Here is a 461,373-nt window from a genome sequence, read left to right on the forward strand (position 1 = left end):
GGCCCAGGGAATACAGCGGGGCGTGTTCGTCGTCGATCGGCAGCCGGGTCATCGGTCCTCCCCTCTCCTCCCCGACGGGAATCCATTGTGCGGTGGCGCTCCCCCGGGCGCGGATGTCCCCCGGCCGTACGCCGGCACGCCCCGGTGACCCGGCTCGCCGCCGGGCGGCCCGCCGGTTCCGTGCCCGGGAACGGCGCCGGAATGTGCCGAACGCGATGTGCCCGAACGCAGGAAGGGCCGGTGCGCACACCGGCCCCGCCCCTGCCTTCCGTCCTGCGTCACGCGCCGATCGCCTTGGCGTCGCCCTTCCGGATCTCGATCTTCCGCGGCCGCGCCTTCTCCACCACGGGGATCCGCACGGTCAGCACGCCGTTGGCGTACGCGGCCTCGATGTGCTCGGCGTCGAGGTGCTCGGGCAGGTAGACGCGGCGGGTGAACTCGCCCATCACGCGCTCGCGGACGAACGGACGCGCGTCGTCGGTGAACTCCTCGTCGCGGCGGGCGGTGACGCTGAGCACCCCGCGGTCGACGGTGACCTCGATCGAGTCGGGGTCGATGCCGGGCAGGTCGAAGCGGAGCAGGACGTCGTCGTCGCGCCGGACGCCGTCCATCGGCATGATCCTGGCCTCGTCCTGGATCCAGCCGAACGCCTGCCGGGTCAGCCGGTCGAACTGGCGCTCGAACTCCTGCACGAACGGGTCGATGGTCGTCAGCAGCATCTTCCTCAACCCCCTTTGGAGCTTTTCCTACGTTCCACTTTGAGGAAACCTCTAACTTCACTTGCATGTTAGCTCTATGTCCATATGCATGCAAGTGTCTGCCGCGGGAGAAAATCCCGGGCTCCGTCCCTGCGTCCGCCCAGCTCGTACGGCCGGCATCGGGCGGCCACGCCGCATCGTCACGGCCATTCGGCCGGCGGCGGCCGAGACGGCCCGGGCGGGGCTTCGGCCCGGCGAGGCCGGTCGCACGGCGGCCCGCCGCGGTCGCCACGGCGGGCCGTACCGGAAGGTGTGTGGGATCGCGCGGTCAGCGGAGCGGGACCCGCCACTCCAGCCGGGTGCCGCCGCCCGGGCGATCGGCGATGGTGAAGGAGCCGCCGAGGAATTCGGCGCGCTCGCGCATGTTCGTCAGGCCGCTGCTGCGCGCCGGGCGGCCCAGGCCGCGGCCGTTGTCGGCCACCTCGAGCACGAGCGCGTCGCCGGTGGTGAGCGTCACCGACACGGCCGTGGCGTCGGCGTGCCGGGCGACGTTGGACAGCGCCTCGCGGAGCACCGCGAGCAGGTGCGCCGCGACCCGCTCCGGCACCGTGCTGTCGATCGGCCCGTCGAAGGTCACGGCCGGCGCGTAGCCGAGGTGGCCGGCCGCGTCCGCGGTGAGCCGGAGGATCCGCGCGCGCAGGCTGGCCGCCTCGCGGGGCGCGGTGTGCAGGTCGAAGATCGCGATGCGCAGCTCGCGGATCGTGGCGTCGAGCTCGGCGACCACGTCCTGCAGCCGGGCCACCACCCGCGGATCCCGCACCATGCCCGCGGTCGCCTGCAGCGCGAGGCCCGCGGCGAACACCCGCTGCACCACCATGTCGTGCAGGTCGCGGGCGATGCGCTCACGGTCGGCCAGCACCTCGCGCTCGGCCCGGGCCGCGGCGAGCTCGGCCTCCATGCGCAGCCGCTCGGACAGGTCCCGGGCCACCGCGGAGAACCCGGTGAGCGCGCCGCCCGGGCCGCGCATCGCCGACACGGTGACGGCCACGTCCACCGGCGAGCCGTCCCGGCGGCGCAGCCGCCCGTCGAAGTGGCCCGCCCGGCCGCCGCGGCGCAGCCGTTCCAGCACCGCGCCGAAGCGGCCGCGCGCCTCCGCGGGCACGAGCACGTCCACCGGCCGGTTCACGATCTCCGCCGCGGCGTGGCCGAACAGCCGCTCCGCCCCCGGGTTCCAGGTCTGCACCAGGCCCTCCGGGGTGATCGCGAACATCGCGTCGTCGGAGGACTGCACGATCGCGGCAAGCCGGGCCTCGGACCGCCGGGCCTGCTCCAGTTCGGCGTAGAGGGCGGAAAGGCCCCGGTCGGTCTCCTCCAGCTCGGCCTGGAGCGTGGCGATCGTCCGGCGATCGCTCTCGAGCGCCGCCTCCCGCCGGGCGAGCGCCTCCAGCACCTCGGCGAGCCGGGGGTGATTCGCGCGCGTCACCGATCACCGCTCCCCTGCCACTGCCGCATCGCCTTACCTGTGCCCGCGCGCCGTGCGCATAGGCGCGGTGGCGTCGTCCGTCTACCCACACCCGCGGCGACCTGACCGGGATCGCGGGGCATCGCGAAGGAACGGGCGGGCCCGGCCGGCGACGCGACGGCGTGCCGTACCGCCGCCCGCGCGCCGGAGTCGGCGGTACGGCGGCGCCGCGGCGGTCAGCCGTCGGACAACCCGCGCTCCGGACCCCGGGCCGGGACCCGCGGGCCGGCCGGGACGCCGACCTGCCGCCCGGGCACGCGGCGGCCGCGGCCCTCGCGGCCGGGCTCGAGCGGCACCGGCTCGAACCGGGTCGGGTCGGCGCAGTACTCGCGGACCGCCTCGGCGAACCGCGCCGCGTGGTAGCCGTCGGTGTAGCGGTGGTCGAAGGTGGCGGTGAGGGTCATCATCGGGCGGGCGATCACCTCGCCGGCGACCACCACCGGCCGCTGCTCCACCGCGCCGATCAGCACGAGCACCGGCACCTTGTAGTAGGCGGCGAGCGGGGAGAACGCGCGGCGCACGCCCCACATGCCCACCGAGGTGACCATCGCGCCGCCGAACGCCTGGCGGGGCATGCCGAGCCAGGAGAGGTCGAGGTTGAGGTCCGAGGTGAGCCAGGCGCCGAGCCGCAGCACCATGCGCAGCGGCAGCAGCGGCAGCCGGGTCACCAGCGACTTGCCCCGGTCGAGCTCGGCGCCGTCGCCGTTGTGGATCGCCTCCCGCCGCGTCCGCACCTCCTCGGCGATCTCGAGCGCGGTCTTGCGGTCGGCGTCGCACACCTTCACGCCGGACAGCTCCTTGCCGTCCTTCACGTTGATGATGAAGAACACGTCGACGCTCTCCCGCTCGCGCACCCGGCCGCCGGGCGCCGGCCGTACCCGCAGCTCGGGCACGACCGTGAGCGCGCGCGCGACCGCCCGCCCGACCAGGTGGGTCATGGTCAGCCGCACCCCGGTCGCCTCCCGGACACGCTCGATGTAGGCGAGCAGTGCGGCCGCGTCGACGTCCATGTCGCCGTAGAACTGCGGGTCGCTCGGCGCGGACCACGCCGCGGCGGCGAGCTTGCGCCAGCTCGGCAGCTGAGCGGTCATCCCGACCTCCCGTTACCCGAAGTGTGTTCGGTGTCACTACCCGGTGGCATGCCCGGTAACGCGAGGCGTTCGGTGCACCGCAGGCCGGCGAGCAGGGGGACGACCAGGGAGACAACGCGGCGAGCCGGCCCTCGCGGACGAGAGCCGGCTCGGTGTGCCGATGGCGCCGGTCAGATGGCGGGGATGACGTCGAAGGAGACGAGGCCGATGATCACCAGGCCGAGGATGACGCGGTAGACCACGAACGGGGTGAACCGGTTGGTGCTGATGAACTTCAGGAACCAGGCGATCACCGCGTAGCCGACGACGAAGGAGACGATCGTGGCGAGGATGGTCGGGCCCCACGCCGGGGTCTGGTCGCCGCCGATCTCCGCCAGCTCGAAGAAGCCGGACATGAGCACGGCCGGGATGGCGAGCAGGAACGAGTACCGGGCCGCCTCCTCACGCCGGTAGCCGAGCAGCAGGCCGGCGCTGATCGTGCCGCCGGAGCGGGACACGCCGGGGATGAGGGCGAGCGACTGGGCGAAGCCGTACCCGAGCGCGTGCGGGAGGTTGAGGTCGGCGTTGAGGGTGCGCTGGTTGCGCGCGATCCGGTCGGCGACCGCGAGCAGCAGGCCGAACACGATCAGGCTGGTGCCGACGAGGCGCAGGTCGCGCAGCGCGGTCTCGATCGTCTCCTTGAAGGTGAGGCCGAGCACGCCGATCGGGATGCTGCCCGCGATCACGTACCAGCCCATGCGGGCCGCGGGCTCGGAGCGCAGCTTCGGCGTCCACAGCGACCGGGTCCAGGTCGAGATGATGTTCCAGATGTCCTTGCGGAAGTAGACGAGCACGGCCGACTCGGTGCCGAGCTGGGTCACCGCGGTGAAGGCCGCGCCCGGGTCCTCCCAGCCGGCGAACGCCGACACCACGCGGATGTGCGCGCTGGACGAGATCGGCAGGAACTCCGTGAGCCCCTGCACCAGCCCCAGCAGCAAACCCTCGAACCAGCCGATCACGCCTCGACACCTTCCGGAACGCAGGACCGCAAGGCCCGTCGGGGAAGACGTGAACGGCTTGCGGCCTTGACCTGGACACGGGTGGAGTACGGCACGCGGCGATCGCGCCGCGCGCCCGCCCCCGCAGGGGGCCGGTTTCGGCTCTCCCGCTCAGGCGAGGTTAGCGGAGTTTTCGACCGTCCGTCGCGCGCTCGCGCTCCCCCGCGGGAGGCCAGAACGATCAATACCAGGTCATGGGCCGCGAACCGAAACCGCGGCCGGGCGGTCCCGGCGGGCGGGGAGCCGGACGGGCCGCCCGCCGGGACCCGCGAGACCGCGGCGCGGCCGTGCCACGCCGCCGCGGCGGCGCCGTGCCGTACCGGATCAGCGGCCCCGGGGCCCGGTACGGCACGGCCCGGCGGCCGTACCCCTGCCGTCCCTCGTCAACGGCAGCGGCGCTCCGGCCCGGCTCCCCCGCCGGGCGGCGGTCCGACGCCGGGCCGCGCGGCCCGCGCCACGCCCTCGGCGCACGCGTTCACCGCGGTCACTGGAGGGCGTCGAGGGCTACGGCCACGGCGATGACGAGCCGGCGGTCGAGGCGGTGGTCGTCGATGCGCACCCGGTAGCGGCCGTGCAGGCCCCGGCGGCGTTCCACGCTGAAGCCGATGTGCGCGCCCACCGAGAAGTCGAAGTGGTACGGCAGCCGGCCGGAGAGGACCCCGGACCGGCGCAGCAGGGAGACGGCCACGTTGCGTTCCCGGCCGGTGAAGGTGGGCAGGCCGGGCTGCTGGAAGTGCCAGGTGGCGCGCAGCGCGGGACCGGCGCCCTTGCGGAAGTAGCCGATCGGCCGGTCGTTCTCGTCCACCACGTCGTAGCCGATCCCGGGCTCGTTCGCCTTCCGGGCCCTGAAGGCGGCGAGCACCCGGTCGCGTGACGCGTCGGTGTAGAGCGTGACCTGTTCCCGGAACGTCAACGGCTTCTCCTCGGCGAAGGCGACGACCTCTCCTTCGGAGCCGTCGTGCTCCTCGACGTGCACCTCGTACCGGTTCACCGGCAGGGTGAGCTTCTGGCGAACGAGCAGCCGCCGCTGGCTCTGAAGGACGACCAATTCCATCAATCTCTCCATCGAGCGGGGGGTTATAGCTAATGACTGCCCGAATATGGCGAAAATGCCACGTGGTCGTCCATGGCGAAGATCAACAATCCGGTTCGCCCGCCACGGCGGGGGAGGCGCGGCGGCGCAGGGGGCCCAATACGCCGATCCATGAAGATCGTTATACGGGGTCGAGGGCGTCGTGCGGAGGGCGGGTACCCGCAGGTCGTAACGTGTGTCGTATCGTGTCCCAGGAACGTCACACGCCCCGATCAATGACGTCCCTGAGAACCCGCTGAATCCCGGGACGCGGGACCCGACCGTGAGTGAGCATATTTCACATGGAAGAACGGCCCCTGCTGCTGCTCGACGTGGACGGCGTGCTCAACCCGCTCGGCAGACAGGTCCGCGGCTTCCGGCGTTACGAGGTGACCGTCGGCGGGACGGTCTACACCGTTTTTCTCCACCGGGATCACGGCGCGAAGCTGCTCCGGCTGGCGGAGGAGACGGGGGCCGCGCTGACCTGGGCGACCACGTGGGAGCACCTGGCGAACGAGTGGATCGCCCCGCGCATCGGCCTGCCCTCCCTCCCGGTGGTGGAGCTCGCCGGGGCGGAGCCCGTGGCCGACGGCATGTCCGCGAAGACCCCGCACGTGGCCGGTTTCGTCAAAGGCCGGCCGTTCGTGTGGTTCGACGACGCATTGGGGCCGGAGGACGAGCGATATCTGGAGAACCACCCGGACGTCGGTGAGTTCCTGCTGATTCAGGTCGACCACCGGCACGGGCTCACCGACGAACACCTCGACCGCGCCCGCGACTGGCTGTCCCGCTTCGGCCCGGAAAAAGACGACGCGATTCCCGGGCAATAACGGGGGCAGTGGGGTCGGCGAAAGTGACCGCCGAGCCTACGGAGAGCGGGAAGCATGTATCGGTCGCGCAAGCACAGGATCCTTGGCGGCGTATGCGGGGGCATCGCCGAGAGTCTCGGCTGGTCCCCGACCGTGGTCCGGATTCTGTTCGTGATCTCGATGATCCTGATCCCCGGATCGCAGCTGATCGTTTATCCGATCCTGTGGATCATCCTCCCCAAGCGCCCCGCGGAATGGTACGCCGAGGCGCCGGCGCACGGCGGATACCCCCGATAGGAACGCACCGGGCGGCCGTGGGTGCGTATCGGCCGATGCACCGCGTACGGCCCGCCGCCGGCGGCCCGCCGGGCACATGTCGTGGCCGGTGGACACGGGTGCCGTGCCGTACCGCCCGCCCGGTCCCGTGGTGCGTGACCTCGTTTAGGCTTTCCTGACGGGAGTCGGCCCAGAAGGCCGGCGTCCGGAAGGAGCAGAACCATGCGCGCACGCCCTCTCACCCTGATCCAGGACGATCTGGTGGAGTACGAGCAGGCCATGGAGCGCATGTCGAGCCTGGTCGAGGCCCGCCAGCGGGACGAGCGCCCGGACACGATCTGGCTGCTCAGCCATCCGCCGGTGTACACCGTCGGCAAGCGCACCAGGCCCGAGCACCTGCCCGACCCCTCGCACGGCATCCCGGTGGTGCCGACCGGGCGGGGCGGCCAGCTCACCTACCACGGGCCGGGCCAGCTCGTCGGCTATCTCATCGTGAAGCTCCGCCAGGGCGAGGGCGTGGTCGACTACATCCGCGAGGTCGAGCTGCGCCTCGTCGCCGCGCTGGAGAAGCTGGGCCTGCCCGCCGAGCGCCGGGACACCCCGGAGGGGTCGGAGCTGCTCACCGGCGTGTGGACCAAGGAGACCGGCCGCAAGATCGTGTCGATCGGGATGCGCGCGAGCAAGGGCGTCACCAGCCACGGCTTCGCGCTGAACGTGGACGGCGACCTGTCGCCGTGGACGTACGCCGTGCCGTGCGGCATGCCGGACGTGCAGATGACCTCGATCGCCAACGAGATGGGCGACGCGGCCCCGGACATGGCCGCGGTGCGCGAGGCGGTCGCCGACGCGTTCGAGGCCACGGCCTGACCCACCCGGGCGGAAGGCGGCGGCGCCGCGGGCCGTACGGCCCGCCCGCCGCACAGTGAGCCGCACGGTGAACGGGCCGATCGCGGCCCCGGAGGCGGGGCGCCGGCGATCGGCCCGTCGAGCGTGCTCGCGGCGTGGGGTCAGGCGAGGTGGTCCGCGGCCTCCTCCCGCAGCAGTCCGTACATCACCTTGTCGCGCCAGGTGCCGTTGAGGAAGACCGCCCCGCGCAGCACCCCCTCGCGCTTGAACCCGACGCGCTCCAGCACCTTCTGCTCGGCGATGTTCGCCACGTCGGACAGCGCCTCCAGGCGGTGCGCGGTGGTGAACCGGAACAGGTGGTCGACGAGCCAGCGGTGCGCCGCCGTACCGAGGCCCTTGCCGCGGTACTCCGGCAGCAGCGCCAGGCCGACCTGGTAGCACACGCCCCGTGGGCCGCCCCGGTGCTGCTCCCGCCAGCTCGCCACGCCGGCCACCGTGCCGTCGGAGAGCACCACGGCGAGCGCGGTCGACTCCGGGCTGATGTAGCCGTCACGCTCCCACCGTTTCCGCCGGGCACGGGCGTCCATGAAGCCCGGCCACTCGAACGGTCCCAGCGCCTCCGGATCCGTGGACAGACGGTCGAGGAAGGGGAGATCGAACTCCTGGAAGGCACGGAACATCAGCCTGTCCTCCACGGGAAACCTCCACGCCGCCATTGGGAGTGATCTCATCCGAATGGTGTGATGTTAGGGGTCGGCGTGGCCGCATCCGGCCACTTCGCGGATGTATACGCGGCCGGAGGCCCGGAGGGACGCGGTTCGCGCCGCGCGGGTGCGCGGAAGGTTACCCGGCGACCGTGGCGGGCGGGAGTTCGTCGCGGGTGGGCAGCCCCTGCCAGTGGCTCGGGCTGGCGACCGTGTACGCGGCGAGGGCGACGCCGCGGCGCAGCCGGGCGGCCGGGTGCAGCTCCTCCAGCAGGGCGCTGAGGTATCCGGCGACGAACGAGGCGCCCGCGCCACCCGGGTCCACCACGGTGACCGGCGCCGCCGGGGCGTCGTACCGGATGCCGCCGACGGTCGCGCTCGCCCCCTTGCCGCCCCGGGTGACCACGATCTCGGGCACGGTGCTCAGCGCCGTGTCGATCAGCTCGAGCTCGTCGGCGTTCACGAACAGCACGTCGGCCGACTTGGCCAGCTCGGTGAGGGTCTCCTTCGCCTCCCGGTGGTCCGGCCACAGGTCCGGCCGGTGGGCGACGTCGACCGATACCGTCACCCCGGCGTCGGCGGCGAGCTTGATCGCGTGGTGCACGGCGCTCCACGCGGTGCCGCTCACCGCCGCGGTGATGCCGGTGACGTGCAGGACCCGCGCGGACCGCACCACGTCCACGGGCACGTCCGCGGGTGACAGCCGCGACCCGGCCGACCGGGCGCGGTAGTGCACGGTGCGCCGTACCCGGCCCACCCGCCGCTGCCGCAGGATGAGCCCGGTCCCGGCGGACGTGTCCACCCGCGCGTGGGAGACGTCCACACCCTCGCCCCGCAGTACGGCGAGCACCCGTGCGCCGATCTCGTCGTCGCCGACCCGTCCCACCCAGGTCGCGCTGTGTCCGAGCCGCGCCATGCCGATCGCTGTGGTGAGTTCCGGCCCGGCGACGTCAAGCCGGGCGGTCAAGTCGTGGCGTAACCGATCGGCGGAGACGACGCCGAGCGCCTCGCCGAGCGTGACGACCTCTGTCATGACGTTCTTTCAGCCTCCGCCGGAGGCTCTGCCGCCTCCGCGCCGAAAGCATGACAGAAAGTGACCGCTGGTCACAAACACGGTCGTCACGCAAGGTGTCCACAGGTCACACCCCTCCCGGCGGGGGTGTGAGCGTGCGGCGGGCGGCCCCGCGCACGCGATAGCCCGGGCCGGTCCCGACTACGGGTGGCCCGGGCCGTGCCGGCGCGCTCAGGCGGCGAGGGCGTCGAGCGTGGCCTCGCAGAACGCCTTCAGGTCGTCCGGTCCGCGGCTGGTGATGAGCTTGCCGGGGCCGTTCTCGTCGACCACGACCTCCTCGTCCACCCAGGTCGCGCCCGCGTTGCGCAGGTCGGTCTGCACGCTCGGCCAGGACGTGACGGTACGGCCGCGCACCACGTCGGCCTCGATGAGCGTCCACGCGGCGTGGCAGATCGACGCGACCGGCTTGCCGGACTCGACGAACTCGCGCACGAACCGTACGGCCTCCGGCCGGGTGCGCAGGTGGTCGGGGTTGGCGACGCCGCCCGGCAGGACCAGGCCGTCGAAGTCCTGCACGGACACCTCGCCGACGACGCCGTCGACCGGGAAGGTGTCCCCCTTGTCCAGGTGCCGGAACGCGGTGATCTGCCCGGGCTCGGTGGAGATCAGCCTGGGCGTGCCACCGGCGTCCCGCACCGCCCGCCACGGCTCGGTGAGCTCGACCTGCTCGGTGCCCTCGGGCGCGGCCAGGAACGCGATCGTCTTGCCGTTGAGGCTCATGTCTCCCCTTTCGCCGGACGCCCGCACGCGGTCGCGGGTCCCGGCCCGCGAGCCCTCGGGGAGCCTCGGGGTGCCCGCCGCCGCGGCCCGGACCCGGCGTGCCGGTCGTCCGTGCTCGATGTGGCTCGGTGTGCGGTTGCCGCCGTGCTTGGTGCGTGTCGCGGGACCACGAGCGGCCCGAGAGCCCGCCTGCCCGGGCTGGCGGGATCTATGCGGCAGCCGGGCGGCGCCTTCGGTACGGCACCGCGGCGGCGGCGACGGCACGCCGTACCGTCCGGTAATCGCGAATCCGTTGCGGTAAACGCGGATCCCGGAGGGATGTAAGACGCGAATCACGCGAACGTCTCGGAACACCACTGAATGCCCGCATGCGTCACGAAAACCGTGGCGCCGGGGGCCGCCGCAGGCCGCCCCGCAGGGCACGAAATCCGAGGTGGCCGCGGTCGATCGCCCGGGTTCGCCCGGATGATGATCATCAGGTTTCCGTCGCGTGGGATCACCTTTTGGACACGATGCGGCGTGCCGCTCGCGTCGTTATGCCCTTTGCAAAGAATGGGAAAACAAGGACACTTCTTCTGCGGGTGGGGGGCTGGCTTTCGCCTGCGCAAACGGGGGAGGCACGGAAGGCGTTGACCGGCACTTCTGGTCACACCGGGCCGCCGATGAGCCTGGAGGGGGTCGAGCATGCGCTCAGGCGGCGGCGGGACGAGCGTGACCGGATCGCGGGTGATCTGCTCGACCTGGAGGCACACCACGGCCACCGGCTGCTCAGGGGCGCCGAGCTCGACGGGGAGACGCACCGCCGGTGGGCCGAGGCCCGGGAACGCCTCGCCGCGCTGTGGGTGGTGTTCGACGCCTACCGGCGCGTCGTCGACGAGGCGGAACGGCTGCGCGCCGCGTCGCCGCGGCCCGGGCCGGAGACGCTCGCCGAGCTGACCGCGCTGCTCACCGGGCCCTCGGTGGTGCTCAAGCCCGAGGACGTGCCGGTGGAGCGGCGCTCGCTGGTGCGGATCACCGCCGAGCGCATCACCCTCGACGAGGCCGTCGCCCGCATGGACGCGGCCTACCGGGAGGTCGCCCGGACCGTGGCCGCGGCCGACGAGGCGTGGACCGCGCTGCTGCCGCGGCTCGACGAGGCCGAGGCGGCCCGGAACGCGGCCGAGCGGCTGCTCGCCGAGCTCGGCGGCGCCGACGGCGAGCTGGAACGGCTCGGCCGCGAGCTCGCCGCGCTGCGCGGCCGGGTACGCGGCGACCCGCTGTCCTTCGCCGCAGGCGGCCGGATCGACACCGGCCCGCTGGAGCGCCTCGCCGCCGCGCTCGCCGCCCGCCGGGACCACCTGGAGAAGGCCCTGCGCGTCCGGGACGGCTTCGCGGCACGGGCCGGCGAGCTGGCGGACCGCGTCGCCGCGGTGCGCGCCGCGGAGCAGGAGGCCCGCGCGGCCCGCGACCGCGTCCTCGTCAGGATCACCGATCCGGTGCTGCCGCACCTGCCCGACCAGGCCCCCGCGCTCGCCGGCCGGCTCGCCGGCCTCGCCGCGCTGCGCGACGGCGGCGACTGGATCGCGCTGGCCCGCGCCGCCGACGAGCTGGAGCGCGCCGCGGGCGACGCGCTGCGGCAGGCCCGGGAGGCGACCAAGGCCATCAACGAGCTGCTGGAACGGCGCGACGAGCTGCGCGGCCGGCTGGAGGCGTTCCGGGCGAAGGCGCTGCGCCAGGGCCTCGCCGAGCACCCCGAGCTGCTCCGGCTCTTCCGGCAGGCCCACGACCTGCTGTGGACGGCCCCCTGCGACCTTCGCCAGGCGACCCGCGCGGTCTCGGGCTACCAGCGGGCACTACGAGAGATCGGAGCGGACTGATGGACCAGTGCTCCTACCCCGGCTGCACCGGCACCGTGGTGGACGGCTACTGCGACACCTGCGGCATGGCGCCGCCCCGGCCGAGCCAGGCGTCCCAGCCGTCCGCGGGCGGCTCCCTCGGCGGCGCCCCCGCCCCGGCCGTTCAGTCCGCCCCGGCGGCCCCGGCCGCTCAATCCGCCCCGGCGGCTCCGGCCGCGCCCTTCCCGCCTCCGCCGCCGTCACCGCCCACCGGACCCGCGCCGTTCCCCTCGGTGCCGTCCACCCCGGCGGGGGCCGCGATGTTCCCGTCCGCCCCGTCCACGCCGGTCGGGTCGGCCCCGTTCCCCTCCGCGCCGTTCACCGCGCCCGGCAGCCACCCCAGCGGCCGGGGGCGCGGCAGCTCGAGCACCCGGTCGCGGCGCGGCATGCTCGGCGCGGGCCTGGTCGAGGTGCCGCCGGTGCCGTACCGGGACCCCTCGCAGGTGGTGATGCGGAACCCGCAGGTGCCGGAGGAGAAGCGGTTCTGCAACAACCCGCAGTGCGGCAAGCCGGTCGGCCGCACCCGGGGCGACCGGCCGGGCCGTACCGAGGGGTTCTGCCCGCACTGCGGCACCCGGTTCTCGTTCACCCCCAAGCTGCGCGAGGGCGAGCTGGTCGCCGGGCAGTACGAGGTGAAGGGCTGCCTGGCGCACGGCGGCCTCGGCTGGATCTACCTCGCCGCCGACCGCAACCTCGACGGCCGCTGGGTGGTGCTCAAGGGCCTGCTCGACACGATGGACGCCGAGGCGCTCGCCGCGGCCGAGGCCGAGCGCCGGTTCCTCATCGGCGTCGACCACCCGAACATCGTCAAGATCATCAACTTCGTGCAGCACCCCGACCCCGTGACGCGGTCGATGGTCGGCTACATCGTCATGGAGTACGTCGGCGGCGAGTCGCTGCAGGACATGCTGCGGCGGCGGCTGCGCGAGTCCGGCAACACCGAGGCGCTGCCGCTCACCCACGCCATCGCGTACGCGCTGGAGATCCTGCGGGCGTTCGCCTACCTGCACGACCGCGGCCTGCTCTACTGCGACCTCAAGCCCGCGAACGTCATCCAGGTCGAGGAGCAGCTCAAGCTGATCGACCTCGGCGCGGTCCGGCGCATCGACGACATGGACAGCGCGATCTACGGCACGATCGGCTACCAGGCGCCGGAGATCGCCACGGACGGGCCGTCGATCAGCTCCGACCTGTACACGGTCGGGCGCACGCTCGCCGTGCTGAGCTTCCCGTTCAGCCCGGCGACCCGGGACCAGGCCACGCCGCTGCCCCCGCCGGAGCAGGTGCCGGTGCTGCAGCGGTACGACTCGTTCCACCGGTTCCTGCTGCGCGCCACCCACCCGCGGCCGGAGCTGCGGTTCCAGGACGCCGCCGAGATGGCCGACCAGCTGCGCGGCGTGCTGCGCGAGGTGAAGGCCGACGAGGACGGCCGGCCGTACCCGGCGCTGTCCGGGCTGTTCGGCCCGGAGCGCACCGCGGCCGGGACCGCGCTCGCCCCGGAGGACTCCGGCAGCGTGTTCGCCACGCCCGCCCCGGGCGAGTTCGTGTCCGCGCTGCCGGTGCCGCTCGTCGACCCGGGCGACCCGGCGGCCTCGTTCCTCGCCGGGCTCACCGCGCGCAACCCCGGCGAGCTGGCCGACGTGCTGCGGCAGGCGCCGGTGGTGTCGCCGGAGACCGACCTCGCGCTCGCCCGGGTGCTGATCGAGCAGGGCAACGGCGCGGAGGCGGACGCGCCGCTCACCCGGGTGGCGCAGGAGCGGCCCTGGGACTGGCGGCCCCACTGGTACCGCGGGGTGCTCGCGCTCGCCTCCGGCGACCCCGCGGAGGCGGTGCGGATCTTCGACGAGCTGTACGGCCGCATGCCCGGCGAGGAGGCGACCAAGCTCGCGCTGGCGTTCGCCCGCGAGCGGGCCGGGGACTTCGCCGGGGCGGCGCGGCTGTACGGGACGGTGTGGCGTACCGACACCTCGTACGTGAGCGCGGCGTTCGGGCTCGCCCGCACCCGGCTGGCGGGCGGCGACCCGGCCGGGGCCACCGGTGTCCTCGACCAGGTGCCGGTCGCCTCCACGCACCGGGTCGCGGCGCAGCTCGCCACGGTGGCGATCGCGGTGCGCGGCCAGGACCCGGCCCGGCTCTCCGCGGACGCGCTGCTGCTCGCCGGGCACCGGCTGGAGCAGATCGGGCTCGATGCGATCCGGTTCAACCGGATGGCGGCCGAGGTGCTGCGGGCCGCGCTCGCCTGGCTCGGCAAGGGCGCGGCCACGTCGGTGAACGGCGCCACGCTGCTCGGCGCGCCGTTCACCGAGGTCGGCATCCGGCGCAGGCTGGAACAGACCTACCGGGCGCTGGCCCGGGCGTCACACGACCCGGACGAGCGGCACGAGCTGATCGACCGGGCGAACGCGGTACGGCCGAGGACGTGGATCTGATGGCGGCGATCTGTCCGGTGTGCTCGCTGGAAGGGCTGCCCGGCGAGAGGTTCTGCGAGGAGTGCGGCACGCCCCTCGGCGCGACGCTGTGCGCCTCCTGCGGCGCGGGCGCGGTCGACGCCGACGGGTACTGCGGGCGGTGCGGCGTGCGGCAGCCCACCGGGCGGGACCACGCCGAGATCGAGCTGACCGCCGGGGCGGTCCGGGTGGCCGGGGTGAGCGACCGCGGCCTGCGGCACAGCCACAACGAGGACGCGATGGCCCTCACCGTCACCGCCGTGCCCGCCGGGCCGTACGCGGCGGTCCCGGCCGGTACGGGCGATCCGGTGGCGGGCCCGGCCGGGTGGCAGGGCGGCCGGGACGCGTTCCCTCCCCCCGCGGCGGGCGGTACGCCGGGCGGGGCCGGGCACGCGGTCGTCGGGGTGGTGTGCGACGGGGTGTCGACCTCGCCGCGGCCGGAGGAGGCGTCGCAGACCGCGGCCGACACCGCCGCGGCGGTGCTCGCCGAGCGGCTGGCGGCCGGGGCCGACGCGGTGGCGGCGACCTACCAGGCCGTGGCGGCGGCGGCCGGGGCGGTGGCCGGGCTCGCGGACTCGCTGTTCGACGCCCCGGCCTGCACCCTGGTGTCGGCGGTGGTGGACCCCCGGCACGTGACGGTCGGCTGGGTGGGCGACAGCCGGGCCTACTGGCTGTCCGGGCCGGGCAGCGCGCTGCTCACCCAGGACGACGCCGGGCCGGGCCACGTGCTCACCGCGTGGCTCGGCGCGGACGCCGGCGAGGTCGTCCCGCACGTGCGCAGCTTCGCCCCCGAGGGTCCCGGGGTGGTGCTGGTCTGCTCGGACGGCCTGTGGAACTACTACCCCGACCCCCTGGCGCTCGCCCAGGCCGTGCCCGACGCCGCCGCCGACCCCCTGGCCGCGGCCCGGACCCTGGTCGAGCTGGCGCTCCAGGCGGGCGGGCGCGACAACATCACGGTGCTGGTGATCCCGTTCACAGGAAGGCGGTGACATGAGCGGGCGACCCCACCCGCGGCGTCTCGGCCGGCCCGGCCCGGTACGGCCCGGCCGCCCGCTCGTGGCGACCGAGAAGGAGGCGGCATGACCGAGCAGGCCCAGTTCACGATCCGCGTCGACCAGAACAAGTACCTCCCGGTGGGCGGCTCGGAGGTGCACGCGATCGTGACCGTGGAGGCGACCGGCCCGCTGGAAACGGTCGCGCAGCACGCCCAGGCCGCCGAGGTGATCATCATCGACACCTCGACCTCGATGGCGACCGAGCGGATCGGCGAGGCCCGCAAGGCCGCGATGGCCGCGATCGACACGCTCCGCGACGGCGTGCACTTCGCGATCATCGCGGGCACGACCAAGGCCACGATGGTCTACCCGAGCCGCAAGGAGATGGCGACGATGAACGCCGAGACGCGGCAGGCCGCCAAGAACGCGGTGAGCGGGCTCATCGCGGACGGCGGCACCGCGATCGGTACCTGGCTCCGCCTCGCCGCCGACCTGTTCGACCCGTACCAGGGCGCGGTCCGGCACGCCATCCTGCTCACCGACGGGCACAACCAGCACGAGAGCGCCGCCCAGCTCGACGCCGCGCTCGCCTACTGCCAGGGCAAGTTCGTCTGCGACTGCCGCGGGGTCGGCACCGGGTGGGAGGTCGCCGAGCTGCGCAAGATCGCCTCCACGCTGCTCGGCACGGTGCAGGACATCCCGGACGCCAAGGACCTGGAGGCGGACTTCCGGGCGATGGCGCAGCAGGCGATGGGCAAGGCCGTCGCCGACGTGGCGCTGCGCATCTGGACCCCGCAGACCGCCAAGATCAGGTTCGTGAAGCAGGTCTCGCCGACGCTCGAGGACCTCACCGGCCGCCGCGTCGACTCCGGCCCGCAGTCCGGCGACTACCCCACCGGCGCGTGGGGCCGCGAGGTGCGCGAGTACCACGTGTGCATCGAGGTCACCCCGGGCGGCATCGGCCAGGAGATGCGGGCCGGCTGGGTGAAGCTGGTGCAGCCCGACACCGGCATGCAGCTCGCCGCGGGCAACATCCTCGCCACGTGGACCGACGACCCGGCGCAGTCCACCCGGATCAACCCCCGGGTCGCCCACTACACCGGCCAGGCCGAGCTGGCGAGCCTCATCCAGGAGGGCCTGCAGGCGCACCGGGAGCACGACTTCGCCACCGCCACCGCGCGGCTCGGCCGGGCCCGGCGGCTCGCCGAGGAGTCCGGCAACGAGGCCACGGCGAAGCTGCTCGACCGGGTGCTCGACTACGACCGGGCCACCGGCACCGTACGGCTCAAGCCGCACATCGACCGGGCGTCGGAGATCGCGCTCGACGTCGGGTCGGTCCGCACCGTCCGCACCCGCAGAGACCCCGACCAGGGTTGAGTAAGGAGTTCGCATGCCCATCTGCCCCTCGGGCCACGACTCGGGCTCGGCCGACTACTGCGACGTGTGCGGCCTCGCGATCACCGGCGGCCAGGCGCCCGCCACCGTGGCGGGCCCGGCGCACTCGGCGGCCGTCGCCGGGGCGCCCCCGGCCGCCGCCGCGCCCTCGCCCGCGTCGGGGCCCGCCGTACCGCAGGGCGCGAGCGGCCAGGAGGTGTGCCCCGAGCCCGGCTGCGGCACGCCGCGCGCCGGCCGGTTCTGCGAGGTGTGCGGCTACGACTTCGCCACCGGCACGCCGGGCTTCGGCCCGGTCAACACCGACTTCGGGCCGCCCCCGACGAGCTCCCCGCCCGGCGGGTACGGCCCGCACACCGGCGGCTACCCACCCCCCGGCTACGGCCCGCCCCCGGGCGCGCCGTACCCGCCGTCCGGATACGGCCCGCCCCCGGGCCACGCCCCCTACCCCGGCGCCCCCACCCCTCCGGGACCCGGCACGGCCGCCCCAGCCCCCCACGGGTACGGCACGGCCGCCCACCCCGGCTACGGCCATCCGAGCGGGCAGCCGATCGGCCCCCACGGCGCCCCGCCCCCCGGCCCCGGCCCGGCCACCGGCATGCCGCCGGGCGCACCTCCGGGCGCGCCGTACACCGGCTGGCACGTCGTGGTCGCGGCCGACCGGCAGTACTTCGACTCGGTCATCGCCCAGGGCGGCCCGGACGCGGCGAAGATCGTCTTCCCGCCGTACTGCCCCGAACGGGTCATCCCGCTCGTCGGCGGCCAGGTGCGGATCGGGCGGCGCAGCCGGTCCCGCGGGCTCCACCCCGAGATCGACCTGAGCGGGCCGCCGGAGGACCCCGGCGTGTCCCACCTGCACGCGATCCTCGTGGCGCAGCCCGACGGCTCCTGGGCGCTGGTCGACCCCGGCTCGGCGAACGGAACAAAGATCAACGATGCACCCGACCCCATCGCCACGAACGTCCCGGTTCCGCTATCCGACGGCGACCGCATCTACGTGGGCGCCTGGACCGTCATCGTGCTGCGCAAGGGGTGAGCGGAGCGTGCCGACGGTGGAGGAGTCGCCATGACGATGCCGCTTCCGAGCCCGGCGCAGACGGCGCAGCCGAACGCGCCCGCCGCGCCCGCGCCGCCCGCGGCCCCGCCCGCGCCCGCCACCTCGGCCACGCCGCCCGCCCGCGGCCTCCTGCCGCGGCTGCCCCGGCTGCCGCGCCGGCTGCGGCTGCGCACCGTGCCCGCCCGCATCCGCGCGTGGACGGCGCTGACGGTCGTCGCCGTGCTGGCACTGTTCGGCGTCACCTGGACGGCGATCGACGACGCCACCGAGGGCCTGCGCGTGATCGGGCGGACCGACGGGCCGCAGGTGGTGGCGACCGGCGACCTGTACTACGCGCTCAGCAACATGGACACCCAGGTCGCCAACATCCTGCTCCTCGGCAGGAACCAGATCGGCGGCGGCCGGGAGGAGGCGCTCCGGCGCTACGAGGAGAGCCGCAACGAGGCCGGGCGGGCCCTGCTCCAGGCCGCCGACCTCGCCGACGACGCCGCCGAGCGGCGCACCGTGCGGGAGCTGCTCAACGGGCTGAGCGAGTACGAGCGGCTCGCCGCCGAGGCGATGCTGCTCAGCAACCGGGAGTACGTCCTCGGGGACGCGCCGGACTCGGCGGTCGTCCGCTACCGCGCGGCCACCAAGCTCATGCGGCTCAGCCTGCTGCCCAAGGCGTACAACCTCACGCTGGAGAGCGGGTCGAACGTGCGCCGCACGTACGAGGAGCAGCACTCGGCGGTGCGCAACGGCCGCCTCGCCGTGGTCGTCCTCGGGGTGGTGACCCTCGGTCTCCTCGTCGGCCTGCAGGTCTACCTCGCCCACCGGTTCCGGCGCATCCTCAACCCGGCGCTGCTCGCCGCCACCGTGGCGCTCACCGTGCTCGTCGGCCTCGCCATGGGCCTGCTGGAACGGGCGGCCGAGGACATGCGCGTCGCCAAGGAGAAGGGATTCAACTCGATGCTCGCGCTGTCGCGGGCGCGGGCGATCAGCAACAGCATGCACGGCGACCAGAGCCGCTACCTGCTCGACCGCCAGGAGGCGGACACCTACGCGCAGGTGTACCTCGACAAGGCGCAGTCGGTGCTGTACACCCCCGCGGGCAACCTCAACACCTACTACCAGGGGCTGAGCAAGGCGGCCCGCGAGTACCCGGGCAAGGCGGACTTCCTCGGCTTCTTCGGCGCCGAGGCGAAGATCGCCGACGACAAGGACGTACGCGACGCCCTCGCCGAGACGATCAAGCGGTACGACGGCTTCCAGCAGCAGGACCGCCAGCTCCGCGCGTCCGGCCGGGTCGAGCACCTGATGAACGACGTGGCCGAGCGCTTCCGGGAGTACGACGACGCGCTGGTCCAACTCACCAGGATCCACCGCCGCACCTTCGACGCGGCGATCGCGGACGGCTACGCCGCCGTCAACGGCTGGAACTACGCGCTCCCCGGCACGATCGCCGCCGTCGTGGCGCTGATCTTCGTCGGGGTACGGCCCCGCCTCGTGGAATACCGCTGACGACGAACGGGAGATTGCGATGCGAGCAAGGATCGCCCTCGCCGGGCTGGCCGTACTGGCCCTGACGGCGGCGGGGTGCGGTGCGGGCGGCGACGAGTCCTCGATCGTCGGCAAGGAGTCCCTGGTGATCGGGGTCAAGCCCGACCAGCCCGGCCTCGGGCTGAAGAAGCGCGACGGCGTCTACGAGGGCTTCGACGTGGACGTGGCCAAGGCGATCGTCGGCCACCTGAAGGGCGCCGGCCTTCTCCCGGAGGACGTCACCGTGCGGTTCATGGACGCCCCGTCGTCGGATCGGGAGAAGCTGCTCCAGTCCCGCAAGGTGGACTTCATCGTCGCCTCCTACTCGATCACGCCGGAGCGCAAGACCAAGGTCGCCTTCGCCGGGCCGTACTACGTCGCCCACCAGGACATCCTGGTGCGGCAGAACCAGACCGGGATCCGGAACGTCCGCGACCTGGCCGGCCGGCGGCTGTGCGCGGTGGACGGCTCGAACTCCGACGACCGGGTGCAGAAGGAACGGGGAATCCCGATCACACCCGTGCAGTCGGCCTCCTACAGCGAGTGCATCGAGAAGCTGAAGAACAACGAGGTCGACGCGGTCTCCACCGACGACCTCATCCTCGCCGGCTTCGCCGCCCAACCGGACAACCGGAACCTGCGGGTGGTCAACGCCCGCTTCACCGACGAGCGGTACGGCGTCGGCATCCACAAGACCGACATCGAGGGCTGCGAGGCCATCAACAAGGCGATCACCACGCTCTACCAGAACGGCACCATCCCCAAGCTCCTGAACAAGTGGTTCGGCGGCACCGGCCTCAACCTGCAGGACGCCACCAGCGTCCCCCAGTTCGAAGGCTGCGACTGACCCCAGGCGGCTGGGCGACCTGACCAGCGGGTCGCGCAGCCGCCCGCCGTACCTCAAGCACTGTCCCTGGCCTCCCACTCGCCTGACCGGCCTGTTTTCCCGGTACGGCCCGCTCGCCGTGAGCGAAGAACGGTCTTCGCGATTCGCGAGCGGAACACCCGGTCGAGTGAGTATCGTGAACATGCCTTTACCCAGCGTTACCATCCGGTTGGGCTGCGTCACGGCAGCGAACGGGAGGCACCGGTGCGCTTCATCTCCGAGCACGTCGACCCGGCACGATCCCCCTGGCACCTGCTCGGCGCCGAACTCCGCCACCAGCGCGAGCAGGTCCACCGCCTCAGCCTGCGCGAGGTCGCCCGCCAGGTCTACTGCGACGACGGCGACCTGTCCAAATGGGAACGCGCCATCACCCGCCCCCACCCCGACAACATCCGGCGACTCGACGATTTCTACGGCGCCGGAGGCCGAATTATGGCCCTGCACGCACTTGCCGTAGAGCTGGAACGCCTGCGTACCCTGGTCAAAGAAGGCACGGCCGGAAAGGAGGCCGCCACGGAACGCCGCCAGGTATTACGGCTCGCCGCGGTAGGCGCCGGAATCGGCGCGCTCGGCATCCCTGGCGAAACCCTCCGCCAGGCGATCGCCGCCTCCTACGCGGGAGATTTCCGCACCATCGCCGCCTGGCATAGAGCCTGCGCCGATCACCTGTACGCGCTGCACACCCGCCCACCCGCACAGGTCGCCGCCGATCTCCTTATCGACCTTTTCATCGTGAAGCGGCAAAGAGAGGTCTCGTCACCGGCCGAGACGGTCGAGCTGGAGGGAGTGAGTGCTACCCTCGCCGGCCTGCAGGCGAACGTGCTGTCCCGTCTGGGCGACCACGGCGCCGCCCTGCGCTGGTGGCACACCGCACGCCAGGCCGCCGACGCCTCCGGTGACCGCGACCTGCAGGTTCTTGTCCGCGCCGAGGAAGCTGTCCACGGCGTGTACGGCCAACGCGACCCGCAATCCGTGCTCGACATCATCGACGAGGCCCAACGGCTACACGGCCCCGCCAAACCTTCCGTCGCCCTGCTGTCCACCCAGGCCAAAGCGCTGTCGGCGCTCGGAAAGCACGACCAGGCCCAGAAAACCCTCGAGTCCCTTCTCGACGCCGCCGACAAAGGCGTAACTCCCGACCCGCTCGGTTTCTGGTCACCCAGCAAGATCTATTTCGCCCAAAGCTGGGTCTATTCGGCCATGGGAGACGAAGCAAAAGCGGCCAAGATCCGCGATCAGGTACTATCCCATACCCGCGGCTATCAATATCGCGCCAACGTTCACCTCCACGAGGCTCTGTCCATGGTGGTGAACGGCGGAACAACCGAAGGAGTACGCCGCGCAGCCGAAGTCATCGACTCGATCAAACCCGCCTACCGCACCCAACACATTCGCCACACTGCCCAAATGGTCCTGGACGCCGTCCCCCTGGAGCACCAGGACCGCCCGGGCGTCGCCGAACTCCGCGAGCTCCTTCACTACCAGCCCGCCACGTAGTCCTAGCAGAAAGACCTGAGGAGCCACCGGCCGCTCATCACCATGAAAGGGCTTTCTCAAGGGAGAACCGCATGGGCTAGGCGGGGGCATGCTGCCGTACTCAAATCACGGCACCTTGCAGGAGACCGACGGTTCTCAGCATCGTCTTTGCTCGCCGAGAGCGAAGAACGGTCTTAGCGATTCGCGAGCGGAACACCCGGTCGAGTGAGTATCGTGAACACGCCTTTACTCAGCGTTACCATCCGGTTGGGCTGCGTCACGGCAGCGAACGGGAGGCACCGGTGCGCTTCATCTCCGAGCACGTCGACCCGGCACGATCCCCCTGGCACCTGCTCGGCGCCGAACTCCGCCACCAGCGCGAGCAGGTCCACCGCCTCAGCCTGCGCGAGGTCGCCCGCCAGGTCTACTGCGACGACGGCGACCTGTCCAAATGGGAACGCGCCATCACCCGCCCCCACCCCGACAACATCCGGCGACTCGACGATTTCTACGGCGCCGGAGGCCGAATTATGGCCCTGCACGCACTTGCCGTAGAGCTGGAACGCCTGCGTACCCTGGTCAAAGAAGGCACGGCCGGAAAGGAGGCCGCCACGGAACGCCGCCAGGTATTACGGCTCGCCGCGGTAGGCGCCGGAATCGGCGCACTCGGCATCCCTGGCGAAACCCTCCGCCAGGGCATCGCCATCTCCTACGCGAATGATTTTCGCACCATCGCCGAGTGGACGAACGCCTGTACTGATCATTTGTACGCGTTGCACAACCATCCACCCGCACAGGTCGCCGCCAACCTTCTTATCGATCTGTTCACCGTCAAGCGGCAGAAGGAGGCATCCTCACCGGCCGAGACGGTCGAACTGGACGCGGTGACCGCCGCGCTCGCCGGCATGCAGGCCAACCTCCTCACCCGCCTGGGCGACCACGGCGCGGCACTGCGCTGGTGGCACACGGCCCGCCAGGCCGCCGACGCGTCCGGCAACCTCGAGATCCGCGTCCTGGTCCGCGCCGAGCAAGCCCGCCACGGCGTGTACGGCCAGCGCGACCCGCAAACCGTGCTCAACATCATCGAGGACGCCCAACGGCTCCTAGGTCCTTCGCGGCCCTCCGTCGATCTGCTGACCACAAAGGCCAAGGCGTTGGCGGTGTTGGGCAGGCACGACGAGGCCCAGAAGACTTTGAACACCGTTCTCGACGTCGCGGACAAGGGCGTCACACCAGACCCTCTCGGCTTCTGGTCAGAGGCCAAGCTCTACTTCGCCCACAGCTGGGTCTACGCGCTGATGGGCGAAGAAGCGAAAGCGGATGAGGCTCGCGATCACGTGCGCACCCACGCCCGCGGCTACCAATACCGCACAAACGTCCAACTCCACGAGGCTCTCTCAACGGTCGTAAACGGTGGGACAGTCGAAGGAGTGCGCCGCGCGGCCGAAATCATCGATGCCGTCAAACCCGCTTACCGCACACAACACATTCGCCACACCGGCCAAATGGTTTTGAACGCCGTACCGCTGACGCACCACGACCACCCGGCCGTCGCCGAACTCCGCGAGCTTCTTCATTACCAGCCCCCACGTAGTCCTAACAGAAAGACCTGAGGAGCCACCGGCCGCTCATCACCATGAGCGGGCTGTCTCAAGGATGACGAGAACCGCACATGGGCTAGGCGGGGTCTGCTGCCGTACTCAAACCACGGCACCTTGCAGGAGACTGACGGTTCTCAGCATCGTCTTTGTTGCTGGTCGAGCCCCTCTCAAGGGCGATGAGGACGTGGCGCAGCCTGCCCGGGTCGATGATCTCGCCGTGTTGCGCCCCCCTCTCAGGGGCAATGAGGACTCGGGGCCTGCAAGGCCGGGGTCGGGGTGCCGGACATGTTGCGACCCCTCTCAGGGGTGATGAGGACCGTTTTCGCCCTCTGACCCATTCACGACCACCCACAACTGTTGCGCCCCCTCTCAGGGGCGATGAGGACGCGAGGACACCTGGTGCCTGGACAAGGAGACCGCCGCGTTGCGACCCCTCTCAGGGGCGATGAGGACCCGACGGTAAAGTCGCAGGTGGAGGGTCTGTTGATCAAGGCCGAGAAGGGCCGTTTTGCAGTGAACCTCCGGTAGTGCAGCAGCCCCGGGAGGTTCGCTGCAAGTTACGGTCAGTCAGAATCATGGGTGGCTAGAGGATGCTGCCCGGATGGGTTGGGCGACTCACCATCGTAGTGGCCAGGGTCATGCCGGAGGCCGAGGCCAGCCCAACCATCTGGACACCTTCGCGTGGTCCAGCACCGCGAAGCGGATAGACGGGTGGCAAGACCGCGCGGCCACCGGACCCTACCGAAAATTCGCGCCCACGGCCGGTACATCACCAGCCAGCCCGGCTGCCTGCTTGTGCTAAGCCCGGCGGTCGTGCTCGCGGTCGAGGACGAGGCGGGCGAGCTGGACGCGGGAGTGGAGGCCGAGTTTGCGGAAGACCTGGCGTAGGTGGAAGGCGACCGTGTGGGCGCTGATGAAGAGGCGGTCGGCGATCTGGCGGTTGGTGTGGCCTTCGGCGACGAGCCGGGCGATGGCGCGTTCGGTGTCGGTGAGGCTGTCCCAGCCGGACACGGGGCGGTCGGCCTGGGACCAGTGGCGGCGGCGGACGCCGAGGCGGCGCAGCCTGCGGCGGACCCGGGCGGTGTCGCGGGTGGCTCCGGCCTCCTGGTAGGCGGCGAGGGCGCGGAGCAGGGCGGTGATGCCGCCGTTGCGGTCGCCGGAGGCGGCGAGGGCGGCGCCGAGGTCTTCGGCCGCCGAGGCGCGGGCCCAGCGGTCGGGGGCCTCGTCCTCGGCGCAGGCGAGGGCGGCCAGGTCTGACGCGAGGAGGCCGCGGGTGTGGGCGGCGGCGGACCGGGCGCAGGGGAAGTCCGGGTTGTCGCGGGCGAGGCGGTCGGCCGCGGCGGCCACGTGGGCGGCACGGGCGCGGTCGCCCGCGGCGAGCGCGAGCCGTACCAGCCAGGCAGCGGCGCCGGGCTCGCCGAACAGCGGCCAGCGGTTCTCGTCCAGGCTCGCGATGAGGTCCGTGACGAGGGTGAACGCGCGCTCCGGGCCTTCCCGGGCCTCGGTGAGGCGGGCGGCGAGCAGCCGGAGCCGGAGGGTGGCGTGCGTGGCCGGGTGCGGTACGTCGCCGGACGCGGGGAGGCAGGCGGCAGCGGCCCGCAGGTCGCCTTTGCGCAGCTCCGCGGCGCACCGTACGGCGAGGGCGGCCGGGGCGAAGAGGTGCGGGGGTGGTGGGAGGCCGTCGGACGGAAGCGGGGCTTCCGAGGCAGGGTGAGGTTCCGGAGCCGGGGCAAGCTCGTCGGTGCCGTTGCCATCACCGCCGGACCGCTCGGGTCCGTCCGGTACGGCCGGCGCGGTCTCGGGCGGCAGTGAAGAGAGCTGGGAGTGGCCGTTCGCAGTGGGCATGCCATCGTGTCCTGTGACGCGGCTCGACACGGCGTCGCGAGGCACGGTGCTCGCCGGGGATCGGCGGGTGCGGCCGAGTACGGCGTCGGCGGCGGCCATGGCCTTATCGAGGTGGCCCGTGGCGAGGGCGAGGCGGGCGTGCAGGGCGGCGACGGCGGGCCGCCACGGCGCGTCGGCGAGGGTGTCGATCGCGTGGGCGGTCTCGCGGAGGACGGCCCTCGCCTCGTCGTGGTGGCCGAGGTCGGTGAGCATCTCGGCGAGGACGAGGCCGGGGTGGAGGCCGCGGGTGGGGGCGGCGCTCGCGCGGCGGACCGCGGCCCGGGCGTGGGCGAGGGCGTCGGCGAGGCGGCCGCGGTTCCATTCGGTGATGGCGAGGGTGGTGAGGGCGGTCACCAGGACGGTGTGGTCGTGCCGGTCCTCGTCGGCGAGCACGGCCTCGGCGTGGTGGCGTGCCGCCCGGTCGCCGCCCCGGGCGACGGTCGCGTCGAGCAGGGCGCGCAGCGCGCGGTCGCGCACGTCGCCGGTGAGGCCGGCGGCGTCGGCGTCGCGGAGCGCGGCCTCGGCGTGGTGGAGGGCCGCCTCCGCCTGGCCGCGCAGATAGACAACGTGCGAGTACGCCGCGGCGAGCCCGGCCCGGGCGGCGGGGGGCAGCGGCTCGGCGAGGGCGGTCTCGGCGAGGTGGGCGGCCTCGGCGAGCCGTCCGGCGGCGGTGGCGGCCTCGACGGCGGCGAGGGCGCGGTCGGGGCGGCGCGGGTCGGCGTGGGCCGTCAGTTCGAAGGCCCGTACGGCGAGCCCGGCCGCGGCGGCCGGGGAGGCGGGCAGGATGCGGGCCACGGCCGCGTCGAGGCAGGCGAGGGCGTGGTGGTCGCCGTGCCGTACGCCGAGGGCGAGGTGGCGGGCGGCCTCGGCGGGTGGGCCGCCGCCGGCGATGAGGTGTTCGCCGACCTGGCGGTGGAGGGCGTGGCGGACCGGGCCGGGCAGGGCGGCGAGGATGGCCCGCCGTACCAGCTCGTGGCGGAAGCCGATGGCGTCGCCGTACGGCGCGAGCAGCCCGGCACCGAGCGCCTCCTCCAGGGCGGGCAGCAGCGCGGCGGGGGTCGTGCCGAGCAGACCGCCCACGTCCTCGGGGGTGAAGGGGCGGCCGAGCACGGCGGCCAGCTCGACCAGGTGGCGGGCGTCGCGGCCGAGCCGGGCGAGGCGTTCCCGCGCGAAGCGGCCGAGCCGTTCGGGCGGGCGGGCCGAGCGGGGGCGGGCGTCGCCGCCGGTGAGGTCGAGGGCGTTGTCGTCGCGCAGCCCGGCGAGCAGGTCGACGACGAGGCGCGGGTTGCCGCCCGCGCCCGCGACCAGGTCGAGCAGGGCCGGGCCGGGTGGCGCACCGGCGGCGTCCGCGGCCACCTGGGCGATCGCGTCGGGCGGCAGCGGGGCGAGCTCCAGGCGGCGGGCGCCGGCCCGTTCCAGCGCGGCGAACAGGCGGCCGGCCCCGCGGTCGTCCTGCGGCGAGCGGGCGAGCAGCCAGGCGACGCGGCGGTGCGCGAGGCGGCCGTGCAGGGTGCGGATCGCCATGAGCGTCCCGGGGTCGGCGAAGTGCAGGTCGTCGAGGGCGACGAGCACCGGGCGGGCGGCGGCGCGCTCCTCCAGTACGGCGCGCAGCCGGTCGGCCAGCCCCGCCTCCGGCTCGTCCCCGGCCACGGGTACGCCGAGGGCGGCGACGAGCGGGGCGAGCGGCACGAGCTCGCCGAGTTCCTCGGCCGCCGCGCAAGTGACCGTGAAGCCGCGGGCGCGGGCGTGCCCGGCGGCCTCGGCGAGCAGGCGGCTCTTGCCCACGCCGGGCTCGCCGTCCACGAGCAGTGCCCCGGCCCGGCCGTCCTCGACCCGGCGCAGCAGGTCGAGGACGGCACGCCATTCACGGTCGCGTCCGCGCACCGGCCCTCCCCCTGGACGACAGGTGGTGCGGGGACCCGCCGGGTCAACGGCGGCCCCGGTTCCTCCCCACCCTGCCCAGGGCCGCCCACCCCTACCGTCCGCGCACCGTCAGGTCGGTTCGATCTCCGCCAACCCGCGGTCGGACCCCGGTAAAACCGGCCCGCCGTACCCCTCGGGCGTGGCGGCGCGGGGCGCCAAGAACCACCCGAGTTGAGGATGTGGCCCGCGGCGGGGCGGGCGAAGGTCGTAAGGGGCGTCGTTACGGGTGCACGCCCCGGCGGGACGACCGGCCCGCGAGGCCGGCCGACCGCCCGGACACGTCTTTGGGGGGACACAGGATGACCATGCTGACCCGCCGCCATGGCCGCGCGGACATCACACCGCTCTCGCCGTTCCGCGAGTTCCAGGACCTGTACGACCGGCTCGACCGGCTGATCAGCGCGACCATGGGCGAGATGGTGTTCCCGCGGGAGACGACGACCCCGTGGGTGCCGTTCGCCGACGTGTGCGAGACCGAGGACAGCTTCGTCGTCGAGGCCGATCTCCCCGGCGTGACCAGGGACCAGATCGACGTGCAGCTCACCGACCGGGAGTTGATCATCACGGGCGAGGTCAAGGAGGAGGAGCGGGACGCCCGGATGCACCGCCGTACCCGCCGCACCGGGGAGTTCGAGTTCCGCACGATGCTGCCCGGCGAGATCAACGCCGACCAGGTGGACGCGAAGCTGCGCGACGGCGTGCTCACGGTCACGATCCCCAAGGCCCAGGCCGCCAAGCCACGTCACATCCAGGTGTCCACCTGAGGCCGTCCGGCCCGGTCAGCGGGCCGTCACCAGCGGTTGCGCCGGCTCCGCGCCGGGGCCGGCGCCGACAGAGGAGAAGCCATGCCCGCGCCGTCGATCGACGCCATCCTGCAGAACTACCAGCCCGTCGAGACCTACCGCAGCTACGCGCAGGCGCAGCGGGCGGTGGACTACCTGTCCGACCACGGGTTCCCCGTCGCCGGGACCCTGATCATGGGGGTCGACCTGCGCACCGTCGAACGCGTCCTGGGACGCCTCACCTACCTGCGGGCGGCGGCGCGGGGCGCGGTCGGCGGGGCCTGGTTCGGCCTGCTGCTCGGCCTGTTCCTCGGGCTCTTCACCCGGGGGCCCCTCCCGCTGGTCGCCCTCGTGCTGTGGGGCCTGGTCTGGGGTGCGATCGCCGGGGCGATCTTCGGCCTGATCTCGCACGCGATGACCGGCGGCGAGCGCGACTTCGTGTCCACCAGCTCGCTCGCCGCCGAGCGGTACGAGGTGCTCGTGCAGAACGACCAGGTGGCGAGGGCCCACGAGCTGCTGACCGGGCTGCGCGGCGGCTGACCAGTCCGGATCACGGCCCGCGCGTGCCGTGATCACGCAGACCCCGGTCGCCCGCCGCCCCGTCTCCGGCACCGGGGCCGGTGCGGGCGGCCGGGCCGTACCGGACGGACACCAGGACACCGGCGAAGGGGCGGCCGCACCGCGAGGCAACGAGGGGGAGGACGATGGCCAGAGCAGTCGGCATCGATCTCGGTACGACGAACTCCGTGATCGCCGCGACCGAGGACGGCCACGCGACCGTGGTGCCGAACGCGGAGGGGGCGCGCACCACCCCGTCGGTGGTCGCGTTCACCGAGCAGGGGGAACGGCTGGTCGGGCAGCTCGCCCGGCGGCAGGCGATCCTCAACCCGAAGGGCACCGTCTACTCGGCCAAGCGGTTCATCGGGCGGCGCTTCGACGAGATCGCCAGCGAGCGCAACGCGGTGTCGTTCGACGTGGTCGAGGGGCCCGACGGGTCGGTACGGTTCGACATCCGCGGGCGGAAGTACGCACCGGAGGAGATCTCCGCGCTCGTGCTGCGCAAGCTCGTGGCCGACGCCTCCCGGTTCCTCGGCGAGAAGGTCACCGAGGCGGTGATCACCGTCCCGGCGTACTTCAACGACGCCCAGCGGCAGGCCACCAAGGACGCCGGGCGCATCGCCGGCCTGGAGGTGCTGCGGATCATCAACGAGCCGACCGCGGCCGCGCTCGCCTACGGGCTCGACAAGAAGGCGAACGAGACCGTCCTCGTCTTCGACCTCGGCGGCGGCACCTTCGACGTGAGCATCCTCGACATCGGCGACGGCGTGGTCGAGGTGCGCGCCACCAGCGGCGACACCCACCTCGGCGGCGACGACTTCGACCGGCGCATCGTCGACTACCTCGCCGACGAGTTCCAGCGCGAGCACGGCATCGACCTGCGGCAGGACCCGCAGGCGCTGCAGCGGCTGTTCGAGGCGGCCGAGAAGGCGAAGGTCGAGCTGTCGTCGGTGGCGCAGACCCAGGTGAGCCTGCCGTTCATCACCGCCGACGCCACCGGGCCCAAGCACCTCAACACCACGCTCATGCGCTCCACGTTCGAGCAGATCACCGCCGACCTGGTGGAACGCTGCCGCGGCCCGGTCGAGCAGGCGCTGCGGGACGCCCGCACCACCGCCAGCGACATCGACGAGGTGATCCTCGTCGGCGGGGCCACCCGCATGCCCGCCGTGCAGAACCTGGTACGGCGGCTCACCGGCGGCAAGGACCCGAACATGACGGTCAACCCCGACGAGGTCGTGGCGATCGGGGCGGCGATCCAGGCCGCGGTGATCCGCGGCGAGCTCAAGGACGTCGTGCTGCTCGACGTCACCCCGCTCTCGCTCGGCGTGGAGACCATGGGCGGGGTGATGACCAAGATCATCGAGCGGAACACCACGATCCCGGCCCGCCGTACCGAGATCTTCAGCACCGCCGAGGACAACCAGCAGGCGGTGGACGTGGTCGTGCTGCAGGGCGAGCGGGAGCGGGCCGCGGACAACCGGGTGCTCGGCCGGTTCCGGCTGGAGAACATCCGGCCCGCGCCGCGCGGGGTGCCGCAGATCGAGGTCACCTTCGACATCGACGCCAACGGCATCCTCGACGTCTCGGCGAAGGACAAGGACACCGGGGCCGAGCAGCGGATCACCATCAGCGGCAGCTCGAACCTCGACCGCGCCGAGATCGAGCGGATGATCGCCGACGCCGAACGCCACCAGGCCGAGGACGCCCGGCTGCGCGAGCTGATCGAGGCGCGCAACGTCCTCGACAGCGCCGCCTACCAGGTGGAACGGCGGCTGCGCGAGCTCGGCGACGCGGTGCCGGTACACGAGCGGGCCCGCGCGGACACGCTCGTCGCCGACGCCCGGCAGGCGATCAAGGAGGAGGCGCCGCTCGACCGGCTGCGTTCCCTCGCCGGCGAGCTGCAGCAGCTCTACCACGGCCTCGCCGGGATCTCGCCCGCCGCGGGCGGGCCGCCGCCCGGCGGCCCGGCCACGGGGAACGGCGGGCCGCGGCCGGGGGACGACGACGTGATCGACGCCGAGTTCACCAGCTCGGACGAGTAGCCGCAGGTACGGCGGTGCCGTACCGGCGCCGCCCCACAGCTTTGGACGGATCATGGCTGGACACCACGGACCGGACCGCGACGCCGACCCGCGTGCCCGGGCGCAGGGCGCACCGCCGCCCGGCACGGGACCGCCCGAGGGCGCGCCGCCACAGGCCGGGCCGGAGCCGGGCGCCGCACCGCACGCCGCGCCCGAAGAGCGCGACCGCCCGGCTCCGCCCTCCCCACCGGAGCCCGAGGTCACGGAGGCGGAAATCCTTGAGGCCGAGCCCGAGGAGGCCGACGCGCCGCTCGCCCGGCCGGAACCGGCCGAGGAGTCCCCGCTCGTCGCGGAGCTCGACGCCAAGGTCGCCGCGCTCGAGGACCGCTGGCTGCGGGCCGTAGCCGACCTCGACAACCTGCGCAAACGCATGCTCCGGGACATGGAGCGGGTGCGCGCCGAGGAGCGCGCCCGGGTCGCCGCCGAGTTCCTGCCGGTGATCGACAACCTGGACCGGGCGCTGGAGCACGCCGACGCCGAGCCCGCGGCCGTGGCCGAGGGCGTGCGGGCGATCCGCGCCCAGGCGATCGACGTCATGGCCCGGCTCGGCTTCCCGCGGCAGGACGACGAGGGCGCGCCGTTCGACCCCACCCGCCACGAGGCCGTGGGCACGGTCGCCGACCCCGCGGCCAAGCCCGGCACGGTCGCCAAGGTGCTCCGCCCCGGCTACGGCGAGGACGGCCGCTTCCTGCGCCCGGCGATGGTGGTCGTGGCCACCGATCCCGGGCAGGACGGGACGTGACGGCGGGGCGGGCCGATGGCCGAGCGTGACTTCTACGAGATCCTCGGGGTGCCGCGGACCGCGACCCAGGAGGAGATCCAGCGCGCCTACCGCAAGCTCGCCCGCAAGTACCACCCGGACGTCAACAAGGACCCCGGCGCGGCCGACCGGTTCAAGGAGATCTCCGAGGCGTACCACGTGCTGTCCGACCCCAAGACGCGCAAGCGGTACGACGCGTTCGGGCCGAACTTCCGGCAGGTGCCGGAGGACATCGACCCGGAGATGTACGCCCGGGCGGGTGCCGGGGCCGGGCACGGCGGCGGGCCCGGGTGGCACCGGGCGGGCGGCCGCGGCCCGTTCGGGTTCGGCGGGTTCGGGGTCGACATCGACCTGGAGGACCTGTTCGGCGACATCTTCGGCGGGCGTGCGCACGGCCCGATCCCCGGCCCCGACCAGGAGGCCGAGCTCGTGCTCACCGTCGAGGAGGCGTACCGGGGCGGGCGGCGCACGATCACCGTCAGTGGCCCGGCCGGCCCGCGCACGCTCACCGTGACGATCCCGGCCGGGGTGACGAACGGCCAGCGCATCCGCCTCTCCGGGCAGGGCGGTGCCGGGATCGACGGCGGCCCGCCCGGCGACCTCTACCTGATCGTCCGGCTCGCCGAGCACCCCCGCTACCGCGTGGACGGGCGCGACATCCACGTGCGGCTGCCGGTGGCGCCGTGGGAGGCCGCGCTCGGCGCGACCGTCACGCTCGACACCCCCGCCGGCCCGGCGAGCGTGAAGGTGCCGCCCGGCACCTCCAGCGGACGGCGGCTCCGGCTGCGCGGCCGCGGCCTGCCCAACCCGCGCGGCGAGCCCGGCGACCTCTACGCCGAGGTGCGGATCATGGTCCCCGCCGAGCCCACCGAGGCCGAGCGCCGCCTGTTCGAGCAGCTCGCGTCCGTGTCCTGCTTCGACCCGAGGAGGCCGCGATGAGCTTCGGCATGGTCCGGATCACCCGGACCGACCTGATGGACCCGGACGCGTTCGCGCGGGCCTGCGGGCTCCACCCCGAGCTGGTACGCCGCCTGGTGGTGCTCGGCCTGCTCGAGGCGTTCACCGACCGGTCCGGGCGGATGTGGCTGCCGCGGTCCCAGCTCGCGGTCGCCGCCCGCATCCAGCGGCTGCGCGCCGCGCTCCCGGTCAACTACGCCGCGCTCGGGCTCGTCATCGACCTGCTCGACCGCATCGCCGAACTCGAGGCCGCGCTGCGCCGCCGCCCCGCCGCCGGGCCGCCGGGCGCCGCGGCCGGCCGTACCCGGCCCCAGCCCCTGGCGCGCAGGCCGGATGACACCTACCGCACCTGGGGGTGACCGTGGATCCGAACCGTCTGACGCAGAAGTCGCAGGAGGCGCTGCACGACGCGCAGTCGAAGGCGCTGCACTTCGGGCACACCGAGGTCGACGGGGAGCACCTGCTCGCCGCGCTGCTCGACCAGGCCGACGGGCTCGCGCCCCGGGTCGTCGAACGGGCGGGCGGCGACCTGGAGCGGCTGCGGGCCGAGCTGGAGGCCGAGCTGTCCCGCCGTCCCCGGGTGAGCGGGCCGGGCGCGGCGCCCGGCCAGGTCTACCTGACCCAGCGGGTGGCCCGGCTGCTGGATGCGGCCGACCGTGAGGCGCGGCGGCTGCGCGACGAGTACGTGTCGGTCGAGCACCTGCTCATGGCGCTGCTCGAGGAGGGGCCGGAGACCGCGGCCGGGCGCATCCTGCGCGAGGAAGGGCTCACCCGCGACCGGTTCCTGCAGGCGCTCACCGGCATCCGCGGCGCCCAGCGGGTCACCTCGGCCATGCCCGAGGTGGCGTACGAGGCGCTGGAGAAGTACGGCCGCGACCTGGTGGCGGACGCCCGCGCGGGGCGGCTCGACCCGGTGATCGGCCGGGACACCGAGATCCGCCGCGTGGTGCAGATCCTGTCCCGCAAGACCAAGAACAACCCGGTGCTCATCGGCGACCCCGGCGTCGGCAAGACCGCGATCGTCGAGGGCCTCGCCCAGCGCATCGCCGCCGGGGACGTGCCCGAGGGCCTGCGCGACAAGACGATCTTCAGCCTCGACATGGGCGCGCTCGTCGCCGGGGCGAAGTACCGAGGCGAGTTCGAGGAACGGCTCAAGGCGGTGCTCAACGAGGTGAAGGCCGCCGCCGGGCAAATCCTGCTGTTCGTCGACGAGCTGCACACCGTGGTCGGCGCAGGCGCGGCCGAGGGCGCGGTGGACGCGGGCAACATGCTCAAGCCGATGCTCGCCCGCGGCGAGCTGCACATGATCGGCGCGACCACGGTGCAGGAGTACCGGCAGCGCATCGAGAAGGACGCGGCGCTGGAGCGGCGGTTCCAGCCGGTGCTGGTGGACGAGCCGTCGGTGGAGGACGCCATCTCGATCCTGCGCGGCCTGCGGGAACGCCTCGAGGTGTTCCACGGGGTGCGCATCCAGGACAACGCGCTCGTCGCCGCGGTCGTGCTCAGCCACCGGTACATCTCCGACCGCTACCTGCCGGACAAGGCGATCGACCTGGTGGACGAGGCGTGCGCGATGCTGCGCACCGAGATCGACTCGATGCCCGCCGAGCTCGACGAACTCACCCGGCGGGTCACCCGGCTGGAGATCGAGGAGGCCGCGCTCGCCAAGGAGGACGACCCGGCGAGCCGGGAACGGCTGGAGGAGCTGCGCAAGGAGCTCGCCGACGCGCGCGCCGAGGCGAACTCGATGCGGGCCCAGTGGGAGGCCGAGCGGAACGCGCTGCGCAAGGTGCAGGCGCTGCGCCAGGAGATCGAGTCGGTACGGCACCAGGCCGAGGTGGCCGAGCGGGAGTACGACCTCAACCTCGCCGCCGAGCTGCGCCACGGCAGGTTGCCCGAGCTGCGGCGGCGGCTGGAGGCCGAGGAGGAGCGGCTGGAGTCGCGGCTCGGCCGGCGGCGGCTGCTGCGCGAGGTGGTCACCGAGGAGGAGATCGCCCAGATCGTGTCCCGGTGGACCGGCATCCCGGTGAGCAGGCTGCAGGAGAGCGAGCGGGAGAAGGTGCTGCGGCTCGACGAGGTGCTGCACCAGCGGGTGGTCGGCCAGGACGAGGCGGTCCGGCTCGTCTCGGACGCGATCATCCGGGCGCGGGCCGGGGTTCAGGACCCGCGGCGGCCGATCGGGTCGTTCATCTTCCTCGGGCCCACCGGGGTCGGCAAGACCGAGCTCGCCAAGTCGCTCGCCGCGGCGCTGTTCGACACCGAGGACAACATGGTGCGGCTCGACATGAGCGAGTACCAGGAGCGGCACACGGTGAGCCGGCTCGTCGGCGCGCCGCCCGGCTACGTGGGTTACGAGGAGGGCGGCCAGCTCACCGAGGCGGTGCGGCGCAAGCCGTACTCGGTGGTGCTGTTCGACGAGATCGAGAAGGCGCACCCGGACGTGTTCAACGCGCTGCTGCAGGTGCTCGACGACGGGCGGCTCACCGACGCGCAGGGCCGTACCGTGGACTTCCGCAACACCGTGATCATCATGACCTCGAACATCGGGTCGGAGTACCTGCTCGAGGGGGTCACGCCGGGCGGCGAGATCAAGCCGGAGGGCCGGGAGCTGGTGATGGCCGCGCTGCGGCGGCACTTCCGGCCGGAGTTCCTCAACCGGGTCGACGAGATCGTGCTGTTCAAGCCGCTCACCGAGCCGGAGATCGAGCGGATCGTCGAGCTCATGGTCGCCGACCTGCGTCGCCGGCTCGCCGACCGGCGGATCGCGCTGCGGATGACCCAGGCGGCGCGCGCCTACATCGCCCGGCAGGGGTTCGACCCGGTGTACGGGGCGCGGCCGCTGCGCCGGTACATCGCGCGCGAGCTGGAGACCCGGGTCGGCCGCGCCCTGCTCACCGGTGAGGTTCAGGACGGCTCGGTGATCAACGTGGACGTCGCCGAGGGCGAGCTCGTCATCGAGTTCGCCGACTTCGAGGACTGACCGCCGGTCACGGCAGGCCGGGCGCCCGGCGCGCCGGGTCGTCGGCGGCCGCGGCGAGCCAGGCGAGGTTCTCCTTGCCCTCGACCACGGAGGAGGTGAGCGTGCCCACCTCGGCGATGGTGATCGCGATCTCGTCGCCGGGGCGCAGCGTGAACGGCAGGTCCGGCACGAGGCAGGTGCCGGTGGCGAGCACCACACCGTCGGGGAACACGTCGGCGCGGAACAGGTACGCCACGAGGTCGTCGAGCCTGCGGTGGAGCTGGGCCGTGCTCGCCGTACCGGACCAGGCGACCTCGCCGTCGCGGCGGATGACGAGCTCGATGGCGAGCGCGTACGGGTCGGCCACCTCCCAGGCCGGGCGGATCGCCGGGCCGACGCCGCAGCCGCCCAGGTACACCTTGGCCTGCGGCAGATAGAGCGGGTTCTCGCCCTCGATGGTGCGCGAGCTCATGTCGTTCACCACCGTGTAGCCGGCGATCTCGGCGTGCCGGTTGAGCACGAGGCCGAGCTCGGGTTCGGGCACGTCGACCGCGGAGTCGGCACGGATCGCCACGGACTCGCCGTCGCCGGTCACCCGCCAGGCCGCGGACTTGAAGAACAGCTCGGGCCGCTCGGCGTCGTAGACGAGCTCGTAGACGTCGGCCGCCTTCTCGCTCTCCACCTTCCGGGCGTCCCGGGACCGCTCGTAGGTGACCCCGGCGGCCCACACCTCCATGCGGCCGTCGACCGGGGGCAGCAGCCGCGCCTTCGCGGTCTCGTGGCGGGGCCCGTCGGCGGCGGCGCACCGCTCGCGCACCTCGGCGAGCGGGAGCCGCAGCAGGTCGGCCACCCCCGTGAGGCCGGACAGCTCGGTGATCACTTCCCCGTCGTCGACGCCGAGCGCGCTGCGGCCGGTCGCCGGGCTGATAAATCGCACGACACGCATCTCCACTCCTTAGGTCGCGGCTCGCCTCCGTGGCGTCGTGACATAACGCGTCATAACGCTAGATAACACGCGTAACGGCCATCCGAGTATGACGTCCGGTCAGGCGGGGGAGAATGCCCGAGCGACGGCCCGGCCCGGATCCGGGGGATCCGCCGGTCACCGTCGCCCGTGTCCGGTACGCCCTCGGCAGGGGGCGAAGGTGTGCTAGGGATGTCCGGGTGATGCCGTTGACTCCGTTGCGATCACGCGGCGGCCCCGCGATGGGGCGGGCCGCCCGGGGCGTGCGCCGTCCGGTCGCGTCCGCCCTGCTCGCCGTGGCCATGCTCGCCGCCGCCGGATGCGCGGGCGGCGCCGCGCCGCAGGAGACACGGCAGGCCGGTCCGGGTACGGCGGGCGGCGGTGCGCCGCAGGGCGCCGCCGCGCCGGCCGGGGGCGCGCGGGCCGCGGCCGAGGCGGTGACCCGGCGGCCACGGATCCCCAAGGGCGTCACCCCCGGCTACATGGTGTTCGACACCAAGACCGGCAAGGTCACCGCGCAGTACCGGGCCCACGCCCGGTACCGGTCGGCCTCCGTGGTGAAGGTCCTCATCGCGCTCGACTACCTGGAGTCCCGGCCGCGCGGGTCGGCGATCCCCAAGCGCGATCTGGCGCTGCTGCAGCCGATGCTGCGGTCGAGCCACGACGACGCGGCCTCGGCGCTGTGGCGGCGGGGCGGCCAGCGGGCGATCATCCAGCGCATGGCGCGGCGGCTGCGGCTCACCGACAGCGGGCCGCCGCCCGCCGACAAGCCCGGGTACTGGGGCTACACCGCGATCAGCGCGGCCGACGTGGTGAAGATCTACCGCTACCTGCTGGAACGCGCCGACCCCGCGCACCGCGCGTTCATCCTCGGCAACCTGCGCAAGGCCACCAAGTGCGGGGCCGACGGGTTCTACCAGTACTTCGGCATCCCGGACGCGGCGCCGCGGCCGTGGGCGGTGAAGCAGGGCTGGTCCGGGTACGGCATGACGCCGCCGGTCCCCTGCGCCCGGACGCGGGCCTCGTCGCTGACGGCCACCCCCGCCGCGGCCACGACGGCCGCCGCGCGGCGGGCGGCCGCGGGGGCGCCCGGGGTCGACTTCACCCGGCCCGTGCTGCACACCACCGGCCTCGTCGGGCGAAATGAACGTTTCATCATGGCCGTGCTCACCTCCCAGCCCAGGGGCGCCACCTGGCAGAGCTCGGTGGCCCGGATCACCGCGCTGACCAAGGAGGTGTACCGGGCGGGCGTCCGCGAGTAGCCGCACCGCCCGGCCCGGCCGTACCGGGCGGGCGGCCGTACCGGCCGGATGCGGACAAAAGCCCACCTCCCAACCCTCGGGACGGCGCTGTAGCGTGTCGCCGAACCCACCCCGAACATCCCGAACCAGTGCGGTTCGGGCACACGTCAGGCGTTCACCGAGGGAGACGGTATGGCGGTGAAGTGTCGCGCTGAGCACGTCGGCAGCCTGCTGCGTCCGCCCGCGCTGCTGGAGGCCCGCGCCGCGCACAAGCGGGGCGAGATCTCCGACGAGGAGCTGCGGGCCCGGGAGGACGAGGCCGCGCTCGCCGCGCTCGAGCTGCAGCGCTCGGTCGGCCTGCAGATCTTCACCGACGGCGAGGTACGGCGCGCCACCTGGATGGCCGGCCTGCTCGAGCAGCTCGGCGGCGTGGTGCCGGTCGAGGCGCCCAAGCACATCTGGCACCGGGACGACGGCGAGCCACCGGAGGACGAGACCGACTTCGAGATGGTGGCCGCCCGCGACAAGCTCTACCGGAAGAAGACGCTCACCCTCGCCGAGGCCGAGTTCCTGCTGCGCCACTCCCCCGGCCAGTTCAAGATCACGATGATGAGCGCGTCGATGGGCCCGATGCTCTGGCACAAGGACGTGAGCCCGCCCACCTACCCGACGCCGGCCGACATGATGCGGGACCTGGTGCCGCTGCAGATCAAGGAGATCGAGGAGCTCATCGAGCTCGGCGTCACCTGGATCCAGCTCGACTCGCTCGGCTACAACCGGGTCATCGACCGCCGGTTCGAGGCGGCGATCGGCGGCACGGACAGCGAGAAGGCGCGCCAGACCCACCTCGAGCGCACGGTCGCCGTCGACGCCGAGCTGGTCCGCGCCGCCAAGCGCAAGAACCCCGACGTGACGGTCGGCATGCACATCTGCCGGGGCAACAACCGCAGCGCCTGGATGTCCGAGGGCGGCTACGACCCGATCGCCGAGAAGCTGTTCACCCAGGTCGGGGTCGACCGGTTCCTGCTCGAGTACGACTCCGAGCGCGCCGGTGGCTTCGAGCCGCTCCGCTTCGTGCCGAAGGGCACCACGGTCGTGCTCGGCCTCGTCTCGTCCAAGACCCCCGTGCTCGAGTCCCAGGACGACCTGCTGCGCCGGATCGAGGAGGCGTCGCGGTACGTCGACCCCGAGTACCTGGCGATCAGCCCGCAGTGCGGCTTCGCGTCCACCGCGCTCGGCAACCTGCTCACCGTCGACGACCAGCGCCGCAAGCTCGAGCTCGTGGTCTCCACGGCCGAGCGCGCCTGGGGCTGAGCGCGCGCCTCGCCGTACGGGCCCGGAGGCCGTGTTTCTCCGGCGGCGCGGCCTTCGGGCCCTGTCGTGTGCGACGGCGCGGTGATCGCTGGGAAGGTGTCCTGCGGTGACGGGTGGCGTGTGCCAGGCGGGAGGACACGATGACCGATGCGCCGGACGGCGGCACGGCGGCCGGACCACGCTGACGGGCGCTCGCCGACGTGACGGCCGCCTTCCCCAAGCTCAGCCGGATCGGCTTCCCCGGAAGCCGTGTTCTGCGGCGGCGCCGCCTGCGGGCCCCTTTCCGCGCGACGATGCGTTGATCGCAGGGGAAGGTGTCCTGCGGGACGGGTGGCGTGTGCCAGGCGGGAGGACACGATGACCGATGCGCCGGACGGCGGCACGGCGGCCGGGCCGCGGTGGCGGGTGCTCGCCGAGGTGGCGGCCGTCTTCCTCAAGCTGGGCCTGATCGGCTTCGGCGGTCCGGCCGCCCACATGGCGCTCATGCGCGACGAGCTGGTACGGCGCCGCGGCTGGGTGAGCGACCAGCGCTTCCTCGACCTGATGGGCGCGGTCAACTTCATCCCCGGCCCGAACTCGACCGAGCTCGCCATCCATCTCGGCCACGACCGCGCCCGCTCGCGCGGCCTCATCGTGGCCGGGGTCTGCTTCATCCTCCCGGCCTTCGCGATCGTCACCGCCCTCGCCTGGGCGTACGTCCGCTACGGCACCACCCCAGCCGTGGCCGGCCTGCTCTACGCCGTCAAGCCCGTGGTCGTGGCCATCGTCGTCTGGGCGATCGCCGGCCTCCTGCGGACCGCTGTGAAAGACCGCATGACCGGCGTGGCCGCCGCGGCGGGCCTCGCCGCCTACCTGCTCGGCGTGAACGAGCTGGCCGTACTCGCCGCCGGCGGCCTCCTCGTCACCGCCGTCCGCACCCGCGCCTCCTGGCTCCCCGGCCGGCTCGGCCGCGGTTCCGGCACCGGCCTCGGAAGCGGGCGTGGCCGGTCGAGCCGGTCGGCCGATGCCGGCCCCGGCGAGGATGACGGCGACCAGGACGCACCCTCGGGTGACCGCACACGCGGCGCGAGCGCCCGGACCACCGGCGGCGACAGGCGCGAGGCAGGCACAAGCCACCGTCACACGGACGAGACCACCCGAGACTCCGGCCAAAAAGACTCCGGCACCGACGAGAACAGCCGCCATACGGACGGCCACGGCGGCAGTGCCACCGCGAACGACCGTGACCCGAGCGGGAGTGATCGGGACACCGGCGAGGGCCGGGAGGCCCGCCCGAGCCATCACGACACGAACGCGACCGGCGAAGACGGCCCCGACGGGAACGGCCGCCGTACGAACGGAAACGGCGGCGGCACCGACGCGAACGACCACGATCCGGACGGGAGCCCACCGGGCGCCACCGGCGGCCTCCCCGCGCTCCTGGCCCCGCTCGCCGCCCCGTACTTCCCCGACCCCACCGGCGGCCAGCTCGCCCAGCTCTTCCTGACCTTCTTGAAGATCGGCGCCGTCCTGTACGGCAGCGGCTACGTCCTTCTCGCCTTCCTCGAAGGCGACCTCGTCGAGCGCCTCGGGTGGATCACCAACACCCAGCTCCTCGACGCCGTCTCCATCGGCCAGGTCACCCCGGGCCCCGTCTTCACCACCGCCACCTTCATCGGCTACCTGGTCATGGGCCTCCCCGGCGCCGTCCTCGCCACCATCGCCATCTTCCTGCCGTCCTTCGTCTTCGTCGGCCTCCTCACCCGCATCATCGACGTCATCCGCAACCGCACCTGGTCCGCCGCCTTCCTCGACGGCGTCAACGCCACCGCCCTCGCCCTCATGACCGGCGTCACCCTCCACCTGGCCCGCGACGCCTTGGTCGACCCCCTCACCGTCGCGCTCGCTGTCCTCGCCCTCCTCCTTCAATGGCGCACCCGCCTCAACACCGCCTGGCTCATCGGCGCCGCCGCCGCCCTCGGCGCGGTCCGCGCCCTCATTCTCTGACCCTTCCAGTACACGGCCAGGCTTTTCGTTCATCACAATGATGAACAAACTCGCCGGCCCTGTCGGCCCACAGACTTACTCGTTAAAATCCGTTCGACCACCCTCGCCGCCTCCGCTCGTCGACTACTGCCACCTCACGAGCCGAAACCCGATCCACCCGAGACTCTTCCACCTTTCATCGAGACAGAAGCGAGCGTGACGCAGATGAACGATGAACCCGACAACGAACCGTCTGGCCACGACACCTTTGCGTACTTTGACGGTGATGACATCGGGCCGAGGTTGGAGCTACTGCTACTGGACAACAAGATAGAGGAGGCCCGCCAATACAGCTTGTCAATCAATCAAGCCCTGACCCAGGCCCGCACATTACTAGAGGACATCCACCCGGTAGAAGTCATTATTTTCGGCGGGGATGATCTATTCGTTTCCTGGCCGGACGACAAAGTCGCGCTATCAGATATCGAAAACGTGAAACGAGTATTTCTTGAGATGACCGGCAACACCATGAGCGTCGGATTGGGCCGGTCACCGAAGGAGGCCATGCACAACCTTCGCCGCGCGAAGTTACTCGGCAAAGACAAGATCGTTCAACCGTTGTGAGATGTTCAACGCAGTAAAGCAGCACCCTGACGAGCTGTACATATTCGTCACCTCGGAGCGTCCGGATCCTTATGTCAATGTTCTCGCCCTTCTCTTACCCGACAGCCACATATCCGCGGTGCACCTTGTTGCGATCAAGGAGCATGAGTATGCAGGCGAGCAGCTTGAAGGGCGATTAGGATCGATCACATCGCGAATCCATGATCGACTTGAGGATCTCTCCCGTCGATGCGCCCAAGAGAACCCCTACTGGTCCGCTCGATATACCGCAACGTTGAATAAACTGGACTCGATCGGTACCCGAAACGATGTGATCAATGGCCGGACCTCGACGACAGGCTAAGAGAGATCGTTGCAAAGGGGTCGCTTTTTTCGATGTCACCACACTTAAAAAGCACCTACTCGTCGAGGTGGTGGCGATCCTCCTCTCCCGAGGATGCACTCGCGTTCATAGTTTCGACCTCATCAAAGCGCCTACGCATGACGAGCGGGATCTAATCCATAACCTCAAGCCGAGCGTTTTCGCCTACCGGACGCTCAGCCAGAGCCGCCACATCGCGAATGCGCAAAAGCGAATGCTGGCCCGATCCCTCACCTTAAAAACACTACTGCTCATCACCGGACTGGTAGCCGCGCTCGTCCTCTTGGTCGAAATACTATTCGATGAGACATGGCTGGACCAGGCAATCCTCACCATAGGAACCATTACGACGATCGGCGGCTTCTTCTCCCTATTACTTCGCGAGAACCACTGACGTCAGACGAGATCCTTTGCCGTCCGTGTTCCACCCTCGGAACCCTCTCCGCTCTCCCGAGAACGGCCATGATCCGTGTGATGAGCGTCGCCCTCTGCTCATAAGGCCCCGCACCGCTACGTGCGGGGCAGCTGCCTGAACGTGTCAACAGGCCGTCCTCCGGCCGCCTGCCCATCACGTTTCGCGCACACACCAGCGGGCGTCGAACAGCACCCGCCGCCCCGCGCCCTCGGCTCGGGCTCGTATGGCCGTAGCCGCGACACGCCACGCGTCACTGGCTCGCCTAGGCCGGGCCGTACGAGCCCGCGGCCGGGGGCGGTCAGACGAGCGGGTCGCGGGGGAGGCCGAGGATGCGTTCGGCGATCAGGTTGCGCTGGATCTCGGAGGTGCCCCAGGCGACGGACATGATGCGGCTGCGGAGGGTCTGCAGGGCCGCGGCGGCGCCGGGGCCGTCGGTGAAGGCGGCCTCGGCACCGGCGAGGTCGGCGAGGAGGGCGGCGGTCTCGTGGTTGTGTTCGGCGAGGATGAGCTTGGTGACGCTGCCCTGGGGGCCCGGCGGTGCGGCGGTGATGGCGCGGCGCAGGTTGAGGAGGGACAGGGCGTGGCGTTCGGCCAGGTGGCGGCCGATGCGGGCCGCCCCGCCGGGGATGCGCTCGCCGTAGCTGAGGAGCCGGTCGCGGGTGTAGGCGTCGGTGATCTCGAAGGGGTCGCCCGCGCCGACGGCGACGCGTTCGTCGGCGAGGGTCTCGCGGGCGATGGGCCAGCCGCGGCCGGGCTCGCCGACGACGTCGGCGTCGGGGACGAACACGTCGGTGAGGAAGACCTCGTTGAACTCGGCGTCGCCGGTGATCCGGCGGATCGGGCGCACCTCGACGCCGGGGGCCGCCAGGTCGATGATCATCAGGGTGATGCCGTCGTGTTTCGGCGCGTCCGGGTGGGTGCGGACGGTGGCGAGGGCGCGGCGGCTGCGGTGGGCACCGCTCGTCCACACCTTCTGGCCGTTGACCAGCCAGCCGCCCGCGGTGCGCACGGCCCGGGTGCGGACACCGGCCGCGTCGGAACCGGCCTCGGGCTCGCTGAACATCTGGCACCAGGTCTCCTCGCCGAGCAGGGCGGGCCGCAGGTAGCGGTCGAGCTGGTCCCGGGTGCCGTGCCGGATCAGCGCCTGCATGATCCAGCCGGTGAGGCCGAGCCGCGGCCGGGTCACGCCAGCGGCGGCGAGCTCCTCGTCGATGACCCGCTGCAGGCCGGCGCTCGCCGCCAGGCCGTACGGCCGGGGCCACTGCGGCTGCAGGTACCCGGTCTCGGCGAGCCTGCGGCGCCGCTCGGCGGCGGGCAGGGCGGCGATCTCGCGGGCGGTGGCCCGTATCTCGGCGCGGGCCGCCTCGGCCTCGGGCGGGATGTCGGGTGCGGCTTCGCGGCACACGCCCTTGGCGCCGAGCCGTACCACGTCCTCGGCGGCGGCGTGCGCGGGGAAGACGGCCGCGAGGGTGGCGGCCCGGCGCAGCAGCAGGTGGGCGTCGTGCTCCCAGGTGAGGCCGATCGCCCCGTGGACCTGGATGTTGAGCTGGGCGTTGCGGGCGAAGGCGGGTACGGCGAGCGCGAGGGCCACGGCGGCGGCGAGCTCGAACCGGTCCTGCGGGCCGGCGGCGGCGCGGGCCGCGTCCCACACCGCGGCGGCGGCCGACTCGGCGGCCACGTGCATGTCGGCGCAGTGGTGCTTGACCGCCTGGAAGGACCCGATGGCCCGGGCGAACTGGGTGCGGGTCTTGGCGTACCCGACGGCCATGTCGGTGCACTCGGCGGCGCCGCCCACGGCCTCGGCCGCGACCAGGGTGCGGGCGATCGCCTCGGCGCGGGGGCGGCCGCCGCGGATCAGGTCGTCCTCGGTGACGGGTACGGCGTGCAGGCGGACCCGGGCGGAACGGCGGGCGGGGTCGAGGTTCGGCGGGGTCTCCACGGTCACGCCGGGGCGGCCCCGGTCGAGGATCACCAGGTCGTCGCCGACGGCGAGGACGAGCAGCCGGGCCGGTCCGGCGCCCAGGACCACGCCGACGTCGCCGGTGACCACGCCGTGCCCGGCGTCCGGCTCCGCGGCGAGGGTGAGCGAGCCGGACAGGCCGAGCGCCGCAGGGGTCTCTCCGGCGGCCAGGCCGGGCAGGTGCGCGGCCCGCTGGGCCGCGGTGCCGCAGTCGGCGATCACCGCCGATGCGATCATCGTGGGCAGGAACGGGCCGGGCGCCACCGCCCTGCCGAGCTCCTCGGCGACCACGACGAGCTCGGGGAGGCCGTGACCGCCCCCGCCGTACTCCTCCGGCAGGTGCAGGCCGATCAGGCCGAGGTCGGCGAACTCGGCCCAGAACTCCGGCGGCCGTTCCTCGGCGGCCTCCAGGAGGGCGCGTGACGCGGCGCGCGCCTGCCTCGCGCGCAGAAACGAACGGATCATCGAGGCCAGTTCGCGGTGTTCTTCGCTGATGGCGACGGCCATGGCTCCTCCGGATAGGTACACGCGCCTTCATTTGTGTACCGATCCCGCCCGCCGTGAATAGAGACTTATGGCCCTTGAAATAACACGCTGCGTAGCCATTGCGGGAAAAGCCGTGACCAATTACGTGGATCACGGCGATCCCTAATTCGCCGTCGCACGATACAGCCGGCGTCGGCGCCGGTCGGCCGCCTCGCCGTCGACCCGATGGTGCGGCGCCGAGCCGAACCGCCGTCCGGGACCCCGGCCCGGCTCCGCCCGGCTCAGGAAGGAACGGCGCAGCAGCCGCGATGCGGTGGCCGTACAAGCTCAAAGGTTCGACACCGCAGAACACGAATTGCCGCGACGGTCCCGGAGCCGAACCTCTTCACCGTAAGTTGAATTACAGCGGATTCCGGTATGCCCCAAAGTGGGGGAATCATGAAAAAGACACGTGCGGCCATCGGAAGCGCCGCCTTCTTCATCGCCGCCCCCGGCACGGTGACCGTCCTGATCCCATGGCTGATCACTGACTGGGAGAGCCGCGACCTGCTGCCCGAAACGCTCTCCTGGGCGACGCCCGTGCTCCGGGCCGCCGGAATCGCGCTCATCCTGGCGGGCTCCGCCGTGGTGATCAACGCGTTCGTGCGGTTCGTGGTGAACGGCCTGGGCACGCCCGCGCCCGTCGCGCCACCCGAGCACCTGGTGGTGACCGGCCTCTACCGGCACGTGCGGAATCCCATGTACGTGGGCGTGCTGGCCGTGATCATCGGCGAGGCCCTGCTACTCGGCCGGTGGGAGCTGCTGGTGTACGCCGCCATCGCGTTCGCCTGCATGTACACCTTCGTCCGCGGCTACGAGGAGCCGCAGCTGCGCAGGCAGTTCGGGCAGGAGTACGAGACCTACCGCGCGGCCGTACCGGGATGGTGGCCGCGCCTGCGCCCCTGGCGACCGTGACGCCGACCGTATTCCGTGCTGTACAGGTCACACCGCCACCTCAGATGCCACCCTCCACCGGTCTCCCCATCGGCAATTGACTGGTCGGCGATTCGGCTCCGAACCCCTCCTCCTCCCCTCGCCTCCCAACCGGAACCCGGATCCGTGCCACCACGTTCTGGAGCTCGGCCGCTACGAAGAGTTGCCCGGCATGCGGACGTGCTTGCCGCCCTCCGGCCGCCGGCCGTGTTCCCCTCGTTCTCCTCGGCCGCCCGGCCGGCCCCGGGACGGGGCGCCGGCAGGAGAGCGGACGGGTAACCGGTGCGGTCACTGCTCTTACTCGACCCGCCGGAGCATCAGGTGCCGCGGCGGGTGGTGGCGCGGGGGTTCACGCCGCAGGCGGTGCCGTGGCTCGAGCCTGCGGTACGGGACTTCGCCACCGGTGATGACGCGGGCGCCGTGGCGGAACTCGTGTCGGGCCCGGCCGTACCGCGCTCGGCGACACAGACTCCGGTCCGCCCCCACCGGTCGCTTCACCCCGGAGGCCGCTCGCGCGGGTCAGGCGCCCACGCCGGACAGCCGCGGCCGGCGGGCCAGCCAGACCGCCAGGGCGAGCAGCGACGCGCGCACCCGGGCATCCACAGGCTGGTACCGGCCGGTACGGCACCGCGGGCCGGGCAGCCGGCCGAACAGCCAGACCTGCCGCTCCCGCCGTCGTGCTGAAGGCGGGCGACCGCCAGATCGCGACGACCACGCCCGCGCTCGTCGCCGGCAGGGCGCGTCCGAGCCGGCCGGCGACGACCGCGGCCAGCCCGGTCGCCGCGCCCACCGCCACGAGGACGCCCGAGGCCACCAGCGCGAGCACGAGGTCGATCCCGAGCACGCGCGCGAGCCCGGTGGCGAACGCCATGGCGGGCGAGACCGGCATCGCCGACAGCGGCTCCAGGCGCGGATCGGACCGGTGCGAGCACGCCGCCACCGCGCCGAGCAGCAGCACGACCGGCACCACCGCACTGAACAGCTGCACGACCGCCCCCACGGTCGGCGCGACGCGGGCGAGCAGCACCGCCACGGCGAGGCCCGCCGCGGTCAGCGGGCCGATGGACCAGGGCATGAGCCGCGCCTGCGCCACCACCCGGCCGCCGGCCGCCAGGACGCCCGGAACGAAGGACGGGGCACGGATCGCGCGCGGCCTGCGGCGATCTCCGGCAGCCCGCTCAGCAGCTCGTCGTAGGACGGCACCACGACCGGCCCGAGCAGTCGCTCGTCGGCCTCCCGGACCCCGGCCGTCAGGGCGTCCTGCGCCTCATCGTTCACCACTCCGCCCCCCTTCCCGTTTTGTCACCTTTGTCAGGGTCGCCGCCAGAAGCCGACGGGCCGTCCACATGCGGCTTTTGACCGTGCCGGGCGGGACACCGAGTATCGCAGCCACCTCGGGATACGGCAGGTCCTCCGCGAGCACGAGCCCGAGCACCTCACGCAGGTGCTCGGGCAGTTCGAGCACGGCGGCCACGAGCTCCCGGCGGCCGGCCCGGGCCAGCACCTGGTCCTCGACCGCGGGCTCCGCGGCGGGCAGATCCACGGCGTCCTCCAGCTCCACGAGGACCGGCTCGGTTTGCCGCAGGCGGTTGTGCGCCTGCCGCCGGGCCACCCCGAGCAGGTAGGCCCGCACCGAAGCCTCGCCTCGGTAACCGCCCGCCGAGCGCCACACCGCCAGCCAGGACTCCTGGAGGATCTCCTCCGCCACCTCGAGGCGCGCGGTGAGCCGCCGGATCAGTCGCAGCATCCCGGCGGCATGGCGCTCGTAGAGCACACGAAACGCGCACTCCTCACCGGCCGCCACGCGGCGCATGAGTACGGCGTCCGAATACGCCTCAGCGGAAATTTTTGGCGCGGGTGAGCGCTGAGCACGCTCGTATACGACGTCGCCTGCCGTTTCGGTGGGGGAGAATCTGCCGCGTAGCGACACCTGCGTGCTCCGACGTCGTCCCGGCCAAACGATCGCATCACCGTCGACGCTAGCGGTGGCCAATACACGACGCAATGAGTTGCCGCGCCGAGCCGCATGGATAATCGCCCGTCCGGAACCTGAAAACCCGATGACTTCGACGGCCGAAAATCGCCTCGGTCTCACCAGTGCCGTCCATCGAGCAAATAACCGCCGGCATCGGCCGAACACGGGTGGTCGCCATACACCCAGGGGCTCGGGCCCCGCGGAAAGGTACGTTCCGCCGCCGCTGACCATGAGGTAGCCCGGCGTCGCCTCGTGTGCAGGCCGGAAGACGAACCGATACGGGAACGCAGGAAAAAGCAGCTGAGATCAGGGAGTCGCTATTCCGGACGCGGCTATCACCCTCGCCCGGATGCCGAGCGGCGAGCATATCCCGGTTGGTCTGCGGACTCCGCTGTCACTTCGCTACCGGCGCCGACCTGACGTGCAATTTTCATCGGCTTGCCGGACCCCGGCGACCCCCTCGCGCCGCCGTGCGCCTGCGGCACGCCTCTCGCAGTTCATGTACGGAGGTGCGGTGCCGTTGCCGCGATGGAGAGGTGCGTGACGGTAACGCCACGACCGATGACGGCCGAGGCGACGGCCGCGGATTCGTGGGCGGACGACGCATGGGCGGCGTCGCGGCGACCGGACGGCGGATCGGGCTGCCGGCCGCGGTACGGCCGGCCGAGGCGCTCGCCGTACGGCGCTCGCAGGCCCGACGGCACGTGTGCCGATCACAGGGAGGAGCCGCAAGCGTGGGTGAACCGCTCGGCTCGCGGCCGCTACGTACGGCGGGAAGGAGTGATGTGAATGAACGACCAAGACGCGACCGACCTGCCACGCAGCGGCCCGGACCTCGCGAGACCACCGGATTCCGTCACCGGCCCGGTCGATTCCCCGTCGATGGCCACCCTGATCTCCACGGAGCTGGTCAGGCTGCGATCCGGCTTCATCGGCTGGTACACGGTGCTGGCGCCGATCGTGATCGCGATTCCGCTCTATGCCGGATCGCTCCTTTCTCCGGAGGGTCGCTCCGGCCGGCTCTGGGACAGCTTCAGCAACGTGACGCTGGAGTTCTGGGGCGTGCTGATCCCGATGACCGCCGGTCTGATCGCGGCCCTGGCCATACGCGCCGACACCGAGCCCTGGCGCTTCCTGTTCTCGTACGCGATCCCGCGCTGGCGATACTTCACCGCGAAGGTCGCCGCACTGGCCATCGTCCAGTTGGTGTCGGCGACCATCCTGGTCGTGATGCTCGCCGGGGGTGCGCTGCTCACCGGGCAGCTCGCCGACGCCGCCTCGATGATCCTGGGTTCCGCCTACCTCTCGTGGGCGGCGGGGCTGGCGGCGACCGCGATCGCCGTCCTCCTCAGCGCCGCCTGGGGCATCGGCCCCGGCATCGCCTGGGGCGTGGCCGGGATGCTGGCCGGCGCGCTCATCGCCGACAAGTCGATCTGGTACGCGCTCCCGCCCGCATGGCCGATGCGCGTCATCCTCCCCCTCGCGGAGATCTATCCCAACGGGCTGCCGCTGGACCCGAACAGCCCGCTCCGCGACATGACGGTGATCCCGGTGGCCATCGCGCTCTCCGTCGCGGCGACGGTCGTGACGCTGGTGATCGGTGGCCGGTACATGGCGCGGAAGGAGATCTGAGTGGCGGCGCTGGAGATCAGGGATCTGCACAAGCACTACGACGGTTTCCGCGCGCTCGACGGCGCGAACCTCACCGTGCCGGAGGGTTCCCTCTACGGCCTGCTCGGTCCGAACGGCGCAGGCAAGACCACCCTGATGAAGTCGGTCGCCGGGCTGCGGCGCCCGAACTCGGGCCGGATCCACCTCTTCGGGCGGCCCCTCGAACGGCGGCTGCTGACCCAGGTCGGAGCGCTGCTCGAGTCGCCGGGCCTGTGGGCGCATCTCGACGCGGTCGCCCACCTGCGGATCCATGCCCGGCTGCGCGGGGTGCCGCAGCGCCGCATCGACGAGGTGCTGGAGCTGGTGAAGCTCACCGAGGTGAGGTCCCGCAAGGTCGCGAAGTACTCCCTCGGCATGCGGTGGCGGCTCGGCATCGCCATCGCGCTGCTCGGCCGACCCCGGCTGGTCGTGCTCGACGAGCCGATGAACGGGCTCGATCCGGTCGGGATCAGGGATATGCGGGCCACGTTACGTTCGCTCGCCGAGACCGGCACCACCGTCATGATCTCCAGTCACCAGCTGGCGGAGGTCTCGCAGGTCTGTGATCAGGTCGGTGTGCTGGTGGCCGGTCGGACCGCGTACGAGGGCCCGCTGCACGGCCTCGCCGTGGACGGCGACCTCGAAGAGGGTTTCTTCCGCCTGCTCGAGCAGGCAGGGTCCGACGTGCGGTGATGGTGCGTGAGTGCCAAGCGACATGGCATCCGACGCACAAGGATGCGTGATCGCCACCGCCGCCGGACGCGTGGCCATGACGGGCCCGGACTCCGCCGGTTCGCATGGCCGCGAAGTCGCACGTCATCGCACGCGTGACAACGGCCGGCCGTTGCCTTCTCCGAATTCCGGTGACCGGGAGTTCCGGCACTTTCCGTACCGGTCGATGGTGACAGGGCCACGAAAGGCCCTTGCGTGGTCGCCGTCGAGGATTGGGACTCGGCGGTCTCGTCCGCGGAGGCGCGACCTGTCGATCCGGTTCGCCGGTCGCCGTATCGCTTGGTGACTCACAGTCCGGTACGCCGACGGATGCATGCCTGGCCGCTCAGTGGCGGGCGGCCAGGCGTCGTTCTCGTTGCCGAAGGGTGATTCGACGCGACGATTCGTAGATCACGAACCCAGTAAGGTTCCTTCGGATATCACTGCCGGGACATACGGCGCCCACCGGTGGGATCAACGCCGCTGTTCCGTCGAGATCGGCCGTTCTCCGAGGATTCCGTGCGACGCTACCGTTTCGGCCGGATCGCGGCGGCGCTCGCCGTCGGATACGCGGCCGTGGTCGTGGCGGCCGGTGTCGTCGCGCTGGTCACCGGCGACCCCACGCTGCTGCGGCGGCTCGTCGTCGGCCCCTGGGCGGACCCGGCCGTCCCCGCCACCACCACCTGGGTGGAGTTCCTGCTGGTGGCGGGCGGGGCGCTGCAGGGCTGGGCCTACTGGCAGGTGCTGCGCGGCAGGCGGGCCGGGGAGCCGAGCGCCGGCGGCGGGGCGGCCGGACCGCTGCGGGCCGCCCTGTATCTGAGCGTCGCCTTCGCCCTGATCTTCCGCCTGCCGATCGCCCACGAGTGGTGGTGGCTCGCCCTGCCCGGCCACCTGGTCCAGCTCGCCGTGGTGTGGCTGTTCTTCGCGGTCCTCGCCGGCGTCCTCCCCCGGTGGCTGCGAATCCTCGCCCTCGCGGCGGGAACGGCGAAGGCCGCCCTCGACGTGGCCTCCTCGGTGGCCTCCGTCCTGGGGGCGGTCGAGCTGCCAGACCTCCTCGATCGGCTGCCGCCGGGCAACCTGCTCCACCTGGCCTGGCTGGTCCCGGTGCTCGCCGGTCAGGCCAGGGATCCCTGGTGGAGCCGGGGCACCGTGCGGGCCGGCGCGGTCGCGGCGTCGCTGGTGTTCCTGTCGCCCGCGTACGGCGTCGCGTGGGTCTCGTCCGGCGGCGAGATCAGTCCGATCGCCCTGTGGCTGTTGATCATTGACGTGCTGAGCGTCTTCGGGCTCGTGTGGGCGGCCCGCTCCGCGCACGAGCTGGCGGGCCCGCCCGGCCGGCCGTACCCGATGGCCGTCCCCGCGCGGGCGGCGCGGCGGCCCTGGCCGCTCGCCGCGCCGGCGGTGGTGCCGCCGCTGCTCCCCGCGGCCGTCAACCTCACCCAGGGCATGCCGGCCTGGATCGGCCCGCGCGGCGCGGTGACCGGCTTCTTCCGCGACTTCGTCGGCCCGCCGGTCTACCTGCTGTGGCAGGCCGTGGACCTGCTCGTCGGCGTCGGCGCCCCGGCGCTGCTGGTGCTGGCCGCGGTGGTGCGCAGGTCCGAGCGGCTGCTGCGCGGCACCGTCCTGGCCCTGCTCCTCGCCACCGCGGCCGGGTTCGTCACGGTGGTCACCACGGAGTCCGACCTGGGCCGGCAGCCGATCCACGAGCCCGCCGAGACGCTGCGTCTCTACCCGCACGGGTTGTTCCCCCCGAATCGGTACGGCGAGCCGCAGTCCGGGATCTCGCCGCTGTGGTACAGCGCCGCGCTAGCCGCATCCGCCTTCGCGCTGTACCTGCTGTACCTCAAGCCGCCCGCCGCCCGCCCGCGGCGCCGCGTGCCGGCGGGGGCGGCCGGGGCGCTCACCGCCCTGTGCCTCCTGCCCGCCGCCGACCACGTGCGCGGGCCCGTCACCACGGTGGAGGACTGCGCGCCCGAGCGTCAGGGCCCCGAGACGGGCCGCGACGGGCCGGCCGGCGCCCGCGGCTTCATCTGCACCGTACGCGCCTACGGGCTGCTCGGAGTGGCCGGCACCGCGCCGGACCCGGCGGTGCTCGCCTACGGGCGGCGCCTGTGCGACGTCTACACCCGCGGCGACCCGCGCGAGCTGGCCCGCATCCGGTCGGTGCACGGGGTGGACGTCCGCGAGCTGCGCGGGGTGCTCGCCGGGATCTGCCCGGCCGCCGACGCGACGGTGCGAGCCGAACGCGCCGCACACGAGCGTGAGCTCGAGCGGCTCGAGGCGGAGGAGCGGCGTAAGTGCGCCGCCATGCCACGCCACCGCCCCCGCATCAGGCCGGTCAGGGCGATCCGGCTCAGCGAGCCGCAGTGGTTCGAGGCGGGCCTGGACCTGTTCGAGGATGCCCCGGCGAACGCCGGTGACGACCGCTACCAGCAGGACGGCCTGGTCACCGGAGGGCCCGGCCACCTGCACCTGCACGTGAGCCCCGAGGCCCGCGTCTGCGTCACGCTGGAGACGTACGCGCGCCGCCCGCCCGTAGCGGTCAAGGGCTGGCACGAGGTGGTCGAGGTCGGCTATCACAGCCCGACCGGCCGGATGACCTTCGCGGACGTGGTGAGCGGCACCAGACTGCCCGACATATCGCTCAACAGGCGCAAGGGGCACTACCGCATCCGCGTGCACTACGCGTGGCTGCGCCGGAAAGGCGACCCGCGCGGCACGCAGCGCCTGCTGATCATGGCCTACCCGGGGCCGGGCGACAGGCTCGTCACCTATCGGCAGCGGTCCCGCAGCTGACCACGGTACGGCGATGGCCGGTGCGGGCCACACCGTTCCCGCCCGGCGGGCCCGATCGAGATCATTCGGGGGTGAAAGCCGCACACCGGGCCGGGCGGCCCCTCTCCCGCTGGTACTTCGCGCTGCTCATCGCGGCCGCCCTGATCAGCCTCTACGCGGCCGGCACGCCGCTGTGGTGGGGCGATTTCATCCCCTTCGTCCTCCCCATCTGGGGGATGCTGATCGGCTACTGGCTCGCCCGCCTGATCGCGGCGCTCAAGCTGACCGGACCGGCGGCGATACGGCGGCGCGCGGCCCGGTGGGCGGTGCCGCCGCTGGTGTTCCTCGCCCTGCTGACCGCGGTCGTGTGGGACGGCCCTCGGCTGGCGCGGTTCGCCCTCAAAAGTCGAGCCTGCGCGCACACGCGCAGACCGTCGCCGCGGGGACGCAGAGCGAGGGATGCCGCCGGCTCGGCCTCTACCGCAGCTGCTGGGCCGTCCCATCGAGGGCGGGGCCATCGTCGGGATCCGCGACCTCGACGTGCCGGTGAACCTCGGCCTGGTGCGGTCCGAAGGCCGGGGTTTCGCCTGGCTGCCCGGTGACCGGCCACCGCCGGCCGGCAACGAGGACCACGCCTACTTCCGGTTCACCTCGGACTGGTGGGCGTGGCACGGCTGAGACAGCCTGTGACCCGGCGGCGCGCCGATCGCACGGCGCGGCGGGCCTGGCCGCCCGTCGCCGGACGGCCAGGCGCCACGCGAAACGGCCGGGCGGATCAGACCCCGGTCGGATGCCAGATGGTCTTGATCTCCAGGAACGCCTTGAGCCGCTCGACGCCCGGATCGGCGGTCCAGTCCGGCGTCGACGGCCGCACGACCCGCTTGAGGTTCTCCGCCGCCTCGCGCTCGCACGCCAGCGCCAGGTCCGGGTCGGTGACGCCGGTGAGGTCGATGGCGTTGACGTCCATGTGCGCGGCGAGCGGCGGGGCCAGCTCGGCCTGCCGGCCGGTGAGGATGTTCACCACCCCGCCGGGCAGGTCGGAGGTGGCGAGCACCTCGGCGAGCGTGATCGCGGGCAGCGGGGCCTGCTCGGCGGCGACCACCACGCAGGTGTTCCCGGTGACGATCACCGGGGCGACCACCGAGACGAGGCCGAGCAGCGGGTCGGCCGCGGGCGCGATCACGGCCACCACGCCCGTGGGCTCGGGCGTGGAGAAGTTGAAGTACGGCCCGGCGACCGGGTTGGCCGAGCCGTACACGGCCGTGATCTTGTCGGACCAGCCCGCGTACCAGACCCAGCGGTCGACCGCCGCGTCCACGTGCGCGGACGCCGCGGCCTTGGACAGCCCGGCGGCCTGCACCTCGTCGATGAACTGGGCGCGCCGGCCCTCCATCATCTCGGCGATCCGGTAGAGGATCTGGCCGCGGTTGTACGCGGTCGCGCCCGACCAGCCGGGGAACGCCTTGCGTGCCGCGACCACAGCGTCCCGGGCGTCCTTGCGTGAGGCCTTCGCGGCGTTGGCGAGGAAGTTCCCCTTGGCGTCGTTCACCGGATAGGACCTGCCCGATTCGGATCGAGGGAAGGCTCCCCCGATGAACAGTTTGTAGGTCTTGCGTACGGCGAGCCGCCTCGCCTCACTCATCGCCCCTCCACCTCTGCCTGCCTGCCTGTGCCTCGGCGAACCTGGCCGGGCGGGCCGCGGCGCGCACCCGCCGCGCGCCCGGCCCGGCGGACGGCCGGACGGGCTCAGTCATCGCCCCTCCAGATCCGCTGCGACTCGGCGGAGGGCCGGGCGGGCTTGTACACCTGGCCGCAGCGGCACACGCCGCCGCGGTGGGCGTACCAGCCGCGCCGTACCGTGAACCGGCGGCTGCGGTGCACGCGCGAGTAGCCGTTGCCCGCCCCGACGGCGGCACGCCGTACCCAGCGGCGTTTTCTGGTGTGGAAACACTCAGGTGACGTCAAGGTAGGCCTCCAGTCCGTGGCGGCCGCCCTCGCGCCCGTAGCCCGACTCCTTGTAACCCCCGAACGGCGCGGTGGGGTCGAAGCGGTTGTAGGTGTTCGCCCACACCACCCCGGCGCGCAGCCGTTCGGCCATCCACAGGATGCGCGAGCCCTTCTCGGTCCAGATGCCCGCGGACAGGCCGTACGGGGTGTTGTTCGCCTTCGCCACCGCCTCCTCGGGGGTGCGGAAGGTGAGCACGGACAACACCGGGCCGAAGATCTCCTCGCGGGCGATGCGGTGGGACTGGGCCACGCCGGTGAAGATCGTCGGCGGGAACCAGTAGCCCTTCTCCGGCAGCGTGCAGGCCGGCGACCAGCGGGTCGCGCCCTCGGCCTCGCCGGAGGCGGCGAGCTCGGTGATCTTGGCGAGCTGCTGGGCCGAGTTGATCGCGCCGATGTCGGTGTTCTTGTCGAGCGGGTCGCCGATCCGGAGCGTGCCGACGCGGCGGCGGAGCGCCTCGAGGAACTCCTCCTCGATCGACTCCTGCACCAGCAGCCGGGAGCCCGCGCAGCACACATGGCCCTGGTTGAAGAAGATCCCGTTCACCACGCCCTCGACCGCCTGGTCGATCGGCGCGTCCTCGAACACGATGTTCGCGGCCTTGCCGCCGAGCTCGAGGGTGAGCCGCTTGCCGGTGCCCGCGACCTGGCGGGCGATCTGCCGCCCGACCTCGGTCGAGCCGGTGAACGCGACCTTGTCCACGCCGGGGTGGGCGACGAGCGCGGCCCCGGTGTCCCCGGCGCCGGTGACGATGTTCACCACGCCGGGCGGCAGCTCGGCCTGCCGGCAGATCTCCGCGAACAGCAGCGCGGTGAGCGGGGTGGTCTCCGCGGGCTTGAGCACCACGGTGTTGCCGCAGGCGAGCGCCGGGGCGACCTTCCACGCGAGCATGAGCAGCGGGAAGTTCCACGGGATCACCTGGGCGGCGACGCCGAGCGGGCGCGGGTCCGGGCCGAGGCCCGCGTACGCGAGCTTGTCGGCCCAGCCCGCGTGGTAGAAGAAGTGCGCGGCCACCAGCGGCAGGTCGACGTCCCGCGACTCGCGGATCGGCTTGCCGTTGTCGAGGGTCTCCAGTACGGCGAGCTCCCGCGCGCGCTCCTGGATGAGCCGGGCGATGCGGAACAGGTACTTGGCCCGCTCGGAGCCGGGCATGCGCCCCCAGACCCGCTCGTACGCCTCGCGGGCCGCGCGCACGGCGCGGTCCACGTCGTCGTCCGCCGCGCAGGCCACCTCGGCGAGCGGCTCCTCGGTGGCGGGGTTCACCGTGGTGAACGGCTGCCCCTTGCCCTCGGTGAACTCACCGTTGATGAACAGCCCGTAGGAGGGCCGGATGGCAACGACATCCCGGGACTCGGGTGCCGGTGCGTAGTCGAGTCGCATGGCCCCTCCTTCAGTCCAGGGTGAAGTAGTCGGCGCCGCCGTACCGGCCGGTGGCGAGCTTGCGGCGCTGCATGAGCAGGTCGTTGAGCAGGCTGGAGGCGCCCAGCCGGAAGTACTCGGGGGTGAGCCAGTCCTCACCCGCGGTCTCGTTGACGAGCACGAGGTACTTGATCGCGTCCTTGGCGGTGCGGATGCCGCCCGCCGCCTTCACCCCCACCCGGCGGCCGGTGCGCGCGAAGAAGTCGCGCACCGCCTCGAGCATGACGAGCACGACCGGCGGCGTCGCGGCCGGGCTGATCTTGCCGGTGGAGGTCTTGATGAAGTCCGCGCCGGCGAGCATGGCGAGCCAGGAGGCGCGCCGCACGTTGTCGTAGGTGGCGAGCTCGCCGGTCTCCAGGATCACCTTGAGGTGGGCGGCGCCGCAGGCCGCCTTCACCGCGGCGATCTCCTCGTACACCTTCCGGTAGTCCCCGGCGAGGAACGCGCCGCGGTCGATCACCATGTCGATCTCGTCGGCCCCGGCGGCGACGGCGAGCGTGGTGTCGGCCACCTTCACCTCGAGCGAGCTGCGCCCGCTGGGGAACGCGGTGGCCACCGCGGCGACCTTGACGGCGGTGCCGCGCAGCGCCGCGACGGCGTCCGCCACCAGGTCGGGGTAGACGCAGACGGCTGCCACGCTCGGCACCGTGGGGTCGTCCGGGTCGGGGTGGACCGCCTTGGCGCACATCGCCCGCACCTTGCCGGGCGTGTCCGCGCCCTCGAGGGTGGTGAGGTCCACCATCTGGATGGCCGCGTCGAGAGCCTGGGCCTTGGCCGTGGTCTTGATGGATCGGGTGCCGAGAATCGCCGCCCGCTGGTCCGCGCCGACTCGGTCAACGCCGGGCAGTCCGTGGAGGAAGGCCCGCAGTGTCGCGTTGGAGCCGGCGACCTCCGCGAGGGGAGTAGTCACAGTTGACACTCAACCAGCATTGCCGACGTCGGCGAGTGATTCCAAACTGAGACCGGCCCACGCGGCACCCGGGTTTTCGGCGACTTTCGCCGAGGGGCGCCTTGACCGCCGTCGTGACCGGAGCCGGGCACGCCGTTCCGCGCCCTTGCCCGGTCCACCCGGGGTACGGCGAGCCGCCTTGTGCCCCGGTCTAAGGCACCTTAGCCGCCCATCACCCCATACCTAGGTATGCCCGGCCGCGAGCCGGCCCGCCGACGGGCCGATAGATAAGGCATGCACCCGATGTGGCGCACGGGGCCTTACCGAGAGCCTTGAAGTGTCAGCGAAAACCCCTTCTGCCAGGAGAAGTCCCCGTGCACTCTGAGATCCTCTACCAGATCGCGAAGAACCGGCTCGCCGACCTCCGGGAAGACGCCGCCGACCGCCGCACCGTCCGGCAGGCGATGGCCACCCGCAGGAAGGAGCACAGCAACGGGCGGTGGAGCCTGCGCGGCCCGCTCGGCAAGCGGCAGCGGTCGTGAGCGCCTTCCCGCCACCCGGCCGGCGTCTCCCTCCCGGCCGGGCCGTCCGCCCTCCGTGACCGGTACGGCGGGCGCGATTTTGCGCCCGAAAAAGGGGCGAAACAGTTTGTACCCGAAAAAGGGTGCGAAACAGGCAGGCCATGTGTGACAAGCTGGAGGGCATGCTTGGCCGGGCGGTGAGCCCCGTTTTCGTCGGGCGAGAGGAAGAGCTGACCACGCTGCTCGACGCGTTCGATCGGGCACGGCACGGCCAGGCGGCGGCCGTGCTCATCGGCGGCGAGGCCGGGGTCGGCAAGACCCGGCTCGTCGCCCGGTTCGCCGAGCTCGCCGCCGAGCGGCAGGCCCGGGTGCTCGTCGGCGGCTGCGTCGAGCTCTCCGCCGAGGGCCTCGCCTACGCCCCGTTCACCGCCGTGCTGCGCCAGCTCGTCCGGGAGACTGGTGCGGGCGAGATCACCGCGCTGCTGCCCGACGGCGCCGCCCGCGACCTCGCCCGGCTGCTGCCCGAGTTCGGCGAGCCGCCGAGCGACCGGGAGACCGACACCGGCCGGGCCCGGCTCTTCGAGCAGTTCCTCACCCTGCTGGAACGGCTCGCCGAGCAGCGCCCGGTGCTGCTCGTCATCGAGGACGTGCACTGGGCGGACCGTTCCAGCCGCGACCTGATCGCGTTCCTCAGCCGCAACCTGCTCGCGCCGCAGGTGCTCATGCTGCTCACCTACCGCTCCGACGAGCTGCACCGGCAGCATCCGCTGCGCCCGGTGCTCGCCCGGCTCACCCGGCTCGACGGCGTGCTCCGGCTGGAGCTGCCGCGGTTCACCCGCGACGAGGTCGCCGCCCAGATGGCCGGGATCCTCGGCGCCACCCCCGCGTACGCCCGCGTCGGCGAGGTGTACGACCGCAGCGAGGGCATCCCGCTGTTCGTCGAGGCGCTGACCGAGAGCGACGACTGCGAGTCGGTACCCGCCTCGCTGCACGGCCTCATCCTTAGTTCGTTCGAGCGGCTGCCCGAGCCGACCCAGCGCGTGCTGCGCGTCGCGGCGGCGGGCGGCACCCGCGTCGGGCACGCCCTGCTCGCCGCCGTCGCCGGCCTGTCGGACGAGGACCTGGAGGACGCGCTGCGGCCCGCGGTCGCCGCGAACGTCATCCAGATCACCGACGGGGGCGCCTACGCGTTCCGGCACTCGCTGATCCGCCAGGCCGTACACGACGAGCTGCTGCCCGGGGAGCACAGCAGGCTGCACGCCCGGTACGCCGAGGAGATCGAACGCGACCGGACGCTGGTGCCGCCCGGGCGGGCCGCCTTCGAGATCGCCCACCACTGGCACGCGGCCGGCAACGACGTGTGGGCGCTCATCTCCGCCTGGGAGGCCGCCGCCCAGGCCGCGAAGACCTTCGCCTACACCGAGCGCATCCAGCTCCTGGAGCGGGTGCTGACGTTGTGGCACAAGGTGCCCGATGCCGCGGAACGGCTCGGCGCCGACCAGGCCACCGTGCTGGAGCTCGCCTCCGAGGCCGCGCTCGCCTGCGGCGAGCTGGAGCGCGGTACCCGGTTCGTGAACGCCGCGCTCGACCTGCTCGACGAGCGCGCCCACGCCGAGCGGGTGGCGACGCTGCTCGTCCGCCGCGCCCAGCTCTCGCTGGAGAAGGGGCGGCGGGGTGTGCTCGACGACCTGCGCCGGGCCGTCGCGCTGGTGCCGCTGCCCGGCCCCGGGCGGGCGTGCGCGCTGGAACGGCTCGGCCTGCACCTGATACTCCGCGCCGACGTCACCGAGGGCAGCGCGCTGATCGAGGAGGCGCTGCGCATCGCCCGCGACATCGGCGACGAGGCCCTGGAAGGCGATCTGCTGCTCGCCCTGGGCGTCGGGCAGTCGATCGCCGGCGAGCTGGAGGACGCGCTCACCACGAACCGCCGCGCGCTGGAGATCGGCAGGCGGGCCGGCTCCGCACGGCAGATACTGCGGGCGATGAGCAACACCGTGGACGCGCTCAACAACCTCGGCCGCACCGAGGAGGCGCTGCGGCTCTCCGACGAGGCCGAGGAGCTCGCCCGCAAGTACGGGCTCTACCGCACCCAGGGCGTGTTCGCGATGGTGAACCGGGCCGAGGTTCTGGAGGCGGTGGGCCGGTGGGACGAGGCGGAGGCGGTGATCGAGCAGGCCCTCGCCAACGACCCGACCGTGCACAGGCGCCGGTACCTGCTCGCGGTGCGCTGCGATATCGCGCTCGCCCGCGGCGAGGCGGACCTCGCCGAGCGCCTGCTGCGGGAGGTGGGCGCTGCACCCGACCCCGGCGGAGCTCAGCCAGGAGGCGGAGGCGAACGCCCGGCAGCTCCTCGCCTGGCACCTGCTGCGCGGCGCCCCCGCCGACGCCGTCGCGGCCGGGCACGTGTTCCTCGACCAGCGGCCGCCCTCCGGCAAGGCGATGCTCGGCTGGCGGCTGCTCACCGGGATCGAGGAGGTGTGCTGGGCGGCGGGCGAGGCCGACCCCACGGGGGCGGAGAGCCTGCGCAAGCGCGCCGACGCCGTCGCCGAGGAGCTGCGCGCCGACGGCCCGGTGAGCAACGCGTTCCGGCTCATGTACCGGGGGGAGCACGACGCGGCGGCCGTCGCCTGGCAGCGGCTCGGCCGGCCGTACCTGCGGGCGAAGGCGCTCGTCCGCGCCGCGCACGCCGCCGCCCGCGCCGGGGACCGGCACGGCGCCGCCGACCGGCTGCGCGCGGCGCTGCCCATCGCGGTGGAGCTCAGGGCCCGGCCGCTCACCGAGGAGATCGAGGCGCTCGCCCGCCGGGTCGGCGCCGCGCTGTCCTCCGGCGCGCCCGCGGCGGCGGGTGCGGAGACCGCGGGCCGCGGCACGCGGGACGCGGCCGAGCTCACCCCGCGCGAGATGGAGGTGCTGCGCCTCGTGGCGCAGGGCCGGTCCAACCGGGAGATCGCCGACGAGCTGTTCATCTCGGTGAAGACGGTCAGCGTGCACGTGTCGAACATCCTCGCCAAGCTCGGCGTCTCCACCCGGGGCGAGGCCGCCGCCGTCGCGCACCGCCAGGCCCTGTTCAACTGAGCCGATCGCCTGATTCGGTCACCCGGGCCGCCCGCCGGCGCCGGTCCCCCGCACCGCCACCCGGGCCGCTGCCTGGGCCGCCGTCCCCGGCGCGCGCCGGGGACGACCGGTCAGGCCGCCAGGGCGTCGACGAGCAGCAGGACGCCGAAGATGGCGAACAGGGCGGCCGCGCCGTACCGGACGAACCGCTCGGGCAGGCTCTTGCCGAGCAGCGCGCCGACGAGGATGGCGAGCGCGTCGGCGGCGACCATGCCCACGGTCGAGCCGATCCAGGTGCCGACCCAGCCGTTGTGGGTGGCGAGGGTGATCGTGGCGAGCATGGTCTTGTCGCCGAGCTCGCTGAGGAAGAACGCGGTGGTGACCGCGAGCAGGGCGCTCCCCGCGGCGCGGGTGGCCTTGGCGGACTCCTCCTCGCTCAGCTCGTCGCCGCGCAGCGTCCAGATCGCGAACCCGAAGAACGCGAGGGCGGCCGCGATCGTGATCGCCGTGGTCGGCAGCGCGCTACCGATCACGCCGCCGATCGCCACGCTCACCAGGTGCACCACGGTCGTCGCGACGGTGATGCCGGTGATCACGATCCACGGCCGGTACCGCGTGGCGAAGGCCAGCGCCATGAGCTGGCTCTTGTCGCCCAGCTCGGCCACGAAGATCATCCAGAGACTGATCCAGAACGCTTCCACCGAGGTCACCCTTCCAGGTCGGACGCGGCCGGACCTCGGCGGCGTCCCGGTCCTCGGGCACGACGACCTCGGCCCGGCAGCGCGTTTGTGCACGTTGCCGAGCCGAAGGTCTCGTCCGCCCGTGACCGGGCCCGCGTGACCGGGCACCCGAGCCGCCTGGCGGCCCCGGGGCCAGCGTGTCGATCACGCGATTGGGACTACTCCCCTTCGGTTTCCACCCGACCTTAACACCTCCGCGTCGTAAAAAAGGCCCCGGGGGAGCGTCAACCGCCGCGGTGCGCCGAAAGCGAACGTCACAGCTCCAGGCCGACGAGCACCGGCTCGTTGACCAGCCGCACCCCGAACTTCGCCTCCACGCCGTCGCGGACCTCGGCGGCGAGGGCGATCAGGTCGGCGGCGGTCGCCGGCTCGTACGGCCCGCCGAGCCCGCCCGGGTGGGTGAGCGCGAGGGTGTGCTTGGTGGAGATGCGCACCGGGCCGCGCCGGTAGCCCTTGGGGAACCCGGCGTGCTCGATCAGCCAGGCCGCGGGCACCTTGACCGTGCCGTCGCCCACCTCCCAGCGCGGGTAGCCGGGGGCGCGGCGCTCCAGCTCGGCGGCCTGCTCGGCGGTGAGCACCGGGTTGGTGAAGAACGAGCCCGCGCTGCAGGTGTCGGGGTCGGCCGGGTCGAGCACCATGCCCTTGCCCCGGCGCAGCTCGAGCACGGCCTCGCGGACGGCGGCGAGCGGAACCCGGTCGCCGAGCGCGACCCCGAGCCGGTTCGCGAGCTCGGCGTACCCGATCGGGCCGGACTCGCCGGAGCGGGCGAGCGCGTAGGTGACGTCGAGCACCACGTACCGGCCGAGGTCCTGCTTGAAGGCGCTGTTGCGGTAGGAGAAGCCGCAGCGCTGTGCGGGCAGCTCCACCACCTCGCCGCGCCGCCGGTCGTAGGCGCGCACCCGCTCGATGGTCTGGGAGACGTCCTGGCCGTAGGCGCCCACGTTCTGGATGGGGGTGGCGCCGACGAGGCCGGGGATGCCGGAGAGGCACTCGACGCCGGACCAGCCCTCCTCGACGCAGCGCCGTACCAGGGCGTCCCAGCCCTCGCCCGCGGCCGCGGTGACGTGTACCCGGTCGCCGTCGGCGGCCACGCGCACCCCGGCCGTGGCGACGCGGACCACGAGGCCGTCGAAGCCCTCGTCGGCGATGACGACGTTGCTGCCGCCGCCGAGCACGAGCACCGGCTCGCCGGCCCGGTCCGCCTCGGCGACCAGGCGGACGATCTCCTCCTCGGTGCGCGCCTCGGCGAACGCCTTGGCCGGGCCGCCCAGCCGCAACGTGGTGTACGGCGCGAGCCGTACCCCCTGCAAACGGTCGTTCACGAGGGTCAACTCTAGGGGGTCAGGCGGTGCGGAGCAGGCGAAGGACCCGGTCGTAGGTGCGGCGGGACTCGCGGTCGCGGTAGGCGGGGTCGACGTCCGCATAGCCGCGGTGGCGCTCGGCGTGCACCGGCAGCGCGGTGGCGGGCACCACCTTGCGGCCGGGGAGGGTGAGGAAGAACTCCAGGTCGGCGTTGCGGTAGTAGCGGGCCTTGCCGGGGAAGCCGCCCGCGGCCAGGGCGCGGTCGCGGCGTACCGCGAACAGGTAGCCGAGCAGCGCCCGTACCTCGCCGGGCCCGGCGTCGTGCCAGGAGCGGCCGTCCGGGTCCGGGTCGACGCCGCGCCAGCCCGCGGCCACGACGTCGCCGGCCAGCGCCTCGACCAGCGGGGTGAGCGCGTCGCCGTCGAGGATCGTGGAGGTCTCCATGACCACGTGCACGTCGGCGTCGTCCATGCGCAGCAGCTTGGTGCGGGCCACGCCCCAGCCGGCCGAGCCGCCGCGCCAGTGCGGGGTCTCGGCCACGTGCCAGGCGTCGATGCGGCCGGGGTGCCGTTCGGCGAGCTCGTGCAGCACGGTCCCGGCGCCGTCGATGTCGCCGAGGTCGAGGGCGAGGATCCGGGCGTCGGTGTGCGCGACCAGGGCGTCGACGCACCGGCGCAGGTCGGACGGCCAGCCGTCGACGAGCAGGGCGACGGTGACGCGCCGCGAGGACTCGGTGGCGTGGGCGGTGCCGCCGACGTCGACGGGCTCCTCGAGCCGGGAGGTGGCGAGGCCCCCGTCCCACAGCGTCTGGGCGGATACGGCCTGCTCGGTGCCGACGGCGGTGCCGGGCCGCTCGTGCCCGCCCGCGGTTCCGGAGGGTTCGTGCTGCGGCAGCGCGGCCACGGTGGGCCACACCCGGAACGCCGGCTTGGGGACGAGCTCGAAGCCCGCGGGGGTGTCGCGGACCAGCCAGCCCTCCTCCTCGATGCGCTCGCGCAGCACGTCGGCCTGGGCGTAGTCGCGGCGGGCGCGCGCCTCGGCCCGCTTCTCGGCGAGCCCGCGTACGTGGCTCGGGGGTTCGACGGTGGGTCGGCTCACGCCCGCACGCTACCCCGCGAGCGCTCCCGGGAATCGCCCCCGCTCGGCCGGAACCGGCCGGTACGGCGGGCCGTACCGGCGGCGGGCGGGTCAGGCGAGGCGGACGATGGCGCGGGCCTTGGACAGCACGCGGTTGCCGCCGGACCTGGCGGTGATCGCGATGACCACCTTGTTGTCCTCGAGCTTGCTCTCCACGACGCCGCTCACGGTGATCGTCGTGCCCTCGTCGGTGTCCGGCACGACCACCATCGAGGAGAACCGCACGCCGTAGTCGAGCACCGCGCCGGGGTCGCCCACCCAGTCGGTGATGAACCGGCCGCCCTGGGCCATGGTGTACATGCCGTGGGCGATGACGTCGGGCAGGCCGACCTGCTTGGCGAACCGCTCGTTCCAGTGGATCGGGTTGAAGTCGCCGGACGCGCCCGCGTACTGGATGAGGTTCACCCGGCGGACCGGGTAGTCGACCGGTGGGATCTCCTGGCCGACCTCGACCTCGTCGTACTTGATCGTCGCCGCCATGTCAGGCCGCCCCTCCGCGCTCGACGATGGTGTTGTACGTGGTGCAGACGAGCTCGCCGTCGAGGGTGGTGACGTCGCTGCGCACGGTCACGAACTCGTTCCGGCCGACGCTGCGGATGTCCATGATCGTCGAGGTGTGGCGGAGCACGTCCCCGGCGTAGATCGGGCGCTGGTACTCGAAGCGCTGCTCGCCGTGGACCACCATGGCGAAGTTGAGGCCGAACTCGGGGTCGGCGAGCGCCTCGCTCGCGCCGGTGAGGGTGAACACGATGGGGAAGGTCGGCGGGGCGACGACGTCCGGATGCCCGGCGGCCCGCGCGGCCTCCCGGTCCAGGTAGATCGGGTTCTCGTCACCGATCGCCAGGGCGAACTCCTTGATCTTCACCCTGGAGACCTCGTACGGCTCGGGCGCCGGATAGCTGCGCCCGATGAAGTCCCGGTTCAACGCCATCGTGCCGGTTCCCTCTCGTGAACTCGACGATCGACCAAGGCGACACCCTAACAGAGCGTCTTCCGGCCCGTCCCGTTCACGGGAACCTCCGCCGACCTGGGAATTCCCCCGAACATGCTCGCGCCCGCCAGGATCTGGCGGGCGGAACCTCCATCACACGGCGACCGGCTCCCGGCGCGGGGCCTGCCGATCGGCGGCCCGGCCGGACCGCGGAACGCTCAGCGGGTCTCGCGGTGGGGCTGGTGCCGCTTGCAGTTCGGGCAGTACTTCCTCAGCTCCAGCCGGTCCGGGTCGTTACGCCGGTTCTTGCGGGTGATGTAGTTGCGGTGCTTGCACTCCTGGCAGGCCAGCGTGATCTTCGGCCTAACGTCGGTGGCAGCCACGTGGGGAGTGCCTTTCTGCTTTCGGGACTCTTAGGACAACCCACACCCGATCGCCCCCTGCCGGGGGAGATCGGGAAGGGTAGTAGCGGAGGCCGGACTTGAACCGGCGACACAGCGATTATGAGCCGCTTGCTCTGCCTGACTGAGCTACTCCGCCTCGGCCGGTGCACCCACCGGCCAGGTTAGGATACCCGACCTTGAGGGATGCTCCGGCACGGCATCGGGGACCGCCGTTTTGGCGGCCGGGATCCGCATCCGGACGACAGTCCGGAACCCCCTGGTCACGCCAAAAGGTCCACTCGAATCGCTTCAAGCAGACCCCGGACGTGGAGCCCCTTTACGGAATCGAACCGTAGACCTTCTCCTTACCATGGAGACGCTCTGCCGACTGAGCTAAAGGGGCCTGTCCTTCGGGCTCGTCGCCCGCGGACACCAGTAACCATACACGGACCTGGGCCCTGACGCGAAATCAAATGCCCAACTCCCCCGGATCGGCCCTGCGGCACCCCTGCAGACCTCGGGTTTCGGCCGCTTCCGGGATCGCGCGGCGGTCCGGGCGCAGGGTGATGACCTCGCACAGGTCGGCGAGGTCGACGTGCCGGGCGACCTCCTCCACCGAGTGGCAGTCAGCGACGTGGCGGCCGCGCCGCAGCACCCGCAGCACCTGCCGCCCGCCCTGCCGGCCCGGCACCACCTCGAGCCCGTCCGGCCCCACCCAGCGCACGTCCATACCGCCACAGACTACGCGTTCGTCCTCGTCAACCCCAGGGGGCGGTCGGGTCCCGCCGGTCACAGCGGCCACCGGTCTCCCGGCCGAGGGGTACGGCCGGGCCGTACCCGTTGCCCTCCGGCGAGGGGGACCCCGGCCGTGCGGGTCAGGGCCGGAAAACCCGGTCATGCCAGGTGCATTTCGTGACGTCGCGGACATCTATCGCATCCGACGGGGAAGCCCACAGAACACACGGAGGCGGCCTGCACCGGGAGGACCTATGCACGTGAGCCTGGCGACCAGTGCGGCACCGGGGAGGGACAACGAGGACTTCGTGGCGGCGACGGCGGACGCGATCGTCCTGCTCGACGGCACCGGGCCGGCTCCGGGCCAGGGCTCCGGCTGCTCACACGGCGTTCCGTGGTACGTCCGCTCGCTCGGCTCGGTGCTGCTGAGCGAGCTGTCGCAGCCGTCCTGCCCGCTCCCCCAGATCCTCTCCCGGGCGATCAAGCACGTGACGTCGCTGCACGACTTCACCTGCGACCTGTCCCGGCCCGGCACCCCCGGCGCGTCGGTGGTGATGATGCGGCGCACCCGCGACGCGGTGGACTTCCTCGTGCTCGCCGACGCGGTCGTCGTGGTCGACGTGGGCGCGCCGGAGCCGCTGGTGATCCGGGACGGGCGGCCGGGCCCGGACGGCAACGGCGTGACCCGCCTCTACCGGCCGGAGGGCGGCCCGCCCGTGGCGGAGCACGCCGCGGCCGGGCGGGGCGGCGCCGGGACGCGCACCCTGGTCGGCCGGGACCGCCGGGTGGCGTGCACCGACCCGCTCGCCGCGGAGCGGGCGGTGACCGGCTCGGTGCCGCTCGAGCAGGTGACCGCGGTCGCGCTGCTGTCGGACGGGGTGTCGCGGCTGGTCGACCGGTTCGGGTTCGCCTCCTGGCGGCAGCTGCTCGCGCTGCTCGGCCGGCACGGGGCGTGGGAGGCGATCCGGCAGGTGCGGGCCGCCGAGCAGGCCGACCCCACCGGCGAGCGCTGGCCACGCGATGCGGTGCACGACGACGCCTCGGTCGCCTACTGGGAGCCGGAGTGACCTGAGGGCCCGCGGGTACGGCCGGCCGTACCCGCGGGGCGGCGGTCAGGAGCGCAGCTCGTCGCCCCAGCCGCTCTGCACCATGGTCTGGAACCGCCACCGGCCGTCGTTCCTGACCAGCAGGTCGGCGTAGCGGGTGCGGGCGCTGCCGCCCTCCCAGGTGACCACGGCCTCGGTGAACACGACGACGAGGGCGGCGGAGAGGAAGTGCGGGGTGCGGGTGGACTCGATGCGCACGTCCCCGCCCTCGCCGATGACGTGCCGCATCGTCGCGACGTACCGCTCGCGCGACCACTGGGCCGCCGCCGCGTTGCCCGCCGCGTCGTCGCTGACCACGTTGAGCGGGAAGACGGCCATGTCGGCGAGCCGCTCGATGTCCTTGCGCGCCGCGCAGGCGTCGTACTCGCGGAACCACGCCTCGACGCTCGCGACGTCCTCCGCGGTGGGGGTGTACGGCCCGGCCTCGACCACTGGATCCACTGGAACTCCATACACTGTATGTTCTTACGGCGTATGGAGTTTATCCTCAGGGCGCGCCGGGTGCGCGCCGTGCGTGGGCTCCGGCCGCCTGCCGTACCCGCCGGGTCGTGGGTTATCGCGTCGCCGCTCAGGCCCGGCGTGACTCCTCGGGGTCGGCCAGGAGGGCCCGGGTGAGGCTCTCCGCGTCGTAGGGGCCGATATGGCGGCGGCCGTTGACGAAGAACGTGGGGGTGCCGCGGGCGCCGCTCGCCTCGGCGTCGGCGACGTCCGCGCGGATCCGCGCGGCCACCCGCTCGGAGGCGAGGTCGCGCAGGAACCGCTCCACGTCGAGCCCGATCGCCGCCGCGTACCCGGCGAGGTCCTCGTACTCGAGCTGGTCCTGGTTCCGGAAGAGCAGGTCGTGCATCTCCCAGAACCGCCCCTGCAGGTCGGCGGCGACCGCCGCCCGGGCGGCGAGCTCGGCGTGCGGGTGCACGTCGGTCAGCGGCAGGTGCCGGAACACGTACCGCAGGTCGTCGCCGAACCGCTCCCGCAGCTCGTCGGCGACGCCGGTGGTGCGGGCACAGAACGGGCACTCGAAGTCGGCGAACTCCACCAGCGTGTACCTGGCGTCGACCGGCCCGCGGATGTGGTCGAAGCCCACCTCGACCGGCCGGTTGAGCACCCGGGGCAGGTCCGCGTCCACCTGCCCGCGGAACCGGGCGAACGCCCAGAACAGCAGCCACCCCAGCGCCGTGGCGAGCACCGCCGCGAGCAGCACCCCGACGACCACCTCGTCGTGCAGGACCGGGTGGTCGTCGAAGGCGAGGTGGGCGATGAGCAGCGCCACGGTGAAGCCGATCCCGGACAGCGCGGCGCCGCCGAGCACGTGCCCGTTGCCGACCCCCTGGGGCAGGCCGCCGAGCCCGAGCCGGCAGCCGAGCAGCGCGCCGCCGCCCACCCCGACGAGCTTGCCGGCCACGAGGGCGACGGTGACGCCCCAGGTGACCGGCGAGGTGAGCGCCTCGCCCAGCACCCCGCCGCGCAGGTCGACGCCGGCGTTGACGAGCGCGAACAGCGGCACCACGAGGTAGCTCACCCACGGGTGCAGCATGACCTGCAGCCGCTCGTTCACCGAGAGCGCGCGGTCCACCTCCAGCCGCGCCGACCGCCCCACGTGCGGAAGCGGCGACTGCCGGAACGCCTGGAAGGTCCGCGCCGCGTTCTCCACCGCCTCCCGCTCCGGCTGGCGCGCCTCGATCAGCAGGCCGCCGAGCATGCCCGCGATCGCCCCGTGCAGCCCGGCCGCGTACGTCGCCAGCCACAGCGCGATCCCGAGGACCGTGTACGGCGCGGCCCGCCACACCCGCAGGTGGCTCAGCAGCGCCATCGCCCCGCACAGCACGGCCATGGCGGCGAGCGGCAGCGGCCGGATGCCGTCGGAGTAGACCAGCCCGATCACGCTCACCGCGACGATGTCGTCGATCACGGTGAAGACCAGCAGGAAGTTGCGCAGCTGGGTGGAGAACCGCGGGCCGACCAGCGCGAGCGCGCCGAGCATGAACGCGGTGTCCGTGCCGATCACCACGCCCCAGCCGCGCACGGCCTCCCCGCCCGGGGCGATCGCCAGGTAGAGCAGCGCGGGCACGACGATCCCGCCGAGCGCGGCCACGATCGGGATCACGGCCCGGCGCGGGTCCCGCAGCTCACCGACGGAGAACTCGCGGCGCACCTCGAGCCCGACGACGAAGAAGAACATCGCCATCAGGCCGTCGTTCACCCAGTGCTCGAGGTCCATCTCGAGCCGCTCGCCCGCGATCGACACGGAGGCATCGGTCGCCCACAGCGCCTCCTGCAGCCCGGACCACGGCGAGTTCGCCCACACCACCGCGAGCACCGTGGCCCCCAGCAGCAGCCCCGCGCTCCCCGCCTCGGTCGCCAGGAACCGCCGCACCGGCTCGGCGAGCTGCCCCAGCCATGCGGCCTTCCCCGCCTGCGTCTGCCCGGCCGTACCCCCGCCCGTCCGTTGTCGCACCGTGTGCCCCCGTGTAGGAAGAAGCGCCCCCAGGCTTCGAGCCTATGGCGGGCGCGGCCGCATGCGGCCATTCCGCCCCGTGGCGCATCCGCGCACCCCGGCCGAGCCGCCGCGCCGAAAACCGTGTTTCCCGGCCTGACATGCCGAAAGGCCCCGGCCGCACCGCGGCGGCCGAGACCCTCGTCGTCGGGGCCGGAATCCGCGTCCCGCTGTGGGCGTGGCGGACGCGCGGGTCACCACGGGGCCGGAGCGTCCTTCTCGGCGACCTCGCGGGCCTTCCGATACGTCTGGTCGAGCCAGGACAGGTACCAGTCGGCGAACTCGCCCTCGCGGGTGACGCCACCGTCGCTGCCGCGGTCGTCGAACCAGACCTCGCCGGTGAGCTCGCCGGTGACGACCAGGCGGTGGTAGGCCCCGCAGCCGAAATGGCCGAGGATCAGCGAGCCGGTGATCCAGCGGGCCTCTTCGTAGTCCTCGGGCTGTTCCTCGAACTGGGGGTTCCAGTTCGTCGTGTGCGGGAACGGCGTGGCGTAAAAGCCCGGCATTCCCTCGTGCCACTTCTCATCCTCGCGGAGCGCCTCGGCGAGGTCGAACAGGCCGTAGTGCGGCCCGGCACCGCCGTTTCCGACGGTCGTGAGAAACGTGCGGTAGGCGGCGGGAAGTTCGACACCCATGCGTTTCTCGAACGCCAGGATCTCCTGCGTGGAAAGCGGCGGCTTCAGGCGGTGGCGATGTTTGCACGCGCCGAACAGCCGGAATTCCGGATCCAGCCGCCGGATCTCGGCGATCCGGCCATGGATGAAATCCACGTCCCACACGGTCGTACTCCAGAGATGAACGACGGCAGGTCGACCGGCGGCATCGGGCCCGGGCCCGGCGTGGTCCGCGCCGACGGAGCTTGCTCTTGGTCACCACGCCCGCCCTACCGGCGCGGGGCCGGACCGTGCCGCGTTGCCGCCGCGGCACCTTAGCGAGGATTCCGGTTCATCGCCCGATATTTTTCGCCGGCCACGTTCCTGGATCGGCCCTCCGGCCGGCGAAGACGTCGCCGTACGGTTCGATGGCGGATCAGGTCGGAGCGATCGGATCGCGGCGATATCCGTCGCACGGTTTTCTCGTCCCGGCGGATCGGAACACGCGCCGTTTCCCGCCGGTGGCGCACGAACGGGGTCGGACCGCCCGTCCGGGCCACCGCCGCCGGATACCGCGGGCTCGTCGCGGATTCCACCGGCGCCGCCCGCATCGGGACCGCGATCCGGATCGGCCGTGCCGTACCTCGATGACGGCTGCAAAGCTTGGGAAAAGGAGAGTGTGGACGTCGGCGATGGCCTTGGCGGCCGCCGTTGTGAAGGTGGGTCTCCGCCCGGCCCTGCGCCACCCCGGCCGAATGGAGAGGACATGACCGAGAGCGAGGCAATGACCAGAGCGGACATCGTCGCCCGCTTCGACCGGATGGCCAGAGTCGCCCAGGAGGGGCGGCGGATCCTCGACTCCCGGCCGGACGGGGCCGTCGACGAGGGCTTCGGCACGTCCGGGTACCGGGACACCAGCGGGCTGCCCGACGGGGCCCTCCGGGCGAGCCTGGGGTGCGGCGATCCGGTCGGCGTGGCCGAGCCCCGGCCCGGGGAGACCGTCCTCGACCTGGGGTGCGGCGGCGGGCTCGACGTGCTGCTGGCGGCGCGCCGGGTCGGGCCGGCCGGGAAGGTGTACGGCCTCGACGCCTCGGCCGAGATGCTCGAGCTGGCCAAGGCCAACGCCGCCGAGGCGGGGGTGGGCAACGTCGAGTTCCTGCACGCCGCGATCGAGGACGTCCCGCTCCCCGACGCCGCCGTGGACGTCATCGTCTCCAACTACGTGATCAACCTGTCCGCCGACAAGCCCCGCGTACTCGACGAGGCGTTCCGCGTGCTCAGGCCCGGCGGCAGGCTCGTGATCGCCGACGTGATCGCCGAGGACGGACTCGACCCGGACCGGCGCGCCGAGGCCGAGCGGCTCGTCGGCTGCGCGCTCGGCACGCTCACCGAGGCCGACTACCGCGACCTGCTCGCCCGGGCCGGATTCAGCACGTACACGGTCACGCGCCAACGCGCCGTGGTCGGCGGCCTCCATGCCGCGATCACCCAGGCGCACAGGCCCGACGCCCCGCCCGGAATCCTCATCCGGCCTATGCGGGCGGCCGACGCCGAGCAGGTCCTCGCCATCTACCAGGCCGGGCTCGACGGCGGCAACGCGAGCTTCGAGACCACGGCCCCGGCGTGGGATGCCTTCGACGCCGGCAAGCTGCCGCTCCACCGGTACGTGGCCGTCGACGCCGCCAGCGGCCAGGTCGTCGGCTGGATCGCGGTCAGCCCGGTCTCCGGCCGATGCGTGTACGCCGGGGTGGTGGAGAACTCGGTGTACGTCCACCCCGACCACGGTGGCCGCGGCATCGGCCTGGCGCTGCTGAACGCCCTGATCGAGTCCACCGAGTCCGCCGGCATCTGGACCATCCAGTCGGGCGTCTTCCCGGAGAACACCGCCAGCCTGCGCCTCCACGAGAAGGCGGGCTTCCGCGTCGTCGGCGTCCGCCACCGCCTCGGCCGCCACCACGGCCGCTGGCGCGACGTCGTCCTCATCGAACGCCGCAGCCCTGTCGTCGGCCGGTAAACCCTGGTCCCGCCCGCACCAGGCCCGGAAACACCGCCGGGCGGGCGCCTGAGGGCTCTCCGGGTGATCTCCCTCCCTTGATCCGGCCTGCGGCGGTCGAGTGAGGCGGAGGCGCACCCGACGTCCCTGGACGCCCGGCGGACCGGTTCTCTTGGCTCGGGGTCCCCCATTGGGTGAGCGAAGGCACCGACCGCTCGGCGTACGCGCGAAGGTGGCACCGGGTCGCCGTCGCACCCATGGATGGGGTGGACGGGGCGGTCACGGGGTACGACCCGCGTCCGGGCCGGCGGCCTCGTCTGGTCGCGGGTCACCTCCTACCGGTGACGGCGAGAGGCACGTGGAAAACGATTAAGGCCCCTGACCTGCATTTCCGCTGGTCAGGGGCCTCCTGCTGGTGGCAGGTCCAGGATTTGAACCTGGGTAGGCTGAGCCGACGGTTTTACAGACCGCTCCCTTTGGCCACTCGGGCAACCTGCCTGGTCAGTCCCGCTCGTCGCGGTGACACGTAGAAGGATAGCGGACTTCCGGGGTGTTCGTGACACGGGTTTGCGGGAGCGGTGATCTGTCTCCGCGGGGGTGGGTGTCGGTAGGGTCGGGGAGGAAAGGGAGGACACTCAGCACCGATGGCCGATTCGAGTTTCGACATCGTCAGCAAGATCGACCGGCAGGAGGTCGACAACGCGCTGAACCAGACGGCTAAGGAGATCGGGCACCGGTTCGACTTCAAGGGGACCGGGGCCAGCATCGCCTGGTCGGGCAAGGACATCGAGATCAGGGCCAACACCGAGGAGCGGGCGAAGGCCGTGCTCGATGTCTTCAAGGAGAAGATCATCAGGCGCGGTCAGTCGCTGAAGATCCTCGACGCCGGCGAGCCCAAGCCGTCGGGCAAGGAGTACCGGCTCCCGGTGTCCCTCAAGGAGGGCATCGACCAGGAGCACGCCAAGAAGATCGCCAAGATGATCCGCGACGAGGGGCCCAAGGGCGTGAAGGCGCAGATCATGGGCGACGAGCTGCGGGTCAGCTCGAAGAAGAAGGACGACCTGCAGGCGGTCATCGCCATGCTGAAGAGCAAGGACCTCGACATCGCGCTGCAGTTCGTGAACTACCGCTGAGGCGACGACGGCACCCTGCCGCACCGCGTCCGGCTTGCGGTACGGCGCGCGGACGAGGCGGGGGATCCCAGGGCATACGGTCACGAGCACGCGCCGGTCACGGCCGTGGCCCCTCCCGTGTGCCCTGGGCCGTTCGCGGACACGGGCGCGGCGAACCCCCTCCCCGCTTACCGGAACGGCCCGTTACGCGGCCCGTAGCGCCGCCGAACGCGAAGACCGGCAGCGGGCACCGGGCAAAGTACAAGCCCGACGGCGATGCACGGTCATGGTGCGGGCGAAAGGGGACGCCCCGGCCACGCGGAGACGGGCGAGATCCTTTGCGGGCGGGGCGCACGGCTGCGCGGGGCGGCCGGCGGGCATCGGACCACGACCCCACGGCGTGACCCGGCGCCTGTGGATGACGAGCGCCCCGCCGTTTTCCACAACGCCACCGCACGTCGTGCATCTCGCGAGGCCCCGCCTGCGGCGGCGACGCACGGTCAGGGCGCGATGGACCGGCGGACCGGCTCGGCACGACCGGCGTGAGGCGATGAAACGTGCACGGCTAGGGCGGTGGCCGTGCCGTACCGGATGGGGCGGCACCCAGGCACGGCCGGGTCTCGGGCCCGCCGTATCGTGCTGGTCAGTGGGCTGAGGAGCGCGATGGGCGCACCGCGGTAGGGAGCGCGGGTGGTCCGGGCCGGAGGCGGGAAATGTGGCGAATGTCACCTCCGAGGGCCGACCTTGGCTACGGTCGGGATGTCGCGCGGGAGGTGACGTGGGAAAGGTCTACGACAGGCTGACGGAACGGCTGCGGGAGTTCATCGCCGAGCAGCCGGTGTACTTCGTCGCAACGGCTCCCCGGGAGGGCGGTCACGTCAACGTGTCGCCGAAGGGGTACGCCGACACGTTCGCGGTCCTGGACGACACCACCGTCGCGTACCTGGACCTCACCGGGAGCGGCAGCGAGACCATCGCCCATCTGCGGGACAACGGGCGCATCACCATCATGTTCTGCGCGTTCTCCGGGCCGCCGAAGATCCTGCGGCTGTACGGCACCGGCCGGGTGGTGACGCCGGGGGACGCGGAGTGGGACGGGCTGCTCGCGCGGTTCGGGCCGCATCCGGGGGCGCGGTCGATCATCGTGGTGCGCTGTGAGCGCATCGCCGACTCGTGCGGCTTCGCCGTGCCGTACCTGAACTTCGAGAAGGACCGCGACATGCTCGACCAGTGGGCCGAGCGCAAGGACGCCGGGCAGCTGCGCGAGTACCGGATGAAGAACAACCGGCGGAGCATCGACGGGCTCCCGGCGCTCACCGACGAAGAGATCGAGACGGCCGCCACCAAGGTGTGACGGCCGCCGGTCGGTCGTGCCTCAGCGGCGGTAGCCGGCCATGCGCTCCAGGCGGGCGACGCGCTCCGAGGTCGACGGGTGGGTGGAGAAGAGCCGCCCGATGCCCACCCCGCGGAACGGGTTGGCGATCATCATGTGCGAGGCGGAGGCGATGCGGGTGTCCTCGGGCAGCGGGATGCGCCGGGTACCCATCTCGATCTTGCGGAGCGCGGAGGCGAGGCCCAGCGGGTCGCCGGTGAGGAGCGCGCCCGACTCGTCCGCCTGGTACTCGCGGGCCCGGGAGATGGCCAGCTGGATCATCGTGGCGGCGACCGGGCCGAGGATCATCATGAGCAGCGCGCCCAGCAGGCCGGGGCCGTCGTCGTCATCGGACGAGCCGCCGAAGAACATGGCGATGTAGCTGAAGTACGTGATGATCGTCGCGAGGGCGCCGGCCACGGACGAGATCAGGATGTCGCGGTTGTAGACGTGCGACAGCTCGTGGGCGATCACGCCGCGCAGCTCGCGCTCGTTCAGCATGGCGAGCAGGCCGTGGGTGACGCACACCGCCGCGTTCCTCGGGTTGCGGCCCGTGGCGAACGCGTTGGGCTGCATCGTCGGCGAGAGGTACAGGCGAGGCATCGGCTGGCGGGCCTGCGTGGACAGCTCCCGCACGATGCGGTACAGGGTGGGCTGCTCGACCTCGCTCACCGGCCGGGCCCGCATGGCGGACAGCGCGATGCGGTCGGAGAAGAAGTAGGCGATGCCGTTGGTCAGCAGGGCGACGAGGATCGCGATCTGCACTCCGGCGTTGCCTCCCAGCCACGCCCCCAGCGCCAGGATCAGCGCGGAAAGGGCGCCCAGGAGAACCGCGGTACGCAGACCGTTGTGGTGCACGCCTCCCCCTTTGCCTCGCATGCGTTAGTCCGCTGTCACCCGTATCAACGCATGTGACAGCGGTGAACGTTCCCTCGGACGATCAGTCCAAAGCGGACTTTTGGGAGGAATTCTGGCGATCCTGCTTACAAGCTAAACGGCTCATGAATCGGTCGCATGGCCGCGCCAAAAGAGGGCTGCGAGGCTTTCGGCCCGGGAGCCCGTGCCGGTCGCGGGTGGCCATGGATCACCCGTGGCCTCGGCGCCGGGCGCCGCACCGCGGCACCCGGCATTGCCGGCTCGTCCTCACCACGCGCAGGCGATGCGCTCCACCCGCCGTCGGCGTGGCCGGATCGCCGTCCTAGGCGTCGTCGCGGTCCTTCGGCAGGCCGCCCGGCGGGCGGATCGACCGCACGTTCGCCAGCAGCTCACGGGCGCTCGGACGCCGCGCGCCACCCGGCGCTTCGGCCGGCGACCCCGCGGCCGACCCACCCGGCTCGGACCCGGCCGACGCACCACCGGGCAACGCACCGGGCGGGCGGATCGACCGCACATTGGCGAGCAGGTCACGGGCGCTCGGACGCCGCGCGCCACCCGGCGCTTCGGCCGGCGACCCCGCGGCCGACCCACCCGGCTCGGACCCGGCCGACGCACCACCGGGCAACGCACCGGGCGGGCGGATCGACCGCACATTGGCGAGCAGGTCACGGGCGCTCGGACGCCGCGCGCCACCCGGCGCTTCGGCCGGCGACCCCGCGGCCGACCCACCCGGCTCGGACCCGGCCGACGCACCACCGGGCAACGCACCGGGCGGGCGGATCGACCGCACATTGGCGAGCAGGTCACGGGCGCTCGGGCGCCGCGCGCCACCCGGCTTCTCGGTGGGCGACCCACCCGGCTCGGGCGCGGCCGACGCACCACCGGGCAGTCCGCCCGGCGGGCGGATCGAGCGCACGTTGGTCAGCAGCTCGCGCGCGGACCCGGCCCCGGAGCGCGGTCGCCCACCCGGTCCGGGTACGGCAGTGCCGGAGGTGGGCCGCTCGGTCGCCGTGGCCGCGGCGGCGGGCCGTACCGGTGTCTCGGCCTGCTCCGGCGTGGCCTCGGGTACGGCGGAGGCGGCCTCCGTGGCCGGGGCGGAGGCCTCGCGGCGGACGGACGGCGGCAGGTTCGGCACGGTGGCCACCCACTCGCCGAGCCGGTCCTTCTCGTGCAGCAGGTCGCGGATGTCGTGCCCGGCGTACTCGAACTCCGGCGACCAGAACAGCGCGTCGAACGGGCACACCTCGACGCAGATGCCGCAGTACATGCACAACGAGAAGTCGATCGCGAACCGGTCGAGCACGTTGCGCACGCGCGGCCGTCCGCCCTCGGGCGCCGGCACGGTCTCCTTGTGCGAGTCGATGTAGATGCACCAGTCGGGGCATTCGCGGGCGCACAGCATGCAGGCCGTGCAATTTTCCTCGACCAGCGCGATGACCCCGCGGCTGCGCGCAGGCAGGCCGGGCCGCGTCTCCGAGTGCCGCGGCGTCGGTCTCTGCGTCGTGTCGCGCACGGTGATCAGCCCTTTCGCCAGCCTTTCCGTCCCGGCAGGTGCGCTCCGCCGGCGGCTCGCGCGGCTCGTCCGGGCGTGCCGGGAGACGATCGCCCGCCGACGTGGGTCATCCCCCTGTCCTGCACCTTACCGGCACCGCGGCGGCGGCCCGTCCACGCGTTCCACCCGCACATTTCGCACAACCGTCCACAGGACGCGCGGTTTATCCACAAGCGTGAACGCGGTCAAACTCCACCGAAAGGCCGATGCCCCTGCATGCCCGACTACGTATTCTTCGGATATGCAGTCGACGAACGGGCCGGGGGACCGGGGATCCCATCCATTCGATCCGCACGACGAAGCAGGCGACGTGTCCCAGGGGCATCCCCAGCCTCCCTTCCGGAATCCGCAACGTTCCCCTTCTGCATCCCCCGATCCGAGGCGCCAGGGTGAGAGGCCCCCCGATGCCGCGGCCTCCGCGGGCCCGACCGTGCCCATCCGTTCCCGACCGGCGCCGGACGTCTTCCCGCCCCCGCCACCGGCCGCCCCGCCCCCGGTACGCAATCCGGGAGCGGCCGGGCCGCGTCGACCACCCCACCCACCGCGGCCGCCCGCCCCGCCGCGTCCCCACGCGCCGCGTCCGCCGCGGCCGCACGATCCCCGCGCCTTCCCGGGCGGCCCTCCGCCCGTCCCGGGCTTTCCCCCGCCTCCGCCCCCCGTTCCGCAGCAGTCCGAGGCCGGCAGCATCGTGTGGGCGCTGGCACCGCTGTTCACCTGCGGCTTCGCCACCCCGTTCACGATGGGGTACGGCGCGTACCGGGCCAAGAGCACCGCCCTGGCCCTGTGCGCCGTGATCTACGGGCTCGGGCTGTTCACCTTCCTGCTGGGCGCCGCGGGCGCCGAGAGCGACGCCATCGCCCTGCTCGCGTCGCTGGGCCTGTTCGGCAACTGGGCGGGCGGCACCGCCCACTCGTTCCTCATCCGGTCCCAGGTGTTCGGCCTGCGCAAGCCGCCGCAGACGGCGAACGAGCGCGCCATCGCCATGGCCCAGCACCGCAGGAACCTCCGCCAGGAGGCCCGGGAGCTCGCGAAGAACGACCCGGGCCTGGCGAAGGAGCTGCGCATCGGCCGCCCGGACCTGCCCCGCCAGTACGACGACGGCGGCCTGGTGGACGTCAACCACGCGCCGGCCGAGGTGATCGCCACCATTCCGGGCATCACCCCCGAGCTCGCCCAGAAGATCGTCGAGGTCCGCGACACGGTGGGCGCGTTCATCTCCGCCGAGGAACTCTCCGCGACGGTCGGACTGCCCCCGCACCTCACCTCCGACCTCGCCGAGTACACGATCTATCTGGACTGACCCGGTCCGCACCGGAGCGTCCGCGACCGGGACACGAGCATCCGCCCCGGGCCGGGCGCAGGCCCGGGGCCTCCCCCGATCACTCCTCACGGCGGCTCGGATGATCCCTGAACGACCGCTCATCCGCCGCGGTGGAAACCGTTGCGCGCATTGCTCGATCGGCGCGGAACACGGCGATAACCAGAAGGTCTTTCTTATCCGGATATGCCGGTATCGCCGGTCCGGACGGCGAGCCCGCCGGCGCGCCGACCCCCGATCGGGCCGGGCGGATCGCGGCGTACGGCGGTCAGCCCTCCGGCGTGCCCCAGTCGGGCGGGACGCCGGGCGGCAGCGGCCTGCGGCGGCGCGCCGTGGCGCGGCCCGACTCGCCGGGTTCCTTCGCCCCGGGCCAGGGCTTGGCGACCCGGGCGGCGAGCACGAAGTCCTTGCGCAGCGGGTACCCCTCGAAGCCGTCGGGCAGCAGCAGCGGCCGCAGGTCCGGATGGCCGTCGAAGACCACGCCGAACATCTCGTACGTCTCGCGCTCGTGCCAGTCCGCGCCCCGGTAGACCCCGGTGAGGGTGGCGAGGCGCGGCGCGCCCCGGTCGACCGCGGTGCGCAGCAGCAGGCGCCGCCGGCCGGCGATGTCGTAGACGTGTGCCACCACCGCGATGCGGTCCGGCGGCTCGTCCACGCCGGTGAGCCAGTCGAAGAACGTCATGCCGAGCCGGTCGCGGGCGAAGGCCGCCAGATCCGGCCACAGCTCGGGCGCGACCTCGGCGGTGAGCTCGCCGAAGGACTCCGACAGCCGCACGCGCTCGCCGTACCGGTCGCGCAGCGCGGCCCGCAGGTCCGGGGCGGACGCCTCAGCGCTCATCCACGGCCTCCCGGTCCGGTCCGCCGGCCGCGATCCGCTCCTCGAGCCGGGCGATGCCGTACCGGAGCGCCTCGGGCCGCGGCGGGCACCCGGGCACGTACACGTCCACGGGGACGAGCTGGTCCACGCCCTTGGTCACGCAGTAGGAGTCCCAGTACGGCCCGCCGGAGTTGGCGCACGCCCCGAAGGAGATGACGTACTTGGGGTCGGGCAGCTCGTCGTAGAGCCGCCGCACCGCCGGGGCGATCTTGTCGGTGACCGTGCCGGAGACCACCATGACGTCCACGTCGGCCGCCGCGGTCTCCCCGTCCGCCGGAGCGTCGGCCGCCGCCTCGCCGAGGCCGCTCGCCGAGGCCGCGGCGAACTCGACGGCGCAGCAGGCGAGGCCGACGTCGAAGACCCACAGCGCGTAGCGGCGGCCGCCGGCGTCGAGGGTGAGACGCAGCGGCGCGGCCCCCGCCCGCGCCGGGGAGCCCGCGTCCGGGCGCCTCACCGGCATCGGCAGATCCGTCACCGCCATGTCGCCCTCCTCTCCTCGCGCTCCCTCCTATTGTCCGGTCCCCGGACGCGTGCCCCGTCCGCGCCAAGGTCGTGCGGCGGTTACCCACCGCAGCCAAAGGTTGATCGTTGATCAGGTAAAAGACCACTAAATAGGAAGAAATCACCCCTAATGTGATTTTCGTGCCCCGATTCCGGTCCGTCGCGTGCCTCGCGTCGCTCGCCCTGTTGCCCACGGCGTGCGGCGTCACGCCGTCCCCGCGCGCCGCGGACCGCGTCGTGGTGCCGTCCGGACCCGCGGTCATCGACTTCGTCGACCCGGCCCGGGTACCCAGGCTCGGCGTCGGCACGATCGCGCAGGACTCCCCGCAGGTGCACCTCACCTACCCGACCCTCGCCGACGCGCCCGCCCTCGGCCGGGGCCTGCGCGCCTGGCTGCGTCGCGCGGTCCGCGATCGGGTCGCCGCCGCCCCGCGCGGCGCCGGCAAGCAGGAGGTCGGGCAGCGGGCGGTGAACGCCGACTGGCGGCTGGTCGCGGCCACCGGCGACGTGCTCGGGGTACGGCTCCGCCTCGGCGAGCTCACCGGCGACGGCTGGACCAACGGCTTTAGCACCTTCTGGTACGACCGCCCCGGCGCGGCCCTCCACCCGTCGGCGGACCTGCTCCGCCCGGGCGGCCTCGCCACGCTCGCCGACGCCGTCCGGCGGCTCGTCGCGGTCCGGCGGACCGGCGTCGCCCCGTCACTGATCACGCCCGACCCGGAGCTGTTCGACTCGCTCACCTTCACCCGCCGCGGCGACCTCGTGGTCGAGCTCGACGACCCGCGGATCGGCGCCACCGAGCGCATCGCCGTCGAGATCCCGGCCGCCTCCGCCGCCGCCCTGCTGTCCGACCTCGGCCGCCGGGCCCAGGCCGCGGTCCGCGCCTCCGTGCCCGAGGCGACCACGCCGCCGGCCGGGCAACGCCCCGCGCCGTCCGCCGCCGCGGCCCCGCGGGGCGGCTCCGCCGTGGACTGCGCGGAACGGCCGTGCGTCGCGCTCGCCTTCGACGACGGCCCGGGGCCGTACACCGCGTCGATCGTCCAGATCATGCGGCGGTACCGGGCCTGCGGCACGTTCTTCGTCCTCGGCGGCAACGCCGTGGCCCGCCCCGACCTGGTCCGGCACGTGCACGCGTCCTGCGGCCTCGTGGCGAACCACACCTGGTCGCACCGCGACCTCACCACCCTGCCGCCGAGCGAGATCGCCGACCAGATCCGGCAGGGCCGCCACGCGATCGGCACCGTGACCGGCACCACGCCCGCCCTCGTGCTGCCGCCGTACGGAAGCGCGGACGCCAGGACGGCCGCGGTCGCCCGCGAACTCGGCGTCACGCTCGTACGCCCCGACGTCACCGCCGGCCTCGCCGACCCCGGCGCGATCGCCGAGCGGGCGCTCACCGGCGCGCGCCGGAACACGATCGTGCTCCTGCACGAGACCCGCGCCACGGTCGAGGCGCTCCCGAAGGTGCTGTACGGCCTCGCACGCCGGGGATACATCTTTGTCACCGTCGCCGACCTGGGCGGATAGCCGGAAGACCCACGCCGGTACGGCACGGCCGACACGACCGGTCGCGAAAATCTCACGGTACGCTGAAAAAGCGCCGGTCCCCGGCGCGGGCTTTGCCGGAGACACGCAGGGCTGCGCGGAGCGCGCGCCCACCACCGTCGTATAGTGGGCCATCGTGACGAAGACCATGCTGTTCGCCCGCCGCCACGTCGATTTCGGCCGGTTGGCGGCGACGCTGTGTCGTCCTTTGATCCTCCGGGCCTGAGGACGCGGCCACGGCCGCCGGGCCCCGACCCGCGACGGGTCTCCTCCGCGCAAGTCCCCACCTCGACGACGGGACGCCCCTCGGGTACGGCGGGGCACGCCCCCGCGACCGACCCCCGCATGTGCGGCCCAGGACACACACTTCTCCGGGTCGCGCAGGAATGATGTTTGTTCCGAACGCGACTTAGCATGTAGGCGACAAGCGCGTCACGATCATTACGTCCTGACGCGCACCGGGAGGACTGAGCTGTGATCGAGCGCAGCGAGGCAACCAGAGGAAGCACCACCCTGGCCGTGGGGCCGGCCAAGGAGATCCGGTGAGCGAGATCGAGATCGACAGCAGCCGGGGCGGCCGCACGTCCGCTCCCGAGGGGGAGGCCCGATGACCAAGCAGGTCCGGCAGCTTGAGCGCGTGATCATCCGCTTCGCGGGCGACTCGGGCGACGGCATGCAGCTCACCGGCGACCGCTTCACCGCGGAGACCGCCGAGTTCGGCAACGACATCTCCACGCTGCCCAACTTCCCCGCGGAGATCCGCGCGCCGGCGGGGACCCTGCCGGGGGTGTCGAGCTTCCAGCTGCACTTCGCCGACCACGACATCCTCACCCCGGGCGACGCCCCGAACGTGCTCGTCGCGATGAACCCGGCCGCCCTCAAGGCGAACCTCGGCGACCTGCCGCGCGGCGCGGACATCATCGTCAACACCGACGAGTTCACCAAGCGCAACCTGCAGAAGGTCGGCTACGACGGCAACCCGCTCGAGGACGGCTCGCTGAACGAGTGGCGGGTGCACGCGGTGCCGCTGACCTCGCTCACCGTCAAGGCGCTCGAGGGCTTCGACATCTCCAAAAAGGACGCCGAGCGCGCCAAGAACATGTTCGCCCTCGGCCTGCTGTCCTGGCTGTACAACCGGCCGACCGAGGCGACGATCAAGTTCCTGGAGAACAAGTTCGCCAAGAAGCCGGAGATCGCCAAGGCGAACATCGCGGCGTTCCAGGCGGGCTGGAACTACGGCGAGACCACCGAGTCGTTCTCGGTCTCCTACGAGGTGAAGCCGGCCAAGCTCGCCCCCGGCACGTACCGGAACATCTCCGGCAACCAGGCGCTCGCGCTCGGTCTCGTCGCGGCCTCGGTGCAGTCCGGGCTGCCGCTGTTCCTCGGCTCCTACCCGATCACGCCGGCCTCCGACATCCTGCACGAGCTGTCCAAGCACAAGCGGTTCGGGGTGCGCACGTTCCAGGCCGAGGACGAGATCGCCGGCGTCGGCGCCGCGCTCGGCGCGTCGTTCGGCGGGTCGCTGGGCGTGACCACCACCTCGGGCCCGGGCGTGGTGCTGAAGTCCGAGACGATCGGCCTCGCGGTCGCCACCGAGCTGCCGCTCATCATCGTGGACGTGCAGCGGGCCGGCCCGTCCACCGGCATGCCGACCAAGACCGAGCAGACCGACCTGCTGCTCGCACTCTTCGGCCGCAACGGCGAGTCGCCGGTGCCGGTGGTCGCCCCGGCCACGCCGTCCGACTGCTTCAACGCGGCGATCGAGGCGGCGCGGATCGCGCTGAAGTACCGCACGCCGGTGTTCCTGCTGTCGGACGGCTACCTCGCCAACGGCTCCGAGCCGTGGCGGGTGCCCGAGCCGTCCGAGCTGCCGGACATCTCGGTGCCGTTCGCCACCGAGCCGAACGGCGAGAACGGCGCGTTCCTGCCGTTCAAGCGCGACCCGGAGACGCTCGCCCGCCCGTGGGCGATCCCGGGCACGGCCGGGCTGGAGCACCGCATCGGCGGGCTGGAGAAGTCCGACGGCGCGGGCAACATCTCGTACGACCCGGACAACCACGACCTGATGGTGCGGCTGCGCCAGGCGAAGGTGGACGGCATCGACGTGCCGGACCTCGAGGTCGACGACCCGACCGGGGACGCGCGGGTGCTCGTGCTCGGCTGGGGTTCCACCTACGGCCCGATCGCGGCCGCGGTACGGCGGGTGCGCGCGGCGGGCGGCAAGGTCGCCCAGGCGCACCTGCGCCACCTCAACCCGTTGCCGAAGAACACCGGCGACGTGCTGCGCTCCTACGACAAGGTGCTGCTGCCGGAGATCAACCTCGGGCAGCTCGCGATGGTGCTGCGGGCCAGGTTCCTCGTGGACGTCATCGGCTACAACCGGGTGCGCGGCCTGCCGTTCAAGGCCCAGGAGCTGGCCGGAGTGATCCAGGACGTGATCGACAGTGAGTGAGTCCCTCAACGGCAAGGGCCTGCGGCTCGTTCCGAAGGCCGACGGCAAGCAGACCCTGAAGGATTTCAAGTCCGACCAAGAGGTCCGGTGGTGCCCGGGCTGCGGTGACTACGCGATCCTGGCGGCGGTGCAGTCCTTCCTGCCCGAGCTCGGCATCAGGCGCGAGAACATCGTGTTCGTCTCGGGCATCGGCTGCTCCTCGCGGTTCCCGTACTACATGAACACCTACGGGATCCACTCGATCCACGGCCGCGCCCCGGCGATCGCGACCGGTCTCGCCGCCTCCCGGCCCGACCTGTCGGTGTGGGTGGTCACCGGTGACGGCGACGCGCTGTCGATCGGCGGCAACCACCTGATCCACGCGCTGCGCCGCAACATCAACCTGAAGATCCTGCTGTTCAACAACCGGATCTACGGCCTCACCAAGGGCCAGTACTCGCCCACCTCCGAGATCGGCAAGATCACCAAGTCGACGCCGATGGGCTCGGTGGACCGGCCGTTCAACCCGATCTCGCTCGCGATCGGCGCGGAGGCCTCCTTCGTCGCCCGCACCATCGACTCCGACCGCAAGCACCTGCAGTCGGTGCTGCGCGCGGCGGCGGAGCACCGCGGCACCGCGCTGGTGGAGATCTACCAGAACTGCCCGATCTTCAACGACAACGCGTTCGACCGGCTCAAGGAGCCGGGGACGCGGGACGACATCACGCTGCGCCTGGAGCACGGCGAGCCGATCGTCTCGGCCACCAAGGCGGTACGGCGGGCCGCGAACGGCAGCCTCGAGGTGGTCGACCGCGCGTCCGTGCCCGAGGAGGAGATCCTCGTCCACGACGTGCGCAACCCCGACCCGTCGGTGGCGTTCGCGCTGTCCCGGCTCGACGAGCCGGCCTTCCAGCACGTGCCGATCGGCATCTTCCGCTCGGTGGACCGGCCCTCGTACGAGGACCTGATGAACGAGCAGATCGAGCGGGCGATCGCCGAGCAGGGCAGGGGCGACCTGCGCGAGCTGCTGCTCTCCGGGGACACCTGGCGGGTGAACTGATCCTTTTCTACGGTTTCGAGCGAACCCAGGCAGCGGGGCCCGGCGCACGCCGGGCCCCGTTCGCTTTCCCGACCGTATTTCCGCACCGGCGGTCCAGATGTCCGCAAACGCGATTACGTGACCGCCGAAAATCGCGAAAAGGCGGTCCGGCCGTTTCTCCCGTTCCGCCGCCCGTCCGGAACATGATTTTGACCGTCCGGATATTTCAAGATCGGCCCGGAAGATTCACGCTTGTGCGATAGTCGTGATCGATCATGCCGGTGAAGGTGGAGGGCGGCAGCGTGGCGGACGCGGATTTCTGGAACGGGGCACGGGCGCTGGTGACCGGGGCGACCGGATTCATCGGGGCCCATCTGACGCGGCGCCTCGCCGAGCTCGGCGCGGTGGTGCACGCGGTGAGCCGCCGCCCCGCGCGGGTGTCGGAGCACGGCGAGGTGTGGCACGTCGCCGACCTCGCCGACCCGGAGGCCGTGCTCGGCCTGATCCGGCGGGTCCGCCCCGACCACGTGTTCCACCTGGCGAGCGCGGTGACCGGGGCGCGGGATCCGGGCGTCGTGCGCGCCACCCTCGACGGCAACCTCGTCGCCGCGGTGAACCTGCTGGCCGCGGCCACCGAGGTCCCGCTCCGCCGCCTCGTGCTCGCCGGTTCGGTGGAGGAGCCGCGCGAGGGCGATCCCACGCCCCAGTCGCCGTACGCGGTGGCGAAGTGGGCCGCCACCGGGTACGCGCGCATGTTCCACGCGCTGTGGGGCGTGCCGGTGACCGTGCTGCGGGTGGCGATGGTGTACGGCCCGGCGCAGCCGGACACCCGCAAGCTCGTGCCGTACGTGACGCTGAAGCTGCTGCGCGGCGAGGACCCGGAGATCGGCAGCGGCACCCGGCCGGTGGACTGGGTGTACGTCGACGACGTGGTGGACGCGTTCCTGCGTGCCGCCCGGGTGGAGGCGGCGGCGGGCCGGGTGCTCGACGTCGGCGGGGGCGGCCAGGTGACCGTGCGGGAGACCGTGGAGCTGCTCGCCCGGATCGCCGGCGGGCCGGGACGGCCGCGGTTCGGCGCGGTGCCCGACCGCCCGCTCGACCGGCCGCAGGTCAGCGACATCGGCCCCACGGCCGAGGTGCTCGGCTGGCGGCCCCGGGTCGGCCTGGAGGAGGGCCTGCGGCGCACGGTCGCCTGGTACGCCGCGCACCACTGAGCCTTTGCCGGGAAATGTGACGCGATCATCAAATGTGATGCATTTCCCATATGTGAGGTATCGCGCCACCCGTGGCCGGTCGCCGGAATCGATGTCCTGAATCGGCCACCGCCAGGCCTTGACGCGCACGCACCGAATACCCTAACGAACGCCGGGAATCCCGTACGGCCGCGCCGCGGTGACGAATCACGGAATTCCGGGGCGGACACGATGCCGAAATCCCGCTATCGTGTCACCGCGAAAGCAGATATCACTGACAATGGGAACATTCCACAAGGCCGCGTGCGAGGCCGGGCCCGAAATGCCCCGATCGATACCTGGAAAGGCTGTTGATGCGTTCGGTGGTGAACCTCACAGTGCACGGCATCGGCCCGCCGTCCCGCCCGTTCGAGCCCGGCGAGCAGGACACGTGGGTGACCGTCGAGCAGTTCGAGCAGGTGCTCGACGCGGTGGCCGGCCGCCCGGACGTCCGCCTCACCTTCGACGACGGCAACGCCTCCGACGTGGAGATCGCGCTGCCCCGGCTGCGTGAGCGCGGCCTCGTCGCCGAGTTCTTCGTGCTCGCCGGACGCCTCGGCGAGCCGGGCCGGCTCGACGCCGACGGCGTGCGGGAGCTGGTCGCGGCGGGCATGACCGTCGGCTCGCACGGCTGGGCCCACCGGGACTGGCGGCGGCTCGACGCGAGGGAGGCGGGCGAGGAGCTCGGCGAGGCCCACCGGGTGCTGAGCGAGCTGACCGGCCGGCCGGTGACCCGGGTGGCGATCCCGTTCGGGTCGTACGACCGGCACGTGCTGCGGCGGCTGCGCCTGGCGGGCGTGACCCGCGCCTACACCAGCGACGGCGGCCGCGCCCGGCCCGACGCCTGGCTGCAGGCCCGCACCAGCCTGCGGCACGACCTCGACGCCGCCTGGACGCGCCGGGTGCTCGACGGGCGCCCCTCACCGCTCGCCCGCGCGCGCTCGTTCGCGGCCCGCACCGTGAAACGGCTGCGCGGCTGAGCGGCGGCGGGCGGCCCGCTCCCCCGGCGCCGCCCGGCGACCCCCACCCGACCCCCGCGCCCCGAATCGACCCCCGATCCCGAACGGGCCGAGAGCGAGGGAGCATGCCCGAATTCCCCCCACGGACGGTCACGTGATGTCGCACGATCCGTGTCCCGAGCCCCGCGTCGCCGTCGTGATCGTCACCTACAACAGCGCCGACGTGCTCGGCGGCTGCCTCGCGTCGCTCCCCGACGGCGCCGCGGGCGTACGGCTCGCCGCCGTGGTCGTCGCGGACAACGCCTCCGCCGACGACTCGGTGAAGATCGCCGCCGGTGCCGCGGGCGCGCTGCCGGTGCGCGTGGTCCAGGTCGGCCGCAACGCCGGGTACGCGGCGGCGGTGAACGCCGGCGTCGCCGCGCTCGACCTCGACGATCTCGACGCGGTGCTCGTGCTCAACCCGGACTGCCGGCTGCGGCCGGGCTGCCTCGCCCGGCTCGCCGCGGCGCTGCGCGGCCGGGTCGGCATCGCCGTACCGAAGCTGGTCAACCCCGACGGCAGCCTGCAGCCGTCGCTGCGCCGCATGCCCACGGTGGGGCGGGCGTTCGCCGAGGCGGTGATCGGCGGCAACCTCGCCGGGCGCATCGCCGGGCTCGGCGAACTCGTCACCGACCCGCGGGAGTACGAGCGGCCCGGCCCGGCCGTGTGGGCGACCGGCGCGGCGATGCTCGTGTCCACCCGGGTGATCCGCGACATCGGCGACTGGGACGAGTCGTTCCTGCTCTACAGCGAGGAGACCGAGTACGCGCTGCGGGCCGCGGACCACGGCTGGACGCTCTGGTACGAGCCCGCGGCGGTGGTGGAGCACATCGGCGGCGACTCCGGGGTCAACCCGCGGCTCGCCTCGCTGCTCGTGGTGAACAAGGTGCGGCTGTACCGGCGGCGGCACGGGCGGGTGGCCTCGGCCGCCTACTTCCTCGCGGTCGCGCTCGGCGAGGCGCTGCGCGCGCTCGCGGGCCGCCGCACGTCCCGGGCGTCGTTCGCCGCGCTCGTCCTGCCGTCCCGCCGCGTCCGCTCGCTCGCGGGGTGACCCGCGCGATCCCCAGGAGGTGACGATGACCAGCCCATCGCGCGGGGAGGCCGCCCCGCCCGGCGCCGCGCCCGCCGGGTACGGCGCGGCGGACGGCGCCGGGCCGCCGGAGCGCGCCGCGGCCGGTGCGCCGGCCGGCCACGGGCGCGACGGCCCGGCCGAGGCCGGGCTGCCCGGTCCCCCGGTGACCTGGCGGACGGTCCCGTTCGACGCGCTCGGCGGCGAGGAGCTCGACGCCTGGCACCGGCTGCGGGCGGCGAACCCGATACTCGACAGCCCGTACTTCCACCCCGGCTTCGCCGCCGCGGTGCACGCGACCGGCCGCCCGGTGCAGGTCGTGGTCGGCCGGGACCGCGACGGCCGGGTGTGCGCGCTGCTGCCGTGCCACCGGGAGCGGTCGCTGCTGCGGCCCGCCGGGTGGCCCGGCGCCGACTTCCAGGGGCCGGTGGTCGCGCCCGGGGCCGAGTTCCCGCCGCTGCGGCTGCTCGGCGGCGGGGTGCGCGCCTTCGCGTTCGACCACCTGCTCGACGGCCACCCCGGCTTCGAGCCGTACGTGGAGTCCCGCCGTGTCTCGCCGTACCTGGACGTGTCCGGCGGCCTTACCGGCTACCTCGGCCGGGCCTCGCGCAGCGGCCGGGACAACATGGCGCAGGCCCGCCGCCGGACGGCGAAGGCGGAGCGGCTGCACGGGCCGGTGCGGTTCGTCGCCGCGTCGCTCGACGAGGCGTGCCTGGAGCGGCTGATCGAGCTGAAGCGGCGGCAGTACGCGGCGACCGGGGTGCGCGACCACTTCGCCGACCCCCGGCACGTGGCCCTGCTGGCCCGGCTGCTGCACACCCGGGACGGCTCGTTCGGCGGGGTGCTGTCCACGCTGCACGCCGGACCGCACCTGATCGCCGCGCACTTCGGCATCCGCGCGGAGAAGGTGCTGCACTGGTGGTTCCCCGCCTACGACCCCGCGTTCGGCGCGCTCGCCCCCGGCTGGATCCTGCTGCGCGAGCTCGTCGCCGCCGCCCCCGCCCTCGGCATCGAGCGCATCGACCTCGGCCGGGGCGAGGACGAGTACAAGCGCCGGGCGAAGACCGGTGAAACGTGGGTGTGCCAGGGCCTCGTCACGAGGAACCCGGCCCGGCGGGCGCTGCGCAGGGCCCGCAACTCAGTGATCTCGGCCGCGAAGTCGTCCGCCTTCGGCCCGCGATTACGCGGTGCCGTACGCCGGCTTCGCGCCCTCACCCGGTGACCGACGGAGGCGATCCCATCCCATGAGAATCAGCGTGTTCGGTCTCGGCTACGTCGGCTGCGTCTCGGCGGCCTGCCTCGCGTCCCGCGGGCACGAGGTGATCGGCGTCGACGTCAACCCGGTCAAGGTCGAGATGATCAACCGGGGGCAGGCGCCGCTGGTCGAGGAGCGCATCGGCGAGCTCACCGCCCAGGTGGTCGCCGAGGGCGCGCTGCGGGCCACCATGGACGCGGCCGAGGCGATCACGGCGACCGAGGTGTCCCTGGTGTGCGTCGGCACCCCCTCGGCGCCGAACGGCAGCCTGTCCACGACGTACCTGGAGCGCGTCTCCGAACAGATCGGCACCGCGCTCGGCGAGCGGGCCCGCGCCCGGGACGGCACGAAACCCCGGCGGCACACCGTGGTGTTCCGCAGCACCATGCTGCCCGGCACCTGCACCGGCCTGCTCGTGCCGATCCTCGAGCGGTCCTCCGGGCTCGTCGCCGGGATCGACTTCGGGGTCGCGGTGAACCCCGAGTACCTGCGCGAGGGCAGCAGCGTCCGGGACTTCTTCGACCCGCCGAAGACCGTGATCGGCGAGTACGACCCGGCGAGCGGCGACGTGGTCGAGGCGCTGTACGCGGGCCTGCCCGGCCAGGTGTTCCGGGTGCCGATCGCGGTCGCCGAGCTGTCGAAGTACGCCGACAACGCCTTCCACGGGTTGAAGATCGCGTTCGCCAACGAGCTCGGCGCGATCAGCCAGGCGTTCCACATCGACTCGCACCGGGTGATGGACGTCTTCCTCGCCGACCGCAAGCTCAACATCAGCCCGGCGTACCTGCGGCCGGGGTTCGCGTTCGGCGGCTCCTGCCTGCCCAAGGACCTGCGCGGGCTGGTGTACGCGGCGCAGCGGGCGGACGTGTCGGTGCCGCTGCTCGCGAACGTGCTGCCGTCGAACGAGGAGCACCTGCGGCGCGCGTTCAGCCTGGTCACCGCGAGCGGGCGGCGCAAGATCGGGCTGTTCGGCCTGTCGTTCAAGCCGGGCACCGACGACCTGCGGGAGAGCCCGCTCGTCGAGCTCGCCGAGCGCCTCCTCGGCAAGGGGTACGACCTGCGCATCTACGACGCCGGGGTGACGCTGTCCCGGCTGATCGGCGCGAACCGCGAGTACATCGAGAGCCGCCTCCCCCACCTCGGCGAGCTGCTCACCAGCGACGCCGACGCGGTGCTCGAGCACGCCGAGGTGTGCGTGATCGGCTGCGCGGACGACGCCGTGCTCGCCGCCCTCGAACGCGCGGGCGACCGCATCATCGTCGACCTTGTCCGCCTCCCCGACGCGGAGACGCGCCGGGCCGACCCGGGATACGTGGGCATTGGCTGGTAACCCGACCCCCGACCGCATCGAACCGCCCGCCGACGGCACGCCGCGGCGCAGGCGGGCGCTGATCCTCGTGGAGAACCTGTCGGTGCCGTTCGACCGGCGGGTCTGGCAGGAGAGCACGGCGCTGCGGGACAACGGCTGGGAGGTGCACGTCATCTGTCCCAAGGGGACGAAGCGGGACACCGAGTCGTACATGCTGCTCGACGGCGTGCACATCCACCGGTACCCGCTCCGGCCCGCGACCGGCGGGCCGCTCGGCTACGTGCGCGAGTACGGCCTGGCGCTGTGGCACACCCTGCGGCTCGCCCGCCGGGTCGGGCCGGTCGACGTGGTGCACGCCTGCAACCCGCCGGACCTGCTGTTCTTGATCGCGCGGCGGCTGCAGCGGCGGGGCGCGCGGTTCGTGTACGACCAGCACGACCTCGTGCCCGAGCTCTACCTGTCCCGGTTCGGGCGCGGCCAGGACCTGCTCTACCGGGCGGTGTGCCTGCTGGAGCGGCTCACCTACCGGGCCGCCGACGTGGTGATCGCCACCAACGAGAGCTACCGCCAGGCCGCGGTGCTGCGCGGCGGCAAGCGGCCCGAGGACGTGTTCGTGGTGCGCAGCGCGCCCGCGGTCGAGCGGTTCCGTCAGGTGCCGCCCGAGCCGGAGCTGAAGAAGGGCAAGCCGCACCTGCTCTGCTACCTCGGCGTGATGGGCCCGCAGGACGGGGTGGACTACGCGCTGCGGGCGCTCGCCCGGCTGCGGGACGAGCTGGGCCGTACCGACTGGCACGCGGTCTTCATCGGGGCCGGGGACACCTTCGACGCGATGACGGCGCTCGCCCGCGAGCTCGGCCTCGGCGACCTGGTCGAGTTCACCGGGCGCATCCCGGACGCGGACCTGCTGCGCTACCTGTCCACCGCCGACGTGTGCCTCTCGCCGGACCCGAGCAATCCGCTCAACGACGTGTCCACGATGAACAAGGTGCTGGAGTACATGGCGATGGGCCGGCCGATCGTCTCGTTCGACCTGAAGGAGGCGCGGGTGTCGGCCGGGGACGCGGCCGTGTACGCGCCCGCGAACGACGAGGGCGAGTTCGCCAAGCTCATCGCCCGGCTGCTCGACGACCCGGAGGAGCGCCGGGTGATGGGCGAGATCGGGCTCGCCCGGGTGACCGGGCCGCTGAGCTGGGAGCGGTCGGTCACCCACCTGCTGGCGGCGTACGAGGCGGCGTACGCGAAGCCGCCGAGGAGGGGCCGGCGGGCCCGTGGCTGACCCGGGTGCTCGCGTCCGTGCCCCAGGCGACCGCGGCGCCGCGGCGCGACCGCACCGCGGTGAGCGCCCGGTCGAGCAGCTGCACCGCGAGGTAGCAGGCGGCGTCGAGCACGCCGACCTCGCGGCGCCGTACCACGGCGAGCAGGTCGGCCAGGCGCAGCCGCGGCTCCCGGAACGGCAGGCCGAGCGCGTCGAGCTGCCGGTTGCCGAGCCGTACCCGGACCCGGCGGCGCAGGTGGGCCCGCACGGTGCGGGCGGGGCGGACCAGCGAGCGGGCCTCACCCACCACGGCCCGCTCGTGCGGGGCGAAGCTGCGGTGCACCCAGCCGTCGTCGGAGATCACGTCGTCCGGGATGGGGAAGGCGCGGGCGTGGCCCTCGGCGGTGAGCACGTAGACGCCCACCCCGGCGAGCGCGCGGTGCGGCGCGACGAGCCGGTCGTGCACCCGGTGCATGCGGCGGGCGACCGGGCCGACGCCGGTCAGGTCGAGCTCGGGGACCGGGGCGCAGGCGAGCACGCCGGGCCGCGCGCAGGCCGCCACGAGGGCGCGCACCGCGTCGGCGGTGAGCTCCACGTCGGCGTCGAGGTAGACGCGGGGGAACACGTCGCCGCAGTGCTCGTCGCCGAGCCGCAGCGCGTGCGGCTTGCCCGGGACGTCGGTCTCCACGACGAGCACGCCGCCCGTGCCGGGCGGCGGGGTGGCCGGGGCGTACCGGGCCGCGGCCTTGCGCGCCTCCTCCGCGGTGCGGTCGGTGCACGCGTTGGGCACCACCACGACGTGGAGCTCGCCGGGGGCCGTGCCGGCGAGCAGGCGCCGCAGGGTGCGGCCGATCACGGCCTCCTCGTTGTGCGCGGGCACGACGACGGCGGCGATCGGCTGGCTCACCGGTGCTCCTCCTGGGGGCGAGAGGTCGGCCGGGTACGGCACCGCGCGCGCGTGGCCGTACGGGCGGATTCGGGGGACACGGGCGCGGCGGCGCGGGCGGACACGCGGGTCTCCGGGGCGCGGTCCTCGCCGCCGGGCACCGGACACACTACCGTTTCGCTGCGTACACCGTTTGGCTTCCGCGCCACCTTCCCGAGTTTTCCCGATTTATTCCGTCATTCACTTCCAATAGTGCGACTCGTGGTTTAGGGAGAAATCGTGAGAGTCGAACGGACCCCGCTCGAGGGCGTGCTGCTGTTCGTCCCGACGCCGCACCATGACGACCGTGGGCTGTTCACCCGCACGTTCGACACGGCGCTCGCCGAGAAGCTGGGGCTGGAGCCGTTCGTGCAGGACAGCCAGTCCCGGTCGCGCCGGGGGGTGATCCGCGGCATGCACGGGCGGACCGGCCGGGGCGAGGCGAAGCTGGTGCGGTGCGCGCGGGGGGCGGTGTACGACGTGGTGGTGGACGCGCGGCCGGACTCGCCGACGTTCGGGCAGCGGTTTTCGGTCGTGCTGGATGACGAGAAATTCCTGTCACTTTATGTGCCGCCGGGCATGCTGCACGGTTTTCAGGCGCTCAGCGAGGAGGCGGACGTGTGCTACCGCATCGACCGGCCGCACGACCCCGCCGAGGACGTCACGGTCCGGTACGACGATCCGGAGCTCGCGATCCCGTGGCCGCTCCCGGTCACCGTGGTGAGCGAGCGGGACCGCACCGCGGGGAGCTGGGCGGAGCTGCGGGCACGGCTCGTCGGCGAGCCGTACCCGGCGGGGTGAGCGGGGCCGGTGATGGCGAGACGCGCGTCGATCCTCGCGTTCCTGCTCGCGGTGGCCATGGTCGCGGCCTGCCAGCCGGGGGCGGGCGAGGCCGGTCCCACCGCCACGCCGGACGGCACGGCGACCGCGACCGCGAGCGGCACCCCCACGCCGGAGCCGCGGGCCGAGCACCCGACGCCGGAGACCACCGGGGTGCCGCCGGGCACGAAGCTCACCCGGCTCCGGTCGAACTACGAGGGCATCTACCGGGTGGACAAGCCGGGCACCGTGCTCGACGGGGTGCACATCACCACCGACCTGCTCATCGTCGCCGACGACGTGGTGATCCAGAACAGCCGCATCGACGGGGGCGTGCTCGGCTACTACGACGGCCGGGCGTACTCGTTCACCATCCGGGACTCGATCGTCGGCCCGCCGAAGGGCTGCCTCACCGCGCCCGGCATCGGGTCGGCACGGTACACGGCGGAGCGGGTGCACGTGCGCGGGCACGGGGACGGGTTCAACGCGTCGGGTGACGACATCGTGATCCGGGACTCCTACGTCAAGCTCTGCTCCAACCCCGGCGACCACTCCGACGGCATCCAGACCTACAAGACCGGCAAGGGCCTCATCTTCGACCACAACACCGTCGACCAGCGCTTCGCCAAGGACATCACCGCCCCGATCTTCATCACCGACGAGCAGGCCGAGGACGTGATCGTGTCGCGGAACCTCGTCATGGGCGGCACCTACTCGATCCAGGTGCGCAACGTGAAGGGCACGGCGATCGTGCGGGACAACGCCCTGGTGGACAAGTCCTGGGTGTACGGCCCGGTCGACACCGACTGCGCCAACGTGGTCTGGGAGGGGAACACGCTCGTGACGATCGACGACAAATACCGCATAACGTCGACCGTCGGCCCACTCGAATGCGAGGGATAAGGAAAAAGACCGACATTTGAATATGCGGGCATAGAAACCCGAAATTATCGTTCTGCCGGTCCGGTCACCCGGTCCGGCCAGGGCAAACGCGGGAATGGCCGGTTCCGGAAAACGACGCGTCATCCCCGGGTGAAACGGGGATACCGCATCCGCGGCGCGCGCCGGTCGGGGCGCGGTCGAACGCGTGATCACGGAGGTCGGACGATGTCGCCAGGACACCGGCACGGCGACGGCGGCGGAGAACCATGGGCGGGCGTCCGGCGCTCCCGGCACCGCCGCCAACCGGGGACGTGGCTCGTCGTGGGCCTCGTGGCGGCGGCCCTGGCGGGCGTCGTGCTCGCCGCCCTCCTGATCACCGGCACGTCGCCGGCCGCCCACCGCGACGCCGGGCCGTACGCGGCCGTCACCTCGCCGCCCGGGCCGGGCGACGCGTCGCCCACCCCGGCCGAGCCGGTCCCGAGCCGGGAGGAGACGGCCACCGAGGCGGCGGAGACTCCGGCGGCCACGCCCGCATCCGTCACGTCCACGGAACAGCCGGTACCGCCGACGCCGGCCCCGTCGCGCCGTAAATGCCCTGGCCATCCGACGCCCGCCTGCACCGGCGTGCCCCCGGGGACCCGGCTCACCACGCTCCCGCTCAACGTCGACGGGGCGGCGTACGAGGTGACCGAGCCGGGCACCGTGCTCGACGGCGTGCACATCCCCGGCGACCTGCTCATCCGGGCCGACGGCGTGGTGATCCGCAACAGCCGGATCGACGGCGGCGTGTCGAACGAGTACCGGCTGCGGCGCTACTCGTTCACGATCACCGACTCCACGGTGGGCCCGGCCACGGGCTGCCTCACCGCGCCTGGGATCGGCGAGGCGCGGTTCACCGCCCTGCGGGTGCACGTGCGCGGGCACGGCGACGGCTTCCACGCCTCGGGCGACGACATCGTCATCCGGGACTCGTACGTCAAGCTCTGCTCCAACCCCGGCGACCACTCCGACGGCATCCAGACCTACAAGACCGGCAAGGGCCTCATCTTCGACCACAACACCGTCGACCAGCGCTACGCCAAGGACATCACCGCCCCGATCTTCATCACCGACGAGGGGGCCGAGGACGTGATCGTCACCCGCAACCTCGTCATGGGCGGCACCTACTCGATCCAGGTGAAGAACGTCTCCGGCCGGGCGGTGGTCCGCGACAACCGGCTGGTGGACGGCTCCTGGGTGTACGGCCCGGTGGAGGCCGACTGCGCCACCATCGAGTGGTCCGGTAACACCTTGGTCACGATCGACGAGGACTACCGCATCACCCGGACCGTCGGCCCGCTCCACTGCGCCACCTGACCGGCCCGGTACGCCGGGGCGGGCACGCCGTACGCCGGGATGCCGCGTGACCTGCGAAGATACGCCACGTTCACACCTGGTTGCCTAATTGTCACGGAACCGACCGGCTGCACCGGAAATGAGATGACAACGCGCGCCGGTTGCAGCAAGGTAGTCGGGGTCGATGAGTCCTGCCGGTCGCGCCGGTCCTCATTGCACAGGGCGATGGCCGTGGCTGAGACCCGAATCCCGACGGCTCGTCCTGACCGTACATCACCGACGACTCCGATTGAGGTGCCGTGTCCGGCGTCAAACATGCGACAACGTCCGCCACGAGCGCGGCCGAGGGGGTGCGCCGTACCCCCGCGGTGGTCCCGCTGCTGGTGCTCGCCACGTTCGTGGTCATCCTCAACGAGACCATCCTCATCAACGCGATCCCGCGCTTGATGGACGCGATGCACATCACCGAGCACACCGCGCAGTGGCTGTCCACCGCGTTCATGCTCACGTTGGCCGCGGTCATCCCGATCACCGGCTGGTTCCTCGACCGCGTCACCACGCGGGTCGCGTACGGCACGGCGATGGGCCTGTTCCTGTTCGGCACCGCGCTCGCCGCGGTCGCCCCGGCCTTCGCGGTGCTGCTCGCCGCCCGGATCATCCAGGCGTGCGGGACGGGCATCATGATGCCGCTGCTCATGACCACCCTCATGCGGGTGGTGCCGGTGTCCGACCGGGGCCGGGTGATGGGCAACGTCTCGCTCGCCATCTCCGTGGCGCCCGCGATGGGGCCGACGGTCTCCGGGCTGATCCTCGCGCTCGGGTCGTGGCGGCTGCTGTTCGCCGTGGTGCTCCCCATCGCGGCCCTGGTCACCTGGGGCGGGCTGCGGCGGCTGCCGAACGTCGGCGAGCCGCGGGAGTCCTCCGTCGACTGGCTGAGCGTGGTCACCGCCGCCGCCGGGTTCGGCGGCCTGGTGTACGGGCTGAGCCTGTTCGAGGGCGGCGACCTCCGGGTCGCGTCCGCGATCACGGCCGGGGGCCTCGCGCTGATCGCCGTGTTCGTGCTGCGCCAGCTCCGGCTGCAGCGGCGCGGCGCGCCCCTGCTCGACCTGCGCACGCTGCGCCACCGCCCCTACGCCATCGGGCTGGTCATGCTGTCGGTGGCGTTCATGGCGATGCTCGGCACGATGGTGCTGCTCCCGCTCTACCTGCAGAACCTGCGCGCGCTCAGCCCGCTCGCGACCGGGCTCCTCGTCATGCCCGGGGGCCTGGCGATGGGGCTGCTCGGCCCGGTGGTCGGCCGGCTGTACGACCGGTACGGCGGGCGCGTGCTGATCATCCCGGGCGCGGCCGGCATCACGCTCGCGCTCGCCGGGTTCACCCAGGTGACGCTCGCCACGCCGTACTGGGTGCTGCTCGCCCTGCACATGCTGCTGTCGCTGTGCCTCGCGGCGACGTTCACCCCGGTGTTCACGATCGCGCTCGGGGCGGTCCCGTCGTCGCTGTACTCGCACGCCAGCTCGATCCTCAACACGCTGCAGCAGGTCTCCGGCGCCTTCGGCACCGCGCTCGTGGTCACCGTGATGAGCATGCGGGCCGACGCGCTGCGGTCCTCGGGGGTCGCCGACGCGCTCGCCGCGCTCGGCGGCATGCGGCTGGCGTTCATCGTCGGCGCGGTGCTGTCGCTGATCGTGATCGCCACGGCCCTGTTCATGCCGGCCCGGTCGGAGAACGCCGGCGACCACGTGGGGGCGATGCACTGACCGGCGGCTACCCCGCGATGGCGAGCTGCACCACGGCGAGTACGGCGAGCAGCGCGGGGCCGCGCAGCAGCCGCATGACCAGGTCCGGCGGCATCGGCCCGAACGGGCCGGTGTCGACCACCATGCTCGTGTGGTCGAGCGGCGGCCGGGTCGCCATGCGGTAGCACACGGCGACCGCGCCGACGGCGGACACCGCGGCGGTGAGCGGCGAGATCGGGGCCAGGAGCGCCGAGGCCGCCGACCACACGACCGCGCCCGCGGCGGGCACCACCAGGTGCGCGAGCTTGAGCGTCAGGTCCGTGCCGCCGAGCGCCCGGCGGAGCGCGGGCGCGTGCGCGATGAGCCGCAGCCCGCCCGCGAGCCGGTAGGCCGCGAGGAACGCCGCCACCAGGTGGATCGCGGGCAGGAACGCGGTGAGCCCGGCCAGGTGCGCGGCGTACGGCACGGGGAGCAGCGCGGCCCACGCGAGCAGGCCGGTCCGCATGCGCAGCACCCGGGCCACGTCGGCCCGGACCAGCGCGGCCACCCGGTTGCCGCGGATCCCGGCGGGCCGGACCCGGGCGAGCGCGCGCAGCCGCCGCTCGGTCACCACCGGCCAGAACAGGGTGCTGTCGAGCGAGAGCAACGACACCCGGGCCGCGAGCGCGAGCTCGCCGCCCGAGCACGCCGTACCGCGGGTCATGTCCGCCAGATGGCGGCGGGCCGCGTACATCGCGACGGCCGCGCACGCCACGAGGGCGAGCGCACCGGCCCACGTCGCCGTCCCGGTCGCCGCCAGCGCGGGCGGCGGGACGGCGGGCCGGAGCAGCGGGACCGCGAGCACCGCGGCGGTGAGCGCGTACCCGGCCGCGGTCAGCCGGCGGCGCAGCACCGGCACCGGCCGCCGCCGCGCCTGGGCCACGGCGCAGCCGCAGGTGATCGCCGCGCCGAGCGCCGCCCACCCGGTCAGCCACGGCACCGGCGGCGGGCCGAGGCGGGTGACGAGCAGCAGCGCGAACCCGATCGCGGCCGCCAGGCCCGCGCCGGCCGCCACGGCGATCGCGAGCGGCACGGTGAGCAGGCCGGTGCGGTCGACCGGGGTGCTGAGCAGCCAGGTGCGGGCGGCCGCGCCGGCGTACACGGGCCCGAACGCCAGCAGCGCCCGGGCGAGCGCCACCACGCCCAGCACGGCCGCGGTGATCACCGTCCACTCCACGATCGGGGTGATCGGGGTCACCGGGGCCCGGCCCGCCGCGCCGATGTGGCCGAGCGTCGACGGCACCGCCTCGGCGGCGATGGCGAGGAACACCGCGGCGTAGATCGTGCGCTCGGCGAGCACCATGAGGATCTCCCGGGGCGGCCGCCGCGGCCTGCCCGCCCGCCGCCTGCGGCGCAGCTCCCGGGGACGGGGGTACGGCGAGCGCGCCGCGGCGAGCGTCACGAGCCCACCTCGATGACCCGGTCGGCCACCGCGTCGACCAGCTCCCGGTCGTGGGACGCGAACAGCACGGCCACCCCGGAGGCGAGCTCGGCGCCGAGCCGGGAGACGAGCCAGGCGCGCCCCTCGGCGTCGAGCCGCTGCTCCGGCTCGTCGAGGAGGAGGATGCGGCGCGGGCGGACCAGGCACGAGGCGAGCCCGAACCGGTGCCGCTGCCCGCTCGACAGCGTGATCGGCAGCCGGTCCGCGAGCGGCAGCAGGTCGAGCTCGCGCAGCACGTCCTCGACGGTCCGTTCGGGGTCCGGCACGCCGTGCGCCCACGCGTACAGCGCGAGGTGGTCGGCCACCGACAGGTCGGGGAAGTAGTCGAAGTCGTCGAGCAGGCAGGCCATCGCGGCGCGGGCCTCGGGGTCGGTCTCCCGGAACCGTCTGCCCTCCAGCTCGACGACCCCCTCGTCCGGTTCCTCGATCCCGGCCACGCAGCGCAGCAGCGTGGTCTTGCCCGCGCCGTTCGGGCCGACGAGCGCGATCGCCTCGCCCGGTCTCAGGGTGAAGCCGACGTCCTGCAGCACCGGGACGCCGGAGTAGGACTTGCACAGCCCGGACACCGCCAGCAGGTCCGGGGCCCGGCCGGCGGGCATGCCTTCGGTCACGTTCGCCATGGCCTCCCGGTAGGGGTCACGTTCGGAAAACCCGCGCGCGGCGCGGTCAAACCACGTTGACGAACAACGTGGTTCGCCGGTTCCCGCCCGGAACGCCGGGCCGTACGGCACGGCCGCCGCGATCCCGGCGCGCGGGCGGCCTCACCGGGAGGGGTCCGGCCCGGCGGACGCTGCGGCCTCGGCGGTGACCGCCCGCAGCAGGGCCCCGGCGGCGCCGATGAACAGGAAGGACACGCCGGTGACCTGGGCGAAGGAGAGCAGGTCGAAGGTGGCCATGCCGATGAGCGGCACGGTGAGCGCGGCGGCGAGCGAGAGGCCGAGGTCGCGGGCGCCGGGGTCGGCCGCGAGGCGGCGGGCGCGGAGCGCGGCATAGCCGGCGACCAGGAACATCGCGACGATCACGGTGATGCCGATCAGGCCGGCCTCGACGGCGGACAGGATGTACTGGTTGTCGAAGACCTGGTGCTTGGGCGCGTACCAGGTGGCGACGCCGCGCCCGAGCCAGGGGTGGCGGGCGATCTCCTCGGCGGCGACCGCGTAGTCGTGGGTGCGGTAGCGGATGCTGTCGTCGGTGCCGAGGTTGGCGAACAGGCCGTAGAAGGTGCCGAGCAGGCCGGGCACGAGCAGCCACACCCCGGCGAGGAATCCCCCGGCGGCGGCGAGCGCCCGGATCCGGCGCCGGGCGGGCCAGCCGAGCAGGAGCACCACGGCGACCCCGGCGAACCCGAGCATCGCCGACCGGGACACCGAGAACATCAGCCCCATCGCGATCAGCAGCGTGCAGCCCCACCAGCGCACCGCCGCGGCCCGGCCGCGGGCGTGGAACCCGTAGTGGGCGGCGATCGGCAGCAGCATCGCGCACACCACGCCGAACTCGATCGGGTGCCCGGTGGTCGCGGCCACCCGGCGCATGTCCTCGCGCTCGAGCACGGCCGCGTCCTCGGAGGTGAACTCGAGGATCGGCGGCCGCAGGTAGCGGGTGAGGTCGAGGTCGAGCAGGAACTGGAAGGCGCCGATCACCGAGATGATCGCGCCCGCGACCACGACCGTCCTGAGCAGGAAGTCGAGCCGGTCGAGGCCGCGCACCCCGTCGCAGACGAGCAGGGCGATGCCGACCATGGCCACGATGAGCACGAGCGCGTGGTCGGCGAGGTTGAGCTCGTCGGCGGGCAGGTAGCCGGCGGTGGCGTAGCCGTACGTGGCGATCATCGCGGTGAGGTAGCAGAACACCGCGGTCCGCACCGGGTTGCGGCCCTTCGCCATGCCGAGCGTGGCGGTGAACTGGGCGAGCAGCCAGGCGAGCGCGGCGACGAGGCTGACCACGTTCGCCGGGGTGAGCGACATCGGCAGGAACCGGAACACCATCCGGGCCGGCACGAGCAGCAGGGCGAGGGCGAAGAGGCAGGCCAGGGTCGCCCCGTCGGCCCGCCGCAGCCGGGCGAAGACCTCCAGGGACGGCGCCTTCGGGGACGGCACGGTACGGCCGGCCGCCGGTGCCGCGGTCACGCCTCGCCTCCCGCCCGCGATGCGGCGCCCGCCGCCACCGGCTCGGCGTCGGCCCGCCGCGCGCCGGAGGGCCCGGAATCGCCGGGACCGCCGGGCTCGGCGGCCGGGGCCGCGGCGGGACGGCGGCGGCCGCGGCGGTGGGCGGCAAGGCTCTCCACCGCGAAGGTCGCGGCGAGCGAGGCGAACAGGCCGAGGGCGAGCGCCGCGGCGGTGGCGCGGAGCCGGCGGCCCTGCTGCGGCAGCGGCGTGGTGGGCGGCACCGCCTCGTGCATGGTGATGTACGTGCCCTTGGGGGCGTCGACGGCGGCCTGGCGGGCGTCGAGCTCGAGGTGCGCCCGGGCGATGACGCGGCGCGCCATCTTCGTGGCCTTGCGCGGATCGGTGCTGGTCGCCTCGACGAACACGAGCGGCCCGGTGGCGAGCGACTCCAGGTTGCTGCTGCCGTTGGTGACCTGGTACTCGGTGTCGCCGCCCTCCTCCACGCCGAGCTCGCGGGCGGTCTCCGGGGTGCCGAGCGCCGCGATGAGCACGGAGGCGGTCACGCTGAGCCCGTGCTCGAAGTTGAGCATCGGGTTGATCCGCGGCATGGGCATCTTCGGGTCCGGCGGCACGACCCCGCCGCCCGTCGGGGTGGTCAGCATGAGCACCGCGTGCGACACGTAGACGGTGGGAATCGTGGCGTAGACCCCGAATGCGGCCGCGACGGCGAGCGCAAAAGCGGGCACGGAGATATACCACCGGCGAAACAGGACGAGAACCGTTCCCCAGAAGTCCATACGCTTCCTTCCGCGGTGACCCGCCACCGGGATCCGCGCGTCGATCACCTCACCGCACGAACCGGCCGCGGCCCGGCACCGGATGCGCGGCCGCCGCCGGCGCCGCGAAACCGTTGCCGGGCGTTACCATCGCCGATCAAAATAGTGCAATACGATGCCCACGCCGCCAACCACTCCTCGACGATACATCGGCCACAACAGGCCATTCGTTCCGTTTTTCCAACCTCTAACTCATTTGCCGTGGCGAATCCGGTACCGTCGTCACGGCCCGTATCGCCGCGGCCGCGGCGAACGCCGATTCACGCCGGTCATCGCCGGGGAACTGGAGTAGCCGACCATGAGCGAGCTCGCCGTCCTCACGCCGTGTTACCGGGGCGACGCCGCGTTGTTTCCGGACCTGCACCGATCGGTTCTGCAATTCACTCCCGAAGACACCGTTCATCACGTCTTCGTGCCATCGCGCGATAAGCACCTTTTCACCCAGTACGAGGGGCCGCGCTGCCGGGTGTGGTCGCGCTCGGAGATGCTGCCGCCGTACTATTTCCGCCCGCCGTTCACCGACGTGTACGTGAACGTGCGCCGCCCCTGGCCGCCGCTGCGCGGCTGGGTGATGCAGCAGACCGTGAAGATCGCGGCGGCCGCGCAGCTCGACGCCGACGTGGTGCTCATCATCGACTCGGACGCGGTGCTCGTCCGCCCCACCACCGCCAAGCGGTTCGTGGTCGACGGCCGGCTCTGCCTCTACCGGGAGGAGAACGGGGTCACCGCCGACATGGAGCGGCACGTCATCTGGCACCGGGTCGCCCGGGAGCTGCTCGGGCTGCCGCCCGCTCCCCCGCCGCCGCTGCCCGACTACGTCACCCCGCTCAACTTCTGGGACCCGGCGATCGTGCGGGCGATGCAGGAGCGCATCGCCGAGGTGACCGGCAAGAACTGGATGGACGCGTTCAACGAGCGGCTCCACATCTCGGAGTTCATCGTGTACGGCGTGTTCGTCGACGAGGTGCTCGGCGCGTCCGGCGACCGCCCGCCCGGGGACATCTCGATCTGCCACAACAACTGGAAGCGCAGCCCGCTCAGCCACGAGGAGGCGATCGCGTTCGCCGAGCGGCTGCCCCGCGAGGCGATCGCCATGATGATCTCCGCGAAGTCGCGGACCCCGCTGGAAGTACGGCGCGCCGCCATCCGGCGGGCCACCGAGATCGCGGCCGCCGACTGACCGGCCGCCCGGCCGGATCACCGGCGGGCCGGTGACCCGGCGACGCCGTACCGGCCGCCGGCAAGGCCCGCCTCCGGCGGCCCGCACCACGGCACGCGCCGCCGTGACCGGTCAGGGCCTAACCGTCGGAGGCCGCCTCGTCGCCCTTCCGATCGCCGCAGGATGTGACGGACGCGAGGGACTCCTCCGGCCGGGACGGCTTCGCGCCGTTGCCGCCCGGCCGCTCCGCCGTGCCGTTCGTCTCCGCCAGCCGGGCGCGCAGCCGTGCGGTCGCCTCGTCGCTCCACGCCGCGGTGTCGGCCTCCGCCTCCCGGTCGCCGCCGGCCGCCGACGCGTCGGTGGAACCGGCCCGATCGGCCGCCGGTTCGCCCTCGGCCTCCGCCTTGACCGGGGGAAGCTCCGGCCAGCCGGACCGCCGGATGACCGTGATCGGCTCGGCCCGCTCCGCGTCCTTCCCGGCATCCGCGGCCGGCGCCGCCTCCGGTACGGCGGGCGGGGACGCGGCCTGCGGCTCGGCGGCGCGCTCCTGCTCGCGGGCCCGGGCCGCCGCCCGGCCGGCGCGGAGCCGGGCCACGGCGTAGGCGATGCCGAAGCCTGCGAACAGGGTCGCGCCGAGCCCGGTCCCGGCGGCGGTGAGCTTCGGCGTGAGCGAGGCCTCGGGCGGGGACGGCGGGATCACGTCGGCCGTGCCGATGAAGGTCGACCGCGGCGCCTGGAGCTCCCGCTGCCGCCGTGCCAGCTCGTCCTCGATGCGGGCGCGCGCCCGGACCGTGACCTCGCGGGCGACGGCCGCCGAGGTGCTCCGCGTCTCGATGTGGATGAACGGCCCGGTGGCGCTGATCTGGAGCAGCTCGGGCTTGCTGCGGCCGTCGTCGACGATCAGCTCGGTCGGGCCGTCCTCCTCGACGCCGAGCTCGGCCTGCACGTCCGGGGCGTTCATCACCAGGATGAGGATGCTCGCGGTGGTCCGCAGCGTGTCGGTGAACTGCAGCAGCGGGTTGGTCAGGCCCCCGGACCGCTCGGCGTCCGGCGACAGGGTGCCGCCGCGCGGCGGGGCGGTCAGCACCAGCGACGCCGTCGAAACGTAAACCGTGGGCGCCAGGTAAAACGCGAGGCCCGCGACGGCGAGCGCGAGGGCGATCAGCGGAGGGCCGACGGCTCTCTTTCTCACTAGAAAGAGCAAGCTTGTCCAGAAATCCATGCCTTCCTGCCCGCTGCGAGGTTTCGGGGCGGCGATCACCAGAGAAAACAAGTATATGCCCGCTGCCGCATTGCGGAACTATCGTATCTCCATCGACATCCCGCCGGGGATGTTACGTACGGCACACACATGACGATGGATCGGAGGGCGGGCAATATGCCCGGGACGCGCCGCCGGACGCCGTTCACCGCGGCGTACGGCGCCGCAATTCCGGACACCCGGCAACACGAAACGTGAAGTGCCGATATTCCGAATTTCACCACGTGGAACGACAATTGTGATGAGGAGAGCGGATGGCGCCTGCTGCACCGGCGGCCGGGGCGGCCGTCGCCGGACGGACACGGGAGGTCACCCGGCTGGCCGGACTTGACGGCATTCGCGGTCTCGCCGCGCTTTTCGTGGTGCTCCACCACTGCCACCTGCTGTCCTTTCCCGGTTATCCCGCGGACACCGGGCCGGGATGGGCCGGCTGGCTGCTCTACGGGCACTTCGCGGTCGTCGTTTTCATCGTGCTGTCCGGCTTTTCCCTCGCGGTCTCGCCCGCCCGCGCGGAATGGCGGCTGGGCGGGGTACGCCGCTTTCTCCGGCGGCGGGCGTGGCGCATCCTGCCGCCCTACTGGGCGGCGCTCGCGATGAGCCTGGTGATCGCCTGGACCGTGGTGCCGCAGCCGGGCGAGGGCCCGCCCACGGCGAAGTCGGTCCTCGTCTACGGCCTGCTCGTGCAGGACCTGTTCGGCGCGCCGAGCCCGAACGGCGCGTTCTGGTCGATCGCCGTGGAGGCCCAGCTCTACCTCGTCTTCCCGATCATGCTCCTGGTGCTGCGCCGGTACGGCGCGGCCGTGATGCTCGGCGCGGTCACCGCGATCGTGGTGGCGATCGGCGCGCTCGCCCCGCACGTGGCCGCCGTGGACCTGTTCATGCGGCTCACCCCGCAGTTCGCGGCCCTGTTCGCGGCCGGGATCGTCGCCGCGGGGGTGCTCGCCGTACCGCGCGACCGGGACGACCCGCGGGCCGGGCGCGGCCGGGCGCGGTGGCGGGCGGCCCTGCCGTGGCTCGCGCTCGCCGCCGCGGTCCCGGTGCCCGTGCTGATCGCGGTCAACGGGTCGGTGTGGACGGTGGCGAACTTCTTCTGGGTGGACCTCGCGCTCGGCCCGGCCGTGGCGCTGCTGCTCGCCGCCCTCGCCACCGGCCGCCCGGCCGTGCTGGTGCGGCTGCTCGACCTGCGCCCGCTGCGCCGCCTCGGCTCGTTCTCCTACAGCCTCTACCTCACCCACGCGCCGCTCGTGGTGATCGTCGCCCAGCTGCTCGTGGCGCCGAACGTCGCCCCCGGCGTGCCTGCGTTCCTCGTCACGCTCGCGGTCTGCGTCCCGCTCACGCTCGCGGTCGCGTGGGCGTTCGCCGCGGTCTTCGAGCTGCCGTTCCAGCGGCACCGCGGCTGGGCCGCGCTGCGCGCCGCGGTCCGCGCCCGGCTCGCCCGCCGCCGGGCCTGAGGCCCGGCCGGTCACCGGAGGATCCCGGCGATGCGGAGCAGCTTGCGGGCCCGGTGCACGAACTGGCGCCGCTCCCGGCGGGCGTACATGCGCACGATCGCGGCGCGGGCCCGCCGCCGCTGCTCCGGGGTGAGGTCGGCGGTGCGGATCCAGCCGAGCAGCTCGCGGAACTGCAGCGTGTTGGAGAAGTGGGACTGCCAGGACGGCACGCCGAGGCGGCGGGCGACCACGCCGATGCGCTCGAGCTTCCAGTGCCGGTGGGCGAGCACCTCCGGCACGTGGCCCCACGGCCCGGCGAGCGCGAGCTTGCAGGCGAACACCTCGTCCTCGCGCAGCATGTTCCGGCGCGGGATCGCGGCCACCGGGGCGCGCCGCACCATGCCGTAGAGCGGGTCGATGAGCAGGTGGCTCTCGTTGAGCAGCCGGAGCATCTCGCCGAGCCGCTCCACCGGGTCGTCCGAGCGCAGCGCGGTGCCGGTGTAGTCGCCGCTCGCCACCTTGCCGTCCGGCCCGGTGTAGGCGATCCGGCTGGTGACGAGGACGAGCCGGGGGTCGGCGGCGAACTCGCGCAGCAGCCGGGAGACGTAGCACGGCTCGAGCCGGTCGTCGTCGCCGATCCACCGGAAGTACTCGCCCCGGGCGAGCCGGATCGTCGCGATGAAGTTGTTGAGCAAACCGATGTTGCGCGGCTGGCGGTGGTAGACCACGCGGGGGTCGGTGGCCGCGAGGTCGCGGCACACCTCCTCGGTCCGGTCGGTCGACGCGTTGTCGCTGATCACCAGCTCGATCCGGCCGTGGTCCTGGGCGAGCACCGAGCGGATCACGCCCTCCACCCGGTCGGCGGCGTTGCGCACCGGTAGGCCGATGGACACCAGCGTGCCGGGGCCTGGAGCTACGGTCATGGACACCTCTCACCGGGTGGAGACGGAACGATCACGGAACCGGGCCGGCAGCATGCCGCCGGCCCACGCCAGGGCCGCGCGCGGCACCGTGACGAGCACGTACGCGAGCAGCCCCAGGCCGCCCGCCAGGCACAGCTCGGCGAACGCGTTCCCGCCCAGCCACCGCGCCAGGGACGACGCGCCGAGCGCGACCGCGCCGCAGGCCAGCCCGCCGAGCAGCGGCCGGGCCAGCGCGGGCAGCACCGGGCCGACGCGCACCCCGGTACGGCGCAGCGCGAGCGCGGCGAGCGGCAGCGCGACGAACACGGCCGCGGCGGCGTTGCCGATCGCCGCGCCGCGGATGCCGTCGAGGTGCGCCCCGGCGATGATCGCGGGCACGAGCGCCACGCCGTACCCGAGGTTCATCCACACCGTCGCCTTGGTCGCCCCCTGCGAGGTGAGGATGTCGAACGCGAACGAGGTGAGCATGCGGGCGAGCATGAGCACCGCGAGGAAGCGCAGCACCCCGGCCGACATCTCCCACTTGGCGCCGTAGAGGAACACCACGATCGGGTGGGCGAGGGTGGCCATGAGCACCGCCACCGGCAGCACCGCGGCCACCAGCAGCGGCACCGAGCGGGCCACGCCCTCCTGCAGCGTCGCCGTGTCGCGCTCGGCGAGCCGGGAGAAGCCGGGGATCGACACGTACCGGATCGCGGTGCCGATCAGCCCCGGCACCCAGCTCGAGATGTTGAACGCGAGCAGGTAGTAGCCGAGCAGCTCCTCGTCGAGCACCGCGCCGACGATCACGTAGCCGACGTTGAGCAGCACCGCCTCCAGCCCGGTCCCGGCCGCCGACGGGATGCCGAACCGCAGCAGCCGCCCGGCGACCGCCCGGTCGAATCCCAGCCGGAACGGCACCCGCGCCGCGGCGAGCACCACCACGCCGGTCACCACCGCGCCGCAGAGCTGACCCCAGGCGAAGCTGTACGGCCCGGCCCCGTTCGCGGCGAGGGTGATCGCCACCGCGGCGTTCACCGTGAAGCCCGCGAGGATCGCGCCGGAGAGCCGGTCGTGCTGGAAGCGGCGCATGAGCGCGCCGCTGCGCACCGCGGTGACCCCCTCGACGAGGATCACCGCGGTGAGGATGCGCACCACCGGGGCGGCGTCCGGGTTCCCGGCGAGCGTGGCGAACGCCGGGGCGCCGGCCCAGAACACCGCGTACAGCGTGGTCGCCGAGATCAGGGCGAGCGTCGTCGCGGTCGGCGCCATCTCGGCGAGCCGCCCCCGCCACTGCACGGTCGCCGCGATGATCCCGACGTCCTTGATCGTCATCACGAACTGGGTGGCGGCGAGCGCGACCGCGTACACGCCGAAGTCCTCGGGCACGAGCAGGCGGGCGAGCACGAGGCTCATCACGAACGAGCCCGCCTTCATCACCACGTTGCCGAGCAGGCTCCACCGCAGCCCGCGCCCGGCCTTGCGCCCGATGGTCCGTACCGCGGCGCCCGCGCCGCCCTCCCCCGCGGCGCCCGCGCCGCCCTCCCCCGCGGCGCCGTCCGCCGGGACGGCGGTGTCCGTGGTCTCAGCCATCGCCGCGCCGGTCCTCGGCGTCCGCCCGATCCCGCCCCGGTACGGCGGCCCGCGGCGGGCCGCCCGCGGTGTCGTTCGGTGTGCCGTTCGTGGTGACGGCACCGTTCGCCCTGCCGTTCGCCGTGCCGGTCACGGCGGAGTTCGCCGCGGCGCCGCCGGGCTCGGAGACCCGCTCCAGCCAGATCTCCCGCCAGAACGGCACGAACTCCCGCGGGCAGTTGAGGTTGTACACGCCCGCGCAGACCACGCCCTCGAGCACGATGCACGGGTTCTTCATCCGCAGCATGCGGCCGGTGCGCTCGTCGATGCACCGCTCGACCCGGGCGGCGACCCGGGCGACCCGGCCGCAGTAGCGGGCCATCTCCTCCTCGAACCCCAGGCCCCGGTTGAGCAGGTCCTTGTTGAGCGTGGGGAGGATCTCCTCCTTCGGCTTGACCCGCACCAGCTCGCCCGGTCGCAGGCCGAGGTGCGCGGTCGGGGTCGGGCCGACCGCGGTGCCCTTGACGAAGCCCCAGCGCAGCCCGCCCTTGATGCGCAGCCACGGCGGCAGCACCCGGGTGCTGAGGTGCTGGAAGCGGTTGAACAGACCGATCAGGATGCCGCGCAGCGTGGCGAGCACGCCCGCGTTGCCGGTGCGCACGTCCCACACGTACTGGCGCAGGTCGCGGAACGGCAGGCGTTCCGGCGCGGCGCGGAGCAGCTCGGTCGCCTGGCAGCGGTAGCGCACCTCGCCGTCCGGGCCGGGCGGCCTGCGGGTGTTCGCCGCCAGCAGCTCTTCGAGCCGCCGCCGGGCCTGCTCCTCCCGCGCGGCCTCCTCCGGCGAGGGGGCGGCGCCGTTCCGCAGGGCGTCGCCGGGGTCCACGCGGCGGAGCCATTCCTCCTTCCAGTAGAGCGAGCAGGCGGTCTGGCAGCCGCCGTGCGCCGCGCCGTCGCACCGCGCCCCGGTCAGGTGCACGGCACCCGCCATGCGCCGCAGGCCGCTGCGCTCGATCGTGTCGCAGAGCTTGTGCGCCACCTTGTGCACGACCAGCCGCTGCCCGCAGAACCGCAGCATCTCCGGCATGAACGGCAGGCCGTCGAGTTCGCCGCGCTCGTCGAGGGTGGCGAGGATCTCGGCCGCGCCGCGGACCTCGACCACGTCGCCGACCCGTAACGCGGCGGGCAGACCGGCGCGCCGTGCCGCGGTTCGGTCGCGCCGGGGAGTCGCGTTCAGCATTCCTTCACCGGTTCCAGCAGGGTGGCGTCGCACAGCGCACGCGCCGCGTCCGCCACGACGTCGAAGGGCAGTCCGGACCGCTCGGCGATGTCGAGCAGCCCGTGGTCACCGTCGGAGAGGTTGAGCACCCAGAGCATCGCCATCTGGGCCTGTTTGGTGTCGCTGCGCCCGCCGAGCGAGTCGTACAGGCCACGGCGGCCGAGCTGCGGCTCGCCGTACGGGCTGAGGTTGAGGTACCGCCGGTCGCGCTCGAGCACCTGGAGGATCTCCCAGACGGTCTCGAGCGTGTCCCGCATCGCCTCCTCGGTGACGAAGTCGAGGTCGTCGCCCGAGGTGTGGTACTCGGGGTAGCGCCCGTACGGCGTGCGGGTGAGCGAGCCGACGCCGAGGTTGAACCCGGGCGAGCAGTACTGCCGCTCGTCGTAGCCGTACGGGGAGAAGTCCACCACGGTGTGCGGCCGCCCCGAGGCGCGCAGCACGTACGCGGCGGCCTTGTCGATCGGGGCGTCGCCGCGCCGGCTGCGCTTGTAGGTGAGCGGGCCGCGGTCCCCGGCGCAGGCGAGCACGAGGCCGTGCCGTACCCGCTCGATCCGGTCCCGGTTGCGGGCGAGCCAGGTGATCGCGCCGATCGTGCCGGGGGCGAACAGGAACCGGTACGTGTACCGGGGGCGGGGGCCGGCGGCGAGCCGCCGGGCGAGGTGGGTCGCCACCGCGATCGCCGCGAGGTTGTCGTTGGCGAGCGAGGGGTGGCAGACGTGGCAGGAGATCAGCACCTCGTCCGCGGTCTCCCCGGGCACGACGTGCTCGCCGTAGGTGAGGTGCCCGTCGGCGAGCGTGGAGTCGATGCACACCTCGTACTCGCCCTCGGGCAGCGCCGCGAGCGTGTCCGCGCTGAGGCAGAACCCCCAGGTCTCGTGGTAGTAGCTGGTCCGGTACGGCACCAGGTCGGGCCGGTCGGGCAGCGTGTGCAGGTGCGGGCGCAGCTCCTCCAGGGTCATGCGCCGGTGCACCGGCACGCTGTAGCCGACCACGTGCAGGTTGCACGCGGCGAAGTCGACCACCCGGCGGCCCGCGGCGTCCTTGATGTAGGCGTCGCGGATGTTCCACTCCTTGGGCACCGTCCAGTCGAGCACCTTCGTGCCGGTCGGCACCTCGTGGATCTCGAGCGGCACCTGCTCGGCGATGATCTCCAGGGTGCGGCGCACGCCGTCGCCGGTGATGCTCCGGCAGATCGGGTAGAGCCGCGCCACGAGCGCGTGCAGCTCGCCCCGCTCCGGCGCCGCCGTGTCCTGCTCGGCTCCCGGCGCGGTCATGGCCGCTCCACCGGGCGCAACGTGGCGTCGATCTCGCCAGCGGCGCGGCGGTCGGCGAGCCGGGCAAGCCGGGTGAAGTCGCGCTCGAAGGCGTGCCGGGTGAGCCCGTGCCCGGTGTAGGCGTCGTACAGCTCCACCGCCCCGGCCTTCACCGTCCAGCGGGGCGCGAAGCCGGGCAGCGCCCGCCGGATCCGGGAGAAGTCCACCCGGTAGGAGCGCGGGTCCGGCCCGGTCTCCCCGGTGATGACCAGCCGGGAGCCGGGCACCGCCTCCACCACCTCGGCGGCGATCTCCGCGACCGTGCGGTTGTTCTGCTCGGAGCCGACGTTGAACGCCCGCGCGTGCACCGCCTCGCGCGGCGCCTCGAGCGCGTGCAGGAACGCCTCGGCGATGTCGAGCACGTGCACCAGCGGCCGCCACGGCGTGCCGTCCGACAGCACCCGCACCTCGCCGTGCAGCACCGCGTGCGCGACGAGGTTGTTGAGCACGATGTCGCAGCGCAGCCGCGGCGAGAACCCGAACGCGGTGGCGTTGCGCAGGAACACCGGGCTGAAGTCGTCGTCGGCGAGCGCGGCCACGTCGTCCTCGACCCGCACCTTCGACTCCGCGTACGGCGTGACCGGCCGCAGCGGCGCGTCCTCGTCGACCAGCTCGTCGCCGCCCACCGCGCCGTACACCGAGCAGGTGGAGGCGTAGAGGAACCGCCGCACCCCGGCGTCGCGGGCGAGCCGGGCGAGCCGTACCGCGGCGAGGTGGTTGATCGCGTAGGTGAGCGCCGGGTCGAGCGCGCCGAGCGGGTCGTTCGACAGCGCGGCGAGGTGGATCACCGCGTCGAACCCGTCCAGCATCTCCGCGGTGACGTCCCGCAGGTCGACCGCGAACCCGGCCGGGTCCCGCGGCGGCGGGCCGAGCACCCGGTCGGCGAACAGCCCCGAGTCGAGGCCGACCACCTCGTGCCCGGCGGCGGCGAGCACCGGGCCCATGACCGTGCCCAGGTAGCCCTGGTGCCCGGTGAGCAGCACACGCATGTATCAGCCTCCAGCGGTGAGGTCGAGGGTGAGCTTGGCGACGTGGAAGGCCTCGGCGTAGCGGGCGTTGCACTCGACGCCCCGGATCCGGGCGAGCCCGAGGAACGTCTCCCGGTCGTACCAGGAACGGCCGTGCTGCGACGGGTAGTGGGCCAGCAGCAGATCGGCCTTCGCCTCGGCCACCTCGGGCGCGAGCGGCTGGTACACGGACGGCCGGCCGAGGTCGCCGTCCCACTTGACGATCTCGTAGCCGAGCACGAGGTGGTCCCGGAACGCTGTGGGCACGATCCGGGCGAGCCCGCGGTGGTCCTGGTGCGCGTCCCCCGGGTGCGGGGCGAGCAGCAGGTCCGGATCGGTGCGGGCGCGCAGCTCCTCCACCGCGGTCTTCGCCTCGTCCCAGTGCGCGGGCAGCCGCCCGTCCGGCAGCTTGAGCACGGTCAGGTGCAGGTCCGCGCCGGGGCAGAACGCGGCGAGCGCCGCCGCCTCCTCGTCCTCCCGCACCGTGCCGCCGCCGGAGAGCACGAGCGCGTCGACCCGGATCCCCGGGTGGCTCGCGCACACGGTGAGCAGCGTGCCGCCCGCGCCGATCGCGATGTCGTCGCAGTGCGCGGCGACCGCGGCGATCGCGCGCAGCCCGGACCGCCCCGACCCGGTCGCACCGGCCACCTCCCCCGGCCGGTACGGCACAAGCCCGATCATGCGCTCACCCGCTCCCGCTCGCGCTCCCACAGCGCCCAGGGGCGCTCCCCCCGCGAGTAGGCCTCGTCGAGCGCGATGCGCTCCTTCACCGTGTCGGTGGGCCGCCAGTAGCCGCGGTACGGGTAGGCGATGAGCCGCCCCCGCTTGGCGAGCTGCACGCAGCCGTCGGCGACGAGGTCGCCGTTCTCCGGGATGTGGTCGAAGATCTCCTGGCGTAACACGAAGTAGCCGCCGTTCACCCATAACGGCATCTCGGCGACCGGCAGGATCGCCCCGACCCGGCCGTCCTCGCCCACGTCGACGCAGTGGAAGGTGCCCGGCGGCGGCACCACCATCATCGACGCGCCCGCGTCCGCGGCGGCGAACCGCTCGATGATGTCCGGCAGCGGCGCGTCGGTGAGGATGTCGGCGTAGTTGGCGAGGAACATCTCCTCGCCCTCGAGCAGGTGCCGGACCCGGCGCAGCCGCTCCCCGATCGGCGAGTCGATGCCGGTCTGCACGAACGAGATCTCCCAGTCGGAGATGTCGGTGGACAGCAGCTCGACCTTGCCGCCGCGCAGCACGAAGTCGTTCGACGTCGTCTCCTGGTAGTTGAGGAAGAACTCCTTGATGTGGTGCGCGCCGTACCCGAGGCAGAGGATGAACTGCTTGTGCCCGAAGTGGGCGTAGTACCGCATCACGTGCCAGATCAGCGGGCGGGGGCCCACGAGCTGCATCGGTTTCGGCACGTCGCCGGGGGTTCCGGTGCGCATGCGCATGCCGTAGCCGCCGCAGAACAGGACGACCTTCACGACACCACCTCCAGTTCGGGAATCGGGAACACCAGGCGGCCGCCCCACTCGCGCACGTAGGACAGCTCGGCGACGAGCTCGTCGCGGAGGTTCCACGGCAGGACGAGCACGTAGTCGGGCCGGTCCGCGGCGATGCGCTCCGGCGGCAGGATCGGGATGCGCGCGCCCGGCGTGTACCTGCCGTGCTTGTAGGGGTTGCGGTCGACCGTGTACGGCAGCAGGTCGGGGCGCACCCCGCAGAAGTTGAGCAGCGTGTTGCCCTTGCCGGGCGCGCCGTACCCGACGACGGTACGGCCCTGCTCGGCGGCCTCGATGAGGAAGCGCAGCAGGTCGCGGCGGACCTTGGCGACCCGCTCGGCGAAGCCCGCGTACCCGGCCGGCTCGTGCAGCCCGGCGGCCTTCTCCTCGTCGAGCACCGCGGCCATGCGGGCGCTCGGCGCGGGGCCGTCCGCCGCGACCGCCTCGGCGGGCCGGGCCCACAGCCGGATCGAGCCGCCGTGCGTGGGCAGCCGCTCCACGTCGACGAGGGCCAGGCCGCCGCTCGCCAGCGCCCGCCGGGCCGAGTCGACCGTGTAGTACTGGAAGTGCTCGTGGTAGATCGTGTCGAACTGGTTGCCCGCCATGAGCGTGAGCAGGTGCTGGACCTCGATCACCACCCAGCCGTCGTCGGCGACGAGGGCGCGCAGCCCCTCGGTGAAGCCGATCACGTCCGGGACGTGGGCGTAGACGTTGTTCGCCACGACGAGGTCGGCCGGGCCGTGCTCGGCGCGCACCTGCGCGCCGGTCTGCGGGGTGAGGAACGCGGTGAGCGTGGGCACCCCGCGCTCCCGGGCCACCGCCCCGACGTTCGCCGCGGGCTCGATGCCGAGGCAGCGGATGCCCCGCTCGACCACGTGCCGCAGCAGGTAGCCGTCGTTGCTCGCCACCTCCACGACGAACGCGTCCGGGCCGAGGCCCAGGCGCTCGACCGCGCCGGCGACGAACCGGCGGGCGTGCTCCACCCAGGAGGTGGAGTACGAGGAGAAGTACGCGTACTCGGTGAACGTCTCCTCCGGTGTGATCAGCGGCGGGAGCTGCGCGAGGTGGCAGTCCACGCAGAACCGCAGGTGGAGCGGGTAGGTCGGCTCGGGCTCGTCGAGCTGCTCGGCGGTGAGGAACCGCTCGCAGGGCGGCGTCGCGCCGAGGTCGACGACGCTCACCAGATCCTGCGAGCCGCAGAGCCGGCACGTGGTGGTCATCGGGCACTCCCCCTCGCCGCCTTGCGCGGCTCGTCGGGCCGCGTACCGCGCGGCCGTGGCTTGTCGGACATCCGCCGGTCGGTCACCGGCTGATCGGGGTGGCGCGGCCGGGCCGTACCGGGCCCGGCGTCCATCAGCGGACAGATGGGGCGGGCCACGCGAATCCGCCCGGATCCTGTGCGATGCTTCGGCCCATGGAGCGCCTCGGCATCGACGGACTGTGGTGCTACACCCCGCGCGTGCACACCGACGCCCGCGGCTCGTTCCTGGAGGCCTTCCGGGCCGGTGAGCTGCGCGAGGCGGTGGGACACCGGTTCGACCTCGCCCAGGTCAACTGCTCGGTGTCGCGCCGCGGCGTGCTGCGCGGCGTGCACTTCGCCGACGTGCCGCCCGGCCAGGCGAAGTACGTCACCTGCGTGGCCGGGGCGATCCTCGACGTGGTGGTGGACATCCGGGTCGGCTCGCCCACCTTCGGCCGCTGGGAGGCGGTGCGGCTCGACGACGAGAACCGCCGCGCGCTGTACGTGGCCGAGGGGCTCGGCCACGCCTTCCTCGCGCTGAGCGAGAGCGCGACCGTGGTCTACCTGTGCTCGCAGCCGTACGCGCCCGCCCGCGAGCACGGCATCCACCCGCTCGACCCGGAGCTCGGCATCGACTGGCCGCTCGACGGCGAGCCGGTGCTGTCCGCGAAGGACGCGGCCGCCCCGACGCTCGCCGAGGCGCGCGCCGCCGGGCTGCTCCCCGGCTACGACGCCTGCCTCGACTTCTACGCGTCCCTGCGCAAGGACGGCTGAGCTCACCGGGCGCCTCCCGACGACGCCGTGACGGTCCCGGCGAGGTACGGCCAGGCCGCGCGGAACGCCTCCCGCCAGTGCCGCATCGGCGGCAGGTGGGCCCGCGCCCAGCCCGTGTGGCCGAGCACGCTGTAGGCGGGCCGCGGGGCCGGGCGGCCGAGCGCGGCGGACGTGGTCGGGGTGACCAGGGCGGGGTCGGCCCCGGCGGCGGCGTAGATCTCGCGGGCGAAGCCGTACCAGGTGGTCTGGCCGGCGTTCGTGCCGTGGTAGACGCCGGGCGGGGCGCCGATCCGGGCGAGGGCGACCAGCCGCGCGGCGAGGTCGGCCGACCAGGTCGGCTGGCCCACCTGGTCGGTGACCACGGCGACGCCCTCGCCGGCCGTGGCGCGGCGGAGCATGGTGCGCACGAAGTTCGCCCCGTGCGCGCCGTACAGCCAGGCGGTGCGCACCACGAGGTGGCCGTGCGCGAGCGCCGCGCGCTCCCCGGCGAGCTTGGTGCGCCCGTACGCGCCGAGCGGGTTCGGCGGCGCGTCCTCCGGGTACGGCGCGCTCGCCGTGCCGTCGAACACGTAGTCGGTGGAGACGTGCACGAGCCGCACCGACCGGGCCGCGCACGCCTCGGCGAGCACCCGCACCGCGTGGCCGTTCACCGCGAGCGCCTCCGGCTCGCGCTCCTCGGCGGCGTCCACCGCGGTCCACGCGGCGCAGTTGACCACCACGTCCGGCCGGTGCGCGTCGAGCGCGGCGGCGACCGCGCCCGGGTCCCGCACGTCGAGCTGTTCGCGGCCGAGCGCGACCACGTGCTCGCCGTCCCGGTCGCACAGGTGCGCGACCACGTCGGCGCCGAGCATGCCGCGCGCCCCGGTGACCAGCCATCTCACGGCGCGATCGCCTCCCACCAGCCGGGGTTCGCGACGTACCAGTCGATCGTCTCGGCGAGGCCCCGCTCGAACGGCACGGCCGGCCGGTAGCCGAGCGCGCGCAGCCGGGTGTCGTCGAGCGAGTAGCGCCGGTCGTGCGCCTTGCGGTCCGGGACGTGCTCGACCATGTCCCAGCCGAGCCCGAGGTGCTCGAGGATGCGGCCGGTGAGCTCGGCGTTGGTGAGCTCGGCGGTGCCCGCCACGTGGTAGACCTCTCCGGGCTCGCCGCGTTCGGCGACGATGTCGATCGCCCGGCAGTGGTCGGTGACGTGGATCCAGTCCCGCACGTTGCGGCCGTCGCCGTACAGCGGGGCCTTGCGGCCGCGCAGCAGGTTGGTCACGAACCGCGGGATGAGCTTCTCCGGGTGCTGGTACGGCCCGTAGTTGTTGCCGCACCGGGTGATCGACACCGGCAGCCCGTGGGTTATCGCGTAGGCGCGGGCGATGAGGTCGCCCCCGGCCTTCGCCGCCGCGTACGGCGAGCGGGGCCGCAGCGGCGCGTCCTCGGTCCACGACCCGGTCTCGATCTCGCCGTACACCTCGTCGGTGGAGACGTGCACCACCCGGGGCACGCCCGCGTCGAGGCACGCCTGCAGCAGCGTCTGGGTGCCGAGCACGTTGGTGCGCACGAACGCCTCGGCGCCCTCGATCGACCGGTCGACGTGGGTCTCGGCGGCGAAGTTGACGACGAGGTCGTGGCCGGGGACGACCGCGGCGAGCAGCTCGGCGTCGCAGATGTCGCCGTGCACGAACTCGTGCCGGCCCGCCACCGGCTCGAGGTTGGCGAGGTTGCCGGCGTAGGTGAGCTTGTCGAGCACGGTCACCGTGTCGCCCGCGGCGACCCGGGCCCGCGCGTAGTGCGAGCCGATGAACCCGGCCCCGCCGGTGACGAGGACCTTCACGGCGCCCCCGGTGCGGGGTACGGCGAGCCGGAACGCCCGCAAACGGCGGATATATCGGGAGACGCGGTCCAGGGGGACGTTGCGCGCTGCATCAGGGGGATCTCCAAACGATCGGGGGGACACGGCCGGTGACCGGCCCGGACGTCACGAGCTGATCTGCACCTTGCTGTGGTCGCCGAGCACGAGGCGGTGGGCTCGCGGCGTACCGGGGGCGCGGGTGACCTCCACGTCGTGGCCGATGAGGGACGACTCGATGCGGGCGACGCCGGAGATCGCCGCCCGGGGGAGCATGATCGAGTACTCGATCTCGCTGTCGACCACCGCGCAGCCCGCGGCGATCGAGGTGAACGGCCCCACGTAGCTTCCGGTGATCCGCGCGCCGGGGCCGATGATCACGGGCCCGACGATGCGGGACCGCTCGACCACCGCGTCCGGCTCCACCACCACCCGGCCGATCAGCTCGCTGGCCTCGTCCACGCGGCCGTCCACCCGCGGCTCGAGCGACTCGAGCACGAGCCGGTTCACCTCGAGCATGTCGGCGACGTTGCCGGTGTCCTTCCAGTAGCCGGAGATGATCGTCGACTCCACCCGGTGGCCGGTCTCGATGAGCCTGCCGATCGCGTCGGTGATCTCCAGCTCGCCGCGCCAGGACGGCTTGAGGTCCTTCACCACCTCGTGGATCGCCGGGGTGAACAGGTAGACGCCGACGAGGGCGAGGTCGCTCTTGGGGTTGCGCGGCTTCTCCTCCAGCCGGATCACCCGGCCCTCGGCGTCGAGCTCGGCGACCCCGAAGGCGCGGGGGTCGCTCACCTTGGTGAGCATGATCTGGGCCGCGGGCCGGTCCCGGACGAACCTGGCGACGATGTCCTCGATGCCGCCGACGATGAAGTTGTCGCCGAGGTACATGATGAAGTCCTCGTCGCCGAGGTAGTCCCGGGCGATGAGCACCGCGTGGGCGAGCCCGAGCGGGGCGGGCTGGCGCAGGTAGGTGGCGCGCAGCCCGAACGCCGAGCCGTCGCCGACCGCGGCCTCGATCTCGGCGTGGGTGTCGCCCACCACGATCCCGACGTCGCGCACGCCGGTGGCCGCGATCGCCTCCAGGCCGTAGAAGAGCACCGGCTTGTTCGCGACGGGCACGAGCTGTTTGGCGGAGGTGTGCGTGATCGGCCGCAGCCGCTTCCCGGATCCGCCGGCGAGGACGAGCGCCTTCACCTCAGTAGGCCCCCTCCCCACTCTTCACCGCGCCCCAGGTCTTCCACAGGATCTGCAGGTCGAGGATGAGCGACCAGTTCTCCACGTACCGCAGGTCGAGCCGGACCGACTCCTCCCAGCTCAGGTCCGCCCGGCCGGACACCTGCCACAGGCCGGTCATGCCGGGCTTCACCACGAGGCGGCGCCGTACGTCGCTGCCGTACCGGGCGACCTCCTCGGGCAGCGGCGGCCGGGGGCCGACCAGCGACATCTCGCCGCGCAGCACGTTGATCAGCTGCGGCAGCTCGTCGATGGAGTAGCGGCGCAGGAAGGCGCCGACCTTGGTGACCCTTGGATCGTTCCTGATCTTGAACAGCACGCCGTCGTGCTCGTTCTCGTGCTCGAGCAGCGCCTTGAGCCGCTCCGCGCCGTTCACCATGGTGCGGAACTTCAGCAGCCGGAACTCGCGCCCGCCGCGGCCGATCCGGGTCTGCTTGAACAGCGCCGGGCCCTCGCTCGTCGACCGGATGATGATCGCGATCACCAGCATCGGGATCGCGAGGATGATCAGCGCGATCAGCGCGACCACCTTGTCGAAGACGCTCTTCACCATGCCGCGCAGGCCGTCGAACTCGGGGTGCTCGACGTAGAGCAGCGGCATGCCGGCGACCGGGCGGATGCTGGTGCGCGGCCCGGCCACCTCCACGAGCGCCGGGGCGACGAACAGCTCGGTGCCCCGCGGCTCGAGGCTCCAGGCGAGGCGGCGCAGCGCGGCGCCGTCGAGCTCCGGGCAGGCGGCCACGGCGACCGCGTCCGCGTCCACCTTCTCCACCACCTCGGCGACGTTCGTGAAGTCGCCGAGCACCGGGACCCCGTCGATCTCGAGGTCCATGCCGGCGCCGGGGCCGCCGCCGGCGCCGTTCGCCGTGCCGTTCACGGAGCCGCCGACGCCGGTGTCCGGCACCGGGGGCAGGCAGGCCGCCACCACGTTCATCCCGTGGTACGGCTGCCGCCGGAACTGCATCACCAGGTCGAGGATCGACTCGCGGTGCCCGACCGCGACAACGCGGCGCAGGAACTCACCGGCCATGCGCCGCCGGTGCAGGCGCCGGCGCATGCGGTGCCGGAAGACGAGCGTGAGCAACGTCGCGAGCGGGATCGTGCCGAGCACGAAGCTGCGCGCGAGCATGGTCTGCGTGGCGTAGGCGCCGATCGCCACCGCCGCGGTGAGCGTCACCCCGCCGTTGAACACCGCGCGGAACTCGTCCGATCCCTCGCCGTGCACCCGCTTGCGGTACGCCCCCGCCATGGCCATCGCCCCGGGCCAGGCCGCGGCGAGGGCGAGACCGAACGCCACCTCGGTCCACGGGATGAACGCGCCCAGCCACAGCCGTACCCCGAGCACCACCTCGCATGCGATCACCGCGCAGGCGACGTCACCGGTGAGCAGCAGCCGAACGTAGGCGCGCGTCCACATGCTCGACGGCGTTTTCGGGTCGCCTTTGGGACGCGTGGCGGCGCGCGCCTCCAACCCCACCCTCATGCCACATTCCCCACCCTGTGGTCAGGACCATGCAAACTACTGACGCATGCTCAGTTCCGTTGGTTGACGCCTGACGCTTGTATCACACGGGAGCCGGGTTCTCTGAAGAATCTTAGAGATCACCGGAGCAGCGGGGAATAGCTGGATATGTCCACATTCGGACGAGAACTTTTTTTGTAGAAGAGTTGACCGAACAGCGGGAACGGGCGATATCACCGTTCATAGGTGTAAATTCAGGGGAAAAATTAGCATTATTGCCCCATTTTGCGAGAAAGCAGCACACGAAGTCGGATGCCGGGGCACTCCGGGAGCGCGCGGCGCACGGCGCGACCCTGGGCTGCGCCGGCCGTACCCCAGAGGCACGGCGGGCGGACGCCGTCACCTCGGCCGACGGGCGTCACCTGGGCGGAGAGGAGCGGGCCGTCTCCCTGACGGCGGGCTTGCGACGGTGCACACGAAGCGGGGCGGGCGCGCGGGACGCGCGTGGGGCACCCCCGCCGTCGCCGGTGGGATGAACGCGGACCTCGGCGGGCGTGGGGCCGGTCGGGTCAGTCGTACTCGAGGTCCGGCAGCGGGGCGGGCGGGTCGGGACTGCGCCACACGACCACATGCCCCTCACGCGCGGACCTGATCGCGGCGTCCAGCCGGTCGAGGTCGAAATCCGGCAGGTAGCGCAGCCGCGCGAGGAAGGTGGCGTCGGTGGCCGACTGCGGCACAACACACCCTTCGCCGTTTCGATCGAGCAGGACGATCAGGGCGTCGTCGGTGACGCCCTCCACGCGGACCTCGACCACGTCCTCCCACGCGAGGGCCTCGACGCTACCGTCCGCGTAGTGGCGGGTCACGCCCTCCTCGGTCACGTACACGTACGAATCCGGCACTGGGTTGCCGTGCATGGGCGCGATTCTGGCGACATCCGGGCGCCGGGTGCAAGAGACGTGACCATACCGCCGGGCAAAAGACTCCGGCAAAACGGCCGGACACCCCATCAGGGGCGACAACCGGCGCAACGCGACCCAGACCAGTGCCGTATCCACCCGGCCCCTTTCCCGCACCATCACGGTCGCGGTGTGTGACCGCTCGGATACGCTGGGCGGGTGACCGGGGAGGTGACCGAGGTCCGGCGGATCGTGCGCCGCGTGGTACGGCACGGCGTCGCCGGACTGGCCGGGGCGGGCATGGGCGCGGCCGCGCAGTTTCTTCTCGTACTCGCCGTGACCCGTGCCTTCGACGCGGCCACCGCCGGGCGTTTTTTCGCGCTCACCACCGGCTGCCTCATGATCGCGGGCATTGTCCGGCTCGACGCGGGCAACGGACTCCTCTATTTCGTCGCCCGCGCAACGGCGGACCGAAAAGGGGGGATTTGGTCATATTTAATGGCGGCCGTCCCGCCCGTCGCCCTGATATCGATAACCGTTTCCTTGATCGTCTTTTTCGAGGCCGACATATTCGGCGGCATCGCTCCTGATTCGGCGAATCAAGCAGCAAACGGGATTATTTACCACGATAATAATGCGGCTTCCCCGAGCCCGCCCGGCGGCCCCGGCGACGGGGTCGGCGCCGCCCTGCGGGTGCTCGCCGCGGCGTTCCCGGTGATCGTGCTCGCCGAGGTGTTCGTCGCCGCGACCCGCGGCTTCGGGGCGATGCGGCCCACCGTGCTGCTCGGCGGGGTCGTGCAGCCGGTGGCCCAGCTCGCCCTGGTCGCCGCGGTCGCCGCCTGGTGGCACGGCGGCGGCGCGCCGGGCGGCCCCGTGCTGCCGTGGCTCGCGGCCGCGTGGGCGCTGCCGTACCTGCCGGTGCTCGCGGTGGCCGCGGCCTGGCTGGGCCGCCGGGTGCGGCGGGAGCCGTACCTGCCGGGGACGGCGCGGGAGTTCTGGCGGCACACCGCGCCGCGCTCGGCCGGATCCGCGGTGCAGCACGTGTTCCAGCGGCTCGACGTGGTGGTCGTGGCCGCGCTCGCCGGGCCGGTCGAGGCCGCGGTGTACACCGCGGCGACCCGGTTCAAGGTGCTCGGCCAGCTCGCCGGGCAGGGGCTCGCGCAGGCCGCCCAGCCCACCCTGGTGCGCGCGCTCGCCACGGGCGACCTGGCGGTGGCGCGGGCGGTGTACCGGCGCACCACGAACCTGCTCGTCGCGCTCACCTGGCCGGTCTGGCTGGGGTACGCGGCGCTCGCCCCGGCGCTGCTCGGCGTCTTCGGCGACCGGTACGCCGCGGGCGCGGACGTCGCGGTGGTGCTCGCGGCCACGATGATGGTCGCCGCGGCGTGCGGCATGGCGGACGTGGCGCTGGTGGCGGCCGGGCGCACGGCGGCGAGCCTCGCGGGCATCCTCGCCGCGACCGCGGTCACCGTCGCCGTCGACCTCGCCCTCGTCCCCTCCCTGGGCGCGTTCGGCGCGGCGCTCGGCTGGTCCGCCGGGGTGGTGGTGAAGAACGCGCTGCCGCTCGCCCAGATCTGGCGGTCGTACGGCCTGCGCCCGTTCGGCGCGAACCTCGCCGGGGGTCAGTCCCGGTCGATGCCCCAGTTGTGGTCGAGGTGGGCGAGGATCGCCCGGCGGGCCGCCTCGGCCGGGCCGCGGGCGATCGCGTCGAGGAGGTCGCGGTGCTCGGCGACGAGCACGTCGCGGTCCTCGTACACCCGGCGCAGCCGCACCAGCCCGAGCCGGGTCTCGGCGGCGAGCGAGGAGTAGAGGCGCTCCAGCCGCGGGCTGCCCACCGCGACGATCAGCGCCTCGTGCAGCGCCATGTGCGCGGCGACCACCTGCGACCAGGGCGCGTCCGGCGGCAGCGCGGCCATGCCGTCGAGCGCCCGCTCGGCCTCGGGCACCCGCCGCCCGGCGAGCGTGACCGCCATCAGCTCCTCGAGCGGGGTGCGCACGAACATCAGGTCCGCCAGGTCGGCCGGGGTGACGTCGGGCACGTACGCGCTGCGGTTGCGCTCCCGGCGCACCAGGCCCTCGTGGGCGAGCACGGCGAGCGCCTCGCGCACGGTCGGGCGGGCCACGCCGTACGCGGCGGCGAGCTCCTGCTCGGGCAGCGGCGTGCCCGGCTCGATCTCGCCGGAGAGCACCCGGTCGCGCAGCGCGGCGGCGAGCGCGTCCACCGCGGACACCGGCCGGATGACGGCCACCGGCGCGGCCCGGCCGCCCGCCGGCCGCGCGCCCCCGGCGGACGCGGGCCGCGGCGGCCGTCCGGGCTCCTGCTCGCCCGGCATCGCCCTGGTCCCCGGTTGCGTCACGACCGTCCCTCCACCGTCGATCCGTCCCGTCCAGGGTGCCCGGCGTCGCGGGCCGCGGCAACGGACTCGCCCGGGGCGGCGGGTCCGGTGTCCGGCTCGGCCTTCTTGTCCCCGGCGGCCGAGCGGGCGACCGCGACGAGCGCGAGCATGAGCAGGGCCATGCCCGCCCAGGAGACGGGCGGCAGCCGCTCGCCCAGCACGACGAGGCCGAGCACGGCCGCGACCGCGGGCTCGGCGAGCGCGAGCGTGGCCGCCGCGGCGACCGGTGTGGTGCGCAGGCCCCGGCCGTACAGGAAATAGGAGAGCGCGGTGGTCGCGCAGCCGAGGTAGAGGGCGACCCCCAGCCCGTACGGCTCGGCGAGCCAGGAGGCGTCGCCGGCGAGCAGCAGCGGTGCGGACAGCACCCCGGCCCCGGCGAACATCACGCCCATGACGAGGTCGGACGGGGCGCCGCGGCCGATCGCCCGGGCCGCGGTGACCACGTAGAACGCGTACAGCAGCCCGCCGAGCAGGGCGAGCAGCACGCCGCCGGTCACGTCGCGGCCGGAGTCGACGCCGCCGCCCGAGAGCAGCAGCGCGCACCCGGCGATCGCCGCGGCGGTGGCGGCGGCCCAGCCACCGCTCGGGCGGACGCGGTCGAACAGCCAGGTCAGCAACCCGGTGAACACCGGCCCGCTGCCGATTGCGACGACCGTGCCGATGGCGACGCCGGTGCGGTCGACGGCGGCGAAGAAGCAGAGCTGGTACACGAGCACCGCGGCCATGGCGAGCGGCATCGCCCAGCCGAGGCCGGTCAGGCGGCCCCGCGCCCGCGCCAGGAACGGCACGCCGAGCAGCAGGCCGCCGATCACCAGCCGCGCCGCGGCGAGGTCGAGCGAACCGGCGTCCACCCCGGCCGCGCGCGCCAGCGCGCCGGCGGTGCCCGCCGTACCCCAGAGAACGGCCGCGGCGATGATCGCGAGCGGCCCGGAAGCACGCATGGTCTGATTGTCTTACAACCAGACAGGGCCACGCAACCGACTATCGCCCACAACACCCCCCGAAGGCACACACAAATGGACGAAGGTGACTTTTCAGACATTTAGCCACAAACGTCGCGGCAAGCCGTGGCGATCGTATCCCGGAGCCCGCCATCGCCCGCGCCGCGACGCCGTACCGCGCCGCGATCGGCCCGTGCCCCAGGCCGGGCATCGCGCCAGGCGGAAGGGGTACGGGCCGGCCGAAAATAAGGCCCAAAACGATAAAAAAGGCACTAGTACCTGGTATGCACCATTGCTAGTGTTTCACCACTATTAACGCCATACACCTCGCTCGGCACTGGGGGCGACAGCGCATGGCCGGTCGGAAACGCTCGATCCGCTTCAGACTCCTGACGATCCTGCTGGTGCCGGTCGTATCCCTGGTGGCGATCTGGGGGTTCGCGGCCACGGTGACGGTGAGCCGCGGCCTCGACATGCTCCGGATCAACAAGGTCTTCGACAACGTGGTGATGCCGCTGCGCGGGCTGATCAGCTCGCTGCAGGAGGAGCGGTTGCTCTCGCTCGTCGTGCTGGGATCCCGCCACGGCAGCCTCACCGAGTCCGCCCAGCTGCACCAGCAGCGCGCGGTGACCAACCAGGCCATGGCGAACCTCGAGCGGCTCGCCCTCGCACCGGACGTCCAGGAGGCCACCCCGCCGCTCATGCGCTGGCAGCTCAACGAGCTGCGCGACCAGCTCAAGTGGCTGTCCGACATCCGGAGCCGGGTGGACGGCGGCCTCTTCACCCGGCTGCAGACCCTCGAGGCGTACAGCACGATCATCGAGGACGCCCAGCGGGTCAACGACAAGCTGCTGATCGTCCCCGACCTCGAGGTGATCGACCAGGTCAAGGCCGCCACCATGCTCAGCCGGTCCCGGGAGGCGCTCAGCCAGCAGGCCGCGCTCATCGCCGGCATCGTGGCCGCGAACCGGATGACCGGCGAGGAGCGCACCGCCTTCCAGCAGCTGATCACCCAGCGCAACATCCTGTACGGCCTCGCCTTCCAGCAGTTCGACGCCGAGCTGCAGCAGCCGTACCTGGAGCTGCAGAACAGCGAGACCTACACCGCGTTCGAGGCGGTGGAGCGGCGGGTGGCGAAGAGCGTGCGCATCGAGCGGGAGCTCCCCGCCGAGTCCCGGACCTGGCGGGCCACCACCGACGCGCTGGTGCAGCGGTTCGACCGGCTCAGCCTCGCCACCAACCGCACGCTCTCGGCCCGCGCCGTGCCGGCCGCGACCGAGATCTTCACCCAGATCGGCATCACCGCCGTGCTCGGCGTGGTCGCCCTCGGGCTGAGCTTCTTCATCTCGATGCGGTTCGGCCGCCGGATCGCGGACGAGCTGGTCCAGCTCCAGCAGAGCGCGCTGCAGCTCGCCCAGGAACGGCTGCCGCGGATCGTCGAGCGGCTGCGCCGCGGCGAGGACGTGGACACCGAGAGCGAGACCGAGACCCTGGTCACCAGCGACGTCAAGGAGATCGACCGGGTCGGCGAGGCGTTCACCATGGTGCAGCGCACCGCGATCGAGGCCGCGGTCGGCCAGGCCGAGCTGCGCAAGGGCGTCGGCAAGGTCTTCCTCAACCTGGCCCGGCGCAACCAGTCGCTGCTGCACCGGCAGCTCCAGATGCTCGACCGGCTGGAGCGCAAGGTCGAGGACCCCGACATCCTCGAGGGCCTGTTCGCGGTCGACCACCTCACCACCCGCATGCGCCGCCACGCGGAGGGCCTGATCATCCTGTCCGGCTCGAACCCGGCGCGCGGCTGGCGGAACCCGGTCCAGTTCATCGACGTGGTCCGCGCCGCGGTCGAGGAAGTCGAGGACTACCTGCGGGTCAACATCACGGTGCCGCAGGGCCCGGCGCTGATCGGATCCGCGGTCACCGACGTCGTCCACCTCGTCGCCGAGCTGGTGGAGAACGCCACGATCTTCTCGCCGCCGAAGACCACGGTGCAGGTGCGCGGCGGCCTGGTCGGGCGCGGCTTCGTCATCGAGATCGAGGACCGCGGGCTGGGGCTGAGCCGCGAGGAGTACGAGCAGATCAACGAGAGGCTCGCCAACCCGCCGGAGTTCGACCTCGCCGACAGCGACCGGCTCGGCCTGTTCGTTGTGGGGCGGCTCGCCGCCCGCCAGCACATCAAGGTCTCCCTCCGGCCCTCGCCGTACGGCGGCACCACGGCGATCATCCTCATCCCGGGCGAGCTCGTGGTGGACACCACCGCGCCGCCCGAGGGCGACGGCGAGGCGAAGGCCGAGGCGGACCGGCCCGCCGAGTCCCTCGTGCCGGCCGCCGCCGGAGCCGCCGCCACCACGGCGGCCGCCAACGGTGTGAACGGCGCGAACGGCGCCGTCCCGGCGTCGCTCGGCCCCCAGGCGGCCGAGTCCGCCGGGCACGCGGGCGGGCCGGACGGGGCCCGCGGCCACGACGCCGCGAACGGGTCGGTTTCGCTCCCGGAGCCGAGCGGGCCATCGGTACTCTCTACGGCGGCGGGCACCGGGCCGGGCGGACTCCCCCGCCGGGTACGCCAGGCGAACCTCGCCCCGCAGCTCCGCGACGCGCCGAGGCTCCGCACCGTGCCTGAGCCCCAGCAGTCCGAGCGTCGCCGGGACGGGCGGAACGGCGAGACGCACCGCGACGTGCTCTCCTCGTTCCAGGCGGGGTGGCGGCGCGCAGGTGAGGAAAGAGGAGACGGGTCGTGAAAGACGGCGAGGAGCACTGGCTCGATCAGCCACTGGTGCGCCCTTACACGATCACGCGTGGCCGTACCCGGGTGCCGGACCAGCAGCTCGACCTGCTCGCGACGGTGATCGCCGCCGGCCCCTCCGACGCCTCGGAGCTCACCCCCGAGCAGTCGCGCATCCTCGACGCCTGCCGTACCCCGGTCTCGGTGGCGGAGGTCGCCTCCGAGGTGGACCTGCCGCTCACCGTGGTGCGCATCCTCCTGTCCGACCTGCGCGAGCAGGGCCTGGTGCGGGTACGGCAGCCCGCGCGGGCGGCGCAGATGCCCGCGCCGAGCCTGCTCCGCGAGGTGATCCAGGGGCTGAAGGCGCTGTAGGCCCGGCCGTACCGGCCGGTGGGCCGTTTCTCCCGGGCGGGCCGCCGCACACGCGACCGGCAAAATCGGACTTCCATCGCGCGACGCCCGGAATAATCACATCTCGCACTTGTTTACACTCACTGGTCAAGGAGTGCTCCCGGGCATGTCAGCGTCCACCCGGACGATCCGCCGGGAGCGACAGCGTAGGGGCCCGTACCCCGGGTCTCCCCCTGGCGCCGCCGGCCACCCGACCGGCAGGCGCGTGGCAGAGGTCCGTCACACACAGCCGGCACGAGGCGTCCCCGCCGCCGCATCGGTACGGCGGGCACGACGACGGAAGGAAAGGATCGCCGTTCCAGGCGAGATCGGGGTTGAGACATGTGTGATCACCAGCCGAGGTGTCCGGGCGCGGACGCCCTCGACCGTGAGGCCGCCGCCCTCGTCGCGTTCCACCCTGAGCAGGGCTGGGGACTTCTCTGCAACGGCGTGGTGATCTTCGAGGACACCGGCGACCTGCTCCCCGACGGCCGGATCGTCCCGGTCCACCGCGCGCCCTGCGGGAGCGCGGCGTGAGCGGCCGCGGCACCAAGGGCGGTACCAAAGGCGGCGCCGTGGCGTCGGCCGGGCACCGGATCCGCATCCGCAAGCCCCGCCCGCGCACCCCGCAGCCGCCGCTCGACCTGCGCACCCCGTCGGGCCGCCGGCTCCCGTACTGACGCGGGACCCGCGGGCCGGTGTCGCGGGACGGGCCGGGGCGGCACCGTCAACGTCTCCGAGGTGCACTGATGGCGGATCGTTTCCAGGGCGTCACCTACAGTTGAGCACATGGGGGACGCCGAGACGCGGTTGGTGGAGGTGGCCACCCGGCTCTTCGCCGAGCTCGGGTTCGACGGGACCTCGACGCGGCTCATCGCCGAGGCCGCCGGAATCGAGGTGGACGAGCTCGTCGAGCGGGTGGGCGACAAGACCGAGCTGTACCGGACCGTGATGGCGCACGCCCACGAGGCCGAGCAGGCGGCGATGCGGTCCGCGCTGGCCGACTTCACCCCCACCATGCAGGGGCTGCTCGACCTCGCCGACGCCTACCTCGACTTCTACGTCGACCACCCGGAGATCCTCTCGCTGTGGATGCACCGGTGGCTGGGCGACGCGATCGACGTGGAGCGGCTGGAGGAGGAGTACGCCCGGCCGCTCTACGTCATGGTCACCGACCTCGTGCGCGACCTGATCCCGCCCGACGTCGACGCCGACCACATGGTCTGGACGGTCGTGTGGAGCGTGTACGGCTTCCTCACCGGCGGCATGCAGTACAGCAGGGGGCAGCCGTCGGCGACCGCGGCGAGCGACCGTGGCCATCGGCGCAGGCCCGAACCCGCGGAGCTCGCCCGGTTCCGGGCCCACCTGCACACGCTGATCCGCCGGATGACCGCCCCGTTTCCGGGCGGGTGACGGCGGCCTGCCCCGCGGATCCCGGCCGGTCCCCGGCCTCGCTCAGGCGACGTCGCTGTAGTCGCGGCTCTCCGCGCGGATGCGGGCGACCTGCGCCTCCAGCTCGTCGACCTCGAAGGGCACCATCGACCGCTCGAACTCCTCCTCGAGCGTGCGGAGCATGTCCATCGCCCGGGAGAAGGCGGAGAACTCCTGGTCGATCGTGCCGAGCAGGTCGCCGAGCATGTGCTGGGCGCGACGGCGCATCACCAGGATGCGCCACTGCCCGAGGAACCGCTGGAACGCCAGCAGCCGGTCCCCGGCCTCGGCGATCGTGGCCTTGATCTCCTGCAGCGCGCCGTTGACCTGGCTCGCCCGGGCCGACATCTCCAGGGCGCTCTCCCGCACCGCGTCGCACAGCAGGGGCACCTCGCGCAGCGCGGTGGCCGGCGCCTTCCCGTCGACGACCTCGGCGGCGAACGAGGCGATCATGTCGTTGTGCACGCTCGCCAGCGCGATCCGGAAGCGCAGGTCGGTGATGTCGTCGCGGAGCTTGGCGAGCGGGGGTACGAGCCGCTCCAGCGCGACCACCGCGCCGCCCATCGGGCCGGCCATCACCTGGGCGACGTTGCCGAGCACCGGCGCGGTGTCGGCGACCATCGCGGAGGCGCGCTGCGCGGTGGCCACGGCGCCGTCGAGCCGGCGCGCCACGTCGAGCACCCGCTCCGAGGTGCTCGCCAGCCGGTCGCCGAACTCCCGGTACCGCTCGAGCAGGCCCACGAGGCCGGACAGCAGCGACTCGAGCGCCTGCGCGCCGGCGAGCACCTGCCGGAGCGAGCCGCGCGCGTTCGGCCGCGCGTAGTTGGAGGAGGCGAGCCGGTCCCGGGCCGCCACCTCGCTGCTGAGCGCGTCGGCGAGGAACTCCTCGTGCGAGGTGAAGCCGAGCTCGCCGAGCGCCTGCTCCAGGGCCCGCAGGCCGTGCACCGCCACCTGGCGCCGGTCGAGGCCCTGCTCGGCCGCGTACCGCTCGGCGGCGTTGACGTACCGGTAGACCTCCTTGACCTTGTCGAACATGGGGCCCAGCGGGGCGACACGCACCGAGAGGAAGCCGTCCCCCGACGGGGTCATGGTCGCGAACACCCAGTACCGGCTGCCGTTCTTGGCACGGTTGAGCACGTACGACCCGACCGGCCGCCCGGCGAGCAGACGGTCCCAGACGAGACGGAAGACGCCGGCGGGCATCTCGGGATGGCGGACGATGTTGTGAGGTGCGCCGCTCAGCTCCTCAAGGGAGTATCCAGAGATACGGACAAATACCGAGTTCCCGGTACGAATGCGGCCGCGTCGATCGGTGGTGGAGAAGAACAGTTCATCAGGCCTGATGAGCTGTTCGACATCGTTGGAGTCGATTAGCCCGAGGGTCATCGTGTACCTCACAGTTCGGCGGCGCAAAATGCCGCCCGGGCCGGCGTCGCGACCGTCGCGACTGATTTTCGGCTGTCCGAAGCTTATTGCACCCAGTGCATACTCTTACCACGAGGGGTATGTGACCTGCGACACTGCGCATTCATCCCATGTGTCCGTAATTGTGATTTCGGTCACTGGAGGACGGCCGCGATCCGGACTCTCACGGCGCCCCTCGGCCGCCCTCGGCGGTACGCGCGGGACCACCCTCACCCCTACCGCTAGCTGCAGAAACCCGCATAAGGGGACATCCGCGACGGATGTTCACAAAGGTGATCCGGGCCACAGGGAGGGCCCGCCGTACGGTCGCGGTGCGGGCGGCCCTCCCAACCGGAGGTGGCCCCACCCTCACCCCGCCGGGCGCGAGGGAGTGAGCAACGCCACATCCGTCAGCACCGGGCCTGCGGTACGGCATGGCGTCCGTGAAGCCGCCGCGCCCGGCCGTCCGGGTCGCCCGGCGGCCACGCGGTGCGCCGGCCGTACCCGGCGCCGGCGGCTCACATGCGCGAGAGCAGCTCGGCCTTCTTCGCCTGGAACTCCTCCTCGGTGAGCAGCCCGGCGTCGCGCAGCTCGCCGAGCTTGCGCACGAGTTCGGCCAGCTCGGTGGCGGAGGCGGGACGCGGCCGCTCCCCGGCCTCGAGCGGCCGCGGCGTGGCGGCCGCGGGGGCGGCGGCGCGGATCGCGGCGAGCACGGCGGCGGCGAACGGCAACGACTCGTGCACGAGGCCGTAGCCCACCCCGAAGACGACCGATGCGACGTCGTCCTCCGCGCTCGGCGGCATCGGGCGGCCCCGCACCTTGAGCCGCAGCGAGCCGCTCGCCACACCGGGCGCGTGCCACTCGACGTCCTCCAGGTCGGCGACCCGGAACCGCTGGTCGCCCGCCCGGTACTTCGCCCTGGTCACCCCGGACCAGAACCAGGTGAAGACGACGGTCTCGCCGTCGAAGGAGGCCGCGCCGTCCCACGCCTTGAACCGCAGCGGCGGCTCGGGCGCGGCCACGAGGAACCGGTCGGCCGGCCCCCGGTCGACGACGGCCGCCCGCGTCTCGTCGGCGTAGTACTCGGCGAGCGTGGCCATCTTGGCGGGAAGCGGCAGCCGGTAGGGGTCCTGGGATTCCCTGAGCTGCCCGGCGGCCGCGGTGATCACCGGATCCGCGCCCGGCCGGGGCCGTACCCGCAGCACGACCTTGCCCAGCCGGATCGGGGAGACGGTGACGTCGGCGATCGCCGCGTACGGCACGAACCGCTCCCCCAGCGCCCGTACCAGCCTGGGCGCGCGCAGGCCGTCCGGCTTGATGCGCAGGCCGTCGGCGTCGAACTCCCAGACGCAGCCGATGCCCTTCAGTACGTCCCGCACATCCCCAGGGTAGATCGCCGGCCGTTCCGCCCGCAGTGCCGCGCCGACCGGGCCTCCGGGCCGGAAATCCCGTTGCCCGGGGATTCAGCGTCCGGTGCACTCATGGGTCGGCAGGTCGCCGGACGAGAACGCAAGGAGGCGAACGTGACGACGGCGCGCAGCACCAGCCTTCGGAAACTCGCCGGCACCTACCCTGAGGACACCACGCTTCGTGCATACACCGAACACCGACGCATCGGCGCGCGCCTCCGGCACTAGGGCGGTCCGGTCGCGGCGCGCCGTTCTCCGCCACCTGCGCCCGGCCCCGCGGCGCGCGGCCGCGCTCGCCGGGGCGCCGGCCGCGCCGCTCGCCGGGCTCGCCCTCGGCTACCTCGCGGTCGCCGTCGCCGGGCGGCTCGCCCGCACGCTGGTCGCCTGGCTCGCCACCGGGCTGGTGCTGCGCCGCATCTTCGACCTGATCGGCGGCGAGACGCCCGGATCGCCGGCGACGGTCTGTGGCTGTGCGCGGCGGTCGTCGGCATCGAGGCGGTCCGCGGCCGGCGCGGGCGCTGTGGCTCGCCGCGTTCGACCCCGACCTCGCCGCGCTGCCGGACGGCCTCGACACCGTGGTCGGGCCGCGCGGGGTGCGGCTGTCCGGCGGCCAGGTGCAGCGGGTCACCGCGGCACGCGCCCTGGTGCGGCGGCCCGAGCTGCTCGTCGTCGACGACCTGTCCTCGGCCCTCGACGCCGAGACCGAGCGCACGCTCTGGCGGCGCCTCGCCGAGGCCGCCCGCACCGGGGAGGGGCCCGCGACGCTGCTCGTGGTCTCCCACCGGCGGGCCGCGCTGGAACAGGCCGGCCAGGTCGTCGTGCTCGACGGCGGCCGGGTCGCCGGATGCGGCCCGCTCGGCGAGCTGCTCGCCGCCTGCCCGCCGCTGCGCCGCCTGTGGGACGGCGACCGCATCGACGAGGTCGCCGCCGGGTAGCCGCGGGGGTCAGGGCACGAGCACGATCCGGCCGCGCAGCCCGCCCTTGGCGAGGCGCAGGTGGGCGTCGGCGACCCGGTCGAGCGGCATGGTCTCGGCCACCCGGAGGGTGAGCGTGCCCGCCTCGGCCAGCGAGACGAGGCCGGCGAGCCGGGCGCCGTCGGCGTGGATCCAGTGCGAGAACACCCGGATGTTCCGCAGCCCCGGCGGTGCCCCGCCCGCCACCAGCGCGGCGAACGCGCCGCCGGTCCGCACCGCGTCGAGGGCCGCCGCCCCGGTCACGGCCGCGTCGAGCGCGGCGTCCACGCCGCCGGGTACCAGGGCGCGGACGGCCTCGCCGAGCCGTGCCGTACGGGGCACGAAGAGCTCCGCCCCGAGCTCCCGCACCAGGGGCTCGTCCTCGGCGCCCGCGACCGCGACCACCCGGATGCCGCGGGCGGCGGCGAGCTGCACCGCGAAGCCGCCCACCGCCCCGGCCGCGCCGGTGACGAGCAGCGTCTCCCCCGCGCGCAGGCCGAGCCGGTCGAGCGCCTGCGCCGCGGTGAGGCCGTTCAGCGGCAGCGTGGCCGCCGCCACCGGGGAGACCCCCTCCGGCACGCGGGCCACCGCGTCGGCGTCGAGCACCACCTGGTCGGCCTGGGTGCCGAGCGGCACGTCGAGCCGGTCGGAGAGCCCGACCACCCGCTGCCCGGGCACGACGCCGGACACCTCCGGGCCGGCCTCCTCGACGACGCCCGCGACGTCCCAGCCGAGGCCGATCTGATCGCGCCGGGGCAGCATGCCCGCGGCGGCGAGCGCTCCGGACCGGGTGGCGAGATCGACCGGGTTCACCGTCGCCGCCTCGACCCGGATCCGCACCTGACGCGCCCCCACGGCGGGCACCGGCACCTCGGCGACCTCCAGCACCTCGGGCCCGCCGAAGTCTCGGATGACCACGGCACGCACGCGCTACCTCCTTCGCTCGGTTCCGCTGTGCTCGCCCACCGACCGTAGGAGCGCTACTCTCCTTTGGGGAGTACGTACCTGAAAGTGCGTACCGCACGCGAAGGAGCCCGCGATGCCCACGCTGACCGCCGCCCAGCGACGTGAACAGGCCCGCGCAGCCTACAACGCCTACCTCGCCACCTGCCCGGCCCGTCAGCTCCTCGACCGCATCAGCGGCAAGTGGGTGAGCCTCCTGCTCAACGCCCTCGCCGACGGCCCCAGGCGGTACAGCGACCTGTCCCGCACCGTCGCCGGCATCAGCCAGAAGATGCTCACCCAGACCCTCCGCGACCTGGAACGCGACGGCCTCGTCTCCCGGACCGTCACCCCCTCCGTCCCGGTGCGGGTCGACTACGCGCTCACCCCGCTGGGCGCCACCCTGCTCCCGGTGGTCCAGGCGATCAAGGACTGGGCCGAGACCCACATCGAAGAGGTCATGCGCGCCCGCGACGACTACGACGCCCGGCACTCCGCCCCCACGGAGCACCGGGCCTAGCGGTCACAGACGGTTCAGGATTCCCGGCCGGTCACGCCTCGCCGGTGGTGAGGCCGACGGGGCAGGACACGCCCGTGCCGCCGATGCCGCAGTAGCCGTTGGGGACCTTGTGCAGGTACTGCTGGTGGTACTCCTCGGCGTAGTAGAAGGGGCCGGCCGGGGCGATCTCGGTGGTGATGGGGCCGTAGCCGGCGGCGGTGAGGACCTTCTGGTAGGCCTCCCTGGAGGCGAGGGCGGCCTTCTCCTGCTCCGGGGAGTGGGTGTAGATGGCCGAGCGGTACTGGGTGCCGATGTCGTTGCCCTGGCGCATGCCCTGCGTGGGGTCGTGGGACTCCCAGAAGATCCTGAGGAGCTCCTCGTAGCCGATCCGCGCCGGGTCGAAGACGACGCGGACGACCTCGGCGTGGCCGGTGAGGCCGGTGCAGACCTCCTCGTACGTCGGGTTCTCGGTGTAGCCGCCCGCGTAGCCCACGGCGGTGGTCACCACGCCGGGGGTGCGCCAGAAGACGCGCTCGGCGCCCCAGAAGCAGCCGAGCCCGAAGTCGGCGATCTCGGTGCCCTCCGGGAACGGCGGCACCAGGGGGGCGTCGAGCACGGCGTGGCGGGCCGGGACCGCCATGCGCTGGGGACGGCCGGGGAGCGCCTCCTCCTTGGTCACCATCCGCGTCTTGTCGTGGCCGAAGAACCAGCCCATCTCGTCCTCCCGTGCGCGTTCGCCGATCGCGTCACCGGGTGCAACCAGCGCGCCGCCCCGGATGTTCCACGCTTTAGCAGAGCTTAAAAGTGGACAAAGGAGTACTAATTTGTGATTAAGGGGCGTCAGGAGCAAAACTGGGTTTCATGCCTGAATACCGACGCGGGATCCTGTACGCCGTGGTGGCCTACGTGATCTGGGGCCTGTTTCCCGCCTACTGGCCGCTGCTGAAACCCGCCACCGCCGTCGAGATCCTCGCGCACCGCATGGTGTGGGCCCTGCTCGCGGTCGTCGCGGTGCTCGCCGTACGCCGCCACTGGGCGTGGTTCCGCGAGCTCGCGCGGCAGCCCCGCAAGCTCGGGCTGCTCACCCTCGCCGCGATCCTCATCGCGGCGAACTGGGGCACCTACATCTACGCGGTGAACATCGGGCACGTGGTCGAGGCGGCGCTCGGCTACTTCATCAACCCGCTGGTGAACGTGCTCTTCGGCGTCGTGCTGTTCCGCGAGCGGCTGCGCCGGTGGCAGTGGGTCGCGGTCGGGCTCGGCGCGGTCGCGGTGATCGTGCTCGCCCTCGCGTACGGCGAGCCGCCCTGGCTCGCGCTCATCCTCGCGTTCAGCTTCGGCTTCTACAGCGTGATCAAGAAGGGCGTGAACATCGGCGCGGACGAGAGCCTCGCCGTGGAGACGCTCGTGCTCTTCCTCCCCGCGCTCGGCTACCTCGCCCTGCTGGAGTTCCAGGGCGACGGCACCTTCACCGATTACGGCGTCGGCCACGCGCTGCTGCTCGTCGGCGCCGGCGTGGTGACCGCGGTGCCGCTGCTGTGCTTCGGCGCCGCGGCGATCCGGGTGCCGCTGTCCGCGATGGGCCTGCTCCAGTACATCGCCCCGATCCTCCAGTTCCTGTACGGCGTGCTGGTCAACCGCGAGACCATGCCGCCCGCCCGGTGGGCCGGGTTCGCCATCGTCTGGCTCGCCCTCGCCGTCTACACCTGGGACGGCATCCGGGCCGGCCGTACCGCCCGGCAGGAGCGGCGGGCGGCGGAGGCGGCACGGGCCGCGGTCGGCAGCTGACCACGAGGCAGGGTCCCCGGACGCGCGGCGGCCCGCACCCTGATGCCGGGTGCGGGCCGCCGCGTGTGTACCGCGTGTGGGATCAGCCCGTGCGCTCCACCACGAAGTCGCACAGGGCCAGCAGGGCCTCCCGCGCCGGGATCGCCGGGAGCTCGGCGAGGTCCGCCTTGGCCCGGTCGGCCCAGCGCAGCAGCTCGGCGCGGGCCCGGTCCATCGCCGGGTTGGCGCGCAGCAGGGTGAGCGCCTCCTCCAGGTGCTCGTCCGGGACCGGCCCCTGCAGCAGCTCGCGCAGCCGCGCGTCCGCCGGGTCCTCGGAGGCGAGCACGTGCAGCACCGGCAGCGTGCGCACGCCCTCGCGCAGGTCCGTGCCGGGGGTCTTGCCGCTCTCCCCCGCGGTGGCGGACACGTCGATCAGGTCGTCGCCGAGCTGCCAGGCGACGCCGATCGCCTCGCAGGCGCTGGTGATGCGCTCGACCACCGCCTCCGGGGCACCGGACAGCAGCGCGCCGAACCGGCCCGAGGTGGCGATCAGCGAGCCGGTCTTGTCGGCGAGGACCTCGATGTAGTGGCGGATCGGGTCCTCCCCCTCGGCCGGGCCCACGGTCTCCCGGATCTGGCCGCGCACCAGGCGGGAGAAGGTCCGGGCCTGGATGCGGATCGCCTCCGGGCCGAGGTCGGCGAGGATGTCCGAGGCCCGGGCGAACAGGTAGTCCCCGGTGAGGATCGCGATCGTGTTGTTCCACCGGGCGTTCGCGCTGGGCGAGCCGCGCCGTACCTGGGCCTCGTCCATGACGTCGTCGTGGTAGAGCGTGCCCAGGTGGGTCAGCTCGATCACCACGGCCCCGGGGATCACGCCGGGGGCCGTGGGATCGCCGAACTGCGCCGCCAGCAGCACCAACATCGCGCGGAAACGCTTGCCGCCGGCGAGGATGAGATGCCTCGAGGCCTCGGTGACGAACGCGTCCTCGCTCTCCACCGAGGCGCGCAGCATCCGCTCCACGGCCGCGAGACCGCTCGCCAGGTCCTCCGCGAGCCGCTCGTCAACGTGGGGCAGGCCAACAACCGGCGGCGCAGGCATCAGGCGTTACTCCTCGACTTATCGGACGAACAGCGACTCGGCGGCCAGGCTCGCGAGGTTGAGCACCGGCTCCGGGATCACTCCCAGCACAACGGTAGCCACCGCCGCGAGGCCGACCACGGCCGAGGTGCCGATCGTGGGCACCGCGATCGTCGGGCCGTCCGCGGCCGGGTCGCTGAAGAACATCAGCACGATGACGCGGACGTAGAAGAACGCCGCCACGGCCGAGGCGATCACCGCGACGACCACGAGCGGCCACGCGTCCGCGCCGCCCGCCGCCGCGAAGATCGCGTACTTGCCGAGGAAGCCCGAGGTGAGCGGGATGCCGGCGAACGCCAGCAGGAAGAACGCGAACACCCCGGCGAGCAGCGGCGCCCGCTTGCCGAGCCCGGCCCACCGCGACAGGTGGTTCGCCTCACCACCGGCGTCGCGCACCAGCGTGACCACCGCGAACGCGCCCACCGTGGCGAAGCCGTAGGCGACGAGGTAGAACAGCAGGCCGGTGAGCGCGGCCCGGTTCTGCTCGGCGTCGCCGACCGCGACCACGCCGACGAGCAGGAAGCCCGCGTGGGCGATCGACGAGTAGGCGAGCATGCGCTTGATGTCCGTCTGCGTGATCGCGAGGATCGCGCCGACGAGCATCGTGAGGATCGCGATGCCCCACATCACCGGCTTCCAGTCCCACTCCAGGCCGCCGAGCGCGACCCAGAACACCCGCAGCAGCCCGCCGAAGGCGGCCACCAGGGTGCCGGAGGCCATGAGCGCGGTGACCGGCGTCGGGGCGCCCTGGTACACGTCCGGCTTCCACGCCTGGAACGGCGCGGCACCGATCTTGAACAGCAGGCCCACGCCGAGCGTGGCGGTGCCCGCCAGCAGCAGGGTGTCCATGCCGCCCACGCGGGTGAGCGCCTCGGCGATGCCCCGGAAGTCGACCGTGCCGGCCACGCCGTACAGCAGGGCCGTGCCGTACAGGAAGAACGCCGAGGAGAACGCGCCGAGCAGGAAGTACTTCATCGCGGCCTCCTGCGACAGCAGGCGGCGGCGACGGGCGAGGCCGCACAGCAGGTAGAGCGGCAGCGACATGACCTCGAGCGCCACGAACATGATCAGCAGGTCGTTCGAGGCGGGGAAGAGCAGCATGCCGCCGACCGCGAACAGCGCCAGCGGGTAGACCTCGGTGTGCACGGCGCCCGCGGTGAGCGACTCCTCCTCCTCGGCCGAGCCCGGCAGGGCCGACGCCTGGGCCACGAAGTGGTCCTCGTCGTTGATGAGCAGCACGCTCACCGCGGCGAGGATGAGGATCGTGCCCCAGATGAACAGCGTCGGGCCGTCCACCGCGATCGCGCCCATCGCGGCGGCGTTGTGCGGCGTCTGCGTGGCCTGCCACACGGTGAGCACGAACGCGCCGATCAGCGAGATCAGCGTGAGCGGCATGTGGATCGCCTTGCGCAGGTAGCGCGGCGCGAACGCCTCCACCACCACGCCCAGCACGGCCGCGCCGAACACCACGAGCAGCGGCGCCACCTGGGCGTATTCGATGACCGGTGGTTCGATCTGGTTCACTGGCCGGCCCCCTTCTGCACGGCGACGTTGAGCGTCGGCTCAGGATCGGCGGAGACGCCGGCGATCGACAGGGTCTGCGTCACCGACGGGTTGATCACGTCGAACAGCGGCTTCGGGTAGACCCCGAGCGCCAGGATCACCGCGATCAGCGGGGCCATCACCCACTTCTCCCGGCCGTTCAGCTCGGCGAGCGACTTGACGCCCTCACTCGGCGGCCCGCCGGCGACCCGCTGGTACAGCCACAGCATGTAGATCGCCGACAGCACCACACCGAACGTGGCGATCACCGCCGCGACCAGGTAGGTGCGGTTCTGGAAGGTGCCGATCAGCACGGTGAACTCGGACACGAACGTGGCCAGGCCCGGCACCGCGGTACCGGCGAGGCAGGCGAACAGGAAGCTGCCCGCGAGCACCGGGGTCACCTTCTGCACGCCGCCGTAGTCCGAGATGAACTGCGAGCCGCGCCGCTGGATGAGGAACCCGGCGACGAGGAACAGCGCGCCGGTGGCGAACCCGTGGTTCACCATGTACAGCGTCGCGCCCGCGCCCGCGGTGGTGGTCATCGCGAACACGCCCATCGCGATGAACCCGAAGTGCGAGATCGAGGTGTAGGCGATCAGCCGCTTGATGTCGGTCTGCCCGATCGCCACGATCGCGCCGTAGATGATGCCGATCACCGCGAGCGTGATCACCAGCGGAGTGAAGAACCGCGAGGCGTCCGGGAACAGCTCGAGGCAGAACCGCAGCATGCCGTACGTGCCGACCTTGTCGAGCACGCCGACGAGCAGCACCGCGGCGCCCGCCGGGGCCTGGGCGGCCGAGTCGGGCAGCCAGGTGTGGAACGGCACCAGCGGCGCCTTGATCGCGAAGGCGATGAAGAACCCGAGGAACAGCCAGCGCTGGACGCCCGGGTCGGTGATCGCGCCGATCAGCTCGGTGTGCAGGAACGTGTTCTTACCGGCGATCACGTACAGGCCGATCACCGCGACCAGCATGAGCAGGCCGCCGAGCAGCGAGTACAGCAGGAACTTGACCGCTGCGTAGGACCGCTGGGCTCCGCCGTACGACCCGATCATGAAGTACATCGGGATCAGCATCGCCTCGAAGAAGACGTAGAAGAGGAAGACGTCGGTCGCCGCGAAGACGCCGATCATCATCGCCTCGAGCACGAGGATCAAGGCGAAGTACGTCTTCACCGAGCGCTTCGCCGGAGCCTCGGGGGTGCCCGCCGCCTCGTTCCAGGAGGCGAGCACCACGATCGGCACGAGCAGCGCCGACAGCAGGATCAGCACCAGGGCGACGCCGTCGACGCCGAGCGCGAAGTGAATGCCGAACGACGGGATCCAGCTGTAGGTCTCCGTGAACTGCAGCCGATCCCCGCCGGGGTTGAACTGCGCGGCCATGACCGCGGCGAGCGCCAGCACCACCAGCGACACCGCGAAGGTGAGCTGCTTGGCGAGCGTCTCGTTGCGCTTGGGCACCGCCGCCACGGCTACGGCGCCCACCGCGGGCACGGCCATCAGGGTCGAGAGCCAAGGCATCAGAAGCTCCCTACGGCCAGCAGAGCACCGACGACCGCGGCGGCTCCGAGGAATATGGACAACGCGTACGAGCGCACGAACCCGGTCTGGATCCGGCGCAGGCGGCCGGACGTACCGCCGATCGCCGCGGCGAGGCCGTTCACGATGCCGTCCACGCCGCGGTTGTCGAAGAACACCGCCAGGCGGGTCAGCCACTGACCCGGGCGCATGAACAGCGACTCGTTCAGCGCGTCGCCGTACAGGTCACGCCGGGCGAACGTGGTGAGGAACGAGCCGCGCGGGGCGACCTCGGGCACCGGGCTCTTGGCGTACTTGGTCCACGCGTACGCCGCGCCCGCCAGGACGAGCACGATCGTGACGATGCCGGGCACGCTCACCGGGTGGAACGCCAGCGGCTCCTCCGGCGCGCCCACGGCCGGGCGCAGGAAGTCGGCGAACGCGCCGGTCGCGATGAGCAGGCCACCGCCGAGCACCGAGCCGACCGAGAGCAGGATGAGCGGCCAGGTCATGACCTTCGGCGACTCGTGCGGGTGGGCGTCGGCGGCCCAGCGCTTCTCGCCGAAGAAGGTCATGAACATCACGCGGGACATGTAGAAGCCGGTGATGCCGGCGCCGACCACCGCGACCCAGCCCAGCACCGGGTTCTGATGCATCGCCGCCTCGATGATGCTGTCCTTGGTGAACCAGCCGGACAGCGGCGGGATGCCGATGATCGCCAGGTAGCCGAGGCCGAACGTGGCGAACGTGATCGGCATGACCGTGCGCAGCCCGCCGTACCGGCGCATGTCGACCTCGTCGTTCATGGCGTGCATGACCGAGCCGGCGCCGAGGAACATCGCGGCCTTGAAGAAGCCGTGCGCGATCAGGTGCGCGATGGCGAAGGCGTAGCCGATCGGGCCGAGCCCGGCGGCGAGCACCATGTAGCCGATCTGCGACATCGTCGAACCGGCGAGCGCCTTCTTGATGTCGTCCTTGGCGCAACCGATGATCGCACCGGCGATCAGCGTCGCGGCGCCGACGATCGTCACCACGAGCTGCGCGGTCGGCGCGCCCTCGTAGATGGCCCCGGACCGGGTGATCAGGTACACGCCGGCGGTGACCATGGTCGCGGCGTGGATGAGCGCCGACACCGGGGTCGGGCCCTCCATCGCGTCGAGCAACCAGGACTGCAACGGGAGCTGGGCGGACTTACCGCACGCGCCGAGCAGGAGCAGCAGGCCGATCACGGTGAGCGTGATCTGCTCGGCCGAGCCCGCGTTCGCCAGCACGTCCTTGTAGCCGACGGTGCCGAAGGTGACGAAGATCGTGAAGATGCCGAGCGCGAGACCGAAGTCACCGACCCGGTTCACCACGAACGCCTTCTTCGCCGCGGTCGCCGCGGACGGCTTGTGCTGCCAGAACCCGATCAGCAGGTAGGAGGCCAGGCCGACGCCCTCCCAGCCGATGTACAGGCCCAGGTAGTTGTCGGCGAGCACGAGCACGAGCATCGCCGCGACGAACAGGTTGAGATATGCGAAGAACTTCCGCCGCTTCTCGTCGTGGGCCATGTAGCCGATCGAGTAGATGTGGATCAGCGAGCCCACACCGGTGATCAGCAGGGCGAAGGAGATCGACAGCGGGTCGATCAGCAGGCCCATCTCGACGTGGAACGACCCGGCCGGCAGGAAGTCGTACAGCATCACCTGGCGGCGCCGCTCGGCCTCGTCGAAGCCGAGGAGCTCCACGAAGGCGAGCACCGCCACCGCGAAGGAGGCGAGCGACATCGCCGTACCGAGGAGGTGGCCCCAGCGGTCCGTGAGGCGCCCGAACAGCAACAGGATCGCGGCGCCGACCGCGGGCAGCGCGATCATGAGCCAGGAGGCGCCGATCACTCCACCGGTCTCCGTGATGATCTCAGCGGGTTGCACGGAACACCTCTTAGTTCTTCAGCAGGTTCGCGTCGTCGACCGATGCGGACCTGCGGGTACGGAACATCGTCACGATGATCGCGAGGCCGACCACGACCTCGGCCGCCGCCACGACCATGACGAAGAACGCGATGATCTGTCCGTCCAGGTTGCCGTGCTGCCGGGCGAACGTGACGAAGGCCAGATTGCAGGCGTTGAGCATGAGCTCCACGCACATGAACACCACGATGGCGTTGCGGCGCACCAGCACGCCGACGGCGCCGATGGCGAACAGCAGCGCGGAGAGCACCAGATAGTGAGTGGTCATTCGCCGCTCTCCTTCTCGACCGCGCGCTGGGCGCGTACGGCCTCGCGGACCCGCTCGTCGCCCGAGTCGTCGTCCGCGTCTCGGACCAGGGACCGGGTGACCGACAGCTCCGACGTCGTGCCGTCGGGCAGCAGCGCCGGCATGTCGATCGCGTTGTGCCGGGCGTAGGTGCCGGGTCCCGGCAGCGGGGTCGGGATCCGGCCCTTCTCCGCGAAGGCGCGGAACCTCGCCCGCGAGAGATCCTTCTGCGTCGGCTTCGGCGCGGAGCGCTCCCGGTGCGCCAGCACGATCGCGGCGAGCGCGGCGGTGATCAGCAGCGCGGAGGTCACCTCGAAGGCGAACACGTACCGCGTGAAGATCAGCTGGGCGATGCGCACCACGTTGTCGCCGATCGGCAGCGAGGGCCCGGCCGCCTCGACGGCCGCGTTGCCGATGGCGAGCGCGATCAGGCCGGCGAAGCCGAGCCCGGCGACCCCCGCCCAGAAGCGCTGGCCGCGGAGCGTCTCCACCAGCGAGTCGGCGGTGTCGACGCCCACGAGCATCAGCACGAACAGGAAGAGCATCATCACCGCGCCGGTGTACACGATGATCTGCACCGCCGCGAGGAACGGCGCGCCCTGCACCGCGTACAGCACGGCGAGCGAGATCATCACCGTGCCGAGCATGAGCGCGGAGTAGACGGCCTTTCTGCTGAAGACGATCCCGAGCGCCGCGGCCACGGACACGACCGCGAGCACCCAGAACGTGATGGCCTCACCCATTGTCTCGTCCCAGGCGGTAGTAGTCCTCTTCGGTCTCGCCGAGGCGCATCGGGTGCGGCGGCGCCTCCATACCCGGGCCGAGCGGGGCGAGCAGCATCTCCTTGGTGTAGATGAGGCTCTCCCGGCTGGTGTCGGCCAGCTCGTACTCGTTGGTCATGGTGAGCGCCCGGGTCGGGCACGCCTCGATGCACAGCCCGCACAGGATGCACCGCAGGTAGTTGATCTGGTAGATGCGCCCGTACCGCTCACCGGGCGAGTACCGCTCGTCCTCGGTGTTGTCCGCGGCCTCGACGTAGATCGCGTCCGCCGGGCAGGCCCAGGCGCACAGCTCGCAGCCGACGCACTTCTCCAGCCCGTCGGGCCAGCGGTTGAGCTGGTGACGGCCGTGGAAGCGCGGCGCGGTGGGGCGCTTCTCCTCCGGGTACTGGACCGTCACCGGCTTCTTGAACATGTGGTGGAAGGTGACGCCGAAGCCCTTGACGGGGTTCAGCCAGTCAGTTGCTCCCACTGGGCACCTCCTTACGAGCGGCCCCGTGGTAGTGCGGCAGATCCAGGGGCGGGACCGGGAATCCTCCGGCGGTGGGGTTCTCGCGAAGCTCCAGGAACTCTTCCTCGACGCGGGCCTTCTTCTCCTCGGCCGCCTTCTCGGTGACCGTCATGAACCGCCAGAGCACCGCGAGCACGCCGATCACGACGAGGGCGGCGATGGTGAGCACCACCGGGCTCTGGCCCTCCTGGCCGCGGATCGCGCGCACCACCGCGACGAGCAGGATCCAGCCGAGGTTGACCGGGATCAGCACCTTCCAGCCGAACGCCATGAGCTGGTCGTACCGGACACGCGGCAGCGAGGCGCGCACCCAGACGAAGAAGGAGAAGACGAGCACCAGCTTGATGACGAACCAGAGCAGCGGCCACCAGCCGGTGTTCGCGTCCTCCCACAGCGAGATCGGCCACGGCGCCCGCCAGCCGCCGAGGAAGAGCGTGATCGCCATCGCCGAGACGGTGAACATGTTGATGTACTCGGCGATCATGAACAGGGCGAACTTCAGCGACGAGGAGTACTCGGTGTGGAAGCCGCCCACCAGCTCACCCTCGCCCTCCGGCAGGTCGAAGGGGAGCCGGTTCGTCTCGCCGAACATCGTGATCACGTAGATCAGGAACGACGGGATCAGCAGCACCGCGAACCACGACGGCGTCGGGATCGACAGCCCGAACAGCTCGAGCGTGCCGCCGTTCGCCTGCTTGGCCACGATCTCCGAGGTGGACAGCGTGCCCGCGTAGAGGAACACCGCCACGAACGACAGACCCATCGCGATCTCGTACGAGACCACCTGGGCGCTCGACCGCAGGCCGCCGAGGATCGCGTACGGCGAGCGGGACGCCCACCCGCCGAGCACGATGCCGTACACGCCGATCGAGGCCATCGCGAGCACCATCAGCGCGGCGACCGGCAGGTCGGTGAGCTGCAGCGGCGTCTCGACCCCGAAGATCGACACCTTCGGGCCGAACGGGATCACCGAGAAGGTGAGGAACGCCGGGATCGCGATGATGAGCGGCGCCAGCACGTAGACGACCTTGTCGACGGTGCGCGGGAGGATGTCCTCCTTCAGCGCCATCTTCAGGCCGTCGGCGATCGACTGCAGGATGCCGAACTTACCCGCCCGGTTCGGGCCGTAGCGGTGCTGCATGCGGCTGATGAGCTTGCGCTCGAACCACACGCCGAGCACCGCGCCGCCCATGAGGAAGGCGAAGATGAACACCGCCTTGAGGATGGTGAGCCAGAGCGGGTCGTTGCCGAAGTCCTCAAGGGTGGGCCCGGTGGGCTCCGGGGCGGCGGTGAGCTGCGGGATCATGAGGCGCTCCCAATCTTGACGACGTCACCGGCGGCCGCGCGCAGGTCGCGGGTGACCGAGCAGGTGGCCGAGTGGGCCGGCAGCCACACCACGCGGTCGGGCAGCTCGGCGGTGCGCACCGGAACGGTGACCGAGCCGAGCCCGCTGCTGACAGTGATCTTGTCGCCGTCCGTGACCCCGATCTCCGCGGCCGTCGCGGCGGACAGCAGCGCGACGGTCTCGCGGGCGGTCCCGGCCAGGAACGGCTCGCCGTCCTGCATGCGCCCGGCGTCGAGCAGCAGACGCCAGGTGGCGAGCACGGCCTCGCCGGCCTTCGGGGCGGCGGGCACGCCCGGGGCGACGTTCGGCGCCGGGGCGCGGGTGCCCTTCCAGGCGCCGAGCGCGGCGAGCTCGCGGCGCGCGGCGGCGGCGTCGGGCAGGCCCAGGTGCACGTCCATGTGGTCGGCGAGGGCGGTGATCGCCCGCAGGTCGCTCAGCACGCCCGACGCGGGCAGCGCTGCCTCGAACGACCGGCCGCGGCCCTCCCAGTCGACGAACGTGCCGCTCTTCTCGGCGACCGCGGCGACCGGCAGCACCACGTCCGCGCGGTCGGTGACCGCGCTGGCGCGCAGCTCGAGGCTGACGATGAACGGCGTGTTCTCCAGGGCGGCGAGCGCCGCGTTCGGGTCCGGCAGGTCGTAGGGGTCGACGCCGGCGATGACGAGGGCGTCGATCTCCTCGTTCACCACGGCGGCGAGGATGCCGGCCGTGTCGCGGCCCGGGGTCTCCGGCAGCGAGGCGACGTTCCAGACCCGCGCCACCTCGGTGCGGGCGGTCTCGTCGGTCACCGGGCGGCCGATCGGCAGCAGGTTCGGCAGCGCGCCGGCCTCGAGCGCGCCGCGCTCACCCGCGCGCCGCGGCACCCAGGCGAGCCGCGCGCCGGTGGCGGCGGCGAGCCGGAGCACCGCCGACAGCGCGCCGCGGCTGGTGGCGAGCCGCTCGCCGGCGAGGATGATCGCGCCGGGCTTGCGCAGCGCCGCGGCCGGGGCGCTCTCCTCGGAGATGAGCTCGCCGATCGCCTCGGCCTCCCCGCCGGGCACCACCGGGATGAGCGTGCCGCCCATCTTGGCCAGCCCGGCGCTCGCGTACGGGGCGATCGAGTAGACCTTCAGGCCCTTCTTCAGGTACGCCTTGCGCAGCCGCAGGAAGACGATCGGCGACTCCTCCTCCGGCTCGAAGCCGGCGAGCAGCACCGCCGGGGCCTTCTCCAGGTCGGCGTAGGAGACCTCGATGCCCTTGCCGGCGACGGCGTGGGCGAGGAACTCGGCCTCCTCCGCCGAGTGCGGCCGGGCCCGGAAGTCGATGTCGTTCGTGCCGAGCGCGATCCGGGCGAACTTGCTGTAGGCGTACGCGTCCTCGACGGTGAGCCGGCCGCCGACGAGCACGCCGGCCCGGCCGCGGGCCCGGGAGAGACCCTCGGCGGCCCGGGCGAGCGCCTCCGGCCAGGACGCCGGGACGAGCACGCCCTCCTCGTTGCGGACGAGCGGCGTGGTGAGCCGGTCCGGCTGGGTGGCGTAGGTGAACGCGAAGCGGCCCTTGTCGCAGTTCCACTCCTCGTTCACCTGCGGGTCGTCACCGGCGAGGCGGCGCATCACCCGGCCGCGGCGGTGGTCGGTGCGCAGCGCGCAGCCGCTGGCGCAGTGCTCGCACGCGCTCGGCGTGGAGACCAGGTCGAACGGCCGCGCCCGGAACCGGTACGCCGCGCTGGTGAGCGCGCCCACCGGGCAGATCTGGATGGTGTTGCCGGAGAAGTAGGAGTGGAACGGCTCGCCGTCGGCGACGCCCACCTGCTCCTTGGCCCCGCGCTCGAAGAACTCGATGAGCGGGTCGCCGGCGATCTGCTCCTGGAAGCGCAGGCAGCGGGTGCACTGGATGCAGCGCTCCCGGTCGAGCAGCACCTGCGTGGACAGCGGCAGCGGCTTGGGGAAGGTGCGCTTGGTCTCGGTGAACCGCGACTCACCCTGCCCGTTCGACATCGCCTGGTTCTGCAGCGGGCACTCGCCGCCCTTGTCGCAGACCGGGCAGTCCAGCGGGTGGTTGAGGAGCAGGAACTCCATCACCCCGCGCTGCGCCTTCTCGGCGACCGGGCTGGTGAGCTGGGTGTGCACGGTCATGCCCTCGGTGCACACGATCGTGCACGAGGCGGCCGGCTTCGGCATGCCCTCGATCTGCACGAGGCACTGGCGGCACGCCCCGATCGGGTCGAGCAGCGGGTGCTCGCAGAACCGCGGGATCTGGATGCCGAGCTGCTCGGCGGCCCGGATCAGCAGGGTGCCCTTGGGCACGGCGATGTGGAAGCCGTCGATGGTGACGTTCACCATCTCGACCGGCTGCTCGGCCTTGGCGGCCGAGGTCGACTCAGCGGTCATGCGCACCCCCCAGCGACCGGGCCGCGGGTGTCGATGATCTCGCTTGGCGCGATCATTGCTTGCTCCATGCGGTGGATGCGGCGGGATCGAAGGGGCAGCCGCCGTTCTCGAAGTGCTGGATGTACTCGTCGCGGAAGTGCTTCACGGACGAGTGGACGATGCTGGTGGCACCGTCGCCGAGGGCGCAGAACGAGCGGCCCAGGATGTTGTCGGCGATGTCGGTGATCGTGGCCAGGTCCTCCTCGGTGCCCTGGCCCCGCTCCAGCCGCTGCAGGACCTGCTTGAGCCAGTAGGTGCCCTCCCGGCAGGGGGTGCACTTGCCGCAGGACTCGTGCGCGTAGAACTCGATCCACCGCATCGCCGCCCGCACCACGCAGGTCGTCTCGTCGAAGATCTGCAGGGCGCGGGTGCCGAGCATCGACCCGGCCTTGCCGACCGACTCGAAGTCGAGCGGCACGTCGATGTGCTCCTCGGTGAAGATCGGCGTGGACGAGCCGCCCGGGGTCCAGAACTTGAGCCGGTGCCCCTCGCGGATGCCGCCCGCCATCTCCAGCAGCTCGCGCAGCGTGATGCCGAGCGGCGCCTCGTACTGCCCGGGCCGCTTGACGTGGCCGGACAGCGAGAAGATGCCGAAGCCCTTCGACCTCTCGGTGCCCATCGAGGCGAACCAGTTCGCCCCGTTGGCGATGATGCTCGGCACCGAGGAGATCGACTCGACGTTGTTGATCACCGTCGGGCTGGCGTACAGGCCGGCCACGGCGGGGAACGGCGGCTTGAGGCGCGGCTGGCCGCGGTAGCCCTCGAGCGAGTCGAGCAGCGCGGTCTCCTCACCGCAGATGTACGCCCCGGCGCCGCAGTGCACCACGAGCTCCAGGTCGAAGCCGGAGCCGAGGATGTTCTTCCCGAGGTAGCCCGCCTCGTACGCCTCGCGGACCGCCTGCTGCACCCGGCGGATGACGTGGAGCACCTCGCCGCGGATGTAGATGAAGGCGTGGTTCGCCCGGATGGCGTACGCGCTGATGATCACGCCCTCGACGAGCACGTGCGGGTTCGCCATCATCAGCGGGATGTCCTTGCACGTGCCCGGCTCGGACTCGTCGGCGTTGACCACGAGGTAGTGCGGCTTGCCGTCGTTCTGCGGGATGAAGCCCCACTTCATGCCGGTGGGGAAGCCCGCGCCGCCACGGCCGCGCAGCCCGGAGTCCTTCACCGCCTGGATGATCGCGTCCGGGTCCATGGTCAGCGCCTTGCGCAGCGCCTGGTACCCGCCGTTGCGCTGGTAGCCCTCGATGGTGAAGGAGTCCGGCTGGTCCCAGGTGGCGGTCAGGACCGGGGTGAGGGTGGTCATTCCACGTCCTCCTTACGCGGCGCCGTCCAGCCCTTCTCCTTGGCGAGCCGCAGGCCCTCGAGCGAGGCGTCGCCCGCCGACGGGCCCTCGTGCGCCAGGCCGTCGGACAGGCCCGCGAGCACCCGCGAGGCCTCCTTGAAGGTGCACAGCCGCTTCGGGCCGCGGGTCGGGGCGACCGGCTTGCCGGCCCGCAGGTCCTCGACGAGCCGCTTGGCCGACTCCGGGGTCTGCCGGTCGAAGAACTCCCAGTTGACCATGACCACGGGGGCGTAGTCGCAGGCGGCGTTGCACTCCAGCCGCTCCAGCGACACCTTGCCGTCGGGGGTGGTCTCGTCGTGGCCCACGCCGAGGTGCTCCGACAGCGTCTCCCAGATCTGGTCGCCGCCCATCACCGCGCAGAGCGTGTTGATGCACACGCCCACGTGGTACTCGCCGGCCGGCTTGCGCTTGTACATCGTGTAGAAGGTCGACACGCCCACGACCTCGGCCTTGGGAATGCCGAGCATCTCGGCGCAGAACTCGTGCCCGCGGTCGGACACGTAGCCGTCCACCGACTGCACCAGGTGCAGCAGCGGCAGCAGCGCCGAGCGCGGCTTCGGGTAGCGGGCGATGATCTCCTTCGCCTCGCGCTCGAGCCGCTCGCGGACCTCGGGCGGGTAGCCCTGGTTCTCGCTCACCTGTCAACTCCCCCCATGACCGGGTCGATCGAGGCGATCGCCGAGATGACGTCGGCGACCATGCCGCCCTCGACGGTGGCCGGAAGCGCCTGCAGATTGGTGAAGGACGGGTCGCGGAAGTGCACGCGGTACGGCCGGGTGCCGCCGTCGCTCACCACGTGCGCGCCCAGCTCGCCGCGCGGCGACTCCACCGCCGCGTACGCCTGCCCGGCCGGCACCCGGAAGCCCTCGGTCACCAGCTTGAAGTGGTGGATGAGCGCCTCCATCGAGGTGCCCATGATGTGGGCGATGTGGTCGGGCGAGTTGCCCATGCCGTCGGGGCCGAGCGCGAGCTTCGACGGCCAGCCGATCTTCTTGTCCTCGATCATCACCGGCTTGCCCTTGAGCTCGGGACCGGTGAGCCGGTCGAGCGCCTGCTGGATGATCTTCAGCGACTCCTCGACCTCGGCCATCCGCACCAGGTACCGGCTGTACACGTCGCAGCCGGTCTCGGTGGGCACCTCGAAGTCGTAGGTCTCGTAGCCGCAGTACGGCTGCGACTTGCGCAGGTCCCAGGGCAGGCCGGCGGCGCGCAGCATCGGCCCGGTCACGCCGAGGGCCATGCAGCCGGTGAGGTCGAGGTACGCGATGTCGCGGGTCCGGCGCACGTACACCGGGTTCTCGTCGAGAACCTTGCGCATGTCCTTGACCCGCTTCGGCATGATCTTGAGGAACTCGCCGATCTTGTCGACCGCGCCGGCGGGCAGGTCCATGGAGACGCCGCCGGGCCGGACGTAGGCCATGTTCATCCGCAGGCCGGTGATGTACTCGAACAGGTCGAGCACCATCTCCCGCTCGCGGAAGCCGTAGATCATCACCGAGGTGGCGCCGAGCTCCATGCCGAAGGTGGCGATCGCCACCATGTGCGAGGAGATCCGGTTGAGCTCCATCATGAGCACCCGGAGCACCTGGGCCCGCTCGGGGATGCGGTCGGTGATGCCGAGGAGCTTCTCCACGGCGAGGCAGTACGCCGTCTCGTTGAAGATCGGCGAGAGGTAGTCCATGCGAGTGACGAACGTGACCCCCTGGGTCCACGTCCGGTACTCCATGTTCTTCTCGATGCCGGTGTGCAGGTAGCCGATCACCGGCCGGGCCTCGACCACGGTCTCGCCGTCGAGCGTCAGCACCAGGCGCAGCACCCCGTGCGTGGACGGGTGCTGGGGACCCATGTTGACGACCAGGTGCCGGTCGGACGACTCGCTGATCTGTTTGACGAGCTCGTCCCAGTCCTGGCCGTTGACGGTGTAGACCTTGCCCTCGGTCGTCTCGTCGTGCAGGGCGGTCATACATCCTCCTTCGCGCCCGGCTGCTTCGCACCCGCTTCGGTCGCCACCGGCCGGTCGGCCGGCCTCATGACGGAGCTCACGAGTACGACCTCCTCTGGTCCGGGGCGGGGGTCGTGGCACCGCGGTACTCCACCGGGATGCCACCCAGCGGGTAGTCCTTGCGCTGCGGGTGCCCCTCCCAGTCGTCGGGCATCTCGATCCGGGTCAGTGCGGGGTGGCCGTCGAAGATGATCCCGAAGAAGTCGTAGGTTTCCCGCTCGTGCCAGTCGTGCGTGGGGTATACCGACACCGTGGAGGGAATGTGCGGGTCGGCGTCAGGGCACGAGACCTCGATCCGCAGCCGTCGGTTGTGGGTGATGGAACACAGGTGGTACACCGCGTGCAGCTCGGCGCCCGTCTCATGAGGGTAGTGCACCCCGGAGACGCCGAGTGACAGCTCGAACCGCAGCGCCGGATCGTCGCGCAGGTGGCGCATGACCTCGACGAGCCGCTCCCGCTTCACGTGGAACGTGAGCTCGCCGCGGTCGACCACGACCCGCTCGACGGCGTCGTGGAAGCCGTCGCCGAGCGCGCGCTCCAGCTCGTCGGCGATCACGTCGAACTCGCCGGGCTCGCCGGTACGGTCCGGCCCGCCGTACGGCCGCGGGCTGGACAGCTTCGGCGGGCGGCGCACCACGAGGCCGCCGTAACCGGAGGTGTCGCCGGTGCCCTTGACGCCGAACATGCCCTTGCGGGCGATCGGCAGCTCGATGGGGTTGACGGCGGGCAGGTTCTCCTGCGGCTTGTTCTGCTCTTCGCTCATCTGACGGCCCCCCGGTCGTCCACCAGCGGCAGCGGGTTGAGGGCGCGCCTCTCCAGCTCCTCGATCTGCCGCTCGCGGTGCACGCCGAACTTGGTGTTCTGGATCTTGTCGTGCAGCTTGACGATCGCGTCGAGCAGCATCTCCGGCCGCGGCGGGCAGCCGGGCAGGTAGATGTCGACGGGCACGATGTGGTCGACGCCCTGCACGATCGCGTAGTTGTTGAACATGCCGCCGCTCGAGGCGCACACGCCCATGGCGATCACCCACTTGGGCTCGGCCATCTGGTCGTAGATCTGCCGCAGGATCGGCGCCATCTTCTGCGACACGCGACCGGCGACGATCATCAGGTCCGCCTGGCGGGGCGAGGCGGACGCGCGCTCCATGCCGAACCTGGCGAGGTCGTGCTTGGGGCCGCCTGCGGCCATCAGCTCGATCGCGCAGCAGGCGAGGCCGAAGGTGGCGGGCCACACCGAGTTCTTCCGCGCCCAGCCGGCGACCTGCTCGACGGTGCTCAGGATGAACCCGCTGGGGAGTTTCTCTTCCAGACCCATGTCGATCCTCTCAGTCCCAGTCCAGGCCGCGGCGCCGCCAGACGTACGCGTACGCGACGAGGACGGTGACGATGAACAGCACCATCTCGACCAGCCCGAACACCCCGAGCGCGTCGAACGCGACCGCCCACGGATAGAGGAAGATGATCTCGATGTCGAATACGATGAAGAGCATCGCGGTGATCATGTACTTCAGCGGGAACCGACCACCGCCGGGCGGCTGGGGGGTCGGCTCGACACCGCACTCGTAGGCGTCGAGCTTGGCGCGGTTCCAGCGCTTAGGACCGGTGAACGGCGCGATGGCAACGGAGAAGACGGCAAATCCCGCGGCGAGAACCGCGAGCACCAGGATCGGCACGTAGAGGTTCATCCGCACGCATCCCGTTTCATGAGGCTAGGAACAACGATCATGGTCTTCGCTTCGGGGAGAGTCATGCCGGTGGCGTGACCTTGGACAGGGCATTGACGATCCGGTCCGTCGCGTCACCTCGCCGGTCCGTGAGATTAGCAAGCAGCTTGAGCAGGAATCTCATGACACGAGGGTGCGGCAGGCCATGGCGGGTGGCGAACCTCATCACGCCGGGCCGCCCGATCAACTGCACGAACAGCCGGCCGAGCGTGAAGTACCCGCCGAACATCTCTTTGAGGATCCCAGGATAGGTGCGCAGCACCCGTTCCCGTTGCGCGGCCGTCGCCCGGCCGAGGGCCTGCACGACGACCTCCGCCGCGATCTTCCCGGTCTCCATGGCGTAGGCGATGCCCTCGCCGTTGAAGGGGTTGATCATTCCGCCGGCGTCACCGACGAGCACGAGCCCGCGGGTGTAGTGCGGCTGCCGGTTGAACCCCATCGGCAGCGCCGCGCCCCGGATCGGGCCGGTCATGTTCTCTTCGACGAACCCCCATTCCTCCGGCATCGTGGCGACCCAGCGGCGCAACAGGTCGCGATAGTCGATGTGCTGGAACGCCGCACTGGTGTTGAGCAGGCCCAGCCCCACGTTGGCCGTCCCGTCGCCGACACCGAAGATCCAGCCGTACCCGGGCAGCAGCTCGTCGCCGTCCCACAGCTCCAGCCACGACTCCAGGTAGTCATCGTCGTGCCGCGGGCTGGTGTAGTAGGTGCGCACCGCGACGCCCATCGGACGGTCGGGCCGCTTGTGCAGGCCCATGGCGATGGAGAGCCGGGAGGAGTTGCCGTCGGCCGCGACCACCAGCCGCGAGCGGTAGACGACCTCGTCGCCCCCGCCGTCGTCGTGCCGGGCGCGCACGCCGACGATGTGCCCGCTGCGCTCGTCGATCACGGGGCCCACGACGTTGACCCCCTGCAGGACGGTGGCGCCTCCGCGCACCGCGTGGTCGGCGAGGATCCGGTCGAAGTCCTTGCGGGTGCGCACCAGCCCGAAGTCGGGATAGGACGCGAGTTCGGGCCAGTCGAGCTCCAGGCGGATGCCGCCGCCGATGACCCGGAGGCCACGGTTGCGGACCCAGCCCGGGGCGTTGATGTCGACGCCCATCGCGAGGAGCTGCTTCACGGCGCGCGGGGTGAGCCCGTCGCCGCACACCTTCTCCCGGGGGAAGCGGGCCTTCTCCAGCACGAGGGTGGTCAGCCCGGACCGCGCGAGGTAATAGGCGGTCGTCGAACCCGCGGGACCGGCGCCGACGACGATGACGTCGGCGTCCAACTCGCCCCGCTGTCCGGGTGCTCGCCCGCTAGTCCGCACGCTCACTGGACCTGTCCTGTCCTCGAGGCCGAGGCCCCAGGGGTGGTGGGAACCCTCGTGCCTTTGTGAACCCCTTCACAAACTTGTTCGCGCCGAAGTCTAGTCCCTTTTACCCGGTGAGTGTGAGGGGGCCTTCCCCCGGTACGACGGCCCCTCCCCGCAGCCCGCGGGCATCGGCGTCTCAGCGGATGAACACGCGTTCCCGAATCGTGATCCGGGACACCCACCCCGGGTGGGACGCACCCATCGGCCGTGTACGGAACGCGCAGGTCGGCGCACTCAGGCGCGCGTCCGGGCCTGCGCGGCATCGTCCATCGGCGGCTCCCCGTCGGTCGGGCAGGAGCGGGGCGCGCCTCGGCGATCTGCGGGGATCACGGACGTGCGCCGCGCCGGCCATCGGCAGCGGATGCACAGTGGTTTATACCACTGCCCGATTTGTGATCAAGTTCGACACGGTGCCCGTGACCGAGGCGAGGCGGACCCGATACGGCCGGCCGCCGCGCGACGGGTCTCGGCGGGCCGGGTACGGCGAGCGGGACGCCGGCGATCGAACGCCGCCGGCGAGCGGGAGGCCGTCGTTGGCCCGCCGCCGGCGATCGGGCAGGACGGCGGAACGCCGCCGATCGGGTACGGCCGGCCGGGACGGCGGGCGCGCCGCGGCCGGCCGGAGGGCGTGGGCCGCCGGGTCAGTCCGCGGGCTTGTACGCCCGGTGCAGCGCGACGATGCCGAAGGTGAGGTTGCGCCAGGCGACCCGGCTCCAGCCCGCGTCCCGGATGACGCCCGCGAGGGCGCGCTGGTCGGGCCAGGCGCGGATCGACTCGGCGAGGTACTCGTAGGAGTCGGGGTTGGAGCTGACCAGCCGGGCGATCCGGGGCAGCAGCCGGACCAGGTACTGCGAGTAGACCAGGTCGAACGCCTTCGTCGTGGGGTGGGAGAACTCGCAGACCACGAGCCGCGCCCCCGGCTTGGCGACGCGGAGCATCTCGCGCAGCGCGGCGGAGGTGTCCTGCACGTTGCGCAGCGCGAAGCTGATCGTCACCGCGTCGAAGACCTCGTCGGCGAACGGCAGGCGCAGCGCGTCCCCGGCGATGAAGGTCACCCCGCGCACACCGCCGCCGTGGATGCCCGAGCCGCCCCGGCGCCGCACCCCGGTGCGCAGCATGCCGAGGGAGAAGTCGCTCGCGATCGCGCGGGCGCCGAGCCGGGTGAAGGCGTCGGTGCTGGTGCCGGTCCCCGCGCCGAGGTCGAGGACGAGCTCCCCCGGACCGGCGTCCACGGCGTCCGCCGTCGCCCTGCGCCAGTACCGGTCCCGGCCCAGCGACAACACGTCGTTGACCAGGTCGTAACGCCGGGCCGTACGGTCGAACATGGCCGCGACCTCGTGCGGTTTTTTGTCCAGCGATGCGCGCGTCATGGGACAAGCCTAGTGCGCCGTGACCATTTTCACCGAAAGTAGCCACGTCATCACTCAGCGAATGGTAGGAAGTTCTGCGTGCTCTCGCGGAACAGGAAGATCATCAGAGCCTTCGGAGCCTGCGCCCTCGGCGCCTGCACGGCCGCGGCCGCCACGCTCCCCGCCGCGCCGAGCGCCGCCACGGCGCTCCCCGGTGTCGGGCAGGGCCGGGCCCCCGCGATGGCCCGGGGGGCGGTGGCGCACGCCCGGGTGGTGTCGGCCGACCCGGTCGACTACACGCCGCACGTGCTCGACGGCATCGTCAACGCGTTCGCGCTCGTGGGCCGGAAGGTCGTGGTCGGCGGCTCGTTCACCCGGGTGCAGAACGCCGGCGAGTCCCGGGAGATGCGGCGTACCAACCTGTTCGCCTTCGATCTCTACACCGGCAAGGTCGATGAAAGTTTCGCGCCGGTGCTCGACGGCACCGTGTACGCGCTCGCCCCGGGGGCCGGCGACACGGTGTACGTCGGCGGCGCGTTCGACACCGTCAACCACTGGCCCGCCCGCGCGCTCACCCGGCTGAGCCTCGAGGACGGGCGGGCGGTGCACGGGTTCGCGCCCTGGGTCCGCGGCGGCGAGGTCAACGCGCTCGTCGCGCACGGCGGCCACCTGTACGTGGGCGGCACCTTCCGCCGGATCGGCGAGACCGAACGCCCGGCGCTCGCCCGGCTCGACGCGCGCACCGGCGCGCTCGACCCGACCTTCACCGTCACCCCGGGCGATCCGCCGCGGCGCGCCCGGCTCCGGGTGTACGCGATGGCGCTCTCCCGTGACCGGCTCGCGGTCGACGGCGCGTTCACCACGCTCGACGGGCTGTCCCGGCCGCAGCTCGGTCTGATCGACATCGGGCGGAACCCGGCGCGGGTGGCCCCCTGGCGTACCGCGGCGTACGCGCCGGACTGCTGGTCGGCGTTTCCCTGGTACGTGCGCGGCCTGGATTTTTCGCCTGACGGAAAGTACTTTGTGGTCGTTACCACAGGCGGACCGAAACACCGTGGCGGCACCGGTCCCACATGCGACTCAGCGGCCCGTTTCGAAACCTATTCCAAGGGCGACAATATCCGCCCCACCTGGATCAACCACACCGGGGGTGACTCGCTTTACTCGGTGGCGGTGACGGGGGCCGCGGTCTACGTCGGCGGCCACCAGCGGTGGCTCAACAACCCGCACGGTTCGGACACCGCGGGTCCGGGTGCGGTGTCGCGAAAGGGCATCGGCGCGATCCATCCGGTGACCGGCCGCGCGCTCGCCTGGAACCCGACCCGGACCCGAGGTGTGGGGGTGAAGGCATTCCTCGCGCATAAGGGCGGCCTTCTCGTCGGAAGCGACACGACCGAGCTCGGGCGCGAGTACCATGCCCGCGTTGGCATGTTCCCGTTGCGGAACTGAACCCGATTCACCGGTCCCCGCGGGACTCCCGTCTTCTGGCGATGGCTTTGCTCACCTCGTCACGTTGTCCGGACAGCAAGACATAGCTTGCGAGGCCACTGATGAGGAAGGCGGCCACAAGGAGCCAGAACAGGTCCCGCAGACCGGTCAGATAGAGCACGGCGAGGGCGACGGCGAACAGCCCCACCCGCGACAGGGTGTAAACCACAAGTGGACGCACAGCGTCGAGGTTACGTCACTCTCACGATGGAGCGGTCGCACTTCGCATGAGGCGCGAGCGCTGCTACTCTTACCCAACACGGCGCTTTCATAAAGAAACACCCATCAGCGCCCCAAAGAGGCTCTATCATATAACAATCGGGCAGTCAGCCGATAACATCACGTGATCTTTGTGAAAAGCACGGATAAATCAGGCTCCGCTCGGCACACTGGTTACCTGTCCGCCCGCAGCAGGACGCGGGATGCGAGGGGGAGAGATTGTGGAGAGTAGCAGCGAGCGTCTGCTGACACCCGGGGAGGTCGCCGCCCTCTTCCGGGTCGACCCAAAAACGGTGACACGCTGGGCGGCCGCCGGCCGAATCAGCAGCATCCGCACCCCAGGTGGGCACCGGCGCTTCCGCGAGTCGGAGGTTCACGCCCTCCTGCGCGGTGAGGAGGTCCTGACGGCCGAACGCCAGAACAGCGAGTCACCGCGCGTCTGACGTCGACACCGTCACCACCGGTGATCCTGCGACCCCCGGAAGCCGCAGGGTCACTGGAGTGGGGGACCGGGACGCGCCGCCCGGCACCCCCCGACGACGCTCTTGGTCCTGCTGTGCCTGTTGCACCCTCTCGTGCGCTGATTGTCGTTCGCGTCGTCATCCGCCGGGGCCGGCACACCCCGGCACGTTGAGGTTCCGCGCCGGACGCGAGACCGGCCCGCGCGGGCACGCCCCCGGTGGCGCGCCACGGGTCCGGACCGCGGTGGGGATTCGGTGTGGAGCCGCCGCCGTGACGGCGTCGCTCCGGCGGTCCCGAAGGCGGCCCGGTGGGAAGGCCGCCGAGGAGACGACCGGAGGTGACGGCCGTGGCGGTGCCGTGCCGGCGCCGTGGCCGGCTGTGACGGCGCGTGGTGGTGGCGCGGCTGAGGTGCCTCCGGCACGGCGGAGTACCGGGGCGCCGCCGGGATCGCGGCCGGGAAGGGGCGGGCCACGACGGCCCCGGCGGCCGGAACGCGATCCGGCCATGACCGCCGATCCCGTCCGCGCCATGTCCTGCGGCCACACCGGGCACCGCCGCCGGGACACGTCGCCCGGCAGCACGTCCCCCAACGGCGTCGGCGCCGCCGTACCTGACGTGCTCGTTCACCGGCCGGCCCGGTGGCCCGTACGGCACAGTGGCACGGCGCGCCGCCGTTCCGCGGCGTCAACGGCGACGCCCCTCGACCGGCCCGTGCACCCCAAGGCGCCGTGCAGGGACACCGTCACCGGGCGGCACGAGACAGCGTCACCCGCGTGGTCACCCGCGCCGTCGCGCGGCATCGTCCGCGGCACGTCCCGCAGGTATCGCCCCCGATCGCGACCGGGCCGTCAGCGCTCCTGCTCCGCCTTGAAGGCGAGGAACGCGGCCTCCAGTTCGTCGTTCTCCTCTCGCCAGCGCCGCCGCATGGTGGCGAGCTCCTCCTCGCTGACCGCCTCCGCCGACCAGCGCTCGTACTCCGGATCACCCGGCGAGACCTCCACGTACGCGTTGCCGATGAGGCGCCCGTCATCGCTGGCCAGGGTCTGCGGCACCCGCAGGGTCCCGTCCGCGAGCCGGATCACGTACATCTGAGATCACCTAGATTCCGTAACGCCGGTTGAAGAACAACATCACGTTGAGCGCGGTCCTGGTGTCCCCGCCGAGCATGTCCACGAGCGCGGGGCGCTGGCGCGAGGCGATGGCGGCGAACGCGTCGGCGAAGAACTCCTTCCGCCCCAGGCCGTTGCCCTGCTTGTGGAAGCCCGACACCAGATGCGGCAGGCACTGCTCGTAGAGCGCCTTGAACTCCGGGGAGTCCGACACCCAGTCCCCCGGCGGCGCGTCGACGTCGTCGAGGGCGTGGCCCACCTCGTGCATCATCACGTCCGGGGTGGGTGAGGGCCGGTCCCCCACCACGATCTTGCGGTCGCCGTAGGCGCCGGCGCAGATGTCCCAGGTCGCCCGGCCCGACGGCAGCGGGGCGCCGCGCAGGTACCCCATGTCGTCGAGGTCCGGCACGCCGCCGGGGCCGACGTAGATGCCCTCGAGCCCGTCGGCGAGCTTCTCCTTCAGCCGGTCGGGGAGCCGCGCGAGGCTCTCGATCGCCCGCACGATCTCCGGCGGGGGCGGCCCGTCCGCCGCGTCCCACTGGCGGTGCAGCACCCGCTCCAGGGCGCCGCAGTGCCGCCGCCCGTCACCGAGGTCGGGGAAGTCCGGTGGATGCGGCGTGGCCTCCACCGGCCGGTAGTCGAGCTCGAAGTCCCGCCAGGTGTACACCGGCCGGTCCACGACCGGCGCGGTCACCGCGGTGCGGTAGGCGCGTTCCGGGCGCCTCGCCCGGTCACGCAGCTCGAAGCCGTTCCTCCGGTCCGGCGCCTCGCCGGACTCGACCCGCCGGTCCCCGCGCTCGGAGCGGCGGAACCAGCCGAACCGTTCGCCGCGTTCCGGCCGCGGCGCGTCACCCCGCTCCGGGCGCACCGCGTGCCGTTCGGCCTCACCCCGCGACTCGACCCCGCCGCGCGAGGTGTACGGCCCGCGCTGCCACCAGCGCAGCCCCCGTCGATGACGACCTCTGTCGCCCAATTGCGCCATCGCGCCTCTCTGTTCTCCACGGTCGAGTCGGCCGCCCCCGTCCGCTCGACGCCGCCCGTCCCGTCGGGGCCACTCGCCCGCCTCCGCCCGTCCGGCGGCGTTCCCTCGGTCGGGTCCCGGCCTCCCCTCCCCATCCTCGCCGAGAAGTGCTGTCGCGTCCCACGGTACGACGAGGGTCTCTGCCGAGTCACCCGTTATGCGGGGTTCTTTCGGTGGCCGCATCGCCGCCGCCACGGCCCGGCGGGCCGTTCCATGCGCGTGCGGGGCCGCCGTCAGCACATCCGGAACTTCCTCATCCGGACGTTCCGAACCTTGCGCAGCCAAAGGGCGATCTATGCCTGCTATGCCGTACGCTGCGCATATGCCTGTGGTTATCGGTCTGGCGCTGCTGGCCTTCTGGCTCTACTGCCTCTTCGACGTCATCACCACGCCCGAGGACCAGGTCCGGAACCTGCCGAAGGTGCTCTGGGTGCTGGTCGTCGTGCTCCTGATGACGGTCGGCGGCCTGCTGTGGCTGCTGCTCGGCCGCCCGCTGCAGCAGCAGGCGCACACGCCCGGCGGCCCCGCCGTGTTCGGCGGCGGCTCCTTCGGCCGGGCCACGCGCCGTCCCCCGGCGCCGCGTGGTCCCGATGACGACCCGGAGTTCCTGCGCAGCCTGGATCGGCGCATCCGCGGGGAGGAGTGACCGGCGGGGTGGCGCCGGTGCGGCGTCAACCGGCCCGGCAACGGGTACGGCCCGGCGACCGGCCGGGCCGATGCATGAGAACGGGACGGGATGACGGTGCTCGCCCGGGCGGCCGAGCGGCCGCCCCGGCGCCGGTGACCACGGGCGGGATCAGCCCGGGATGTCCGCGTACGAGTGCAGGCCGCCGAAGAAGATGTTCACCCCGACGAGGTTGAACAGCAGGCAGCCGCAGGCGACGAGCTGGATGATGACGCTCCGCTTGCCCCGCCAGCCCGCGGTGGCGTGGGCGTGCAGGTAGGCGGCGTACGCCAGCCAGGTGATGAACGACCAGACCTCCTTGGGGTCCCAGCCCCAGTAGCGGCCCCAGGCCCGGTCGGCCCACAGCGCGCCCGCGATCACGGCGAACGTCCACACCGGGAACGCGAGCACGATGGCACGGTGAGCGATCCGCTCCAGGGTCTCCCGGTCCGGCAGCCGCATGGCCCCCGGCCGGCGCACCAGGTAGAGCACGCCGGTGACCGCGGCGAGGAAGAACAGGCCGCTCGCGATGATCGCGGCGCCGACGTGCAGGGCGAGCCAGTAGGAGTTGAGCGCCGGGACCACGGGACCGGCCTGGACGTACAGGTAGAGCACGGCGAAGCCGAGCCCGAGCGCCGCGGCGAGCATGAGGAACGCGCCGAGGAAGCGGATCCGCTGCCGCAGCAGGAGCACGAGGAACGTGGTCACGGCGGCGAAGCAGATCGCCACCGTGAACTCGTACATGTTGCCCCACGGCCACCGGCCCGACGCCACGCCGCGGGTGACGATGCCGCCGAGGTTCGCCGCCCAGCCCAGCCAGCTGATCACGACCGCGACGCGCCCCGCGGTCGCCGCCCAGGGCGCGTACGGCACCGCGGCCGTCCCGGCGTCCTCGCCGGTGCCCGCCTCGGCCCGGTCGCCGCCGCTCTCGCCACCGCCGACGGTGACCAGTTCGCGGGACCGCGGGGCGGGCGCCTGGCCACGGGGACGGCCGAACGCGAGCTCCAGGGCGTATCCGATCATGGCGCCCAGGTAGAGCAGGACCGTCACCAGGATGAGCTGGTCGCTCAGCTGGGCGAGTCCGGTGTTGACCTGATTGCCCACCGTGTCACTCCTTAGCGGTACGGCCGCGAACCGGCCGCTCGGTATCGGTTGCGGCCGCCACCGGCCGCTGCTCGGCATCGGATGCGGCCGTCGCCGGCCGCTCGTCGGACGCGGCCGCGAACCGGCCGCGCAGGGAGCCGACGATCTCGTCGAACTCCTCGGTGAAGTTCACGTTGCCCTCGGTGCGGGCCAGGCCGCCGACCTCGATCGTCGCCGGGCCGTCGGCGCGGCTCACCCGGATCCACACCCGGCGGCGCCGGACCACGAGCGACAGCACGAGCGCCACCGTCGCCACCACCGCGGAGACGAGCGCGGGCAGCCGCCCGGGATCGTAGGTGATCTGGAGCGTGATCCACTCCTTGACCCCGGTGAACTCGATCGTGCCAGCCCCGTCCGGCAGCGTGAGCCGCTGCCCCGGCTGCAGCGGATCGGACTGCATCACCAGCGGCTGCAGCTTGTCGGTGTCGAGCTGGTAGACCGACTGCGGCACGCCGTCGTCGAGGCCGAGGTCGCCGGAGAACGCCCAGATCTGCACCGTGGGGTTGATCGCCGCCGGGAACACCGACACGTAGCCGCCCTCGGCGCTCGCCGTGCTCGGCAGGAACCGGGCGAGGAATCCGAGCTGCCGGGGCCGGGCGTCCGGGACCTTGATCACGCACTCGGAGGTGAGGGTGCGCTGGTCGACCGGGAGGCACGGCACCGGTCCCTCGAAGGCGACCTGCCCCTCGCCGTCGGTGACCTTGACGACCGGCGCGTACCCGTGGTTGAGCAGGTACGTCTGGGTGCCGTCCACATTGAGCGGCTCGTTCACCCGCAGGTCGTAGGCGCGCTCGGGCGCGCCCGGCCGGTCGGTCACCCCGAGCCTGGCCACGTAGTCGAGGGCCTGGCCCTGCCGCTCCCCCTCGGCCTGGTAGGTCGCCTGGAAGTCCCGCAGCGTGAACGTGAACGGCGCCAGCGAGTCGGCGGTGACGAGGCGGCCCGGCTGGAACCGGTCGTACACCGCGACCGTGTTGGCGAAGCCCTCCCCCTCGACGACGAGCACGTTGCCGCGGTAGCCGTACACCGCGCCGACGCCGACCGCGACGAGGATGCCGATCAGCGCGAAGTGGAAGAGCAGGTTGCCGACCTCGCGCAGGTAGCCCTTCTCGCCCGCGACCCAGTCGGGGCCGGTGGCCACCCGGAAGCCCTTGCGGCGCAGGTGCGCGGCGAGCTCGGCCACCTCGGCCTCGCCGTGGAACGCGGCGTGGCGCGGCAGCCGGGACAGGTTGCGCGGCGCGGCCGGGGGCCTGCGGCGCAGCTCCCGGTAGAGGGTGACCGAGCGGGGCAGCACGCAGCCGAGCAGCGAGACGAACAGCAGCAGGTAGATCGCCGCGTACCAGGGCGCCTGGAACACGTCGAACAGGTAGAGCCGGTCGAGCCACTCGGCGAGCGCGGGGCTGTCCCGGAAGTACTCGGCGACCTTCTCCGGGCTCACCCCGCGCTGCGGGAAGATCGAGCCGGGCACCGAGGCGACCGCGAACAGGAACAGCAGGATGAGCGCGGTGCGCATCGAGGTGAGCGTGCGCCAGCCCCAGCGCAGCCAGGCCACCGGGCCGAACCCGGCGGGGCGGCGGGGCGGGGCGGCGGCCGTCTCCTCCGGCGCCACGGCCTCCTCGCCGGGCGCCGTGGCGACCGTGGCGGCCTCGGCCGCGGCGGCGGGCCGCTCGGCGCCGCTCTCGCCAGGGACGTGGGAACGACTCATTCAGATCACCGGCCTGAACCCGCCGATCCAGCCCTGCATGCCCGCGACGAGCTCGGTCCACAGCCCGGTCACGAGCAGCAGGCCCACGGCGACGAGCATGCCGCCGCCGATGCGGGTGATGAGCTGCGTGTGCCGCCGCAGCGCCCGGAAGGCGTGCAGCGCCTGACGGTAGGCGAGCCCGGCGAGCACGAACGGCAGGCCGAGCCCGAGCGCGTACCCGAACGCGAGCGCCGCGCCGCGCGCCGCGCTGCCCTGGTCGAGGGAGAGTCCGAGCACCACGGCGAGGGTCGGGCCGATGCACGGCGTCCAGCCGAGCCCGAACACCACGCCGAGCAGCGGCGCCCCGGCGAGACCGGCCGCGGGCAGCCGCGAGATGCGGTAGTCGCGCTGCAGGCCCGGGATGAAGCCGAGGAACGCGAGCCCGAGCACGACGGTGAGCCCGCCGAGCACCCGGGTGATCACCTCGGCGTTGGCGTGCAGCGCCGCGCCGACGCCGCCGAACAGCGCGCCGCCGGCGACGAACACCAGGGCGAAGCCCAGCACGAACAGCGAGCTGCCGAGCACCATGCGGCCCCGCCTCGGGTCGCCGCTCATCCCGGTGACGTACGACAGGTAGCCGGGCACGAGCGGGAGCACGCACGGGGAGAGGAAGGAGACGACCCCGGCCGCCACCGCGATCGGCAGGGCCACGAGGAGGGAGCCCGCCGCCACGGTGTCGGCGAGCCCGTCAGCCGCCACCACTGCCCTCACCGCTGATCTTCGTCACGACGTCGAGCAGCGCCGAGTGCTTCACCTCGCCGAGCGCGCGGGCGGCGATCCGGCCCTGCCGGTCGATCACGAGCGTGGTGGGGATCGCGGCGGGCGGCACCGTGCCCTGGAAGGCGAGCGCCACCTTCCCCGGCTGGTCGAAGATGCTCGGGTACTCGATCTCGAAGCGGCGCTGGAAGGCGAGCGCGTCGGCCTTGCGGTCCTTGAAGTCCACGCCGAGGAAGGTCACGCCCTGGTCCTTGGTCCGGGCGGCGACGTCCTTGAGCGTGGGGGCCTCGCTGCGGCACGGCGCGCACCAGGAGGCCCAGAAGTTGAGCACGACCACCTTGCCCTTGTGGTCGGCGAGCGCGACGCGGTCGCCCTCCAGCGTCTCGCCCTCGATCGCGGGGGCCTCGCGGCGCTCGGCGGGGTCGAAGAGCTGCACGCGTCCGTCACCCGCGACGTACCGGGTGTCGCTCGACTGGTCGGCCGTGGCCTGGCCGCCCGCGCAGCCCGACAGGACCGCACCGGCCAGCGCGGCGATCAGAACGATGGCTTTCCTGGACACGACAGGACGTCTCCTCGCACTACACCCCGTAGAGCGCCACAGTACCCTGTGGCGGCGGCGGTTCCGGAACCGGGGGTTTCCCGATGGCGGTCAGGCCCCGGAGGGCGGTTCGGGCCCGCGCAGCAGCGCCCCCGCGGGCTCGCTGTAGCCGATGCTGATCAGCCGGTCGCCTTCGAAGGTGAGGGTGGTGAGGCTCGCCAGCGCGCACTGGCGGCGCCGCGGGTCGTGCCACAGCCGACGGCGCTCCGCGGCGAGGCGGATGACCCAGATCGGGAGCTGGTGCGAGACGAGGACCGCCTCGTGCCCGCGGGCGGCCGCGCGCGACTCGTCGATCACCGTCTTCATGCGGCGCACCACGTCGATGTACGGCTCGCCCCACGAGGGTCGAAAGGGGTTCCACAGGTAGCGGTAGTGACGCGGGCTGCGCAGCACGCCGCGCCCGACGCCGATCCGGTGCCCCTGGAACACGTTGTCGGCCTCGATCAGCCGGTCGTCGATCTTGACCTCGAGGCCGAGGCGCTCGGCGAGCGGTGCCGCCGTCTCCCGCGCGCGCTCCAGGGGTGAGCTGGCGATCAGGACGATGTCCCGGTCGGCGAGCGCCTTCGCCACCAGCTCGGCCATCTGCCGCCCGGTGTTCGACAGGTGGTAGCCGGGCAGGCGGCCGTAGAGGATGCCGTCGGGGTTGTGCACCTCGCCGTGCCGGAGCAGGTGAACGACAGTCGTGTCAGCCATGGTGGCTTCAGCTTACCCGCCGGTCGCATTTCCGCCGGTGGGCGACCTGCGCGGGCGGAACGGCCCCGCCACGCTCACCCGCCGGACGCCGCCGGCCTCCCCGCGCCTCCGGCCGGCGCGGCGGCGAGGTCGTACGGCACGGCGTCGACGGCCTCGGCCGCGGCCCGGATCGCGGCGACCGCCGCGCGGATCGCGGGCCGGCGCGCCGCGTCGCTGCGCCACAGCGCGAACACGCGGCGGACCGGGCGGGGCAGCAGCGGCACCATGCGCACGCCCTCCGGCACCCAGACCCGGCCGAGCCGCGGCACGATCGCGCAGCCGTGCCCGGCCGCGACGAGGGCGAGCTGGGTGTCGTACTCGTTGGCGAAGCAGCTGAACTCCGGCTCGAGCTCGGCCGAGCGCAGCGTGAACACCAGCCAGTCGTAGCAGATCTGCCCGGGCTCGGTGCTGATCCACTTGTCCCCGCACAGCTCGTGGAGGTGCACCTCGCGGCGGCCGGCGAACGGGTGGGTGGCGGGCAGCGCGACGTCGGCGATGTCCTCGAGGATCGGCGCGCGGGAGAGCCCCTCGGGGATGGCGAGCGGCTGGTTCGTCCAGTCCTGCGCCACGACGAGGTCGAGCTCGCCCCGGGACACCTCGCGGATCTGCCGGTCCGGGTCGCGCTCGTAGAGCACCAGGTCGAGGTTGGGGTGCTCGGCCTTGAGCAGGGAGAGCGCCCTCGGCATGATCCCCCGGGCCGCCGTGGGGAACGCGGCGATGGAGAGCCTGCCCACCACCGCGCCGCGCATCGCCTCGAAGTCGGCCTCCGCCTGCTCCACGAGCGCGAGGATGCGCCCGGCGTGCTCGGCGAGCACGCAGGCGGCGTCGGTGAGCCGTACCCCGCGCCCGTTGCGCTCGAGCAGCGGCGCCCCGGTCTCCCGTTCCAGCTTGGCGAGCTGCTGGGAGATCGCCGAGGGGGTGACCATGAGCGCCTCGGCGGCGGCGACGACGGATCCGTGGACGGCGACGGCGTGCAGCGCCTTGAGCCGGTTCAAGTCCAACATGTAGCAACTCTAAACCATACAGCCAAGGAAGTCTCGATTGTGCTTCACTGTTTAGCGATGGATGATTGAGGCATGCCGATCATTCACCATCTCTTCAAGAAGAGCCGTGTCAATGACCGTCCCCGCCCCTCCTATCTCGCGGCCCTCGCCGCCGAGGCCCGTAACAGCCGCGCCGCGTACCGCCGTCGCCGCCGCGAGGAGGAGGCCGACGAGCGCGGCCACTCCGGCCCAGCGCGCGGCCCTCGCCGCACCGGCCCGCCGCGCGCCCGCCGCTGACCGGGCCGCGGCCGGGCCGCCCGTCGCGGCCGGCCGTCCCGAGACGCGAAACGGCCCGGGGCCGGACGACCCCGGGCCGCGCCGTGTCAACGGGACGTAGCCGGAACGCGACCGGCGGGCTAGCGCCCGGTCGCGGCCGCGGCGGCCGCCTTCGCGGCGGCGGGCAGCGCCTCGACGACCTGGGAGATCGCCGCGTCGTCGTGCGCCGCCGACACGAACCAGGCCTCGTACGCCGAGGGCGGCAGGTACACGCCCTGGTCGAGCATGGCGTGGAAGAACGCGGTGAACGCGGCGGTGTCCTGCCGCCGGGCGGTGGCGAAGTCCGTGACCTCCTCGTCGATGAAGAAGATCGAGAACAGGTTGCCGGCCCGCTGCAGCCGGTGCGGCACGCCCGCGGCGGCGAGCGCCTCGGTCGCCGCGTCGCCGATCGCGGCCGCGGCGGCGTTCACCCGCGCGTAGGCGGCGTCGTCACAGGCGCGCAGCGTGGCGAGCCCGGCGGCGCAGGCGAGCGGGTTGCCGGACAGCGTGCCCGCCTGGTACACCGGCCCCTCCGGCGCGAGGTGGGCCATCACCTCGGCCCGGCCGCCGAACGCCGCGGCGGGCAGCCCGCCGCCCATCACCTTGCCGAACGTCATCAGGTCCGCGTCCACCGGGTCGACGCCGTACCAGCCCGACCGGGTGACCCGGAAGCCGGTGAGCACCTCGTCGATGATGAGCAGCGCGCCGTGTTGCGTGCACAGCTCGCGCAGCCGCCGGTTGAAGCCCGGCCGCGGCGGCACCACGCCCATGTTCGCCGGGCACGCCTCGGTGATCACGCAGGCGATCTCGTCGCCCACCTCGGCGAACGCCGCCTCCACCGCCTCCACCGAGTTGTACGGCAGCACGATCGTGTCGGCCGCCGACGCCCCGGTCACCCCGGGGGTGTCCGGCAGCCCGAAGGTGACCACGCCGGAGCCGGCCGAGGCCAGCAGCGCGTCGACGTGGCCGTGGTAGCACCCCGCGAACTTCACCACCTTCGACCGGCCGGTGAACCCGCGCGCCAGCCGTACCGCGGACATCGTCGCCTCGGTGCCGGAGTTGACCAGCCGCACCTTCTCCACCGGGGCGACCCGGTTGACGATCTCCTCGGCGAGCTCCACCTCGCGCGGGGTGGCGGTGCCGAACGAGGTGCCCTGCGCGGCCGCCTCGGTGAGCGCCGCGACGACCTCGGGGTGGGCGTGGCCGAGGATCATCGGCCCCCACGAGCAGACCAGGTCGACGTACCGGTTGCCGTCGGCGTCGAACACGTACGGCCCCGCGCCGGACACCATGAACCGGGGCGTGCCGCCCACCGCGCCGAACGCGCGGACCGGCGAGTTCACTCCGCCGGGCACGACCGCCCGGGCGCGCTCGAACAGCTCCTTCGACCTCTCGTCGCCCATCGGGCGCCCTCCGCTTCGCTCGCTCACCGCACCAGGGTACGGCGGGCCGCCCGCGGCCCCGCCCCCGCTCCGGCTACTCCAGGTAGTCCGCGAGGTGGTCGAGCACGCGCAGCGGGTCGGGCAGCGCCGCGCCGGCCGGCGGGCGCAGCCAGGTCACGGTGCCGCCGTCGCGGAGCGCGGACGGCGGGGCGAGCACGTAGCTGTCGCGGCAGTGCCAGCGCAGCCCCGGCTTGTCGTCGATCGTCTCCGGATAGCAGTCGAGCTGGCAGGACCACCACTCGTCCTCGTCCTCGGGCGCGCCCCGGGTCGCGACGAAAAAAAGGACCCGGTCGCCCCTCTCGGCGACCGGGCCGATCTGGAGGCCGGCGGCCTCCATCCCGGAAAGCGCCCGCAGGCCGGCGGCCCGGGGCACGTCGAACACGTCGAACACCCGGCCCGTCGGCAGGATCACGTTCGCCTCGGGGTCCCGTTCCCACCACCGCCGCAGCAGCTCCGGATCGGTCGTGGCCTGGATGGCCCAGCCCGGCGACAGCGGATGGCCGCCGGGATCGGGACAGCCCAGCCGGTCACAGGAGCAGGCCCGGCCGCCCTTGTCCAGCGGGTGCGCCCCCGGCACGCAGGCCCACCCCAGCTCGGCGTACTCGAGAACCGCGCGGATGATCTCCGCCGACCCATGCCTGCGTCGTTTGGAACGACGAGTCAGCGGAACCCCCACCATTCACGCTCCTCCCCGACTCTCCGCCGGCCCTCGCGCCCGGCGGATGAGATTCAGGATAGGACCCGCGCAATCTCGGTGGCCCAGTAGGTCAGGATCAGGTCCGCGCCCGCCCGGCGGATCGCGACGAGCGACTCCATGATCACGCGTTCCCGGTCGAGCCAGCCGTTCCGGGCGGCCGCCTCGATCATCGCGTACTCGCCGCTCACCTGGTACGCCGCGACCGGCACGTCGACCGCATCGCGCACCTGGCGCAGCACGTCGAGGTAGGCGAGCGCGGGCTTCACCATCACCGCGTCGGCCCCCTCGGCGAGGTCGAGCCGTACCTCGCGCAGCGCCTCCCCGATCGGCCCGGCCGGGTCCTGCTGGTAGGCGCTGCGGTCACCGAATTGCGGGGCGCACTCGGCGGCGTCCCGGAACGGGCCGTAGAACGCCGAGGCGTACTTGGCCGAGTAGGCGAGGATCGGGACGTGCGGGAAGCCGTTCGCGTCGAGCGCGGACCGGATCGCCGCGACCTGGCCGTCCATCATCCCGCTCGGCGCGATCACCTGGGAACCCGCGGCCGCCTGCGCCACCGCGATCGACGCGTAGCGCTCCAGCGTGGCGTCGTTGTCCACCTCGCCGTCCGCGGTGAGCAACCCGCAGTGGCCGTGGTCGGTGTACTCGTCGAGGCACAGGTCGGTCATCACGACGAGCGCGTCCCCGACCTCGGCGGCGAGGTCGGCGACGGCGAGCTGCACGATCCCCTGCGGGTCGTCGGCGGCCGAGCCGCGGGCGTCCTTGACCGCCGGGACGCCGAACAGGATGACGCCGCCCACGCCCGCCTCGGCCGCCTCGGCCGCGGCCTTGCGCAGCGAGTCGCGGGTGTGCTGGACCACGCCCGGCATGGAGGCGACCGGCTGCGGCTCGGTGATGCCCTCCTTGACGAACATCGGCAGGATGAGCTGGGCCGGGTGCAGCCGGGTCCCGGCCATCAGGCGGCGCATCGCGGCGCCGCGGCGCAGCCGGCGCGGCCGTACCGCGGGGAACGCCCCGCCCGGCGCCTCGCGCGCGGGAAACTCGGCACTCACTGCCATGTCACACCTCTCGCGACTGGTTCGCACTCTTCGGTACGGCCCTCGGTACGGCACGGCCGTGCCGGGACGCCGTCACTTGACGACGCGGCGCCGGGCGCCCCGCCGCATCTGGGACGGCTTGCGCGGCGTCTCCCCGGCGGCGAGCGCGGCCTGCCGCCGCTTTGCGCCGTACTCGGCGAGCGCGGCGGCGAGCGCGTACGCGGACGGCTTGTCGGCCATCACGTCGACCCGGAGCCCGAACTCCTCGGCGGTCTTCGCGGTCTGCGGGCCGATCACCGCGATCACCGTCACGTTGTGCGGCTTGCCGGCGATGCCGACGAGGTTGCGCACCGTGGAGCTGGAGGTGAACAGCACCGCGTCGAACCCGCCGCCCTTGATCGCCTCGCGGATCGGCGCGGGCGGGGGCGCCGCGCGCACCGTGCGGTAGGCGGTGACGTCGTCGCACTCCCAGCCCATCTCGGTGAGCCCGGCGACGAGCGTCTCGGTGGCGATGTCGGCGCGCGGCAGCAGCACCCGGTTGATCGGGTCGAGCATCGGGTCGTACGGCGGCCACTCGGCGAGCAGTCCCTCGGCCGACTGCTCACCGCTCGGCACCAGGTCGGCCCGCACCCCGAACTCGGCGAGCGCGCGGGCGGTGGTCTCGCCCACCGCGGCGACCTTGAGCCCGGCGAACGAGCGGGCGTCGAGGCCGTACTCCTCGAACTTCTCCCGGATCGCGCGGACCGCGTTCACCGAGGTGAACGCCACCCACTCGTACCGGCCGTTGATCAGGCCCTTGATCGCCCGGTCCATCTGCTGCGGGGTGCGCGGCGGCTCCACCGAGATCGTGGGCACCTCGACCGGGACCGCGCCGTACGAGCGGAGCTGCTCGGTGAGCCCCTTGGCCTGCTCCTTGGTGCGCGGCACGAGCACCCGCCAGCCGAACAGCGGCTTGGTCTCGAACCAGGACATGCGCTCGCGCGCGGGCACGTGGTCGCCCACGATGAGCACGGCCGGTCCCTCGAGGGCGGCGTGCTTGAGCTCGCGGGCGAGCCCGGCGAGCGTGGCGACGACGGTGCGCTGCTCGGTCGTGGTGCCGTTCACGGTCACCGCGATCGGGGTGGTGTCGGCCCGGCCCGCGGCCACCAGCGCCTTGGCGATCGCCACCGCCTCCTCCACCGGGGCGTGGATCACCAGCGGCCCGGCGCAGTTCGCGTGCGCCGACCAGTCCCCGACCCGGGAGGCGTCGACGACGCGGAACTCCGCGGTCCCGGTCGTGGCCGTCGGGATGCCCGCGTACGCCGGGACGCCGGTCGCGGCCGGCACGCCCGGCACGATCTCGAACTCGACCTCCGCCTCGGCGCAGGCCGCGATCTCGGCGGTGACGTCGGCGAAGAACAGCGGGTCGCCGGGGCAGAGCCGGACCACGTTGCGGCCCGCCTTCCCGGCCTCGACCATGCGGGCGACCGCCGCCTCGTGGCCCTCGGCGAGGTCGGCGACCTCCACGCCGGCCCGGCAGTGGCGCAGGAAGCCCTCGTGTGCGGCCCGGTCGAGCACGACCAGGTCGGCCTTGGCGAGCAGGTCGGCACCACGCAGGGTGAGCAGGTTCGGGTCACCCGGCCCCGTGCCCACGAACGCGACCATCTGACATCCGGAGCTCAATGGATCCGCTCCCCCATCAACGTGCCGGCACCGTCCGCGATCATGGCGGCCGCGAGGTCACGGCCGAGCTCCATGGGGCTCGTGGCGGGTCCGGCGGTGGACTTGCGCACCGACCGCGTGCCGTCGATCGCGACCACGGCGGCGGTCAGATTAAGAGGTTTTTCCCTGTTTTGTTCCCTGTCGATCACCGCGAATGCGCCCACCGGAGCGGCGCATCCGGCCTCCAGCGCGGCGAGCACGGCCCGCTCGGCCGTGACCTCGGCCCGGGTCGCCGGGTCGTCGAGGACCGCGAGCAGCTCGATCAGATCGGTACGGCCTGCCGCGCACTCGACCGCGAGCGCGCCCTGGCCCGGCGCGGGCAGCACCTCGTCGAGCTCGAAGAGCTGCCCGATCTCGTGGCTCCGGCCGACCCGGTTGAGCCCGGCGGCGGCGAGCACGACCGCGTCGAGCTCGCCCGCGGCGACCTTGCCGATCCGGGTGTCGAGGTTGCCGCGGATGGGGACGTACTCCAGGTCCGGCCGCAGCGCCCGCAGCTGCGCGACCCGGCGCGGCGAGCCGGTGCCGATCTTCGCGCCGGCGGGCAGGTCGGCGAGCTTCACCCGGCACACCAGCGCGTCGCGCGGGTCCTCGCGGGGCGGCACGGCCGCGATCACCACGCGGGGGTCCGGCGCGGTCGGCAGGTCCTTCAGCGAGTGCACCGCGATGTCGATCTCGCCCGCGATGAGCCTCTCGCGCAGCGCGCTGACGAACACCCCGGTGCCGCCGAGCTGGGTGAGGTGGGCCCGGGTGACGTCGCCGAAGGTGGTGACCCCGACCAGCTCGACCGGGCGGCCGGTGATCCTGGTGAGGCGGTCGGCGACCTGCCGGGACTGGGTGGTGGCGAGCTCGCTCTTGCGCGTGCCCAGCCTCAAGGCCTTCATCGCATCTCCTCGCGTGTCCCGCCCGGTGCGTCCGGACGCGGGCGGACCGACCCGGTGGGCCACCGCACGCCCCGGCGACGGGGGCGCGAGGCGGTGGGGGCCGCGCCGTCACGCGCGGGGACCGCGATGCCCGGCATCGCCCGCGGTCCGCGGGGGACGGGCGGGGCGGTCGGCCGGCGGCGCGACGCGAGGGCCGGCCCGCGCGGGCCGGCGTCCTCGGGTCGATGTCGTTGAGAGAACAACAAGCCTACTCCAGATCCGTGACCTGCCCGCCCGCCGCGCGACCGCCCGGCATCCCGCGCTCGGGCCCGTCGGCCCGCGACACCGCCTCCGGCGTCATCGGATCGAGGTCGAACAGTTCGCGCAGCGCCTGGGCGTAGTGGTCGCCGCCCGGCGCCGCGGCGAGGCGCTTCACCCGCACGGTGGGCTCGTGCAGCAGCTTGTCGACGACGCGGCGCACCGTCTGGGCGACCTCGTCGCGCATGCGCCGGTCCATCTCGGGCACCCGGGCCGCGAGCCGGCCCAGCTCGGCCTCGACCACCCCGGCCGCCTTGCTGCGCAGCGCGACCACGGTGGGGGTGACCCGCGCGGCCCGCTTGGCCTCGAGGTAGGCGGCGACCTCCTCGTCGACGATGCGCTCGGCCGCCTCGATCGCGGCCCGCCGCCCGCCGTCCCGGGTCGCCGACCCGACGCCGGACTCCTGCATCGACTCCAGGTCGACGAGGGTCACGCCGGGCACCAGCCGTACCGCGGGGTCGATGTCGTGCGGCAGCGCGAGGTCGAGCAGGAACAGCGGCCGGTCGGCCTCGCGGCCGCGCATCGCCGCGGCGACCATGTCGGCGGTGATCACGAGACGGCCCGCGCCGGTGCACGAGACCACGATGTCGGCCCCGGCGAGCTCGCGGGCGACGTGGCCGAACTCCACCGCCCGGCCGCCCACCGACTGGGCGAGCTGCAGGCCGCGGTCGAAGGTGCGGTTGGCGACGACGATGTCGGTCACCCCGGCGCGCACCAGCGTCGCCGCGGTGAGCGCGCTCATCGAGCCCGCGCCGATCACCAGGGCCCGGCTGCCCGCGATCGGGCCGCCGAGCACGGTCTCGGCGAGCTCGACGCCGACCCCGATGAGCGAGGCCCCGGCCCGGTCGATGCCGGTCTCGGTGTGCGCGCGCTTGCCGACGCGCAGGGCGTACTGGGTGAGCTCGTTGAGCGTGGTGCCGACCGTGCCCTCCTGCTGGCCGAGCTTGAGGGCCTGGCGGACCTGGCCGAGGATCTGCGCCTCGCCCACCACCATCGAGTCGAGGCCGCAGGCGACCCGGAACAGGTGCTGCACGGCCCGGTCCTCGTAGTGCACGTACAGGTGCGGGGTGAGCGCCTCCTCCGCCACCCCCGAGTGGGCGCTGAGCAGCCGGGTCACCGCGTTCACCGCGGCGTGGAACCGCTCCACCGCGGTGTACACCTCCACCCGGTTGCAGGTGGAGATCACCATCGTCTCGGCGACGTGCTCGTCCTGCTGCACGTCGTGCAGGAGCTTGGTCAGCGCGTCACCGCTGACCGCCACCTTCTCCAGCAGCGCCACCGGGGCGGTGCGATGACTCAGCCCCACCACGAGCACGCTCACGGTTCCTCCTTCACCACGGCCGCGTGCCCGCGGTCCTGCTCGCCGATCCGTCCACTCCACTCACGCACAGGGTTTCGCCTCCATCACGACCGTGTGCCGCCCTGCCGGCGCGATGCCGCCACGGCGGTCGCGGACGGTCCCGCGTCGCCCGCTCACGTCGTCCGTCCCCCGATAACCGCCATGTCCGCTCACGTCGTGGCCGTCCCCCCGCCGCGTCCGCCGTTCCGTCCCCTGGCGGGTCCGTTTCCGGGCCCGTTCGCGGGGCCGCTCGTCCGTGCCCGGCCCGCGGCCCGCCGTCCGGCGCCCCGCCCGTTCACGTCGTTCCTGCCCGGCGGGGCCACGGTCAGCGCGCCCGCTCCGGCGTCGCCGTCCGGACCGGTGCCACCCACCTCACCGTACGGCGCGGCGGCGTTGATCGCCGCCTCGCCCTGCGCGGCCCGGGCGACCGCCTCGCCCGGCGGGGTGACCTCGGCGGCCACGCCGCGCGGCGCGGTGGCCCCGGCCTCGGCGCGTTCCGCCTTGCGCTGCTCGTGGAAGGCGAGGATCTGCAGCTCGATCGCGAGGTCGACCTTGCGGACCTCCACGCCCTCGGGCACCGAGAGCACCACGGGGGCGAAGTTGAGGATGCTGGTGACGCCCGCGTCGATCACCCGGTCGGCCACCTCCTGGGCGGCCTGGGCGGGTGTGGCGATGACCACGATCGACACGCCGCGCCGCTTGATCACGTTCTCCAGGTCGTCGATGTGCTCGACGACGAGGCCGGCGATGCGTTCCCCCACCACCGCGGGGTCGGCGTCGACCAGGGCGGCCACCCGGAAGCCGCGGGAGACGAAGCCTCCGTAGTTCGCCAGCGCCCGGCCGAGGTTACCGACACCCACGATCGCGATCGCCCAGTCCTGGGTCAGGCCCAGCTCCCGGGAGATCTGGTAGATCAGGTACTGCACGTCGTAGCCGACGCCACGGGTGCCGTACGAGCCCAGGTGGGACAGGTCCTTGCGGAGTTTCGCGGAGTTGACCCCGGCGGCCACCGCGAGATCCTCCGAGCTGACCGTCGCCGTGCCCCGCTCCGCGAGGCCGTTGAGGGCGCGCAGGTACAGCGGCAGCCGGGCCACGGTCGCATCGGGGATGCCCCGATCGCGAGGTTGCGGGGTTCGGCGTGTCACGTGCCGGAGCTCCTGGGGGACGGGCGGCCGGTGCGCCGTCCGGCCGCACTCGCGGATGCGACGGTTGTCGAGGTGAAGGCGCAGACATCCAGGTTAGTCCCTTTGTGAAGGGACGCACAAAGTGACTGCGCCGGTCCTCACCGTCCACGCGGGTGTCTGTATTCCAGGGTCCCAGCCGGGGGTGCCGGTCCCGCGCCCGGCCCCGCCTCACGGCCGCCCGGCCGGTGCGCCCACCCCGGCGGCCCCGCCGTACGCTTGCGGTATGGCTCCTAGCGATCACCACATCACCCTGTACGGCAAGCCCGGATGCCACCTGTGCGACGAGGCCCGCGAGGTCATCGCGCGGGTGGCGGGCGAGCTCGGCGTGACCTGGGAGGAGCGCGACATCACCGCCGACGAGGAGGCCTACGCCAAGTACTGGGAGCTGATCCCGGTCACCCTGATCGACGGCGTGCAGCACGACTACTGGCGGGTGGACGAGGCGCGGCTGCGCGCGGCGCTCGCCCGCTGAGCCCGCCGTCCCCTGGACCGCCGGCCAGGCGGATGCGAGCAGGGCTCAGATGCGGAACGCGGTGGGCAGCGGGACCACCTTGGCGCTGTTCACGTTGAGCTCGATGACGTTGGCCGCGAGCACGTGGTTGACCCGCTCGCTGGCGAACCGCTCCATGTGCGGCTGCCGCTGGTGCTCCAGGTAGGCGTGCTCGTCCCGGTACAGCTCGTACACGATGCGCTGCAGCGGGGCGGACTTCACCGAGTGGCAGGCGAAGACCAGCGTGTCCGGCTCGTTGCGCTTGACCGCCTCGACGGTCTCGGCGGCGAGCCGGTCGAACGCCTCGCCCGCGCCGTCCACCAGCGTGAACACGGTGAGCAGGCCGTAGATGCCGGGGGCGAGCCCGCCGTCGGGGGGCGTCTGCTGGGCGGCGAGATCGGCCGCGGCCTCCCGCGCCTTCAGGTCGGCCGGGGTGAACAGCGCGCCGGTCGCCGGCATGTCGTCGGGCGCCGGGCCGCCGCCGTGCCGCGGGCCCTGCGGCGCGGCGTGGCGGGCGCCGTTGGGCCCGACCGGCGGCATCACCCCGCCGGTGGAGGGGCCGGAGAACGGCCCCGCGGCCATGCGGGCGGCGTAGTCGACCTCACCGGACTCCCCCGCCCGGTACTCCGCGACCAGGTCGCCGAGGCCCGAGCGGCGCGGCGGCGCGCCGGGACCGCCGAAGGCTCCGGCGGGCGCGGGGGCCGGTCCCGCACCGGGCGGACGGCCCGGCGGAACCCCCGGGCCCGCGACCGGCCGTCCGGGCGGCTGCGGCCCGCGCGGCCCCTGCGGTCCCTGCGGCCCTCGCGGACCGTGCGGCCCGCCGGGCTCGGGCGCCCGCGGCCCGGGGCCGCCGTGTTCGAACGCCGCCCGCACGTGCTCGTCCTGTCGTCCGCGCCGCGGGTCGGACTCCACCGCCCACTCCTCTCCGTCGACCTCGTCCTCCTCCTCGTCCTCGTACGGCGCGAGCGGCCGGGCCATGACGTACCAGATCCCCCCGACCGCCGCGGTGAACACGAGGGCGGCGGCGATGCCGGGCACCGCGAACCGCATCGACGCCTCCACGCCGATGCCCGCGGGCACGAGCACCACCAGCGCGTGCATGTTGTCGGCGTCGAGGTCGTCGCCCTTGCGCCAGCGCAGCAGCGAGACGATCAGCGCGATCAGCAGGACGAGCAGGACGAGGCCGTGCGTCCCCATGATCAGGTACGTGGGGATGACGTCCCAGTGGTCCTCGCCGACGGGCAGCCGCTTGCCGAACCTGTCGAAGCCGGTGATCGGGTCGGCGATGAGGATCACCGTCACGACGATCGTGAACGCGGTGCCGAACAGCCAGGCGAGGAACCGGGTGGGCGTCTTGAGCGCGAGCAGCTGGATCACCCCGATGGCGAGCCAGAACGGGGCGAGCGCCGCGCCCGCCAGCTGGTAGATCCGGAAGGTCACCTCGCCGAACCCGACCACGTGCCCCGTGGCGATCGCGCCGAGCGAGACGCCCAGCGCCGCCGTCGCCACCGCCCATGCGATGGGCCAGCCCTGGCGGTCGTCCCGGATGCGGCCGACGAGGACGACGATCGTGATGACCGCGAGCAGGGCGCCCGCGAACGCGGTGACAGCGACGAGTACTTCCATGGTGTGACCAATGCTGCCGGAGCCTGCCGTCGAACCGGTAGCCGGTCCCGAGACTCTAACGTCCAGGGCGGCACCGGCCGGGCCCCGTCCCGCCGCCCCCGTCCGGTCCGCGCGCCCGCCGCACGGGCCGGAACCGAACACGGTTCCACCGGATAAGAGATACGAAAAGGGTAGGCAACCACCAACTTGGATTGTGTTATTTCGCGAAGATTCTTAGAGTAAGCCCACGCCGTTTCCCCTTCCCCCCGGGATACCGGATGTCGAACACATGGCCGTTCGCCGGGTTGGCACCTCCCGTGGACGGAGTGGCCAAACCCATCCGCGACGGCGACAAGGCCGTACGCGAACACGCCACACCCGAGATCAGCAGACTTCGCATACTCGTCCTGCGCGCGAAGATGGGCGACGCGGAGGCCTTCGGCACGCTCTATGACCGATACCTCGACCTGGTGTATCGCTACATCTACTTCCGGGTCGGTTCACACGCGCTCGCCGAAGACCTCACCAGTGAAACGTTCTTACGCGCACTCCGCGGTATCGGCGACTTCACCTGGCAGGGCCGTGACTTCGGCGCCTGGCTCGTCACGATCGCCCGCAACCTCGTGGCCGACCACTTCAAATCCGGCCGTCACCGGCTGGAGGTGTCCACCGCCGAGGTGCTCGACACCCCGCTCGACGGCCCGCACATCCCCGAGAACGCCGTGGTCCGCAACATGATCAACGAGCGGGTGCTGCGCGCCGTCCGGGAGCTCGGCCCCGAGCAGCAGGAGTGCATCGTGCTGCGGTTCCTGCACGGCATGAGCCTCGCCGAGACCGCGCTCATCATGGGGAAGAACAGCGGGGCGATCAAGGCGCTGCAGTTCCGCGCGATCCGCGCCCTCGGCCGGGCGCTCGCCACGGACCTGCGGCCGTGAATCCGCGCTCATCGCACCGCGGCACGTAACCCCGCGGTGCCGCCCGTCGTTGGGTGTTGTGCGAGAGATCACCCAGGGGGGCAGGAGCGCTCATGGACGACAGGCGGTCCCGGCGATGCGCGTCGGGCGGATGCGCCGGCGCGCGGCACGCCCGCCGTACCGGCCGGCACGACGACCCGGCCGAGCCCCGGCACGGCGCCCCGCACGAGCCTCCCCGCGAGCGCGCCCGGGACGCGGCCCACGACCGGGGTCACGACCGCCTGCACCGGCCGCGGCGTACCGCGGCGCGCCGCCGCTCGGCCCGCGAGCGGATGCCGGAGGAGGCCGAGGAGGTCATCGCCCGCCTCGCCGAGCTGCGCGACGCGCTCGGCGGGCCGCGTCCGGAGTTCCGCGCCCGGCTGCGCGAGACCCTGCTCAGCGCGCACGAGGAGCTGCGCCGGTCCGCGCCCGAGGGCTCAGGCGGCCCCGCCGCGGACCGGGCCGCGGCGGCCCTCGCCGTACCGCCGCCCGCGTTCCGGCCGTCGCTGCGGGTACGGCTGCGCTCGGCGGCGCTCGCCCTCGCCCTGCTCGCCGCGCTGCTCGGCATGAGCTGGGGCGTGCAGCACGCGGTGCCCGGCGACACGCTGTACCCGATCAAGCGCGCCACCGAGTCCGCGCTCATCCGGCTGAGCGTGGACGAGACCGCCCGCGCCGAGCGCGAGCTCGACACCGCGCACAACCGCGCCACCGAGGTCGCCGTGCTCGCCGCCGATCCGGCGCGGAAAAAGCTGCTGGAGAAGACGATCGACGATATGGCGTCGACGACGCGGTCGGCGATCCGCACGCTCACCCGGGCGAAAGGCGGCGCCCGCGACCACGGAAAACTGCGGCGTTTCGCCGCGGAACAACGGAACGTGGTCGAACCGTTGATCCCCGCGCTCAACGGAAGCAGTAAGGAAAAAGCCAGCGCCTACCTGCACCTTATCGAGGGATTCGAGGACCCCTGACGGTAACCGCGGCCATACGCCCGGCGATAAGCGCCGCGCCGCTCGCCGTGCGGTTTTCCGTCACCTGCGGCCGTTAAGCTGGATTGTCATGAGACGGCTATGGAGACGACGGGAACGTGCCGAGCTGGCGGGTGAGGCGGCCGCGGCCGCCGCCCGGCCGGTGCCGAGCACCGACCCGGATCCCACTGCCGCGGCGTTCTTCGACGTGGACAACACGATGATGCGGGGCGCCTCCATCTACTACTTCGCCCGGGGGCTCGCCGCGCGCGGCCTGTTCACGACGAAGGACCTGTTGATGTTCGCGCTCGGCCAGGCGATCTTCCGGATCCGGGGCAACGAGAACCCCGACCACATCGCCAAGGCGAAGGAGACCGCGCTCGCCTTCGTCGCCGGGCTCAAGGTCGAGGACGTGGTACGGCTCGGCGAGGAGATCTACGACGAGGAGATGGCCGACCGGATCTGGCCGGGCACCCGTCAGCTCGCCCAGAACCACCTCGACGCCGGCGAGCGGGTCTGGCTCGTCACGGCGACGCCGATCGAGCTCGCCCAGGTGATCGCCCGGCGGCTCGGCCTCACCGGCGCGCTCGGCACGGTGGCCGAGACCAGGGACGGCGTCTACACCGGCCGTCTCGTCGGTGACCTGCTGCACGGCCCGGCGAAGGCCGAGGCGGTGCGCGCGCTCGCCCGCCGCGAGGGCCTCAACCTCGCGCACTGCTCCGCCTACAGCGACTCGGCGAACGACCTGCCGATGCTGCGGCTGGTCGGCAACCCGGTGGCGATCAACCCGGACGCCGAGCTGCGCGAGGAGGCGAAGGCGAACGGCTGGGTGATCAAGGACTGGCGGTCCGGCCGCAAGGCCACGATGATCGGGCTGCCCATCGCGGCCGGCGCGGGGGCGCTCGCCGGCGGCATCGCCGCGGGCATCGCGCTGCGGCGCCACTACCGGCAGGCCTGACCTTTCCCCGTCGTGTTCACCACCGTCTCATCGCACCCCGCCCTCTGCCGCGGTGCCGTACGGCCCGGCCCGCCGGTCAGCGTCCGGCGCGGGCCCGGCAGCCGAGCAGGAAGCCGCGCAGCTCCCGGTTCACCACGTCGGGACGTTCCAGGGCGATCAGGTGCCCGGCACCCGCCACCACCGACAGCACCGCGTCCGGCAGCAGGTCGGCGATCCGCCGCCCGTGCACCGGCGGGGTGACCCGGTCGGCGGACCCCACCATGATCAGCGTCTCCACCCGGCGCAGCGCGGCGAGCGGCGCGGGGTCCTCGCGCAGCAGCAGGTCGTGGAAGTACCCGGGCAGCGCCGCCGGCGGCGCCGCCGCGACGCGTTCCCCGACCCACCGGATGTGGTCGCGCGTCGCCCGCGCCCGCGACTCGGCGCACCGCGCGTCCGCGCCGGGACGCTGCTCGAACCGCCGGTCAAGACGAGAACGCGGCACGCCGCGCGAGGCGGGTGCCGCGACGTGGGTCTGCGGGAGCGGGCACGGTGTCATCGGCAGGCCGCCCGAGGCCGTGGCCGCTGACGCGGTCCGTGACACGACATGCCCGGCATGGCCGTACCTGCCCGGGCCGGGCCTGCTGCGCGGGAACGGGATCACCGGGGCGAGCCGCACCGGTCCCTCCGCCGGTTCCGGCCCGGGCGGGCCGGAGGCGACCGGCCATCGCCGGTCCGGCGGGGTGTCGGACACGAGGCGGCCGCAGGACGGGCCGAGCAGGGCGGCGCCGACCACGCGGCCGCCGAACAGGTCGCCGTGCCGGGCGGCGAGGGAGAGGATCGCGACCGCGCCCATCGCGTGCCCGGCGAGCACCACCGGCACGTCCGGCGGCACGGTGCGCTCGAGCACCGCGGCGAGGTCGTCGCCGAGCCGGTCCACGGTGAGCGAGCCGCCCGGCGCGGAGCCGCCGTGGCCGCGGTGGTCGTAGCGGACGAGGGTGGCCGTGCCCGCGAGCGCCCGGCGCTGGAACCGCCACGCCCGGCGGTCGAGCAGCCAGCCGTGGGCGAACACGACGGCGAGCCGCGATCCGGGGCACTCGTCGACGTCCGCGGCGAGCCGTACCCCGTCGTCGGCGGTCACGGTGACGGGCCTGCCGCACCGGTCACGCGGCGCCCGGCGGGCGGCGATCCCGATCTCGGCGCCGGTCAGCAGGCCGGCCAGAGCGATCCTGCGCCCGGAACGGCGCGCGCTCCTGGATGCCTCCACGCCGCCTGACCATAGCGTCGGGAAAGCTTCACCGTTCGCGAAATAACCGGAAAAGATGGGGTCACAGGAACGGGGGGAACGCGTGCCCCCGGCGCAGCCGCAGCGCGTTGAGCCGGTGCTGGATGATCTCCCGCACCTGGTCGGTGAGGTTGAACACCAGCATCGGGTCGTCGGCCTCCTCCGGATCGAACTCGTCGGTGCGCACCGGCTCGCCGAACTCGATCATCCACTTCGACGGCAGCGGGATGAGGCCGAACGGCCCGAGCCACGGGAAGAACGGGGTGATCGGCAGGTACGGCAGGCCGAGCAGCCGGGCGAGCGGCCGCAGGTCGCCGATCTTGGGGTAGATCTCCTCGGCCCCCACGATCGCGCACGGGATGATCGGCACCCCGGCGCGGATCGCCGAGGCGACGAAGCCGCCCCGGCCGAACCGCTGCAGCCGGTAGCGCTCGGAGAACGGCTTGCCCACGCCCTTGAAGCCCTCGGGGAACACCCCGACGAGCTCGCCCTTGCGCAGCAGCCGGTCGGCGTCCTCCGGGCAGGCGAGGGTGTGGCCGCTCTTGCGGGACAGGTGCCCGAGCACCGGAAGCTGGTAGACCAGGTGCGCGCCGAGCAGCCGGATCGGGCGGTGCGCGGGGTGGTCGTCGTGCAGCGCCACCTGGAGCATGAGCGCGTCGACCGGCAGCGTGCCGGAGTGGTTCGCGACCACGAGCGCGCCCGACTCGTCCGGAACGTTCTCCAGGCCGAGCGTCTCCACCCGGAACCAGTGCCGGTACAGCGGGCGGAGCAGCTCCAGAATGACCTTGTCGTTGAACTCCGGGTCGAACCCGAACTCGTCGACCTCGTACTCGCCCGCGAGGCGCCGCCGCAGGAACGCGAGCGCCTCGGCGACGTCGATGCCGATCATCGCCGGCCACCCGCCCGGCCGACGCCGAGACCGGACAGCCAGTCGATCACCTTGACCGGCAGCCCTTCGCCCAGGCCCTGCGACCGGAGGAAGTCGTCGAAGGCGGCGGAGGTGCTGTACTTCGGCCGCCAGCCGAGCTCCGCCGCGAGCCGGGCGGTGTCCACCGCCCGGCCGTGGCTCATCAGCGCCAGCTGCTCAGGGGAGAAGTTCACCCGGCCGACGCTCCGCGCCAGCTCGCCCAGGATGCGGAAGGCCGGGGACGGCACCGGGATGGTCGGCTTCCCTGCCCGCCGTACGCACTGGGAGAGCAGCATGACGCCGTCACCCGCCACATTGAACGTTCCGTTGTGGTCCTCCAGGGCCATGCGGCGCAGCACCTCCACCGCGTCGTCCTCGTGGACGAACTGCAGGCGAGGGTCGAAGCCGAGGACCGTCGGCAGGACCGGCTGGAGGAAGTACCGGGTGAGGGGGGAGTCGACCCCGGGGCCCATGAAGTTGGCGAAGCGCAACAGGCTCACCGTCACGTCCGGGCGCCGCCGGGCGAAGCCGCGCACGTACCCCTCGACCTCACACGCGTCCTTGGCGTACCCGTGCGTCGGCGGTTCGTGCGGCTCGGTGTCCTCGGTGAACATCGCCGGATCGTGCGGCGAGGAGCCGTAGACGGCCGTGGTGGAACGCACCACCACGCGGGAGACCGTCTCCGACCGCTGGCACGCGGCCAGTAACTGCATGGTGCCGATAACGTTGTGCTCTTTCATCAGCGAGCGGCTCGCGCCCTGGCTCGGGGCGCTCACCAGGCTCATGTGCACAACGGTATCGATGTCCGCCGCCGCGATGACCTGGGCGATGTCGGGGCTGCGCAGGTCGACCCGGACGAACTCGACCCTGCCGAGCTCGTGCGATGGCGGCGGCACCGTGTCGACTCCGATGACCCGGGTGATCTCCGGGTCCGCTGCGAGCACGCCGGCCAACCGCGCGCCGATATGGCGGGATACCCCGGTGACGAGCACGGTGTGGGCCATCGACGCCTCGCAGACTCCGTTCGCTACTTCTTGTTACGCCGCTGGACTCGAGTGCGCTTGAGCAGCTTACGGTGCTTCTTCTTCGCCATCCGCTTGCGACGCTTCTTGATGACAGAGCCCACGGGACCCCCAGAACGGTAGTTGAGGATGTCGTTACGAGGATTCGGTGTAGAAGGACACCGACCAAACAGCCTACCGGCGTTCTCGGGCTGATCGCCCATCGGGAGGGCCCTGTGTTCATCACGACGCCGTGTAGCGACGGTCCGGTTATCGTCGCGGCGCGGTCAGCGCGCGTAAAACCCGGCCGCCGCGCCGTTCCCGGGTACGGCATGCCGTGATGCCGGCGGATGGCGTCGGGACGGCTCGCCCTGACGGCCCGGATACGGCCGCGGAACCGACGCGGAAAACGGCGGCGTGAACGACGCGAATGCCCGCCACCGCTCCGGCGGGTCGCACCGGCGCGCGCCCGCCGCGCCGGCGGCCGCCGTACCCGTCGGCGATCGGCGTCGATCACCGCGACGGCCGCACGGTGCTCGCCGTACGCCTCCGGCGGTGCGCCGGCCCCTGGGCCGGCCGCCGTGGCGGTGGACCGCGGCCGTTCACCCCGCGGCGGTGGCGGGGCGTGGGTACGGGGGGTGGGCGCCGGCACGCCGCGGCGCACCGGCGCCGGCCGCCTCAGGCGCTCATCCCGCCTCGATGAACGCGTCTCTGAGGTAGTCGTGCACCGCCTGCTCGGGTACGCGGAAGGATCGGCCGACCCGGATGGCCGGCAGCTCACCCGAGTGCACCAGCCGGTACACCGTCATCTTGGAGACCCGCATGACCGTGGCGACCTCCGCCACCGTCAGGAACTTCACCTCGCTGAGAGGTCTTTCGCCTGCACCCATCGGACGCCTCTCCCGCACGTGTTTCCGGGTTGTCCCCACCTGTGCCATTGCTCACGCACGTGTACTGCTGTCAGCGTAAGTCGCGAGTCCGATGGAGCAAACCCCCTATTCCATCAAGCAGCGGTGACCCGTGCCACCTAAAACGACAAAATCCCAGGCAGCAACCGGTATGGCGGAAGGGATCGATCTTTGGAACGGACCAACCGGCGGACATTACAGTCATGCACTATTGTCAAAAAGATGCCAGCCGATCCGTGATCACCAACAAACCGGGCCGCGATGCCCATGTTCCGACATGTACGGATTGGACGTCGCGCGCCTCAGAGGTCACGTGTGATCCGGTGGATGAGGTACTCCGTGAGCGGGCGGTAGTACCGCGGGAGCACGTTGTCGTCGAGCGGCACCGCCACCGCGATCTTGCCCTCGGCCTCGCCGACGAAGAGCGCGGGGTCGTTGCAGTCGGCGAACCCGACCGTCTCGATGCCCGCCTCGCCGGCCGCGCCCGCCCAGCCGTGGTCGGCGATCACCAGGTCGGGGCGGGGCTCGCCGCGCCGGTCGAGCTCCTCAAGGATCGCCACCATGGGGTCGGCGTCGTGGGTGTGCACGAACGAGCCGCGGTCGTCGAGCATGGCGACGTCGTCGAGGTACCGGATCCGGCGCCGCCGCCCGTAGCCGCCGACGCACTCGCCGCCCTCGGCGGGCGTGATCACGGTCGCGCCGTACGCGGCCGCGGTCCGGGCGAGCGCGGTGTGGATGGCGAGCAGCCCGGTGGGATGCCCGGTCGCGAACAGCACGCGCGCCGAGCCGCGGGCGAGCACCGCGCCGATGCGGTCGGCCATCGCCTCCAGCGCGTCGATCGTCCGGTCGGGGTCGATGGTGTCCTGGCCCTCGCGGTGCTCGGGGTCCGGGGAGACGCCGACCGACTTCGCCATGAGGCCGAGCACGTCGGCGTAGCTCCAGTCCTCGGAGATGTCGAGGCCGAACAGGTAGTACGGGTCGCGCAGGGCGAGCGAGCGGTAGTGGTCGAGGTTGTTCTCGCGGGGGGTGGCGACGTGCCCGGCGATCCTCGTGCGGATCAGATGCTCCCGCAGCTCCTCCCGGGTGGGGACGCGGCCGGTGCGCCCACCGGGGTCAGGCACGCTCGCGGCACCCATGTGCACTCCCGTCCGTCTCGTCGGTCGCAGTCCCGCCCGCCGCGGGCGGTCGGCCGCCTAACGCGGCTAGGGCAGAGGATCAAGGCCGCGCAGCGGGAAGATGGCGTTTCGCGTCGCCATGATCGCCCGGTCGACCGGATCCGCCGGGTCATAACCATCTGAGATATCACGAAATTCCGGATTTCGCCCGTCCGTCATGCTGAGCGGGGCGCTCTCGCACATGCGCTCTCCCACCAGCGCCCGCCAGCGCGGCGGCGTCTCGGTCTCCGGATCGAGCGGACGGCCCGCCGCCTCCGCGATCAGGTGGGTCCACGCCCGCGGCACCACCTGCACCAGGGCGTACCCGCCCCCGCCGGTGGCGAGCCACCGCCCGCCCGCGGTCTCGTGCGCCAGCCGGTGCAGCGCCGCGTACGCCGCGCGCTGGCCGTCCACCGAGAGCTTCAGGTGGGCGAGCGGGTCGAGCTCGTGGCCGTCGCAGCCGTGCTGGGTGACGAGCACCTGCGGGGCGAACTCCCGCAGCAGCGGCGGCACGAGCGCGTGGAACGCCCGCAGCCACTCGGCGTCGCCGCAGCCCGCCGGGAGCGCCACGTTCACCGCGGTCCCCTCGGCCCCGGTCTCGCTCGGGTACCCGGTGCCCGGGAAGAGCGTGCGCGGGGACTCGTGCAGGCTGATCGTGAGCACCCGGGGGTCGTCGTAGAACATCGCCTGCACGCCGTCCCCGTGGTGCACGTCGACGTCCACGTACGCGATGCGCTCGGCGCCGTTCTCGAGCAGCCAGGCGATCGCCACCGCCGGGTCGTTGTAGACGCAGAAGCCGCTCGCGGTCGCCGGCATCGCGTGGTGCAGCCCGCCCGCGATGTTGAGCGCGTGCTGCGCCTCGCCGGTCCACACCGCCTTGGCCGCCGCCAGCGTCGCGCCCGCCACGAGCGCCGACGCCTCGTGCACGCCGGGGAAGGCCGGGTTGTCCGTGGTGCCGAGGCCGTGCCGTACGTCCGGGGCGCCCCACTGGGAGACCTGCTTGACCGCCTCGATGTACTCGCGGGTGTGCACCCGCGCGAGGTCGTCGTCCGTGGCGGGTGCGCACCCGGCCAGCTCCACGTGGTCGAGCACACCGAGCTCCTTGGCGAGGGCCATGGTGAGCTCGACCCGTACCGGGGCGAGGGGATGGCCGGGGCCGAAGTCGTAGCCGATGAGCCCGTCGTCCCACACCACGCGCACGGAATCGCTCATGTCGTGACGGTACCGCACCGACCGGCACGTGCCGTACACGGCCCGCCACGATCGCCTCCCGGCCCCGCGCGGGTACGGCGCGCCGGGTGGGTCAGCCGGAGGCGAGCTCGCGCCCGCGGTCGCGCGCGGCCGAGATCGCGTCGAGGAAGGCGGCGCGCACCCGGTGCCGCTCCAGCTCGGCGACGGCCGCGATCGTGGTGCCGCCCGGCGAGGTCACCGCCTCGCGCAGGATGACCGGGTGCTCCCCGGAGTCGCGCAGCATGATCGCCGAGCCGACGAGCGTCTGGATCACCATCTCCAGCGCGGCGGCGCGCGGCATGCCGAGCAGGATGCCTGCGTCGACCATCGCCTCGACGAGGTAGAAGAAGTACGCCGGGCCGCTGCCGGAGAGCGCGGTGGCCGCGTCCTGCAGCGACTCGGGGAGGCGCAGCACCTTGCCGACCGGGGAGAACAGCTCCTCGACCCGGCGCAGGTGCTCCTCCTCGGCGTGCGAGCCCGCCGAGATCACGCTCATCGCCTCGTCCACGAGCACCGGGGTGTTCGACATCACCCGCACCACCGGCACCCGCTCCTTGATCCGCGCCTCGACGAACGCGGTGGTGATGCCGGCCGCCGCCGAGATCACCAGCGTGCCCGCGGGCACGTGCGGCCCGATCTCGTCGAGCAGGCGCGCCATGTCCTGCGGCTTCACGGCGAGGACGAGGGTGCTCGCGGTCTGCGCCGCCTCGACGTTCGGCACCACCCGCACCTTGTACCGCTCGGCGATGACCTCGCCGCGCTCCGGGCGGCGCACGGTGGCGAGCACGCGGTCCGGCTCGAAACCCGCGCGCAGCAGGCCCGACAGCAGGGCCTCGCCCATCTTCCCGGTTCCCAGAATCGCGATAGGCACGGCCTCACCCTACAAGCGCCGCAGCAGGTATCCGTACCAGGCCGTGCCGTACGGCACGTGCACCCGGACCGCCGCGCCGAGGCCGCGCAGCCGGCGCTGCTCGGCGGCCCGGACGCCGTACGGCAGCTGGAACTCGCAGTCGCCCGGTTCCCGCTCGTTGAGGGTGGCGAGCACCGAGGCGATCTCGAGCATGCGGCCGTCGTGGGTGGCGACCGCCACGTGGCCCCGGCCCGCCATGAGCACCCGCAGGCAGCGCACGAACGAGCGGTCGATCGCGTGGCCGGTGCGGTACGCGAGCGCGGCCCCGTCGCGCGCCGCCGCGCCGGGCAGGCCCTTGCGTAGCCGTACCCGCCGGTCGGTGAGCAGGCGGCAGTGCTCCTCGGCGGCGCGCAGGCAGGCGGGGACGGTGACGCCCGCGTCCGGGTGCTCCCTGCCCAGCTCGGCGTGGAGCGCGATCAGCCGCCCGGCGGGCACCCGCTCCTCCGCCAGGTCGAGGGTGACCGTCGCCCCGGCGTCGCGGGCGGCCGCGCACAGCCGGGCCGCGGCGTCGAGCGCGCGCCGCTCGTCCGCGGGCAGGCCGAGCGCCCCGGCGTCCACGGTGAGGTCGGCGCCCCGGGCGAGGCCGCGGGCGGCGAGCCGGTCGAGCAGCCGCAGGTACTCCGCGACCGTGTGCTCGGCCCGGCGGCGGACCGCCTCGGGCCCATCGGTACGGCGCGGCGCCCGCGGGTCCCGGCCGAAGGCGTCGGGCTCCCCCAGGTACTCGATGGTCACCGGCAGCCCCTCGGCGGCGAGGGCGGCGGTGGCCCGCACCGCGGCGGCCGCGTCCGGGCCGGGGACGTACCGGCGCAGCAGGCGGTGGGCGAGCGGCGAGCCCGCCACGAGCCGTTCGACGTACCGGCCGGTCTCCTGCCGGGACAGGGCGGCGAGGACGTTGCGCACTCCCCCAAGCGTACGTGCCGGACCCGCCGCCGCCCGGGAGCCGCACCCGCACGTCGCGGGCGTACGACCGGCCCGGCGCGGCGTCCCCGCGCACCCGCGCCGACCTGCGCGGATGACGCCCGAGCGGTGCGGGCGGCGCGCGGTGAACCGGGAGGGCGCGCTCTCACGTCATTAGGGCTATGCGAAGGATTTGCCTGGCGGCGCTCGTCCTGCTCGTCGCCGCCTGCGGAAACCCGGCGCCGGACGACTCCTCGGCGCCCACCACGGCACGGCGGCCGGACGCCGCCACCCTTGCTCCGGACACCCCGGACTCCGGTTCGAACCACGGCTCGGGCGGCGCGGACGCCACCCCGTCGCCGAGCGCGTCCCCGGTGACCCCGAAGGGCGGCACGATCAAGCCGCGGAAGATCCCGTGGACGAGCGCCGAGCCCGTCGGCGACGGGCGGACGCTCCGCGTCGTGTGGACCTCCGGGGTCGAGCCGTGCGCCACGCTCGACCGGGTGGAGGTCGACGAGACCCGCGGCAAGGTCACCGTCACGCTCTACGAGGGTCCGTCGCGTGCCTCGCCGGACGCGGTGTGCATCGAGATCGCGATCACCAAGGTCACCGAGGTGCGGCTGGACGAGCCGCTCGGGGATCGCAAGGTCGTCGACGGAGCGCGCTGACGGGGGTCACCGGGAGCCCGGGCGCCGTCGGAAGGCCGTGCCGTAAGGCGGAGCGGTCCCCCGGGACGGCCGTTTCGGTCCGGGGCGGCCGTGGAATAGAACCGCACGCAAGAGAGTTGAGTCGGATAGGCTCAAGTCTGTTGACAAAGGTTGGCCGATCCGTAACATTGAGCCTGACAGACTCAACTTTGACTATAAGGACGTACTCATGGGACGTGCGGTAGGTATCGACCTGGGGACGACAAACTCCGTCGTCGCGGTCCTCGAAGGCGGTGAACCCACCGTCATCGCCAACGCGCAGGGCTCCCGGACCACTCCGTCCGTGGTCGCCTTCGCCAAGAACGGCGAGGTGCTCGTCGGCGAGGTCGCCAAGCGCCAGGCGGTGACCAACGTCGACCGGACGATCCGGTCGGTCAAGCGCCACATGGGGACCGGCTGGAAGAAGGAGATCGACGGCAAGACCTTCACGCCGCAGCAGATCAGCGCCTTCGTGCTGCAGAAGCTGAAGGCGGACGCCGAGGCCTACCTCGGGGAGAAGATCACCGACGCCGTCATCACCGTCCCGGCCTACTTCAACGACGCCCAGCGGCAGGCCACCAAGGAGGCCGGCCAGATCGCGGGCCTGAACGTCCTTCGCATCATCAACGAGCCCACCTCGGCGGCCCTCGCCTACGGCCTCGACAAGGAGAAGGACCAGACGATCCTCGTCTTCGACCTCGGCGGCGGCACCTTCGACGTGTCGCTGCTCGACGTCGGCTCCGAGGACGGCCACGGCTTCGTCGAGGTGAAGGCCACCAGCGGTGACAACCACCTCGGTGGTGACGACTGGGACCAGCGCATCGTCGACGAGCTGGTGCGGCGCTTCCAGAACGCGCACGGCGTCGACCTGTCCAAGGACAAGATGGCCATGCAGCGGCTGCGCGAGGCCGCGGAGAAGGCCAAGATCGAGCTGTCCCAGCAGTCGGAGACCACGATCAACCTGCCGTACATCACGGCCTCGTCCGAGGGCCCGCTGCACCTGGACGAGAAGCTCACCCGGGCCGAGTTCCAGCGGCTCACCGCCGACCTGCTCGAGCGCTGCAAGGGCCCGTTCCACCAGGTGATCAAGGACGCCGGCATCAAGGTGTCCGACATCGACCACGTGGTGCTCGTCGGCGGCTCGACCCGTATGCCGGCGGTGAGCGACCTCGTTCGCGAGCTGACCGGTAAGGAGCCGAACAAGGGCGTCAACCCCGACGAGGTGGTGGCGGTCGGCGCCGCGCTCCAGGCCGGTGTGCTCAAGGGCGAGGTCAAGGACGTCCTGCTGCTCGACGTCACCCCGCTGTCGCTCGGCATCGAGACCAAGGGCGGCATCTTCACCAAGATCATCGAGCGGAACACGACGATCCCGACCAAGCGCTCGGAGGTCTTCACCACGGCCGAGGACAACCAGCCGTCGGTGCAGATCCAGGTCTACCAGGGCGAGCGCGAGATCGCCGCGTACAACAAGAAGCTCGCCACCTTCGAGCTGACCGGCATCCCGCCGGCGCCGCGCGGCGTGCCGCAGATCGAGGTCACCTTCGACATCGACGCCAACGGCATCGTCAACGTGTCGGCGAAGGACCTCGGCACCGGCAAGGAGCAGTCGATGACCATCACCGGTGGCTCGGCGCTCCCCAAGGACGAGATCGAGCGCATGATGCGCGAGGCCGAGCAGTACGCCGAGGAGGACCGCAAGCGCCGCGAGGAGGCCGAGGTCCGCAACAACGCCGACTCGCTCGTCTACCAGACCGAGAAGTTCCTCCGGGAGAACACCGACAAGGTGCCGGCCGACGTCAAGTCGGAGGTGGAGAGCGCCATCGCCGACGTGAAGAAGGCGCTCGAGGGCACCGACATCAACACGATCCGCAGCGCCGCGGAGAAGCTCGCCACGGTCAGCCAGAAGATGGGCTCCGCGATCTACGCGCAGCAGAGCGCGTCCGGTGACGCCTCCGGCTCGGCGAGCGGCGCCTCCTCCGCGCAGGGCGGCAAGGACGAGGACGTGGTCGAGGCGGAGATCGTCGACGACGAGCCTAAGCGGGAGGGCGGCGACAAGTGACGACGCGCGAGAACGGCTCCGAACAGGGGCCGGTGATCCGCGACAACCGGAAGATCGACCCTGAGACCGGGCAGGTGCGCGAGCGCGCCATGCCCGAGCCCGGCGACATCCTCGACTCCGCGCCCGCGCAGCAGCAGGCCGGCGCTGAGCCGAAGGAGGACAAGGGCGCGGTCGACTCGCGCGTCGAGGAACTCACCAGGCAGCTCGCGGAACGCACCGAGGACCTGCAGCGGCTCCAGGCGGAGTACGCCAACTACCGCAAGCGGGTCGAGCGGGACCGGGCCGCGGTCCGCGAGCTCGCCGTCGCCTCCGTGCTCACCGAGCTGCTGCCCGTGCTCGACGACATCGGGCGGGCGCGCGAGCACGGCGAGCTCGTCGGCGGGTTCGCCAAGGTGAGCGAGGTGCTGGAGTCCGTGCTCGGCAAGCTCGGGCTGGAGTCCTTCGGCACGAAGGGCGACCCGTTCGACCCGACCGTGCACGAGGCCCTCATGCACAGCTACTCCTCGGAGGTGACCGAGACCACCTGCGTGGAGATCCTTCAGCTGGGATACCGGCTCGGCGACCGGATCCTGCGCCCGGCACGGGTCGCGGTGGCCGAGCCCGCCGAGCCCGAGCAGGATGCCACGTCCGCCGCGGATGCGGCATCCTCGGGTGAGTCGTCCTCAGGCGGGTCGTCCGAGACGCCTTCCGGCGGATCGGGCGAGTCCGCCTCGGGCGAGCCATCCTCGCAACCGGCCGGATCCGGTGACGGTTCCGGGGGCGCGACCGGAGATGATTCCGCCAAGGCCCCCGGGTCCGGCGACTGACAACCGAACATCACCTCCCTTGATCCCCTTGCCGCGAAGGACGCAATAGATGAGCACCAAGGACTACCTGGAAAAGGACTACTACGCCGTCCTTGGTGTGCCCAAGAACGCGACCGCCGAAGAGATCAAGAAGGCGTACCGCAGGCTGGCCCGGAAGTACCATCCGGACGCCAACGCGGGCGGCGACCCGGAGACCACCGCGAAGTTCAAGGAGGTCTCCGAGGCGTACGACGTCCTCTCGGATCCCAAGCGGCGCAAGGAGTACGACGAGGCGCGTGCGCTGTTCGGGTCTGGCCTCGGCGGTTTCGCCGGGGCCGGCGCCCGCGGCACCGGGTTCCCCTTCGATCTCTTCGGCGGCGTCGGCCAGCAGGGGGCGGGCGACCGGATCGGCGACCTGTTCAGCGGGTTGTTCGGCCGGGGCGGGCGCACCACCACCACCCGCCGGGCACGCCGCGGGCAGGACATCGAGTCCGAGGTCACGCTGTCGTTCAGCGAAGCGGTCCAGGGCACGACCGTCTCGCTCCGGCTGACCAGCTCCTCGGCGTGCCAGGCCTGTAACGGCACCGGCGCGAGGGCGGGCACCACCCCGCGCGTCTGCCCCACCTGCGAGGGCACCGGGGCGGCCAGCCGGAACCTGGGCAGCTTCGCCTTCTCCGAGCCGTGCCGCGACTGCCGCGGGCGTGGCCTCATCGTCGACGACCCCTGCAGGGTGTGCGAGGGCAGCGGCCGGGGCAAGAGCACCCGCACCATCCAGGCGCGCATCCCGGCGGGCGTCGCCGACGGTCAGCGCATCCGGCTGAAGGGCAAGGGCGCCCCGGGCGAGAACGGCGGCCCGGCGGGCGACCTGTACGTCCAGATCCACGTACGGCCGCACCGGGTGTTCGGCCGCTCGGGGGACAACCTCACGATCACCGTGCCGATCACGTTCACCGAGGCGGCGCTGGGCGCCGAGATCAAGGTGCCCACCCTCGGGGGCATGCCGGTCACGCTCCGCATCCCGCCGGGCACGCCGAACGGCCGCACCTTCCGGGTCCGCGGGCGCGGCGCCGCGCGCAAGGACGGCACCAAGGGCGACCTGCTGGTGACCGTCGAGGTGGCGGTGCCGCAGCACGTCGACGACGAGATGCGCGCCGCCCTGGAGAAGCTGCACGACCCGAAGGAAGGGGCCGACCTGCGGGCCGATCTCATCAAGCAGGCCCAGAGCGAGTAGTCACGGAGGGAGGGCGACGAGGCATGGACCCCAACCACCTCGACATCTCGGACGACACTCCCCTCTACGTCATCTCGGTGGCCGCTCAGCTCTCCGGCCTGCACCCGCAGACGCTGCGGCAGTACGACCGGCTCGGCCTGGTCAGCCCCGGCCGCGCCCCGGGTCGTGGGCGCCTGTACTCGCTTCGCGACATCGTGCTGCTGCGCGAGGTCCAGCGGCTCTCCCAGGAGGAGGGCATCAACCTCGCCGGCATCAAGCGCATCTTGGAGCTGGAGACCGAGAACATGCGGTTGCGGGAGGAGGTGGCCCGCCTGCGCGGCGAGCTCACCCTGATGCGCGCCCTGATCCGCTACGAACTGCCCCCGCCCGCCTGATCGGACGACGAACGCGATGGATTACAAGCTTACGCAGAAGAGCCAGGAGGCGCTCTCGGGTGCCGTACGCCGCGCGGCGGCCGACGGGCACCCCGAAGTCCTCCCCGCACACCTGCTCGTCACGCTGCTCGCCCAGACCGGCGGCACCGCCGTACCGCTGCTCGAGGCGGTCGGCGCCGACGTGCGCAAGGTGCGCAGCGAGGCCGAGCGCATGCTCGACGCCCTCCCCCGGGCCAAGGGCGCCACGGTGAGCGCGCCGAGCAGCTCGCGCCAGCTCCTCGCCGTGATCAACACCGCGGCGGCCCGCGCCCAGCGGCTCGAGGACGAGTACGTCTCCACCGAGCACCTCATGGTCGGCCTCGCCACCGACGGCGGCCCGGTGGCCGACCTGCTCCGCTCGCAGGGCGCCACCCCCGAGGCGCTGCTCGACGCCTTCGAGAAGATCCGCGGGCACGCCCGCGTCACCAGCGAGAACCCCGAGGACACCTACCGGGCGCTGGAGAAGTACGGCGTCGACCTCACCGAGCGGGCCCGCGCGGGCAAGCTCGACCCGGTGATCGGCCGGGACACCGAGATCCGCCGCGTGGTGCAGGTGCTGTCCCGGCGCACCAAGAACAACCCGGTGCTCATCGGCGAGCCCGGCGTCGGCAAGACCGCCGTGGTGGAGGGCCTCGCCCAGCGCATCGTCGCCGGGGACGTGCCCGAGTCGCTGAAGGGCAAGCGGCTGGTCGCGCTCGACCTGAGCGCGATGGTGGCCGGCGCCAAGTACCGCGGCGAGTTCGAGGAGCGGCTCAAGGCCGTGCTCAACGAGATCAAGCAGAGCGACGGCCAGATCGTCACGTTCATCGACGAGCTGCACACCATGGTCGGGGCCGGCGCCGCCGAGGGCGCGATGGACGCCGGCAACATGCTCAAGCCGATGCTCGCCCGCGGCGAGCTGCGCATGATCGGCGCGACCACCCTCGACGAGTACCGCGAGCACATCGAGAAGGACCCGGCGCTGGAGCGCCGCTTCCAGCAGGTGTACGTCGGCGAGCCGTCGGTCGAGGACACCATCGCCATCCTGCGCGGCCTCAAGGGCCGCTACGAGGCCCACCACCAGGTGCAGATCTCCGACAGCGCCCTGGTCGCCGCCGCGACGCTCTCCGACCGCTACATCACCGCGCGGTTCCTCCCGGACAAGGCGATCGACCTCGTCGACGAGGCCGCCTCCCGGCTGCGCATGGAGATCGACTCCCGCCCGGTGGAGATCGACGAGCTGCAGCGCACCGTGGACCGGCTCAAGATGGAGGAGCTCGCGCTCGCCAAGGAGACCGACGAGGCGAGCCGGCAGCGGCTGGAGAAGCTCCGCGAGGAGCTCGCCAACCGGCAGGAGGAGCTGTCCGCCCTGGTGGCCCGCTGGGAGCGGGAGAAGGCCGGGCTCAACCGCGTCGGCGAGCTGAAGAAGAAGCTCGACGAGCTCCGCTCCGCCGCCGAGCGCGCGCAGCGCGACGGCGACTTCGAGGAGGCCTCGCGGCTCATGTACGGCGAGATCCCGGCCCTGGAGAAGGAGCTCGCCGAGGCGTCCGCGGCGGCCGAGGCGGCCGAGTCCGAGCCCATGGTCAAGGAGGAGGTCGGCCCCGACGACATCGCCGACGTGGTCTCCTCGTGGACCGGCATCCCGGCCGGGCGGCTGCTCGAGGGCGAGAGCGCCAAGCTGCTGCGCATGGAGGAGGAGCTCGGCAAGCGCATCATCGGCCAGAAGGAGGCCGTGCAGGCCGTCTCCGACGCGGTACGGCGGGCCCGGGCGGGCATCGCCGACCCCGACCGCCCCACCGGCTCGTTCCTGTTCCTCGGCCCCACCGGCGTGGGCAAGACCGAGCTGGCCAAGGCGCTCGCGGAGTTCCTGTTCGACGACGAGCGGGCGATGATCCGCATCGACATGAGCGAGTACGGCGAGAAGCACAGCGTGGCCCGGCTCGTCGGCGCCCCGCCCGGCTACGTCGGCTACGAGGAGGGCGGCCAGCTCACCGAGGCGGTGCGCCGCCGGCCGTACACCGTGGTGCTGCTCGACGAGGTGGAGAAGGCCCACCCGGAGGTCTTCGACATCCTGCTCCAGGTCCTCGACGACGGCCGGCTCACCGACGGGCAGGGCCGTACCGTGGACTTCCGCAACACGATCCTCATCCTCACCTCGAACCTGGGCTCGCAGTACCTGGTCGACCCCAAGCTCGACGGCGAGGCGAAGCGGGACGCGGTGCTCGCCACGGTGCGCTCGGCGTTCAAGCCGGAGTTCATCAACCGGCTCGACGACGTGATCGTGTTCGACGCGCTCGGCTCGGAGGAGCTGTCGAAGATCGTCGACCTGCAGGTGGCGCGGCTGGCCCGCAGGCTCGCCGACCGGCGGCTGCGGCTCACCGTCACCCCGGCGGCCCGCGACTGGCTCGCGCTCACCGGCTACGACCCGCTGTACGGCGCGCGCCCGCTGCGCCGGCTGGTGCAGACCGCGATCGGTGACCAGCTCGCCAAGGAGCTGCTCGCGGGCAACGTCCGCGACGGCGACGAGGTGGTGGTCGACCTCGACACCGAGCGCGACACGCTGACGATCCGCGCGGTCCCGGAGCCGGTCAACTGATCTCCGGCGATTGGCAAGGTCTGTTCCACCGTTTGTTCAACCGGCAACCGCCCCCGACGGGCGCTGATAGCGTCCTGCGACTGTCAGATGACGTCACGTAATCAGGGGGCGGAATGTCGAAGAACGCCTGGAGCACCGGGTACCGGTTCGTCGCGGTGGCCGCGCTCGCGGTCGGCGCGAGCAGCGCGGTGACGGGTACGGCCGCCGCGAACGACGGTGCCACGGCGCACACCGGCTGCCCGTCGGCGGTCGCGACGGGGGCAACGGGCTGCCACAAGGCCGCTGAGACGAAGTCGGAGAAGAGGCGGCCGGGCTACGGCCGCGCCTGGGCGAACCGGCCGAACCAGGAGTGGGTGCGGCGGCTCGACGCGTCCGTCATCCTCCGGCAGCTGCGCCGCAACAGCGGGCTGCCGATGACCGACCAGGCCGGCCTCGCCGCGAGCCGCGGGGTCGGCAACCCGATTCCGCTGCGCGTCGACCCGAGGCTCGCGCGGCTGCCGGGCACGCCGTCGTCCGGCACGCTCGCCGCGGCGCCGAGCCTCCCGAACGACGCGCACGAGCTGATCGTCAGCGGCAGCCTCACCGAGCGGACGCCCAGGACGGTCAACAAGACGGAGGTCACGGCGGTCGTGCGCGACCTGCCGAACACGGTCGACTCGGCCACGAACACCAAGCTCGGCGACCTGCTCCGCGTCGGCGACGACAGCGGGCTGCTGAACCCGGCCGCGTCGATGATCACCGGCCGCTGACCGACCCAGGTCCACCCTTCCCACCCGGCCGCACATCGGCCCCTCCGGCCCTGACCCGCAATCCCCGGGCCGGGCGAGGCGCGATCGGCCGGGAACCACGGCCGGCCAGGTCCTGACCCCGTGCGAGGGCCTGGCCGGTCGTGCGCGTTCCCCGGCGTACGCGCCGCCGCGGCGGTCGCCCCGCTCAGCTGTGCGTCACGTCGAGGAGCGCGTCGAGCTCGTCCTCGGGCAGGCCGAGATCGACGCGGATCCGGTAGCGGGCGCGGAGCAGGGCGTCCCGGACCCCGCTGTTCTCCGGGCAGGTCCGCACCCCCTCGGTCGCCCACTCCAGGGCCCCCTGCAGATCCCCGTAGGCCGCCAGCGTCTCGGCGACGCTGAGCGAGGTCAGCGGGTCGACGGGCCGGTCGGCCCGGATCGCCTCGATGACCTCACGGGCCTCGTCGGGCCGGTCGAGCTCGAAGAGCGTGTCCGCGATGCCCGCACGCGGGTCGACGCTGACCTCTCCCCCGTCGTCGAGGGCCCGCTGGTACCGGTCGAGCGCCATCGCCGGCTGCCCGGCCTGCCGCCACTCCTCCGCCGCGAGCAGGAAGATCGCCGCCCGGGAGACCTCACCGGATTCGTACGCGTACGCGAGGAAGTCCAGGCGCCGCGCGAGCATGTCGTGATCGTCGGAGAGCAGAGCCTGTTCGAGAAGTCGATCAAGGTGCTCACGTGTCACATGCGCCACGCCACCGAGCGTACCCAGCGAGGGTGTGATTTGCTCACACATTCCTCCGACTGACACGCAACGCGCATGACCGCCGGTGCGGCCGGTCGAGACGAGGTACGGCCGGCCGCACCGGCGGCCCGTGACGGCGGTGTGGAACGGCGGATGCGCGGACCCTGGCCCGCCCGGCCGCGGGCGTCAGGCCGAGGCCCGCAGCCGCCGGTCGAGACAGTCGCGCACGATCTGCTTCGCCTCGGCGATGATCGCGGCGTCGCCCTGCCGATCACGCCGGAAGGCGAGCTTGAGCACCGCGTCCGCCGCCTCCGCGGCCACCAGCATCGCCCGGTCGAGCTCCTCGCTGTCGGCGACGCCGTAGTCGGCGAGCAGCAGGGCGCGCAACCGGCCGACGACCACCGCGGCCGCGTCGGCCACCGAGTCGAGCGTGTGCAGGTCGGCCACGTCGACGAGGTGGAGCGAGCGGAACCCGGGCACGGTCCGGTGCATGTCCACGTACTCGTCGATGATCGCGTCGATCGCCTCCCAGACCGTGGCGAACTCCTCGACCATGAAGCGGCGGCCGACCCTGGTGACGAACCGCTCGGCGTTCCGGGCGGTGAGCGCCTTGCTGATGGCGCGCTTGTCGGGAAAGAACTGGTACAGCGAGCCGATGGCGACACCGGCGCGTTGCGCGATACGCGTGGTGGACAGCGCCTCGTAGCCGACCTCGTCCAGCAGCTCGGCGCAGGCGTCGAGCATGCGCTCGACCCGCCGGGCACTGCGCCGCTGACTGGGCCGGCGTCGAAGCGGTGCGATCGCGATGCGGTCGAGTTCGTCGATCGTCGGGCTGGGCATTCCTCCATCTTGCCCGCCCGCCCTCCGCCGGTCAGGCGATTGCTCAGAGTTTCCGGTTAATTGCTATCCGGAATCAAGCCGCACACCTGTCCGCAACGCCGCCACCCCTCCGACCCCTCGAGCGCCCGCGCCCGCGACGGCGGGCCGGGCAAACGCCGGGCCCCGCCCGCTGCTCGGACGGGGCCCCTCGACACCGCGGTTCAGGCGCCGATTCTGCCGCTCTTCAGGCTGCTGACGAACGCACCCCACTCGGCCCGGCTGAACGCCAGGACCGCGCCGAGGGGATTCTTGCCGTCACGGATACCCACGCGGCCGTCTGCCAGAAGAGCCACTTCCACGCAGTTGCCGTTGGTACTCCGTACGCTCTTCCGCCAGACCGCCCCGGTGAGATCGATAGGCGACATCGGCGACCTCCACCCCAAAGACGACATAACCCATCATCAGGATGGAGGTGATTTTCGGGACACACAAGTGTGATACGCGGATCTACCGGATTATTTTTCCGCCTTCAACCCGCCGATGAAGGCCCGCCAGTCACCCGGCGTGAACAGGAGGACCGCCCCGTCCCGATTTTTGCTGTCCCGCACCCCTATGCGGCCGTCTCCTAAACGTGCGACCTCGACGCAGTTACCGTTGGAACTCCTGCTGCTCTTGGTCCACACCACGTCGTGCAGATCTATCCGCTTCATTTCTTTCCCAAATATCAATTCCAGATCCGCGTACCACCACCCGGTTGATCATTTCCACCGGTCCAGGTGCTCACGGATGCACTGTCGAGATGATTCTTCGTCCATGGCCAGCTCAAGCAGGTGATCAAACGCCCGTTCGTAGGCGTATACCTGCTCCGTGTCCTCGATATATCGTGCGCCGAAAAACTCCTCCAGATATACGACATCCGGGAAGTCCGGAAACTTGAGATGCAGGAACGGCCCCGTGGGCATGGGAGGCGGAGTGTCCTGCGCCAAAATGCGCATCTCGATGTGATCGGATTCGGAGACCTCCACCAGGTGCGCAAGCTGCTCCCGCATCACGGAGGCATCGCCGAACTGCCGGCGGAGCACCGACTCCTCGAACACCGCGTAGAACTTCACGGGATTGGAGTCGAACAACAGGATCCGCTGTCGTTCCATGCGCACCGCGACCCGGCCCTCAAGCCAGCGGTGGGGCACCTGCACGACGGGCTGGAAATGCGACAACAGCGCCCGCGCGTAGGGCTCTGTCTGCAGCAGCCCCGGCACCACCTGGGTTTCCCAGTTCCGGATCTCGGTCGCTTCTAGCTCAAGGCCCAGCAGAGGGATGACGTCCGGGGGCAGTGCCTCGCGGTACTCCTCCCACCACCCCTTCTGGGCCGCATCCCTCCTGAGACTGAGCAGCTCTTCCCGTGTGGCGCGGTCCGCGCCGTACAGGTCGAGCAGCGCCTCGACGTCGCTGATGGATGGCAGCGTCTTGGCGTTCTCGATCCGGCTCACCTTCGCGGTGGACCACCCCAGCCTGCTGGACGCGTCCTCGCCGATCATGCCGGCGCGTTCGCGGAGCCGACGGAGTTCCCGCCCCAGCCGGCGATGACGCAGGGTGGGGCTGCCACGCTCAGGCATCTTGGCCTACCCCCTCCAGGGAGTAGCAGTGGAGTGGCGCCAGGCACCTGCCTCTTGGGCCACCGGGTGCGACGTATAGTAGCGCAGTCTGCAACTTACACTGGTACGTACAGAGCAATGACACGGGAATCTTTCCTCTCGTTTGCGGACTAGGTTACGCCGACTCTTGCGTCGAAACTATTCCTGAGAGAGTATCCAAGTACGGGGAAGATTCCGACGAAGCGGGGAGGCCGCCAATGATCATGTGGCAAAACGCCTCTCAAGCCTCCCCCGCCACACCGGCAACACGACGACATCCGGATCCATCGGCGGCCCGTTGCCCGAGGCTTTCCACGCCACCTCACCAAAGGGGACGAATCACAACAAACGAGCACATTTCGCCATGTGAAGGCGCGACGAACGGACCGCTACACAACAGTGCCGGGCCGGCAGCCGCGAACTGCCGACCCGGCTACCACGAAAGCTCCTGCGTACAAAGCCACGGAAAGGAGTCGTGGTCCTCATGTCCCACGGTACCGCCAGGCCTGTGGCAGGCAAGACCCTGAAGGCCAGGATCCGCGGATCCCTTGACCGGGCCGACCGTTCCCTCTGCATCGACCAGGACTGGTGGGCGCACCGGCTGGGCTGGCAGGTCAGCCGGACCGGCTTCGGAGCGCGCCGCTACCGCGACCCCCGGTTCGACCTGCTCCGTCACATCAGAGGAGAGGTGGACGGCGGCGTCCGGGCCTGACCCGCGGCGCCGCGCCCCACCCTGGATGTCCACGCTCCGCCACGCCGACCGGCCAAGGCGGTGCGGCCATGCGATCGACGGTCGAGCGCGTCCTCGCGGCACCGGAACCGCCGACCACCTGCCGCTCGGTGCCCCTACCGATCCCCGTTTCCTAACACGGATGACCGGCACCGCCGTCCCTGATCATCACCGTTCGTCCGGCCGCCGACGGATGAGCCGACGAGACGAGCCCGCGTCGAGCACCATGGCCATCGGGTCGTACGCCCGCTCGCAGGCATACCGCCAAGGATCCACGGCGTCATGCGCAGTGAGAAACCCCATGGATAGACGCCGTCCGGAAATCCGGAAACGTGAGATGCGCGAAAGGATCCGCATCTGTCTGCCACATCATGCGGGCCCGCGCCCTGCCGCATGGCGATTCGCATAGGGTGCGGTCGACCCACCGCTTGCTCGCCGTAACGGCGTGACACATGCCGTGACCGGGGTGGCCCGAAAGGATCCATGGGTTCTCGGACGCATTCGCCGAATGATCACGGCCACGCTCCTCGGGCTCGAGCAAGTGGCCCAATGCCCGGCCGACCAGGCATCGCGGCGCGCTCCTCACACGACCCTCATCTCCTACACGGCTGGTGCGCCATGGTGCTCGCGTCGTTCCCTCCCTGCCGGAGCCGAACGGCTCGAGCCGCCCGCCCTTGCCGCAGGGACCGACACCGTGGCGGCGAACCACCCCACCGGAGAGAGCGCGCCTCACGGCTCAGGCCGAGGTGACCGCGTGGCCGACCGGTCTCGGACACACCGCAGGGACGGTTCCTCCCACTCGGACCTGCAAGGTCGGGTGCAAGTTGCACCGGTAGCTGCACGGCAAGGACACGGGAATCTTTCCCATCGTTTGCAATCTACCTTACGCCGACCCTTGCGCTGAAAACTTTCATCGGCGACCATCGGAATTACGAAGCCAGGTTTCGGAAGTAAGGAGGCAACGGCGAAGAATCGGTAATTCGTAACTCCCGTTTCTCTGGCCACATCGGGCAACGAAAGTCAGCGGCATCCATCCCCAACGACGACACCCGATTTTCCGGATGCCCCCACCGAGAAGGGAGGTACCCCGCGACGATAAGAGGCCCCTCGACCTGCGAAAAGGCCACGGACACCCCATACATGAAAGTGCCGGGCCGGCAGCCGCGAACTGCCGACCCGGCTACCACGAAAGCTCCTGCGTACGAAGCCACGGAAAGGAGTCGTGGTCCTCTTGTCCCAAGGTACCGCTGGACCGACGCCTGGCAAGAGTCTGAAGGCCCGGATCCGCGAACTTCTTGACCGGGTGGACCGTTCCCTCTGCATCGACCAGGACTGGTGGGCCTACCGGCTGGGCTGGGAGGTCAGCCGGACCGGCTTCGGGGCGCGCCGCTACCGCGACCCCCGGTTCGACGCCCTCCGCCTGGCCCGAGGGGAGGTGGACGGCGGTGTCCGGGCCTGACCCGCGGCGCCGCGTCCCCCACCCCCTGATGGAGCACGTCCCGCCACACCGGACGGCCCTGCCCGTCCGGCTGTGGCGGTGGCGTACCGAGATCCTCCTGCCGGCGGGTTTCGGGACGCTCTTCCAGCTGGTCTCCGCTGCGGCGCAGCACGGCGCGAGGTGGCTTCCCTACCTCGTCGCCGGGGCGATCCTCGCCCTCGTCGTCGCCCGGCCCAGCCGCGACTGGCTCCAGCTGCGGTTCTGGTGCGTGTACGTCCGGCATCGCCTGTACCGGCTCTTCGCCGAGCTGCGGCTGTACACGCGCAAGGGACGCGTGCCGCTCGTACTGTGGGTCACTCCCACCCGGCGGGGCGAGAAGGCGCTCCTCCTGTGCCGTGCGGGGCACTCGGGGGAGGCGATGGCCGAGCGCGCCGCCGAGTTCCGCGCGGCCTGTAAGGCGAGGGAGGTGCGCTTCGCCCGGCACGCGCGGCGTCCGGACCTCGTGTTGATCGAGCTGATCCGGCGCGACCCGCTGCCGGGTGACCGCAACCCCGGCCTGGAGGCCGCCTTCGGCCACGAGTGGATCCCGATCGCTCCCGAGCCCGACCAGACGCCGGTGCTCGACCGATCGCGCGGCTGATCCACTCGGCCGATTCCCGGCCCGGGAGGTGTCCGCCTTCCGGGCCGTCCCCCTTCCCACGACGCTCCCCTCGCTGTTCTTCGCCCGTGTTCTTCCGCTGTGTCCGGGTACGTCCCCCGGAGGGATCCAAAGGGGGGCGAGAGATGTCGGAGGCGGTCAAACCAGGTCGGGGGCGGCTCCGCGCGTCGCTGGAACGCATCATGCCCGCCATCAACCTTCCGGACCGGCTGGAGCGGACCACCACCATGGACGGGCCGATCCAGCAGCTCACCCGGCTCATCCGCGGCAGGCTCCGCCAGGGCAGGTTGCGCGATCTGCTCCACGGGGTGCCGATCGGTCATCCCCTGCACCCGCTGCTCGCCACCGGCACCCTGGGCTGCTTCGTCGGCGTCGGGGTGCTCGACGCGACCGACGGCGATCCGCGGGACGCGCGCGTCCTGCTCGGTGCGGGCATCGCGGGGACGATCCCCACCGCCGCGGCCGGCATCGCCGACTGGTCGATGCTCCATCGCGAGCAGCAGCGGGTGGGGCTGGTGCACGCCGCCGCCAACATCGCCGCGCTCGGGCTCTACACCGGCTCACTGGTGTTGCGGCTCGCCGGGTACGAGCGGGCCGGGCGCATGCTCGGGTACGCCGGCCTCGGCGCGCTGGGGCTCGGCGGCTACCTGGGCGGCCACATGTCGTACCGCCAGGCGGCGGGCGCGAACCACGCCGAGTCGGTCACCCACCTGGTGCCCCTCGGCTGGCACGACCTGTGCCGCCTTCCCGACCTGCCGGAGGGACGCCCGGTGACCCGCCGCCTCGGCTACATCGACCTGTTCGTGCTCCGGCACAGCGGCGGGGTGAGCGTGCTCGCGGACCGCTGCGCCCATCTCGCCGGTCCGCTGCACCAGGGCAACGTCGTGATCGAGGGGGGCGAGCGGTGCGTCTCCTGCCCCTGGCACGGCAGCACCTTCCGGCTGTCGAACGGGTCGGTGGTGCACGGCCCGGCGACGGCCCCGCAGCCCGCGTTCGAGACCCGCATCCGCCCCGACGGGCTCGTCCAGGTCAAGCCCATCCACCTGTGACCGCGGTACGGCGGGCACGAAGCCGGGCCGCCGTGCGCGGTGCGGCTACTCCTGCTCCTCGCCTCTGGCTCGGCCGTCGCCCGCGGGATGCTCGACGAGGGCGAGCACCCGGTTGGCCATGAAGCGGGCGGTGCGGACCACGCCACCGCCCCTGGTCACCTCGCTCACCTCAACGATGCCGCGACCGGTGGTCACCTCGACGCGGCGACCGGCCTTGGTGGCGACGACCTCGTAGGTACGCGGGGTGCCGCCGGCGTCAATGACGATCTCTACCCGATCACCCTTCACAAAGGGTCACATACCCCGCACTTGGTACGGCCTAGCCGTACACCAGTTTGACTATCGCGGCGACCCCGATGCAGACGATGACCGCGCGGAGCGCGGTGGCGGGGAGCCTGCGGCCGATGCGCGCGCCGAGGAACCCGCCCAGCGACGAGCCGAGCGCGATCATCAGCACCGCCGTCCAGTCGACGTCGGCGAGCACGATGAACAGCACCGCGGCCACCGCGTTCACCAGCAGGGCCATCACGTTCTTCGCCGCGTTGAGCCGCTGCAGGTCGTCGTTGAGCATGATGCCGAGCAGGGCGATGAGGATGACGCCCTGGGCCGCGCCGAAGTAGCCGCCGTACACGCCGGTGCCGAGCACGCCGAGCCAGAGCAGGAGGCCGCCGTGCCGGTCGGCATCGCGCCGCCAGGTGTTGAGCCACCGGTTGATCCGCGGCTGCAGCACGACGAGGACGCAGGCGATGGCGATCAGCACCGGCACGATCACCTGGAACGCCTCCTCGGGCAGGCGCAGCAACAGCAGGCTGCCCACGACCGCGCCGATGAACGAGGCGCTGCCGAGCCGCACCAGCCGGTCCCGCTGGCCCTTCAGCTCGGCCCGGTAGCCCAGCGCCCCGGCGACGCCGCCGGGCACGAGGCCGACGTTGTTGGAGACGTTCGCGACCACGGGCGGATACCCGAGCGCCAGCAGGGTCGGGAAGGTGATCAGCGAGCCGGAGCCCACGATCGTGTTGATGCCGCCCGCTCCCACCCCGGCCGCAAAGATCGCGGCCGCTTCCCACGGCGTCACGACTCTCCCCCCTACCTGGTACGCCAGGTAAGCGTACGAGGCGCCGTTCCGCCGCCTTATGGGAGGGTCCCCTGCTCAGGTATCCCGAACCCGCAGGAGCGGGCGGCCCTCGTGGTACGGCAGCGCCCACGGGCGGCCTTCGGCGCGCGCTCGGCCCTCGCGTACGGGGCCGGCCCGCAGGCGCTCGGCCCGGCACCCCCGCCCACCGCCGCGACAGCGGGCCGGCCGTCGGCTCGGCGCCCGAGGGTCACCTTCTCGGCTGCACAAGCGCACGTACGTGCTCAGCGCGGCGCAGGCGCACCGCACGCCGGCCGGCGCCGTGCCGTACCGGCGGTCCGTCGGCTACGCCGCCCGCGCGTACCAGCGGCCGTTGGTGTCCCGCTCCAGCTTCAGCGGGAGGCCGAACGTCTGGGAGAGGTTGTCCGCGGTCAGCACGTGCTCGATCGGCCCCTGGGCGACCACCGACCCGTTCCGCAGCAGCAGCGCGTGGGTGAAGCCGTTCGGGATCTCCTCCACGTGGTGGGTGACGAGCACCATCGTGGGGGCCCGCGGGTCGTCGGCGAGCGCGCCCAGCCGCTGCACGAGGTCCTCCCGGCCGCCGAGGTCGAGCCCGGCGGCGGGCTCGTCGAGCAGCAGCAGCTCCGGGTCCGGCATGAGCGCGCGGGCGATCTGCACCCGCTTGCGCTCACCCTCCGACAGCGTGCCGAACCGGCGCCGGATCAGGTGCGCGCAGCCGAGCTGGTCGATCAGCTCGACCGCGCGGGTGACGTCGTGGGAGTCGTACTCCTCGTTCCACCGCCCGAGGATCGCGTACGAGGCGGTGAGCACGAGGTCGATCACCTTCTCGTCCGGCGGGATGCGCTCGGCGAGCGCGGCGCTCGCCAGCCCGATGCGCGGCCGCAGCTCGAACACGTTCGTCCGGCCGAGCTGCTCGCCGAGCAGCTCCACCACGCCCTCCGACGGGTAGAGCAGCGCCGCGGCCACCTGCAGCAGGGTGGTCTTGCCCGCGCCGTTCGGGCCGATGACGACCCACCGCTCGTCCTCGTGAACGGTCCAGTCGATGCCTCGCAGCAAAGCCGCGCCGTCCCGGCGAACGGCGACGTCCTGTAGGCGCAGCACCTGACCGCCCATCCGCGATCCCCTCTCCGTGTCGAATCCGGCGTCTGCGTTCGCCAGTGAATCTCGCCCGCCTTGTGAGCAGGTGGCTCCAACCTATCGTTGCGGTGACGCGTATCGTTGACCGGTGCGCCATTCACCGGTGTCGGCGACGCTGGTCGCCTGGGGGAACGCCTGGCTCGGCGGGCACGTGGGCCTCGACGAGGCCGTCGACCGCGTCGAGCGGGCGGGTGGGCCGCAGCTGGTGGCCGCCGTGGACGTTTCGCCCGGCACCGAGCCCCGGTACGGCACGGCGCCCGCCGCCGGCGCGGCCGCGCAGGCCGCCGAGGTCCCGCTGCGCGCCTTCCTCGCCGATCTCCGGCCGCAGGGCCTGGGGGCCTTCCGCCTCGCGCTGCCGGTGCCCGGCGACCCGCTGGGCCTCACCGGACCGAGGGAGTTCAACGCGCTCGCCATCGACGCCGGGGAGGCGGTGATCGCCGAACTGCCCGGCAGGTGCGTCGGCCTCGTCCCCGCCCGCGACGTGCGTGGCTCGTCCTACGTCGGCACCCGGTGGACCGCCATGCCCGCCGCCACCGCCGTACCGGACCTGCCGGGCCTCGGGGAGGCCGAGCGGGAGCTGCGGGATGCGATGCGCGCCGCGACCGAGGCGCTGGCCGCGGTGCACGGGCCCTCGCCGGACCGGCCCGCGCTCGAGGCGGGGGAAGGCCTCGCCCCCGGCTACCCGCCGCGGGCGCACCGGCTCGCCGCCCTGTGCGGCCTGCTCACCGCCGTGCTCGGCGCCGCCGACGACCGGGGCCTCACCGCGGCCCAGATCGCCACCCGGCGCGCGGTGCTGCGCGACCTCGACCGCGCGGTACGGCGGGCCTGGATCGCCGCCCACCACGCCGTCCGCCGCTGAACGTTTCACCCTCCGCCGCGGGCCGGCCGGGGCGGGCATCGGCGGGGCGCGCCCGCCGCCGCGGCCGGCCGTACCCGGTCGCGGTGAACCGCGCGTGACGCCGCAATGTGAATTCGGACAACGGCGAGTATCACCGCCCAAGTCAGGTCTAATCGCCCCCGGTTTTCGGTCGCGAGCGGGTGCCCTGACGCGCGAGCACGAATCCCGGGCAAGTACCTTTGATGGTGGTCACCGACTCGACCGCGTTTCCGACACAATCCCATGACGCCGGCCGGGCCGTACGGTCCGCCGGTGCCCGGATGGCCGAAGGAAGCCCTCAAGGAAGCCTCGCCGAATGAATCAGCGCACCCTGTTGATCACGTTGACCGGTCCGGACCGTCCCGGGGTGACCTCCCGGCTGTTCTCCGTCCTGGCCGACTTCCCGGTCACGGTCGCCGACATCGAGCAGGTGGTGATTCGCGGCAGGCTCACGCTGGGAGTGCTCGTCGCCTACGCGGGCGGCCCGCCCACCGGGACCGGCCGCACGATCGGCGCGCTGTGGACCGCGCTGGAGCAGGTCGCCGAGGACCTCGGCATGGAGATCGAGCTGTCCACCGGCACCCAGATCAAGGAGAAGCGGCGGCGCGGCAGACTGCACGTCACCGTGCTCGGCATGCCGCTGCAGCCGGCCGCGATCGCCGGGATCGCCGGGCGCATCGCGGCGGCGGGCGCGAACATCGACCGGATCGAGCGCCTCGCGCACGACCCGGTCACCTGCATCGAGATGAGCGTGTCCGGCGCGCACCCGCAGGCGCTGCGCGCCGCGCTCGCCACCGAGGCCGCGCTCCAGCAGGTCGACGTGGCCGTGGAGCGGGCCGGCCTGCACCGCCGCGCCAAGCGGCTCATCGTCATGGACGTCGACTCCACGCTCATCCAGGCCGAGGTGATCGAGCTGCTCGCCCGGCACGCCGGCGTGGAGCAGGAGGTGGCGAAGGTCACCGAGGCGGCGATGCGCGGCGAGCAGGACTTCGCCACCTCGCTGCGGGAGCGGGTGGCGCTGCTCGAAGGGCTGCCCGAGGAGGTGTTCGAGCAGGTCCGCAAGGAGGTCGTGCTCACCCCGGGCGCGCGCACGCTGGTGCGCACGCTCAAGCGCCTCGACTACCGGTTCGCCCTGGTGAGCGGGGGCTTCACCCAGATCACCGACCACCTCGCGGCGGAGCTCGGCATCGACTACTGCGCGGCCAACACGCTCGAGGTGAAGGACGGGCGGCTCACCGGCCGCCTGGTCGGCGAGATCATCGACCGGCCGGGCAAGGCCCGGGCGCTGGTCCGGTTCGCCGAGCAGGCCGGGGTGCCGCTCAGCCAGACGATCGCGATCGGCGACGGGGCGAACGACCTCGACATGCTCGCCGCGGCCGGCATGGGCATCGCCTTCAACGCCAAGCCCATCGTGCGCAAGGCGGCCGACACCGCGGTGAACGTGCCGTACCTGGACGCGATCCTCTACCTGCTCGGCATCTCCCGCGAGGAGGTCGAGGCCGCCGACGCCGAGGACGCCGCGCTGAAGGCGAGCTGACCCGGGCCGTCGCCGCGGGTCACCGCGGGCCGGTGACCAGGCCGCCCTTCGGGGTCCAGCGGGCCACGGTACGGCCGTCGCCCGGCCACAGGCGCTCCCACGGGGCCTCGGTCTCGACGACCGCGAAGGCGCAGGTGGGGAACCCGGGGTCGGCCTCGGCCGGGGTCGCGGTGAGGCTGAGGAACAGCTCGAGGAAGCCGGGGTTGTGGCCGACGATCAGCAGGGTGGCCACGTCGGGGTCGGTGCGCTGCACCACGGCGAGCAGGTCCTTCGGGGACGCGAGGTACATCTCGCGCTCGTGGTAGACGGGTGCCTCGGGCGCGAGCGCGGCGAGGGCGAGCTCGGCGGTACGCCGGGTGCGCTGCGCCGGTGAGCAGAGCACCAGGTCGGGGACGAGCCCCAGCTCGCCGAGCACCTGCCCGGCGCGGCGGGCGTCGTGCTCGCCCCGGTCGGTGAGCACCCGGTCGATGTCCGCCTTGCCGGGGACCTTCTCGGCCTTGGCGTGGCGCAGGATGATCAGTTTCCGCATCGGCATCCGTTCCGCGGTGATCGTCGGGACCGGTGCCCAGGATAGGCGGGCCGGGTACGGCCGGGCGGCGGGCGGCGACCGCCGGAACCGTACGGCCGCCGCGCGGACACGGGTACGGCCGCCGCCCCGGGCCGGGACGGCGGCCGTACCGAAAGACGGGTTCACCCGCCGGGCGGAGCGATCGCCCGCGACCGGCGACGCGCCGTGATCAGCGCGCGACCGGCTCGGCCGTGCGCTCCTCGACGCCCTCGGCCGGGGCGATGTTCGACGAGCGCCGCTTCGCCACGACGATCGCGGCGACCACGATGAGCACGGCGACGACGGCGATGCCGATGCGGAGCGCGACGTTGTCCGCCCAGATCACCACCGCCGGGGCGATCAGCAGCGCGACCAGGTTCATCACCTTGATCAGCGGGTTGATCGCGGGGCCCGCGGTGTCCTTGAACGGGTCGCCGACGGTGTCGCCGATGACCGTGGCGGCGTGGGCCTCGGAGCCCTTGCCGCCGTGGTGGCCGTCCTCGACGAGCTTCTTGGCGTTGTCCCAGGCGCCACCGGAGTTGGCGAGGAACACCGCCATGAGCGTGCCGGCCGCGATCGCGCCCGCGAGGAACGCGCCGAGCGGGGCGTAGCCGAGGGCGAAGCCGACGGCGATCGGGGTCATCACGGCGAGCAGGCCGGGCGTGGCGAGCTCACGCAGCGAGTCGCGGGTGCAGATGTCGACCACGCGGCCGTACTCCGGCTTCTCGGTGCCGTCCATGATGCCGGGCCTGGTGCGGAACTGCTCCCGAACCTCGATCACGACACGGCCGGCCGCACGGCCCACCGCCTTGATCGCGAGACCGGAGAAGAGGAACACCACCGACGCGCCGATGACGAGGCCGACGAGCACGTCCGGGGCGTCGACGGAGAGGCTGAACACCTCCGAGCCGGGCAGCTCGCCCTCGACCGCGGTGCGGAACGATCCGAACAGCGCGGTCGCGGCGAGCACCGCGGTGGCGATCGCGATGCCCTTGGTGATCGCCTTGGTGGTGTTGCCGACCGCGTCGAGCGAGGTGAGGATCTGCGCGGCCTTGCCGTCCACGTCGCCGGACATCTCGGCGATGCCCTGGGCGTTGTCGGAGACCGGGCCGAAGGTGTCCATGGACACGATCACGCCGACGGTGGTGAGCAGGCCGGTGCCGGCGAGCGCGACCGCGAACAGCGCCACGGTGACGTTCCCGAAGCCGAGCAGGAACGCGGCGTAGACGGCGGCGCCGATGAGCAGCGCGGAGTAGACCGCCGACTCCAGGCCGACCGAGATGCCGGAGAGGATGACGGTCGCCGGGCCGGTACGGGAGCTCTCGCCGATCTCCTTGACCGGACGGCGGTGCGTCTCGGTGAAGTAGCCGGTGAGCATCTGGATGGCGGCGGCGAGCACCAGGCCGATCAGCACGGCGCCGACCGCGATGAGACGCGGGTCGTGGGTGAGCGCCCGGATCTCCTCGTTGGTGGTGGACAGCTCGGCGAACGAGCTCGGCAGGTAGGCGAAGGCGGCCACGGCCACCAGCACCGCGGAGACCACCGCGGAGAGGAAGAAGCCGCGGTTGATCGCGGTCATGCCGGAGCGGTCGCCGCTGCGGGGCGCGGTGGCGAAGATGCCGAGGATCGCGGTGAGCACACCGATCATCGGGACGATGAGCGGGAACACCAGGCCCTCGGTACCGAACGCGGCCTTGCCCAGGATGAGGCTGGCGACCAGGGTGACGGCGTACGACTCGAACAGGTCGGCCGCCATACCGGCGCAGTCACCGACGTTGTCGCCCACGTTGTCGGCGATCGTCGCGGCGTTGCGCGGGTCGTCCTCCGGGATGCCCTGCTCGACCTTGCCGACCAGGTCGGCGCCGACGTCGGCGGCCTTGGTGAAGATGCCGCCGCCGACTCGCATGAACATCGCGAGCAGCGCCGCGCCGAAGCCGAAGCCCTCGAGCACGGTGGGGGCGTCACCCCGGTAGAGGAGCACCACGATCGCGGCGCCGAGCAGGCCAAGGCCCACGGTGAACATGCCGGCCACACCGCCGGTGCGGAACGCGATCCGCATGGCCGCCCGCTCGGGGTCGGCACCGCCCTCGGTGCCACGTGCGGCGGCGGCCACCCGCAGGTTGCCGCGCACGGCGAGCCACATGCCCATGAACCCGGTCAGCGCCGAAAACGCCGCTCCCACCACGAAGAAGATCGACCGGCCGATCTGCACGCTGGTCGACTCGGCGGGAAGCAGCAACAGAACGAAGGGAATGACTACGACGAAGATGAGAAGTGTCCGGAACTGACGCGCCAGGTACGCGCCTGCTCCCTCCTGTACGGCTCGCGCGATGTTCTGCATGCGCTCGGTGCCCTGCCCTGCGGCCAGTACCTCGCGTACCAGACCGCCGGCCACGGCGAGAGCGATGAGAGCCACCGCGGCCACCACGATCACGATCGTGAGATGGCCACCGCTCAGGGCGACCGCTGCGTCATCGACAGCGGCCAGGTAAGGCCCAGACATCCGTCCTCCTCGGCCAGACGGGTTGCTTGTGCCCGGGGCGCGCCCTGTCTAACCGAAGTGCGGCCTGCTTGGGCGCACCCGGGGCGATTGGCAGTGCCGCTTCCGGTTGCGCCCGTAGACCTCCCGCAGTGCGTGCGTGAGCGCTCCACGGGACAAAACCTTGGCCGGTGCCGGGAGTCTACGCAGGGGCGCAAGAGGATATGAAGCCCCGGGGGGGTATCCAGGCACAGGCGAGATCGATCAGTGACCTGATCTTTACATGACGAGGAAGGAAGTCTGACTGGAGGCGGGGAGTTTTCCCGACCTTCCCCTCAAATACTGACCCAAACTATACGCGATTCCGGGACCGCCTCCGACACGCTCCCCGGGCTTCGGTACGGCCCGGCGGCGCCGGCGCGCCCGCGGACCGTCCGGCCGGTCGCCTCGGCGGCCGGTTCACGTCGCCGGCCTGCGCGGACGTTCCCCTGCCCGGCCGGGCGCCCGCCGGCGCCCCACGGCGGCGGGACCGGCCGGAGGATGGCTGGAAGTACGGAAGGCACCTGATTTCGGCGCCTGTGCCCTGCGGCCGGGCATGTCCGAAACCCGGCCCGAGTGGGCCCGCCCGGCGCCGCGAACCGCGCGGCGTCAGGCAGGCCGCGGACTCCGTCGGGTCCGAGCCCGGCGGAGTCACGGCGGGCGGCCGTCAGGCCGAGGAGGGCAGGCCGCTCACGGCCGGCCAGCTCATCTTGACGCGCACGCCCTTCGCGCTCGGGATGACCTCGACGTCGTCGGCGAGTCCGGCGATGACCGCCAGGCCGAATCCCGACATGTCGGGAAGCAGGCCGGCGAGCTCGTGCCCGTTCGCCGTCGTCGTCTCCGGTCCTGCGGCGGCCCCGGCGAGGTCGGCGTTCTCGCTCGGCGCGACGTCGATGACCGTGACCTCGAACCGCCCCGAGTCGTCACACAGCTCGATGCGGATGGGCTCGTCCGGGCAGTGGAGCCGGTGAGCCTCCACCGCCCGGGAGCACGCCTCTCCCACAGCGAGCCGTACCTCGTCCAGCAGGTCCTCGGACACCCCGGCGCGACGCGCAACCGCGGTCGCGATGAGCCGGGCCGTGCGCACGTGCGCTGGGAGGGCGCTGAACGTCAGCTCGACGGTGGCCATGTCTACTTGTCTCGGCCGTGGGCTTCCTTGGCCTCCTCCACCGAGGAGTAGATGCCGAAGACCTTGGTGAGTCCGGTGATCCGGAAGATCTTCAGAATGCGCTCCTGGGTGCAGACGAGCTCCAGGGACCCGTCGTGCGCGCGCACGCGCTTGAGCCCGCCGACCAGGACGCCGAGCCCGGTCGAGTCGAGGAAGTCCACCTTCTCCATGTTCACGAGGAGGTGGAAGTTACCCTTGTTGACCAGGTCGATGAGAAGCTCACGCAGCCTCGGCGCCGTGTACACATCGATCTCACCCTCGACCTCGACGATGGTGAGCCGACCCTCGGTGCGATGGTCCAACTTCAGATCCACAGATCCTCCAGCGCCTTGCCTGCAGAATGATCCTCACGGGCCCGCCGCCCGCAGACCCATTGTCTCCGGTGGCACGACCCCGACGCGCGGCATTCAACCACGCTCCGCCTCCGTGTCTATACGAAATCACGACTCCGGGCGACTCTCCCCACAGATGCCAAACTGGAAACCAGTGACTTCGAATCCCTCACCTTCGCAGCACGTCGGCGCCCTGCTGACCCGGCTGCTCGCCGTGCCGTCCCGTCGGGGGCGGCTCACTCATGTGGAGCATGTTCCAGCACGTCAGGCGGGTCAAGCCAGATGGCCGGACTGGATCCCGGAAACGCTCGCCGACCGCCTGCGCAACCAGGGCGTCGAGGGCCTGTGGGAACATCAGCTCGAGGCCGCGGAGCACGTGCGCCGAGGCCGAAACGTGATCATAGCCACGGGGACTGCGTCCGGTAAATCCTTGGCCTACCTGGTCCCGGCGGTATCGGAGATCTTCGACGGGCGCACCGTGCTCTACCTCGCGCCGACCAAGGCCCTCGCCGCCGACCAGCTGCGCACCCTGCGCGGCCTGCGCCTCGCCCGGGTGAAGGCGGCGACCTACGACGGCGACACGCCGTTCGAGGAACGCGCCTGGATCCGGCAGTACGCGAACTACGTCCTGACGAATCCGGACATGCTGCACCGGTCGATGCTGCCGCGACACGCCCAGTGGGCGACGTTCTGGCGGCGGCTCGGCCTGGTGGTCATCGACGAGTGCCACGGCTACCGCGGCGTCTTCGGCTCGCACGTGGCCCAGATCCTGCGCCGCCTTAGGCGGGTCTGCGCCAAGTACGGCTCCCGCCCGGTGTTCCTGCTCGCCTCGGCGACCGCGAGCGACCCCGGCACGGCCGCGATGCGGCTCACCGGCCTGGAGGCGGCCGAGGTGACCAACGACGCCTCGCCCCGGGGCGCGACCACGTTCGCGCTCTGGGAGCCGCCGCTGACGGACCTGCGCGGGGAGAAGGGGGCGCCGGTCCGGCGCACGGCGACCGCCGAGACCGCCGACCTGCTGACCGACCTCGTGATCGAGGGGGTGCGCACGCTCGCCTTCGTGCGCAGCCGCCGGGCGGCCGAGACGGTGGCGATGACCGCCCGCAGGCACCTGGAGGAGGTGTCACCGGAGCTGCCCGCCCGGGTGGCCGCCTACCGGGCCGGCTACCTCGCCGAGGACCGCCGGGCGCTGGAGAAGGCGCTGCGGGAGGGCGAGGTGACGGGCCTCGCCACCACGAACGCCCTCGAGCTGGGCGTGGACATCTCCGGCCTGGACGCGGTGCTCATCGCAGGCTGGCCGGGCACCCGCGCCTCGCTGTGGCAGCAGGCGGGCCGCGCGGGCCGCGCCGGCCAGGACGCGCTCGCCGTGCTCATCGCCCGCGACGACCCGCTCGACACGTACCTGGTGCACCACCCCGAGGCGCTGTTCGGCCGGCCGGTGGAGGCGATCGTCCTCGACCCCGACAACCCCTACGTCCTCGCGCCGCACCTGTGCGCGGCCGCGGCCGAGATCCCGCTCACCGAGGCCGACGTACCGATCTTCGGCCCGTCCGCCCCCGAGGTCCTCGACGACCTGGTCCGGCGCGGCCTGCTGCGCAGGCGGCCCACCGGCTGGTACTGGGCCCGCCGCGAACGGGCCTGCGACCTCGCCGACATCCGCGGCTCCGGCGGCCCTCCGGTCCACGTGGTGGAGGGCTCGACCGGCCGCCTGCTCGGCACCGTCGACGAGCCCTCCGCGCACACCACCGTGCACGAGGGCGCGGTATACCTGCACCAGGGCGACACCTACCTCGTCGAGACGCTCGACCTCGACTCCGGCGTGGCCCTCGTCGAGGCCGCCGACCCCGACTACTCCACGTTCGCCCGCGACGTCACCGACATCATGATCGTCGAGTCGCTGCGCTCCACCCCCTTCGGCCCGGGCGAGCTCCACTTCGGCACGGTCGAGGTGACCCGCCAGGTGGTCTCCTTCCTCAAGCGCGGCCAGACCGGCGAGATCCTCGGCGAGGAGCCCCTGGACCTGCCGCCCCGCACCCTGCGCACCCGGGCGGTCTGGTGGACACTCCCGGACAACGCCCTGGCCCGCCTGCCCGAGGGCGACCGCGCCGACCTGGGCGGCGCGGCCCACGCCGCCGAGCACGCCTCGATCGGCCTGCTCCCCCTCTTCGCCACCTGCGATCGCTGGGACATCGGCGGCGTCTCCACCGAACGCCACCCCGACACCGGCCTGCTCACCGTGTTCGTCTACGACGGCCACGCCGGCGGCGCGGGCTTCGCCGAACGCGGCTACACCCGCGCCCGCGAATGGCTCGAGGCCACCCGCGAGGCGATCGCCTCATGCGAATGCGAACAGGGCTGCCCTTCCTGCATCCAGTCCCCCAAATGCGGCAACGGCAACGAACCCCTCAACAAACACGCCGCCATCCGCCTCCTGGACATCCTTCTGTCCCCCTGACCCGCGGACCGCCCTTCGTACCGGGACCGGCCCCGCTGCCGCCGTTGCCCGCGGCCATGGTCGGCCCGCCGCCCGTCGTGGCCCCGCGCGGGCCGACCAGGGTTGGGTGGCCGGGCACCGCTCCGGCGAACGCGACAAGCACCCGGCGAAACCGCCCAGGCCCTGCTCGCCGTTGGTGAAGTAGCGGACGCCGCGGCCGAGCACGGGCACGCCGACCCAGCCGACGAGCAGCACCACCGGGCGAGCACAAGCCGGCGAATCCCGGGGAATGCCTCGGCGCCGCGGGTGTCGGCCCGCACCGGCTCATCGTGGGGCGTCCCGGCCTGCACCGCCGGGGGACGAGAACCGCTGCCGCTGATCAGCGACGGTTACCCCAGGACAGGCGCGTCGGCACCGGAACCATGTCGCGGGCCCGGATGGCCGCCGCAGTCACACGCACCTAAGTCCTCCGGTCCGGCGGTCACCTCCTCCGACGAGCGCTACCGCTATTCCCCATGCCATCCCGGTCCGGCCGGGTTGCGAGACCGAACGCCGGTTACTGGTTTCCCGCGCGCTATAACCCGGTTCCTCCTTCTCCTCGTGCGGTGTGCCATACGGCACGCCCTGCATCGCGTGCCGACCTCGGTAGGGCCGACCGACTCGCCGGTAGGCCGTCGCCGTCTCTGCGGCAAGGAAGGACCGGTGATTTCGAACTCGCGACCTCGACTCGCTCAGATCGGTTCCTTGCAGATCGGTTCCATGGCCAGGTGATCGTCCCGACCCCCGTGGCGCTCCTGGGGACCGCGAAAGCGGGCAAGGCACCCTCACGACCACCGCCACCGTCCTGCCGCCAATCCCGCGAGCCTGTGCGCCCTATCCGCCAATCGATCGCCTTTCGGCCGATCACCTTCCTCCGGCCTGCCCCATCGGCGGTCCGTGTCTTTCTCGGTTCGCCCGCTCCTGCCCCGGAGCCACCGAAGCCGATCACGAGTGGTTCTGCCGGAACGCCCGCCCGGTGTTCGCTTTGGAGAGCGGTCCGGAACGTCCCCGTTCGTCGGCACAACTCACGGTGCCGCCCGGTGGTCCGCCGGTCCGGCTCGGGCCCGGGCGTTCACCGTATGAAGTCCCAGCAAAGGCAGTCGCACCTCCGCCGCCACGATGACGTCCGCGGTAGGCCCTACGACCGCACAGCGCTCCAGCCCCGCGCCGTTCGCCGCCGCCACCGCCTCACCCCTCCGGCAGGCCTCCTCGCCCAGCGGTATCGCTCGTGCCGCGACGGCCAGCGCGGTGAGGTCCGCCGCGGCTTGTGCCCGGTGCCGTACCACGCGGGCGCCTGCCACGGTGACGAGGCCCAGCGCGACCGTCCAGAGCACGCCGATCAGGGCTACCGCCCACACGGTCGCGACTCCGGCCTCCCGTGTCCGTCTCCTCTCCGCGCCCCGGCCGACAGGACCCTCCCTGGCAGCCGGGACACGGCATCTTCTGGGGAGCGCGAAGCACTCCCCCAAGACCCGGCGGCAGCGCCCCGGCCATGGAACGCGGGTGCTCGTTCCGGCAGCGCCATCCGGACGTGGCCGCCGCAGGCGCAGGGTAGGTTGCGACGGCATTCGCCGGTCGCTCTGTGACGTTCTCGTCAGAACCACCACCGGTCGTGGATTCGCTCGCAGAGAACGCGGTTGCGAACTTCGTGACGGGCAGAGTCGCTGCCTCCGGTTCGGCGGGACAACCGCCGACTCGCCTCGTTCGATCACGTCACTCTCCCTTCACCGCCTGCCCCGACGCCGTGGCAGGTGAGAGCGGGTGTTGGAGCCGAGCCATCGGGCGAACAGGCGCGGGGATGCCGTGCTCGCAACCAGGCGCCTGCCGCCGGGTTGCCGGTGCGCCGGGTACCGGCGTTGCCGAGCCGGTGGCCGCTGACCACGCCTCCCTGCCGCAGAGGCTCGCGGGGGCGGGATCCCGTTGCCGACACGTCCGAGCGCGATGGTCGGCGCGGAGAGGTCGAGAGCGGCGCCGGCACACCGGCAAGGCGCCCGATGGTTCGTTCACCAGGCCGTATCGGGACGGGGTGAGTCGCTGAAGTCGCCTACGGCGTAGCACCACCTGGTCCGTCACCTCTCTGGGGTCCTTGAGGGTCCGCCCCGGGTGCGACCTCAGGTACGGGGCCGGTGTGTGCCGCATCGGCTCCCTGCCTCTCGCCCACCGGTGGGCCGTCGAGAGCGCCGCCGAAGGTGGATTCGCCAGGAGAGAACGCGGTTGCGGAGACTGTGATGGGTGGCAAAGGCTGCGCCCAATTCGGGCGAACGACAGCCGATACCGCGACCTTGAACATGCCGTTCTCCTGCTCGACGGAGGCATTCGCCTCCGGAGGCGCCACCTTGATCGCCGCTGCCCTGACCGCTTCGAGGGGTTCGCCGCGGGCTGCGGCCCGGGCACCGGCTCGGGCGGCGTCCACGCACGCGAGCTGGGCGGCGGCCACGGTGATCGCCCAGAGCCCTGCCGCAAGGACGAGGACGAGCGCGGGCAGCGCCATCGCGGCCTCGGCCGTGACGGCGCCGCGGTCGCCCGGCTCCGGCCTCATCCGGCGAGCTTGAGCGCTCGGTCGATGAGCCCTGTGAGCATCTCCTGCACCCCGGGACTCGTCACGATCTTGTAGAGAAGGGCGGCGAAGGCGCAGGCGGCGATCGTGCCGACCGCGTACTCCGCCGTGGACATGCCCGCGTCGCCGCGCGTGCGGATCCCGCGGAACGCGGCCTGCGCGCGCCGGATGGCCCACTGAACAGCGCACATGAGACTCCTCCGTTTCCACGCCCGCTCCCTGCTGCGGGCTCTCCAGGGGACAGGGTCGCGTTCCGCCGTCGTCCACAACGCCCTCGAATGCCGTTCTGTGGATAACCCGGCCGGTCATGGCACGAGCACCTGGGAGGCGAGGGCGACGACGACGGGAACGATGCCGAGGCAGACGAACGCCGGCAGGAAACACAGGCCCAGCGGCGCCACGGCAAGGACTCCGACCTTCCGAGCGGCCGCTGCGGACAGCGCCCGCGCCTCCTGGCGAGCGTCGGCGGACAGCCGGGTGAGGACGTCGGCGACCGGCGCACCGCTGAGCGCGGCACGGGTCATGGCACGGGCGAGCGGGGCGAGCGCGGGCTCGGCCGCTGCCACCGCCCACGCCTCCTCGGGGTCGGCGCCGAGCATGAGCCTTCGCCCCACCGCCGCCAGGATCTCCCCGAGCGGGCCGCCCATCGCCTCGGCGACGGCCTCGACCGCCGCCCGTGTCGGCTGACCGGCGCGAAGGCAGGCCGCCAGCATCTCCGCGGCGAAGGGGAGATCGGCGATCAGGCGCTCGCGTCGTCGACGCGCTTCGACCGGCTCGCGTCGGCGTGCGAGTACCACGACGGCCGCGGCGACCGCCGCACCGGCCGCGAGGCCGAGCACACCGCCGATGCCGACGGCACCTGCGACCCCGCATGCGGCCGCTTGCACCCAGATGCGCACGCCCGGCCCTTGCGGCCGACCTTCATCCCTGTGGGCCGTCCGCTCGCCCGGCGTATCCGCCTGTGCTGCGGCGCGGAGTCGCAGGAGCCGGTCACGGGCAAGGTTCGGGGACGGCCAGACCAGCACCGCGGCCGCGATCAGGATGACGGCGAGTACTCCGGCGATGGTGCGCCCTCCCTTCTCCTGCTCTTGGTCGTTCGTCTCTCTTCGCGGGAATGCGCCCGAACGCGATGTCGGATCGGTGCGCGGCAGCCGGGTCCGCTCCCCGGCCGGGCTGCGTTGCAGTCCGCGGTGGCTCTGTGTCGATGCGCCCGGTCCTGCACAGTGCGCCGTCCGCGAGGACAAGGGCCTCTGCGGCTCGGAGCGGCCTCTTCGGAGGTCGGGACCCGGTCAGGTTGAGGCGGTTCTCTCCGCCGCGGCGACCATGCGGCGGATCCACACGACGCCCGCCACGTCGAGGGCCGCTCCCGCCAGGAGGCACGCGAAGCCGGCAGGGCCGCCGAAGAGGAATCCGAGGGGATCCATGCCGAGGCCGACGGCCATCAGGATGCCGAGCACGGGAAGGCCGGCGAGGAGCCGTACGGTGGCGCGAGGCCCGGCGAGCTGAGCGGCGAGATCTCTGCGGTGGGCCTCGGACTCGCGCAGTGCGACGATCACGCCTTCGACGAGCTCGGTCAGGCTGCCGCCGACCGCGGTGCTCACCCGCCAGCAGGCCGCGAGCCGTCGCAGGCCCTCGGCACCGGGTGTCCTGGCCGCCTCGGCGAGGGCCGCGGGAACGTCGCCGCCGTCCCTGGCGGCGGCTGCGACCGGGCGGAGGACGGCCGGTTCGGGCGGGGCGACGGCGGTCACGGCGCGGCAGAGGGCATCCTCGGCGGACCGGCCCGCCGTGAGTTCGGCCATGAGCGCCTGGCACAGCTCGATGCAGGCCTTGCGCCACGCGTCCGCCTCCTTTCCGGCCCGCCCGGGCCAGGCCAGGCGCCGCAGCCGGACGATCGCCCCGGCCGGCCACCCGCGCCAGATCGGCGTGGCCGGAGGAGAGGTCAGCTCCCGTAACCGCACACGCTCCGGCGACGGGCCGCAGGCCACCCACGCCGCGAGTCCGGCCGCCACGGCGGCCACAAGTTCCATCACCGCCTGCGGCCTCCCCAGGCTTCGCCGGACCCGCCCGGGCGAACCCGGGCCACGGCGGTGAGGTACGCGCCGTTCGGCTTGCCTGGCGGGGGCGGTCCGATGCGGCCGACGCCGGGAGAGGCGGCAGGGCGGCCGGGCCGGCCGGTAGTGGTACGGCGTCGGCGCGGCAGGGCCGACCGCCTCGGTACCTGCCGAGCCTTCATCGCCCACGGCCTCCGCGCGATCCGGACGGCGCCCCGAACAACCCGGCGATCGCGGGCAGGCGGGCCGCCAAGACGGGGAAGGCGGGGCCTGGTACGGGTGGACCCGATGGGGGGAAGGTCAGGGCCGGGGTGGCCTCGACGAGGCCGTCGGGACGGCGGCAGAGCAGGCAGATCTCCGAGAGCCGCCTGCGGCCGCCGCGGGGGTCGCGGACGAGGTGGATGACGACGTCGAGGGCGGCGGCGATCTGGCTGTGCACGGCTTCGCGGGACAGGCCCGCGGCGCAGGCGAGTGCCTCCAGGCGGGCGGGCACGTCGGCCGCGGTGTTCGCGTGGAGGGTGCCGCAGCCGCCCTCGTGACCCGTGTTGAGGGCACCCAGCAAGGTCACCACCTCGCTTCCGCGCACCTCGCCGACCACGAGACGGTCCGGACGCATGCGCAGGGCCTGGCGGACCAGATCGTACAGTTCGACACCGCCTTTGCCCTCCAGGTTGGGCGGGCGGCATTCCAGGCGCACCACGTGCGGGTGGACGGGCCGCAGCTCCGCCGAGTCCTCCACGATGACGAGGCGCTCCGCCGGGTGGACGAGGGAGAGCATGCTCGACAGGAGCGTGGTCTTGCCGGTGCCGGTTCCGCCGGTGACGAGGAAGGCCAGCCGGGCGGCGAGGATCTCCGCGAGCACGCGTGCGCCCGGGCCGGGGACGAGCTCGTCCAGGGTGAACACGCGCCGCGACGGCAGGCGCAGGGAGATGCAGGTGCCGTCGACCGCGATCGGCCGCAGCACCGCGTGCAGCCGGATGCCGCCGGGCAGCCGGGCGTCCACGTAGGGGCTGGCGTCGTCGAGGCGGCGGCCGGCGCTCGCGGCGAGCCGCTGGGCCAGCCGCCTCACGTCGTCGTCGCCGGGGAAGGTGATGGAGGTGCGGCGCAGGCCGCATCCGTCGTCGGCCCACACCTCGCGCGGGCCGTTCACCAGGATGTCGGTGACGCCGGGCTCGGCCAGCAGCGGCTCGAGCGGCCCGGCGCCGATCAGGTCGGCGTGCAGCGCCCGGGTCACCGCGAGCACCTCGGCGTCGCCGATCACCGCCCGTTCGGCCCGCAGGGCGGCGGCCACCTGGGCGGCCGTCGGCTCGGCCCCGGCACGCGCCAGCCGTACCCGGACCGCCTCGACGAGTTCGGCGGGGATCGCGGGCGACCGGTCGGTCCGGTGTTCCCGCGGCCCGGCCTCCGGATAGGTCATCACGGTCATACGGCGGCCTCCTCTCGGCGGAGCGTGTCGAGGAAGGCGGCGCAGAAGCCGCCGAGGGGCGTGCGCGGGGAGAGGGGCGGGGCGTCGCCGCGGTCGAGGGCGGCGGTGAGGCCACGCTGGTCGGGTATGCGGCCCGCGCACGGCAGGTCGAGGCAGGAGGCGGCGACGTCGGGGTCGAGCGGGCGGCCGCGCAGCACCGCGCGGATGTCGTGGGTGTGGCGGCGCAGCACGAGCAGGAGCTGGCCGGAGGCGAGGACGCCGCGCAGGTCGGCGGGGACGACGAGCAGGGTGGTGCGGGCGCGGGCGAGCGCCTCGGCACCGCCGGGGTCGATGTGGCGCGGCAGGTCGACCACGACCAGGTCGCAGCCCCGCCGCGCCGCGTCGAGCACGGTGCGCATCGCCTCCGCCGGGATGGGCGTCGGATCGCCGCGGTGCCAGGACAGCACGGTCAGCGGCCCCAGGCCGGGCAGGGCCCTGCGGAGGGCGGCGAAGCTCACCCGTCCCTCCCGGCCGACCACGTCGGGCCAACGCGCGCCCTCCGCCCGCTCCTGGCCGAGCAGCACGTCGATGCCGCCGCCTAGGGGATCGGCGTCGACGAGCAGGGTGCGTGCTCCGGCCCGGGACGCGTACAGCGCGAGGGAGGCCGCGAGCACGCTCGCGCCGGCGCCGCCGCGGCCGCCCACCACGCAGACGATCCGTCCGTTGCGTGCGGCCGGCTCGGCCGCCTCGGCGAACGCGTCCACCAGATGCCGTTCGGCGGCGGGTAACTCCAGGACACCTTGGGCGCCGACCGCGACACAGCGGCGCCAGACATCCGGGTTCTCGGGTTCGCGCGTCACCAGCAGCACGTCCGATCGCCGTGGCGGCCCGAGCGCGGCCACCGCGTCGGCGAGGTCGGCGCCGACCACCACGAGGGGCGCGGGCAGCCAGTACGGCCGGGCGTGGGCGGCGGCGTGCGCGACGTCGAGCTCCACTCCGGCGGCCGCCGCGATCCGGAGAAGGTCGTCGAGCAGCTCCTGATCGTCGGTGATGACGAGGGGACGGTTCATCGGTGCCTCCCGGTGCGTGGGAGGTCCACCATCCGTCATCGCGGAATCGGCCGGAGTTCCCGAACCGGATTCTGTGGATAGTGCTTTACCTGTGGAAAAAAGGGGCGACCCCCGCCGGGGGGGGAGAGCGGGGGTCGCCGAACGGTCCGGCTCCGGGGGGGTAGAGCCGGTCCCGTTGTTAGAAGAAAGCTTTCAACACCTCACCACTACATGGCAAGACGCCTGCAAAGTCATCGAGGCACGACCAAGGAACGTCCATGACGCAACTTGTATGCTGCCCGATCCCCCGATGTTTCGTCGAGCGGCGTGCCGTATTTTCACCGCCTTTCCGTCTCCGGCGGCCCGGCCGACGGTAAAGGTCTTGCTCCAGGGGGTTCCCAAGGGCCACGGTCCGACGTAGAAAGGTGGTACGGACAGAGCGTCCGGGTACGGCTACCGGGTACCCACGCGCGACCAGCCGCGGGAGGCGCGTCGAGCAGGGCTTGTCCCACTCAGACGGATTGAGGTGCACGCTTGGTAGCCCGGCCAGACGTACCGGCGACGGCGTCCCGCGCCAGGGACGCCGTTCGCTATGCCGGCGCGCGCCCCATTGCACGGGTTTACCTCTCTCCCGTTCCACCGGTGAATCGAAACGCCGCCGTATTGGGGACCGCGTGGCCCTCTTCCCGCCCCCGGGCACACCGAGCCGATCGGACCGCCAGGCCCCGGAGACGCCGGCGTGAGGCGGCCACGGCCGCACGAGCGTCGACGGCCGCGGTCCGGGCGCCGCGCGACCGTGCGCGCCGGGGCACGGACCTGCCGTTTCGCTCACGACTCGCTCCCTGACCTGCATCGACGGCTCGGTGGACACCGCATCGGCGCGGACTCCCGGCGAAGACGTGGGCCCGCACCGTTGATCATGACGGAAGGCGGCGGTCACCACCAACCGGGATGTCCACTATATGAGCACCAATCATCTTTGTCGTGTCAAGTGGCGAAACCCGGGAAGTCGCCCCGTTCGGAATCACCGGCCCCGGCGGTTTCTCCCCCGACCGGCCGTACCGGACGGCGCCGCCGTACCGCCGGGATCCCGATCTTCGGAGAGCGGCAAAGATGTTCGTATTCCGCGCCGTACGGTTAACGGAACTGAACCGGTGCAGCGACGGTACGTGTTCCGCTTTCCGGCACCGCCCGTGATCGGTTCGCGTTCCGGCAGGAAGGGCCGGGAACGGGCGGCCGAAAGCGCCGCGCCGCCGTCACCCGGCACCGTTCCGTCAGCGCGACATGGCCTCGCAGACGGCCGTCGCCTCACGCGCCCCGAGAACCACGGCCGAGGCGCAATGTTGTATCCAGGACGCCACACCTTCCGGCGTTCCCGACAGATAACCGCGAAGGTTTCGTGCATAGGCGTCGCCGAGTTCCACGTGCCCGACCTCCACCGCCACCAGCGACTTGGGATCCAGCCCGAACTCGGTGTAGGTGAGCCGCTCCGCCGCCCGGGCCACCACCCCGTCCGCCACGCCGAACGGCCGCAGCACGACCAGCTCGGCGTGCACGATCGCGCCCAGCACGAGCGCGGGCGTGTCGTCGGCCGCGGTCACCAGTCGTGCCAGCGCGTCGACGCGCGCCGCCGCCACCTCGGCCGAGGGCGCGGGGCCGAGCCCCAGGGGATCCGCCTCGGTGGGCCCCTGCCGGGGACGGCCCAGCTCCGGCTCGTCCGCGATGCCCACCGCGGCCACGGTGTGCAGCCGGGCCAGTACCTGCCGGGGAGCGGACCGCCAGGTCCTGCCGAGCCGCGCCGCCTCCGCCAGCGCGCGCAGCGCCCCCTGGGTCACCGGATCCGTCGCCTCGCCGCGCCGTACCGACTCCAGCGGGTTGTCCACACCCTCCAGGGCCGCCGACGCGCGGGCGCCGCGCAGCACGGACTCGGCCGAGACCTCCGGGCTGCGCCGTCGCAGGGCGCGGTGCCGGTAGAGCCGGTCGACCGCCTCCCGGGCCTCGCGCACCGCCTCCGGCACCCCGGGCAGCTCGGCGAGCGCCGCCAGCGGCCCGCGTCCGTTCCCGCCACCCGTCCTCGATCGCCCGTTCGTCCCATCGCTCAGCACGGTCATCGACCCTACAGGTGCCACTCACCGACCGGTTCATACCGTTGACCGAGGAGACAAGCCCGGGTCTTCCGTCCCTCTTCCATTTGTCATGGGATAGCGGGTATGACACTCGAACCGCTTCCACTACGCCCTGCGGTCGCCTCGTACCGGCCGCCGGGCACGGAGGCGGCCCTTGTCCGCCGCAGTGGGTAGCTGCTGGAGTGGGAGCCCCACCCACACCGCATACACGAGGCATGTAAGGAGTACGTCGTGGCCCCGGACACCCCTGGTCGCCAGACCCAAGAGACACTCTCCAACCTGCTGCAGGAGACTCGTCGATTCGACCCGCCGGCCGACCTCGCGGCCCAGGCGAACGTCAAGGCCGACGCCTACGAGGAGGCGGCGGCCGACCGGCTGAAGTTCTGGGAGCAGGCGGCCGAGCGTCTGGACTGGGCGGAGCGCTGGCACACGGTGCTCGAGTGGAACCCGCCGTTCGCCAAGTGGTTCCTCGGCGGCAAGCTCAACGTTGCCTACAACTGCGTCGACCGCCACGTCGAGGCGGGCAAGGGCGACAAGGTCGCCTACTACTGGGAGGGCGAGCCGGAGGGCCACAGCCGGGTCATCACCTACGCCGACCTGCAGCGTGAGGTGAACAAGACGGCGAACGCCCTGCTCGAGCTCGGCGTCCGCAAGGGCGACCGTGTCGCGATCTATCTGCCGATGATTCCCGAGCTGCCGATCTCGATGCTCGCCTGCGCGCGGATCGGCGCGATCCACTCGGTGGTCTTCGGGGGCTTCTCGGCGTCCGCGCTCGAGGGGCGTATCAAGGACGCGGACGCCAAGATCGTCATCACCGCCGACGGCGGGTTCCGTCGCGGCAAGCCGAACGCGCTCAAGCCGACCGTGGACGAGGCCCTGGCCAACTGCCCGGGCGTCGAGCGCGTGGTGGTCGTCAAGCGCACCGGCGAGGACGTGCCCTTCGGCGAGAAGGACATCTGGTGGCACGACCTGGTGGACCGGCAGAGCGACAAGCACGAGGCCGAGCCGCACGACGCCGAGGATCCGCTGTACATCCTCTACACCAGCGGTACCACGGGTAAGCCGAAGGGCATCCTGCACACCACCGGCGGTTACCTCACCCAGGTCGCCTGGACCCACTGGGCCGTGTTCGACCTCAAGCCGGAGACCGACATCTACTGGTGCACGGCCGACATCGGCTGGGTGACCGGGCACTCCTACATCGTGTACGGCCCGCTCGCCAACGGCGCGACGAGCGTGATCTACGAGGGCACGCCGGACACGCCGCACCGTGGCCGCTTCTGGGAGATCGTCCAGAAGTACAAGGTCACCATCTGCTACACCGCGCCCACCGCGATCCGCACCTTCATGAAGTGGGGCGACGACATCCCCGCCAAGTTCGACATGTCGAGCCTGCGCGTGCTCGGCTCGGTGGGCGAGCCGATCAACCCCGAGGCGTACGTCTGGTACCGCGAGCACATCGGCGGCAACCGCTGCCCGGTGGTGGACACCTGGTGGCAGACCGAGACCGGCGCCATCATGATCACCCCGCTGCCGGGCGTCACCTCGGCGAAGCCGGGCGCGGCGATGCGGCCGCTGCCGGGCATCGTCGCCGACGTGGTCGACGACACCGGGCAGAGCGTGCCGAACGGCGGCGGCGGCTTCCTGGTGATCAAGGAGCCCTGGCCGTCGATGCTCCGCACCATCTGGGGCGACGACCAGCGGTACATCGACACCTACTGGTCGCGCTTCCCGGGCATGTACTTCCCCGGCGACGGCGCCAAGAAGGACGAGGACGGCGACCTGTGGCTGCTCGGCCGCGTGGACGACGTCATGCTCGTCTCCGGCCACAACATCTCCACCACCGAGGTCGAGTCGGCCCTGGTGTCCCACCCGAAGGTCGCCGAGGCCGCGGTCGTGGGCGCCACCGACCCGGTGACCGGGCAGGCCATCGTGGCCTTCGTCATCCTGCGCGGCGACGCCGGCGAGGGCCCCGAGCTCGCCAAGGACCTGCGTGACCACGTCGCGAAGACCCTCGGCCCGATCGCGAAGCCGCGGCAGATCCTGGTCGTGCCCGAGCTGCCGAAGACCCGTTCCGGCAAGATCATGCGGCGGCTGCTTCGGGACGTGGCCGAGAACCGCTCGCTCGGTGACGTCACCACGCTCACCGACAGCAGCGTGATGGATCTGATCAAGCAGAAGCTGCCGACCGCCAAGAGCGAGGACTGAGCAGCCTGATCCAGGGCGACGCCCGGGCCACCGAGAACCCTCGGAGAGGCCCGGGCGTTCGTCTGTCCACAGGCCGGGCGGTTGTCCACAGATCGAAACGACCGGGTCGCGTCATCCCAGGGGAACGGGTAGGTGTTAGGGCAGCCTGCCGCGGAAGCCACCGTTTTGCGCGCGTGCGCGTGACGGTCGTGACGCAGGATGATGTCCGAGGCAGCTTGTCGATAGGAGTCGGATATGGCCACACCGCCCTCCCAGCAGGAGGAGTCGCTCGGCACCCTCGTCGCCCAGGCGACCGAGCAGATCTCGGCACTGGTGCGTTCCGAGATCGAGCTGGCGAAGGCCGAGCTGAAGTTCGACGCCAAGCGGGTCGGCACCGCGGCGGGCCTGTTCGGCGCTGCCGCGTTCATGGCCCACCTGTGCCTGATCCTCGCCTCGTTCGCCATCGCGTACGCGCTGGTGGCGCTCGGCGTCTGGCAGTGGGCGGCGTTCGCGCTGGTGACCCTCCTCTATCTGCTCGTGGCCGGGGTGCTCGTCCTCATCGGTGTGCGGCGGCTGAAAGGGCTGACCGGCATGCGGCGCACCACCCGCACCCTGAAGAGCCTGCGGGGAGGGAGCGACGCCGCGGCGGTGACCTCGGGCACCGAGGAGCAGGTGAAGCCGTGATCGCGTCGGCTGCGGCATCGCCGGACGAGTCCGAGATCCAGTTCGACGGGCCGTGGACCCACCGCGCCGTGCACGCGAGCGGCACGCGCTTCCACGTGGCCGAGGCGGGCGACGGGCCGCTGGTGCTGCTGCTGCACGGCTTCCCGCAGTTCTGGTGGGCCTGGCGGCACCAGATCACCGCGCTGGCCGAGGCCGGCTACCGCGCCGTCGCCGTCGACCTGCGGGGGTACGGCGCGAGCGACAAGCCGCCGCGCGGGTACGACCTGCCCACCCTCGCCGCGGACGCGGCCGGGTTGGTCCGGGCGCTGGGCGAGACGCACGCGACGGTCGTCGGGCACGACTGGGGCGGGCTGCTCGCCTGGACGATGGCCACGCGCTACCCCAAGGTGGTGCGCCGTCTGGTGGCGGTGTCGGCGCCGCATCCGCTGCGGCTGCGCGCGTCGCTGTTCACCGACCGCGGGCAGGGCCGGGCGCTGCGGCACGCGCTGATGTTCCAGCTGCCGTTCCTGCCCGAGCGCAGGCTCACCCGAGGGCTGGTCGAGCAGCTGCTGCGCCAGTGGTCGGGGCCGGACTGGCCGGAGCCGGACGTCGCCGCGCGGTACGCCAAGGCGTTCCGCATCCCGCACGTCGCGCACTCGGCGCTCGAGTACTACCGCTGGTTCGGCCGTTCCCAGCTGCGGCCGGACGGCCGGAGCTACGCCCGCAAGATGCGCAGGCAGATCGAGGTGCCCACGCTGCAGCTGCACGGGGCGCTCGACACCTGCATCCTGCCGCGCACCGCGCAGGGCTCGGGCCGGTACGTCGCCGCCCCCTACCGCTGGCGGCTGCTGGAGGGGGTCGGCCACTACCCGCACGAGGAGCGCCCCGAGCGGTTCACCACCGAGCTGCTCGGCTGGCTCGCCGACCCGGAACCGGAACGCTGAGCGGCGGGCAGGGGCCAGGCGCCTGCCTCGGGCGGTATGCGCTGTAGCGGGCGGTGGGTGACGGCGCCGACCGCGCCGTGGCGCATCGGTCACGGGCATCATCGGGCCGACGCTAAGGTGCCGGTTCGGCCCGAGCACAAGGGCGTGCGGGCCGTACGGGACAGGAACGGCCCGGCGAGGGGCGTGGCAGCGCGGTGCGGCGGCCACCAGGGGTGATCGGCGGCACAGTGGCGTGGCCGGGGACCGCCAGGGCCGGGACGCAGGCCACCGATCGTGATCGCCGCCTGGGGCGACGGCGGTGAGGCTCAGGCGTCGCCGGGAAGTGGGCCGAGGTCGTGACCGTTGGCACGGACCAAGGGTTCGGCAGGGAACGGCCAGCGACCCAGGGACGGAGAATCAGGGGCGGACGTGGACAGGAACGCAGATCGGGACGTCGCCGAGGACCCCCACGGGACCATCCGCGCGGACGCCTCTGGCGGCGGGATTCGCCATCGCTCCGGTGACGGGAGCGCCGGCCGACCCGGCGGCGGCGTGGATGGGGCGAGGGCCGAGGACACCGCCGTCGGCGGCAACGTCACCGGCCACGTCGGCGGCGGAGACCCGGCGAGCGGTACCGGCAAGGGCCGTGGCGGGCGCGTGGAGAGGGACCGGGATGAGGCCGGGCGACCGCGGAACGCACGCCCTCGGGATGCCTTCGGACGCCCGTTGCCGCATGGTGCGAAGGGGATCGAGCGGGTGCCCGACGACTACGCTCCGAGCGCCGAGGAGGCCGTCAGAGCCGCGATCGGCCATCTTGACGACGGGCATCCCTTCCTCGCCCACGAGGTGTTCGAGTCGCGCTGGAAGTGCGGGCCCGCCGAGGAACGCGACCTGTGGCAGGGCCTGGCCCAGATCTGCGTCGGGCTGACCCATCTCCAGCGCGGCAACACGACTGGGGCCGCCGCCCTGCTCACCCGCGGGGCCGACCGGGTGACCGCGTACGGCACGCGAGAGCCGTACGGGATGGATCTGGCCGAGACCGTCGGCGTCGCCCGCACGCTCGCGGGCTCGGCCACCGCCGCGGCCGACGCCATCGCCGCGATCCGCCGTGCCCTCCGGCCCGGTACGGCGGCCGAGACCGCAGGGCGTACGGCACAGCGTTGACGGCACGCCCGTCGCGCCCGGCCGACGTCGGCCGCGCACGGCACGCGAGAGCCGTACGAGATGGATCTGGCCGAGACCGTCGGCGTCGCCCGCACGCTCGCGGGCTCGGCCACCGCCGCGGCCGACGCCATCGCCGCGATCCGCCGTGCCCTCCGGCCCGGTACGGCGGCCGAGACCGCAGGGCGTACGGCACAGCGTTGACGGCACGCCCGTCGCGCCTGGCCGGTGCCTCCATCCGACGCAGAACGCCACTGAGGATGGCGAGGTACCGCAGGCCGCGAGGCCGACGCGCATGACGTCGCCACCTCAAGGGCGGTGGAGTGAGTCGTCGCGCGGGTCAGTCGCACTCCTGGGTGTCGACCCTCTGCACCGCGGTACGGCCGGCCTCGGCGTCGGGGGCGACCTCCTTGGCCGTCAGGGCGTAGCCGGTGTCCTCCCGGTCGGTGGCGGCGGCGAAGATCACGCCGTAGACCTCGCCCGTGGGGGTGAGCAGCGGGCCGCCGGAGTTGCCGGGCTGGACGACGCCGCGGATCGCGTACACTTCGCGCTCCACCTCGCGCCGGTGGTAGATGTCGGGCGCGGTGGCCGTCTGCTGCACCCGGATCCGGGCGGGGCGGGCGGTGAAGCCCTTGTCCTTGGGGAATCCGGCGATGATGGCGTCGTCCCGGGACTTGGCCGTGAAGTCGAACTCGAGGATCGGGGCCTGCAACGTCGGCACGTACAGCACGGCGACGTCGCGGGCGGGGTTGAAGAGCACCACCCGGGCGTTGTGCCGCCTGCCGGTGTGGTCGATGACCCGCAGCTCCTCCTTGACGCCCGCGACCACGTGGGCGTTCGTCATCACCCGCTGGTCGGCGTAGACGAATCCGGTGCCCTCGATGCGCTTGCGGCAGGCCGGGGCGTTGCCCTGGACCTTGACGATGGCGCGGCGGGCCCGGACGAGCTGCGCCCCCTTGAGCACGCTCCGGTCCGGGGGCGGCACCTCCACGAACCGGCCCGCGCCGATGTCGCTGAACACCTGCGGGAACTCCGAGGTGTTGACGAAGTCGCGGAAGGCGCCCTGCCAGTTCTTCGCGGCGCTCGGCATCATCTGGTCGACCGTGCGCAGCACGAGCGAGCCGTTGATCTGCTGGACGATCGGCTTGAACGGCGCGCTCACCAGCAGGGTGCCGATGAGCCAGGCGATGACGAGGACCGAGAGCGCGCTGGCGAGCGTGCCGCCCAGCGAGTCGACGATGCGGGCGGGCTCCCAGGTGACGTGGCTGCGGACGATCGCGCCGAGCGTGGACGAGGCGAACTGTCCGATGGTCGCGGACAGGAACACCACCACGATGGCGAGCAGGGCCTGCTCGGTGGGGCCGTCCACGATCGCGTGGGCGATCGGCGGGGCGATGAACACGCCGAGGACGGCGCCGCCGACGAAGCCGAGGAAGCTGAAAGCCCCGATGATGAAGCCCTGCCGGTATCCGGATATGGCAAAGGCGATCACCAAGCCGATGAGGATCAGGTCGAGGAGATCACCTTGCACGGTTACCACGGTAGCCAGCCGGACCACGCCTCGCGCGCCTGTTCTGGAACCTGAGAACATCTCAGGATCGCTCCGGCGGCCCGCCGATATGCCGACGACGACCGCCGTGCGGCATTTGTCCCCCAGCGAACGCGTTCCTCACCCGCCCCCCGCATCCGGCGGGCGGCGGCCACGACGGCAGGTCACCGGCCGGGTGTCGGGCCGCACCTGACAACCGGAGCGGCCGTACGCGACGTCGAAGGCCGGTGCCGGGCGACGGACCGGCTCGGCCACGCCCGGCCGCCGGGGGCCGTACCTCGCGTCCGGTCAGCGCGTGGCGAGGTCGAGGGCGTCGGGCGGGAGGTCCTCGATCCGGGAGCGGTCCCAGGGGCGTTCGAAGCCGGCCGCGGCGAGCACGCCGCTCAGCAGGCGGCCGGTGAAGCCCCAGACGAGCAGGCCGCGGACGCGGAAGGCAGGGCCGATGTAGCCGCTGGGGCCGCGCAGGCGCAGGCGGTTGCGCGGGTCGACCAGTTCGGCGATGGGCACGCGTTCGACGGCGTCGACCTCGTCGGGCGCGGCCGGGTGCACCGCGCAGGGCGTGTGCCACCAGCCCAGCACCGGGGTGACCCGGTTGGCGCTGCGCGCGACGTAGACCTCGGGCATGGTGCCCACGACGGTGACGCCCGACGGGTCGAGGCCGGTCTCCTCCTGGGCCTCGCGCAGGGCCGCGGCGATCGGGCCGTCGTCCTCGGGATCGACGCCGCCGCCGGGGAACGCGGGCTGGCCGGCGTGCACGCGCCCGCGGGCGCTGCGCTGGATGAGCAGCACGTCGGTCCCCTGCGGCCCCTCCCCGAACAGGAGCAGCACCGCGGCCGGACGCCCGCCCGTGGCCGGGGGCCGCAGCTCGGCGGGCACCGGGAAGTTCGCGGCCCGCCTGGCGAGCTCACGCAGCCAGTACGGCACGCCGCCGGGGCCGCCCGGCGCGGTGGCGGGCGGGTACGCGCCATCGGGAGCCGGGGCCGCCGCGCCGTACGGCACGGCCGCGCCCGCCCCGGGGGCGCCGGAACACGAGGCGCCCGGCCCGACCCGCGGGTGCCGGGGGCACCGGCCGGGCGCCGGGATCGAGGCGTTCACGTCGGTCATGAGAACGGTCCGCTCCTCACCAGCTTGGCCGCCTGGGCGGGGTCGGTGGGACCGGTGCCGAAGGAGGGGCAGAGCGCGGCGAGTGGGCAGACGCCGCACGCGGGCCGGATCGCGTGGCAGATGCGGCGGCCGTGCCAGATCACGCGGTGGGAGAAGATCGTCCACTCCTTCTTGGGGATGAGCTCGCCCACCTCCCGCTCGATCTTCACCGGGTCGGTCTGCCTGGTCCAGCCGAAGCGGGTGGTGAGCCGCTTGAAGTGGGTGTCCACGGTGAGGCCGGGGATGCCGAAGGCGTTGCCCAGCACGACGTTCGCGGTCTTGCGGCCGACGCCCGGCAGGGTGACCAGGTCCTCCATGCGCCGCGGCACCTCGCCGCCGAACCGCTCGCAGAGCGCCTGGCCCATGCCGATGAGGTTGTTCGCCTTCGCCCGGTAGAACCCGGTGGAGCGGATGATCTCCTCAAGCTCGGCGCGGTCGGCGCTCGCGTAGTCTTCGGCGCTCCGGTACTTCGCGAAGAGCACGGGGGTCACCATATTTACCCTTTTGTCCGTGCATTGCGCCGATAGGATCGTTGCTACCAGCAGTTCCAGTGGTGACCCGAAATCCAGCTCACAGTGGGCGTCCGGATAGGTTTCCGCAAGTATGCGGTTCATCCGGCGTGCGCGTCTGACCAGAGCAGGCCGGGACTCTCCGGCCGTAGGGGCGTTGCGGGGCACCCAGTTAGCCTACGCGGACCGGGGACGGACTGACCGCCGGTGGGGTGCGTCACAATTACTGATGACGTCCGGCCGCTCCCGGATCCGCGTGCGCGATCATACGCGAGGAGGCATCTGTGTCTGAGGATGTGCTGAGCAAGGCTCCGCTGTTCGCCGCGCTCGACCGGGAGAGCGCCGCCGCCCTGAGGACGAGCGTCACCGAGGTCCGCCTGGCCAAGGGGCAGACGCTGTTCAGCGAGAACGACGCCGGCGACCGGCTCTACGTGGTCCTCGAAGGCAAGATCAAGCTCTCCCGCACCGCCGCGGACGGCCGGGAGAACCTGCTGAGCGTGCTGGGCCCCGGGGAGATGTTCGGCGAGCTGTCCCTTTTCGATCCCCGTCCCCGTACGGCGAGCGCGATCGCCCTCACCGAGGCCCGCCTCGCCGGGCTCGGCCACGACGACCTCCGTCCCTGGCTGACCGGCCGGCCCGAGGTCGCGCTGCACCTGCTGCGCGCGCTCGCGCAGCGGCTGCGCCGTACCAACGACGTCATCGCCGACCTGGTCTTCACCGACGTGCCCGGTCGCGTGGCCAAGCAGCTCCTCGACCTGGCCGAGCGGTTCGGCCAGAAGACCGAGGAGGGGGTGCGCGTCCACCACGACCTCACCCAGGAGGAGCTCGCCCAGCTCGTCGGCGCGTCCCGGGAGACCGTGAACAAGGCCCTCGCCGACTTCGCCCAGCGCGGCTGGCTGCGCATCGAGGCGAAGGCGGTGCTCATCCTCGACAAGGAGCGGCTGCAGCACCGCTCCCGCTAGCCGGCGGCGCCGGCCACGCCGCGGCACCGCCACCGAGGCCCGATGCCGCCCGCCGTACCGAAGGCCGCACGTCCGCGCCGACGGGGTGCTCACACCCCGTCCAGGTAGTCGAGCTGTGCCCGCACCGACTGCTCCGCCGCGGGCCACAGGGACGGATCCACCTCGGCGTAGACGATCTCCACGATCTCCCGAGGCGTCCGGGCCCCCTGCTCCCGCGCCCGCCGGATCTGGTCGAGGCGCTCGCGACGGTGCGCGATGTAGGCGTCGAGTACCCCCACCGGGTCGTCGAGCACCGGACCGTGGCCGGGCAGCAGCGCTTTGGCCTCCACCGACTCCACCATCGCCCGCAGCCGGTCGAGCGAACGCAGGTAGTCGGCGAGGTTCCCGTCGGCCGCGATCACCGTGGTGCCCCGGCCGAGCACCGTGTCGCCGGTGAACACGGCGCGGTCCTCCGGTAGGTGGAAGCACAGCGAGTCGAACGAGTGCCCGGGCGTGCCCGCCACGCGCAGCTCCAGGTCGCCCACCGGTATGACGTCGCCGTCGGCGAGGCCCTCCGAGCCGAGCCGGTGGCGAGGGTCGAGGGCGCGTACCGGAGCGCCGGTGAGCTCCGCGAAGCGGGCCGCGCCGCCGCTGTGGTCGCGGTGCCCGTGGGTGAGCAGGATCGCCTCCACCCGCCGCCCCGCGAGCCGGTCGAGCACCCGCCGCAGGTGGCCCTCGTCGTCCTCCGGGCCGGGGTCGATGACGACCGCGCGGTCGCCGTCCGGGCGGCCGACGATCCAGGTGTTGGTGCCGTCGAGCGTCATCGGGGAGGGGTTGGGCGCGAGTACGGCCTCCGCGTTGGGGGTGCCGGAGCCGTCCGGCCCCGACGCCGGGATGCGCAGGCCGCTCACGCCCGCCCCTCCCGCACGCCGTCGCCGGCGGGCTCGGGGACGAGCAGCCGGTACACGCCGTCCTCCCCGCGCACGACCTCGGGGGCGACGGTGACCACGGTGCGCTCGGCGGCGAGCACCTTTCCCACCTCCGGGTAGGCGGCGATCTCGGCGATGGTGCGCCGGGTCGGGGGCATGAGGGTGATCTCGCCGCGCTCCGCGGCGGCGAGCGCGTCCGCGGGCCGCATCCAGGCCACCCGGTCGGCCTCTCCCCCGACGTCCCGGGTGCGCTGCCCGGGCGGCAGCGCGGCGACGAAGAAGCGGGTGTCGTAGCGGCGGCTCTCCACCCGCGGAGTGATCCACCGCGACCAGGGGCGCAGCAGGTCGGTGCGGAGCACGAGCCCGCGCCGCGCGAGGAACTCGGCGAAGGACAGCTCCCGCCCGATCAGCGCGAGCCGGTCCTCCTCCCACTCCGCGGTGTCGGCGACCACGGCGTCCGGCCGTGGCCCGGCGAGCAGCACCCCGGACTCCTCGAAGGTCTCGCGTACGGCCGCGCACACCAGGCCCCGCGCGGTCGGCTCGTCGCACCGCAGCGCGTCCGCCCACCATGCCGGGCTCGGCCCGGCCCAGGCGACCTCCCGGTCGGCGTCGCGCGGGTCGACCGCGCCACCGGGAAACACGTGCGCCCCGGCGGCGAACGCCATGCTCGCCGAGCGGCGCAGCAGGTAGAGCTGCATGCCGCCGGGCGCCCGCTCCCGCAGCACGACCACGGTCGCGGCGTCCCTGGCGGGCACCGGCTCGGCCCGGCCCTCCAGCACGTCCCGGGCGCGTCCGGTGAGCCCGTCAGGAAGCACGATTTGCTCCACTTTGGGCACCCCCATCCGGAGTATCCAACCGGACGCGGCCCCGGTTGGGCAACGGTCAGGCCGGCCGTACCTCGGCGATCAGCTCCACCTCGACCGGGGCGTCGAGCGGGAGCACGGCGACCCCGACCGCGCTGCGCGCGTGCCGGCCCGCCTCGCCGAACACCTCGCCGAGCAGCTCGCTCGCGCCGTTCAGCACCTGCGGCTGGGCGGTGAACCCGGGCGCGCTCGCGACGTACCCGACGACCTTCACGATCCGCACGATGTCCGACAGGTCCCCGGCCACCGACACGACCGCGGCGAGGGCGTTGAGGGCGCAGATCCGGGCGAGGTCGCGCGCCTCGTCCACGCCCACCTCCGCCCCCACCTTGCCGGTGCGCGGCAGCTTGCCGTCCACGAACGGGAGCTGCCCCGAGGTGTAGACGAAGCCGCCGGTCCGCACCGCGGGCACGTAGGCGGCGACCGGCGCCGGGACCTCCGGCAGCGTGAGGCCGAGCGCGGCGAGCCGCTCCCGCGGGTCCGCGGGAAGGTCGCTCACTGCTTCTCCCGCTTCATGTAGGCGACGAGCTGCTCCGGGTTCGGCCCCGGAACCACCTGGACGAGCTCCCAGCCGTCCTCACCCCAGTTGTCGAGGATCTGCTTGGTCGAGTGGATCAGCAGAGGCACCGTGACGTACTCCCACTTGCGCATGGAAGAACCCTAACGGGCACGCTGCGTGGTACGCCGCACCCTCCGGCGCGGGCGCGCGAACCGGCACCGGCCCGATGCGTATGTCCGCACGTATATCCCCACGTATCCCCCTGCGATCCGCTCGCGACGGTTGGGTAGCCTTCGAATGATGAGCGCTCGTGACACCGACTGGGACGGCGTGCGGCTGCACGTCGTCACCGGGAAGGGCGGCACCGGCAAAACCACGGTGGCCGCGGCACTCGCCCTCGCCCTCGCCGCGGGCGGGCGCAAGGTGCTGCTGGTCGAGGTCGAGGGCCGCCAGGGCATCGCCCAGGTCTTCGACATCCCGCCGCTGCCGTACGAGGAGCGCAAGGTGGCGGTCGCGCCCGGGGGCGGCGACGTCTACGCGCTCGCCATCGACCCCGAGGCCGCGATGCTCGAGTACCTCGAGATGTTCTACGGCATGCGCCGGGCGGGCCGGGCGCTCACCAAGCTGGGTGTGGTCGACTTCGCCACCACGATCGCGCCGGGGCTGCGCGACGTGCTCATGACCGGCAAGACGAGCGAGGCGGTACGGCGCCGCGACCCCGCGACCGGCCGCCGCGTGTACGACGCGGTGGTGCTCGACGCGCCGCCCACCGGGCGGGTGGTGCGGTTCCTCAACGTCACCACCGAGGTGGCCGGGCTCGCCCGGGTGGGGCCGATCAAGAACCACGCCGAGCTGGTGCGCGGGGTGGTCGCCTCGCCGGAGACCGCGGTGCACCTGGTGACGCTGCTGGAGGAGATGCCGGTCCAGGAGACCCTCGACGGCATCGCCGAGCTGCGCGCGGCGAAGCTGCCCACCGGCGGCATCTTCATCAACATGGTCCGGCCGGAGGAGCTGCCGCAGAGCGCGCTCGAAGCGGCGCTGAAGGGCCGGTTCGACGTCGAGGAGCTCGCGCTCGGGCTGAAGGCCGCGAACCTCGCCGACGGGGCGGAGGCACGGGCCCTCGCCGAGGCGCTCGCGGCCGAGGTGCTCGAGCACGCCCGCCGTACCCAGCTGGAGCGGCGCGAGCGGCGGCTGCTCGCGAAGACCGGGCTGCCGCGCTACGAGCTGCCCCTGCTCGCCGAGGGCGTCGACCTCGCCGGGCTGTACGAGCTCGCCGAGGTGATCCGGGAACAGGGCGCGGCCTGACCCGCCCTTGACCTTCGAGCGGCTGGTACGCGGCAAAACCGCCCGCCGTGTTGACCGGCCGTTTAGAAACTTGACCGAAGTACGCCGCGTCGCACCCGCCACCGCTGTTGAATGGAGGTGTGCGCGCGGGCCGCGGCGACGGCCTCGGCACCCGCGTCCAGGCGGGATGTGTTATGTCCCGAAACTTCCTCGTTGCCGGATTGTTGCCGGTTCATCCGAGCCCGGCGGCGGTTAAGCGGCACGATGAGCGGTAACAACGCGGTCAGCGGTGCGTGCGTGACGCACCCCCGACCGCGGTGATCGAGCGACGATCGATGAGGACATCGGTGAGCGGAACGAGCGCGATGACCGGTACGGCCGGGGGCCACACGATGCGGACGGCCCCGGCCCTGGACATCGACGCCATCCTCGACGACCCGCAGACCCGCATCGTCGTCTGCTGCGGCTCCGGCGGGGTGGGCAAGACCACCACGGCCGCCGCCCTCGGCCTCCGCGCGGCCGAACGCGGCAGGCGCGTGGTCGTGCTCACCGTCGACCCCGCCCGCCGGCTCGCCCAGTCGATGGGGCTCACCGAGCTCGACAACACTCCCCGGCTCGTGGCCGGGACCCGGGGCTCCGGCGAGCTGCACGCGATGATGCTCGACATGAAGCGCACGTTCGACGAGATCATCGAGGCACACGCCGACCCCGAACGCGCCCGTCAGATTCTGACAAATCCGTTCTATCAGTCCCTGTCGTCGAGCTTCTCCGGGACCCAGGAGTACATGGCGATGGAGAAGCTCGGCCAGCTGCGCCGTGCCGACGAATGGGATCTGATCGTCGTCGACACGCCGCCGTCCCGGTCCGCGCTCGACTTCCTCGACGCGCCCGAGCGGCTCGGCCGGTTCCTCGACGGCCGGCTGATCCGCCTGCTGACGGCGCCGGCCCGGGCGGGCGGCCGCAGCGCGTTCAAGCTGCTCAATGCCGGGTTCGGCTTCCTGGCCGGGGCGCTGACCAAGGTGCTCGGCGCCCAGGTGCTCAAGGACATCCAGACCTTCGTCAGCGCCCTCGACGCCGTGTTCGGCGGCTTCCGGCAGCGCGCCGAGCAGACCTACCGCCTGCTCCAGGCTCCCGGCACCGCGTTCCTCGTGGTCGCCGCGCCGGAGCGGGACGCGATGCGGGAGGCGTCGTACTTCGTCGAGCGGCTCGCCGAGGAGCGCATGCCCCTGGCCGGTCTCGTGGTCAACAGGGTGCACCGCTCCCCGGCTGCGGCCCTCTCCGCGGCCCGTAGCGCCGCCGCGGCGGAAGACCTGGAAGCTCGTGGCGAGCATGAGCTGACCGCCGCGGTGTTGCGGCTCCACGCCGGGCGGATGCAGCTGGCCGCACGGGAACATCGCGAGCAGGAGCACTTCATCTCGGCACACCCGACGGTGCCGATCGCACAGGTGCCCGCGATGCCAGAGGACGTCCATGATCTCGCCGGTCTCCGCGAGATCGGCGCGCTTATGGCCGCCTGATGGACGGCGGCAACTCCGGTCGGCCGGAACGGCGGCCACAATGGACGGCCATGCGGGAACGCGAGGGCGACCCTCTCCCCGTCGAGAGGACCCTCGCCGTATGTCAGCCGGCCATCAACGCGTTGTCCCGCTCGTACTCCTCCTTGGCGGTCGCGAGCAGGTCCCGCCAGGAGGTGACGTCGGGTCGCCGCCGCAGCAGCGCCCGCCGCTCCCTCTCGGTCATGCCGCCCCAGACCCCGAACTCGATGCGGTTGTCAAGCGCATCGGCGAGGCATTCGGTACGGACCGGGCATCCACGGCAGATCAGTTTCGCCCTGTTCTGCGCGGCCCCCTGGACGAACAGCGCGTCCGGGTCCACACCACGACAGGCGGCACGGGAGGTCCAATCCGTGATCCACATGTTTCGACCCCACTCCCCTTAGGTGGTCAGTCGTTCTTCGGCCGACGGGCGCGGGCGTCGAGCCTCCGTATTCAGTTGCCGCAGAGGAGAACGTACGCAACCGGGTGTTCGGTTCGACAGTCCCCGCCCGGGCCAATTTCCGGCATGGTCAAGTCGGGTCACGTGGCCGGGATTGACTAGTCACCCCCCGGGTACACGCAGCACAAGACGTATCGAATTGGACTTTCGGTACCAGTCATCTGGTTCCACGGTCGTACGCTAAAGGGCGTGCGAGCTCGAGGTTGGGGCAGAACTTTCATGGCCGTTGTGCTCCGTGTCATCAGGCTGGCCCTGGCGAGCGCGGTGGCGGGGGTGCTGATCGCCGCGATAGTCCTGCCCGCGGTCGGCGGTGCCGGGGTCACCGTGGTCTCCGTCACGAGGGAGCTGCGTATCGCCCCGGAGGAGCTCGACGAACCACCGCTGCCGGAGCGGACGGTGGTCCTCGACAAGAACGGCAAGCAGATCGCGCAGTTCTACTACCAGTACCGGCAGTCGGTGCCGCTCTCGAAGGTCGCCGACGTGATGAAGAAGGCGATCGTCGAGATCGAGGACGCCCGGTTCTACGAGCACGGCGCGATCGACCTGGAGGGCATGGCCCGGGCGCTGTGGAAGAACCTGCAGAGCGGCGGGGTGAACGAGGGCGGTTCCTCGATCACCCAGCAGTACGTCAAGCAGGTTCTGGTCAACAAGGCGAAGACGAAGAAGGAGGCGGCGGCGGCGATCGCGCCCACGGTCAGCCGGAAGCTGAACGAGCTGCGCCACGCCCTCGCCATCGAGGAGAAGTACTCCAAGGACGAGATCCTCGAGAAGTACCTCAACATCTCCTACTTCGGCGCCGGCGCCTACGGCATCGAGGCCGCGGCCAAGCGGTTCTTCGGCAAGCACGCCTCCGAGCTCAAGCTGCACGAGGCGGCCACGCTCGCGGGAGCCGTACAGAACCCCACCCTCACCGACCCCTCCCGGGGCAAGGAGTTCCGCGAGCGGCTGCTCGCCCGCCGCAACGTCGTGCTCGACGTGATGTACAAGGGCGGCAAGATCACCTACGAGGAGCTGGTCGCCGCCAAGAAGAAGAAGCTCGGCTACAAGGGCTACGACATCTCCGGCGGCTGCGAGCGGAGCAAGTACCCGTACTTCTGCCTCTACGTCCAGCACGAGATCCTCAACAACAAGGCGTTCGGCAAGACCGTGAAGGAGCGCCGCGAGCTGCTCACCCGCGGCGGCCTCACGATCCGGACCACGATCGACCCGCACATGCAGAAGGCCGCCGAGCGGGCGATCCGGCAGTACGTCAAGCCGTCCGACAAACCGGTGGCCGCCGAGGCCCTCGTGGAGCCCGGCACCGGAAGGATCAAGGCGATGGCGGCGAGCCGGAGGTTCGGCAACAACAAGAAGAAGAACGAGTCGAACTACAACCTCGTCGCCGACTCGGCCCACGGCGGCGGCGCGGGCTTCCAGGCCGGCTCCACGTTCAAGGTCTTCACGCTCGCCACGGCCCTGGAGAAGGGCATGCGGTTCGGCGACGGCTTCGAGGTGGGCGGCACCTACCAGGCGGCCGGGTACCACACGTTCCGCAACTGCAAGGGCGACCGGGTCGGCGACCCGAACCACGTGGTGCACAACGCCAGCGGCGAGGGCGGCGGCGGGTTCAAGAACCTGCAGACCGGCACCTGGGGCTCGGTGAACACCTTCTTCATGAAGCTCCAGGAGCGGGTCGGCCTCTGCGACGTGGTCAAGATGGCCAAGCGGCTCGGCATCAAGCGGGCCGACGGCAAGAAGCTCGGCGAGTACGAGACGTTCACCCTCGGCATCAACGAGATGGACCCGGTGACCGTCGCCAGCGCCTACGCCACCTTCGGCGCCCGCGGCACGTACTGCAAGCCGATGGCGATCACCTCGGTCACCGACCGGAACGGCAAGACGATCGAGTTCAAGCCGGACTGCAAGCAGGTGCTCGAGCCCGAGGTCGCCGACGCGGTGAACCACATCCTGTCCGGCGTGTTCACCAAGGGCACGATGAGCGGCGTGGGCGGCATCGGCCGCGACGCGGCCGGCAAGACCGGGACCACCGACGAGTACCGCGCGGCCTGGTTCGCCGGCTACACGCCCGACCTCGCCGCCGCGGTGAGCATCGGCGACCCACGCGGCTCGTACAAGTACCCGCTGCGCAACGTCGTCATCGGCGGCCGGTACTACCCGCAGGTGTTCGGCGCCTCGATCTCCGGCCCGATCTGGAAGCAGACGATGCTGCGGGCGCTGTCCGGGACCCCGGCGTCGTCGTTCATCCGGCCGGACATGTCCCGCTTCGGCGGCTGCACCGGCGGCTGCCCGAAGAAGAAGCCCAAGGACCGCGACGGCGACGGTGAGGACGACGGTGACGAGACCGGTACCGGCGACGAGGTGGACGAGGCCGACGACGGCTTCTTCACCCAGCGCAACCCCTTCGGCCGGAGGGGCGGCGACCGGTCCGGCGGCCCGGGTCGCTGACCCGGCGCGCCGTACGGCCTGACGACCACCCGGCCCGCCGCCGACCGGGCCGCCGCCAGAGGCGCCCGCTCGGCCGGCGGGTCCTGCCGTCTCGTCAGCCGGAGAGGCGTGCGCGCACCGCGGCGGCGACCCGGCTGCCCTCGGCGCGCCCGGCCACCTTCGGGTTGAGGACCTTCATCACCTGGCCCATCGCGCGCGGGCCCTCGGCGCCGGTCTCCGCGATCGCCTCCTCCACGAGCCGGTTCAGCTCCTCGTCGGTGAGCTGGGCGGGCAGGTACTCCTCGAGCACCGCCTTCTCCGCCAGCTCCGCCTCCGCCCGGTCCTGACGCCCGGCGTTCGCGAAGGCCTCCGCCGCCTCCCGGCGCTTCTTCGCCTCCTTGGTCAGCACCTTGACGATCTCCTCGTCGGAGAGCTCCCGGGCGGCCTTGCCGGCCACCTCCTCGGTGCTGATCGCGGCGAGCGCCAACCGTATGGTCCGCGTCCGTACCTCGTCGCGGTTCTTCATGGCGGCCGAAAGATCGGCCTTCAGCTTGTCCTTCAGCGAACTCATGGGGACCATCTTGCCGCGTCGCATGGGGCATCATGTTCGGGTGAGGAAAGCCGTGGCCGTTCCCTTGTCCGTGCTGGGCGTCGGCGTCGCCGGTCTCGCCTACGCGTCGATCGTCGAGCGCAACTGGTTCCGGCTGCGCCGGTTCGACGTACCCGTGCTCGAGCCGGGACGCCGGCCGATCCGCATCCTGCACCTGTCGGACCTGCACCTCACCCCGGGCCGCAGGCGGCTGATCGAGTGGGTGCGGTCGCTCGAGGCGCTCCGCCCCGACCTGGTGGTGAACACCGGGGACACGATCGCCCACCCGGACGCCATCCCGGCCTACCTGCGGGCCGTGGAGCCGCTGCTGTCCCGTCCGGGCGTGTTCGTGTACGGCTCGAACGACCTGTACGCGCCGCGGTTCAAGAACCCGGCCCGCTACCTGTGGCGGACCTCCAAGCGCGACGTGCTCCGGGAGGAGCCCTCCCTGCCCTGGGAGGAGCTGGGCGCGAGCATGACCGCGGCGGGCTGGCTCGACCTGAACAACCGGGTCGCCCGCATCAAGGTGGGCGACCTCGACGTGCACGTCGGCGGCATCCACGACTCGCACATCGACCGCGACCGGTACGACGAGATCGCCGGCCAGGCGCCCGGGGACGCCGACCTGCGCCTCGGCGTGATGCACTCGCCCGAGCCGCGCAACCTCACCCGGTTCGCCGAGGACGGCTACGACCTGCTGCTCGCGGGCCACACCCACGGCGGGCAGCTCTGCGTGCCGTTCTACGGCGCCCTCGTCACCAACTGCGGAATCGACCGCGCCCGGGCCAAGGGCCTGCACCGGCACGGCTCCGCCTGGCTGCACGTTTCCGCAGGTCTGGGCACCTCGCCGTACGCCCCGGTCCGGTTCTCCTGCCCGCCGGAGGCCACCCTCCTCACCCTCGTCGCCCGCCCGCCGAAAAGGAGAGGCACGAGCACCTCCAGAGTCCGGTAGACTGTCGGAGGCAACAGCGCCGCACCGGGGTGTAGCGCAGCTTGGCAGCGCGCTTCGTTCGGGACGAAGAGGCCGTGGGTTCAAATCCCGCCACCCCGACCAGGTCAAGGCCACCTGTGATCCACAGGTGGCCTTCTGGTTTTTCCGGACGGTGTCACGTGCGGCGATCCGCCCCGAATCGGGGAAACCGCTTCGCGATAATGCACGCTATTCCTACTTGAATAGTGGATAATACTTCCGTGACCTTACTATCAGCGGATCAGGAAGTCGTTGTGCGATCTGCGGCGCCGTCGGAAGCGCTGGTCGGGTTCACCGTCGGGGTGACCGCGACGCGGCGTGGCGAGGAGCTGGGCACGCTGCTCGCCGGGCGGGGAGCGCGGGTCATTCACGCGCCGGCGATCCGGTACGTGTCGGTCGCCGAGGAGGGCGGGCTGCTCGAGGCGACCCGGGCGTGCCTGGCCGCTCCCGTCGACGACGTGGTGGTCACCACCGGCGGCGGGTTCCGGAGCTGGCTGACGGCCGCCGAGGGCTGGGGGCTGGCGGACGACCTCCTCGACCGGTTCGCGGCCGCCAGGCTGCTCGTGCGCGGCACCCAGGCGCGGGGCGCGGTCCACGCCGCCGGGCTGTACCCGGACGGCGCGCTGGAGCCGTCCACCACCCGGGAGATCCTCGACCACCTGCTGCGCGAGGGCGTGCGCGGGCGGCGCATCGTCGTCCAGCCGTACGGCGAGCCGCTCCCTGGCTTCACGGCGGCGCTGCGGGACGCCGGGGCGGAGGTCATCGAGGCGCCGGTGTACCGCTGGCGGCCCGCCGCCGATCTGGCGCCGCTGCGGCGGCTGATCCGGCTGGCCACCGCCCGGATGGTGGACGCGATCGTCTTCACCACCGCGCACGCCGTACGGACCGTGCTCGACGTCGCCCGCCGGGACGGGGTGGAGGACGCGCTGCTGGAGGCGTTCCGCGACTCGGTGACCGCCGCGTGCGTGGGCCCGACCGCCGCGGCCCCGCTGGAGGCGCGGGGCGTGCTCGCGCTGCGGCCCGAGTCGCCCCGGCTGGGCTGGCTCGTCCGCGACCTCGCCGCGTACCTGCCGAGGTACGCGGTCACCCGGGTGGTCGCCGCGGGCCACCACCTCGAGATCCGGGGGCACGCGGTCCTCGTGGACGGCACGCCGCGGCAGATCCCGCCCGCGCCGATGGCCCTGCTGAAGCGGCTCGCGGTCTCGCCCGGCGCCGTGGTCACCCGTCCCGAGCTGCTCGCCCGGCTGCCCACCCGGGCGTCGGGGTCGGCCGAGCACGCGGTCGAGATGGCGATCACCCGGCTCCGGCAGGCCCTCGGCTCGGCCCAGATCATCGAGACGATCGTCAAGCGGGGATACCGGCTCGCCACCCCGGCCGCCATGGCGTCCGCAGGTCACCGGCCAGGAAGCCGCCGAGCCGCCTCATAAGCCCCGAACGGAGCGATCAACGGCAATACCTTGCCCGGGGGCGAGAAAGGCCGCGAGCGGCGCGTACGGCTCGCGCGGCGGGACCTCACGACCTGCGAGGCGGCCCCGGTGACGACGGCGAGACATGGCGCGGCGGGTCGCCCTCGCGTGGCGTCGTGGCCATCCGGCCTCCTGCGGGGAAGACCGGTCGAGCGGCGGTGAGCCCGGCCCCGCCGGCCACGCCGCAAGCGGTGACCGCGCCGGGGAATGTCGCCTCGGCGGCCGGCCGGTGGCGGCGCCGCGGCTGTCCGGGGGTCAGCCGAACTCGATGACCTCGAAGGCGGCGGCGAAGCGGCAGCCGAGGCGGGTGCCGGTGGCGCGGGCCATCGCCTCCAGGAACTCCTCGGCGTCGGCCATGGGGTGGGCGTCGCCGAGGCCCTTCAGGTACGCCGCGTGCGCCTTGAGCGACGCGACACCGGCGGCGAAGTGGTCGGTGACGTCGACCCCGTGCCGGGCGTACGGCGAGCCGCTGGCGAGCACCATGCGCACCCCGTTCCACGGCTCCAGGCCCTCGGTGAGCAGTTCGCGGAACACCCACCGGTTGGCCGCGTCCCGCACCGCGTCGATCACCGCCTGGCCCACGGCGATGTGGTCGGCCTGGTTGAGCCCGCCGCCCTCGAACGTCGGGTGGTGGTTCGTCATGATCACCACCTCGGGGCGGTGGCGGCGGATCGCCCGGGCGATGTCACGCCGCAGCGGCAGGCCGTACTCGAGCATGCCGTCCGGGTGGCCGAGGAACTCCACGGCGGAGACGCCGACGAGGGCGGCCGCCTCCCGCTGTTCCCGCTCCCGGACCGGGCGCGCCTCCTCCGGAGGCATCGAGTCGATCCCGGCCTCGCCGCTCGTCACCAGGCAGTAGGCGACCGTCTTGCCCTGCGCGGTCCAGCGGGCCACGGCCGCGGCCGCGCCGTACTCCATGTCGTCCGGGTGCGCGACCACGGCGAGCGCGCGACTCCACGCCTCGTCGACCGGCTGCAATCTGTCCACCTCGGCCCCCTCTCCGGCACGGTTCCGTGAGCTTCGGCTCCCTTGCAGTCTGCCCCGCGGCCCCGACATACGGCGGGGCATCGGCGGAGCGCCCGGGCGTACCCGGCGGCAGGGATCCGGCTATGCCCGCGACCTCGGCGTTCAACCGGGTGACGCGACCCGCATCGGCCCTCGCATCAAGACCACAGGGACTTACCACAAACTGTTGACCAGGGACGTGGAATGTAACTTTTCAATCGCTTGCCTGCAAACTCGGTACACAGCTACCCCGAACGTGGCAAGATCCCTGCCGTGGGCTCAGGGAGCTCACAGATCCCCCGGACTTTCAGGAGATCTCATGCGTACCCGAAGCATCCTTGCCGCGACCATCGGTGCCGCCGCACTGCTGGCGGCCGTTCCGGTGGGGGCCGCCATGGCGGACCCCGGTGACCACCGCCACGGCCGTTCCCACTCGAGGCCGATCGCCAAGCCCACGGCGACCGCGAAGCCGACCGCGAAGCCCACGGTCGGCGCCGGTGACACCTACACGCTCTGCGTCAACAAGTACAACGGCTCGATCCGGGTGCCCACGCGCTTCAAGCCGTGCAACCGCAAGGAGAACAAGATCACGCTGCTGACCCAGCAGGCGGTCGGCAAGCTGGTCGGTCCGCAGGGTCCCCAGGGCCCGGAGGGGCCGCAGGGTCCGAAGGGCGAGAAGGGTGACCCCGGCCCGCAGGGCCCGCAGGGTCCCAAGGGCGACCCGGGCCCGCAGGGCCCGAAGGGTGAGAAGGGCGACAAGGGCGACACCCCGGTCATCAACAGCCTCGAGATCGACCTCGGCAAGATGCTCGGCCGGTACAGCTGCGCCAACATCTCCAGCAACCCGGCGGTGCTGAAGTTCGGCAACTGCAAGAAGGTCTGAGCCGCACCGTCCGGCTGATCCGGCCGGGACGCCGCGCCCGCCCGGCCGGATGAGCCGATCACAGGCAGGAGATCACGGGTAACGGCATCCGCCCCCGGCCTGACGCCGGGATCGGGAGCCGGAACGGGCTGGGCAGCGCGTTCCCGTGATCTCCGCGCTGATCCACCCGGGTACAGGGATGGGGGCCGGTTCCGTCGCACACGGAACCGGCCTCCCCGTTTTCGGGCCCTGTCCTACGGCCGGCCTCGTCCCCCTGGCCGGACCGGTCTCCAGTCCCGCCTCGGCCGCGACGGTCCCGCTCGTCGGGGCACGTCCCGGCCGCGGGGGCCGTGCGCCGCCCGGAACCGCCGCTGGGAGAATCCAGGAAGCACGATCGTCGGATCGACCACGACAGGGCGGTGTCCATGGTCATCGAGCATGCCGAGCTTTCGATCATCCCCGGGCGGGAGGCCGAGTTCGAGGCCGCGTTCGAGCAGGGGCACAAGGCGATCGCCCAGTCGCCCGGGTACCTGTGGGCTCGGCTGATCCGGCAGATCGAGAACCCGAGCAGCTACCTGCTGCTGGTCGGCTGGGAGTCGCTCGAGGCGCACATGGAGACCTTCCGCGGCTCCGACCTCTTCCACCGGTGGCGTGCCGCCGTCAGCCCGTACTTCGCCGCGCCGCCGAACGTGACCCACTACAACGGCGAGCTGACGCCCGGTGAGGGCATGTAGCCACCCATGCCCTCAATGCACATAAGTGGCCCCCAGCGAACCTCTCGCCGATCGTCACTAAGGACTCTACGGCACTTCTTGGCCATCTCCACATGGTTTTCAATCGAGCGCTAGGTGTTGTCCGCCTCAGCAGCATGGGAGCGAGCAGCTGGAAGCGATGAGTTCCTGGTTCTCCTCGATAGGCGACACACAACCTCTCGGAAGTCCGAAAGTAGCCGATTTCGGCATGCTTCGCATCATTTTGATGCTCTATACGTACTGATACCGCTTATTAGCCGAGATATGATATAAGGCTGATACTCCTAAACAGTCGGTAACGAAAGAGGTGCGTGCCGTGGCGACGACGGTGAGCTACCAGCTTGATCCTGAGACGACTGTGCAGTTCGAGGTCGAATCGGTGCCTGGCTATCGTCCCGCAGGAGCCGGTGAGATTGTCGGGCAGGTCCGGACAGCAGTGGAACCTGCAATACGAGCTGCTCAGATGGTGCTAGAGAGGGCCAAGCTGGCGCGACCGAAGACTGTAGAAGTCACGTTTGGTATCAAAGTCAGCGGAACGGCGAACTGGTTCGTGGCCAAAGCGGCGACCGAGGGTAACTTCCAAGTCTCTTTGACATGGGAGCAGAGCTATACGGACCAGAAGGCGGAGCAGGTCGCTGGCTGATGGCGATATGACCAGCACGGATACGCCCTCGTCTGAATGGCTAGTGGCCATACACACAAGCGAGGACGGTATCGAACCGATTGGAGTCGGCGTGGTAATTGATACCCGCCGAGTTCTCACTTGCAGGCATGTCGTGGCTCAACATCCGAAGACCGAGCCATCCTTGTGGGTTACATTTCCCCTGTCAGGGGAGGATCCGATCGTTCGCCGCAAAGTGGTAGGCATCCGGGTCTGCGAGGACATGCCACCCGCTATTGCCGACGTCGCAGTCCTACAACTAATAGAAGATGTCCCATCCAGCGTCCGTCCCGCCCCGATTAGGCTCCCAGAGCCTAACAAAATGACAGATTCCTGCTGGCGGGCTTACGGGTTTGCTCATGGTGATCCGTTCGGTCACTCCGCCTATGGCCGGATCAGCGGACAGCTTTCCTACGGTTGGATAAGGCTACAGACACTCTCCGCTGATCGCCTAGCGCCAGGCTTCAGTGGCAGTGGTGTATGGTGTCCCGACTATAGGGCCGTGGTCGGACTAGTCACACAAGCTAATGATGAGGGTGACGGGCGGGCGATCACACTCTTTCAAATTGATAAATGGCTTCCCGAAGAGAATCTAACAGCGCTCACGACAAGCCTAACCGGCCGATCGGGAGTAACGGCTCCCAAACCGTCGGCATGGAGGCTAAGCACTGACCCCGAGGCAGGAAGACACTGGCTACCACGAGCACGGGGAGTTACACGAGATAGCGAACGTGGATATCGCTTCCGCGGCCGAGTATCCGCATTAAGGAAGATTCGCCAGTGGCTCGATCGTGAAAATTTGGATCGGCGCGTGCTCGTTGTCACTGGTCGTCCAGGCGCAGGAAAGTCAGCTGTCCTAAGCCGCATCGTGACCACGGCTGACGCGGAAATAAGAGCACAGCTGCCCCCCGATGACGATGCGGAGATGGCTACGATCGGCTCAGTAGCCTGCGCTGTCCATGCCAGAGGAAAGATGGCCATAGATGTCGCGAGCGAGATCGCTCGTGCTGTCTCTGCATCTCCGCCCGAGCGCGTTGATGACCTAACCAACTTGTTGCGCCAGACGTTACCGATATGTCCTGGACAAAACTTCAACGTGGTTATCGATGCCCTCGACGAAGTCAGTAATCCGGCGGAAGCGAGGGCGATTATTCACGAGATCGCGCTGCCACTTGTCGAAACATGCGCCGACTTGAGAATCCAGATCGTCATCGGCACTCGCCGCTATGACGCCCAAGGCAACCTTCTTGACGAGCTCCCTAGAGGGTATGAAATTATCGATCTAGATGATCCTCGATACTTCGACATAACTGATCTCGTATCGTATGCACTAGCTTCGCTCCGACTTGTTGGAGACGAGCGCGTCGACAATCCTTACAGAGACGACACTGTGGCCTTGCCTCTCGCTGAGCACATCGCAAAACTCTCTGATCGGAATTTTTTTATCGCCGGCTTGATAGCTCGAACGCACGGCTTACACGATCAACAGGCTGCAACACCTCACGAAATTACATCCTCTTACGCAACAGACACACTTCGTACGTACATACACCAGCTCCCGCAGGTCGGCGAGATGCCTGCCGAAGTTGCGCTAGCGGCGTTATCTTTCGCAGAGGAGCCAGGATTCACAGCCGAACTGTGGAGCATCGCCATAAACACTCTATACGAAATCGATATATCGCCCCAAAAACTGTCACATTTCGCACGTTCATCGGGAGCAAATTTCATCACCGAAGTCAACTCCGAACACTCAATAGCCACTTTCCATATTGCTCATCAAGTGTTGAATGAATGTCTTCGAGAAGTTCGCGGGCGAATTGCTATGCCAGTTGAGGATGAATCCCGCCTGACCAAAGCGTTCATCTCTCTGGGAGAGAGTGTCGGCTGGGCCAACGCTCCGCTCTACCTTCTGCGGTGTCTACCAGCACACGCTCAACGGGCGGGAATGATTGACGCGCTACTCACCAACGACAACTACCTCTGCCACGCAGATCTACGACAACTGCGTCCCTTCATGGACCTCGCTCGCTCGCCTGAAGCGCAGGCTAAGGCGCGTCTCCTATCTCAGGAATCCGGGATCACCGATGCGCCTCCTTCACTTCGCGCAACAATGCTCGCGAGTCCTCGGGAAGAATCTCTGGTTGATGTTGACCTCCCGATATCTAATCAGACCCGCTCCGCTCTTAGGTATTGGACAGAGAGAGATTCTCTGTATGGGCACGAAGACGGTGTGAACGCCGTGTGCGCCTTCACCCTCGACAACCAGACCCTCCTCGCCACCACCAGCGACGACGAAACCATCCGCATCTGGGACCCCCGCACCGGCCACCAACACCACACCCTCAAAGGCCACACCGACTGGGTGAACGCCGTGTGCGCCTTCACCCTCGACAACCAGACCCTCCTCGCCACCACCAGCGACGACGAAACCATCCGCATCTGGGACCCCCGCACCGGCCACCAACACCACACCCTCAAAGGCCACACCGACTGGGTGAACGCCGTGTGCGCCTTCACCCTCGACAACCAGACCCTCCTCGCCACCACCAGCGACGACGAAACCATCCGCATCTGGGACCCCCGCACCGGCCACCAACACCACACCCTCAAAGGCCACACCGACTGGGTGAACGCCGTGTGCGCCTTCACCCTCGACAACCAGACCCTCCTCGCCACCACCAGCGACGACGAAACCATCCGCATCTGGGACCCCCGCACCGGCCACCAACACCACACCCTCAAAGGCCACACCGGCTCGGTGAACGCCGTGTGCGCCTTCACCCTCGACAACCAGACCCTCCTCGCCACCACCAGCGACGACGAAACCATCCGCATCTGGGACCCCCGCACCGGCCACCAACACCACACCCTCAAAGGCCACACCGGCTCGGTGAACGCCGTGTGCGCCTTCACCCTCGACAACCAGACCCTCCTCGCCACCACCAGCGACGACGAAACCATCCGCATCTGGGACCCCCGCACCGGCCACCAACACCACACCCTCAAAGGCCACACCGGCTCGGTGAACGCCGTGTGCGCCTTCACCCTCGACAACCAGACCCTCCTCGCCACCACCAGCGACGACAAATCCATCCGCATCTGGAGCACCGAGGCCGCCGTGTAGCTCGCCTGCACAGTTTGTCGAAAGAAGAAGAACAAATGCGCCCAGCAATCGCTGACTACAAGGTCTACAGAAGGCACAAACGGTAGCCAGAATTCGTCTGCGCGAGCGAAGGTGCAAGTTCAAGAGGTGCAGCCGAGCCGCCATAGCGCACTACGCACCAGTACTCTGACAGACTTCGAAAACCGCACCTTTCCTGCGAGACATGGCCGGATGCTAATTCCTCCATCCCGGCCAGTCGCCTTCCTTGCTTATCTGGCCGATAAACGGCTGTGGTCGACGTAGGCGTAGCACTGGCGGAGTGCGCAGTCGTCGAGCGATCACGCATGCGAACCAGATCAGCAGGGCGACGCCGTTAGGTTTGGGCAAGGTGCGAGATATGCGGTGCCACCACCTGGTGGTATCGGTAGCTGATAGCCGCAGGTGGACACATACCATGAAACAGCGATGGAAGCCGACGATCCACGCCCCGACCAGAGAATGGATTAGGCGGCCCCACAGGCTTGCGAGAGAAGAGGTCCGCGCCTATAACCAGGCACAAGTTTGATCAGGAGCTCCACATTATTGTCTTGGTCAGTTGCGCTGCTAACTCATTAATCTGTCCGAGGATGGCGTTAGGAGACGCGGTCAGATCAAGGGCGTGACAAATGATGCGTACCCCAGCGTGACGGATCACATGATGGGCGGGGATTGCGTTGCCCTTCGCGTAGATGAGGTGCCCCTCGGGAAGGTTGAGGGCGGTGCAGTAGGCGAGCATCTGGTAGATGTCGCCGTCGACAAAGCCCTTCGATCGTTGCGGCTTGTATTTGGCGTCGGCGACGGCGGCGGGGCGCCCCTGGAACTCCCAGACCAGGTCGGGTCGCATCGTTATGGTGTGCGACTCGTCGAGATGGCAGGTGTACTGAGGGCGGACGGCGCCGCCGTGGCGCGCGTGCACCTCCTCGGCGAGGGCCACGGTGACAAAGGACTCGAAGATCTTGGCGAGGTCGAACAGGAACGTGTTCGCCACGACCTCGCCCGGTGAGTGTTCGGGTGACGTGGCCCGCCAGACGATCTCCGCCAGGCGCAGCGCGGAATGGTAGCGGGCGTTGAGGCGCGTCGGATGCCAGGCAGGCGGCGCCGTACCGGGGATCGGGAGTGTGACGGGGGCGAGCCGATTGCGCAGGGCGAGGAGTCGGCGGCGGGCCTCGTTGTCGAGGCGGGGAACGGTGAGCAGGCGGTTGACCGCACCGAGCAGGATGCGGTTCTCCGGGATGTCCATGGTGAAGTCGTCGTGGCGCACCTCCATCGGGATCACCCGGCCATGGTGGCGGCGTAGCTGGTCGGCCTCGCGGAGCCGGCCGCGCATCACGTACGAGGCGTCCTCGACGACCTGGTAGCCCTGGAGCAGGCCGCCACGCAGCGCCCGCTCGGCCTGGCGGCACAGCGAATGGGCGACCGTGGGGAGCAGGCCCTCGCGTACGTCCAGGCGTGCGGTCTCCTCCCGCCAGCCCTTGGGGTCGGTCGCATAACCGATCAGGAACAGCAGGCGATCGATCGAGAGCTTGGGCGTTATCCACACCTCGACATCGCCTACCACGGCCACGCCGACCTTGTCCCGGGCCTGCACCTCCCAGAGGTTCCTGTCGAACGGTGAAGGTCGTGCCCGTACCACGCCGGACGCGGCGAGCCTGCGCCCTTGTTCCTCGGTGAGCCGAAGCGACACCGCAGGCCCGGTCTCGGCGATCTGTATGCGTATCATCAGCGGCCGATCGGGCTGTGCGCCTGTCACGCCGGGATGCCGGTGGCCGCGGCGAGTTCCTTGCGCAGTGTGGACAGGCGGTAGCGGTCGAGGACGCTGCCCGGCCGGCCGTAGTGGTACTCGGCGAGCAGCGGCTCGATCGCGGTCTCCCATACGGTCTGCAGACCGTCCGGACGCCGGTAGATCTCGGGCTTCATCAGGTACGACGGGCCGATCGCCAGATCGCGATCCTCGATGCGGGCGTTGAGCGCGTCGAGGATCTGCGGGGCGTCGAGATTGTGCACCGCCTCCGGGTCGGTCTCGCGCAGTTTCTCGAGCCAGCGCGGCAGGATGCCCTTAACCGGCTCGTTTTCAGGGTGCAGCTCGACGAACCGGAAGCGGCGGCGCATCGCGGCGTCGACCAGGGCGATCGACCGGTCGGTGGTGTTCATCGTGCCGATGATGAACAGGTTCTTCGGCAGGGTGAAGTCGTCTTCCGGCGAGTACAGCAGGCCGATCGAGTCGTCGCGGTACTCCAGCAGGAAGTAGAGCTCGCCGAAGACCTTGGCCAGGTTCGCCCGGTTGATCTCATCGATGATCAGGATGTACGGGGCGGACTTGTCCTCACGCGCGGCCTCGACCATCCTCCGGAACGGCCCGGGCCGCAGTCTGTAGGTCAGCTGACCGTCGGGTCCCTGTTCCGGACGGAAGCCTTCGAAAAAGTCCTCGTAGGTGTAGGACGGGTGGAATTGCACGAGCTTGACCGCAGCCGGCTCGGCCAGCCTATTCGCCAGCCTGCGCGCGAGGAACGTCTTTCCCGTGCCCGGCGGGCCGTACAGGATGATCTGCTTGTTCTCCCACAGCAGGTCCGCGATGCGCTGCAGGTGCTCGAGGTCGATGAACGTCTCCTCGGCGAGTTCTTGAACGAGCGCGGGGAAGGCCAGTTCCGACGGCTGAGCGTCGCCTCTTTCCTTCTCGTCGCGATCGATGCCCAGCGCGTTGAGGAGCGCCTCGATCGCGTCGATGTCCTCGGTGAGCTCCACGACGTCGGCCTGGTTGTGCAGCCTGGCTGGCAGCGGTCGTGGCAGCTTGGCAAACGGCACCGGGCGGGTTTCGTTCAGCCACTCCGCCGTACGCCGCAGGTTGGATCGCTGGTCTGAAGAGCACACATAGCGGGCGTCGCCGGTGATGCGGCCCACATACGCCTTGCCGTTCGTGGTGGTGAGCACGTAGTCGCCCGGCCGCATGCGATTGCAGAAGGCGTCGAATTCCGCAAGCTTCGCCTCGCGCACCGCGTACGTCTTGTGCTGATATCCCTCGTCAACCGCCTGCTTGAGCTGCTCGCGGTCGATCGGCAGCGTGATCTCCCTGAGGTTGGCGGCGGCGAGAGAGACCGAGTTCTTACGCAGCCAAACCGGCACTAAGTCCCGTCCGTCCACCGACGAACCGCGCACCAGCCACGCCCGCCGGACCGAGGGCATCTCCACCACATCGGCGAGCATCTCTCGAAAGTCCTCGGTGGTCAGCCGCTGGGCGGGATTCGCCCGGCCCTCCGGGTCGAACGTAATCCCCTCCTGCTTCAAGACTTCACGCGGATCGTCGGTGCGGCCGGGTTCTGGCCACTGGAAATCGCGCGGGACAGTCCCGTCATTTAAGAGCACCCGATGCATTGACGGGAATTTGTTCTGCCGGAGGAATCCCCAAACCGAGTTCCACGATGACTCCGCCAGTTTGGCCAGGTCGCCGTGACCGGTCCAGGTGCCCGCCTCCAGGTGGGCCATCGCCTCGGCCACCAGCATCCACCGAGGATCTTTGTGCCTCTTACGTATCTCGTTCCGCCGCTTGGCCCGGTATTGGCGCCTGAGTTCCTGCGAGAGCTCGACACTGTCGTGCTCCTCGAGCGCCTGCAGACCTGCCTCGGTGATCGCCCAACCGTTCCTCCTGGTGACCCATCCCAACGCCGCGGCCTGCATCACCTTCCAACCAAGCCGGGTTTGCCAGCGCCGACGTTCGTCGCCGGTTATCGCCAGGTACTCGGGGGCCGTTTTCACCCGCTGCTCGACCCTATCCATGGTCTGCTGGCGGGTCAACGGCCCATCCGCGTCGCGTAAGACCTCCAGTGTCGTGCGCAGCAGCAGACTGATGGGTTCGGAAGCCATGGGCAGCTCCTACTCTGCAGCCGGACGAGCCGGATGGCGGGGACCATGACCAGGAGCGGGGTCGAGCACCGTTCGGTAGCGCGTCCCATTGGCGATCGCTTCGCTCATGGTGTCGTAGATCTTCAGGATCGCCTTCTTTGTGCTCGCGAACAATGCGGGAGTGACGTTCTTGAATGCGCGGAAGGTTTCCATGATGTAGTCAACGTCATCACGGGACACCCCGTAGAGGTGAAAGTAGGCCGCGTCCAACTCCGCGCGCAGCCAGAAGCGCCGCTCCTCGTCCCAGCGGAATGGTGGACCGTTGTCACCATGATCGCGAGCGAATGCTTCCAGCCCATAGGACGTATAGGTCAGCTCCAGCACTCGGCTCCGCACCCAACTTCCGATCTGCTCTTCCGGGTCCCACTCACAACACCGGTCATACGCACTCGGGGGCAGCACAGGGAGTTGAGTTAGGTAATTGTAGGTAATGTGGGTTCCGGCCATTTTCTGACGGACCACGAAGTCGAGGACAAATGAACACAAATTGGCGTAAAGACCGGAAACATCCTTGACTGAGGGAAGAATCAGAGGGCCAGTGTGACCTATACCAGCGAGTGGCATCACCCAACTAATCAAGGTACGCATATCTGAGCTGCGACTAATGTCGCGCCAGCCAAGGAGCCAGCCTCGCTCCCACCTCACTGCGCGACGTCTGCCACGCTCTCCTTCTGGCGGGCACAGCCGCTCCAGGACATCATCTTCGGACACCCAGTATCGCGGGATCACCACATAGTCAGGATCGTCTTTCTGCTCGGGAGTAGGGCGAGGAAGGATGCCAACATTGGCCTGCGCCTGTGTCTGCCCCTCGTAAGTACCGAACCGGTCGTCGAAGTGGTGAAGCATTTTCGCCTCATAGAGAGGCAGAAGGCGCTTGCCGTCGCGGAAGAGAACGTTATCTTTAAGCTCCCAACCCTCCTCGAGCATGCTCGTCAGCGTCTCGCCGACGGACGCATCAGGATAGAACAGGCCCGAGTCGTTGGACATGTGAAACATGGCCAGGAAGGTAAGCCCCCAAGGGTTACTTTCCTCAACGCCAGCAGAGGCCTCTCGCCAGAGCACCGGAACCCGCCGGTGTATACCGACCGTGATTTCAGCGTTTCTTTTGTAATCGAAGACCGGGCAAGTCCCAGTGTTGGGATTTATGCGCTTGATATCTTCTGGTGTCAGCGAAAACTTGCGCTCAGGGATCTGGGTGACCTGCCGGAGCCGGAAGGCGAGATCGATTCGCTCCTGTGGAGCATTGCGGCCTGAGGCACTCCAGAGACAGAACCGAACCCGATGATCCACGTCGGGAAATATTTTTTCTTCATTTTCGAAGTCATAGATCGAGACCAGGGTATTGGTCTCAACCATGTCCTTGAAGAAGAACTGAGTGGTTGCGTCCGTGGCAATCCCTGTAGGGAGCACCATCCCTACTCGCCCATTGGAGGCAAGGATGGTCCTACCTGTCTCCGCGAAGACGGCGTACGTGTTGATGTCGCCCCGGCCGGTCAGCGGGTAGCGACCGGAATCTCGCAGCAGGAGCGTCGTACCGTCTGCATGGCGCAGGGCCGCCTTAAATTCGGCATACAGCCGCCGATCCGCCTCTTCCTCGCTGTCCTTTAGCCCTTCGATAGCCAATTTCCGAGCAGCAGCATTCTTCGCATTCGCTATTTCCTCGTTACGAGTGGCAAAGTACTCTTTTTCTTGAATTTTCACCCGTTCCCACGGAGGATTTCCGATCACACAGGTAAATCCACCCGACCAGCCCGTCAACGGATTCACATCGCCTTGCTCGGAAACTCGGAACACATGCGGGAACTCCACATGCCAGTGGAAAAAACGATATTCGCGACTCAGCGCATCGACCCGCGCCACGATTTCCTGTCGCCGCTCATCGAATCCGTCACCGCCGATCCAGGACAACGTCTCATCCTTGATGGTATTCATTCGCGTCTTCAGGGTGAGTTCCTGAACGAACGCGGCACACCAGGAATCGGCCACGCGTTTTGCCGACTTCCGTTGTGCATCGATCTCGCGCAGCCTACGGCGCTGTACCGTCAGGTCACTCATACGAGCCGGCAGCGTGGAAACGAGTTTTTGGGTGTGCGATGCGATGCGCACGTTCGACTCGTGAATCGGCTCGTCACCGAACAGGGTTTCCTGGCGAATTCCCTTAGCGGCTCGATCCCTCTCTGCTTCGTTCTCCTTCGCGACGGCCGCCGCGACCTCCTTGTCATCACCCTCGATTGGCTTGTACGCCGCCTTTGGAATTCCCCGTTTGATGAGCGCCGGAGTCGCACCGAGCAGGCTGTTGCCGACGCGAATGTTCGCATCAAGGAAGGCGAGTGGCCGACCGGGTTCCACTGACTCCAACCAAAGCTGCACCTTGGCCAGCTCCGCGGACATCTCGTTGATGTCCACGCCGTAGATGCAGCGCGAGACGACCTCACGCATGGCATGCCGTACCAGATCGGGGGACGGTTCGTCCTCCCCCGAGCGGATTTGCGCGATACGGCGCGCGATACGGCGTGCCGCCGCGACAAGGAAGTGCCCGGAGCCACAGGCAGGGTCGCAGACAGTGACGTTCAGCAGTGCCTCGACCTTCGCCTCGTCGGTGTCCGCGTCACGGAGCACGTCGTCAAGCACGGGGTCGAGCGTGGTGTCGAGCAACGCCTCGGTGAGGGACGGGGGCGTGTAGTAGGAGCCGGACTTCTTGCGCTCGTTCCCGGGCGCCTCGCCTAGGGAGAACGTACGTTCGGTTGTGTCGACGTCGGGGTGGTACTCGAGCAGGCCCTCGTAGACGCTGCCGAGCTCCTCGGTGTCCAACTCGCGGAAGTTGACCGTCCGCCGATGAAAACCCGTCTCGACGACGGTCAGGTGGCGTACCGCCTCGAGCAGGTAGTGGTTCGCGATCTGCATGCCCTCGAGCGGGGCGTCGAGCTCGTCCGGCAGGGACGGGTTCAGCGGGGTTCCGTCGGGTAGCTCGGTGATGCGCTCGAAAAGCCCTCCGATGCCTGGGATGGCGAGGTCCGGCAGTCCTTCCTCAGTACCGAGCGCCGTGAAGATCAGCTGGACGGCCTGCCACAGGTCGTCGTGGTGGTCGACACCGCCGCGAAGCGCCCGCTCTCGCAGTCGCTGTGCCGAGAAGTAGGCGGCGTACCGCTCGCGCGCCGTCAGCACGCGGCGGTCCAGCCGGTCGCCGACCTTGGCCGGCTCCAGCAGCACGTCACGATCCTCGGCGACGAACCAGAACAGCAACCGGTAGACCGTCCGCAGGATGGCCCGGTTGAAGTCCTCCTTACTCAGCTTGCAGAGCTTGTCGAGGCTGCCGCCGTACAGGGCGAGCTTCTCCGGTGTGTCGTACATAGGGAGCTTCGCCAGCTCCTCCGGTGTTGCGGTCCCGGCGAGGCGGCGGCGCAGCAGGTCGTTCGCCGGGTGGCGGAGGAATCCGGTACCGAGGGTCTCGATGGCCCGCCGTACGCCCAAGCGCATGCGGGACCGGGCGCGCTCCCCGATCCGTACCGCGTCGTTCCGCCACCGCTCCAGCAGGCAGTCAGCGACGGTCTTCCCTTCCGGCACGGCGAACCGGGTGGCGTGCACCAGCCGGTACAGCAGCAGGAAATCGGGGAACAGACGCTCGGAGAAGATCAGCTCGAGGTCGAACTCGACGTACGCCGAGCCTGCGAGCGCCCGCGAGTCTCGCAAGAGCCGCAGACGCGCACCGTTGGAGAGGATGCCCCACAGATGGTCATCGCTGCGGTTCAGCATCTCCTGCAGCATCGATTGCGGGGCCTTGTGCGCCGCCCCGGCGATGCCCTTAGTACGGCGGTCGAGCTCGACCCCCCAGCCGACCAGGTGGATCGGCACGTGCTCCCACCGGTGACTCACCGGGTACTGGGTGCCCTCGATCGTGAACCCACCTCCGCTGGGCTGCAGCACCCCGAAGCCCAGCGAACGGAACAGAGGCAGCAGCCAGCGTTCCCGCGTGCGTGGCGCGCGTCCCTCCTGCCTGGCACGTTCCCTCTCCCGGGCGAACGCCTCCCAGGCGCCGCACAGGTACTCGAACTCCCGGGCGGCCGCCTCCCGGACCGTCTCGTGGGGCAGCAGGCCGTACGCCTCCGGCTCACGGCCGGGCAGCTCTGGGCCCTCCAGCACACGAGTGAAGAGGTCAGCGGTGAACAGTCCGCCGGCCGTACGCAGGGAAGGGAAAGGGGAACGGCTCATCACAGCCCTCCGGCCGAAGCAGGCAGGTAGACGTAGATGCCGAGAAGGTCGACGGGGGTGTGCGGGGTCACGGTGATCCGGGCGGCGCCGCTCTGCCGGGACGCCTCGCGGACCCGGGCGTGGGAGGCACGCAGGCGCTCGGCGACGGCCGCGGCCTGCGCGTTCAAGGCGGGCTCCAGGCGTGCGAGGAGTGCGGGACGGCCGTCGTCGCCCGGGACCAGCAGTCGCTCCAGGTCATCGCGGGCGAGTTCGGCGGGGATGTTCGCAGCGGGCTCCGCCGACAGCAGGGCCTCCACCTCCTCCGGGGGCAGCCACTGCGGGTCGTCCGGCCGCCCGCGGAAGGCGAGCACTTGCGCCTCCTCGGCCACCAGCTGCTTGACCCCGCCCCGTACCGGCAGCTCCAGATGCATACGGAAGCGGGCGAGCAGGAGCGTGGTGCGGCGCTGCACCGCGGCCGTGCGCATCACCCCGCAGCGCCGGGCCGGGCGAGGACCCGGGGTCGTCGGATCGAGGGCGCTGTCGAGCACGTAGCGGGCGATCGCCGCCACGGCGGGGTCGGTGCGGTCGAGATGGGCGTGCCGACGGGGGGCCGGCATGTGCCGATGGAACGGCAGTGGCTGCGGGTGGCCCGGTGGCAGCGTGTCCCGCAGGCCCGCCGGGAGGGTCGCGGTGACGGCGGTGAAACCGTACTCCTCGTCGGTGAGTGAGGACCCGAGTGCCTCGAGGGAGTCGCGGACGAAACGCTCGATCTCATCGTTCGAACCGAGGCTGGCGCGGATCTCCTCGATCTCCCGGGCGACCTCGTCCGGCTTGATGCCGGCCTGGGCGAACTTGGTGCGTGACGCCTTTTCCCGGTCCGCCGAGCTTTCCCACTCCCGGTGCAGGTCGCCGGTGGACAGGTTGAGGGGAAGTTGCTCCCATCGCTCGCCGCCGGAGGTGAGCAGCTCCTCCATCAGCGCCTCGACGAGCAGGTTGGAGGAGTTGGGCACAGGCACGCTCACCCCGAGCCTCCTGCGGATCGCCTCGTGCTTGCGCAGCAGCACCCGCATAACGATCTCGTCGATGACGTTGTCCGCGCCGATCATGGTCACTGCGCGGACGACGTCGCGCACCTGGCCGAACCGGTCGACGCGGCCTTCCCGCTGCTCGTGCCGGGTCGGGTTCCAGGCGAGGTCGTAGTGGACCACCGCCTGGAAGGTGTCCTGCAGGTTGACGCCCTCCGACAGGCAGTCCGTGGCGACCAGTACATGCCGCCCCTCGGTACGGCTCAGCTCGTCGATGCGGGCCTCGCGCTCGCCGGGCGGCAGCGTACCGGTGACGCATTCGACCGTCGCGGCCTGGCCAAGCGAGGCTCGCAGATGCTCGGCGACGTACTCGGCGGTGTCGATGAACCGGCAGAACACGATCGGATCGAAGCCGTCGGCGAGCAGCCCTTGCACCACCTCGTCGAGTTTGGCGAGCTTGGCGTCCTTGTCACCGGCGAGGGCGTCGGCCTCGCGCGCGAAACGCAGCAGGCGGGCCCGCTCGGACCGGTCGTCCTCGGCCACGTCGTCCGCGCCGGGCAGCACGTCGACGGACTCGTTCGCCTCGTCGTCGGCGAGGTCGAGCACCGTCGCACGGCCGATACGGTCGGCCTCCTCGGGTGTCTCGCTCTCGGCGACCTTCGCCCGCTTGCGCAGCGTCGCGGCGGCAGCCCGCGGCGACGAGGCCAGGGCGCGCAGCAGCGCCAGCACCGACCAGTAGCGGACCCGCTGCCGCAGCCGGTCGCCTGACGCGTCGGCCACCGTCTCCTTCGCGTAGGCCAGCACCCGGCGTACCAGGCGGTGGTACTCGTCACCGAGGTGGTAGCGCTCCTCCCGGGTCTCCCGCCGTTCGGGGAAAGTCGTCTTGCCGAGGTAGGAGATGATGTCCCCGCGACGGCGCTGGACCATGTGGCGGGCGAGCCGCTCCCGTCCCGCCCTGGTCTCCAGGTCCACCGTGGCCAGCTCCGGGTCGAGCAGGCCGATCAGGTTGCGGAACCCCTCCTCCTTACCACTGTGCGGGGTCGCGGTGACGAGCAGCAGATGCCTATCGGGTCGCTCGGCGATGCGACGGAGCAGCTCGTAGCGGAGGGTGGCCGCGCCGGATCCGCCGTCGGCGACGCAGGTGTGCGCCTCGTCGACGATCACCAGCTCCGGACAGGACTGGAGGAACTCATCGCGGCGCCGAGGGGACTTGATGAAGTCGGTCGACACCACGGTGTACGGGTAGTGGTCGAAGATCGACCGGTCGTCGCCGATCACGTTGCGTTCGAGCTGTTTCACCGTGCTCGGCAACACCAGCTCGGCGTCGATGTGGAACTTGCCGCGCAGCTCCTCCTGCCACTGCTCGGCAAGCGCCGGGCCGCACAGCACGGTGAGCCGGTTCACGGCCCCCTGGGCCAGCAGCTCGGCCGCGATCAGGCCCGCCTCGATCGTCTTTCCGATGCCGACGTCGTCGGCGATGAGCAGGCGCACCGTCTCCAGGCGCATCGCCATCAGCAGCGGGACGAGCTGGTACGGCCGCGGCTCGACGGCGAGGCCCGCGAGCGAGCGGAACGGGCCGGCCGTCGAGCGGAAGCCGATGCGCAAGGCGGTGCGGAGTAGGCGGGCGCTCACCGCATCGCCGGCGTCGTCGGCGCTCGGGGGCGGGAAGCTCGCCTGCCGGACTGGCTCCAGGTTGGTGAGGATCGCCGCCGTCTCGTCCTCGCGCCCACCGAGCGGCCGGACGATCAGGAAATCGTCGTCACCGCCGGGCAGGACCACCCAGTCCCGGCCACGGGCGTTGACCAGGGAACCCGGCGTGTAGACGGCCAATGCTCATCCCCTCCTGCCGACACCGAACACACTCGGGTACTTCTTTACGATCTCCGCGTAGTCCCCACCGTACGGCACGCGGATGACACTCCAGCCACGATCGCGAAGCTCTTCCTCCGCTTCCTCGTCGCGGCCGGGAGTGGCGGCGTCATCCGGGCCGTCGACGAACACGGCGACACCGGGATACACCAGATCCGGTCGCGCCGAGCAGCCGTCCAGCCGTGGGGCGACCCGCTCGGGGAGGCGGTGCTCGTGCTCCTCCAGCCAGACGACAAAGGCATGGCGGGGATCATCACCCTCGACGCGGAGCCGTACCTGCTCCCACAGGTCCCCCTGCCTGGTCGTCGCGGGCTTGATGACGGTGGCACCGGCGCAGGCGAGCAGCAGGTCGCGGGCGCGGCGGCGGTCGATGAGGTCGTGGAAGGGCTGGTTGCTGAAGGACAGCAGGCAGTCGTAGCAGGCCTTGGCGCAGCGCTCACCGTTGATCGTGCCGCCGGTGTCCGCACCCGTCTCCGGGTCGAAGTGGGCGATCCGCAGGGCGCGGCGGGCCGCGGCGGCGAGGGCGTGCTCCTCCAGTACGAGACGGCGCAGCACCCCCGCGCCGCCCTCGGAGCTCTCGATGAATAGTGCCCGGCCGCGCCGGTCGTGATCCGGGAGAAGCTCGCTGGTGAGCTCGTTGTCCTCCAGCTGGAACTCCGCCTCGATGCCGCGTTCCAGCGCGTACATGAAGCTGATCGCCTCCTCGGTGCCGACCTTCCGGGGCAGGCGGGTGACGAGGATGTTGCGGCTGTCCTCCACGTACGGGAGTACCAGCTGCTTGTTCTGGACCAGGTCCGCGTCGTCGGCGCGGTCGAGCTCGGGGTTCAGTGCGTCCTTCTCCGACAGCCACCTGCCGTTACGCACGTTGATCCAGAAGCCATCGGTGCGGCGCCGACGGCGGCCCATGTTCGTCACACGGACCGTGGCCGAGTCGCCGTACCGCAGCTCAAGGGCCGTGCGGCCATTCTGGACGGCGGTCGCCACCAAGCGTCCCGGTCGTGCCCCGTGATCGTTGAAGCGGTAGGAGGTGACCAGCTCGTAGCCGGCGCGGCGCCGCTCCTCCTCGTCTGAGGAGATGCGGTCCCGGCGCACGGTCTTCACCGTCTGGAGGCGCAGCAGCCGGTTCATCGTCCTGCCGAGCCGGCCGCCGCACTCCTCGCACACGTCCGTGCCTACCTGGGTCTCGTGCAGGTAGCCGCAGTGCTCGCAGTGGCGGGCGGAGCGGGTGTCGAGGCTGCCCGAGCCCTGTTCCGCAGGGGAGAGCTGGACCTGTTTCACCTGATAGCGGGAACCCTCGTGGTAGATGAGTGCGTCGGGGCCGAACTCCCTGATTGCAATGAAGCGGGGGCGGTGGATGAACTCTCCCTCGGAGTCGCCCTTGCGGTCGGGGATGTAGGCGCGCAGCGGAAGCCGGGGGAAAGAGTATCCGGGGAGGAATCCCTCGGCGGCGAGATAGCGGTAGGAGTAGAAGTCGCTCAGCACGTCCTCGGATTCCTCGTTGCACAGCAGCCGAAGCTGGTTCTCTGCCTCCCGACGACGGGCCATGGCCGCGTCGCGGACCGGCTTGCTCGTGGAGTGGTCGCCGATGATGCGGTGCTGCTCCTCCCGCTCCGCCTTCGCGGTCGCGTACATGTCGCGCCAGCGATCGAACGCCGCGTCGAACGCCTTCGGGGCGTCGGCCACCGCGCGGTCGATCCAGTCACGGTGCCACCAGGAGGTGTTCTCGAGCTCGGAAACCAGTCCCGCCAGCACGAAACGCGCCCGCTCGGCCGCGCGCTGCCGGGCGTCCTCCCGGTGGATCGCCTTCGCCACCTCCGGAAAGAGCGGGAACCCCTCAGCGTCCACGTTCACGATGCCCGCGATGGAGGCGTCCAGCGGTAGCTCGGTCTCGGCGAGCCAGATCGCGTGCACGTGCGAGCGGATCAGGTCTTCGTTGGTGAGGTCGAGGCGAGGAGCGGCCACCGAGCCGCCCACCATCTGATCGCGGTGGCGGAAGTAGTACTGGTCGTGCGCGTTGCCCGTGGCGCAGTAGGTGACCACCAGAGCGGGCTGACCGGAGCGGCCCGCCCGGCCCGCGCGCTGGGCGTAGTTCGCCGGGGTGGGCGGGACGTTGCGCATCACCACGGTGCCGAGGCTCTTGATGTCGATGCCGAGTTCCATGGTCGGCGAGCAGTACAGGACCTGCAGGTCGCCCTCGCGGAACCGCTGCTCGCGCTCCTCCCGCACCTGACTGCTGACCTGGGCGGTGTGCTCGCGCGCCAGCATGCCGGCGAGGTTGGCGGCCTTCTCGCGGTAGAGGTCCCGGAAGAAGGGGTTCACGCGCGGGCCCTTGTCGGAGGCGACCTGCTTGCGCAGCCGGTCCTCTGCGCCCTTGCCGTCCCCGAGCTTCCACAGGATGGACGACGCCTTGATCTGATAGCCGTCCCGTTCCTCGGCGAGCACACCGCACTTCGCCAACACGGCGAGCATGTCGCGGATCATCGCGGTGGCGTCGTCGCGGGTGAGATCGAGGTGCCGGAACTCCTTCTGCTTGAGCAGGTACCTTCCGTACACGCCGTAGCCGGTCAGGTGCAGATCGCGGCTGCCCTTGCGGCCGGGGCGCGGATAGGCGATGGCCGTGGAGACGAGCTGCTCGTTGCGGTCCATCGCCCACGGTTCCTTGAGGTAGTGGCGGCTGTCCTCCTTGATCTGCTCAAAACCGGTCGGGGTGAGGCAGTCAACATCGATCGCGAGCACGCGGCGCAACTCGTCCAGGAGTGTGCGCAGCAGCTCCTCGCGATGCTCGGGCACGTCGTCGCGGAGCGCGTGGTGCCGGTCGTCCCACAGGTCCTGGGCGGCGGCGATGTCCGGCAGATCGAGGTAGTCCACCTTAAGCAGGCCGGTCTGTTCGAGGTTGGGCATGGTGATGCGCCAGCCGCGCTCCAGGTCCACATAGAGGCGGTAGGCGATAACCTGGCGCAGCGCCTGCCAGGTATTGCGTTCGACGGTGAACCGCGCTTCCGGGTTCTGCGCGAAGTCGGCCAGCCGGAGGTTGAGAGCGTCGGTCACGCGCTGGACGATCTCCTTGTGTGTGAGACCCTCCGGCGCGTCGAGAAGGGCCCGGTACAGCGCACCCCGCAGCTGCACCACCTGGACGAAGTCGTTGAAGTGGCCCGCCTGAAGGCTCGCGTCCTGCCGGTTGTCGGTGAACGCCAGCAGCTTGCGTTCCTGTTGCGGGACCGCGGGATCCTCGCGCAGGGTCCGGACCACGGACGAGCTGATCACGCTCGTGGCCGAGCTGCGGCCCTCCACCGCGAGCGAACCGAGTTTGGCGAAGTCGCTGCCGCGGATCTGCTCGTAGGAGGTACGGCAACGCAGGCAGAAGGTGAACGGCGAGGGGATATAGGCGGCCCTGGTGCCTTCCTCATCGGAGGAGACAACGCGGCCGTCCGGAGCCACGTGCACGATCTCCGGGAGATACTTCTTCTTGGCGGCGACGACGTCGAGTGAGCCGTCTGGCAGGGTCTCCAGCCACGGCTCCGGCAGACGCTGCTCATCGATGGCGATCCGGGTGTTGTCCGGCCAGGCGAAGTCGTCTGACACGTATAGATACCCGTCGGTCTCGTCGCCGCTCACGTCGCTCTCCCGGCGAGACGTGAACCGTGTGATGCCCCGATCGTCGCTTCGGCGGACAGTCAGGTACTCCTGGCCGCACTCCCGGCAGAACGACACCGGGACCAGGATGTGATCCTCCTTACCCGGCTCCGGGACGACGGTCTGATAGCGGCTGGTGATGTATCGGGTGTCCTCCGGCTCGATGCTCACATAGACGTCGTCGCCCTTGGAGAGGAACTGGTGCAGGCGGAAGGCGAACAGCGGCCGCTCCGTGCGGGGATGGATGAGCGACGCCCCGCGCTGCAGCGTCGCCTGGATCGCCTCGACGCAATCCTTCTCGGAACGCCCGGTCAGGTCGGAGAGTTCGCGCGCCGCCTCGCGAACCGTGAGCGGGCGAGGAGGACGGGTGAGCTCCTCGGTCACCCCGAAACGGGTCTCCACCCAGGAGGCGAGCGGGCTGGCAATGAAGCTCTCGTAATCCTCGGGGACGGTCAGGTCAGTGACGGCGGCGGGATCCCCCGTGGTGACACGTTCCAACGTCTCGCCGATCACATGCGCGCTGGACACCGAAACCCCGAACAGCCGGGTCGCGACCTCGGCCACCTTCCTCCGGCGGTCCGGCTCGCTGCCCTCGGTGGTCATCGTCGCCGACGTGCCGACACACTGGATGTCCTCCGCACCGCACGCGTCGCGCACCCGGCGCACCAGCATCGCCACATCGGCGCCCTGCCTGCCCCGGTAGGTGTGCAGCTCGTCCAGCACCAGCCAGTGCAGGCCGCGTGCCGCGGTGATCAGGTGCTTCCGCTCCTCGGGCCGGGTGAGCACCAGATCGAGCATCACGTAGTTGGTGAGCAGGATGTCCGGCGGGTCGGCGAGGATACGGTCGCGCTCCTCGCCTCTCTCCTGACCGGTGTACCGGTGGAACGTCACCGGCTCCTGGCCTCGACCGTATCCCTGCCGAAGGAACTTCTCGAGCTCCAAGACCTGGCTGTTCGCCAGTGCGTTCATCGGATAGACAATGATCGCCTTAACACCGGGGCGGTAGGTGCCTTCATCCTTGCGGCGAAGCACCCAGTCCACGATCGGGACGATGTAACTCAGGCTCTTCCCTGAGCCGGTACCGGTGGTGAGCACATAGCTCACCCCGGTCCTCGCGATCTCCACGGCTTCGCGCTGGTGCCGGTGCAGCTGGAGATCCTTTTCCTCTCCTCCCTCGCCCTTGCCGAGACGGAAGATCTTCTCGCACTCCGGGTGCAGCAAGCCTTTCCGCACCAGGTCGGGTATCGACCCGCCGGGAGCGTAATTCGGGTTGAGCGCCAGGTAGGGATCGGGCCACTGCTCACCGGCACTCAGCCGGTTCTCCACGTGTTCCCTGATCCTGCGGTTCCGGATCTCCGTGAAACCCAGAGTGAATGCCGCGTAGTCGGCAATCAGCTGCTCGTGGACCTGAAAGACATCCATTTCTGTCCGCATCCGCGCCGTCTCTACCTGCCGTGGAGCACGGTATCCCGTAGCCGCCTCGGTTAGGGATACGAACCTGCATCATTGCCCCGCTCCGATCCCGCACATGTCCGGTATGTACCGGTGTGCGGGCATGGACGGTCCCTTACCTGGGCTGCGGTTAGTGCTGAGGTGCGGCGACCATACGCAGCCTCGTGGCGTCTACCTACTGCGCTTGACGTCACTCGCCGCTGCGGATGTCCGAGGGCAGCTTCGGCGAGTAGGTGATCTCGCCGAAGCGGACGGTGCAGCCGGAGCCGGTGGGTGACTGGGCGAGGAAGCCGACCTCGGGCTCGCCGTCGAGGGCGAAGTAGCGGATCAGGTGCCAGAAGTCCGAGCCGACGGCCGCGTGGAAGGCGTACGCGGGGCCGAGCCGCGAGATGCGGAGGCGGACGTCGCCGCCGTCCACGGGGATCGAGTTGCAGTCGTCGGAGACGCCGCGGGTCACGACGGAGACGATGGTGGGACGGCCCTGCGGGGAGAGCTCGAGGCAGAGCTTCGCCCACCGGTCCTCGTCCGCGTACAGCAGCAGCACGCCCGCGTCGTAGGTGGCGGTGAGGTCCGCGGTGATCCGGGCGCTGAGGGTGAAGTCGCCGTCGAGGCGGCCGAGGAGGGCGGGCGCGTTCGCGTAGCGGCCCGGGCCGCCGGGGTCGGTGAACAGGTCGGTGCGAGGGCCGGCGGACAGGACGAGCGCGTCGTCGCCCTCGATCCGCCAGGCGGCGGGCTCGTTCAGCCGCCGCAACGGGGCCGGGAAGGCGGGCAGGACTGCGGGCTCGATCATCCAGATCAGCGTAACCACGCGGGGACGACCGCCAAGACGGTCGCCGGGAAACCTTTGATACACCCGGCAGCCGCGGAGGCACGACCCGGTCCCGGTCGCCGGTGGCAGCCCCGGCCCAACGGCTCCGACCAGCGGAAACGTGAGCGGCAACGGCGTGCGTCGGTCCAATGCCCGCGCCCCTCGCCGACTGCTCGTGCTGAAAGAAACGTGCAACGCCGGTCATCGAGACGGGCCACGACGACGGCGTTGTCCGCCGGATCGCCGGTCCCCGGGGCCGCGGATACGGCCACGGCTCGTGAGATCGTCGGCTGACACCCCGGCCGGGCACAGGGATGGCGTGGACAGCATCCGGCGGCCGCGTCCGCAAGCCCGGCATGGCACCGGACATCTCATCACGGACACGGCCACCCGGATCGGCCCGGCCGCCGACGCGGCAGGCCGCATCGCCGCGCCGTACCCTCGCCTGCGGAGCACGTGCGGGACGGCCATGATTGCCTGCCGGAAGGTGCCGAGCAGCGCGATGGAGGAGGGGTGGCGTGGCGATCCAGGTGGCGGTGTGCGGGCCGCGTGACTGTACGCCGGAGGAGCGGCGGAACGCCTACGAGCTGGGGCGGCTGCTCGCCGGGCGCGGCGCCGTGGTGGTGTGCGGCGGCTACACCGGCGTGATGGAGGCGGTGGCGCAGGGCGCGCACGAGGCGGGCGGCACGGTGGTGGGCGTGCTGTCCCGCGCCGACCGGGAGGGCGCGAACCCGTACCTCACCGTCGCCATCCCCACCGGGGCCGGCGAGGCCCGGAACGCGATCATCGTGAACTCGGCCGACGCGGTGATCGCCGTCGGCGGGTCGTGGGGCACGCTGTCCGAGCTCGCCCTGGCGATGCGGCGCGGCCGCGTCCCCGTGGTCCAGCTCGGCGGCTGGCGCGTGTACGACGAGCACGGCGAGGTCGTCCCCGGCATCCGGTACGCCACGGGCCCGGCGCACGCCCTCGAACTCACCGGCCTGTGGCCATGAGAGGGGTCAGGCGAGCCGCCGCGGGTACGCCCCGGGCGTCCGGCCGAGGTGCCGCCGGAACGCGAGGATACGCCCCTGCGTGCCGGTGAAGCCCGCCCGGGCGCTCGGGCCGGCCGACCGAGTCCTCGGCCTCCTGGGAGCGCGCCGCCGGGCCGGACGGGCCCGCCGTACCGCCGCCGGACGGGAACGGAAAGAAGGAGCATCCAGGCCACGCTGCCCTGATCGGCCTGGATGCTCCGGCTCGTGGGGTACGGCCCGGCGGTCAGGATGCGTAGGGCGGGTAGCCGTAGCCCACGACCTGCCACTTGGGGCGCACCCGGCGTTCGACTTTACCGTTTCCGGTGTTGCCCTCGATCGTGGTGATGGTGCCGTCGCCGTTGTCACGTTCCACGAGGCCGACGTGGTCGATCTTCTCGATGTCGTCGGAGCCGGACCAGTCGAAGAAGACGACCGCGCCCGGGGTGGCGGCGTCGGTGCCCCAGTGGCCGTTGGCCCGGAACCACTTGGCGTAGGTCACGGTGTAGGCGTCCCAGCCCATGATCGGGCGGATGCCGGCCTGCTCGCCGACCCAGGAGACGAACATGGCGCACCAGGGGGCGTTCTTGTAGCCCTGGAGCGTGCCGCCGTCGCGGGCGAGGGTCTCCAGCGCGCGCGGGGAGTTCATGTACCACTCGTGGAACTCGGTGCCGCCGCCGTACGCGTTCTCGGTGACGCCGATCTTGCTCGCCGCGATCCGCAGCACGTCCTGGGCGGTGACCTTCGGCAGGTCCTTGGCGATCCGCTGCAGCGGGGTGAGCCTCGCGTCGTCCGTCTCGGGCGCGCGGCCGTCGTGCTGTGCCGTACCGCTTCCGGAGTCGGTGGCCGCGGCGAGACCGGGGGTCGCGGGGAGAAGCGCGCCTGCGGCGATCAGGGTGCAGGCGATGGCGTGGGAAAGGTTCGCGCCGTTACGCGCCCAGGAGGGACGAAACATGGACATCGGGGGCTTTACTCCTTCTTCCATGCCGCCTACCGGGTTAGCTGACGGGTTCGGGCCTGGAAGTTGGCCCTACGGCGCACGCCGGGAGACGCGCGCCGATTCACCCCGGGGAGAGGTGGGTCCCCGGCTCCGCGAGGGTCGCGGACTCGGCGGCCGCGCCCGCGGCATGCGAGCATGCCGACGGGACGACGGACAGGTTGTAAAGGGCGGGCCCGGGCCGGCCGGATCACCGAGCCGTTTGCCTTGCGCAGAAAGGTAAACGATTCGGACAAACCCCGCAAACAGGTCGCAAGAAGGATCTTCCGGACGCTCGATAACGATGGCGTTTCGGGCCGGAAATTTTACCTTTGCCCAGGTCAGCCGCCCGCCCCGGCGGCGCCGCCGTACCGTCCGGCCCGGCGCCGCAACCCCGCGCCACTATCGCCCGATTGGTCCGGGAGTTTTCCCGTTGACCACGAAGGGTAGCGTAGCAACTGCTATCAGTAGCCAATCCGGCTCGGGGGACTTGGGATCATGCGTCAGCTCATCGTGTGCTGCGACGGCACCTGGAACACGGCGGAGGACCGGACCATCACCAACGTGCGACGGCTGTACAACGCCCTCGCCGAGAAGGACGAGAACGACAATCCACAGCTCGCCTACTACCAACCCGGTGTCGGGACCGTCCGCAACCGGCTGCTCGGCGGCGCCACCGGGTTCGGCCTGTCCCGGAACGTGATGGACGCCTACCTGTGGCTCACCACCCGGTACGAGCCCGGCGACCGCATCGCCCTGTTCGGCTTCAGCCGCGGCGCCTACACCGCCCGCAGCCTCGCCGGCATGATCTCCGCTTGCGGCCTCATCGACACCTCGAAGATGCCGGAGCACACGATCTGGCCGCAGATCAAGCGGCTCTACCGCGAGGGGTACCGGCGGCGGGACCGGCGCGACCCCGGGTGGCGCGACGGGTTCACCTTCCGCTGGGACCCGGACGACGCGGAGAACATCCCCGTGCACTTCATCGGCGTCTGGGAGACCGTCGGCGCCCTCGGCGTGCCCGACCACCTCGGCCTGCTCAACCTGCTCGACCGGCCGCAGCGCTTCCACGACCTGCGGCTCAACCCGCACATCCGGTACGGCCGGCACGCGCTCGCCATGGACGAGCGGCGCGAGCCGTACCAGCCGGCGCTGTGGACCGGGCCGTTCGGGCCGAACCAGGACGTGCAGCAGGTGTGGTTCCCCGGCAGCCACATGGACGTGGGCGGCGGCCACCCCGAGCGCGGGCTCAGCGACGGCGCGCTGCGCTGGATGATCGACGAGGCCCGGGAGACGATCCGGCTCGGCTTCCACAAGGCCACCGTCGAGGAGCAGATCGAGCCCGACCCGTTCGACGTCATGCACGACGACGAGCTCGGCGCCATCGGCGTGCTCGACCAGGTGGTGGACCCGATGCTCAGGCCGGTGCGGGAGATCCTGCTGCGCCCGCGGCCGCGCGCGGTGCCGCGCATCGACCCGCAGCGGCCCACCCGGGAGCTGCACGAGTCGGTCTACGAGCGGCACCAGAAGCCGCCCATCACCGGCGGGCCGTACCGGCCGACCCGGGTGCTCGCGCCCGGCCAGGAGCGCACCATCGAGGTGTTCGCGCACGAGCCGTGGAACGAGACCGGCCTCTACCTGGAGCCCGGCGAGTACCGGTTCATCGCCGACGGCATGTGGCAGGACGGCGACATCCTCTCCGGCCCGGAGGGCACGCAGGGGATGCGCGGCCTCAACCCGATGCGGGAGCGGCTGCGCATGCTCGGCAGCCTGCTCGGCGGCGGCGAGCGGCTGCTGCGCATGCTCACCGGCAACGAGCTGGCGAGCCTGGTCGGCACCCAGCGGGAGAGCGACCTGCCGTGGATGTTCCTGGTCGGCGTGATCGCCAACGACGCGGTGGCGGTGAACGGCGTGCACCACGCGCACGAGCGCATCGCGATCGGCCGGGGCACCCGGTGCCGGGTGACCAAGGGCGGCTACCTGTACGCGTTCGCCAACGACGCCTGGGGTTTCTACGGCAACAACCAGGGCAGCGTGCGTCTCACCGTGGCCCGGCTGGTCGCGGGCACCCCGCACACCGTCCTCACCGCGGGCGGGCTCATGCACCCGCTCACCGAGGACGCCGCGCCCGTCGGGGCGAACTCCGGCGACGGGACCACCCGTGCCACCACAGGCTCGCGCCGGGCCGGCGCGGGCGCAGGCCGCATGCGCCGCGAGGTGCAGGAGGCCTGAGCCGCCGGCTCGGTGCGTGCAGGCCCGGCATTTGCGGGGGGAATGCCGGGCCTGCGTCACGCCGGAGGCCGTGCCGTACGGCGGGCCGGGAAAGCCGGGCGCACGTGAGCACGCGGCGGATCGGGGTAGGGCAGGCGAGCACCGGGACAGTCGCCGGGGCCGGTCCGGCGGCGGCGCAGGCCCCCGCTTCCCGGCGCACGGCGCCCGCAAGGAGGCTCAGTGAAGGTCAAGGAGATCATGACCGCCCCGGTGATCACCGTGCGGCGGGACACCACGGTTCCCGAGATCGCCGCGCTGCTGCGCTCCCGCCGGATCAGCGCGGTCCCCGTGGTCGACGACGGCGACGCCGTGGTCGGGCTGGTGAGCGAGTACGACCTGCTCGCCCGCGAGGGCCGGACCGCCGCCGACGTGATGACCACCGCCGTCATCTGCGTCACCGAGGACACCGACGTCGACGAGGTACGGCACCTGCTCGTGGAGCGGCGCATCCGCCGGGTGCCGGTGCTCTCCGGCGGGCGCATGGTGGGCATCGTCAGCCGCTCGGACGTGATGGCGCTGCTCACCACCGAGTGGGCGTGCTCCGTGTGCGGCGAGGTCGTGCACGGCGAGCGGCCGCCCGCGCGCTGCCCCAAGTGCCAGGCCGAGGCGGGCCGGTTCACGCTGCAGGAACCCGCCCCGGGGAGCTGAGCCCGCACACCCCACCCCACACCCCGTAGGAGGCGCGACGATGGCATCCACCCAGCCCGGCCCGCAGGGCGACCGCCGGTCCGGGGCCGAGCCCGGACGGCACGGCCGGACCACCGCGGCCGAGGACCCCAAGGTGCTCGTCGGCTACTACCGCCAGATGGCGCTGATCCGGGCCTTCGAGCTGCGCGCCGCCGAGATGTACACCCGGGCGAAGATCGGCGGCTACTGCCACCTCAACCTGGGCGAGGAGGCCACGGTGGTGGGCCTGATGGCGGCGCTGCGGCCTGCCGACTACCTGTTCACCACCTACCGGGAGCACGGCTACGCGCTCGCCCGCGGCGCCGACCCCGGCGCGGTGATGGCCGAGCTGTTCGGCCGGGCCACCGGCATGTCCGGCGGCTTCGGCGGCTCGATGCACCTGTTCGACTGGAACCTGCGGCTGCTCGGCGGGTACGGCATCGTGGGCGGCCAGCTCCCGCCCGCCACCGGGGCCGCGCTCGCCATCGCCTACCGCGGCGGGCCGAGCCCGGACGGCGAGGCGGTGATGTGCCTGCTCGGCGACGGCACCACGAACATCGGCGCGTTCCATGAGTCGCTCAACCTCGCCGCGATCTGGAACCTGCCCATCGTGTACGTGATCGTCAACAACCTGCTCGGCATGGGCACCCCGGTCGAGGCGGCCTCCGGCGAGCCGGAGCTGTACCGGCGCGGCTGCGCCTACCGCATCCCGGGCGAGCGGGTGGACGGCAACGACGTGCTCGCCGTGCGGGACGCGGCGAAGGCCGCGATGGACCGGGCCCGATCCGAGCACAAGCCGTACCTGCTGGAGGCGGTGAGCTACCGGCTGCGCGGCCACTCGGTCGTCGACCCGGCCCGCTACCGGTCGGCCGAGGAGACCCGGCGGCTGCGCGAGCTCGACCCGCTGCCCGCGTTCCGCGCCCGGCTCATCGACGACGGCGTGCTCGACGAGGAGTCGGCGGCGCGCATCGACGACGAGGCCGAGCGGGAGGTGGCCGCCGCGATCGAGTTCGCGGACAACAGTCCCCCGCCGCCCGTGGAGTCGCTGTTCGCCAACGTGTACGCCACGCCGGTGCCGAACGCGCCCCGCGAGCTGCCCGGGGACCCGCTGCCGTGCGGCGGCCCGGCCACCGGGGAGGAGTGAGCGGTGGGGCGGGTCATCACCTACCGGCAGGCGCTGCGCGACACGCTCCGCGCCGAGCTGCAGCGGGACGAGAACGTGCTGCTCATGGGCGAGGAGATCGGCGTCTTCGAGGGCTCCTACAAGATCACCGCGGGGCTGCTGGAGGAGTTCGGGCCGCGCCGGGTGCGGGACACCCCGATCAGCGAGGAGGGGTTCACCGGCGCCGCGGTCGGCGCGGCGATGCTCGGGCTGCGGCCGATCGTCGAGATCATGACGATCAACTTCAGCCTGCTCGCGATCGACCAGATCGTGAACCACGCGGCGAAGATGCGCGGCATGTTCGGCGGCCAGGTGTCGGTGCCGATGGTGATCCGCACCCCGGGCGGGGGCGGGCAGCAGCTCGCCGCCACCCACTCGCAGAACCTGGAGGTGTTCTACGCGCACGTGCCCGGGCTGAAGGTGGTCGCCCCGGCCACCCCGGCCGACGCCAAGGGCCTGCTCGCCAGCGCGGTGCGGGACGACGACCCGGTGCTGTTCCTGGAGAACCTCGCCCTCTACAACACCAAGGGCGAGGTGCCGGACGGCGACCACACCGTGCCGATCGGCACCGCGGCCGTGCCCCGCCAGGGCGAGGACCTGACGATCATCGCCTACTCGCGGGCCACCGTGGTCGCGCTCGACGTCGCCCGCCGCCTCGCCGAGCAGGGCATCTCGGCCGAGGTGGTGGACGTCCGCAGCCTGCGCCCGCTCGACCGGGCCACGATCTGCGCGTCGGTGCGCAAGACCGGGCGCGCGGTCGTGCTCGAGGACGACTGGCTCAGCTACGGCGTGGGTGCGGAGATCGCCGCCACCGTGCAGGAGGGCGCGTTCGACTACCTCGACGCCCCGGTACGGCGGGTGGCGAGCGCCGAGGTGCCGCTGCCGTACGCCAAGCCGCTGGAGCTCGCCGCGATGCCGGACGCCACGGCCCTCACCCGGGTGGTGCACGAGATCCTCGACGCCACCCGCTTCACGCCCTCCCCCACCGGCCGACGCTGACGGTCCAGGAGACTGCCATGCCAGAGATCATCATGCCCCGCCTCTCCGACACGATGGAGGAGGGCACGCTCAGCCGCTGGTTCAAGCGGGAGGGCGACATGGTGCGCCGGGGCGACGTGATCGCGGAGATCGAGACCGACAAGGCCTCGATGGAGCTGGAGGCCTACGACGAGGGACGGCTCACCCGCATCCTCGTCCAGGAGGGCGACACGGTCCCGATCGGCACCCCGGTCGCCGTGATCGGCGACGGCGAGCCCGAGCCCCCGGCCGGCGAGGCGCCGCCCGCCGAGGCCGAGCCAGAAGAGCGGGCCGAGCCCGCGGCCGAGGCCGGCGCGCCCGCCGCCGCGCCGCCGCCGGAGCGGGAGGGCGAGGCCGCGCCGCGCGGGCACGCCGTACCGCCGCAGGCGCCGCCCGGGCGCGGGCCGGGCGGCCGGGTGCCCACGTCGCCGCTCGCCCGCCGGATCGCGCGGGAGCACGGCATCGACATCACCACGGTCAAGGGGAGCGGCCCGGGCGGGCGCATCGTGCGCGCCGACGTCGAGGCCGCGATCGCCCGCCGGGACCGGGAGAAGGCCGCCCCTCCCCCGGCAGCGCCCACGGAACGGCCTGCCGAGCCGGCCGCCGCGCCCGCCGGGCGGGGGCCGATCGTGCACGAGACCGAGGCGCCGAGCCTGCCGGAGGACGCCGACGAGGTCCCGCTCAACCGGATGCGGCGGCTCACCGCCCAGCGCCTCACCCGGAGCGTGCAGGAGGCCCCGCACTTCTACCTCACCTCGGTCGTGGACGCCGAGCCGCTGCTCGCCTACCGGGCCGAGCTCAACGCCGCGCTCGCCGACCGCGGACCCAAGATCAGCGTCACCGACCTGATCCTCAAGGCGTGCGCGGTGATGCTGCGCGAGCACCGGGCGCTCAACGCCTCATGGGCGGAGACGCGCATCCTGCGGCACCACCGGGTGAACCTCGGCCTCGCCGTCGCCCTCGACGACGGCCTGATCGTCCCCGTCATCCACGACGCGGACCGCAAGACGCTCACCGAGATCGCGAACGAGGCCCACGACCTCGCCCAGCGGGCGCGTACCGGCAGGCTCACCCTCGACGAGCTCGCGGGCGGCACCTTCACGGTGAGCAACCTCGGCCCGTTCGGCATCGACCACTTCACCGCCGTGATCAACCCGCCGCAGGCGGCGATCCTCGCCGTGGGCGCGGCCAAGCCGCAGCCCGTGGTACGCGACGGCGAGGTACGGCCGGGCGTCACGATGGCGCTCACGCTCTCCATCGACCACCGCGTACTCGACGGCGCGACCGGCGCCGCCTTCCTCGCCGACCTCAAGACGCTGCTGGAACAGCCGGTCCGCATCGTCGTGTGACCCGCCGCGCCTTGGCCCGGACGGACCGGTAGCGCCGCCCAAGCCCACAACATCGAACCCGGCCGGACCGGATCTCGGCAGTGACCCGTACAGCGGAGATCATGAATACGACCGCTCGAGCGCATGGCTCTAGCCATGCGCTCGAGCAGCACGCCTAGGGAGCGCCGCGCCGACCGGAGGCGGGCGCGTGGGCGAGCCAGTCGGCGAGCACGGCGGCCTGGCTGTGTTCGGCGTCCCGGGTGGCGGTGAGCAGGGTGAGCGGGCCGCGCGTGGCGAGGTCGCGGAGGTGGCCGAGCGCCTCGCGTCGGGCGGGGTCGGCGAGCTCGTCGAGGTAGCGGCGGCAGAACTCGTCGAAGCGGGCCGGATCGTGGCCGTACCAGCGGCGCAGCTCGGTCGACGGGGCGACGTCGCGCAGCCACTCGTCGAAGGGCGCGTTCTCCTTGCGCAGGCCGCGCGGCCACACCCGGTCGACGAGCACCCGGGTGCCGTCCTCCGGCGCGGGCTCCTCGTAGATCCTGCGGAAGCCGATGCGGTTCACCATGACACTCCCTGGTCCGGTACCGGCCGATCCTCCCTGAGGCCCGCCTTCCCCGAAGGCGTCCGGGCAACCACCCGTGTCCAAACAGTCGGTTTTCGCGACAATCGTCCCCATGGACCACCAGAGCCCGGTGCCGGTCGTGCTCGACTGCGACCCCGGTCACGACGACATGTTCGCCATCCTGCTCGCCGCCGCCCACCCCGGCATCGACCTGCTCGCCGTGACGACGGTGGCGGGCAACGGGCCGCTCGACAAGGTCACACACAACGCCCTGCGCATCTGCACCGCGGCCGGGCTCCACGGCATCCCCGTGGCGGCGGGCGCCGACCGCGCGCTCGCCGGCGGCCAGGACACCGCCCCGCGCATCCACGGGGACAGCGCGCTCGACGGCACCGAGCTGCCCGAGCCGGAGATCCCGCTCGCCGCCGACGACGCCGTCACCGTGACCGCGCGCCTGCTCGAGACCGCGTCCCGCCCGGTGACGATCGCCGCGACCGGCCCGCTCACCAACGTCGCCTCGCTGCTGCGCGACCGCCCCGACCTCACGGAGAAGATCGAGCGGATCGTGTTCATGGGCGGCAGCACGGGCCGGGGCAACCGTACCCCGCTCGCCGAGTTCAACATCTGGGCGGACCCCGAGGCGGCCGACATCGTGCTGCGCAGCGGGCTGCCGCTGCTCATGTGCGGCCTCGACGTGACCCACCAGGCGCTCGCCGGGCCGGAGGTGTTCGCCCGGCTGCGCGCCATCGGCGGCGGCCTGGCCGCCACGTGCGCCGCGTCGCTCGAGTTCTACGGCAACGCCTACCGGGAGGTGTACGGCATGCCGGCGCCGCCGCTGCACGACCCGGTGGCGATCGCCGCGATCGTCGCGCCCGAGGTGGTGCGGTGCGTCGAGGCGCCGGTCGCGGTGGAGCTGACCGGCGAGCACACCCGCGGCGCGACCGTGGTCGACCTGTACCGGGTGACCGGCGCCCGGCCGAACGCGCAGGTCGCCCTCGAACTCGACCGTGAACGTTTCTGGGACCTCATGCTCGACGCCGTGCGGACGCTCGCCGACCGGCCGGTCACCGCGGATCGCCCGCCCGCGGAGCGGAGATCAGGCTAGCCTTTCCCCCACCCCTCCCCGCTTCTTATCGGGGCATTAGCCCCGGAAGTGCATGATCGAGCATCAGGGGATGTGGTGACCGGGGGCGCACACGACCGCCGAGTACACGGGGAGTTTGCGTTGACATCCTTTCCGGGAGAGGTACGGCACGGCGCGCGGCGGCCGCTGTGGCGGGCCGCCCTGGCCGCGGCCCTGCTCGCCGTGAGCCTTGCTTCCTGCTCTTCGGAACCCCCGCGACCCTCCGGCGAGCCGTCCGCCACGCCGAGCGCCGCGCCGGGCACCGAGCCGCCACCGGCCGAGCCGCCGCCGGTCGCCAAGGACTGGCCGCGCTGGGGCTTCACGCACACCCAGTACAGCGTGGACAACGAGACCATGACCGCGGCCGAGGGGGTGACCCGGGCCTTCCGGCGGGCGCCGATGCTGCAGAACCAGCACATCATGGGCTTCGGGGCGAGCAACCCCGAGCCGTCGCCCGGCCGGTACGACTGGCGCAGCCTCGACTCGCGCCTCCAGGTCATCGACCGCTCCGGCGGGCTGCCGGTGATCACCCTGTGCTGCGCCCCGGACTGGATGAAGGGCGGCCGGCCCGGCGAGACCGACTGGAACCGGCTCACCGAGGCGCCGCTGCCCGAGCACTACGACGACTTCGCCAACCTCGCCGCCGAGGTGGCGAAGCGCTACCCGCACGTCCGCCACTACCTGGTGTGGAACGAGTTCAAGGGGTTCTACCGGCACGGGCGGCCGGACGCCGAGGCGTACACCGCGCTGTACAACAAGGTGTACGCCGCGCTGAAGGAGGTGGACCCGGACATCCAGGTCGGCGGGCCGTACCTGCCGATCAACAGCCACACCGACGGCCCCGACCGGCGGCTGCGCGGGCCGTGGGGCGTGGTGGACGGCGCCACGCTCGACGCGCTCGAGTACTGGCTGGAGCACAAGGCGGGGGCCGACTTCATCGTGGTGGACGGCGCCTCGGTGACCGAGGAGCACGACCTGCTCCCCGACGAGTTCGGGGCGCTCGCCAAGTTCGACGCGGTCACCCGGTGGCTGCGGGAGAAGAGCGGCAACCTGCCGGTGTGGTGGGCCGAGTGGTACGTCGAGCCGGAGGAGGAGCGGTGGGACGAGCGGCACCGGCTCGCCGTGCAGACGGTGGCGATGATGGAGTTCGCCCGCAGCGGCGCGGCCACCGCACTCTACTGGAGCCCGCAGCGGCAGGGCGGCGCCTGCCCCGGCTGCCTGTGGCGGCCGCGCACCGCGACCCCGCTGCCCGCGTACGAGCTGCTCGGCAACTTCGTGCGGTGGTTCCCGGCGGGGGTCGAGCTGGAGCCGGTGACGTCGTCGAACCCGGCGGTCCGGGTGCTCGCCCAGCGGCACCGCATGGTCATGGTGAACACCACCGGCGAGGCCGTGGTCGCCGACGTGGACGGCAAGACCCACCGCTTCGGGCCGTACGAGATCATCTGGAGCGAGCGCACCACCTGACCGGGCCCGCGGTCGGGTGCGCCCCGGTCAGTGGCCGATGCGGTCCGCCGTCGGCGCGCGGCGGCCCCGGGCACGCCGGGCGGCCACGCGCAGCGAGGCGAGGCAGGGCCGCTCCCGCAGCCGTACGTCGCACACGCGGACCGGCGCGGCGCCGTCCTCGACGAGGAACTGGAGCAGGGCGGGGCTGGGCGGCGCGGTCGCCACGAGGCGGCGCTGCCGCTCCAGCCGCGACCACGCGGTGTGCATGATCTGCGCGGCCATCCGGCCGAGCATCGGCACCGGCTGGTGCTTGTGCACCCGGTACCCCAGGTCGACCTGGGCCATCGCGTCGAGGCCGACGAGCTCCAGCAGGTCGACGAGGAGGCCGAGCTCCACGCCGTAGTGGGCGACGAACGGCACGAGCTCGAGCACCTCACGGCGGCCCGCGTACTCGCCCGCGAGCGGCTGTACGAAACCGGCGAGCTCCGGCCAGAACATGTTGATGAGCGGCCGGGCCACCAGCTCGGTGACGCGGCCACCCGCCCCCTTCTCGACCCGGCCGTCGAGGCACAGCGGACGCTCGTACGCCCCCTTGACGAAGCTCACCGTCGGGTCGGTGAGCAGCGGCCCGAGCAGCCCGGTGACGAAGTGCGGGCCGAAGTCGCGCAGGTCGGCGTCGACGAACACGACGATGTCGCCGCGCGTCGCCGCCAGCCCCTTCCACATCGCGTCGCCCTTGCCGGGCAGCGGCGGCAGCTCCGGGAACACGGCGTCCTGGTGAACCACGCGCGCCCCCGCCTCGGCCGCCACCGCCCCGGTCCGGTCGGTGGAGTGGGAGTCGACCACCAGCACCTCGTCCACGAGCGGCAGGCGCTCCACCAGCTCCCGGCGGATGGTGGCGACGATCGGGCCGACGGTCGGCTCCTCGTTGCGGGCGGGCAGGATCACGCTCACCCGGGTATCGCCCTTCGCCGCGACGAGCCGCTCGGGCCGCCAGTCCGCGGCCCTGCTGGTCCGCCGCCGCAGCCACCGCTGCGCCGCGGCGATCCCCCCGCCGTGGCTGCTGACCGGCACATCTGCCATATCGCGCTCCTCGGGGTGCGTAGGGGTGCCGAATTCGCTCTGCCCCCATTTCCGGGTCCAACGCCTCGCGGAGCGCGACAGCCGTCCGTGTCCGGACGGCCACGCTCGGCGCGTGTCGGCCGCTCGGGCGGGCCGTACGGCACCGGCGCCGGGTATCCCGCCCGGGCGGAACCGGGGCCGTGACCACGGCCGGTGCCCGGCCGGGCCGGTGCGAAGGCCTAGGACGGCACGCTGCGGGAAGGGTGGCCTCATGGCCGGGACGAGCGGGCTGCTGGACGCCCTGCGGGAGCTGCGGCGACGGCTCGACGGCGAGCTGTTCCCGCTCTCGGTGGGGGACGTGGCGGCCGACCGCCGGGCGTGCCGGGAGCTGGCCGGGCAGCTCGACGACTACCTGCTGCCGAGGCTGGAGGCGATCGACGCGCCGCTGCTCGCCGTGGTCGGCGGGTCGACCGGCGCGGGCAAATCCACGTTGGTCAACTCGCTGGTCGGCGCGGACGTGACCGTGCCCGGCGTGCTGCGGCCGACCACACTCGGGCCCACGCTGGTGACCGGACCGGCCGACGAGGAGTGGTTCCTCGGCCGGAACGTGCTGCCCGGGCTGCCCCGGGTCACCGGGCACGGCCGGGGCGAGCCGGGGACGCTGCGCGTGGTGACCGCCGAGACGCTGCCCGCCGGGCTCGCGCTCGCCGACGCCCCCGACATCGACTCGGTGGTGACCGCGAACCGCGAGCTCGCCGCGCAGCTGCTCGCCGCCGCCGACCTGTGGCTGTTCGTCACCAGCGCCGCCCGGTACGCCGACGAGGTGCCGTGGGGGTTCCTGCGCGACGCCCGGGAACGCAGCACCGCCCTCGCCGTCGTGCTCAACCGCGTGCCCGGCGACGCGATCGACCCGGTCCGCGGCGACCTCGCCCGGCTGCTCGCGGCGAACGGCCTCGGCGACGTGCCGCTGTTCACCGTGCCCGAGGTCGATCCGCTCGAGCACGGGCGGCTGCCCGCCGACCTGGTACGGCCGGTCGCGGACTGGCTCGGCGAGATCTGCGCCGACGCGCGCAGCCGGGCCGCGATCGTGCGGCGCACGCTCGGCGGCGCGCTCGACAGCCTCACGGTACGGGTGCCCGCGCTCGCCGAGGCGGTGGAGCGGCAGCGGCGCGGCATCCGCGAGCTGCGCGAGGCCGTGGAGCGCGCGTACGACGCGGGCATGGCCGCGTTCGACGACGGGATGAGCGACGGGTCGCTGCTGCGCGGCGAGGTGCTCGCCCGCTGGCAGGACTTCGTCGGCACCGGCGAGCTCATGCGGTCCCTGGAGGCCCGGGTCGGCCGGATCCGGGACCGGATCGTCGCGCTGCTCACCGCCCGGCCCGCGCCGGACACCCGGCTGCGGGTGGCGCTCGGCAGCGGGCTGGAGGCGCTGATCCGGGCCACCGCCGACCGGGCCGCGGAGCGCTCGCTGGAGGCGTGGTCGGCCACCCCCGCCGGGCGCGACCTGCTCGCCCGCGCCGGCGTGGTGGCCGCCGGGCGGCTGGGCCGGGCCTCGGCCGTGCTGCCGGACCGGGCCGCCGCGGCGGTGCGGGACTGGCAGGGGTACGTGCTCGACCTGGTCCGCGCCGAGGGCGCCGACCGGCGCACCACCGCCCGCCTCGCCTCGCTCGGCGTGAACGGCACCGCGCTGCTGCTCATGCTCGCCGCGTTCGCCTCGACCGGCGGGCTCACCGGGATCGAGGTCGGCATCGCGGGCGGCGCGAGCGTGCTCAGCCAGAAGCTGCTGGAGGCGATCTTCGGCGACCAGGCGGTGCGCACCCTCGCCGAGCGGGCCCGCCAGGACCTGCGGCGGCGGGTCCGCGGCGTGCTCGACGAGGAGATGACCCGGTTCACCGCCCTGCTCGACGGGCTGCTCGAGGCCCCGGGCCCGGCCGAGGACACCGCGCGGGCGCTGCGCGAGTGCGCGCGGGCCGTACGCGAGCGGCGGCACACGCTCGACCTCGCCGCGACGCCCGGCGGGCCGCGCGACGAGGACGGCGCCGCCATGCACAGCGGGCCGCACGGGCGGCGAGGCGGGACATGACCCCGGCGCACCGTACGCCGGGCGGTGACGGCGGCCATCGGGGAGGCGCCCGATGACGCTGGTACGGCGCCGCAGCGCGGTCTCCCTCGACGAGCGGCTGGACGCGCTCGCCGCGGCGGCCGAGCTCGCCGACGGGCGGCTCGACCCGGCGGTGGTGGCGGCCGCCCGCGAGGTGACCGCCCGGGCCGGGGTACGGCGCGGCCTGTCGGTCGGCCACACCGTGGTGGCGCTCGCCGGGGCGACCGGCAGCGGCAAGTCCTCGCTGTTCAACGCGCTCGTCGGCGCGCCCGTGGCGAAGGTCGGCGTCACCCGGCCCACCACCGCCGCGGCCCAGGCGGCGGTGTGGGACCCGGAGGGCGCCGGGCCGCTGCTCGACTGGCTCCAGGTGCCGCGCCGCCACGTCGTCGACCCGTCCGCCCACCCGGCCGAGCGGGAGCCGGGCGGGCTCATCCTGCTCGACCTGCCCGACCACGACTCGATCGAGGCGTCCCACCGGCTCGAGGTGAACCGGCTCGTCGGGCTCGTCGACCTGCTGGTGTGGGTGCTCGACCCGCAGAAGTACGCCGACGCGGCGGTGCACGAGCGCTACCTGCGCCCGCTCGCCCGGCACGGCGACGTCACCGTGGTCGTGCTCAACCAGATCGACCGGCTGCCCCCGCACGCCGTCGACGCCTGCCTCGCCGACCTGCGCCGCCTGCTCGCCGAGGACGGGCTGGAGCGGGTACGGCTCGTCGCCGCCTCGGCGGTGACCGGGGCGGGCCTGCCCGACCTGCGGTGGATGCTCGCCGCCTCGGTGTCCCGGCGGCGCGCCTGGGCCGACCGGCTCGCCGCGGACGCCGCGCTCGCCGCCGCCGCGCTCGACCGGGCGGCGGGGCCGCCGCCGGAGCGGGGGCCCGCGCAGTGGTGGCAGCTCGCCGCCGCCACCGGCGGCCGCGCCGACGGGCGGGGCGGCGAGCGGACCGCCCGGCCGGACGCGGTGGCCGGGTGCGCCCCGCCGCTCACCGCGGCGCTCGCCGAGGCGGCCGGGGTGCCGCTCGTGGTCGAGGCGGTGGCGAAGGCGCACCGCCACCGCGCGGTGGCCGCCACCGGCTGGCCGGTCACCCGTGGCCTGCGCCGGCTGCGGCCGGACCCGCTGCGCCGCCTCCGCCTCGCCACCGGCGCCTCCGGCCGGTCGGCCGACCGCACCTCGCTCCCGCCCGCCTCCGCGGTGCAGCGGTCCCGGGTGGAGACCGCGATCCGGGACGTGGCCGAGCGCGCCGCGGAGGGGCTGCCCGCCCCGTGGGCCGCCGCGGTACGGCGGGCCGCCACCTCGCGGCTCGCCGAGCTGCCCGACGCGCTCGACCACGCGGTCGCCACCGGCTGGGGCGAGGCGCGGCCGCCGCGCTGGTGGCGGATCGTGGGCGCCTGGCAGTGGCTGCTTCTCGCCGTTGCGGCCGCGGGCCTGCTGTGGCTGCTCGGCCTGTTCGCGCTCGACTGGCTGCGGCTGCCCGCCCCGCCGACGCCGACGCTCGGCGAGCTGCCCTGGCCGACCGTGCTCTTCCTCGGCGGGGTGCTCGCCGGGCTGCTCACCGCGCTCGCCGCCCGCCTCACCGCCTGGGCGGGCGGCCGCCGCCGGGCCCGCCGTACCGCCCGGCTGCTGCACGCGGCCATGCGGCGCGTCGGCCGCGACCTGGTGCTCGCCCCGGTCGCGGCCGAACTCGAGCGCCACCGCCGCTTCGCCCGCCACGTGGCCGTCGCCAAGTCGGCCTGAGCGCGCACCCGGCGGACGGCGGCGTCAGCGGCCTGCGCGCATGCTCTCCGGCGGGTCGAGGTGGCTCGCCTCAAGCCTGCCGGTGTCGATCTCGAGCCGCTGCAGGATCACGGCCGGGTCGGCCATCCGGCACTTCAGCGTGTGCCCGCCCGGCCGGCCGATCGGGTGTACGGTCGTGGTCACGTTGACGGTGTCGGAGGTGTTGCGCTCCCACCGGCGGTTCATCGCCGAGCCGGTGGCCTTGAGCTGAGGAGCGCCGCCGGCATGACGAGGGGCACCGGCACCGGAAGCGCCCACCGCTTCCGTCCGGTCGAGAGGCCGTTGCGCGGCCTACCGGGACGGCAGATCGACTCGACAATAAGGGCCAACAGATCATGACTGGAGATGTCAGATCAATAGGGCGTCGGGGCCTCCCGACGGCCCCATCGGGAGCACGCGAGGCCCTCGCACACGGCCCGAAAAGGCCCGCGCCATGCCACGCCGCCGGAGGACTGCGGCGCACATCACCCGGACGCACGTGGTGAAGCGCTCACCCGCGTGCGCGGGCGTGCTCGGTATGCCTCGGGATGCTGCCGCGGATGTTCACGTCCGGCCGGCCCGGTCGCTCACCGGGCAGTGCCCCGCACGCGACCGGACGCCGGGGCCTTGCCCCTCCCGCCCCGTTCGTCCCGCGTGCGCGACGGCGGCTCGACCGGCCCGGCGGTCACCACTCCTCGGGCGGCAGCTCGATGCCCTGGGCGCGGTCGTAGATCACCGTGTCGTCGGCCATCCGGATCACGAGCACCCGGCGGGCGAGCCCCGCCTTCTCGAGCGCGCGAGCGGACTCCATCGCGTACTTGGCGTAGTGGTAACGGTCCCGCGTGCTGCCGAAGGACTCGCCCCGCTCGCAGATCACCTCGTAGCGGTCAGCCGGCCAGACCGGAGGCAGGCCGTCCCCCACTCGTCGCTCCGAGAGCATCGTCATCGTCTCCCCCACCCCGGTCTCGGCCCTGTTCTAAGCCATAGATAGTACAAAGCCTGATAAGGCACGTTGCCGCGGACCGCTCCATACGGCCCGTGAACCCCTACCACCATCGACTCCGCTCCGGGTCCGGGATCACCCTCCGGTACGGCTACCGCCCGGCCGGCGGTTCACAGCACCGCCGGGCCGGGCGTGCGCCGTGCCGTACCGTACGGTCACCCGTGGCGCTCGCGGAGCACATGCTTGAGGATCTTGCCGGAACCGTTACGCGGCAGGGCGTCCACGAATTCCACGTGCTTCGGGATCTTGTAACGCGCCAGGCGGCCGTCGAAGAACTTGATGATCTCCTCGGCGGTGGCGGACATGCCGGGGCGCAGCACCACGATCGCCTTGCCCACCTCGCCCCACCGCTCGTCGGGCACGCCGATCACCGCGCACTCGGCGACCGCCGGGTGGCCGTAGAGCACCTCCTCGACCTCGGCCGGGTAGATGTTCTCGCCGCCCGAGATGATCATGTCCTTGAGGCGGTCGGCGATCCGGGCGTACCCCTCCTCGTCCTTGATCGCGATGTCGCCGGAGTGGAACCAGCCGTCGCGCAGCGCCTCCGCGGTCGCCTCGGGCCGGTTCCAGTAGCCGAGCATCACGTTCGGCCCCTGCACGATCACCTCGCCCGGCTCGCCGGGGGCGGCGTCCCGGCCGTCCGCGGTGACCACGCGCACGTCGGTGAAGAAACACGGCACCCCGGCGGTGCCCGCCTTGCGCACCGAGTCCTCGGCGCTGAGGAACAGCGCGCCCGGCGAGGTCTCGGTCATGCCGTAGCCCTGCAGGAAGGTGAGGCCGCGCTCCTGGTAGCGGCGGATCAGCGGCTCCGGCACCGGCGCGCCGCCGCACAGCAGGTTGCGCAGGCTCGACAGGTCGGCGGTCTCCCAGCGCGGGGACTGGGCGATGAAGTTGAACATCGCGGGCACCCCGAACATGATCGTGACCCGCTCGGACTCGATCAGGTCGTAGGTGCGGTCGACATCGAACGACGCCTCGAGGATCGACCGGCCGCCCTTGATCAGGGTGGGCAGCAGGGTCTGGGCGAGCGCGGCGATGTGGAACAGCGGGGCGCTGATCAGCGTGACCTCGCTGCTGGTGAGGTCGACGTCGACCATGAGGTTGTAGGTGTTCCACGTCAGGTTGCCGTGGCTGAGCATGGCGCCCTTGGGCCTGCCGGTGGTGCCCGAGGTGTACATGATCAGGCAGAGGTCGCCGAGGGAGACCTCCTCGTCGATCGGCTCCGGCGCGCCCGAGGCGATCAGCTTCTCGTACTCGCCGCCCTCGTCGTCGACGACCGTGCGCTTCACCTTGAGCTGCTCGGCCATGTGGCGGTGCGACCGGCCGCAGACCAGCAGCTCGGCGCCGCTGTCCTCGAGGATGTACTGGAGTTCGGGGGCGGTGAGGCGGTGGTTGAGCGGTACGAACACCGCGCCGAGCAGGCCGAGGGCGAACAGCGTCTCCGCCAGGGAGTTGTGGTTGGCGCCGAGGTAGGCCACCCGGTCGCCGCGCCGTACCCCGAGCCCGCGGAGGGCGTTCGCGAGCCGGTCGACCCGCTCGGCGAGCTCGGCGTAGGTGAAGTCGCGTCCGTCGCAGGTGAGTGCCACCTTCTTCGGCGTCATCCGGGCACGCCGCCGTGGCCAGGACCCAATGCCCTGATTGCGCATCTGCTGCTCCTTGCTACTCGGCAGCCCGCTCCCGCGAGGGCTACCTGGGGGGATCGGCGTCGGGGACCGTGTCGAGGATCTCGGAGGCGACCCGCGTCGCCTCCGGGCGGAAGCGCCGGTACAGCTCGTGGCAGACGCGCTGGGCGCGCTCGGCCGGCCAGTCCGGAGGCAGGTAGCGCAGCGGCAGGCGGGGATCGGTCCGGATGATCTGCAGCCACTCGGTGAGCATCACCAGCGATCGGACGAGATCGTCGGCGGCCTCCGGCAACGGCTCGGGGCGGTCCCAGCGGTCGAGGAAGGCGCGGTAGCGCCCTTCCAGGTCGGTGAGGTTGTAGGCGTCCTGCACCAGCCGGCGCATGTCGGTCGGGGGCAGCGGCTCGGCGGCGAACACCTTCACGTTCGCCTGCGCGCCGAGGTCCTTGACGATTTCGGTCACGTCGACCTCGGCGGGAGCGATCCACAGCCCGTTCTGCAGCGGGCCGAACCCGGCCCAGATGAGCCGGGACCGCAGCTCGTGCCGCTCCCGCTGCCACGACTCGGGCAGCGAGAAGCCGATCAGCGTCCAGCGGTCCCGCTCGTCGGTGTTGACCACGCCGGTGTGCCAGACGCGCTGCTCACCGTCCTTGAGGATGTCCACGGTGCGGCGGGTGAGGCCGAAGTACATGCGGCGGCCCTGCCGCTGGCGGCGCAGCAGCCCGCGGTTCACCATGCGGGTGAGCGTCGAGCGGGTCGCCTCCGCGGAGACCCCCACCCGGGCGAACACCTCGATGAAGCTGCCGGAGAACACGCAGATGTCGCTGCCGTAGACATAGTTGCCGAGGAAGGTCAGCATCACGGCCTGGGGCCGCAGACCCGCGCCCACGGCAGATGACTCCTGCGTCCTCACCGCCACGACATCCTCCTGTTGCGGTCGCCATGCTCTCACAAAGTTGGGCATTTTGGCGACACTCGCCAGACAAATGCCCTACGAAGGATCGTCCCGCTCCGCACGGCGCACCGCACGGGTCACCGCCGCCGCGGCCGCGACGCCACCCAGCCGGACCAGCGCGCCACGGCGATCTCGATCACCGGTCCCTCGGGCGGGCGGTCCCGGTACTGCTCGTACCGGCGCGCGAGGAGCGCGAGGGCGGCCCGCCGTACCTGGTCCGCGTCCTCGCCCGCCTCGTCGTCGAGGATCCGCGCCCGGCCGTCGGCGCGCACCCACCACAGCCGGTCCCAGTCCTCCTCGTAGTGGTCGGCGAGCAGGGACACCTGCGGGTTCTCCCGGATGTTCCGCAGCCGCCGCAGGTGGCGGGTGGTCTTCGGCTTGTGGTCGACGGCGGTGTAGATCAGGTCGCCGGCGACGGCGAAGGTGCACGGCACCAGGTGCGGCCGTCCCATGGCGTCCGCGGTGGCGAGGTGCGCCACCCGGCTGCCGGAGAACCGCGCCCGCGCCTCGTCGGCGTCCATCGGCACCCCCAGACCGTCCGCCCGCGCCCGCCCTCGGTCGCCGGTACCCACCAGCCTAGTGACGGAGATCCACCAAGCCGGGGAAACGCGGGAACGCGGCCTCCCGGCGAGGTCCCGGGCCGGCGCACGGCCCGTTGTCCAGGGGTTCTCCGAGGGCCGAACCCGGCACGTGCCGCGGCGCAGTGCCGTAGCGTGGTGCCGTTGATCGTGACGCGCCCGCCCGACGTGAGGAGACGCTGACCGTGCCCATACCGGAGTTTCTCGCCAAGCTGCGCGCCCGGGTCGGCAACGAGCTCATGGTGCTGCCCTCGGTGGCCGCGTGCGTCTTCGACGAGCGGGGACGGCTGCTCATGGCGCTGCACGCGGAGGCCGAGCCGCTGTGGGCGCCGCCCGGCGGCATCATCGAGCCGGACGAGTCCCCCGCCGACGCCGCCGTGCGCGAGGTGCGCGAGGAGGTCGGGCTCGACATCCGGATCCAGGGGCTCATCGGCGTGTACGGCGGGCCCGAGTTCCGCTGCGTCTACCCCAACGGCGACCAGTGCGCGTACGTCACCACCGTGTACGGCTGCACGGCCACCGGCACCGACGCCCGGCCCGACGGCGTCGAGATCAGCGACGTGCGCTGGGTGACCGAGCAGGAGGCGGCCCGCCTGCCGCAGCCGCGCTGGACGCCGCTCGCCCTGCCCGACGTGTTCGCCTGGTGGCGGCGGACGTTCGGCGCGTTCTGACCCGGGGATGGCCCGGAGGTCGGTACGGCACGGCCGGAGAGCTGCGGACCGGGTGGCCGGGGCCGCGCGGGCGGCGCTCACGGGCCGCGGTCCGGGTGGCGGGGCGAGCGGTCAGGGCAGGTCGCGGGCGAGCCGTACGCCGGCGATCACGCCGTCGGGCGCCTGCTCGCGGAAGGCGCAGTGCATGGTGATCGCCTCCTGGTCGGCCTGCCAGTTGCTGTGGGCCCCGCGCTTGACGCCGGCCCGGTCCTCCGGGTCCCACGCCTGGCCCTCCTCCGGGGCGTCGGTGAAGTCGGGGTGCCAGGAGTCGGCCACCCACTCCCCGGCGTCGGACTGGAGCTGCTCGATGCCCCACCGGTTCTCCACGGCGGGGGGCTGGCCGAGCCGCATGCCGTGCGGCCGGTTCGGCTCGCGGCGGGCGAGCACCGCGAGCCAGCTCTCCCGGCCGCCCTCGCGCGCCATCCACTCCCACTCGGCCTCGGACAGCAGCCGGGCCCCGTCGAACAGCTCGCGGAACATCCAGGTGTCCTTCGCCGGGACCATGACCGAGCCCTTGTAGTCCTCGTTGATCCCCGGCTTGAGCATGGCGGCCACGCTCCACGGCACGTGCCGGATCGCGCACAGGAAGGGGCGGATCGTGACCCGGTGCACGGGGCGCGCCGCGGCGGCGTACCAGGCCACCATCGGGGCGGTGCGCATGCGGTCACCGCCGATGATGTTGATCGCCGCCATCTCCTCCTCTTCGGTCATCCCCATGAAGTACGAGCCACCGGGGATGACGGCGAACAGCATGCGCGTGCGCAGGTGCCGCACCACGGGAAGGCGGGCCTCGCCGGCCAACTGATCGTGGGCCTCCCACTCCGGGCCCAGCTTCCAGGCGATCTGATCCGCCAGGATGAATCGGTCCTCCTCGGCGAGCCCGGCGAGACGGCTCACCTCGGTCAGCACATCAAAGTCGACAAGCATCAGCAGGAGCCTAGACCCGTTCCGCCGTCAGGGACCTGTCCGCGCGGCGCCGCCTGCCGGGCGGCGGACGATCCGTCGCGCGGATGGTCCACAGCATAGGGAGTACCGGTGGCGGGCGGCCATGCGACGGCACGTCCGGAACGGTCCACACGCACGGCACGCCGCGCTCCGTGTCGGACCGATCTCACCGGGAACACCGCCGCACGGCCGTCCCGTCACCGCCGCGCCGTGGTACGGCCCGCCGCCCGGCGCCGTACCCCCGGCGGCCCCGTCCGGCACGCGGGACACGCTTATATAGATCGTCACGAAATACGCGATCCGCACCCGGCAGGCCGCGTGTCCCCGACCGCGGTCAGGCGAGCCGGGCCCGGATCTGGTCGCCCTGCTCGCCGGTGCCCGGCACCACGCCGAGCGGGGTGCCGAGCACGAGGCCGGCCGCGCCGTGCGCCCACCGGGAGTCGTCCCAGGCGCCGATCTCCACCGGGATGTGCCGGTGCGGGCGGGTGAGGTGGGCGGGGAAGCTCGCGTCGAAACCGGGCCGCCAGCGGTCCCACTGCCGGGTCGCCTCGCCGGACACGAAGACCGCGGCGGGGTCGAGGATGTTCACCAGCCCGGCGATCGCCCGGCCGAGCACCGCCCCGGCCTCGGCGAGCACGGTGGCCGGCTCCATCTGCCGGGTGCGCGCCCGCAGCGTCGCCGCCCCGACGACCGCCTCGAGGCAGCCGAGGTTGCCGCAGCCGCAGCGTGGTCCCTCGGCGACCGGCATGTGCCCGAACTCGCCCGCGCCGCCGGTCGCGCCGCGCACCAGCCCGCCGTTGGCGACGATGGCGAGCCCGACCCCCTGGCCGACCGCGACCACGATGAAGTCGCGGTACCCGCGGCCCCTGCCGTACAGGCGCTCGGCGACGGCGAGCGCGTTGACGTCGTTGTCGACGAGGACCGGCAGGTCGAGGGCGGCGCGCAGCCGGGCCCCGGCGGGCATCGAGGTCCAGCCGAGCGGCCGCGAGTCGACCACGCCGCTGCCCGGCCGGTCGACCACCCCGGGCACGCACACCCCGACGCCGAGCAGCCGGGGACCGCGCGAGGCGAGCGCGGCCACCAGCGCGGCCACGGTGTCGAGGCAGTCGGGCGCGGTCGCGTCGAGGGGGATCTCCCGTTTCTGTAACAGCACGCCGTCGAGCCGGACCTCGACGCCGACGGCGTGATCCTTGGCGATCTTCACGCCGATCGCCCGCCCGGGGGCGCCGGTGAGCCCCAGCAGCTGCGCGGGGCGGCCGCCCCGGGATGGCGCCCGGTCGAGCTCCTGGACGAGGCCCTCGGCGAGCAGCCGCCGGGTCACCTGGGTCACGGTCGCCGGGCTGAGCCCGAGGCGCCGGGCGAGCTCGGTACGGCTCAGCGCCCCCGCCTGGCCGAGCGTGGCGAGGATCGCGGTCCGCGGCGAGGCGTGGATCCCCGTCAGTTCGCCCATGTCCCCTTTTCTTCTCAACTAAATTTAGTCAGTAAAAAAGAAGTCCAGACTTTCCGTATACCGGACGGCCCGGACGTGCCGGGCTTCCCGAACCGCCACCTTCCTATATCCCGGCGGTGCAGATCGCGCCATGCCCGTATCAGATGCACGATTGCCCGCATGTGACGCGTCTGGCGATTGTGAGGAATGTATCGCGCGCGCCGCCGGTGATCGCCAGGGCGTCGCGCGGCGGTGCGGTTTCCTCCGGCACGCCCGGCGAAATGCCAGGTCATCGGCGTTTTCGCGGATGCCGCCGCGGCGACCGGCCCGCATCGGGCGGGAACGTTTCGCGAACGCGGGCGATTCCCCGCGCGGCGGGCGGCACGCCGGCGCTCGGCGCGGTTCCGCCGCGGCGCCGGCCCGCCGTACCCGGCGCCGATCCGCGGGCGGCCGGTGCGCCGGGCGGCGAGAATCCGCAGGTCAGCGCGTTGTGCGCTACGCCACATTGGCCCGGAAATGGACTGGTTCGCCGTACTTACCGGGGATGATCACGGGCCGGGACGGCCGGGACACGCCGCGGGATCCGGGCGGCCCGGTCACGGCCCGCGCGGCACGGCCACGCACCGCACGGCATTGCGTTCGGCACACCGGCCGGGTTTCGTCCCGGCGGTGTCGCCCGCCCCATTACCGGGCGGGGTCGTTTGCCTATTTCGGACGGCGAAAACCTGGCAATCTCACCGCGGAGACATGCCCGCGGCGAAACAAGCATGGGAACAAGGCCGGTATCTGTGCGATCGTGGTGCATGTGGGGCAAGTTCTCTGGAGACGCCAAACCCGGTTGGTGACAGAGGGTGGTCGAACGTGACGGAATCCCCGGTACCTCACGAGCCCCCGATTTATCGGCGGATCGCGGACACGCTGAGGAACCGCATCCTCAGCGGCGAGCTCCGTGACGGTGACCGGCTGCCGGGCGAGAACGCGTTGATGGCCGAGTACGGCGTCGCCCGGGCGACCGCCCGGCAGGCCCTCGCCGTGCTCATCAACGAGGGGCTCGCCGTACCGCGGCGCGGATCCGGGGTCTACGTCCGTCTGTTCCGGCCGATCCGGCGCCACGGGTCCCGGCGTCTGTCCCGTCAGCAGTGGTCACAGGGCCGGGCCATCTGGGACGCCGACACCCGCGGCCGTCCGTACACGGTGGACGAGATCCACGTCGAGCGCGTGCCCGCGAGCGAGGCGGTCGCGCGGCTGCTCGACACCGACGACGTGTGGATCCGGCGCCGCCGCTACTCGATCGACAAACGTCCCGTGCAGCTCGCCACCTCGCACTTTCCCGCCGACCTCGTCGAGGGCACCGCGATCACGGCGATCGACACCGGCCCGGGTGGCGTCTACGCCCGGCTCGGGGAGCTCGGCTACAGCCCCGTGCACTTCACCGAGGAGGTGCGCGCCCGCATGCCGACCCCCCAGGAGGCGAACCTGCTGAAGCTCCCGGCGGGCACCCCGGTGATCGTGATCTGCCGCACCGCGTACACCACCGGCGGCATGCCGGTCGAGCTCAACGAGATGATCCTCGACTCCGCCTCGTACGTGCTCCAGTACGACTTCGACGCCTGAGCGGGGCCGCCGACGCGCGGCCGGCGAAGGGGGGAGGCTCCATGCGGCATCGCGACCGACGCATCGCAGTCGGACGAAAAGTCGGGCGATAGGATCACCAGTCGTCTTCGTTTCCTGGGAAAACTCGTCGAATCCAGCGCAGGTTGAGGGTCGTAGACCGCACATACGGGTGGGGTGAAGGGATGTCCGTTGACCGGCATCTCGCCGAGATCGCCCGGGCATACCCGGACTGGACCATCTGGCGCAGCGACGCCGGGCGATGGTGGGCGACCCGGCACCATCCCCTCACCGCCGCCCAGCGGGAGGCGGGCTGCGCGATGACGGTCGACGCCGACGACCCGGAGGGCCTCCAGGAGAAGCTGCGGGAGCAGGAGGAACTCGCGCGCTCCGTGGACCCCGGCTGAGCCCGGCCCGGACGCGCGGAAGCCTCCGCGGGGCGGAGGCTTCCGTGGTGCGATGGCGCGTCGTCGTCGGCCCGCTCACGCCCTCGGGCCATGCGGCACCGGCTGGCCGGCACGGGCCGGGCGGGTCCGTCAGCGGTCCTCCGGACGGGCCGGGGTCCGGGCGCGGAACAGGTCGTTCTCCGGCAGCCGCTCGGCGTGCTCGCCGGGCCGCTCGTCACGGTCGTCCCGCTCGGGGTAGCCGCCGTTCGGGATGTGGTGCTCGGCGGCCGGGCCGGCGTGGCCGAACCGACCGTCGTGCGGCTCGGGCCCGTACTCGGGCACGGCCTCGCCGCCGGGGCCGTGGTCACGGCCGCCCTCGTGGCCGGGCTCGTGCGGGTACTCCTGCCGGTAGTCGTGCGCGTGCTCGCGGACCGGCTCGTCGTCGCGCGGCTCCTCGGCGGCGGGCGGCTCGGCGTCGTCACGCGGCTCGTCGGCACGGGCCTCGTCCGGCTCGCCGTACCGGTCCTCCTCGGCGGAACGGTCCGGGGACGGCTCGAGGCCGGGCTCGATCACCTCGGTGCTGATCTGGGGCGGCGGGGGCACCACGGACGCCTCGTCGAGGATCGGCCCGGCGAGGTGCTCCTTGTGCAGCAGGTCGCCGAGCACCGTGCTGATCTCGTTGAGCCGCCGCATCACCTCGGCGTGGGTGTCGGTCAGGTACGTCACGCGGCGGCCGGTGTGCTCGTCGAGCCGGGCGGCGCGCTGCTGGGCCGAGGTGAGGATCGCCTCGGCGCGGGCGGTGGCCTCGCGCACCGTCGCCTCCGCCTGGGCGTTCGCCGCGTTCACCGTGGCGGTGGCGCGGGCCTGCGCGTCGGCGAGCATGCGTTCGGCCTCGGCGCGGGCCTCGCTGCGGGCCGCCTCGGCCTCGGCCTGGGCGGTCGCGAGCTTCTCCTCGGCCTCGGCGTCGGCCTGCGCGAGCAGCCGCTCCGCGGTGGCGGTGGCCTCGGCGACCCGCCGCTCCGCCTCGGCGTGGGCCGCGGACACCATCGCCTGGGCCTGCTCCTGGGTGGTGGTGAGCAGCCGCTGGGCCTCGGCCGACGCCCGCTCCCGGAGCTGGTTCGCCTCCTGCTCGGCGGCCTGCCGCTTCGCCGCGGCCTCCTCCTCGCCGAGTTTGAGGATCGTGCTGAGCCGCTGGCCGAGCTCGTCGTAGTCCTGCGGGGCCTCGGCGAGGCGGCGGCGCGCCTCGGCGAGCTCGATCCTGCTCTGCTCGGCCTGCTCCAGCGTGCGCGCGAGCCGCTCCTCCAGGTCGCGGATCTGGTTGCGCAGCCGGTTGATGTAGTCGTGCACCTGGCGGCGGCTGTAGCCGCGCATCACGACTTCGAAGTTCTCTTCGCTCATGAGGTCGGAGAAGCTGTCGCTGTTCGTCATCGCATGCCCTGCCGTGGATGGGGGATATCGCCGGGGATCGGCGGCACGTAGGAGACGACTTTCCTGCCAATCCCGCGCGTCACGCAACCCGAACCGCCGTCCTGGCCGGCAAATGCCGCACGCGCCATCGCGCCCGTGCCCCCTCGATGGGATCGCGCTGATCGGATGGGAATATGGAGACCGTGAGTTACATCGCCGCGCTGGACGACGCCGAGCCCGAGATCCATCCCGAGGCCTTCGTGGCCCACGGTGCCGTGATCGTCGGGGGCGTACGGCTCGGCCGCGCCACCAGCGTATGGTACGGCGCGGTCCTGCGGGGCGACGGCGAGCGCATCGAGGTCGCCGAGGAGTGCAACATCCAGGACCTGTGCTGCCTGCACGCCGACCCGGGCGAGCCGGCGATCCTGGAGCCCCGGGTGAGCCTCGGCCACAAGGCGATGGTGCACGGCGCGTACGTGGAGACCGGCGCGCTCATCGGCATCGGCGCGATCGTGCTCGGCCGGGCGCGGATCGGCGCGGGCTCGCTGGTCGCCGCGGGCGCGGTGGTGCCGCCGGGCACGCGGGTCCCGCCGGGCGTGCTCGTCGCCGGGGTGCCGGGCCGGGTGATCCGCGAGCTCACCGACGCCGACCGGGCGTCCTTCGCCCACACCCCGGACACCTATCAGGCGCACGCCGAGCGGCACCGCAAGGCCCGGCGGATCGGGCCGACCACGCGCCTGCTGTGAAACCCTCATCCCGATGCCGGCCCCGGATGCCGTCCTCGGCGTGACCTGAGCGCCTGACGTGGCGGATGGGTGTGCTGCGCGGGTTGTGCGCCCCGTCTCGTGCCGGGACCCCGCAAGTACCATTTCGGACGTGCACTGGGACGGCTTCGCGGCGATGGAACGCGATGTGCGGGAGATGGCGGCCGACCCACGCTGGGCCGAGCTCCCGCTGCCGTCGCGCGCCCAGGCGATGGCCGACCGGGTGCTCGTCACCCCCGAGGGCGCCTGCTGGGTGTTCGGCGCGCACGGCCGCTGGTACCGCTACGAGCCCTCCGACGGGGTGTGGCACCTGTCCGCCCCGCCGGTGCGCCCCGACCTGCGCGCCGCCGCGCGCCCGGCCCGGCCCGCGCCGCGCGTGCCGGTCTCGCTGCTGCCCGCCGCGGCCGACTGCGCCGCCGACCGGGGCTCCACCCAGGCGTTCGTCGGCCCGGACGTGCCGCGCGAGATCACCGACGGGATCCGCGAGCTCATCAGCACCCTGCGCGACCTGCGGCAGGCGGACTTCCCGCTGGACGGCGGGCCGTTCTCGGACATCTTCGCCGACGACGTGCCGAGCACGGTCGCGGTGGTGTGGGGCACGATCATGTGGTGCGCCTACGCGCCCGCCTTCGACGGCAACGAGGCCCTGCTCACCGTGTTCGGCGAGTTCCTCGCCCGGCCGCTGCCCGGCGACGACTGGATCCGCTGGCTGCCCGGCACCCGCCTCGACGCCCTCGCCGACCTGTACGGCGAGCGGATCGGCTCCGGCGCCCAGGTGGCCGGGCTACGGCTCGCCGGGCTGATGGGCCAGACCGCCAAGGTGCTGCGCTCGGACGCGCGGTTCCGGCCCCGGGCGGACGCGCTGCTCGCCATGGTCGCCCCGAACCGGCCGTGGCCGCGCGGCGACGTGCGGCGCACCTGGCTCGCCCGGGTGCCGCCCCACCTCACCGCCGCGGTGATCGGCGAGCACTCCCCCGGCGAGCACTTCCGGCACGTCTTCTACGACCTGGTCGAGTCGCTGTCGTACGTCGCCGCGACCGGCGCGGATCCGCGGGCGGTGGCGGCGTCGCTGCTCGCCGCCGACGTGGCCGCGGTCGCCCCGAACGCGGTGGAGTCGATCTACGGCTGGCTCGACCCGCAGCTGCGCAACACCCTGTACGTGGCGCTCGCCGACCCCCGCCACCCGCTGCGCGGCTGCTGGCCGGACGCGGACGGGCTGCCCGCGCCGCTGGAGCCGCCGGACCGGAACACCGCGGCGGCGCTGCTCGGCTCCGCGTACGCCACCGGGCTCGCCTGGTGCCGGCTGACCGGCACCCCGCCGCCGCCCCGCGGCTTCCCGGTCGCCGCCGCGGTCTCCCGCTCGCTGCTGCACCAGCGGGACGATCCGGTCATCGACGACGGGACCCGGCGGGCGGGCGCACAGACCACCGCGTCATGGCTCGACCACAACTGACTCACGAGTCGCTACAAACCCCACCGATATATTTCTTCCTTACCTTTTCTATATCTTTTCTCAACCTGGCCCTACCGGCGCGAACCACCGCCCGACCAGGGGTTTCATCGAATTGTGACCTCGGCAAAGCGAAATGACCTAGCCGGGGAGATGAGGAATGGTCCCTATGGGCCATGTCGCGAAAGACGCGTCGGTCGTAACCTCAAAGAGGGTGTGGGCTGCGGAAGGAAGGACGACGCGGTGGGGCACGACAACTTGGATCTGCGGGTCCATGACCGTGTCGCGTTGGACGAGATCGCCCTCTACGCGGAGGTGCTCAGCGCCGTCGCCCTGAGCGAGCGGCGGCTCACCACGGAAGAGCTCGACAACGCACTCGGCCTCCGGACCTCGGCAGGTCACTGACGAAGCATCGGCGAAGAGGCATTCGCAACCACGGTCCCGGACTCCGCCGGAGTCCGGGACTAGTCATGTCCGGACCGGTTTCCGGGGACGGACTAGACCGCGACGGCTGGCCCATTCTGCGTGGCCCGTTCGGAGTGCTCCGGACCGGTCCGCGCCCGGCCCCGAGGCGCGCTCGGCGGCCCTCAGGAGCGCACCAGGCGGGCGATGGCGGCCGATGCCTCCTTGATCTTCTCCTCGGCCTCGGGGCCGCCGCCGGCGATCGCCTCGGCGACGCAGTGCCGTACATGGTCCTCGAGCAGGCCGAGCGCCACGGCCTGGAGGGCGCGGGTCGCCGCGGCCACCTGGGTGAGAATGTCGATGCAGTAGGCGTCCTCTTCCACCATGCGGTACAGCCCGCGGACCTGTCCCTCGATGCGGCGCAACCGGGTCAGATAGGACCGTTTATCGGCACTGTAGCCATGCATGACCTAACCGTACTCAAGGGCACAGGTCGTCGAGAACCCGTTCCCACCGGGCGGCGACCGCGGAGGCGGCGTAGCCCGCGGCCGTCTCCAGCGCCCCGGCGGCGAGCGCGCGCCGCCGCCGCTCGTCGTCGATGAGGGCGAGCATCGCCGCCGCGTACGCCTCGATCTCGCCCTCGCCCTCGGGCACGAGCACCCCGTCCCGGCCGGAGGTGATGAAGTCCTCCGGCCCGCGCCGGCCCTCGAAGCCGAGCACCGGCACGCCGCAGCCGAGCGCCTCGATCACCGTCATGCCGGGCGTCTCGGCGAGCGAGGGGATCGCGACGATCGACGCCTTGGCGAACTCGCCCGGCAGGTCGGGGGTGGTGCCCATGAAGAACACGTGGTTGTGCAGGCCCAGCTCGGCGACGAGGCCGCGCAGCCGCTTCTCCTCCGAGCCCCCGCCGTACAGGCGCAGCCGCCAGTCGGGACGCTTGTCCGCCACGATGGCGAACGCCCGGATCAGCCGGTCGAAGCCCTTCACCGGCACCCACCGGCCGCCCGCGGAGACGATCCGGTTGTCGAGCCGGGAGCGCGGCAGCGGGTCGACCGGCAGCGCGTCCGGGATGTGGTGCACCGGCACCGCCTCGTCGAGGGCGCGCCGCCACTCCTCCCGGGTGCGCTCGGTCGAGGCGACCACGGCCGACAGCCGCGGGTAGTGGCGGCGGATCGGGTTCGGCACGGCCGGCCGCGTCCACTCCCGGGCGACGCGGACCATGCCCTTGGGCGCGTGCCGCGCGGCCTGTACGGCGAGCGCGGGCCGGGTGGTGACGAGCGCGTCGCAGCGCAGCGCGCGCAGCGCCCGCCACACCTCCACCTCGGCGCGCACGCCGCCGCGCGGCAGCAGCGAGCGCTTACCGGGGCGGTGGTCGATCAGCCAGCGCAGCCCGACCCGGTCCGGCACCGGGAAGAACGGCTTCTCCCGGGTGCGCCGCACGCTGAGGATCTCGACCTCGTGCCGGAGGGCGAGCTCGGCGGCGAGGTTGATCACGGCGCGGACGTCGCCGCGCATGTCGTACGCCGACGGGACGAGGAAGCAGATCTTCACCCGCCCACCTCGAGCCGCAACTCGTCGTCGGCGGTGTAGCAGGGCCGGATCCGGACGCCGTCGACCGTCGTCGCCGGGTAGTGCACCCGGCGGCGGCCGTCCACGTCGTCGATGCGCGCCCCGAGCGGCAGCGGATCGTCGAGCCCGTCGACGAACAGGAGCGGCTCCCACAGTCCCTCGAAGTCGGGCGCCGCGGCGATCACGTCGCAGAGCGACAGCGCCGCGTGGAAGCGCACCCCCCGCACCGTGGCGAGCGCGCTCACCGCGACGTCGGGGTCCTCGGGGTGCCGCAGCTCCATGTGCGCGCGGCGGCGCTCGTCGTCGTCGGCGAACCCGGTGTACGCGAGCAGGCCGGTGACCTCGAACCGGCCCTCGCGAAACCACACCGCCCGCACGTCCGCGACCGGCCGCGCCTCGTCGATCTTCAGGGCGAGGTAGCCGGTCTGGGTCCGGTAGGCCCGGTAGGCGAGCTCGCGGCGGCGCAGCGCGTACGCGTCGAGCCGGTCGAGCGAGAAACCGGGATCGATGCTCGTCATCCGGGTGCGCGGGCCGTCCTGCTGCAGGTAGGCGTCCCACCGCCCGGGGGTGAGCGCCAGCCGCTCCAGCGCGACCGCCACCTCGGCGGCCCCGGCCTGCTGCCCGGTCGCCTCCAGCCCCACCCGGCGCTCGGCTCCCGTGCCGCGGTGGCGCAGGACGAGCTCGGCACCGTCGGTGAGCGGCTTGTCGACCGTCATGCGGAGCGAGAGAACGTCGGCCATGGTGACTTCGGCGTCGGTGACGATCACACGCATGCCGCCCCCTCCCCGTCAACTCAGCCGTGACGTTGAGGTTACCGTGATTTTCCCGTTATGCGAAAGAAGCATGAGGGCGATTTTGACGCGGTGACCACTGGAAATGATCCGCCGCCCGTGTGGCCGTCACCGCAGACCGGACGCGAATTTTTCTCGGGTACGGCACGGCGTCGCTCACCCGCCGGACACCGGAATCTCGCCCTGGAGACATGCTCCCACACCCGCCCCGGCGGCGTACGCGGGTCGCGGGATCCGGGCCGCGGGGCCCGCAGGTAGCGTGCCGCGCGGCCCGGCCGTACCCCGTCGACGGCCCGTGCCCGGGCCGGTCCGTGGCGCGTCAGCCGTCGACGGTGGTCGGCTGCCGCTCGCCCTTCACCGAGCGGACGAGCAGGTCGGCGACGTCCACCACCTCGAGCGACTCCTTCGCCTCGCCCGCGTTCTTCTTCTCGTTGATCGCGTCGCCGAGCATCACGAGGCAGAACGGGCAGGCCGTGGAGACGGTGTCGGGGTCCGTGGTGAGCGCCTCGTCCACCCGCTCGGTGTTGATGCGCTTGCCGATGCGCTCCTCCATCCACATGCGCGCGCCGCCCGCGCCGCAGCAGAAGCCGCGATCCTTGCAGCGGTGCATCTCCTGCGCCTTGACCCCGGGCACCTTCGCCATGATGTCGCGCGGCTGCGTGTACACCTTGTTGTGCCGCCCGAGGAAGCACGGGTCGTGGTAGGTGATCTTCTGCTCGATCGGCGTGATCGGGGTGAGCCGGCCCTCCTCGACCAGCCGGGCGAGCAGCTGGGTGTGGTGGATGACCTCGAAGTGCCCGCCGAGCTGCGGGTACTCGTTGGCGAGCGTGTTGAAGCAGTGCGGGCAGGTGGCCACGATCTTCTTCACGCCGGCGTCGTTGAGCGTCTCGATGTTCTGCTGCGCGAGCATGGTGAACAGGAACTCCATGCCGAGCCGCCGGGCCGGGTCGCCGGTGCACGCCTCCATCGGGCCGAGCACGGCGAACTTCACCCCGGCGATGTGCAGCAGCTCCGCGACCGCCTTCGTGGTCTTCTTCGCCCGGTCCTCCAGGGCACCCGCGCAGCCGACCCAGAACAGGTACTCCACGTCCTCGGGCAGCTTGTCCTCGACGACGGTGACCTCGATCGGGTCCACCTCGCGGGAGGCGAGCTCCTCGACCCACTCCAGCCGCTTGTCCTCGGCGAGGCCCCACGGGTTGCCGCGGTTCTCCAGGTTCTTCAGCATCGTGCCGGCCTCGGACGGGAAGCTCGACTCGATCATCACCTGGTAGCGGCGCATGTCGAGGATGTGGTCGATGTGCTCGATGTCCACCGGGCACTGCTCGACGCAGGCGCCGCAGTTGGTGCACGACCACAGCACGTCGGGGTGGATCACGCCGTCCTCGCCGACGAGCGGCTTGTCGGCGAGCGCCTTCACCTCGTCGGGCAGCTTCTCCCGCTCGGCCTCGGTGGCGAGGATGTACGGCGCCATCGCGAAGGCGTGGTCACGCTGGTCGAGGATGAGCATCTTCGGCGACAGCGGCTTGCCGGTGTTCCACGCCGGGCACTGCGACTGGCAGCGGCCGCACTCGGTGCAGGTGAAGAAGTCGAGGAAGCCCTTCCACGTGGTGTCGGTGATCTTGCCGCGGCCGAACACGTCGGTGTCGGGGTCGGCCTCCTCGAAGTCGAGGATCTTGCCGTTGCTCCGCATCGGCTGCGCGGCGCCGAGGCCGTCCGGGCGGCGGGAGAACAGCACGTTGAGCGGCGCGGTGAAGATGTGCATGTGCTTGCTGTTCACCACGATCACCAGGAACACCAGCATCACGCCGAGGTGCAGCAGCAGGCCGGCGAGCTCCAGCACCTCGTTGGCGCCCTCGCCGAGCGGACGCAGCCAGCCCGCCACGACCTCGGAGGCGAACGCGCCCGACGCGTACGGGAAGTTGCCGGTGTTGATCGCGGCGCCCCGGAACAGGAAGAGCGTCCAGAGCACGTTGAAGATCATGAACAGCACGAGCCACGCGCCGCCGAGGTGGGAGCCGGCGAAGCGGGAGGCGCGGCCGAGGCGCTTGGGCGAGGTGCGGATCCGGATCGCCGCGAAGGTGATGATGCCGAGCAGGCAGGCGACCGCGATGAAGTCCTGCAGGAAGCCGAGCACCGGCCAGGTGCCGATGATCGGGATGTGGAAGTCCGGGGTGCCGGTGATCGCCCCCTGGATCAGCGCGCCGTACCCCTCCAGGTAGACGGTGGCGAGGATGAAGAACGCCCACATGACGAAGAAGTGGGCGACGCCCGACGGGGTCCACTTCAGCAGCTTGCGCTGCCCGAAGACCTCGACGAGCTGGGTCTTGATCTCCTCGGGCACGTGCGCCTTGGCGTACTCGACGCGCTCCGGGGCGGGTTGACCGCTGGTGGCGAGCCGGTACAGGAAGTGCACCCGGCGCGCGGCGAGGGCGACCGCGACCGCGGTCATGACCAGGCCGATGATCGCAATGGCCAGCACGGCTCCTCCAAAGGACGGCGCTCCACCCGACCCCGGGTGTACCGACGAGTAACTTATCTCTCCCCCGACGATACTAGAACAATGCTCTGCGACAAGTCGTGCAGGGGGTATCGATCAATGGAACGACGGCGCGCCGCGGAGCCGCCCGCCGGTCTCGCGGCGGGTGCGTCGGCGGCGGCCGAGGTGCACGGTTCACGCGCAGGATATACCCCGGCACCACCAAATCGGACACTCGACGTAAAACACCGACGACGTCCGGTCGTTCCCGCAGGCCGCCCGGGGTGCTCGCCGTCCGCGGTCCCGGCCGCCCGGATCCCGTACGGCACGCGGCGCGGGCCGTACCCCTACGCCGCGGCGGGCCATGAAGGTGTGCGCGCGCTCCTGCCCCGCATGGCGGACGCCGCGCCGTCCTGTGTATGCGGCATCGGCCGCGATTCCCACCCGCGCGGCAAGGGCCGCGCGGTCCCACACCCGCACGGCGAAGGCCGCGCGCGTGCCCGCTTCGCCTACTTCGCCGCCGCGGAGGCCGCGAAGTGCAGCCGGGCGAACGCGAGCCCCTCGGCGAGGTCGTCGATGCGCTGCGAGCGGCTCGCCGCCTTCCTCGTGTTGATCTCCAGCACGATGAGCCCGTTGTACCCGGACTTGGCGAGGCGCTCGAGCAGCTGCGCGCAGGGCTGGTTGCCGCGGCCGGGGACGAGGTGCTCGTCCTTGTTGGTCACGCCGACGCCGTCGGCGAGGTGCACGTGCGCCAGGCGGTCGCCGAGCTTGTCGGCCATCTCCAGCGCGTCCGAGCCGGACACCGCGGTGTGCGACAGGTCGAGCGTGACGTGGGGGAAGTCGAAGTTCACCGGGTTCCAGTCCGGGGAGTACGGCACGACCTTGTTGCCCCGGGCGCGCAGCGGGAACATGTTCTCCACCGCGAACACGATGTCCGTCTCGTCCTGCATGCGGGCGAGGCCGGCCTCGAACTCGCGGGCGTAGTCACGCTGCCAGCGGAACGGGGGGTGCACCACCACGGTGCGCGCGCCGAGCCGCTCGGCGGCCTTCTGCGCGCGGACCAGCTTCGCCCAGGGGTCCCGGCCCCATACCCGCTGGGTGACGAGGAGACAGGGGGCGTGCACGGCCAGGATCGGCACCTGATAGTGGTCGCGCAGGCGCTCCAGCACGTCGATGTCCTGGCTCACCGGGTCGGCGCCCACCATGATCTCCACGCCGTCGTAGCCCAGGCGTGCGGCCAGCTCGAAGGCGTCCGGGGTACGTTCCGGATAGACCGACGCCGTGGACAATGCGATCTTCGCGTCGGGAACGCGGATGACGTGTGCCACGTCTGCCAGCCTAAGCGGTCGACGTCACCAGGCGTGGCTTATGCCCATACGGTGATGTCGTGGCGAGGATCATCCCGGGGGCCATCCCGAGCCCGAACATCTGGAACCATCCCGAGATCTACGAGCTGGAGAACCGCGCCGTCGACCCGGAGGGGGTCGCGGACGCGGCGATGACCGCGATCCGCGACTGGGCGGGCGGCACCGTGCTCGACATCGGCTGCGGCACCGGCTTCCACCTGCCCGCCTACGCCCGCACCGCGGCCAGGGTGATCGGCGTGGAGCCGCACCCGCGGCTCGCCGAGCTCGCCGCGCGCCGCTGCCGCGACCTGCCCAACGTGACGGTGCGCACCGGCTCGGCCCAGGCCCTCCCGGTGCCGGACCGGAGCGTGGACGTGGCCGTCGCCCGCTGGGCGTACTTCTTCGGCCCCGGCTGCGAGCCCGGCCTCGCCGAGCTGAACCGGGTGATCCGCCGCGGCGGCGCCGCGTTCGTCGTCGACATCGACGCCACCCGCGGCGCGTTCGGCCGCTGGTTCCGCCGCTCGCTCCCCTCCTACGACCCGTCGGCCGTGGAGGCGTTCTGGTCCCGCCAGGGCTGGCACCGCCGTGAGCTCGACCTGCGCATGGCCTTCGCCGACCGGTCCGCGCTGGAGGCCGTGCTGCGCATCGAGTTCACCCCGCAGGTCGCCGCCGAGGCGATCGCGGAGACCCCCGGGCTGGTCATCGACTACCCGAACGTGCTGCGCTGGCGGCTCTGGCCCTGAGCGGCCCCGGCGAGGCCCGCGATCGGCCCGGTGAAGCGTCGGTGCGGCACGGTACGGTGCCGTCGTCACCATTGGCACCGCGCACGTGTGGGAGGGGACGGTGGCGAGGGCGCAGAGGCCGGGGTATCGCTGCACCGAGTGCGGGTGGCGCACCGCGAAGTGGGTCGGGCGGTGCGGCGAGTGCCAGGCGTGGGGCACCGTCGAGGAGGAGGGCGGGGCGTCCGCGGCCCGGGTGGTACGGCCCGCCGCGGTGTCCGCGCCCGCCGTGCCGATCGGGCAGGTGAAGGCGGAGATCGCGCAGGCGCGCGCCACCGGCGTGGGCGAGCTCGACCGGGTGCTCGGCGGCGGGCTCGTGCCCGGCGCGGTGGTGCTGCTCGCCGGGGAGCCGGGCATCGGCAAGTCCACCTTGCTGCTCGACGTCGCGGCCCGGCTCGCCGAGCGGGAGACCGTGCTCTACGTCACCGGCGAGGAGTCGGCCGCGCAGGTGCGGATGCGGGCCGACCGCATCGGCGCGGTGCGCGACCGGCTCTACCTCGCCGCGGAGACCGACCTCGGCGCGGTGCTCGGCCACGTGGAGCAGGTCGCGCCGAGCATGCTCGTGGTCGACTCGGTGCAGACGATCGGCTCGGCCGAGGTGACCGGCATCCCGGGCGGCCCCGCCCAGGTGCGCGAGGTGGCGGCGAACCTGGTCCGGGTGGCCAAGGAGCGGGACATGTCCACGGTGCTCGTCGGGCACGTCACCAAGGACGGCACGATCGCCGGGCCGCGCGTGCTCGAGCACCTGGTGGACGTGGTGCTCAACTTCGAGGGCGACCGCCACTCCCGGCTGCGCATGGTGCGCGCGGTGAAGAACCGGTTCGGCCCCACCGACGAGGTGGGCTGCTTCGACCTGCACGAGCGCGGCATCGAGGGCATCGCCGACCCCAGCGGCCTGTTCTTGTCCCGGCGCTCCGAGCCGGTGCCCGGCACCTGCGTCACGGTCACCGTGGAGGGCACCCGGCCGCTGCCCGCCGAGGTGCAGGCGCTCGTCGGCCCCACCGAGGCCCCGCAGCCGCGCCGTACCTCCTCCGGGCTCGACCCGTACCGGGTGGCGATGGTGCTCGCCGTGCTGGAGCGGCGGCTCGGCGCCCGGCTCGGCGGCTGCGACGTGTTCACCGCCACGGTGGGCGGCATCCGGCTCGTCGACCCGGCCGTGGACCTCGCGCTCATGCTCGCGGTGGCGAGCGCGGCCGGGGACAAGCCGCTGCCCGCCGGGCTCGTCGCGCTCGGCGAGGTCGGGCTCGCGGGCGAGCTGCGCCCGGTGCGGGACGTACGGCGGCGGCTCGCCGAGGCGGCCCGGCTCGGGTTCACCCGCGCCCTCGTGCCCGCGGGCGCCCTGGAGAGCACGGCCCCGCCGCTGCCCGCGCCCGACCGCAAGGACCGCCAGCTCGTGCCCACGCGGGGCGGCAAGGTGCGCACCGTCACCTTCCAGCCCGGGTTCGAGGTGGTCGAGGCGGAGAACGTCTGGGACGCCCTCGCCCACGTCAGCTGATCCGGCCCGCCCCCGCACCGGCCCCCGTGCCCGGCCCGGTACGGCTCCGCCGTACCCCGCCGGCATCGCCGCTGACGTCCGGAAACCGCCCCCGGGACCGCCCGGAACGGCCCGGCCGGCGCTGACACGGCCGGTGACGCGACGCTGACCCGGAGGGTGACATGCCGCCTGACATGCGCATGCCGGGCTGAGAAAGCCGAGGTCCCCGAACTAGGCTGGCCGGGATGGGAAGTCGAGTGGCGATGGACGGCAGGCGGCTGGACGAACGGCGGCGGGCCACGCTCGCGGCGGTGGCCCCCGGCACCCCGCTGCGCGACGGCCTGGAGCGCATCCTGCGCGGGCAGACCGGCGCCCTCGTCGTGCTCGGCTACGACGAGGCCGTGGAGCGGCTCTGCTCCGGCGGGTTCGAGCTCGACGTGGAGTTCTCCGCGCCCCGGCTGCGCGAGCTGGCGAAGATGGACGGCGCGATCGTGCTACGCTCCGGCGACCACCGGATCGTGCGGGCCGCCGTGCACCTCGTGCCCGACCCCCGCATCCCGTCCGACGAGTCCGGCACCCGGCACCGCACCGCCCAGCGGGTCTCCCGGCAGACCGGCTATCCCGTGGTGTCGATCAGCAAGTCGATGCGCATCATCGCGCTCTACGTCGACGGCACCCGCCACCTGCTGGAGGAGTCCGCCGCGATCCTGTCGAAGGCGAACCAGGCGCTCGCCACGCTCGAACGGTACCGGCAGCGGCTCGACGAGGTCACCCGGGCGCTGTCCGCCCTGGAGATCGAGGACGTGGTCACGCTCCGGGACATGGCCACCGTGGTGCAGCGGGTGGAGATGGTGCGCCGCATCGCCGGGGAGATCGAGGACTACGTGGTCGAGCTCGGCACCGACGGCCGCCTGCTCGCCCTCCAGCTCGACGAGCTCGTCGCCGGGCTCGAGGAGGAGCGCGTGCTGATCGTGCGCGACTACCTGCGCGGCCGCAACGGCGAGTACGACGAGGTGCTGGCGGCCCTCGACCGGCTCTCCTCCGCCGAGCTGCTCGACCTCGCCGCGGTCGCCCAGGCGCTCGGCCACACCGTGCCCGGCGGCTCGCTCGACGGCCCGGTGAGCCCGCGGGGGTTCCGCCTGCTCGGCCGGGTGCCCCGGCTGCCGCGCGGCGTCGCCGACCGGCTCGTGGAGCACTTCGGCTCGCTGCAGAAGCTGCTCGCGGCGAGCGTGGACGACCTGCAGGCGGTCGGCGGCCTCGGCGAGGCCCGGGCGCGCGGCATCCGCGAGGGACTCTCCCGGGTCGCCGAGTCCTCGCTGCTCGAGCGGTACGGCTGACCGCCGCCCGGGCTCACCTGAGGTGGAAGACCGTCTTCTCGCTGGTCAGCGAGCCCGCGACGGCGGTGGCGACATAGGTGCCGGCCTTCGCCTCCGGGTGGGAGGCCGAGCAATCCCGGCCCGAGCGGTGCCGGTTCCAGCTGATCGAGCGCACGAACGGCACGCCCCGCTCCAGGCGGTGCAGCTTGGTCGCCTCCTCGCCCCCGACGCAGTCCGCGCTCGACCAGACCCGGTCCGAGCCGGAGGTGATGCGCAGGTCCAGGGCGCGGGGGCCCACGTCGAGCACGCACGGCTCCTCGCCGGTGTTCACCAGCATGACCACGAAGCGCGGCCGTACCCCGGGCGGATAGACCTCCTGCAGGCCCTCCAGGTGCACGACGATGTCCTCCTCGGCGCACCGCGCGTCCCCGGAGCGCCGCTCGGCGCGCGGCGTCGGCGACGGGCCGGCCACGCCGTCCGGCGCGCCCCCGGCGGCGGGCGACGCGACGAGGGCGGACGGCCCGGCCGTGGCGCTCCCGGGCCCGGCCTCCGCGGACTCGCCCGACGTTCTGGTGCACGCCCACACCACCGCGGCGACCACGATGAGCAGCGCGGTGAGCACCGACACCCGGCGGCGCCAGTAGACGTCCGGGTCCGGTAGCCCGGCATCACCACGATACGTGTCCGGATCCATACGCGCAGTATGGAGACCCGTGACGGCCCGGCGAGGGCCGACGCGCCACTCCTTTAAGCTCCCTGGAGTGTCTCTGTCACTGCGCGAACCCATTTTGAACTGGTACGCCGAGAAGGCTCGCGACCTGCCCTGGCGGCGTCCCGACGCCACGTCGTGGGGCATCCTGGTCAGCGAGATCATGCTCCAGCAGACGCCGGTCGCCCGCGTGCTGCCCGCCTGGGAGGCGTGGCTGCGGCGCTGGCCGACGCCCGCGGACCTCGCCGCCGAGCCGCCCGGCGAGGCGGTGCGGCAGTGGGGACGGCTGGGCTACCCGCGCCGGGCGCTCAACCTGCACGCCTGCGCGCGGCGCATCGTGGCGGAGCACGGCGGCGAGGTGCCGTCGCGGTACGAGGAGCTGCGGGCGCTGCCCGGGGTCGGGGACTACACGGCGGCGGCCGTGGCGAGCTTCGCGTTCGGCGGACGGCACGTGGTGCTCGACACGAACGTGCGGCGGGTCCTCGCGCGGGCGGTGCAGGGGGTGCGGTATCCGGCCCGGGCCACCACGGCGGCCGAGCGCCGGATCGCCGAGTCGCTGCTCCCGGCCGTGGACGCGCCGCGCTGGGCGGTGGCGGTGATGGAGCTGGGCGCGCTGGTGTGCACCGCCCGGTCCCCGCGCTGCGCCGACTGCCCGATCATCGACCGCTGCGCCTGGCGGCTCGCCGGCTGCCCCGACCACGACGGGCCGCCGCGGCGGGGCCAGGCGTACGCGGGCACCGACCGCCAGTGCCGGGGACGGCTGCTCGCCGTACTGCGGCAGGCGCACGGGCCGGTGCCCAAGGCCGCGCTCGACGCGGCCTGGGACGACCCGGTGCAGCGGGAGCGCGCGCTCGACGGGCTGGTCGCGGACGGGCTCGCCGAGGTGCTCGAGGACGGCACCTACCGGCTGCCCGGCTGACGGATGCGGTACGGCTCGCCGGGTCAGGCGGCGAGCTTGAAGCCCATCGCGGTGAGGTTGCGGCGGGTCCAGTCGAGCTCGTCCGCGAGGCGGGCGACGAGCGCGGCCGGACCCTTCGCCTTGGTGATGCCGGACAGGTCGTGGGACTCGACCTCGATGTGCGCGCTGCCGGTCACCGAGCCGGACAGCAGGGCGCTCACCGTGTCCTGCAGCACCGGCCGGGTGCTCGGCAGCTCGCCCGCGGTGCCGCGCGCCCGCTCGTGGTCGTGCACGTGGCTGAGCCGTACCACGGGCGCCCCGGCGCGGGCGATGCCGCGCAGCGCCTCGCCGGCCTGCTCCTCACCGTGGGACAGGTGGCAGGCGTCGAGGCACACGCCCAGGTGCTCGGGGTCGATGTGGCCGACGCGCTCCAGCGCCTGCTGGGTGGTCTCGATGACGCACCCGGGCCACGGCTCGAAGCCGACCCGGATGACCTTGCCGGTGACGCTGTAGAGGCCGCGCAGCTCGCGGGCGAGGCGCTCCAGCCGCCGGTTGGCGATCGCCTGCAGGTCGGCGGGCCACTCGCGGCGCCAGCCGATCGGGATCGTGGAGATCGAGCCGTACTGCACGTCGTCCGGGAGCAGGAAGGCGAGGATGCGGGCGAGCGCCATGGTGTAGCGGTAGCGCTCGGGCTTGGCCCAGTCGGGGCCGGGCGCCTCCCGGTTGCGGCCGCCGGTGCCGTTGAGGCCGACCACCTCCAGGCCGCGCTCCTCCAGCGAGCGGCGCAGCCGTACCAGCTCGATGCGGTCGGCGATCAGGTGGTCGGCGACCGCGGGGGCGAGCCACAGGTGGATGCCGAGGCGGTCCACGCCCAGCCGGCGGCGGACCGGTACGGCGTAGCGGGTGAGGTGGGCGATGAGGTTCTCCAGGTCCTCGGCGGGGTGCACACCCGCGTTGTAGGCCAGGTGAACGAGCGTGCCCTCGTCATGACGCAGGCGCATCCGGTGCCTCCAGTTCTCCCGTGGACCGACCGTGTCTGCCCTCATGCGCCCTGGCACTACCCGCAGAGGACACCGGTCTCCCCTCCGCCGGGATCTCCCCCGGCCCGGCTCGCACGATGGTGCCCGGCGCCGCCCCCTCGGCGCGTCACCCGCGCGGCCGATCTGAGGTACTTCCGAGGATTTACTCTACAGACTGTAGTACTACCACTCGTGGCGCAAGTTCTCAATCGCACGAACACCGGGACGCCGTTGTGAGACGACCTCGTTATCGCAGGTCCACAACGTAAGAACCCCGCGTGAGACGGATCTCACACGGGGTTCTCGGTCTGGCGCGGCGGGTCAGTGCCTCATCGATCCGGCGATCGCGGCCGCCGAATCCGGCACGGCCTGAGCACGAGGCACGCCGACGAAGGTGAACTTGGCGCTCTCGCCCTCGCCCTCCACGTCGACCTTGACCAGCTGGCCGGCGCGGAGTTCGCCGTAGAGGATCTTCTCGGAGAGCGTGTCCTCGATCTCCCGCTGGATCGTACGGCGCAGCGGCCGGGCGCCCATAACCGGGTCGTAGCCCCGGTCGGCGAGCAGCTGCTTGGCGGCCTGGGTGAGCTCGAGGGCCATGTCGCGGTCCTTGAGCCGCTCGTCCACCTGGGCGAGCATCAGGTCGACGATCTGGATGATCTCCTTCGGCGAGAGCTGGTGGAAGACGATGATGTCGTCGACACGGTTGAGGAACTCCGGCCGGAAGTGCTGCTTGAGCTCTTCCTGGACCTTCGCCTTCATCCGGTCGTAGTTGCTCTCGGTGTCGTTGGACTTGGAGAACCCGACCCCGATGCCCTTGGAGATGTCCCGGGTACCGAGGTTGGTCGTCATGATGATGATCGTGTTCTTGAAGTCCACGACCCGGCCCTGGGCGTCGGTGAGCCGGCCGTCCTCCAGGATCTGCAGCAGCGAGTTGAAGATGTCCGGGTGGGCCTTCTCGATCTCGTCGAAGAGGACCACGGAGAACGGCTTGCGCCGCACCTTCTCGGTGAGCTGACCGCCCTCCTCGTACCCGACGTAGCCGGGCGGAGAGCCGAACAGCCGCGAGACGGTGTGCTTCTCCATGAACTCGGACATGTCAAGCTGGATCAGCGCGTCCTCGTCGCCGAAGAGGAACTCCGCCAGCGCCTTGGACAGCTCGGTCTTACCGACACCGGACGGGCCGGCGAAGATGAACGAGCCACCCGGGCGGCGCGGGTCCTTCAGGCCGGCGCGGGTCCGCCGGATCGACCGGGCGAGCGCCTTGATCGCGTCGTCCTGGCCGATGATCCGCTTGTGCAGCTCCTCCTCCATGCGGAGCAGCCGCTGCGACTCCTCCTCGGTCAGCTTGAACACCGGGATGCCGGTGGCGCTCGCGAGGACCTCGGCGATGAGCTCCTCGGTCACCTCGGCGACGACGTCCATGTCGCCGGCCTTCCACTCCTTCTCCCGGCGCTCACGCTTGAGCATGAGCTGCTTCTCCTGGTCCCGGAGCGCGGCGGCCTTCTCGAAGTCCTGCGCGTCGATCGCGGACTCCTTCTCGCGCCGCACCTGGGCGATCTTCTCGTCGTACTCGCGCAGGTCCGGCGGCGCGGTCATGCGGCGGATCCGCATGCGCGAGCCGGCCTCGTCGATGAGGTCGATCGCCTTGTCCGGGAGGAACCGGTCGCTGATGTACCGGTCGGCGAGCTGGGCGGCGGCCACGAGGGCGCCGTCGGTGATCGACACCCGGTGGTGCGCCTCGTAGCGGTCGCGCAGGCCCTTGAGGATCTCGATGGTGTGGCTGAGCGACGGCTCGGCCACCTGGATCGGCTGGAAGCGCCGCTCGAGCGCGGCGTCCTTCTCAAGGTGCTTGCGGTACTCGTCGAGGGTGGTGGCGCCGATGGTCTGCAGCTCGCCGCGGGCCAGCATCGGCTTGAGGATGCTGGCGGCGTCGATCGCGCCCTCCGCGGCGCCCGCGCCGACGAGCGTGTGCAGCTCGTCGATGAAGAGGATGATGTCGCCGCGGGTGCGGATCTCCTTGAGCACCTTCTTCAGACGCTCTTCGAAGTCACCGCGGTACCGGGAACCGGCCACCAGCGCGCCCAGGTCGAGCGTGTAGAGCTGCTTGTCCTTGAGCGTCTCCGGCACCTCGCCCTTGACGATCTTCTGCGCCAGGCCCTCGACGACCGCGGTCTTGCCGACACCGGGCTCGCCCACCAGCACCGGGTTGTTCTTGGTCCTGCGGGACAGGACCTGCATGACCCGCTCGATCTCCTTGTCCCGGCCGATGACGGGGTCGAGCTTGCCCTCGCGGGCGGCCTGGGTCAGGTTGCGACCGAACTGGTCGAGCACCAGGGAGGTGGACGGCGTGGTCTCCTGCGGCCCACCGGCCGCCGCGGGCTCCTTGCCCTGGTAGCCGTGGAGCAGCTGGATGACCTGCTGCCGCACCCGGTTCAGGTCGGCACCCAGCTTCACCAGAACCTGGGCGGCCACACCCTCACCCTCGCGGATGAGACCGAGCAGGATGTGCTCGGTGCCGATGTAGTTGTGGCCAAGTTGCAGGGCCTCTCGGAGCGACAGCTCAAGGACCTTCTTCGCCCGCGGGGTGAACGGAATGTGCCCCGAGGGCGCGGACTGCCCCTGGCCGATGATCTCCTCGACCTGCTGGCGCACTCCTTCAAGACTGATGCCCAGGCTCTCCAGAGCCTTGGCGGCAACGCCCTCACCTTCGTGGATCAAGCCAAGAAGGATGTGCTCAGTACCGATGTAGTTGTGGTTGAGCATCCGGGCCTCTTCCTGGGCCAGGACGACAACCCGCCGCGCGCGGTCGGTGAACCTTTCGAACATCTCGTCGCTCCTCACAGAGCGGGTCAGGCGGGTCCAGGAGATCCGGGCCCGTCGCCCCGCATGGTAGCCCCGACCCGGCAACCGCTCCTAGGCAAGAGACGTTCCCCGAGAGCAGGGCGTTCACCCCCATCCAACTACTGTTCGGGGGTGAGGTGTTCCCGCTACGCCGCAAGCGAACGATGTTTAACGAACCCGCAAAAGAGGATCATGCGGTTATCCCGGCCGTCGGGGGTCTGCAACGGCCGGGATAACCGCACGGTCGCACCGCCTGCTAGTGGGCCTGCTCGTACCGCTCCACCACGGAGGCGGCAATGCGACCGCGTTCGCTGACCGGGAGGCCCTGCGCCTTGGCCCAGGAGCGGATCTCCGCGCTCTTCTCACGGGACGTCGAGCGCTGCGAGCGCCGGCGCCGCGAGGGGGTCGGGTCCGCCCGGCGGGCGTGGGTCACGAAAGGATTGAGCGCCTCCCGCAGCTTCTTGGCGTTTTCGTCGCTCAGGTCGATCTCGTAATAGTTTCCGTCAATGGCGAAGGACACGGTCTCATTGGCCGTCCCGCCATCGAGGTCGTCGATCAGAATCTTCTGGATCTGCGTGGCCACCTAGAGCATTCCTTTCGCAGGGTCATTGTTTGATTCGCTAGCCAAACATATACCCTGTTTTCATCGTGAGCAATTCGCTCTCTTCGTGGATTCTAGGCCAGGAGTCATGACCCCGAGGCTTCCCGGGAGTTCGCGGCGCGATCCCGCTCGCGCGTCGCGGCGGGCCCCTCGGCGCGGACCAACTTGACCACCGCATAGATGACGACGGCCGCCACGACTCCCGGGGGTATCAAAGCGGACAATACCTGAAACATAGGTCATCCTCCCGACCTCTCGGGGTATTGGGGCGTCCCCCGGCCGGGGCGCCCGCGTGGCTACTGTCAAGCCTAATGCGCGTCTCTCCAGGCTTCTTACCCGATGACCGACAAAGTGGGCCGGAATGCCGGTCCGGCGCGCCGGAACCCCCGGCGGCACAGGGGTTCCGGACTCGCTGACCTGGGCAAAGGATCTTGGATAACCCGCCGGTGGCGGTCCGGCAAAGCGAAAGGACCCCGCCAAGGGTCAAGATTGTCCCAAACGGCGTACCGGCGGACGCAAGGCGCGGACACGAAAACGGGGCCGACAGGCTGTAAACCTTCGGCCCCGTCATCTTCCACTACTTAACCTTGACAACCACCGTGCCGGCGACCTTGTCGTGCAGGCATTGCTGCAGCGGCTTGTCGAAGAACAGCCACACGGCGTTGACGACCGGGAAGACGTAGGTGAGGTACTTGATGACCGGAATGGGCTGCAGCGCCAAGGGCAGCCACATAACCGCGCTCCGTTTGAGCGCCGCGTCCTTCGGCAGTCCCTCGGGGCCGAGCGTGCCGCCGACCTGCACCACCCTGATGCCCAGCGCGAGCTTGCCGAGCGTCTGCCCGTTCCTGCCGAGAAGGAGGAACTCGTAGGCGAACGCGGCCGCGGCGATGAGGATTAGCGAGCTCACCAACTCCTCGAGGCTCGTCGACGACGACACCATGACGCCGCTGACGATCGAGGAGATGATGAATCCCACCACGCCGACGAGGAGGGTGTCGATGAGGCGGGCGAGCAGGCGCTGCCACCACTCCGCGAGCGGCGCGGGCGCCCCCGGCGGGGTCACGCCCTGCGCGTAGGCCGGCTGGCCGTACCCCTGGCCGTAGCCCGGCTGCGCGTACCCCTGCTGACCGTAGGCGGCCGGCTGGGCGTACCCCTGGTAGCCCTGCTGCCCGTATCCGGCGGCGCCGGACTGGCCGTAGCCGGGCTGGGCGTAGCCGGCCTGCTGCCCGCCGTACCCCTGCTGGCCGTAGGACGGCTGGCCGTACCCGGTCTGCTGCCCGTACCCCTGCGGCCCGGTCTGCTGACCGTACCCGGCCTGCTGCCCGTAGCCGGGCTGCCGGCCATACGCCTGCTGGCCGTAGGCCTGCTGCGGACCGCTCTGCGAACCGTACGCCTGCGGGCCGGACTGCTGCCCGCCGTACGGCTGCTGCTGCCCGTAGGCCTGCGGCCCGGACTGCTGACCGTAACCGGCCTGCTGGCCGTACGCCTGCGGGCCCGACTGGCCGCCGTAGGCCTGCTGCGGTCCGCTCTGCGGGCCATAGGCCTGCGGCCCGGTCTGCTGTCCCCCGTACGGCTGCTGCTGGCCATAGGCCCCGCCCTGCTGCCCGTAGGCACCCCCCTGGGCGGACTGCTGGCCGTAGGCCTGGCCGTACGCCTGCTGCGGACCGCTCTGCGGCCCGTACGCCTGCGGCCCGGTCTGCTGCCCGCCGTACGGCTGCTGCTGCCCGTAGGCCTGCCCGCCGTAGCCGTACTGGGCCGCGCCCTGTCCCTGCCGGCCGTAGCCCGCCTGGCCATAGGTGTCCCCCTGACCGGGCTGCGGGCCGTAACCCTGCTGATTGGATCGGTAGCTCACGACCGTCGCTTCCGGGTCGTATCCGTCCCCCGGTCGGTCGCCGCTCTGCCGGGCGTCGGGCGCCCCCGGCGCCGACCCGGCATCCGGCTCGTCCCGTGGATACGGTGGCTGTCCGGTGCTCACCGTGTCACCTCACTTCGCGTGGGGCATGTGGCGCATTTCAGGCACATGCTGGCTGTTGCCCAACGTAGCGGCCCGAGAGATCAGCCGTCACCCTTGCCGCCTTCGCCCGGAGAATCGGCGCCCGCGGTTTCGGTTCCGGAGGAAGTGCCCGGGGAATCGGCACGGACCGAAACGGCTCGGGAGGAATCGACGCCGCGGTAATCGGCGCCGGCCGAGGCCGTGCCGGACGAATCCGGAGGCGGCTCCAGGTGCAGCAGCATCCTCGTGTTGCCGAGCGTGTTGGGTTTGACGTGCTCCAGATCAAGGAACTCGGCCACCCCCTCGTCATAGGAGGCGAGCAGCTCCGCGTACACCTCGGGGGAGACCGGGGTCCCTTGAATCGGGACGAAACCGTGCCTGGCGAAGAAGCCCACCTCGAAGGTCAGGCAGAAGACACGGCGAAGTCCCAACTCCCGTGCGGTGTCGAGGAGGGCGCCGACGATGCGGTGGCCGATGCCGCGGCCGCGGTATTCCGGGTCCACGGCGACCGTGCGTATCTCCGCGAGGTCCTCCCAGAGCACGTGGAGCGCTCCGCACCCGACAACGACACCGCGGTGCTCCGCCACCCAGAACTCCTGCACGTCCTCATAGAGGGTGACGGTCGCCTTCTTGAGCAGCCGCGGTCCCACACCCGAGTACATGTCGACGAGCCGCCGGATCCCCCGCACATCCGGAGTGCGGGCACGTCGGACGACGATCTCGCTCTCCGGCGGGGTGAACTCCGCGACCTGCTCCATGACAGGTCAGAGTATCCTGCCGGAGCCCTGCCGTATCCGTTGGTCCGTTATCCCCGGACGATTCCGTGATGTGATCACATTTGCGGCCGGTCCGGAACCGCCCGGACGATCCGTTCCGCACCGGCTCCGACGTGCCGCTTCTCCGCTCCGGTACGGCACGGCGCCCCGCGGATCGGCGGGATATGCGGCCGTGACCGGACCGTGATTGAGAGGTTGTCGAATCACAACGAAATCGTGGTTTCGGTTGAGGGCCACCGGGGCGTGCATTAATGTCCAGCTTCGATGTCGGCCGTGTGCCCACGGCCGATCCGCCGAATCCCCACCGCCCCCGCACCGGCACGGGGAACCGGGGACCCATACCCTCGTGGGGGTGAATCCGAGGACTCCCGCCGGAGCGACCGGCACGGGGTCCGGTAGGGCTGCTCCCGGCCCGAACCCGTCAGCTAACCCGGTAGGCGGCCACCGAGAGGAGCTTGCTTGCTGCTGCGCACGTTCCTGGTCGGCGTCCTCGTCGCCGCACTGACGCTGGGTACCACCGCGTCGGCCTCGGCCGACCCCGAGCCCAGCCTCAACCGGCTCACCAAGCAGCTCGAGTCCCTCTACGAGGAGATCGAGAAGCTGACCGAGCAGTACAACGGCGAGCGCGAGCGGCTGAAGAAGGCCAAGCGGACGGCGGACGAGGCTCAGCGCGTGCTCCGCGAGAACGAGGACGAGCTCGCCGTCCGGCGCGAGCGCGCCAACCTGCTCACCCAGGGCGCGTACATGATGGGCGGCTTCGGCTCGGTGCTCGGCGCGGTCGGCAGCGCCGACCCCGACGCCTACCTCGACGGCGCGGCGACCGGGTACGCGCTGCAGATGGAGCGCGGCGCCGAGGTGAACCGGCTCAGCAAGCTGCTCGCGGACGCCGAGCGGGCCAAGAAGGAGGCCCAGCGGCAGCAGGCCGAGGTCGCCAAGATCGTCAAGAGCCTCGACGCGCGCCGCGAGAAGATCACCAAGCTGATCGCCCGTACCGAGAGCAGCATCTACCGCGAGGCGAACGAGCAGCTCAAGGCCGCCGCGGGCAGGCCGCGGCGGATGAACATCCCGATCGTCGGGAACGGCAAGGCCGCCCAGGCCGCGCGGTGGGCGATGACCCAGCAGCTCAAGCCGTACGTGTGGGGGGCCGCGGGCCCGAACGCCTACGACTGCTCCGGCCTGGTGATGTGGGCGTACGCGAAGGTGGGCATCCGCCTGCCGCACTACACCGGCACCCAGTGGACCGCCGGCCGCCACATCCCCAAGAGCGAGCTGCGCCCCGGCGATCTGGTGTTCTTCTACAGCGACCTGCACCACGTCGGCATCTACATCGGCGGCGGCCTCATGGTGCACGCCCCGCGGACCGGTGACGTGGTGCGCGTGGCCTCGATCAACAACCGGCCCTTCGCGGGGGCCGTCCGCATCGCCGACTGACGCGCCCGGCGGCCTCGGCCGACGGACGGGCGTGCGGCGGTACACGCCGCCTGCCGCCGGCACCCCGGTGCGGTTCCCGCCCTGCCGCCCCGGCACCGCGGAGTCCGGCTTCGGCCGCTGACGAACGAAGCCCGGGCGGCCACCACACGGTCGGTGGGGCACGTCCGGGTCCGGTCCGTCGAGTTCGGGCGCGTCCGGATGGCGGATCAGATGAGTCGCCTGCGGGCCGCCCAGGCGACCGCCTCGATGGCGGTGGCGACGCCGATGCGGTCGCAGATGCCGCGCAGCCGACGCCGCACGGTGCGCCCGCTCACGTCGAGCCGCCGCCCGACCCGGTCGACCGTGACGCCCTTGGCGAGCTCGGACAGCAGGAGCAGGTCCTCCTCGGTGAGCGTGACGCCCTCCGTGGCGACGACGCGATCGCCCCGTTGGGTAACCACATCGGAAACCGCCATCGGGAAACCTCCCTCACGACGAACTCGGCGATGTCGCTTTGTCTTGGCCCGCTCCGTGTCGAACGCTAAACGCATCGATCAAGGTCGTCAAGCGCTGTGCGGTGGTTCTGTGGAGAACCCCACAAACACGTCACCGAGGGGCATGATCGATTTTTACGATCACACCCCTCGGCGCCGAATTTGAGATTTCACGAAAACGGACGAAATATATCGTCCGGATTCACTGGATGGGCTTGACCAGCGGGAACAGGATCGTCTCCCGGATGTTCCTCCCGGTGAACGCCATGATCATCCGGTCGATGCCCACGCCCACGCCGCCGGTCGGCGGCATGCCGTACTCCAATGCCCGGAGGAAATCCTCGTCGAGCTGCATCGCCTCCGGATCCCCGCCCGCCGCGAGCAGCGACTGCTCGGTGAGCCGGCGCCGCTGCTCGATCGGATCGATGAGCTCCGAATACGCGGTGGCGAGCTCGGTGCCGAAACCGATGAGGTCCCATTTCTCGGTGAGCCGGGGGTCCTCCCGGTGCTGCCGGGTGAGCGGCGAGGTCTCGACGGGGTAGTCCATCACGAAGGTGGGCTGGATCAGCGTGTGCTCGACGAGCGCCTCGAACAGCTCCTGCACGAGCTTGCCCGGCCCCCACTTGGGGTCCCACGGCACCTCGCGCTTGTCCGCGAACCGCCGCAGCGTCTCCAGCGGCGTGTCCGGCGTGATCTCCTCGCCGAGCGCCTCCGAGACCGAGCCGTACAGGGTGATCCGCGGCCACTCCTCCAGCCCGAGGTCGTACTCCTTGCCCTCGTGCACCACGACCGTCGTGCCCAGCGCGGCCACCACGGCCCGCTGGTACATGCGCTGGGTGAGCCGCGCCATGTCGTGGTAGTCGAGGTACGTGCCGTACGCCTCGAGCATGGTGAACTCGGGGTTGTGCGTCGCGTCGGCGCCCTCGTTGCGGAAGTTCCGGTTGATCTCGAAGACCTTCTCGATGCCGCCGACCACGAGCCGCTTGAGGTAGAGCTCGATCGCGATGCGCAGATAGAGCTCCATGTCGTAGGCGTTGATGTGGGTCTTGAACGGCCGTGCCGCGGCGCCGCCGTGGATCGGCTGCAGCATCGGCGTCTCGACCTCGAGGTAGCCCTCCTCGTGCCAGAAGTCGCGCACCGCCCGCACGGTCTCGCTGCGCAGGTACGCCATGCGGCGCGCCTCGTCGTTCACGATCAGGTCGACGTAGCGCATGCGCACCCGGGCCTCGGGGTCGGTGAGACCCTTGTGCTTGTCCGGCAGCGGCCGCAGGCACTTGGAGGTCAGCGCCCACCGGTCCACCATGACCGACAGCTCACCGCGCCGCGACGTGACCACCTCGCCCTCGACGCCCACGTGGTCGCCGAGGTCGATGTCCCGCTTCCACCGGGCCAGCGCCTCCTCGCCGACGCGGTCGAGCGAGAGCATGATCTGCATCGCGGCCGTGCCGTCGCGAATCGTCGCGAAGCACAGCTTGCCGCTCGTCCGCAGCAGCATGACCCGGCCGGTGACCCCGACACGCTCGCCCGTCGCGGTGTCCGGCGCCAGCCCCTGGTGTTTCTCCCGCACCTCGGCGATGGTCGCGGTCCGCGGGAAGTTCACCGGGTAGGGGTCGATGCCCTCCTTGCGGAGGCGCTCCAGCTTCTCCCGGCGTACCCGGATCTGCTCGGGAAGCGAGGTCGTCGTCACATCTTCGGTCACAGGGTTAAGGGTAGCGAGGGCGCACACGTGATCTGGACCGAGGAGAACCGGGGGCACCCTCGCCCGCGCCCCCGATCACCCGCTCCGGACCGACGGCGCCGCCGCGGTGGGGCTCCTCCGGCCGATCCGGTACGGCCGGCACGCGCGGCGCGGGCCGGGTCACTGGGAGACGTTCTTCTGGTAGATGAGCCGCAGCCCGATGAGGGTGAGCCAGGGCTCGTGGATGTCGATCGACCCGGCCTCCCCGACGACGAGCGGGGCGAGGCTGCCGGTGGCGACGACGGTGACCTCCTCGGGGTTGGGGGAGAGCTCGGCGGCCATGCGCTCCACGATGCCGTCGACGAGCCCGGCGAAGCCGTACACGATGCCCGACTGCAGCGCCTCCACCGCGTTCTTGGCGATCACCGAGCGGGGGCGGACCAGCTCCACCTTGTGCAGCTGGGCACCGGCCGAGGCGAGCGCGTCCACGGAGATCTCGATGCCGGGCGCGGTCACCGCGCCCACGTACTCGCCCTTGGCGGAGACCGCGTCGAACGAGGTCGCGGTGCCGAAGTCGACCACCACGCACGGCCCGCGGTACAGGGTGTAGGCGGCGAGCGCGTTCACCACCCGGTCGGCGCCCACCTCCTTGGGGTTGTCCATGCGGACCGGCACCCCGGTGCGCACCCCGGGCTCGACCACGACCGTGGGCACGTCGCCGTAGTACCGGCGGGACATCTCCCGCATCTCGTTGAGCACCGACGGCACGGTCGAGCAGATCGCGATGCCGCTGATGTCGGCGTTCTTCAGCAGCGGCGACTGGGCGAGCAGCCCCTGCAGCACCACGGCGATCTCGTCGGCGGTGCGCCGCGGGTCGGTGGCGATCCGCCAGTGCTCGATGACCTCCTCTCCCTCGAACAGACCCAGCACCGTGTGGGTGTTACTGACGTCGACGGCCAGCAGCATCAGGCCCTCCGCAGGTCCAGCGCGATGTCCAGGGCGGCCGCGGAGTGGGTGAGCGCGCCCACCGCGAGGTAGTCGACGCCGGTCTCGGCGACCTCGCGGGCCGTCTCCAGGGTGAGACCGCCGCTGGCCTCCAGCCGCGCCCGGCCGTTCACCAGGCGCACCGCCTCGGCGAGCTCCTCGACGCCGAAGTTGTCCAGCAGGATCTCCTGCGCGCCCGCGTCGAGCACGGGCGGGATCTGGTCGATGCGGTCCACCTCGACCTCGATCGGCAGGTCCGGGTACGCCGCCCGCACCGCCAGGAACGCCTTGTCCACCCCTCCCGCGGCCACCACGTGATTGTCCTTGATCAGCGCGGCGTCGGACAGCGACATTCGATGGTTGACACCGCCGCCGCAGCGGACCGCGTACTTCTCCAGCGCGCGCAGCCCGGGGAGGGTCTTGCGGCTGTCCCGGATCTTCGCCTTGGTGCCGGCCACCGCGGCCACCCAGCGCGCGGTGAGGGTGGCGATGCCGGACAGGTGGGTGAGGAAGTTGAGCGCGGTGCGCTCCGCGGTGAGGATGTCCCGGGCCGGGCCGGTGACCGTCATCAGCACCTCGCCCGCCTTGACCGCGTCGCCGTCCTCGACGTGCCGCACCGCGGTCACCCGGTTCGCGGAGACCACGGCGAGCACCGCCTCGGCGACCGGCAGGCCGGCGACCACGCCGTCGCGGCGGGCGACGAAGTCGGCGACCGCGGTCTGCTCCTCCGGGATCGTCGCCCGGCTGGTGACGTCGCCCGCCTCGGTGAGGTCCTCGTCGAGCGCGGTGCGCACCAGGTGCAGCACGGCCTGCGGGTCGAGCCCGGCCGCGGTCAGATCGGCGTCGAGGTGCCTGGGAAGCACGGCGTCGTCGTGCGCCACGAAAGTCATCCCCCCATCCAGGGTCACGTCGAGGTGGCCGAGCCACTCCGCATCATTCCGCTCCGGGAAGTCCTCGCGCCAGTGCGACCCTCGGGTCTCCTTGCGGGCGAGCGCGGTCGCGGTGAGCACGGTGGCCACGGTGAGCAGGTTCGTCGCCTCCCAGGCGTCGGTGCCGGGGGCCACCGCGACCGGGGTCCACCGGGCGTCCATGAGGAAGCGGGCCACCTCGCGCAGGCTCTCCTCGCTGCGCAGCACGCCCGCGCCGCGGCTCATGTGCGCCTGGATGCGGGGCCGTACCCGCGGGTCGACGAGGCCGTGCGGCCGGGTGTCGGGCACCGGCTCGCCGGGCAGGGGGCGCGGCCGGGCGAGGTCGCGGGCGATGCGGCAGGCGAACACCAGGCCCTCGAGCAGCGAGTTCGAGGCGAGCCGGTTCGCGCCGTGCACGCCGGTGCTCGCCACCTCGCCGCAGGCGTACAGGCCGGGCACGGTGGTACGGCCCCGCGTGTCGGTGAGCACGCCGCCGCCGGAGTAGTGGGCGGCGGGCACCACCGGGATCGGCTCGGCCGCCGGGTCGATGCCGTGCTCCCGGCAGACCGCGTAGATCGTGGGGAACCGGCTGCGCCACTTCTCCTCGCCGAAGTGCCGGGCGTCGAGGTAGACGTGGTCGGCGCCGGTCTCCCGCATCCGCCGCATGATCGCCTTGGCCACCACGTCGCGCGGGGCGAGGTCGGCGAGCTCGTGCACGTCCCGCATGAACCGCTCGCCGTGCACATCGATGAGGAACGCCCCCTCGCCGCGCACCGCCTCGGAGATGAGCGGCTGCTGGCCGGTGGAGCCCTCGCCGAGCCACAGCACGGTGGGGTGGAACTGCACGAACTCCAGGTCGCGCACGACCGCCCCGGCGCGCAGCGCGAGCGCGAGCCCGTCCCCGGTGGACACCGCCGGGTTGGTGGTGGAGGCGAACACCTGGCCCATGCCGCCGGTGGCGAGCACGACCGCGCCGGCCCGCACCGCGCCCACGCCGTCGCGGGTGCCCTCCCCCATCACGTGCAGCGTGACGCCGCAGGCCCGCCCCTCGGCGTCGGTGAGCAGGTCGAGGGCGAGCGCGTGCTCGATCGTCTCGATGCCCCGCCGCCGCGCGGCCTCGACGAGGGCGCGCTGCACCTCCACGCCGGTGGCGTCCCCGCCCGCGTGCACGATGCGGTTGCGCCGGTGCCCGCCCTCGCGGCCGAGCCGCAGCTCGCCGTCCGGGCCGCGGTCGAACCGCGCGCCCTCGGTGATCAGCCAGCGCAGCGCCTCCGGCCCCTCGGTGACCAGCACCCGGACCGCGTACTCGTCGCACAGCCCGGCCCCGGCGGCGAGCGTGTCGCTCAGGTGCGCGGCCGGGGTGTCGTCGGGGTCGATGACCGCGGCGATGCCGCCCTGGGCCCACCGGGTCGACCCGGCGCCCAGCACGTCCTTGGTGACCACGAGCACCTTCGCGTCCGGCACCAGCTCCGCGTACCGCACCGCGACGGTGAGCCCGGCGATGCCGGAGCCGACGACCACGACGTCGGCGTGCACGGTCCAGCCGGGCTCAGGTGCGGTCAGCCGTCGGGGGAGGGCAGGGGCGCCGGTCACTTCGGCCTCCGGGGGTCGTACCTGAATTCGTCAACATGACGATAACGCGCCCCCGGCGGCGGCCGATTCCCGGGGCCGCCCCGCGCTCACTCCCCGGGCGGCGGCAGTGTGACGGTGACGTTGTCGATGAGCCGGGTGGTGCCGACCCGGGCGGCGACCGCGAGCACGGCCTCGCCGGCGTGGTCCTCGCCCACCTCCTCGAAGGTGGCGGGGTCGGCGAGCACGACGTAGTCGACCTGCAGCGGGGCGGCGTCGAGCACGGCCCGGGTGGCCGCGACGATCTCGGACGGGGTACGGCGGGCCGCGCCCTCGCGCAGCGCGCGGGAGAGGGCGAGCGCGATCTCGCGCTCCTCCGGCGAGAGGTACCGGTTGCGGCTCGACATCGCCAGGCCGTCCGGCTCGCGCACGATCGGGGCGCCGACGATGCGCACCGGCACGTCGAGGTCGGCCACCATGCGCCGGATCATGGCGAGCTGCTGCGCGTCCTTCTGCCCGAAGACCGCCACGTCCGGGCGGATGAGGTTGAACAGCTTGAGCACCACGGTGAGCACGCCGTCGAAGTGGCCGGGCCGGAAGTGTCCCTCGACGATCGTGCCCATGCGCCCGGACGACACGCCCACCTGCCGGTCCGGCGGGTACATCACGTCCGCCGACGGCGCGAAGATCAGGTCGACGCCCTCGGCGCGGCACGCCGCCACGTCGGCCTCGAAGGTCCGCGGGTACCGGTCGAAGTCCTCCCCCGGCCCGAACTGGAGGGGGTTGACGAAGATGCTCACCGCGACGAGGTCGGCGTGCTTCTTCGCGAGCCGTACCAGCGACAGGTGGCCCTCGTGCAGCGCGCCCATCGTGGGCACCAGGGCGAGGGTGGGCGCGCCGGGGCCCCCGGTGAGCCCGAGCTTGGTGCGCGCCTCGGCCAGCTCCCGGCGGTCTCGGGCGATGATCAGGTCCATCGGTTTCCCCCCAGTGCGTCGAGCAGCCGCTCGGCCTGTTCCGGCTTGAGCAGTCCCGCGGCGAGCGCCCGGTCGGCGGTGAGCCGGGCCAGGGCGACGTAGGCGTCGGCCGCCTCGGGCGCGGCGAGGATGAGCGCGTCCACGTGCTTGCGCACGGTGCCGGCGTCGCCGCGCACCACCGGCCCGGTGAGCCCGGCCATGCCGAGCCGCAGCGCGTTGTCGAGCGCGGCGCCGAGCAGCGGGCCGAGCATGCGCCCGGGGTGCTCCACGCCGATCCTCTCCAGCAGCTGCTCGGACTCGGCGACCAGGGTCACCATGTGGTTCGCCGCGCTCGCCAGCGCCGCGTGGTAGAGCGCCCGGTCCTTCTCCTCGATCCAGGAGGGCTCCCCGCCCATCTCGATCACCAGGGCCTCGGCGACCGGGCGCAGCGGGTCGGGCGCGGTGACCCCGAAGAAGCAGCCGGTGAGCCGGCGCAGGTCGTCGTCGCGGCCGGTGAAGGTCATCACCGGGTGCAGCGCGAGCGGCAGGGCACCGGCCTGGGTGGCCGGGTCGAACACGGCGAGGCCGTACGCGCCGCTGCAGTGCACGAGCAGCTTGCCGCGCACGTTCACGCCGGTGGCCACGAGGCCGGAGACGAGGCCGGGGAGCACGTCGTCGGGGACGGTGAGCAGCACCAGCCCGGCGGCCTCGACCACCTCCTCCGGCCGCACGATCTCGGTGACCCCGAGGCGTTCCACGGCGCGGCGACGGGAGGCGTCGGAGACGCCGCTCGCGGCGACGATGCGGTGTCCGGCCTGCGCGAGGGCGGCGCCGAGCGCCGAGCCGACCCGTCCGGCCCCGACGACGCCCACGTCGAGCCGCGCGGGGCGATCACTGAGGTCCATGACTTCGAGTCCCATCGCCATCGGGTCTGGCGGCGGTCCGCGGCGGCCCGCGGGCATGCGCCCGGACCGCCCGGGCCGACCGGCCACGGCAATGGCCCCAGCGTAACTTGTGGCGCCTCGGCGGGGCGCCGGAGGTCGCCGCACCGGGCCCGCAGAGGGAACGGGCCGAGGCGGCGGCCTCCGGCGAGGGGCAACGGTAGCGCAAAGCCCGCACCGAGCGCGCCGGCATGCGCACAATGCGCGACCGCCCGGGAGAAAGCCCGCATCACGGCGGCGTGAAGGTAGCGTCTTGTCGCGTGTGGATCACCTGGCGTGAAGCGATCCGGCGCGCCCTGTACGGCGAGCGCGGCTTCTACCTCCACCAGCGGCCCTCGGGGCACTTCCGCACCTCGGTCGCCGCCTCGCCGGTCTTCGCCGAGGCGATCGGCCGCCTGCTCGGCGACGTCGACGCGCGGCTCGGCCGTCCCGAGACGCTCGACTTCGTCGACATGGGCGCCGGGGACGGCACGCTCGCGGCCCGCGTGCTCGCGCTCGCCCCGCCGGAGCTCGCCGGCCGGCTGCGGGTGACCGCGGTGGAGCTCGCCCCGCGCCCGCCCGGCCTGCCCGCGCGGATCGCCTGGCGGCGTACCGTGCCGGACCGGGTGTGCGGCCTGGTGGTCGCGAACGAGTGGCTCGACAACGTCCCGCTCGACGTCGCCGAGCTCACCGAGCACGGCCCGCGGATCGTGCTCGTCGACCCGTGCACCGGGGCCGAGCGGCTCGGCGGCGAGCCGTGCGCCGAGGACCTCGCCTGGCTGGAGCGCTGGTGGCCGCTGCGCAAGCCCGGCGACCGGGCGGAGATCGGCCGCCCCCGGGACGAGGCGTGGGCGGCGCTCGTCGGCCGCCTGGAGCGCGGGCTCGTGGTCGCCGCCGACTACGCCCACTCGGTGCATGACCGGCCGCCCGCCGGAACGCTGACCGCCTACCGGGAGGGCCGTACGGTGCCGCCGGTGCCGGACGGCTCGTGCGACATCACCGCGCACGTCGCGCTCGACGCGGTCGCCGCGGCCGGGGAGCGGGCGGGGGCCACCGGGACCGTGCTCACCACCCAGCGCGAGGCGCTGCGCGCCCTCGGGGTCACCGGCGCCCGCCCGCCGCTCGACCTCGCCCGCACCGACCCGCGCGGCTACCTGCAGGCGCTGGCCAGGGCCGCGGAGGAGGCCGAGCTCATCGACCCGGCCGGCCTCGGCGCGTTCGGCTGGCTCGCCCAGCGGGTGAACCTCGCCTGACGCCGCTAGGCGGTCCCGGCGCCGAGCTCCCGCGCCACGGATCGCCGCGCCGCCAGGCGGGCGGGCAGGGCGGTGAGCGCCGCCGTGACCAGGAGGGTCGCGAGCGCGGCGCCGAGCGTCCAGGACAGGCGCGGCGGAACCGAGTCGCCGACGCCGAACAGCAGGTACGCGAGGAAGCCCAGCGGCACGCCGAGGACGGCGCCGGGCAGGCCGGGCAGCAGCTGGGCGGCGGACAGCCCCGCGGCGACCTGCCCGGGGGTGGCGCCGAGCGCGCGGGCGACGGCCAGGGTCGCCCGGGCCTCCATGGCGGTGGTCCAGGTGAAGGTGAGGATGTTCACGACGGCGAGCGCGACCAGCAGGACGGTGATCGCGAGCATCAGCCGGCGATCGTGCAGCCCCCGCAGGTTGGGCAGGGCGGTGGAGCCGTCCAGGCCGTAGCCCCGCTCCCGCTGGGCGTGGACGGTCAGCAGAACGGTGATCGCGACCACGGTGGTGGCGGTGGTGCACGCCTGCAGTACGGCACGGCCCGGCCGGCGGGCGGTCAGCCGGAGCCCGAGCAGCAGGGGCGTGGGCAGCAGCGCGGACAGCGCGGTGAGCCGAGGCCGGTGGCGGGGCGGGCGCGCGGCGGCGGCCAGCGCCGTGACGGTCGCCGTGCGCATCGCCCGCAGCGTGGGCCCCAGCGTGGACAGCACCGCCACCGCCACGGCGAGGACGGTCGCCGCGACGACGGCGGTGGCCGTCGGCTCGGCCTCGCCGATCCGGCTGGCGGTGGGGGCGGCGACGGCGGGCAGGGCCAGCCGGGCGATCGTCAGCCCGAGCGCGTCGCCGGCCAGCGCCGCCGCCAGGTACTCGGTGAACAGGACGGCGGCGATCAGGCCCGGCCCCGCGCCGACGGCCTTGAGCAGCCCGGCCCGGCGGGTCTGCTCGGCGACGCGCCCCGCGGCGAGCGTGGCCACTCCGGTGACGGCGAGAAAGCCGAGCAGCCAGCTCCCGATGACCAGGATGGGCTGGGCGTTCCGGAGGATCACCTTGTCGTGCTGGGCCGTGAACCACCAGGAGCGGAAGGTGCTCCGGAAGACGCGGACGGGGTGGTCGTCGCCGACGGTGTGGCGGAAGGTCTCCGCGGCGGCGGGGTCGCGCAGTTTGAGGTCGATGGCCGTGGTCACCGGCAGGTTCCGTGACTCGGCCAGCGCCCGGGCGTCCGATCGGGTCATCCAGGCCAGGCCGGTGTAGTCGCTGGGCCCGCCGTACGGGCCGATCTGCGCGCCCCACGGGTAGATGGAGGTGGCCGCGGTGACGGCGATCCCCACGACGGGGTAGGAGCGGCCGGCGATGGTGACACGGTCGCCGACGTCCACGCCGAGCGCGACGGCGAAGCCGCGTTCGAGGACCGTGCCGCCGGGCCGTACCCACCGCCCGGAGGTGACCAGCGGCCGGTTGACCGGGCCGGGCGTCTCGGCGAAGCCGTGCACCACCACCGGGGACGACACCGCGTCGCGCGTGGTGAGGTCGGCGTAGACGATGCGGTAGGGGCCGTGGTGGGCGGCCACGTCGGGTCGGTCGGTCAGCGAGGCCAGCGCGGCGGTGACCTCGGGGCCGGACTCGCCGGAGAGCACCACCACGTCCGGCCCGGCGGTGGCCGCGCGGGTCTGCGCGTACAGCGCGTCGCTCACGCCGTGCAGGGACAGCCCCATCGCCATCGTGGCGGTGGCCACGGTGACCGACAGCAGGAGCATCGCGGCCTGGGCCGGGTGGCGGCGCACGTCGGCGAGCGCCAGGCGCAGGACGAGCACGATGGAACCCACGCGGTCAGTCCCCCAGCCCCAGCAGCCCGCCGAGCCCGCCGAGGCCGCGCGGCCGGGCGGCGGCCAGGTGGGTGTCGTCGACGAACATGCCGTCGCGCATCGACACCAGCCGGTCCGCGGTGGCCGCGACGCGTTCGTCGTGCGTGACGATCACGAGGGTCTGTCCCGCGGCGCGCAGCTCCTCGAAGATCCGCAGCACGTCGAGGGTGGCCGCGGTGTCCAGGTTGCCGGTCGGCTCGTCGGCGAGGACGACCAGCGGCTCGTTGACCAGCGCGCGGGCGATGGCGACCCGCTGCCGCTGCCCGCCCGACAACCGTGCGGGCAGGTGCCGGGCCCGGCCGGCGAGCCCGACCCGGTCCAGCAGCAGCATCGCCCGCCGCCTGGCCTCGCGCGGCGAGCGCCCGGCCAGCAGCGCGGGCAGTTCCACGTTCTCGGCCGCCGACAGCTCCTCCACCAGGTGGAAGGACTGGAAGACGAACCCCACCGACCGGCGGCGCATGCGCGCCAGAGCCCGCTCGCTCAGCGTGTCGATGCGCCGCCCGGCCACCCACACCTCTCCCGCGGTGGGGCGCTCCAGGCCGCCCAGCAGGTGCAGCAGGGTCGACTTCCCGCATCCGCTGGGGCCCATGACGGCCAGCGTCTGTCCCTCGGGGACCTCAAGGTCGACCTCGTCCACCGCGCGGACGAGGCTCTGCCCCCGGCCGAAGTGCTTCACCAGGCCGCGGGCCCGGATCACGGCGCCCGACATGGTCATCCACCCCCGGCCTCGGCACCGGCCCCGGACCAGGCCCGCTCACAGGCGTCCAGCCAGCGCAGATCCGCCTGCAACCGCAGCACGACACCTTCCAGCAGCGGCCCGGCGCCCGACGCCGCGGGCTCGGCCAGCGCCGCCTGCTGCACCTCACGCAGGCGGCGCAGCAGCTCACGGCGCTGCGCCGCCACGAGCTCCACCGGGTCGGCCAGCCGGGTCGCCGCCGCTGCGGCGAGCTTCAGGTGGAACTCCGCCAGGTCCGGCTTCGGCCAGCCCACCTCGCCGAGCCATGCCGTCACCCGTTCCCGCCCGGCCGGCGTGAGCGCGTAGACCTTGCGCTCCGGCCGCTCGGGAAGGCCCTCCGCACGCTCCGCGACGACGAGCCCCGCCCGCTCCAACCGGGCCAACGTCACATAGATCTGGCCACGGTTCATGGACTCGCCCAGGGGGCCGAGAGCGCGCCGCAACCGGGCGTGCAGGTGGTACCCGTGCGATGGCTCCTTGGCGAGAAACGCCAGCACCGCATCCTGCATGCCATCCCCTAACCGCTGGCCCCTAACGGTTGGCCAATAGATAGCGGTTAGCCATGTAAGTGTCAAACGGACGGCTGGTGATGCGCCGAGCGCCTCCGCGGCGCGGGCGTGATCTCGGGGAGCGCCCTGGCCGGACCGTCGAGGGCTCCGAACCGCTCGTACGGCGCGTCCCGCCGCGCCGCGAGGCCGGTCCTCCGCCGGGCGGACCGATCACCGAATGGGCCGAATGTCCTCACGAACCCGCAAGACACGACAGGACGCCGCGAGCGGCACAGGCGGTCGGTACGGACGCCGGCCGTCGCCGACGACGGGATTCCCTTCGCCGTCCGCCGGGTACGGCCGGCCGTACCCGGCGGCGTAGGGCGAGCCGGTGCGCCCGTCGCCGTGAGGAACGCCGGACACCCGCGGCGAGCCCGCGATCCGGCGGTCGCCCCGGCGCCGCGAACCCGGGACCCGTTCGACGGCGCCGGGCGGGGAAAGGTCAGCCGGTGCGCAGCTCCAGGGCCTTGAGGCCGCGCATGATGTAGCCGGGCTTCCACTCCGGCTCGGTCACGAGCCCGATGTCCGGGGCGGCGCGCAAGATCGCGGAGAAGGACTCGGCGAGCTCGATCTTGGCGAGCGGCGCGCCGAGGCAGTAGTGGATGCCGAGGCCGAAGGAGATGTGCGGGTTGGGGTCGCGGCCCAGGTCGAGCCGGTCGGGGTCGTCGAACACCTCCGGGTCCCGGTTGGCCGAGCCGAACAGCAGGGCGACCTCCGAGCCGCGCGGGATGCGCACGCCGCGGACCTCGATGTCCTCCAGCACCCAGCGCTCGAACATCTGGGCCGGGGTGTCCCAGCGCAGCAGCTCCTCCACGGCGGTGGCGACGAGCTCCTGGTCGCCGTCCCGCACCGCGGCGCGCAGCCGGTCGAGCTGGTCGGGGTTGCGGAACAGCGCCCACCAGCCGTTGCCGGTGGCGTTCACGGTGGCCTCGTGCCCGGCGTTGAGCAGCAGCACGCAGGTGCCGATCAGCTCGTCCTCGGTGAGCCGGTCGCCCTCGTCGGCGACCTGGGCGAGCTGGGAGATCAGGTCGTCGCCGGGGTTCGCGCGGCGGGCCGCGGCCAGCTCGCGCAGGTAGGCGGCGAACTCCTCGGCGGCGCGCACCGCCGCCCGCTGGGCCTCGAGCGGCGGGTTGAGCTCGTACATCAGGCACATGTCGTTCGACCAGGGCCGCAGCAGGTGCCGGTCGGACTCGGGCACGCCGAGCATGTCGGCGATCACGGTGACCGGCAGCGGCTCGGCCACCTCGGCGATGAGGTCGCCGCCGCCCTTCTCGGCGAACCGGGTGGCGAGCTCGGTGGCGATCGCCCGGATCCGGGGCCGCAGCGACTCCACCATGCGCGGCGTGAACGCCTTCGACACCAGGCGGCGCAGCCGGGTGTGCACGGGCGGCTCGACGTCGAGCATGCCCGCGCGGACCACCCGCCAGAACGGCGCGTGCCAGTCCGGCTCGGGCTCCCGGCCGAACTCCTCGTGCGTGGCGACGTGGAGATAGGTACGGCCCAGCCGCCGGTCGCGCAGCAGCGCGTCGACGTCGGCGTGGCGGGCGATGAGCCACTGGTTGGTGGGCTCGAAGTACGTCACCGGCTCCTGCTCGCGCAGGTGGGCGTACACGTCGTAGGGGTGGGCGACGAATTCCGGATCCCAAGGGTCAAACCGCACGGACCAATCCTAAACAGCAATCTGATCCTGATCATGGTGCAAACTTGCCTAATCCACCCAGCCGATGCGGCCATCCCTTGCCGCCGGGCCGTACGGCGGGCCGGGCGGGCCCGCGCCCTCGGCGATACTGGGGGCATGACCGAGCGCACAGTGGGGATCGGGGCCGCCGCGGCCGTACCGGGCGAGACCGAGGACACCGTCCTGGCCATCGGCCCGCAGCACCCCTCGGCCCACGGCGCGCTCCGGCTGCGGCTCACCCTCGACGGCGAGCGCATCGTCGCCGCCGAGCCGATCGTCGGCTTCCTGCACCGGGGCGCGGAGAAGCTGTTCGAGGTCCGCGACTACCGGCAGATCATCATGCTCGCCAACCGCCACGACTGGCTGTCGGCGTTCGCCAACGAGCTGGGCGTGGTGCTCGCGGTGGAGCGCATGCTCGGCATGGCCGTACCGGAGCGGGCGGTCTGGGCGCGCACCCTGCTCGCCGAGCTCAACCGGGTGCTCAGCCACCTGATGTTCCTCTCCGTCCACCCGCTCGACCTCGGCTCGGCCCCGCCCGGCCTCGGCGTCGCCGAGCGCGAGGAGCTGCGCACGGTGCTGGAGGAGGCCACCGGCGGCCGCATGCACTACATGTTCAACCGGGTCGGCGGACTGAAGGAGGACCTGCCGGAAGGCTGGCTCGACCACGTGACGCGGGCCGTCGCCGCGGTACGGCGCCGCCTCCCCGACTACGAGGAGCGCATCCTCGCCGACCCCGCCTTCCGGGAGCGCACGGTCGGCATCGGCCGCCTCGGCCGCGAGACGATCCTGCAGTACGGCATGACCGGCCCGATCGCCCGCGCCTCCGGCGTCGCGTTCGACCTGCGCCGCGACGACCCCTACCTGGCGTACGGCGAGCTGAAGGTCACCCCGGTGACCGAGACGGCCGGGGACTGCCACGCCCGGTTCCGGGTGCTGCTGCGCCAGGTCGAGCAGTCGCTCACGCTCGCCGAGGAGTGCACGGCGCGGCTGCGCGAGCTGCCGGGCCCGGTCAACCAGCGGCTGCCGAAGGTGCTCCGGGTGCCCGAGGGCCACACCTACGCCTGGACCGAGAGCCCGCTCGGCGTCAACGGCTACTACCTGGTCTCCCGCGGCGACACCACTCCGTGGCGGCTCAAGCTCCGCTCGGCCTCGTTCAACAACGTGCAGGCGCTGCGCGAGGTGCTGCCCGGCCACACCGTCGCCGACCTCGTCCCCATCCTCGGCTCGATGTTCTTCGTCGTCGGCGACATCGACAAGTAGCGGCCCCGGCCGCTACCGGTCGGCCGGCCGCGGCCCGTTCGTGTCGCCGGGGTCCTTGGGCACGCGGCAGCAGTGCTCCAGGTAGAGGGCGGCGCAGACGAGCAGCACGCAGGCGAGGAACGAGCCGCCGCCGACGAGGGCGTCGTGCCGCGGCTTGGGCAGGCTGAGCAGGTCGAGCACGCGGAGCACGAACCCGGCGAAGATCCCCGCGAACACCGACCCGGCGAGCGCCGAGGCCTTGGCGAGGGCGACGAGCCGGGCGACCGCGATCGGGTCGACCGGCTTGGTGCCCGGCTTACGGAGGATGCGCGCCCGGGTGCTCCAGCCGGCGTACGCCTCGCCGAGGGCGAGCAGCCCCACGGTGGGGATCGCGGTCCACGGCAGCGTCTGGATCTCGGAGTAGACCCCCTGGAGCACCGCCCAGGTGAGCGCGGCGGAGACGACCACCAGGGCGACGAGCAGACCGGGATGGCTGGGCTTCACACGCCTCCTTAGGTGGGAGGTTGCAGCTTGAGGTCCGGGCGCCGCCGCACGCCCTCCTGGTCGAGGGAGGCGAGCAGGGCGGCCACCGAGCCGCGGCCGGGCAGCTCGGCGTCCGGATCGGCCTCCACCCAGGGCACGAGCACGAACGCGCGCTCGTGGGCCAGGGGGTGCGGCAGGGTGAGCTCCGGCTCCTCCATGATCACATCGTCGACCATGATCAGGTCGACGTCGAGGGTGCGCGGCCCCCACCGCTCGGTGCGCACCCGGCCGAACGCCCGCTCCACGTTCATCGCGCGCTCGAGCAGCGTGTGCGGGTCGAGCTCGGTCTCCCCGATCACCACGGCGTTGAGGTACGGCCCCTGCTCCGGCCCGCCCACCGGCTCGGTCTCGTACACCGAGGACATGGTGACGAACTCCAGCCCCGGGGCGTCGAAGAGGGTGTCGATCGCGCCCTGCAGGTTCTCCAGCCGTCGCCCCAGGTTGCTGCCCAGCCCGATCACGACTCGCATGACCGCCTCCGTCTGATCGTCACCACCACGTCGTCGAACGGCACCGGGATGGGCGCGGCGGGCTTGTGCACGCTCACCTCCACCTCCTCGACGCGCTCGTACGACAGGCAGACCTGCGCCAGCCGCTCGGCGAGGGTCTCGATGAGCTTCACCGGCTCACCGGAGACCACCTCGGCGAGGCGCGTGGCGAGCTCGCCGTAGTCGACCGTGCGGGTCAGGTCGTCCGTGGCCGCGGCCTGCCTGGTGTCGAGGTGGAGCGTGACGTCCACCGTGAACTCCTGGCCGAGCTCCCGCTCGGCGGGCAGTACCCCGTGCCGGCCGCGGGCCCGGATGCCCCGCACCGTGATGGCGTCGAGCGCCGTCACAGGACCTCCTGCCCGTCCTCGTCGTCCTCACCGCCCTGGAGCACCGGAGAGCCGTGGTGGATCCACAGCCGCCAGCCCTGCGGGGTGAGCACGAACGTGTTCGTGGCCACCACCTTTCCCGCGACGAAGCCGGTCTCACCCTCGTCCCCGGCGGTGAGGATGTTCTCCGCGCAGCACACCACGGCGACGTCGCCGACCACGCTGGTGCGCACGTCGGTGAGCACGAACTGGATGTACGGCGTGTTCGCCATGATCAGCGCCCAGGAGCGCAGCACCTCGCGGCGGCCGGTGACCATGCCCCAGCCGGGGTGCACGCACACGACCTCGCGGCCGTCGGCGTCCTCGGCCCAGATCCGCTCCATGCGGTCGAGGTCGCCGTTCTCGATCGCGCTGTAGAACTCCTGGTTGAGCGTCTCGATCTCGGCGACGACGCTCACCCGGCGCCCCCCGCCCGCCAGGCGGCCGCGACGCGAACCGCGTCCGCGTTCGGGCGGACGTCGTGCACCCGCACGCACCAGGCGCCCGCGGCGGCCGCGAGCGCGCTCACCGCGGCCGTGGCGACGTCGCACTCCTCGAACGGCCGGGCGGTGCCGTCGGGCGCGGCGAGCAGGCGGCTGAGGAAGCGCTTGCGGGACGCGCCGACGAGGATCGGGTAGCCGAGCTCGGCGAGCCGGTCGAGGTGCTTGAGCAGCGCCCAGTTGTGCTCGGGCCGCTTGGCGAACCCGAGGCCGGGGTCGATGATGATCTGCTCCTCGGCGACGCCCTCGGCGAGCACCGAGTCGACCCGCTTGGCGAGCTCCTCGCGCACCTCGGTGACCACGTCGGCGTAGATGGCGCGGCTGTCCATGTCGTGGCTGTGGCCGCGCCAGTGCATCACCACGTACGGCACGCCGGTGGCGGCGACCACGCGGGGCATCGCCGGATCGGCGAGGCCGCCGCTCACGTCGTTGACGAGGGCCGCGCCGGCCTCGACCGCGATCTCGGCCACCTCGGCGCGCATCGTGTCCACGCTGACCGTGACGCCCTCGGCCGCGAGCGCGCGGATCACCGGCTCGACCCGCCGGATCTCCTCCTCGAGCGGCACCCGGGCGGCGCCCGGCCGGGTGGACTCACCGCCCACGTCGACGATGTCGGCGCCCTGCGCCACCAGGTCCAGGCCGTGCCGGATCGCGGCCGACGTGTCGAACCATCGGCCGCCGTCGGAGAACGAGTCGGGGGTGACGTTCACCACGCCCATCACCAGGCACCGCGCCCGCTCCGGCAGCCCACGCAGGCTCCATGAGGTCATGTCCTCCAGCGTAGGGCGTCGGGCCTCGTCGCCTCGACGGCCGGTGGGTTCGATGCCGGTCATCGGCGGCCCAGGATGAGTGCCATCGCCTCGGCCCGGGTGCGGTCGCTGCTGCGGAAGTTGCCGCGCACCGCCGAGGTGATCGTCTTCGCGCCCGGCTTGCGCACGCCGCGCATGGTCATGCACAGGTGCTCGGCCTCGATCACCACGATCACGCCGCGCGGTTCCAGCACCCGCATGAGCGCGTCGGCGACCTGGGAGGTCATGCGCTCCTGGAGCTGGGGGCGGCGGGCGTAGACGTCGATCAGCCGGGCGAGCTTGGACAGGCCCGTGACCTGTCCCTTGTCGTTGGGGATGTACCCGACGTGGGCGACGCCGTAGAACGGCACGAGGTGGTGCTCGCACACGCTCGACACCTCGATGTCCCGCACCAGGACCATCTCGTCGTGGTCGGCGTCGAAGACGGTGGTGAGCACGTCCTCGGGGTTCTGCCGCAGCCCGGCGAACTGCTCGGCGTACGCGCGGGCGACGCGGGCGGGGGTGTCACGCAGGCCCTCGCGGTCGGGATCCTCGCCGATGGCGATGAGGATCTCGCGAACGGCCTTCTCGATGCGGGCCGCGTCGAACGGCGGGGGCTCCGGGCGGCGTTCCGGCATCAGTTCGCTGTCCATGAGACTTCCTTACCGGCCCGGCGCGACTCACGGGGCGCCGGCACCAGGCCGTCGTGTCACCGGCGATTTCTTCGCCAATGTCTGTTTTAACCGATATATATGGCCTACAACGACAGCGGGGTCGGTGCGAAGACCGACCCCGTCGCCGCAGGCTCCGTTATGCCTCGTCCTTGGGGGCACGTTCGCTCAGCCACGGCTGGTCGGCCGGCGATCCTCCGCTCGGGCCGCCGTTCGGTCCTCCGGAGGGCAGCGCCGGGCTCGACCCGTTGCCCGCCCGCTCCTTGGGGGTGAGGACCGGCGGGCGGTCGGAGGGCAGGCGCTTGCCGTAGCCGAGGTAGGACGGGCGGTGCTCCTTCTTGCGCACCGGGGCGAAGATCCGCAGGACCTCCTCGCGGGAGAGGGTCTCCTTCTCCATCAGCTCGAGGACGAGGTTGTCGAGCACGTCGCGGTACTCGACGAGGATCTCCCACGCCCGGTCGTGCGCGGTCTCGATGAGCCGGCGCACCTCCTCGTCGATCGCCGAGGCGACCTTCTCGGAGTAGTCGCGCTCGTGGCCCATGTCGCGGCCGAGGAACACCTCGCTCGAGCCGCTGCCGAACTTGCGGGCGCCGAGCTGCTCGCTCATGCCGTACTCGGTGACCATGCGGCGGGCGATCTGGGTCGCCTTCTCGATGTCGTTCGCCGCGCCGGTGGTCGGCTCGTGGAACACCAGCTCCTCGGCGGTGCGGCCGCCGAGCAGCATGGCGAGCTGGTCCATCATCTCCGAGCGCGTGGCGAGGAACTTGTCCTCCATCGGCAGCGTCATCGTGTAGCCGAGGGCGCGGCCGCGGGACAGGATCGTGATCTTGTGGACCGGGTCGGCGTTCGGCAGCGCGTGCGCCACCAGGGCGTGGCCGCCCTCGTGGTACGCGATGATCTTCTTCTCCTGGTCGGACATGACCCGGCTCTTGCGCTCCGGCCCGGCCATCACGCGGTCGATCGCCTCTTCCAGCGTCGCCTGCGAGATGAGCTTCTCGTCCTTACGGGCGGTGAGCAGCGCGGCCTCGTTGATCACGTTCGCCAGGTCGGCGCCGGTGAAGCCCGGGGTACGGCGGGCGATGGTGTCCAGGTCCACCTCGGGCGCGAACGGCTTGCCGCGGGCGTGCACCCGCAGGATGCCCTTGCGGCCCTCGAGGTCCGGCCGGTCGATGACGATCTGCCGGTCGAAGCGGCCCGGGCGGAGCAGCGCCGGGTCGAGGATGTCCGGCCGGTTGGTCGCGGCGATGAGGATCACGCCGCCCTTGACGTCGAAGCCGTCCATCTCGACGAGCAGCTGGTTGAGCGTCTGCTCGCGCTCGTCGTGGCCGCCGCCGAGGCCCGCGCCGCGGTGCCGGCCGACCGCGTCGATCTCGTCGATGAAGATGATCGCCGGGGCGTTCGCCTTCGCCTGCTCGAACAGGTCGCGCACCCGGGAGGCGCCGACACCGACGAACATCTCCACGAAGTCCGAACCGGAGATCGAGTAGAACGGCACGCCGGCCTCGCCGGCCACGGCACGGGCGAGCAGGGTCTTACCGGTGCCCGGCGGGCCGTACAGCAGCACGCCCTTGGGGATCTTCGCGCCGATCGCCTGGAACTTCGCCGGGTTCTGCAGGAACTCCTTGATCTCCTGGAGCTCCTCGATCGCCTCGTCCGCGCCGGCGACGTCCGCGAAGGTGGTCTTGGGGGTGTCCTTCGTGACCAGCTTGGCCTTGGACTTGCCGAAGCTCATCACCCGTGAGCCACCGCCCTGCATCTGGTTCATGATGAACAGGAAGATGAGGACGATGATCACGATGGGCAGGAAGCTCACCAGCAGCCCGACCAGGAAGTTCTCCCGGGGCACCTCGACCGTCCAGCCCTGCCGCGGGTTGGCCCGCTCGAGCGCCTCGACGAGCTGGAGGCCCTGACCGGCGACCCACGAGGAGTAGTAGCTCTGCCCGTCGGTCGTGGTGACCTCGATGCGCTGGTCCTTGTCGATGATCTTGGCGTTCGCGACCTTGCCCTGCTCGATCAACGCAACGATCTTCGAGGTGTCGGTGCGTTCATAGTTGCCGTCGCCACCGAACATCGTGGTGACGAGCAGGAGCAACACGACGATGCCTAGGATCCACAGCAGTGGCCCACGTGTAAATCGCTTGAGATCCATTGATGCGGAACCCCGGCGGGCCCGTCCCTTCCTGACCAAGGCCTGGCACCCCCTCAACCGAGGGGTCGCGGCATCCCTCCGCCGCTCCTTCTGAGTACCCGAAGACGCCGCGATGGCACCTTCGGAATCAGAAGGTACACCGCGCACCCGTGCGGGGTAACCGCTCGGCCGCGACGGCTCTGTTCTTCCAACGTACGTCAGGTGCCTCTGTGTTCCAGCGCGTCAGAGCGCAATATCACATTTTCGCGGCTGACTTCGCTCAAAGCGTATGGGATTGCCTCGCCGCCCTCGCATTGAGGTCGGCCGCCGTTCCGCCCCGGCGCGCCGCAATGAAAGATCCCGCGAAGCGTTCATCGCGGCGCGCCCGGGAGCGTGTGACGGGTGCGCGGAAGGAGACCGGGGTCCGGTGCGCGGCTAGTCGCCCTCGCCGCCGTAGACGTGCGGGGCGAGGGTGCCGATGAACGGCAGGTTGCGGTACCGCTCGGCGTAGTCGAGGCCGTACCCGATGACGAACTCGTTGGGGATGTCGAACCCGACGTACCGCACGTCGATCGGCACCTTCACCGCCTCGGGCTTGCGCAGCAGGGCGCACACCTCGACCGAGGCGGGGTCGCGCGACTTGAGGTTCTGCAGCAGCCAGGACAGGGTGAGCCCGGAGTCGATGATGTCCTCGACGACGAGCACGTGCCGGCCCGCGATGTCGGTGTCGAGGTCCTTCAGCACCCGGACGACCCCGGAGGACTTGGTGCCCGCCCCGTAGGAGGAGACGGCCATCCAGTCCATCTGGACCGGCAGGCGCAGGGCGCGGGCGATGTCGGCCATCACCATCACCGCCCCCTTGAGCACCCCGACGAGCAGCAGATCCTTGCCCGCGTAGTCGGCGTCGATGCGCGCCGCGAGTTCCCGGATCTTGCCCTGGAGCTCTTCCTCCGTGATGAGGACCTTCGCGAGGTCCCTGCCCATGTCGGCTGCGTCCACGTGGAAAATCCCTCTATGTAACGTTGCTGGCGAATATCAGGGTGCCATACCGCCGGACGACGCCCACCCCCCCGGGTAAGGCGACGCGCCCCTGCCCTCGCCAGCCGGTGACCAGCCGCTCCACCTCGGCGATGTGCACCGCGGCCAGCGCCGCGGGCCGCGCCCCTGAGGCCTCGGCGGCCCGTTTGATCACCCGCCGCCGCACCGCGGGCGGCTCCGCGGCGAGCGCCCTGACCGACACCGCGACGGCGCCGGGCTCCCCTCCGGGACACCCTGCCCCCGGCGCGGGCCCGCCCACGTCCGCGAGCGCCCGCTCGCCCTCCGCCCGGGCGCGCGCCCAGGCCCGCTCGGCCCACGCGTCGAGCGCGTCGGCGTCGTCCGCGCAGAGCCGCGCGGTACGGGCGAGCGCCTCGGCCACGCCGGGGCCGAGGGCCTCCTCGAGCGCGGGCAGCGCGAAGCGGCGTACCCGGACCCGGGCGTAGGCGGGGTCGGCGTTGTGCGGGTCCTCCCAGGGATCGAGGCCGAGCGCGGCGCACGCCTCGGCGGTACGGCGGCGGCGCAGCCCGAGCAGCGGCCGCCGGTAGCGGCCGGAGACCGGCGCCATGCCCGCGAGCGAACGGGTGCCGCTGCCCCGCGCCAGCCGCAGCAGCACGGTCTCCGCCTGGTCGTCGAGGGTGTGGCCGAGCAGCACGGCCGCCGCGCCGAGCCGGTCGGCGGTCGCGGCGAGCGCCGCGTACCGCGCCTCCCGCGCGGCCGCCTCGGGTCCCCCGGCCCGGCCCACGGTCACCGTGCACACCTCGGCAGGATCGAGCCCGAGGCGCGGGGCGAGCGCGGCCACCTTCCGGGCCCGCTCGGCCGAGCCCTCCTGCAGGCCGTGGTCGACGGTCACCAGCCCGGCGCGCAGCCCCATCCGGGGCGCGACGAAGCCGGTGGCCGCGGCGAGCGCGAGCGAGTCGGCGCCGCCGCTGCACGCCACGAGCACGAGCGCCCCCTCGGGCAGGTCGCCCAGGCACTCGCGTACGGCGCGCCGCACGTCGGCGACGGCGGGATGCGGACCCATGCCCCGGTCGTGCCCCTGCTTACCCCGTCTCCTGCGCGGTGCGTCCGGTCAGTTCGCGCCGGGCAGCCCGCCGTACCCGTGCACCCGGTTGAGCCACAGCTCGGGGCGGGCGATCTCGGCCTGGGTCGGCAGCGTCTCCGGGGAGGTCCACACCGCGTTGAACCCGTCGATGCCCACCCGGTCGACCACGGTGCGCACGAACGCCGAGCCCTCGGCGTACTGGCGCATCTTCAGGTCGATGCCGAGCAGGCGGCGCACGAGCTGGTCCATGCGGGAGCCGCCCTGGCGGCGGCGCTGGAACTTGGCGCGGATCTCGGCGACCGAGGGCACCACGGACGGGCCGACCGCGTCCATCACGTAGTCGCCGTGGCCCTCCACCAGCGTCATCACCGCGGTGAGCCGGTCGAGGATCTCCTTCTGCCGCGGGCTCTGGATCACGTCGATGAGGTTGCCGTTGCCGCCGCGGATCACGTCGGCGACCACGTCGGTGGCGGCGCGCAGCCGCTCCAGCAGGGTCGACAGGTCGACGTCGGAGGCGAGCAGGAAATCGGTCATCTGGGATCGCACGTACTCGCGCAGCCACGGCACGCCGGTGAACTGCACCCGGTGGGTCTCCTCGTGCAGGCAGACCCACAGCCTGAAGTCGTGCGGGTCGACGCGCAGCTCGCGCTCGGCGTGCACGATGTTCGGCGCGACGAGGGTGAGCCGCCCGGTGGGCGCCTTGCCGGTCGGGTCCGGCGGCAGGAACAGCTCGTACTGGCCGAGCACCCGGGAGGCCATGAACGCGAGCACCGCGCCGACCTCGACGCCGGTGATCCGGGAGCCGACGGCCTCGACGATCGCGGGCATGTTCGACCGGCGGGCGCGCTCGGTGAGCGGCTCCAGGATCACGCGGAATCCGTCCACGTTCGCCCGGATCCATCCCGGCCGGTCGACGATCGTGGCAGGCTGCGGCGCGACCCCGCCGTCGATACGGGTGAACTCCCGCACATGTCCCTCGGCCACGCGGGAGAGCCGGCGCAGTTCGGCCACCGCCTCCCGGGCCTCCTCACGGCTCACCTGCGGGCCGGGCCGTACCAGGCGGGTTCCGGTCGCGACGGCAAGATCCCAGTCGATCACCTGCATGACTCCACCGTATGCGTTCGGGGGCGTGTTCGCGCGTCCTACCCCGTACGGCCCGGCGCAACCCGGTCACGCCGGGCTCAGGAGGTCGACACGATCGTGGCGAGCCGGTCGATCGCGGCGGCGGCGGGGTCGTTGGCGGGCACCTGGTCGGCCATGAAGGCGAACGTGACCAGCCGGCCGCTCGCGGTGCGGGTGACGCCGGCGAGCGTGGTGACGCCGTTGAGCGTGCCGGTCTTGGCGCGCACCAGGCCCGCGCCCTGCTCGCTCTCCTTGCGGTCGTAGCGGTCGTCGAGGGTGCCGGTGAACCCGGCCACCGGCAGGCCGCTGATCACGGTGTGCAGGTGCGGGTTCTCCGGCGAGGCGGCGAGCGCGAGCAGCCGCGCCAGGGCCTTGGGGGTGATGCGGTTCCTGGGGGACAGGCCGCTGCCGTCCTCGATCCGCACCCCCTCGTGCGCGTCGAGGTCGCGCAGCACCCGCAGGCACGCCTTGGCCCCGTCGGCGAACGTGCCGCGCAGGCCCTGCTGGAGCGCGACGTGCCGGGCGAGGGCCTCGGCGAGGTCGTTGTCGCTCTCGGTGAGCATGCGCTCGACGAGCTGGTAGACGGGCGGCGACTCGACCCGGGCGACCTCCTGCGCCGAGGAGCTCGCCCTGCCCTCGCGCGGGCCGCCGGAGACGGTGATGCCCTGCCGCCGCAGCAGCGCGGCGAAGGCGGCCGCGGTGGCGCGGGAGGGGTCCGGCCAGCGCTGCCGGGTCCGCGGGTGCACCCGGCCCCCGTCGTGCATGAGCGCGGTGACCGGGGCGACCGTGCCCTCGGGGACGTAGTTGGGCTTCCAGCCCTCGGCGGTGCGGGGGCCGGTGAACAGGGAGTCGTCGTAGGAGAGGGTGACCTTGGTGACCCCGGCCGCCTTGAGCGCCCGGGCGGTGTAGACGGCGAGCATGCCGAGGCTCGCCGGGCGTGGGTAGGGGTGCTTGGTGGCCCGCGGCCCGGCGAGGGTGGGGTCGCCGCCGCCGACGAGCACGATGGCGTTCTTCGACTTGCCGTACACCACCCGGGTGGCGAGGCGGGCGTCCGAGCCCAGCGTGGTGATCGCGGCGACCGCGGTCACCACCTTCGTGGTGGAGGCGGGGGTGAGGCCGGTGGTCGGCCGGTTGCCGTACAGCACGGTGCCGGTGGCGGCGTCCATCACCACGGCGCCGACCCGGCCGCCCAGCGCGGCGTCCCCGATCGGGCCCTTGAGCCGGGCGGCGAGGCGCTTGGCGTCCGGCACCTCGCCCTCGGTCCCGCCGGCGAGCACCGGGGCCGTCGCGGTGATCACCGGCGCCGGGGTGCGCGTCGGGCTCGGCGACGGCGCGGCGGCCCGGGATTCGGTCCCGTCCAGGGTGAGGCCGGTGTTCCACACGTACAGGGCGGCGCCGAGCGTGAAGGCCTGGAGCAGCACCAGGCTGACCACGAGCGTCCACCGACCCCGGACCACCACCGCTGTCCTCTCCCGCCATGCGTCATGCTGAGATGTACGCCTACGGACCTTAGCCACCGTGACATCAACCGCCGAACCCGGAGGACCGGGCTTGGCGTAAGCCGGGAGGAATCGTGGAGTTTGACGTTGTCGTCGAGATCCCGAAAGGGCAACGGAACAAGTACGAGGTCGACCACGAGACGGGCCGGATCCGGCTCGACCGGCTGCTGTTCACGTCCACGCAGTACCCGGCGGACTACGGCTTCATCGAGAACACCCTCGGCGCCGACGGCGACCCGCTCGACGCCCTTGTGCTGCTCCAGGAGCCCACGTTCCCCGGCTGCCTGATCCGGTGCCGCGCGGTCGGCATGTTCCGGATGAAGGACGAGAAGGGCGGCGACGACAAGGTGCTGTGCGTGCCCGCCACCGACCCGCGGATGGGGCACATCCAGGACATCCACCACGTGCCGGAGTTCGACCGCCTGGAGATCCAGCACTTCTTCGAGGTCTACAAGGACCTGGAGCCGGGCAAGTCGGTCGAGGGCGCCAACTGGGTGGGCCGCGCCGAGGCGGAGGCGGAGATCAGGCGGTCCATCGAGCGCCACGAGGCGCAGGCGAAGCAGCAGGCGCACTAGCCGGTCGACGCGGATCCGGGCCCGGCCGCACCGGTCCCGGACGAGCGTCTCGCGCGGATCGTGGAGGCCGCGCCGCCCGTGCGGCGCGGTCGGCTCGTCGGGCACCGGGACACCCGCACCGTTCTCCCCGGGTGTCTCCCCGGGTACGTCACCGGGCCCTTGTCGTTCGTTGGCCGGGGGCTGCGGATCACCGCCGGTCCGGTCAGGTCGCCGGACGGGTCGCCCCGAACAGGTCACGCCGCCAGATCGGGGCGACGCGGACCACGTCGCCGGTGCGCGGGGCGTGCACCATGAGGCCGTCGCCGATGTAGATGCCGACGTGGTGGATGCTCCTGGGGTCGCCCTTGACCTTGCCGAAGAAGACCAGGTCGCCGCGCTGCAGCTCGTCGATGGCCACGTGCGGCCCGGAGGTCCACTGGGTCCCGGTCCAGTGGTCGAGGCGGACCCCGGCGCGCTCCCAGGCGCGCATCGTCAGGCCGGAGCAGTCGTAGACGTGCGGGCCGGCCCCCGCCCACCGGTACGGCTTGCCGAGCTGGGTGAGCGCCCACGCCGCGGCGATGTCCCCCTTGGCCGCGGTCGAGCCCTCGGCGAGCGCCTCCTTCACCCACGCGGCGTTCGCGAACCGGTACCCGACCCCCTTCACCGGGAGCGTCCGGACGGTGGTCGTCGCGGTCCGCAGCGCGCTCGTGCGGACCCGGACCGGGGCGGTGCGGCGCCGTTCCAGGCGCTCGGCCCGCTGCCGGGCCTGGCTCAGCAGCAGCTCCAGCCGCGCCTGTTCCTCCTCGAGCCGGCGGGTCTGGGCCACCTGCTCGGCGACGGCCTGCTCGGCCGCCCGCTTCGCCTCCGCGGCGCGCTCGGCGGCCCGCCGTTGCTCCTCGTGCGCCTCGCGGGCCCGCCTGACCATGATCGACCGCACCCGGCGCATGTCGCGCAGCCGCTGCAGGGTCTGCGCCCGCTCGGTGTGCATGTGGTGCAGCAGGCTGGTCCGCTGCAGGTATCCCTCGGGTCCGCCCGGGCCGCCCATCATCGCGAGGCCCGGCTCGGTCATGTCGTAGCCGCCGTAGCTCTGCGCGACGATCGGGGCGACCTCCCGGCGGGCCTCGGCGAGCATGGCGTCGGCCCGCTTCACCGCCTCGACGGCCCGCTCGTGCTCGGCGCGGGCGGCCTGCTCGCGGACCACGGCCTCGTTGTAGGCCTCCACGGCGAGGGCGGCCTGCGCGGCGAGCTCCTCCTGGCGGGCGCGGGCCTCGGCGAGACGGAGGGCCACCTCCTTGAGTTCGGCTGCGCGTTCGCGCACCTGTTTTCGGGCCTTGGCGACGTCCTCGGCCGACGGCCGGGGCTTGGCCGCGAGCGCCGGTTGCCCGGCCGTCGCGGCGCAGGCACAGGCGAGTCCCACAACGATCGCCGCCACCCGGCGGCAGCCCGTACTTCGCATGGGTCCTCTCCCCTCCTGGTTCGCATCACCCTTCACAGGGTTCCCATGCGTCACTCTCTGCACACGTTATGATTACAGAAAGTAGTCATGGGATGACTGATCACCGGGAGGGGTCATCGCCCCGCTTGGCCGGGTCCGGCGGCACGTGCCGGATTCACGGCTCTGTTGGCATCGGCGGGGGCGCGTCCGGCGCGGGGGACGGCACCGGGGCGGGCGCGGGCTCGGGCCGGTGATCGGGCCAGTCGTCCGACCGGCCGCCCTCAGAGACGCCGGGGTGCGGGCGCGACGGCTGACGGGTGCCGTGCCACGGGGTGGGCCAGGCCCGCGGCGTCCGCCCCGAAGGGGAGTCCCACCACGGCGACGGCGAGGGCGGGAACCCGCGCGCCTCGGCGGGAGCGGTGGTCCGCTCCGGGCCGCGCCCGGGGCCGCCCCGGCGGACCACGGCGGCGGTGGGCGACCGGTCCACCGCGCCGCGCCGTGCCTCGTCACGCCGTGCCTCGCCGCGCCGTCCGGGCGCGTCCCGCCGGTCCTCCCCGTGCCGGCCACCGTGCCGCGGGTGATCGCGGCGCGGGCCGTACCGGCGTGGGCCGTGCTCCCCCGGACCGCCGCCGCGCGCCCCGCCGCGGGCCTCGGGCCGCTCCTTGCGGCGCACCTCGCCGCCTCCGTCCCCGGGGCCGCCGTCCCCGCGCCCCTGCCCGGGGGTCACGCCGATCGGGGGCGCCGCCCGGACGACGCCGCCCGGCGTCGTGGGCCGCAGCTCCACGATCGGGGAGACCGGGCGGGTGGCCGCGCCCGGCGTGGCCGCGCCGGAGGGTCGCGGGCCCGGCGCCGCGGGCGTGGTGCCGGACGTGCGGCGCGGGGCGAGGGCGACGGGAAGGGACGGGGTGGGCAGGCCGGCGCCCGCGGCCGGCCGGGGGCCGGCCGGGCTCGCCGCGGAGGAGGCCGGGCCGCCCGGGTACGGCCGGCCGGTGGAGGAGTCCCCGGGTGCGGCGCGCACGTCGACCGGCTCGGCGGCCGGGCGGCCGTCGATCGCCGCGGTGACGCTCGCCGGGCCGGTCAGCCAGAACTGGTGGAAGGCGAACGCGACCACGAGGGCGACCGCGAGCGACGCGGCGCCCGCGGTGACCCCGCGGATGATGCGGCGCTCGGCGCCGACCGGGAAGCCCGAGGCGTCGAGCGGGCCGACCCGGCGGGCCACCAGCCTGCGGTAGGGCAGCAGGTCGGGGTCGACGAAGCAGCTCATCACCCGCACCCGCAGCGACTCGGGCAGCACGGTCTGCGGCAGCAGCCCGAACACCTGGGACTCGCGGCCGCGCAGCTCGGCGGCGAGCGCGTCGAACAGCCGCTCGGCCGCGGCGCCGTACCGGATCCTCGCCTGCCGCCGGGAGATGCCGATCACCCGGGCCGCGTCGGCGAGCGAGAAGCCGTGCCGGTGCACCAGCTCGAGGATCTCCCGGTCCGACCGGGACAGCGCGGCGACGGCGTCGCGGGCCACCGCGCTCAGCCCGGTGTCCCCGGGGTCGGTCTCGGGGGCGGGCGCGGCGGCCGACCGGCGGCGCAGGCACTCGCCGCGGGCGAGCGCGTACAGCCAGACCTTGAACCGGGCCGGGTCGGTGAGCGCGTGGATCCGCGCCTCGGCCGCGATCATCGTGTCCCGGAGGGCCACCTGCGCGCCGTCCGGCCCGCCGGTCAGCGTCCAGCAGTAGCGGTAGACGCTTTCGGCGTACCGGTCGTACAGCTCGGCGAGGGCGTTGGCGTCGCGGGCACGGAGCGCGTCGACCAGACCGCGGTCATTCATGTAACCGACAGTAATAAGTGGTAACAGCGAGTTCCACCTTTTTCGAGTGGCGACGAGAATAGGGCGTTTATGGGCGCCATGCGTAAAACGTTGCGTTTTATGATGCTTTTCCGGCGAAGGCGGCTACTCGAACGAGGCGGCCTCCCCGCCGCGCTCCTTGGGAAACGGCGCGGTCCGCGGCCGGTCGGTGTGCAGCGGCACCGCGCCCGCCCGCGCGAGCTCCTCGTACGGCCCGGCGGTCGAGCCCCAGGGCGTGACGAACACCTCGGTGCGCTCCGGGTCCACCCCGCCCGTGACCTTGGGGACGGTGATGGCGAATCGCCGCCACGTGCCCGGGCCGACCTTCTCCACGAAATCGGCGCGCCCGCCGGTGGTACGGCCGTTGCGGTCGCGCAGCACCGCGGTGACGGTGAGCGTGGCGGTCTCCTTGCGGAACGGGTTCCGCAGATTGCCGCTCACCAGGTATTGCCCGTCACGCAATTTTACGGTGTTGAGGTCGGCGACCGGAAACCTTTTGAAGGCTGACGGAATTCTCGCCGCTTTTCGCCATTGTGGCGATTCGAGGGAAATCTCCACCTTTGCCGGTGGTGTCGTGGTGGACGTCGTGGCGCTGAACGCGGTCGTCCGGCCCGGCGGCACCGCGTCCACCGGATGCCTGCTGCGCACCACCTCGCGGCCCTGGGCGTCCCGGCCCACCAGCGTCGCCACCACGTTCTCCGCGAAGTGCCACCGGTTCGGGTTGGCGAGCACCAGCGTCCAGGTCACCCGGTGCTCCTTGCCCGCGGACACGATCGCGTAGGCCTGCTCCCGCGCCGCGAGCGGCCGGAGCGCCTCCGTCGTCCGCTCCGGCTCCGCCGAACACCCCGCCAGGAGCGATCCCGCCGCCACCGCCACCACGGCGAGCGGACGGGCGACCCGAATCACACTGCGCTGCCTCACCCTGCCGTGATAACCGGCCGTGCCCTGTCCCGGACCGGCGGCACGCGGGCCTCGGACGCATTCGTATGGATGTCTTTAGCCGGGCACAAGACGCGCGCTCACCGGCCCCGGACGGCCCGGCCCTCGTCCCAGACCGGCTCCGGCGACTCGTACACCCGGCCGTCCGCGCCGAACACCAGGTAGCGGTCGAACGACGCGGCGAACCACCGGTCGTGGGTGACCGCGAGCACCGTGCCCGCGAACCGCTCCAGACCCTCCTGCAGCGCCTCGGCGCTCGCCAGGTCGAGGTTGTCGGTCGGCTCGTCGAGCAGCAGCAGCGTCGCGCCGGACAGCTCCAGCAGCAGGATCTGCAGCCGGGCCTGCTGCCCGCCGGACAGCGTCTCGAACCGCTGGTCGCCGACCCGGCCCGCGAGCTCGTACCGGGCGAGCGCGTGCATCGCCTCCTGCCGGGTCCTCGCGTGCTCGGTCATCACGATCTCGCACGGGGTACGGCCGTGCAGGTCGGGCCGCCCGTGCGTCTGCACGAAGTGGCCGGGCACCACCCGGGCGCCGAGCCGCGCCGTGCCGGTGTGCGGGATCTCCTCGCCCGCGAGCAGCCGGAGGAAGTGGGACTTGCCGGATCCGTTCGAGCCGAGCACCGCGACCCGCTCGCCGTACCAGACCTCGAGGTCGAACGGCCGGGTCAGCTCGGTGCCGCCGGGCGCGCGCAGGGCGAGGCCCTCGCAGACGATCGCCCGCTTACCGGTGCGCCCGCCGCGCAGCCGTACCGCGATGGTCTGCTCGCGCGGCGGCGCCTCGGGCGGCCCGGCCTCCTCGAACCTGCGCAGCCGGGTCTGGGCCGCGTGGTAGGCCGGGGCCATGCCGTCGTTGACCGAGGCCTTCTGCTTGAGGGTGGTGACCAGGCGCTTGAGCTTGGCGTGCTCCTCGTCCCAGCGGCGGCGCAGCTCGTCGAGGCGGGCGATGCGGTCCCGCCGGGCCTGCGCGTAGCCGGCGAACCCGCCGCCGTGCACCCAGACGCCGCCGGACTCGACGGTGATCACCCGGTCCGCGGTGTTCGCGAGCAGCCAGCGGTCGTGCGACACCAGCAGCACGGTCTTCGGGGTCTCCCGCAGCGCCTGCTCCAGCCACCGCTTGCCCGGCACGTCGAGGAAGTTGTCCGGCTCGTCGAGCAGCAGCGTCTGCTCCGGGCCGCGCAGCAGCGCCTCGAGCACGAGCCGCTTCTGCTCGCCGCCGGAGAGCGTGTCGAGGTCCCGGTACTTCACCCGGTCGTACGGCGCGCCGAGCGCGGCCGTGGTGCAGGTGTCCCAGAGCACCTCGATGTCGTAGCCGCCCGCGTCCGCGTAGTCGGCGATCGCCTCGGCGTACCGGAGCTGGGTCCTCTCGTCGTCGCGCTCCATCATGGCGAGCTCGGCCCGCTCCAGCCGCGCCGCGGCCGCGCGCACCCGTTCGGGCGCGACCGACAGCAGCAGCTCGGCCACCGTGCGAGGTGTGGTCGCCGCGCCGTCCGATCCGGCGGGTCGCGGCCCGCCGATGAACTGCCGCATCACGCCGAGCCCGCCCGAGCTGGTCACGCTGCCCTCGACCGGCTGCACGTCCCCCGCGATCAGCCGCAGCAGGGTGGTCTTCCCCGCGCCGTTCGGACCGACGAGCGCCGCCTTGACCCCGTCCCCCACCCGGAACGACACGTCGTGGAACAGGGTCCGGCCGTCGGGCAGCACGTAGGTGACGTGCGCGACCTCCACGTGGCCCATGGCAGCGCCCTTCCTCCAGGCCCTTCCTTCAAGGCCCTCCTTCGGGCCTTCCTCCGGGTCCCGGGGGAGCCTAGTCGGCACCCGTGGCGCGAGGCATCCGATTTTCCTCCCCGGCGGTACGGCACGGCGGTCAGGAGGGCCGCCCACCCTCGCGGATCTCGCGCTCGCACAGCGCGCCCGCGACGACCACCGCGACCGAGGCGAGGAGCAGCGGGAAGATCGGGTGGAACCGCAGCAGCAGGGCGCCGAGGGCGGCGCCGACGACCATGCCGACCACCGTGGCGAGCCGCCGGAGCATGGTCCCCGGCGGCCCGCCCATGAACGCCCCGGCGAGCGCCCGGGTGACCACGGTGGTGGGCAGGTCCCGCGACCGGGCCCCCGCCCGGATGATGGTGACGTTGCGCGCCCCCATGATCGCGGCCACCGCGCCGATCACCACGAACCGGTGCGGGGTGAGGTGCGGGTTCTCGGCCGGCAGCCCGAGCGCGAGCATCGCGGCCACGGCGAGCAGCGCGCCCTCGCCGTACAGCGCGGACGGCAGCCACCGCTCGCCGTCGCGGGCGGCGAGCCTGGCGGTCACCCGGTTCCCGACGATCGCGCCGGCCGAGAAGGCGGCGACCGCCACCAGCGGCCCGGCGACCGGCAGCCGCTGCCCCGCCAGCGCGAAGCCGAGGAAGAGCGTGTTGCCGGTCATGACCGCGGTGAACACCATGCCGAGCCCGAGGAAGCTGACCGCCTCGACCACCCCGGTCACCGCGGTCAGCACCACGAACGCGACCACGAACCGCGGCGGCCGCGGCGGGCGCACGCCCCGGGTCATGGGCCGGGCACGACCACCGGCGGGCCGGGGGCACAGCCGTGACGCTGGGCGGCCGGCGGCGTGCGCGGCCTCATCGCGCCCGACCCGCCGCGCCCGCCGGGGTGAGCGCCCGGTCCGACGGCGGCGGCGACGGCGGCAGGCCGCGGCGCGGCTCGGGGGAGATCCGGTTGAGCGCGAGCACGAGCGCCGTGCCGTACACCACGTGGGCCGCGCCCATCACCGCCCGCCGCCCCGGCAGGTCCCGCGAGATCGGCGGCATGATCTTCAGCTCCGGGATCCAGCCCTGGTAGCCGGAGACCCAGATCGCCAGCGCGTACGCCACGCCGATCGGGACGCGCGGCCGCCGGTCGCCGACGAGCAGGCCGAACAGCGCGCCCGAGGCGGCGCCGAAGGCGAAGTGGGCGAGCGTGCCGAGCCCCCGCTCCCCCGGCTTGGGCCGGTGCCGGTGCCCGGGCAGCAGCGCGCGCACCACGCGCTTGGGCGGCTGCTCCCGCATCAGCCCGGCGCGGGCCCCGGCGAGCATGAGCCCGCTCATCGCGGCCGTCGCCACCGTGCCGGCCAGGGCGCCCCGGGCCATCCGGGCGATCATCGGGCCACCGCCGCCACGTACCGGAGGTGCTCGGCGAGCCCCTCGGGGTCGGCCACGGTCACGGTCACCGCCGGGTGGGTGAGCACCCGGCCCGGGGCGAGCGCGCGCACCGGCTCGTGGAACCGCACGCACACGCCGCGGCGGCTGTTCGTGCCGAAGGTGAGGCCGCGGTCGGCGAGCGACAGGTGCGGGCCGATCACCCGCCACGGCGCGTACGGGCCGGTGACCGCGGCGTCGGCGACGTTCGACGCCGGGGTGCGCACCACCCACGGGCCGAACCGGATCACCAGCTCCTCGTTCACCTCGACGTACGCGCTGCTCGGCCGTACCCCGATGAGCCGGAGCGGCAGCCGCCACAGGGGGTCCACCGAGAACGGGAAACGTCGCATGTCATCCCTCCCCAGGCCGCAGCACGACCTTGATCACGCCCGCCTCCTTGTCGCGGAACGCGGTGTAGGCGCGGCTCGCCTCGCCGAGCGGCATCTCCGTGGTCACCAGCCCGGCCGCGTCGATCGGGTCCCCGGCGCGCAGCACCTCGAGGATGCGGTCGGTCCACCGGCGCACGTTCGCCTGCCCCCAGTGCAGCGCCACCTGCTTGTCGAACAGGTCGCCGAGCGGGAAGCGCATCATCCAGCCGCCGTACACGCCGGTGACCGAGACCGTGCCGCCGCGCCGTACCGAGCCGAGGGCGTGGTGCAGCGCCGCCATGCGGTCCGGCTGCACCTTCACGGTCTGCAGCATCTTCTCGGCGAGCGAGCCGTCGGCGTCCATGCCCACCGCGTCGATCACCGAGTCGCCGCCGCGCCCGCCGGTCATCTCCCGCACGGTCTCCACCACGTCGTCGACCGTGGTGAAGTCGATCGTCTCCGCCCCGTGCGCGGCGGCGAGCTTGAGCCGGTCCGGGTACCGGTCGATGCCGATCACCCGGGCGGCGCCGAGGTGCCTGGCGATGCGGCAGCACATCTGGCCGATCGGGCCGAGGCCGTACACCACGAGCGTGCCGCCGGGCGGCACCTTGGCGTACTCGACCGCCTGCCACGCGGTGGGCAGCACGTCGGCGAGGAGCACCGCGGTGGTGTCCGGGATGCCGTCGTCCACCTTGATCGGGCCGAAGTGGGCCTGCGGCACCCGCAGGTACTCGGCCTGGGCGCCCGGGACCCCGCCGTACATGTGGCCGTAGCCGTACAGCGCCGCGCCCTTGCGGCCGTGCATCGACTGCATGGTCTCGCACTGCGAGTAGAGTCCCTGGTCGCACATGAAACAGCGACCGCAGGAGATGTTGAACGGGACCACGACCCGGTCCCCGGGCTTGATGTGCGTGACGGCCGAGCCGACCTCCTCGACCACGCCGAGCGCCTCGTGCCCGAGGATGTCGCCCGGCTTCACCAGCATCGACGCGCCGTGGTCGAACAGGTGCAGGTCCGACCCGCACAGCCCGGTCGCGGTCACCCGGATCACCGCGTCCGTGGGCTCCTCGATGCGCGGGTCGGGCACGTTCTCGACCGACACCTTCCGCGGCCCCTGCCACACGACTGCCCTCATCCGGCTCGCTTCCTCCTCCCACTCCACGGAGCCATCGGGGTCAAGAACCGCCCGCCTGGCCGTGTCCGGCGCGCCGTATCACTTCTCCGTCACGCTGCGTGGTCGCCCGGCAGGCACCCGGGTTGTGCCCGCCGCACCGCGGGGAAAACGGACATCACGCCATCTGTCTCCTTCCCCGTCCGGTAACCCCGCAGGTCAGCGGGTCGACAACCGGGCAAAGAGAAGCTGACCGACACTTGTAAGCGCTTTGTCCGTCGTTGACCTGCGGTTTCGTACTCTTCCCGCATGTCCCGTTGGATTGGCGCAGATGGCTGGGAAGTCGAACCGATCCGTCTGAACGGCAGCACCGTGCTGAGGATCCGCCACAACGGCTACCACGTCGCCTACGCGCGCAGCATCGCCGAGCTGACCCGGCACGGCATCGACATCGCCGACCTCGTCGAGGTCGCCGACCTGCCCCGCTGACCCCGCATCCGCGGGGCCGTACGGCGGGCCCGACGCATGCCCGCGTCCCGCCGTGGCCTTCTCTCGCCCTGCGCCGCCCGTGCCGCACGGCCGTACCGCCGGCGTGCCGCACCGATGCCGCAGTGGTGCCACAGCGGTGCAACGCTGATGCCACGCTGATTTCACGCCGAGGCCGCGGCCGTGCGGCGGAACGACACGAGGCCGACCGGAGAACCGGCCGGCCTCGCGCTGTGCCGAAGGGCGGGATCCCGACTACGACGTGGCCGAGGCGGCGCGGTCGTCGCCGCCGCCGGACGCCGCCGCGGCCTGGGCCATGAGCCGCTTCTCCTCGCGGGTGGCGAACAGGCCGGACGGGGCCACGATCTTCGACTGCACGAACGGGGCCTCGGTGCTCGGCAGCGGCTCGGTGGCGCGGATCGCCTTGATCCACACCCGGGCCGCGTCCGCGATCACGATGATGATGAGGATCGCGAACAGCGCCGCCAGGATGCCGTCGACCGTGGAGTTGACGACGATCTGGTGCATCTCGTCCATCGACTTCGCCGGGGCGAGGATCTCACCCCGCTCGATCGCGGCCTGGTAGCGGTCACGCTGCGCGAAGAAGCCGAGCGTCGGGTCGCTGGAGAACACCTTCTGCCAGCTCGCGGTCAGCGTCACCGCCGCGTCCCAGGCGAGCGGCGCCAAGGTCACCCAGGCCCACTTCACCTTTCCGCTCTTGATGATGAGCGTGGTGGCGACGGTGAGCGCCACCGCGGCGAGCAGCTGGTTGGCGATGCCGAACAGCGGGAACAGCTGGTTGATGCCGCCGAGCGGGTCGTTGACGCCCTGGTAGAGGAAGTAGCCCCAGGCCGCCACGACCACGGCGCTCGCCGCCACGAGGCTCGGCCACCAGCTCACCCGGCCGAACGGCTTCCACAGGTTGCCGATCGTGTCCTGCAGCATGAACCGGCCGACCCGGGTGCCCGCGTCCACGGTGGTGAGGATGAACAGCGCCTCGAACATGATCGCGAAGTGGTACCAGAACGCCTTGAACGCGTCGCCGCCGAGGAACCCGGAGAAGATCTCCGAGATGCCGACGGCGAGCGTCGGGGCACCCCCGGTCCGCGCGATCAGCGTCTCCTCCTGCACCGCGTCGGCCGCGGCCTGGAGCTGCTCGGGCGTGATGACGAAGCCCATGTTCGACACCGCCTCGGCGGCCGACTGCACCGTGGTGCCGACCACGCCGGCGGGCGAGTTCATCGCGAAGTAGAGGCCGGGGCTGAGCAGGCAGGCCGCGGCCATCGCCATCACCGCGACGAACGACTCCATGAGCATGGAGCCGTACCCGATGAGCCGGACCTGCGACTCCTTCTGGATCATCTTCGGCGTGGTGCCGGAGGAGATCAGGGAGTGGAAGCCGGACAGCGCGCCGCAGGCGATGATGATGAACACGAACGGGAACAGCGACCCGGCGAAGACCGGCCCGTCACCGCTGAACGCGAAGTCGGTGAACGCGGTGTTCCGCATCGGCGGCAGCGTGATGACGATGCCGACCGCCATCAGCACGATGGTGCCGATCTTCATGAAGGTCGACAGGTAGTCGCGCGGCGCCAGCAGCATCCACACCGGCAGCACCGCGGCGACGAAACCGTAGATGATCAGGGCGATCGCGAGGGCCGACGGGCTGAGGGTGAAGTACTCGGCCCAGCTCGACTCCTGCACCCAGCCGCCGGCGATGATCGCGAGGATGAGCAGGCCGACGCCGATCGCGGATGTCTCGACGACCCGGCCGGGCCGTACCACGCGCAGGTAGAAGCCCATGAACAGGGCGATCGGGATGGTCATCGCGATGGAGAACACGCCCCACGGCGACTGGGCGAGCGCGTTCACCACGACGAGCGCGAGCACCGCGAGCAGGATGATCATGATCGCGAACACCGCGACCAGCGCGGCCGCGCCGCCGACCGGGCCGATCTCGTCGCGGGCCATCTGCCCGAGGCTGCGGCCGTTGCGGCGCATGGAGAAGAACAGGATCACCATGTCCTGCACGGCGCCGGCGAAGATCACGCCCGCGATGATCCAGATGGTGCCGGGCAGGTAGCCCATCTGCGCGGCGAGCACCGGCCCGACCAGCGGCCCGGCGCCCGCGATCGCGGCGAAGTGGTGGCCGAACAGGATCCGCCGGTCCGTGGGCTGGTAGTCGATGCCGTTGTCGAGCCGTTCGGCCGGGGTGGCCCGGTTGTCGTCGACGCCGAGCACCTTCCGGCAGATGAAGCGGGCGTAGAAACGGTAGGCGATGGCGTAGGAGCCGAGGGCTGCGCACACCAGCCAGACGGCGTTGACGCTCTCACCTCTGGACAGGGCGAGCACCGCCCATCCCGCCGCGCCCACCACGGCGACCAATGTCCAGATGATGATGGACCGAACCTTCTTCACCGGCTTACCTCCCGTGCAGGGGACGACCCAGGCAGCAGCGCAGGCCGGCGTCCGGCGGCAGATCGGTGGTGAAGCGCCGCCAGCGCCACAGCGGGCGGCAGTCGATCGTGACCGGCAGGTCGGCCAGGTGCACCCAGGCGAGGGGGTGGGCGAAGACCAGGTCGTTCCCGAGCCGCCGGGCCCGGCGGGGCAGCCGCGACCGCCGCAACGCCCGGACGGAGAACTCCCCCGCGTCGGCGCAGCACAGCCCGGTGACGTGCCAGTCGACGAAGATGACCTCGTCCTCGCCGAGCGCGTCACGCGCCGCCGCCGTCAACGTGATCTGGGACATCCGGGGCTCCCGACGACTCGTGACCCAGAAGCTAACGGCGCGTTTACCCGATCATGCAAAGATCGAAACATTGTTCTTTCACACGTAGTAACGGTGAAATACAGCCGTTACAGTGACACGACGGACAAACCGCTCGTACAGGTACCGATCAGGAGCTTTGCGAGCATTGTCCAGGTTCTTAACCGCAAGCGATAAATGTCGCGTTTCCTGAGGTGATCGGCGCAGCGATCCTCCCGCACGCACACGGTCGGCGGCGCACCCCTGCCCACCGGCCGCGCCATTTCGCCGCGGGTCTGCGCGGTCCGGCCGTCGATGATTCAGACTTCATTCCATGGCCCCCGATCCTTCCGCATGGAACGCGGTGATTTCGGCGAGCGGCGCGATCCTCGCGGTCCTGGCCACCCTCTGGGGCACCTCCCGGCGCGAGGCGCGGCAGGCGGAGCGGCAGCACGAGCAGGCCCGCGTCGAGGCCCGCCGCCGCGCGTACGGCGACCTGCTCGGCCCGGCGATGAGGCTGCGGGTGCAGGTCGATCTCGCCTGCAGCGGCAAGCACTACGACCTGGACGCCAAGCTCGCCGCCGTGCAGGAGAACGCGGAGGCGGTCGGGCTGCACGCGTCCCACGTGGCCGTGATCGCCCCGCCCGCGGTCGCCGAGGCGGCCCGCGCGCTCGCCGCCGCGGCCACCCGGCTGTCGGCCACGGTGCTGCGCAACGCGGAGATGATCTACGACAACGGGGCGGACAAGCGCTTCGTCGTCGGCGAGATCCGGGTGCCCCCCGGACTTCACCGAGTACGACGCCTGCATGGACGCGCTGTACCGGGCGATCGCCGACGACGGCCCGGACGAGGGGCGGTCTCAGCGCGGCCGGTTCCGGTCGCCGCTGAGCAGGAGGCGGGCCTTGCCGCGCTGATGCGGGTACAGCCGGGGCTCGCTCGCCGCCTCGGCGCGGCGGGCCAGCGCGTCGGCGGCGTCCGGCTCCCCGCGCAGCGCCTCGACCTGGGCCGCGTACAGCAGCACCGGCCCGCTGTTCGGCGCCTCGGTGAGCGCCTCGTCGATCTCCCGCCGGGCCGGCTCGAACCGGCCGACCCGGGCGAGCGCGAGCGCGTGCGCCGCCCGCGTGATGGCCGGAAGGCGCCGCCGTACCTGGGCGAGGTCGCGCAGCGCCCCCTCGGCGTCGCCGAGGTCGGCGAGGAACTCGCCGCGCGCCCGCAGCGCCTCGGGCACGTTGCCCTTCGCCGACAGCACGCTGTTCACCACGGTCACCGCGCCCTGCGGCTGCCCGAGCTGCCACAGCACCCGGGCGAGCTCGGTGCGCACGGTGAGGTCGCCCGGGAGGCGCTCGGCCGCGGCGCGCAGCTCCTCCAGCGCCTCGGCGCCGTCGCCCCGGGCGAGCCGGAGCCTCCCGACCGCGGCGAGCAGCCGCCCCACCGCCGCGGTGTCCCCGCACGCCTCGAGCAGCGCGGCCGCGGCGTGGTAGCGGGACTCGGCCTCGTCGGTGATGCCGCGTTCCACGGCGATGTTGCCGAGCAGGATCTCGGCCTCGGCCCGCGCGCGCAGCTCGTCGCCGGGGGTCACGCGCAGCGCCACGTCGGCGAGCCGTTCGGCGAGGGAGAGCTCCCCGCGGGCCATGGCCTGCAGCGCGTCGCGCAGGTACGTGCCGGCGTCGGCCGGCTCGGGCGCGCTGGGCGTGACCGCGCGGAGCGCGGGGATCAGCCGCGGATGCCGTACCCGGTATCCGTCCGGCGTACGCGCCAGCAGGTGCCGGTCCTCGAGCATGCGGAGCACCGGGCCGGGCACCGTCGCCTCCCCGGCCGTGGCCTGCCCGCCGAGCACGGCGCGCAGCCAGGCCGCGAGGTCGAGGAAGGAGCCTCCGGTGCGCTCGGCCACCTCGCCCAGCACCCGCCCGGCGAAGTAGGTCAGCGACGCGCCGACGTCGGCGTGTGCGCGCACCGCGTCCGCCGTGATCACCCGGAGGTCGGGCGGCAGCGCCCGCCACAGCGCCGCGCAGGCCGCCTGGAGCAGGGCGGGCTCGACCCGGTCGGTGCCCGCCGCCAGGTCCTCGACGATGCCCTCGGCGACGCCGGGCGCGTACGAACGCGCGGTCGCCTCGAGCGGCCGCCGTACCGCCTCGAGCGCGGCCTCGGGGTCGAGCGGCGCGAGCCGGAACCGGGCGAAGCCGCCGAGCGTGCGCTCGTACGCGGCGAGCTCGTCGAGGTGGCCCTCCCGGATCGACAGCAGCAGCCGCAGGTCGTCGTGCTCGTCGAGCGCCTCGGCGAGCTCCTCGACGAACGCCCGCCGCCGGCGGTCCCGGCCGGGCGCGTGCGAGACGTCGGCGAACAGCTCCTCGACCTGGTCGACGGCCACCAGCAGCGGCGGCCGCCGCCCCCAGCTGTCGGTACGGCGCGGCCACCTGCGCAGGAAGTCCCGCAGCGACCAGCCGACGAGGTCGGTGACCGGCTCGTGGGGCGCCAGGGAACACAGCAGCGCCAGCGTGTAGGGGTTGTGCTCGGGCAGCGCGGCCACCGGGAACACGGTGCGGTACGACACCCGGCCGACCGGCGGCGCCTCGTCCCCGGGCGTGCCGACCAGCGGCAGCACCCCGGCCGCGATCAGCGAGGTACGGCCGGCGCCCGCCGGGCCGTACAGGACCGTCACCCGGTTGCGCCGCCACAGCCCGGCCAGCTCCTCCGCCTCACGGCCGCGGCCGAAGAACCGGGGGGCGTCCCGGGTGCCGAAGGGCCGGGTCCCCGGGTACGGGGGCACCGTCGCCCGCGTCGTCATGGTCCCGGCCGTCATGTGCGGTGCCTCCTGTGCTCAGGGTGGAAGGTCGGCGGAGGCGGGCACATGACGATCACCTGTCTCGCTGCTCGTTGCCGTTCACATCCTGCATGATGGCCGACATCTAGTCCTGGAACCCGGCCACCACGTCCTGGCTCGTGTCCTGGGAACGGGCGTCGAGCATTCGTCGCAGCGCCGCACCGAGGGCCGTGGGGTCCGCCGCGTCGAGATCGGTAAGGTCGAGCCCGGTGAGGTCGAGCAGACCTCCCCCGGCGTCCGAGCCGTCGCCGGCGTGATCTCGCGTCACGTTCTCCTCAGGCATGCCACGCTCTCTGTCCATCGTCGCGAACGCCCATGCAGATGCTTCCCGCGAACACGGGGCGCGGAACCTCACGGCCGGGCGACACTTCGATCAGCTCACTCATACACTCTCCGCCCCCGGCCTGTCGATCGGCTCGGCCCACTTCCTCCCAGGGGTGATGTTTTCTTCACCAATGATAATGCGGATATGCCCACATATCACTCATAAACGGACACACGGGCATCTATGATCACTTAAATGACTTTTGACTCAGCTATCGCCCGCATCACCTGCGGCAATCGCGGCTCACCGGCGGCGAGTGGATTTTCCGCAACCGACGGGTAAGGACAGTACGATTACCCGTACGATCGCGGATGAGCGGAGGCGTTGTGGACTCGGACTCGGTGAGAAATCGGCCGGCTGGACGCCTGCCCCAGATATGGGGAAAGGTGCCTCCTCGGAACAAGAATTTCACCGGCCGGGAGCAACTCCTCGAAGATCTTCACCGCAATGTCGTCGGCCGGGTGACCGCCGTGCTGCCGTACGCCCTGCACGGCATGGGCGGTGTCGGCAAGACGCAGATCGCGATCGAGTACGCCTACCGCTACCGGTCCGAGTACGACCTCGTCTGGTGGATCCCGGCCGACCAGCACCGGCTCGTCCCGTCCGCGCTCGCCGCCCTCGCGCCCCTGCTCGGCCTGGAGTCCGCGCAGGCGGCCGGCATCGACGACGCGGCCAACGCCGTGCTCACCGCCCTGCGCCGCGGCGAGCCGATCGACAAGTGGCTGCTCGTCTTCGACAACGCCGAGAATCCCGAGGAGATCATCCGCCTGGTGCCGCTCGACGGTCCCGGCCACGTGCTGATCACGTCGCGCAACCAGGAGTGGGCGAGCGTCGTCGAGACGATCCACGTCGACACCTTCACCCGCGAGGAGAGCATCGAGTTCCTCAGCCGCCGGGCGCCCAAGTCGGTCACCCCGGCCGAGGCCCACCTGCTCGCCGAGCGGCTCGGGGACCTGCCGCTCGCCCTGGAACAGGCGGGCGCGCTGCAGTCGGTCACGGGCATGTCCACCGAGGAGTACCTGGACCTCCTCGACAAGCAGCCGGCGCAGCTGCTCAACCAGATCGGCGCCCCGGAGTACCGGGCGCCGATGACCGCGGCCTGGCAGCTCTCGGTGAGCAAGCTCCAGGAGGAGCTGCCCGAGGCGCTCGAGCTGCTGCGCGCCTGCGCGTTCTTCGGCCCCGAGCCGATCCCCCTCGACGTCTTCCGGCGCAGCACCCTGCCCAAGGACTCCAAGCTCCACCCGGTGATCGGCAACGCGATCCGCCGCTCGCAGGCGCTGCGCATGCTGGGCCGCTTCGCGCTCGGCCGCATCGACTCCGACAACCGCACGATCCAGGTCCACCGGCTCATCCAGGCCCTGGTGCGGGCCTCGCTCTCGCCCGAGGAGCAGTCCGTCTACCGGGACGAGGTGCACCTGCTGCTCGCCGGCGCCGCACCGCACGACCCGGACGACGAGTCCCGCTGGCCGCGCTTCGACGAGCTGGTCGCCCACGTCGAGCCGACGAACATCGCCGACTCCACGCGGGAGCAGGTACGGGAGTTCGCGCTCAACGTGGCGCGCTACCTCACCAACCGCGGCGACTTCGCCACGGCCCGGGCGTTCATCGACCGGTACCTGGCCTCGTGGCGGCGGAACACCGACCCCGACGCCCGCGAGATCATCCTCGCCGAGCGCCGGCTCGCCACCATCCTGCGCGAGCAGGGCGACTACCGCGCGGCGCACGAGATCGTCGAGGCGACGCTGCCGCGCGCCCGCCGCGTCCTCGGCGAGGACGACGAGATCACGCTCAGCCTGCTCAGCCTCGCCGGCGCCAACCTGCGCGCCCAGGGCGACTTCCGCGCCGCCCTGGAGCAGGACCGCATGTGCCGGGAGCTGCACGAGGCGCGGTACGGCGAGCGCGACCCGCGCACGTTGCGGGTGACCCACAACTTCGCGCTCGACCTCGGCCTGATGAGCGACTACCCGGGGGCGCGCGCCCTGCACGAGGCCGTGTTCAACGCGCAGAGCGAGGCCACCCAGGGCGTCAGCAAGCTCAACGTGCTCGCCTCGTGGACCGGCCTCGCCCGGGCGGTACGGCTGTGCGGCGACTACAACGAGGCCAGGTTCCTCAGCGAGGACGCCTACGACTTCGGCCGCCAGGAGCTCAGCGCCGACAACCCGTGGACGCTGCGCACCGGCAAGGAGCTGTCGATCGCGCTGCGCCGCTCGGGCGCCGTCGAGGAGGCGCTGGAGCTCGCCCGGGAGCTGGTCACCAAGTTCACCCGCATCGTCGGCAAGGACAACCCCGGCACGCTCGCCGCCGAGGTGGCCCTCGCCAACGCGCTGCGCGCCGCCGGGCAGATCGACGAGGCGTTCCCGATCGCGCAGGACACCGCCGAGCGCTACCCGAAGGTGTACGGCAAGACCCACCCGTACACCTACGGCTGCCTCACCAACCTCGCCCTGCTGCAGCGGCTGCGCGGCCGGGCCGACCTCGCCCGCGAGCTGAACCAGCAGGCGCTCGACGGCCTGGACGCACGGCTCGGCCGCGACCACCACTATCCGCTCACCGTGGCCACGAACCTCGCCAGCGACCTCGCCGCGCTCGGCGACGTACAGGCCGCCCACGACCTCGGCAGCGACACCCTGCGGCGGCTCAAGGCCAAGCTCGGCGACCACCACCCGATGACCCTCGGCTGCGCCGCCAACCTCGTGCTCGACCTGCGTGCCCTTGGCGCCGAGCGGGAGGCCGACGCGCTGCACTCCGAGACCCTCACCGCCTACGCGCAGACGCTCGGCCCCGACCACCCGGACACCAGGCTCGCCGAGTCCGGCACCCGCCTCAACTTCGACTTCGACCCGCCGGACATCTGATCGGCCTCCCGGCCGGCCGTACGGCTGCGCGCCTGCCACGCCTGGCGCGGCTCGGGCGCGGGCCGCATGCGAGGCACCGGCGTGATCGCCCCGCGTCCGGGGCGGCGTCCCACGGGCGGCTTCGCACCATTGCTTCGGCCGCGCCACGGGTTCACCGGATGGCCCGCGCGGTTGCACGCTCGTCCGGCGCGCGCCACGACGTCGCGTGCGGCAACGGCTTGACCTGCCACGCGGTCAGGGCGCGCACCATCACCACGGCCGGTCCGCGCCCACTCGACCCGTCCGCCGGGTCCGGATCAGCGGGCCGACCATGGCGCTGTGTGCTTGCCGCTGCCCGCGATACGCCTCGACCTCCCACCGCGCACGCACCACGGACTCGCGTTCGGCATCGGCCTGTCCTGCCACGCGGTCAAGGTACGCGGCATCGCCGAAGCCATCCGCGTCGTGCGGCGGGGCCGGACTCACGCCGCCGGGCCCCGGCTCACCGGATGGGCATGCGGTTGCGCACCCGCCACCGCCTGCGGTGCAGCTCGGCCTCACGCCGGGCGCGTACGGCCGCCTCGCGCGGCACCGGCTCGGCCTGCCACGCGGTCAGGGTGCGCAGCATCGCCGCGGCGAGCACCTTTCCGGCCTCGGTGAGCAGCCGCTCGGCGAGCAGGGTGCGGGTCACCTGCAGCGCCCCGGCCCGCCAACGGGCGTACTCGGCGTGCGCCCGGATCGCCGCGGCCCCGCGTTCCCGGTGGCGCTGCCGCCGCCAGAACCCGCTCACCGCGAGGTGCGCGAACGCGCCCTGCATCAACCCGGCGGGCGGACGTGGGTCGTCCCGCCACGGCGCGTAGTACCGCCGGTGGCCCACGCCCGACCGGACGAGCGGCACGATGTCGATCACCGCGTTGAGCTTGCTGTGCTGCACCTCGTGGACGAGGGCCGCGGCCAGGGCGGGCGCGTCCACCGGCCGGGACACCGCGACCGCGCCGAACGCCTCCGACGAGGTGGCGCTGCGCTGCCCGGTGGGCGGCCGTTCGAGCGGCGTGATCGCCCGCATCACCGCGGCCACCTCGGCCGCCGCCACCGGATGGCCGGTGACCAGCACCTGCCAGGCGTCGTGGAACACCGCCCGCCACTCCGCCGCCTCGGCCGCGGTGAGCCGCCCGTTCACCAGAGCGCCCGGCATCCGGAACGGGTCGAGGTCGTCGACGAGGACGCGGATCGTGAACTTCCCGGCCCCGGCGGCGAGCGCGCGCATCCCATGCCATCCGGGCGCGTCCGTCTCCGCGTCGGCCGGTATCGCCACCCGCGCGCCGGTGGCGATCACCTCGGCGCCCGCCGCGCCCGACCGCACCAGCGCGAACCGATCCGAGGTGCCGAGCAGCGCCCGCCCCAGGGACGGCAGCGTGACCGCACCGTCCACCACCGGCACCTCCACCGCGCCCTCGGCCCCGCTCTTCACCAGCACCGCCGCGGCGAGGGCGGCGAGCCCCGCCGGCCGGGCGGCCGGGCCGGCCGTCTCCCCGCGCAGGCCGCGCAGGGTGTGGAAGGCCCACGCGCCGACCGCCGGATGCCGCAGCACCTCCCCGGCGACCCCCGGGTACCGCCGCTGAAGCCGGGCGAGCAGCTCGTAGCCGTGCCGTACCCGCTCCGCCTCGGGATGGCCGACCCGCCGGGCGGTGTCCATGACGCCCCAGAGCAGCAGCATGCGCCCGTCGTACTGCGCGGCCGCCAGCCGCTCAACGATCTTCGTGACGTCGTCCCCGCCGCCGAGGGCGACGAGCTCCTCCTCGCCGAGACGGTACGGCACCGGCCTCATCGCGCCACCCGCCCTACGGCCGCCCGTCCGCGCAGGTCGGCCTGCATGCGTGACCGGATATGGGTGATCAGCCGGAACAGATCGGGACAGTAGACAGAGGGATTCGCGAACCCGGTCCCCCTGCGGTAGCGGTGCGCGAAGTGCCCGCCCCCGCAGACCCGCCCCACCGGACAGGCCCGGCACCGCGCCGCCTGCCCTGCGACGCCGAGCTGCCGCGCCGCGAACCCCGGCAGCGCGAGCGCCTGGTCGAAACGGTCCCTGGCCACGTGCAGCCCGGTGGCGGGCGCCCCCGGGTACGCCGCCTTGAGCGCCGAGCCCTGCTCGATGGCCCCGTCGGTCTCCACCACGACCGTGGCGGCCGGCGAGATCCCGACGCTCTCCACCGTGCTCGCCCCGCCGAGCAGCAGATGCATGATCTCCCCGAACAGCCGGACCCGCACCGGCATCGGCGCCGTGCCGTACCACCGGTCGAAGATCGCGATCAACCAGTCCGCGTACGGCGTGGCCGCCGCGCCCGGCGCCCGCCCCGGCGGCGGCCGCTCCCAGTTGGCCAGCGGCAGCAGAAAGTCGATCGTCGGCGGCCCCCACGCGAGCAGCGCCTCGTACGTGCGCACCGGGTCGTTGCGGATGTCGATCGTGCACAGCAACCGGTCGAACAGGTGCCGGTACCGCTCGCCGGTGAGCAGCCGCAGCCCGGCCGTCACCGCCGCGTGGCTGCCCCGCCCGTCCGGCGTGCGCCGGTGCCGCTCCTGCGCCTCGGCGTCCCCGTCGAGGCTCACCCCCACCCGGACCCCGAGCTCGTCGAAGAGCCGCAGGTAACGCTCGTCGAGGAGGACCGCGTTCGTCTGCACCCGCACCCCGACCCGGGCCGCGCCCCCGACGGCCGCGCGGATGGTGCGCACGACATGGCCGAGGTGCTCCACCCCGGCCAGCAGCGGCTCTCCCCCGTGCAGCACGACCTCGACCGCGTCGAGCCCGTGGGCGTGTACATGCTCGGCGATGCGCGCGGCGGTCTGCTCGATCACCTCCCGGCTCATCCGCCGGGGCCGGAAACGCCAGCTCTGATCTGGCATTTCGTACATGTAGCAGTAGTCACAGGCCAGATTGCACCGGCTGTGCACCTTCAGCACGAATTCCCGAAAGGGATACGGCCGCCAGCCCTCGGCCAGCAACGCCCCGACGTCAAGCGTCGCCGGCCACTCCCGCCCGAACGTTCCCCCATCCCCCGCGCGCCCCACGCACCGCCCCCTCACGCCCTCGCCAGCGGGCGCAGCCACCAGTGGCCGTCCCATTTGGCCTTATATCACCCATTAAAACTAACCAAACCATATAGACAAACACTCTTTACAGATGCCTGTCCGCGAAGTCGGCCATCGCCCCGGTTAACCCCGGCCGAATCGTGAGGGAAATTGCCAGGTGTCACGTTGTGCTCTGCCGCATCGTGCTATCCCTGGCCGCATAGAGGCGGCACCTCGTACGCTGGACGAACCAAAGGCTTCAGGAGGTGCGAGGCCGTGTACGACGACGCCACCGTCGGTGCCCGCCTCAGAACGCTACGCCGCTGGCGGCGGATGACGCTGGCTCAGCTCGCCGGGCAGGCCGGACTCAGCGTGAGTTTCCTCTCCATGGCCGAGCGCGGACAGCGAGCCCTGGACCGCCGTTCCCACATTTCCGCTCTGGCCGCTGCCCTGCAGGTATCCGAGACCGAGTTGCTGGGCGGCCCGCACCTGGGAGACGATCCGTTGCGCGCGGGCCCGCATTCGGCGATTCCGCCCATCCGGGTCGCGTTACAAACCAACACACTCACCGCCCCGGCCGTCGACCGTGCCCGGCCGATCGACGAACTCGCCGCCGAACTGCGACGCGTCGAGGCCGCCTCAGCGGTTTGCGACTACATCGAACTCGGCCGCCTGCTCCCTCCGCTCCTGGACGAGCTGCACTATCACATCGCCCAACCAATCGGCGAGCGAGAACAGCGGGCCGCGCTGGAAATGCTCATCGAAGCGTGCCATCCGGCCTCGGTCAGGAGTAAGGATCTGGGCTATCCGGACCTCGCCTACCTGGCGGCAGCCAGGGCGGACGCGGCAGCCCGCATGCTCGACGACCCGATCGCGATCGGCAAGGCCACGTACCTGCTGATTCAGGCGATGCCGCGAGCCGGAAGCTGGGAGCGGACGCACGCCGCCGCTCTCCGCGCGGCCACCGCACTCCAGACGCACGCCCGTACTGACGAGGGCATCGCCGTACTGGGCATGCTCACCCTGATGGCCGCCCTGAGCGCGGCCGTCAGCCTCCGGCTCGACGACGCCGAGGATCTGCTGAACGAGGCCGCCGAGCTCGCCACACGCGTTCCCGACGATCCTGTGAACAACTGGGGATCATTCTCCGCCACCAACGTGGGCGGATGGCGGGTGGCCATAGCCGTGGAAACCGGGCGCACCGGACGCGGCGTGCTGGAAATCGCCGAGCGAATCGACCGCAGCCGGTACGGCACGCGCCGATCGCGGCACGCGATGCTGCTGGCCGACGTCGGCCGCGGCCTGGCCAAGGAGCGGAGCACCCGCGACCAGGCGATCGAGTGGCTGCGGGAGGCGGAGCGAATGGCCCCGCAACGGATTCGCAACGACGCTCGGGTACGCGAGACAGTGGCGGTACTGCTGGAGCAGTCACGCGCAGCGGCCGCCGGCCGGGAGCTACGCGGCATGGCCGCCCGAATGGGCGTCCCCCACTGACCATGCCGGATCGGTCTATTTCACTCTGGTGAAACACTACACAGACAGGTGACTACTTTCCGTGCGGTGATGGGCACGGAAAGTAAGACCGGAACCACCTGCTCGGCCGATTGTCGAGGATCGTTCTCGAGGCGGGAGACAACCTCGCCAGAGCACACCGCTGCCTCCGGCCCGTCACGCCGATGCAATCAGAGGACGCTAGCGAGGCGATATCGTGGCGCAGCGGGCCATGCCAGCCCCTTGTGTGACAAGGCTCCCGTCAACGGGGGCACGCCGTCGCACCTGCACACCAGTCGGATGCACGCGTCGCGACCTCGCACCGTCCTCGCTCCCCCTGTCCAAGCGAGGTTCTATGACGCGCCGTCCGTCAGGCGACTCCTTCCGTACCTGGGATCTGCCGCCCGACCTTCGTGCACCTGCCGTCGCCCGGGACCTAACCCGGAAGACCTTGGCCGACTGGGGCCTGGACGCCGTCGCGGACGACATCCTCCTCGTCGTCTCAGAGCTGGTCACCAACGCCGCCGTACACGGCGCGCCGCCCATCCGCCTCCAGCTACGGCTGGGGCCTGACTGTCTGTACGGCTCCGTCGTGGATCACGGCGGAATCTTGCCCCGCCGCGTGAACATGCAAGACGACATGACGGAGCACGGCCGCGGCCTGGCCCTAATCTCCACGATCACGACATCGGCGGGCTGGAAACACACCCCCGCAGGCGCAACACACGTGTGGTTCACCTACAGATTGCCGAGGCGATGAACCCCCACCCCATCCCCATACCGTTTCGACCATGACAGCCGCCTGCCATCGCCCGCGCACTGCGGGCGGCTATCAACGTTGCGATCCCTCCAGGGATGATCGAGAACCGCTGCACCCGGCCCGCAGATTCCTCCACTCGGACACGTTGCCATCCCTCCAGGGGTGATCGGCGACCCCAGGTAAAGTCGCAGGTCAGCGCCGTAATACAGAGGACTCGCGGGCTCGTTCTTGCAGCGACCCGGCGGTAGTGCACCCTCCCTGGTCAGAGCGCTGATCAACTGCCCCACCCCTATAGGTCTCCCTGGCCGTTCTACCAACAGTCAGAGGAGTCTGCTGCCAGTTTCGCGTACCTATGTGGCTACCTCGCGGCGTTACTCGAGGGCGCGCGCTGCTCGACGCGAACCGCTAGCCGTACCCGGTCGGGAGGCCGGTGAGCCAAGGCCACGAAATGAGAAGACCTCCGGCGGGGAGAAGAGGCTTCTCCACCAGGCCGGAGGTCTTCAGGTGCTGCCACGCTTGTCCTCGCAGAAGTGCCGGTGTCGGTCTAGCCGGGTGGCGGCCGCATCGCCATGCGGCTTCCGCACGTCAGGGTGCGTCGCCGCGACGACGACAAGGGCGGCCGTACCCGCGTCGTCACCCCGGAGCAAGGGCTCAGCCGGCGCTCGCGTGCGGGACGTTGGTGCCCTCGGGGATGCGGTACGGCGTGCCGGAGCCGGGGCGGACGTCGAAGTCGAAGATGGCGGTCGGGATGTAGACGGTGGCGCAGGCGTTCGGGATGTCGACGACGCCGGAGAGGCGGCCCTCGATGGGGGCGGCGCCGAGGAGCAGGTAGGCCTGTTCGGGCGTGTAGCCGAAGGTGGTCAGGTAGTTGATCGCGTGCAGGCAGGCGCGCTGGTAGGAGAGGTACGGGTCGAGGTAGCGCTGCTCGCCGTCGAGGGTGACGGAGACGCCGGAGAAGGCGAGCCACTCGCTGTACTGCGGCGCGGTACGGCCCGGCATGAAGATGGTGTTCTCGCCGACGTGGTACTTCTCCATGCCGCCCTTGATGAGGTCGACGTGGAGGTCGACGAAGCCGCCCATCTCGATGGCGCCGCAGAAGGTGATCTCGCCGTCGCCCTGGGAGAAGTGGAGGTCGCCGAGGGAGAGGTTCGCCCCGGGGACGAAGACCGGGTAGAAGACGCGGGTGCCGATGGTGAGGTTCTTGATGTCCTGGTTGCCGCCGTTCTCGCGCGGGGGCGCGGTGCGGGCGGCCTCGCGGGCGACGCGGTCGAACTCGGACTCGGGGACACCGCCGAGGATGGCGCCGTCCGGCTCGGGCGGGAGGGCGAGCGGGGGCACCCGGTTGGGGTCGGTCTCGATCAGGGCGCGCTCGCGGGCGTTCCACTTGGCGAGCAGCTCGTGGGACGGGGCGGTGCCCATGAGGCCGATGTGCGGGATGCCGACGAACGACACCGCGGGGATGTGCCGCGAGGTGGCCGTCTGGCCGGAGAAGTCCCAGATCGCCTTGTACGCGTCAGGGAACTGGTCGGTGAGGAAGCCGCCGCCGTTCTTCTTGGCGAAGATGCCGGTGTAGCCCCAGCCCTGGCCGGCGAGCGGGCCGCTGTCCTCGTCGGGGATCGGGCCCATGTCGAGGATGTCCACGATGAGCAGGTCGCCCGGTTCGGCGCCCTCGACGGCGAACGGGCCGCTGAGCGCGTGCACCCGGTTGAGCGGGGCGTTGAGGATGTCCTCGGCGGAGTCGTCGTTGCGGATCGCGCCGTCGAACCATTCCCGGCAGTGCACCCGGAAGCTGTCGCCCGGCTTGACCGTGGCCACCGGCGGGATCTCGGGATGCCACCGGTTGTGACCGACCTTGGCCTGTTCGGTAAAGCTCTTGGTCGAGTCGAGCGGGAAGATCAGTTCAGGCACGGCTGGCTCCTTTCCAGGCGGGTACGGTCACGGACGCGGCAGACGGCGCGTGGCCGGATGGGTGGCGACCCGGGCCGGGGCCCGGCGGCGCGGCGGGAGGGACGTGACGACCTCGGGCTCGTGGGCGCTGCGTTCGGCGCGCTGCATCGCGGCCGACAGGGCGGCGGGCGTACGGCTCAGCATCGGCGGGGTGAACACCCGCGTCGCGGTCGTGCCGCACTCCGGGCACGAGACGGTGGCGGGCGCGGTCCCGATCGGAAAGGCGACCTCGATGTCGGCGCACTGCGCGCAGCGATAGCCGTATATCGCCATGCGAATTCCCTCTCGTTTTCCTTTCGCGCGAAGCCGACGTGAAAGTGCCCCAGCGTACGCCGTTCCTGTCGGCACGACCTGCGACAACTTGCCCACAAGAGGGCACTCAAGCAATTTAACGGGCGATTGATTCGAAATCGACCTCAAATATGCCAAGCTTGCTCGCGGAGTACGGCAGGGCACGGCACGCTGCGACAAAACGTCGATAAGGCGTTTGCCATGAACACGTCGATGGAAATGGCCGGGAAAGGCCTCATCCGCTCAAAACGCCCCGGGCCACGGCGTGCCCGCGGAACGTTCCGCCCCGCTCGGCTCCGCGCCCGGGCCGCAAGGTACGGCTCGGCGGCCGTGGCCGGGGCCGCACGGCGGTGGCCGGGCGGTACGGCTCCACCGGATCTCCCGGAAGGCCACGGACGCCGGCGGCCCCTACCGTCACGGGCACCGGCCCCGGGAAGGCGCGGTCGTCACCCTGCCCGAGGACCGGGCACACCTGCCCGGCCCGGCCACGCGAACACGTCCGGCCATGCGAAGGGGCGTGCTCGCCCCGATACCCCCGTCTCGATCCTGCTCGTGAGCACCGATAACGTGGCCGGCAGCGGGTCGGGATCGGACAACGGGCATCCCCTTTCGTCCGTGTTCCACGGCGGCATTCAGGTGCCCGGGGGAACGCGTTCCCTCCGGCACCCGGGGCGTCGTGCCGCGAGAAACGCGATGAGGGACCGGACGATCACCATCACCGATCCCTCAAAATCGCGACACAGCAGCACAGACGCATAGATATGCGGTCAAATAGGTCGATTGGAACACCTGTCACTCACTATCGAGTGCCGGATCACCCGAGAGAAGAGGAGTGGCCGCATCCGGACACGAAGACACACAGGCGTAACACCTGCAGTCCCAGGGGCACCACACGTATCGGACATCACAGAAAGGGACGGGCCGTTTCCCCGATTAGCGCATCTTCCGACTTGACCGATACCCGGGACGCGCCCCCGCCCGGATCACCGGCCTGCATCCGCCGCACTCCGTACACCCGGCTCCGCGGAGTTCATGCGCGGCCGCCGATCTCAAGGCCTCCGGGTGCTCGCGGCGTACGGCCCGGCGCGCCCACGTCGGCGGACTACGCACGCGCCGTCTCCGGTATGTGCAGCGGCCGGACGCGGCCACCGAGGGCCACGCCCGGCCGGTACGGCAGGCGCTCGTGCTCGGGCCTTCCGCGGCGGACGAAACCGATGCCGCCCTAGGGGTCACCGCGCGGCGCGTTTCCGCTTGGGGTAAGAGGAATCCCCGGCCAGGAGCGAGACAGGGAAGGGTGACGCGGAGACGCTCCGGCGTAGGGCCGCATCGAGGCCCCGCCGGCCCGGCCGTCGGCACCGGCCGCACGATCATCCGCACGACCACGAGAACCTCACGGCGGTGGTGGCCTGGCGTCACCCGACGGGCGGGAGGTTCGTTTGTCGCGTCCCAGCAGCCGCCGGATGGCCAGCATTAGCCTTCGCCACCAGGGCATACCTGAGTCAGCTTTTGGAACCACCTGCTGGCGGGGCCTCGTCCGGACCCTCCGCCGATGCGTTCGATGGGTCGTCCGGTTGCCCCTCGCCGGGCGGTGGCTCGGCGGAAGGGGGCGAGCCGGGAGAGTCGCCGGTGACCGGCGTCCCCGGGCCGGCGTCCGATGCCGCACCCGCCGCGGCGGCGGTCTCGCCGCCAGGGACGACGGCCCCGCGAATGTCCTCGAGGATGGCCACGATCCTGTCCTTGGAAGAGGCGGACCTCTCCAGGGTCGGCTTCATCTCGGACAACAGCGCGGCTATCTGCTGCGGGGATCCGCACGAGTCGGCGACCTTCTCCTCGGCCTCCTTGACCCGTCGGAACTCCTTGCCGATCTCGGACTTCACACGGCGCAGGAGATCGCGTCGCGCCTGCTCGACGGCCGCCAGGGCACGCTCACGGGCGTCGTCGTATGCCGTGATCGCGGCGAGCAGCTCCTCGCCGAGGTCCGGGGAGTCGAACAGGTCCTGTAACGGGATGCGCCTCTCCTCTTCCCTCGGCGCGTCCTCCACGACCGCGTCCTTCAAGGCGTGCAGCTTCTTCAGTCTCGCGTCGAGCCCGGACAACGGACCTCCCCTGTTCTCCCGATGCCGACGAAATATCAGGACGGCCAGGAAATCGAAATACCACTGGCACCGTTCGGAACCGGAAAACGACAAGGGACCGGGTAAGAAGAACGTCACCGTCCCCTCGCGCCGACGCAGGGAAACGTGAACGCGGCGATATGTGATCGGGTGGTCCGCTCGAGAAACCCACCACTCACTATCGAGCGGCGATGAACCCGAGAAAAGGGATTGGCCGCAAGCGGACGCGGGATCCGCGTACCCGCATCACCCGGGTCCACACGCAGAACCGGGTCACCAGCCGAAACAGAATAGGGCGGGGTGTTTTCGCGATTAGACGATCGCCTGTTCACATTCGGTACACGAAGGCAAAAATGCCGCCGAATCGGCCAATTCGGCGGCACGGCGAATCACCTGACCGCCCGCGACCGGGCGCGGGCGGGTGTGACGGCGTAAACGGACGCCGGCCCGGTCCTCCCCCGGGGCGGCCAGACAGGGGCATGCGGCCGCCCCGCCCCTGCCGGCGTATGGGCCTCAGGCGGTGGCCGGGGCGGCGTCGTCGGAGAGGCCCGCGGCCTTGCGCAGGGTCTCGGCGAGGTCGGTGCGCTCCCACGGCAGGTCGATGTCGGTGCGCCCGAAGTGGCCGTAGGCGGCGGTGGGCGAGTAGATCGGGCGGTGCAGGTCGAGGCGGCTGCGGAACGCCGCCGGGCGCAGGTCGAAGTGCTCGGTGACCAGCCGCTCGATGAGCTTGGGGCTCACCCGCTCGGTGCCGAAGGTCTCGATCAGCAGCGACACCGGCCGCGCCACGCCGATCGCGTACGCGACCTGCACCTCACACCGCTTGGCCAGCCCGGCCGCGACCACGTTCTTGGCCACGTGCCGCACCGCGTACGCCGCGGACCGGTCGACCTTGGACGGGTCCTTGCCGGAGAACGCGCCGCCGCCGTGCCGGGCGTACCCGCCGTACGTGTCCACGATGATCTTGCGTCCGGTGAGCCCGGCGTCGCCGACCGGGCCGCCGACCACGAACCGGCCGGTGGGGTTGACCAGCAGGCTCCCCCGCAGGGCATCCGGGTCGTACAGCCCGGACGGCAGGGTGGGCACGACGACGTGTCGCCACAGGTCCTCGCGGATCTGCTCGTTGGTCACGTCCTCGGAGTGCTGGGCCGAGATGAGCACCCGCTCCACCGCCACCGGCGTGTGGTCGACGTACCGGATCGTCACCTGGGTCTTGCCGTCCGGCCGCAGGTACGGCAGGGTGCCGTCCTTGCGCACCTCGGCGAGCCGCCGGGCCAGCCGGTGCGCGAGCGCGATCGGCATCGGCATGAGCTCGGGCGTCTCGTCGGTGGCGAAGCCGAACATCATGCCCTGGTCGCCCGCGCCCGCCCGGTCGAACTCGTCCTCCGACAGCCGCTCCCGGTACTCCTGGGCCGCGTCCACGCCCTGGGCGATGTCCGGGGACTGCTTGTCGAGCGCGACGAGCACCGCGCAGTGGTTGCCGTCGAAGCCGTACCGTCCATCGTCGTAGCCGATCCGGACGATGGTGTCGCGGACGATCTGCGTGTAGTCGAGGTTCACCGGCGTGGTGATCTCGCCGGCGAGCACCACCATGCCCGTGGTGACCAGCGTCTCGCAGGCCACCCGGGACTGCGGGTCGTTGGCGAGCGCGGCGTCGAGCACCGCGTCCGACACCGCGTCGGCCATCTTGTCGGGGTGGCCCTCGGTGACCGACTCCGAGGTGAACAGGTGGTCGCGGGTTTCCGGCAACGACATCGGGAGGCTCCTTGCGGTTCGCTCGTCACTGGCGATTTTTAGCGGAGAGACTAGGGCTCCGCCACGTCATATCACACCATCCCGCCCGGGATTGGCGGAGATTCCCGTCACCGGCGCGGTACGGCCGGGCATTCCCTGGCGACGAACCGGCCCGCCGGGCACCGGCCGGGAACACGGTGACCTGATTCACTTGCTTCCGGTTCGTCTCCCCGCTCGATTCACGACATTTCGGCCGCGCGGAATGATCGACGAGGATCCACCGCGGCCGATTTCCCGGTCGATCTCGCCGTGCCCGCTCCGGGCCACCGTACCCCAGGAGGCCGGACCGGATCAGCCCGCGCCGCCCCGGTCCGCGGCGGTGACCCGGCAGGCGAGGTGGAGGGCGAGCCGGTCGTCGGGGTTGCCGAGGTCGACGGTGAGCAGCTCCTCGACCCGGCGCAGCCGGGCGGCGACCGTGTTGCGGTGCACGCCGAGCACGGCGGCGGCGTCCGCCGTCGAGCAGCCCGCGTCGAGGTAGGCGGCGAGCGTGGCGACCAAATCGCCGGGCTGCGACCGCAGCGGCTCCAGTAGCCGGGCCGCGGCCGGGGCGAAGGTCTCGCTGCTCGCCCACGCGGTGAGGAGCTGGGCGAGGCCGAGCCGGTCGATGTGCACCAGGCGGCCGGTCTGCGGGCGGCCGCGGGCGATCCGGGAGGCGTCCCACGCCTCGGCGAGGCTGCGGGTGAGCCCGGGCGCGTCCGGGTGGGCGCGGCCGACGCCGATCGCGCAGTCGAACCGGCTCGCCAGGCGGCGCCGTACCTTGCGCAGCGCGGCGATGAGGTCGCGCCCGGCGTCCTGGCCGGGCTCGGCGCGCGCGGTCGTCCACCCGGACCAGCCGTCGCCGCGTTCCACCACGGTGGCGTCGACGCGCTCGGCGGCGAGCGCGGCGGCGACCGCGTCGGTGTGCCGCAGCAGGTCCACCTCGCCGAGCGCGGCGATGTGGAAGGCGACGTGCCAGCCGTCGAGCCGCCACCCGATCTCCGAGGCGTCCCGCCGCGCCGGGTGCCCGGGGTCGAGGCGGCCCTCCAGCAGGTCGCCGAAGAGGCTCGCGCGCAGCCGGGCGTCCCGTTCGAGCACCACCCGCCGGGTGGCCTGCCAGCGCTGCAGCGCGAGCGTGCCCGCGCGCAGCACGTCCGCGACCGCCCGCGCCCACGACTCGGGCACCGGGCCGAGGGCGGCGGCGATCCACGCGTCGACGCCCCACCCGGTGGCGGCCGGGACCGGCACCACCACGGTGGTGCCGCCGTGCTCGATGAGCGTCTGCGTCACCGGCCGGTACGGGTCGAACCCGGGCGGCGGCCCGAACCCGTCGGTGATCGGCGCGCCGTCCGGGCCGAACACCGCCACCGGCCGCTCGAGGATCCGGCCCAGCGCGCGGGCCACCTCCTCCGGGCCGAGCGGCGCGCCGGTGAGCGACCGGTGCGCCCGGTGCAGCAGCTCGGCCGCGGCGACCGCGGGCGCGTACAGGAACGCGGCGGCGTCCCCTGCCCAGCGCAGCGGGTCGTGCCCGACCGCGAGCACCGGCAGCCCCAGGTGCCGGGCGAGGCGGCGGCTGCCGTCGAGCATGGTCTCCTCCCCCGGCCGCGGCGACGGCACCGCGAGCGCGGCCGCGTCCTGGTCACGCAGCCGCCGGATGGTGGCGTCGAGCCGCCACGAGCTGAGGTACCCGGCCGGTACGGCGGGGCAGAGCGCGATCGTGCCGGGCCGGACCGGCCCGGTGCCGGCCGCGTCGACGAGCACGATCCCGGTGACCGGCCGGTCGAGGCCCTCGTCGCCGGTGAGGCTCACCGCCTCGGCGAGCGGCGGGTAGCCGAGCAGCCGGCGCAGGGTGGGCGCGCGTTCCGCGGTCATGGTCGCTCCGGCGGCGGCGAGTCCGGCGAATCCGGTGAATCCGGCGAGTCGAGCGGGCCGAGCGGGTCGATCCGGTCCTGCGGGCCGAGGCGGATCGGGTCGATGTCGAGCCCGAAGGCGCGCGGCCCGACCGCGTGGGTCGCCGCGGGCCGCCACCAGAAGGCCGGGCCGGGCAGGTGGAAGGCGACCACGTCGAGGCCGCCGCGCACGGTGTCGCAGGGCACGGGCGTGCCGGTGGCGCGGTCGACCACGCACAGGATGTCCGGGGTGGAGGCGACCGGCCGCCCGTCGACGAGGGCGAGCAGGTACTCGTTCTCCATCTCCAGCCGCAGCAGGCCGCCGCCGCGGTGCGCCTTGATGATCACCGAGCCGCGGCCGAAGCCGACCGTGGCGCGGTGCCGTACCACCTCCATGACCCGGCCGGCACCGAGCAGCCGGCCGCCGAGCGCGGCGACCATCTCGTGCGGGTCGGCGCTGCGGCTCCAGGCGGCGTGCCGGGCGCCGAGGCGCAGCGCGCGGCCGAGGGAGCCGGGGATGGTGAGCCGGTCGAGGTCGGCGACCCGCAGCGGGCGCATCGCGAACGCGGCCCAGCCGCCGAACTCGCTGAGCGCGCCGCGGACCACCCGCTCGGCGGCGGCCGGCGGCATGCCGTCGAGCACGAGCAGCCGCCCGCTCGCGTCGCCGATCGCGAGCGGGGTGATCGGCTCGCCGAGCGCGGCCACCGACATCTGGTCGATCCGCGGCAGCGCCCGGCCCTGCAGGTCGGCGTCGATCACCGGGAGGCCGAGCTCGGCCGCGGCGACGAACACGACGATGCCGTTCACCCCGCCCACCTCGATCGCGATCACCCCGACCGGGGCGACCCGGGTGCGGTCGAGGATCGCGGCGAGCACCGGCGTCCACTCGCCGCCGGACGGCAGCCGCTCGTAGAACACGGAGACCGCGCCGACCAGGCCCACGGGCACCACGTACCCGTCGCCGCCGCCGACGTCGCCGGCGTCGAGCAGGGTGATCGGCCCGGCCGCGGTGAGGGCGTGGCGCAGCACGCGGGCGGCGAGGTCGGTCTGCCCGCCGCCCCCGGAGCCGAGCAGCGCGGTGCCGCGCGCGAGGTCGTCGACCTCGGCGGGCCCGAGTCGCATCGCCACCCGATCAGCCTGACACGGATTGCGGTCGGACCGTAACCGGCCTGCCATCCCGGCCCGGAATTTTTCCGGGATGACAGGCCGGGGCCTTACTCCGGCACCAGCTCCTCGACCGGCCGGAACTCCACGTCCAGGCCGAAGGCGCGGGGCCCGAACACCGCGAGCGCCTCGGGGCTGCGCATCAGGTCCGGGGTGCTGATGCCCACCACCACGGCCCGCTGGCCGTACCGCAGGCCCTCGGTGGTGATCGGCTCGGCGGTGTCGATGTCGAGCACGCAGATCAGGTCGGGCACGACGCAGCGGACCTCGCCGTTCACCCGGGCGACCAGGTGCTCGTTCTGGAAGGTCAGCTCGAGCTTGCCGTCGCCGTCGAACGCCTCGAGCGTGGCGTTCCCCCGGGCGAACCCGGCCTCGGTGCGGCGTTCCACGTCGACGACCTTGCCGCGGAACAGCACCCGCACCTTGTTGTAGAGGGTGTCGGCCATGGTCGCGGCGAGCGCGGCGATCGGGTCGCGGTGCTCGGCGCGGGCCGTGCGCAGCGCCCGGCCGATGCGCAGGCCGAGGGTGAGCGTGTTCGGTACGGCGGTGCGCTTCACGTCGGCCCCGGTCATCGAGTACTCGGCGATGTGCGCCACGCCGCCCATGCGGATGGTGATGCCGCGGGCGAGCCACTCCATGCGCTTGTTGTCGTGCCCGGTGTCGATGATCACCATCTCGTCGTTCTCGCCGCCGATGGCGAGCGGCGAGCCCGGCACGCCGTACACCGAGAACGTCTCCATCTGCAGCTCGGGGAACGCCCGGCCCATGCCGTCCGCGTCCACCACGGGCAGCCCGGTGTGCGCGGCGACGAGCAGCGGGATCATCGAGTTGATGCCGCCGCACTCGATCGGCATGGTGGCGTCCGCGCGCCGGCCGAGGTGCCTCTCGAGGGTGCGCAGCGCGATCACCGCCTCGTCGCCGCGCGGGATCTTCTCCACCATGACCGTGGGCGCGCCCATCTGCGCGGTGGGGATGACGAACATGTCGTCGTCGAGCTCGGCCGGGTCGAGCACGGTGATCGTACGGCCGGTCTCCTTGAGCGCCTGGTCGACGAGGAGGCGGCCGATGTACGGGTCGCCGCCCCCGCCGGTGCCGAGCAGCGCCGCGCCGCGGGCCAGGTCGGCGAGGTCGGCGCGGTCGAGGGTGTAGCTCATGCCGCCACCTCCGTGGGGATCCGCACCGGGTCGTGGTCGTAGCCGAAGTACCGGGGGCCGACGAGCTCGACGCCCTCCGGGCTGTGCCAGCGCGGGTCGCACGGCGCGGCGATCACCCGCACCCGCTGGCCGTACCGCAGGGTCTCGGTGGTGATCGCGGTGCCGGTCTCCGCGTCGAGCACGCAGATCAGGTCGGGCACCGAGGCGACCACGGTGCCGTCCCGCACCGCGACCAGGTGCTCGTTCTGGAAGCGGAGGGTGAACTCGACGCCGGTGTCACCGCCGGTGCCGGTGAGCGTCGCCTCGCCGCGGGCGAACCCGCCCTCGGTACGGCGGGCCACGTCGACGACCTTGCCGGTGAACAGCTCGGCCCCGCCGAGGCGGTCCACCACGGCGGCGACCGGGTCGCGGTGGCCGGCGCGGGCCTCGCGGACGATCCGGCCGAGCTCGGCGCAGAGCGACACGGTGCCGGGCACGAGGGCCTTGCGGGCGGTGGCGCCGTCCATCGGGTAGAGGCTGATCATCGCCGAGCAGCCCATGTCGATGGTGGCCGAGCGGGCGAGCCGTTCCGCCCAGTGGTTGTCGATCGTGTCGAAGATGCCCTGGTTGCCCTTCTCGTCGGCGATCGACATCGGGGTGGCGGTGATGCCGTACAGGGTCGGGATCACCATCTGCAGCTCGGGGAACGCGCGGCCCATCGCGTCCGCGTCGATCACCGGCAGCCCGAGCTGGGCCGCGGCGACCACAGGCACGAGCGCGTTCACCCCGCCCGCCTCGGCGCACACCACGTGGGTGGGCTCCACCCCGAGGTACCGGGCGAGGGCGCGGACGGCGGCCGCGACCTGCTCGATCGAGGGCACCTTCTCCACCATCACGGTGGGCGCGCCCATCATCGCGACCATGAAGGTGGCCGCGTCGTCCGGCACCTGGTCGAGCGGCACGATCTCGGCCGGGCCGTGCGCGCGCACCGCGGCGCCGGCGAGCAGCCGCCCGATGTGCGGGTCGCCGCCCCCGCCGGTGCCGAGGATCGCGGCGCCGACTGCGAGGTCGTCGAGGTCGGCCTCGGTGATGAGTCGCTCAGCCACGGACCGCCTCCACCTGCAGGTCGCCGACGGCCTTGACCCGGATCCGGGTGGCGTTGCCGGGCAGGTAGGCGAGCGGCACCTCGTCCACCTCGACCACCCGCACCGAGCCGGGCTTGGCGCCCGCGGCGATCGCCCGGTCCACCGCCTCCTGCTTGGCGGCGTCGAGTACGGCACGGCGCTGCCCCGGCTCGACCGGGAAGATGCGGTCCACCATGCCGCCGATCTGCGCGATCGCCGCGCCGATCGCGTTCGCCACGGCGAAGTGGTCGGGGCGGTGCACCCGGCCGGAGTCGCCGAAGGAGTCGGGCAGCAGGATCGAGCCGCCGCCGACCGCGACCACCGGCAGCGGGTCCGGGGAGGTGCGCATGCGCTCGATCGCGTCGGCGATGTCCTCGGCGATGCGCCGCAGCGCGGCCTCGGCGAGCGACCGGTCGACGACCCCGCGGACCAGCGACGGGTCGCCGATCTCGGCCCGCCCGGCCGCGACCGCGACGTCGGTCGCGGTGAGCGTGTCGCCGCCGAACACCAGCGCCCTCTCGACGAGGCGGTAGCCGACCGAGTCGGGGCCGACGGTGACCTTGCCGTCGGTTTCCCGGACCCGGCTGCCGCCGCCGATGCCGAGGCTGAGCACGTCCGGCATGCGGAAGTTGGTGCGGATCCCGGCCACGCTCACCTCGGTGGTGGCCTCGCGCGGGAAGCCGTTCTGCAGCACGCCGATGTCGCTCGTGGTGCCGCCGACGTCGACCACGGCGCAGGTGTCCACGCCGGAGAGGAACGCCGCGCCGCGCATCGAGTTCGTCGGGCCGGAGGCGAACGTGGCCACCGGGTAGCGGCGGGCGAAGTCGACGTCCATCAGCGTGCCGTCGTTCTGGCTGAGGTAGAGCGGCGCGCGGATGCCCGCCGCGGCGAGGGTCTCGGCGAGGCCGTCGACGATCCGGTCGGCGAGCTCGCGCAGCGACGCGTTGATGATCGTCGCGTTCTCGCGCTCGAGCAGGCCCATCCGGCCCACCTCGGAGGAGAGCGAGACCGCGAGGCCGGGCAGCTGGGCGGCCAGGATCTCCGCGGCGCGCTGCTCGAACTCGGCGTTCACCGGCGAGAACACGCTGGAGATCGCCACGCTGCGGATGCCGTGCCTGTCGATGTCCTCGGCGACGTGGAGGATCTCGTCCTCGCGCAGCTCGGCGATGTGCCGCCCGTCGAACTCGTGGCCGCCGTGGCACAGGTACGCCCGGCCGCTGATCGCCTTCACCAGCCGCTCCGGCCAGTCGACCATCGGCGGCAGCGAGGCCGTCGACGGCAGGCCGAGCCGTACCGCGGCGGTGGGCGCGAGCCGGTCGGCCTCGACCAGGGCGTTGATGAAGTGCGTCGTGCCGATCATCACGGCGTTCACCGCGGCCGGGTCGAACGCGCGCTGGCGCTTCAGCTCGTCGAGGGCCGTGGTGATGCCGCTGGTCACGTCACGGGTGGTCGCGGTCTTCACCGCGGCGAGGACGGTGGTGCCGTCCATGAGCACGGCGTCGGTGTTGGTTCCGCCGACGTCGATTCCGATCCGCATGAATTCGGTCCTTTGATCAGACGCTGGTGGTCAGACGCTGGAGGCGGAGGCCGGGGCGGGGGTGGAGGTCTCCGTGGGGGCCGTGCCGTACCCGCGGACGAGGCCGAGCTTGCCCGCGACGACGTAGAGCACGAAGGCGAGGACGAGCGAGTTGACGCTCGGCAGACCCCAGGTGACGAAGTACCCGACCAGGCTGGCGATCAGCCAGATGACGAGGGTGGTCGGCACCCAGCGCGGCGCGGCGGCGGGCATCGCGCCCTCGGCGCGGCTCGCGTCGAGCTCGCGGCGCCAGGTCCGCACCACGAAGTACTCGGCGACCATGATCCCGGCGATCGGCGGGAAGGTGACGCCGAGCAGGGAGAGGAAGTCGGTGAACCGCTCGAGGATGCCGGCCGCGGCGAGCACGCTGCCGACGACGCCGAGGATCGCGGTGACGACCGCCCGGTTGGTCCGCTTGCCGAAGACGGTGCCGATGAAGTTCACCAGGCCGAGGCCGGAGGAGTACAGGTTCCAGTCGTTGATCTTCAGGGTGCCGACGATGATGATCAGCACGCCGATCCAGCCGACGGTCGAGGTGACGATGACGATGATGTTGTCGGACCGGATCGCGTGCGCGAGCAGCACGCCGACCAGGCCGATCACGTACTCGCCGAGCGTGATGCCGACGATGGTCTGCTTCACCACGTCGCCGACCGACCGGTTGAACCGGGTCATGTCCGGCGTGATCACGGCGCCGACGATGAAGCCGCCCGCCACGAGCGTGGTGCCCTGCAGCAGGGTGAGGGACGGTCCGGCCGGGGCGGAGGCGACGAGCTCACCGAGCGAGTGCTTGGCCAGCTCCGACCCCACCGACCACGCCACCAGCACCACGAACGCGGGCACGGTGAGGTACGCGGTCCACGCCATCGACTTGAAGCCCTTGATCACGATGGCGGTGACGGCGAGGCCGAACAGCAGCGCCCACAGCCACACCGGCATGATCGGCATGAGCTGGTAGAGCCCTTCGGCGGAGACCGCCGACTGGATGCCGAACCAGCCGACCAGGCTGATCCCGATCGCCAGCCCGATCACGGCCGAGCCGGCCTGGCCGAACCCGCACCAGCGGGCGAGCGTGGAGGTGGAGATGCCCTCCCGCATGCCGATCACGCCGAGCGCGATCGCCACCACCTCGAGGATGACGGCGCCGAACGTGATCGCCAGGAAGGAGTCCCAGAAGGACATGCCGAAGCCGAGGGTGGCTCCGAGCAGGAACTGGCTGAGCGCGGAGATCTGGCCGAACCGCTGGACCGCGACCGAGTACCAGGAGTAGCGGGCGCGGGCCGGGACGCGGGCTGTGGCGAAGTCGTCGGTGCCGAAGGAAGAAGCCATGACGCCTCCGGGGGGCATTTCGGCCTGGTCATTCCAGGCAAATGTGCTGTCCCCCAACGTAGAAACGCAGGTCGGAAGGCGTCACGGTGCGAACCGCCCAGAAGATCGCGTGTGGCTGTGCAGAGTGCACACCGCCGGGGCGGTACGGCCGGCCGCGTCGGCGGTGGGTGACCGGGGTTTACGGTACGGCGGCGCGGCCCGGGCGGCGGGTCATCCCGGCTCGCCCTGCTCGATCCACTCGCGGACGATCCGGTCGACCTCCGCGGCCAGCTCCTCCTTGCGGTAGGAGCGGTCCGGCAGCTCGTTGAGCCGCGCCATGGTCTCGGCGGGAATGTTGATGTGCTCGGACGCGCGCGAGTACACGTCGCGGCGGGTCGCCACCTCGCGGTCGCGGAACACCTCGTCGATCACCTGTCGCATCTCGTCGAGCACGCTGTGTTCGGCCATCGCCATCCCTCCCTGCGCCCTCCCCTACCCACGGGCGGCGGGAATGTACGGCACGGCCCCGGGGGCCGGGGCCGTGCCGTACGGGTGCGGAGGAGGAAGGACTGGGTCAGCTCTTGCGGGGGACGAGCATGTCGACGACCCGGATGAAGCCGTCCTCGGCGTATCCGAGGCCGACGGCGCGGCCGGCCAGGCCCGCGACGGCGCGCATCACGCCGGCGCCGATGCCGTGCCCCTCGGAGGTCTCGATGACGTGGGACATCGTCGACACGGCCGAGGTGAGCGGGTTGTCCCCACCGGCGAACCGGCCGGTGTCCGCCTCGTCCCCGGTCTCCTCGAAGATCGGCGGCAGGATCTCGGCGATGCCCTTGGCGAACGGGAGAAGCTCCCGGGCGGTGACGCCCTCCGCGCGGGCGAGGGCGAGCGCGTGGGCGTATCCCGCCATCGCGGTCCCGGCGCGGGTGCGGCCGAGGGGCCGGGGTCCGGCTCCCTCGGGCCGCCGCGCCTCCCCCGCCCCGGCCCGCGGGCCGTCAGGCCGCGATGCGCACGCCCTTCATCGGGGTGAAGCCGAAGAGGTTGACGTCCACGGTCGTGACCTCCTCCGGCGGGGCCGTCATCAGCACCCACAGCCGGACACGCCGGCCGGGCCCGAGGCTCTTCAGCGTCGTCACCGAGCAGACGCAGTGGCGGGGAGACCCGGGGTCGTCGCCCGGCGTGGTCAGCGGCAGGTAGCGGGTGCCGTCCGGGCCGGTGAGCGCGACCCAGAAGAACTCGGTGTGGAATCCGGTGATCACGCCGATCTCCTCGGCGTCGCGGTCGATCGCGCCTTCCGCCAGCCGCACCTCGCCGCCGGAGGCGTGGCTGAGGGAGAACGTGGCGATGAGGCCGCGCCGGCTGATCCTGCGCAGCTCGAGCAGCTCGGCGTTGAGCCCGGTGAGCCTGCGCACCCCTCGGGCCGTGGCGAGCGGCGTCCCCGGGTCGGTGGCGGCGGGCTCGGCGGAGGGGGCCGAGGACGGGGTGGGCCGCGGGGAGGGCGCGGGCACCTCGCGTTCGAAGATCACCTCGACCCGGCGGTTGCGCGCCCGGGCCCGCTCCGAGGTGCCCTTGACGGCGGGCTGGGTCTCCCCCTTGCCCTCGGCGGTGAAGGAGACGCCGGGGTTGCGCACCAGCGAGCGGAGCGCCTTCCGCACGGCCTCGGCGCGGCGGACGGACAGCCGGAGGTTGTACGCCTCGGTGCCCACGTCGTCGGTGTGCCCGACGATCTTCACGGTGCCCTTGGCCTCGGTGCCGATGCGGTCCGCGGCGCGCCGGAGCTCCTCCTTGGCCTTGCCGGTGAGCGTGGCCTTGTCGAACTCGAACAGCACGTCGGTGTTGAGGGCGATCTCCACGCGGGTGCCGCTCTCCGCGACGGAGACGGTGGTGCCGCTGGTGCGCGTGACCAGCTGGGTCGTGTTCGGGTACGCGGCCTCGATCACGGCGGCGTCCGGCTCGCCGTCCACCTTGGGGCCGGTGCCGGCCGGGCTGATCGGCAGCGGTGGGGTGAGGCCCGCGCCGTGGAAGCCGACCGCCACGGACGTGGTCTCGGGCGGCACGTGGTAGACGGCCCACAGCGTGGCGGACTGCCCGGGTTCGAGGGTGGCGGACACCTCGGAGTAGCTGCACAGGCAGCGGGCGCGGACCTCGACGTCGTCGCGTTTCATCGGGTGGTAGACCGCGAAACGCGCGTCGTCCAGGAGGAAGAAGCCGGAGAACGCCTGGATGTAGTCGTAGGCGTTCTGACCGGCGAGGTCGTAGGAGTGAAACTGCCCCAGCCGCACCGGGCGCCGGTCGGCGGTGACCCGGAAGCGGGCCGTGACGCTCGTCGGCGTGGTGCGCTCCAGGCCGATGACGTCGATGCGCGCATGGCCGATGTTCTCGTCGTGGCCGTCGCCGTAGAGGGTGGCGAGGGCGGGTGCCGCCTCCGGGGCCGGGGAGCCGGTGGCGGCGGGCGAGGACGCGGGCGAGGATACGGGCGCGGATGCGGTCGTGGTCGCGGCCGTCGGGGACGGCTCCGGGTCACCGGCCTGGCCGGGAGAGCACCCGACGAGCCCGAGCGCGAGTCCGCACGCAAGCCACCATCGTGGACGGGCGCGCCAGACGACCATAAGTCCCCCCATTTGGCGATCAATGTCCGGTTACGCGATCGCAGACTCTGGCGCGCACCGACTTTAGAGATCACCACACGGAGACGCGATCGGAAACGAAAACAAAAATCCTCGCATTCATCACTAACTGCGCATATTCCGTTCCTGGCGGCGCAGGTCCGGATCACGGTGGGCGGTGACGGCCTCGCGGCCCGCCGCGGCCGGGCCGATCAGCCGATGGGCTCGTCCACCCGCACCCGGTCGCTTTCGCCGTCGGAGAGGAACGCCGCCAGCGCCCGGCCCTCCTCCGCGAGCGCGTCCCGGTCGGCCGGGGAGAGGCGGCGCAGCGGCGTCACGATCACCGTGCCGGCCTCGACGGTCCAGGTCGCGGCGACCCGGCCGTCAACCAGGGCGAAGCGGGCGCCCTCGACCGACAGGCCACGGTGGGCGTCGTCGATGATCCGGCTGCGGTCGTGGTAGCCGAGGATCGCGTTGTCGAACGCGGGCAGGAACCGCACCGGCGCCGGGGTGTCCGGATCGGGGCGGGGCGCGTCGGGGAGGTCGAGCAGCTCCCGGCCCCGCTCGTCGCGGAAGGCGACGAGTTCGTCCCGGATCGCCGCCACCGCGTCCGGCAGCCCGGCGAGCCCGGACCAGGCGCGCAGATCGGCCGTCGCGGCCGGGCCGTACGCGGCGAGGTAGCGCCGTACCATCGCCTGGCCTGCGCGATCGACGCCGTCCGCGGACGGCGGGTCCACGTCGCGGCCCAGCCAGGTCGAGAGCAGCACGTGGCGCACCCCGGCCTTCGTCCGCCACAGCCCGCGCGGCGGCGCCTGGGCCAGCGGCACCGCGGAGATCAGCAGCTCCATGAGCGCCTGCCGGGACACGGTGGGCCGATGCTCGGCGAGCGCCGCGACGAGCTCGCCCCTCGTGCGGGGCTCCCCGTCGGCGAGGACCGCGCGGGCCTCCGCCGCCAGCTTGTCCAGGTCGACGCCGTCGGCCTCGCGGCGGAAGGTCCCCATGACCCGTTGGCGGAACATGTCGTCGTACCGGGCCCGCCAGGCGAGGGCGTCGTCGGCGGTGACGAGGTGGATGGTGCGCCGCATCAGGTGGGTCCGCACCACCCGCCGCCCGACCAGCAGCTCCGAGAGCGTCGCCGGGTCGAACGCGCGCAGCCGCGACCAGAGCCCGACGAACGGTTCCTGCGGCTCCTGCGCCTGCAGCCCGCACAGGTGCGTGACCGCGTCGAGGACCGGCAGGTCGGCCCGGTCGAGCAGCAGCTGCCGGGCGAGCGTCGCGCGATTGAGCGCCCGGGCGTCCAGCACGGTCATGCGGTCACCCCGGCCCGTCTCCCGCACCGGTGCGGCGTCAGGACACGGCAGGCCGCGCCCGGGACCACGCGGCCACCACGATCGTCTCGTCCGGACGTCCTCGATGTCGGCATGACCCAACGATCGCAGCCATGACCGACAAAACCTGTCCGCCGCCGTTCCGACCCGCCCGTCGCCCCCGCAACGGCCGATCCGCCAGGCTCGGCACCCACCGGATATCGCCCGTCCCCGGCGGTTCCGGTATCGCCCGAGCACACCCGATCAGGGCTCGATACGGCGTCAGGGCGTAGGTCAGCGCCGTTTCGGCGGTACGGACGACCGTACCGGTCTGCGCACGCGCGGCAGCCCCGCGTGATCGCTGTACACACGTTCGAATGGTCGTGACAGGACGCCAAGCGCACGAGTACGCCGGCGGCATGATCGCTGGGGCGATCGGGAACGCGCCGCGCTCGTCGCGCTGCTTCGCCGTACCTCGACGGAGAAGGGTGAGCGCGAGGTCGTGCGGCGGATCACCGAGGGCGCCTCGGTGGTCGACCTGCTGCGCGAACGCCTCGAACCCGCGGACCTCTTCTCCGACCCGCTCGAAGAGGCGATCGACGAGGCACGGCAGGAGGACGAGGCACGGCAGGAGATCGAGGGCTGGGAGCGCGAGGGCCTGCGGCTCATCACGCTCGGCGGCGCGCACCATCCGCACCGTTTGCGGGACGTGTTCGACCGGCCGCCCTTATTGTTCGCCCGGGGGCCGTGCTGGCTGATGACCAGGGTGTCGCCGTGGTCGGCTCCCGGCGGGTCTCGCCGTCGGGTCGACAGGTCGCCGAGGACCTGGCGATCCGGCTCACGGAACGCGGCCTGACGGTCGTGTCCGGTCTGGCCGCCGGTGTCGACACCTGCGCGCACCGGGCCGCGATCCGGGTCGGCGGCCGGACGGTGGCCGTGATCGGCACCGGGATCCGCAGACACTGTCCGCCGGAGAACGAGGGACTCCAGCAAGCCGTCGCGGAGCACGGGGCGGTCTTCTCCCAGTTCTGGCCCGACCGCGGCCCGGACAAGACGACCTTCCCCGTACGCAACGGCACGATGTCGGGCTACAGCCCGGCGACGATCACCGTTGAGGCGGGGGAATGGAGTCGTCGCTGCAGCACATCGTGATGACCCACCGCGAATACTCGCTGGACATCTGCCCGGTCACAGGCGGCGCCTGTCCGCCGCCCGGACCGAACATGACGGCGTCCTCTTGACCGGAGCCCCGGGTTCCGCCGCCAAGGCCTGTCGTCGCGCCGTCGGGCGATGTGATCAGACTGGGGACGCCGCCGCGTCGATGGCGGACATGAGGTCCTGCAGGGAGAGCGAGCCCGGGGGACGGCGGTCGCGGGCGAACTCGTTGGCGAGGCGGTGGAGGACGTCGTTGGCCGGGGTGGGGACGCCGTGGAGGCGGCCGAGCAGGGAGATCTCGCCGTTGAGGTAGTCGGCCTCGATGGAGCCGCTGCCCCTGGCCAGGCTCTGCCAGGACGAGCTGCGGTTGGCGACGGCCCCGGGGATGTCGACGGCGGTGACCCGGTCGCCGCGCCGGGCGCGCTGCTCGTCCACCGAGGCGTACTCGATACCGGCCGCGTCGAGCACCGCGGCGCCCTCGGCACGCACGAGGGCGCCGATCTTCTCGGTCCCGGCGGGGTCGCCGCAGACCGCGTCGTAGGCGTTGAGCAGGTTGGTGAGCAGCTTGGCGTACTTCCAGCGCATCACCTTCTCGTCGGGGTACGCGGCGAACGCGTGCCCGGACAGGTCTGCGGCGATGCGCCGGGCGGTCTCGTCGAGGCCGTGCGGGTAGCGGCCGATGTGGAACATGCCGGAGAGCGGCGTGCCGTACGCGACGACGACCCCGGGTTCCAGGTGGGTGGAGGGCAGCCACACGCACATGCCGTACACGCGGGCGAAGCGGCGCAGGGCGAGGCGCTCGTTCTCCACCGCGTTCTGGGCACAGACGAGGGGCAGCCGCCCGGCGGCCGTGCCGCCGCCCTCGACGGGCGCGTACGCCCAGGTGTCCAGCGCGGCCTGGGTGCCCTGGGTCTTCACGCAGAGCATGAGCACGTCGTCGGGGGTGAGCCGCAGCTCGCCGGGCTCGCTCACCACCGGAATCCGCAGCGTGTCCGTGCCCTGAGGGGTGACGAGGCGCAGGCCCTCGTCACGGAGGGCGCGGGCGTGCTCCCCCCGAGCGACCAGCACGACGTCGTGGCCGCCCTGGAACAGCCGGCCGCCGATCGTGCCGCCGATGGCCCCCGCGCCGATGATGACGTACCGCATGGTGCGAGCATCCCACGGAGGCCCGTGGCGACTCGTTCCGGTCCGGCGATGTTCGCCGGCCTGGCCCACCGCCTCGACCGGGTGTCCCGCGGCGGTGCCGTACGGCGGTGCCGACCGTGGGCCGGGAATGGCGCGGTCACCTGGGTCCGGATGGGGAAAGCCGGTCCGGCGATGCCGCCGGACCGGCTTCAAAGGTGACTGTTTCGCAGGATGACCGTGATGACGCGCGGCGCCCGATGCCGGTTCCGACACCGGCCGCCGCGGCCCTCAGATCACGCGCTTATGGTGACCGCTACCGGTAGGCCCTCAGAAGCCGAAGCCACTGCCGAAGCAGAGGCCGTCGAACCCGAAGAGCCCGAAGCCGTCGAAGCCCCCGAACCCGAAGCCGAAGCCATCGAAGCCGAAGCCATGGCCGAACCCACAGCTCGAGAAGCCACCGGACTGAGCCGTGGCCTGAACGGTCGTGGTCGCCTGGGCCGGAGCCGCGGTACCCATCGTGAGAGCGCCACCGACGAGCGCGGCGGCGACAAGCGCGTTGGCCATTCGCGTGAGTTTCATCCGTCACTCCTTGTGATGGTGGTCGGGGGGCACCGTTGCTGATGTCCGGTTACGTGCCGAAATAACCCGATACATAGAGCTATCTAGCGAATACGTATTGTTATCAGCAGGAGACGGCCGCGGGCTTAATCGATCTTGAAATTGCCTCTGGCGTACCTAGAGCCTGCTCGCGCCCCGCCGGCACCCGGCCGGGCCGTACGCGGACCCGGCCTCCGCGATCAGACCGGGGCGCGGCGGCACACGCACATCTGGCCGCGAGCCTCCCGATTGCGTCAACAAACCGGACTGACCAGGTCAAATGCCATCGACACCGCGCAGACTCGCCGCCCACCCTGGTGGAGACGGCCGTTTGACCCGCGGCCGGTCCCGCACTGGCAGGGGGAGGGCAGACGATGAACGACCGGCGGCGGCTCATGATGCTCGCCCCACCGCTGCTTGCCACGTTCTGGTACGGCTCGCCCGCGTTCGCCGCCACGACACCCGCCGAACCGGACCCCGCCACGGCGACCACCACCGAACCCGCCGCCGACACGGAGACGAGCGGCCCCAGCGGCCTGCGGCCCACCGGCCCCGAGACCGTCCCGGTCGGCCAGGAGGCGCTGCGCACCATGAGCCAGGACGAGCGCGACGCCGTCCAGGTCGTCAACCGGTTCTGGGAGCGGAACTGGCCGCGCAACTTCCCCGGCCGCTACACACCCCCGGAGGTACGGGGCCGCTACGACCCGGCCAACCCGCCCATGTGCGGCGACGTACGGCTGGAGCCGGGCAACGCGTACTACTGCCCCTCCGGCGACTACATCACCTGGGACGGCGACTTCGTCAAAGGCGACCCGTACCTGGAGGGCAACACCTTCCCGTACATCGCGATCGCCCACGAATGGGGCCACGCCATCCAGCACCGCACCAACGAACTGGCCGGTCCGACCGCCAAGGTCGAACTCCAAGCCGACTGCCTCGCCGGTGCCACCCTCACCGGCGCCCGCAACGAGGGCTACCTCGAATGGGAGCCCCTCGACGAGGAACGCCTCCTCACCGCGGTCGCCGGCATCGGCGACGACCTCCCCGAAACCGACCCCGGCCACCACGGCAGCCCCGAAGACCGCATCATCGCCTTCGAAACCGGCGAACAAGGCGTCCAGGCCTGCCTCTCGCGGCCGTGATCATCTCTCCCGCCGTCCGACCGGCGCGACCGCACATGGACCGAGCCGGAGCCGCTTGGCCTCGAATGCGTTCGGCATTCGGGCGGAGATATCGTCGACCGACGACCATTCAATAAGGATTGAATTACGCACGATGATCGGTGGTTACGTGCGGCGTACAGTCCGCTCATGGGAATCTTTGGAAAAGCCGCCGCGGAACGGGTCACGGAACAGGTCGACATTGACGCACTGGTCGCCCGTCTCGGTACACGGAAAGACGAACTGCGCGCATTGGTAAGCCGGCGGGTGTACACCGAGATACGCTCGCGGGATACCTCCGAACTGCTGACGCTTCAGGTGACCGAAGGGGACCGGACCCGTACGCTCTCCCCGAGCCCGACGCCCGAATACGCGGCACACTTGTTCCGCTATATGCGTGGCCAAGGCGGCTCGAAGATCTCCTGCAAGCTGGAGGAGATCGTCGAAAAGGCCGTCACGGACGCGGTGACGGAGTTTTATCAGAGCGAGGAGACTCTGCAGACGCTCTTGGACGGCCTGGCCGACCAGCTCCGGAACCGGGCGGAGATCCACCGCATCCTGGAGGAGGAGTTACGCAAGACCGGGGCCTATGCCCGCGGTCAGATCAAGGACGCGCTGGACATATCCGAGAGGACGACGGTAGCGGAACAGCTCGCCGACCAGCTCGGCCAGGGAGTCGTGAATGTCGTTCAGGAGACCGCGGTGGGCGGAGCGCTGGCCGCGCTGCTCGCCAAGGCGCTGGCGATCCCCGCCGTGAAGGTGGCCATGATGAAGGCGCTGAGCACGGTGCTGGCCAGTGCGGCCTTCAAGAAGATCCTCCTCGTCGTCGGCAAGAAGCTCGGCGTCGCGCTTTTTGTGAAGCTGGCCCTGGTCAAGATCGTGGGCGTGAGGGCCGGCGCGATGACGGCGGTGATCGTCATCCCGATCGTCATCTGGTTCCTCGTCCACCAGTGGCAGACCTTCCCTGAGAAGGTCGCCGGGAAGGTGTCGAAGGAGGTGGCGGACAAACTCGTCGCCGAGAACGACACCCTGGCCAAGCGGATCGCCACCGCGTTCGTGGCCGCCGCTCTGGAAGTTTTGGACGACCTGCTGGAGCACATTCACGACCGGTTGCTCGAGGAAGCCTCCTGATCCCGGCACCCACAAGCCCTGGGTGCGCGGGAGAGAAAGGCCCGGCATCCCGTGGAACAGGGGGTGACACGGGATGCCGGGCCTGGGCGTGGCCGCCGCGCGGCTGGGTTGACGTGATGGGGAACGCGTACGGCCACGCGCTGGAAGGGCACGGCGGCGCGCGATCATCCTCGGGTCGGCGCGTCTTCCCCCGGCGTACCGTGGGCACGCGCCGCCGCGCCCGGCCTATGGCCCGCCCTCAGGCGGGAAGTGCACGCGGGCAGTGGCGTGAGCGTGAGCGTTCGGGCGGCGGACGTCGGTCACGCTCGTCCCCCGCTCGTCGCGGCGTCGATCATCTCCGCGTCCCGCATCGCCTCCCACAGCTCCTCCGGCGTACGCGCGTCGACCACCAACCCCCGCGACACCGGCCAGGCGGCGAACGCGATAAACCGGCGCGACCACGGCCCATACACGACCACCCACCCGGGCTCCTCCGCATCGAGACGCGCCGCCTGCTCCCGCTGCCGCACGTCCCACCGAATCCGCCGCACCGGCGTGTACGGCACGCCACAGCGATGCCGCCCTGCCGTCACCGGCCGCGCACCCCCTGTTCACGGCCGGGGCGACGAGCGTGATCACCTCTCTCCCCGCTCGCCTTGTGGACGGCCGTGAACGTGCCGTTGTCGTGCTCGATGACGTCGAACTCAGGTCTGCCTGCGAGAGCCCTGCATGCCGTGTTGTCGGCCATGTACGCAGGGTAACTCAACTTCCCTATACCTCACTACGGTTACCCGCAGGTATCTCTAGGTGTCTGCATAGATCTAACGTCGACCGCGTGATCGACTGGCGCCCCAACGCTCCGAAGTGGGAGCAGATAGCCGAGGTGATCCGAGCCAGGATCGCGGACGGGACCTACCCGCCCGATACGGCCGTACCGTCCGAGCACGCCCTCGTACGCGAGTTCGGCGTGGCCAGAGCCACGGCTCGCAAGGTGCTGGTGCGCTTGCGCGAAGCCGGCGTGATCTACACGGTGCGCGGGATGGGATCGTTCGTCACACCGCCGGACAAGGCAACCGACCAGCGCGCCGAGGCCTGAAAGCCCCAGGTTCCAGAGAACCCATGCGATGAACGTGACCGAAGGAACCCGCTCATCGCATCACGCGTCGTGAAACCAGCGACTACGGCCGTCGCCCGTCGTGCTGCTCTCGGGCATGCGTCCTGCACCTTCCGGCGGACTCGACGGCCAAGAGGCCATCGCGCACGTCCTGGGTCATGCGAGCGGGGCGGCCGTACCCGGCATCGCCCTTCGAGCCACGGATGGAGACGACAAAATGCGCAAACTGAGCCGCCTCGGCATGTGAAGATCTCCATGGCCAGTTCGGCAACCGGCCACAACCCGGCACTCGCATAGGAAGGGCCCGGCAAGGGGAGAAATCATGGTTCGTCGCTGGAGTCCTGACGGCATACCCGCACCGATCGCGGCGTACAACCACCTGGCGGCCGTGCCAGAGGGTCATGAGCTGGTCGTCTTCGCCGGGCAGGTGGGCACGCTCAGCGACGGCAGCCTCGCCGGTCCCGACGCGGAGGCGCAGGCCAGGCAGGCCCTCGCCAACATCGAGGCGCTGCTCGGCACGCTCGGCGCCACCCCGGCCAACCTGGTCAAGCTGTTCACGCTGGTCGCCGGACGCGAGCACCTGCCCGGCCTGCGCGCCGCACTACGCGACACGCTCGGCAGGTGGTTCCCCGACGGCGACGTACCCCCGAACACGCTCGCCGTGGTCGCCGGGCTCGCGACCCCCGAGATCGTCGTCGAGATCGAGGCCATGGCCGCGGTCCCGCGCCGGCACCCGACGGGCGAGTAGCCGTACGTCCGCTACCGCGCCCGCTTCCGGCCCAGCGAGTGTAAGGACAAGCGGCACGAACTTCCATGCCTGACGGTAAAGAGCGGCTCGAGCACGCCCAGTGACGGGCCGTACCGGACGTAGGGCACAGGTCCCACGAGCACGGCCCTGGAGTCCTTGCTCACCGAGGCTCGCGATCCCGACGAGCGGGAGAAGGTGGTCGCCGCCTCCCGGGCGGCAGCTCTGGTGGCCTGCTCATGGCCCCGTGCCGAACTCACCGCCCTGTCCTACCGGGTGCGCGAGGTGCCGGGCGACCCGCTTCCCGGCAAACTCGCCGCCTGCGCGTCCAACCGGGAGCGTGCTGCGGTCATCGCCGCCGAGCTGGAAAGTCGCGGCGGGTTTCCGCTGGTCCGGTCGTGGCGCACCGCCAGCGACGCCGCTGCGATCCACCGGATGCGGGAGTTGCTCGCCGACCCTCGGCGCGTTCTGGAGCGCGTACGGGGCTACCTTGAGATGTCGCTGCGTCGGCTCTATCGATGCCGCAATATCGTGCTCCACGGAGGTTCCATCGGCGGGATCGCCCTCCCCGCCGCGCTCCGTACCACCGCTCCGCTGGTCGGCGCCGCCCTGGACCGTATCGCACACGCCCACCTGGTCGCCGACACGCCGCCGCTCGTCCTCGCCTCCCGCGCCGAGACCGCCCTCCGCATGGTCGGCGACGACCTTGGCCCCGGCCTCTGCGACCTCATCGACTGAAGACGTGCCGGGCGGGAGCAAGGGACCGATGACGTCTCGCGTCGGGGTCCGGCGCACGATCATCTGGCATTGGTTCGGCATGGGCATGGGAAAAGGCCCCTCCCAAGATCGGAAGGGGCCTCTGAGCTGAGCCGCCTGAGGGAATCGAACCCTCGACCTACGCATTACGAGTGCGTCGCTCTGGCCGACTGAGCTAAGGCGGCGGTGCCATACGGCGAGAAAGAGTCTACAGGGTCGGAGGCGGTGTGCGCTCCTCGGTTAGCCCCGGTGGCGTGGGCGGGTCACTCGCGCTCCGGGCAGCGGACGCCGTCGGCGGGCGCGGTGCGCGAGATGAGGTAGCGGTCGACGAGGCGGTCGACGCAGGCCGAGCCCGTCTTGTACGCGGTGTGGCCGTCGCCCTCGTAGGTGATGAGGCGGCCCGACCTGAGCTGGGTGGACAGGGCCTGGGACCACTCGTACGGCGTGGCGGGGTCGCGTGTGGTGCCGATGACGACGATGGGGGGCGCGCCCTCGGCGGTGATGCGGCGGCCGGTGTCGTCGCCCTTGACCGGCCAGTAGGCGCACGGCAGCGAGCCCCAGGCGATGTACGCGCCGAAGCGCGGCGATTCGGTCGACTCGGCGGCGCGGCGGTAGGCGTCGATGTCCCGCGGGTAGACCCGGTCGACGCAGTTGATCGCGGTGTTCGCCTCGGTCTGGTTGGAGTACGTGCCGTCAGGGCGGCGGCCGATGAGCAGGTCGGCGGTGGAGATGAGGGTGGTGCCGTCGCCCGCGAGCGCCTGGGCGATCGCTTGGCGCAGCACCGGCCAGGAGCCGCGGTCGTACAGCGGGGTGGCGACGCCGAGCATCGCCCACGCCTCGGTGACCGGGCGGGCGTCGGTCCTGTTGCGCAGCGGCCGGGCGTCGATGCGGCGCATCAGCGCGGAGAACTCCTCCAGGGCGCCGTCGAGCTCGCGGCTGTCGAAGGGGCAGGAGGCGTCCTCGAAGCAGTCCTTGAGGAACGCCTCCAGCGCGACCTCGAAGCCGCGCGCCTGGGCCTCGCTCGACTCCAGCGGGTCCAGGGACGGGTTCACCGCGCCGTCGAGCACGAGGGCGCGCACCTTGTCCGGGAACAGGTGGGCGTACACCGCGCCGAGGAGCGTGCCGTACGACTTGCCGAGGTAGGTGAGGCCCTCGTCGCCGAGGACCGCGCGCAGCACGTCCATGTCGCGGGCGGCGTTCACGGTGCCGACGTGCGGCAGCAGCTTGCCGGACTTGGCCTGGCAGCCCTCGGCGAACGCCCGGGCGCTGCGCTCGAGCGCGCTCACCTCGCTCTCCTCGTCGGGGGTGGCGTCGAGGCCGACGTGCCGGTCGAGCTCGGAGCCGGACAGGCAGCGCACCGGCGAGGACTCGCCGACGCCGCGCGGGTCGAAGCCGACGATGTCGAACCGGGCCCGGATCTCCTTGGACACGATGTACTCGGCGCTGCGCGCGTACTCGATGCCGGATCCGCCGGGCCCGCCGGGGTTGACGAGGAGCGAGCCGATGCGGTCCCCGGTGGCGGGCAGCCGGACCACGCTGATCTTGATCTGCTCGCCGTCCGGGTCGTCGTAGTCGAGCGGTACGGCGACGCGGGCGCACTGGAAGCCCTGCCCGCAGTCCGACCAGGACACCTTCTGGCCGTAGTACCGCTGCAGGCCCGCAGGCGCCGCCGTGGCGCCGGTGCCGGGGGCCGCGGACGCGGACCCGCCGCCCCGTCCGCCCGCGGGCTCGCCGCCGGTCGCGCCGCACCCGGCGGCGAGGGCCGCCGCGGCGAGCAGGGCCGCGATGCGCCGCCGCCTCACCGGTCGTCCGCCTTCCCGCCGTAGGTCTCCTCGTACGCCTGGCGGGGCGCGCACACGCTCGCCCGCGAGCAGGAGCAGCGCCGGCCGCCGTCGTTGAGCCGCACCACGACCTGGTCGGCGGGCACGTTGTGGCCCACCACGGTGCCCGGGCCCTCCGGCGTCTCCACCTGGGTGCCAACGCGCGGCGCGGAGGCCCGGAACTCCTGGTAGAGCGGGTGCTCGTACTTCAGGCAGCACATCAGCCGCCCGCACGCGCCGGCGATGCGCAGCGGGTTGACCGGCAGGTCCTGGTCCTTGGCCATGCGCACCGAGACCGGCTCGAAGTCCTTGAGGAAGGTCGCGCAGCACAGGTCGCGCCCGCACGGGCCGATGCCGCCCTGCAGCCGGGCCTCGTCGCGCGGGCCGATCTGCCGCAGCTCGACGCGGGCGCGCAGGTTGCGCGCGAGGTCGCGGACGAGCTGGCGGAAGTCGACGCGGTGCGGCGCGGAGAAGTAGACGGTGTAGACGTTGTCGGCGTCGAGGTAGTCGATGCCGACCACCTTCATCGGCAGCCCGTGCCGTTTGATCAGGCGCTTGGCGACGCTCCGCCCCTCGGCGCGCTTGCGCCGGTTGTTCTCGTCGCGGACGAGGTGCTCCTCCTGGGCGAGGCCCTGGCACACCGGCAGGCCCTCGATGTCCTCGCTGACCCACTGCGGCGGCCACACGCACTCGGCCACCTCGGGCCCCGACCCGGTGGGCACGAGCACCTTGTCCCCCACCTTTGGCCGGTGCGGACCGGGATCGAGGTAATAGAGCCGCCCATAGCGGGTGAAGCTCACCGCCATGATCATGCCCACGTCGCCGCGCTCCCCTTCCGTCAGGTACGGCGTGCCTGCACTCGCCACCCTACGCGGCCCGGGCGGTTTCGGCCCGTGCCCTGGGTCACATCGGGCTCGGCACATCGAAGCAACGGCGCAGGACGCACAAATACTCCCCGCCGCGTCGCTCGCGGCGGGGAGCGTCACGCCCGGCCGGGGCGGGCCGTACCGGGGCTACCAGGCCGCGGCGGTCCTGGGCTCGGCGCCGACGGTGGCCAGGGTGCGGTAGCCGCCGGTGTCCGCCACCACGCCGTACTCGCCGCCGCGCCGTACCAGGAACCGGGTGCCGCCGCCGTCGCCGTCCACCAGGCAGAGCAGGCCCTCATCGATCCGGGTGAGGTGGCGCAGCGGCTCGCCACTGGACGCGTCGAACTCGGCGACGCCCACCGTGGCCGCCTCGGGCCGCGCCGCGGCGGGCGGGAACCCCACGCCCGCGTACAGGCGGGTGCCGTCCGGGGAGATCGTCACCCCGCACACGACGTCGCCCCACGGCCCGGTGAGGGGGACCATGCGGCTCCGGCGCAGGTCGCCGGGCTCGGTGGTGGTGTCGAGCACCCGGACCCGCCCGTCGGGCACCCGCACGTAGCGGACGTCGTCCGAACCGGCCGTGGGCACCGGCTTCGGCACCGGCGAGGCCAGGTACGGCCGGCCGTCGGCGCCGCCGAAGTACGGCTCCCGGATCGGGGGGTCGGTCGGATCCGGCGTGATCGGATGTTTCGGGAGCGCGAAGCTCTCCGCCGGCGCGGGCTCGGGAACCGCCGCGCCGTCGCCCGGCCGCACCGGCGAGGGCGGCCCCGAGGCGGCGGGGGACGGGGTCGCGGCGGCCGACGCCTCGGGGGACGCCGACGGGGTGGGCTCGCGGAGTGCGGCCTCCGGCGACGGCACCACCTCGGCGGGGACCGGTTGGACGTCCGTCGACGAGACGACCTCGGGCTCCGTGAACGCCGCATCCCCCGAGCCGGGCCGCGGCGACCCGACCCGGAACACGGTCAGCAGCGTCGCCTCCCGGAAGGCGAGGTACCGCCCGTCGCGGCTCAGGGACAGGCCGGTGACCGGCCGGTCCCCGCGCCACTCGCGGGTACGCCCGGTCGCGGTGTCGGCCACGGTGATCCGGCCCGTCGTGGCGGCCGGCCGGCACGACTGCAGGCCGTACGCCACCGTCGACCCGTCCCCGCTCACCGCGAGCGAGCTGACCAACATGCCCTCCGGCGGCCCGTACGGCAGGGCCTCCGGCTTGGCCACCCGCCCGTCCTCGCCCACGGTGAACCGGTACAGCCGCGGCCTGCAGTCCTTCGCCTCGGTGGCCGCGTAGAAGGTCCGGTTGTCCCCGGCCGCCGCCACGTGCGCGTACCACTCCCGCCCGGACGGCGCGGCGATCCGGCCGACCTCGCGCCCCGAGTCGCTCGACCGCACCACGACGTCCGCGCCGGCCACGTGCGCGAAGAACCGGGGCAGGGGCGCGGCGCCGTCCGCGGGCGTCACGCGCTCACCGAACCCCGACCGATACACGGTCACGCCGCCCGCGATGGCGAGCACGACCGCGGCCGCCGCGGCGAGCGGCGTGAGCCAGGGGCGGGGCCGCGGTTCCGGAAGCCGCAGCGGAGGCGCCTCCGTGATCGTCTCCCCGGCCGCGGTCGTCGCGTCGCGCAGCCGTTCGATGATGTCCCGCACGTTCACCTCCGTCACCTGTCCCGCTCCTCCAGCAGGCGGCCGAGCGCGGCGAGCGCCCGGTGGGTGGTCGACTTGACGGTCCCGCGGCTCACGCCCATCACCCGGGCGGTCTCCTCCTCCGACAGCTCGGCGTAGTAGCGCAGCACGAGCGCCTCCCGCTGGCGGCGCGGCAGCCGGTGCAGCGCGGCGAGCACGGCCCGCCGTTCCGCGTCGAGCATCGCGGCCGACTCGGCGGACCACACCGGCGGCTCGTAGGTCCGGGCGAAGAAGGAGGGCAACCGGCGACGGCGCAGCACGCTGCGCGACGCGTTGAGCACGGCGCTGCGCAGGTAGACCAGGGCGTTGTCCGGGTGGCGTAACCGGTGGTAGCGGCGGTGGAGGCCGAGGAACGCCTCCTGCACCACGTCCTCGGCCGTCTCCCGGTCACCGACCATGATCAGGGCGAGCCGGGTGAGGCCGAGCGCGTGCTCGGCGTAGAGCGCGCTGATCGCGTCGTCCGCCTCCGGTGCGCCGCGCGAGGGGCCTAGGTCGAGGATCTCCGCCTGCATGTTCCAGAGACGCCGCCGCGCGCCCAAGGTTGCCTACCCGGCGGTGTGATTCCCGCGGTACGGCCGGGCGGCCCCGGTCAGCGGAGCGCGAGGGCCATCGCCTCGACGGCGATCTGCGGGTTGACGTTCGCGGCGAGCCGCTTGCGGCACTGCATGATCGCGTCCACCCGGCGCAGCGTGGTCTCCGGGGTGGAGGCGCGGGCCACGGCCTCCACGTCGGCGCGCCGGTCCTCGTTGGTGAGCTCCACCGGCGCCCCGAACTGTACGGCGAGCACGTCCCGGTAGAACGCGACCAGGTCGAGCAGGGCGGCGTCGAGGGTGTCCCGCTTGATCCGGGTGGCACGGGACTTCTGCCGCTCCTCCAGCTCCTTCAGCGCCCCGGCGGCGCCGCGCACCAGGCCGCGGCCGAGGCCCTTGCCGGTCGAGCCCTCGCCGTACACCTTGCGCAGCTCGGCGGTCTCCGCCTCGTTCAGCTCGGCGGTGGCCGCGGCGGCCTCCTCCTCGGCGGTCTTCACCAGCCGCTCGGCGGCGGCCACGCACTCGCCGACGCCGGTGAGCTCGCGGGGCAGGCTGAGCACCGCGTCGCGGCGGCGCCGGGTCTCCTCGTCGAGGGCGAGGCGGCGGGCGCGGCCCACGTGCCCCTGGGAGGCGCGGGCGGCGAACGCGGCGGTCTCCGGGTCGACCCCGTCCCGGCTGACGAGCAGCTCGGCGATCGCGTCGGCGGGCGGGGTGCGCAGCGTCACCACGCGGCACCGGGACCGGATGGTGACGAGCATGTCGTCGGGGGACGGCGCGCACAGCAGCCACACCGTCCGCGGCGGCGGCTCCTCGATCGCCTTGAGCAGGGCGTTCGCGGCGGCCTCGGTGGCCCGGTCGGCGTCCTCGAACAGCACCACCCGCCAGCGGCCGAGGGTCGGGGCGCCCGCGGCGCGCAGCACCAGCTCGCGGGTCTGCCGCACGCTGTAGGAGAGGCCGTCGGGCCGTACCACCTCCAGGTCGGGGTGGGAGCCGACCTCCACCTGGCGGCACAGCTCACAGGTGCCGCAGCCCTGCTGCGGGCAGAGCAGCGCGGCGGCGAAGGCGCGGGCCGCGTCCGACCGGCCGGACCCGGGCGGGCCGGTGAACAGCCAGGCGTGGGTCATGCCGGACCCGGCGGCGGCGCGCCGCAGCACCTCGATCGCGTGGTCCTGGCCCACGAGTGCGTCGAACACGCTCATCGCAACCTCACCGCCGGTCGCGGATCGCCGGCATGGTGCCGGTGGCGGCCTCGGCGTCCCCCGGCACCGGGTCGGGCAGGATCTCCCGCACCCGGTCCTGCACGATCGCGGCGATCTCCTCGGGCGTCTGCGTGCCGTCGACCACGAGGTAGCGGTCCGGGTCGGCGGCGGCGAGCGCCCGGAACTCGCGGCGCACCCGCTCGTGGAACTCGAGCGGCTCGGCCTCGATGCGGTCCGCGGGCGAGGCGAACCGGGCGAGCCCCACCTCGGGCGGCACGTCGACCACGATCGTGAGGTCGGGCACGAGCCCGCCGGTGGCCCACTCGTTGATCCGGGCCACGTCCTGCTGGTCGAGGGCGCGGCCCGCCCCCTGGTAGGCGAGCGAGGAGTCGACGTACCGGTCGCTCACCACGATCGCGCCGCGCTCCAGGGCCGGGCGGATCACCTTCTCCACGTGCTCGGCCCGGTCGGCCGCGTACAGCATGGTCTCGGCCCGGGCCGACAGGCCCTGGTGGGCCGCGTCGAGCAGGATCGCGCGCAGCCGCATGCCCACCTTGGTCGCGCCCGGCTCGCGGGTCTGCTCCACGTCGTAGCCCTGGTCGCGCAGCCAGATGGCGAGCATGCGGGCCTGGGTGGTCTTGCCGGAGCCCTCGCCGCCCTCGAACGCGATGAACACGCCACGCCGCCGCTCGGGGCCCGGCTCGTCCGGGACGTACCGGGCGCCGCGCAGCGCGGCCGCCAGGTCGGCGAGGAGTGGCACGTTCCGGCGGTCGTCCATGTGGCGCAGCGCGACCACGCCGACCGTGATCGCGAGCAGCGCGCCGATCACCAGCACGAGGTTCGGGCCGCCGAAGGTGTACGACACGGTCGGGGCGAGCCGGTAGGTGTGCTGGCCGAACAGCGCGGCGAGGGCCGGGGCCACGGCGACCACGACGAGCAGCACGACCCGGGCGAGCGACTGGAGGAACGCGAAGGTACGGCCGCGCAGCCCGTCCTCGACCTCCAGGCCGATCAGCGTGTAGCCGATGATCCACGCGATGCCCGCGCACGCGCCCAGCGCCACGGTGAGCACCGTGACCACCACCATGTTCGTGATCAGCGCGATCGCCGTGAGCACCAGGCCCGCGGCCACGATCGCCAGCCCGAACAGGCGGCGCCGGGACAGCTCGCGCAGCAGCCGCAGCCCGAAGAACATGCCGAGCGCCATGCCCGCGAACACCGCGGCGAACACCGCGCCGTACGCCGGGTCGCCGCCGCCCAGCGCGGCCACGTACAGCCGGGCCACGCCGATCACCGCGCCGCCCGCGGCGAACGCCCCGGCCATGCCGATCACCAGGCCGCGCACCAGCGGGGTGCGGCCCACGTACCGCCAGCCGTCGGCGATCTGGCGGAGCACCGAGGGTGCGGAGATCGCGCGCCGCGGGATGTCCTTCAGCGTGAAGATCAGGATCGCGGAGACCCAGTACGCGAGCGCGTTGACGTACAGGGCGAGGCTCGCCGGCTCGGCCGCGAACGACGGCACCGCGCCGCCGAGCATCTCGGCGACGAGCGACAGCACCGAGAACAGCGCCGCGGCGAGCGGGGCCGTGCCGTACGTGACGAGGAGGTTGAACCGGTTCGCCTCCTCCAGCTGGTCCTTCGGCACCAGGTTGGGGACGGTCGCGTCCTTGGCCGGCACCCAGAACAGGTTCACGCACTCGAGCAGGACCGTGGCGACCAGCATCCACCGGTAGCTGCCGACGAGCGGGATCGACAGCACCACGGCGAACCGGGCCACGTCCGCGACGACCATGGTGAGCCGCCGGTCGAACCGGTCGGCCACCGCCCCGGCGATCGGGCCGAGCAGTACGGCGGGCAGCATCTTCGCCAGGAACACGCCGCCGATCGCCAGGCTCTGCACCTGGAACCCGGAGTCCCGGGTGAAGTGGCTCGCCAGCGCGGTGAGCGCGATCAGGTTGAGCCAGTCGCCGAGGCTGCACACCGACATCGCCGTCCACAGCTTGCGGAACGGCGCGTTGGCCAGCACGTGCGGGCGCCTCCGCCGTGTGGCGGGCCGGCCGGGGGTGGTCATGGGTATCAGGTTATCGGTGCGCCGACCCGCCCCGGTATCGATCGCAGCGGCCCGGCTACGGCTGGTTGGCGGCGGCCTTGGCCCGGCCCCGCTTGGTCGTGGTGCCGCGGGCCCGGCGCTCGGCGAGCAGCTCGGCCGCGCGCTGCACGGTGATCTCCTCGACCGTGTCGCCCTTGCGCAGCGACGCGTTCGTCTCGCCGTCGGTGACGTACGGGCCGAACCGGCCCTCCTTCACCACGATCGGCCGCTTGGAGTTCGGGTCCTCGCCGAGCTCGCGCAGCGGCGCGGCGGACGCGGCGCGGCCGCGGCCCCGCTGCTTGGGCTGGGCGAACAGTTCCTTGGCCTGCTCGAGGGTGATGGTGAACAGCTCCTCCTCGGAGGAGAGCGACCGCGAGTCCGAGCCCTTCTTCACGTACGGGCCGAACTTGCCGTTGTGCGCGGTGACCTCCTCGCCGTCGAGCTCGCCGAGCACGCGAGGCAGCGAAAGCAGCTTGAGCGCGTCCTCGAGCGTGATCGTCTCCAGCGACATCGACTTGAACAGCGAGGCGGTGCGCGGCTTGGCCGCGCCCTTCTTCGCCTTGCCGGTGCCGTTCGCCTCGGCCTCCTCCGGGAGGATCTCGGTGACGTACGGCCCGAAGCGGCCGCTCTTCGCCACGATGATCCGCCCGGTCTCCGGGTCCACGCCGAGCTCGCGCTCGCCGCTCGGCTGGGCGAACAGCTCCTCGGCCTTCTCCGCGGTGAGCTCGTCCGGGGCGAGGTTCTCCGGCACGTTCACCCGCACGCCGTTCCGCTCCAGGTACGGCCCGTAGCGGCCGACCCGGATCACGATGTCGCTGCCCTTGATCGGGAACGAGCTGATCTCCTTGGCGTCGATGTCGCCGAGGTCGCTCACCAGGTCCTTGAGGCCGACGTCGCCGTCGTCGCCGTAGTAGAAGTGGCGCAGCCAGCGCACCCGCTCGGTCTCGCCGCGGGCGATCGCGTCGAGGCACTCCTCCATGCGCGCGGTGAACTCGTAGTCCACCAGGTTGCCGAAGTGCTGCTCGAGCAGGTTGACCACGGCGAACGCGAGGAACGACGGCACCAGCGCGGTGCCCTTCTTGAACACGTAGCCGCGGTCGAGGATCGTCCCGATGATCGACGCGTACGTCGACGGGCGGCCGATCTCCCGGTCCTCCAGCTCCTTGACGAGCGAGGCCTCGGTGTACCGGGCCGGCGGGCGGGTGGTGTGGCCCTCGGCGGCGAGCTCGCGGGCGGCGAGCACCTGGCCCTCGGCGAGGGTGGGCAGCCGCCGCTCGGAGTCGTCCCGGTCGGTCGACGGGTCGTCGGCGCCCTCCACGTACGCCTTGAGGAAGCCGTGGAACGTGATCGTGCGGCCGCTCGCGCTGAACTCCACGGCCTCGCCGGTGCTCGAGACGCCGCCGACCTTCACGCTCACCGACTCACCGGTGGCGTCCTTCATCTGGGAGGCGACGGTGCGCTGCCAGATCAGCTCGTACAGGCGGAACTCGTCGCCCTGCAGCCCGGTCTCGGCCGGGGTGCGGAACTCCTCACCGGCCGGGCGGATCGCCTCGTGCGCCTCCTGGGCGTTCTTCACCTTGCTGGTGTAGACGCGCGGCTTGTCGGACACGTAGGCCGGGCCGTACAGCTTGAGCGCCTGGCGGCGGGCGGCGGCGACCGCGGTCTCCGACAGCGTGATGCTGTCGGTACGCATGTAGGTGATGTAGCCGTTCTCGTACAGCCGCTGCGCCACCTGCATCGTGTACTTGGCCGAGAAGCCGAGCTTGCGGCTCGCCTCCTGCTGCAGGGTCGTGGTCCGGAACGGCGCGTACGGCTTGCGCGTGTACGGCTTGCGCTCGATCGAGGTGACGGTGAACGTGGCCCCGGCGAGCCGGTCGGCGAGGCCGCGGGCGGCCTGCTCGTCGAGGTGGACGACGTCGGTGGTGCGCAGCGTGCCGTCGCTGGTGAAGTCGCGGCCCTGGGCCACGCGGCGGCCGTCGACCGCGGTGAGCGTCGCGTGGAAGGTGGGCGTCTCCTCGTCCGGGCGCCGGGTGTCGAACAGCGCGCGGATGTCCCAGTAGCCCGCGGGGGTGAACGCCATGCGCTCCCGCTCGCGCTCGACCACGAGGCGGGTGGCCACCGACTGCACCCGGCCGGCGGACAGCCGCGGCTTGACCTTCTTCCACAGGACCGGGCTCACCTCGTAGCCGTAGAGGCGGTCGAGGATGCGCCGGGTCTCCTGGGCGTCGACGAGCCGCAGGTTGAGGTCGCGCGGGTTCGCCACCGCCTCCCGGATCGCCTGCGGGGTGATCTCGTGGAAGACCATGCGCCGCACCGGCACCTTGGGCTTGAGCACCTCGCGCAGGTGCCAGGCGATCGCCTCCCCCTCGCGGTCCTCGTCGGTGGCGAGGTAGAGCTCGTCGGCGTCCTTCAGGAGCTGCTTGAGCTTGGTGACCTGGGCCTTCTTGTCGGGGTTGACGATGTAGAGAGGTTCGAAGTCGTGCTCCACGTTGACGCCAAGCCGGGCCCACGGCTCCCCTTTGTACTTCTCGGGGATGTCCTCGGCCTTCTCGGGCAGGTCGCGGATGTGACCGATGCTCGACTCCACGATGTAGCCGCGCCCGAGGTAACCGGCGATCGTCTTCGCCTTAGCGGGCGACTCGACGATCACCAGCCGGGTTCCGTCGGCCTTCCCGTCCTTGGCTGGCACGCTACTTCCTACCTCGCTTGCTCAGGTCGCTCCCGTGGGCCCGTGGCGGGTCCGCCGGGAATCCTCGTCCGGGTGTCGCTAACCAGGGTTCCCTCCCACACGGGTTACCCCGTCCCCTCCCGGAAACTCCACTCCCATTGATATTCACGAGGGAGCAGAATAGAGCCCAGAGGGTTCCGTAGTCCCGCAGGCCACCTCTGGGAGACTAATCGCTGTGGTCGAGTACTCCTACTTGGATCTGTACTTCTCGCGGGATACCTCGCGGGAGGACGCCCGCAGGGTCCTCACCGATCACGCGGAGTACGGCGACTGGGAACTGTACCGGCTGAGACGTTATCCCGACGGCAGGAGGCACGTACGCCTGCGCCGGAAGATCATCAGGGTGGTCCGCACGATGTGATCGACGCTGATCGTTCCCGCGCGGCTCTCCCGGCGTGATCCTCCCGCCGGTGCCGGTCCCTGTGCCGTCTTCCGTCCCCAAGCGCCCGAGTATAGGGAATCGCGCGCCGTGATGTGATATCGCCGAGGACAGGGCTTTGCCCGTCCCGGGCCGCGCCCCCGGAACGGGCAAAGCGTCTGGGCTCCCGGCCGCGCCGTGCGCGGGCGCGGCCGGGATCGGTCGTGCCGCCGAGAGCCGCGGCCGGCCCCGGTGGGCACCGCACCGGGTACGGCACGGCGGCTGCGCGGTCTCGGCCTGGCCGGCGGTTACCTGCGGCCGAAGCGGAACCGGCGGGTGAACGCGAAGAACGCGGTCGTGGCCGCGAACAGGGTGCCGAGGGCCATGGTGAGGAAGGCACCGGCGTCCATCCCGGCGGGCTTGGCCGTCTCCTCGGCGCTCACCAGCTTGATCGGCAGGATGTCGGTGGCCGACCCGCCGGACGCGGGCGCCTTGCCGATCGGGAGGTTCGACACCAGCGGCAGGTTGGGCAGCTCGGTGAGGCCGCCCGGCAGCGGGGCGAGCTGGCCCGGGAGCTGCGGGACGCCGCCGGGCACCGGCACGAGCCTGTGACCGGTCGCCTTCGGCAGCTTGGGACGGCCCGGCTGGACCGGGTGGGCCGCCTTCTTGGCGGGCTTGACCGGCGCGGCCGAGAGCAGGCCGGCGTGGTGCACCTTGCGCAGGCCGCGCGCGCTGGAGGAGACGACCTTGGCGCTGCCGAGGCACCCGGCGGCGGCGTCGCCGAGGACCGCGACCGCGTTGCCGCAGGCGTTCACCGGCGCGGTGATCGGGGCGACGATCTGGTTGCCGCCGAGGATGCTGCCGACGCCCGAGGTGCGGTTGCCACCCGCGCCGGAGCCGCCGCCCACGACCTTGGCGCCGCCGAGGCAGGCGGCCTCGGAGCGGCCGAGCACCGCCACCGCGTTGCCGCACACGTTGACCGGGGCGGTGATCGGGGCGACGATCTGGTTGCCGCCGAGGATCGACGACCGGCCGGAGGTACGGTTGCCACCCGCGCCGGAGCCGCGCCCCACGACCTCGGCGCCGCCCTTGCACCCGGCGAACGCGTTCCCGAGCACGGCCACCGCGTTGCCGCACACGTTGACCGGCGCGGTGATCGGCGCGACCACCTGGTTACCGCCGAGGATCGACGACCGCCCCGAGGTACGGTTGCCACCCGCACCGGAGCCCGAGCCGCCGGAGCGCTTCACCGTGACGCCGCCCTTGCACCCCGCGGCACCGTTGCCCACGGCGTTGCCGCAGGCGTTCACCGGCGCGGTGATCGGCGCGACCACCTGGTTGCCGCTGCCCACGCCGAAGCGCCCGTCGGTGTCGTTGCCGCCGGATCCGCGCCCGCCGGCCCGGCGCCCGAACCTGCCGCCGTAGCCGTTGTCGTCGCCGCCCTGCTTCACCTTCGCCCCGCCCTTGCAGCCGGAGAAGGCGCCGCCGAGCGCGGCGACCGAGTTGCCGCACACGTTGACCGGCGCGGTGATCGGCGCGACCACCTGGTTACCGCCGAGGATCGACGACCGCCCCGAGGTACGGTTGCCACCCGCACCGGAGCCCGAGCCGCCCCTGCCGCTGCTCTTGACCTTGGCACCGCCCTTGCACCCGGCGGCGGCCTCGCCGAGCACCCCGACGGCGTTGCCGCAGGCGTTCACCGGCGCGGTGATCGGCGCGACCACCTGGTTACCGCCGAGGATCGACGACCGCCCCGAGGTACGGTTGCCACCCGCACCCGAGCCGGAACCGCCCCTGCCGCTGCTCTTGACCTTGGCGCCGCCCTGGCAGGCCGCGTCGGCGCTGCCGAAGAGCGAGACCGCGTTGCCGCAGGCGTTGACGGGCGCGGTGATCGGGGCGACGACCTGGTTGCCGCCGAGGATCGACGACCGGCCCGAGGTGCGGTTGCCGCCCGCGCCCGAACCGGGGCCGTTCTCGACGGAGGCGCCGCCGCGGGACGCCGCGTTGGCGTCACCGAGGATCCCGATGGCGTTGCCGCTGATGTCGACCGGGAGGGTCACCGGCAGGTCGATCTGGTTGCCGCCGCCGATCGAGTAGCGGCCGTCGGTGTCGGCCCAGGCGGTGCCGCCGCCGGTGAGGGCCATGACGCCGAGCGCGAGCAACGCCGCGGGCTTCGCGCCCTTCGCCCAAGTGCGCATAGAAGCTCCTTGATGCTTGTCGTGGGGGATTTCTGACAGCCGCGACGGCACGACAGGGCAGGCGGCGGGGAGCACCGCACAGCGGGGGCCCCACGGCCGTCGCGATCAATGAACGGAGGAGATCAGACGGATCACTCGCACGGAGCGCGGCGATATGACTCCGGAGGGTAGGCGCACTCCGCCGGCCGTACCCCACTCAGGGGGACGCCGTCACACGCGAGATCAGTCAGGAGAGAACGCGGGTTCGTCCGCCGCTGTACGGACGACCGGAGGAAGCGTCCCCGCCGGAGGGGCGGGAAACGCCATCAGCCGTGGATCATCGATCGATCGCACGGCATCCCCGAAAGGCGGCCCGAGCGGGCCGACACCACCACCGGACCGCGGCGCCAGTGCGTAGGCGCCGACCTTGTGGACGATGGTGGACGGTGCGGTGTGGCCAGGCGCGTACTGGAATGTGAGCCCGTGGACGCCGCGCCCGGCCATCGCCTCGGCTTCCGTCGAGGCGTCGACCGCGCCGAAGGACCGCACCTGGTCCAGCTCGGCGCGGACCGAGGCGGTGATCCGGGAGTCGCCGGAAGGGAGCGTGTCCGCTGCCGCGGGGGCGGCACCGACCCAGCCGAGGAGGAACACGCCCAGGACCCAGCCGACGAGGAAGAGCCCGCCGAGAAGCAGGCGACGCCCCAGGCGGGAAGCGCCGGACCGCACCTTCCGGTCGCTCCCCGCCGCGGGCACCCCGTCACCGGGGCCGGCCACCGGCAGGCACGGCATGTCGGGCGCCGAACCGCCCTGCACCGACTGCGTGCCTGCCACGCGACCCTCCTTGGACGTCCGGGCACGCTCCGCACACACGGAGGCACCCGGTGTGGACCACCCTGGATCACCCCTTCAACGCTCAGTTACGTTAGCAGCACTTCACGTGATGGCAATGGATTTCGGTGAATTTCGCTGGGGCGGTCAGCAGAGATCCAGGAACCGGTCAAGAACCCGCACGCCGAACGTGAGCGCGTCCACCGGAACCCGCTCGTCCACGCCGTGGAACATGCCGGAGAAGTCCAGGTCGGGCGGGAGCCGCAGCGGGGTGAACCCGAACCCGCGGATGCCGAGCAGGCTGAACGACTTCAGGTCGGTGCCGCCGGACATCATGTACGGCACCACCCGGGCGCCCGGGTCCTCGGCGAGCAGCGCCTCGGTCATCGCGCGCACCAGCCGCCCCTCGTACGGGGTCTCCACCGCGATGTCGTAGTGGATGAACTCGCGGGTGACGTTCGGGCCGAGCAGCTCGTCGATGGTGGCGAAGAACTCCTCCTCGTAGCCCGGCAGGAACCGCCCGTCCACGGCGGCGGTCGCGGTCTGCGGGATCACGTTCGCCTTGTAGCCGGCCTCGAGCATCGTCGGGTTCGCCGTGTTGCGCAGCGTCGCGCCGACCAGCCGGGCGAGCGGCCCCATCTTCGCCACCGTCGCCTCGGTGTCCTCCTCGGTCAGCTCGATGCCGAACGCCTCCTTGAAGAAGCTCTTCACCGTGGGCGTGAGCCGTACCGGCCACTGGTACCGGCCGATCCGCGCCACGGCCTCGGCGACCTCGGTGACCGCGTTCTCGGTGCTGAGCATCGACCCGTGCCCGGCCCGCCCGCGCGCGGTGAGCTTCATCCAGGCGATGCCCTTCTCGGCCGCCTCGATCGCGTACACCCGCTCGGTCTCGGACAGGCTGATGCTGAACCCGCCGACCTCGCCGATCGCCTCGGTGCAGCCCTCGAACAGCTCCGGGTGGTTCTCGACGAGCCACCGCGCGCCCAGCCCGCCGCCGGCCTCCTCGTCGGCCGTGAACGCGAGCACCACGTCCCGCGGCGGCCGCCGCCCCTCACGCAGCCGCTGCCGTACCACCGCGAGGATCATGGCGTCCATGTCCTTCATGTCCACCGCCCCACGGCCCCACACGCACCCGTCGGCGACCTCCCCGCTCAGCGGATGCCGCGTCCAGTCGCCGGCGTCGAACGGCACCACGTCCAGGTGCCCGTGGAGCAGCAGCGCCTCCCGCCCCGGATCGGTCCCCTCGATCCGCGCGACCACGCTGGTCCGCCGCGGCTCGCTCTCGAACACCTGAGGCTCCAGCCCCACCTCGGCGAGCTTCTCCGCCACGTACTCGGCCGCCTCGCGCTCCCCCGGCCCCGAGCTGTCACCGGGGTTGGAGGTGTCGATGCGAATCAGGTCGCGGCACAGGCCGACGACCTCCTCCTCCATGTTCCCGACCGCGACCATGATCCTCCCTCCCTGAGAGACACCCTGGGAGCCTCCATCCTGCCCGTTTCCTCCGCTCAGTCCCAGTCCACCCATCGCGCCACGCCCCACTCCCGGACCGCTCCCGCCCTTCTCCCCCGCCCACCACCACCCCGCCACGCCCAACCCACGATTAGCGGTATGAAGCACTCCCCAAGAGGTGCTAGCCTGTATGCGGCGCACGGAGCGAACACCTCCGAGCGACACGTCCGGGTGGCGGAATAGGCAGACGCGCTAGCTTGAGGTGCTAGTGCCCGTTAAAGGGCATGGGGGTTCAAGTCCCCCCTCGGACACCACGAAGGCCCCGAGTCCGCGCGACAGCGACTCGGGGCCTTGTCATTCCCGGGTCCTGAAGCGGCTCCCCGCCCGGCCGTCGGCCCAACCTGATCAGGTTTGCGTGCTTGCGGGAGACGCCGAGAAGCCCCGCAACCACCCGGTCGCCGTGACACGGCACCCGGAAACTCGCGCAGTCTCGATCGGGCCAACGGGACCGGCTCCATCGTCAGGGGGAAGTCCGTGAAATCCCGCCGCTCAGACTGATCTGGAGGAACCCTTGCGGTAGGCGCCGAGGATCTCCGCCCGGAGCAGGTAGCCGAATCCGGCCCGTTCCAGGCGACGGCCCAGTTCCTCCACGGAGATGCCGAGAGCCGTGGCCGGGAGGTGCCAGTCGTGGTAGGCGAGGGTGGTGAGGAGGTGGCCGCGGCGGGTCTGGGACTCGGAGAGGCGGAAGGTTTTGAGGTAGGCGAGGTGGCCGGACTCGTCGGTGATCAGCTCGCCGATGTGGTTTTCGCGGTGGCGCTCGAAGGACGGGAGGAAGCGGCGGAGGGTGTAGCGGCCCATGCGGTGGACGACCTGCTCGTGGTGCGGGGAGCGGAGCAGGTCGGCGGCCATGACGGTGTCATGGAACTCGGCCCATTCGCGTTCGAGGCGGGCGACCTCGTTGCGCAGGTGGGTCAGTGACACGAGCCGGGTCTCGTCGATGGTCAGCGGCCAGTCCCGGGCCGGGTAGAGGCGGGCGTACTGGTAGACGAGCTCGCCGTACAGGTCGTGGATGAGGGTCGGGTGGAGGATGCGGTAGTCCTCCGGGTGGGGGACGACGAAGGCGGCGGCGAGGGTGTCGCCGGCGTAGAGCAGCAGGCCGCACTGGCCGGGGTGGATCTCGAAGACCCGCAGCGCCTCCTCGAGGTCGGGGATCAGCTCGCCGCGGTACGCCGCCTCGGCGCGCGGGGACAGGCCGCGGGTCACCGCGTACCTGGTCCACTCCTCCCAGGCGATGGCCGGGCCGCCGAAGTGGAGGGCGAGGTAGCCCTCCAACGCCAGGTGCAGGGGGAGGAACCGCAGCCGGTTGGTGTCGATGCGCCGGGCCATGCGGCGGAACCGGATGGGAACGGCCTGCGCGGGCCGCTGCTCGAACTGGGTGCCGTACGCGGCGGCGGGGGTGCCGTCGCCGGTCCAGGACGCGACGAACGCGTGCGGGATGTAGGCGATGTAGAGCGTCTTGTCCGGCAGGGTCACCACGGACGGCTCGTCGTCGCCGTAGACGAGTGGGCTGAGCCGCAGGTCGCGGATGGGCTTGGGGCGGACCAGCGGCACGAGGCGCAGCGCGCCCCAGGTCTGCGCGGGGCGGGTGTACAGCCCGGTGAGGTCGATCATCCCGTCGCCGCCCTTTCCAGCAGGTAGGCGCGCAGCTCGGACAGTCCGGTACGGCCCTGCGCGAACGCGGCGAGCTCCACCAGGGCGGGCAGGTCCTCGGCGTCGCGGATGCCGACCGTGGGCACGAGCGGGGACAGCCGGCGCACCTCGTACTCCTCGGCGTCGAACACCGGGTTCAGGTGCACGATCTCGACCTCCTCCATCGGGTCGAAGCGGCGCCGCCACACCCGCAGCACCTCGGCGGCGAGGCCGGGCGGGGCGTTGTCCCAGCCGTCGGAGACGATGACGAGCCGGTCCGGGCGCCGTTCCAGGGCGTCGAGGATGCGCCGGCCGAGCGGGGTCGGCCCGACCGGGCGTACCCCGATCGGCTCGGTGGTCCCCGACAGCCACAGGCCCTCGTACGCGGAGGCCAGCGCCTCGAGCAGGTAGTGGCAGGCGAGCGCGACCGCGAGCGGGCGGCGGCGCTTAACCGGCGAGCCGTACGAGGAGAAGCTGTCGTCGAGCACGGCGACGACGTACCCCCACAGGCCCGCGCGGGCGCCCGCCACCCGGGCCGCCGCGGCGCGCAGCGCGGCCTCGAGCCCGCGGCGCTCCGCCACGGGCCGGGACAGCGCGTACGAGGCGAGCCGGACGAGCGGCATCCTGGCCAGGTCGGCCCCGGTGGCCACGCCGTGCGCCGCGGCCGACTCGCGCAGCCGCAGGCTCTCCAGCGCGGTCAGCCTGGGGGCGATGCGTTCGAGGAACTCCGCCCGCGGGATGCCGTGCCGCGCGGCGAAGCCCTCGGCGACCGGGTACGGCAGCTCGTACAGGGCCGACCTGTCGTAGTGGGCCCGCCGCCACGCCTCCAGCAGCGGGTGCGCGTACCGGCCCCGGCGGTGCGGGGCGAACAGGAAGTCGCCGAGCTCGCCGTCGAGGCGCAGGTGGGCGTGCCGTACCGCGGCCTTGAGGCCGGAGCGGTACTTGACCGCGTCGTGGGCGAGGTCGGGGCGGGCGGCCAGCCAGTCGCGGATGATCGCCCGGGTGCGCCGGTTGTTGACCCCGGCGTCGCGCAGCCGCCTGAACAGCCGGTAGACGCGGGGCGGGCTCATCCGGGCGAGCCGCCGGGCGATCAGCCGCCCGTCGGCCGGTGTCCGTTCCTTGAGCAGGTTGAAGATGATGAGCGCCGCGTTGTGCTCGTTGATGTCCAGCGCGAGCATCGCGGCGTAGACGTCCGGATAGTTTCCGTGGACGTAGGCGTGGAGGAACTCCAGCGAAAGCCGCTGCCGCTGCCGGGAGTCGCGGAATTCGCGCTGCCCGGTGGACGTGATCGCCGCGTTGGCGAACAGCAGCACGTCCTCGCATTCGATCAGGTCGACGCGCCGGTCCATCGGTCCTTCCGGGGGAGGCGGCCGACCGGGGAATGGGGGCGCGAACTGCGAAGCCGTCGCTCCAAGACGTGATCCGGAAGTCGCGCCGAAGTCCCGCGGCCGACCCGAACGCCGACCATAGCAGGGGATTTTCCGGACACGCGACCCGAATTTCCGCCGGCTCCGTGGAAAAGCACGGCGCCCTGGCAATCATGCTCATCATTGCGACCAACGGCCGCACATGATCACCAGGTGCCCGGGGCCGGCACGGCGGGCCGTACCGGTCGGCGTCTCCGGACTCAGGTACGGCGGGCCGTCCAGGGCACGGACCGCACCAGGTGGCAGGAGATGAGCGCCCAGGCCAGGGATACGCCGAGGGCCGGGAGGGCGGCCGTCCAGAGTTCCAGACGGTCGAGCGGCGGCACCTGGGTCACCCGGCCGCCGAAGAAGTCGGCGCCGAAGTACGCGGCCCGGAACAGGTCCACCAGGGGCGCGAGCGGGCTGAACCAGACCACCTGGGCGAACCGGTCCGCCATGAACTCCAGCGGGATCATCGCCCCGCTGCCGAAGACCAGGAGGAACAGCGGGATGAAACCGATGAGCTGAATGCTCTCGGCGGTCCTCGCGAAGCGGGTGATCCAGACGCCGAGCAGGGACATGGTGATCGACGCCAGGATCCCGGCGAGCAGGAGCAGTTCCGGTGCCGCGGGGTACACACCGGCCGCCGCGACGCCGATGGCGCAGAGCACGACGGTCACGATGAGGACGAAGGCCAGGGTGGGGGCGCACACGGCCGCGAGCACGGCGCCGACGGCGACGCCGCCGACCCGCAGCCGCTTGTGGATGTGCTGTTCCCGGCGGACCGTGAACACCGTCTTCACACATATCCGCGGGAGGAATCGGGCCCCAGGGCGGATGTACGGCCGGGCGGCGACCGCGTGCCCGGCGAGGGTGGCGCACGCCTCGGCGAGGCCGGCCGATCCGCTCAGGCAGATGTGGGCAACAGCGTGTGGATCGCGTCGAGCAGCGCGCCGGTGTCGGTGAGGTCGCGCAGCACGACATCGGCTCCGGCCTCCTTGAGATCGGCGAGACCGCTTTCTCCCGACGCGACGGCGATCACCCTCGCCCCGCCGTCCCGTCCGGCGATCACGTCCGCCGGGGTGTCGCCAATGAGCAGGGTCGAGTCCCGGGAGAACGCCTGCCCGAGTTTGCGGCCCGCCCGGCGCTGCGCGATCGGCACGAGGGCCGCCCGTACGGCGTCGTCGTCCCCGTAGGCTCCGATGTCGAGGTCGACGTGGCGGTCGAGGCCGAAGATCTTCAGCTTCGCCTCGGTCGTGGGCCTGGCGTTGCCGGTCAGCACGGACTGGGCGATCCCCGGTACCCGGGCCAGCGCCCGAAGCGCGCCGACCGCACCCGGAAGGACCCGGCCACACGCCAGCAGATCGTGCGACCGCTCGTGGTAGCCGCACGCCATGAGCCGCGCGAACCGTGCGAACGAGAACCGCGCCGGCGAAAGGCCGTGCAGCTCCAGCGTCTCGCGGAAGAACGCCAGCTCGGTCTTGCCTGCGGCCGTCGTCATGCGCACCATCGGCGTTCCCGTCACCGCGTGGAACGCCGCGGCGAACACCTCCCGTCCCACGCCTCCCGTCTCGATCAACGTGTGGTCGATGTCCCAGAGCACGAGCCGGTTGGCGCCCAAGGCATCCGCCTTTCCGTGACCAGATCGCGTGGACCAACGCTCACCCGCCGAGGGCCGTTCCCGCCCGCCGCGGGGCGCGGATGGAGATGCGTGCCCGGCGGCGGCCGAGGGACCGATGGCGTGGATCTTCATGGTCCGCGGGTTTCCTTCCGTGCGTAAACCCCCTCGGGCCGATCCCACCGCCACGGACGCGGCCGGGCTCCCCGGCATCCCGCCCCGCGTGAAGATCACGCCGGCTCGGGGTCGCCGCACCCGATCCGGCGCGGCCCGCCGACGCGAACGAGATCTCTGCCACGCCCCGCTCGCCCGGTTCCGCGCGGCCACCGCCCGGCCCGATGGGCTCTCCGGTGGCAAGGCGCCGGGCCGGAATGACCGCTGCCTCACCACGGACCCGGTGCGCCGCCGATCACGCCTCGAGTGCGGCGATCGAACGCCGGATCAGGTCGATCGCCGACACCCCGTAGACCTCCTCAACGGCGTTCGCGATGACGTGGCACAGGCGGAACCGCTCGAGCGGGGTCAGTCCCAGGCGGGTGAGGTGGAGGTAGGTGTAGTTGAGCAGCACCCGGTAGCGCAGGAAGTCGGGATGCTCGAAGACGTCCCGCCGGTAGGCGGGGCTGTTGAAGATGAGACGGTGGAGCTCGCCGGGCTCGCGCGACGGTACGGGGATGTCGCCGAGCCGCGGCGGGGACGGCTCCGGCCTGGGCATCGGCTGGACCAGTTCGCCGCGCTCGATGAGCGCGCCCGCGCGGTGGCGATACTCCGCGAGCAGGGCCGCCCACTCGCGCACGAACGGCGCGGCGGGGCGGGCCGGGTCGTCGAGCGTGCCGATCACGTCCCGTACCCGCGCGGTGTACGCCTCCCGCCGCTCCTCGTAGTGGCGGTCGAACGCGGCACGGGCCGCGGGCGGGTCGGCGGCCCAGGTGAGGTAGCCCTCGGAGTGCGAGCGGAAGGAGACGAAGCTCTGGGTGATGGGGCGGGAGGTGTGCGCCACGGTGAGCATGAGGCTCATCGCCAGGTCCGGCTTGGTGTCCCGTCCGGCGCGCACGTGGTCGAGCATGGCGAACAGCAGCGGCGTGGAGTCGCTGTAGAACGAGGTGAGCAGCTCCACGGCCGCGTCGCTGCCGAGCACGTGCCGGCGCGAGTCGAACGGCATGTCACAGATGGAGTTGTCGGGCGGCCACGGGGTGAGCGGGCCGTGCTCCTGCTCCCGCAGCGCGAGCAGCCGGTGCCGGGGCAGGCTCTGTTCGGGGTCGAGCCGCGCCGTCGAGGGGTGGTCGCGCAGGTACGCGCCGATCACCTCGTAGACGCGGGGCCGTACCCGGTCCTCCCAGACCGAGCGCTCGGCCCGGACGTTGATCCGCAGGTGCGGCCCCTGCCGCCAGTGCCGCAGCACGTACGCCGCCGCCACGCTGTCGCGGATCTCGTCGAACAGCGGCCGGACCGCGTCGAGCAGCAGGGGGTCCTGGTCCGCGTGGTAGTAGACGTGCACGCAGTGCCAGGCCGTCGCCGGGCCGGGACGGTGCGGGGTGGTCACGGTTGCCTCCCAGGGTCCGCGAGGTCGACGAGGGTGCGGGCGAGCAGGTAAGAGAGGTGACGCTCGACGTCGAGGGTCAGCCCCAGCCGGTTGTGGAACAGGTGCGCGCAGCGCAGCAGGATCGCGGGCACGGTCCGCCGTCGCTGGGGCAGCGCCATCGCCAGGAACACGTGGGGCGATCCGGGGTTCGACGGGCGGCATCGGCCCGCGGCGTGCAGCGGGTCGAGCGTGTCGCGCAGCTCGCGCATGGACACGCACCACGCGGCGAGCACGTCCGCGCCGCCGTCCGCCCCGGCCGTCGCGCGGCCGGCCAGGTCCCACAGGCCGCGGGTCTGTTCGCGCAGGGCGTCCCGCCGGCGCCGGTAGTCGTCCTCGCCGGGCCATCCGCCGGGGTCCTCGGCGGCGGCGAGCCGGGTGGCGGCGGCCGCCAGGTCGGGCTCGCACACCGCGAGGGTGAGGGTGAGCGCGGCGAGGCCGATCGCCGCGCGGCGGCCCGGCGGTGTGCCCGCGCCGAGGACGCGGAGCGCGAGCACGCTGGAGTCGGTGAAGTGGCGCTCCACGGCGGCGATGCAGGCGTCGTCGCCGTAGGCGGAGTGTTCGGGCCGGTAGGCGATGTACTCGACCGAGTCGGTGGGGTGCAGCCGGTCGTCGTAGCGCTCCAGGCGTTCCCCGCGGGCGACCACCGCGGCGAACGCGCGGTAGGTGTCGGCGTCGATGGGCGGGCTGGACGGGTGCTCGGCGAAGTAGGCCGCCGCCGTACGGTCGATCAGGTCGCGGACGCGTGCGCGCTCGCCGGCGCCGGGTGGCCTGATGCGCAGCCGGACGTGCTGGCCGCCCTCCCAGTAGCGCAGGAAGAAGTGCTCCCGCGCACCCACGGCCCGTACCACGGGCGCGACCACCGCGCCGATCAGCGCGTCCAGGTCGCCGTAGTGGAACAGGTGGGCGCTCACCCACCCGCGCGGCCCGGCGGCGGTCACCGTTGCGGCTCCCGAACGGTCAGCTGGACCAGGTACTCGGTGACGCGCCTGCCGTGCCCGCCGTACCGGGGTGCGCCGGCGGGATCGGGCAGGGCCTCCTCCAGCACCACGAGCGCGTCGGGATCCCGCAGCTCGCGCAGGAAGCCGGTGAGCAGGAACGGGTCGGTCACGTCCACGTACATCGGTTTGCGTCCCTTGCCGAGCAGGCCCATGCCGAGGCCGTCGCCGAGCCCGACGACGCGGGCGAAGAACCGGCGGGGGACGCCGTGCCGCGCCAGCCAGGCCGCCAGCCTGGGCAGGTACGCGGCGTCGTCCTCGCCCCTGCCCGGCGTGGGGACCTCGGCCGCGCGCAGCCGCAGGCACGCGCGGGCGAGTGTGACCCGGCCCACGTCGAGGCGGGGCCAGCGCTCCACCACACCCGGTTCCGGCAGGTTGCCCCCGGTGCGGAACACCCAGCCGGGCACCATCGCCGTGGCCGGCTCGCCGAACGCCCGGATCAGGAACTGCAGCCCCGGCGGCAGCCAGTGCTGGGCCGACATGCCCAGATGGACCGGGAGCACCGGACGGCCGTCCGGGTCGCGCAGCACGAGCCGGTCGCCGTCGCAGGTGACGGTGAGATCGGCCGGCGAGAGCACGGGCAGTCCGGCCGCGGCGTCGCGGTCCCCGGTGAACGGGTACGCCAGGGCGCGGTCGGCCGTCGCCGACCGCAGGTTGATCCCGCCGCCCAGCATGCCCCGGCACTCGGCCACCAGCACCTCGCCGCGGCCCGCGCGCAGGTCGGCCAAGGGCGGGGCGTACGGCCCGGCGAGGCGGTGCAGCCGGGAGAGCCCGCGGCCGTACCCGGCCAGGACGGTGTTGAGCACCAGGCGCAGGCCGTCCGGGCCGGGCAGCGGCTGGACGAAGCAGGACACCGAGCCGGGCGGCCGGATGTACCCCGGCCACGAGGCGGCGAGCGCGGCGAGCCGGTCCGGATCGACGCGGACCACCTCGTCCCGCGCGTCCGGGCCCGCCCCGGTCGCCGCCCAGAAGTCGCGGCGGAGCGCCGCCAGCTCCCGCAGCCGCGGGAGGGCCTCGGCGGTGAACGCGGCGTCCGGGACCGCGAGCGGGTCGCCGAGCAGCGCGCGCAGCAGGGCGCCGCCCGCGCCGGGGGCACCGGTGTGAAGCTCGCGGTAGAGGTCGAGGACGGGCACGCGCGCGGCGGCGCCGTACCGGTCGAGGAAGAACGCGGTGGCGGCGATCTTGACGGGGAGGTCCGGGTCGAACAGGCCGAGCAGGCGGCGCACCACGTCGAGGTCGTCGAGCGCGGGCCGCCACTCCGGCAGGGCGCACCGCCCGGCCTGGTGGGTGAGCACGGCCGTGCGGGTGCACAGGTTCTTGTCCGGCAGCCAGGGCTGGTCGCGTTTCGCCGGGGCGAACACGTCCTCCAGCGCCCGGCGCACGGTCTCGATCAGCCGCCGCTGGTCGCGGCGCAGCCGGTCGTCCCGCAGCGCCGCGGCGAGCCTGCCCACCGCCGCGAGCCGCGGCGCGTCGCCGCCGGGCCCGGCGGCGAGCCATGCGGCGAGCTCGCCCACCGGGTCGGCGGACTGCTCCTCGTACGGCGGAAGCGGCTCCAGCAGCCCGGCGCGAACGAGCGGCAGCAGCGCGGGCGCGGCGCCGACGGTGGGGCAGGGGTGGGTGCGCACCCAGGCCAGGGCCCGGCGCACCTCCGGGGCGGCGGGCACGCTGCGGAGCTGCTCGGCGCCCCCGGGCCCGAGGAACCAGACGCGTTCCCCGTCGTCGACGGCGGTGGGGTTGACGCGCAGCCGCGCCCGCGCCACGACCTGCGGCAACCGGGCGAGCGCCGCCCACATCGGCTGGAGCACCGCCCGGTCGAGGTCGGCGTCGCCGGTCCAGCTCAGCTCCTCGGCCGGTTGCACCGCGGGCCCCGAGTCCGTCCAGCGGCCGAAGCCGCTGAGCGTGAACGTCGCGTACGGGCTGGTCTTGACGGTCGCTCTGGCGAGGTATCGGGCGAGCGCGAGCCGTTCCTGCCGCCCGATCCGCCCCTGGCGCAGCCGTTCGGCGAGCACCGGGCTGCTCTGTTCGAGGCCGAGCCGGAAGACGTCCGCGCCGGTCGCCTCCCGCAGCAGCGCGATCTTCTCCCGCGTCTCGGCGGCGAGCACGTCCGGCAGGGCGGCCCGCAGCGCGGCCTGCCGGTCCCGGCGGGCCGCCCACGACCGGACGCGTACGGCGAGCCCGGTGGGAAGCGCCCCCAGCACCTCGGCCGACAGCGCCCGGCGGTCGGGTCGCCTGCCGGTGAACACCGCGCGCCGCAGCGCGACGAGGGCGGGCTTCAGCCCGGCCCGCGCGGGGTCGCCGCCGACCTCGCCGATGACGCCGTACAGCAGGTCGGAGAGCTCGGTGCCCTCCCGCTCCAGCCACGCCGTGGTCTCGGCGAGCTCGTCGACGATCTCCCAGGTGCGGGTGGCGCGCAGCCGCTCCAGCACCTCGACCGGCAGGGCGGCCACGCGGACGGCGAAGGCGGGCGCGACGACGTATCCTCGATCCGCGGGCCGCGGTGAGGGGGAGGCCGCCCCGGCGGGGACGGCCGGCGTTACGTGGGTCATGGACGCGCTCCTCACGCGGGTCGCCGGGAGGCCGGAGGCACCCCTGCACCGGGTGCCTCCGGCCGGACTCATCGAGCGATCACTGCTCCGGGGCCCAGCAGCTGCAGGCCTGCATGTAGGAGGAGCAGTACGGGCTGTAGGAGGAAGCGCCCGTCTCGATGAGGCCGTGGCCCTCGGCCACGATGGAGTCGGCGGACAGCACCTCGATGGAGTCCACCTTCAGGCCGTCGAGGTCGAACAGGTTCTCGGCCATCTGTCTTTCTCTCCTTTCGCTGTTCCTTGCGTCGGTGTGGGAGTGGTGATGCGTCGTCAGCACTGCCGGCCGTACGTGATCTGCGGGTGACCACCTCCTTTCCGTGGTCCGGCGGGAATGGGGCGGGCCAGCGCGGGCCCGCCGGCTCGTGGCGTGCCGATGCACAGGAAGGACAGGCTTCGCCGGGACGTTCCGGCGAGGCCGAGCACGCGGTCGGTGGTCTCGTTCGCCCCGTCCGAGTGGATGCGGGCGGTCAGGCCGAGGGCCGCGGCGGCGAGGGTCGCGCGCTGGAGGAGCAGGCCGGTCTCGATCTGCTGCATGCGGTACCAGCGGTCGCCGTGCCGCGGTACGCCCGCCAGCGGGTCGCCCGCCGGGATCAGGGCCGCGGCGGCGCCCGGCAGCGCGATCCGGGTGTTCGGGAGCAGCCGCCCGCCGAGGACGCCGGCGACCGCGGACTCCCCCGCCACCCGGCACAGCACCCGGCGCTCCCGGTCGTAGCGGTAGGCGCCGGGTCGCAGGCCGCCCACCCGCAGCGCCAGCAGGTAGAGCTCGGTCGCCGGCGCGTCGCGGGCGAGGTCGGAGGGGTACGGCCCGGCGGCCGCGGCGAGCACGGCCGCGAGCGTGTCCGCCGCGAGGGGCACCGGCCGGAAGCCGACCGGGGGCGAGGCGCGGTACGGCACCCCGTCGGCGAGCCGTACCGCGGGTGCGGGCGGCAGGGCGAACTCCGTGGCCTCGCGGGCCGCGGGCGCGCCGCCCGGCGAGGTGGCCCCGGGCACCTCCCGGGTCGGGGGCGCGGCGTTCCGGGTGGCCTCGTGCAGCGCGGCGGCCGCCCCGCCGGGGGGCATGCGCCTCGGCGCGGGCGTGCTCTCCGGCACGGCGGGAGGCGGATCACCGGGATCGACGGGCCGGCCGGGACGGACGGGCCCGTCCGGAAGCTCGAGGACGAGTACGGCGAGCGCCCCCTCGCGCCTGCCGTCGAGCCCGAGCAGCCGGTCCAGGCGCGGGTCGGCGAACCGCAGCCGGATCTCGCCGGTCATGCCGAGCCGCTCGCCGACGGCGAGGGCCTGGGCGAGCAGCACCCCCGTCTCCTGGCAGACCAGCCGGTAGCCGAGGTCGCCGTACTTGAACATCGACCGCCAGAACACCGCGGAGAGCACGAGCACCACGTCCGGCCGTACCGCGGGGGCGACGTCCGGGATCCCGGCGAGGGCCGCGCGGTGGTCGCCGTCGCGCACCCGCTCCAGCAGGTGGTGCACGGGGTCGTAGTGGTAGAGCCCCGCCGTCTCCGGCCCGCCGACGGCGAGGTACGCCTCGATCGGGTAGAGGGCGCCCCCGGACGGGGCCGGGCGGCCGAGCAGCAGGACGGGAGGCCCGCCCACCGGACGGCCGGTGTCATCGACCTGGTGGAACCAGATGAGCCGGGCCACGCCGAGCAGCTCGCGCAGCAGCTCGCCGACCGCGGACAGGCCGGTGCGGTCCGGGGACGTGGGCCAGGGCAGCACGATGCGGGGCGCGCCGGGGTAGCGCTTGTGGCGGGTCGGCGCGGTACTCCGGTCGATCGTGAGCGGCCCCCGGTCGCGCAGTGCGGCGAGGTAGCGGCGGGTGGCCTCGCCGGGCACGGTGGCGGCGGCTGCTGTGGCGGCGTGGTGCATGCGGGTCTCTCGCCGGTCGAAGGGGTCGTCAGGAGAAGGGGTGCGGGAACGGGTTGAGCTCGTCGGGCCGCAGGTCGGCGTCGCGGTACCCGAGCAGCCGGGGCAGCGACAGCAGGCGTGGCAGGCCGTGGGTACGGCGATGCCGGTGCCCGAAGGTCATCGGCATCGCGCCCGGCACGAGCACCTTGGCCGAGGCGAGCCCGACCGCCCTGGCCTCGGGCGAGGTGGTGTCCACGGTGATCACGTCGAGGCCGCTCGCGAGGTACCGGCCGACGAGCTCGGCGAGGTCGGCGCCGAGGTCGTCGTGCGCGGGCCAGGCGAACTCCGCGGTGATCTCGGCGAGCGTGCGGGCCGGGCCGTCGAACGGCAGGAACGCCAGCCGTTCGAACGCGTCCGGATGGCAGTACAGCATGGGGTGGTCCTCCAGCCGCCGTACCCGGTCGGAGTCGGCCAGCAGGCGGGCCGCCGCGGCCTCGTCGTACCGTTCGAGCTGGCCTTCCAGGGCGGGGCCCAGGTCGTGGATCGCCCGGCGCAGCGCGCGTTCCGGGGACAGGTGGGCCCCGCTCGCGCAGACCGCCTTGGGGCGGCCGGGCCCGCCGGTCCGGTCGACGGCGATCACCCAGAACACCGGCAGCCCCTGCTCGAGGGTGGCGACGAACGCCGCCACCTCGTAGCCGTACCGGTGCCGGATGCGTTCGGCCGCGAGCGGGATGCGCCGGTCGGCGGCCGAGCCGAGGTCCACCCTGGGGATGGGCAGGCGCGCGTACCAGGCGGTGAGGAACGCGTCCCGTTCCGCGACCTCCAGCAGCCCGTGCAGGATCGCCTCGACCGGGGTGCCGCCGATCGCGCAGCCGTTGGAGCACTCGTAGGCGAACCCGCGGTCGCCCTCGGGGCGCGGGCCGTAGTAGACGAAGCACTCCGGCACGAGCACGGGCGCGTCCCGCCGGAAGGAGTACCCCCACACCCAGGAGGTCTCCTTCTCCGGGTGGAACCGGGTGAACCAGAAACCGGGCAGGTCGTACCGGTCGTCCGGGTAGAGGCCGAGGGTGCGCGGGTCGAGGGCGTGGCCGGCCACGTCGGCGTACGGCGCGCGCACCACGGTGCGGCGGCCGCGGGGATGGATGCCGGCGACGCGCTCCAGCGCCTCGACGATCGCGGTGGCCCGCGCCGCGGCGAAGTCGTCGCTGCGGCCGTACCCGTGGTGGCTCTCGTCGACGGTGCGCGCCGGGGCGAGCCGGGCGACCGCCATCGGGGTGCCGCCCCGGGTGTCGGAGGCCACGCCCTGCACGAACCCGGTCTCGGCGTCCACGAACATCCGCTCCAGCTCCGCGGCCCGGGGCGCGATGTCGCCGACGCGGAAGACGGCCGGGTGGGGCTTGCGGGCCGAGACCGGCAACGGGCGGCTCGCCTCCGGGTGGTCGTCCGGCCGGGACCCGCAGTCGGGGCACAGCGGGTCGGCGAGCACGGGGTGGCGGCGGACCGTCGCGGTCGGTACGGCCAGCCGCAGCAGCGCGCCCGCCGAGCGGGCCGAGGCGGGGTCATGCCGCAGCCGGTCCACCTCGCCGGCGACCAGCACCCCCACGGCCGCGGCGAGCACCGGCGTGACCAGGCGCGACGGCCGCGACGCCAGCTCGTGGCCGTACCGCCTGCGCAGCTCGTCCCGGCCAGGCGCGTCCGGGCGGTTCGCCGCACGCCGCCGCTCGGCGCAGGTGGGGCAGCCGGGCGTGCCCGGGCGCACCGCGGGGCCGACCAGCACGCAGCCGCCCTCCACCCGCACCGGCAGCCACGGCACCCGCAGCTCGGCGGCCCGGCGGCGGGCCTCGCCGTACCCGCGGGTGTCGTCGGCGTCGCAGGCGAGCACGAGCGCGGTGACGCCGTCGTGCGCGGCCGTCGCCACCGGGCGGCCGGTGCGGGCCAGGGCCGACCGGATGGCCGCGTGCAGCCTGCCGGAGCCGAGCACGGCGACCGGCCCACGGGGAGCGGCGAGCACGTCAGTCATCGGCGAGCACCACCTGGACGAGGAACGGCAGCAGCCGGGCGAGTTCGGGGTCGTGGTCGAGCGGTATCGCCACCGGGACGCGTCCGGTCGCGCGCAGCGCCTCGGCCATGAGCCGCACGCCGTACGGGTCGTCCGGCGGCGGGTCGCCCGCGGCGTGCCCGGGGAAGCGGGTCGGGCCGGGGTCGGCGTACGCGAGCTGCCCGGTGGTGCGGGCCTGCCAGCCGAGCAGGACCCGTTCCCGCCCGTCGAGCAGGGCGGCGGCGTGGGTCGCGGCGGCCGACACGACGGCCGGGCGGCCGGGCACCCCGAAACGGAAGGCGGGCACGCCCAGCGCCGCGGTGGCGTCCCGGACCTCGACGGCCTCGCCCGTCAGCTCGAGCTGCCGCCCCAGGTGGCCGGACGGTGGTTGCACGACGGGCAGGTCGTCCGGGTCGAGCGCGGCGAGGTGGGCCTCGCAGTGGGCGCGCAGCCCGGCGGCCACGGCCTCCGCCCAGCTCAGCCCGGCCGCCACCCCGGCCGGGGCCCGGTAGCGGGTCCCGACCGGCCCCAGCACGCCGATGGGAACCGCCCGCGGCCGTCCGGTCGGCACCTCGACCCCCCACACCATGTCCGCGGCCGCGGCGGTGCGGGCGCCGTGGGCGGCGAGGGCGCCGTACGTGGCGAGCGCGGCGAGCAGGCAGCGCGCCCGCGCCGTGGGCCGGTCCTCGCCCCAGCCGACGACCTCCGGTGGCGGCGCCCAGCCGGGCAGGACGCCGAACGGGTCGGAGACGGTGGCGCGGCACACCGCGAGCGGGGTCTGCGCGAGGTCCTGCTCGTCGAGCAGGCCGAGCAGGCCGAGCCGGGCGTCGACGATCTCGCCCGTGCGCTCCAGGAGCCGGTCGCGGCCGATCGGCACGGCGGCCGCCAGCGCGTCCACGGCCGCGCACACGTCCTCGGGCGTGTGGCCGGGGCATGACCGGTGATCCGCGCCGGGATGCGGGAGGAACCGGTGCCGGAAGGTGTCGAGGTTGCGCAGGTCGACCCTGGTGAGCGCGGGCCCGGCACCGTCACCGGGCGGCGCTCCCGCCGGGCTCGCGTACGGCACGGCCGCCGGCGGGTGCGGCACGGCGTTCGCCGCGTGGTCCGGCCGGCCGGGTACGGCCGTGCCGTACCGGTCCTCCGGATCGGCGGAGTCCATGCCGGTGAGGTGGGAGAACGCGGCGAGGGCGAGCATGGCGGCGACCACGGCGGGGACGGGCCCGATCAGCCAGTCCTCGCCGGTGTGCGCCGAGGTGGCGTGCGGGAGCGCGCCGAGCCGCCGCCAGCCGGACTCGGCCTCGGTCCGCGCGATCGGCCCCACGGCGGTCAGCCACACCTCGGCGGGCCGGACGAGCGCCTGCCCGAGCGGCACGTCGGCCTCGCGGCACGCCCGGGCCGTCGCGATCAGGTCCGCGGGATCCCGGGCGATCTGCAGCACCAGGTCGGGCCGGTCGGCGATGGCGTCGAGCCCGGCGGCGGCCGGGTCGTCCGCGGCCTCGATGCGGACGGCCTGTTCCGGGTCCCGGCGGGCCCGCTCCACGACGTCGCGGAGCGCCACGGCGTCCCCGCCGCCGGACGTGGTGCCGGTGGTGAGGACCCGCAGCCGCTTCCAGCCGGACCTCACACACGCCTCCAGCACCGCGGCGAGCAGCGGGCCTTCGCCGACCAGCACGGCGCGTGCCCGCCGCAACCGCTCGAACCGCCACTCGGGTGAGTCGTGCGCGTACCCGATGAAGGAGATCTCGTCGGCGTACACGTCACGCTCGGCCGCGGTCAGACCGTGCGGGCGCGAGCCGCGGTTGTCGACGACGAAGCGCAGCTCGGCGAGGCTCCGGATCAGGCGCTCGACGATGTCCCGCCGGTCCTCCGACAGCCCGGCGGTGAGCTCGGCGAGGGTACGGCGACCGTCGAGGGCCGGCGCCAGCCTGCTGAGCAAGGCGAACGCCTGGTTTCCGCGCAGCGTGCACGTCCCATGGTCGCCGTGAATGTACGCGCCGTCCGGGGATTCCACGAAACGCACGTCTTCCCGCAACCGTGGGCGCATTGACCACACATCTCGTGGGAGCGCTCCCATACGCCGGAGTGTAAACGAGGTGTGTCCATGGCGTAAACACCCTTTTTCTCCGCCGGCCGGCCGCCACGGAAATGAAACGCCCGTCGAATCAAGGCGTTTGCGCAGTTCAGCCGCCCTGATCAGACGAACCGGAACAACCTTCTCAGCTGATCATCGAAATACGATCGAGTGAAAGCCGAGGCGATCCGACGCCTGCGATAAGCAGGACGTCACGATCTCGACCTGAAACTTTCAATCCCTCCGCCGATATTGCGGATCCACCAAAAAACACGACCTGATCAAACCCTTTTCCCGCTGCGTTCCGTGAAAGGCATCGCCGGACGAACACATACGCGAGCGGGAACATGTGTCCCCACCACCGCCCATGGCGGGCCCCTGTGCGGGGGCACCGCCGCTGGATCCGGGCACAGGTGCGCGCAACGCGAGAGGCGGCCTCCGTACCCGACAGAGGTCCGCCTCCGGCGACCGCGACGTGAGTGGCCCGTCAGGGGGCCGGGTTCACGTAATCCGCCAGCACGTCACGGAGCGCGTCGGGCACCGGGGTGGGCTTCCCGGAGCCGTCGATGTGGACGACGGTGTATGACCCGCGCACCGCGACGTCCTCACCCTTGAGAATCCGCCACGCGTAGGTGATCGAGGTGTTCCCCAGCTTCTCGACCTCGAGCTCGACGACGTATTCGTCACCGAACTCGAACGGCAGATCGAAAACCGCCTGTACGGCCCGCCGGGGCAGATCGACGACCTGTACGCCGGCCTCCCGGTAGAGGGCGTGCTCGGCGACCTCCACCCACTTGAATGCGTTCGTGTAGTGATAGCGCCCGGACGCGTCGGTCTCGTGGAAGGCCACGGTGCCCCGTACCCGGTAAACGGTCATGCCGCGACCTTACCCAACGCTTGACCCAGCGCATTTCGCGGCCCTCCGCCGGGGCGGCCGCCGCACAGCCGAGTCCCGGGCTCAACCTGCGGACGACGAGGCGGACGGTCCTGCCGGGGGTCGTCCGTGATCGCGGCCCGCCAGGGTCCGCGGGCCCCACACCGCCACCACGAGCACCGCGACGGCCGCGGTGAGCAGGCCCACGGTCATCGGGTCGTAGTGCGAGCCGTTCACCGGGAACAGCGCGTAGCCGACGTTGCTGGAGGCGTGGACGAGCACCGCGGCCGCCACGCTCGCCCCCGTGTTCCGGTACATCCACACGATGATCACCCGGGTCGCCACCGTGAACAGGCACTGCCAGGCGATCCAGCCCGCGTCGCGGCCGGCCTGCAGCCACGGCACGATGTGCCAGGCCGCCCACACCAGGCCGATGACCAGGCCGACCGTGAACGCGCCGTACCGGGCGAGCATGCGGTCGGCGGCGTACCCCATCCAGCCCGCCTCCTCGCCCACCGCCGCGACGAGGAACATCACGATCAGGACCGGAACCATCGCCCAGGTGATCCGCGGCTCCGGCAGCGGGCGCCCGGCCAGCCGCAGCACCACGTACGACGCCGCGAACACACCCGGCATGAGCAGCACGGCCGCGACGTACCAGCGCCCCGGCCGGAACCGCGCCACCGACCGCCGCAGCAGCGGCAGCCGCTCACCCCGCGGCAGCAGCACCAGCGCGGCGATCACCGGGCAGAACGCCATGAGCGAGCTCACCGGCAGGTCGTACGGCCGCGCCGCCCCGGCCTGGTTGGCCAGGTGGCCCAGCAGCCACAGCGGCAGCGACAGCACGAAGACCAGCGCGAAGAACCGCAGCGCCGAGCCGCGTCCCCGGCTCATTTCCGGCCCTTCGGTCCTGCGGCGCCGCATGTTGCGGTTGCCCGGTAGCCGTCGCCGGCCGCCGGGTCGTCTCGCACAGGGCTGCGGATCACGGCGTTCACGACGTTCGCCATCGGTACGCCTCCCCGTGTGCCGGACGACTCCGGCTTCGCCGCGCACGCCCCATGGATTGCCCTTCTTACGGCTCGCACCTTTTGATCGGGCTTGACCGGTCGTGCCCACAAACTAGCCGACGAGTCTGTCGGTTCGGCCGCAGGAGCGCCGGAAATGCGCTTCCTCCGGCGACCCGGCCGACCGCGATCGGCTGCCTCGGCGGTGCGCGGTGACGGCCGTGCGGCTACTTGGCCCGGTACTCGCGCTCGTAGACCCCCGCCAGGTGATCCTGCAGCTCGGCGTGGCGGAACTGGTAGAACGGACCGACCGCCCGCAGCAGCCCCAGACGGTGGACGTCATCCAGGAACGGCATCAACGCCCGCGGCAGCAGACCCGCGAACGCCAGCCTGTAGGTCACCACCAGGTAGGCCGGCCAAGCGCGATGACGTCCGCCCACGAGTGCGCCTCCCAGCCCGCCGACGAACGCGCACACGATCCCGATCGCCAGCCCGAACGCGGGTCCGTCCTCGAGTCCGCCGGCGATCCCGCCGGTGAGCCCGAACACGATCCCGGTCATGGCGGCGCGAAGGAGATTCACCACGCGATCGGCCCGCCAGCCGCTCATCGGCGTCGTCGCCGCGTCGTCGCGGGCGGGCCGCTCCATCCAGCTCACGATCCCGGCCGCGATCCCGATCCCGGGCCCGACCAGGACCCCGCCCCAGAGCCCGAACGCGAGCCAGGTCACGAGCCCGATGCCGAGCCCGCCGACGAGCCCGATCACGATGTCCAGGGTCGACGAGGGTCCCCGGCCGCGTACCCGGAGGGCGGCGAATCCCGGACGCTTGTGCTGCCAGGAGGCCGCCTCCGACCAGACCAGGAGTCCGACCATCAGCCCGACCACGGCCCCGGCCAGGGACCCGAGCGCGAGCCCCGCAGGCGGTCCCAGCTCGAGTCCGACCATGAGGCCGAACACGAGCCCGGCCACGACACCGCCCATGAGGCCGGTGACGAGCCCGACCACGACGCGGGTCGCCGTCGTGAACAGTCCGGTGGCACGGGCAAGCTGCCACCACGCGAAGTCGCGGGTGGGCGGGCTCCCGTCTCTCGGGTGACTCATCAGATGGGCCAGGTACGCCAGCCATCTCCGGACGCGGTCGGGATCGTGGCGACGGCGTGGCCGGAACGGCTCCTGCCGCTCGACGGAGGGATCGCGCGTCGCGATGAGGGCACCGACCAGATGGTCGTACAGGTGGGCGCGCAGCGCCGCCGCGTCAGGGAAAGCGTGCGAGTCGAGCAGCGGCGTCACATCGGCGCGAGTGCCTGCGTAGACCGTACGCAGCAGCCACAGGCCCAGCGGGGTGGCGCACATCTCGGCCAGCGCCGCCGACGGCCCGCTCGGCGGAGCGGCCGCGGTGAGCGCGGCGAGGATCTTCTCCCAGGCCTGTCCCGGTTCGGGTGGCAGACAGCTGCGGAGATAGCCCGCCGCGGTCCGCGGGTCGACCGGGTGGGTCCGGATGACCAAGGCGGAGGTGAGCACGTCCCCCGCCTGGCCGATTGCTTCGGCGTACTCGCGGCTGCGGCAGGTGAGGATGATCTGGTCGTCGCGGCCCAGGTACCGGTTGAGCGCGGTGATGACGGCCGCCTGCGCGGACGCCGGCAACTCGTCCAGACCGTCCAGAACAGGGAGAATGTGCCCGCCGGTGGCCAGCCGCCGTGGCATGTCCGGGCCATGGTCGGGCGCACGCAGCAGCGGATAGCCGTCCGCCAGCCGTTCCGCCACCCACTCGTGCAGGCGGGGAGCGCGGGCGGCGTCCCAGCCGGCGAGCGACAGCAGTACCGGAACCGGCTCACCGGCGGCACGGGTGGTGACGAGTTCGCGGACCAGGAGCACCGCCAGCGTGGTCTTGCCCGAACCGGGCCCGCCGAGAATGACGAGGCGGCGCCGCCGTAACGCCCGGAACGCCTTGGCGAGGGCGGCCACGTCAGCGCTTGAACCACTCAGATACAGGGACGCGGGAGTGAGGTTCTCCGGGCGGTCCATGACCTTGGTGTCTTCGGTCACCGACCAGCGCACCGGGATCGGGGCGGGGTCGTCCAGCGACCGCAGGACCGCCTCGTCGCCCCACTGCCTGGCGATCTGCTCGGCCAGCACCTCCTTGGCGCTCTCCAGGGCATCCGCCCCTGCCGGATACGTTCTGGCCGAGCTCTGCCGCCCGGTCTCCCGTAGCGACAAGGCGAGGGCGGCGGCGGAGATGACGACCCCCACCAGATCCGCGATGTGGGGCCGCTCGTCGGACGAGACCGCACGGGCCACGACCAGCACCATGCCGATGAGTACGGCTCCTGACCCGACCGCCAACGCGATCGCCAACCAACGCCTGCGCCGCCCCATAGCCCCATTCTCCGGTAACGCCAGAGGCACGTGGAGAAAGAGAACGAACCGCGACGGGACGATCCTTACGTCACCAGGGCCGCCGGCCGACCGAAACCCCGTACACCACCTTCAGACGACATTCCGACAAACGTCACAAGTACCGAAAGCCCGGAAAGTCGGACAGCCAAAACAGCGCAAAACCTTTACGCCCGCGCATGGTTCCCGGTCACCCAATGCCATTTCGAATCACATGTTGATCTAGAGCACCAACCGGACCGGAAACCGAAGCGAACCGACGACGATGACGGGTTCGGCGCCGCAACCGGTGCATCGGAACCGATCAGGAACTCTGAGTGGGACCGAGCGGGACGGTGTCACTCCACGAGCGCGGCCGCCACGAATCCCTCACCCTGACCGGTGACCACCCGGCGAAGTGGAGTTATAACCGAGGAAAGCCGAACCCGACGATTCTGCGAGGGATCCGTGGGAGATGCGGCACCCGAATCAGGTCCGAGCGGTTTCTGGGACGGCAAGAAACCCGCTGCCGTCCTGAAGCACGAACTCCTCCGTCGCTACCTCCCGGTCTTCGTGAGCAAGACGGGCAGCACGTCTCCCGACGGGAGGGTCGTCTACTTCGACGGGTACGCCGGTGAGGGCCGGTACAAGGACAACTCCGAGGGTTCCCCGCTGATCGCGGTACAGGTCGCTCGGCAGCAGGCGGCCCAGAGCTCACCCCGTCGCCTGGGCATCTTCCTGACCGAGAAGCAGCGTGCGGTGTTCCACCGGCTGTCCGCGATTCTCCGCGAGGAGGCCTCCGACGTCACCGTCGTCCTGAAGCATGGAGACGTCGCAAAACACGTCAACGACGTGATCGACTTCGCCAGGTCCTACCCGTTGTTCGCGTTTCTCGATCCGTACGGCACAGGGCTGTCCTATGAGGCGGTACTCACGTTGCTCAACGGCCGCCCGCGGAGCACCAAGACCGAAGTCCTGATGAACTTCTCGGCACACTTGGTCCGGCGGGTGGATCGTGCCAACGAGAAGAAGCTGCGCAACATCGACCGGGTGTGCGGCGGCTCCTGGTGGCGGACGGTGTTCTTCCGGCACCACTCCCCTTCGCGCGGTACGGACGCGGTGGTGGCCGACTATCGCCTACGGGTGTGCCGGGACACCGGTTGCGGCAGCTGGGTCGTGCCGGTCCGCAATCACGAAAGCCACGAGCCGGTCTATTACCTCGTGTTCTTCAGCAGACATCGGGACGGCCTCTGGGCGTTCGGCGAGGCGCTGTCACTGGCGATGACCGAATGGCGGCGTGCGTGCTGGAAGCGAGCGACCACCACGACCGACGAGCAACCATCGTTCGGGTTCGAAGACGAGCTTTTCAGAGACCGCGAACGCAAGCTCGAACGCGAATGGGTGGAGACCATCACCGCCAACCTGGCGGCGCTGATCGAGCGGGAATCCGCCCCGTTCTCCGTGATCGCGAAATACCCGGAGATCATGGGGGAGACGCTGGGCCTCGCCCGGGGGAAGCACATCCGCGAGGCGATCAAGCGACTGCACGGGGAGGGCCTGACGTCGACGGAGGGCAAGGGCAGGATCGACACGATGGTGATCAGGCCCCCACGCTCGTGACCCTCCCCCGCCGGTACCGCGCCGGCATCTCGTCCCAGGTACGGCCGTCGAGCTCCCGTCCACCGGCCTTGGGGGTACGGCCGCCCCACTGCTTGAAGAAGAACGCCACGCCCTGCTCCAGGCACTGATCACGCAGCTCCCGGACCCAGCGAGGATCCATCGGCCGGTGTCCGGGACCGCTCTCGCCCCCCGCGATCACCCAGTCGATGCCGGTGAGGTCCAGCGGCCCCAGCGGGCCCAGCAGCGGCTCACAGGACAGGAAGCGGACGGTCGCCGGCACCGCCCGCAGGTCCTCCAGCCGGTCGACCTGGCCGCGGGACTCGATCGAGACGCCCATCCACACGTTCTCCGGCCACGGCAGTTCGGGTGCGATGCGCCGTAACCGGCGGGACCGCTTGGTGAGGACCTGGTAGGTGTGGCGGGGCGTGTCCGCCATCACCTGGAAGACCCTCATGACGAACTCGCGCGGCACCCGCGCGTGGAAGAGATCGGACATCGAGTTCACGAAGACCGTCCGAGGCGTCCGCCACCGGTACGGCAGGCCGAGGGCGTCCCAGTGGAGCGTCAGTCCGAACCCGGGCCCGGAGGTACGGGGATCACCGTCGTTCTGGTACTTGGGGTTGCCCATCCCCTTCAGCCGCTTGGCCAGCTTGAGGGCGTAGCAGTTGTCGCACCCCGGTGAGACGCGGTCGCAACCCGTCGTCGGATTCCAGGTAGCCTCGGTCCACTCGATGGCGCTTCGGTCGGCCACGGCCAGTCTCCTTGCCTCGGCTACTCCTCGTAGACCTGCGGTGCCCGCACTTCACACATACACGTGGCGAGGGGCGGTTGCCCGCCCACAGGTGTTGCGGTCCGGTCACGACGTGGCGCGGCACAAGGCCACGGCGGCGCAGCGCCCGGAAGTGCCGCGCCAGCTCGCCGATCCTGTCGCTGGAGCCGGACCGGTGCGGCGGTACGTGGGCGAGGTTGTCCGGGTGGTCCATGAGCGTGGCGTCGTCGGTGACGGACCAGCCGACCGGCATCGGGTCGGGATCGTCAAGCGACCAGAGCTTCGCCTCGGTACGCCACTGCACGCCGACCCGCTCGGCCAGCACCTGTTTGGCCTTCTCCAACGCCTCCGGGCCGGCGACCTCGCAGCCGCGAGCCGTGAAGGGCCGTGCGCAGGGACCGCTCGACCGCCGCCATGTGTTGCCGGATCGGCGACGGCCACGGCCCGGACCGCGCCACTGCGACCGCACCCCGGCACCGGCCCGCACGCCGCCCAGGGCACCGAGCCGCCAACGCCGGGTGACGAGGCTAGGCGCCGACCAGGTAGCGCAGCCACAGGTACGGCACGCACAACCCGACGGTGATGATCGTGGTGAGCAGGCCGTACTTGGTGAACTGCCAGAAGGAGATGGGGGTGCCGTTGCGGGCGGCGATGCCGAGGACGACGACGTTGGCGGCGGCGCCGACGGCGGTGGCGTTGCCGCCGAGGTCGGCGCCGAAGGCGAGGGCCCACCAGAGCACCTGGGCCGCGTCGCCGCCGGCCGACTGGACGAGCTCGCCCACGATCGGGGCCATCGTGGCCACGTACGGGATGTTGTCGACGATCGCGGAGATCACCGCCGAGCCGCCGAGCAGGCCCATCGTGGCGACGCCGAGCCGGCCGGCGAAGGCGTCGGCGGCGGCCTCGGAGACCAGGCCGATGACGCCGGTGTGCACCAGGGCGCCGACCATGACGAACAGGCCGGCGAAGAACGTCAGCGTCGGCCACTCCACCTCGCTGAGCGCCTCGGAGGTGGTCACCTTGGTGGCCGCGACGAGCACGCCCCCGCCGAGCAGCGCCACCACCGACGGTTCGTAGTGCAGCACGGGGTGGAGCACGAACGCCGCCATCACCAGCCCGAGCACCACGAGGCTCTGCACGAGCAGCCGCCGGTCCTTGATCGCCTCACGCTCGTCGAGGGCCATGATCTCGGCCACCCGGTCCGGGTCGTACCGGAAGGCCCGCCGGAACATCACCCGGCACAGCAGGATGAACGCGATCATGAGCACGACGACCATCGGCGCCATGTGCACCAGGAAGTCGTTGAAGCTCAGGTTCGCCCGGCTGGCGATGATGATGTTCGGGGGATCGCCGACGAGCGTGGCGGCGCCGCCGATGTTGGAGGCGAGGGCTTCGGCGATCAGGTACGGCGCGGCCGGCAGCGCGAGCCGTTCGCACACCAGGAACGTCACCGGCGCGACGAGCAGCACGGTGGTGACGTTGTCGAGCAGCGCCGAGGCGATCGCGGTGATCGCCACCAGCAGCACCATGAGCGGGTACGGCCGCCCCTTGGCGCGTTTGGCCGCCCAGATCGCCAGGTACTCGAACACGCCGGTCTGCTTCAGCACACCGACGATCACCATCATCCCGAAGAGCAGGAAGATGACGTTCCAGTCGATGCCGGTGGCCTCGCTGAAGAACGCGGTCTCGGCGTTCGTGGCGTGGATGAGCAGCATCACGCCTGCCCCGCCGAGCGCGGCCGCGACACGGTGGATCTTCTCGGTGGCGATCAGGGCGTACACGAACAGGAACGTGGCCGTCGCCACCCAGGCGGTGAGCGTCACTGGGCGACCACCCGGTCCAGGAGCGTCTGCAGCGTGACCGCGCCGATGAGGTGGCCCTCGGACATCACCGCGACCAGCGGGCTGCCGGTGCGCGCCATCAGCGCGGCCACCTCCAGCACGGTCGCCTCGGAGTCGACGACCGGCAGGTCGCGGGACACCCAGGGCAGGGCGTCCGCCACCTTCCGTCCTGCCAGCGGATCGAGGAAGTGGTCGGCGTGTGGCTCGTCGATCACCCGTGCCAGCGTCGGATCCTCCTGGCAGTAGCCGGGTACGGCGAGCCGCAGTACGTGGACGCCGGGAAGGATGCCGCGCGGCTTGCCCCTGTCGTCGACGACGATGAGGCCGGGCGCCTTGTGCTCGCTGAGCAGCCTGGCGGCCTCGCTGGCGGGGGTGTCGGCGGTTATCGGGGGAAACGCGGCGAGAACGTCGCGAGCGCGCATGGCGTGTGCCTCTCCACTGAATCGGCCCAACGATCACTGCCGACCAGGCTTCCCGGCACACCTGACCAGAATCTACCAAGAAACGGAACAGTTGGGCACGTACCCCCTCCCCGACCGCCGCCCGACCGCATCCGGACGCGGCTCCGCGCCTCGCCCACGACCGCACCGCTCGGCCACCGACGCCTCGCCGTACCGTCACCGCCCGTCCTCGCCGTCCGCGCAGCTCAGCCCGGTCCGGCTCCGCCTATTCCACACAGGAGTTGGAAGAAACCTGAAACTTGAGTTTGAAGTATCATGTAAGCGGGAATAGAGAGATTGGGGACAAGGCAACAGGACCTGACGAAGGGGTGACGAGGATGCTGACCACGTTTGACACGCTGTTCGAGGAGTTCGAGCGGCAGTTCGACCGGCTGCGCTCCATGACCACCGGCCTGACCTTCCCCGCCGTCGTGCCGATGGACGGCGTGCGCCGCGCGGATGACGTCCTGCTCAGGTTCGACGTCCCGGGCATCGACCCCGACACCATCGAGGTCTCGGTGGACCGCGGCGTGCTGACGGTGTCGGCGGCCCGCAACGAGGAGTACGGCGACGACGTCCGGGTGTTCGTCCGGGAACGGCCGATGGGCACCTTCACCCGGCGCGTGTACCTGAGCGAGCACCTCGACGCCGACCGGATCCAGGCCGCGTACCACAACGGCGTGCTGACGGTGCGGATCCCGGTGCTGGAGAAGGCGAAGCCCCGCAAGATCAAGATCACCAAGGGCGACGCCAAGGCCCTCGCCGCGTGACCTCGTCACGCGCCCGATCCCGATCCCGGCCCCGGCGCCGACGCGATGCGGTCCAGGGCGGTGCGGAACCGGCCGCGCCCCCTGGGCCGTCGCCTGTCGTCCCGCCGCCCGGAGCCGGGCCACCCCGCGGGGACGGTGGCCGGCCCCGCGCCGTGACCACCGCCTCCCCCGCGACACGCGATGACCGGAAAGGAGAGTCCCCATGACGCAGACCCTCATCGGGCCGTCCGCGGCCGCCGGCCCGGCGGGCCTCGACGAGTACGTCGTGGCGGGTTCCTACCCCACCTACGAGCAGGCGCAGCGGGCGATGGGCCACCTCGCCGAGCAGAACTTCCCCGTCGCCAAGACCGCGATCGTCGGCACGAACCTGCGCCTGGTGGAGAAGGTGCTGGGGCGGCTCACCTGGCTGCACTCGGCGGGCGGCGGCGCCGCCACCGGCGCCTGGTTCGGCCTGCTGATCGGCCTGCTGGTGAGCCTGTTCACCCCGGGCGCCGCCGCGCTGCCGGCCGCGCTCGGCGGCCTGGCCTTCGGCGCGGTCTTCGGCTCGGCGTTCGGGCTGGTCACGCACTGGCTCGGCCGCCTCGCCCCGGGCCGCCGCGACGTGATCTCCCGCAGCACGCTCATCGCCGACCGGTACGACATCGTCACCACGCCCGACGTCGCCGAGGACGCGAAGAACCTGCTGATCAAGTACGGCTGGCGCACCGGCTGACCGCGCCGCGCCACCGGAACCGCCGTGCCGTACCGGGCGCGTGGCCCGCGAGCGCCGTGGCCCCGATCGGGCGGCCTGGCCGCGGGTCGGGCGGACGGCCGCGATCGGGGCGGGGTACGTTGTTCACAAGCCTGTCCAACGATGACGAGTAGTCAGAAAGGTGACAGCCATCGCGTCCGGGCGGGCTCGATCGCGCTCGTGGGCCGAGGGCGAGTTCCGGGCGTGCCGGGTCATGCCGGGGCCGGTGGGAGCGGAAGGAGGACTGCCCCAGTGATCGGCTTTCAGGCGCAGGAGCCCCGGATCACGCGATCGCCGTCCGGCCTGCTCGTCGTATCGCAGGGACAGGACGCCCGGCAGGAGGAGGCGCAGGCGTCCCGGGAGGCCGAGGCCGCGGCGCGCCAGGAGCAGGCCATGCCGGACCTGGTCGCGATGGCGAAGCAGGACAAGCTCATCCGGCTCGCCGTCATGATCCGCCATCTCTGCGAGGAGATGCGGGAGCTGAAGCTCGACCAGCACGCCCGGCAGCGGCTCGCCGACACCTACGACCGGATCAGCGCGGAGCTCGCCGGCAGCCTCCCGCCCGAGCTGCGCCAGGAGCTCGAGCAGCTGCGGCCGAACCTCAGCGAGTCGCCGACCCAGGCCGAGCTGCGCGTCGTGCACGCCCAGCTGCTCGGCTGGCTGGACGGCCTCTTCCAGGGTGTCCAGGTCACGCTCACCCTGCACCGGCTCGACCTCGCACGGCAGCTGCACGCCGTGCGCCACGCGGACCCGGGCGGCATGCCGCGGCCGGGCCGGCCGTACCCGGAGCAGCCGCAGGCGCGCAACCGGCACCTCGACAATCCGCCGACCGGCGCCTACCTGTAGGCCCGGTAGGCGTGGCCGCCCGCGGGCGGGCCGGGGAACGGACGGTATCCGGGCATGCGTGACGGGCGCGGGAGCCGTACCCGGGCTCCGCGCCCGTCAGAGTGACCCCGGTGATCCGTCAGAAGCAGCGGCGGCCGCTGTTGATGCAGTTGACGGCGCGCTGCATGAGCCGCTCCGGCATCACGTTGATGAAGTCGCTGTGGTCGGTGATGGGCTTGTGCAGTTGCTCAGGGAAGCTGTCCAGCGCGTACGACGGGCCGGGCGGCACCGAGTAGGTGATGCGCTGCACCAGCTGCGGGATCGGCTGGAAGCCGTCGGGGCAGGTGCCGTCGGGCCGCGCGAACGCCACGTGGGTGCGGTGGTTGGCGCTGTCGATGTTCTGGCCGTCCCAGCAGCTCTGGAACTCGAAGATGCGCACCACCTGGCTGCCGCGCGGGCACAGCGGGTACTTGTCGGTCAGCTTGCGGTTCTCGAAGCCGGTGCAGGTCCAGAAGCTGTTGGCGTTCGCGGTGCCGTTCGTGAACGACTTGGCGTCACCGGTGATGATCCGCAGGAACTTCGGCGGCGCCACGACCTTGCTGCGCGGGTTGCCGCGGAAGGTCAGGGTGACCGAGGTCGGGCGGAGGATCCGGCCGACGTTGCCGTCGAGGCCGCCACCCGGCTGGTTGTGGTCGAAGTCCTTGGTGCCGACGAGCCGCAGCACCGGCCAGAAGTAGGCGGACTTGTCGCCGTTGGTGCAGGTGGTGCCGGCGGCCTCGAGGCTCTCGTTGGTGGACTGGCCGTTGGTGTCCGTGTTGCCGACGTAGTCGTGGACGTGGTGGGCGCCGTTGCTCACGCCCGGGGCCACGATGACGTTGTCGGAGTTGTAGTGCCGCCGCTCGTTACGGCCGCAGAACGAGGTGAAGGTACCCCGGGAGCCGTTGCGCTGGAAGCGCGGCCGCACCACGTTCGGCCGGACGGTACGGATGTCGACGAAGTCGGCCCGGGACGGCGGGTTGCCGTTGATGTTGTTACCGTTGTTGTTGCCGTTGTTCCCGTTGTTGCCGTTACCCTGGCCGTTGTCGTTGCCCTGGCCGTTGTTACCGTTGTTGTTGTTGCCGTTGTTGCCCTGGCCGTTGTCCTGACCGTTGTTGCCGTTGTTCTGGCCGTTGTCGTTACCCTGGCCGTTGTTGCCGTTGTTTCCGTTGCCCGGGTCGTTGATGCCGTTGTTGCCGTTGTTGCCCTGGCCGTTGTCCTGACCGTTGTTCCCGTTGTTCTGACCGTTGTCCTGGCCGTTGTTGCCGTTGTTGTTCCCGTTGTTGCCCTTGTTCTTCCCCTTACCGAAGCCGTTGTGCTGACCGTTGTTGAAGCCGTTGCCCTGACCGTTGTTGCCCTGGCCCTGGCCGTTGCCGCCGGTCAACGTACAGTCGGCCAGCTCCTCCAGACCCTGGGGACGCGGGAAACCGGTACGGCCGATCGCGATGGCGATGCGCTCCAGGGTGGCGATGCGCTTGGAGCGAAGCGGCCCGAGGATGGCGTTCTGCACGAAGTTGGGACCGCCCTGGCCGACGGAGTTCGCGAGGCGGCGGTTCGCGTCCGCGATCTGCTGCTCGAGCAGGGCGAGGTTACGGTTCACCTCGGCCTGGGCCGCGGCCGGCACAGCACCCAGCCGGTCGGCCACCGGCGGGCAGACGATGGTCTGCCCGCCCGCAGCGGGCGATATTCCGGCCGTCGCGGCGTTCGCCGGAGTGAGAATGCCCATGCCGCCGGTCGTGACCGCCACGGCTGTCACGGCGGCGGCCATCTTTCCGCGCATGTAGGACCGCCTGTGGTGTGTCATCTAAGAATCTCCTCCGTCTACCGGTCCACGCCCCTGGACATCGACCACTGCCGGAAACCTCCTGGGACGTGTCTGTCCATCCGGATTGCGACGTGGCCGGTCAGCTTGCGGCTGTGCTGCCCGGAGATACGCAGGGTTCGGGGGTCCGGCTCACGCATTTCCAAGCTCGTCAAAACCTGATAAGTCCGGACGGCACGGTCCCCGTGCCGGGCCTTTCGACCGCCGGTACGGCCGGGCGGTGGGGCGAGCGCGCGTACGCCGGATTCGCGGCGGTCTCGTGCGGCGGCTCGCGCCGCGCTTCCCGCGCCCGGGCCGACGCCCTTGCCGACTCACATCTGTAAAGGTGGTTTCCGGTTTTCCCGGGCATTCCGGCCACGGCGTGCCGAGCCGTACCGGCCGTGCGGCACCGGCCCCGGCGGGCCTCCCGGCGGGCGGGCCGGCGACGGACGCGGCCAGGAGGTGAGACCACTGAAACCTGTGGGGCTTGTTTGGCGAAAGGTGACAAACAGCGGCGCGTCAGAGGCCGAACCCCGACCGGCGCGCACCGCGGCCGCGCGGGTGTACGGCACGGCCGTTCCCGGGCGAGGATGGCCGCGTGAGCCTTCACGCGATCCCGGCGGAGGAGCGGGCGGCGCCGTGTGAGTCGGTCTCCCGGGCACCGGACCCGCGGCTGCTGCCGTACGTCGTCGGCTACTCGGCCTTCCGCTCGCGGCCCGGCTCGGCGGCCCGGCACCGGATCCTTCCGCTCACCGCCACGACGGTGGTGATCGACATAACGAACGGGAGCGGGCTCGTCACCGGGCCACGCGCGGACTTCACCGTCGACGCGTCGGCGACCTGGCGCGAGGGGGTCGCCATCGGGCTGACGATCACCGGCCAGAACATCCGGGCCACCGGCGGCCTGGTGGTGTGACCCGCCGGGGGCGCGGGAGCCACCCGCCCCGCGCCTCCCGGTACGGCCGGCCGGTACGGCGGGGCCGCGCGGCCGATGGCCTAGCATGCGGGCATGCGTACCGCCGCGGGTGTGGTGCTCGCGGGCGGCCGTTCGACCCGGATGGGCACGCCGAAGGCCTGGCTGGACTGGCACGGCTCGACGCTGCTGTACCGGACGGCCGCCGTGCTGCGCCGTACCGTCGGCGGCCCCGTCGTCGTGGTGGCCGCCCCCGGCCAACGCCTGCCCCATCTGCCCGCGGGCGTCACCGTGACCGAGGACCCGGTGGAGGGCCGCGGCCCCATGCAGGGCCTCGCCGTCGGCCTCGCCGCGGTCGCCGACGCGGCCGAGACCGCGTTCGTCTGCTCCACCGATATGCCGTTCCTCCACCCGGCCTTCGTCCGCCGCGTACTCCGCGAGCTGGCCGACTCCCCCGCGGACCTGGCCCTCCCCGTGGTCGGCGGCTACCGCCAGCCGCTCGCCGCCGCGTACCGCACCTCGCTCGCCGGTCTCGTCGCCGACCTCCTCGCCAAGGGCGACCTGCGCCCCGGCATGCTCTTCCAGCACTGCACCGTGGCCTGGCTCGACGAGCCCCGCCTCCTCACCGACCCCGACCTCGCCGCCTGCGACCCGTCACTCGAATCGGTGACGAACGTCAACACCCCCGAGGACTACGCCGCGGCCCGCGCCCGCCCCGCGCCACCGGTCACCGTCGAGCGAGACGACACGCCGGTACGGCACAGCGTCCGGGCGGCGACCCTCGCCGAGGCGGCCACGGCCGTCGGCCTGTCGCCGGCCCTTGACATCGCCGTCAGGCTGAACGGCGAGGAGGTGCCCCCGGACGCGCTGTTGCCCCTGGTCGCCGGGGACCATGTCGTTTTCCTGGTGGCGGACACCGGCGGTGCAGACGCCGCAGGATCTCCGCATTCCCGCCGGCGACGTCCCGTGGACCTGTGACGGCGCCCGCGACCGGTGTCACCAATGCGGTACGCCAACCGACCGACGCAGGGTGCACCCGATCGCAATGTCCTCCGGGGTTGGCATGTCCTTTAGGCCCAGGATCACAAGGGGTGCCCGATCGCCGTGGCAAGCTCCCGCGCGCCCGGCACCCTCGGGTGCCGCTGCACCAGCTCGTCGGCGATCGCCCGGATGGACGGCCGGTCACGCACCTCGGCAGGCGCGTACGCATGCGCCTTGATCAATGCCTCAGCCGCCTGCTCCACGTCACCCGTAGGCCATGCCACACGCGCGATGTCCGTCCACAGCCGTGCCTTCCGCTCCGGGGTGGGGTACATCTCCTCCTTCAGCCGCCTGCCGACGTGCAGGCCTGCGCCCGGGTCACCAAGGACGTGGTTGAGGTTGACCCGATACAGCAATACGAACGGCAGCGCCACCTCAGCCTGCTGCGGTGGTAGGCGACGCGCGGCGCGTTCAGCCTCCGCGAGACGCTCGAACGCCCGCACTCGATCCCCAGCACCGGCCAGCGTGTAGGCAGAGGTACACAGCAGCCGCACATACATCCCCGCCTGGGCCGGTGTGCGAAGTCCGGCCGACTCCAGCCGGGATGCCGCCCCATCAACGACCCGCAACGCTTGCGGGTATCGGCCGGTGGTACGCAGCATCATCCCCAGTGCCCGAGCGGAGGCACCCATCGCAACCGGGCTGCCCGAGCGCGCCGACAGCAGCACCGATCGGTCCGCGGTGATCCGCGCGGACCGCTTGTGTCCGATCTTGTTGAGGGTGTCTGTCGCCACGTCGTGCACGGCCGCGGCGAGCGCCCACGCCGCAGGGACGTCGATCCGCTCGGCGGCCTCCCGCGCCGCCGCCAACGTGCCCGGCAGGGTCGCCATGAGCGTCGTAAGGGCACTGGCGTCCCACAACCGGCGTGCCTCCGCCAGCCGCCTGCGGATCTGCGGAAGGTCCTCGGGCCGTTCCGGCTCCGGCGGCACATCCAGCGCGTCATCGAAGGCCACCACGAGCCCCACGGGTATGGTCGCGGCTGTGGTCAGGAGGGCTCGGCGCCTCATCGGATCGTCTCCCTCAACATCGTGTCCTGGTCCGGTAACGCCCTGCCGAAGCTGATCACGTTCGACGCCGTACAACTCGCACAGCTCCGCGGACTCTTCGGGGGACATGGCGGCCTCGGATAGGCGTTCGAACAGCAGCCTGAGTTGGCCGACCTGAACGTCCGCCTCGACGTACACCTCCCCGGCTGAGGACTCCACGTAACCCACATCCGGATCGCCGGGTTCGAAGGACAGAACCGAGAACGGACCCTCCATGCCCGGGTGAGCGCCGGCTCCAAACGGCAAGACCTGAATGGTGATGTTGGCCCGCTCGCTCGCGCGAAGTAGGTCGGCGAGCTGGCGGTCCATCGCCTCCCGCGAGCCGACCCTACGTCGCACGACGGCCTCGTCGATGATCGCGTGGAACATTGGCGCCGATGTTCCCAACAGGCGGGTCTTGCGTTGCATCCGGGCGTCCACACGCCGAGACAACTCGCCCTCCGTGAGGTTTGGGTGGCGTGCCCGGATGACCTCACGGGCGTAGTCCTCGCTGTGGAGCAGACCTGGCACGGCCAGTGGTTCCCACTTGCGAATGACCGTGGCCTCGGCCTCCAGCGCCATGTAGCTACCGGTGAACACATCGGCGTAAGCGGTCCACCAGCCCCTGCGGGCGGCTTCTCGCGCGAGCTGCACCAAGCCTGCTGTCGTTGCTGAGTCTGCGCCGTAAAGCTCGCATGCTGCGATCAGGTCGGACTCAGAGATCATGATCTGCCCCGCCTCTATGCGGCAGACCTTGCTCTGGCTCCAGCCCAGCCGTGTTGCTACGGCGGTGGTGCTCAGCCCGGACCGTTCACGCAGCTGCCGCAGCTCGCGACCAAGCCTCCGGTGCCGGACCGTGGGGGACTTCAACCGCTACGCCCTCTCCCTGCGCGCCCTCCACGACGCGCGGACACTGCTGGAACGCCACCTCTAACAAGGCCGGCAGCAAGGCAGACCTGCCTATACCGTCCAGCTATCAGTGCCTTCCCCGGCATTCCTCGCCGACGCGTGACCGGCTACCAAAGACACGTGGAGCACCTCTGGTGGGATCTCGGATCGTGTGCAGGCGGCGCCGTCTTCGAAGTGGAACTGCGCGGCTCGGCCGCCAGGGTGGCCCTCATGGAGGTCGACGACTACCAGGCGTACCTCGACGGTGACGAGTACGTGTACTACGGCGGCTTTTACGACGTCAGCCCTGTTGTGCTGGAAGTGCCGTACGACGGCTATTGGTATCTCGTCGTCGACAGCCATCCCCGCCGCATCAAAGTCGGTGTGACCCAGCTCTTCGACTGACCAGAGGCCGTAAGCCATCCTCCGCAACATCGCCGTGCCGTAGCAGAACCCAGCACCGCGTCAGTGACCGGACCTGCGTCGTGCGAAGCTGAACGGCGCGGATCTGCGGGGAGTCGAGGGAGTTCTCCCGATGAGATCCGCAAAGTGGCCGCATCGACGCCGCAACGAAGCTTCTCAGCGACGGTCTCGGGGACGACCACCCATCCTGATCACATCGTGCGGCTCCCGAAGACCGTCGGCACCGCACACGTCGCCCTCGGTACGGCCCCTTCACCGGCCGCTTCGGCGATCGCGGTCGCGTGCCTCCGCGGACGTGCCGTGCCGTACCGGAAAACCGAGGGGTTCGCCGTCCCGACCCGTGGCGAATTCAGGACCGTTTCGCCGACGCATATCGGCGGGCGTCACGCGGCCGGCTCGGTCCGTCAACGACACCCTTTCGATACTCATCGCAATCATTTCGGCGCACGCCGTGAAACCCGCCAGGCGTTTTCCGGCGCCGAGTCCTTGTGACTCTCCACCGATACGTCACACACACCGGCGTCACGAGACGTCGTTGGCCATCACCGCAGCGTGACGCGCTGATCGCGGAGGTGGGGCGAGATCGTGAGAGGGTGCGGATCGCCCATCTTCCGCCCCACTTCTGCCTCAGTTCTGCCCCCATTCCAACCTTGACGGCAAATCGATATAACAATCTAAATCAACTGGAGTCAGGGCTAATTATCAGAGTCCGCCGATGATGGGGCGTTGCGCCGCGCCGACGATGTTCGGCGAAAGATCCCCTTTTCCTCCACCCCCAAGGAAAGGATCGACGCGCAATGCACCGACCTCGCAGTGGCGCCGCCCGACGGCTGCTGGCGGCGCTGGCCATGATCGCGCCGGTCACCGCCGGCCTCGTCATGGCCTCCCCCGCCTCCGCGGCCTCGCCCGCCCCGTCGCCGGAGAACCTGACGCCGGGGGCGCCCACGGGCAACTACATCGTCGTGTTCAAGGACACCGAGAACGTGCGCCGCAGGGGCGTCGCGAACCGCGCCCGCGAGCTCGCCGAGCGCCGGGGCGCGCGGGCCGGCAACATCTACCAGCACGCGCTCAAGGGCTTCACGTTCCGGGGCAACGCGCAGCAGGCCCGGGAGGTCGCCGCGGACCCGGACGTGGCGTTCGTCGAGGAGGACCGGGTCATCTCGCTCACCGCGGACCAGGTCAACCCGCCGTCCTGGGGCCTTGACCGCATCGACCAGCGCCAGCTGCCGCTCAACTCCCGGTACAGCTACACGAGCACGGCCTCGAACGTGACCGCGTACATCATCGACACCGGCATCCTCACCACCCACAGCGACTTCGGCGGCCGGGCGTCGCACGGGTACGACTTCGTCGACAACGACTCCAACGCCACCGACTGCAACGGCCACGGCACCCACGTCGCCGGCACCGTGGGCGGTTCCTCGTACGGCGTGGCCAAGGGCGTGCGGCTCGTCGCGGTGCGGGTGCTCAACTGCAGCGGCAACGGCACCACCTCGGGCGTGATCGCCGGTATCGACTGGGTCACCCGGAACGCGCGCAAGCCGGCGGTCGCGAACATGAGCCTCGGCGGCGGTGCGAGCGCGGCGATCGACGCGGCGGTGAACAACTCGATCAACTCCGGCGTCACCTACGTGGTCGCGGCGGGCAACGAGTCCACCAACGCCTGCACCCGCTCCCCGGCCCGCGTGCCGAACGCGATCACCGTCGGCGCGACGACGAGCAACGACACCCGGGCGAGCTACTCCAACTACGGCTCCTGCCTCGACATCTTCGCGCCCGGCTCGAGCATCACCTCGGCGTGGCACACCTCGACCACGGCGCGCAACACGATCAACGGCACCTCGATGGCGTCCCCGCACGTGGCCGGCGCGGCCGCGCTCTACCTGTCGGCGAACCCCTCCGCCACCCCCACCCAGGTGGGGAACGCGCTGGTCGGAAACGGGACCACGGGCGTGGTGCGGAGCGCGGGCTCGGGCAGCCCGAACGTCCTGCTCTACACCGGGTCGTGATCGCGACCGTCTGACGGTCCCGTCGCGAGGAGGGTGGGCACGCCCCGCCCTCCTCTTTCCCGTCGCTCTGGGTACGGCTCGGCCGACGAGCGTGCTGGGACGCCCCGGTATCTCCCTTGGACGCTCGCCGCCCTGATCGCCGGATTCGTTGGCCCTCGCACCATTCTCCGCTATTTCCCGATCCATAGCCAATGACGTTTTCGCCGGACAACGATTCGCGGCCGGGAATCGCCGAAATCAGCCACAATGTAGTCTGATCAGCAATTTCCGGACATCCCGATCAGGCGGCCCGCACGGCACGCAAGGCACGTTCCGCTGCATGGCCATGTCGGCTCACAGTACGACGTTCGCGCAGGTCACATCCGGCAAGGTATTCCCAACCTGTAGGCGAATCTTACGGTAAGAAGGCGACCAAGGCCCCCGCCATCGGCGCGAAACATGAGATAAGTGTGAGCTGGATCGGATGACCGGTACGGCACTTCGCGGAAATTGTCGCTTTCGCAGCGACGCACACGCGTGCCCGGCACGCCGGTCGGCCATACGCAGCGACGTGAATCGGGGGCTACATGGGTATTCGAGGTCTCGGCCGGTTGCGGATCGGCGCCGCCGTCATCGGCATGGTCGCGCTGCTCGCCGTACCGACCGCGGGGGCCACGGCGGCGGCCGATCCGCGCGAGACGGGTCTCCACCGGGAGACGAAGGCGAACGCGTGGAAGGCGCTGGAGCTGGAGTCCTTCGCGTACGCCGCCAACCGGGCCTTCGCCGTGCAGGCGCACGCGGAGGATCTGCGGCGAATCCGCGATCTGTACGACCGGGGCGCCCTGATCGAGCGGCGGCACTTCGCCGAGCTGGCGGCGCTGATCGAGCTGGTCAAGGACAACGCCACCAACCTGCGCCACGCGATCCAGGGCGCGGAGTCGACGGCCCGGATGTACCGGCGGTTCGCCGCCGAGGCGAAGAAGGACGGTGAGCTCGCGGCCGCCCGGCTCTTCCACGACCTCGCCCTCGACGAGGCGGACAACCGGGACCGGTTCCGCGAGGCGCTGCAGGCGATCACCAAGCCGGGGTCGGGCGCGCGCATCCCGGCCGACGTCAGCGTGAAGAAGACGATCATCAAGGCCGGCCCGCCCAAGGTGCGCACCGCGCGCACGCTGCGCAACCTGCGCACCGCGATGGAGCGGGAGGCGCTCGCCTTCCTCACCGACGTGCTGTTCGCCGAGCACGCCAAGGCCACCGGCCGCCCCACGCTCGCCAAGCTGTTCGGCAGCGTCGCGCTCGTCGAGCTCACCGAGCACTTCGCCAAGGAGGCGATCCTCGCCGGGCTCGTCAAGAAGACCCGCACGAACGTCTGCACGACGATCAAGGGCGAGAACTACGAGAGCACCACGCTGTACCCGCGCTTCGCCCGGCAGGCCGACCGGGCCGGCGACTACGTCGCGGCGGAGTTGTTCCTGAGCATCGCCGACGACGACGGCCGCCAGGCCCGCTCCCTGGCCAAGGCGCTGGCCGAGATCGGCGGAGGCTGCTGAACGAACCGGGACACCCGTCGCCCGGGAGGTGCACCGCGCCTCCCGGGCTTTCTCTTCCCCCGGCCGGTACGGCGGGCCGCCGCGGCCGGGCGTGGCCGTGGCGCCCGCGGGCCGCAACATGCAAGGCGATGTTCAAACGGGGGACCACCGGCGGGACGCCGTCCGTTCCGGATCAGTTCATGCAGCACTTTTAGCGTGCCCGATATGAGAATGGGCCTGATCGCACTGGGTGCCGCGGCGCTGGTCGCCGGACTCGCCGCACCGGCCGCGGCCGACCCCAAGCCCGCCGGATTCGGTCGGGCGACGCTGACCGGATTCGCCTCCCTGCCCGCCAAGACGTTCGTGCCGGACAGCGAGCCCTCCGGGTCGCGGCTCGGCGAGGAGCCGATCAACGGGATCACCCCGCCGTTCGCCGGGCAGCCCGTGCAGGGCTTCAGCGGCATCGTGCCGAACGGGCGCGGCCGGTACCTGATGCTCTCCGACAACGGCTTCGGCCAGCAGGCGAACAGCGCCGACTTCCTGCTGCGGGTGCACGAGGTCGAGCCCGACCTGCGCACCGGCAGGGTGCGGGTGCGCGGCGGGTTCAACCTCAGCGACCCCGACGGGCACATCACGTTCCCGCTCACCCGCGAGGACCGGCTGCTCACCGGCGCCGACTTCGACGTCGAGTCGATCGTGCGCGCCGACGACGGCACGTTCTGGATCGGCGACGAGTTCGGGCCGCTCCTGCTGCACGTCTCGGCGCGCGGCAAGCTGCTCGAGCCGCCCATCCCGCTGCCCGGGGTGCGCGCGCCGGAGAACCCGTACCTCGGCGACGGGAAGCCCAACCTGGGGCGCAGCAAGGGTTTCGAGGGCATGGCCCGCTCGCTCGACGGCCGCCGCCTCTACCCGCTGCTCGAGGGCACCGTCGACGGCGACCCGGCCGGCACGCTGCGCATGTACGAGTTCGACGTGCGCAAGCGCAGGTACACCGGCAAGCGGTGGACGTACCGGCTCGACGCCCCGGAGAACGCGATCGGCGACGCGGTGATCGTCGACCGGAACCGCTTCCTCGTCATCGAGCGGGACAACAACGAGGGCGACGCGGCCCGGACCAAGCGCATCTACCTCGCCGACATCCGGGACCGCGACCGCGACGGCGCCATGGACAAGACCCTCGTCGCCGACCTGCTGGACATCGCCAACCCCAAGCGGCTCGGCGGGTTCGGCACCACGTTCCGCTTCCCGTTCCAGACGATCGAGGACGTGGCGATCCTCGACGACCGCACCCTCATCGTCGCGAACGACAACAACTTCCCGTTCTCCGCGGGCCGCACGCCCGGCAAGCCGGACAACAACGAATTCATCACCATACGGCTGACGCGTCCGCTCAACACTGCTCACGGGGCGATCAGGTGATGTAACGTCCGGTGCAACGGTGTCCGTCCCGGCCGTGCGCCCGCGGCCGGGGCGGTCGCGGCCACCGCCCCACCCCTCAGGCAGGCACGAGCACCGAGGGGACGGCCATGGGCTGGAAACGGCTGTGGGCACTCACGATCGCCCTGCTCGCCGGGCTGACCTGCGCATCGCCCGCGCTGGCGGACGATCCGGTCTACATGCTGCCGAGGGCGGTGGTGACCGCGAAGGTCGCGCCGGACGGCAGCGTCGCGGTGACGCAGGATCTCACCTTCTCGTTCAACCGTGCGGGGCACGGGGCGTACGTGGACGTGCCCCGGCCGGTGCTGAGCCGCCTCACCGACATCGCGGTGAGCGAGGACGGCCGACCGTACCGCAAAGGGGCGGACGCGGAGATCGGGGTCGAGCGGCCACCCGGGACCTTCGGCGAGAAGACCTGCTCGGCGGACGGCGCGCACCGCATCGTGTGGTACTTCGACGCGGAGCCGGGCAGCATCCGGACCTTCCGGGTGCGGTACACGATGCACCGGGCGGTGGCCGCCTACGACGACCACGCCTTCCTCCAGCTCCCGGTCTGGGGCAGGAACTGGAGCCAGCCGCTGGAGCGCCTCGACGTCACGGTACGGCTGCCGCGCGCCGGCCGGGAGGGCGAGGTCTACCTCGCCAAGGGCGCCCCGGTGGAGGTGCTGGAGCCCGTCGTCGGCGCCTCGCGGCAGGTGACCAAGGCGACCGCGGAGGACGTCGTTGGCGGCCGTCCCGTCACGCTCTACCTGGCCTTCCCCACCGCGCAGCTCAACAATGTGACCACCTCGCCGAGCGTGCGGCTCGTCTCGGGTGACGGCGCGGAACGGCTGGAGAGCCTGCGGCAGGGCGACGTCGAAACGGACCCGTACCAGGGCGAGGACTGCCCGACGGGCGAGGACGGCTTCTCGTTGAGCGACGCCCTCTGGCTCACGGCGGGTGCCGCGCTCGTCGCGATGGTGGTCTGGACGTCCCGGGTCCAGCGCAAACACGGTCCGCGTCGCCACGGCTCCGGCGACGGGTCCGGCTCCTCCACGTACTACCACTCGGGCGGCTCGTCGTCCTCCTCCGACTCCGGGTCGAGCGGCGGCGGAGGCGGCGCCTGGTGAGCCGCACCGTACGGCCGGCGTCCACACGGCGCGCCGCTCGCCGGGAGTGCGGTGAGGTAGCGTCCGGAGCAGGAGGTGTCCGTCCCGGTCGGCACCGGCGGCCGGGGCGGCCGCGTCCGCCCACCCACCCCTCAGGAACGCGCGAGAATGCGAGGGAACGGGCATGGGCTGGGAACGGTTATGGGCCCCGGTGGTCGTGCTGCTCGCCGGGTTGGCGTACGCGTCGCCGGCGCAGGCCGACGAGGAGGCGGGCTATCTGCTGCCGTGGACCGAGGTGGCCGCGGAGGTCTGGAGCGACGGCAGCGTCAGGGTGACCCAGGATGTCACCTTCGCGTTCCTCGACCAGGAGGGGCGCGGCGCGTACCTGGACGTGCCTCGGCCCGCGATGGCCACGCTCACCGACATCACGGTGAGCGAGGACGGCCGGCCGTACCAGAAGGGGCCGGACGCGGAGATCGGCGTCGAGCGGCCACCCGGGACCTTCGGCGAGAAGACCTGCTCGGCGAACGGTGCGCACCGCATCGCGTGGTACTTCGCCGCGGAGCCGGGCACCACCCGCACCTTCCGCATCCGGTACACGATGCGCCGCGCGGTCACGGCCTACGACGAGCACGCGTTCCTGCAGCTTCCGGTCTGGGGCAGGAACTGGAGCCAGCCGCTCGAACGGCTCGACGTCACGGTACGGCTGCCGCGCGCCGGACAGGGGAACGAGGTCTACCTCGCCAAGAGCGACCCGGAGGGGGTGCTGCGGCTCGCCCCCGAGACGACGCCGCAGCTCACGAGGGCGTACGCGGAGGACGTGCGCGGCGGCCGCGCCGTCACGCTCCACGTCGCCTTCCCTGCCGCGCAGCTCCAGGAGGATCCGCCGAACGTCCGCGTCATGCAGGGCGACGGGGCGGACCGGCTGGAGAGCCTGCGGAAGGGCGGGTTCGAGCGTGAGCCGTACCGGGGTGCGGACTGTCCGGTCACGGCCGCAGCGGAGGGCTCCGGCGGGGGCGTCGGGCTGTACGTCGGCCTGGGGGTTCTGGGGGTGCTCGCCGTCACGGGCGTCGTGGCGCTGGTGCGCACCTTCGTCACCCGCGAGCATTCCGGGCCTGACCGCCGCCGTGGGTCCGCCGCCACCTCCTCGGGCTACTCGGGCGGCTCGTCGATCGGCTACTACGACGGCGGCTCGTCCGGCGGTGGCGGCGACAGCGGAGGCGGGGGCGGCACCTGGTGACGACGGCATCCCGGTGTCCGCCGCCGCCCGATCGCATTGTGTCCGATGCGCCCCCCACGAGGCCGCTCGCCGAGGGATCCGGTGAAGTAGCGTCCGGTAGAGGGAGGTGTACGGCCCGGCCGCCGCGGCCGGGGCGGCCCACCCGTGGGAACCACGAGCATCCGAGGCGACGGCATGGGCTGGAAGCGGCTGTGGCCACTCGCGATCGTCCTGCTCGCCGGGCTGACCTCCGCGACGCCCGCGATGGCGGACGCGCCCGTCCACTCGCTGCCGAGCGCGATGGTGACCGCCGGCACCACCCGCGGCGACACCGTCGGCGTGCTCCCGTGGCCCGCCCGCTCACTCGCCGCCGAGGGGCATGGCGTGCGGCCGGAGAGCCCGGGGACGGGCGGTGCCGAGCGGGAGCCGTACCGGGGCGTCGGTTCTCCGACGCCGGCTGTCCGGACCGAGAACGACGGCTCAAAGATCGTTGAGATCATCCCCTTCGTCTTTCTCGGGATAACGGTGGTCGCCTTCCTCGTGGGCATCGTGGCCGTGCTGCGCGACATCGTCGGCGACGACGACCGCGACCGCGGCGGCACCCACCGCCCCTCCCATGGGAGCGGCCTGCCTTACCACGGCACGGGGGGCGGTTACGGCGGCGGTTCGTACGGTGCCGACGGCGGCGGAGGGGGCGGTTGCTGAGCCGCGCCGCATAACGGCCGGCCGGTCGTCGCGCGGTGCGCCGCGGGTCCGTGGATGGGCGAGCGGCGGTCAAGCGTTGGCCGGGCGCGCCATGGGCGACGGGCGGCCGGGTAACGGATGCCGTGGAGTTCGGCAGGATCGCGGAGACGGCCGGGCAGGCGCTCGACCTCGCCGGGGTGGCCGTGATCGTGCTCGGCGCGCTCGTGGCGACCGTGCTGTTCCTGCCGCGGGTACGGCACCGCGACCGGTTCGAGGACGCCTACCGCCGGTACCGGCAGGGGCTGGGCCGGGCGATCCTGCTCGGCCTGGAGTTCCTCGTCGCCGGGGACATCATCCGCACGGTGGCGGTCTCGCCCACGTTCCGCGGCGTCGGCGTGCTCGCGGTGATCGTGCTGATCCGCACCTTCCTCAGCCTCTCGCTCCAGGTGGAGCTGGAGGGCCGCTGGCCGTGGCACCGCCGCCCCCGCCCCGCACCGCCCGAGGAGCGGTGATCGTCGGCCAGCCGAAGCCCGCGTGGCCAAGCAGGTCACCACGCTCGCACACCCACGAGTCGGCCCCGGCGCCTCAGCGATAAATCCGTAAATTTCTGCAAGTGGTCCGCAAGTGGCGTTATCCGCGCTGAAAGCGCCCTGCCGTACACCAGAACCGGCAACACCCCCCGCTCCCCGGAAGGACCACTCCGATGGCGCGCACGAGCCGTACCCTCCTCGCCCTGACCACCGCCCTCGGCACCGCCGCGGCCACGATCGCCCTCACCGCCACCTCGGCGAACGCCGCCACCTCCACCGCCTCCACCGCCTGCAACCCCGCGCTCGTCGCGCCGACCGGCAGTCTCATCGGCAGGCTGTGGCGGAACAGCGGCGGCGAGAAGAGCGTGTACGGCTGCCCCACCGGCAAGGAGATCGGCCTGGTGAGCCCGCGCGGCTCCTACCAGAACTTCCAGTACGGCAAGATCGTGTGGTCGCCGAACATCGGGCCGTACGCCCTGGTGCGCGCCTACCACACCCGCGGCAAGGTCGTCTTCCGGTGGTCGGACACCGGCCGCGACTGGGACTTCTTCAACGTCCGGTTCAGCTGGAACGGCCGGCCGTTCAAGCAGGTGAAGGTGGCCAGGGAGACCCCGTGGAGCGGCGCCTTCTCGCTCGATGCCCACTGCGACCTCGAACGGTGCCACCGCGTCAGCCACGGCCGGCAGACCAGCACGTACGCCTTCCACGTGCAGGGCTGCGACCGCGGCACCTTCAAGTCCGACTGCGGCCCGTGGAGCAACCGGGTCACCATCAGTGTCACGACCCCGAGGTCGTGAGCCGAGCACGCGCACGAGCGACTTCGCCGCCACGAACCGGCGTCCGCAGGCGACAGATCCGGAAAATCGCGTGTAAGCAGCCCGCAAGTGGCGTTATCCGCGCTGAAAGCGCCCTGCCGTACACCAGAACCGGCAACACCCCCCGCTCCCCGGAAGGACCACTCCGATGGCGCGCACGAGCCGTACCCTCCTCGCCCTGACCACCGCCCTCGGCACCGCCGCGGCCACGATCGCCCTCACCGCCACCTCTGCGAACGCCGCCACCACCTCGGCCGCCGCCTGCAACCCCGCGCTCGTCGCACCGACCGGCAGCCTCATCGGCAGGCTGTGGCGGAACAGCGGCGGCGAGAAGAGCGTGTACGGCTGCCCCACCGGCAAGGAGATCGGCACGGCGAGCCCGCGCGGCTCCTACCAGAACTTCCAGTACGGCAAGATCGTGTGGTCGCCGAACATCGGGCCGTACGCCCTGGTGCGGGCGTACGTCTCCGGCAACAAGGTCGTCTTCCGCTGGTCGGACACCGGCCGGGACTGGGACTTCTTCAACGTCCGCTACAGCGCCGGCGGCCGGCCGTTCACCCAGGTGAAGGTCGCCCGGATCAACCCGTGGAGCGGTGCCTTCTCGCTCTCCCCCGGCTGCGGCAACGGCGTCTGCTCCACCACCAGCGGCCACGGGACCGGCACGTACGTCTTCCACGTGCAGGGCTGCGACCGCGGCACCTTCAAGTCCGACTGCGGCCCGTGGAGCAACCCGGTCTCCATCAAGGTCGCGCTCTGAGCACGGGCGACGACCCGCTTCCGCTCCGCCGGCCCGGTGGCGGCGTCGGCGTACGTGCGGTCAGGTGGACGGCCGCCAGCCGAGCGCCGGGCCGAGCTTGGTGGCGATGTCGGTGAGGATCTGCTCGTAGTCCTCGTACTCGAAGGTGAACGGCAGGGCGAACGCGACCTCGTCGACCTCGCGGTACGCGGCGTGGCCGAGCAGGCGCTCGGCGATCTCGTCGGAGCTGCCGAGGAGGTCGGGCGAGAACACCATGCGCGCCGGGCCCTGCGGCGCCTTGGTGCGGGGCGTGCGCATCTCCACGTACGCGCGGTACTTGGCCCGCTGCGCGCGGTCGGCCGAGTCGGTCGGGATGACGACGAGGCCCTGGGAGACGCGGGCGGCCTCGCCGTCGGGATGGTGGGCGCGGAACGTGCGGATGTGCGAGAGCTGGATCTCGGTGAAGTCCTCCGACTCCTCGGCCTTCACCACGCTGCTGGTGAGGAGGTTGATGCCCTGCTCACCGGCCCACCGGGCGGACCGGAGACTGCCGCCGCCGTACCAGATGCGGCTCGCCAGGCCGGGCGAGTGCGGCTGCACGCGGTCGGAGAACACCTCGAAGCCGATCGTGCCCTTGAACGTGCTCGCGGGCTCGCCGCGCACGAAGCCGAGCAGCCGCCTGACGCGCTGGTAGCTGAAGTCCTCCAGGTCGGCGGTGTCCGGGTAGAGCGCGTGCTTGACGTGCTCCCAGTTCATCGGCGGGCCCACGCTCACCCCGGCGTTGAGGCGCCCGCCGGAGAGGATGTCGACGGTGGCGAGGTCCTCGGCGAGCCGCAGCGGGTTCTCCCAGCCGAGCGGGATGACCGCGGTGCCGAGCTCGATCCGGCGGGTGCGCTGCGAGGCCGCCGCGAGCACGGCGATCGGGGAGGAGATGCCGAACTGCAGGTGGCGGTGGCGTACCCAGGCACTGTCGAAGCCGAGCCGCTCCCCCAGTTCGATGAGCCGCAGCGTCGCCTCGTGACCGGCCGCGGGGTCGTGCTCGTCGAACAGCCCGATGGTGAGAAAGCCAAGCTTGCGCAGCGGTCGCGGGTCCTTCGGCACCGGGCTCCTCCCTGCTCCGCGGCGGGCCGTGCCGTACGGCGGCGCCGTCGGCGATCGCGCGGGCGGCGTCGTGGGCCGGCCCGCCGGTGTCCGTCACCTAACCCTATTATCCCTACCAAAGAACCAGAGATATCCATGGGGTATCCGATACCGGCATTTACCCGATCAAACGGCAAAAGTCGCGCGCCATCCGGCCCGGACGGCAACCGGTGGCACGTGACGCCGGCCGGGGCGGCATCCCCGGCTCCCGGGACCGCGCGGGGATCCGGCGAGGGCACCGGGCCCGCGCGGCCGTACCGGGAGCGGGGACGATCAGGCGCGCTGCGGGGCACCGGCCGCCGCCTCCGGCGCGACCCCGGTCGCGGGGAGCGGCGAGCCGCCCTCCTCGGGCAGGCCGTACCGGCGCCACCAGCGGGCGAGCGGCGCGGGCGACCACCACGCCCGGTCGCCCAGCAGGCGCATCGTGGCGGGCACGAGCAGGCCGCGCACGATCGTCGCGTCCACCAGCAGCGCGACCACGAGGCCGACGCCGATCATCTTCAGCACGGTGACGCTGATCGTGACGAACGCCCCGACCACGACGCCGAGCAGCAGCGCCGCGGCGGTGATGATGCGGGCCGTGTGCTGCACGCCGACCGCGACCGCCTCGACCGTGTCGCCGGTGCGCAGGTAGTGCTCGCGGATCCGGGCGAGCATGAACACCTCGTAGTCCATGGCGAGCCCGAACGCGATCGCCGCGATCATCAGCGGCATGTTCGCGTCGAGGAACCCGGGTGCCTCGAAGCCGAGCGGCCCGGACAGCCAGCCGTACTGGAAGATCAGCACGATCGCCCCGAACGCCGCGGACAGCGAGAGCAGGTTCGTCAGCACCGTCTTGATCGGCAGCGTCACCGAGCCGAAGGCGAGGAACAGCACGACGAACGTGACGACCGCGATGATCAGCATCATCCACGGCAGGCCGCTCGCCAGCATGTCGAGCATGTCGACGATCGACGGGGGCCGGTTGGTGAACATCGCCTCGGCCCCGGGGGGCGGCGCCTCGGCCCGCAGCCTGGCCACGGTCTCGCGGATCTCCTCGCCGTACGGGCTCATCGAGTAGGTGAGCGTGATCCGGGCGAGATCGCCCGCGGCCCCGGTCACCTCGGCCCGGTCGATGCCCTCGACCCGGGCGAGCCGCCCGGCGAACTCCTCCAGCGCGGCCCTCGCCTCCGGCGTGTCGGCCGGGCCGGGCATGCGCACCACGGTGGTGATCACCTTGGTCGGGTCGTACGCGAACTCCTCGGCGAGCATCCGGGTGGACGTCACGCTGTGCGTGGACGCGGGCAGCGACCACTCGGCCGGGCGGGACCAGACCACCCCGAGCAGCGGGGTGCCGAGCGCGAGCAGGAACGCGGAGATGCCCAGGGTGGCGACGAGCGGACGGCGCATCACCGCGTGCGCGGTGCGGTACCAGCGGGTGCCCTGGACCGCGCCCCGCCCCCACGGCACCGGCACGCGCAGCCGGTCGATGTTCCGGCCGACCTGCGCCAGCAGCGCGGGCAGCAGGAACAGCGCGCTCAGCACCGCGAAGATCACGACGCTCGCCCCCGAGTACGCCAGCGAGGTGAGGAAGCGCGACGGGAAGACGAGCAGCCCGGCGAGCGTGACCGCGACCGTGACGCCGGAGACCACCACGGTACGGCCGGCCGTCGCGGTGGTGCGCACCACGGCGTCGGTCACCTCGCGCCCGGCGGCGAGCTCCTCGCGGAACCGGCCCACCATGAGCAGGGCGTAGTCGGTGGCGAGGCCGAGGCCGAGGATCACCACGACGTTCATCGCCGCGGTGGAGAGGTCGACGAACCCGCCGACCACCCGCAGCACGCCGAGCGAGCCGACCGCGACCACGACCGCGATGAGCAGCGGCAGCGCGGCGGCGACCACGCTGCGGAACACGAGCAGCAGCAGGATCATGAGCAGCGGGAACGAGATCAGCTCCGCGCGGCTCAGGTCCCGGTTGGCGATCTGGTTGAACTCGTGGCCGATCGCGGTGAGGCCGCCGTAGTGCTCGGTGAGGCCGGGCGCGTCGAACAGCGGCCTGATGCGCTCCCAGACCACGACCTGCTCCTCCTCGACCGCGCCGGGGAGCTGCATGGTCACGTACGTCTTGCGCCGGTCCTTGGACACGAAGTCGGGCGAACCGGTGCTCCAGTACGTCTGCAGCCAGGCGTAGTCGGCCTTGGGCACCTTGGCCACGGTCTCCTCGACGGCCTGCCGGAACCGTGGGTCGTCCACGGTCATCACGGCGCTCTCGTAGATCACCACGACGTCGGCCACGTGGCGGCCGAGCGTACCGGCGAGCAGCGCGTTGGCCTCGGCCGACTCGCCGTTCGGGTTGTCCAGCCCGGCGCCGCCGCCGAGGATGCCGCCGGCACCCGATCCCCAGATGCCGCCGAGTAACACGAACAACAGCGCCCCGGCGAACACCCAGCGGCGGCGTCGGGCGCCGAATCTTCCGATTGCCGCGAACATCTCCAGCTCCCAGGAGGTGCGTGTGGACGCGTGGACGCCGCCGGGGCGCGGCCCGGCGGCTCACGCGGCGGGAGAATGGATAGTGAACAGTGGCGCTATCCACTATCCCCATACGAAACGCTCAGCTCGGCCGCCTGCGCAGCGCGGGGTCCTCCAGCGCGGGCGGGCGGTACCCGGCGTCGGCCGGGTTGACCGTGGTCCCGGGCGGCACGATCTCGTCGATGCGGTCGAGCACGTCGTCGGACAGCCGTACGTCGGCGGCGCCGAGCTGGCTCTCCAGGTGCTCCATGGTGCGCGGGCCGATGATCGCCGAGGTCACGCCCGGGTGCCGGATCACGAACGCCAGGGCCATCTCGATCAGCGTCAGGCCGCTCTCCTCGGCGAGCACGGCGAGCCGTTCGGTCAGCTCCAGCTTGCGCACGTTCTCCGGCAGCGCCATGTCGTACCGCTCGGGCAGCAGCGGGGCCCGGCGGCTCACCGGCAGCTCCCTGCCCGCGCGGTACCGGCCGGTGAGCCAGCCGCCCGCGAGCGGGCTCCAGGCGAGCACGCCCATGCCGTACTCCTGGCACAGCGGCAGCACGTCGGCCTCGACGCCGCGGACGAGCAGCGAGTACGGCGGCTGCTCGGTGGCGAAGCGCTCCCGGCCGCGCTGCTCGGCCACCCGGCGGGCCTCGGCGATCTGGTAGGCGGGGAAGGTCGAGGTGCCGATGTGCCGCACCTTGCCCGCGCGCACCAGGTCGGTGAGCGCGCCGAGGGTCTCGTCGATGTCGACCGTGGGGTCGGGGCGGTGCAGCTGGTAGACGTCGATCCAGTCGGTGCGCAGCCGGCGCAGGCTGTCGTCCACCGCCCGCATGATCCAGCGGCGGCCGTTGCCGCCCTGGTTCGGGTCGTCGCCCATCGGAAAGTGCACCTTGGTGGCGAGCACGACGCGGTCGCGCAGCCCGTGCCGGGCGAGGCACTCGCCGATGAACTGCTCGGACTGCCCGCCGGCGTACATGTCCGCGGTGTCGATGAAGTTGATCCCCGCGTCGATCGCGCGCAGGATCAGCTTCTCGGCCGCCGCGTAGTCGTTCTCGCCCCACCAGCCGAACATCATCCCGCCGAGGCAGAGCGGGCTCACCTTGATGCCGGTACGGCCCAGCGGCCGGTATTCCATGCGTCCCCCTGAACGGAAAGTGGATAGGAGTGCTTTCCACTATCCACTGGATACACTTGGCCCGCAAGACGTGGGGAGGATTCATGCGGATCGGTGAGCTGAGTCGTCGCACCGGCGTGCCGGTGCCGACGATCAAGTTCTACCTGCGGGAAGGGCTGCTGCCCCCCGGCGAGCTCACCAGCCACAACCAGGCCCGCTACACCGAGGCCCACGTCCGCCGGCTGCGGCTGATCCGCGCGCTGATCGAGGTCGGCGGGCTGAGCGTGGCCGCCACCCGCGACGTGCTGCAGAAGATGTACGCGCCGGGCATGAGCGTGCTCGACCAGGCGGGAAAGGCGCAGTTCGCCATGGGTGCGCCCGCGCGCCCGCCGGTGGAGGACGAGGCCTGGCGGCAGGCGAAGGCCGAGACCGAGAACCTGCTCGAGCGGCTCGGCTGGCAGGTCCGCGAGACCAACCCGGCCCGCCAGACGCTCACCTCGGCCCTCGCCGTGCTGTTCCGCCTCAACCAGACCGACCAGCTCGAACTCCTCGACGTCTACGCCCGCGCCGCCCGCCAGGTCGCCGAGGCCGAGATCGCCCAGCTCCTCACCCAGCAGGACCACGACGCCCTGCTGGAGACCGCCGTGATCTGGACGGCCGTGGGCGACACCGTGTTCGGCGCGCTGCGCCGCTTCGCCCAGGAGGACATCGCGTACGGCTCGGGCGCCGTCGCCGACCCGCCCGCTCGGGACGAGAAGGACGAAACCTGACGAACCACGGTCCGTCCGGCCACACCCGCCAACGGCCCTGCCGCCCGCCGTCACCGCCTCGCCTCCCGGGACCCATCACGATCATCCCCGATTTTCAGGTTGACTTTGTGGGGAATATGCGGCCATCCTTAGATGCCATGCGTCCCGGACTTCTGACCTGGTCAAACCTGCCCGTCGACCTGCGGCGTCAGGCGAGCGCGCTGTGTCCGGCGCCCGTCTCCGCGTGACCGTAGGCATCGAACCGACGACAGGATCAGAAGGACCGCAACCGTGACCGTGTACACGACCGCCCCCGCCCGCGACCGGCTCGCCGAGACGGCCCGCTCGCTCGCCCTCGACCCTGCGCGGTGGATCCACCGGGTACGGCTCAGCGTCGAGGAGCGCTGGTACGAGCGCCTCCACGTCGACGCCGAGCACGAGATCTGGCTGCTGAGCTGGATGCCCGGCCAGGCCACCGGGTTCCACGACCACGGCTACTCCCGGGGCGCGTTCGCCGTCGCCCTCGGCACGCTCCAGGAGGACGACCTGCGCGTCGAGCGCGACCTCGCGCCCGGCGACGTGCGCGCGTTCGGCCTGAACCACATCCACGACGTGCGGAACGTGTCGCACGCCCCGGCGGTGAGCGTGCACGTCTACTCGCCGCCGCTCAGCCTGATGAACCGCTACGACCGCACCGAGTCCGGCCTGATCAAGGTCGCCGAGGAACGCGCGGAGCAGTGGTGACCCCGCCCCGGCCGCCCGGCGCGCGCACCATCGACGAGATCCTCGCCGACCGGCGCCGCCGGCTGCGCCGCCTGCCGCCCACCGAGGCGTACGCCCGGGTGCGCGACGGCGCCGTGCTCGTCGACATCCGCCCGGCCGCGCAGCGCGCCGCCGAGGGCGAGGTGCCGGGCGCGCTCGTGGTCGAGCGCAACGTGCTCGAGTGGCGGTTCGACCCGCAGTGCGCGGCCCGGCTGCCGCAGGCGACCGGCTACGACGTCGAGGTGATCGTGCTCTGCTCGGAGGGCTACACCTCCAGCCTCGCCGCGGCCGCGCTGCACGAGCTCGGGCTGACCCGCGCCACCGACGTGATCGGCGGCTTCCACGCCTGGCGGCGGGCCGGGCTCCCGGTCACCCGGCCCGCCGTACCCGCGACCTGATCACCAGCGGACCGGCAGCCGCTCCAGGCCGCCGACGATCAGGCCCTGCCGGTAGGTGAGCTCCTCCACCGGTACGGCGAGCTCGAGCGTGGGCAGGCGGCGCAGCAGCTCGCGCAGCACGCTGCGCAGCTCGGCCCGGGCGAGCGCCTGGCCGAGGCAGGAGTACGGGCCGACGCCGAACGCGATGTGGGCGTTCGGGGCGCGGTCGAGCACCATCTCGTCGGCCCGGTCGAACTCCTCCTCGTCCCGGTTCGCCGCGCCCATGCTGCAGATCACCGTGGTGCCCGCGGGCAGCGTGACGCCGCCCACCTCGACGTCCTCGCCGAGGTACCGGGGCAGCCCGAAGCCGGGGTTGGCATCGAAGCGCAGCGACTCCTCCACCGCGGTGCGGACCAGCGACGGGTCGGCGAGCAGGGCCTCCCACCTGCGGCGGTCGGCGAGCAGCATCGCCACCATCTTGCCGATCATGTTCGTGGTGGTCTCGTGCCCGGCCACGAGCAGGCCCTGGGCGGTGAGCAGCAGCACGCGCTCGGTGAGGCCGGTGTCGAGCGTGCCGACGATCTCGAGCAGGTCGCTGATCAGATCGTCGCCGGGCGCGGCCCGCTTCGCCGCGATGAGCGCGCTCATGTATGCGGTGAACTCGTCCTGGGCCGCGTCGATCTCGGCCCGGGAGTACCGGGTGAGGCTGAGCATCGTGTCGGACCAGTACCGGAACCGGTCCCGGTCGGCGTCCGGCACGCCGAGCAGGGCGCAGATCGCCCACACCGGGAGCGGGAAGGCGAGCTTCGCGCACAGGTCGGCGGGCGGGCCCTGGCGCACCATCTCGTCGATGAGGTGCCCGGCCATCGCCTCCAGCCGGGGCCGCAGCTCGGCGACCCGCTTGGCGGTGAACGCCCGGCCCACCAGCCGCCGCCACTCGGCGTGGAACGGTCCAGTGATCTCGGCGTCGCGCATGCTGAACAGCGTGCCCTCGGCGTTGATCCGCGCCGCGTCCTCGGCCGTCAGCGTGCGGGTGAAGCGCGGGTCCAGCAGCAGCTGCTTGACGTCCCGGTAGCGGGTGAGCAGCACCGCCTCGTCCCCGCTGGGCAGCCGGACCCTGCTGATCGGGCAGGTCCGCCGCAGCTCGGCCCACTCCTCCGGCGGCACCAGCGGGGCCGGGTTGGCGAACGGGTAGTCCGGTATGCCGATTCGGGTCTCGCTCACGCTGCCTCCAGGTCTGTGACGTGCAGGTACGGCGGGCCGCCGGGATCGGGCGGCGACGACCGGCGCGCCGGGCCGCATCGGGCCCGCGGCGGACGAGGACGAACCGGCATCGGCATGCCCGAGACCTGCCGCTTCACACCTGCCGGGCGGGTGACATGCCGCCGCACCGTGCGCGGTTTGTGACTGTCCGTCGCGACAGCCATCCCGCTAGTAGGGGCGGCCGGTGCCCTCCCCGGGCAGGTAGCCGCCGTCGTCGGCGTCGGTCCGGCCGGACCCGGCGTCCGGATCGTCCTCGTCCGAGGCCACCCACTCCACGTCGGCGCTCACGTGCCCGGGGCCCGGCTCCGGGTCCGCGGGCCGGGACCGCTCGCGCGGCTCCCGGCGGCCCTTTCCGTCCCTCGCACCGCTCACCGGTCCTCCCCTCACGGCCACGTCTCGGTGTCGTGCCCGAGGGCACCACTGCCCGCGTCGCCGCGCCCCCATGCCGGTCTGACCTGGCCCTGACCGGTCCATGACCGGGTCCGGCGGCGGGTGCCCGCCCGCGGGTACGGCCGGGCCGTACGTTGACGGGGATTGCGGGCCACGGTACGTTTCGAGGGAGTTCGCGGCGGTTCAAGGGAAATCCGGTGAGAGGCCGGTGCGGACGCGCCACTGTATCCGGGACGTCGATCCCGGGAGCCAGGTCGCTTGAACCGTCGTGGGACCTCACCGTATGGGCGCGTTATCCCAGAAGGAGGCACTTGTGAGCGATCTGTCCGCTCCGTCGTCCATTCCCTCGTCTGTTCCCTCGTCCTATCCCCTGGCACGGCTGCGGCCCTGGCTGCTCGCCGTCCCCGTTCTGCTGCTCCTCGCCTACCTGGTGCTGATGGACAACGGAGCGGTCTCCCGGGCGGGCCTGCTCCTGCACGAGCTGATGCACGACGGCCGGCACCTGCTCGGCGTGCCCTGCCACTGAGGGCACCCCATGACGATCCGCACCCTGGTGGCCAGGGGCCTGCTCGTGGGCCTGCTGGCCGGGATCCTCGCGGGCGCGTTCGCCTTCCTCGCCGGCGAGCCGCACGTGGAGCGCGCGATCGTGCTGGAGGAGGCGGGCGCCGCGGCCGGGGAGGGCGCGACGGCACACGGTCACGATCACGGTCACGACCACGGCGGAGCGGCGGGTCACTCGCACGGTGCCGGAGTCGTGGTGAGCCGGCCGGTGCAGCAGGCCGGCCTGTTCCTCGCCACCGGGCTCTACGGGCTCGCCGTGGGCGGGATCTTCGCGCTGGTGTACGCGGGGCTGCGGGGGCGCGTCGGGCCGCGCAACGACGGCCTGCTCGCGATCGTCGCGGCCGGGACCGCGTTCCTCGCGATCGTCCTCGTCCCGTTCGTGAAGTACCCGGCGAACCCACCCGCCGTGGGCGATCCGGACACGATCGACGAGCGCACCCTGCTGTACCTGGTGATGGTGCTGGTCGGGCTCGCCGCGACCGCGGTCGCGGTGGGCACGGCCCGCCGGGCCGGGCCCGATCCGTGGCGGCGCTGGACGGCCGCGGTGACCGCCTTCCTCGTGCCGGTGGTCGCCGCGTGGCTGCTGCTGCCGCCGGTCGACGAGGTGCCCGAGGGCTTCCCGGCCACGTTGCTGTGGGACTTCCGGCTCGCCTCGCTCGGCACGCAGCTGGTGTTCTGGTCGGCGCTCGGCGTGCTGTTCGGCCTGCTCACCGAGCGCGCCACCCGGCGGGCGGCGGTCGCCCCGGCCGGGTAGACCGCGTGCCGCGCCCCGGCGCGTGCCCCGTGCGGCCACCGCGCGGACGCCGTGTGCTCCCGGCCGCGCCGCGGCCCGCCCGGTCCCCGGTCTCCGCCGGCGCGGCGCGCCGGGCCCCCGGCGCGGACGGCGACGGCCGCCGGCTCCCATGTCCCCCGAGCAAAGGCGTTCGATGATCAACTTTCCGTTCAGCGCCGTCGTCGGGCTCGACGACCTCAAGCTCGCGCTCCTGCTCAACGCGGTCTCGCCCCGGGTCGGCGGGGTGCTCGTGCGCGGCGAGAAGGGCACCGCCAAGTCGACGATCGTGCGCGCGCTCGCCGCGCAGCTGCCGCCGGTCGACGTGGTCGCCGGGTGCCGGTTCGCCTGCGACCCGGACGCGCCGGATCCGGGCTGCCCGGACGGGCCGCACGAGCCCGGCGCGCCGCGGGTGCGGCGGCCCGCCGCGCTCGTCGAGCTGCCGGTCGGCGCCTCCGAGGACCGGCTGGTCGGCTCGCTCGACGTGGAGCGGGCGCTCACCGAGGGCGTGAAGGCGTTCGAGCCCGGCCTGCTCGCCGCGGCGCACCGCGGCGTGCTCTACGTCGACGAGGTGAACCTGCTCCACGACCACCTGGTGGACCTGCTGCTCGACGCCGCCGCGCTCGGCACCTGCCACGTCGAGCGGGACTCGGTGTCGGTCCGGCACGCGGCCCGGTTCCTGCTCGTCGGCACGATGAACCCGGAGGAGGGCGAGCTGCGGCCGCAGCTGCTCGACCGGTTCGGGCTCACCGTCGAGGTGCGGGCCTCCCGGGACCCGGACGAGCGGGCCGAGGTGGTGCGGCGGCGGCTCG

Annotated in this window: 396 protein-coding genes, 6 tRNA genes, 5 pseudogenes and 3 riboswitches (2 of these 410 only partly in view); of the genes and pseudogenes, 157 read left to right on the plus strand and 250 right to left on the minus strand. The window is 72.2% G+C overall.

The genetic code is table 11. The annotated features are described in order from the left end of the window. The 6 genes from FHX40_RS19655 to FHX40_RS19680 all read right to left on the minus strand — a co-directional run. Positions 1–52, minus strand: partial view of a helix-turn-helix domain-containing protein gene (locus FHX40_RS19655; RefSeq protein WP_142260991.1) — the start only. Its footprint begins 290 nt before the window's first position; the window shows 52 of its 342 coding nt (coding positions 1–52); the start codon lies at positions 50–52; its stop codon lies off the left edge, out of view. 226 nt (positions 53–278) lie between these two features. Further along, positions 279–719, minus strand: a complete 441-nt coding sequence (locus tag FHX40_RS19660; protein ID WP_142260992.1) for an Hsp20/alpha crystallin family protein — start codon at positions 717–719, stop codon at positions 279–281. A gap of 307 nt (positions 720–1,026) precedes the next feature. Then, on the minus strand, positions 1,027–2,181 hold the full coding sequence (locus tag FHX40_RS19665; RefSeq protein ID WP_142260993.1) for a sensor histidine kinase: 1,155 nt from the start codon (positions 2,179–2,181) through the stop codon (positions 1,027–1,029). A gap of 215 nt (positions 2,182–2,396) precedes the next feature. Further along, positions 2,397–3,311, minus strand: a complete 915-nt coding sequence (locus tag FHX40_RS19670) for a 2-oxo acid dehydrogenase subunit E2 (protein WP_142260994.1) — start codon at positions 3,309–3,311, stop codon at positions 2,397–2,399. A 170-nt stretch (positions 3,312–3,481) separates the two neighbouring features. Next, positions 3,482–4,306, minus strand: coding sequence for an undecaprenyl-diphosphate phosphatase (locus FHX40_RS19675; protein WP_142261902.1), 825 nt, complete (start codon positions 4,304–4,306; stop codon positions 3,482–3,484). A gap of 526 nt (positions 4,307–4,832) precedes the next feature. After that, positions 4,833–5,402 (minus strand): LURP-one-related family protein, encoded by a 570-nt coding sequence (locus FHX40_RS19680; RefSeq protein WP_142260995.1) that lies wholly within the window; start codon positions 5,400–5,402, stop codon positions 4,833–4,835. Between the two features lie 320 nt (positions 5,403–5,722). Between FHX40_RS19680 and FHX40_RS19685 the strand changes: the two genes are divergently transcribed. The 3 genes from FHX40_RS19685 to lipB all read left to right on the plus strand — a co-directional run bounded on the left by FHX40_RS19685 (position 5,723) and on the right by lipB (position 7,372). After that, positions 5,723–6,250 (plus strand): HAD domain-containing protein, encoded by a 528-nt coding sequence (locus FHX40_RS19685; protein ID WP_142260996.1) that lies wholly within the window; start codon positions 5,723–5,725, stop codon positions 6,248–6,250. A 54-nt stretch (positions 6,251–6,304) separates the two neighbouring features. Further along, complete coding sequence (locus tag FHX40_RS19690; RefSeq protein WP_142260997.1) at positions 6,305–6,526, plus strand: PspC domain-containing protein; 222 nt, start codon at positions 6,305–6,307, stop codon at positions 6,524–6,526. Positions 6,527–6,727: 201 nt separating this feature from the next. Further along, positions 6,728–7,372: a lipoyl(octanoyl) transferase LipB gene (lipB, locus tag FHX40_RS19695; protein WP_142260998.1), complete on the plus strand. Its 645-nt coding sequence runs from the start codon at positions 6,728–6,730 to the stop codon at positions 7,370–7,372. A 140-nt stretch (positions 7,373–7,512) separates the two neighbouring features. On the opposite strand, the gene FHX40_RS19700 is transcribed toward lipB, so the two are convergent. The 3 genes from FHX40_RS19700 to FHX40_RS19710 all read right to left on the minus strand — a co-directional run bounded on the left by FHX40_RS19700 (position 7,513) and on the right by FHX40_RS19710 (position 9,847). Next, entirely contained in the window at positions 7,513–8,046 is a 534-nt protein-coding gene (locus FHX40_RS19700; RefSeq protein WP_211350322.1) for a GNAT family N-acetyltransferase, read from the minus strand. Between the two features lie 148 nt (positions 8,047–8,194). After that, positions 8,195–9,088, minus strand: a complete 894-nt coding sequence (locus FHX40_RS19705; RefSeq protein WP_142260999.1) for a sugar kinase — start codon at positions 9,086–9,088, stop codon at positions 8,195–8,197. A 210-nt stretch (positions 9,089–9,298) separates the two neighbouring features. After that, a complete protein-coding gene (locus FHX40_RS19710; protein WP_142261000.1) occupies positions 9,299–9,847 on the minus strand; it encodes a type 1 glutamine amidotransferase domain-containing protein in 549 nt (182 codons plus the stop codon). A gap of 662 nt (positions 9,848–10,509) precedes the next feature. Between FHX40_RS19710 and FHX40_RS19715 the strand changes: the two genes are divergently transcribed. The 9 genes from FHX40_RS19715 to FHX40_RS19760 all read left to right on the plus strand — a co-directional run bounded on the left by FHX40_RS19715 (position 10,510) and on the right by FHX40_RS19760 (position 23,105). After that, entirely contained in the window at positions 10,510–11,703 is a 1,194-nt protein-coding gene (locus tag FHX40_RS19715; RefSeq protein ID WP_142261001.1) for a hypothetical protein, read from the plus strand. Further along, positions 11,703–14,150, plus strand: coding sequence for a serine/threonine-protein kinase (locus FHX40_RS19720; protein WP_142261002.1), 2,448 nt, complete (start codon positions 11,703–11,705; stop codon positions 14,148–14,150). The genes FHX40_RS19715 and FHX40_RS19720 overlap by 1 nt, the downstream gene beginning before the upstream one ends. After that, positions 14,150–15,157 (plus strand): PP2C family protein-serine/threonine phosphatase, encoded by a 1,008-nt coding sequence (locus tag FHX40_RS19725; RefSeq protein WP_142261904.1) that lies wholly within the window; start codon positions 14,150–14,152, stop codon positions 15,155–15,157. Before FHX40_RS19720 ends, FHX40_RS19725 begins: the two co-directional genes overlap by 1 nt. A gap of 90 nt (positions 15,158–15,247) precedes the next feature. Then, the gene (locus FHX40_RS19730; RefSeq protein WP_142261003.1) at positions 15,248–16,540 is read left to right on the plus strand and encodes a VWA domain-containing protein; all 1,293 of its coding nucleotides are present in this window, start codon (positions 15,248–15,250) and stop codon (positions 16,538–16,540) included. A 13-nt stretch (positions 16,541–16,553) separates the two neighbouring features. Next, positions 16,554–17,591 carry an FHA domain-containing protein gene (locus FHX40_RS25910; RefSeq protein WP_142261004.1) on the plus strand — a complete coding sequence of 346 codons (1,038 nt, stop codon included), beginning with the start codon at positions 16,554–16,556 and terminating at the stop codon, positions 17,589–17,591. A 30-nt stretch (positions 17,592–17,621) separates the two neighbouring features. Then, a complete protein-coding gene (locus tag FHX40_RS19745) occupies positions 17,622–19,112 on the plus strand; it encodes a hypothetical protein (RefSeq protein ID WP_170198894.1) in 1,491 nt (496 codons plus the stop codon). 19 nt (positions 19,113–19,131) lie between these two features. Next, positions 19,132–19,977 (plus strand): glutamate ABC transporter substrate-binding protein, encoded by an 846-nt coding sequence (locus FHX40_RS19750; protein WP_142261006.1) that lies wholly within the window; start codon positions 19,132–19,134, stop codon positions 19,975–19,977. Positions 19,978–20,220: 243 nt separating this feature from the next. Then, positions 20,221–21,513 carry a helix-turn-helix domain-containing protein gene (locus FHX40_RS19755; protein WP_170198895.1) on the plus strand — a complete coding sequence of 431 codons (1,293 nt, stop codon included), beginning with the start codon at positions 20,221–20,223 and terminating at the stop codon, positions 21,511–21,513. 281 nt (positions 21,514–21,794) lie between these two features. After that, a complete protein-coding gene (locus FHX40_RS19760; protein WP_170198896.1) occupies positions 21,795–23,105 on the plus strand; it encodes a helix-turn-helix domain-containing protein in 1,311 nt (436 codons plus the stop codon). A gap of 786 nt (positions 23,106–23,891) precedes the next feature. Here the strand turns inward: FHX40_RS19760 and FHX40_RS19765 are convergent. Continuing rightward, complete coding sequence (locus FHX40_RS19765) at positions 23,892–26,861, minus strand: helix-turn-helix transcriptional regulator (protein WP_142261009.1); 2,970 nt, start codon at positions 26,859–26,861, stop codon at positions 23,892–23,894. 338 nt (positions 26,862–27,199) lie between these two features. Here FHX40_RS19765 and FHX40_RS19770 point away from each other — a divergent pair, with 338 nt between their 5' ends. From FHX40_RS19770 to clpB (FHX40_RS19800), 7 genes are all read left to right on the plus strand, one after another. After that, positions 27,200–27,664, plus strand: coding sequence for an Hsp20/alpha crystallin family protein (locus FHX40_RS19770; RefSeq protein ID WP_142261010.1), 465 nt, complete (start codon positions 27,200–27,202; stop codon positions 27,662–27,664). 81 nt (positions 27,665–27,745) lie between these two features. Next, positions 27,746–28,222, plus strand: coding sequence for a general stress protein (locus FHX40_RS19775; RefSeq protein WP_142261011.1), 477 nt, complete (start codon positions 27,746–27,748; stop codon positions 28,220–28,222). A gap of 164 nt (positions 28,223–28,386) precedes the next feature. Then, entirely contained in the window at positions 28,387–30,285 is a 1,899-nt protein-coding gene (gene dnaK / locus FHX40_RS19780) for a molecular chaperone DnaK (RefSeq protein WP_142261012.1), read from the plus strand. Positions 30,286–30,337: 52 nt separating this feature from the next. Beyond that, entirely contained in the window at positions 30,338–31,066 is a 729-nt protein-coding gene (locus tag FHX40_RS19785) for a nucleotide exchange factor GrpE (RefSeq protein WP_189136178.1), read from the plus strand. A gap of 15 nt (positions 31,067–31,081) precedes the next feature. Next, entirely contained in the window at positions 31,082–32,023 is a 942-nt protein-coding gene (locus FHX40_RS19790) for a DnaJ C-terminal domain-containing protein (protein WP_142261013.1), read from the plus strand. Beyond that, the gene (locus FHX40_RS19795; protein ID WP_142261014.1) at positions 32,020–32,400 is read left to right on the plus strand and encodes a chaperone modulator CbpM; all 381 of its coding nucleotides are present in this window, start codon (positions 32,020–32,022) and stop codon (positions 32,398–32,400) included. The genes FHX40_RS19790 and FHX40_RS19795 overlap by 4 nt, the downstream gene beginning before the upstream one ends. A 2-nt stretch (positions 32,401–32,402) precedes the next feature. Further along, positions 32,403–35,021, plus strand: coding sequence for an ATP-dependent chaperone ClpB (clpB, locus tag FHX40_RS19800; protein WP_142261015.1), 2,619 nt, complete (start codon positions 32,403–32,405; stop codon positions 35,019–35,021). Between the two features lie 7 nt (positions 35,022–35,028). On the opposite strand, the gene FHX40_RS19805 is transcribed toward clpB (FHX40_RS19800), so the two are convergent. Beyond that, on the minus strand, positions 35,029–35,946 hold the full coding sequence (locus tag FHX40_RS19805) for a fumarylacetoacetate hydrolase family protein (protein ID WP_142261016.1): 918 nt from the start codon (positions 35,944–35,946) through the stop codon (positions 35,029–35,031). Positions 35,947–36,167: 221 nt separating this feature from the next. On the opposite strand from FHX40_RS19805, the gene FHX40_RS19810 reads away from it, so the two are divergent. The 5 genes from FHX40_RS19810 (at position 36,168) to FHX40_RS19830 (ending at position 41,863) form a co-directional block, all read left to right on the plus strand. Continuing rightward, the gene (locus FHX40_RS19810; protein ID WP_211350324.1) at positions 36,168–37,226 is read left to right on the plus strand and encodes a serine hydrolase; all 1,059 of its coding nucleotides are present in this window, start codon (positions 36,168–36,170) and stop codon (positions 37,224–37,226) included. Between the two features lie 171 nt (positions 37,227–37,397). Next, positions 37,398–38,519: a uroporphyrinogen decarboxylase/cobalamine-independent methonine synthase family protein gene (locus FHX40_RS19815; RefSeq protein WP_142261017.1), complete on the plus strand. Its 1,122-nt coding sequence runs from the start codon at positions 37,398–37,400 to the stop codon at positions 38,517–38,519. Between the two features lie 357 nt (positions 38,520–38,876). Beyond that, entirely contained in the window at positions 38,877–40,505 is a 1,629-nt protein-coding gene (locus FHX40_RS19820; protein WP_211350326.1) for a chromate transporter, read from the plus strand. 204 nt (positions 40,506–40,709) lie between these two features. Then, the gene (locus FHX40_RS19825; protein WP_170198897.1) at positions 40,710–41,108 is read left to right on the plus strand and encodes a mCpol domain-containing protein; all 399 of its coding nucleotides are present in this window, start codon (positions 40,710–40,712) and stop codon (positions 41,106–41,108) included. 317 nt (positions 41,109–41,425) lie between these two features. Then, positions 41,426–41,863, plus strand: coding sequence for a hypothetical protein (locus FHX40_RS19830; RefSeq protein ID WP_142261019.1), 438 nt, complete (start codon positions 41,426–41,428; stop codon positions 41,861–41,863). A gap of 319 nt (positions 41,864–42,182) precedes the next feature. Here FHX40_RS19830 and FHX40_RS19835 read toward each other — a convergent pair whose 3' ends face one another. Further along, positions 42,183–44,351: an acyl-CoA dehydrogenase family protein gene (locus FHX40_RS19835; protein WP_142261020.1), complete on the minus strand. Its 2,169-nt coding sequence runs from the start codon at positions 44,349–44,351 to the stop codon at positions 42,183–42,185. Between the two features lie 417 nt (positions 44,352–44,768). Between FHX40_RS19835 and FHX40_RS19840 the strand changes: the two genes are divergently transcribed. Continuing rightward, positions 44,769–45,284 carry a methyltransferase family protein gene (locus FHX40_RS19840; RefSeq protein WP_142261021.1) on the plus strand — a complete coding sequence of 172 codons (516 nt, stop codon included), beginning with the start codon at positions 44,769–44,771 and terminating at the stop codon, positions 45,282–45,284. Between the two features lie 367 nt (positions 45,285–45,651). Here the strand turns inward: FHX40_RS19840 and FHX40_RS19845 are convergent, their stop codons facing one another. From FHX40_RS19845 to FHX40_RS19855, 3 genes are read right to left on the minus strand one after another with little or no spacing between them, the layout of a single operon-like run. Next, positions 45,652–46,377 carry a hypothetical protein gene (locus FHX40_RS19845; RefSeq protein ID WP_142261022.1) on the minus strand — a complete coding sequence of 242 codons (726 nt, stop codon included), beginning with the start codon at positions 46,375–46,377 and terminating at the stop codon, positions 45,652–45,654. Continuing rightward, positions 46,353–46,580 (minus strand): hypothetical protein, encoded by a 228-nt coding sequence (locus FHX40_RS19850; RefSeq protein ID WP_142261023.1) that lies wholly within the window; start codon positions 46,578–46,580, stop codon positions 46,353–46,355. Before FHX40_RS19850 ends, FHX40_RS19845 begins: the two co-directional genes overlap by 25 nt. Further along, positions 46,570–47,076, minus strand: a complete 507-nt coding sequence (locus FHX40_RS19855) for an RNA polymerase sigma factor (RefSeq protein WP_229788542.1) — start codon at positions 47,074–47,076, stop codon at positions 46,570–46,572. Before FHX40_RS19855 ends, FHX40_RS19850 begins: the two co-directional genes overlap by 11 nt. 990 nt (positions 47,077–48,066) lie before the next feature. Between FHX40_RS19855 and FHX40_RS19860 the strand changes: the two genes are divergently transcribed. The 4 genes from FHX40_RS19860 to FHX40_RS19875 all read left to right on the plus strand — a co-directional run bounded on the left by FHX40_RS19860 (position 48,067) and on the right by FHX40_RS19875 (position 53,088). Beyond that, the gene (locus FHX40_RS19860; RefSeq protein WP_142261025.1) at positions 48,067–48,909 is read left to right on the plus strand and encodes a lantibiotic immunity ABC transporter MutE/EpiE family permease subunit; all 843 of its coding nucleotides are present in this window, start codon (positions 48,067–48,069) and stop codon (positions 48,907–48,909) included. Beyond that, positions 48,910–49,620, plus strand: a complete 711-nt coding sequence (locus tag FHX40_RS19865; RefSeq protein WP_142261026.1) for an ABC transporter ATP-binding protein — start codon at positions 48,910–48,912, stop codon at positions 49,618–49,620. It begins immediately after the preceding gene. Between the two features lie 537 nt (positions 49,621–50,157). Further along, entirely contained in the window at positions 50,158–52,431 is a 2,274-nt protein-coding gene (locus tag FHX40_RS19870) for a hypothetical protein (RefSeq protein WP_142261027.1), read from the plus strand. A 438-nt stretch (positions 52,432–52,869) separates the two neighbouring features. Then, on the plus strand, positions 52,870–53,088 hold the full coding sequence (locus FHX40_RS19875) for a hypothetical protein (protein ID WP_142261028.1): 219 nt from the start codon (positions 52,870–52,872) through the stop codon (positions 53,086–53,088). Positions 53,089–53,185: 97 nt separating this feature from the next. Here FHX40_RS19875 and FHX40_RS19880 read toward each other — a convergent pair whose 3' ends face one another. The 4 genes from FHX40_RS19880 to deoC all read right to left on the minus strand — a co-directional run bounded on the left by FHX40_RS19880 (position 53,186) and on the right by deoC (position 56,744). Next, positions 53,186–54,052: an aldehyde dehydrogenase family protein gene (locus FHX40_RS19880; protein WP_142261029.1), complete on the minus strand. Its 867-nt coding sequence runs from the start codon at positions 54,050–54,052 to the stop codon at positions 53,186–53,188. A gap of 104 nt (positions 54,053–54,156) precedes the next feature. Further along, entirely contained in the window at positions 54,157–54,375 is a 219-nt protein-coding gene (locus tag FHX40_RS19885; protein WP_142261030.1) for a hypothetical protein, read from the minus strand. After that, positions 54,362–55,795 (minus strand): aldehyde dehydrogenase family protein, encoded by a 1,434-nt coding sequence (locus FHX40_RS19890; protein ID WP_142261031.1) that lies wholly within the window; start codon positions 55,793–55,795, stop codon positions 54,362–54,364. The genes FHX40_RS19885 and FHX40_RS19890 overlap by 14 nt, the downstream gene beginning before the upstream one ends. 10 nt (positions 55,796–55,805) lie before the next feature. Then, complete coding sequence (gene deoC, locus FHX40_RS19895; protein WP_142261032.1) at positions 55,806–56,744, minus strand: deoxyribose-phosphate aldolase; 939 nt, start codon at positions 56,742–56,744, stop codon at positions 55,806–55,808. Between the two features lie 682 nt (positions 56,745–57,426). On the opposite strand from deoC, the pseudogene FHX40_RS19905 reads away from it, so the two are divergent. Then, positions 57,427–59,370, plus strand: a pseudogene (locus FHX40_RS19905) (ATP-binding protein); the annotation flags it as partial. Between the two features lie 277 nt (positions 59,371–59,647). Next, positions 59,648–60,319, plus strand: a complete 672-nt coding sequence (locus FHX40_RS26110; RefSeq protein ID WP_280525116.1) for a helix-turn-helix transcriptional regulator — start codon at positions 59,648–59,650, stop codon at positions 60,317–60,319. 110 nt (positions 60,320–60,429) lie between these two features. Here the strand turns inward: FHX40_RS26110 and FHX40_RS19915 are convergent, their stop codons facing one another. From FHX40_RS19915 to FHX40_RS25195, 9 genes are all read right to left on the minus strand, one after another. Further along, positions 60,430–60,999, minus strand: a complete 570-nt coding sequence (locus tag FHX40_RS19915; protein ID WP_229788541.1) for a TMEM165/GDT1 family protein — start codon at positions 60,997–60,999, stop codon at positions 60,430–60,432. Between the two features lie 293 nt (positions 61,000–61,292). After that, on the minus strand, positions 61,293–62,360 hold the full coding sequence (locus FHX40_RS19920) for a UDP-N-acetylmuramate dehydrogenase (protein ID WP_229788540.1): 1,068 nt from the start codon (positions 62,358–62,360) through the stop codon (positions 61,293–61,295). A gap of 19 nt (positions 62,361–62,379) precedes the next feature. Beyond that, positions 62,380–63,438: a glycosyltransferase family A protein gene (locus FHX40_RS19925; protein ID WP_142261034.1), complete on the minus strand. Its 1,059-nt coding sequence runs from the start codon at positions 63,436–63,438 to the stop codon at positions 62,380–62,382. A 90-nt stretch (positions 63,439–63,528) separates the two neighbouring features. Then, complete coding sequence (locus FHX40_RS19930; protein WP_142261035.1) at positions 63,529–63,957, minus strand: MaoC family dehydratase; 429 nt, start codon at positions 63,955–63,957, stop codon at positions 63,529–63,531. 1 nt (position 63,958) lies between these two features. Beyond that, positions 63,959–64,408 carry a MaoC family dehydratase N-terminal domain-containing protein gene (locus FHX40_RS19935; protein WP_142261036.1) on the minus strand — a complete coding sequence of 150 codons (450 nt, stop codon included), beginning with the start codon at positions 64,406–64,408 and terminating at the stop codon, positions 63,959–63,961. 218 nt (positions 64,409–64,626) lie between these two features. Next, positions 64,627–64,791: a 50S ribosomal protein L33 gene (gene rpmG / locus FHX40_RS19940; protein ID WP_142261037.1), complete on the minus strand. Its 165-nt coding sequence runs from the start codon at positions 64,789–64,791 to the stop codon at positions 64,627–64,629. A gap of 83 nt (positions 64,792–64,874) precedes the next feature. Next, a tRNA-Met gene (locus FHX40_RS19945) sits at positions 64,875–64,948 on the minus strand. A gap of 170 nt (positions 64,949–65,118) precedes the next feature. After that, positions 65,119–65,194, minus strand: a tRNA-Thr gene (locus tag FHX40_RS19950). Positions 65,195–65,260: 66 nt separating this feature from the next. Next, positions 65,261–65,521, minus strand: coding sequence for a transposase (locus tag FHX40_RS25195; RefSeq protein ID WP_189136177.1), 261 nt, complete (start codon positions 65,519–65,521; stop codon positions 65,261–65,263). A gap of 259 nt (positions 65,522–65,780) precedes the next feature. On the opposite strand from FHX40_RS25195, the gene FHX40_RS19960 reads away from it, so the two are divergent. Next, positions 65,781–66,593 carry an integrase gene (locus FHX40_RS19960; RefSeq protein ID WP_142261038.1) on the plus strand — a complete coding sequence of 271 codons (813 nt, stop codon included), beginning with the start codon at positions 65,781–65,783 and terminating at the stop codon, positions 66,591–66,593. Between the two features lie 45 nt (positions 66,594–66,638). Here the strand turns inward: FHX40_RS19960 and FHX40_RS19965 are convergent, their stop codons facing one another. From FHX40_RS19965 to FHX40_RS19975, 3 genes are all read right to left on the minus strand, one after another. Next, on the minus strand, positions 66,639–67,073 hold the full coding sequence (locus FHX40_RS19965; RefSeq protein WP_142261039.1) for a nuclear transport factor 2 family protein: 435 nt from the start codon (positions 67,071–67,073) through the stop codon (positions 66,639–66,641). A gap of 127 nt (positions 67,074–67,200) precedes the next feature. Beyond that, a complete protein-coding gene (gene nhaA / locus FHX40_RS19970; RefSeq protein ID WP_211350330.1) occupies positions 67,201–69,087 on the minus strand; it encodes a Na+/H+ antiporter NhaA in 1,887 nt (628 codons plus the stop codon). 233 nt (positions 69,088–69,320) lie between these two features. Next, on the minus strand, positions 69,321–69,905 hold the full coding sequence (locus FHX40_RS19975; RefSeq protein WP_142261040.1) for an SMI1/KNR4 family protein: 585 nt from the start codon (positions 69,903–69,905) through the stop codon (positions 69,321–69,323). 580 nt (positions 69,906–70,485) lie between these two features. Between FHX40_RS19975 and FHX40_RS19980 the strand changes: the two genes are divergently transcribed. Beyond that, positions 70,486–71,733 carry a GNAT family N-acetyltransferase gene (locus FHX40_RS19980; protein WP_211350332.1) on the plus strand — a complete coding sequence of 416 codons (1,248 nt, stop codon included), beginning with the start codon at positions 70,486–70,488 and terminating at the stop codon, positions 71,731–71,733. A gap of 392 nt (positions 71,734–72,125) precedes the next feature. Here the strand turns inward: FHX40_RS19980 and FHX40_RS19985 are convergent. Then, positions 72,126–72,210, minus strand: a tRNA-Tyr gene (locus FHX40_RS19985). Positions 72,211–72,356: 146 nt separating this feature from the next. On the opposite strand from FHX40_RS19985, the gene FHX40_RS19990 reads away from it, so the two are divergent. Both FHX40_RS19990 and FHX40_RS19995 read left to right on the plus strand, forming a co-directional pair. After that, positions 72,357–72,845: a YajQ family cyclic di-GMP-binding protein gene (locus tag FHX40_RS19990; protein ID WP_142261041.1), complete on the plus strand. Its 489-nt coding sequence runs from the start codon at positions 72,357–72,359 to the stop codon at positions 72,843–72,845. Between the two features lie 757 nt (positions 72,846–73,602). Further along, positions 73,603–74,178, plus strand: coding sequence for a pyridoxamine 5'-phosphate oxidase family protein (locus tag FHX40_RS19995; RefSeq protein ID WP_142261042.1), 576 nt, complete (start codon positions 73,603–73,605; stop codon positions 74,176–74,178). Between the two features lie 21 nt (positions 74,179–74,199). On the opposite strand, the gene htpX is transcribed toward FHX40_RS19995, so the two are convergent. Both htpX and FHX40_RS26115 read right to left on the minus strand, forming a co-directional pair. Further along, positions 74,200–75,054 (minus strand): zinc metalloprotease HtpX, encoded by an 855-nt coding sequence (gene htpX, locus FHX40_RS20000; RefSeq protein WP_142261043.1) that lies wholly within the window; start codon positions 75,052–75,054, stop codon positions 74,200–74,202. Positions 75,055–75,394: 340 nt separating this feature from the next. Continuing rightward, entirely contained in the window at positions 75,395–76,585 is a 1,191-nt protein-coding gene (locus FHX40_RS26115; protein ID WP_280525117.1) for a 4Fe-4S binding protein, read from the minus strand. Between the two features lie 727 nt (positions 76,586–77,312). Here FHX40_RS26115 and FHX40_RS20010 point away from each other — a divergent pair. Further along, positions 77,313–77,924 carry a ComEA family DNA-binding protein gene (locus FHX40_RS20010; protein ID WP_229788538.1) on the plus strand — a complete coding sequence of 204 codons (612 nt, stop codon included), beginning with the start codon at positions 77,313–77,315 and terminating at the stop codon, positions 77,922–77,924. A gap of 286 nt (positions 77,925–78,210) precedes the next feature. Here FHX40_RS20010 and FHX40_RS20015 read toward each other — a convergent pair whose 3' ends face one another. Both FHX40_RS20015 and FHX40_RS20020 read right to left on the minus strand, forming a co-directional pair. After that, positions 78,211–78,780: an NADH-quinone oxidoreductase subunit C gene (locus FHX40_RS20015; RefSeq protein ID WP_142261044.1), complete on the minus strand. Its 570-nt coding sequence runs from the start codon at positions 78,778–78,780 to the stop codon at positions 78,211–78,213. Beyond that, on the minus strand, positions 78,770–79,300 hold the full coding sequence (locus FHX40_RS20020) for an NADH-quinone oxidoreductase subunit B (protein ID WP_142261045.1): 531 nt from the start codon (positions 79,298–79,300) through the stop codon (positions 78,770–78,772). The genes FHX40_RS20015 and FHX40_RS20020 overlap by 11 nt, the downstream gene beginning before the upstream one ends. 161 nt (positions 79,301–79,461) lie before the next feature. Between FHX40_RS20020 and FHX40_RS20025 the strand changes: the two genes are divergently transcribed. The 9 genes from FHX40_RS20025 to FHX40_RS20065 all read left to right on the plus strand — a co-directional run bounded on the left by FHX40_RS20025 (position 79,462) and on the right by FHX40_RS20065 (position 91,474). Beyond that, a complete protein-coding gene (locus FHX40_RS20025; RefSeq protein WP_142261046.1) occupies positions 79,462–80,847 on the plus strand; it encodes a polysaccharide deacetylase family protein in 1,386 nt (461 codons plus the stop codon). A gap of 625 nt (positions 80,848–81,472) precedes the next feature. Continuing rightward, positions 81,473–83,317, plus strand: coding sequence for a 2-oxoacid:acceptor oxidoreductase subunit alpha (locus tag FHX40_RS20030; RefSeq protein ID WP_142261047.1), 1,845 nt, complete (start codon positions 81,473–81,475; stop codon positions 83,315–83,317). Continuing rightward, a complete protein-coding gene (locus FHX40_RS20035; protein WP_142261048.1) occupies positions 83,310–84,356 on the plus strand; it encodes a 2-oxoacid:ferredoxin oxidoreductase subunit beta in 1,047 nt (348 codons plus the stop codon). The genes FHX40_RS20030 and FHX40_RS20035 overlap by 8 nt, the downstream gene beginning before the upstream one ends. 254 nt (positions 84,357–84,610) lie before the next feature. Further along, complete coding sequence (locus tag FHX40_RS20040; RefSeq protein WP_142261049.1) at positions 84,611–85,549, plus strand: NAD-dependent epimerase/dehydratase family protein; 939 nt, start codon at positions 84,611–84,613, stop codon at positions 85,547–85,549. A gap of 344 nt (positions 85,550–85,893) precedes the next feature. Then, positions 85,894–86,547 carry a polysaccharide deacetylase family protein gene (locus FHX40_RS20045; RefSeq protein WP_244941607.1) on the plus strand — a complete coding sequence of 218 codons (654 nt, stop codon included), beginning with the start codon at positions 85,894–85,896 and terminating at the stop codon, positions 86,545–86,547. A gap of 136 nt (positions 86,548–86,683) precedes the next feature. After that, positions 86,684–87,616, plus strand: coding sequence for a glycosyltransferase family 2 protein (locus FHX40_RS20050; RefSeq protein WP_142261051.1), 933 nt, complete (start codon positions 86,684–86,686; stop codon positions 87,614–87,616). 25 nt (positions 87,617–87,641) lie between these two features. Then, entirely contained in the window at positions 87,642–88,856 is a 1,215-nt protein-coding gene (locus tag FHX40_RS20055; protein ID WP_211350334.1) for a GNAT family N-acetyltransferase, read from the plus strand. A 22-nt stretch (positions 88,857–88,878) separates the two neighbouring features. After that, complete coding sequence (locus FHX40_RS20060) at positions 88,879–90,219, plus strand: nucleotide sugar dehydrogenase (RefSeq protein ID WP_142261052.1); 1,341 nt, start codon at positions 88,879–88,881, stop codon at positions 90,217–90,219. Beyond that, the gene (locus FHX40_RS20065; protein ID WP_229788537.1) at positions 90,209–91,474 is read left to right on the plus strand and encodes a glycosyltransferase family 4 protein; all 1,266 of its coding nucleotides are present in this window, start codon (positions 90,209–90,211) and stop codon (positions 91,472–91,474) included. The genes FHX40_RS20060 and FHX40_RS20065 overlap by 11 nt, the downstream gene beginning before the upstream one ends. Here the strand turns inward: FHX40_RS20065 and FHX40_RS20070 are convergent. Beyond that, positions 91,401–92,360 carry a glycosyltransferase family 2 protein gene (locus FHX40_RS20070; protein WP_170198898.1) on the minus strand — a complete coding sequence of 320 codons (960 nt, stop codon included), beginning with the start codon at positions 92,358–92,360 and terminating at the stop codon, positions 91,401–91,403. The two genes, FHX40_RS20065 and FHX40_RS20070, sit on opposite strands and share 74 nt — an antisense overlap. A 258-nt stretch (positions 92,361–92,618) precedes the next feature. Between FHX40_RS20070 and rfbC (FHX40_RS20075) the strand changes: the two genes are divergently transcribed. From rfbC (FHX40_RS20075) to FHX40_RS20090, 4 genes are all read left to right on the plus strand, one after another. After that, positions 92,619–93,179 carry a dTDP-4-dehydrorhamnose 3,5-epimerase gene (rfbC, locus tag FHX40_RS20075; RefSeq protein WP_142261054.1) on the plus strand — a complete coding sequence of 187 codons (561 nt, stop codon included), beginning with the start codon at positions 92,619–92,621 and terminating at the stop codon, positions 93,177–93,179. Positions 93,180–93,191: 12 nt separating this feature from the next. After that, positions 93,192–94,100, plus strand: a complete 909-nt coding sequence (locus FHX40_RS20080; protein WP_142261055.1) for a right-handed parallel beta-helix repeat-containing protein — start codon at positions 93,192–93,194, stop codon at positions 94,098–94,100. Positions 94,101–94,409: 309 nt separating this feature from the next. After that, the gene (locus tag FHX40_RS25200) at positions 94,410–95,435 is read left to right on the plus strand and encodes a right-handed parallel beta-helix repeat-containing protein (protein ID WP_170198899.1); all 1,026 of its coding nucleotides are present in this window, start codon (positions 94,410–94,412) and stop codon (positions 95,433–95,435) included. A gap of 278 nt (positions 95,436–95,713) precedes the next feature. Continuing rightward, complete coding sequence (locus tag FHX40_RS20090) at positions 95,714–97,174, plus strand: DHA2 family efflux MFS transporter permease subunit (protein ID WP_229788535.1); 1,461 nt, start codon at positions 95,714–95,716, stop codon at positions 97,172–97,174. A 7-nt stretch (positions 97,175–97,181) separates the two neighbouring features. Here FHX40_RS20090 and FHX40_RS20095 read toward each other — a convergent pair whose 3' ends face one another. From FHX40_RS20095 to FHX40_RS20110, 4 genes are all read right to left on the minus strand, one after another. Continuing rightward, a complete protein-coding gene (locus FHX40_RS20095; RefSeq protein WP_142261056.1) occupies positions 97,182–98,594 on the minus strand; it encodes a DUF6297 family protein in 1,413 nt (470 codons plus the stop codon). After that, on the minus strand, positions 98,591–99,244 hold the full coding sequence (locus tag FHX40_RS20100; protein WP_211350336.1) for an ABC transporter ATP-binding protein: 654 nt from the start codon (positions 99,242–99,244) through the stop codon (positions 98,591–98,593). Before FHX40_RS20100 ends, FHX40_RS20095 begins: the two co-directional genes overlap by 4 nt. Positions 99,245–99,394: 150 nt before the next feature. Further along, a complete protein-coding gene (locus FHX40_RS20105; protein WP_229788532.1) occupies positions 99,395–100,759 on the minus strand; it encodes an O-antigen ligase family protein in 1,365 nt (454 codons plus the stop codon). After that, a complete protein-coding gene (locus tag FHX40_RS20110) occupies positions 100,756–101,484 on the minus strand; it encodes a hypothetical protein (protein ID WP_142261057.1) in 729 nt (242 codons plus the stop codon). Before FHX40_RS20110 ends, FHX40_RS20105 begins: the two co-directional genes overlap by 4 nt. Positions 101,485–101,872: 388 nt before the next feature. Between FHX40_RS20110 and FHX40_RS20115 the strand changes: the two genes are divergently transcribed. Continuing rightward, positions 101,873–102,754 carry a DUF6492 family protein gene (locus tag FHX40_RS20115; protein ID WP_229788530.1) on the plus strand — a complete coding sequence of 294 codons (882 nt, stop codon included), beginning with the start codon at positions 101,873–101,875 and terminating at the stop codon, positions 102,752–102,754. A 118-nt stretch (positions 102,755–102,872) separates the two neighbouring features. Here the strand turns inward: FHX40_RS20115 and FHX40_RS20120 are convergent, their stop codons facing one another. Continuing rightward, entirely contained in the window at positions 102,873–103,925 is a 1,053-nt protein-coding gene (locus FHX40_RS20120; RefSeq protein WP_142261059.1) for a hypothetical protein, read from the minus strand. A gap of 323 nt (positions 103,926–104,248) precedes the next feature. Here FHX40_RS20120 and FHX40_RS20125 point away from each other — a divergent pair, with 323 nt between their 5' ends. Further along, the gene (locus FHX40_RS20125; protein ID WP_142261060.1) at positions 104,249–105,445 is read left to right on the plus strand and encodes an acyltransferase family protein; all 1,197 of its coding nucleotides are present in this window, start codon (positions 104,249–104,251) and stop codon (positions 105,443–105,445) included. A gap of 11 nt (positions 105,446–105,456) precedes the next feature. On the opposite strand, the gene FHX40_RS20130 is transcribed toward FHX40_RS20125, so the two are convergent. Genes FHX40_RS20130 through FHX40_RS20165 form a run of 8 tightly spaced genes read right to left on the minus strand, consistent with a single transcriptional unit; the run spans position 105,457 to position 114,204 of the window. Then, positions 105,457–106,347, minus strand: a complete 891-nt coding sequence (locus FHX40_RS20130; protein WP_142261061.1) for a glycosyltransferase family 2 protein — start codon at positions 106,345–106,347, stop codon at positions 105,457–105,459. 9 nt (positions 106,348–106,356) lie between these two features. Continuing rightward, complete coding sequence (locus FHX40_RS20135; RefSeq protein WP_142261062.1) at positions 106,357–107,919, minus strand: oligosaccharide flippase family protein; 1,563 nt, start codon at positions 107,917–107,919, stop codon at positions 106,357–106,359. After that, on the minus strand, positions 107,912–109,135 hold the full coding sequence (locus FHX40_RS20140) for a hypothetical protein (RefSeq protein WP_211350338.1): 1,224 nt from the start codon (positions 109,133–109,135) through the stop codon (positions 107,912–107,914). Before FHX40_RS20140 ends, FHX40_RS20135 begins: the two co-directional genes overlap by 8 nt. Next, positions 109,129–110,448: a DUF4910 domain-containing protein gene (locus FHX40_RS20145; protein WP_142261063.1), complete on the minus strand. Its 1,320-nt coding sequence runs from the start codon at positions 110,446–110,448 to the stop codon at positions 109,129–109,131. The genes FHX40_RS20140 and FHX40_RS20145 overlap by 7 nt, the downstream gene beginning before the upstream one ends. Beyond that, on the minus strand, positions 110,445–111,476 hold the full coding sequence (locus FHX40_RS20150) for an NAD-dependent epimerase/dehydratase family protein (RefSeq protein WP_142261064.1): 1,032 nt from the start codon (positions 111,474–111,476) through the stop codon (positions 110,445–110,447). The genes FHX40_RS20145 and FHX40_RS20150 overlap by 4 nt, the downstream gene beginning before the upstream one ends. A gap of 3 nt (positions 111,477–111,479) precedes the next feature. Beyond that, on the minus strand, positions 111,480–112,175 hold the full coding sequence (locus FHX40_RS20155) for a PIG-L deacetylase family protein (protein WP_142261065.1): 696 nt from the start codon (positions 112,173–112,175) through the stop codon (positions 111,480–111,482). Then, complete coding sequence (locus tag FHX40_RS20160; protein WP_142261066.1) at positions 112,172–112,966, minus strand: glycosyltransferase family protein; 795 nt, start codon at positions 112,964–112,966, stop codon at positions 112,172–112,174. Before FHX40_RS20160 ends, FHX40_RS20155 begins: the two co-directional genes overlap by 4 nt. Beyond that, complete coding sequence (locus FHX40_RS20165; protein WP_142261067.1) at positions 112,963–114,204, minus strand: class I SAM-dependent methyltransferase; 1,242 nt, start codon at positions 114,202–114,204, stop codon at positions 112,963–112,965. The genes FHX40_RS20160 and FHX40_RS20165 overlap by 4 nt, the downstream gene beginning before the upstream one ends. Before the next feature lie 194 nt (positions 114,205–114,398). Here FHX40_RS20165 and rfbC (FHX40_RS20170) point away from each other — a divergent pair, with 194 nt between their 5' ends. Continuing rightward, entirely contained in the window at positions 114,399–114,998 is a 600-nt protein-coding gene (gene rfbC, locus FHX40_RS20170) for a dTDP-4-dehydrorhamnose 3,5-epimerase (protein WP_142261068.1), read from the plus strand. A gap of 2 nt (positions 114,999–115,000) precedes the next feature. Here the strand turns inward: rfbC (FHX40_RS20170) and rfbD are convergent, their stop codons facing one another. The 7 genes from rfbD to FHX40_RS20210 form a co-directional block, all read right to left on the minus strand. Beyond that, the gene (gene rfbD, locus FHX40_RS20175; protein ID WP_142261069.1) at positions 115,001–115,879 is read right to left on the minus strand and encodes a dTDP-4-dehydrorhamnose reductase; all 879 of its coding nucleotides are present in this window, start codon (positions 115,877–115,879) and stop codon (positions 115,001–115,003) included. After that, positions 115,876–116,820, minus strand: a complete 945-nt coding sequence (gene rfbB / locus FHX40_RS20180; RefSeq protein WP_142261070.1) for a dTDP-glucose 4,6-dehydratase — start codon at positions 116,818–116,820, stop codon at positions 115,876–115,878. The genes rfbD and rfbB overlap by 4 nt, the downstream gene beginning before the upstream one ends. A gap of 144 nt (positions 116,821–116,964) precedes the next feature. Next, positions 116,965–118,032, minus strand: coding sequence for a glucose-1-phosphate thymidylyltransferase (locus FHX40_RS20185; protein WP_142261071.1), 1,068 nt, complete (start codon positions 118,030–118,032; stop codon positions 116,965–116,967). 1 nt (position 118,033) lies between these two features. Then, a complete protein-coding gene (locus FHX40_RS20190; protein ID WP_142261072.1) occupies positions 118,034–119,554 on the minus strand; it encodes a sugar transferase in 1,521 nt (506 codons plus the stop codon). A gap of 548 nt (positions 119,555–120,102) precedes the next feature. Next, entirely contained in the window at positions 120,103–120,450 is a 348-nt protein-coding gene (locus FHX40_RS20195; RefSeq protein ID WP_142261073.1) for a hypothetical protein, read from the minus strand. Positions 120,451–122,054: 1,604 nt separating this feature from the next. Then, positions 122,055–122,789: a GntR family transcriptional regulator gene (locus FHX40_RS20205; RefSeq protein WP_229788528.1), complete on the minus strand. Its 735-nt coding sequence runs from the start codon at positions 122,787–122,789 to the stop codon at positions 122,055–122,057. After that, positions 122,786–123,769, minus strand: a complete 984-nt coding sequence (locus tag FHX40_RS20210; protein ID WP_142261074.1) for a DMT family transporter — start codon at positions 123,767–123,769, stop codon at positions 122,786–122,788. Before FHX40_RS20210 ends, FHX40_RS20205 begins: the two co-directional genes overlap by 4 nt. Before the next feature lie 404 nt (positions 123,770–124,173). On the opposite strand from FHX40_RS20210, the gene FHX40_RS20215 reads away from it, so the two are divergent. The 5 genes from FHX40_RS20215 (at position 124,174) to FHX40_RS20230 (ending at position 128,291) form a co-directional block, all read left to right on the plus strand. After that, on the plus strand, positions 124,174–126,504 hold the full coding sequence (locus tag FHX40_RS20215) for a sensor histidine kinase (protein WP_170198900.1): 2,331 nt from the start codon (positions 124,174–124,176) through the stop codon (positions 126,502–126,504). Next, the gene (locus FHX40_RS20220) at positions 126,501–126,860 is read left to right on the plus strand and encodes a DUF742 domain-containing protein (RefSeq protein WP_142261076.1); all 360 of its coding nucleotides are present in this window, start codon (positions 126,501–126,503) and stop codon (positions 126,858–126,860) included. Before FHX40_RS20215 ends, FHX40_RS20220 begins: the two co-directional genes overlap by 4 nt. A gap of 360 nt (positions 126,861–127,220) precedes the next feature. Next, positions 127,221–127,415, plus strand: coding sequence for a DUF5999 family protein (locus tag FHX40_RS20225; protein ID WP_142261077.1), 195 nt, complete (start codon positions 127,221–127,223; stop codon positions 127,413–127,415). Beyond that, the gene (locus FHX40_RS25205) at positions 127,412–127,558 is read left to right on the plus strand and encodes a hypothetical protein (RefSeq protein WP_170198657.1); all 147 of its coding nucleotides are present in this window, start codon (positions 127,412–127,414) and stop codon (positions 127,556–127,558) included. Before FHX40_RS20225 ends, FHX40_RS25205 begins: the two co-directional genes overlap by 4 nt. A gap of 109 nt (positions 127,559–127,667) precedes the next feature. Next, on the plus strand, positions 127,668–128,291 hold the full coding sequence (locus tag FHX40_RS20230; protein ID WP_142261078.1) for a TetR/AcrR family transcriptional regulator: 624 nt from the start codon (positions 127,668–127,670) through the stop codon (positions 128,289–128,291). A 42-nt stretch (positions 128,292–128,333) separates the two neighbouring features. Here the strand turns inward: FHX40_RS20230 and FHX40_RS20235 are convergent, their stop codons facing one another. Together FHX40_RS20235 and FHX40_RS20240 are read right to left on the minus strand one after the other, a co-directional pair. Beyond that, complete coding sequence (locus tag FHX40_RS20235) at positions 128,334–129,695, minus strand: PAS domain-containing protein (protein ID WP_142261079.1); 1,362 nt, start codon at positions 129,693–129,695, stop codon at positions 128,334–128,336. A 536-nt stretch (positions 129,696–130,231) separates the two neighbouring features. Next, positions 130,232–131,092, minus strand: a complete 861-nt coding sequence (locus FHX40_RS20240) for a DUF4429 domain-containing protein (RefSeq protein WP_142261080.1) — start codon at positions 131,090–131,092, stop codon at positions 130,232–130,234. Positions 131,093–131,592: 500 nt separating this feature from the next. Between FHX40_RS20240 and FHX40_RS20245 the strand changes: the two genes are divergently transcribed. Then, a complete protein-coding gene (locus FHX40_RS20245) occupies positions 131,593–132,057 on the plus strand; it encodes an ABC transporter ATP-binding protein (protein WP_211350340.1) in 465 nt (154 codons plus the stop codon). Positions 132,058–132,066: 9 nt separating this feature from the next. On the opposite strand, the gene FHX40_RS20250 is transcribed toward FHX40_RS20245, so the two are convergent. Continuing rightward, positions 132,067–133,002, minus strand: coding sequence for an NADP-dependent oxidoreductase (locus FHX40_RS20250; protein WP_142261082.1), 936 nt, complete (start codon positions 133,000–133,002; stop codon positions 132,067–132,069). Positions 133,003–133,114: 112 nt separating this feature from the next. Between FHX40_RS20250 and FHX40_RS20255 the strand changes: the two genes are divergently transcribed. Further along, the gene (locus FHX40_RS20255; RefSeq protein WP_142261083.1) at positions 133,115–133,537 is read left to right on the plus strand and encodes a winged helix-turn-helix transcriptional regulator; all 423 of its coding nucleotides are present in this window, start codon (positions 133,115–133,117) and stop codon (positions 133,535–133,537) included. A 31-nt stretch (positions 133,538–133,568) separates the two neighbouring features. On the opposite strand, the gene msrA is transcribed toward FHX40_RS20255, so the two are convergent. Then, a complete protein-coding gene (msrA, locus tag FHX40_RS20260) occupies positions 133,569–134,231 on the minus strand; it encodes a peptide-methionine (S)-S-oxide reductase MsrA (protein WP_142261084.1) in 663 nt (220 codons plus the stop codon). 146 nt (positions 134,232–134,377) lie between these two features. On the opposite strand from msrA, the gene rarD reads away from it, so the two are divergent. Then, entirely contained in the window at positions 134,378–135,304 is a 927-nt protein-coding gene (rarD, locus tag FHX40_RS20265; RefSeq protein ID WP_142261085.1) for an EamA family transporter RarD, read from the plus strand. Between the two features lie 82 nt (positions 135,305–135,386). On the opposite strand, the gene FHX40_RS20270 is transcribed toward rarD, so the two are convergent. From FHX40_RS20270 to FHX40_RS20350, 17 genes are all read right to left on the minus strand, one after another. Next, positions 135,387–136,382 carry a polyprenyl synthetase family protein gene (locus FHX40_RS20270; RefSeq protein WP_142261086.1) on the minus strand — a complete coding sequence of 332 codons (996 nt, stop codon included), beginning with the start codon at positions 136,380–136,382 and terminating at the stop codon, positions 135,387–135,389. An 18-nt stretch (positions 136,383–136,400) separates the two neighbouring features. Then, entirely contained in the window at positions 136,401–137,945 is a 1,545-nt protein-coding gene (gene nuoN, locus FHX40_RS20275; protein WP_142261087.1) for an NADH-quinone oxidoreductase subunit NuoN, read from the minus strand. Next, a complete protein-coding gene (locus FHX40_RS20280; protein WP_142261088.1) occupies positions 137,942–139,486 on the minus strand; it encodes an NADH-quinone oxidoreductase subunit M in 1,545 nt (514 codons plus the stop codon). The genes nuoN and FHX40_RS20280 overlap by 4 nt, the downstream gene beginning before the upstream one ends. After that, complete coding sequence (gene nuoL, locus FHX40_RS20285) at positions 139,486–141,336, minus strand: NADH-quinone oxidoreductase subunit L (protein ID WP_189136190.1); 1,851 nt, start codon at positions 141,334–141,336, stop codon at positions 139,486–139,488. The genes FHX40_RS20280 and nuoL overlap by 1 nt, the downstream gene beginning before the upstream one ends. A gap of 67 nt (positions 141,337–141,403) precedes the next feature. After that, on the minus strand, positions 141,404–141,700 hold the full coding sequence (nuoK, locus tag FHX40_RS20290; RefSeq protein WP_142261089.1) for an NADH-quinone oxidoreductase subunit NuoK: 297 nt from the start codon (positions 141,698–141,700) through the stop codon (positions 141,404–141,406). Then, the gene (locus tag FHX40_RS20295) at positions 141,697–142,461 is read right to left on the minus strand and encodes an NADH-quinone oxidoreductase subunit J (protein WP_142261090.1); all 765 of its coding nucleotides are present in this window, start codon (positions 142,459–142,461) and stop codon (positions 141,697–141,699) included. The genes nuoK and FHX40_RS20295 overlap by 4 nt, the downstream gene beginning before the upstream one ends. Beyond that, positions 142,454–142,969: an NADH-quinone oxidoreductase subunit NuoI gene (gene nuoI, locus FHX40_RS20300; RefSeq protein ID WP_142261091.1), complete on the minus strand. Its 516-nt coding sequence runs from the start codon at positions 142,967–142,969 to the stop codon at positions 142,454–142,456. Before nuoI ends, FHX40_RS20295 begins: the two co-directional genes overlap by 8 nt. After that, the gene (gene nuoH / locus FHX40_RS20305) at positions 142,956–144,314 is read right to left on the minus strand and encodes an NADH-quinone oxidoreductase subunit NuoH (protein ID WP_142261092.1); all 1,359 of its coding nucleotides are present in this window, start codon (positions 144,312–144,314) and stop codon (positions 142,956–142,958) included. The genes nuoI and nuoH overlap by 14 nt, the downstream gene beginning before the upstream one ends. Then, complete coding sequence (locus FHX40_RS20310; RefSeq protein WP_142261093.1) at positions 144,311–146,722, minus strand: NADH-quinone oxidoreductase subunit G; 2,412 nt, start codon at positions 146,720–146,722, stop codon at positions 144,311–144,313. Before FHX40_RS20310 ends, nuoH begins: the two co-directional genes overlap by 4 nt. Before the next feature lie 52 nt (positions 146,723–146,774). Continuing rightward, on the minus strand, positions 146,775–148,070 hold the full coding sequence (nuoF, locus tag FHX40_RS20315; RefSeq protein ID WP_142261094.1) for an NADH-quinone oxidoreductase subunit NuoF: 1,296 nt from the start codon (positions 148,068–148,070) through the stop codon (positions 146,775–146,777). After that, on the minus strand, positions 148,067–148,747 hold the full coding sequence (nuoE, locus tag FHX40_RS20320) for an NADH-quinone oxidoreductase subunit NuoE (RefSeq protein ID WP_142261095.1): 681 nt from the start codon (positions 148,745–148,747) through the stop codon (positions 148,067–148,069). The genes nuoF and nuoE overlap by 4 nt, the downstream gene beginning before the upstream one ends. Continuing rightward, positions 148,744–150,072 carry an NADH-quinone oxidoreductase subunit D gene (locus tag FHX40_RS20325; protein WP_142261096.1) on the minus strand — a complete coding sequence of 443 codons (1,329 nt, stop codon included), beginning with the start codon at positions 150,070–150,072 and terminating at the stop codon, positions 148,744–148,746. The genes nuoE and FHX40_RS20325 overlap by 4 nt, the downstream gene beginning before the upstream one ends. Positions 150,073–150,148: 76 nt before the next feature. Continuing rightward, a complete protein-coding gene (locus tag FHX40_RS20330; protein ID WP_142261097.1) occupies positions 150,149–150,874 on the minus strand; it encodes an NADH-quinone oxidoreductase subunit C in 726 nt (241 codons plus the stop codon). Next, complete coding sequence (locus tag FHX40_RS20335) at positions 150,871–151,425, minus strand: NuoB/complex I 20 kDa subunit family protein (protein ID WP_142261098.1); 555 nt, start codon at positions 151,423–151,425, stop codon at positions 150,871–150,873. Before FHX40_RS20335 ends, FHX40_RS20330 begins: the two co-directional genes overlap by 4 nt. 10 nt (positions 151,426–151,435) lie before the next feature. Further along, on the minus strand, positions 151,436–151,795 hold the full coding sequence (locus FHX40_RS20340; protein ID WP_142261099.1) for an NADH-quinone oxidoreductase subunit A: 360 nt from the start codon (positions 151,793–151,795) through the stop codon (positions 151,436–151,438). 61 nt (positions 151,796–151,856) lie between these two features. Then, on the minus strand, positions 151,857–153,149 hold the full coding sequence (locus FHX40_RS20345) for a geranylgeranyl reductase family protein (RefSeq protein ID WP_229788527.1): 1,293 nt from the start codon (positions 153,147–153,149) through the stop codon (positions 151,857–151,859). A gap of 680 nt (positions 153,150–153,829) precedes the next feature. After that, positions 153,830–154,558, minus strand: a complete 729-nt coding sequence (locus FHX40_RS20350; RefSeq protein ID WP_142261100.1) for a demethylmenaquinone methyltransferase — start codon at positions 154,556–154,558, stop codon at positions 153,830–153,832. A gap of 78 nt (positions 154,559–154,636) precedes the next feature. Here FHX40_RS20350 and FHX40_RS20355 point away from each other — a divergent pair, with 78 nt between their 5' ends. Beyond that, positions 154,637–155,986 carry a delta-60 repeat domain-containing protein gene (locus tag FHX40_RS20355; RefSeq protein WP_229788526.1) on the plus strand — a complete coding sequence of 450 codons (1,350 nt, stop codon included), beginning with the start codon at positions 154,637–154,639 and terminating at the stop codon, positions 155,984–155,986. A 7-nt stretch (positions 155,987–155,993) separates the two neighbouring features. On the opposite strand, the gene FHX40_RS20360 is transcribed toward FHX40_RS20355, so the two are convergent. After that, positions 155,994–156,206, minus strand: coding sequence for a DUF4229 domain-containing protein (locus FHX40_RS20360; RefSeq protein ID WP_142261101.1), 213 nt, complete (start codon positions 156,204–156,206; stop codon positions 155,994–155,996). Positions 156,207–156,447: 241 nt separating this feature from the next. On the opposite strand from FHX40_RS20360, the gene FHX40_RS20365 reads away from it, so the two are divergent. Beyond that, complete coding sequence (locus FHX40_RS20365) at positions 156,448–156,687, plus strand: BldC family transcriptional regulator (RefSeq protein ID WP_142261102.1); 240 nt, start codon at positions 156,448–156,450, stop codon at positions 156,685–156,687. An 867-nt stretch (positions 156,688–157,554) separates the two neighbouring features. Here FHX40_RS20365 and FHX40_RS20370 read toward each other — a convergent pair. Beyond that, on the minus strand, positions 157,555–157,794 hold the full coding sequence (locus FHX40_RS20370; protein WP_142261103.1) for a hypothetical protein: 240 nt from the start codon (positions 157,792–157,794) through the stop codon (positions 157,555–157,557). 10 nt (positions 157,795–157,804) lie between these two features. Beyond that, positions 157,805–158,797, minus strand: a complete 993-nt coding sequence (locus FHX40_RS20375) for a hypothetical protein (RefSeq protein WP_170198901.1) — start codon at positions 158,795–158,797, stop codon at positions 157,805–157,807. A gap of 361 nt (positions 158,798–159,158) precedes the next feature. On the opposite strand from FHX40_RS20375, the gene FHX40_RS20380 reads away from it, so the two are divergent. Continuing rightward, positions 159,159–159,482: a PLDc N-terminal domain-containing protein gene (locus tag FHX40_RS20380; protein WP_229788524.1), complete on the plus strand. Its 324-nt coding sequence runs from the start codon at positions 159,159–159,161 to the stop codon at positions 159,480–159,482. 150 nt (positions 159,483–159,632) lie between these two features. Here the strand turns inward: FHX40_RS20380 and ccsA are convergent, their stop codons facing one another. From ccsA to FHX40_RS20410, 6 genes are all read right to left on the minus strand, one after another. Beyond that, the gene (ccsA, locus tag FHX40_RS20385; RefSeq protein WP_142261105.1) at positions 159,633–160,604 is read right to left on the minus strand and encodes a cytochrome c biogenesis protein CcsA; all 972 of its coding nucleotides are present in this window, start codon (positions 160,602–160,604) and stop codon (positions 159,633–159,635) included. Positions 160,605–160,608: 4 nt separating this feature from the next. Then, positions 160,609–162,345, minus strand: coding sequence for a cytochrome c biogenesis protein ResB (resB, locus tag FHX40_RS20390; protein ID WP_142261106.1), 1,737 nt, complete (start codon positions 162,343–162,345; stop codon positions 160,609–160,611). Continuing rightward, positions 162,346–163,083, minus strand: coding sequence for a cytochrome c biogenesis CcdA family protein (locus FHX40_RS20395; RefSeq protein WP_189136175.1), 738 nt, complete (start codon positions 163,081–163,083; stop codon positions 162,346–162,348). It abuts the gene before it with no gap. Continuing rightward, positions 163,073–163,660, minus strand: a complete 588-nt coding sequence (locus FHX40_RS20400) for a TlpA family protein disulfide reductase (protein ID WP_142261108.1) — start codon at positions 163,658–163,660, stop codon at positions 163,073–163,075. Before FHX40_RS20400 ends, FHX40_RS20395 begins: the two co-directional genes overlap by 11 nt. A gap of 90 nt (positions 163,661–163,750) precedes the next feature. Continuing rightward, on the minus strand, positions 163,751–164,392 hold the full coding sequence (locus FHX40_RS20405; RefSeq protein WP_142261109.1) for a histidine phosphatase family protein: 642 nt from the start codon (positions 164,390–164,392) through the stop codon (positions 163,751–163,753). A 74-nt stretch (positions 164,393–164,466) separates the two neighbouring features. Continuing rightward, positions 164,467–165,435 (minus strand): LysR family transcriptional regulator, encoded by a 969-nt coding sequence (locus tag FHX40_RS20410; protein ID WP_142261110.1) that lies wholly within the window; start codon positions 165,433–165,435, stop codon positions 164,467–164,469. 72 nt (positions 165,436–165,507) lie between these two features. Between FHX40_RS20410 and FHX40_RS20415 the strand changes: the two genes are divergently transcribed. Then, entirely contained in the window at positions 165,508–165,711 is a 204-nt protein-coding gene (locus FHX40_RS20415) for a hypothetical protein (RefSeq protein WP_142261111.1), read from the plus strand. 119 nt (positions 165,712–165,830) lie between these two features. Here the strand turns inward: FHX40_RS20415 and hemL are convergent, their stop codons facing one another. The 7 genes and pseudogenes from hemL to FHX40_RS20450 all read right to left on the minus strand — a co-directional run. After that, complete coding sequence (hemL, locus tag FHX40_RS20420; RefSeq protein ID WP_142261923.1) at positions 165,831–167,132, minus strand: glutamate-1-semialdehyde 2,1-aminomutase; 1,302 nt, start codon at positions 167,130–167,132, stop codon at positions 165,831–165,833. A gap of 73 nt (positions 167,133–167,205) precedes the next feature. Further along, entirely contained in the window at positions 167,206–167,850 is a 645-nt protein-coding gene (locus FHX40_RS20425) for a bifunctional DNA primase/polymerase (RefSeq protein WP_142261112.1), read from the minus strand. Between the two features lie 50 nt (positions 167,851–167,900). Beyond that, positions 167,901–168,923 carry a porphobilinogen synthase gene (gene hemB / locus FHX40_RS20430; protein ID WP_142261113.1) on the minus strand — a complete coding sequence of 341 codons (1,023 nt, stop codon included), beginning with the start codon at positions 168,921–168,923 and terminating at the stop codon, positions 167,901–167,903. Positions 168,924–168,995: 72 nt separating this feature from the next. Next, complete coding sequence (locus FHX40_RS20435; protein WP_142261114.1) at positions 168,996–170,546, minus strand: bifunctional uroporphyrinogen-III C-methyltransferase/uroporphyrinogen-III synthase; 1,551 nt, start codon at positions 170,544–170,546, stop codon at positions 168,996–168,998. Between the two features lie 14 nt (positions 170,547–170,560). Next, positions 170,561–171,484 carry a hydroxymethylbilane synthase gene (hemC, locus tag FHX40_RS20440; protein ID WP_142261115.1) on the minus strand — a complete coding sequence of 308 codons (924 nt, stop codon included), beginning with the start codon at positions 171,482–171,484 and terminating at the stop codon, positions 170,561–170,563. 247 nt (positions 171,485–171,731) lie between these two features. Next, positions 171,732–173,102, minus strand: a complete 1,371-nt coding sequence (locus FHX40_RS20445; protein ID WP_142261116.1) for a glutamyl-tRNA reductase — start codon at positions 173,100–173,102, stop codon at positions 171,732–171,734. Positions 173,103–173,599: 497 nt separating this feature from the next. Then, a pseudogene (locus FHX40_RS20450) lies at positions 173,600–174,265 on the minus strand (redox-sensing transcriptional repressor Rex); the annotation flags it as partial. 262 nt (positions 174,266–174,527) lie between these two features. Here FHX40_RS20450 and FHX40_RS20455 point away from each other — a divergent pair. Continuing rightward, a complete protein-coding gene (locus tag FHX40_RS20455) occupies positions 174,528–174,776 on the plus strand; it encodes a glutaredoxin family protein (protein WP_142261117.1) in 249 nt (82 codons plus the stop codon). A gap of 45 nt (positions 174,777–174,821) precedes the next feature. Here FHX40_RS20455 and FHX40_RS20460 read toward each other — a convergent pair whose 3' ends face one another. Beyond that, complete coding sequence (locus tag FHX40_RS20460) at positions 174,822–176,420, minus strand: putative quinol monooxygenase (RefSeq protein WP_142261118.1); 1,599 nt, start codon at positions 176,418–176,420, stop codon at positions 174,822–174,824. A 257-nt stretch (positions 176,421–176,677) separates the two neighbouring features. On the opposite strand from FHX40_RS20460, the gene FHX40_RS20465 reads away from it, so the two are divergent. The 3 genes from FHX40_RS20465 (at position 176,678) to FHX40_RS20475 (ending at position 179,275) form a co-directional block, all read left to right on the plus strand. Continuing rightward, positions 176,678–177,334, plus strand: a complete 657-nt coding sequence (locus FHX40_RS20465) for a sigma-70 family RNA polymerase sigma factor (protein ID WP_142261119.1) — start codon at positions 176,678–176,680, stop codon at positions 177,332–177,334. Positions 177,335–177,426: 92 nt separating this feature from the next. Further along, positions 177,427–178,320 carry a DUF5667 domain-containing protein gene (locus FHX40_RS20470; protein WP_142261120.1) on the plus strand — a complete coding sequence of 298 codons (894 nt, stop codon included), beginning with the start codon at positions 177,427–177,429 and terminating at the stop codon, positions 178,318–178,320. 88 nt (positions 178,321–178,408) lie between these two features. Then, entirely contained in the window at positions 178,409–179,275 is an 867-nt protein-coding gene (locus FHX40_RS20475) for an HAD family hydrolase (protein WP_142261121.1), read from the plus strand. Positions 179,276–179,351: 76 nt separating this feature from the next. Here FHX40_RS20475 and FHX40_RS20480 read toward each other — a convergent pair whose 3' ends face one another. From FHX40_RS20480 to FHX40_RS20520, 9 genes are all read right to left on the minus strand, one after another. Further along, the gene (locus FHX40_RS20480; protein WP_142261122.1) at positions 179,352–180,518 is read right to left on the minus strand and encodes an alpha/beta fold hydrolase; all 1,167 of its coding nucleotides are present in this window, start codon (positions 180,516–180,518) and stop codon (positions 179,352–179,354) included. Between the two features lie 61 nt (positions 180,519–180,579). Then, the gene (locus tag FHX40_RS20485) at positions 180,580–181,425 is read right to left on the minus strand and encodes a lysophospholipid acyltransferase family protein (RefSeq protein WP_142261123.1); all 846 of its coding nucleotides are present in this window, start codon (positions 181,423–181,425) and stop codon (positions 180,580–180,582) included. Further along, complete coding sequence (locus FHX40_RS20490) at positions 181,422–182,447, minus strand: NAD-dependent epimerase/dehydratase family protein (protein WP_142261124.1); 1,026 nt, start codon at positions 182,445–182,447, stop codon at positions 181,422–181,424. The genes FHX40_RS20485 and FHX40_RS20490 overlap by 4 nt, the downstream gene beginning before the upstream one ends. 23 nt (positions 182,448–182,470) lie before the next feature. Next, the gene (locus FHX40_RS20495) at positions 182,471–182,569 is read right to left on the minus strand and encodes a 30S ribosomal protein bS22 (RefSeq protein ID WP_003948845.1); all 99 of its coding nucleotides are present in this window, start codon (positions 182,567–182,569) and stop codon (positions 182,471–182,473) included. 561 nt (positions 182,570–183,130) lie between these two features. Then, a complete protein-coding gene (locus FHX40_RS20500) occupies positions 183,131–183,334 on the minus strand; it encodes a helix-turn-helix domain-containing protein (protein WP_030456159.1) in 204 nt (67 codons plus the stop codon). A gap of 320 nt (positions 183,335–183,654) precedes the next feature. After that, positions 183,655–184,473, minus strand: a complete 819-nt coding sequence (locus FHX40_RS20505) for a phosphatase (protein ID WP_229788521.1) — start codon at positions 184,471–184,473, stop codon at positions 183,655–183,657. 81 nt (positions 184,474–184,554) lie between these two features. After that, the gene (locus FHX40_RS20510) at positions 184,555–185,718 is read right to left on the minus strand and encodes an acetoin utilization protein AcuC (RefSeq protein ID WP_142261126.1); all 1,164 of its coding nucleotides are present in this window, start codon (positions 185,716–185,718) and stop codon (positions 184,555–184,557) included. 91 nt (positions 185,719–185,809) lie between these two features. Continuing rightward, positions 185,810–186,607, minus strand: a complete 798-nt coding sequence (gene proC / locus FHX40_RS20515) for a pyrroline-5-carboxylate reductase (protein ID WP_268241028.1) — start codon at positions 186,605–186,607, stop codon at positions 185,810–185,812. Between the two features lie 9 nt (positions 186,608–186,616). After that, a complete protein-coding gene (locus FHX40_RS20520; protein WP_142261127.1) occupies positions 186,617–187,546 on the minus strand; it encodes a proline dehydrogenase family protein in 930 nt (309 codons plus the stop codon). A 179-nt stretch (positions 187,547–187,725) separates the two neighbouring features. Here FHX40_RS20520 and FHX40_RS20525 point away from each other — a divergent pair, with 179 nt between their 5' ends. The 7 genes and pseudogenes from FHX40_RS20525 (at position 187,726) to FHX40_RS20555 (ending at position 196,041) form a co-directional block, all read left to right on the plus strand. Continuing rightward, complete coding sequence (locus FHX40_RS20525; RefSeq protein WP_142261128.1) at positions 187,726–188,211, plus strand: hypothetical protein; 486 nt, start codon at positions 187,726–187,728, stop codon at positions 188,209–188,211. A 208-nt stretch (positions 188,212–188,419) separates the two neighbouring features. Further along, positions 188,420–190,288 (plus strand): molecular chaperone DnaK, encoded by a 1,869-nt coding sequence (gene dnaK, locus FHX40_RS20530; protein WP_142261129.1) that lies wholly within the window; start codon positions 188,420–188,422, stop codon positions 190,286–190,288. Continuing rightward, positions 190,285–191,094 (plus strand): nucleotide exchange factor GrpE, encoded by an 810-nt coding sequence (gene grpE / locus FHX40_RS20535; protein WP_189136174.1) that lies wholly within the window; start codon positions 190,285–190,287, stop codon positions 191,092–191,094. The genes dnaK (FHX40_RS20530) and grpE overlap by 4 nt, the downstream gene beginning before the upstream one ends. A 49-nt stretch (positions 191,095–191,143) precedes the next feature. Further along, positions 191,144–192,304: a molecular chaperone DnaJ gene (dnaJ, locus tag FHX40_RS20540; RefSeq protein ID WP_142261130.1), complete on the plus strand. Its 1,161-nt coding sequence runs from the start codon at positions 191,144–191,146 to the stop codon at positions 192,302–192,304. A 23-nt stretch (positions 192,305–192,327) separates the two neighbouring features. Further along, positions 192,328–192,651: pseudogene (locus tag FHX40_RS20545) on the plus strand (heat shock protein transcriptional repressor HspR); the annotation flags it as partial. 43 nt (positions 192,652–192,694) lie between these two features. Next, a complete protein-coding gene (gene clpB, locus FHX40_RS20550) occupies positions 192,695–195,292 on the plus strand; it encodes an ATP-dependent chaperone ClpB (protein ID WP_142261132.1) in 2,598 nt (865 codons plus the stop codon). 113 nt (positions 195,293–195,405) lie between these two features. Beyond that, positions 195,406–196,041, plus strand: a complete 636-nt coding sequence (locus FHX40_RS20555; protein WP_142261133.1) for a hypothetical protein — start codon at positions 195,406–195,408, stop codon at positions 196,039–196,041. A gap of 184 nt (positions 196,042–196,225) precedes the next feature. Here FHX40_RS20555 and FHX40_RS20560 read toward each other — a convergent pair whose 3' ends face one another. From FHX40_RS20560 to FHX40_RS20580, 5 genes are all read right to left on the minus strand, one after another. Continuing rightward, positions 196,226–196,768, minus strand: a complete 543-nt coding sequence (locus FHX40_RS20560; protein WP_142261134.1) for a tetratricopeptide repeat protein — start codon at positions 196,766–196,768, stop codon at positions 196,226–196,228. A 177-nt stretch (positions 196,769–196,945) separates the two neighbouring features. Continuing rightward, positions 196,946–197,599: a TetR/AcrR family transcriptional regulator gene (locus tag FHX40_RS20565; RefSeq protein WP_229788519.1), complete on the minus strand. Its 654-nt coding sequence runs from the start codon at positions 197,597–197,599 to the stop codon at positions 196,946–196,948. 200 nt (positions 197,600–197,799) lie between these two features. Continuing rightward, positions 197,800–198,003 (minus strand): DUF397 domain-containing protein, encoded by a 204-nt coding sequence (locus FHX40_RS20570; protein WP_142261135.1) that lies wholly within the window; start codon positions 198,001–198,003, stop codon positions 197,800–197,802. A gap of 90 nt (positions 198,004–198,093) precedes the next feature. After that, positions 198,094–198,288: a DUF397 domain-containing protein gene (locus FHX40_RS20575; protein WP_142261136.1), complete on the minus strand. Its 195-nt coding sequence runs from the start codon at positions 198,286–198,288 to the stop codon at positions 198,094–198,096. A gap of 48 nt (positions 198,289–198,336) precedes the next feature. Next, on the minus strand, positions 198,337–199,194 hold the full coding sequence (locus FHX40_RS20580) for a helix-turn-helix domain-containing protein (RefSeq protein WP_142261137.1): 858 nt from the start codon (positions 199,192–199,194) through the stop codon (positions 198,337–198,339). 526 nt (positions 199,195–199,720) lie between these two features. Here FHX40_RS20580 and FHX40_RS20585 point away from each other — a divergent pair. From FHX40_RS20585 to FHX40_RS20595, 4 genes are all read left to right on the plus strand, one after another. Further along, on the plus strand, positions 199,721–199,924 hold the full coding sequence (locus FHX40_RS20585; RefSeq protein WP_142261138.1) for a hypothetical protein: 204 nt from the start codon (positions 199,721–199,723) through the stop codon (positions 199,922–199,924). Between the two features lie 1,321 nt (positions 199,925–201,245). After that, positions 201,246–201,401 carry a hypothetical protein gene (locus FHX40_RS25210; RefSeq protein ID WP_170198903.1) on the plus strand — a complete coding sequence of 52 codons (156 nt, stop codon included), beginning with the start codon at positions 201,246–201,248 and terminating at the stop codon, positions 201,399–201,401. Next, positions 201,388–202,020 (plus strand): hypothetical protein, encoded by a 633-nt coding sequence (locus FHX40_RS20590; RefSeq protein ID WP_142261139.1) that lies wholly within the window; start codon positions 201,388–201,390, stop codon positions 202,018–202,020. The genes FHX40_RS25210 and FHX40_RS20590 overlap by 14 nt, the downstream gene beginning before the upstream one ends. Positions 202,021–202,220: 200 nt before the next feature. Next, complete coding sequence (locus FHX40_RS20595; RefSeq protein WP_211350342.1) at positions 202,221–203,087, plus strand: Rieske (2Fe-2S) protein; 867 nt, start codon at positions 202,221–202,223, stop codon at positions 203,085–203,087. Positions 203,088–203,132: 45 nt separating this feature from the next. Here FHX40_RS20595 and FHX40_RS20600 read toward each other — a convergent pair whose 3' ends face one another. From FHX40_RS20600 to FHX40_RS20610, 3 genes are all read right to left on the minus strand, one after another. After that, positions 203,133–203,375, minus strand: coding sequence for a hypothetical protein (locus FHX40_RS20600; protein ID WP_142261141.1), 243 nt, complete (start codon positions 203,373–203,375; stop codon positions 203,133–203,135). A 31-nt stretch (positions 203,376–203,406) separates the two neighbouring features. Beyond that, positions 203,407–204,162: a sulfite exporter TauE/SafE family protein gene (locus FHX40_RS20605; RefSeq protein ID WP_142261142.1), complete on the minus strand. Its 756-nt coding sequence runs from the start codon at positions 204,160–204,162 to the stop codon at positions 203,407–203,409. A gap of 342 nt (positions 204,163–204,504) precedes the next feature. Next, positions 204,505–205,293: an ABC transporter ATP-binding protein gene (locus tag FHX40_RS20610; protein ID WP_142261143.1), complete on the minus strand. Its 789-nt coding sequence runs from the start codon at positions 205,291–205,293 to the stop codon at positions 204,505–204,507. Between the two features lie 112 nt (positions 205,294–205,405). Here FHX40_RS20610 and FHX40_RS20615 point away from each other — a divergent pair, with 112 nt between their 5' ends. Then, positions 205,406–206,176, plus strand: coding sequence for a hypothetical protein (locus tag FHX40_RS20615; RefSeq protein ID WP_189136173.1), 771 nt, complete (start codon positions 205,406–205,408; stop codon positions 206,174–206,176). A 334-nt stretch (positions 206,177–206,510) separates the two neighbouring features. Then, entirely contained in the window at positions 206,511–207,731 is a 1,221-nt protein-coding gene (serB, locus tag FHX40_RS20620) for a phosphoserine phosphatase SerB (RefSeq protein WP_142261144.1), read from the plus strand. 19 nt (positions 207,732–207,750) lie between these two features. Here serB and FHX40_RS20625 read toward each other — a convergent pair whose 3' ends face one another. The 4 genes from FHX40_RS20625 to FHX40_RS20640 all read right to left on the minus strand — a co-directional run bounded on the left by FHX40_RS20625 (position 207,751) and on the right by FHX40_RS20640 (position 212,278). After that, positions 207,751–208,260 carry a SixA phosphatase family protein gene (locus FHX40_RS20625; RefSeq protein WP_229788517.1) on the minus strand — a complete coding sequence of 170 codons (510 nt, stop codon included), beginning with the start codon at positions 208,258–208,260 and terminating at the stop codon, positions 207,751–207,753. 208 nt (positions 208,261–208,468) lie between these two features. Beyond that, the gene (locus FHX40_RS20630) at positions 208,469–210,781 is read right to left on the minus strand and encodes a sodium-translocating pyrophosphatase (RefSeq protein WP_142261145.1); all 2,313 of its coding nucleotides are present in this window, start codon (positions 210,779–210,781) and stop codon (positions 208,469–208,471) included. Positions 210,782–211,463: 682 nt separating this feature from the next. Beyond that, positions 211,464–211,925, minus strand: coding sequence for an ATP-binding protein (locus FHX40_RS20635; RefSeq protein ID WP_142261146.1), 462 nt, complete (start codon positions 211,923–211,925; stop codon positions 211,464–211,466). A 2-nt stretch (positions 211,926–211,927) separates the two neighbouring features. Then, positions 211,928–212,278 carry an STAS domain-containing protein gene (locus tag FHX40_RS20640; RefSeq protein WP_142261147.1) on the minus strand — a complete coding sequence of 117 codons (351 nt, stop codon included), beginning with the start codon at positions 212,276–212,278 and terminating at the stop codon, positions 211,928–211,930. Between the two features lie 154 nt (positions 212,279–212,432). Between FHX40_RS20640 and FHX40_RS20645 the strand changes: the two genes are divergently transcribed. Next, a complete protein-coding gene (locus FHX40_RS20645) occupies positions 212,433–214,751 on the plus strand; it encodes a DEAD/DEAH box helicase (RefSeq protein WP_142261148.1) in 2,319 nt (772 codons plus the stop codon). Positions 214,752–215,794: 1,043 nt separating this feature from the next. Here the strand turns inward: FHX40_RS20645 and FHX40_RS20650 are convergent. The 8 genes from FHX40_RS20650 to FHX40_RS20685 form a co-directional block, all read right to left on the minus strand. Then, a complete protein-coding gene (locus tag FHX40_RS20650) occupies positions 215,795–216,337 on the minus strand; it encodes an Rv3654c family TadE-like protein (protein ID WP_142261149.1) in 543 nt (180 codons plus the stop codon). A gap of 476 nt (positions 216,338–216,813) precedes the next feature. Then, a complete protein-coding gene (locus FHX40_RS26120; protein ID WP_342353866.1) occupies positions 216,814–217,308 on the minus strand; it encodes a TadE family type IV pilus minor pilin in 495 nt (164 codons plus the stop codon). Continuing rightward, complete coding sequence (locus FHX40_RS20660) at positions 217,305–217,517, minus strand: DUF4244 domain-containing protein (protein ID WP_142261150.1); 213 nt, start codon at positions 217,515–217,517, stop codon at positions 217,305–217,307. Before FHX40_RS20660 ends, FHX40_RS26120 begins: the two co-directional genes overlap by 4 nt. A 114-nt stretch (positions 217,518–217,631) precedes the next feature. Continuing rightward, complete coding sequence (locus tag FHX40_RS20665) at positions 217,632–218,351, minus strand: type II secretion system F family protein (RefSeq protein WP_244941609.1); 720 nt, start codon at positions 218,349–218,351, stop codon at positions 217,632–217,634. 264 nt (positions 218,352–218,615) lie between these two features. Further along, on the minus strand, positions 218,616–219,353 hold the full coding sequence (locus FHX40_RS20670) for a type II secretion system F family protein (protein ID WP_142261151.1): 738 nt from the start codon (positions 219,351–219,353) through the stop codon (positions 218,616–218,618). 202 nt (positions 219,354–219,555) lie between these two features. Beyond that, on the minus strand, positions 219,556–220,794 hold the full coding sequence (locus FHX40_RS20675; RefSeq protein ID WP_142261930.1) for a TadA family conjugal transfer-associated ATPase: 1,239 nt from the start codon (positions 220,792–220,794) through the stop codon (positions 219,556–219,558). A gap of 5 nt (positions 220,795–220,799) precedes the next feature. Beyond that, positions 220,800–221,852, minus strand: a complete 1,053-nt coding sequence (ssd, locus tag FHX40_RS20680) for a septum site-determining protein Ssd (RefSeq protein ID WP_142261152.1) — start codon at positions 221,850–221,852, stop codon at positions 220,800–220,802. Positions 221,853–223,105: 1,253 nt separating this feature from the next. Further along, complete coding sequence (locus FHX40_RS20685) at positions 223,106–223,942, minus strand: Fic family protein (protein ID WP_229788514.1); 837 nt, start codon at positions 223,940–223,942, stop codon at positions 223,106–223,108. 246 nt (positions 223,943–224,188) lie between these two features. On the opposite strand from FHX40_RS20685, the gene acs reads away from it, so the two are divergent. The 5 genes from acs to FHX40_RS25215 all read left to right on the plus strand — a co-directional run bounded on the left by acs (position 224,189) and on the right by FHX40_RS25215 (position 229,095). Beyond that, positions 224,189–226,165, plus strand: coding sequence for an acetate--CoA ligase (acs, locus tag FHX40_RS20690; protein ID WP_142261153.1), 1,977 nt, complete (start codon positions 224,189–224,191; stop codon positions 226,163–226,165). A 234-nt stretch (positions 226,166–226,399) separates the two neighbouring features. Next, entirely contained in the window at positions 226,400–226,828 is a 429-nt protein-coding gene (locus tag FHX40_RS20695) for a phage holin family protein (protein WP_142261154.1), read from the plus strand. Continuing rightward, positions 226,828–227,751 (plus strand): alpha/beta fold hydrolase, encoded by a 924-nt coding sequence (locus tag FHX40_RS20700; RefSeq protein WP_142261932.1) that lies wholly within the window; start codon positions 226,828–226,830, stop codon positions 227,749–227,751. The genes FHX40_RS20695 and FHX40_RS20700 overlap by 1 nt, the downstream gene beginning before the upstream one ends. A gap of 735 nt (positions 227,752–228,486) precedes the next feature. Continuing rightward, the gene (locus FHX40_RS20705) at positions 228,487–228,894 is read left to right on the plus strand and encodes a DUF309 domain-containing protein (RefSeq protein ID WP_229788513.1); all 408 of its coding nucleotides are present in this window, start codon (positions 228,487–228,489) and stop codon (positions 228,892–228,894) included. A gap of 60 nt (positions 228,895–228,954) precedes the next feature. Beyond that, entirely contained in the window at positions 228,955–229,095 is a 141-nt protein-coding gene (locus tag FHX40_RS25215; protein ID WP_170198905.1) for a hypothetical protein, read from the plus strand. A 136-nt stretch (positions 229,096–229,231) separates the two neighbouring features. Here the strand turns inward: FHX40_RS25215 and FHX40_RS20710 are convergent, their stop codons facing one another. The 3 genes from FHX40_RS20710 to nth all read right to left on the minus strand — a co-directional run bounded on the left by FHX40_RS20710 (position 229,232) and on the right by nth (position 232,260). After that, positions 229,232–230,422, minus strand: a complete 1,191-nt coding sequence (locus FHX40_RS20710) for a MarP family serine protease (RefSeq protein ID WP_189136172.1) — start codon at positions 230,420–230,422, stop codon at positions 229,232–229,234. 306 nt (positions 230,423–230,728) lie between these two features. Beyond that, entirely contained in the window at positions 230,729–231,364 is a 636-nt protein-coding gene (locus FHX40_RS20715) for an NUDIX hydrolase (RefSeq protein WP_229788572.1), read from the minus strand. A 176-nt stretch (positions 231,365–231,540) separates the two neighbouring features. Then, complete coding sequence (gene nth, locus FHX40_RS20720) at positions 231,541–232,260, minus strand: endonuclease III (RefSeq protein WP_229788512.1); 720 nt, start codon at positions 232,258–232,260, stop codon at positions 231,541–231,543. A 116-nt stretch (positions 232,261–232,376) separates the two neighbouring features. Between nth and FHX40_RS20725 the strand changes: the two genes are divergently transcribed. Beyond that, positions 232,377–233,054 (plus strand): Crp/Fnr family transcriptional regulator, encoded by a 678-nt coding sequence (locus FHX40_RS20725; RefSeq protein WP_142261158.1) that lies wholly within the window; start codon positions 232,377–232,379, stop codon positions 233,052–233,054. An 89-nt stretch (positions 233,055–233,143) separates the two neighbouring features. On the opposite strand, the gene FHX40_RS20730 is transcribed toward FHX40_RS20725, so the two are convergent. From FHX40_RS20730 to sp36, 4 genes are all read right to left on the minus strand, one after another. Further along, a complete protein-coding gene (locus tag FHX40_RS20730; RefSeq protein WP_142261159.1) occupies positions 233,144–233,944 on the minus strand; it encodes an MBL fold metallo-hydrolase in 801 nt (266 codons plus the stop codon). Then, complete coding sequence (locus FHX40_RS20735) at positions 233,941–234,777, minus strand: NUDIX hydrolase (protein ID WP_229788511.1); 837 nt, start codon at positions 234,775–234,777, stop codon at positions 233,941–233,943. The genes FHX40_RS20730 and FHX40_RS20735 overlap by 4 nt, the downstream gene beginning before the upstream one ends. A gap of 67 nt (positions 234,778–234,844) precedes the next feature. After that, positions 234,845–235,324, minus strand: a complete 480-nt coding sequence (locus FHX40_RS20740; RefSeq protein WP_142261161.1) for a RidA family protein — start codon at positions 235,322–235,324, stop codon at positions 234,845–234,847. Continuing rightward, the gene (sp36, locus tag FHX40_RS20745) at positions 235,321–235,476 is read right to left on the minus strand and encodes a Sp36 family protein (protein WP_142261162.1); all 156 of its coding nucleotides are present in this window, start codon (positions 235,474–235,476) and stop codon (positions 235,321–235,323) included. The genes FHX40_RS20740 and sp36 overlap by 4 nt, the downstream gene beginning before the upstream one ends. Positions 235,477–235,624: 148 nt before the next feature. Here sp36 and bagA point away from each other — a divergent pair, with 148 nt between their 5' ends. Continuing rightward, positions 235,625–236,629, plus strand: a complete 1,005-nt coding sequence (gene bagA / locus FHX40_RS20750) for an ATPase BagA (protein ID WP_142261163.1) — start codon at positions 235,625–235,627, stop codon at positions 236,627–236,629. A gap of 371 nt (positions 236,630–237,000) precedes the next feature. Beyond that, a complete protein-coding gene (gene bagB / locus FHX40_RS20755; RefSeq protein ID WP_142261934.1) occupies positions 237,001–238,125 on the plus strand; it encodes an ATPase BagB in 1,125 nt (374 codons plus the stop codon). Positions 238,126–238,228: 103 nt separating this feature from the next. On the opposite strand, the gene FHX40_RS20760 is transcribed toward bagB, so the two are convergent. After that, entirely contained in the window at positions 238,229–238,525 is a 297-nt protein-coding gene (locus FHX40_RS20760; protein ID WP_142261164.1) for a WhiB family transcriptional regulator, read from the minus strand. A gap of 306 nt (positions 238,526–238,831) precedes the next feature. Here FHX40_RS20760 and FHX40_RS20765 point away from each other — a divergent pair, with 306 nt between their 5' ends. Further along, on the plus strand, positions 238,832–241,048 hold the full coding sequence (locus FHX40_RS20765) for a transglycosylase domain-containing protein (protein WP_373286878.1): 2,217 nt from the start codon (positions 238,832–238,834) through the stop codon (positions 241,046–241,048). A gap of 94 nt (positions 241,049–241,142) precedes the next feature. Here the strand turns inward: FHX40_RS20765 and FHX40_RS20770 are convergent, their stop codons facing one another. Continuing rightward, complete coding sequence (locus tag FHX40_RS20770; RefSeq protein ID WP_142261166.1) at positions 241,143–241,598, minus strand: GatB/YqeY domain-containing protein; 456 nt, start codon at positions 241,596–241,598, stop codon at positions 241,143–241,145. A 22-nt stretch (positions 241,599–241,620) separates the two neighbouring features. On the opposite strand from FHX40_RS20770, the gene FHX40_RS20775 reads away from it, so the two are divergent. The 3 genes from FHX40_RS20775 to FHX40_RS20785 all read left to right on the plus strand — a co-directional run bounded on the left by FHX40_RS20775 (position 241,621) and on the right by FHX40_RS20785 (position 244,013). Next, a complete protein-coding gene (locus tag FHX40_RS20775) occupies positions 241,621–242,568 on the plus strand; it encodes a metallophosphoesterase (RefSeq protein WP_142261167.1) in 948 nt (315 codons plus the stop codon). Between the two features lie 25 nt (positions 242,569–242,593). Further along, a tRNA-Pro gene (locus FHX40_RS20780) sits at positions 242,594–242,670 on the plus strand. A gap of 170 nt (positions 242,671–242,840) precedes the next feature. Further along, complete coding sequence (locus FHX40_RS20785) at positions 242,841–244,013, plus strand: uroporphyrinogen-III synthase (RefSeq protein WP_229788510.1); 1,173 nt, start codon at positions 242,841–242,843, stop codon at positions 244,011–244,013. 294 nt (positions 244,014–244,307) lie between these two features. Here FHX40_RS20785 and FHX40_RS20790 read toward each other — a convergent pair whose 3' ends face one another. After that, complete coding sequence (locus FHX40_RS20790; RefSeq protein ID WP_268241027.1) at positions 244,308–245,039, minus strand: PIG-L deacetylase family protein; 732 nt, start codon at positions 245,037–245,039, stop codon at positions 244,308–244,310. Between the two features lie 337 nt (positions 245,040–245,376). Here FHX40_RS20790 and FHX40_RS26125 point away from each other — a divergent pair, with 337 nt between their 5' ends. From FHX40_RS26125 to FHX40_RS20810, 5 genes and pseudogenes are all read left to right on the plus strand, one after another. Further along, positions 245,377–245,940 (plus strand): collagen-like protein, encoded by a 564-nt coding sequence (locus FHX40_RS26125; protein ID WP_170198906.1) that lies wholly within the window; start codon positions 245,377–245,379, stop codon positions 245,938–245,940. Between the two features lie 404 nt (positions 245,941–246,344). Next, positions 246,345–246,653 (plus strand): antibiotic biosynthesis monooxygenase family protein, encoded by a 309-nt coding sequence (locus FHX40_RS20800; protein WP_142261169.1) that lies wholly within the window; start codon positions 246,345–246,347, stop codon positions 246,651–246,653. Positions 246,654–246,987: 334 nt separating this feature from the next. Beyond that, complete coding sequence (locus tag FHX40_RS20805) at positions 246,988–247,314, plus strand: CU044_2847 family protein (RefSeq protein WP_189136171.1); 327 nt, start codon at positions 246,988–246,990, stop codon at positions 247,312–247,314. Between the two features lie 7 nt (positions 247,315–247,321). Continuing rightward, positions 247,322–247,834: pseudogene (locus FHX40_RS26310) on the plus strand (S1 family peptidase); the annotation flags it as partial. Positions 247,835–248,200: 366 nt separating this feature from the next. Beyond that, the gene (locus tag FHX40_RS20810) at positions 248,201–250,456 is read left to right on the plus strand and encodes a WD40 repeat domain-containing protein (RefSeq protein WP_244941610.1); all 2,256 of its coding nucleotides are present in this window, start codon (positions 248,201–248,203) and stop codon (positions 250,454–250,456) included. A 544-nt stretch (positions 250,457–251,000) separates the two neighbouring features. On the opposite strand, the gene FHX40_RS20815 is transcribed toward FHX40_RS20810, so the two are convergent. From FHX40_RS20815 to FHX40_RS20840, 6 genes are all read right to left on the minus strand, one after another. Beyond that, entirely contained in the window at positions 251,001–252,224 is a 1,224-nt protein-coding gene (locus FHX40_RS20815) for an McrC family protein (protein WP_211350343.1), read from the minus strand. Further along, positions 252,221–254,332, minus strand: a complete 2,112-nt coding sequence (locus tag FHX40_RS20820) for an McrB family protein (RefSeq protein WP_142261171.1) — start codon at positions 254,330–254,332, stop codon at positions 252,221–252,223. Before FHX40_RS20820 ends, FHX40_RS20815 begins: the two co-directional genes overlap by 4 nt. A gap of 9 nt (positions 254,333–254,341) precedes the next feature. Next, on the minus strand, positions 254,342–258,580 hold the full coding sequence (locus FHX40_RS20825) for an Eco57I restriction-modification methylase domain-containing protein (RefSeq protein ID WP_142261172.1): 4,239 nt from the start codon (positions 258,578–258,580) through the stop codon (positions 254,342–254,344). Continuing rightward, complete coding sequence (locus FHX40_RS20830; RefSeq protein WP_142261173.1) at positions 258,580–261,414, minus strand: helicase-related protein; 2,835 nt, start codon at positions 261,412–261,414, stop codon at positions 258,580–258,582. The genes FHX40_RS20825 and FHX40_RS20830 overlap by 1 nt, the downstream gene beginning before the upstream one ends. Before the next feature lie 3 nt (positions 261,415–261,417). Beyond that, entirely contained in the window at positions 261,418–266,508 is a 5,091-nt protein-coding gene (locus FHX40_RS20835; RefSeq protein ID WP_142261174.1) for a DEAD/DEAH box helicase, read from the minus strand. A 220-nt stretch (positions 266,509–266,728) separates the two neighbouring features. Continuing rightward, positions 266,729–267,328 (minus strand): DUF1349 domain-containing protein, encoded by a 600-nt coding sequence (locus FHX40_RS20840; protein ID WP_142261175.1) that lies wholly within the window; start codon positions 267,326–267,328, stop codon positions 266,729–266,731. A gap of 536 nt (positions 267,329–267,864) precedes the next feature. Here FHX40_RS20840 and FHX40_RS20845 point away from each other — a divergent pair. Next, a complete protein-coding gene (locus FHX40_RS20845; protein WP_142261176.1) occupies positions 267,865–268,338 on the plus strand; it encodes a TIGR00725 family protein in 474 nt (157 codons plus the stop codon). A 262-nt stretch (positions 268,339–268,600) separates the two neighbouring features. On the opposite strand, the gene FHX40_RS20850 is transcribed toward FHX40_RS20845, so the two are convergent. Beyond that, positions 268,601–269,314 carry a CHAP domain-containing protein gene (locus tag FHX40_RS20850; RefSeq protein WP_306465693.1) on the minus strand — a complete coding sequence of 238 codons (714 nt, stop codon included), beginning with the start codon at positions 269,312–269,314 and terminating at the stop codon, positions 268,601–268,603. A gap of 12 nt (positions 269,315–269,326) precedes the next feature. Further along, a riboswitch (cyclic di-AMP (ydaO/yuaA leader) is annotated at positions 269,327–269,476 on the minus strand. Positions 269,477–269,827: 351 nt separating this feature from the next. Here FHX40_RS20850 and FHX40_RS20855 point away from each other — a divergent pair. The 5 genes from FHX40_RS20855 (at position 269,828) to FHX40_RS20875 (ending at position 275,794) form a co-directional block, all read left to right on the plus strand. After that, a complete protein-coding gene (locus FHX40_RS20855; protein WP_211350344.1) occupies positions 269,828–271,561 on the plus strand; it encodes a DUF2235 domain-containing protein in 1,734 nt (577 codons plus the stop codon). A 219-nt stretch (positions 271,562–271,780) separates the two neighbouring features. Next, positions 271,781–272,248: a CBS domain-containing protein gene (locus FHX40_RS20860; RefSeq protein ID WP_142261178.1), complete on the plus strand. Its 468-nt coding sequence runs from the start codon at positions 271,781–271,783 to the stop codon at positions 272,246–272,248. Between the two features lie 40 nt (positions 272,249–272,288). Continuing rightward, on the plus strand, positions 272,289–273,410 hold the full coding sequence (pdhA, locus tag FHX40_RS20865) for a pyruvate dehydrogenase (acetyl-transferring) E1 component subunit alpha (protein ID WP_142261179.1): 1,122 nt from the start codon (positions 272,289–272,291) through the stop codon (positions 273,408–273,410). A 3-nt stretch (positions 273,411–273,413) separates the two neighbouring features. Then, positions 273,414–274,427, plus strand: coding sequence for an alpha-ketoacid dehydrogenase subunit beta (locus FHX40_RS20870; protein WP_142261180.1), 1,014 nt, complete (start codon positions 273,414–273,416; stop codon positions 274,425–274,427). Between the two features lie 17 nt (positions 274,428–274,444). Beyond that, positions 274,445–275,794, plus strand: coding sequence for a dihydrolipoamide acetyltransferase family protein (locus FHX40_RS20875; RefSeq protein WP_142261181.1), 1,350 nt, complete (start codon positions 274,445–274,447; stop codon positions 275,792–275,794). 154 nt (positions 275,795–275,948) lie between these two features. Here FHX40_RS20875 and FHX40_RS20880 read toward each other — a convergent pair whose 3' ends face one another. Next, entirely contained in the window at positions 275,949–276,335 is a 387-nt protein-coding gene (locus FHX40_RS20880) for a DUF488 domain-containing protein (protein WP_142261182.1), read from the minus strand. A gap of 109 nt (positions 276,336–276,444) precedes the next feature. Here FHX40_RS20880 and FHX40_RS20885 point away from each other — a divergent pair, with 109 nt between their 5' ends. Both FHX40_RS20885 and FHX40_RS20890 read left to right on the plus strand, forming a co-directional pair. Further along, positions 276,445–277,437 (plus strand): nucleoside hydrolase, encoded by a 993-nt coding sequence (locus tag FHX40_RS20885; RefSeq protein ID WP_142261183.1) that lies wholly within the window; start codon positions 276,445–276,447, stop codon positions 277,435–277,437. Positions 277,438–277,557: 120 nt separating this feature from the next. Further along, the gene (locus FHX40_RS20890) at positions 277,558–278,919 is read left to right on the plus strand and encodes a glycoside hydrolase family protein (RefSeq protein WP_229788507.1); all 1,362 of its coding nucleotides are present in this window, start codon (positions 277,558–277,560) and stop codon (positions 278,917–278,919) included. Positions 278,920–278,946: 27 nt separating this feature from the next. Here the strand turns inward: FHX40_RS20890 and FHX40_RS20895 are convergent, their stop codons facing one another. Next, positions 278,947–279,981, minus strand: a complete 1,035-nt coding sequence (locus FHX40_RS20895; protein ID WP_142261184.1) for a glucosyl-3-phosphoglycerate synthase — start codon at positions 279,979–279,981, stop codon at positions 278,947–278,949. A gap of 250 nt (positions 279,982–280,231) precedes the next feature. Here FHX40_RS20895 and FHX40_RS20900 point away from each other — a divergent pair, with 250 nt between their 5' ends. Both FHX40_RS20900 and FHX40_RS20905 read left to right on the plus strand, forming a co-directional pair. Then, on the plus strand, positions 280,232–282,043 hold the full coding sequence (locus FHX40_RS20900; RefSeq protein WP_229788506.1) for a GTPase domain-containing protein: 1,812 nt from the start codon (positions 280,232–280,234) through the stop codon (positions 282,041–282,043). 52 nt (positions 282,044–282,095) lie between these two features. Next, entirely contained in the window at positions 282,096–283,793 is a 1,698-nt protein-coding gene (locus tag FHX40_RS20905; RefSeq protein ID WP_142261185.1) for a GTPase, read from the plus strand. 24 nt (positions 283,794–283,817) lie between these two features. On the opposite strand, the gene FHX40_RS20910 is transcribed toward FHX40_RS20905, so the two are convergent. The 5 genes from FHX40_RS20910 to FHX40_RS20930 all read right to left on the minus strand — a co-directional run bounded on the left by FHX40_RS20910 (position 283,818) and on the right by FHX40_RS20930 (position 287,909). Continuing rightward, positions 283,818–284,018: a hypothetical protein gene (locus tag FHX40_RS20910; RefSeq protein ID WP_142261186.1), complete on the minus strand. Its 201-nt coding sequence runs from the start codon at positions 284,016–284,018 to the stop codon at positions 283,818–283,820. Between the two features lie 478 nt (positions 284,019–284,496). Continuing rightward, entirely contained in the window at positions 284,497–284,757 is a 261-nt protein-coding gene (locus FHX40_RS20915) for a hypothetical protein (protein ID WP_142261187.1), read from the minus strand. 212 nt (positions 284,758–284,969) lie between these two features. Further along, on the minus strand, positions 284,970–286,460 hold the full coding sequence (menE, locus tag FHX40_RS20920) for an o-succinylbenzoate--CoA ligase (protein ID WP_142261188.1): 1,491 nt from the start codon (positions 286,458–286,460) through the stop codon (positions 284,970–284,972). A 40-nt stretch (positions 286,461–286,500) separates the two neighbouring features. Next, positions 286,501–287,322, minus strand: a complete 822-nt coding sequence (locus FHX40_RS20925; protein WP_229788505.1) for a PaaX family transcriptional regulator — start codon at positions 287,320–287,322, stop codon at positions 286,501–286,503. Between the two features lie 143 nt (positions 287,323–287,465). Then, entirely contained in the window at positions 287,466–287,909 is a 444-nt protein-coding gene (locus tag FHX40_RS20930) for a TIGR03668 family PPOX class F420-dependent oxidoreductase (RefSeq protein WP_142261189.1), read from the minus strand. A 242-nt stretch (positions 287,910–288,151) separates the two neighbouring features. Between FHX40_RS20930 and FHX40_RS20935 the strand changes: the two genes are divergently transcribed. After that, complete coding sequence (locus tag FHX40_RS20935; protein WP_142261190.1) at positions 288,152–288,637, plus strand: NUDIX domain-containing protein; 486 nt, start codon at positions 288,152–288,154, stop codon at positions 288,635–288,637. A gap of 111 nt (positions 288,638–288,748) precedes the next feature. On the opposite strand, the gene FHX40_RS20940 is transcribed toward FHX40_RS20935, so the two are convergent. Next, complete coding sequence (locus FHX40_RS20940) at positions 288,749–289,603, minus strand: formylglycine-generating enzyme family protein (protein WP_142261191.1); 855 nt, start codon at positions 289,601–289,603, stop codon at positions 288,749–288,751. A gap of 352 nt (positions 289,604–289,955) precedes the next feature. Then, positions 289,956–291,071: an ROK family transcriptional regulator gene (locus FHX40_RS20945; protein ID WP_142261192.1), complete on the minus strand. Its 1,116-nt coding sequence runs from the start codon at positions 291,069–291,071 to the stop codon at positions 289,956–289,958. A gap of 840 nt (positions 291,072–291,911) precedes the next feature. On the opposite strand from FHX40_RS20945, the gene FHX40_RS20950 reads away from it, so the two are divergent. Then, the gene (locus tag FHX40_RS20950) at positions 291,912–292,664 is read left to right on the plus strand and encodes a GntR family transcriptional regulator (protein ID WP_142261193.1); all 753 of its coding nucleotides are present in this window, start codon (positions 291,912–291,914) and stop codon (positions 292,662–292,664) included. 182 nt (positions 292,665–292,846) lie between these two features. Beyond that, entirely contained in the window at positions 292,847–293,068 is a 222-nt protein-coding gene (locus tag FHX40_RS20955) for a hypothetical protein (protein ID WP_142261194.1), read from the plus strand. Between the two features lie 129 nt (positions 293,069–293,197). Here FHX40_RS20955 and FHX40_RS20960 read toward each other — a convergent pair whose 3' ends face one another. Then, on the minus strand, positions 293,198–294,475 hold the full coding sequence (locus FHX40_RS20960) for a hypothetical protein (protein WP_142261195.1): 1,278 nt from the start codon (positions 294,473–294,475) through the stop codon (positions 293,198–293,200). 173 nt (positions 294,476–294,648) lie between these two features. Here FHX40_RS20960 and FHX40_RS20965 point away from each other — a divergent pair, with 173 nt between their 5' ends. Both FHX40_RS20965 and FHX40_RS20970 read left to right on the plus strand, forming a co-directional pair. Then, the gene (locus FHX40_RS20965; protein ID WP_142261196.1) at positions 294,649–295,200 is read left to right on the plus strand and encodes a gamma carbonic anhydrase family protein; all 552 of its coding nucleotides are present in this window, start codon (positions 294,649–294,651) and stop codon (positions 295,198–295,200) included. Between the two features lie 130 nt (positions 295,201–295,330). Beyond that, positions 295,331–296,671: a hypothetical protein gene (locus FHX40_RS20970; protein ID WP_142261197.1), complete on the plus strand. Its 1,341-nt coding sequence runs from the start codon at positions 295,331–295,333 to the stop codon at positions 296,669–296,671. 584 nt (positions 296,672–297,255) lie between these two features. On the opposite strand, the gene FHX40_RS20980 is transcribed toward FHX40_RS20970, so the two are convergent. The 5 genes from FHX40_RS20980 to FHX40_RS21000 form a co-directional block, all read right to left on the minus strand. Beyond that, positions 297,256–297,537 carry a metal-sensitive transcriptional regulator gene (locus tag FHX40_RS20980; RefSeq protein ID WP_142261199.1) on the minus strand — a complete coding sequence of 94 codons (282 nt, stop codon included), beginning with the start codon at positions 297,535–297,537 and terminating at the stop codon, positions 297,256–297,258. Between the two features lie 13 nt (positions 297,538–297,550). Beyond that, a complete protein-coding gene (locus tag FHX40_RS20985) occupies positions 297,551–298,621 on the minus strand; it encodes a glycosyltransferase (RefSeq protein ID WP_142261200.1) in 1,071 nt (356 codons plus the stop codon). Continuing rightward, positions 298,618–299,412, minus strand: coding sequence for a hypothetical protein (locus FHX40_RS20990; RefSeq protein WP_142261201.1), 795 nt, complete (start codon positions 299,410–299,412; stop codon positions 298,618–298,620). Before FHX40_RS20990 ends, FHX40_RS20985 begins: the two co-directional genes overlap by 4 nt. Positions 299,413–299,749: 337 nt before the next feature. Then, complete coding sequence (locus FHX40_RS20995; RefSeq protein ID WP_142261941.1) at positions 299,750–301,879, minus strand: (Fe-S)-binding protein; 2,130 nt, start codon at positions 301,877–301,879, stop codon at positions 299,750–299,752. A gap of 536 nt (positions 301,880–302,415) precedes the next feature. Then, the gene (locus FHX40_RS21000) at positions 302,416–303,234 is read right to left on the minus strand and encodes a sugar phosphate isomerase/epimerase family protein (protein WP_373286877.1); all 819 of its coding nucleotides are present in this window, start codon (positions 303,232–303,234) and stop codon (positions 302,416–302,418) included. Between the two features lie 59 nt (positions 303,235–303,293). Between FHX40_RS21000 and FHX40_RS21005 the strand changes: the two genes are divergently transcribed. The 3 genes from FHX40_RS21005 (at position 303,294) to disA (ending at position 306,842) form a co-directional block, all read left to right on the plus strand. Next, complete coding sequence (locus tag FHX40_RS21005; RefSeq protein WP_142261203.1) at positions 303,294–303,995, plus strand: class I SAM-dependent methyltransferase; 702 nt, start codon at positions 303,294–303,296, stop codon at positions 303,993–303,995. A 100-nt stretch (positions 303,996–304,095) separates the two neighbouring features. Then, entirely contained in the window at positions 304,096–305,526 is a 1,431-nt protein-coding gene (gene radA, locus FHX40_RS21010) for a DNA repair protein RadA (protein ID WP_142261204.1), read from the plus strand. Positions 305,527–305,750: 224 nt separating this feature from the next. After that, on the plus strand, positions 305,751–306,842 hold the full coding sequence (gene disA, locus FHX40_RS21015; RefSeq protein WP_142261205.1) for a DNA integrity scanning diadenylate cyclase DisA: 1,092 nt from the start codon (positions 305,751–305,753) through the stop codon (positions 306,840–306,842). A gap of 13 nt (positions 306,843–306,855) precedes the next feature. On the opposite strand, the gene FHX40_RS21020 is transcribed toward disA, so the two are convergent. Beyond that, the gene (locus FHX40_RS21020) at positions 306,856–307,515 is read right to left on the minus strand and encodes a hypothetical protein (protein ID WP_142261206.1); all 660 of its coding nucleotides are present in this window, start codon (positions 307,513–307,515) and stop codon (positions 306,856–306,858) included. A 67-nt stretch (positions 307,516–307,582) separates the two neighbouring features. Between FHX40_RS21020 and FHX40_RS21025 the strand changes: the two genes are divergently transcribed. Beyond that, positions 307,583–308,449, plus strand: coding sequence for an HhH-GPD family protein (locus FHX40_RS21025; protein ID WP_142261207.1), 867 nt, complete (start codon positions 307,583–307,585; stop codon positions 308,447–308,449). A 23-nt stretch (positions 308,450–308,472) separates the two neighbouring features. On the opposite strand, the gene FHX40_RS21030 is transcribed toward FHX40_RS21025, so the two are convergent. The 5 genes and pseudogenes from FHX40_RS21030 to FHX40_RS21050 all read right to left on the minus strand — a co-directional run. Then, positions 308,473–309,429, minus strand: coding sequence for a sugar phosphate isomerase/epimerase family protein (locus tag FHX40_RS21030; RefSeq protein ID WP_142261208.1), 957 nt, complete (start codon positions 309,427–309,429; stop codon positions 308,473–308,475). A 339-nt stretch (positions 309,430–309,768) separates the two neighbouring features. Further along, positions 309,769–312,273, minus strand: coding sequence for an ATP-dependent Clp protease ATP-binding subunit (locus FHX40_RS21035; protein ID WP_142261209.1), 2,505 nt, complete (start codon positions 312,271–312,273; stop codon positions 309,769–309,771). A 271-nt stretch (positions 312,274–312,544) separates the two neighbouring features. Next, complete coding sequence (locus FHX40_RS21040; RefSeq protein ID WP_142261210.1) at positions 312,545–312,871, minus strand: histone-like nucleoid-structuring protein Lsr2; 327 nt, start codon at positions 312,869–312,871, stop codon at positions 312,545–312,547. 595 nt (positions 312,872–313,466) lie between these two features. Continuing rightward, positions 313,467–314,741, minus strand: a complete 1,275-nt coding sequence (locus FHX40_RS25535) for an RDD family protein (protein ID WP_142261211.1) — start codon at positions 314,739–314,741, stop codon at positions 313,467–313,469. 350 nt (positions 314,742–315,091) lie between these two features. Then, positions 315,092–315,640: pseudogene (locus FHX40_RS21050) on the minus strand (amino-acid N-acetyltransferase); the annotation flags it as partial. Positions 315,641–315,939: 299 nt separating this feature from the next. Then, positions 315,940–316,114: riboswitch (cyclic di-AMP (ydaO/yuaA leader) on the plus strand. A 3-nt stretch (positions 316,115–316,117) separates the two neighbouring features. On the opposite strand from FHX40_RS21050, the gene FHX40_RS21055 reads away from it, so the two are divergent. Continuing rightward, entirely contained in the window at positions 316,118–317,089 is a 972-nt protein-coding gene (locus FHX40_RS21055; RefSeq protein ID WP_142261213.1) for a C40 family peptidase, read from the plus strand. Between the two features lie 206 nt (positions 317,090–317,295). On the opposite strand, the gene FHX40_RS21060 is transcribed toward FHX40_RS21055, so the two are convergent. The 6 genes from FHX40_RS21060 to FHX40_RS21085 form a co-directional block, all read right to left on the minus strand. Next, a complete protein-coding gene (locus FHX40_RS21060) occupies positions 317,296–317,544 on the minus strand; it encodes a helix-turn-helix domain-containing protein (RefSeq protein ID WP_142261214.1) in 249 nt (82 codons plus the stop codon). Between the two features lie 220 nt (positions 317,545–317,764). Beyond that, positions 317,765–319,261, minus strand: a complete 1,497-nt coding sequence (gene lysX, locus FHX40_RS21065; RefSeq protein WP_142261215.1) for a bifunctional lysylphosphatidylglycerol synthetase/lysine--tRNA ligase LysX — start codon at positions 319,259–319,261, stop codon at positions 317,765–317,767. 159 nt (positions 319,262–319,420) lie between these two features. Then, a complete protein-coding gene (locus FHX40_RS21070; protein ID WP_142261216.1) occupies positions 319,421–320,206 on the minus strand; it encodes a type III pantothenate kinase in 786 nt (261 codons plus the stop codon). Further along, entirely contained in the window at positions 320,206–322,725 is a 2,520-nt protein-coding gene (locus FHX40_RS21075) for an L-aspartate oxidase (RefSeq protein WP_142261217.1), read from the minus strand. The genes FHX40_RS21070 and FHX40_RS21075 overlap by 1 nt, the downstream gene beginning before the upstream one ends. A gap of 86 nt (positions 322,726–322,811) precedes the next feature. Further along, a complete protein-coding gene (panC, locus tag FHX40_RS21080) occupies positions 322,812–323,675 on the minus strand; it encodes a pantoate--beta-alanine ligase (protein ID WP_142261218.1) in 864 nt (287 codons plus the stop codon). Next, entirely contained in the window at positions 323,666–324,559 is an 894-nt protein-coding gene (locus tag FHX40_RS21085) for a Rossmann-like and DUF2520 domain-containing protein (protein WP_142261219.1), read from the minus strand. The genes panC and FHX40_RS21085 overlap by 10 nt, the downstream gene beginning before the upstream one ends. 296 nt (positions 324,560–324,855) lie before the next feature. Here FHX40_RS21085 and FHX40_RS21090 point away from each other — a divergent pair, with 296 nt between their 5' ends. Next, complete coding sequence (locus FHX40_RS21090) at positions 324,856–325,827, plus strand: SAM-dependent methyltransferase (RefSeq protein WP_211350345.1); 972 nt, start codon at positions 324,856–324,858, stop codon at positions 325,825–325,827. 5 nt (positions 325,828–325,832) lie between these two features. Here the strand turns inward: FHX40_RS21090 and FHX40_RS21095 are convergent, their stop codons facing one another. The 4 genes from FHX40_RS21095 to FHX40_RS21110 all read right to left on the minus strand — a co-directional run bounded on the left by FHX40_RS21095 (position 325,833) and on the right by FHX40_RS21110 (position 330,615). Beyond that, positions 325,833–327,632 carry an FtsX-like permease family protein gene (locus FHX40_RS21095; RefSeq protein WP_142261221.1) on the minus strand — a complete coding sequence of 600 codons (1,800 nt, stop codon included), beginning with the start codon at positions 327,630–327,632 and terminating at the stop codon, positions 325,833–325,835. A 4-nt stretch (positions 327,633–327,636) separates the two neighbouring features. Then, complete coding sequence (locus FHX40_RS21100; protein WP_142261222.1) at positions 327,637–328,386, minus strand: ABC transporter ATP-binding protein; 750 nt, start codon at positions 328,384–328,386, stop codon at positions 327,637–327,639. Next, a complete protein-coding gene (locus tag FHX40_RS21105) occupies positions 328,383–328,916 on the minus strand; it encodes a PadR family transcriptional regulator (RefSeq protein WP_142261223.1) in 534 nt (177 codons plus the stop codon). Before FHX40_RS21105 ends, FHX40_RS21100 begins: the two co-directional genes overlap by 4 nt. A gap of 481 nt (positions 328,917–329,397) precedes the next feature. Further along, complete coding sequence (locus FHX40_RS21110; protein WP_142261224.1) at positions 329,398–330,615, minus strand: cytochrome P450; 1,218 nt, start codon at positions 330,613–330,615, stop codon at positions 329,398–329,400. 135 nt (positions 330,616–330,750) lie between these two features. On the opposite strand from FHX40_RS21110, the gene FHX40_RS21115 reads away from it, so the two are divergent. Beyond that, positions 330,751–331,893, plus strand: a complete 1,143-nt coding sequence (locus tag FHX40_RS21115; protein ID WP_142261225.1) for an NADH-quinone oxidoreductase subunit D — start codon at positions 330,751–330,753, stop codon at positions 331,891–331,893. A 12-nt stretch (positions 331,894–331,905) separates the two neighbouring features. Here FHX40_RS21115 and FHX40_RS21120 read toward each other — a convergent pair whose 3' ends face one another. From FHX40_RS21120 to dacB, 11 genes are all read right to left on the minus strand, one after another. After that, positions 331,906–332,376, minus strand: coding sequence for a DUF3180 domain-containing protein (locus tag FHX40_RS21120; protein WP_142261226.1), 471 nt, complete (start codon positions 332,374–332,376; stop codon positions 331,906–331,908). Positions 332,377–332,384: 8 nt separating this feature from the next. Beyond that, the gene (gene folK / locus FHX40_RS21125; protein WP_142261227.1) at positions 332,385–332,885 is read right to left on the minus strand and encodes a 2-amino-4-hydroxy-6-hydroxymethyldihydropteridine diphosphokinase; all 501 of its coding nucleotides are present in this window, start codon (positions 332,883–332,885) and stop codon (positions 332,385–332,387) included. Continuing rightward, on the minus strand, positions 332,873–333,250 hold the full coding sequence (folB, locus tag FHX40_RS21130; protein WP_142261228.1) for a dihydroneopterin aldolase: 378 nt from the start codon (positions 333,248–333,250) through the stop codon (positions 332,873–332,875). Before folB ends, folK begins: the two co-directional genes overlap by 13 nt. Continuing rightward, on the minus strand, positions 333,247–333,687 hold the full coding sequence (locus FHX40_RS21135; protein WP_142261229.1) for a nuclear transport factor 2 family protein: 441 nt from the start codon (positions 333,685–333,687) through the stop codon (positions 333,247–333,249). Before FHX40_RS21135 ends, folB begins: the two co-directional genes overlap by 4 nt. After that, positions 333,684–334,538: a dihydropteroate synthase gene (folP, locus tag FHX40_RS21140; protein ID WP_142261230.1), complete on the minus strand. Its 855-nt coding sequence runs from the start codon at positions 334,536–334,538 to the stop codon at positions 333,684–333,686. The genes FHX40_RS21135 and folP overlap by 4 nt, the downstream gene beginning before the upstream one ends. A gap of 59 nt (positions 334,539–334,597) precedes the next feature. Next, positions 334,598–335,209, minus strand: coding sequence for a GTP cyclohydrolase I FolE (gene folE, locus FHX40_RS21145; RefSeq protein WP_142261231.1), 612 nt, complete (start codon positions 335,207–335,209; stop codon positions 334,598–334,600). A 157-nt stretch (positions 335,210–335,366) separates the two neighbouring features. Continuing rightward, positions 335,367–337,376 carry an ATP-dependent zinc metalloprotease FtsH gene (gene ftsH / locus FHX40_RS21150; RefSeq protein ID WP_142261232.1) on the minus strand — a complete coding sequence of 670 codons (2,010 nt, stop codon included), beginning with the start codon at positions 337,374–337,376 and terminating at the stop codon, positions 335,367–335,369. Positions 337,377–337,790: 414 nt separating this feature from the next. Next, on the minus strand, positions 337,791–338,354 hold the full coding sequence (gene hpt / locus FHX40_RS21155) for a hypoxanthine phosphoribosyltransferase (protein ID WP_142261233.1): 564 nt from the start codon (positions 338,352–338,354) through the stop codon (positions 337,791–337,793). 13 nt (positions 338,355–338,367) lie between these two features. Beyond that, complete coding sequence (gene tilS, locus FHX40_RS21160) at positions 338,368–339,414, minus strand: tRNA lysidine(34) synthetase TilS (RefSeq protein ID WP_142261234.1); 1,047 nt, start codon at positions 339,412–339,414, stop codon at positions 338,368–338,370. A 48-nt stretch (positions 339,415–339,462) separates the two neighbouring features. Then, positions 339,463–340,539, minus strand: coding sequence for a zinc-dependent metalloprotease (locus FHX40_RS21165; RefSeq protein WP_189136168.1), 1,077 nt, complete (start codon positions 340,537–340,539; stop codon positions 339,463–339,465). A gap of 77 nt (positions 340,540–340,616) precedes the next feature. After that, a complete protein-coding gene (dacB, locus tag FHX40_RS21170; protein ID WP_142261943.1) occupies positions 340,617–342,014 on the minus strand; it encodes a D-alanyl-D-alanine carboxypeptidase/D-alanyl-D-alanine endopeptidase in 1,398 nt (465 codons plus the stop codon). 116 nt (positions 342,015–342,130) lie between these two features. Here dacB and FHX40_RS21175 point away from each other — a divergent pair, with 116 nt between their 5' ends. After that, entirely contained in the window at positions 342,131–342,631 is a 501-nt protein-coding gene (locus FHX40_RS21175) for an inorganic diphosphatase (RefSeq protein WP_142261235.1), read from the plus strand. A gap of 202 nt (positions 342,632–342,833) precedes the next feature. Here FHX40_RS21175 and FHX40_RS21180 read toward each other — a convergent pair whose 3' ends face one another. The 13 genes from FHX40_RS21180 to fxsA form a co-directional block, all read right to left on the minus strand. Further along, positions 342,834–344,066 carry a C40 family peptidase gene (locus tag FHX40_RS21180; protein ID WP_229788502.1) on the minus strand — a complete coding sequence of 411 codons (1,233 nt, stop codon included), beginning with the start codon at positions 344,064–344,066 and terminating at the stop codon, positions 342,834–342,836. 154 nt (positions 344,067–344,220) lie between these two features. Next, positions 344,221–345,864, minus strand: a complete 1,644-nt coding sequence (locus FHX40_RS21185; RefSeq protein WP_142261236.1) for a sigma factor — start codon at positions 345,862–345,864, stop codon at positions 344,221–344,223. Positions 345,865–345,987: 123 nt separating this feature from the next. After that, entirely contained in the window at positions 345,988–346,803 is an 816-nt protein-coding gene (locus FHX40_RS21190) for a hypothetical protein (RefSeq protein WP_142261237.1), read from the minus strand. Positions 346,804–346,901: 98 nt separating this feature from the next. Further along, positions 346,902–348,554 (minus strand): ABC-F family ATP-binding cassette domain-containing protein, encoded by a 1,653-nt coding sequence (locus FHX40_RS21195; RefSeq protein WP_142261238.1) that lies wholly within the window; start codon positions 348,552–348,554, stop codon positions 346,902–346,904. Positions 348,555–348,684: 130 nt separating this feature from the next. Continuing rightward, complete coding sequence (locus FHX40_RS21200) at positions 348,685–349,362, minus strand: YoaK family protein (RefSeq protein WP_170198909.1); 678 nt, start codon at positions 349,360–349,362, stop codon at positions 348,685–348,687. Positions 349,363–349,444: 82 nt separating this feature from the next. Continuing rightward, the gene (locus tag FHX40_RS21205; RefSeq protein ID WP_211350346.1) at positions 349,445–349,951 is read right to left on the minus strand and encodes a DUF6789 family protein; all 507 of its coding nucleotides are present in this window, start codon (positions 349,949–349,951) and stop codon (positions 349,445–349,447) included. Between the two features lie 8 nt (positions 349,952–349,959). Beyond that, complete coding sequence (locus tag FHX40_RS21210) at positions 349,960–350,352, minus strand: hypothetical protein (protein ID WP_142261240.1); 393 nt, start codon at positions 350,350–350,352, stop codon at positions 349,960–349,962. Position 350,353: 1 nt separating this feature from the next. Further along, positions 350,354–351,505, minus strand: a complete 1,152-nt coding sequence (locus FHX40_RS21215; protein ID WP_142261241.1) for a zinc-dependent alcohol dehydrogenase — start codon at positions 351,503–351,505, stop codon at positions 350,354–350,356. Positions 351,506–352,222: 717 nt separating this feature from the next. After that, on the minus strand, positions 352,223–354,385 hold the full coding sequence (locus FHX40_RS21225; RefSeq protein WP_142261243.1) for a carbon starvation CstA family protein: 2,163 nt from the start codon (positions 354,383–354,385) through the stop codon (positions 352,223–352,225). A 4-nt stretch (positions 354,386–354,389) separates the two neighbouring features. Next, positions 354,390–354,716: a hypothetical protein gene (locus FHX40_RS21230; protein ID WP_142261244.1), complete on the minus strand. Its 327-nt coding sequence runs from the start codon at positions 354,714–354,716 to the stop codon at positions 354,390–354,392. Between the two features lie 552 nt (positions 354,717–355,268). Next, positions 355,269–355,427, minus strand: a complete 159-nt coding sequence (locus FHX40_RS25240) for a hypothetical protein (RefSeq protein WP_170198910.1) — start codon at positions 355,425–355,427, stop codon at positions 355,269–355,271. A gap of 145 nt (positions 355,428–355,572) precedes the next feature. Next, on the minus strand, positions 355,573–357,513 hold the full coding sequence (locus tag FHX40_RS21235) for a tetratricopeptide repeat protein (RefSeq protein WP_142261245.1): 1,941 nt from the start codon (positions 357,511–357,513) through the stop codon (positions 355,573–355,575). A gap of 106 nt (positions 357,514–357,619) precedes the next feature. Further along, on the minus strand, positions 357,620–357,817 hold the full coding sequence (gene fxsA / locus FHX40_RS21240; RefSeq protein WP_170198911.1) for an FxSxx-COOH cyclophane-containing RiPP peptide: 198 nt from the start codon (positions 357,815–357,817) through the stop codon (positions 357,620–357,622). A gap of 353 nt (positions 357,818–358,170) precedes the next feature. Between fxsA and fxsT the strand changes: the two genes are divergently transcribed. Continuing rightward, complete coding sequence (fxsT, locus tag FHX40_RS21245) at positions 358,171–360,714, plus strand: FxSxx-COOH system tetratricopeptide repeat protein (RefSeq protein WP_142261247.1); 2,544 nt, start codon at positions 358,171–358,173, stop codon at positions 360,712–360,714. Positions 360,715–361,195: 481 nt separating this feature from the next. Here the strand turns inward: fxsT and FHX40_RS21250 are convergent, their stop codons facing one another. Together FHX40_RS21250 and FHX40_RS21255 are read right to left on the minus strand one after the other, a co-directional pair. Continuing rightward, the gene (locus FHX40_RS21250) at positions 361,196–362,521 is read right to left on the minus strand and encodes an HEXXH motif domain-containing protein (protein ID WP_142261248.1); all 1,326 of its coding nucleotides are present in this window, start codon (positions 362,519–362,521) and stop codon (positions 361,196–361,198) included. Continuing rightward, a complete protein-coding gene (locus FHX40_RS21255) occupies positions 362,518–363,774 on the minus strand; it encodes an FxsB family cyclophane-forming radical SAM/SPASM peptide maturase (RefSeq protein WP_342353872.1) in 1,257 nt (418 codons plus the stop codon). Before FHX40_RS21255 ends, FHX40_RS21250 begins: the two co-directional genes overlap by 4 nt. Positions 363,775–364,035: 261 nt before the next feature. Here FHX40_RS21255 and FHX40_RS21260 point away from each other — a divergent pair, with 261 nt between their 5' ends. Together FHX40_RS21260 and FHX40_RS26315 are read left to right on the plus strand one after the other, a co-directional pair. Beyond that, positions 364,036–365,253: a helix-turn-helix domain-containing protein gene (locus tag FHX40_RS21260; RefSeq protein ID WP_142261250.1), complete on the plus strand. Its 1,218-nt coding sequence runs from the start codon at positions 364,036–364,038 to the stop codon at positions 365,251–365,253. A gap of 352 nt (positions 365,254–365,605) precedes the next feature. After that, the gene (locus tag FHX40_RS26315; protein WP_170198912.1) at positions 365,606–366,010 is read left to right on the plus strand and encodes an ATP-binding protein; all 405 of its coding nucleotides are present in this window, start codon (positions 365,606–365,608) and stop codon (positions 366,008–366,010) included. Positions 366,011–366,661: 651 nt separating this feature from the next. Here the strand turns inward: FHX40_RS26315 and fmdA are convergent. From fmdA to FHX40_RS21335, 14 genes are all read right to left on the minus strand, one after another. Further along, complete coding sequence (gene fmdA / locus FHX40_RS21270) at positions 366,662–367,918, minus strand: formamidase (RefSeq protein ID WP_142261252.1); 1,257 nt, start codon at positions 367,916–367,918, stop codon at positions 366,662–366,664. Between the two features lie 27 nt (positions 367,919–367,945). Then, positions 367,946–368,230 (minus strand): FmdB family zinc ribbon protein, encoded by a 285-nt coding sequence (locus tag FHX40_RS21275; protein WP_142261253.1) that lies wholly within the window; start codon positions 368,228–368,230, stop codon positions 367,946–367,948. A gap of 1,517 nt (positions 368,231–369,747) precedes the next feature. Then, the gene (locus FHX40_RS21280) at positions 369,748–370,461 is read right to left on the minus strand and encodes a hypothetical protein (protein ID WP_142261254.1); all 714 of its coding nucleotides are present in this window, start codon (positions 370,459–370,461) and stop codon (positions 369,748–369,750) included. 414 nt (positions 370,462–370,875) lie between these two features. Further along, complete coding sequence (gene metK / locus FHX40_RS21285; protein ID WP_142261255.1) at positions 370,876–372,114, minus strand: methionine adenosyltransferase; 1,239 nt, start codon at positions 372,112–372,114, stop codon at positions 370,876–370,878. Between the two features lie 330 nt (positions 372,115–372,444). Beyond that, the gene (locus FHX40_RS21290; protein WP_142261256.1) at positions 372,445–374,001 is read right to left on the minus strand and encodes a helix-turn-helix domain-containing protein; all 1,557 of its coding nucleotides are present in this window, start codon (positions 373,999–374,001) and stop codon (positions 372,445–372,447) included. Then, a complete protein-coding gene (locus FHX40_RS21295; protein ID WP_142261945.1) occupies positions 373,998–375,140 on the minus strand; it encodes a DUF917 domain-containing protein in 1,143 nt (380 codons plus the stop codon). Before FHX40_RS21295 ends, FHX40_RS21290 begins: the two co-directional genes overlap by 4 nt. Positions 375,141–375,232: 92 nt before the next feature. Then, positions 375,233–376,336: an S-methyl thiohydantoin desulfurase family protein gene (locus FHX40_RS21300; protein ID WP_142261257.1), complete on the minus strand. Its 1,104-nt coding sequence runs from the start codon at positions 376,334–376,336 to the stop codon at positions 375,233–375,235. Next, on the minus strand, positions 376,333–377,421 hold the full coding sequence (locus FHX40_RS21305; protein WP_142261258.1) for an S-methyl thiohydantoin desulfurase family protein: 1,089 nt from the start codon (positions 377,419–377,421) through the stop codon (positions 376,333–376,335). The genes FHX40_RS21300 and FHX40_RS21305 overlap by 4 nt, the downstream gene beginning before the upstream one ends. Next, entirely contained in the window at positions 377,414–378,976 is a 1,563-nt protein-coding gene (locus FHX40_RS21310; protein WP_142261259.1) for a hydantoinase/oxoprolinase N-terminal domain-containing protein, read from the minus strand. The genes FHX40_RS21305 and FHX40_RS21310 overlap by 8 nt, the downstream gene beginning before the upstream one ends. A 30-nt stretch (positions 378,977–379,006) precedes the next feature. Beyond that, positions 379,007–380,344: a purine-cytosine permease family protein gene (locus tag FHX40_RS21315; protein ID WP_142261260.1), complete on the minus strand. Its 1,338-nt coding sequence runs from the start codon at positions 380,342–380,344 to the stop codon at positions 379,007–379,009. Positions 380,345–380,554: 210 nt separating this feature from the next. Continuing rightward, positions 380,555–380,791 carry a hypothetical protein gene (locus tag FHX40_RS21320; protein WP_142261261.1) on the minus strand — a complete coding sequence of 79 codons (237 nt, stop codon included), beginning with the start codon at positions 380,789–380,791 and terminating at the stop codon, positions 380,555–380,557. Between the two features lie 106 nt (positions 380,792–380,897). Then, entirely contained in the window at positions 380,898–381,233 is a 336-nt protein-coding gene (locus tag FHX40_RS21325; RefSeq protein WP_189136165.1) for an imine reductase family protein, read from the minus strand. A gap of 85 nt (positions 381,234–381,318) precedes the next feature. After that, complete coding sequence (locus FHX40_RS21330) at positions 381,319–382,944, minus strand: OmpA family protein (protein ID WP_142261262.1); 1,626 nt, start codon at positions 382,942–382,944, stop codon at positions 381,319–381,321. Positions 382,945–383,141: 197 nt separating this feature from the next. Beyond that, on the minus strand, positions 383,142–384,239 hold the full coding sequence (locus FHX40_RS21335) for a winged helix DNA-binding domain-containing protein (protein WP_142261263.1): 1,098 nt from the start codon (positions 384,237–384,239) through the stop codon (positions 383,142–383,144). A 499-nt stretch (positions 384,240–384,738) separates the two neighbouring features. On the opposite strand from FHX40_RS21335, the gene FHX40_RS25245 reads away from it, so the two are divergent. Beyond that, positions 384,739–385,092 (plus strand): hypothetical protein, encoded by a 354-nt coding sequence (locus FHX40_RS25245; protein ID WP_170198913.1) that lies wholly within the window; start codon positions 384,739–384,741, stop codon positions 385,090–385,092. Continuing rightward, positions 385,011–385,388 (plus strand): DNA-processing protein DprA, encoded by a 378-nt coding sequence (locus FHX40_RS21340; protein ID WP_229788500.1) that lies wholly within the window; start codon positions 385,011–385,013, stop codon positions 385,386–385,388. The genes FHX40_RS25245 and FHX40_RS21340 overlap by 82 nt, the downstream gene beginning before the upstream one ends. Positions 385,389–385,532: 144 nt before the next feature. Here the strand turns inward: FHX40_RS21340 and FHX40_RS21345 are convergent, their stop codons facing one another. Both FHX40_RS21345 and FHX40_RS21350 read right to left on the minus strand, forming a co-directional pair. Next, on the minus strand, positions 385,533–386,537 hold the full coding sequence (locus tag FHX40_RS21345; RefSeq protein ID WP_142261265.1) for a ketopantoate reductase family protein: 1,005 nt from the start codon (positions 386,535–386,537) through the stop codon (positions 385,533–385,535). A gap of 306 nt (positions 386,538–386,843) precedes the next feature. Further along, the gene (locus FHX40_RS21350; RefSeq protein WP_142261266.1) at positions 386,844–387,095 is read right to left on the minus strand and encodes a hypothetical protein; all 252 of its coding nucleotides are present in this window, start codon (positions 387,093–387,095) and stop codon (positions 386,844–386,846) included. A gap of 392 nt (positions 387,096–387,487) precedes the next feature. On the opposite strand from FHX40_RS21350, the gene FHX40_RS21355 reads away from it, so the two are divergent. Beyond that, positions 387,488–388,255 carry a neutral zinc metallopeptidase gene (locus tag FHX40_RS21355; RefSeq protein ID WP_142261267.1) on the plus strand — a complete coding sequence of 256 codons (768 nt, stop codon included), beginning with the start codon at positions 387,488–387,490 and terminating at the stop codon, positions 388,253–388,255. Positions 388,256–388,423: 168 nt separating this feature from the next. After that, positions 388,424–389,404: a hypothetical protein gene (locus FHX40_RS21360; protein WP_142261268.1), complete on the plus strand. Its 981-nt coding sequence runs from the start codon at positions 388,424–388,426 to the stop codon at positions 389,402–389,404. 299 nt (positions 389,405–389,703) lie between these two features. Here FHX40_RS21360 and FHX40_RS21365 read toward each other — a convergent pair whose 3' ends face one another. Next, complete coding sequence (locus tag FHX40_RS21365; RefSeq protein WP_142261269.1) at positions 389,704–389,934, minus strand: hypothetical protein; 231 nt, start codon at positions 389,932–389,934, stop codon at positions 389,704–389,706. Between the two features lie 284 nt (positions 389,935–390,218). Here FHX40_RS21365 and FHX40_RS21370 point away from each other — a divergent pair, with 284 nt between their 5' ends. From FHX40_RS21370 to FHX40_RS21380, 3 genes are all read left to right on the plus strand, one after another. Next, positions 390,219–390,479 (plus strand): GntR family transcriptional regulator, encoded by a 261-nt coding sequence (locus FHX40_RS21370; protein ID WP_142261270.1) that lies wholly within the window; start codon positions 390,219–390,221, stop codon positions 390,477–390,479. Positions 390,480–390,819: 340 nt separating this feature from the next. Further along, positions 390,820–391,245: a RidA family protein gene (locus tag FHX40_RS21375; RefSeq protein ID WP_142261271.1), complete on the plus strand. Its 426-nt coding sequence runs from the start codon at positions 390,820–390,822 to the stop codon at positions 391,243–391,245. Between the two features lie 156 nt (positions 391,246–391,401). Then, positions 391,402–391,980: a hypothetical protein gene (locus tag FHX40_RS21380; RefSeq protein ID WP_142261272.1), complete on the plus strand. Its 579-nt coding sequence runs from the start codon at positions 391,402–391,404 to the stop codon at positions 391,978–391,980. A 129-nt stretch (positions 391,981–392,109) separates the two neighbouring features. Here FHX40_RS21380 and FHX40_RS21385 read toward each other — a convergent pair. From FHX40_RS21385 to topA, 8 genes are all read right to left on the minus strand, one after another. Further along, positions 392,110–392,183, minus strand: a tRNA-Thr gene (locus FHX40_RS21385). A gap of 78 nt (positions 392,184–392,261) precedes the next feature. Next, positions 392,262–393,800 carry an alpha/beta hydrolase gene (locus tag FHX40_RS21390; RefSeq protein WP_142261273.1) on the minus strand — a complete coding sequence of 513 codons (1,539 nt, stop codon included), beginning with the start codon at positions 393,798–393,800 and terminating at the stop codon, positions 392,262–392,264. Next, positions 393,797–394,630, minus strand: coding sequence for a PSP1 domain-containing protein (locus FHX40_RS21395; protein WP_142261946.1), 834 nt, complete (start codon positions 394,628–394,630; stop codon positions 393,797–393,799). The genes FHX40_RS21390 and FHX40_RS21395 overlap by 4 nt, the downstream gene beginning before the upstream one ends. A gap of 201 nt (positions 394,631–394,831) precedes the next feature. Then, positions 394,832–396,343: a hypothetical protein gene (locus tag FHX40_RS25250; RefSeq protein WP_170198915.1), complete on the minus strand. Its 1,512-nt coding sequence runs from the start codon at positions 396,341–396,343 to the stop codon at positions 394,832–394,834. After that, positions 396,340–396,876 (minus strand): SigE family RNA polymerase sigma factor, encoded by a 537-nt coding sequence (locus FHX40_RS21405; protein ID WP_142261274.1) that lies wholly within the window; start codon positions 396,874–396,876, stop codon positions 396,340–396,342. Before FHX40_RS21405 ends, FHX40_RS25250 begins: the two co-directional genes overlap by 4 nt. A 77-nt stretch (positions 396,877–396,953) precedes the next feature. Next, a complete protein-coding gene (locus tag FHX40_RS21410; protein WP_142261275.1) occupies positions 396,954–398,093 on the minus strand; it encodes a DNA polymerase III subunit delta' in 1,140 nt (379 codons plus the stop codon). A gap of 7 nt (positions 398,094–398,100) precedes the next feature. Continuing rightward, the gene (gene tmk, locus FHX40_RS21415; RefSeq protein WP_142261276.1) at positions 398,101–400,164 is read right to left on the minus strand and encodes a dTMP kinase; all 2,064 of its coding nucleotides are present in this window, start codon (positions 400,162–400,164) and stop codon (positions 398,101–398,103) included. 55 nt (positions 400,165–400,219) lie between these two features. Beyond that, positions 400,220–402,871 (minus strand): type I DNA topoisomerase, encoded by a 2,652-nt coding sequence (gene topA, locus FHX40_RS21420; protein WP_142261277.1) that lies wholly within the window; start codon positions 402,869–402,871, stop codon positions 400,220–400,222. A 214-nt stretch (positions 402,872–403,085) separates the two neighbouring features. On the opposite strand from topA, the gene FHX40_RS21425 reads away from it, so the two are divergent. After that, on the plus strand, positions 403,086–403,271 hold the full coding sequence (locus tag FHX40_RS21425) for a DUF5703 family protein (protein WP_142261278.1): 186 nt from the start codon (positions 403,086–403,088) through the stop codon (positions 403,269–403,271). A 305-nt stretch (positions 403,272–403,576) separates the two neighbouring features. Here the strand turns inward: FHX40_RS21425 and FHX40_RS25935 are convergent, their stop codons facing one another. The 3 genes from FHX40_RS25935 to FHX40_RS21440 form a co-directional block, all read right to left on the minus strand. Continuing rightward, the gene (locus tag FHX40_RS25935) at positions 403,577–405,466 is read right to left on the minus strand and encodes a chaplin family protein (protein WP_142261279.1); all 1,890 of its coding nucleotides are present in this window, start codon (positions 405,464–405,466) and stop codon (positions 403,577–403,579) included. 222 nt (positions 405,467–405,688) lie between these two features. Further along, positions 405,689–406,276, minus strand: a complete 588-nt coding sequence (locus FHX40_RS21435; protein WP_229788499.1) for a hypothetical protein — start codon at positions 406,274–406,276, stop codon at positions 405,689–405,691. 144 nt (positions 406,277–406,420) lie between these two features. After that, entirely contained in the window at positions 406,421–407,722 is a 1,302-nt protein-coding gene (locus tag FHX40_RS21440; RefSeq protein ID WP_142261280.1) for a M20/M25/M40 family metallo-hydrolase, read from the minus strand. Between the two features lie 225 nt (positions 407,723–407,947). On the opposite strand from FHX40_RS21440, the gene FHX40_RS21445 reads away from it, so the two are divergent. Beyond that, a tRNA-Leu gene (locus FHX40_RS21445) sits at positions 407,948–408,036 on the plus strand. Positions 408,037–408,271: 235 nt separating this feature from the next. On the opposite strand, the gene FHX40_RS21450 is transcribed toward FHX40_RS21445, so the two are convergent. From FHX40_RS21450 to FHX40_RS21510, 14 genes are all read right to left on the minus strand, one after another. After that, positions 408,272–409,393: an ARPP-2 domain-containing protein gene (locus FHX40_RS21450; protein WP_142261281.1), complete on the minus strand. Its 1,122-nt coding sequence runs from the start codon at positions 409,391–409,393 to the stop codon at positions 408,272–408,274. Next, complete coding sequence (locus tag FHX40_RS21455; RefSeq protein WP_142261282.1) at positions 409,390–410,760, minus strand: hypothetical protein; 1,371 nt, start codon at positions 410,758–410,760, stop codon at positions 409,390–409,392. The genes FHX40_RS21450 and FHX40_RS21455 overlap by 4 nt, the downstream gene beginning before the upstream one ends. 278 nt (positions 410,761–411,038) lie before the next feature. Then, entirely contained in the window at positions 411,039–411,620 is a 582-nt protein-coding gene (locus tag FHX40_RS21460; protein WP_170198916.1) for an ABC transporter permease, read from the minus strand. A gap of 104 nt (positions 411,621–411,724) precedes the next feature. Beyond that, entirely contained in the window at positions 411,725–412,438 is a 714-nt protein-coding gene (locus FHX40_RS21465; protein WP_211350348.1) for an HAD family hydrolase, read from the minus strand. A 406-nt stretch (positions 412,439–412,844) separates the two neighbouring features. Beyond that, entirely contained in the window at positions 412,845–413,975 is a 1,131-nt protein-coding gene (locus FHX40_RS21470) for a thiopeptide maturation pyridine synthase (RefSeq protein ID WP_170198917.1), read from the minus strand. Next, positions 413,972–414,952 (minus strand): lantibiotic dehydratase C-terminal domain-containing protein, encoded by a 981-nt coding sequence (locus FHX40_RS21475; protein WP_170198918.1) that lies wholly within the window; start codon positions 414,950–414,952, stop codon positions 413,972–413,974. Before FHX40_RS21475 ends, FHX40_RS21470 begins: the two co-directional genes overlap by 4 nt. Then, on the minus strand, positions 414,949–417,555 hold the full coding sequence (locus FHX40_RS21480) for a lantibiotic dehydratase family protein (protein WP_142261286.1): 2,607 nt from the start codon (positions 417,553–417,555) through the stop codon (positions 414,949–414,951). The genes FHX40_RS21475 and FHX40_RS21480 overlap by 4 nt, the downstream gene beginning before the upstream one ends. 79 nt (positions 417,556–417,634) lie before the next feature. Beyond that, the gene (locus FHX40_RS25255) at positions 417,635–417,808 is read right to left on the minus strand and encodes a thiomuracin/GE37468 family thiazolyl RiPP peptide (protein ID WP_170198919.1); all 174 of its coding nucleotides are present in this window, start codon (positions 417,806–417,808) and stop codon (positions 417,635–417,637) included. Between the two features lie 56 nt (positions 417,809–417,864). Continuing rightward, positions 417,865–419,460, minus strand: a complete 1,596-nt coding sequence (locus tag FHX40_RS21485) for a SagB family peptide dehydrogenase (protein ID WP_142261287.1) — start codon at positions 419,458–419,460, stop codon at positions 417,865–417,867. Between the two features lie 28 nt (positions 419,461–419,488). Further along, positions 419,489–421,459 (minus strand): TOMM precursor leader peptide-binding protein, encoded by a 1,971-nt coding sequence (locus FHX40_RS21490; RefSeq protein WP_142261288.1) that lies wholly within the window; start codon positions 421,457–421,459, stop codon positions 419,489–419,491. Then, a complete protein-coding gene (locus tag FHX40_RS21495; protein WP_142261289.1) occupies positions 421,452–423,497 on the minus strand; it encodes a hypothetical protein in 2,046 nt (681 codons plus the stop codon). The genes FHX40_RS21490 and FHX40_RS21495 overlap by 8 nt, the downstream gene beginning before the upstream one ends. A 538-nt stretch (positions 423,498–424,035) precedes the next feature. Then, complete coding sequence (locus FHX40_RS21500) at positions 424,036–424,425, minus strand: acyl-CoA thioesterase (protein ID WP_142261290.1); 390 nt, start codon at positions 424,423–424,425, stop codon at positions 424,036–424,038. 81 nt (positions 424,426–424,506) lie between these two features. Further along, the gene (locus tag FHX40_RS25565; protein ID WP_142261291.1) at positions 424,507–425,316 is read right to left on the minus strand and encodes a CPBP family intramembrane glutamic endopeptidase; all 810 of its coding nucleotides are present in this window, start codon (positions 425,314–425,316) and stop codon (positions 424,507–424,509) included. A 337-nt stretch (positions 425,317–425,653) separates the two neighbouring features. Beyond that, positions 425,654–427,735: an NACHT domain-containing protein gene (locus FHX40_RS21510; RefSeq protein ID WP_170198920.1), complete on the minus strand. Its 2,082-nt coding sequence runs from the start codon at positions 427,733–427,735 to the stop codon at positions 425,654–425,656. A gap of 531 nt (positions 427,736–428,266) precedes the next feature. Between FHX40_RS21510 and tcmP the strand changes: the two genes are divergently transcribed. Then, entirely contained in the window at positions 428,267–429,418 is a 1,152-nt protein-coding gene (gene tcmP / locus FHX40_RS21515; protein WP_170198921.1) for a three-Cys-motif partner protein TcmP, read from the plus strand. Here the strand turns inward: tcmP and FHX40_RS21520 are convergent. The 3 genes from FHX40_RS21520 to FHX40_RS21530 all read right to left on the minus strand — a co-directional run bounded on the left by FHX40_RS21520 (position 429,399) and on the right by FHX40_RS21530 (position 432,450). Beyond that, on the minus strand, positions 429,399–430,169 hold the full coding sequence (locus tag FHX40_RS21520; protein WP_142261294.1) for a DUF5131 family protein: 771 nt from the start codon (positions 430,167–430,169) through the stop codon (positions 429,399–429,401). The genes tcmP and FHX40_RS21520 overlap by 20 nt on opposite strands. A 545-nt stretch (positions 430,170–430,714) precedes the next feature. Beyond that, the gene (locus tag FHX40_RS21525) at positions 430,715–432,010 is read right to left on the minus strand and encodes an ArsB/NhaD family transporter (RefSeq protein ID WP_142261295.1); all 1,296 of its coding nucleotides are present in this window, start codon (positions 432,008–432,010) and stop codon (positions 430,715–430,717) included. Next, positions 432,007–432,450, minus strand: a complete 444-nt coding sequence (locus tag FHX40_RS21530; protein WP_142261296.1) for a CBS domain-containing protein — start codon at positions 432,448–432,450, stop codon at positions 432,007–432,009. The genes FHX40_RS21525 and FHX40_RS21530 overlap by 4 nt, the downstream gene beginning before the upstream one ends. A gap of 356 nt (positions 432,451–432,806) precedes the next feature. Here FHX40_RS21530 and FHX40_RS21535 point away from each other — a divergent pair, with 356 nt between their 5' ends. The 3 genes from FHX40_RS21535 to FHX40_RS21545 all read left to right on the plus strand — a co-directional run bounded on the left by FHX40_RS21535 (position 432,807) and on the right by FHX40_RS21545 (position 434,814). Beyond that, positions 432,807–433,238: an Hsp20/alpha crystallin family protein gene (locus tag FHX40_RS21535; RefSeq protein WP_142261297.1), complete on the plus strand. Its 432-nt coding sequence runs from the start codon at positions 432,807–432,809 to the stop codon at positions 433,236–433,238. A gap of 202 nt (positions 433,239–433,440) precedes the next feature. Further along, positions 433,441–433,950 (plus strand): YflT domain-containing protein, encoded by a 510-nt coding sequence (locus tag FHX40_RS21540; protein WP_142261298.1) that lies wholly within the window; start codon positions 433,441–433,443, stop codon positions 433,948–433,950. Between the two features lie 270 nt (positions 433,951–434,220). Beyond that, positions 434,221–434,814 carry a proteasome activator gene (locus FHX40_RS21545; protein WP_170198922.1) on the plus strand — a complete coding sequence of 198 codons (594 nt, stop codon included), beginning with the start codon at positions 434,221–434,223 and terminating at the stop codon, positions 434,812–434,814. 118 nt (positions 434,815–434,932) lie between these two features. Here the strand turns inward: FHX40_RS21545 and FHX40_RS21550 are convergent, their stop codons facing one another. Further along, positions 434,933–436,633 carry a DUF1996 domain-containing protein gene (locus FHX40_RS21550; RefSeq protein ID WP_229788498.1) on the minus strand — a complete coding sequence of 567 codons (1,701 nt, stop codon included), beginning with the start codon at positions 436,631–436,633 and terminating at the stop codon, positions 434,933–434,935. Between the two features lie 595 nt (positions 436,634–437,228). Between FHX40_RS21550 and FHX40_RS21555 the strand changes: the two genes are divergently transcribed. Together FHX40_RS21555 and mobA are read left to right on the plus strand one after the other, a co-directional pair. Next, positions 437,229–437,546, plus strand: coding sequence for a hypothetical protein (locus FHX40_RS21555; RefSeq protein ID WP_142261300.1), 318 nt, complete (start codon positions 437,229–437,231; stop codon positions 437,544–437,546). Positions 437,547–437,639: 93 nt separating this feature from the next. Beyond that, positions 437,640–438,521: a molybdenum cofactor guanylyltransferase gene (gene mobA / locus FHX40_RS21560; protein ID WP_142261301.1), complete on the plus strand. Its 882-nt coding sequence runs from the start codon at positions 437,640–437,642 to the stop codon at positions 438,519–438,521. 104 nt (positions 438,522–438,625) lie between these two features. Here mobA and FHX40_RS21565 read toward each other — a convergent pair whose 3' ends face one another. Further along, on the minus strand, positions 438,626–440,479 hold the full coding sequence (locus FHX40_RS21565; protein ID WP_142261302.1) for a helix-turn-helix domain-containing protein: 1,854 nt from the start codon (positions 440,477–440,479) through the stop codon (positions 438,626–438,628). Positions 440,480–440,638: 159 nt separating this feature from the next. On the opposite strand from FHX40_RS21565, the gene FHX40_RS21570 reads away from it, so the two are divergent. The 11 genes from FHX40_RS21570 (at position 440,639) to FHX40_RS21620 (ending at position 450,967) form a co-directional block, all read left to right on the plus strand. Further along, on the plus strand, positions 440,639–440,902 hold the full coding sequence (locus FHX40_RS21570) for a DUF1883 domain-containing protein (RefSeq protein ID WP_142261303.1): 264 nt from the start codon (positions 440,639–440,641) through the stop codon (positions 440,900–440,902). Positions 440,903–441,046: 144 nt separating this feature from the next. Continuing rightward, positions 441,047–441,412, plus strand: coding sequence for a hypothetical protein (locus FHX40_RS21575; RefSeq protein ID WP_142261304.1), 366 nt, complete (start codon positions 441,047–441,049; stop codon positions 441,410–441,412). A gap of 305 nt (positions 441,413–441,717) precedes the next feature. Next, positions 441,718–442,929 carry a S8 family peptidase gene (locus FHX40_RS21580; protein WP_229788497.1) on the plus strand — a complete coding sequence of 404 codons (1,212 nt, stop codon included), beginning with the start codon at positions 441,718–441,720 and terminating at the stop codon, positions 442,927–442,929. A 566-nt stretch (positions 442,930–443,495) separates the two neighbouring features. Then, positions 443,496–444,458, plus strand: coding sequence for a ferritin family protein (locus FHX40_RS21585; protein ID WP_142261305.1), 963 nt, complete (start codon positions 443,496–443,498; stop codon positions 444,456–444,458). Between the two features lie 204 nt (positions 444,459–444,662). Continuing rightward, complete coding sequence (locus FHX40_RS21590) at positions 444,663–445,856, plus strand: esterase-like activity of phytase family protein (protein ID WP_142261306.1); 1,194 nt, start codon at positions 444,663–444,665, stop codon at positions 445,854–445,856. Positions 445,857–445,963: 107 nt separating this feature from the next. Next, entirely contained in the window at positions 445,964–446,983 is a 1,020-nt protein-coding gene (locus tag FHX40_RS21595) for a DUF2207 domain-containing protein (protein ID WP_142261307.1), read from the plus strand. A gap of 163 nt (positions 446,984–447,146) precedes the next feature. Further along, on the plus strand, positions 447,147–448,202 hold the full coding sequence (locus tag FHX40_RS21600; RefSeq protein ID WP_142261308.1) for a DUF2207 domain-containing protein: 1,056 nt from the start codon (positions 447,147–447,149) through the stop codon (positions 448,200–448,202). Positions 448,203–448,346: 144 nt separating this feature from the next. Beyond that, positions 448,347–448,886 carry a hypothetical protein gene (locus tag FHX40_RS21605; RefSeq protein WP_142261309.1) on the plus strand — a complete coding sequence of 180 codons (540 nt, stop codon included), beginning with the start codon at positions 448,347–448,349 and terminating at the stop codon, positions 448,884–448,886. A gap of 122 nt (positions 448,887–449,008) precedes the next feature. Further along, complete coding sequence (locus FHX40_RS21610) at positions 449,009–449,377, plus strand: DUF1622 domain-containing protein (RefSeq protein WP_142261310.1); 369 nt, start codon at positions 449,009–449,011, stop codon at positions 449,375–449,377. A gap of 191 nt (positions 449,378–449,568) precedes the next feature. Further along, positions 449,569–450,192 carry an LGFP repeat-containing protein gene (locus FHX40_RS21615; protein WP_142261311.1) on the plus strand — a complete coding sequence of 208 codons (624 nt, stop codon included), beginning with the start codon at positions 449,569–449,571 and terminating at the stop codon, positions 450,190–450,192. A gap of 166 nt (positions 450,193–450,358) precedes the next feature. Beyond that, positions 450,359–450,967, plus strand: coding sequence for an LGFP repeat-containing protein (locus FHX40_RS21620; protein ID WP_142261312.1), 609 nt, complete (start codon positions 450,359–450,361; stop codon positions 450,965–450,967). 60 nt (positions 450,968–451,027) lie between these two features. On the opposite strand, the gene FHX40_RS21625 is transcribed toward FHX40_RS21620, so the two are convergent. The 3 genes from FHX40_RS21625 to FHX40_RS21635 all read right to left on the minus strand — a co-directional run bounded on the left by FHX40_RS21625 (position 451,028) and on the right by FHX40_RS21635 (position 455,711). Next, positions 451,028–452,047: an LLM class flavin-dependent oxidoreductase gene (locus FHX40_RS21625; RefSeq protein WP_142261313.1), complete on the minus strand. Its 1,020-nt coding sequence runs from the start codon at positions 452,045–452,047 to the stop codon at positions 451,028–451,030. Positions 452,048–452,359: 312 nt separating this feature from the next. After that, entirely contained in the window at positions 452,360–454,555 is a 2,196-nt protein-coding gene (locus tag FHX40_RS21630; RefSeq protein WP_142261314.1) for an MMPL family transporter, read from the minus strand. Positions 454,556–454,676: 121 nt separating this feature from the next. After that, entirely contained in the window at positions 454,677–455,711 is a 1,035-nt protein-coding gene (locus FHX40_RS21635; protein WP_142261315.1) for an aldo/keto reductase, read from the minus strand. Between the two features lie 83 nt (positions 455,712–455,794). Here FHX40_RS21635 and FHX40_RS21640 point away from each other — a divergent pair, with 83 nt between their 5' ends. The 3 genes from FHX40_RS21640 (at position 455,795) to FHX40_RS21650 (ending at position 457,599) form a co-directional block, all read left to right on the plus strand. Then, entirely contained in the window at positions 455,795–456,460 is a 666-nt protein-coding gene (locus tag FHX40_RS21640) for a MerR family transcriptional regulator (RefSeq protein ID WP_142261316.1), read from the plus strand. Between the two features lie 270 nt (positions 456,461–456,730). Continuing rightward, a complete protein-coding gene (locus tag FHX40_RS21645) occupies positions 456,731–457,183 on the plus strand; it encodes a cysteine dioxygenase (RefSeq protein ID WP_142261317.1) in 453 nt (150 codons plus the stop codon). Next, positions 457,180–457,599: a rhodanese-like domain-containing protein gene (locus tag FHX40_RS21650; protein WP_142261318.1), complete on the plus strand. Its 420-nt coding sequence runs from the start codon at positions 457,180–457,182 to the stop codon at positions 457,597–457,599. Before FHX40_RS21645 ends, FHX40_RS21650 begins: the two co-directional genes overlap by 4 nt. Here FHX40_RS21650 and FHX40_RS21655 read toward each other — a convergent pair whose 3' ends face one another. Further along, positions 457,600–458,802: a cytochrome P450 gene (locus FHX40_RS21655; RefSeq protein WP_142261319.1), complete on the minus strand. Its 1,203-nt coding sequence runs from the start codon at positions 458,800–458,802 to the stop codon at positions 457,600–457,602. A gap of 207 nt (positions 458,803–459,009) precedes the next feature. Then, entirely contained in the window at positions 459,010–459,213 is a 204-nt protein-coding gene (locus FHX40_RS21660) for a hypothetical protein (protein ID WP_142261320.1), read from the minus strand. A gap of 179 nt (positions 459,214–459,392) precedes the next feature. Beyond that, positions 459,393–459,541: riboswitch (adenosylcobalamin (AdoCbl) riboswitch) on the plus strand. A 3-nt stretch (positions 459,542–459,544) separates the two neighbouring features. Here FHX40_RS21660 and FHX40_RS21665 point away from each other — a divergent pair. From FHX40_RS21665 to FHX40_RS21675, 3 genes are all read left to right on the plus strand, one after another. After that, positions 459,545–459,757 (plus strand): CbtB domain-containing protein, encoded by a 213-nt coding sequence (locus FHX40_RS21665; RefSeq protein ID WP_041431547.1) that lies wholly within the window; start codon positions 459,545–459,547, stop codon positions 459,755–459,757. A 9-nt stretch (positions 459,758–459,766) separates the two neighbouring features. Then, positions 459,767–460,546 carry a CbtA family protein gene (locus tag FHX40_RS21670; RefSeq protein ID WP_013132724.1) on the plus strand — a complete coding sequence of 260 codons (780 nt, stop codon included), beginning with the start codon at positions 459,767–459,769 and terminating at the stop codon, positions 460,544–460,546. 172 nt (positions 460,547–460,718) lie between these two features. Continuing rightward, positions 460,719–461,373, plus strand: partial view of a putative cobaltochelatase gene (locus FHX40_RS21675; RefSeq protein ID WP_142261321.1) — the 5' end (the start) only. The gene runs 1,418 nt beyond the window's last position; only the first 655 of its 2,073 coding nucleotides appear in the window; its start codon is at positions 460,719–460,721; its stop codon lies off the right edge, out of view.

Source organism: Thermopolyspora flexuosa, assembly GCF_006716785.1.
In the GTDB taxonomy this organism is placed as follows: domain Bacteria; phylum Actinomycetota; class Actinomycetes; order Streptosporangiales; family Streptosporangiaceae; genus Thermopolyspora; species Thermopolyspora flexuosa.

Excerpts from the sequence above, each read along its gene's own strand:
- FHX40_RS20340 (WP_142261099.1), bottom strand. The coding sequence starts at position 151,795 with ATGAACCTCTACGTGCCGATCCTGGTGCTCGCGGTTCTCGCCGCGGGA.
- FHX40_RS20405 (WP_142261109.1), bottom strand. The coding sequence starts at position 164,392 with ATGGCTGACACGACTGTCGTTCACCTGCTCCGGCACGGCGAGGTGCAC.
- FHX40_RS25215 (WP_170198905.1), top strand. The coding sequence starts at position 228,955 with ATGGATCTGGCCGAGACCGTCGGCGTCGCCCGCACGCTCGCGGGCTCG.
- FHX40_RS19660 (WP_142260992.1), bottom strand. The coding sequence starts at position 719 with ATGCTGCTGACGACCATCGACCCGTTCGTGCAGGAGTTCGAGCGCCAG.
- FHX40_RS19880 (WP_142261029.1), bottom strand. The coding sequence starts at position 54,052 with ATGAGTGAGGCGAGGCGGCTCGCCGTACGCAAGACCTACAAACTGTTC.
- fxsT (WP_142261247.1), top strand. The coding sequence starts at position 358,171 with ATGAGCGGAGGCGTTGTGGACTCGGACTCGGTGAGAAATCGGCCGGCT.
- FHX40_RS19720 (WP_142261002.1), top strand. The coding sequence starts at position 11,703 with ATGGACCAGTGCTCCTACCCCGGCTGCACCGGCACCGTGGTGGACGGC.
- FHX40_RS19840 (WP_142261021.1), top strand. The coding sequence starts at position 44,769 with ATGAAAAAGACACGTGCGGCCATCGGAAGCGCCGCCTTCTTCATCGCC.
- tilS (WP_142261234.1), bottom strand. The coding sequence starts at position 339,414 with ATGGGTCCGCATCCCGCCGTCGCCGACGTGCGGCGCGCCGTACGCGAG.
- FHX40_RS20130 (WP_142261061.1), bottom strand. The coding sequence starts at position 106,347 with ATGACCGTAGCTCCAGGCCCCGGCACGCTGGTGTCCATCGGCCTACCG.
- FHX40_RS20270 (WP_142261086.1), bottom strand. The coding sequence starts at position 136,382 with ATGCCTGCGCCGCCGGTTGTTGGCCTGCCCCACGTTGACGAGCGGCTC.
- FHX40_RS19795 (WP_142261014.1), top strand. The coding sequence starts at position 32,020 with ATGAGCTTCGGCATGGTCCGGATCACCCGGACCGACCTGATGGACCCG.
- FHX40_RS21235 (WP_142261245.1), bottom strand. The coding sequence starts at position 357,513 with ATGACGGCCGGGACCATGACGACGCGGGCGACGGTGCCCCCGTACCCG.
- FHX40_RS20980 (WP_142261199.1), bottom strand. The coding sequence starts at position 297,537 with ATGCATGGCTACAGTGCCGATAAACGGTCCTATCTGACCCGGTTGCGC.
- FHX40_RS19670 (WP_142260994.1), bottom strand. The coding sequence starts at position 3,311 with ATGACCGCTCAGCTGCCGAGCTGGCGCAAGCTCGCCGCCGCGGCGTGG.
- FHX40_RS25935 (WP_142261279.1), bottom strand. The coding sequence starts at position 405,466 with ATGCGCACTTGGGCGAAGGGCGCGAAGCCCGCGGCGTTGCTCGCGCTC.
- rfbC (WP_142261068.1), top strand. The coding sequence starts at position 114,399 with ATGGAGCGCCTCGGCATCGACGGACTGTGGTGCTACACCCCGCGCGTG.
- FHX40_RS20775 (WP_142261167.1), top strand. The coding sequence starts at position 241,621 with ATGGGGCATCATGTTCGGGTGAGGAAAGCCGTGGCCGTTCCCTTGTCC.
- FHX40_RS20685 (WP_229788514.1), bottom strand. The coding sequence starts at position 223,942 with ATGACCGTGCTGAGCGATGGGACGAACGGGCGATCGAGGACGGGTGGC.
- panC (WP_142261218.1), bottom strand. The coding sequence starts at position 323,675 with ATGGACCTGATCATCGCCCGAGACCGCCGGGAGCTGGCCGAGGCGCGC.
- menE (WP_142261188.1), bottom strand. The coding sequence starts at position 286,460 with ATGCGCAATCAGGGCATTGGGTCCTGGCCACGGCGGCGTGCCCGGATG.
- FHX40_RS19990 (WP_142261041.1), top strand. The coding sequence starts at position 72,357 with ATGGCCGATTCGAGTTTCGACATCGTCAGCAAGATCGACCGGCAGGAG.
- FHX40_RS19710 (WP_142261000.1), bottom strand. The coding sequence starts at position 9,847 with ATGAGCCTCAACGGCAAGACGATCGCGTTCCTGGCCGCGCCCGAGGGC.
- FHX40_RS26120 (WP_342353866.1), bottom strand. The coding sequence starts at position 217,308 with ATGAGGCCGGAGCCGGGCGACCGCGGCGCCGTCACGGCCGAGGCCGCG.
- hemB (WP_142261113.1), bottom strand. The coding sequence starts at position 168,923 with ATGGCAGTGAGTGCCGAGTTTCCCGCGCGCGAGGCGCCGGGCGGGGCG.
- FHX40_RS21325 (WP_189136165.1), bottom strand. The coding sequence starts at position 381,233 with ATGGCGGGATACGCCCACGCGCTCGCCCTCGCCCGCGCGGAGGGCGTC.
- FHX40_RS21405 (WP_142261274.1), bottom strand. The coding sequence starts at position 396,876 with ATGCAGGCGGAGATCCTCGACCTAGGCCCCTCGCGCGGCGCACCGGAG.
- FHX40_RS19930 (WP_142261035.1), bottom strand. The coding sequence starts at position 63,957 with ATGGCGGCGACGATCAAGTACGACGAGGTCGAGGTCGGCCAGGAGATC.
- FHX40_RS20525 (WP_142261128.1), top strand. The coding sequence starts at position 187,726 with ATGCGAAGGATTTGCCTGGCGGCGCTCGTCCTGCTCGTCGCCGCCTGC.
- FHX40_RS20695 (WP_142261154.1), top strand. The coding sequence starts at position 226,400 with ATGGCCACACCGCCCTCCCAGCAGGAGGAGTCGCTCGGCACCCTCGTC.
- FHX40_RS20050 (WP_142261051.1), top strand. The coding sequence starts at position 86,684 with ATGTCGCACGATCCGTGTCCCGAGCCCCGCGTCGCCGTCGTGATCGTC.
- FHX40_RS19785 (WP_189136178.1), top strand. The coding sequence starts at position 30,338 with ATGGCTGGACACCACGGACCGGACCGCGACGCCGACCCGCGTGCCCGG.
- FHX40_RS21085 (WP_142261219.1), bottom strand. The coding sequence starts at position 324,559 with ATGGACCTCAGTGATCGCCCCGCGCGGCTCGACGTGGGCGTCGTCGGG.
- nuoL (WP_189136190.1), bottom strand. The coding sequence starts at position 141,336 with ATGATCGCGCTGCCCGCGGTCGGCGCCGCGATCCTGTTGCTGTTCGGG.
- FHX40_RS20875 (WP_142261181.1), top strand. The coding sequence starts at position 274,445 with ATGCCAGAGATCATCATGCCCCGCCTCTCCGACACGATGGAGGAGGGC.
- FHX40_RS20490 (WP_142261124.1), bottom strand. The coding sequence starts at position 182,447 with ATGGCCCACACCGTGCTCGTCACCGGGGTATCCCGCCATATCGGCGCG.
- FHX40_RS20625 (WP_229788517.1), bottom strand. The coding sequence starts at position 208,260 with ATGCGGAAACTGATCATCCTGCGCCACGCCAAGGCCGAGAAGGTCCCC.
- FHX40_RS19745 (WP_170198894.1), top strand. The coding sequence starts at position 17,622 with ATGACGATGCCGCTTCCGAGCCCGGCGCAGACGGCGCAGCCGAACGCG.
- FHX40_RS21360 (WP_142261268.1), top strand. The coding sequence starts at position 388,424 with ATGGGAATCTTTGGAAAAGCCGCCGCGGAACGGGTCACGGAACAGGTC.
- FHX40_RS21030 (WP_142261208.1), bottom strand. The coding sequence starts at position 309,429 with ATGCGCCTGCGTCATGACGAGGGCACGCTCGTTCACCTGGCCTACAAC.
- FHX40_RS20310 (WP_142261093.1), bottom strand. The coding sequence starts at position 146,722 with ATGACCGCTGAGTCGACCTCGGCCGCCAAGGCCGAGCAGCCGGTCGAG.
- FHX40_RS21540 (WP_142261298.1), top strand. The coding sequence starts at position 433,441 with ATGACGCAGACCCTCATCGGGCCGTCCGCGGCCGCCGGCCCGGCGGGC.
- FHX40_RS20965 (WP_142261196.1), top strand. The coding sequence starts at position 294,649 with ATGGAGACCGTGAGTTACATCGCCGCGCTGGACGACGCCGAGCCCGAG.
- FHX40_RS20760 (WP_142261164.1), bottom strand. The coding sequence starts at position 238,525 with ATGTGGATCACGGATTGGACCTCCCGTGCCGCCTGTCGTGGTGTGGAC.
- FHX40_RS19860 (WP_142261025.1), top strand. The coding sequence starts at position 48,067 with ATGAACGACCAAGACGCGACCGACCTGCCACGCAGCGGCCCGGACCTC.
- FHX40_RS20125 (WP_142261060.1), top strand. The coding sequence starts at position 104,249 with ATGGCGCCTGCTGCACCGGCGGCCGGGGCGGCCGTCGCCGGACGGACA.
- FHX40_RS20135 (WP_142261062.1), bottom strand. The coding sequence starts at position 107,919 with ATGGCTGAGACCACGGACACCGCCGTCCCGGCGGACGGCGCCGCGGGG.
- FHX40_RS19875 (WP_142261028.1), top strand. The coding sequence starts at position 52,870 with ATGCCGCCGGCTCGGCCTCTACCGCAGCTGCTGGGCCGTCCCATCGAG.
- FHX40_RS20835 (WP_142261174.1), bottom strand. The coding sequence starts at position 266,508 with ATGGATGTCTTTCAGGTCCACGAGCAGCTGATTGCCGACTACGCGGCA.
- FHX40_RS21165 (WP_189136168.1), bottom strand. The coding sequence starts at position 340,539 with ATGCAGGTGATCGACTGGGATCTTGCCGTCGCGACCGGAACCCGCCTG.
- ssd (WP_142261152.1), bottom strand. The coding sequence starts at position 221,852 with ATGAACCGTCCCCTCGTCATCACCGACGATCAGGAGCTGCTCGACGAC.
- FHX40_RS19830 (WP_142261019.1), top strand. The coding sequence starts at position 41,426 with ATGGCCGGACCTCGACGACAGGCTAAGAGAGATCGTTGCAAAGGGGTC.
- FHX40_RS20565 (WP_229788519.1), bottom strand. The coding sequence starts at position 197,599 with ATGCCCAGCCCGACGATCGACGAACTCGACCGCATCGCGATCGCACCG.
- FHX40_RS20415 (WP_142261111.1), top strand. The coding sequence starts at position 165,508 with ATGCCGATCATTCACCATCTCTTCAAGAAGAGCCGTGTCAATGACCGT.
- FHX40_RS26125 (WP_170198906.1), top strand. The coding sequence starts at position 245,377 with ATGCGTACCCGAAGCATCCTTGCCGCGACCATCGGTGCCGCCGCACTG.
- FHX40_RS21450 (WP_142261281.1), bottom strand. The coding sequence starts at position 409,393 with ATGATCGACCTCACCGGGCTGTACACCCGCCCCGCGCAGACCTGGGGC.
- FHX40_RS20435 (WP_142261114.1), bottom strand. The coding sequence starts at position 170,546 with ATGGTCGCGTTCGTGGGCACGGGGCCGGGTGACCCGAACCTGCTCACC.
- FHX40_RS21670 (WP_013132724.1), top strand. The coding sequence starts at position 459,767 with ATGACGATCCGCACCCTGGTGGCCAGGGGCCTGCTCGTGGGCCTGCTG.
- FHX40_RS20880 (WP_142261182.1), bottom strand. The coding sequence starts at position 276,335 with ATGGTGAACCGCATCGGCTTCCGCAGGATCTACGAGGAGCCCGCGCCG.
- FHX40_RS20060 (WP_142261052.1), top strand. The coding sequence starts at position 88,879 with ATGAGAATCAGCGTGTTCGGTCTCGGCTACGTCGGCTGCGTCTCGGCG.
- FHX40_RS20770 (WP_142261166.1), bottom strand. The coding sequence starts at position 241,598 with ATGAGTTCGCTGAAGGACAAGCTGAAGGCCGATCTTTCGGCCGCCATG.
- FHX40_RS21630 (WP_142261314.1), bottom strand. The coding sequence starts at position 454,555 with ATGTTCGCGGCAATCGGAAGATTCGGCGCCCGACGCCGCCGCTGGGTG.
- FHX40_RS20510 (WP_142261126.1), bottom strand. The coding sequence starts at position 185,718 with ATGAGCGATTCCGTGCGCGTGGTGTGGGACGACGGGCTCATCGGCTAC.
- FHX40_RS20930 (WP_142261189.1), bottom strand. The coding sequence starts at position 287,909 with ATGGACGCCGACGAGGCGCGGGCGCGGTTCTCCGGCAGCCGGGTGGCG.
- mobA (WP_142261301.1), top strand. The coding sequence starts at position 437,640 with ATGCGTACCGCCGCGGGTGTGGTGCTCGCGGGCGGCCGTTCGACCCGG.
- FHX40_RS20800 (WP_142261169.1), top strand. The coding sequence starts at position 246,345 with ATGGTCATCGAGCATGCCGAGCTTTCGATCATCCCCGGGCGGGAGGCC.
- FHX40_RS21585 (WP_142261305.1), top strand. The coding sequence starts at position 443,496 with ATGGGTATTCGAGGTCTCGGCCGGTTGCGGATCGGCGCCGCCGTCATC.
- FHX40_RS20895 (WP_142261184.1), bottom strand. The coding sequence starts at position 279,981 with ATGGCAGATGTGCCGGTCAGCAGCCACGGCGGGGGGATCGCCGCGGCG.
- FHX40_RS20555 (WP_142261133.1), top strand. The coding sequence starts at position 195,406 with ATGTCGAAGAACGCCTGGAGCACCGGGTACCGGTTCGTCGCGGTGGCC.
- FHX40_RS20370 (WP_142261103.1), bottom strand. The coding sequence starts at position 157,794 with ATGTACGTGATCCGGCTCGCGGACGGGACCCTGCGGGTGCCGCAGACC.
- FHX40_RS21185 (WP_142261236.1), bottom strand. The coding sequence starts at position 345,864 with ATGAATGACCGCGGTCTGGTCGACGCGCTCCGTGCCCGCGACGCCAAC.
- FHX40_RS20140 (WP_211350338.1), bottom strand. The coding sequence starts at position 109,135 with ATGCTGAACGCGACTCCCCGGCGCGACCGAACCGCGGCACGGCGCGCC.
- FHX40_RS20350 (WP_142261100.1), bottom strand. The coding sequence starts at position 154,558 with ATGACGCGCGCATCGCTGGACAAAAAACCGCACGAGGTCGCGGCCATG.
- folE (WP_142261231.1), bottom strand. The coding sequence starts at position 335,209 with ATGGACAGCGAACTGATGCCGGAACGCCGCCCGGAGCCCCCGCCGTTC.
- FHX40_RS19845 (WP_142261022.1), bottom strand. The coding sequence starts at position 46,377 with ATGCCCTGGTCCATCGGCCCGCTGACCGCGGCGGGCCTCGCCGTGGCG.
- FHX40_RS19835 (WP_142261020.1), bottom strand. The coding sequence starts at position 44,351 with ATGGCCGTCGCCATCAGCGAAGAACACCGCGAACTGGCCTCGATGATC.
- FHX40_RS20230 (WP_142261078.1), top strand. The coding sequence starts at position 127,668 with ATGGGGGACGCCGAGACGCGGTTGGTGGAGGTGGCCACCCGGCTCTTC.
- FHX40_RS21315 (WP_142261260.1), bottom strand. The coding sequence starts at position 380,344 with ATGGCTTCTTCCTTCGGCACCGACGACTTCGCCACAGCCCGCGTCCCG.
- FHX40_RS21290 (WP_142261256.1), bottom strand. The coding sequence starts at position 374,001 with ATGACCGCGGAACGCGCGCCCACCCTGCGCCGGCTGCTCGGCTACCCG.
- FHX40_RS20055 (WP_211350334.1), top strand. The coding sequence starts at position 87,642 with ATGACCAGCCCATCGCGCGGGGAGGCCGCCCCGCCCGGCGCCGCGCCC.
- FHX40_RS20960 (WP_142261195.1), bottom strand. The coding sequence starts at position 294,475 with ATGACGAACAGCGACAGCTTCTCCGACCTCATGAGCGAAGAGAACTTC.
- FHX40_RS19715 (WP_142261001.1), top strand. The coding sequence starts at position 10,510 with ATGAGCCTGGAGGGGGTCGAGCATGCGCTCAGGCGGCGGCGGGACGAG.
- dnaK (WP_142261012.1), top strand. The coding sequence starts at position 28,387 with ATGGCCAGAGCAGTCGGCATCGATCTCGGTACGACGAACTCCGTGATC.
- FHX40_RS21295 (WP_142261945.1), bottom strand. The coding sequence starts at position 375,140 with ATGCGACTCGGGCCCGCCGAGGTCGACGACCTCGCGCGCGGCACCGCG.
- FHX40_RS19705 (WP_142260999.1), bottom strand. The coding sequence starts at position 9,088 with ATGACAGAGGTCGTCACGCTCGGCGAGGCGCTCGGCGTCGTCTCCGCC.
- FHX40_RS20900 (WP_229788506.1), top strand. The coding sequence starts at position 280,232 with ATGGCCGGGACGAGCGGGCTGCTGGACGCCCTGCGGGAGCTGCGGCGA.
- FHX40_RS19730 (WP_142261003.1), top strand. The coding sequence starts at position 15,248 with ATGACCGAGCAGGCCCAGTTCACGATCCGCGTCGACCAGAACAAGTAC.
- FHX40_RS20365 (WP_142261102.1), top strand. The coding sequence starts at position 156,448 with ATGCGAGGGGGAGAGATTGTGGAGAGTAGCAGCGAGCGTCTGCTGACA.
- hemC (WP_142261115.1), bottom strand. The coding sequence starts at position 171,484 with ATGAAGGCCTTGAGGCTGGGCACGCGCAAGAGCGAGCTCGCCACCACC.
- FHX40_RS21595 (WP_142261307.1), top strand. The coding sequence starts at position 445,964 with ATGGGCTGGAAACGGCTGTGGGCACTCACGATCGCCCTGCTCGCCGGG.
- hemL (WP_142261923.1), bottom strand. The coding sequence starts at position 167,132 with ATGGGCGACGAGAGGTCGAAGGAGCTGTTCGAGCGCGCCCGGGCGGTC.
- bagA (WP_142261163.1), top strand. The coding sequence starts at position 235,625 with ATGAGCGCTCGTGACACCGACTGGGACGGCGTGCGGCTGCACGTCGTC.
- FHX40_RS20465 (WP_142261119.1), top strand. The coding sequence starts at position 176,678 with ATGTCGAACACATGGCCGTTCGCCGGGTTGGCACCTCCCGTGGACGGA.
- FHX40_RS21205 (WP_211350346.1), bottom strand. The coding sequence starts at position 349,951 with ATGGCCCGGGGCGCCCTGGCCGGCACGGTGGCGACGGCCGCGATGAGC.
- FHX40_RS19890 (WP_142261031.1), bottom strand. The coding sequence starts at position 55,795 with ATGCGACTCGACTACGCACCGGCACCCGAGTCCCGGGATGTCGTTGCC.
- FHX40_RS20255 (WP_142261083.1), top strand. The coding sequence starts at position 133,115 with ATGCCCACGCTGACCGCCGCCCAGCGACGTGAACAGGCCCGCGCAGCC.
- FHX40_RS21620 (WP_142261312.1), top strand. The coding sequence starts at position 450,359 with ATGGCGCGCACGAGCCGTACCCTCCTCGCCCTGACCACCGCCCTCGGC.
- FHX40_RS20190 (WP_142261072.1), bottom strand. The coding sequence starts at position 119,554 with ATGAGGGTGGGGTTGGAGGCGCGCGCCGCCACGCGTCCCAAAGGCGAC.
- FHX40_RS20885 (WP_142261183.1), top strand. The coding sequence starts at position 276,445 with ATGGACCACCAGAGCCCGGTGCCGGTCGTGCTCGACTGCGACCCCGGT.
- FHX40_RS26315 (WP_170198912.1), top strand. The coding sequence starts at position 365,606 with ATGACGCGCCGTCCGTCAGGCGACTCCTTCCGTACCTGGGATCTGCCG.
- FHX40_RS20115 (WP_229788530.1), top strand. The coding sequence starts at position 101,873 with ATGAGCGAGCTCGCCGTCCTCACGCCGTGTTACCGGGGCGACGCCGCG.
- fxsA (WP_170198911.1), bottom strand. The coding sequence starts at position 357,817 with ATGCCTGAGGAGAACGTGACGCGAGATCACGCCGGCGACGGCTCGGAC.
- FHX40_RS19685 (WP_142260996.1), top strand. The coding sequence starts at position 5,723 with ATGGAAGAACGGCCCCTGCTGCTGCTCGACGTGGACGGCGTGCTCAAC.
- FHX40_RS20330 (WP_142261097.1), bottom strand. The coding sequence starts at position 150,874 with ATGAGCGAAGAGCAGAACAAGCCGCAGGAGAACCTGCCCGCCGTCAAC.
- FHX40_RS20915 (WP_142261187.1), bottom strand. The coding sequence starts at position 284,757 with ATGACGATGCTCTCGGAGCGACGAGTGGGGGACGGCCTGCCTCCGGTC.
- FHX40_RS21640 (WP_142261316.1), top strand. The coding sequence starts at position 455,795 with ATGCGGATCGGTGAGCTGAGTCGTCGCACCGGCGTGCCGGTGCCGACG.
- FHX40_RS21510 (WP_170198920.1), bottom strand. The coding sequence starts at position 427,735 with ATGGTGCTGGTCGTGGCCCGTGCGGTCTCGTCCGACGAGCGGCCCCAC.
- FHX40_RS20335 (WP_142261098.1), bottom strand. The coding sequence starts at position 151,425 with ATGGGTCTGGAAGAGAAACTCCCCAGCGGGTTCATCCTGAGCACCGTC.
- rarD (WP_142261085.1), top strand. The coding sequence starts at position 134,378 with ATGCCTGAATACCGACGCGGGATCCTGTACGCCGTGGTGGCCTACGTG.
- FHX40_RS21550 (WP_229788498.1), bottom strand. The coding sequence starts at position 436,633 with ATGACACACCACAGGCGGTCCTACATGCGCGGAAAGATGGCCGCCGCC.
- FHX40_RS20580 (WP_142261137.1), bottom strand. The coding sequence starts at position 199,194 with ATGCCTGAGCGTGGCAGCCCCACCCTGCGTCATCGCCGGCTGGGGCGG.
- FHX40_RS21195 (WP_142261238.1), bottom strand. The coding sequence starts at position 348,554 with ATGGGCCACGTGGAGGTCGCGCACGTCACCTACGTGCTGCCCGACGGC.
- FHX40_RS20635 (WP_142261146.1), bottom strand. The coding sequence starts at position 211,925 with ATGGCCACCGTCGAGCTGACGTTCAGCGCCCTCCCAGCGCACGTGCGC.
- ftsH (WP_142261232.1), bottom strand. The coding sequence starts at position 337,376 with ATGGATCTCAAGCGATTTACACGTGGGCCACTGCTGTGGATCCTAGGC.
- FHX40_RS20475 (WP_142261121.1), top strand. The coding sequence starts at position 178,409 with ATGAGACGGCTATGGAGACGACGGGAACGTGCCGAGCTGGCGGGTGAG.
- FHX40_RS21535 (WP_142261297.1), top strand. The coding sequence starts at position 432,807 with ATGCTGACCACGTTTGACACGCTGTTCGAGGAGTTCGAGCGGCAGTTC.
- FHX40_RS20470 (WP_142261120.1), top strand. The coding sequence starts at position 177,427 with ATGGACGACAGGCGGTCCCGGCGATGCGCGTCGGGCGGATGCGCCGGC.
- disA (WP_142261205.1), top strand. The coding sequence starts at position 305,751 with ATGGGAAGTCGAGTGGCGATGGACGGCAGGCGGCTGGACGAACGGCGG.
- folK (WP_142261227.1), bottom strand. The coding sequence starts at position 332,885 with ATGCGAGTCGTGATCGGGCTGGGCAGCAACCTGGGGCGACGGCTGGAG.
- nuoH (WP_142261092.1), bottom strand. The coding sequence starts at position 144,314 with ATGATCCCGCAGCTCACCGCCGCCCCGGAGCCCACCGGGCCCACCCTT.
- FHX40_RS21500 (WP_142261290.1), bottom strand. The coding sequence starts at position 424,425 with ATGACCGTTTACCGGGTACGGGGCACCGTGGCCTTCCACGAGACCGAC.
- FHX40_RS20455 (WP_142261117.1), top strand. The coding sequence starts at position 174,528 with ATGGCTCCTAGCGATCACCACATCACCCTGTACGGCAAGCCCGGATGC.
- FHX40_RS19820 (WP_211350326.1), top strand. The coding sequence starts at position 38,877 with ATGACCGATGCGCCGGACGGCGGCACGGCGGCCGGGCCGCGGTGGCGG.
- resB (WP_142261106.1), bottom strand. The coding sequence starts at position 162,345 with ATGAGTCGTTCCCACGTCCCTGGCGAGAGCGGCGCCGAGCGGCCCGCC.
- FHX40_RS20145 (WP_142261063.1), bottom strand. The coding sequence starts at position 110,448 with ATGACCGCGCCGGGAGCCGAGCAGGACACGGCGGCGCCGGAGCGGGGC.
- FHX40_RS19725 (WP_142261904.1), top strand. The coding sequence starts at position 14,150 with ATGGCGGCGATCTGTCCGGTGTGCTCGCTGGAAGGGCTGCCCGGCGAG.
- FHX40_RS20630 (WP_142261145.1), bottom strand. The coding sequence starts at position 210,781 with ATGTCTGGGCCTTACCTGGCCGCTGTCGATGACGCAGCGGTCGCCCTG.
- FHX40_RS21060 (WP_142261214.1), bottom strand. The coding sequence starts at position 317,544 with ATGGCGGTTTCCGATGTGGTTACCCAACGGGGCGATCGCGTCGTCGCC.
- dnaJ (WP_142261130.1), top strand. The coding sequence starts at position 191,144 with ATGAGCACCAAGGACTACCTGGAAAAGGACTACTACGCCGTCCTTGGT.
- FHX40_RS20670 (WP_142261151.1), bottom strand. The coding sequence starts at position 219,353 with ATGGAACTTGTGGCCGCCGTGGCGGCCGGACTCGCGGCGTGGGTGGCC.
- FHX40_RS19690 (WP_142260997.1), top strand. The coding sequence starts at position 6,305 with ATGTATCGGTCGCGCAAGCACAGGATCCTTGGCGGCGTATGCGGGGGC.
- FHX40_RS21070 (WP_142261216.1), bottom strand. The coding sequence starts at position 320,206 with ATGCTGCTGGCCGTCGACGTCAGTAACACCCACACGGTGCTGGGTCTG.
- FHX40_RS20380 (WP_229788524.1), top strand. The coding sequence starts at position 159,159 with ATGCCTGTGGTTATCGGTCTGGCGCTGCTGGCCTTCTGGCTCTACTGC.
- tmk (WP_142261276.1), bottom strand. The coding sequence starts at position 400,164 with ATGACCACCCCCGGCCGGCCCGCCACACGGCGGAGGCGCCCGCACGTG.
- FHX40_RS20195 (WP_142261073.1), bottom strand. The coding sequence starts at position 120,450 with ATGCACGGCAACCCAGTGCCGGATTCGTACGTGTACGTGACCGAGGAG.
- FHX40_RS19935 (WP_142261036.1), bottom strand. The coding sequence starts at position 64,408 with ATGGCGTTGAACCGGGACTTCATCGGGCGCAGCTATCCGGCGCCCGAG.
- FHX40_RS19790 (WP_142261013.1), top strand. The coding sequence starts at position 31,082 with ATGGCCGAGCGTGACTTCTACGAGATCCTCGGGGTGCCGCGGACCGCG.
- FHX40_RS21300 (WP_142261257.1), bottom strand. The coding sequence starts at position 376,336 with ATGAGCTACACCCTCGACCGCGCCGACCTCGCCGACCTGGCCCGCGGC.
- sp36 (WP_142261162.1), bottom strand. The coding sequence starts at position 235,476 with ATGCGCAAGTGGGAGTACGTCACGGTGCCTCTGCTGATCCACTCGACC.
- FHX40_RS21230 (WP_142261244.1), bottom strand. The coding sequence starts at position 354,716 with ATGTCCCAGATCACGTTGACGGCGGCGGCGCGTGACGCGCTCGGCGAG.
- FHX40_RS20410 (WP_142261110.1), bottom strand. The coding sequence starts at position 165,435 with ATGTTGGACTTGAACCGGCTCAAGGCGCTGCACGCCGTCGCCGTCCAC.
- FHX40_RS21355 (WP_142261267.1), top strand. The coding sequence starts at position 387,488 with ATGAACGACCGGCGGCGGCTCATGATGCTCGCCCCACCGCTGCTTGCC.
- metK (WP_142261255.1), bottom strand. The coding sequence starts at position 372,114 with ATGTCGTTGCCGGAAACCCGCGACCACCTGTTCACCTCGGAGTCGGTC.
- FHX40_RS20325 (WP_142261096.1), bottom strand. The coding sequence starts at position 150,072 with ATGACCGCCCTGCACGACGAGACGACCGAGGGCAAGGTCTACACCGTC.
- serB (WP_142261144.1), top strand. The coding sequence starts at position 206,511 with ATGAATCAGCGCACCCTGTTGATCACGTTGACCGGTCCGGACCGTCCC.
- FHX40_RS21395 (WP_142261946.1), bottom strand. The coding sequence starts at position 394,630 with ATGATCATGGCGGTGAGCTTCACCCGCTATGGGCGGCTCTATTACCTC.
- FHX40_RS19810 (WP_211350324.1), top strand. The coding sequence starts at position 36,168 with ATGCCGTTGACTCCGTTGCGATCACGCGGCGGCCCCGCGATGGGGCGG.
- FHX40_RS21480 (WP_142261286.1), bottom strand. The coding sequence starts at position 417,555 with ATGACCCACGTAACGCCGGCCGTCCCCGCCGGGGCGGCCTCCCCCTCA.
- pdhA (WP_142261179.1), top strand. The coding sequence starts at position 272,289 with ATGGCATCCACCCAGCCCGGCCCGCAGGGCGACCGCCGGTCCGGGGCC.
- FHX40_RS21580 (WP_229788497.1), top strand. The coding sequence starts at position 441,718 with ATGCACCGACCTCGCAGTGGCGCCGCCCGACGGCTGCTGGCGGCGCTG.
- FHX40_RS20295 (WP_142261090.1), bottom strand. The coding sequence starts at position 142,461 with ATGGGTGAGGCCATCACGTTCTGGGTGCTCGCGGTCGTGTCCGTGGCC.
- FHX40_RS20840 (WP_142261175.1), bottom strand. The coding sequence starts at position 267,328 with ATGATCGAGCCCGCAGTCCTGCCCGCCTTCCCGGCCCCGTTGCGGCGG.
- FHX40_RS21335 (WP_142261263.1), bottom strand. The coding sequence starts at position 384,239 with ATGACCGTGCTGGACGCCCGGGCGCTCAATCGCGCGACGCTCGCCCGG.
- dnaK (WP_142261129.1), top strand. The coding sequence starts at position 188,420 with ATGGGACGTGCGGTAGGTATCGACCTGGGGACGACAAACTCCGTCGTC.
- FHX40_RS20575 (WP_142261136.1), bottom strand. The coding sequence starts at position 198,288 with ATGAAGCGGATAGATCTGCACGACGTGGTGTGGACCAAGAGCAGCAGG.
- FHX40_RS21615 (WP_142261311.1), top strand. The coding sequence starts at position 449,569 with ATGGCGCGCACGAGCCGTACCCTCCTCGCCCTGACCACCGCCCTCGGC.
- FHX40_RS21275 (WP_142261253.1), bottom strand. The coding sequence starts at position 368,230 with ATGGCGATATACGGCTATCGCTGCGCGCAGTGCGCCGACATCGAGGTC.
- FHX40_RS19775 (WP_142261011.1), top strand. The coding sequence starts at position 27,746 with ATGCCCGCGCCGTCGATCGACGCCATCCTGCAGAACTACCAGCCCGTC.
- FHX40_RS20225 (WP_142261077.1), top strand. The coding sequence starts at position 127,221 with ATGTGTGATCACCAGCCGAGGTGTCCGGGCGCGGACGCCCTCGACCGT.
- FHX40_RS20855 (WP_211350344.1), top strand. The coding sequence starts at position 269,828 with ATGCGTCAGCTCATCGTGTGCTGCGACGGCACCTGGAACACGGCGGAG.
- FHX40_RS21490 (WP_142261288.1), bottom strand. The coding sequence starts at position 421,459 with ATGACTGACGTGCTCGCCGCTCCCCGTGGGCCGGTCGCCGTGCTCGGC.
- FHX40_RS19980 (WP_211350332.1), top strand. The coding sequence starts at position 70,486 with ATGACCGAGAGCGAGGCAATGACCAGAGCGGACATCGTCGCCCGCTTC.
- FHX40_RS20210 (WP_142261074.1), bottom strand. The coding sequence starts at position 123,769 with ATGCGTGCTTCCGGGCCGCTCGCGATCATCGCCGCGGCCGTTCTCTGG.
- FHX40_RS19770 (WP_142261010.1), top strand. The coding sequence starts at position 27,200 with ATGACCATGCTGACCCGCCGCCATGGCCGCGCGGACATCACACCGCTC.
- FHX40_RS20645 (WP_142261148.1), top strand. The coding sequence starts at position 212,433 with ATGCCAAACTGGAAACCAGTGACTTCGAATCCCTCACCTTCGCAGCAC.
- FHX40_RS19680 (WP_142260995.1), bottom strand. The coding sequence starts at position 5,402 with ATGGAATTGGTCGTCCTTCAGAGCCAGCGGCGGCTGCTCGTTCGCCAG.
- FHX40_RS25565 (WP_142261291.1), bottom strand. The coding sequence starts at position 425,316 with ATGAGCCGGGGACGCGGCTCGGCGCTGCGGTTCTTCGCGCTGGTCTTC.
- FHX40_RS20080 (WP_142261055.1), top strand. The coding sequence starts at position 93,192 with ATGGCGAGACGCGCGTCGATCCTCGCGTTCCTGCTCGCGGTGGCCATG.
- FHX40_RS20460 (WP_142261118.1), bottom strand. The coding sequence starts at position 176,420 with ATGGAAGTACTCGTCGCTGTCACCGCGTTCGCGGGCGCCCTGCTCGCG.
- FHX40_RS21345 (WP_142261265.1), bottom strand. The coding sequence starts at position 386,537 with ATGCGGTACGTCATCATCGGCGCGGGGGCCATCGGCGGCACGATCGGC.
- lipB (WP_142260998.1), top strand. The coding sequence starts at position 6,728 with ATGCGCGCACGCCCTCTCACCCTGATCCAGGACGATCTGGTGGAGTAC.
- FHX40_RS21350 (WP_142261266.1), bottom strand. The coding sequence starts at position 387,095 with ATGAAACTCACGCGAATGGCCAACGCGCTTGTCGCCGCCGCGCTCGTC.
- FHX40_RS21035 (WP_142261209.1), bottom strand. The coding sequence starts at position 312,273 with ATGTTCGAAAGGTTCACCGACCGCGCGCGGCGGGTTGTCGTCCTGGCC.
- FHX40_RS21530 (WP_142261296.1), bottom strand. The coding sequence starts at position 432,450 with ATGCGCGCTCGCGACGTTCTCGCCGCGTTTCCCCCGATAACCGCCGAC.
- FHX40_RS20990 (WP_142261201.1), bottom strand. The coding sequence starts at position 299,412 with ATGCGTGTGATCGTCACCGACGCCGAAGTCACCATGGCCGACGTTCTC.
- FHX40_RS20570 (WP_142261135.1), bottom strand. The coding sequence starts at position 198,003 with ATGTCGCCTATCGATCTCACCGGGGCGGTCTGGCGGAAGAGCGTACGG.
- FHX40_RS20675 (WP_142261930.1), bottom strand. The coding sequence starts at position 220,794 with ATGACCTATCCGGAGGCCGGGCCGCGGGAACACCGGACCGACCGGTCG.
- FHX40_RS20165 (WP_142261067.1), bottom strand. The coding sequence starts at position 114,204 with ATGACCACCACGTGCCGGCTCTGCGGCTCGCAGGATCTGGTGAGCGTC.
- FHX40_RS21115 (WP_142261225.1), top strand. The coding sequence starts at position 330,751 with ATGACCGAGCGCACAGTGGGGATCGGGGCCGCCGCGGCCGTACCGGGC.
- FHX40_RS21320 (WP_142261261.1), bottom strand. The coding sequence starts at position 380,791 with ATGGCCGAACACAGCGTGCTCGACGAGATGCGACAGGTGATCGACGAG.
- msrA (WP_142261084.1), bottom strand. The coding sequence starts at position 134,231 with ATGGGCTGGTTCTTCGGCCACGACAAGACGCGGATGGTGACCAAGGAG.
- clpB (WP_142261132.1), top strand. The coding sequence starts at position 192,695 with ATGGATTACAAGCTTACGCAGAAGAGCCAGGAGGCGCTCTCGGGTGCC.
- FHX40_RS21210 (WP_142261240.1), bottom strand. The coding sequence starts at position 350,352 with ATGCGACGTTTCCCGTTCTCGGTGGACCCCCTGTGGCGGCTGCCGCTC.
- FHX40_RS20155 (WP_142261065.1), bottom strand. The coding sequence starts at position 112,175 with ATGATCGGGCTTGTGCCGTACCGGCCGGGGGAGGTGGCCGGTGCGACC.
- FHX40_RS19815 (WP_142261017.1), top strand. The coding sequence starts at position 37,398 with ATGGCGGTGAAGTGTCGCGCTGAGCACGTCGGCAGCCTGCTGCGTCCG.
- FHX40_RS19825 (WP_170198897.1), top strand. The coding sequence starts at position 40,710 with ATGAACGATGAACCCGACAACGAACCGTCTGGCCACGACACCTTTGCG.
- bagB (WP_142261934.1), top strand. The coding sequence starts at position 237,001 with ATGCGGACGGCCCCGGCCCTGGACATCGACGCCATCCTCGACGACCCG.
- FHX40_RS20020 (WP_142261045.1), bottom strand. The coding sequence starts at position 79,300 with ATGGCGGTGACGGATCTGCCGATGCCGGTGAGGCGCCCGGACGCGGGC.
- FHX40_RS20650 (WP_142261149.1), bottom strand. The coding sequence starts at position 216,337 with ATGCCGTCGCAACCTACCCTGCGCCTGCGGCGGCCACGTCCGGATGGC.
- FHX40_RS20945 (WP_142261192.1), bottom strand. The coding sequence starts at position 291,071 with ATGGGCGAACTGACGGGGATCCACGCCTCGCCGCGGACCGCGATCCTC.
- FHX40_RS21215 (WP_142261241.1), bottom strand. The coding sequence starts at position 351,505 with ATGAGGGCAGTCGTGTGGCAGGGGCCGCGGAAGGTGTCGGTCGAGAAC.
- FHX40_RS21180 (WP_229788502.1), bottom strand. The coding sequence starts at position 344,066 with ATGCGAAGTACGGGCTGCCGCCGGGTGGCGGCGATCGTTGTGGGACTC.
- FHX40_RS20485 (WP_142261123.1), bottom strand. The coding sequence starts at position 181,425 with ATGATCGGCATCGACGTCGCCGAGGCGCTCGCGTTCCTGCGGCGGCGC.
- FHX40_RS20235 (WP_142261079.1), bottom strand. The coding sequence starts at position 129,695 with ATGACCCTCGGGCTAATCGACTCCAACGATGTCGAACAGCTCATCAGG.
- FHX40_RS20955 (WP_142261194.1), top strand. The coding sequence starts at position 292,847 with ATGTCCGTTGACCGGCATCTCGCCGAGATCGCCCGGGCATACCCGGAC.
- FHX40_RS20660 (WP_142261150.1), bottom strand. The coding sequence starts at position 217,517 with ATGTGCGCTGTTCAGTGGGCCATCCGGCGCGCGCAGGCCGCGTTCCGC.
- FHX40_RS20500 (WP_030456159.1), bottom strand. The coding sequence starts at position 183,334 with ATGGGTGCAGGCGAAAGACCTCTCAGCGAGGTGAAGTTCCTGACGGTG.
- FHX40_RS20905 (WP_142261185.1), top strand. The coding sequence starts at position 282,096 with ATGACGCTGGTACGGCGCCGCAGCGCGGTCTCCCTCGACGAGCGGCTG.
- FHX40_RS19805 (WP_142261016.1), bottom strand. The coding sequence starts at position 35,946 with ATGCGTGTCGTGCGATTTATCAGCCCGGCGACCGGCCGCAGCGCGCTC.
- FHX40_RS21635 (WP_142261315.1), bottom strand. The coding sequence starts at position 455,711 with ATGGAATACCGGCCGCTGGGCCGTACCGGCATCAAGGTGAGCCCGCTC.
- FHX40_RS20040 (WP_142261049.1), top strand. The coding sequence starts at position 84,611 with ATGCCGGTGAAGGTGGAGGGCGGCAGCGTGGCGGACGCGGATTTCTGG.
- folP (WP_142261230.1), bottom strand. The coding sequence starts at position 334,538 with ATGACCTCATGGAGCCTGCGTGGGCTGCCGGAGCGGGCGCGGTGCCTG.
- FHX40_RS21455 (WP_142261282.1), bottom strand. The coding sequence starts at position 410,760 with ATGGACCGGCGCGTCGACCTGATCGAATGCGAGGACGTGCTGCTGTTC.
- FHX40_RS19750 (WP_142261006.1), top strand. The coding sequence starts at position 19,132 with ATGCGAGCAAGGATCGCCCTCGCCGGGCTGGCCGTACTGGCCCTGACG.
- FHX40_RS20995 (WP_142261941.1), bottom strand. The coding sequence starts at position 301,879 with ATGACCGCGGTCGCGGTCGCCCTCGCCGCGCGCCGGGTGCACTTCCTG.
- FHX40_RS20030 (WP_142261047.1), top strand. The coding sequence starts at position 81,473 with ATGACCAAGCAGGTCCGGCAGCTTGAGCGCGTGATCATCCGCTTCGCG.
- FHX40_RS20595 (WP_211350342.1), top strand. The coding sequence starts at position 202,221 with ATGCCCGCCATCAACCTTCCGGACCGGCTGGAGCGGACCACCACCATG.
- FHX40_RS20940 (WP_142261191.1), bottom strand. The coding sequence starts at position 289,603 with ATGCTTGTCGACTTTGATGTGCTGACCGAGGTGAGCCGTCTCGCCGGG.
- FHX40_RS21440 (WP_142261280.1), bottom strand. The coding sequence starts at position 407,722 with ATGGTCGCGGTCGGGAACATGGAGGAGGAGGTCGTCGGCCTGTGCCGC.
- FHX40_RS21600 (WP_142261308.1), top strand. The coding sequence starts at position 447,147 with ATGGGCTGGGAACGGTTATGGGCCCCGGTGGTCGTGCTGCTCGCCGGG.
- FHX40_RS25910 (WP_142261004.1), top strand. The coding sequence starts at position 16,554 with ATGCCCATCTGCCCCTCGGGCCACGACTCGGGCTCGGCCGACTACTGC.
- FHX40_RS21020 (WP_142261206.1), bottom strand. The coding sequence starts at position 307,515 with ATGGATCCGGACACGTATCGTGGTGATGCCGGGCTACCGGACCCGGAC.
- FHX40_RS25195 (WP_189136177.1), bottom strand. The coding sequence starts at position 65,521 with ATGGACGTGCGCTGGGTGGGGCCGGACGGGCTCGAGGTGGTGCCGGGC.
- FHX40_RS20150 (WP_142261064.1), bottom strand. The coding sequence starts at position 111,476 with ATGCGTGTGCTGCTCACCGGGCACCAGGGCTACCTGGGCACGGTCATG.
- FHX40_RS21330 (WP_142261262.1), bottom strand. The coding sequence starts at position 382,944 with ATGGGGGGACTTATGGTCGTCTGGCGCGCCCGTCCACGATGGTGGCTT.
- nuoF (WP_142261094.1), bottom strand. The coding sequence starts at position 148,070 with ATGACCACCCTCACCCCGGTCCTGACCGCCACCTGGGACCAGCCGGAC.
- FHX40_RS21375 (WP_142261271.1), top strand. The coding sequence starts at position 390,820 with ATGGTTCGTCGCTGGAGTCCTGACGGCATACCCGCACCGATCGCGGCG.
- FHX40_RS21410 (WP_142261275.1), bottom strand. The coding sequence starts at position 398,093 with ATGAGCGTGTTCGACGCACTCGTGGGCCAGGACCACGCGATCGAGGTG.
- FHX40_RS20280 (WP_142261088.1), bottom strand. The coding sequence starts at position 139,486 with ATGCCTTGGCTCTCGACCCTGATGGCCGTGCCCGCGGTGGGCGCCGTA.
- FHX40_RS20910 (WP_142261186.1), bottom strand. The coding sequence starts at position 284,018 with ATGAACCGCCGGTGGGAGCGCAACACCTCCGACACCGTCAACGTGACC.
- FHX40_RS21100 (WP_142261222.1), bottom strand. The coding sequence starts at position 328,386 with ATGACCATGTCGGGCGCCGTGATCCGGGCCCGCGGCCTGGTGAAGCAC.
- FHX40_RS21250 (WP_142261248.1), bottom strand. The coding sequence starts at position 362,521 with ATGAGGCCGGTGCCGTACCGTCTCGGCGAGGAGGAGCTCGTCGCCCTC.
- FHX40_RS20015 (WP_142261044.1), bottom strand. The coding sequence starts at position 78,780 with ATGAGCGCTGAGGCGTCCGCCCCGGACCTGCGGGCCGCGCTGCGCGAC.
- FHX40_RS19960 (WP_142261038.1), top strand. The coding sequence starts at position 65,781 with ATGCACGTGAGCCTGGCGACCAGTGCGGCACCGGGGAGGGACAACGAG.
- FHX40_RS20375 (WP_170198901.1), bottom strand. The coding sequence starts at position 158,797 with ATGGCGCAATTGGGCGACAGAGGTCGTCATCGACGGGGGCTGCGCTGG.
- nuoK (WP_142261089.1), bottom strand. The coding sequence starts at position 141,700 with ATGACCACTCACTATCTGGTGCTCTCCGCGCTGCTGTTCGCCATCGGC.
- FHX40_RS21485 (WP_142261287.1), bottom strand. The coding sequence starts at position 419,460 with ATGCACCACGCCGCCACAGCAGCCGCCGCCACCGTGCCCGGCGAGGCC.
- FHX40_RS25255 (WP_170198919.1), bottom strand. The coding sequence starts at position 417,808 with ATGGCCGAGAACCTGTTCGACCTCGACGGCCTGAAGGTGGACTCCATC.
- FHX40_RS21105 (WP_142261223.1), bottom strand. The coding sequence starts at position 328,916 with ATGCAGGATGCGGTGCTGGCGTTTCTCGCCAAGGAGCCATCGCACGGG.
- FHX40_RS20850 (WP_306465693.1), bottom strand. The coding sequence starts at position 269,314 with ATGTCCATGTTTCGTCCCTCCTGGGCGCGTAACGGCGCGAACCTTTCC.
- FHX40_RS20425 (WP_142261112.1), bottom strand. The coding sequence starts at position 167,850 with ATGGTGGGGGTTCCGCTGACTCGTCGTTCCAAACGACGCAGGCATGGG.
- FHX40_RS21310 (WP_142261259.1), bottom strand. The coding sequence starts at position 378,976 with ATGCGGATCGGAATCGACGTCGGCGGAACCAACACCGACGCCGTGCTC.
- FHX40_RS20610 (WP_142261143.1), bottom strand. The coding sequence starts at position 205,293 with ATGGGCGGTCAGGTGCTGCGCCTACAGGACGTCGCCGTTCGCCGGGAC.
- FHX40_RS20825 (WP_142261172.1), bottom strand. The coding sequence starts at position 258,580 with ATGAGCCGTTCCCCTTTCCCTTCCCTGCGTACGGCCGGCGGACTGTTC.
- FHX40_RS21590 (WP_142261306.1), top strand. The coding sequence starts at position 444,663 with ATGAGAATGGGCCTGATCGCACTGGGTGCCGCGGCGCTGGTCGCCGGA.
- FHX40_RS20820 (WP_142261171.1), bottom strand. The coding sequence starts at position 254,332 with ATGGCTTCCGAACCCATCAGTCTGCTGCTGCGCACGACACTGGAGGTC.